Source organism: Nocardia sp. SSK8 (assembly GCF_037034205.1).
Lineage (GTDB): Bacteria > Actinomycetota > Actinomycetes > Mycobacteriales > Mycobacteriaceae > Nocardia.
On sequence record NZ_JBAGKD010000001.1, the window covers coordinates 459,758 to 783,749 of the forward strand.

289 protein-coding genes, 1 tRNA gene, 3 pseudogenes and 1 riboswitch (1 of these 294 only partly in view) are annotated in these 323,992 nt (G+C 71.1%); of the genes and pseudogenes, 206 read left to right on the plus strand and 87 right to left on the minus strand.

Annotated features, from left to right (window positions below):
* Both WA675_RS02085 and WA675_RS02090 read left to right on the plus strand, forming a co-directional pair.
* A protein-coding gene (locus tag WA675_RS02085) for an NAD(P)H-dependent glycerol-3-phosphate dehydrogenase (RefSeq protein WP_336081384.1) crosses the window boundary here: on the plus strand, positions 1-314 show its 3' end. 682 nt of this gene lie to the left of the window's left edge; 314 of the gene's 996 nt are visible here — the last part of the coding sequence; its start codon lies off the left edge, out of view; the stop codon is at positions 312-314.
* Between the two features lie 44 nt (positions 315-358).
* On the plus strand, positions 359-1,453 hold the full coding sequence (locus WA675_RS02090) for a D-alanine--D-alanine ligase family protein (protein WP_336081385.1): 1,095 nt from the start codon (positions 359-361) through the stop codon (positions 1,451-1,453).
* Between the two features lie 149 nt (positions 1,454-1,602).
* On the opposite strand, the gene WA675_RS02095 is transcribed toward WA675_RS02090, so the two are convergent.
* Positions 1,603-2,358, minus strand: a complete 756-nt coding sequence (locus WA675_RS02095) for a DUF3515 domain-containing protein (protein WP_336081387.1) — start codon at positions 2,356-2,358, stop codon at positions 1,603-1,605.
* A 121-nt stretch (positions 2,359-2,479) separates the two neighbouring features.
* Between WA675_RS02095 and WA675_RS02100 the strand changes: the two genes are divergently transcribed.
* The 3 genes from WA675_RS02100 to WA675_RS02110 are packed head-to-tail and all read left to right on the plus strand — an operon-like array spanning position 2,480 to position 4,474.
* Positions 2,480-3,478 (plus strand): thiamine-phosphate kinase, encoded by a 999-nt coding sequence (locus WA675_RS02100; RefSeq protein WP_442945550.1) that lies wholly within the window; start codon positions 2,480-2,482, stop codon positions 3,476-3,478.
* An 11-nt stretch (positions 3,479-3,489) separates the two neighbouring features.
* Positions 3,490-4,173, plus strand: a complete 684-nt coding sequence (locus WA675_RS02105; protein WP_336081389.1) for a uracil-DNA glycosylase — start codon at positions 3,490-3,492, stop codon at positions 4,171-4,173.
* Between the two features lie 49 nt (positions 4,174-4,222).
* The gene (locus WA675_RS02110) at positions 4,223-4,474 is read left to right on the plus strand and encodes a hypothetical protein (RefSeq protein ID WP_336081391.1); all 252 of its coding nucleotides are present in this window, start codon (positions 4,223-4,225) and stop codon (positions 4,472-4,474) included.
* A gap of 127 nt (positions 4,475-4,601) precedes the next feature.
* Here WA675_RS02110 and WA675_RS02115 read toward each other — a convergent pair whose 3' ends face one another.
* The 3 genes from WA675_RS02115 to rpmB form a co-directional block, all read right to left on the minus strand.
* Positions 4,602-5,393: an enoyl-CoA hydratase/isomerase family protein gene (locus WA675_RS02115; protein ID WP_336081393.1), complete on the minus strand. Its 792-nt coding sequence runs from the start codon at positions 5,391-5,393 to the stop codon at positions 4,602-4,604.
* 9 nt (positions 5,394-5,402) lie between these two features.
* A complete protein-coding gene (locus WA675_RS02120) occupies positions 5,403-5,864 on the minus strand; it encodes a GNAT family N-acetyltransferase (protein ID WP_336081394.1) in 462 nt (153 codons plus the stop codon).
* Between the two features lie 82 nt (positions 5,865-5,946).
* Positions 5,947-6,138, minus strand: coding sequence for a 50S ribosomal protein L28 (gene rpmB / locus WA675_RS02125; protein ID WP_011210730.1), 192 nt, complete (start codon positions 6,136-6,138; stop codon positions 5,947-5,949).
* 857 nt (positions 6,139-6,995) lie between these two features.
* On the opposite strand from rpmB, the gene WA675_RS02130 reads away from it, so the two are divergent.
* Complete coding sequence (locus tag WA675_RS02130) at positions 6,996-8,840, plus strand: DAK2 domain-containing protein (RefSeq protein WP_442945551.1); 1,845 nt, start codon at positions 6,996-6,998, stop codon at positions 8,838-8,840.
* Between the two features lie 3 nt (positions 8,841-8,843).
* Positions 8,844-11,117 (plus strand): ATP-dependent DNA helicase RecG, encoded by a 2,274-nt coding sequence (recG, locus tag WA675_RS02135; RefSeq protein ID WP_336081414.1) that lies wholly within the window; start codon positions 8,844-8,846, stop codon positions 11,115-11,117.
* Between the two features lie 3 nt (positions 11,118-11,120).
* Here recG and WA675_RS02140 read toward each other — a convergent pair whose 3' ends face one another.
* Positions 11,121-12,545, minus strand: coding sequence for a short-chain fatty acyl-CoA regulator family protein (locus tag WA675_RS02140; protein ID WP_336081417.1), 1,425 nt, complete (start codon positions 12,543-12,545; stop codon positions 11,121-11,123).
* Between the two features lie 231 nt (positions 12,546-12,776).
* The gene (metE, locus tag WA675_RS02145; protein ID WP_336081419.1) at positions 12,777-15,041 is read right to left on the minus strand and encodes a 5-methyltetrahydropteroyltriglutamate--homocysteine S-methyltransferase; all 2,265 of its coding nucleotides are present in this window, start codon (positions 15,039-15,041) and stop codon (positions 12,777-12,779) included.
* 148 nt (positions 15,042-15,189) lie between these two features.
* Positions 15,190-15,392, minus strand: a riboswitch (cobalamin riboswitch).
* 283 nt (positions 15,393-15,675) lie between these two features.
* Between metE and WA675_RS02150 the strand changes: the two genes are divergently transcribed.
* The 3 genes from WA675_RS02150 to coaD are packed head-to-tail and all read left to right on the plus strand — an operon-like array spanning position 15,676 to position 20,123.
* Entirely contained in the window at positions 15,676-19,074 is a 3,399-nt protein-coding gene (locus tag WA675_RS02150; RefSeq protein ID WP_336081421.1) for a pyruvate carboxylase, read from the plus strand.
* Positions 19,071-19,634: a 16S rRNA (guanine(966)-N(2))-methyltransferase RsmD gene (gene rsmD, locus WA675_RS02155; RefSeq protein ID WP_336081422.1), complete on the plus strand. Its 564-nt coding sequence runs from the start codon at positions 19,071-19,073 to the stop codon at positions 19,632-19,634. Before WA675_RS02150 ends, rsmD begins: the two co-directional genes overlap by 4 nt.
* Before the next feature lie 3 nt (positions 19,635-19,637).
* Complete coding sequence (coaD, locus tag WA675_RS02160) at positions 19,638-20,123, plus strand: pantetheine-phosphate adenylyltransferase (RefSeq protein WP_336081424.1); 486 nt, start codon at positions 19,638-19,640, stop codon at positions 20,121-20,123.
* Between the two features lie 147 nt (positions 20,124-20,270).
* On the opposite strand, the gene WA675_RS02165 is transcribed toward coaD, so the two are convergent.
* A complete protein-coding gene (locus tag WA675_RS02165; RefSeq protein WP_336081425.1) occupies positions 20,271-20,789 on the minus strand; it encodes a GtrA family protein in 519 nt (172 codons plus the stop codon).
* 251 nt (positions 20,790-21,040) lie between these two features.
* Here WA675_RS02165 and WA675_RS02170 point away from each other — a divergent pair, with 251 nt between their 5' ends.
* The 10 genes from WA675_RS02170 (at position 21,041) to WA675_RS02215 (ending at position 31,109) form a co-directional block, all read left to right on the plus strand.
* Positions 21,041-21,814: a DivIVA domain-containing protein gene (locus tag WA675_RS02170; RefSeq protein WP_336081427.1), complete on the plus strand. Its 774-nt coding sequence runs from the start codon at positions 21,041-21,043 to the stop codon at positions 21,812-21,814.
* 87 nt (positions 21,815-21,901) lie between these two features.
* The gene (locus WA675_RS02175; RefSeq protein WP_336081429.1) at positions 21,902-22,585 is read left to right on the plus strand and encodes a YceD family protein; all 684 of its coding nucleotides are present in this window, start codon (positions 21,902-21,904) and stop codon (positions 22,583-22,585) included.
* Positions 22,586-22,587: 2 nt separating this feature from the next.
* Positions 22,588-22,770 carry a 50S ribosomal protein L32 gene (gene rpmF / locus WA675_RS02180; protein WP_022565580.1) on the plus strand — a complete coding sequence of 61 codons (183 nt, stop codon included), beginning with the start codon at positions 22,588-22,590 and terminating at the stop codon, positions 22,768-22,770.
* 3 nt (positions 22,771-22,773) lie between these two features.
* Positions 22,774-23,508 carry a ribonuclease III gene (gene rnc / locus WA675_RS02185; protein ID WP_336081432.1) on the plus strand — a complete coding sequence of 245 codons (735 nt, stop codon included), beginning with the start codon at positions 22,774-22,776 and terminating at the stop codon, positions 23,506-23,508.
* Positions 23,509-23,512: 4 nt separating this feature from the next.
* The gene (mutM, locus tag WA675_RS02190; protein WP_336081434.1) at positions 23,513-24,373 is read left to right on the plus strand and encodes a bifunctional DNA-formamidopyrimidine glycosylase/DNA-(apurinic or apyrimidinic site) lyase; all 861 of its coding nucleotides are present in this window, start codon (positions 23,513-23,515) and stop codon (positions 24,371-24,373) included.
* 63 nt (positions 24,374-24,436) lie between these two features.
* Positions 24,437-25,018, plus strand: a complete 582-nt coding sequence (locus tag WA675_RS02195) for a dihydrofolate reductase family protein (protein ID WP_336081435.1) — start codon at positions 24,437-24,439, stop codon at positions 25,016-25,018.
* A gap of 3 nt (positions 25,019-25,021) precedes the next feature.
* Positions 25,022-26,059 carry a PHP domain-containing protein gene (locus WA675_RS02200; protein ID WP_336081436.1) on the plus strand — a complete coding sequence of 346 codons (1,038 nt, stop codon included), beginning with the start codon at positions 25,022-25,024 and terminating at the stop codon, positions 26,057-26,059.
* Between the two features lie 93 nt (positions 26,060-26,152).
* Positions 26,153-27,637 (plus strand): PstS family phosphate ABC transporter substrate-binding protein, encoded by a 1,485-nt coding sequence (locus WA675_RS02205; protein WP_336081437.1) that lies wholly within the window; start codon positions 26,153-26,155, stop codon positions 27,635-27,637.
* 179 nt (positions 27,638-27,816) lie between these two features.
* Positions 27,817-28,971 (plus strand): glycosyltransferase family 4 protein, encoded by a 1,155-nt coding sequence (locus tag WA675_RS02210; protein WP_336081438.1) that lies wholly within the window; start codon positions 27,817-27,819, stop codon positions 28,969-28,971.
* Positions 28,968-31,109, plus strand: coding sequence for an amylo-alpha-1,6-glucosidase (locus WA675_RS02215; protein WP_336081439.1), 2,142 nt, complete (start codon positions 28,968-28,970; stop codon positions 31,107-31,109). Before WA675_RS02210 ends, WA675_RS02215 begins: the two co-directional genes overlap by 4 nt.
* Before the next feature lie 119 nt (positions 31,110-31,228).
* Here WA675_RS02215 and WA675_RS02220 read toward each other — a convergent pair whose 3' ends face one another.
* Positions 31,229-33,103, minus strand: coding sequence for a serine/threonine-protein kinase (locus WA675_RS02220; RefSeq protein WP_336081440.1), 1,875 nt, complete (start codon positions 33,101-33,103; stop codon positions 31,229-31,231).
* Positions 33,104-33,169: 66 nt separating this feature from the next.
* Positions 33,170-33,988, minus strand: coding sequence for an FHA domain-containing protein (locus WA675_RS02225; protein WP_336081442.1), 819 nt, complete (start codon positions 33,986-33,988; stop codon positions 33,170-33,172).
* A gap of 240 nt (positions 33,989-34,228) precedes the next feature.
* On the opposite strand from WA675_RS02225, the gene WA675_RS02230 reads away from it, so the two are divergent.
* The 8 genes from WA675_RS02230 to WA675_RS02265 all read left to right on the plus strand — a co-directional run bounded on the left by WA675_RS02230 (position 34,229) and on the right by WA675_RS02265 (position 42,412).
* On the plus strand, positions 34,229-34,672 hold the full coding sequence (locus WA675_RS02230) for an OsmC family protein (RefSeq protein ID WP_336081443.1): 444 nt from the start codon (positions 34,229-34,231) through the stop codon (positions 34,670-34,672).
* Entirely contained in the window at positions 34,669-34,974 is a 306-nt protein-coding gene (locus WA675_RS02235) for an acylphosphatase (RefSeq protein WP_336081444.1), read from the plus strand. Before WA675_RS02230 ends, WA675_RS02235 begins: the two co-directional genes overlap by 4 nt.
* Positions 34,975-35,155: 181 nt before the next feature.
* The gene (locus tag WA675_RS02240) at positions 35,156-35,692 is read left to right on the plus strand and encodes a hypothetical protein (protein ID WP_442945552.1); all 537 of its coding nucleotides are present in this window, start codon (positions 35,156-35,158) and stop codon (positions 35,690-35,692) included.
* Positions 35,692-36,855: a glutathionylspermidine synthase family protein gene (locus tag WA675_RS02245; RefSeq protein ID WP_336081447.1), complete on the plus strand. Its 1,164-nt coding sequence runs from the start codon at positions 35,692-35,694 to the stop codon at positions 36,853-36,855. The genes WA675_RS02240 and WA675_RS02245 overlap by 1 nt, the downstream gene beginning before the upstream one ends.
* A 27-nt stretch (positions 36,856-36,882) precedes the next feature.
* Positions 36,883-37,338 carry a DUF350 domain-containing protein gene (locus WA675_RS02250; RefSeq protein ID WP_336081449.1) on the plus strand — a complete coding sequence of 152 codons (456 nt, stop codon included), beginning with the start codon at positions 36,883-36,885 and terminating at the stop codon, positions 37,336-37,338.
* Between the two features lie 83 nt (positions 37,339-37,421).
* Complete coding sequence (locus tag WA675_RS02255) at positions 37,422-37,904, plus strand: DUF1707 SHOCT-like domain-containing protein (RefSeq protein ID WP_336081450.1); 483 nt, start codon at positions 37,422-37,424, stop codon at positions 37,902-37,904.
* 169 nt (positions 37,905-38,073) lie between these two features.
* Entirely contained in the window at positions 38,074-41,709 is a 3,636-nt protein-coding gene (gene smc / locus WA675_RS02260; RefSeq protein ID WP_336081452.1) for a chromosome segregation protein SMC, read from the plus strand.
* A gap of 67 nt (positions 41,710-41,776) precedes the next feature.
* Positions 41,777-42,412, plus strand: a complete 636-nt coding sequence (locus WA675_RS02265; RefSeq protein WP_336081453.1) for an HAD family acid phosphatase — start codon at positions 41,777-41,779, stop codon at positions 42,410-42,412.
* A gap of 28 nt (positions 42,413-42,440) precedes the next feature.
* Here the strand turns inward: WA675_RS02265 and WA675_RS02270 are convergent, their stop codons facing one another.
* Entirely contained in the window at positions 42,441-42,830 is a 390-nt protein-coding gene (locus tag WA675_RS02270; RefSeq protein ID WP_067448994.1) for a DUF2237 family protein, read from the minus strand.
* Between the two features lie 155 nt (positions 42,831-42,985).
* Between WA675_RS02270 and ftsY the strand changes: the two genes are divergently transcribed.
* The 6 genes from ftsY to ffh all read left to right on the plus strand — a co-directional run bounded on the left by ftsY (position 42,986) and on the right by ffh (position 51,105).
* Positions 42,986-44,551, plus strand: a complete 1,566-nt coding sequence (ftsY, locus tag WA675_RS02275; protein WP_336081456.1) for a signal recognition particle-docking protein FtsY — start codon at positions 42,986-42,988, stop codon at positions 44,549-44,551.
* A 306-nt stretch (positions 44,552-44,857) separates the two neighbouring features.
* On the plus strand, positions 44,858-46,162 hold the full coding sequence (locus tag WA675_RS02280; RefSeq protein WP_336081845.1) for an ammonium transporter: 1,305 nt from the start codon (positions 44,858-44,860) through the stop codon (positions 46,160-46,162).
* Positions 46,163-46,166: 4 nt separating this feature from the next.
* A complete protein-coding gene (locus tag WA675_RS02285; RefSeq protein WP_336081457.1) occupies positions 46,167-46,505 on the plus strand; it encodes a P-II family nitrogen regulator in 339 nt (112 codons plus the stop codon).
* Between the two features lie 84 nt (positions 46,506-46,589).
* A complete protein-coding gene (locus WA675_RS02290; RefSeq protein WP_336081459.1) occupies positions 46,590-49,037 on the plus strand; it encodes a [protein-PII] uridylyltransferase in 2,448 nt (815 codons plus the stop codon).
* A gap of 165 nt (positions 49,038-49,202) precedes the next feature.
* Entirely contained in the window at positions 49,203-49,487 is a 285-nt protein-coding gene (locus tag WA675_RS02295; protein WP_442945534.1) for a hypothetical protein, read from the plus strand.
* Between the two features lie 55 nt (positions 49,488-49,542).
* Entirely contained in the window at positions 49,543-51,105 is a 1,563-nt protein-coding gene (gene ffh / locus WA675_RS02300; RefSeq protein ID WP_336081461.1) for a signal recognition particle protein, read from the plus strand.
* A 55-nt stretch (positions 51,106-51,160) separates the two neighbouring features.
* Here the strand turns inward: ffh and WA675_RS02305 are convergent, their stop codons facing one another.
* Positions 51,161-51,952 carry a methyltransferase gene (locus tag WA675_RS02305; RefSeq protein ID WP_336081462.1) on the minus strand — a complete coding sequence of 264 codons (792 nt, stop codon included), beginning with the start codon at positions 51,950-51,952 and terminating at the stop codon, positions 51,161-51,163.
* Between the two features lie 105 nt (positions 51,953-52,057).
* On the opposite strand from WA675_RS02305, the gene WA675_RS02310 reads away from it, so the two are divergent.
* The 7 genes from WA675_RS02310 to trmD all read left to right on the plus strand — a co-directional run bounded on the left by WA675_RS02310 (position 52,058) and on the right by trmD (position 56,966).
* Positions 52,058-52,870 carry a nuclear transport factor 2 family protein gene (locus WA675_RS02310; RefSeq protein WP_336081464.1) on the plus strand — a complete coding sequence of 271 codons (813 nt, stop codon included), beginning with the start codon at positions 52,058-52,060 and terminating at the stop codon, positions 52,868-52,870.
* A 184-nt stretch (positions 52,871-53,054) separates the two neighbouring features.
* Positions 53,055-54,149 (plus strand): amidohydrolase family protein, encoded by a 1,095-nt coding sequence (locus tag WA675_RS02315; protein WP_336081466.1) that lies wholly within the window; start codon positions 53,055-53,057, stop codon positions 54,147-54,149.
* A 141-nt stretch (positions 54,150-54,290) separates the two neighbouring features.
* Entirely contained in the window at positions 54,291-54,869 is a 579-nt protein-coding gene (locus tag WA675_RS02320; protein WP_336081467.1) for a Uma2 family endonuclease, read from the plus strand.
* A gap of 204 nt (positions 54,870-55,073) precedes the next feature.
* On the plus strand, positions 55,074-55,511 hold the full coding sequence (rpsP, locus tag WA675_RS02325) for a 30S ribosomal protein S16 (RefSeq protein ID WP_336081469.1): 438 nt from the start codon (positions 55,074-55,076) through the stop codon (positions 55,509-55,511).
* A complete protein-coding gene (locus WA675_RS02330; RefSeq protein WP_019048210.1) occupies positions 55,511-55,753 on the plus strand; it encodes an RNA-binding protein in 243 nt (80 codons plus the stop codon). The genes rpsP and WA675_RS02330 overlap by 1 nt, the downstream gene beginning before the upstream one ends.
* Positions 55,754-56,278, plus strand: a complete 525-nt coding sequence (gene rimM / locus WA675_RS02335; protein ID WP_336081471.1) for a ribosome maturation factor RimM — start codon at positions 55,754-55,756, stop codon at positions 56,276-56,278.
* A 4-nt stretch (positions 56,279-56,282) separates the two neighbouring features.
* A complete protein-coding gene (trmD, locus tag WA675_RS02340) occupies positions 56,283-56,966 on the plus strand; it encodes a tRNA (guanosine(37)-N1)-methyltransferase TrmD (RefSeq protein ID WP_336081473.1) in 684 nt (227 codons plus the stop codon).
* A gap of 7 nt (positions 56,967-56,973) precedes the next feature.
* On the opposite strand, the gene WA675_RS02345 is transcribed toward trmD, so the two are convergent.
* Both WA675_RS02345 and WA675_RS02350 read right to left on the minus strand, forming a co-directional pair.
* Complete coding sequence (locus WA675_RS02345; protein WP_336081474.1) at positions 56,974-57,342, minus strand: VOC family protein; 369 nt, start codon at positions 57,340-57,342, stop codon at positions 56,974-56,976.
* 385 nt (positions 57,343-57,727) lie between these two features.
* Positions 57,728-58,579, minus strand: a complete 852-nt coding sequence (locus tag WA675_RS02350; protein ID WP_336081475.1) for a LuxR C-terminal-related transcriptional regulator — start codon at positions 58,577-58,579, stop codon at positions 57,728-57,730.
* Positions 58,580-58,675: 96 nt separating this feature from the next.
* Here WA675_RS02350 and WA675_RS02355 point away from each other — a divergent pair, with 96 nt between their 5' ends.
* The 15 genes from WA675_RS02355 to WA675_RS02425 all read left to right on the plus strand — a co-directional run bounded on the left by WA675_RS02355 (position 58,676) and on the right by WA675_RS02425 (position 73,741).
* A complete protein-coding gene (locus WA675_RS02355) occupies positions 58,676-60,286 on the plus strand; it encodes an AMP-binding protein (protein WP_336081476.1) in 1,611 nt (536 codons plus the stop codon).
* Positions 60,286-61,899 carry an AMP-binding protein gene (locus WA675_RS02360; RefSeq protein ID WP_336081477.1) on the plus strand — a complete coding sequence of 538 codons (1,614 nt, stop codon included), beginning with the start codon at positions 60,286-60,288 and terminating at the stop codon, positions 61,897-61,899. The genes WA675_RS02355 and WA675_RS02360 overlap by 1 nt, the downstream gene beginning before the upstream one ends.
* Positions 61,900-61,968: 69 nt before the next feature.
* On the plus strand, positions 61,969-64,365 hold the full coding sequence (locus WA675_RS02365; protein ID WP_336081478.1) for a Tex family protein: 2,397 nt from the start codon (positions 61,969-61,971) through the stop codon (positions 64,363-64,365).
* A 21-nt stretch (positions 64,366-64,386) separates the two neighbouring features.
* Positions 64,387-65,277, plus strand: coding sequence for a hypothetical protein (locus tag WA675_RS02370; protein WP_336081480.1), 891 nt, complete (start codon positions 64,387-64,389; stop codon positions 65,275-65,277).
* A gap of 164 nt (positions 65,278-65,441) precedes the next feature.
* Complete coding sequence (rplS, locus tag WA675_RS02375) at positions 65,442-65,783, plus strand: 50S ribosomal protein L19 (RefSeq protein ID WP_019048201.1); 342 nt, start codon at positions 65,442-65,444, stop codon at positions 65,781-65,783.
* Positions 65,784-65,889: 106 nt separating this feature from the next.
* Positions 65,890-66,627: a signal peptidase I gene (gene lepB / locus WA675_RS02380; RefSeq protein WP_336081482.1), complete on the plus strand. Its 738-nt coding sequence runs from the start codon at positions 65,890-65,892 to the stop codon at positions 66,625-66,627.
* Between the two features lie 21 nt (positions 66,628-66,648).
* On the plus strand, positions 66,649-67,353 hold the full coding sequence (locus tag WA675_RS02385; RefSeq protein ID WP_336081483.1) for a ribonuclease HII: 705 nt from the start codon (positions 66,649-66,651) through the stop codon (positions 67,351-67,353).
* 47 nt (positions 67,354-67,400) lie between these two features.
* Positions 67,401-67,706, plus strand: a complete 306-nt coding sequence (locus tag WA675_RS02390) for a DUF2469 domain-containing protein (RefSeq protein ID WP_011210678.1) — start codon at positions 67,401-67,403, stop codon at positions 67,704-67,706.
* A gap of 462 nt (positions 67,707-68,168) precedes the next feature.
* Positions 68,169-68,525: a YraN family protein gene (locus WA675_RS02395; RefSeq protein WP_336081488.1), complete on the plus strand. Its 357-nt coding sequence runs from the start codon at positions 68,169-68,171 to the stop codon at positions 68,523-68,525.
* Positions 68,525-70,033 carry a YifB family Mg chelatase-like AAA ATPase gene (locus WA675_RS02400; RefSeq protein WP_336081490.1) on the plus strand — a complete coding sequence of 503 codons (1,509 nt, stop codon included), beginning with the start codon at positions 68,525-68,527 and terminating at the stop codon, positions 70,031-70,033. Before WA675_RS02395 ends, WA675_RS02400 begins: the two co-directional genes overlap by 1 nt.
* A 115-nt stretch (positions 70,034-70,148) precedes the next feature.
* On the plus strand, positions 70,149-71,309 hold the full coding sequence (gene dprA, locus WA675_RS02405) for a DNA-processing protein DprA (protein WP_336081491.1): 1,161 nt from the start codon (positions 70,149-70,151) through the stop codon (positions 71,307-71,309).
* A gap of 241 nt (positions 71,310-71,550) precedes the next feature.
* The gene (locus tag WA675_RS02410; protein WP_336081492.1) at positions 71,551-72,474 is read left to right on the plus strand and encodes a tyrosine recombinase XerC; all 924 of its coding nucleotides are present in this window, start codon (positions 71,551-71,553) and stop codon (positions 72,472-72,474) included.
* 136 nt (positions 72,475-72,610) lie between these two features.
* The gene (locus tag WA675_RS02415; protein ID WP_336081493.1) at positions 72,611-72,976 is read left to right on the plus strand and encodes a YidH family protein; all 366 of its coding nucleotides are present in this window, start codon (positions 72,611-72,613) and stop codon (positions 72,974-72,976) included.
* Positions 72,973-73,281 carry a DUF202 domain-containing protein gene (locus tag WA675_RS02420; protein WP_336081494.1) on the plus strand — a complete coding sequence of 103 codons (309 nt, stop codon included), beginning with the start codon at positions 72,973-72,975 and terminating at the stop codon, positions 73,279-73,281. The genes WA675_RS02415 and WA675_RS02420 overlap by 4 nt, the downstream gene beginning before the upstream one ends.
* A 91-nt stretch (positions 73,282-73,372) precedes the next feature.
* Positions 73,373-73,741 carry a hypothetical protein gene (locus WA675_RS02425; protein ID WP_336081495.1) on the plus strand — a complete coding sequence of 123 codons (369 nt, stop codon included), beginning with the start codon at positions 73,373-73,375 and terminating at the stop codon, positions 73,739-73,741.
* Positions 73,742-73,749: 8 nt separating this feature from the next.
* On the opposite strand, the gene WA675_RS02430 is transcribed toward WA675_RS02425, so the two are convergent.
* Both WA675_RS02430 and WA675_RS02435 read right to left on the minus strand, forming a co-directional pair.
* Positions 73,750-74,259 carry a DUF1990 family protein gene (locus tag WA675_RS02430; RefSeq protein ID WP_336081496.1) on the minus strand — a complete coding sequence of 170 codons (510 nt, stop codon included), beginning with the start codon at positions 74,257-74,259 and terminating at the stop codon, positions 73,750-73,752.
* A 50-nt stretch (positions 74,260-74,309) separates the two neighbouring features.
* A complete protein-coding gene (locus tag WA675_RS02435) occupies positions 74,310-74,792 on the minus strand; it encodes a peptidoglycan DD-metalloendopeptidase family protein (protein WP_442945553.1) in 483 nt (160 codons plus the stop codon).
* 1,130 nt (positions 74,793-75,922) lie between these two features.
* Between WA675_RS02435 and rpsB the strand changes: the two genes are divergently transcribed.
* The 5 genes from rpsB to WA675_RS02460 all read left to right on the plus strand — a co-directional run bounded on the left by rpsB (position 75,923) and on the right by WA675_RS02460 (position 80,266).
* Positions 75,923-76,786, plus strand: coding sequence for a 30S ribosomal protein S2 (gene rpsB, locus WA675_RS02440; RefSeq protein ID WP_278263866.1), 864 nt, complete (start codon positions 75,923-75,925; stop codon positions 76,784-76,786).
* Between the two features lie 109 nt (positions 76,787-76,895).
* Positions 76,896-77,720 carry a translation elongation factor Ts gene (gene tsf, locus WA675_RS02445; RefSeq protein WP_336081497.1) on the plus strand — a complete coding sequence of 275 codons (825 nt, stop codon included), beginning with the start codon at positions 76,896-76,898 and terminating at the stop codon, positions 77,718-77,720.
* Positions 77,721-77,952: 232 nt separating this feature from the next.
* Entirely contained in the window at positions 77,953-78,681 is a 729-nt protein-coding gene (pyrH, locus tag WA675_RS02450; RefSeq protein WP_336081498.1) for a UMP kinase, read from the plus strand.
* A gap of 46 nt (positions 78,682-78,727) precedes the next feature.
* The gene (gene frr, locus WA675_RS02455; RefSeq protein ID WP_336081499.1) at positions 78,728-79,285 is read left to right on the plus strand and encodes a ribosome recycling factor; all 558 of its coding nucleotides are present in this window, start codon (positions 78,728-78,730) and stop codon (positions 79,283-79,285) included.
* A gap of 111 nt (positions 79,286-79,396) precedes the next feature.
* Positions 79,397-80,266: a phosphatidate cytidylyltransferase gene (locus WA675_RS02460; protein ID WP_336081849.1), complete on the plus strand. Its 870-nt coding sequence runs from the start codon at positions 79,397-79,399 to the stop codon at positions 80,264-80,266.
* Positions 80,267-80,272: 6 nt separating this feature from the next.
* On the opposite strand, the gene WA675_RS02465 is transcribed toward WA675_RS02460, so the two are convergent.
* Positions 80,273-80,644, minus strand: coding sequence for a LapA family protein (locus tag WA675_RS02465; RefSeq protein WP_336081500.1), 372 nt, complete (start codon positions 80,642-80,644; stop codon positions 80,273-80,275).
* Positions 80,645-80,757: 113 nt separating this feature from the next.
* On the opposite strand from WA675_RS02465, the gene rlmN reads away from it, so the two are divergent.
* From rlmN to WA675_RS02500, 7 genes are all read left to right on the plus strand, one after another.
* Positions 80,758-81,867 carry a 23S rRNA (adenine(2503)-C(2))-methyltransferase RlmN gene (gene rlmN, locus WA675_RS02470; protein ID WP_336081501.1) on the plus strand — a complete coding sequence of 370 codons (1,110 nt, stop codon included), beginning with the start codon at positions 80,758-80,760 and terminating at the stop codon, positions 81,865-81,867.
* 239 nt (positions 81,868-82,106) lie between these two features.
* Positions 82,107-82,538: a hypothetical protein gene (locus tag WA675_RS02475; RefSeq protein ID WP_336081502.1), complete on the plus strand. Its 432-nt coding sequence runs from the start codon at positions 82,107-82,109 to the stop codon at positions 82,536-82,538.
* A 127-nt stretch (positions 82,539-82,665) separates the two neighbouring features.
* Entirely contained in the window at positions 82,666-83,088 is a 423-nt protein-coding gene (locus tag WA675_RS02480; protein ID WP_336081503.1) for an uL11 family ribosomal protein, read from the plus strand.
* Positions 83,089-83,175: 87 nt separating this feature from the next.
* A complete protein-coding gene (locus WA675_RS02485; RefSeq protein WP_336081504.1) occupies positions 83,176-85,029 on the plus strand; it encodes a serine/threonine-protein kinase in 1,854 nt (617 codons plus the stop codon).
* Between the two features lie 57 nt (positions 85,030-85,086).
* Complete coding sequence (locus tag WA675_RS02490; protein WP_336081505.1) at positions 85,087-86,547, plus strand: serine/threonine-protein kinase; 1,461 nt, start codon at positions 85,087-85,089, stop codon at positions 86,545-86,547.
* Positions 86,548-86,622: 75 nt separating this feature from the next.
* Positions 86,623-87,753 carry a serine/threonine-protein kinase gene (locus WA675_RS02495; RefSeq protein WP_442945535.1) on the plus strand — a complete coding sequence of 377 codons (1,131 nt, stop codon included), beginning with the start codon at positions 86,623-86,625 and terminating at the stop codon, positions 87,751-87,753.
* 43 nt (positions 87,754-87,796) lie between these two features.
* The gene (locus tag WA675_RS02500; protein ID WP_336081506.1) at positions 87,797-88,768 is read left to right on the plus strand and encodes a LysR family transcriptional regulator; all 972 of its coding nucleotides are present in this window, start codon (positions 87,797-87,799) and stop codon (positions 88,766-88,768) included.
* 62 nt (positions 88,769-88,830) lie between these two features.
* Here WA675_RS02500 and WA675_RS02505 read toward each other — a convergent pair whose 3' ends face one another.
* Positions 88,831-89,100: a DUF2631 domain-containing protein gene (locus tag WA675_RS02505; RefSeq protein WP_336081507.1), complete on the minus strand. Its 270-nt coding sequence runs from the start codon at positions 89,098-89,100 to the stop codon at positions 88,831-88,833.
* A gap of 95 nt (positions 89,101-89,195) precedes the next feature.
* Between WA675_RS02505 and dxr the strand changes: the two genes are divergently transcribed.
* From dxr to WA675_RS02530, 5 genes are all read left to right on the plus strand, one after another.
* On the plus strand, positions 89,196-90,377 hold the full coding sequence (gene dxr, locus WA675_RS02510; protein WP_336081508.1) for a 1-deoxy-D-xylulose-5-phosphate reductoisomerase: 1,182 nt from the start codon (positions 89,196-89,198) through the stop codon (positions 90,375-90,377).
* A gap of 201 nt (positions 90,378-90,578) precedes the next feature.
* Positions 90,579-91,775: a M50 family metallopeptidase gene (locus tag WA675_RS02515; RefSeq protein WP_336081509.1), complete on the plus strand. Its 1,197-nt coding sequence runs from the start codon at positions 90,579-90,581 to the stop codon at positions 91,773-91,775.
* A gap of 117 nt (positions 91,776-91,892) precedes the next feature.
* Positions 91,893-93,044, plus strand: coding sequence for a flavodoxin-dependent (E)-4-hydroxy-3-methylbut-2-enyl-diphosphate synthase (gene ispG / locus WA675_RS02520; RefSeq protein WP_336081510.1), 1,152 nt, complete (start codon positions 91,893-91,895; stop codon positions 93,042-93,044).
* 74 nt (positions 93,045-93,118) lie between these two features.
* A complete protein-coding gene (locus WA675_RS02525; RefSeq protein WP_336081511.1) occupies positions 93,119-93,982 on the plus strand; it encodes a GNAT family N-acetyltransferase in 864 nt (287 codons plus the stop codon).
* 62 nt (positions 93,983-94,044) lie between these two features.
* On the plus strand, positions 94,045-95,835 hold the full coding sequence (locus WA675_RS02530) for a penicillin-binding transpeptidase domain-containing protein (RefSeq protein WP_336081512.1): 1,791 nt from the start codon (positions 94,045-94,047) through the stop codon (positions 95,833-95,835).
* Here WA675_RS02530 and WA675_RS02535 read toward each other — a convergent pair.
* Positions 95,829-96,068, minus strand: coding sequence for a hypothetical protein (locus tag WA675_RS02535; RefSeq protein WP_336081513.1), 240 nt, complete (start codon positions 96,066-96,068; stop codon positions 95,829-95,831). The genes WA675_RS02530 and WA675_RS02535 overlap by 7 nt on opposite strands.
* Positions 96,069-96,290: 222 nt before the next feature.
* On the minus strand, positions 96,291-96,788 hold the full coding sequence (locus WA675_RS02540) for a peroxynitrite isomerase (protein ID WP_336081515.1): 498 nt from the start codon (positions 96,786-96,788) through the stop codon (positions 96,291-96,293).
* A gap of 156 nt (positions 96,789-96,944) precedes the next feature.
* Between WA675_RS02540 and WA675_RS02545 the strand changes: the two genes are divergently transcribed.
* The 3 genes from WA675_RS02545 to WA675_RS02555 all read left to right on the plus strand — a co-directional run bounded on the left by WA675_RS02545 (position 96,945) and on the right by WA675_RS02555 (position 100,014).
* Positions 96,945-98,249: a TIGR03118 family protein gene (locus WA675_RS02545; protein WP_336081851.1), complete on the plus strand. Its 1,305-nt coding sequence runs from the start codon at positions 96,945-96,947 to the stop codon at positions 98,247-98,249.
* 199 nt (positions 98,250-98,448) lie between these two features.
* Positions 98,449-98,913, plus strand: coding sequence for a hypothetical protein (locus WA675_RS02550; RefSeq protein WP_336081517.1), 465 nt, complete (start codon positions 98,449-98,451; stop codon positions 98,911-98,913).
* Between the two features lie 51 nt (positions 98,914-98,964).
* Positions 98,965-100,014 carry a thioesterase domain-containing protein gene (locus WA675_RS02555; RefSeq protein ID WP_336081518.1) on the plus strand — a complete coding sequence of 350 codons (1,050 nt, stop codon included), beginning with the start codon at positions 98,965-98,967 and terminating at the stop codon, positions 100,012-100,014.
* A gap of 25 nt (positions 100,015-100,039) precedes the next feature.
* Here WA675_RS02555 and WA675_RS02560 read toward each other — a convergent pair whose 3' ends face one another.
* On the minus strand, positions 100,040-100,918 hold the full coding sequence (locus WA675_RS02560; protein ID WP_336081520.1) for a helix-turn-helix domain-containing protein: 879 nt from the start codon (positions 100,916-100,918) through the stop codon (positions 100,040-100,042).
* A 427-nt stretch (positions 100,919-101,345) separates the two neighbouring features.
* On the opposite strand from WA675_RS02560, the gene WA675_RS02565 reads away from it, so the two are divergent.
* Complete coding sequence (locus WA675_RS02565; RefSeq protein ID WP_336081852.1) at positions 101,346-101,705, plus strand: DUF4254 domain-containing protein; 360 nt, start codon at positions 101,346-101,348, stop codon at positions 101,703-101,705.
* Between the two features lie 8 nt (positions 101,706-101,713).
* Here the strand turns inward: WA675_RS02565 and WA675_RS02570 are convergent, their stop codons facing one another.
* Positions 101,714-102,427, minus strand: a complete 714-nt coding sequence (locus WA675_RS02570; protein ID WP_336081521.1) for a GntR family transcriptional regulator — start codon at positions 102,425-102,427, stop codon at positions 101,714-101,716.
* A gap of 97 nt (positions 102,428-102,524) precedes the next feature.
* Between WA675_RS02570 and WA675_RS02575 the strand changes: the two genes are divergently transcribed.
* The 9 genes from WA675_RS02575 (at position 102,525) to WA675_RS02615 (ending at position 111,109) form a co-directional block, all read left to right on the plus strand.
* Positions 102,525-103,652: a TIGR03364 family FAD-dependent oxidoreductase gene (locus WA675_RS02575; RefSeq protein ID WP_336081523.1), complete on the plus strand. Its 1,128-nt coding sequence runs from the start codon at positions 102,525-102,527 to the stop codon at positions 103,650-103,652.
* A gap of 8 nt (positions 103,653-103,660) precedes the next feature.
* A complete protein-coding gene (locus WA675_RS02580) occupies positions 103,661-104,341 on the plus strand; it encodes a phosphonatase-like hydrolase (protein ID WP_336081525.1) in 681 nt (226 codons plus the stop codon).
* Positions 104,342-104,379: 38 nt separating this feature from the next.
* On the plus strand, positions 104,380-105,426 hold the full coding sequence (locus tag WA675_RS02585; protein WP_442945536.1) for a 2-aminoethylphosphonate ABC transporter substrate-binding protein: 1,047 nt from the start codon (positions 104,380-104,382) through the stop codon (positions 105,424-105,426).
* 28 nt (positions 105,427-105,454) lie between these two features.
* Complete coding sequence (locus WA675_RS02590) at positions 105,455-106,639, plus strand: ABC transporter ATP-binding protein (protein ID WP_336081527.1); 1,185 nt, start codon at positions 105,455-105,457, stop codon at positions 106,637-106,639.
* A 133-nt stretch (positions 106,640-106,772) separates the two neighbouring features.
* The gene (locus WA675_RS02595; RefSeq protein WP_336081528.1) at positions 106,773-107,663 is read left to right on the plus strand and encodes a 2-aminoethylphosphonate ABC transporter permease subunit; all 891 of its coding nucleotides are present in this window, start codon (positions 106,773-106,775) and stop codon (positions 107,661-107,663) included.
* A gap of 2 nt (positions 107,664-107,665) precedes the next feature.
* The gene (locus tag WA675_RS02600) at positions 107,666-108,463 is read left to right on the plus strand and encodes an ABC transporter permease (RefSeq protein ID WP_336081529.1); all 798 of its coding nucleotides are present in this window, start codon (positions 107,666-107,668) and stop codon (positions 108,461-108,463) included.
* A 52-nt stretch (positions 108,464-108,515) separates the two neighbouring features.
* The gene (locus tag WA675_RS02605; RefSeq protein WP_336081531.1) at positions 108,516-109,190 is read left to right on the plus strand and encodes a hypothetical protein; all 675 of its coding nucleotides are present in this window, start codon (positions 108,516-108,518) and stop codon (positions 109,188-109,190) included.
* 62 nt (positions 109,191-109,252) lie between these two features.
* Positions 109,253-110,356, plus strand: a complete 1,104-nt coding sequence (locus tag WA675_RS02610; protein ID WP_336081533.1) for a WD40 repeat domain-containing protein — start codon at positions 109,253-109,255, stop codon at positions 110,354-110,356.
* 147 nt (positions 110,357-110,503) lie between these two features.
* Positions 110,504-111,109 (plus strand): DUF4126 domain-containing protein, encoded by a 606-nt coding sequence (locus tag WA675_RS02615; protein ID WP_336081535.1) that lies wholly within the window; start codon positions 110,504-110,506, stop codon positions 111,107-111,109.
* Positions 111,110-111,178: 69 nt separating this feature from the next.
* Here the strand turns inward: WA675_RS02615 and WA675_RS02620 are convergent, their stop codons facing one another.
* Entirely contained in the window at positions 111,179-111,898 is a 720-nt protein-coding gene (locus WA675_RS02620; protein ID WP_336081536.1) for an HAD-IA family hydrolase, read from the minus strand.
* On the minus strand, positions 111,895-114,108 hold the full coding sequence (locus WA675_RS02625) for a transketolase family protein (protein ID WP_336081538.1): 2,214 nt from the start codon (positions 114,106-114,108) through the stop codon (positions 111,895-111,897). Before WA675_RS02625 ends, WA675_RS02620 begins: the two co-directional genes overlap by 4 nt.
* A 135-nt stretch (positions 114,109-114,243) precedes the next feature.
* Here WA675_RS02625 and WA675_RS02630 point away from each other — a divergent pair, with 135 nt between their 5' ends.
* Positions 114,244-114,906: a response regulator transcription factor gene (locus WA675_RS02630; RefSeq protein WP_336081540.1), complete on the plus strand. Its 663-nt coding sequence runs from the start codon at positions 114,244-114,246 to the stop codon at positions 114,904-114,906.
* A 263-nt stretch (positions 114,907-115,169) separates the two neighbouring features.
* Positions 115,170-116,036, plus strand: a pseudogene (locus WA675_RS02635) (sensor histidine kinase); the annotation flags it as partial.
* Between the two features lie 18 nt (positions 116,037-116,054).
* On the opposite strand, the gene WA675_RS02640 reads toward WA675_RS02635, so the two are convergent.
* Complete coding sequence (locus WA675_RS02640; RefSeq protein ID WP_336081541.1) at positions 116,055-117,044, minus strand: class I fructose-bisphosphate aldolase; 990 nt, start codon at positions 117,042-117,044, stop codon at positions 116,055-116,057.
* A gap of 135 nt (positions 117,045-117,179) precedes the next feature.
* On the opposite strand from WA675_RS02640, the gene WA675_RS02645 reads away from it, so the two are divergent.
* The 4 genes from WA675_RS02645 (at position 117,180) to WA675_RS02660 (ending at position 122,917) form a co-directional block, all read left to right on the plus strand.
* The gene (locus WA675_RS02645; protein WP_336081542.1) at positions 117,180-119,453 is read left to right on the plus strand and encodes an FdhF/YdeP family oxidoreductase; all 2,274 of its coding nucleotides are present in this window, start codon (positions 117,180-117,182) and stop codon (positions 119,451-119,453) included.
* Positions 119,454-119,466: 13 nt separating this feature from the next.
* Positions 119,467-120,330: a type I methionyl aminopeptidase gene (map, locus tag WA675_RS02650; RefSeq protein ID WP_336081543.1), complete on the plus strand. Its 864-nt coding sequence runs from the start codon at positions 119,467-119,469 to the stop codon at positions 120,328-120,330.
* Entirely contained in the window at positions 120,327-121,964 is a 1,638-nt protein-coding gene (locus WA675_RS02655; RefSeq protein WP_336081545.1) for a cobyric acid synthase, read from the plus strand. The genes map and WA675_RS02655 overlap by 4 nt, the downstream gene beginning before the upstream one ends.
* A gap of 389 nt (positions 121,965-122,353) precedes the next feature.
* Positions 122,354-122,917: an alpha/beta hydrolase gene (locus tag WA675_RS02660; protein WP_336081547.1), complete on the plus strand. Its 564-nt coding sequence runs from the start codon at positions 122,354-122,356 to the stop codon at positions 122,915-122,917.
* A 4-nt stretch (positions 122,918-122,921) separates the two neighbouring features.
* Here the strand turns inward: WA675_RS02660 and WA675_RS02665 are convergent, their stop codons facing one another.
* Positions 122,922-123,953 carry an alpha/beta hydrolase gene (locus WA675_RS02665; RefSeq protein ID WP_336081548.1) on the minus strand — a complete coding sequence of 344 codons (1,032 nt, stop codon included), beginning with the start codon at positions 123,951-123,953 and terminating at the stop codon, positions 122,922-122,924.
* 235 nt (positions 123,954-124,188) lie between these two features.
* Between WA675_RS02665 and mqo the strand changes: the two genes are divergently transcribed.
* The 7 genes from mqo (at position 124,189) to WA675_RS02700 (ending at position 133,333) form a co-directional block, all read left to right on the plus strand.
* Positions 124,189-125,718 (plus strand): malate dehydrogenase (quinone), encoded by a 1,530-nt coding sequence (gene mqo, locus WA675_RS02670; RefSeq protein ID WP_336081550.1) that lies wholly within the window; start codon positions 124,189-124,191, stop codon positions 125,716-125,718.
* A gap of 4 nt (positions 125,719-125,722) precedes the next feature.
* Positions 125,723-126,160, plus strand: a complete 438-nt coding sequence (locus WA675_RS02675; protein ID WP_336081552.1) for a GNAT family N-acetyltransferase — start codon at positions 125,723-125,725, stop codon at positions 126,158-126,160.
* Between the two features lie 108 nt (positions 126,161-126,268).
* The gene (locus tag WA675_RS02680; RefSeq protein ID WP_336081554.1) at positions 126,269-128,467 is read left to right on the plus strand and encodes a magnesium chelatase subunit D family protein; all 2,199 of its coding nucleotides are present in this window, start codon (positions 126,269-126,271) and stop codon (positions 128,465-128,467) included.
* A gap of 158 nt (positions 128,468-128,625) precedes the next feature.
* Positions 128,626-129,240: a cob(I)yrinic acid a,c-diamide adenosyltransferase gene (gene cobO / locus WA675_RS02685; RefSeq protein ID WP_336081556.1), complete on the plus strand. Its 615-nt coding sequence runs from the start codon at positions 128,626-128,628 to the stop codon at positions 129,238-129,240.
* A 103-nt stretch (positions 129,241-129,343) separates the two neighbouring features.
* The gene (locus WA675_RS02690; RefSeq protein WP_336081557.1) at positions 129,344-130,897 is read left to right on the plus strand and encodes a cobyrinate a,c-diamide synthase; all 1,554 of its coding nucleotides are present in this window, start codon (positions 129,344-129,346) and stop codon (positions 130,895-130,897) included.
* 29 nt (positions 130,898-130,926) lie between these two features.
* Positions 130,927-131,343 carry a cobalamin biosynthesis protein gene (locus tag WA675_RS02695; protein ID WP_336081559.1) on the plus strand — a complete coding sequence of 139 codons (417 nt, stop codon included), beginning with the start codon at positions 130,927-130,929 and terminating at the stop codon, positions 131,341-131,343.
* Positions 131,344-131,734: 391 nt separating this feature from the next.
* Positions 131,735-133,333, plus strand: coding sequence for a TROVE domain-containing protein (locus tag WA675_RS02700; protein WP_336081560.1), 1,599 nt, complete (start codon positions 131,735-131,737; stop codon positions 133,331-133,333).
* Between the two features lie 81 nt (positions 133,334-133,414).
* Here the strand turns inward: WA675_RS02700 and WA675_RS02705 are convergent, their stop codons facing one another.
* Positions 133,415-134,512: a hypothetical protein gene (locus WA675_RS02705; protein WP_336081561.1), complete on the minus strand. Its 1,098-nt coding sequence runs from the start codon at positions 134,510-134,512 to the stop codon at positions 133,415-133,417.
* 21 nt (positions 134,513-134,533) lie between these two features.
* Positions 134,534-135,664, minus strand: coding sequence for a phosphotransferase family protein (locus WA675_RS02710; RefSeq protein WP_336081563.1), 1,131 nt, complete (start codon positions 135,662-135,664; stop codon positions 134,534-134,536).
* A gap of 193 nt (positions 135,665-135,857) precedes the next feature.
* Here WA675_RS02710 and WA675_RS02715 point away from each other — a divergent pair, with 193 nt between their 5' ends.
* On the plus strand, positions 135,858-137,210 hold the full coding sequence (locus WA675_RS02715; RefSeq protein ID WP_336081564.1) for a DoxX family protein: 1,353 nt from the start codon (positions 135,858-135,860) through the stop codon (positions 137,208-137,210).
* 4 nt (positions 137,211-137,214) lie between these two features.
* Here WA675_RS02715 and WA675_RS02720 read toward each other — a convergent pair whose 3' ends face one another.
* Positions 137,215-137,670, minus strand: coding sequence for a nucleoside deaminase (locus WA675_RS02720; protein ID WP_336081565.1), 456 nt, complete (start codon positions 137,668-137,670; stop codon positions 137,215-137,217).
* Between the two features lie 115 nt (positions 137,671-137,785).
* On the opposite strand from WA675_RS02720, the gene cobA reads away from it, so the two are divergent.
* A complete protein-coding gene (cobA, locus tag WA675_RS02725; protein ID WP_336081567.1) occupies positions 137,786-139,027 on the plus strand; it encodes a uroporphyrinogen-III C-methyltransferase in 1,242 nt (413 codons plus the stop codon).
* A gap of 78 nt (positions 139,028-139,105) precedes the next feature.
* Positions 139,106-140,566 (plus strand): MFS transporter, encoded by a 1,461-nt coding sequence (locus WA675_RS02730; RefSeq protein ID WP_336081855.1) that lies wholly within the window; start codon positions 139,106-139,108, stop codon positions 140,564-140,566.
* An 18-nt stretch (positions 140,567-140,584) separates the two neighbouring features.
* Here WA675_RS02730 and WA675_RS02735 read toward each other — a convergent pair whose 3' ends face one another.
* Positions 140,585-140,998, minus strand: coding sequence for a PPOX class F420-dependent oxidoreductase (locus WA675_RS02735; protein ID WP_336081568.1), 414 nt, complete (start codon positions 140,996-140,998; stop codon positions 140,585-140,587).
* Between the two features lie 164 nt (positions 140,999-141,162).
* Between WA675_RS02735 and WA675_RS02740 the strand changes: the two genes are divergently transcribed.
* Positions 141,163-141,795 (plus strand): HD domain-containing protein, encoded by a 633-nt coding sequence (locus WA675_RS02740; protein WP_336081570.1) that lies wholly within the window; start codon positions 141,163-141,165, stop codon positions 141,793-141,795.
* 9 nt (positions 141,796-141,804) lie between these two features.
* On the opposite strand, the gene WA675_RS02745 is transcribed toward WA675_RS02740, so the two are convergent.
* On the minus strand, positions 141,805-142,215 hold the full coding sequence (locus tag WA675_RS02745; RefSeq protein WP_336081572.1) for a LysE family translocator: 411 nt from the start codon (positions 142,213-142,215) through the stop codon (positions 141,805-141,807).
* A 391-nt stretch (positions 142,216-142,606) separates the two neighbouring features.
* Complete coding sequence (locus WA675_RS02750) at positions 142,607-143,338, minus strand: DUF7873 family protein (protein ID WP_336081573.1); 732 nt, start codon at positions 143,336-143,338, stop codon at positions 142,607-142,609.
* Positions 143,339-143,482: 144 nt separating this feature from the next.
* Here WA675_RS02750 and WA675_RS02755 point away from each other — a divergent pair, with 144 nt between their 5' ends.
* Both WA675_RS02755 and WA675_RS02760 read left to right on the plus strand, forming a co-directional pair.
* Positions 143,483-143,641 carry a hypothetical protein gene (locus tag WA675_RS02755; RefSeq protein WP_336081574.1) on the plus strand — a complete coding sequence of 53 codons (159 nt, stop codon included), beginning with the start codon at positions 143,483-143,485 and terminating at the stop codon, positions 143,639-143,641.
* The gene (locus WA675_RS02760) at positions 143,641-144,039 is read left to right on the plus strand and encodes a VOC family protein (RefSeq protein ID WP_336081857.1); all 399 of its coding nucleotides are present in this window, start codon (positions 143,641-143,643) and stop codon (positions 144,037-144,039) included. The genes WA675_RS02755 and WA675_RS02760 overlap by 1 nt, the downstream gene beginning before the upstream one ends.
* Here the strand turns inward: WA675_RS02760 and WA675_RS02765 are convergent.
* Positions 144,036-145,739 carry an ABC transporter ATP-binding protein gene (locus tag WA675_RS02765; protein ID WP_336081576.1) on the minus strand — a complete coding sequence of 568 codons (1,704 nt, stop codon included), beginning with the start codon at positions 145,737-145,739 and terminating at the stop codon, positions 144,036-144,038. The genes WA675_RS02760 and WA675_RS02765 overlap by 4 nt on opposite strands.
* Positions 145,736-147,511 carry an ABC transporter ATP-binding protein gene (locus WA675_RS02770; RefSeq protein WP_336081577.1) on the minus strand — a complete coding sequence of 592 codons (1,776 nt, stop codon included), beginning with the start codon at positions 147,509-147,511 and terminating at the stop codon, positions 145,736-145,738. Before WA675_RS02770 ends, WA675_RS02765 begins: the two co-directional genes overlap by 4 nt.
* Positions 147,512-147,587: 76 nt before the next feature.
* On the opposite strand from WA675_RS02770, the gene WA675_RS02775 reads away from it, so the two are divergent.
* Complete coding sequence (locus tag WA675_RS02775) at positions 147,588-148,259, plus strand: TetR/AcrR family transcriptional regulator (RefSeq protein WP_336081579.1); 672 nt, start codon at positions 147,588-147,590, stop codon at positions 148,257-148,259.
* On the opposite strand, the gene yaaA is transcribed toward WA675_RS02775, so the two are convergent.
* The 5 genes from yaaA to ehuB are packed head-to-tail and all read right to left on the minus strand — an operon-like array spanning position 148,252 to position 152,043.
* Positions 148,252-148,995, minus strand: a complete 744-nt coding sequence (gene yaaA / locus WA675_RS02780; RefSeq protein ID WP_336081581.1) for a peroxide stress protein YaaA — start codon at positions 148,993-148,995, stop codon at positions 148,252-148,254. The genes WA675_RS02775 and yaaA overlap by 8 nt on opposite strands.
* A 32-nt stretch (positions 148,996-149,027) precedes the next feature.
* A complete protein-coding gene (gene ehuA, locus WA675_RS02785) occupies positions 149,028-149,783 on the minus strand; it encodes an ectoine/hydroxyectoine ABC transporter ATP-binding protein EhuA (RefSeq protein WP_336081582.1) in 756 nt (251 codons plus the stop codon).
* Between the two features lie 4 nt (positions 149,784-149,787).
* Entirely contained in the window at positions 149,788-150,435 is a 648-nt protein-coding gene (gene ehuD, locus WA675_RS02790; RefSeq protein WP_336081584.1) for an ectoine/hydroxyectoine ABC transporter permease subunit EhuD, read from the minus strand.
* Positions 150,432-151,148 (minus strand): ectoine/hydroxyectoine ABC transporter permease subunit EhuC, encoded by a 717-nt coding sequence (gene ehuC / locus WA675_RS02795; RefSeq protein WP_336081586.1) that lies wholly within the window; start codon positions 151,146-151,148, stop codon positions 150,432-150,434. Before ehuC ends, ehuD begins: the two co-directional genes overlap by 4 nt.
* A gap of 7 nt (positions 151,149-151,155) precedes the next feature.
* Positions 151,156-152,043, minus strand: a complete 888-nt coding sequence (gene ehuB / locus WA675_RS02800; RefSeq protein ID WP_336081588.1) for an ectoine/hydroxyectoine ABC transporter substrate-binding protein EhuB — start codon at positions 152,041-152,043, stop codon at positions 151,156-151,158.
* Positions 152,044-152,263: 220 nt separating this feature from the next.
* Between ehuB and WA675_RS02805 the strand changes: the two genes are divergently transcribed.
* The 3 genes from WA675_RS02805 (at position 152,264) to WA675_RS02815 (ending at position 157,415) form a co-directional block, all read left to right on the plus strand.
* Positions 152,264-154,012, plus strand: a complete 1,749-nt coding sequence (locus tag WA675_RS02805) for a proline--tRNA ligase (RefSeq protein WP_336081590.1) — start codon at positions 152,264-152,266, stop codon at positions 154,010-154,012.
* 117 nt (positions 154,013-154,129) lie between these two features.
* Positions 154,130-155,578 carry a DUF6882 domain-containing protein gene (locus WA675_RS02810; protein ID WP_336081591.1) on the plus strand — a complete coding sequence of 483 codons (1,449 nt, stop codon included), beginning with the start codon at positions 154,130-154,132 and terminating at the stop codon, positions 155,576-155,578.
* 85 nt (positions 155,579-155,663) lie between these two features.
* Entirely contained in the window at positions 155,664-157,415 is a 1,752-nt protein-coding gene (locus tag WA675_RS02815; protein WP_336081592.1) for an acyl-CoA dehydrogenase family protein, read from the plus strand.
* Positions 157,416-157,635: 220 nt separating this feature from the next.
* On the opposite strand, the gene WA675_RS02820 is transcribed toward WA675_RS02815, so the two are convergent.
* A complete protein-coding gene (locus WA675_RS02820; protein ID WP_336081594.1) occupies positions 157,636-158,067 on the minus strand; it encodes a ferritin-like domain-containing protein in 432 nt (143 codons plus the stop codon).
* A complete protein-coding gene (locus WA675_RS02825) occupies positions 158,064-158,744 on the minus strand; it encodes a hypothetical protein (protein ID WP_336081596.1) in 681 nt (226 codons plus the stop codon). The genes WA675_RS02820 and WA675_RS02825 overlap by 4 nt, the downstream gene beginning before the upstream one ends.
* 229 nt (positions 158,745-158,973) lie before the next feature.
* Here WA675_RS02825 and rimP point away from each other — a divergent pair, with 229 nt between their 5' ends.
* The 7 genes from rimP to WA675_RS02860 all read left to right on the plus strand — a co-directional run bounded on the left by rimP (position 158,974) and on the right by WA675_RS02860 (position 166,037).
* Positions 158,974-159,603 (plus strand): ribosome maturation factor RimP, encoded by a 630-nt coding sequence (rimP, locus tag WA675_RS02830; protein ID WP_336081597.1) that lies wholly within the window; start codon positions 158,974-158,976, stop codon positions 159,601-159,603.
* Positions 159,600-160,625 carry a transcription termination factor NusA gene (nusA, locus tag WA675_RS02835; protein ID WP_336081599.1) on the plus strand — a complete coding sequence of 342 codons (1,026 nt, stop codon included), beginning with the start codon at positions 159,600-159,602 and terminating at the stop codon, positions 160,623-160,625. The genes rimP and nusA overlap by 4 nt, the downstream gene beginning before the upstream one ends.
* A gap of 72 nt (positions 160,626-160,697) precedes the next feature.
* The gene (locus tag WA675_RS02840) at positions 160,698-161,030 is read left to right on the plus strand and encodes a YlxR family protein (RefSeq protein WP_336081600.1); all 333 of its coding nucleotides are present in this window, start codon (positions 160,698-160,700) and stop codon (positions 161,028-161,030) included.
* Between the two features lie 109 nt (positions 161,031-161,139).
* Positions 161,140-164,109 carry a translation initiation factor IF-2 gene (gene infB, locus WA675_RS02845; RefSeq protein WP_336081602.1) on the plus strand — a complete coding sequence of 990 codons (2,970 nt, stop codon included), beginning with the start codon at positions 161,140-161,142 and terminating at the stop codon, positions 164,107-164,109.
* Between the two features lie 89 nt (positions 164,110-164,198).
* Complete coding sequence (locus WA675_RS02850; RefSeq protein ID WP_067492601.1) at positions 164,199-164,492, plus strand: DUF503 domain-containing protein; 294 nt, start codon at positions 164,199-164,201, stop codon at positions 164,490-164,492.
* 15 nt (positions 164,493-164,507) lie between these two features.
* Positions 164,508-164,957, plus strand: a complete 450-nt coding sequence (gene rbfA / locus WA675_RS02855) for a 30S ribosome-binding factor RbfA (protein ID WP_336081604.1) — start codon at positions 164,508-164,510, stop codon at positions 164,955-164,957.
* A gap of 81 nt (positions 164,958-165,038) precedes the next feature.
* Positions 165,039-166,037, plus strand: coding sequence for a DHH family phosphoesterase (locus WA675_RS02860; RefSeq protein ID WP_336081605.1), 999 nt, complete (start codon positions 165,039-165,041; stop codon positions 166,035-166,037).
* 170 nt (positions 166,038-166,207) lie between these two features.
* Here WA675_RS02860 and WA675_RS02865 read toward each other — a convergent pair whose 3' ends face one another.
* Positions 166,208-167,371, minus strand: a complete 1,164-nt coding sequence (locus WA675_RS02865; RefSeq protein ID WP_336081607.1) for an MFS transporter — start codon at positions 167,369-167,371, stop codon at positions 166,208-166,210.
* A 340-nt stretch (positions 167,372-167,711) separates the two neighbouring features.
* Between WA675_RS02865 and WA675_RS02870 the strand changes: the two genes are divergently transcribed.
* The 5 genes from WA675_RS02870 (at position 167,712) to WA675_RS02890 (ending at position 172,499) form a co-directional block, all read left to right on the plus strand.
* A complete protein-coding gene (locus WA675_RS02870) occupies positions 167,712-169,061 on the plus strand; it encodes an MATE family efflux transporter (RefSeq protein WP_336081609.1) in 1,350 nt (449 codons plus the stop codon).
* A gap of 103 nt (positions 169,062-169,164) precedes the next feature.
* Positions 169,165-170,139: a metallophosphoesterase family protein gene (locus tag WA675_RS02875; protein WP_442945538.1), complete on the plus strand. Its 975-nt coding sequence runs from the start codon at positions 169,165-169,167 to the stop codon at positions 170,137-170,139.
* 116 nt (positions 170,140-170,255) lie between these two features.
* Positions 170,256-170,927 (plus strand): 4'-phosphopantetheinyl transferase Npt, encoded by a 672-nt coding sequence (gene npt, locus WA675_RS02880; RefSeq protein ID WP_336081859.1) that lies wholly within the window; start codon positions 170,256-170,258, stop codon positions 170,925-170,927.
* Positions 170,927-171,859: a tRNA pseudouridine(55) synthase TruB gene (truB, locus tag WA675_RS02885; RefSeq protein ID WP_336081613.1), complete on the plus strand. Its 933-nt coding sequence runs from the start codon at positions 170,927-170,929 to the stop codon at positions 171,857-171,859. Before npt ends, truB begins: the two co-directional genes overlap by 1 nt.
* A 217-nt stretch (positions 171,860-172,076) precedes the next feature.
* Positions 172,077-172,499 carry an EF-hand domain-containing protein gene (locus tag WA675_RS02890; protein ID WP_336081614.1) on the plus strand — a complete coding sequence of 141 codons (423 nt, stop codon included), beginning with the start codon at positions 172,077-172,079 and terminating at the stop codon, positions 172,497-172,499.
* A gap of 37 nt (positions 172,500-172,536) precedes the next feature.
* Here the strand turns inward: WA675_RS02890 and WA675_RS02895 are convergent, their stop codons facing one another.
* The gene (locus WA675_RS02895) at positions 172,537-173,286 is read right to left on the minus strand and encodes a metal-dependent transcriptional regulator (RefSeq protein ID WP_442945539.1); all 750 of its coding nucleotides are present in this window, start codon (positions 173,284-173,286) and stop codon (positions 172,537-172,539) included.
* A gap of 120 nt (positions 173,287-173,406) precedes the next feature.
* Between WA675_RS02895 and WA675_RS02900 the strand changes: the two genes are divergently transcribed.
* The 6 genes from WA675_RS02900 to WA675_RS02925 all read left to right on the plus strand — a co-directional run bounded on the left by WA675_RS02900 (position 173,407) and on the right by WA675_RS02925 (position 204,308).
* On the plus strand, positions 173,407-174,375 hold the full coding sequence (locus tag WA675_RS02900; RefSeq protein ID WP_336081618.1) for a bifunctional riboflavin kinase/FAD synthetase: 969 nt from the start codon (positions 173,407-173,409) through the stop codon (positions 174,373-174,375).
* Positions 174,376-174,538: 163 nt separating this feature from the next.
* Entirely contained in the window at positions 174,539-174,808 is a 270-nt protein-coding gene (rpsO, locus tag WA675_RS02905) for a 30S ribosomal protein S15 (protein WP_110035787.1), read from the plus strand.
* A 398-nt stretch (positions 174,809-175,206) separates the two neighbouring features.
* The gene (locus WA675_RS02910) at positions 175,207-177,474 is read left to right on the plus strand and encodes a polyribonucleotide nucleotidyltransferase (RefSeq protein WP_336081620.1); all 2,268 of its coding nucleotides are present in this window, start codon (positions 175,207-175,209) and stop codon (positions 177,472-177,474) included.
* Positions 177,475-178,138: 664 nt separating this feature from the next.
* Complete coding sequence (locus tag WA675_RS02915; protein ID WP_336081622.1) at positions 178,139-201,307, plus strand: non-ribosomal peptide synthase/polyketide synthase; 23,169 nt, start codon at positions 178,139-178,141, stop codon at positions 201,305-201,307.
* Positions 201,308-201,411: 104 nt separating this feature from the next.
* The gene (locus WA675_RS02920; protein ID WP_336081623.1) at positions 201,412-202,743 is read left to right on the plus strand and encodes a M16 family metallopeptidase; all 1,332 of its coding nucleotides are present in this window, start codon (positions 201,412-201,414) and stop codon (positions 202,741-202,743) included.
* Between the two features lie 83 nt (positions 202,744-202,826).
* Positions 202,827-204,308: a tetratricopeptide repeat protein gene (locus WA675_RS02925; protein WP_336081625.1), complete on the plus strand. Its 1,482-nt coding sequence runs from the start codon at positions 202,827-202,829 to the stop codon at positions 204,306-204,308.
* A gap of 85 nt (positions 204,309-204,393) precedes the next feature.
* Here the strand turns inward: WA675_RS02925 and WA675_RS02930 are convergent, their stop codons facing one another.
* A complete protein-coding gene (locus WA675_RS02930) occupies positions 204,394-204,723 on the minus strand; it encodes an ArsR/SmtB family transcription factor (RefSeq protein WP_336081627.1) in 330 nt (109 codons plus the stop codon).
* Positions 204,724-204,803: 80 nt separating this feature from the next.
* Between WA675_RS02930 and WA675_RS02935 the strand changes: the two genes are divergently transcribed.
* Entirely contained in the window at positions 204,804-206,015 is a 1,212-nt protein-coding gene (locus WA675_RS02935) for an MFS transporter (RefSeq protein WP_442945540.1), read from the plus strand.
* Between the two features lie 45 nt (positions 206,016-206,060).
* Here WA675_RS02935 and WA675_RS02940 read toward each other — a convergent pair whose 3' ends face one another.
* The gene (locus WA675_RS02940; protein WP_336081862.1) at positions 206,061-206,459 is read right to left on the minus strand and encodes a VOC family protein; all 399 of its coding nucleotides are present in this window, start codon (positions 206,457-206,459) and stop codon (positions 206,061-206,063) included.
* A gap of 136 nt (positions 206,460-206,595) precedes the next feature.
* Here WA675_RS02940 and WA675_RS02945 point away from each other — a divergent pair, with 136 nt between their 5' ends.
* The 8 genes from WA675_RS02945 (at position 206,596) to WA675_RS02980 (ending at position 213,713) form a co-directional block, all read left to right on the plus strand.
* Positions 206,596-207,696, plus strand: coding sequence for an alcohol dehydrogenase catalytic domain-containing protein (locus WA675_RS02945; protein ID WP_336081628.1), 1,101 nt, complete (start codon positions 206,596-206,598; stop codon positions 207,694-207,696).
* Positions 207,697-207,770: 74 nt separating this feature from the next.
* Positions 207,771-208,517: a 4-hydroxy-tetrahydrodipicolinate reductase gene (gene dapB, locus WA675_RS02950; RefSeq protein ID WP_336081629.1), complete on the plus strand. Its 747-nt coding sequence runs from the start codon at positions 207,771-207,773 to the stop codon at positions 208,515-208,517.
* The gene (locus WA675_RS02955; RefSeq protein WP_336081631.1) at positions 208,514-209,008 is read left to right on the plus strand and encodes a hypothetical protein; all 495 of its coding nucleotides are present in this window, start codon (positions 208,514-208,516) and stop codon (positions 209,006-209,008) included. The genes dapB and WA675_RS02955 overlap by 4 nt, the downstream gene beginning before the upstream one ends.
* Positions 209,009-209,014: 6 nt before the next feature.
* Complete coding sequence (locus WA675_RS02960; protein ID WP_336081633.1) at positions 209,015-209,467, plus strand: flavodoxin family protein; 453 nt, start codon at positions 209,015-209,017, stop codon at positions 209,465-209,467.
* 96 nt (positions 209,468-209,563) lie between these two features.
* A complete protein-coding gene (locus WA675_RS02965) occupies positions 209,564-210,244 on the plus strand; it encodes a response regulator transcription factor (protein WP_336081634.1) in 681 nt (226 codons plus the stop codon).
* Positions 210,241-211,461, plus strand: coding sequence for a sensor histidine kinase (locus WA675_RS02970; protein WP_336081636.1), 1,221 nt, complete (start codon positions 210,241-210,243; stop codon positions 211,459-211,461). The genes WA675_RS02965 and WA675_RS02970 overlap by 4 nt, the downstream gene beginning before the upstream one ends.
* Positions 211,448-212,473 carry a hypothetical protein gene (locus WA675_RS02975; protein WP_336081637.1) on the plus strand — a complete coding sequence of 342 codons (1,026 nt, stop codon included), beginning with the start codon at positions 211,448-211,450 and terminating at the stop codon, positions 212,471-212,473. The genes WA675_RS02970 and WA675_RS02975 overlap by 14 nt, the downstream gene beginning before the upstream one ends.
* A 40-nt stretch (positions 212,474-212,513) precedes the next feature.
* Positions 212,514-213,713 (plus strand): winged helix-turn-helix domain-containing protein, encoded by a 1,200-nt coding sequence (locus tag WA675_RS02980; RefSeq protein ID WP_336081639.1) that lies wholly within the window; start codon positions 212,514-212,516, stop codon positions 213,711-213,713.
* A 7-nt stretch (positions 213,714-213,720) separates the two neighbouring features.
* Here WA675_RS02980 and WA675_RS02985 read toward each other — a convergent pair whose 3' ends face one another.
* The gene (locus WA675_RS02985; RefSeq protein ID WP_336081641.1) at positions 213,721-214,167 is read right to left on the minus strand and encodes a hypothetical protein; all 447 of its coding nucleotides are present in this window, start codon (positions 214,165-214,167) and stop codon (positions 213,721-213,723) included.
* A 150-nt stretch (positions 214,168-214,317) separates the two neighbouring features.
* Between WA675_RS02985 and dapA the strand changes: the two genes are divergently transcribed.
* Both dapA and WA675_RS02995 read left to right on the plus strand, forming a co-directional pair.
* Positions 214,318-215,226: a 4-hydroxy-tetrahydrodipicolinate synthase gene (gene dapA / locus WA675_RS02990; RefSeq protein WP_336081643.1), complete on the plus strand. Its 909-nt coding sequence runs from the start codon at positions 214,318-214,320 to the stop codon at positions 215,224-215,226.
* The gene (locus WA675_RS02995) at positions 215,223-217,295 is read left to right on the plus strand and encodes a ribonuclease J (RefSeq protein ID WP_336081645.1); all 2,073 of its coding nucleotides are present in this window, start codon (positions 215,223-215,225) and stop codon (positions 217,293-217,295) included. The genes dapA and WA675_RS02995 overlap by 4 nt, the downstream gene beginning before the upstream one ends.
* A gap of 61 nt (positions 217,296-217,356) precedes the next feature.
* Here the strand turns inward: WA675_RS02995 and WA675_RS03000 are convergent, their stop codons facing one another.
* Positions 217,357-217,911, minus strand: coding sequence for a hypothetical protein (locus WA675_RS03000; protein ID WP_336081646.1), 555 nt, complete (start codon positions 217,909-217,911; stop codon positions 217,357-217,359).
* Positions 217,912-217,965: 54 nt separating this feature from the next.
* Positions 217,966-218,361, minus strand: a complete 396-nt coding sequence (locus WA675_RS03005) for a DUF4189 domain-containing protein (RefSeq protein ID WP_336081648.1) — start codon at positions 218,359-218,361, stop codon at positions 217,966-217,968.
* A gap of 279 nt (positions 218,362-218,640) precedes the next feature.
* On the opposite strand from WA675_RS03005, the gene WA675_RS03010 reads away from it, so the two are divergent.
* A complete protein-coding gene (locus WA675_RS03010) occupies positions 218,641-221,196 on the plus strand; it encodes an FtsK/SpoIIIE family DNA translocase (RefSeq protein ID WP_336081649.1) in 2,556 nt (851 codons plus the stop codon).
* 148 nt (positions 221,197-221,344) lie between these two features.
* Here the strand turns inward: WA675_RS03010 and WA675_RS03015 are convergent.
* Positions 221,345-221,421 (minus strand) — tRNA-Leu (locus WA675_RS03015).
* A 416-nt stretch (positions 221,422-221,837) separates the two neighbouring features.
* Between WA675_RS03015 and WA675_RS03020 the strand changes: the two genes are divergently transcribed.
* Positions 221,838-222,815, plus strand: a complete 978-nt coding sequence (locus WA675_RS03020; protein WP_336081651.1) for a TerC family protein — start codon at positions 221,838-221,840, stop codon at positions 222,813-222,815.
* 67 nt (positions 222,816-222,882) lie between these two features.
* Here WA675_RS03020 and WA675_RS03025 read toward each other — a convergent pair whose 3' ends face one another.
* Together WA675_RS03025 and WA675_RS03030 are read right to left on the minus strand one after the other, a co-directional pair.
* Positions 222,883-223,167: a YciI family protein gene (locus tag WA675_RS03025; RefSeq protein ID WP_336081653.1), complete on the minus strand. Its 285-nt coding sequence runs from the start codon at positions 223,165-223,167 to the stop codon at positions 222,883-222,885.
* 31 nt (positions 223,168-223,198) lie between these two features.
* Complete coding sequence (locus WA675_RS03030; protein WP_336081654.1) at positions 223,199-223,843, minus strand: amino-acid N-acetyltransferase; 645 nt, start codon at positions 223,841-223,843, stop codon at positions 223,199-223,201.
* A 257-nt stretch (positions 223,844-224,100) separates the two neighbouring features.
* Here WA675_RS03030 and pgsA point away from each other — a divergent pair, with 257 nt between their 5' ends.
* The 5 genes from pgsA (at position 224,101) to pspM (ending at position 227,722) form a co-directional block, all read left to right on the plus strand.
* The gene (gene pgsA, locus WA675_RS03035) at positions 224,101-224,742 is read left to right on the plus strand and encodes a CDP-diacylglycerol--glycerol-3-phosphate 3-phosphatidyltransferase (RefSeq protein WP_336081656.1); all 642 of its coding nucleotides are present in this window, start codon (positions 224,101-224,103) and stop codon (positions 224,740-224,742) included.
* A complete protein-coding gene (locus WA675_RS03040; RefSeq protein WP_336081658.1) occupies positions 224,739-225,230 on the plus strand; it encodes a CinA family protein in 492 nt (163 codons plus the stop codon). The genes pgsA and WA675_RS03040 overlap by 4 nt, the downstream gene beginning before the upstream one ends.
* A 91-nt stretch (positions 225,231-225,321) precedes the next feature.
* The gene (locus WA675_RS03045) at positions 225,322-225,768 is read left to right on the plus strand and encodes a helix-turn-helix domain-containing protein (RefSeq protein ID WP_336081659.1); all 447 of its coding nucleotides are present in this window, start codon (positions 225,322-225,324) and stop codon (positions 225,766-225,768) included.
* A 196-nt stretch (positions 225,769-225,964) separates the two neighbouring features.
* The gene (locus tag WA675_RS03050) at positions 225,965-226,789 is read left to right on the plus strand and encodes a PspA/IM30 family protein (protein ID WP_336081660.1); all 825 of its coding nucleotides are present in this window, start codon (positions 225,965-225,967) and stop codon (positions 226,787-226,789) included.
* Positions 226,790-226,858: 69 nt separating this feature from the next.
* Entirely contained in the window at positions 226,859-227,722 is an 864-nt protein-coding gene (gene pspM, locus WA675_RS03055) for a phage shock envelope stress response protein PspM (RefSeq protein ID WP_336081662.1), read from the plus strand.
* 60 nt (positions 227,723-227,782) lie between these two features.
* Here the strand turns inward: pspM and WA675_RS03060 are convergent, their stop codons facing one another.
* Positions 227,783-229,276, minus strand: a complete 1,494-nt coding sequence (locus tag WA675_RS03060) for a carboxylesterase/lipase family protein (RefSeq protein WP_336081664.1) — start codon at positions 229,274-229,276, stop codon at positions 227,783-227,785.
* Positions 229,277-229,484: 208 nt separating this feature from the next.
* Between WA675_RS03060 and WA675_RS03065 the strand changes: the two genes are divergently transcribed.
* Genes WA675_RS03065 through WA675_RS03085 form a run of 5 tightly spaced genes read left to right on the plus strand, consistent with a single transcriptional unit; the run spans position 229,485 to position 233,070 of the window.
* On the plus strand, positions 229,485-229,661 hold the full coding sequence (locus WA675_RS03065; RefSeq protein ID WP_336081666.1) for a hypothetical protein: 177 nt from the start codon (positions 229,485-229,487) through the stop codon (positions 229,659-229,661).
* A 31-nt stretch (positions 229,662-229,692) separates the two neighbouring features.
* A complete protein-coding gene (locus WA675_RS03070) occupies positions 229,693-230,403 on the plus strand; it encodes a PIG-L deacetylase family protein (protein ID WP_336081668.1) in 711 nt (236 codons plus the stop codon).
* Positions 230,404-230,448: 45 nt separating this feature from the next.
* Complete coding sequence (locus WA675_RS03075; RefSeq protein ID WP_336081670.1) at positions 230,449-231,597, plus strand: glycosyltransferase; 1,149 nt, start codon at positions 230,449-230,451, stop codon at positions 231,595-231,597.
* Positions 231,598-231,644: 47 nt separating this feature from the next.
* Positions 231,645-231,836: a DUF3046 domain-containing protein gene (locus WA675_RS03080; RefSeq protein ID WP_336081671.1), complete on the plus strand. Its 192-nt coding sequence runs from the start codon at positions 231,645-231,647 to the stop codon at positions 231,834-231,836.
* A gap of 7 nt (positions 231,837-231,843) precedes the next feature.
* Positions 231,844-233,070 carry a tetratricopeptide repeat protein gene (locus tag WA675_RS03085; protein ID WP_336081673.1) on the plus strand — a complete coding sequence of 409 codons (1,227 nt, stop codon included), beginning with the start codon at positions 231,844-231,846 and terminating at the stop codon, positions 233,068-233,070.
* Here WA675_RS03085 and WA675_RS03090 read toward each other — a convergent pair.
* Positions 233,043-233,588: a CGNR zinc finger domain-containing protein gene (locus tag WA675_RS03090; RefSeq protein WP_336081675.1), complete on the minus strand. Its 546-nt coding sequence runs from the start codon at positions 233,586-233,588 to the stop codon at positions 233,043-233,045. The genes WA675_RS03085 and WA675_RS03090 overlap by 28 nt on opposite strands.
* A gap of 129 nt (positions 233,589-233,717) precedes the next feature.
* Here WA675_RS03090 and WA675_RS03095 point away from each other — a divergent pair, with 129 nt between their 5' ends.
* The 11 genes and pseudogenes from WA675_RS03095 to WA675_RS03145 all read left to right on the plus strand — a co-directional run bounded on the left by WA675_RS03095 (position 233,718) and on the right by WA675_RS03145 (position 243,045).
* Positions 233,718-234,179, plus strand: coding sequence for a VOC family protein (locus WA675_RS03095; protein WP_336081677.1), 462 nt, complete (start codon positions 233,718-233,720; stop codon positions 234,177-234,179).
* A gap of 9 nt (positions 234,180-234,188) precedes the next feature.
* Entirely contained in the window at positions 234,189-235,067 is an 879-nt protein-coding gene (locus WA675_RS03100; RefSeq protein ID WP_336081678.1) for a pyridoxamine 5'-phosphate oxidase family protein, read from the plus strand.
* Positions 235,068-235,090: 23 nt separating this feature from the next.
* Entirely contained in the window at positions 235,091-235,540 is a 450-nt protein-coding gene (locus WA675_RS03105; protein ID WP_336081680.1) for a nuclear transport factor 2 family protein, read from the plus strand.
* 186 nt (positions 235,541-235,726) lie between these two features.
* On the plus strand, positions 235,727-236,764 hold the full coding sequence (recA, locus tag WA675_RS03110) for a recombinase RecA (protein ID WP_336081682.1): 1,038 nt from the start codon (positions 235,727-235,729) through the stop codon (positions 236,762-236,764).
* Positions 236,765-237,212: 448 nt separating this feature from the next.
* A pseudogene (locus WA675_RS27370) lies at positions 237,213-237,662 on the plus strand (regulatory protein RecX); the annotation flags it as partial.
* 159 nt (positions 237,663-237,821) lie between these two features.
* Positions 237,822-237,995: pseudogene (locus WA675_RS27375) on the plus strand (recombination regulator RecX); the annotation flags it as partial.
* Positions 237,996-238,337: 342 nt separating this feature from the next.
* Positions 238,338-238,988 carry an ABC transporter permease gene (locus WA675_RS03125; protein WP_336081863.1) on the plus strand — a complete coding sequence of 217 codons (651 nt, stop codon included), beginning with the start codon at positions 238,338-238,340 and terminating at the stop codon, positions 238,986-238,988.
* Complete coding sequence (locus WA675_RS03130) at positions 238,981-240,141, plus strand: ABC transporter ATP-binding protein (RefSeq protein ID WP_336081684.1); 1,161 nt, start codon at positions 238,981-238,983, stop codon at positions 240,139-240,141. The genes WA675_RS03125 and WA675_RS03130 overlap by 8 nt, the downstream gene beginning before the upstream one ends.
* A 94-nt stretch (positions 240,142-240,235) precedes the next feature.
* Positions 240,236-241,039 carry an ABC transporter permease gene (locus tag WA675_RS03135; RefSeq protein ID WP_336081685.1) on the plus strand — a complete coding sequence of 268 codons (804 nt, stop codon included), beginning with the start codon at positions 240,236-240,238 and terminating at the stop codon, positions 241,037-241,039.
* Positions 241,036-242,034 (plus strand): glycine betaine ABC transporter substrate-binding protein, encoded by a 999-nt coding sequence (locus WA675_RS03140; RefSeq protein ID WP_336081686.1) that lies wholly within the window; start codon positions 241,036-241,038, stop codon positions 242,032-242,034. The genes WA675_RS03135 and WA675_RS03140 overlap by 4 nt, the downstream gene beginning before the upstream one ends.
* Positions 242,035-242,184: 150 nt before the next feature.
* Entirely contained in the window at positions 242,185-243,045 is an 861-nt protein-coding gene (locus WA675_RS03145; RefSeq protein WP_336081688.1) for a 3-hydroxyacyl-CoA dehydrogenase, read from the plus strand.
* 366 nt (positions 243,046-243,411) lie between these two features.
* On the opposite strand, the gene WA675_RS03150 is transcribed toward WA675_RS03145, so the two are convergent.
* From WA675_RS03150 to WA675_RS03165, 4 genes are all read right to left on the minus strand, one after another.
* Positions 243,412-244,305, minus strand: coding sequence for an amino acid ABC transporter permease (locus WA675_RS03150; protein WP_336081689.1), 894 nt, complete (start codon positions 244,303-244,305; stop codon positions 243,412-243,414).
* Positions 244,302-244,967: an amino acid ABC transporter permease gene (locus WA675_RS03155; RefSeq protein WP_336081691.1), complete on the minus strand. Its 666-nt coding sequence runs from the start codon at positions 244,965-244,967 to the stop codon at positions 244,302-244,304. Before WA675_RS03155 ends, WA675_RS03150 begins: the two co-directional genes overlap by 4 nt.
* A 91-nt stretch (positions 244,968-245,058) precedes the next feature.
* On the minus strand, positions 245,059-245,895 hold the full coding sequence (locus tag WA675_RS03160; protein ID WP_336081693.1) for a glutamate ABC transporter substrate-binding protein: 837 nt from the start codon (positions 245,893-245,895) through the stop codon (positions 245,059-245,061).
* A gap of 37 nt (positions 245,896-245,932) precedes the next feature.
* The gene (locus WA675_RS03165; RefSeq protein WP_336081865.1) at positions 245,933-246,661 is read right to left on the minus strand and encodes an amino acid ABC transporter ATP-binding protein; all 729 of its coding nucleotides are present in this window, start codon (positions 246,659-246,661) and stop codon (positions 245,933-245,935) included.
* 223 nt (positions 246,662-246,884) lie between these two features.
* Between WA675_RS03165 and miaB the strand changes: the two genes are divergently transcribed.
* The gene (gene miaB / locus WA675_RS03170; protein WP_336081695.1) at positions 246,885-248,429 is read left to right on the plus strand and encodes a tRNA (N6-isopentenyl adenosine(37)-C2)-methylthiotransferase MiaB; all 1,545 of its coding nucleotides are present in this window, start codon (positions 246,885-246,887) and stop codon (positions 248,427-248,429) included.
* A 125-nt stretch (positions 248,430-248,554) separates the two neighbouring features.
* Positions 248,555-249,133: an Rv2732c family membrane protein gene (locus WA675_RS03175; RefSeq protein ID WP_336081866.1), complete on the plus strand. Its 579-nt coding sequence runs from the start codon at positions 248,555-248,557 to the stop codon at positions 249,131-249,133.
* Positions 249,134-249,187: 54 nt separating this feature from the next.
* On the opposite strand, the gene WA675_RS03180 is transcribed toward WA675_RS03175, so the two are convergent.
* Entirely contained in the window at positions 249,188-250,567 is a 1,380-nt protein-coding gene (locus tag WA675_RS03180; protein ID WP_336081696.1) for a DUF349 domain-containing protein, read from the minus strand.
* A gap of 263 nt (positions 250,568-250,830) precedes the next feature.
* On the opposite strand from WA675_RS03180, the gene WA675_RS03185 reads away from it, so the two are divergent.
* The 7 genes from WA675_RS03185 to WA675_RS03215 all read left to right on the plus strand — a co-directional run bounded on the left by WA675_RS03185 (position 250,831) and on the right by WA675_RS03215 (position 257,741).
* Entirely contained in the window at positions 250,831-251,604 is a 774-nt protein-coding gene (locus tag WA675_RS03185; RefSeq protein WP_336081697.1) for a hypothetical protein, read from the plus strand.
* Positions 251,601-252,545 (plus strand): tRNA (adenosine(37)-N6)-dimethylallyltransferase MiaA, encoded by a 945-nt coding sequence (gene miaA / locus WA675_RS03190; RefSeq protein ID WP_336081698.1) that lies wholly within the window; start codon positions 251,601-251,603, stop codon positions 252,543-252,545. Before WA675_RS03185 ends, miaA begins: the two co-directional genes overlap by 4 nt.
* A gap of 8 nt (positions 252,546-252,553) precedes the next feature.
* On the plus strand, positions 252,554-253,378 hold the full coding sequence (locus WA675_RS03195; protein ID WP_336081699.1) for a TrmH family RNA methyltransferase: 825 nt from the start codon (positions 252,554-252,556) through the stop codon (positions 253,376-253,378).
* Between the two features lie 44 nt (positions 253,379-253,422).
* Positions 253,423-254,304, plus strand: a complete 882-nt coding sequence (dapF, locus tag WA675_RS03200; protein ID WP_336081867.1) for a diaminopimelate epimerase — start codon at positions 253,423-253,425, stop codon at positions 254,302-254,304.
* 168 nt (positions 254,305-254,472) lie between these two features.
* A complete protein-coding gene (gene hflX / locus WA675_RS03205; RefSeq protein WP_336081869.1) occupies positions 254,473-255,903 on the plus strand; it encodes a GTPase HflX in 1,431 nt (476 codons plus the stop codon).
* 127 nt (positions 255,904-256,030) lie between these two features.
* Positions 256,031-256,903 (plus strand): lysophospholipid acyltransferase family protein, encoded by an 873-nt coding sequence (locus WA675_RS03210; protein WP_336081700.1) that lies wholly within the window; start codon positions 256,031-256,033, stop codon positions 256,901-256,903.
* Between the two features lie 97 nt (positions 256,904-257,000).
* Entirely contained in the window at positions 257,001-257,741 is a 741-nt protein-coding gene (locus tag WA675_RS03215) for a pirin family protein (RefSeq protein ID WP_336081702.1), read from the plus strand.
* Here the strand turns inward: WA675_RS03215 and lexA are convergent.
* Positions 257,738-258,454 (minus strand): transcriptional repressor LexA, encoded by a 717-nt coding sequence (lexA, locus tag WA675_RS03220; RefSeq protein ID WP_336081704.1) that lies wholly within the window; start codon positions 258,452-258,454, stop codon positions 257,738-257,740. The two genes, WA675_RS03215 and lexA, sit on opposite strands and share 4 nt — an antisense overlap.
* A 231-nt stretch (positions 258,455-258,685) precedes the next feature.
* On the opposite strand from lexA, the gene WA675_RS03225 reads away from it, so the two are divergent.
* The 3 genes from WA675_RS03225 to nrdR all read left to right on the plus strand — a co-directional run bounded on the left by WA675_RS03225 (position 258,686) and on the right by nrdR (position 261,286).
* A complete protein-coding gene (locus WA675_RS03225; RefSeq protein WP_336081706.1) occupies positions 258,686-259,381 on the plus strand; it encodes a hypothetical protein in 696 nt (231 codons plus the stop codon).
* Positions 259,382-259,531: 150 nt separating this feature from the next.
* Positions 259,532-260,761, plus strand: a complete 1,230-nt coding sequence (locus WA675_RS03230; protein WP_336081708.1) for a hypothetical protein — start codon at positions 259,532-259,534, stop codon at positions 260,759-260,761.
* A 51-nt stretch (positions 260,762-260,812) separates the two neighbouring features.
* Entirely contained in the window at positions 260,813-261,286 is a 474-nt protein-coding gene (gene nrdR, locus WA675_RS03235; RefSeq protein ID WP_336081710.1) for a transcriptional regulator NrdR, read from the plus strand.
* Positions 261,287-261,293: 7 nt separating this feature from the next.
* Here the strand turns inward: nrdR and hrpA are convergent, their stop codons facing one another.
* Positions 261,294-265,559: an ATP-dependent RNA helicase HrpA gene (hrpA, locus tag WA675_RS03240; RefSeq protein ID WP_336081712.1), complete on the minus strand. Its 4,266-nt coding sequence runs from the start codon at positions 265,557-265,559 to the stop codon at positions 261,294-261,296.
* Between the two features lie 179 nt (positions 265,560-265,738).
* On the opposite strand from hrpA, the gene WA675_RS03245 reads away from it, so the two are divergent.
* Both WA675_RS03245 and WA675_RS03250 read left to right on the plus strand, forming a co-directional pair.
* Positions 265,739-266,377, plus strand: coding sequence for a Pr6Pr family membrane protein (locus tag WA675_RS03245; RefSeq protein WP_336081714.1), 639 nt, complete (start codon positions 265,739-265,741; stop codon positions 266,375-266,377).
* A gap of 55 nt (positions 266,378-266,432) precedes the next feature.
* Positions 266,433-267,656, plus strand: coding sequence for an aminotransferase family protein (locus WA675_RS03250; RefSeq protein WP_336081716.1), 1,224 nt, complete (start codon positions 266,433-266,435; stop codon positions 267,654-267,656).
* A 33-nt stretch (positions 267,657-267,689) separates the two neighbouring features.
* On the opposite strand, the gene WA675_RS03255 is transcribed toward WA675_RS03250, so the two are convergent.
* Positions 267,690-268,184: a GNAT family N-acetyltransferase gene (locus tag WA675_RS03255; RefSeq protein ID WP_336081718.1), complete on the minus strand. Its 495-nt coding sequence runs from the start codon at positions 268,182-268,184 to the stop codon at positions 267,690-267,692.
* A gap of 119 nt (positions 268,185-268,303) precedes the next feature.
* Here WA675_RS03255 and WA675_RS03260 point away from each other — a divergent pair, with 119 nt between their 5' ends.
* Positions 268,304-268,891 carry a DUF5134 domain-containing protein gene (locus WA675_RS03260; protein WP_336081720.1) on the plus strand — a complete coding sequence of 196 codons (588 nt, stop codon included), beginning with the start codon at positions 268,304-268,306 and terminating at the stop codon, positions 268,889-268,891.
* A gap of 58 nt (positions 268,892-268,949) precedes the next feature.
* Positions 268,950-270,017, plus strand: a complete 1,068-nt coding sequence (locus WA675_RS03265; protein WP_336081722.1) for an RskA family anti-sigma factor — start codon at positions 268,950-268,952, stop codon at positions 270,015-270,017.
* Here the strand turns inward: WA675_RS03265 and WA675_RS03270 are convergent.
* From WA675_RS03270 to WA675_RS03280, 3 genes are all read right to left on the minus strand, one after another.
* A complete protein-coding gene (locus WA675_RS03270; RefSeq protein ID WP_336081724.1) occupies positions 270,014-270,715 on the minus strand; it encodes a PhzF family phenazine biosynthesis protein in 702 nt (233 codons plus the stop codon). The genes WA675_RS03265 and WA675_RS03270 overlap by 4 nt on opposite strands.
* A 121-nt stretch (positions 270,716-270,836) precedes the next feature.
* Positions 270,837-271,376: a carboxymuconolactone decarboxylase family protein gene (locus WA675_RS03275; RefSeq protein ID WP_336081726.1), complete on the minus strand. Its 540-nt coding sequence runs from the start codon at positions 271,374-271,376 to the stop codon at positions 270,837-270,839.
* A gap of 44 nt (positions 271,377-271,420) precedes the next feature.
* A complete protein-coding gene (locus WA675_RS03280; protein ID WP_019048020.1) occupies positions 271,421-272,008 on the minus strand; it encodes a peroxiredoxin in 588 nt (195 codons plus the stop codon).
* 79 nt (positions 272,009-272,087) lie between these two features.
* On the opposite strand from WA675_RS03280, the gene WA675_RS03285 reads away from it, so the two are divergent.
* From WA675_RS03285 to WA675_RS03295, 3 genes are all read left to right on the plus strand, one after another.
* Entirely contained in the window at positions 272,088-272,996 is a 909-nt protein-coding gene (locus WA675_RS03285) for a hydrogen peroxide-inducible genes activator (protein WP_336081729.1), read from the plus strand.
* Between the two features lie 89 nt (positions 272,997-273,085).
* Complete coding sequence (locus WA675_RS03290; RefSeq protein ID WP_278264009.1) at positions 273,086-273,328, plus strand: hypothetical protein; 243 nt, start codon at positions 273,086-273,088, stop codon at positions 273,326-273,328.
* A gap of 68 nt (positions 273,329-273,396) precedes the next feature.
* A complete protein-coding gene (locus WA675_RS03295; RefSeq protein WP_442945541.1) occupies positions 273,397-274,050 on the plus strand; it encodes a serine protease in 654 nt (217 codons plus the stop codon).
* A gap of 19 nt (positions 274,051-274,069) precedes the next feature.
* On the opposite strand, the gene WA675_RS03300 is transcribed toward WA675_RS03295, so the two are convergent.
* Positions 274,070-275,155 (minus strand): helix-turn-helix transcriptional regulator, encoded by a 1,086-nt coding sequence (locus tag WA675_RS03300; protein ID WP_336081732.1) that lies wholly within the window; start codon positions 275,153-275,155, stop codon positions 274,070-274,072.
* Positions 275,156-275,286: 131 nt separating this feature from the next.
* Between WA675_RS03300 and WA675_RS03305 the strand changes: the two genes are divergently transcribed.
* From WA675_RS03305 to WA675_RS03330, 6 genes are all read left to right on the plus strand, one after another.
* The gene (locus WA675_RS03305; protein ID WP_336081734.1) at positions 275,287-275,880 is read left to right on the plus strand and encodes a biotin transporter BioY; all 594 of its coding nucleotides are present in this window, start codon (positions 275,287-275,289) and stop codon (positions 275,878-275,880) included.
* Positions 275,881-275,910: 30 nt separating this feature from the next.
* Positions 275,911-276,591 carry an energy-coupling factor ABC transporter ATP-binding protein gene (locus WA675_RS03310; protein WP_336081736.1) on the plus strand — a complete coding sequence of 227 codons (681 nt, stop codon included), beginning with the start codon at positions 275,911-275,913 and terminating at the stop codon, positions 276,589-276,591.
* Positions 276,588-277,190, plus strand: coding sequence for an energy-coupling factor transporter transmembrane component T family protein (locus tag WA675_RS03315; RefSeq protein WP_336081738.1), 603 nt, complete (start codon positions 276,588-276,590; stop codon positions 277,188-277,190). Before WA675_RS03310 ends, WA675_RS03315 begins: the two co-directional genes overlap by 4 nt.
* Positions 277,191-277,238: 48 nt before the next feature.
* Entirely contained in the window at positions 277,239-277,829 is a 591-nt protein-coding gene (locus WA675_RS03320; RefSeq protein WP_336081740.1) for a TetR/AcrR family transcriptional regulator, read from the plus strand.
* A gap of 73 nt (positions 277,830-277,902) precedes the next feature.
* Positions 277,903-278,619 (plus strand): SDR family NAD(P)-dependent oxidoreductase, encoded by a 717-nt coding sequence (locus WA675_RS03325; protein ID WP_336081741.1) that lies wholly within the window; start codon positions 277,903-277,905, stop codon positions 278,617-278,619.
* Positions 278,620-278,632: 13 nt separating this feature from the next.
* A complete protein-coding gene (locus tag WA675_RS03330) occupies positions 278,633-278,845 on the plus strand; it encodes a tautomerase family protein (protein WP_336081743.1) in 213 nt (70 codons plus the stop codon).
* A 56-nt stretch (positions 278,846-278,901) separates the two neighbouring features.
* Here WA675_RS03330 and WA675_RS03335 read toward each other — a convergent pair whose 3' ends face one another.
* The 5 genes from WA675_RS03335 to WA675_RS03355 form a co-directional block, all read right to left on the minus strand.
* Positions 278,902-279,462: a hypothetical protein gene (locus WA675_RS03335; protein ID WP_336081745.1), complete on the minus strand. Its 561-nt coding sequence runs from the start codon at positions 279,460-279,462 to the stop codon at positions 278,902-278,904.
* Between the two features lie 154 nt (positions 279,463-279,616).
* Positions 279,617-280,819, minus strand: a complete 1,203-nt coding sequence (speD, locus tag WA675_RS03340; RefSeq protein ID WP_336081746.1) for an adenosylmethionine decarboxylase — start codon at positions 280,817-280,819, stop codon at positions 279,617-279,619.
* A gap of 7 nt (positions 280,820-280,826) precedes the next feature.
* Positions 280,827-281,933 (minus strand): type III PLP-dependent enzyme, encoded by a 1,107-nt coding sequence (locus WA675_RS03345; RefSeq protein ID WP_336081747.1) that lies wholly within the window; start codon positions 281,931-281,933, stop codon positions 280,827-280,829.
* Between the two features lie 103 nt (positions 281,934-282,036).
* Positions 282,037-284,535, minus strand: coding sequence for a DEAD/DEAH box helicase (locus WA675_RS03350; protein WP_336081749.1), 2,499 nt, complete (start codon positions 284,533-284,535; stop codon positions 282,037-282,039).
* A gap of 26 nt (positions 284,536-284,561) precedes the next feature.
* Positions 284,562-285,506: a proteasome assembly chaperone family protein gene (locus WA675_RS03355; RefSeq protein ID WP_336081751.1), complete on the minus strand. Its 945-nt coding sequence runs from the start codon at positions 285,504-285,506 to the stop codon at positions 284,562-284,564.
* A 193-nt stretch (positions 285,507-285,699) separates the two neighbouring features.
* On the opposite strand from WA675_RS03355, the gene WA675_RS03360 reads away from it, so the two are divergent.
* The gene (locus WA675_RS03360; RefSeq protein WP_336081753.1) at positions 285,700-286,422 is read left to right on the plus strand and encodes a sensor domain-containing protein; all 723 of its coding nucleotides are present in this window, start codon (positions 285,700-285,702) and stop codon (positions 286,420-286,422) included.
* 151 nt (positions 286,423-286,573) lie between these two features.
* A complete protein-coding gene (locus WA675_RS03365; RefSeq protein WP_336081754.1) occupies positions 286,574-287,740 on the plus strand; it encodes a DUF4192 domain-containing protein in 1,167 nt (388 codons plus the stop codon).
* 13 nt (positions 287,741-287,753) lie between these two features.
* Here the strand turns inward: WA675_RS03365 and galE are convergent, their stop codons facing one another.
* Positions 287,754-288,734: a UDP-glucose 4-epimerase GalE gene (gene galE / locus WA675_RS03370; RefSeq protein WP_336081756.1), complete on the minus strand. Its 981-nt coding sequence runs from the start codon at positions 288,732-288,734 to the stop codon at positions 287,754-287,756.
* Positions 288,735-288,737: 3 nt separating this feature from the next.
* Positions 288,738-289,424: a metal-dependent transcriptional regulator gene (locus WA675_RS03375; protein ID WP_336081758.1), complete on the minus strand. Its 687-nt coding sequence runs from the start codon at positions 289,422-289,424 to the stop codon at positions 288,738-288,740.
* Between the two features lie 129 nt (positions 289,425-289,553).
* Between WA675_RS03375 and WA675_RS03380 the strand changes: the two genes are divergently transcribed.
* Positions 289,554-290,795, plus strand: coding sequence for an acetoin utilization protein AcuC (locus WA675_RS03380; protein ID WP_336081759.1), 1,242 nt, complete (start codon positions 289,554-289,556; stop codon positions 290,793-290,795).
* On the plus strand, positions 290,788-293,535 hold the full coding sequence (locus WA675_RS03385; protein WP_442945542.1) for a bifunctional acetate--CoA ligase family protein/GNAT family N-acetyltransferase: 2,748 nt from the start codon (positions 290,788-290,790) through the stop codon (positions 293,533-293,535). The genes WA675_RS03380 and WA675_RS03385 overlap by 8 nt, the downstream gene beginning before the upstream one ends.
* 100 nt (positions 293,536-293,635) lie before the next feature.
* Here the strand turns inward: WA675_RS03385 and WA675_RS03390 are convergent, their stop codons facing one another.
* The 3 genes from WA675_RS03390 to WA675_RS03400 form a co-directional block, all read right to left on the minus strand.
* Positions 293,636-294,604, minus strand: coding sequence for a sigma-70 family RNA polymerase sigma factor (locus WA675_RS03390; RefSeq protein WP_022566390.1), 969 nt, complete (start codon positions 294,602-294,604; stop codon positions 293,636-293,638).
* 171 nt (positions 294,605-294,775) lie between these two features.
* Positions 294,776-296,293 (minus strand): DUF7782 domain-containing protein, encoded by a 1,518-nt coding sequence (locus tag WA675_RS03395; protein WP_336081761.1) that lies wholly within the window; start codon positions 296,291-296,293, stop codon positions 294,776-294,778.
* 81 nt (positions 296,294-296,374) lie between these two features.
* On the minus strand, positions 296,375-297,118 hold the full coding sequence (locus WA675_RS03400) for a VOC family protein (protein WP_336081762.1): 744 nt from the start codon (positions 297,116-297,118) through the stop codon (positions 296,375-296,377).
* A gap of 158 nt (positions 297,119-297,276) precedes the next feature.
* On the opposite strand from WA675_RS03400, the gene WA675_RS03405 reads away from it, so the two are divergent.
* Positions 297,277-298,656: an MFS transporter gene (locus WA675_RS03405; RefSeq protein ID WP_442945543.1), complete on the plus strand. Its 1,380-nt coding sequence runs from the start codon at positions 297,277-297,279 to the stop codon at positions 298,654-298,656.
* Here WA675_RS03405 and WA675_RS03410 read toward each other — a convergent pair.
* A complete protein-coding gene (locus WA675_RS03410; protein WP_336081764.1) occupies positions 298,653-299,069 on the minus strand; it encodes a DUF3099 domain-containing protein in 417 nt (138 codons plus the stop codon). The genes WA675_RS03405 and WA675_RS03410 overlap by 4 nt on opposite strands.
* A gap of 83 nt (positions 299,070-299,152) precedes the next feature.
* On the opposite strand from WA675_RS03410, the gene WA675_RS03415 reads away from it, so the two are divergent.
* Entirely contained in the window at positions 299,153-299,392 is a 240-nt protein-coding gene (locus tag WA675_RS03415; RefSeq protein ID WP_336081766.1) for a DUF3039 domain-containing protein, read from the plus strand.
* Here WA675_RS03415 and WA675_RS03420 read toward each other — a convergent pair.
* A complete protein-coding gene (locus tag WA675_RS03420) occupies positions 299,362-300,498 on the minus strand; it encodes a YihY/virulence factor BrkB family protein (protein WP_336081768.1) in 1,137 nt (378 codons plus the stop codon). The genes WA675_RS03415 and WA675_RS03420 overlap by 31 nt on opposite strands.
* Before the next feature lie 166 nt (positions 300,499-300,664).
* Here WA675_RS03420 and WA675_RS03425 point away from each other — a divergent pair, with 166 nt between their 5' ends.
* A complete protein-coding gene (locus WA675_RS03425) occupies positions 300,665-302,428 on the plus strand; it encodes a DEAD/DEAH box helicase (protein ID WP_442945544.1) in 1,764 nt (587 codons plus the stop codon).
* Between the two features lie 10 nt (positions 302,429-302,438).
* On the opposite strand, the gene WA675_RS03430 is transcribed toward WA675_RS03425, so the two are convergent.
* Both WA675_RS03430 and WA675_RS03435 read right to left on the minus strand, forming a co-directional pair.
* On the minus strand, positions 302,439-302,987 hold the full coding sequence (locus tag WA675_RS03430) for a hypothetical protein (protein WP_336081770.1): 549 nt from the start codon (positions 302,985-302,987) through the stop codon (positions 302,439-302,441).
* Positions 302,987-304,825, minus strand: a complete 1,839-nt coding sequence (locus WA675_RS03435) for a DEAD/DEAH box helicase (protein WP_336081876.1) — start codon at positions 304,823-304,825, stop codon at positions 302,987-302,989. The genes WA675_RS03430 and WA675_RS03435 overlap by 1 nt, the downstream gene beginning before the upstream one ends.
* A 125-nt stretch (positions 304,826-304,950) precedes the next feature.
* Here WA675_RS03435 and WA675_RS03440 point away from each other — a divergent pair, with 125 nt between their 5' ends.
* Positions 304,951-305,703, plus strand: coding sequence for a TetR/AcrR family transcriptional regulator (locus WA675_RS03440; RefSeq protein ID WP_336081772.1), 753 nt, complete (start codon positions 304,951-304,953; stop codon positions 305,701-305,703).
* Between the two features lie 106 nt (positions 305,704-305,809).
* On the opposite strand, the gene WA675_RS03445 is transcribed toward WA675_RS03440, so the two are convergent.
* The gene (locus WA675_RS03445; RefSeq protein WP_029903635.1) at positions 305,810-306,004 is read right to left on the minus strand and encodes a DUF7455 domain-containing protein; all 195 of its coding nucleotides are present in this window, start codon (positions 306,002-306,004) and stop codon (positions 305,810-305,812) included.
* 404 nt (positions 306,005-306,408) lie between these two features.
* Here WA675_RS03445 and WA675_RS03450 point away from each other — a divergent pair, with 404 nt between their 5' ends.
* From WA675_RS03450 to WA675_RS03460, 3 genes are read left to right on the plus strand one after another with little or no spacing between them, the layout of a single operon-like run.
* Positions 306,409-306,780: a DUF952 domain-containing protein gene (locus WA675_RS03450; protein ID WP_336081780.1), complete on the plus strand. Its 372-nt coding sequence runs from the start codon at positions 306,409-306,411 to the stop codon at positions 306,778-306,780.
* A gap of 35 nt (positions 306,781-306,815) precedes the next feature.
* Positions 306,816-307,298, plus strand: coding sequence for a cation:proton antiporter regulatory subunit (locus WA675_RS03455; protein ID WP_336081782.1), 483 nt, complete (start codon positions 306,816-306,818; stop codon positions 307,296-307,298).
* 3 nt (positions 307,299-307,301) lie between these two features.
* Positions 307,302-308,480 carry a cation:proton antiporter gene (locus WA675_RS03460; protein WP_336081783.1) on the plus strand — a complete coding sequence of 393 codons (1,179 nt, stop codon included), beginning with the start codon at positions 307,302-307,304 and terminating at the stop codon, positions 308,478-308,480.
* Here the strand turns inward: WA675_RS03460 and WA675_RS03465 are convergent, their stop codons facing one another.
* The 3 genes from WA675_RS03465 to ppgK form a co-directional block, all read right to left on the minus strand.
* A complete protein-coding gene (locus WA675_RS03465; protein WP_336081784.1) occupies positions 308,481-309,407 on the minus strand; it encodes an MHYT domain-containing protein in 927 nt (308 codons plus the stop codon).
* Positions 309,408-309,640: 233 nt separating this feature from the next.
* Positions 309,641-311,005, minus strand: a complete 1,365-nt coding sequence (locus WA675_RS03470; protein ID WP_442945545.1) for an RNA polymerase sigma factor — start codon at positions 311,003-311,005, stop codon at positions 309,641-309,643.
* A gap of 244 nt (positions 311,006-311,249) precedes the next feature.
* Positions 311,250-312,008 (minus strand): polyphosphate--glucose phosphotransferase, encoded by a 759-nt coding sequence (gene ppgK / locus WA675_RS03475; protein ID WP_336081786.1) that lies wholly within the window; start codon positions 312,006-312,008, stop codon positions 311,250-311,252.
* Between the two features lie 97 nt (positions 312,009-312,105).
* Between ppgK and WA675_RS03480 the strand changes: the two genes are divergently transcribed.
* The gene (locus WA675_RS03480) at positions 312,106-313,005 is read left to right on the plus strand and encodes an inositol monophosphatase family protein (RefSeq protein ID WP_336081787.1); all 900 of its coding nucleotides are present in this window, start codon (positions 312,106-312,108) and stop codon (positions 313,003-313,005) included.
* A gap of 6 nt (positions 313,006-313,011) precedes the next feature.
* On the opposite strand, the gene cei is transcribed toward WA675_RS03480, so the two are convergent.
* Positions 313,012-313,695 (minus strand): envelope integrity protein Cei, encoded by a 684-nt coding sequence (cei, locus tag WA675_RS03485; RefSeq protein WP_336081789.1) that lies wholly within the window; start codon positions 313,693-313,695, stop codon positions 313,012-313,014.
* A gap of 374 nt (positions 313,696-314,069) precedes the next feature.
* Here cei and WA675_RS03490 point away from each other — a divergent pair, with 374 nt between their 5' ends.
* Entirely contained in the window at positions 314,070-314,372 is a 303-nt protein-coding gene (locus WA675_RS03490) for a DUF4193 domain-containing protein (protein WP_336081790.1), read from the plus strand.
* Between the two features lie 14 nt (positions 314,373-314,386).
* Here WA675_RS03490 and WA675_RS03495 read toward each other — a convergent pair whose 3' ends face one another.
* Complete coding sequence (locus WA675_RS03495; protein WP_442945546.1) at positions 314,387-314,914, minus strand: DUF3093 domain-containing protein; 528 nt, start codon at positions 314,912-314,914, stop codon at positions 314,387-314,389.
* A 73-nt stretch (positions 314,915-314,987) separates the two neighbouring features.
* On the opposite strand from WA675_RS03495, the gene dut reads away from it, so the two are divergent.
* Complete coding sequence (gene dut / locus WA675_RS03500) at positions 314,988-315,458, plus strand: dUTP diphosphatase (protein WP_336081792.1); 471 nt, start codon at positions 314,988-314,990, stop codon at positions 315,456-315,458.
* Positions 315,458-316,357: a DUF3710 domain-containing protein gene (locus tag WA675_RS03505; protein ID WP_336081794.1), complete on the plus strand. Its 900-nt coding sequence runs from the start codon at positions 315,458-315,460 to the stop codon at positions 316,355-316,357. The genes dut and WA675_RS03505 overlap by 1 nt, the downstream gene beginning before the upstream one ends.
* Here the strand turns inward: WA675_RS03505 and WA675_RS03510 are convergent.
* The gene (locus WA675_RS03510; RefSeq protein WP_336081795.1) at positions 316,354-317,073 is read right to left on the minus strand and encodes an alpha/beta fold hydrolase; all 720 of its coding nucleotides are present in this window, start codon (positions 317,071-317,073) and stop codon (positions 316,354-316,356) included. The genes WA675_RS03505 and WA675_RS03510 overlap by 4 nt on opposite strands.
* A gap of 74 nt (positions 317,074-317,147) precedes the next feature.
* On the opposite strand from WA675_RS03510, the gene WA675_RS03515 reads away from it, so the two are divergent.
* The 3 genes from WA675_RS03515 (at position 317,148) to WA675_RS03525 (ending at position 319,031) form a co-directional block, all read left to right on the plus strand.
* A complete protein-coding gene (locus WA675_RS03515) occupies positions 317,148-317,543 on the plus strand; it encodes an OB-fold nucleic acid binding domain-containing protein (protein ID WP_336081797.1) in 396 nt (131 codons plus the stop codon).
* A gap of 3 nt (positions 317,544-317,546) precedes the next feature.
* Entirely contained in the window at positions 317,547-318,290 is a 744-nt protein-coding gene (locus tag WA675_RS03520; RefSeq protein ID WP_336081798.1) for a DUF3159 domain-containing protein, read from the plus strand.
* 117 nt (positions 318,291-318,407) lie between these two features.
* Entirely contained in the window at positions 318,408-319,031 is a 624-nt protein-coding gene (locus WA675_RS03525) for a sigma-70 family RNA polymerase sigma factor (protein ID WP_336081800.1), read from the plus strand.
* A gap of 1 nt (position 319,032) precedes the next feature.
* Here the strand turns inward: WA675_RS03525 and WA675_RS03530 are convergent, their stop codons facing one another.
* Complete coding sequence (locus tag WA675_RS03530) at positions 319,033-319,704, minus strand: potassium channel family protein (protein ID WP_336081801.1); 672 nt, start codon at positions 319,702-319,704, stop codon at positions 319,033-319,035.
* Between the two features lie 2 nt (positions 319,705-319,706).
* Positions 319,707-320,372: a potassium channel family protein gene (locus WA675_RS03535; RefSeq protein WP_336081803.1), complete on the minus strand. Its 666-nt coding sequence runs from the start codon at positions 320,370-320,372 to the stop codon at positions 319,707-319,709.
* A gap of 174 nt (positions 320,373-320,546) precedes the next feature.
* Here WA675_RS03535 and WA675_RS03540 point away from each other — a divergent pair, with 174 nt between their 5' ends.
* Both WA675_RS03540 and WA675_RS03545 read left to right on the plus strand, forming a co-directional pair.
* Positions 320,547-322,544, plus strand: coding sequence for an APC family permease (locus WA675_RS03540; RefSeq protein WP_336081805.1), 1,998 nt, complete (start codon positions 320,547-320,549; stop codon positions 322,542-322,544).
* 37 nt (positions 322,545-322,581) lie between these two features.
* Positions 322,582-323,940, plus strand: coding sequence for a class I SAM-dependent RNA methyltransferase (locus WA675_RS03545; RefSeq protein ID WP_336081807.1), 1,359 nt, complete (start codon positions 322,582-322,584; stop codon positions 323,938-323,940).
* Positions 323,941-323,992: the final 52 nt, after the last annotated feature.

A 323,992-nucleotide genomic window follows, 5' to 3' on the forward strand; every position in this document is an offset into this window, starting at 1 on the left:
TCGGCGCGCAGCCGGTGACCCTGGCCGGACTCGCCGGGGTGGGCGATCTGGTGGCCACCTGTACCTCGCCGCTGTCGCGCAACCGGTCCTTCGGGTACGTGCTCGGCTCGGGCGGTTCGATGCGGGCCGCGCAGGAGGCGACCAATGGGCAGGTGGCCGAAGGTGTGAAGTCGTGCACATCGGTGCGGGCATTGGCGGCCGCGCACCAGGTGGAGATGCCGCTGACCGACGCGGTGCACCGGGTGTGTCACGAGGGACTTTCGGTCAACGAGGCCGTCGACAGCCTGCTCGGCAGAAAGATCAAGCCGGAGTGAGGTCGATACCGCTGTAGCGGCGCGAACCCACTAAGTTGACGGTCATGACGAACCGGATCAGGGTAGCTGTGGTCTTCGGCGGGCGCAGCAGCGAGCACGCCGTCTCGTGTGTCTCGGCGAGCAGCGTGCTACGCAACCTCGATCCCGCCCGCTACGAGGTGGTGCCGATCGGCATCACCACCACCGGCAGCTGGGTGCTGGCCGAGGGGATCGGTCAGCTCGAGCTCAGCCACGACGCGCTGCCCGCGGTCGATGCCGCGGGCACCGCGCTGACGCTGGCAGCCGACCCGGGCCGGGCGGGCGCGCTGGTGGCGCTCGACGATCCGGCGGCCGCGCTCGGGCGCGTGGATGTGGTCTTCCCGATCCTGCACGGCCCGTTCGGTGAGGACGGCACCCTGCAGGGGATGCTCGAACTGGCCGGGGTGCCGTACGTCGGCGCGGGCGTGCTGGCCAGCGCGGCGGGCATGGACAAGGAGTTCACCAAGAAATTGCTGGCGGCCGATGGGTTACCGGTCGGCACCCAGGTGGTGCTGCGTCCCGGGTCCGCGACGCTGACCGAGGCCGAGCGCGATCTGCTCGGCCTGCCCGCCTTCGTCAAGCCCGCGCGCGGTGGGTCCTCGATCGGCATCACCAAGATCACCGACTGGGCCGCGCTCGACGCCGCCGTGGCGACCGCGCGCGAACACGACCCCAAGGTGATCGTCGAGGCGGGCATCGTCGGCCGCGAGGTCGAGTGCGGCGTGCTGGAATTCGCCGACGGCCAGGTGCGCGGCAGCGTGGTCTCCGAGATCCGGATGCCCGACGCCGACGCGGCCGCGCCCGAGTTCTACGACTTCGCCACCAAATACCTCGACGACGTCTGCGAATTCGACGTACCCGCCAAGCTCGACGACGACATCGCCGAGCAGATCCGCGACCTGTCGGTGCGCGCCTTCCGCGCCCTGGACTGCCAGGGCCTGGCCCGCGTCGACTTCTTCATCACCGAGGACGGCCCGGTGATCAACGAGATCAACACGATGCCCGGCTTCACCCCGATCTCGCAGTACCCCCGCATGTGGGAGGCCACCGGAATCGACTACCCGACCCTGGTCTCGACCCTCATCGAGACCGCGGTAGCCCGAGGCACCGGCCTGCGCTGAGACTCGACCACCACCGGTTCTCTACTCAACCACCACGGGTTTTCGGCCGCCTCGCCGCCGAGGGGCGAGACGTAACGGCGCAGCCGGAGTATCGCCCCTCGGCGGCGAGGCCCAAGGGGCCGAAAACCCCGCGGCGCCAGCCGCCAAAATTACAGCTCGCCGGGAGTTGGTTCCTGGGCGGGGAGGGTGGCGTTGATGGTTTCGGAGATGGTTTGGATGGGGCCGGTGCCGGAGTTGTCGGGGACGGTCAGGGCGATGTAGGTCTCCCGGTCGACGGCGAACCAGGTGCCGGTCTGCGCGACTTCGTCGCGGACCTGGAACCATTTCACGCCGTCGATGACGGTCAGGGCGGAGGCACGGTTGAATTCGAGCGGGCGGTCCAGGCCGCAGCGCAGCACGATCGGGTCGCCGCCGTCGGCGAGCTGCCAGGCGCGGGTGGCCGGTGGGGCGGGCTCGTGCAGGGTGGACTTGGTGTAGGTCTCGCCGTTGCCGGGGAGTTCGGCGGGCAGTGCGGGCAGCAGCGCGTGGCAGGCGGGGCCGTCTTGGGCGGGGGCCGGGACGGGGCCAAGGGCCAGTGGCTCGCGTTCGGTCGGGGCGCGCAGGGCGATGAAGGCGGCGACTAGGACGCCGACGACCAGCACGACCGGCAGGGCGACGGCGGTGGCGATCAGCGCGGGGGAGTACGGCGTCGAGCCTGAGTCCGCGTCCGCGTCCAGGTCTGGGTCGGAGCCCGAGTCGGCGGTCGACTTCGTTTCGATGGCGTCGGCGGACGTTTCGGTGGCCGCGGTCTCCGCTGACGCGTCGCTGCTCTGATCCGGCGACTGCGGGTCGGCGGCGTCGGTCGCGGGAGTGTCCGCGCCTGCCGTCTCGTCGCGCTCGTTCGGGTCCGACGAATCCACCGCCATAGCCGTGAGGTCCTTCCGCTCAGTGGTATCGGAAGCACCGTCGGTGGTGCCCGATCGCCTCCGAAAGGGTACCGTCGGGTCGATTTCGTCAGCGCGGCAGCACAGCGGGAAGGGGCCGGTCATCAGCGAGGACAGCCGGGCGCGGACGGTGCGGGAGGTCGGCGAGTTCGCGGTGATCGACCGGATCACCGCGGGCAGGCAGCAGGGTGCGCAGGTCCTGCTGGGTCCCGGCGACGACGCCGCAGTGGTGGCCGCGCCCGACGGGCGGTTCGTGGTGAGCACGGACATGCTCGTCGAGGGCAGGCACTTCCGGCTCGACTGGTCGACGCCCACCGATATCGGGCGCAAGGCGATCGCGCAGAACGCGGCCGACGTGGTGGCGATGGGCGCGCGCCCGAGCGCCTTCGTGGTCGCGCTCGGCTGCCCCGGCGACACCCCGGTCACGGTGCTCGAGGAGATCACCGACGGCATGTGGGCCGAGGCGGAACGCGCGGGCGGCGCGATCGTGGGCGGCGACCTCGTGCACAGTGAGCAGCTGGTGATCTCGGTGACGGCGTTCGGCGACCTCGGCGGCCAGGCCGCGATCACCCGCGCCGGCGCCGCGGTGGGTGACATCGTCGCGGTGGCAGGCGAACTCGGCTGGTCCGGTGCCGGGCTGGCGGTGCTGTCGGCCGGTGCCGCCGATCCGGCCTTCACGCGGGCCCTGGCCGCGCACCGCGTGCCGCAGCCGCCCTATGCCGCGGTGCTCGATGTCTTCGGCAGTGTGCGGCCCACCGCGCTCACCGATGTCTCCGACGGGCTGCTCGCCGACCTCGGCCATCTCGCGCGGGCCTCGGGCGTGGCGATAGATATCACCGGCACCGCGCTGGCCGACCCGGATCTCGACGCGGTGGCCCGGCTGCTCGATGCCGATGCGGCGCAATGGATTCTGGCCGGTGGCGAGGATCATGCCTTCGCCGGGACCTGGCCCGCGGGCACCGCGCTGCCGCCGGGCTGGCGGCCGATCGGGACCGTCGGCGCAGGCAGTGGCGTCACCGTCGACGGTGCCGCGCCGACCGGCGGCACCGGCTGGGAATCCTTCCACGGGTCCGGCGCCGCGCCTGTCGGCGAGAAACGATAGGTTGTGCGGTCATGGGTGCCAAACCACTGTCGGAGATCATCGATCCGGGCTGGGCCCGGGCCTTGGAACCGGTCGCCGACCGCATCAGCGAGATGGGCGAGTTCCTGCGCACGGAGAACGCCGAGGGCCGCGGCTATCTGCCCGCCGGGGAGAACGTGTTACGCGCGTTCCAGCGGCCGTTCGACGCGGTGCGGGTGCTGATCGTCGGCCAGGATCCGTACCCGACCCCCGGCCACGCCATGGGGCTGAGTTTCTCTGTCGCGCCGGATGTTTCGCCCGTGCCACGCAGTCTGTCCAACATCTTCGCCGAGTACACCAAGGACCTGGGCTTCGATACGCCCCGCTGCGGTGACCTGAGCCCGTGGTCGGATCAGGGTGTGTTGCTGCTGAACCGGGTGCTCACCGTCACCCCGGGCACCCCGGCCTCGCATCGCGGCAAGGGCTGGGAGGCCGTCACCGAGCAGGCCATCCGCGCGCTGGTCGCCCGGGACGAACCGCTCGTCGCGGTGCTCTGGGGACGCGACGCGGGTTCGCTGAAGCCGACCCTGGCCGAGGCCGATGTGCCCTACATCGAATCGGCCCATCCCTCCCCGCTGTCCGCCTCGCGCGGGTTCTTCGGTTCGCGGCCCTTCTCCCGGGTCAACGAACTGCTCGACGAACTCGGCGCCGAACCAGTCGATTGGCGGCTGCCCTGACCCGGGGTGCCGTCCGCACCAGAAGAAAATGATGAAGGAGCACAACCCGATGCACAGCACGACCCTCCGCGCCGCCGTCGCGACCGCCGCCGTGGCCGCCGCCCTCACCGCGGGCGCGGCCTCGGCCTCCGCCGCGGGCCTGGCACTGCAGCCCTACGACGAGCAGGCCGCGCCGGTGGCCACCACCCAGGTCGGCGAGGAATGGACCTCCACCGGCACCTCCACCATCTCCTCCGGCGTGAACGCGAAGGTGACCTGCATCCTGCAGAACACCTTCAGCGCCCTCGGTGCTGTGTGTTAGGCGGCTGGCGCCGCGGGGGTTTTCGGCCCCTTGGGCCTCACCCCCGAGCAGCGATACTCCGCCTGCGGCGTGACGTCTCGCTTCTCGGGGGCGAGGCGGCCGAACACCCATTGTGGTCGGGTGGGACTCAGCCGAGCCCGAGGTAGTCGGGCTTGCGCTTGGCCACGAAGGCGTTGACGCCCTCCTGGCCGATGGGGCCGTTCGCGGCGGCGGAGATGCTGTCGCGTTCCGCGTCGAGCTGCTGGTCCAGGGTCGCCGTGGGCGACTGGGCCAGCAGCTTTTTCATGGTCGCGTACGTGGTGCGCGGTCCGGTGACGAAGCTCTTGGCCACCTTCAGCGCTTCGGCGCCGACCTCGTCGTCGGCGACCAGGCGGCTCAGGATGCCCAGCCGCACGGCCTCCTCGGCGTCGAGCACGGCGTCGGTGAGCAGGATCTCGGCGGCCCGGTTGCTGCCGACGATGCGCGGCAGCAGCCACGACATGCCGCCGTCGGGGCTCAGGCCGATGCCCGGGTAGGCCGGGCGCAGCTTGGTCGAGGGGCCACCGATCGCGATGTCGGCGCCGAGCACCAGGCTCATGCCCGCGCCCGCGGCCCAGCCGTGCACCGACGCGACGACCGGCACCGGGGCCGCGTCCAGGGCGCGCACGAAGTCGTGCAGCTCGGTGGCCAGTTCATGCAGGAAGGCGCCGCGGTCCTCGGCGGCGGCGAAGTGCACGACATTGCCGCCCGCGCAGAAATTGCGGCCCGCGCCGGTGAGCAGGATGGCACCGACCGAGGGGTCGAGCTCGCGCAGGGCGGCGGTGCCCGCGTTGATCAGGTCGAAGTCCATCGACGTGCCCGCCGCGGCGGTGGCGATGGTCAACTGCAGGACGCCGTCCACGAGCTGGACGGCGGGAACCGATTCGGTGGCGCTACTCATGGCGTCACCCTAGCGAGTGGCGCGGCGCCACAGCTGTTCGGGCAGCAGGGTGAACGGGTCGACCCGGTACACGCCGGTGTCGGCGAAGCCGTGCCTGCGATAGAAGGCGTGGGCGCGCGGATAGTCCGCGAACACCCACAGCGTGCACGGCGAGTCCGGCGCGGCGGCGTCGATGAGCGCGTCGGCGACACCGGTGCCGTGCCAGGCCCTGCGGACGTACAGGGCGTCGAGTTCGTGCGCGCTCGCGGCGGCGAACCCGATCAGCTCCGCACCGGCCAGGGCGACGGGAATGCGGTGGGCGCCCCCGGCCCGGCGGCGCTCCCAGGTGAGGATCGAGCGGTCGAGGTCGAAACCGGCCAGCACGTGCGCGGGGACCAGGCTGTCGTAGGCCTCGCGCCAGCTCGCGATATGGCAGGCGGCCAGGGCGGGGACGCGCTCGGCGGTCAGCGGCGCGAGCCGCCAGGCGGTCACCTCGGGGCCCGTCGAACGACAAAACCCCGGATCGCCCACGAGGGGCGCCGGGGTGGTGTCGGCAGAATGTACGGGCTGGAAATCAGCCGCGGACGACCTTGCCCGCCTTCAGGCAGGAGGTGCACACGTTCATCCGGCGGGTGTTGCCAGGGGCAACCTGCGCACGCACGGTCTGGATGTTCGGGTTCCAGCGACGGTTGGTGCGCCGGTGCGAGTGCGAGACCGACTTCCCGAAACCGGGGCCCTTGGCGCAGACGTCGCAAACGGCAGCCATGTCGCGAGCTCCTTCATGTCATAAGCGGTCAGCGCGCACGGATGCCCGCTGTACCGGAAACTGATGTCGTCAAATGCCTTGCCGACTCGCGTCGGCCAGCGCAGACCCGGAAGGGCCGCACGAGGCAACCCTGCAAGGGTAGCTGGCCGGGCCGTGAACTTCCAAACCGGGTGTCCCGGTCGACACGCCGGGCTCGGCCCGGATGACGGGCCCGTCCGCGGCGAGCATACCGCTGTCGGCGGCTGGCGCTAACCTGGCGTGCGATGCTCGGCGCGCGGGCGCCGGAAACGGGGAGAGAGGTGACGGTGTCGCACGTGCGGGAGGCCCTCGACGGCGCTTCGCTACTGACCTGGGCCCGAGCCTGCCGCACCGACCTGGAACTACGCCGCGCCGAGATCGACGCGCTCAACGTCTTCCCCATCGCCGACTCCGACACCGGCACCAACCTGCTCGCCACCATGCGCGCGGCCGTCACCGCCGCCGAACAGTCCGCCACCGACACCCCGCTGGTCCCGCCCGCCACCGAGCAGGCAACGTCCGTCGCGGAGCCCGATGCGGTCGAACGGTCAGCGGCCCTTCGGGCCTTCCAGGCCGACGCGAGCGACGCTGTCGAGGGGCCGACCGACGTGACATCGGCCGACGGCGGTGCTTCTCGGGTCGGTGTCGATGCCGGGCAGCAGGCAGGAAGTGGTGGCGTACCGGCCGACAGCGGTGGTACTGGGGCTGGTGCCGATGCTCGGCAGCGGGCGGGACGTGGTGTACCGGCTGCTGGCGGTGCTGCTCGGGCTGGTGCCGAGGCTGGGCAGCGGGCGGGGAGTGGTGGCGGACAGGCCGATGGGGCTGCCGGACCGAGTGGTGTGGTGGCGGGGCCGTCGGCGCATCGGATCGCGCGGGCGCTCGCGCGGGGTGCGACGAGTGGGGCGCGGGGGAACTCCGGGATCATCCTGTCGCAGGTGCTGCGGGGGATCGCCGACGCCGTGGTCGACGGGCCGTTGACCGGGCCGCGATTGCGGGTGGCGCTGCGGCGGGCGGCGATGCTGGTGCGGACCGGGCTCAGCGCGCCGGTGGAGGGGACGATTCTCACGGTGCTCGATCGGGCCGCCGTGGCCGCCGACACCGCCGACGACTCATCGCTCGTCACCGTGGCGGAGGCCGCCGCCGACGGCGCCGCTCGCGCACTGAACGAGACACCGGCCCAGCTGGGTGTCCTGCGGGCGGCGGGCGTGGTCGACGCGGGCGCCCGCGGGCTGTTGGTGCTGCTGGACTGCCTGGTCACCGAGGTGTGCGGCCGGGTGGTGGCCCGAGGCAGCTATGCCCGGCAACGGGCGGACATCGGCGCCCCGCCACCGGTCCGCTTCGCGGACGACGCACCGGGCGGCGCCGCCGACGACGCAATCGGTGCCGTGAACCGCGCGACCGGCATTGTCGACCCTGCGACCGACGCTGTGACCGCCACTGCGGAGCGTATGACCGGTATCGGCGTGGATTCGGAACCCATCGGTCCGCGAAGCCTGCCGGAGCGGGCGCCGGATCCGCATTTCGAGGTCATGTACCTGATCTCGGGGACCGATGAGGACGCGGCGTTGGCGTTGCGGGATCGGCTGGCGGTGCTGGGGGACTCGGTGGTGGTGGTCGGGGACGGTGAGGGGACTTGGTCGGCGCATGTGCACTGCCGGGACGCGGGGGCGGCGATCGAGGCGGGGCTGGCGGTGGGCTCGCTGTCCGGGGTGCGGATCGAGAGCTTCGCGGTGACGGCGCCGCACGGCGGGCATCACGAGGAAATACTGAGCATGCCGGGTGCCGACCGTGCGGTCACCGCGGCGGGCGGGCACCCGCCGGACACCGGCGTTCCGGGCGGGCACCCGCGCGCCGCCGTGGTGTCGGGCGGGCACGCTGGGGAGCTCGGCAACGCGGATCGGGCCGCGTACCGCGACGCCGCCGTCTCGCCGGATATCGCAGGTCGATCCCGCGCAGCCGCGGGCAGCACCGCTCACTCGCCCGATCGAACGCACCCGGCGCCCGGGCCGCAGGCAGGCACCGACGACGCCGATCGCGGCATCCTCGCCGTGGTCTCCGGTGACGACGCGGCCCGCCTGTTCGCCGATGCCGGTGCCGTGGTCTTGCGCGGCGATCGCCAGTTCGACACCAACGCTCTCCTGCGCGCGATCCGCGCCATGCCGCATCGCGAAGTGCTGGTGCTGCCCAACGGAGCGCTGCCCGCGCAGGAGCTGGTCGCCGTCGGTGTCGCCGCGCGTGACGGTTCGCGCGATGTGCTGCTGCTGCCGAGCGCCTCGATGGTGCAGGGGCTGGCCGCGCTGGCGGTGCATGATCGGGGCCGGATCGCGGTCGACGACGCCTTCGCCATGTCCGAGGCCGCCGCGACCACCCGGTGGGGCGCGTTGCGGGCGGCGCGGGTGCGGGCGCTGACCATGGTGGGCACCTGTTCGCCCGGTGACGGGCTGGGCCTGGTGGGTCAGGATGTGGTGGTGATCGACCCGGATGTGGTCGGGGCCGGACGGATTCTGCTGGACCGGATGCTCGGTCTCGGCGGCGAATTGGTGACACTGCTGATGGGCGCCGATGCGGGCCCGGAGCTGGCGCGGGTGCTCACCGACCATGTGACGGCCGGGTTCCCCGGTGTCGAGGTGGTGGTGTATTCCGGTGGGCAGCAAGCGGATCTGGTGCAGATTGGGGTCGAGTAGACGATGGCGACACTGAGTGACCGGCTCGATCATGTGCTGGGCGTCAAGGCGGCCGAGCGGCTGACCGAGGCCTTCGACATGACCACCGTCGAAGACCTGCTGCGCCACTACCCGGCGCGCTACGCCACCCAGGGCCAGCCGCTCACCGAGGAGGAGCCGGAGGAGGCCGCGCACATCACCGTGATCGGCCGGATCACCAAAACCGAACTGCGCCCGATGAAGAACCGGCGCGGCTCGCTGTTGAAGGTCCAGCTCGACACCGGGGCGCCGCGGCCGGTGGAGGCCACCTTCTTCAACGGCGACAAGGTGCGCTATCTGGTGAAAGAGGGTGTGCGGGCGATGATGTCGGGCACCGTGCACTGGTGGCGCCCCGACCGCTGGAACCTCTCGCACCCGGACTATCTGATCCTGCCCGACAAGGCCGAGGCGGGCGTGGCAGAGCTCACCTCGGTGCGCGGCAGCGGTGCCCTGCGCGGGCTGGCCCAGAGCGCCAGAGGTGCTGGGGGAGTGGACGCCTCGTTCTTCGAGCGGGAGTTCGTGCCGGTGTATCCGGCGACGGCCAAGGTGCAGAGCTGGGATCTGCTGGCCTGTATCCGCCAGGTCCTCGACCAGCTCGACCCGATCGAGGACCCGCTGCCCGACGGCCTGCGCGCGGAACGCAACCTGCTCGAGGTCTCCGACGCGCTGCGCCTGATCCACCTGCCCGAACACAAGCTCGATATCGAAAGAGCCAGGGACCGGCTGCGTTTCGACGAGGCGCTGGCCTTGCAACTGGTGCTGGCCGAACGCCGCCACGAGGTCGAGGGCCGCACCGCCCCCGCCTGCCCGCCGCGCGCCGACGGTATCGCCGCCGCTTTCGACGAACGCCTGCCCTTCGAGCTCACCGAGGGACAGCGGCAGGTGATCGACGAGATCGGCGCCGACCTGTCGCGCACCCGCCCGATGCATCGCCTGCTCCAGGGCGAGGTGGGCTCGGGCAAGACCATCGTCGCCCTGCACGCCATGCTGCAGGTGGTCGATGCCGGGCGGCAGTGCGCGCTGCTCGCGCCCACGGAAGTGCTGGCCGCCCAGCACTATCGGTCGCTGCGGGCCATGCTCGGTGACCTCGGCACGGCCGGGGAGCTGGGTGCCGCCGAGCACGCGACGAAGGTGGTGCTGCTCACCGGTTCCATGTCGGCCTCGGCCCGCAAGGCCGCGCTGCTGGATGCCGTGACCGGCGAGGCGGGCCTGGTCATCGGCACGCACGCCCTCATCCAGGACGCGGTCGAGTTCTTCGACCTGGGCCTGGTGGTGGTCGACGAACAGCATCGCTTCGGTGTCGAACAGCGAGACGCGTTGCGCGCCAAGGCCAAGAACGGCATCAGCCCGCACCTGCTGGTGATGACCGCCACGCCGATCCCGCGCACCATCGCCATGACCACCCTCGGCGACCTGGAGACCTCCACCCTCACCCAGCTGCCCCGGGGACGTTCCCCGATCACCTCCAAAGTCGTGGCGCGCAAACTACATCCGGGCTGGGTCGACCGCGCCTGGGAACGCATTCTGGAGGAGGTCGGGCAGGGCCGCCAGGCGTATGTGGTGTGCTCGCGCATCGGCGAGGACCCCGACGTGCCGCCCGCCAAGGGCAAGAAGGCCGACAAGAAGGCCGAGGAGAAGGAGGGCCCCACCACCCAGGCCGCGGTGGACATGTACGAGACGCTGAGCGCGGGCCCGCTGGCGGGGGTGCGGGTCGGGCTGCTGCACGGACGGCTGCCGTCCGACGAGAAAGACCACGTCATGCGCCAGTTCAACGACGGCGCGATCGACGTGCTGGTGTGCACCACGGTGGTCGAGGTGGGTGTCGACGTGCCCAACGCGACGGTCATGGTGATCGTCGACGCCGACCGGTTCGGTGTGAGCCAGCTGCATCAGCTGCGCGGCCGGATCGGGCGCGGCAAGCATCCCGGCCTGTGCCTGCTGATCACCGATGCCGCCCCCGGCGGTACGGCCATGGCCCGGCTGGAGGCGGTCGCCGCGACCACCGACGGTTTCGAGCTGTCGGTGCTGGATCTGCGTCAGCGCCGCGAGGGCGATGTGCTCGGCTCGGCCCAGTCCGGCACGGCCCGCTCGCTGCGGCTGCTCTCGCTGCTCGACGATCTCGAGGTGATCACCGCCGCCCAGGACCTGGCCCGGCAGGTGGTCGCCGAGGACCCCGGGCTGGTGAAACACCCGGGTCTGGCGGGGATGATGCACGCCGCCGTGGACGGTGAGCGCATCGAATACCTGGCGAAGTCCTGACCGTCAGCGCGGCAGGCGCGGATAGGGCAGGTCGGTGCTGGTGTGTTCGGCCACCGCGAGCGCGCGGCCGATCTGCGGGAAGGCCCGCTGCGGGCAGGACGGCCGCTCGCACACCTTGCAGCCCGCGCCGATCGGCACGGCCACCTGCGGGTCGTCGAGCTGGATGCCCTGCGAATACACCAGCCGGTCGGCGTATTCGATATCGCAGCCCAGCGCGATGACGAAGTTCTTCGACGCGCCACCGAAACCCTGTGGCGCGGGCGGGGTGGTGCGCGCGATCCACAGGTAGCGGCGCCCGTCGGGCATCTCCGCGATCTGGGTGAGGATGCGCCCGGGATGCGCGAACGCCTCGTGGGTGACCCACAGCGGGCAGCTGCCGCCGACCCGGGAGAAGTGGAAGGCGGTGGCGGACTGGCGTTTCGAGATATTGCCCGCCCGGTCGGTGCGCACCAGGAAGAACGGCACCCCGCGCTGACCCTGCCGCTGCAGGGTGCTCAGCCGGTGGCAGACCGTCTCGAAACCCACCTCGAACCGCAGGGCCAGCAGGTCGACGTCGTAGCGCAGTTCCTCGGCCGAGCGCAGGAACCGGCCGTAGGGCAGGATCAGCGCCCCGGCGAAGTAGTTGGCCAGTCCGACCCGGGCCAGGGTGCGCGATTCGCCGGTGAGCGCCCGGGATTCGGCCAGGACATTGTCGATTTCGCGGCCGTAGAGCAGCAGGCCCAGGGTGGAGGCGATCTGGAAGGCGCGCTGGCCCGGCCGCAGCCTGCGGGCCAGGGTGAGCGTGCGGGTGTCGGGCTCGTAGTGCCGTTTCGGGATGGTCGGGTCGGCGCCGTCACCGCGGACCAGCACCGTCACCCCGGCGCGTTCCTCGGCGATGCGGGCCAGCTGACGGTCCAGCGAGCCGATGCTGAGCCCGGATTCCTCGAACAGCTGCTCGGCGGCGTGATCGAGGGTGGCGATGTGATTGCGGTGGTCGTAGAAGAAGTCGCGCACGTCCTCGTAGGGCATCGGGGTGCCCGGGGCGCCGCTGGGAGTGTCCACCCGCGAGGACAGCAGGTCGAGCTGATCGGTGGCCGCGCGCAGCCGCCGGTGCATGGCGATGACGATGCGCGCCACCTCCGGCAGTCGCGTCGCCAGTTCCTCGACCTCGGTGATCGGCGCGGTATCGCCGCCGCCCGCCGCTTCGACGAGGACCTCGTGCAGATCCGAGACCAGGCGCGCGTCGGAGTCGGCGGCGAAGAACTGGACGTCCAGGTCGAAGGTCGAGTTCAGTTTCAGCAGAACGGGAATGGTGAGCGGGCGCTGATCGCGCTCGAGCTGGTTGAGATAGCTGGGTGACAGATCCAGCGATTTCGCCAGCGCGGCCTGGGTCATCCGCCGTTCTTCGCGCAGCCGTCGTAGCCTGGCCCCCGCGTACATCTTCCGCACGCCGAAGATCCTAACTCTCAGGGTTCGCAACGTTTGCTGAAAGTGGCGATTACCTCGGGAGATGTCCAGTCCAGCAAGGGATTTTATCTGTTACTACCCGTGCGTAACGTGCGAAGGGCCGCGGGACGCTTCGATCTCCCCCTCATGAAGACCGAAACGCCCTGCGGCCGGACGCGCTGTCCCGGGTGGGAATACCCGCCCGGGACAGCGATTTACCAGGGATTCACCCGTTTACCGCAGAGCGGTGGCCGCGGTCACCAGGTTGCGCAGCGAGGCCTCGACCTCGACCGGGCCGCGGGTCTTGAGACCGCAGTCCGGGTTCACCCAAAGGCGCTCGGCGGGCACGGCTTTGAGCGCCGCGGCCAGCGAGGTGGTGATCTCCTCCACCGAGGGCACGCGCGGGGAGTGGATGTCGTAGACGCCCGGACCGACACCGAGCGCGAAGCCCGCCGCGTTCAGATCGTCGAGGACCTCCATGTGCGACCGCGCCGCCTCGATCGAGGTGACATCGGCGTCCAGGCCCGCGATGGCCGAGATGACCTCGCCGAATTCCGAGTAGCACAGGTGGGTGTGCACCTGGGTGGTGTCGGCGACACCGGCGGTCGAGAGGCGGAACGAGTCCACCGACCACCGCAGGTAGGCGGGCTGGTCGGCCGCGCGCAGCGGCAGCAGCTCGCGCAGGGCGGGCTCGTCGACCTGGATGACCCGGGTGCCCTGCGCCTCCAGGTCCACCGTCTCGTCGCGGATGGCGAGGGCGACCTGGCGGGCCGATTCGCCCAGCGGCTGGTCGTCGCGCACGAACGACCAGGCCAGAATGGTGACCGGGCCGGTGAGCATGCCCTTGACCGGCTTGGTGGTCAGCGACTGGGCGTAGCCGATCCACGACAGGGTCATCGGCTCGGGCCGGGAGACGTCACCGAACAGGATCGGCGGGCGCACGCAGCGGGTGCCGTAGGACTGCACCCAGCCGTTCTCGGTGGCGGCGAAACCATCGAGGAGCTCGGCGAAGTACTGCACCATGTCGTTGCGCTCGGGCTCGCCGTGCACCAGCACGTCCAGGCCCAGCTTCTCCTGCAGGGTGATCACGTCGGCGATCTCGGCCCGCATCCGGCGCACGTATTCGGCCTCGTCGATCTCACCCTTGCGCAGCGCCGCCCGGGCCAGGCGGATGGCCGAGGTCTGCGGGTAGGAGCCGATGGTGGTGGTCGGCAGCAGCGGCAGATCGAGGTGCTCGCGCTGCAGGGCGCGGCGCTCGTCGGCGGGCAGACGGGTCAGGTCGGCCTCGTCGAGGGCGGCGAGGCGGGCCCGAACCTGCTCGACGTGCAGGCGCGGATCGGTGCGCCGCGACTCGGCGGCGTCGCGCGCGGCGGCCAGTTCGGCGGCCACGGCGTCGGTGCCGGTGGTGAGCGCGGTCGCCAGCACCCGCACCTCGGCGACCTTCTCGGCGCCGAAGGCCAGCCACGAGCGCAGCCGCTCGTCCAGGCCGGTCTCGGGGGTCAGCGAGTACGGCACGTGCAGCAGCGAGGACGAGCTGGACACGGCCACCGAGCCCGCGCTGCCCAGCAGGGTGCCCAGGGTGCTCAGCGCGGCGTCGAGATCGGTGCGCCAGATATTGCGGCCGTCGACGACGCCCGCCACGACCAGCTTGTTCGCCAGCGCGGGCAGCGCGGCGAGATCGGCCACCCGGGTGCCCGCGGTGAAGTCGACGGCCACGCCCTCGATGTCGGTGGCGGCCAGCGCGCCCAGGGCGGCGTCGGGGTGCCCGAAGTAGGTGGCGACCAGGATCGCCGGGCGCTGCGGCACCGCCGCGAGCTTCGTGTAGGTGTCGCGCACGAGGGCGACCTCGGCGTCGGTGAGGTCGGTGACCAGCACCGGCTCGTCGATCTGCACCCACTGCGCGCCCGCGTCGGCGAGCTGGGTCAGCAGGTCGCTGTAGCGGGCGACCAGCTCGGGCAACCGGTCCAGGGCCGCGCCGTCGGCGGTCTTGGCCAGCTTCAGGAAGGTGATCGGGCCGACCACCACCGGGCGGGCGGGGACGTCCAGCTCGATCGCCTCGGCCAGCTCGGCGAGCAGCTTCTCGGGGTTGAGCGAGAAGACGGTCGCGGCGTCGATCTCGGGGACCAGGTAGTGGTAGTTGGTGTCGAACCACTTGGTCATCTCGAGCGGGGCGACGGTGTCGGTGCCGCGCGCGGCCGCGAAGTAGCGGTCCAGCGGGTCCTCGATCCCGGCCACCCGCGGCGGCAGGGCGCCGAGCAGGACGGCGGTGTCGAGCACCTGGTCGTAGTAGGAGAAGGTGCCCACCGGCACCGAGTCCAGGCCCGCCTCGCGGAGCGCGAGCAGCTGGGCGCGGCGCAGCTCCCGGCCGACGGTGTGCAGGTGGCCCGCGTCGGCGCGGCTCGCCCAGTAGGCCTCGGTCGCGCGCTTGAGTTCCCGGTTCGGGCCCACCCGGGGCAGACCGAGAACCGTTGCGGTGAAAGGAGTGTGCGAAACAGTCACGGAAGTTTCTCCAGTGCGGTACGGACGGCCCTCACCATGCGGGCAGACGCCAACCGCCGGACTGTCGACCGGTCGTGCGGGGCACGGTCGGTGTTGGTCTGTGGGTGGTCCGCGCGCCCGATCCACGAGGCGGTGGCCGCCGGATACGGCGTATCCGGCACAGTCGGCAGGTCTTCGGACTCGCGGGCACCGGTCGTGTGTGTCGACCGACCTACTGGCCGTCGCTTCCCAGACACGGGGTCCAGTGCGTGATGACGGCGGTCGTTCCTGCATACCGCTGCGGGACAGTCCCGGATTCTCACCGGGTTCCCTCTCACCCGGCGCCGGAGAACCGGCGGCGGGCTTCGACACCGGCGCGGGAGGTCGGGGCTCCGACTCTTCCACCGCGCAGGCGAACCAGCTGCGCCCACCAGCATAGGGGGTCGCGGCCCCGCGCTCACCCGGACGTCCGGAACAGGGGCCTGACCTGCGTGTCGGGGGACCCGCCGCCGACCGCACCGGCCCCGGCCCCGCACGGTGAGATGTGACGGCCCGATTACCGCGACTTCGCAGGTCGGGGGGCATCGGGTGTGAAGATCATGGCGAAGTCACCTGGCGTGCCGAACCCCGCTCACGCGCCGGGTACCGTAGGCCAATGTTCTCGAAAGTCTTGGTCGCCAATCGCGGCGAGATCGCCATCCGCGCCTTCCGCGCCGCCTACGAACTAGGCATCGGAACGGTCGCGGTGTTCCCGTATGAGGATCGCAACTCCGTGCACCGCCTCAAGGCGGCCGAGTCGTATCAGATCGGTGAGGAAGGTCACCCCGTGCGGGCCTACCTCTCGATCGAGGCGATCGTCGAGGCGGCCAAGTCGGCCGGTGCCGACGCGATCTACCCGGGATACGGCTTCCTGTCGGAGAATCCCGATCTGGCCGCGGCCTGTGCGCGCGAGGGCATCACCTTCATCGGCCCCTCGGCCGAGGTGCTCGAGATGGCGGGCAACAAGGCCACCGCGATCGAGGCCGCGCGGACCGCGGGCCTGCCGGTGCTGAAGTCCAGTGAGCCCTCGGCCGATATCGAGGCGCTGCTGGCAGCCTCCACCGAGCTCGAGTACCCGATCTTCGTCAAGGCCGTGGCCGGTGGTGGTGGCCGTGGCATGCGCCGGGTCGCCGCGCCCGAGCAGCTGCGCGAGTCGATCGAAGCGGCCTCGCGCGAGGCCGAATCGGCCTTCGGTGACCCGACGGTATTCCTCGAGCAGGCCGTGGTGAACCCGCGCCACATCGAGGTGCAGATCCTGGCCGACCAGCACGGCAATGTCATGCACCTGTTCGAGCGCGACTGTTCGGTGCAGCGCCGCCACCAGAAGGTGATCGAGCTCGCCCCCGCGCCGAACCTCGATCCCGCACTGCGCGAACGCATCTGCGCCGACGCGGTGGCCTTCGCCCGCCAGATCGGCTACAGCTGCGCGGGCACGGTGGAGTTCCTGCTCGACGAGCGCGGCAACCACGTGTTCATCGAGATGAACCCGCGCATCCAGGTCGAGCACACGGTGACCGAGGAGATCACCGATGTGGACCTGGTGCAGGCCCAGATGCGCATCGCGGCGGGCGAGACCCTGGCCGACCTGGGCCTGAGCCAGGACACCGTGTCGATTCGCGGCGCGGCGCTGCAGTGCCGGATCACCACCGAGGACCCGGCCAACGGCTTCCGTCCCGACACCGGCCGCATCACCGCCTACCGCACGCCCGGCGGTGCCGGTATCCGTCTCGACGGCGGCGCGAACCTGGGTGCCGAGATCGGCGCCTACTTCGACTCCATGCTGGTCAAGCTCACCTGCCGCGGCCGCGACCTGCCCGCCGCCGCCGCCCGCGCCCAGCGCGCGCTGGCCGAGTTCCGCATCCGTGGCGTGACGACCAATATCCCGTTCCTGCTCGCGGTGCTCGACGACCCCGATTTCCAGGCGGGCCGGGTCACCACCTCGTTCATCGACGAGCGCCCGCAGCTGCTCACCTCGCGCGCCTCGGCCGACCGTGGCACCAAGATCCTGAGCTACCTCGCCGACGTGACCGTCAACAAGCCGCACGGCGAGCGCCCGACCACGGTGTACCCGTACGACAAGCTGCCCGCCCTGGATATGACGCTGCCGCCCCCGGACGGGTCGCGTCAGCGCCTGCTCACCCTCGGGCCCGAGGGTTTCGCGCGGTCGCTGCGCGAGCAGAAGGCACTCGGCGTCACCGACACCACCTTCCGTGACGCGCACCAGTCGCTGCTGGCGACCCGCGTGCGCACCAACGGTCTGCTCGGTGTGGCCGGGCACGTCGCGCGGCTGACGCCCGAGCTGCTCTCGATCGAGGCGTGGGGTGGTGCGACTTACGATGTGGCACTGCGCTTCCTGCACGAGGACCCGTGGGAGCGCCTCGCCGCGCTGCGCGAGGCCGTGCCGAACATCTGCCTGCAGATGCTGCTGCGCGGGCGCAACACCGTCGGGTACACCCCGTACCCGGAGCAGGTCACCCGCGCGTTCGTCTCCGAGGCGGCGACCACCGGGATCGATATCTTCCGGATCTTCGACGCGCTCAACAATGTCGACCAGATGCGCCCGGCCATCGACGCCGTGCGCGAAACCGGGACCGCCGTCGCGGAAGTCGCGCTGAGTTACACCGGTGATCTGCTCGACCCGAACGAGCAGCTCTACACCCTCGACTACTACCTGAAGCTGGCCGAACAGATCGTCGACGCGGGCGCGCACGTGCTGGCGATCAAGGACATGGCCGGACTGCTTCGTGCCCCGTCGGCGGCGAAACTGGTGACGGCGCTGCGCAGCAACTTCGATCTGCCGGTGCATGTGCACACCCATGACACCCCGGGTGGTCAGCTGGCCACCTACCTGGCCGCGTGGCAGGCGGGGGCGGACGCGGTCGACGGTGCTTCGGCCGCCATGGCGGGTACTACGTCGCAGCCCGCGCTCTCGGCGATTGTCGCGGCGACCGCGCACACCGAGCGTGACACCGGCTTGAACCTGCAGAACGTCTGCGATCTGGAGCCGTACTGGGAGGCGCTGCGCAAGGTGTACGCGCCGTTCGAGTCGGGTCTGCCCGCGCCGACCGGGCGTGTGTACACCCACGAGATCCCGGGTGGTCAGCTGTCGAACCTGCGTCAGCAGGCCATCGCGCTCGGGCTGGGTGACCGGTTCGAGGAGGTCGAGGCCAAGTACGCGGCGGCCGACCGGCTGCTCGGTCGCCTGATCAAGGTGACCCCGTCATCGAAGGTCGTCGGTGACCTCGCGCTGGCGCTGGTCGGTTCCGGGGTCGAGATCGAGGACTTCGCCGCCGACCCGGGCCGTTACGACATCCCGGATTCGGTGATCGGCTTCCTGCGCGGCGAACTCGGCACCCCGGCCGGTGGCTGGCCGGAACCGTTCCGCAGCAAGGCCCTCGCGGGGCGCAACGAGCCCAAGCCCGAGGTTCCGCTGACCCCGGCCGATCAGAAGGGTCTCGACGGTTCCTCGCTGGAGCGTCGCGACACCCTCAACCGGCTGCTGTTCCCCGGCCCGGCCGCCGAATTCCGCACCCACCGCGAGAAGTACGGCGACACCACCGGGCTGTCGGAGAACCAGTTCTTCTACGGCCTGCGCCGCGGTGAGGAACACCGGGTCCAGCTGGAGAAGGGCGTCACCCTGCTCATCGGCCTGGAGGCCATCTCCGAACCGGACGAGAAGGGCATGCGCACGGTCATGTGCATCATGAACGGGCAGTTGCGCCCGATCGCGGTGCGGGACCGCTCGATCGCCTCGGAGGTCCCGGTCGCGGAGAAGGCCGACAAGAACAACCCCGGCCATATCGCCGCGCCGTTCGCCGGTGTGGTCACCCTGGCCGTGGCCGAGGGCGACGAGATCCACGCGGGCGACACCATCGGCACCATCGAGGCCATGAAGATGGAAGCCGCCATCACCGCGCCGCGCGGAGGCGTGGTCGGCCGCATCGCCACCGCCAAGGTGCAGCAGGTCGAGGGCGGCGACCTGCTGGTGGAACTGGCTGCGCGCGAGTCGGAATGACCCGCATCGTCGCAGGAACGGCCGGCGGGCGGCGCCTGAAGGTGCCGCCCGCCGGGACCCGGCCCACCTCGGACCGGGTGCGCGAGGCGCTGTTCAGCGCCATCGACGCCCGCCTCGACCTCGACGGCACGCGCGTGCTCGACCTCTACGCGGGGTCGGGCGCGCTCGGCCTGGAGGCACTCTCGCGCGGCGCCGCGCACGCGCTGCTGGTCGAGGCCGATCGCAAGGCCGCCGCGGTGGTCCGCGCCAATATCGCCGACCTCGGCCTGCCCGGCGCCGAACTGCGCCTGGGCAGCGTGGGCACCGTGCTCGCCCACCCCGCCCCCGAGGCCTACGACGTGGTCTTCGCCGACCCGCCCTACGACCTGAGCACCACCGACGTCACCGCCGACCTCGCCGCCCTGGCCACCAACGGCTGGCTCGCTCCCGAGGCCCTGGTGATCGTGGAACGCTCCATCCGCTCACCCGAAATCGCTTGGCCCGCAGGCTATGCGCCATTGAAGACCCGCAAGTACGGGGAGACCAGAATCGAGCTCGCCGAATTCGGTGCTAGCGTCTGAGTCATGGCTGCAGCACTGTGCCCCGGCTCCTTCGACCCGGTCACCAACGGTCACCTCGACGTGTTCACGCGCGCGGCCGCGCAGTTCGACGAGGTGATCATCACTGTCAATGTGAACCCCAAGAAGCAGGGGATGTTCACGGTCGAGGAGCGGATGGAGCTGCTGCGCGAGGCGGTTCAGCACCTGCCCAATGTGCGGGTGGCGTCCTGGCAGGGGCTGACCGTCGACTTCGCCAAGCAGGAGGGCGTGACGGCCATCGTCAAGGGGCTGCGCGACGCGGGGGACTTCGGCTACGAGCTGCAGATGGCGCAGATGAACCACAAGCTCGCCGGTGTCGACACCTTCTTCATCGCCACGAACCCCACGCTGAGCTTCCTGTCCAGCTCGCTGGTCAAGGAGGTCGCGACCTACGGCGGCGACGTCAGCGACATGCTGCCCCCGGCCGTGCACAAGCGACTCCTCGCCAAGATCGCCGAACGCACGGCCTGATCCAGCGAGAAGCCGAACGCACGGCCTGATTTAGCGAGCACATGGGTAACTCACCGGGCACGGGCTGACTGGACCAACCAGTTACCGCCGGCCGCCTGCGCGAGGTGCCACGCACCTGGGTCTGGCCAGAATTCCCGGAGAGGCGGATCAGAACAGGCCGCGCAGGGCGAGGAAGCGCAGGCCGCCGACGGCGGCGGTGATGCCGAGGACCACCAGGGCCTGGGCGGTGTCGCCGAGGCCGGGGGCCCACACGCCGATGGCGGCCAGGCCCGCGGTGGTGATGCCGAGGCCGAGCAGGGCCAGCCCGCCGCCCTCCCACTGCGCGGTGAACCAGCTGACCCGGTCGGTGGCGTGGAAGGTGAGCTGCCGGTGCAGCTCGTTGGCCAGCACCGTGCTCACGATCGAACCGACGACATTGGCGATCAGCGGCCCGACCCCGACCATGGCGAAGAACAGCAGCACGTAGGCGATATTGCTGGACCCGCCGACCAGCGCGAAGCGGATGAGCTGCGGCAGGGCGCGATCCCCGCGCAGGTAGCGCAGGGTCTTGTCCACGCGCGGGCGCACCGGAACCGGCGCCACCACCAGCGGCAGCGGGTTGGCGAAGGGGGTGAACATGCCCGCGACGTGCAGCACCGAGGGCCTCGGTGTTTCCAGGACGGTCATGTTTCGACTCCGATCACAAAGAACAGACGTCGAGAGGAACAACAGCGAACAGCGTGTGGTACTTCCCGGCGACAGCGTTGTCGTGCCCACTGATGGTAGCCGAAGTGGAGGGCTTCACTCCACTTGATCTCCGTGCGATCTAGGACACTGTCGCGACACACCGCGACGACATTCGGCACAGACGCCCGCGACGGGCACACTGGGCGACGGCGGTTGTGGTTTCGCCGTGAGTCCGCAGGAGGGTAGTGAGCATGTATCGCGTATTCGAAGCACTCGACGAACTGGTCGCCATCGTCGAAGAGGCGCGCGGCATCCCGCCGACCCGCAGCTGCATCGTGCCGCGCGGTGATGTCCTCGAACTGCTCGACGATGTCCGCGACGCCCTGCCCGGCGAGCTCGACGACGCCCAGGACGTCCTCGACCACCGCGACAAGATCGTCGGCGACGCCCGCAGCGGCGCCGAGGCCACCGTCACCGCGGCCGACGAGCAGGCCCGCACCACCGTCGAACAGGCCCGCACCGAGGCCGACCGCATCCTGGCCGACGCCAAGGCGCACGCCGACCGGATGGTCGCCGAGGCCACCGCGCACGCCGACCGGCTGGTCAGCACCGCCCAGGCCGAGGCCGACCAGATCGTCGCCGACGGCAATGCCGAGTACGACGAGCTCACCGGCCGCGCCCAGGTCGACGCCGATCGCGCCATCGAGTCCGGCAAGGCCTCCTATGAGCGCTCGGTCGCCGACGGCCAGGCCGAACAGGCTCGGCTGGTCTCGCAGACCGAGGTCGTGCGGGCCGCGCACACCGAATCGGCCCGGCTGATCGACACCGCTCAGGCCGAGGCCGATCGGGTCCGCGCCGAATGCGACGACTACGTCGACGAGCGGATGGGCGATCTCGACGGCAAGCTGGCCGCGCTGGAGGAGACGCTCGGCAGCACCCGGCGCACCATCACCCGCGGCCGCCAGCGCATGCGCGGCGCCGCCGCCGGGGACTACCCGGAATACGCCACCGAGCACCGCCGCTGAGCGCGGTGCGCGTTTTGGGTTCCGCCGGGGTCCTGCCGTACTGTTGAGTGGTTGCCCATCATCCCCTCGACGGTTAGTGAGTCAGTGATGTCCGCCGGTTCCGGTTCGTCCGCGCGTCCACGCAAGGCCAACGGCCCTGTGTCCGTCGCGGGTTTCGTGCTGGACGTCCGCAGTCTCGGCCGCAGGCCGGGAACCATGCGGGAGCTGCGTCGCACTGTCACCGACCACGAGCGGCTGGGTCTCGACCTGATCGCCATCCCGGCCGAGGCCGCGGTGGAGCTCGACCTGCAGCTGCAGGCCGTCTCGGAGGGCGTGCTGGTCACCGGCACGGCGTCCGCGCCGACGGTGGGGGAGTGTTCGCGCTGCCTCGAACCGTTCGACGACCGGGTGGAGATTCGTCTGACCGAGCTGTTCGCCTACCCGGACAGCACCACCGAGCAGACGACCGAGGACGATGAGGTCTACCGCATGGAAGACGACCTCATCGACCTCGAGCCGGTGATCCTCGACGCCATCGGGCTGGAGCTCCCGCTGCAGCCGCTGTGCACCCCGGACTGCGCGGGCCTGTGCCCCGAGTGTGGTGTGCGGATGGCGATTGCGGGTTCCGATCATGGGCATGAGATACTGGACCCTCGCTGGGCGAAGTTGGCGAATTTCGCCGCGGACGCGCCCGGCACCGGCGACCCCGCCGAGGGTTCCACCACCCCAGACCAACCCGCTCCCGGGGCAAACGATGCCCATGTGGTCAGCGAAAACACAGAGGAGAAGTAGCCGTGGCTGTTCCCAAGCGCCGGATGTCCCGTTCCAACACCCGGTCGCGGCGCAGCCAGTGGAAGGCCGTCGCGCCGACCCTGGTCACCTGCCCGAACCGTGCCTGCGGTGAGAAGACCCTCCCGCACATCGCGTGCCCGTCGTGCGGCACCTACAAGGGCCGCCAGGTCACCGCTGCTGTCTGATTCGTGACAGCGAGCAAAGACACAGTAGGCGCGGCCGATCACGCCAGCCTGCTCACCGCCCTCGGTGTCGACGTACGACCGGAGCTTCTGCGCCTCGCGCTGACGCACCGGTCGTACGCGTACGAGAACGGCGGTCTGCCGACCAACGAGCGCCTCGAGTTCCTCGGCGACTCGGTACTCGGCCTCAGCATCACCGAGCGCCTCTACACCGAGCACCCGGACAAGTCCGAGGGTGAGCTCGCCAAGCTGCGCGCCAGTGTGGTGAACATGCACGCGCTTGCCGAGGTGGCGCGCGGGCTCGGTGACGGCGGCCTCGGCCAGTACCTGCTGCTGGGCAAGGGCGAAGAGCTCACCGGCGGCCGCGACAAGCCGAGCATCCTCGCCGACGGCATGGAATCGCTGCTGGGCGCCGTGCACCTCGAGCACGGCATCGAGGTGGCCCGTGGTGTCGTGCTGCGCCTGTTCGCCGAGCTGCTCGAGCGCGGACCGCGCATGGGCGCCGGCCTGGACTGGAAGACCAGCCTGCAGGAGCTCACCGCCGAACGCGGCCTCGGCGTGCCCGCCTACGAGATCACCTCCACCGGCCCGGACCACAACAAGGAGTTCACCGCCACCACGGTGATCGCCGGTCGTCCGTACGGTCAGGGCGTCGGCCGTTCCAAGAAGGAAGCCGAGCAGAAGGCCGCCGGGGCGGCGTACAAGACGCTCACCGACGAACCCGCTGCCGAAGAAGCCTGAGCCTGTGCCCGAACTGCCCGAGGTCGAGGTGGTGCGGCGCGGTCTGGCCGAACACGCCGTCGGGCGTGCCATCGAGAATATCGTCGTCACCCACCCGCGGGCCGTGCGCAGGCATGCCGCGGGTGGTGCCGATCTGGCGGCCCGGCTCACCGGGCTGCGCATCGACGCCGCCCAGCGCCGCGGCAAGTACCTGTGGCTCACCTTCGACGAGCCCGACGCTGCCCTGATCGTGCACCTCGGGATGAGCGGGCAGATGCTCGTGCGACCTGCGGGCGCCCCGGTCGAGAAGCACGCCCACATCCGCGCCGGGCTCGGTGACGGCACCGAGCTGCGCTTCGTCGACCAGCGCACCTTCGGCGGCTGGGCGCTCGGCGAGCTCGTCGAGGTGGACGGCACCGTGGTGCCCGACGCGGTCGCCCACATCGCCCGCGACCCGCTGGACCCGCTGTTCGACCGCGAGGCCGTGGTCGCCGCGATCCGCGCCAAGAACACCGAGATCAAGCGGGTGCTGCTGGATCAGACCGTGGTCTCGGGGATCGGCAACATCTACGCCGACGAGGCGCTGTGGCGGGCCGGGCTGCACGGCACCCGCGTCGCCGCGGACCTGACCCGGCCGGTGGTGCGCACCCTGCTCGACGGCGTCACCGCGGTCATGAGCGAAGCGCTGGCCGTCGGCGGCACCTCCTTCGACGCGTTGTATGTGAATGTGAACGGCGAATCCGGCTATTTCTCCCGCTCACTGGCCGCGTACGGGCGCGAGAACGAACCGTGCGATCGGTGTGGCGCGCTGCTGGTGCGTGAGCAATTCATGAACAGATCGTCGTTTTCCTGCCCCAAGTGTCAGCGGAAGCCCCGCCGCCGCTGATCCGGGCGCGCTACCGTTTCTACTGACGGGTCGTGACCGGCCGGGTCCGTGCAGGAGGACGTTATGCGCAAGCTGACCTATTTCGTGGCATCGACGATCGACGGGTTCATCGCCGCCGAGGACGGGACACTGGATTTCTTCCCCGTCGGCGGCGACCACGGTCCCTCGATCATCACCCAATACCCCGAGACGCTGCCGACCAAGGTGCGCGAGGCACGCGGCATCGCGGCGGGCAATGTCTACTTCGACACCGTGATCATGGGCCGCAAGACCCACGACTTCGGCGTGCGGACCGGCACGGCCAGCCCGTACGAGCATCTGCGCCAGTACGTGGTGTCGACGACGCTGCCCGAATCGCCCGCGCCCGGCGTCGAGGTGATCGGGTCGGATCCGGTGGCGGCGGTGCGGGCGCTCAAACGCGAAGCGGGGCTGGGGATCTGGCTCTGCGGTGGCGGTGAGCTCGCCCAGACGCTGCTGCCCGAGATCGACCAGGTGTTCCTCAAGCTGTATCCGGTGGTGCTGGGCACCGGTAGGCCGCTGTTCGGCGGCGGGGCGAAACTGCCCGCGCCGGAACGGTTCCGGGTGATCACCAGCCGGGTCTACGCCGACGGTGTGGCGTTCCTGAAGTACGGCCGGATCAGGTAGCCGATGACGGCGGCGGGCAGTCCCGGTCCGATCGCGGCGCTGCGCGAGATCGCGTTCTGGCTCGAACGCGGGCGCGCCGAGACGCACCGGGTGAAGGCCTATCGCCGGGCCGCCGACGTGCTGTCCGGCCTGTCCGCCGCCGAATTCGCCGCCCGCGCCCGCGACCACAGCTGGCGCGACCTGGCCGGGATCGGCCCCAAGACCGCCGCGGTCATCGAACAGGCCGAAGCCGGTGCCGTGCCGGACGCGCTCGCCGACCTGCGCGCCGCCGCCGAACCGATCGCCCCGGCCGGGGTGGAGCTGCGCAAGGCCCTGCGCGGCGATCTGCACACCCATTCGGACTGGTCCGACGGTGGCAGCCCGATCGCGGAGATGATGGCGGTGGCCGCCGCGCTCGGGCACGAATACTGCGCGCTGACCGATCATTCACCCCGGCTGAAGGTCGCCAACGGCCTGTCCGCCGAGCGGTTGCGCCGCCAGCTCGACGTGGTCGCCGAGCTCGACGAGCGGATGGCGCCGTTCCGCGTTCTCACCGGCATCGAGGTCGACATCCTCGACGACGGCACCCTCGACCAGGACCCCGAGCTGCTGGACCGCCTCGACATCGTGGTGGCCAGCGTGCACTCGCACCTGCGCGACGACAGCGCCACCATGACCACACGGATGGTCCACGCCGTCGCGAACCCGCGCGTCGACATCCTCGGGCACTGCACGGGCCGCCTCGTCGAGGGCGGGCGGGGCACCCGGCCGGAGTCGAGTTTCGACGCCGAACTCGTCTTCGAGGCCTGCCGCCGGTTCGGCACGGCCGTCGAGATCAACAGCAGGCCCGAACGGCGGGACCCGCCGGGGCGGCTGATCGAGCTGGCCGTGGAGATGGGTTGCTACTTCAGCATCGACACCGACGCGCACGCCCCCGGGCAGCTGGACTGGCAGGGCTACGGCTGTGAACGCGCGCTCGCGCACGGGGTCGAGGCCGCCCGGGTGATCGACACCTGGCCGGTCGGGGAGCTGCTCGCCTGGACGGCGGCGCCCGGCCGGTGAAGTCTGGCCGAACATCCGATGTCGGCCCGGTTCGGGGCGGATCCGGCTGGTAGACATACGGATACGCGGGACCGGTGCGAGGTGGGGTGGGCGATGGGCGAGTTTCCGATCGATATCGTCCTGTCGCTGATCGGTCTGGTCGTCGCGGTCGCCGCCTTCCTGCGCGAGTTCGTCTTCGTCGGGCGCAAGCGGCTGGGCTATCGGGTGCAGATGAACACCCCGGCCAGCCGGATCCTGGCGGACCCCAACGCGGCGCCCACCCCGAATTCCGCGGCGGCGCCGCCGCGCTCGGTGGTGCTGATCCGGATTGAGAACGACGGCAACGCCACCATCGAGGACCGCGACTACGGCACCTCGGGCAGGCCGCGGCTGTCGCTGCCGCAGCACCGGGTGAGCGTGGTCGAGGTCACCGAGCGGGTCGACCAGTCCGGGGCGCCGGTGCAGCCGCTGAGCCCCGCGCTGCGCGGCATCGCCGCGGGCACCGACGACGATGGGCACGCCGAGATCGTGCTGCCCGCCGAGCGGCTCGAACGCGGTGAGCACTACAAGGTGCTGGCCGTGCTGGAGGGACCCGCGCCCGATCCACTGGACCGCAATGCCACCAAGGTCATCCAGAAGGTCGGCAGTCTCGAGGGTGGCCGGTTCGTGCTCACCTCGAGCGGGTCGCGGCGCGAACCCGCGCTGCTCGGACTGAGCGTATTCCTGGCCCTGGTCGTGATGACCCAATTGCTGGTGGCCGTGCTCCGCCCCGACCCGCCGCCGCGCGACTGCGCCGGGGGCGATCTCACCGTCGTCGGGTCCACCGCGCTCGCCCCGGCCATCCGCGAGGCCGCCGACACCTACGAGAGGACCTGCACCGCAGCCCATTTCACCTTCGACTTCACCGGCACCGAACCGGGCCTGCGCGCGCTGACCCTGGCCGGGCCGACCAGCGGGATGCTCGCCATCGGCGACGGCAGCAAGGGCACCTCGTTCGCCGCGCTCACCGAACACCCGCTCGCGCGCGGCTCGTTCTCGATGGTGGTGCACCCGGGGGTCGGCCTGCGTGATCTGAGCACCAGCCAGATCCGCGACCTCTATCGCGGAAACGTCCGCAACTGGAACGAGATCGGCGGACCCGACCTGCCGGTGGTGCTGATCGACCGCACCGCGGGCTCCGGGACCCGCCGGGCGCTCGAGGCCCGGCTGCTCGAGGAGAACCGGAAGGTGTTCCGCTACACCAGCTGCGTCGGGATGGCGCCGGGTGGGGCGCAGTGCGAGGTGGACGTCACCGAGGAAGTGGCTACGTTCGTTGCCAAAATACCCGGCGCGGTGGGCTATCTGGAGACCTCGTCGGTGGGCGCCGATGTGCTGGCGGTGTCGATCGACGGTGTCGCGCCGACGCCGGAGACGGTACGCGCGGGGACCTATCCGTTCACCGGGGTGGAATACGCGTACACCCACGGACCGGTCGCCGGTGATTCGCTGGTCGCTCAGTTTCTGGACTATCTGACCCGGGGTAAGGCCAGGCTCACCATGATCGAGTTCGGCAACATACCGTGCACCGACCAGCCGGAACCGAAATTCTGTACGCCGTAGACCGCCCTTGACGGCGGAATCTCCTGTCGCGGCGGGAAATCGCCGACACAAATTCATGGGCGAACGCTGGTTTACTCTCCGGTAGCGGGGTACGTTCCATGACGGCCACTCTGGTGCGCATTCCGGCCATCTCTTGTTCAACGCAAGTGTTGCGAGGTTGTGTCCCTGGAAGGAAGGTCATGAGTGCAGACATGTCGGCAATGTCGCCGGCCGGGTTCTTCGAGAATCCACTGCGTATCGCGATGGTTGTTCCCCCGTATTTCGATGTTCCCCCCAAGGCGTACGGCGGCGTGGAAGCCGTAGTCGCCGACCTGGTCGACTCGCTGTGTGAGCGCGGCCATCACGTCACCCTGTTCGGCGCGGGCGAGCCGGGAACCAAGGCGAACTTCGTCCCGCTGTGGGACCGGATCCAGCCCGAGCGGCTGGGCGATCCGTTCCCCGAGATCGTGCACGCGCTGCGGGTCCGCCGCGCGATCGAGCGCCTGGCCGAGGAGGAGGGTGTCGATCTGGTGCACGACCACACCTTCGCCGGTCCGCTCAACGCGCCCGCCTACGCGGATCTGGGCCTGCCGACAGTGGTCACCGTGCACGGGCCGGTGCAGGACGACTGCTACCGGTACTACCGCGAACTGGGCCAGGAGTGCTCGCTGGTGGCCATCAGCGACCGCCAGCGCGCGCTGGCCCCCGACCTGCCGTGGGCGGGCCGGGTGCACAACGCGCTGCGCCCCGAACAGTGGCCGTACCAGACCGAAAAGCAGGACTACGCCCTGTTCCTCGGCCGGTTCAGCGCCGACAAGGGCCCGCACCTGGCGCTCGACGCCGCGCACGCGGCGGGCATTCCGCTGATCCTGGCGGGCAAGTGCAGCGAGGCCCCGGAGAAGGCCTACTATGAGGAGTTCGTCGCCCCCCGGATGACCGACGCGGATCAGATGTTCGGCCTCGCCGACGCGGCGGCCAAGCGTAAACTGCTGTCCGGAGCTCGGTGTCTGCTGTTCCCCATCCGCTGGGAGGAGCCGTTCGGCATGGTGATGATCGAGGCGATGATCTGCGGCACGCCCGTGGTGGCGTTGCGCGGTGGCGCGGTGAGCGAGGTGGTGGTCGACGGGGTCACCGGGCGGATCTGTGACGATCCGAGCGAATTGCCCGCCGCCATCGCCGAAGTGTCCACCTACGACCCGGCCGCCTGCCGGGCCCATGTGGTCGACCACTTCGGCGCCGACACCTTGGGCCGTGGCTACGAGCAGGTGTACCGGCAGCTGCTGGCGCGCACCACGATCGGTGTCGGCGACACCTACGAGCTGCCGGTGCCCGTCGGGGCCAGCGGGCGCGCATGAGTCAGGACGAGGCGTCGCCGAGCCCGCTCAACGCGGGGGAACCCGCGGGGCTCGGCGGCAGCGGGGGCAATGTCACCCTGGTCGAAGGCGGCACCTTCTGCCTGTCCGACCGGCTCGGTGACATCGAGCCGGGCAAGCCGCAGGGCCTGTTCTTCCGGGACGCCCGGGTGATCTCGCGCTGGGAACTGATGATCGACGGCAAGCGCCCCGAGCCGCTGTCGGTACTGAGCCCGGAGGCCTTCGCGGCGCGGTTCGTGCTGCGCAGGCCGCCGCAGCAGGGCCGGGCCGACAGCACCCTGCTGGTGGTGCGCGACCGGCTCGTCGCCGACGGCATGCACGAGCTGATCACCCTGGACAATATGAGCCGCGAGGCGACGGCGGTGGTGCTGGAACTACACGTCGACGCCGATTTCGTGGACCTGTTCTCGGTGAAGGAAGGGCGGATGGGCAGCCACCGCTCGGAGATGACCACCTCCGACGGCGAACTGCTGCTGCACGACCGCACCGATCTCTCCCGCGGGCTGGCGCTGACCTCCACCATCGAGCCGATGGTGTTGCCCGGCACCATGATCTGGCGCGTGGTGGTGCCCGCCGGTGGGCGCTGGCAGACCGAGATCACCGCCGCCCCGGCCGGTGCGGCGCAGCGCCCGCAGACCCAGGGCACGCCCAAGGAGCGCTACCGGGCCAGCGAACCGGTGCGCAAGATCCAGGCCTGGCGGGCCACCGCCACCGACATCACCGCCGATTCCGGCCTGCTCAACCGGGTGCTGCGGCGCAGCGAGAGCGATCTGGGCGCCCTGCAGATCCACACCGATTCCGGCACCGGCAGGCCGTTCGTCGCGGCGGGCGCGCCCTGGTTCATGACGCTGTTCGGCCGCGACTCGCTGCTCACGGCCTGGATGTCGCTGCCGCTGGAAACCGATCTGGCCCTGGGCACCTTGCAGCAGCTGGCCGAATTGCAGGGGCAGACGGTCGATCCGCTGGTGGAGGAGGAGCCCGGGCGGATCATGCACGAGATGCGGCGTGGACCGGCCGTCGGGCAGGTGCTGGGCGGGCAGATCTACTACGGCACCGTCGACGCCACCCCGCTGTTCGTCATGCTGCTGGCCGAATGTCTGCGCTGGGGCGCCGAACCGGCCTCGATCGCGACGCTGCTGCCCGCCGCCGACGCCGCGATCGGCTGGATCACCGATTTCGGTGACCGCGACGACGACGGTTTCGTGGAGTACGTGCGCGCCACCGATCGCGGCCTGATCAACCAGGGCTGGAAGGACAGCTTCGACGGCATCAACGACGCCGCGGGGCACATCGCGCAGGCGCCGATCGCGCTGTGCGAGGTGCAGGGCTACGTCTACGCGGCCTACCTGGCCCGCGCCGAACTGGCCGACGCCTTCGACGATCCCGCGCTGGCCACCCGGATGCGCGAACGGGCCGCCGAACTGCGGACCAAGTTCGCCGAGCAGTTCTGGCTGCCGCACTACGGCTGGTACGCGGTGGCGCTCGACGGCAGCAAACGCCAGATCGACGCGCTCACCAGCAATGCCGCGCACTGCCTGTGGTCGGGTATCGCCACCGACGAGCACGCCGAGATCCTGATCCGCAATCTGGCCACCGCGGAGATGGATTCGGGCTTCGGGCTGCGCACCCTGGCCTCGAACATGGGTGCCTACAACCCGATGAGCTATCACTGCGGCTCGATCTGGCCGCACGACACGGCGATCGCGGTCGCCGGACTCATGCGGTACCAGCACGTGCCGGGCGCGGTCGAACTGGCGACCAAGCTCTCCGCCGGATTGCTCGACGCCGCAGCGGCATTCGACGGCAGGCTCCCCGAGCTGTTCTGCGGCTTCCCGCGCGCCCGGTTCCAGGCGCCGGTGCCCTATCCCACCTCCTGTTCGCCGCAGGCCTGGGCGAGCGCGGCACCCCTGCTGCTGGTGCGCTCGTTCCTCGGACTGGATCCCGACATCCCCGCCAAGACCCTCACCGTGCGCCCGCGAGTGCCCGCGTCCTGGGGTTGTGTGCGGATGTCGGAGTTCCGGCTCGGCGAGGTGACCGTCGATCTGGAGGTCTGCGGGTCGACGGTGACGGTGACGGGTCTGCCCGACGGGTGGGCGTTGATCACCGACGAAAACCGTTAGCGCACGGCAGGATCGGGGCCGGATCTCGCCCGCAACCGGCCCCGTCCCGGTCCGCTCGGGACCGGGAAGCGGTCGTCCAGGGCGAGATCGAGCCTCGACGGCGTGCGCCGCGGTGGCCGTCAGAGGTAGCGGATGCAATAGGTGAGCGAGCCCCCGTGGAATGACAAGGAGGCATGTCCGCCGCATCCGGACACCGATCGTGTGGTACGCAGGGCAACGAAGTTTCCGGGCGAGCACGACGCCGGGAGGACGGGACCAGCGGGGTCGGTCAGGCGGTAACAATAGTTGGCGACCATAAAGACGGTGAGGCACAGGCCGTAATCCTCATCGACAATGAAGCCATCTTTCGAATTCGGGCATTCCCAGTCGGGGTTGTCTGGATGCAATATCGCCTTGACCCTGTAGGGGCGGTCTCCGTTCTCGCAGTCGGAACCAGCGCGCGTCAGATTCCCGGTCGCGTTCAACGCAATGCAGTCTCCCACCAACGCGCGCGGTCGCGACCGCCCCACCGGTACTGTCGTTGTCACCGCCGTGCTCCGGTCGATGGCCGAGGTCGCCGATGCCGATGTGGTGGGTCGGCGGGTGGTCGTCGGGGTATCCGAGCTGCTGCGCTCCGCCGGTGTCGTGCTCGGCGACGCCGTTCCGGTGTAGGCGGCCTGCTCGTCCGACGCCTGGGTCGTTCTGTACGCACTGGGTGTCGCGCCGTCGACGTGGCTCCTGCCGTTCGCCCATATGCCCATGACCATGAGAGGCAAGACCAGGAGGACCACAAAGCCCACCTCCCACCTTTGTCCGAGTTTGATCTGCCGATCGCTCAGCCCTGGCAGCATCGGTTCCGTCAATCGGTGGCGTATCGGAGACTTCGCGGGCAGCGTGCTCCGGTGAACTCCGCTGTTGTGAGCGCGTGCCGACCTCATGCCCGAGGTGGGAGGGGACGATGCGGAGTGCTCACCCGCGCTACCGGTCGTGATCGGCTGAGCCTGTTCGGTCGGTGACCGGTGGACGTTGTCGGCATCCGGCCACGAAGCGGGAACCCACCGCTTTGCCGCTGTCTCCGCGGGCACCCGCGTCGTACCTGTCGCGGGAGGCTTCGGTGCAGTGGCCGTGGGCGCGGCCGGAGTGGCGGAGGTGCCGCCGGATCCGGGCTGATCGGCCACGCTCGTGAGTGATCGTCGCGCCGCCTCGATCAGTTCGGCGCAGCTCGCGTACCGATCGTCGGGATCCTTGGCCAGGGCCTTCGCGATGACGACATCGAGTGCCGCGGGAAGGTCCGGCCGGAGGGCGTGCGGTGACGGCGGGTCGGCGCGAAGGTGCGCGCCCATGACCGCGGCCTGGGTATCGAGCGGGTACGGAGTCTGTCCGGTGAGAAGTTCGTGAAGGGTGCAGCCCAGGGAATAGATATCCGCCCGGTGATCGACCTCGCTGCCCAGGAACCTCTCGGGCGCCGCATAGGCGAAGGTCACCGCGATCGCCGAGGCCGTCGCTGTCGCGTCGAGCGCGCGGGCGATCCCGAAATCGCCCAGCACCGCACGCAACCCACCGCGGGGCGCCGGTTCGATCAGCAGGTTCGCCGGTTTGACATCGCGGTGCAGGATTCCCTGGGAATGGGCGTAGTCCAGTGCCTCGGCAGCGTCGGACAGCAGTCGCAGCACCAATTCGGGTGCCAATCCCCGCGGCGAATCAGCGAGCAGCGCCTTGACATCGCCGCCGGGGACAAGGCCCATCGACAACCACAATTCCGGTTCGCCGGGCTTGCTGCGGTCGTAGATGGTGACAATGTTGGGGTGCCGGAGATCGGCCACCAACTCCGCCTCCCGGTCGAAAGCGCGACGGGCGTCCGCATTACCGGCGAGGACGTCGGCGAGAACCTTCAACGCGACGCGGCGCTTGCTGAGCCGCGGGTGCAGAGCCAGATACACGATGCCCATCCCGCCGACGCCGAGAATGTCTTCGATGATGTATCCGGCGAATGTGTCCCCTGGTCGCAGGGCCATTTTCTCGCACCTCTGTGTCGCCGAGGCGGATCTCGTCGCCGTCGTGGAGATTTCGTCGAGCTACCGTCACACCGGCGCGGCCGGGTCGTCGTCGAGGGTGCTGCCGAGCCTCCGGAGATCTGCCGGTGCCAGTGTCGCAGATCGTAGCAATGCCTGGATGAGATTGTGGTTCAAGGTATTACCGACAGGTTCGCCGATTCCGTCCTCGATCCGGATCCCCTCGACAGGCTCGGGGGCCATCGACAGCCGCTCCCGCACCACACCGACGATGTAGGCCACAGTCCTGGGCGACCACAGCCGCTCGTCCGGGCCGCTGTTCAGCTCTTCGGCCACCTGCCGCCACGACAGGGGCTGCGGATAGCGTTCCTGGCGCAGATACCGTTGGGCGAGCGCGGTCAGCACCAATTTCTCGTCCGAGCTCAAGGGATACGCCTTCGGGGGCACGGTGCGGCTGTGCTGTCGCTCGGTGGACTTCCCGGTGTGGGCACGGACCACATGAACTTCCAGCAGGTGCGGCCGGTCCTTCCTGGATCCGATGAACATCGGCGTGTAGCCGGGTGCGACGGCCCGCTGCTGGCCGTGCAGCAGCAGCCCTTCGCCGGGGAACTCGATCGGCAGTTGTCCCCAGTTACTGACCCGCCACTGCTGTCCGTCGTACTCGAAGACACCGTGTCTGCGGCTGACCCGCTCGTCATCGACCCCGATGGGGACATGGACATCGTCTCGGGATCGGCCGAAGTACAGCCGGAATTCCCGCGGCGGGACGGCATAACCGCCGTCGGTCCCCAGCGCGAAGATCGTGCCCAGCGGCGCGGCTGGGACCCCTCCTGCCAAACTCCGCATCGAGCTCGACAACACCTGCGGCACGAAACCGTCGCGGGCCATCGCATCATCCTTCCGTCGAAACCGCCGCCCGAACGGTATCGGAGCACCCTCGGTACCCCTCGCAAATCGGACATCGGATCCACGCTGCGGTTCGCCGGGCGCTGCTCTGCTGACCGAAGCGGGGATGGTGTGCCACTGCCGGGAGGGAACGTGGGCCGGGTCACTGGTCCGGAATGCGGTCACCGGTGTGGGTGTTCCCAGGCGTGAGGTGTCCCCGAGGCGAATGGCAGGATCAGGACTATGGCTGAGCAGAACACACCCGTGACCACCGCGCCGACCGAGCTGTGGGTCGAGCGCACCGGAACCCGCGCCTACACCGGTCGTAGTTCGCGGGGGGCCGAGGTGCTGATCGCCTCGCAGGGGGTCGAGGGGGCGTTCACGCCGGGAGAGCTGCTCAAGATCGCGCTGGCCGCGTGCACGGGGCTGAGCTCGGATCTGCCGCTCTCGCGGCGGCTCGGGGACGACTTCGACGCGACCATCCGGGTCTCGGGTGACGCCGATCGGGAGAACGAGGTGTACCCGCAGCTCGACGAGATCATGGAGCTGGATCTGTCCGAGCTCGACGAGGCCGCGCGCGAGCGGCTGCTGGTCACCGTGCAGCGCGCGGTGGACAAGGTGTGCACCGTGGGCCGCACCCTGAAGGCGGGCGCCAAGGTGAGCCTGAACTTCGACATCGACGCATGAGCGAGGCCCCGGTCCGGCTCAGCGCCTGGGTGCACGGGTACGTCCAGGGGGTGGGGTTCCGCTGGTGGACCCGTTCGCGCGCACTGGAACTCGGCCTGGTCGGTTACGCGCGCAACCATCGCGACGGGCGCGTGCACGTGGTCGCCGAAGGCAGCCGAACGGCGGGCGAGAAATTGCTGGAGCTGCTACGGTCCGGCGCAGTGGACCAGGGTGCGCACGCCGCACCGCCTGGCCGGGTGGACCTTGTTGTGGAAAGCTGGGAGCCCGCGCGGGGCGACATGACGGGATTCGAGGAGCGCTAGTGGTGACTTCGGGGGCAAGGGGGCGGCAGCGGTGAGCACACAGAACCCGCCGCCGCCCGATCGGCCCGGCGAGGGCGAGTCCGGACAGTCACCCTGGTCACCGCCCGATCCGGGCGCGGGCTGGCCGCCGATGCCGCAGCAGCCGCCCGGTCCGCCCGCGGGCGAGCCCCGGCCCGGCCGGATGGAGCGCCAGGAGGCGGGCACCACCCAGCCCCGGCCGCCGACGGTCGCCGAGGCACGGGCCCGCGACAAGGCGCGCAGGCAGGCCGAACAGGCCCAGCGTGCCGCCGCCGAGGCCGAGGAGGCCAAGCGGCGCACCAGGAAACGCGTGATGATGGGCGGCGTCGCCGTGGTCGGCGTGGCCGCGCTGGTCGGCGGCGGGTATCTGGCCTATCGCGCGGTCGCGGCGCCGGAGCAGGTCACCGCGTCGTGCGTGCAGGTCGACGAGAACGGCAACGAGGTCGTCGTCGCCGACGAGTACTGCGGTGACGGCAAGACCAATTTCCGCAGCGACACCAGCCACGGGGGCGGCGGCAGCCTGATCCTGCTGGGCTGGCCGCAGTACCGGTACCACTACGGCGGCACCCCTACCATCGGCAAGCCGCCCAGTGGCGGCAGCTCGGTGAAACCGCGCAACGCCGAGATCAAGACCAAGTCCGGCACCACGATTCAGCGGGGTGGCCTGGGCAGCAAGTCCACGGGCGGGAGCGGATCCTGATGCGGCGCACGGTGAGTACTCCCCGGCCGGGCTGGCAGCAGATCATCGAGAGTCAGGGGCTGGTCTACGGCGCGCCCGGTCGCGACGCCAGCGGTCAGCCGCGCCCGTACTGGGACGAATCGGTGCACTACGAGTTCTCGATGGACGAGATCCTCGCGCTGGAAGCCGATGTGGAACTGCTGCAGTCGATGTGCCTGCACGCGGCCGAGCACGTGGTGCTCACCGAGCGCTTCGCCGATTTCGGTCTGCCGGAATGGAGCTGGGGGCCGATCACCGAATCCTGGCGGCGCAGCGACCCGTACGTCTACGGCCGCTTCGATCTGCGCTACGACGCCCGGCGCCCGGCCAAACTGCTCGAATACAACGCCGACACCCCCACCTCGCTGCTCGAGGCCGCGATCATCCAGTGGCACTGGCTGCAGCAGGTGTATCCCGGTGGCGACCAATGGAATTCGCTGCACGAGAAGTTGGTGGAGCGCTGGACCGAGCTGCGCGGCGTGCTGGCGGGCACCGAACTGCACTTCACCTGGTCCGGCGCCGACGCCACCGGCGAGGACAACGTCACCACCGCCTATATGCAGGAGACCGCGGCCGAGGCTGGGTTCGACACCGTCGCGCTGCCGATCGAGGAGGTCGGCTTCGATCTCGAGCTGAACCGGTTCGTCGATCTGGCCGAGGCCCCGATGGAGGCGGTCTTCAAGCTGTATCCGTGGGAGTGGATCCTCGACGACGATTTCGGCAAGCGCGTCGTGGCGAGCCTGCCCGCCACCGCCTGGGTCGAACCGCTGTGGACGACGCTGCTCAGCAACAAGGCGATCCTGGCGATCCTGTGGGAGATGTACCCGGGCCACCCCAATCTGCTGCCCGCCTACCTCGACGACCCACACGAGCTCACCGAGTACATCCGCAAACCCAAGCTCGGCCGCGAGGGCGCCAATATGACCATCGTCGGCGCCGGGATGGAGACCGCGACCGGTGGCGTCTACGGCGACGAGGGTTTCGTCTACCAATTGCTCGACCCGCTCCCGGAGTTCGACGGCATGCGCCCGGTGCTGGGCGCCTGGGTCGTCGGCGACACCGCGGCCGGGCTCGGCATCCGCGAGACCGCGGGCCTGATCACCGATGACGGCGCGGCGTTCGTGCCGCACCGCATCGTCGACTGACACCACCACCTGTTCGAAAGGACCACGATGACCGCCCTCGCCCTCGACTCGGGGTATTGGAGTGCACTCGGTGAAGGCGTCGGCGCCATCATCCTGTACTGCCTGATCGGCCTGGCGCTGATGCTGATCGGCTTCTTCGCCATCGACCTGACCACCCCGGGCAAACTGCGCGACCTGGTGGTCGGCGGCAAACCGAACGCGCTGATCGTCTCGGCCGCTGGCATGATCAGCATGGCCTTCATCGTGGTGTTCGCGGTGCTCGCGACCGGCGGGGTGAACAAGCTGACCGAGGGGCTGATCGCGGCCGTGGTGTACGGCCTGGTCGGCATCATCGCGCAGGTGATCTCGGTGCGCATCATCGAGAAGGTCACCGGCATCGACATCGGCCGCACCCTGCACGCGGAGACCTACACCCCGGAGGTGCTGGTGGTCGCCGCCGCGCACTTCGCCCTCGGTCTCGTGGTGGCCTTCGCGATCCTCTGACCTGCGACGGGTTGACATCACACAGTGGAGGGTGGACGCTGGAAACAGCAGACCACTGTGAGGGTGACCGAGAGGACGTCGGCATGGATATCAGCCCGGGTACACGCGCGTCCGACGCCGAACGCGACGCGATCGTCGCCCAGCTGGGCACGCATCTCGCCGACGGGCGGCTCGACCTGGCCGAATACGACCAGCGCGTCGCCAAGGTCTACGCGACCACCACCCGCGATGAGCTCGCCGTGGTGCTCTCCGACCTGCCCGCCGTGGCGACTCCGCAACCCGCCGCCCCCGCGCGGGTCCGCTCCGGCAAACGCCTCCCGGTCTGGCAGCGCATCGAGGCGGGCAGCTGGCTCGGCGTGAGCGCGATCGTGGTGACCATCTGGGCGCTGGTCTCGCTCTCGGCGGGCGAACTCACCTACTTCTGGCCGATGTGGGTGATCGGCCCGTGGGGCGCGGTGCTGGTGTTCCGCATGGTCACCGGGTGGGAGTCGCAGTCCTGCGGGACCGGCTCGGCGCCGCGATCGCACAAGGTCACCAAGCACCTCGATCCGCACAATCCGCACTGACCCCGGCCGAATCGCAGCCACGCGGGCCGGAGGTGTCGCCGTCTTCGGATAGGCTCACGCGAGCACCCGGGTCATCGGCCGGTTAACCGGCCCGGCCCGACCATCGCCGACCGCGTGTTCTCTCCTGCCCGCGCCCAGGTCTGGCCCGATTCGCGGAGAGGGGCACAGCTTGCACCTGAAGAGCCTGACGTTGAAGGGTTTCAAGTCCTTCGCCTCCGCGACCACCCTGCGCTTCGAACCCGGCATCACCTGCGTCGTCGGGCCCAACGGGTCCGGCAAGTCCAATGTCGTCGACGCGCTCACCTGGGTGATGGGCGAGCAGGGCGCCAAGGCGCTGCGCGGCGGCAAGATGCAGGACGTCATCTTCGCCGGGACCAGCGGGCGTGCCCCGCTCGGGCGCGCCGAGGTGACGCTGACCATCGACAACTCCGACGGCGCGCTGCCGATCGACTACGCCGAGGTGTCGATCACCCGGCGCATGTTCCGCGACGGCGCGGGCGAATACGAGATCAACGGCAGCAGCTGCCGGTTGATGGACGTGCAGGAATTGCTCTCGGACTCCGGCATCGGGCGCGAGATGCACGTCATCGTGGGGCAGGGGCAGCTCTCGGCGATCCTGGAGTCGCGGCCCGAGGACCGGCGCGCCTTCGTCGAGGAGGCCGCGGGCGTGCTCAAGCACCGCAGGCGCAAGGAGAAGGCGGTCCGCAAGCTCGACGCGATGCAGGCCAATCTCGCCCGGCTCACCGACCTCACCACCGAACTGCGCCGCCAGCTCAAACCGCTGGGCAGGCAGGCCGAGGTGGCCCGGCGCGCGCAGACCGTGCAGGCCGACCTGCGCGACGCCCGGCTGCGCCTGGCCGCCGACGACCTGGTCACCCGGCGCGGCGAACTGGAATCGCAGCTGAGCAAAGAGGCCTACGCCCGCGAGCAGCAGATCACCGTGCAGACCGAGCTGGATGCCGCCAACGCCGCGCTGGCCCAGCAGGAGTTCCAGCTGTCGAGACTGAGCCCGAGTGCCGACGCGGCCGCGCAGACCTGGTTCCAGCTCTCCGCGCTGGCCGAGCGGGTCAACGCCACCATCCGCATCGCCGGGGACCGGGCCCGCCACCTCGACACCGAGACCCCGGTGGGCACCGGCCGCGACCCCGAACAGCTCGAGGCCGAGGCCGACCGCATCGAGGCCGAGGAAGCCGAACTCCGCTATGCGGTGGAGATGGCCGCCGAGACCCTCGAGGCCGCCCGCGAGGCCCTCGCCGATCGCGAGCACGCCGCCAAGGCCGCCGAGCAGGCCCACCTGGCCGCCGTGCGCGCCATCGCCGACCGGCGTGAGGGTCTGGCCCGGCTCGCCGGTCAGGTCGAGACCCTGCGCACCAGGGCCCAGTCGGTCGACGCCGAGATCGCGCGCCTGTCGGTCGCCATCGCCGACGCCCGGCACCGCGGCGAGACCGCCCAGGTTGAATACGACGCCGTGCAGGACGAACTCGGCGAACTGGACGCGGGGGAGAAGGGCCTCGACGCCCAGCACGAACACGCCGTCGCCGCGCTCGAACTCGCCGACGAACGGGTGCGCGAACTGCGGGAACAGGACCGTGAGGCGAGCAAACTCGTCGCCCGGCTCGGGGCCCGCATCGAGGCGCTCTCGATGAATCTGGCCCGCAAGGACGGCGCGGCCTGGCTGCTCGAACACGGGGTCACCGGGCTCGGCGGCCGGTTGTCCGGCGAACTGCGGGTGCGCGCGGGATTCGAGGCCGCGGTCGCCGCGCTGCTGGGCCCGCTCGCCGACGCCGTCACCGCCGAGACCGCCACCGCCGCCGACGCGGCCGTGCGCGAACTGCGCTCCGGCGACGGCGGCCGGGTGGCCTTCGTCTTCGCCACCGAGGGTGTGGTGCCCGCCGAACCCGGTGCGCTGCCCGCGGGCGCGACCTGGCTGGCCGCGGTCATCGACGGCGCCGATCAGGTGCGTCCGGCCCTGGCCGCGCTCACCGCCGGGGTGGCCGTCGTCGACGATCTGGCGGCCGCCACCGCGCTCGTCGCGCAGCGTCCGGAACTGCGGGTGGTCACCCGCGACGGCGATCTCGCCGGGTCGGGCTGGATCGTCGGCGGGTCGGAGCGGATGCCCAGTCAGCTCGAGGTGCAGGCCGAGATCGATGCCGCCACCGCCGAATTGGCCGCCGCGCAGCGCCGCGCCGAGGAGCTGGAAGCCGCGCTGGCCGGGGCGCTGGCCGAGCAGACCGACCGCAAGGACGCGGCCGACCACGCGCTGATGGCGTTGCACGAGTCCGATCAGGCCCTGCTGGCCATCTACGACCGCCTCGCCCGCGTCGGCCAGGCCGCCCGCGCGGCCCAGACCGAAGGCGAACGGCTCGCCGGGCAGCGCGGCGAGGCCGAGGCCGCGCGGGAGAAGTCGCTGGCCTCGCTCGCCGAGCTCGAGGACCGGCTGCGGCACGCCGAGATCGAACACGGCGACGACGACAGTGTCGGCGCCGCGAGCACCGAGAGCGCCGGACGCGCCAGGGAGGAGGCCGCGGCCGCGCTGGCCGAGGCCCGCACCATGGAGGTCGAGGCCCGGCTGGCCGTGCGCACCGCCGAGGAACGCGCGGAATCGGTGCGCGGCAAGGCGGATTCGCTGCGCCGCGCCGCCCGTGCCGAACGCGAGACCCGGGCCCGCGCCGAACGCGCCCAGGCCGCCCGCCGCCGCGCCGCCGCGGTGGCCGCCGCCGTCGCCGAGTCCGGCGCGAAGATCGCCCACGAGCTCGAGCAGGTCGTCGCCGCCGCGGCCGCGCGCCGCGACGAACTGGTGCGCAGGCGCGGGGAATGCGCCGCCGCGCTGGAACAGGTGAAGGAACGGGCGCGGGTGCTCACCACCCAGCTGGCCCAGCTCACCGACGCGGTGCATCGCGACGAGGTGGCCAAGGCCCAGGCGGCGCTGCGGATCGAGCAGCTCGAGACCACCATCGCCGAGCAGTTCGGTATCGCGCTGGCCGACCTGGTGGCCGAATACGGTCCCGATGTGCCGCTGCCGCCCTCGGCCCTGGAACTCCAGGAGTACGAGGACGCCAAGGAGCGCGGCGAGCAGGTGAGCGCACCCCAGCCGATGCCCTACGACCGCGCCACCCAGGAACGCCGGGCCAAGCGCGCCGAGAAGGACCTCACCACCCTCGGCAAGGTGAATCCCCTGGCGCTCGAGGAGTTCGCCGCGCTCGAGGAGCGCTACAACTTCCTGGCCACCCAGCTCGAGGACGTCAAGAACGCGCGCAAGGACCTCCTCGACGTGGTCGCCGAGGTCGACGCGCGCATCCTGCAGGTGTTCACCGAGGCCTATGCCGATGTCGAGCGCGAATTCGTCGGTGTCTTCGCGAAGCTGTTCCCCGGCGGCGAGGGCAGGCTGGTGCTCACCGACCCCTCGGACATGCTCACCACCGGCATCGAGGTCGAGGCGCGGCCGCCGGGCAAGAAGGTCAAGCGCCTCTCGCTGCTCTCCGGTGGCGAGAAGTCGCTGACCGCGGTGGCCCTGCTGGTGAGCATCTTCCGGGCCCGGCCGTCCCCGTTCTATGTGATGGACGAGGTCGAGGCCGCCCTGGACGATACCAATCTGCGCCGCCTGATCGGCCTGTTCGAGCAGCTGCGCGAGAAGAGCCAGCTGATCGTGATCACCCACCAGAAGCCGACCATGGAGATCGCCGACGCGCTCTACGGCGTGAGCATGCGCGGCGACGGCATCACCCAGGTGATCTCGCAGCGGCTCAACCGGGTCGACACCGCGCCGTCGGCCGAGCCGGAATCGGTCGGCGCACCCGCGACCTAGTCCCACTGGGCGGGAGGCGGAACTGTAACGCGTTATCGTGGCGCGGACCGGTTGATAGCGTCCGATGATGAAACCTGTTACAGCAGCTGTCGCCGCGGGGATCGCGGTCGCGCTCCTCGCTTCCGTGCCCGCCGCCCACGCCGAGACCGGGTCGTCCACGCTCTCCGGTGACAGCGGATCGTCGTCGATGTCGGGCTCGAAGACCGAGCTGCCGCCCTACGCGCAGTGGATCGGCGAGATCGTGCCCGTCGTGGCGGAGGCCAGGACCTACCTGGAGACCCGGCTGCCCGGCGCGACCCGGCCCGCGATCGTGTTCGACATCGACAACACCTCGCTCGAGACCACCTACCACACCGGCGTGATCATCCCGGCGATCCAGCCGGTGCTCGAGCTCGCCACCTGGGCCAAGAGCAAGGGCGCCGCGATCATCTTCGTCACCGGCAGGCCGGGCCTGGTCAATGCCTACTCGCGGCTGAACCTGAGCTCGGTCGGCTACCCGGTGGACGACCTGTACGGCAGCGCACCGACCACGCTGTCGGCCGGTGACGCCGGACTCGCCGACTACAAGACCGCCACCCGGGCCGCGATCGAGAAGCAGGGCTACACGATCGTCGCCAATATCGGCAACAGCGCCACCGATCTGTCCGGTGGCCACGCCGAGCGCACCTTCAAGTTCCCGGACTACGACGGCGCGCTCAACTGAGCTCGGCGCACCGGTACGGCGGCGCCGTCTACAGCAGGTCGCTCACGTCGTCGGGGACATCGACCGCGTATTTGCGCAGGATGTCCACCGAGATCACTTCGAGGGCGTTCTCATGGGTGGCGGCCAGCACGACCGGTGCGGCGACCCCGTCCTCGTGGGCGTGCAGCCAGCGCACGGCTACCACGCACCAGCGGTCGCCCGGCTGCAGGCCGGGAAAGTTGTTCTCCGGGCGCGGGGTGCTCAGATCGTTGCCGATCGAGGCCTGATGCTCCAGGAATTCCGCCGTCACGACGGTGCACACGGTGTGGCTGCCGAGATCCTCCGGACCGGTGCTGCAGCACCCGTCCCGGTAGAAGCCCGTGAGAGGATCGGCGCCGCACTCTTCCAGCGGCCCCCCAAGCACGTTTCGATCGGTCACGCCGCCGATCCTATGGGGATTGCGCCAGAAGTTCCGCAGGACAACGAATCTGTAGTGTTTCCCCGGCGTGCCGACGGGCCGCGAAAGGCCGCGTCGACCTGCTCCGCCGACGCCGCCGACGTGCCCGCCCACGCTGCCCGAATAGACTCGGCCGGGTGAGTTCGCAAGCGTGGATCCTGATCGCCGCGATCGCCGCCGTGCTGTTGGTGGCGCTCGTCGCGGGTTTCGTCCTGTACAAGCGGCGCCAGATCTCCTTGGCCCCGCCCGAGCCGGACAAGGAGCTGACCGATCGGTCCGGTGGGTATACCGCGGCCGGGGGCTTCAGCTTCAGTCAGGGCGGCTCGGCGCCGACCCTGCCGCGCCCGGAACCGGCCGGGGAGCGCACCGACGACGAGGGCCAGCCGCACATCGGCGACGACGCGGCCGTCCCGCGCGACGCCCCGCGCCGCGGCATCACCGATGTGCCGCTGCCCGAGGCCGATGTGCGGGCCGCCGAGACCGTGGTGGTACCCGACGACCTGAGTGGCCTCGACACCGCCCCCAGCGATACGGCCCCGGCCGAGGCCGCGTCCGCGCCCACCGAGACCGCCCCCGTCGACACCGCGCCCACCGAGACCGCTCCGGCCGAGACGGCCCCCGCCGAGACCGCGCCCCCCGCCGGTACCGCCCCCGCCGAGACCGCTCCGGTCGAGGCCGCGCCGCCCACCCCGGCCGCTCCGGTCGAGACGAAGCCCGCCACCCCCGCGGCCCCCGCCGAGGCCGATGCCGTCGCCACCGCGATCGAAGAGATCGACCCCACCACCGGCCGCCTCGAGCGCCTGCGCGGGCGCCTGTCGCGCTCGCAGAACGCCGTCGGCAAGAGCCTGCTCGGCCTGCTCGGCGGCGGCGACCTCGACGAGGACTCCTGGGAGGAGATCGAGGACACCCTGGTCCTGGCCGATATCGGCACCGCCAGCACGGCCAAGATCGTCGAGCGCCTGCGCGAGGAGATGGCCGCGCGCAGCGTGCGCACCCCCGAACAGGCCAGGACCGCCCTGCGCGACGTGCTGATCGAGGCCCTGCGCCCGGAGCTGGACCGGTCCATCCACGCGCTCCCGCATGCCGAACATCCGGCGATCCTGCTGGTGGTCGGCGTCAACGGCACCGGCAAGACCACCACCACCGGCAAGCTGGCCCGGGTGCTCGTCGCCGACGGGCGCCGGGTGCTGCTCGGCGCCGCCGACACCTTCCGCGCCGCCGCCGCCGACCAGCTGCAGACCTGGGGTGAGCGGGTCGGCGCCGAGACCGTGCGCGGCAAGGAGGCCGCCGATCCGGCCGCTGTCGCCTTCGACGCGGTCAGCGCGGGCATCGACCGCGGCGTCGACGCCGTCCTGGTCGACACCGCGGGCCGCCTGCACACCAAGACCGGCCTGATGGACGAGCTGGGCAAGGTCAAGCGGGTGGTGGAGAAGAAGGCCGCGGTCGACGAGGTGCTGCTGGTCCTGGACTCCACCGTCGGCCAGAACGGCCTGATGCAGGCGCGGGTGTTCGCCGACGTCGTCGACATCACCGGTGTGGTGCTCACCAAGCTGGACGGCACCGCCAAGGGTGGCATCGTCTTCCAGGTCCAGCACGAGCTGGGCGTTCCGGTGAAACTGGTCGGTCTCGGCGAGGGTGCCGACGATCTGGCCCCGTTCGAGCCCGGCGCCTTCGTCGACGCGCTGCTGGGCGGCAACTCCTAGCCTCACCCTGCCCGCCCGGTCCCCGCGACCGGGCGGGCAGTGCCGTCCACCAGGGCGAACAGCGGCCAGCGGCCCGCCCGCGAACGCGGGGCGAACCCCACTTCGCAACACAGCTCACCGTGAGGGTCGAAGGTGTGGCCAAGCCGACGAAACCTGGAAGCAACACAACTCGGCTATCCGTTCACGCAGGTGAAACACCACAGCTCACCGGATGAAACACCGGATGAGGACCCTTCTTGGCAGGCCTTCGTCGTACTCGTCGGGGGCCCGAGATGAGGAGGACTCAAGGTGGTGAATCCCGTACTCCTGGCGGGCGCCGAGATCGGTGCACCCGACACAGGTGACACGGCATGGGTGATGACCAGCGCGGCTCTCGTGCTGCTGATGACCCCCGGACTGGCGTTCTTCTACGGCGGCATGGTCCGTAGCAAGAACGTCCTGAACATGATCATGATGAGCATCAGCGCCATGGGCGTGATCGGTGTGCTCTGGGCGCTGTACGGCTACTCGGTGGCCTTCGGCACCGACAAGGCCAGCCTGATCGGCGACCCGACCGAGTTCTTCGGCCTGCGCACCCTGTTCACCGGCTTCGGCGAGGACGCCGCGGGCGTGCCGCTGACCGGCACCATCCCGGTGCTCGTCTTCGTCGCCTTCCAGGCGATGTTCGCGATCATCACCGTCGCCCTCATCTCGGGTGCGGTCGCCGACCGGATGAAGTTCAGCGCCTGGCTGGTCTTCGCCGCGGTCTGGGCCACGGTCGTCTACTTCCCGGTCGCGCACTGGGTCTGGGGTGGCGGCTGGATCATGGAGAAGGTCAAGGCCATCGACTTCGCCGGTGGTACCGCCGTGCACATCAACTCCGGTGCCGCCGCGCTGGCGCTGGCGCTGGTCCTCGGCAAGCGCAAGGGCTGGCCGAAGTCGCCGTTCCGTCCGCACAACCTCCCGTTCGTCATGCTGGGTGCCGGCCTGCTGTGGTTCGGGTGGTTCGGATTCAACGCCGGTTCGGCCCTGGGTGCCAACGGCACCGCCGCCGCCGCCTTCGTGACCACCCTGGTCGCCACCGCCGCGGCCATGCTCGCCTGGCTGCTGGTCGAGAAGTTCCGTGACGGTCACCCGACCTCGCTGGGCGCGGCCTCGGGCATCGTGGCCGGTCTGGTCGCCATCACCCCGGCCTGTGCCTCGGTCAACGTGGTCGGCGCGATCGTGGTCGGCGCCGTGGCCGGTGCGGCCTGCGCGCTGGCGGTCGGCCTGAAGTTCAAGTTCGGCTACGACGACTCGCTCGATGTCGTCGGCATCCACCTCGTCGGTGGTGTCATCGGTACCGTGCTCATCGGCCTGGTGGGTACCGCCGAGGCCCCGACCGGCGCCGACGGCCTGTTCTACGGCGGCGGCTTCGATGTGCTGTGGCGTCAGGCCGCGGGTGCCTTCGCGGTGCTGGCCTACTCGCTGGTCGTCGCGACCGTGATCGCCCTGGTCCTGAAGGCCACCATCGGCCTGCGTGCCAGCGCGGAGGAAGAATCTGCGGGAATGGACGAGTCCGAGCACGCGGAGACGGCCTACGATTTTGCTGCTGTGAGTGGCACGGCACGGACTGCCGTCAAGGAGGCATGACGTAATGAAACTCATTACCGCTATCGTCAAACCGTTCACCCTGGAGGACGTCAAGACCGGACTCGAGCAGGCGGGCGTGTTCGGCATGACCGTCAGCGAGGTCCAGGGCTACGGTCGGCAGAAGGGCCACACCGAGGTCTACCGCGGCGCGGAGTACTCGGTGGACTTCGTCCCCAAGGTCCGCGTCGAGATCGTCGTCGACGACGCGTCGGTGGAGAAGGTCGTCGAGGTGATCGTGGAGGCCTCGCGCACCGGCAAGATCGGTGACGGCAAGGTCTGGGTCACCCCGGTCGACACGATCATCCGGGTCCGTACCGGCGAACGCGGTACCGACGCACTGTAGTCCGGCGCCGGAGCGACCGGCGGCGCAACGATCGAGCGGCGGCCCCGCTCCCACCGGGAGACCGGTCGGGGCGGGGCCGCCCGCATGAATGGCGGTGGGGCAGTGGCAGCACAGAACGGCGGTATTCAGCACAACGGCGCGGCCGACCTGGTCAAGGCCAGGGCGGCGCTGCTCGAGGGAGCGGGCACACGCAATCCGCGCCTGGATCCGGAGGCGCTGCGCTCGGCGCTGGTCGACCTGTTCGAGTTCTGGCTCACCAGCAAGGGCAGCGAGCTGGGCATCACCGCCGACAGCGGCCTGGCCGTGGTCGCGGTGGGCGGCCTGGGCAGGCGCGAGATGCTGCCCTACTCGGATCTGGATCTGGTGCTGCTGCACGACGACGTCGACCCGAAGGTGGTCGCCGAGGTCGCCGATCAGCTCTGGTACCCGCTCTGGGACGCCCACATCAAGCTCGACCACAGCGTGCGCACGGTGCCCCAGGCGCTGCGGGTGGCCGCCGACGACATGATCGCCGCCCTGGGCATGCTCGAGGCCCGCCACATCGTCGGCGACGAGGACCTGAGCAATCTGCTCATCGGCGGGGTGCGCCGGGAATGGCGCACCGGCATCCGCTCCCGCTTCGACGCGCTGATCGCCCAGACCACCGCGCGCTGGCAGCGCAGCGGCGAGATCGCCCACCGCGCCGAACCGGACCTGAAGAACGGCCGCGGCGGCCTGCGCGACATCCAGCTGCTCGACGCGCTGGCCATCGCCCAGCTCACCGACGCCATGCCGGGCCTCGGCCCGGAGGTCCCCGGCGGCGGCCTCGCGCAGGCCCACCGCAGGCTGCTGGACGTGCGCACCGAACTGCACCGGGTCGCGGGCCGGGCCCGCGACCAGCTGCGCGCCCAGGACGCCGACGAGATCGGCGCCGCGCTGCGCATCGGCGACCGCTTCGATCTCGCGCGCACGCTGAGCGATTCGGCCCGCACGGTGAGCTACTCCTCGGAGGTGGGGTTGCGCACCGCCGCCAACGCGCTGCCCCGCCGCGGCCTGGCCCGGCTGCGCCGGATGCCGGTGCGCCGACCACTCGATGAGGGGGTGGTCGAGCACGCCGGTGAGGTGGTGCTGGCCAGGGACGCGCGGCCCCAGCGCGATCCCGGGCTGATCCTGCGGGTGGCCGCGGCCTCGGCGCGCACCGGGCTGCCGATGTCGGCGACCACGCTCAACCGGCTGTCCGAGGACGCCCCCGAGCTGCGCGAACCCTGGCCCAAGGACGCGCTCAACGACCTGCTCGTGCTGCTGGGCGCCGGGCGCGGCAGCATCGACGCGGTCGAGGCGCTGGACCGGACGGGCCTGTGGGGCAGGCTCTTCCCGGAGTGGGGCGCGGTGCGCGATCTGCCCCCGCGCGACGCCCTGCACACCTGGACCGTCGACCGGCACCTGATGGAAACCGTCGCCTACGCCAGCGGATTCAGCACCCGCGTCGCCCGGCCCGACCTGCTCACCCTGGGCGCGCTACTGCACGACATCGGCAAGGGCCGGGCGGGCGATCACAGCGTGGTCGGCGCCGAACTGGCCACCCACATCGGGCGCAGGCTGGGCCTGTGGCCCTCGGACGTGCGCACGCTCAGCGCGATCGTGCGCCACCACCTGCTGCTGCCCGACACCGCGACCCGCCGAGACCTCGACGACCCGGCCACCGTCGAGCACGTGGCCGAGGCGCTCGACGGTGATGTCGGGCTGCTGGAGCTGCTGCACGCCCTGGCCGAGGCCGATTCGCTGGCCACCGGTCCCGGCGTGTGGGGCGACTGGAAGGCCTCGCTGATCGGCGAACTGGTCCGCCGCTGCAAGCTGGTGATGGCGGGCGAGCCACTGCCGCAACCGGAACCGATCGACCCGGAGCTGCTCGAACGGGCGCGCGCGGGCGGCGTGCACGTCACCCTGGCGCCCGGCGACGGCAAGCACACCTATGTCGTCACCGTGATCGCCCCCGACAAGGCCGGTCTGCTCTCCGACGCGGCGGGCGTGCTCGCGCTGCACTCGCTGCGGGTGCTCTCGGCCGCGCTGGGCTCGGCGGGGGACTCGGCGGTCAACACCTTCGTGGTGACCCCGAAGTTCGGCGACCCACCCGACGCGGGCCTGCTGCGCCAGGAGCTCATCCGGGCGAGCAGCGGCGCGCTGAATCTGCCCGAGGTCCTGGCCAAACGCGAAGCCGAGGCCGAGGGCTCCGGACCAGGCCGCTACGCGCTGGCCCAGCCGCGGGTGCTCTGGTCGGCGACGAGCACGCCGGGCCAGGTGATCCTGGAATTGCGCGCCGAGGACCGGATCGGCTTGCTCAGCAGGCTCGCCGGTGCCTTCGCCGCCTCGGGTGCCGATGTGCGCTGGGCCAAGGCGGTCACCATGGGTTCGGCGGTCGTCGACGCGTTCTGCCTCGAATTGGGCACCGCCGACACACCGCAGCTACGCGCCCGCATCGAAAAGGCTGTGCTGGACGTGGTTCCGCACCCCGCCCCGCCACCGCCCCCGGTATCCGATGACGGCGACGCCTGACACCGTCAGGACACGGTTTACTCACCGATTGCTATCAGGTTGCCCGCAATCCCCGCGCGCTGCCCGATAAGTCGAGATGGGACCTATAGCATTCCTCGGGTCTGGCTGTCACTCGTTCGAGGGGAGAGCAGATCCGTGGCTATCGAAGTCGTTTCCGCATCAATGATGACCAGCGACGCGACCGCGCACATCGCGCGCTGCGTCGGCGGTGACCTGTGGGTGGTTTCGTGGCTCCCCGGACGCACCCTCACCGGTGCCCAGGCGCTGGCCGCGATGACCATCGCCTCCACCACCGCGCACCACGTCGACAGTCCCGATTCCGAATGGAACCGGATCGAGTCGCTGTCGCGGGAGCTGGGCCTGACCGGGCGCGAGGCGGTGTACCTGGTGAACATCGAGAATCACGACTTGCGCCGCACCGCGCCACCGCACGTGCGCCATCGGGAATAACACCCATTACCCTGGGAGGGCAATACACGTCCCTTTCAGATCAGGAGCGCGATCGGTGTTCGAATCCCTGTCCGACCGGCTTACCGGTGCACTGCAGGATCTGCGCGGTAAGGGGCGGCTGTCACCGGCCGACATCGATGCCACCGCGCGTGAGATCCGCCTCGCCCTGCTCGAGGCCGACGTCGCGCTGCCCGTGGTGCGCGGCTTCATCGCCAAGATCAAGGAGCGCGCCAAGGGCGCGGAGGTCTCCGCGGCGCTCAACCCGGCCCAGCAGGTCGTCAAGATCGTCAACGAGGAGCTCGTCGCCATCCTCGGCGGCGAGACCCGCAGGCTCTCGCTGGCCAAGAACCCGCCCACGGTCATCATGCTGGCCGGTCTGCAGGGTGCCGGTAAGACCACCCTGGCGGGCAAGCTCGCCAAATGGCTGAAGGGCCAGGGGCATCAGCCGATCCTGGTCGCCTGTGACCTGCAGCGCCCTGGCGCGGTCACCCAGCTCCAGGTGGTCGGTGAGCGCGCGGGCGTGCCCGTGTTCGCCCCGCATCCCGGCACCTCCGTCGGCGGCGGCGAGAACCCGCTCGGCATCTCCGCGGCCGACCCGGTCGGCGTCGCCCGCGCCGGTGTCGAAGAGGCCAAGGCCAAGCAGTACGACGTGGTCATCGTCGACACCGCGGGCCGCCTCGGTATCGACGCCGAGCTGATGAGCCAGGCCGCGGGCATCCGCGACGCCGTGCAGCCCGACGAGACCCTGTTCGTCCTCGACGCCATGATCGGTCAGGACGCGGTCAGCACCGCCGAGGCCTTCCGCGACGGTGTCGGCTTCACCGGTGTCGTGCTCACCAAGCTCGATGGTGACGCCCGCGGTGGTGCCGCGCTGTCGGTGCGCAATGTCACCGGCTCGCCGATCATGTTCGCCTCCACCGGCGAGAAGCTCGAGGACTTCGACGTCTTCCACCCCGACCGGATGGCTTCGCGCATCCTCGGCATGGGCGACGTGCTCACCCTCATCGAGCAGGCCGAACAGGTCTACGACGCCCAGCAGGCCGAGGAGACCGCCCGCAAGATCGGCAGCGGCGAGCTCACCCTCGAGGACTTCCTCGACCAGATGCTGGCCATCCGCAAGATGGGCCCGATCGGCAACCTGCTCGGCATGCTGCCCGGCGCCGGTCAGATGAAGGACGCCCTGGCCGCCGTCGACGACAAGCAGCTCGACCGCGTGCAGGCCATCATCCGCGGCATGACCCCGGCCGAGCGCGACAACCCGAAGATCATCAACGCCTCCCGCCGCCTGCGCATCGCCAACGGCTCGGGCGTGCAGGTCTCCGAGGTCAACCAGCTCGTGGACCGCTTCTTCGAGGCCAAGAAGATGATGGCCATGATGGGCCGTCAGATGGGCCTGCCCGGCGCGCGTCGCGGCAACAACAAGAAGGGCAAGAAGGGTAAGAAGGGCGGCCGCGGCCCGACCCCGCCGAAGATGCGCGGCGGTTTCCCCGGCATGCCCGCCGGGATGCCCGGCCTGCCCCAGGGCATGGACCTGTCGCAGATGCCGCCCGGTCTCGACCAGCTCCCCCCGGGCCTGGAGGGCATCGACCTCTCCCAGCTGAAGTTCCCGAAGAACTGAGCACAGACACCGCGGCCGGTGATCCATGGAGGATCACCGGCCGCGGTGTTCTTGTTCAGATGACTCCGGGGATCAGTGCTTTCCGGTTCATGGGGTAGTCGGCGAACTTCTCCTTGTACCAGCGATGGGTGGCGAAGGCGCGCGGGACGAGGTTGCCCGCGGTGATCAGCAGGATCACGACTCCGGCCAGTGACCAGGTGAGCAGGGCGAAGCCGGTCCAGGCGATGAGTTCGCCGAGATAGGCCGGGCTGCTGACGAAGCGGAAGCCGCCGCCGTGCGGGATGCGGTACTCGGTGGCACCCGGATTGTCCTTGTCGCGCAGGTTGCGCACGATCGCCTCCGAGCGCACCAGCAGCGCGAAGCCGCACAGGTAGATCGCCAGGCCGACGAGGAAGCGCGGGTCGGTGAGCCAGGCGGTGCTGTACTGGTGCAGGTAGTCGTGGCTGAACAGGGCACCGTTGAGATAGCCGTGCAGCGCGGTGACGAACACCCCGGCGGCCACGACGCCGATATTGAAACTGCTGGTCTTGCCCGGCACCTGGCGGATCGACAGGGGGAAGAACCAGCCCCGGTTGCCGTAGTGCAGCACCCAGATCGCGGCCAGCACCAGCGGCGTCGGTGAGAACGGGTCGGGGCCGGTCAGGAAGAACACCGCGAACACCACGGTGGCCGGGAGCTCCATCAGCCACCAGCCCAGCTTCGGATTGAGGTTGAACCCCACCTTGCTGGTGGTGAAGCGCCCGTAGGGGCTCTGCGCGAACAGCCCGCCGATCATGACGAAGACGGCGAACGCGAAGCCGATGGTGAGCACGGTGTCGTAGGTGGTGTTCCCGGTGTACCAGTCCATCGAGATTCTCCGTGTGAACTAGGGCGACGTGATCGCCGATACAAAACTAGAACACGTTCTATCATGGAACGCGCGAGCACACGACGAGGTTGAGGACGACGAAACATGCCACTGGACCGGACTTCCGAGACGCTGCTGGCGACGGTGCACGCCTCCCCGCGTGCCGTCGGGGCGCACGACAAGGCCGCCTGGGTAGCGCTGTTCGCCGAGAACGCGCAGGTCAACGATCCGGTCGGCTCGCGCCCGCACATCGGGGCCGAGGCCATCTCGCGCTTCTACAACACGTTCATCGGGCCCAACGGGATCGTCTTCCGGGTCGACCGCGACCTGGTCGCGGGGCGCTCGGTGGTCCGCGATCTGCACATCGAGACCACCATGTCGACCGGCGCCACCGTCGTGGTGCCCATGCATCTGCGCTACGACCTGGTCGAGACGTCCGACGGCTGGCGCATCTCCCGCCTGGCCGCGCACTGGGAACTGGCGGTGATGATCGCCCGGCTGCTCGGCACCGGCACCTCGGGCGTGCTCGCCGGGGCCAAGCTCGGACCGCAGCTCGTCGGTGAGCTGGGCATGGGCGGCGCGATGGGCATGATGCGCGCGCTGCGCGGGGTGGGCGGGCACGGCAAGCGCCTGGCCCGCCGGTTGTTCACCGCCGCGGCCGCCGGTGACGCGGCCGGTGTGCGCGCGCTGCTCGACCATCGCGCGGTCATCGAGCTGCCCGCCGGGACGCGGATCGCCGTCGACGAGTTCGCCGAGCGGGTACGAGAGATCCACTGGGACAAGATGATCGCGGCCGGTCGCACGGTCAGCGCCAGCGTGCGGGTCGGGGACGCGCACGGCGTGGCCTTCATCGACTTCGCCCCGAGTTCCTCGCGGATCGACGCGATCACTGTGTTCCTCGACGACGCCGAGGGCTGATCAGGCGACGGGCCGTCGGCTCTGTCGCCAGTGCACCGCGGCTTCGGCTGATCGGGCGACGCGCGTCTGGGCCACGCGGTGAGCGGGCGTCGGCGGAAGGTGTTCGCGATGCCGGTCCCGGATGTGGGTGCGTTCGCGGATCCGGGCCGGTACTTTGGGTCCGAGGCCGATCCGGGAGGTTCGTGTGCATCTGCGTGGTGTGGTTCTGCCCGGTGACGAGGAGCGCGACCTCTGGGTCGTCGACGGCACCGTCACCTTCGAGCCGGTGCGCGGCGCCGAAACCCTCTGTCGCGCAGGCTGGATCGTGCCGGGCCTGGTCGACGCGCACTGCCACGTCGGCATCCGCTACGGCGGCGGCGACGAGACCAGGGAAGGCGCGATCGAGCAGGCCGAGACCGAACGCGACGCGGGCGCGCTGCTGCTGCGCGACGCGGGCTCGCCCATCGACACCCACTTCATCGACGAGCACGCCGAACTCCCGCGCATCATCCGCGCGGGCCGCCACATCGCCCGCCCCAAGCGCTACATCCGCGAACTCGGCATCGAACTCGACGACGAACGCGACCTGCCCGAGATCGTCGCCGAGCAGGCCCGCTTCGGCGACGGCTGGGTCAAGATCGTCGGCGACTGGATCGACCGCTCCGTCGGCGACCTGCGCCCGCTGTGGAGCGACGACATCCTGAAACAGGCCATCGACGCCGCCCACGCCAACGGCGCCCGCGTCACCGCCCACGTCTTCGGCGAGGACGCTCTACCCGGCCTGATCGAGGCCGGGATCGACTGCCTCGAACACGGCACCGGCCTCACCGACGACACCATCGCCGCCATGGTGACCCACGGCACCGCCCTGGTCCCCACCCTGATCAATATCGACACCTTCCCCGGCATCGCCGACAGCGCCACCAAGTTCCCCGTCTACGCCGCCCACATGCGCGACCTGCACCGCCGCGTCCGCGACACCGTCGGCAAGGCCCACGAGGCGGGCGTCCCGATCTACGCGGGCACCGACGCGGGCGGCTCCATCCGCCACGGCCGCATCGCCGACGAGATCACCGCCCTCACCGGCGCGGGCCTGTCCCCCCACGACGCCCTCGGCGCCGCTTCCTGGAACGCCCGCACCTGGCTCGCCCGCGAGAGCATCGCCGAAGGCGCCCCCGCCGACTTCGTTGTCTACGCCACCGACCCTCGCGCCGACCCCCGGTCCCTCACCGATCCGCAGTGGGTCGTCCTGCGCGGCATGGTGGTGAAAACCCCGAACCCCGTCACCGGTCACCGCTGACACGGTCGCCGTCGACCTGCTGGACGGCTGAACGTTCTACCAGGTCCGACCGGCTCTACCTAGTAGAGTCGACCATGAACACGAAGCCGGTCCGAGTTGTCCATTTGTCGGTACGAACAGGGGAGATCGGCGGAGATGACCATGAGCGCCGAGGTTTCGATGATCCACCCGCTGGGCCCGAAGACTGTGCAAGACTGGCTCGCCGAAGAGCAGCCGGTGGATGGATCGCGACTCGAACTCATCTGGGGGTACCTGCACATGACGCCGCCGCCCGGTGGTCCGCATCAGTACGCCTCCTTCGAGTTGGCGGTGTTGTTGCGGGACGCACTACGGATGGCCGGTCGATCGGATCTTCATGTGCTGCCCGCGGTCGGTGTCCGGATCAGCACCCCGTTTCGCGTCGCCGTGATCCCCGATATCTCGATCGTCACCGGCGGAATCGAGCACACCACCTTCGCTGCCGAGGACCTCGCACTGGCCGTCGAGATCTGGTCTCCAGGAAACACTCGTGCCGAACGGGACACCAAGATCGCCGCCTACGCCTCGGCCCGCGTGCCGTACCTGTGGATCCTCGAACTTCCTGACGGCAAGCCCGCGCGGTTCTGGGGCTACACTCTCGGCGAGACCGGCTATCGCCAGGAGGTCTTCGCCGCCGACGGTGAATCGATCGAGGCGCCGGGCCCGGTCCCCGTGGTGATCGACACCGCGCAGTTGCGGTGAGGTAGGACCGCGAACCCGGCAGGCGATTTCAGCTGGGCACGACCGGTCTGGCACAATGGTCAACCGTCCTTCCAGGACAGTGTCAGCCCGTCTCCGGTTCCGTACCGCGCGGCGGTCACGCACTTCATGCGCGAAACCGGACTCGCAGACCATGCGGGTCGCTGAATCGCGTGGTGACCAAACTAGTGAAAGAGGCAGATCAGCATGGCTGTTCGCATCAAGCTCACCCGCCTGGGCAAGATCCGCAACCCGCAGTACCGCGTGGTTGTCGCCGACGCCCGCACCCGTCGTGACGGCCGGGCCATCGAGTCCATCGGCAAGTACCACCCCAAGGAAGAGCCCTCGCTGATCGAGATCGATTCCGAGCGCGTGCAGTACTGGCTGGGTGTCGGCGCGCAGCCGACCGAGTCGGTGCAGCGTCTGCTGGAGATCACCGGCGACTGGCAGAAGTTCAAGGGCCTGCCGGGCACCGAGGGCACCCTCAAGGTGAAGGCCGCCAAGCCGTCCAAGCTGGACCTGTTCAACGCCGCGCTGGCCGCCGCCGACAACGAGCCCGTCGCCGAGGCCGTCACCCCCAAGAAGAAGGCGGCCAAGAAGGACGAGGAGGCCGCCGAGGCCCCCGCCGCTGAGGCTGCCGAGTAATGACTGCTGTTGTTGCCGATGCCGTCGAACACTTGGTTCGCGGCATCGTCGCCAACCCCGACGACGTCCGTGTCGAGCTGATCACCGGCCGCCGCGGACGCACGGTCGAGGTGCACGTCCACCCTGAGGACCTGGGCAAGGTGATCGGGCGCGGTGGTCGTACCGCGACCGCGCTGCGCACCCTGGTCGCCGGTATCGGCGGCCGTGGGATCCGGGTCGACGTGGTCGACACCGACGCCTAGATGGAACTCGTCGTAGGTCGGGTCGCCAAGTCGCACGGCGTGCGCGGCGAACTCGTCGTCGAGGTGCGCACCGACGAGCCGGAGCTCCGCTTCGCTCCCGGTGCCACCCTGCACGGCAAGATGCCGAAATCCGCGGCGACCCGTGAGTACACCGTGAAGTCGGCCCGAGAGCACTCGGGCCGGCTTCTGGTCTTCGTCGACGGGATCGCCGACCGCACCGCCGCCGACGCCCTGCGCGGCCTGCTGTTCGTCGTCGACAGCGAATCGCTGCCCCCGTCCGAGGACGAGGACGCCTTCTACGACCACGAGCTCGAGGGCCTGCGGGTCGAGCTCGCCGACGGTACCGCCGTCGGCACGGTCACCGAGGTGCTGCACTCGGCCGCGGGCGAACTGCTGTCGGTGCGCGCCGCCGACGACGGCCGCGAGATCCTCATCCCCTTCGTCACCGCCATCGTGCCGACCGTCTCGGTCGCCGACGGTCTGGTGGTCATCACCCCGCCCGAGGGCCTGCTCGATCCGGAGTAAATTCGTGCAACTCGACGTCGTCACGATCTTCCCGGAGTATCTCGAGCCGCTGCGGACCGCGCTGCTCGGCAAGGCGGTCGACAAGGGCCTGCTCTCGGTGGGTGTGCACGATCTGCGCCGCTGGACCCACGACGTGCACAAGTCCGTCGACGATTCCCCCTATGGTGGCGGACCGGGCATGGTCATGAAGCCCACCGTCTGGGGCGACGCGCTCGACGAGGTGTGCCCCGACGACGCGCTGCTGGTCGTCCCCACCCCCGCGGGCGTCCCGTTCACCCAGGAGACCGCTCAGCGCTGGTCCACCGAGAAGCATCTCGTCTTCGCCTGCGGGCGCTACGAGGGCATCGATCAGCGCGTCTTCGACGACGCCGCCCGCCGGGTGCGTGTCGAGGAGGTGAGCATCGGTGATTACGTGCTCATCGGCGGCGAGGCCGCGGTCCTGGTGATGACCGAGGCCGTCGTGCGCCTGATCCCCGGTGTGCTCGGCAATCAGCAGTCCCACCAGGAGGATTCGTTCTCCGACGGCCTGCTGGAAGGCCCCAGCTATACCCGCCCGGTGTCCTGGCGCGGCCTCGACGTGCCGCCGATCCTGCTCTCCGGCGACCACGCGAAGGTGGCCGCCTGGCGTCACGAACAGTCGCTGGAGCGGACCCGCGCGCGCAGGCCCGATCTCCTGCCCGGGCAGTAGCCGCGACTCAGGTCGGCACGACCCGGGTCGTGATACAGAACGGGTGGCCCGCCGGATCGAGCAGCACCCGCCATCGTGGATCCGGTTGTACCGGCGCGGGTTTCGCGCCGATGGCCAGTGCGTGCTGTTCGCACAGGTCCAGATCGGCGTCGGCGGCGAGGTCCAGGTGCACGGCCGCGGTGCCCGGCCAGACCGGCGGGCAGTAGTCTTCCACGCGTTGCGCGGCGATCGTCAGTCCCGACGGGATTCGGATTCCGACGCTGTGCGCGTCGTTCCACAGGACCCGGCCACCGAGCAGCCCGAGGTAGAAGCGGGCGAGGGACTCTGGGTCGTCACAGTCCAGGGAAAGGCCGGCCAATTGAAAAGGCTCCGTCATCGGATGGACGCTACCGGGCCGGACGCGGTCCGAGATTGTTTTGCCCTAAAGACATTTGGGTATCCATCGGGGTCATTCGTTGTGTGATCGTCCAAGGTGGGGCTTGCTCGTTCCATCCGGAACGGTCGCCGGGCGACCGCCGCGGACGCCCGGCGTTCGCCGACCGGCCACGTCCGGCCGTGCGTCACGTAAGTGCGCAGGACAGGCGTTGCGCCACTGGAGGATTCGGAATCGCGGGCGACCGACCGGTCCGCTTGCCGGAACGGCACCACGGACCATCCCCGCTGACGGCCCACCGCCGATCGGCGACCGCCCCACCGGGTTTCGTGATGGCCGCCCCCGGCGTGCCGAGTGACGAATTCCACATGTCAAGGGGAGGGGCGATTCAGGGCAGCAGTCCGTGCCGCCGCGCCAGCGCGACCGCCTCGTGCCGGGTCCCCGCGTCGAGCTTGGTCATCGCCTGCCGCAGATAGCTCTTGACCGTCTCGGGACCGAGTGACAGGCGCAGGGCCGCTTCCTGATTCGTGCAGCCGAGCGCCACCTGCGCGAGCACATCGAGTTCCCGGCGCGACAGCCGGGGCGCGTCCGCGGCGGGCTCGCCGGTCAGCACCCCCGTCAGCCGCGCGCACACGCCGGTCAGCTGGCCGCGCAGCGCGCTGTCGTCGATGCCCGCCGACAGCGCCCGGAGTTCGGCGTGGATCTCGCGGAGCTCCTCGGCGGCCGCGGCGGTGGTGACCGGCGCGGGAGCGGCGAGTTCGAGCAGGCGCACCCGCCGGTCGACCTCGTCGCGCACCGCGATCTCGGTGGCCAGCCGCCTGCCCGCCTGCACGAGCACGTCGGCGGTCCGATCGCCGAGCGGGCCCACGCTGCGGGTGGCCGCGTAGAGCACCGCGCGCGCCCGGTCGCCGACCACGATCGGCACCGCCATCACCGAGCGCAAGCCCTCGCCGACCACCGGCCCGTCGTAGTGGTGGGTGATCGTGGACGCGCCGCGATAGTCCGCGACCGCGGCGGGCCTGCGGTACTCCACCGCCTGGCCGCCGAGCCCGGAGGTGCGCAGCACCGACAGCCCGCGCATCCCGGTGGTGAGGGTGCCGACGAACTCGGTGAGGATCAGCGTGTCGTCGTGCACCGGGCCGCCGAAGACCACGGGGACCTCGGCCCGATGCGCCACCCAGCGGATCTCGGCGTGCAGGGCGTCGCCGTCGCGCGGGCGCAGCAGGGATGTGGCCTTCATCGGGTCACCCCTTTTCGGGGGTAGTGGGGTACGTGAGCTGTGCCACATTCTAGGACAGACCCTGGCGGCAGGCCCAGGCGTTGGAGGAGAACTGCGATGAGTACCGACCTGGACGCGCGGGTGAACGCCCTGCTCGACCACTACGACGGACCGGCCGCCTGCGCGGCCGAGCTACTGTGCGACCGGCATCCGGCCGAGCAGGTCGCCGTCACGGTCGTCGAGTCCGATCTGAGCGCGCGCGAGCTGACCTATGGCGAGCTGCGGGAGCGTTCCCAGCGCTGCGCGGCCGCGCTGGCCGAGCTGGGGGTCGAGCCGGGGGACCGGGTGGCCACGCTGATGGGCAAGTCGGCCGATCTGATCGTCGCGCTGCTGGGGATCTGGCGGCGCGGTGCGGTGCACGTGCCGCTGTTCACCGCCTTCGCCCCGCCCGCCGTCGACTTCCGGCTGACCGCCAGTCGCGCGAAGGTCGTCGTCGCCGACGCCGATCAGGCCGCCAAGCTGAGCGAATCCGACCGCCACACGATCGTCGTGGGCGACGAGGTCCCCGGCACGCTGCACTGGGACAGCCTGCTCGCCGCGCAGCGCGCCGACGACCCGCGCGCCCGGGCCGCGGTGGTCGGCGGCGACGGGCTGCTGGTCCAGCTGTTCACCAGTGGCACCACCGGCACCCCCAAGGGTGTGCCGATCCCGGTGCGCGCGCTGGCCTCCTTCCACGCCTATCAGGAGTTCGCCCTGGACGTGCGTCCCGACGACGTCTACTGGAACGGCGCCGACCCCGGCTGGGCCTACGGCCTCTACTACGCGATCCTGGCGCCCCTGGCCTCCGGCACCCGCACCCTGCTGCTGCACGCGGGGTTCTCCGCCCCGCTCACCCGGGCGGTGCTGCAACGGTTCGGGGTCACCAATTTCGCCGCGGCGCCCACGGTCTACCGGGCGCTGCGCGCCGACGACGGGCCGTTCGAGCCGGGCTTCGCACTCCGCCGCGCGTCCTCGGCCGGTGAGCCGCTCACCCCGGATGTCGTCGCCTGGTCGGCGCGGGCCCTCGGCGTCGCCGTCCGCGATCACTACGGGCAGACCGAGCACGGCATGGTGATCTGCCACGCCTGGCATCCCGAGCTGGACGCGCCAGCGCCGCCGGGGTCGATGGGCAGGCAGCTGCCCGGCTGGGCCTGCGCGGTGCTGGCCGAGGACGCCGACCGCGCGGCCGCGCCCGGCGAGATCGGCCGCGTCGCCATCGACACCGACCACAGCCCGCTGCTGTGGTTCCTCGGCTACCTCGACGACCCGGAGCGCACCGCGAGCCGCTTCACCACCGACGGCCGCTGGTATCTCACCGGTGACGTCGGCGCCCGCGACGCCGACGGCTTCTTCCACTTCAGCTCCCGCGACGACGACGTGATCATCATGGCCGGCTACCGGATCGGCCCGTTCGAGGTGGAGAGCGTGCTGGTGCTGCACGACCAGGTCGCCGAGGCGGCCGTGGTCGGCAGGCCGGACGAGCTGCGCGGGGAGGTCGTCGAGGCGTTCGTGGTGCCGCGGCCCGGTGTCGCGGGCACACCCGAGCTGGCCGCCGAACTCCAGCAGCTGGTCAAGGACAAGTTCGCCGCCCACGCGTACCCGCGCCGGGTGCACTTCGTCGACAGCCTGCCCAAGACACCCAGCGGGAAAGTGCAGCGCTTCCTGCTGCGCGGCAAGGAGATCCGGTGATGACCGAACTCGCCTACGCGTGCGGCCCCGCCGACACGCCCCTGCTCGGCGACACCATCGGCGCGAACCTGGATCGCACCGTCGCCGCCTATCCCGGCCACGACGCCCTCGTCGACCGCCCGACCGGCCGCCGCTGGACCTACCGCGCGCTCGGCGCCGCCGTCGACGCGGTCGCCACCGGCCTGGCGGCCCTCGGCATCGCGCCCGGCGACCGGGTGGGCATCTGGGCGCCCAACTGCGCGGAGTGGTTCCTCGTCCAGTACGCCACCGCCAAGATCGGCGCGATCCTGGTGAATATCAATCCCGCCTATCGCACCAGCGAGCTCGAGTACGTCCTCGGGCAGGCCGGGGTGCGGATGCTGATCGCGGCACCGGAGTTCAAGACCTCGGACTACGTGTCGATGATCGTGCAGGTCCGGCCGAATTGCCCGGCCCTGGAACAGGTCCTGATCCTGGGCACGCCGCAGTGGCAGGCGGTCGCCGCGACGGCCCCGGACGCCGACCGGCTCGCCGAGATCGCGGCGGGTCTGTCGGCCGACGACCCGATCAACATCCAATACACCTCGGGCACCACCGGTTTCCCCAAGGGCGCGACCCTGAGCCACCACAACATCCTCAACAACGGCTACTTCGTCGGGGAGCTGTGCGGGTACACCGCGGCCGACCGGGTGTGCGTGCCGGTGCCGTACTACCACTGCTTCGGCATGGTGATGGGCAATCTCGCGGCCACCTCACACGGTGCCGCAGTGGTCATCCCGGCGCCGTCCTTCGATCCGGGCGCCACGCTGGACGCCGTCGCCGCCGAACGCTGCACCTCGCTCTACGGCGTGCCCACCATGTTCATCGCGATGCTGGCCGAGCTCGACGCGGGCGCGGCACCGGACCTGTCGAGCCTGCGCACCGGCATCATGGCGGGTTCGCCGTGCCCGGTGGAGGTGATGAAGCGGGTCATCGACCGGATGGGGATGGCCGAGGTCGCCATCTGCTACGGCATGACCGAGACCTCGCCGGTATCCACCCAGACCCGCCGCGACGACAGCATCGACCGCCGCACCGCCACCGTCGGCCGGGTCGGCCCGCATCTCGAGGTGAAGGTGGTCGACCCGGCCACCGGCCGCACCCTCCCGCGCGGCGAGCCGGGCGAACTGTGCACCCGCGGCTACTCGGTGATGCTCGGCTACTGGGACCAGCCGGACAAGACCGCCGAGGCCATCGACGCCGCCCGCTGGATGCACACCGGCGATATCGGCGTCATGGACGACGAGGGCTATGTCTCGGTCACCGGCCGGATCAAGGACATGGTCATCCGCGGCGGCGAGAACATCTACCCGCGCGAGATCGAGGAATTCCTCTACACCCACCCCGATATCCTCGACGCCCAGGTCATCGGCGTCCCCGACGCGAAATACGGCGAGGAGCTGATGGTCTGGCTGCGCCTGCGCGAGGGCGCCACCACCCTCGACGCCGCGGCGATCCGCGACTTCTGCGCCGGTCGCCTGGCGCACTACAAGATCCCGCGCTACGTCCACGTGGTCGAGGAGTTCCCGATGACGGTCACCGGCAAGATCCGCAAGGCCGAGATGCGGGAACTGGCCAGGGACTTGCTCGCCTGACACCCCGCCTGCCCATCGCTGACCTGGGGTTCCGCCGGGTGTCGGTGGGGAGCTGTAGTCTCTGCGGTCGTGACGACAGCGCCCGAGACTGACAGCACGACCACCCTGGCCAGCGTGGGCAGGCGGATCGCGGACGAACTGGGGGTGCGCGAGACCCAGGTCCGCGCCGCCGTCGAACTGCTCGACGGCGGTTCGACGGTTCCGTTCATCGCGCGCTACCGCAAGGAGGTCACCGGCGGCCTCGACGACGCCCAGCTGCGTCAGCTCGACGAACGTCTCGGCTATCTGCGCGAACTCGACGAGCGCCGCGGCGCGATCATCGAATCCATCCGGGGCCAGGGCAAACTCGACCAGGCCCTGCACGCCCAGCTCATGCTCGCCGAGACCAAAGCCCGCCTCGAAGACATCTACCTGCCCTACAAGCCCAAGCGCCGCACCAAGGCCCAGATCGCCCGCGAGGCAGGCCACGAGCCCGTCGCCGACGCGCTGATCGGCGACCCGACCACCGACCCGGCCGACTACACCGCCGAGCAGCTCGATGGCGCCCGCGCCATTCTGGTGGAACGCTTCGCCGAAGACGCCGACCTCGTCGGCGAACTGCGCGAACTCATGTGGAACCGCGGTCAGGTCACCTCGACCGTGCGCGCGGGCAAGGAAGAGGCGGGCGCCAAGTTCGCCGACTACTTCGAGTTCAGCGAGCCGTTCCACAAGCTGCCCTCGCACCGGATCCTGGCGCTGCTGCGCGGCGAGAAGGAAGAGGTGCTCACCCTGCACCTCGAACCCGATACCGAGGAACCCGTGCCCGGCGAGCGCACGATCTACGAGGGCCGCATCGCGGTCGCCTTCGGCATCGCCGAGCAGGGCCGCCCCGCCGACTCCTGGCTGCTCGACACCGTGCGCTGGGCCTGGCGCACCAAACTGCAGGTCAGCCTGGGGATCGATACCCGGATGCGGCTGCGTCAGGCCGCCGAGAAGGACGCGGTCGACGTGTTCGCCGCCAACCTGCGCGACCTGCTGCTGGCCGCCCCCGCGGGCACCCGCACCACCATGGGCCTCGACCCCGGCTACCGCACCGGCGTGAAGGTCGCGGTGGTCGACGCCACCGGCAAGGCGGTGGCCACCGAGGTCATCTACCCGCACAAGCCGCAGAACCAGACCGAGAAGTCCCTCGCGGTGCTGGCCGCGCTGGTCGCGCGCTTCGGTGTGGAGCTCATCGCCATCGGCAACGGCACCGCCTCGCGCGAAACCGACGCCCTGGCCACCGAACTCATCGCGCGCATCCCCGAGAACAAGCCCACCAAGATCGTGGTCTCCGAGGCGGGCGCCTCGGTCTACTCCGCCTCGGCCTACGCCTCGGCCGAACTGCCCGGCATGGACGTCTCGCTGCGCGGCGCGGTCTCCATCGCCCGCCGCCTGCAGGACCCGCTGGCCGAACTGGTCAAGATCGACCCCAAGTCGATCGGCGTCGGCCAGTACCAGCACGACGTGTCCGAGACCCTGCTGGCCCGCTCGCTGGGCGCCGTCGTCGAGGACGCGGTGAACGCGGTCGGCGTCGACGTGAACACGGCCTCGGTGCCGCTGCTCTCGCGCGTGTCGGGTGTCTCCGGCTCGGTCGCGGAAAGCATTGTCGCCCACCGCGACCAGAACGGGCCCTTCCGCAGCCGCACCGCGCTGCTCGAGGTCCCCCGCCTCGGCCCCAAGGCCTTCGAACAGTGCGCGGGCTTCCTGCGTATCCGCGGCGGCGAGGACCCCCTCGACACCTCCGCCGTGCACCCCGAGGCCTACCCGGTGGTGCGCCGCATCCTCGAGACCACCGGCCGCCCGATCGCCGAGATCATCGGCAACACCGGCACGCTGCGCGCGCTGAAGCCCGCCGAGTTCACCGACGAGAAGTTCGGTGTGCCCACCGTCAGCGACATCATCGCCGAACTGGAGAAGCCCGGCCGCGACCCGCGCCCGGAGTTCAAGACCGCCGAGTTCGCCGCGGGCATCGAGAAGGTGGCCGACCTGAAGCCCGGCATGGTGCTCGAGGGCGTGGTCACCAATGTGGCCGCCTTCGGCGCGTTCGTCGACGTGGGCGTGCACCAGGACGGGCTCGTGCACGTCTCGGCGCTGTCGCACTCGTTCGTCAAGGACCCGCGCGAGGTGGTCAAGTCCGGTGACGTGGTCAAGGTGAAGGTCCTCGACGTCGATGTCGCCCGTCAGCGCATCGGTTTGACCCTGCGCCTCGATGACGAGCCCGGCAAGCCCGCGCAGGGGGACAATCGGAATGGCGGCGCACCGCGCGGCCAGGGTCGCGGCCAGGGCCGTCCGCAGGGCGGCGGACGCGGCCAGGGCGGTGACCGCGGGCAGGCACAGGGCCGTGGCGGCCAGGGCCAGGGTCGCGGCGGTAACCAGCGCAAGCCCGCGGCGGCGCCGAGCGGCTCGATGGCCGACGCCCTGCGGCGAGCGGGGTTCGGTCAGTAACACGACGACAGGGCGGGCGGCATGCGACGGTGGCTCGAAGACGATGTGATCGCGCACGGCCGCCTGCCCCTGCTCTGCTTCCTGCTGGGCTTCATCCTCGGGTTCGTGGTCATCCGGATCAGCGTGCGGCTGATCCGGGCCCAGGTGCGCTGGTGGCCGGGCAATGTCAAAGCCGGTGACACCCACATCCACCACGTGGTCTTCGGGGTGATCACCGTGCTGCTCTCGGGCATCGGGCTGATCGCGACCGCCGAGGACTCCACTCAGGTCACCTCCAGCGTGCTGGCGGCCCTGTTCGGCATCGGCGCCGCGCTGGTCCTCGACGAGTTCGCGCTCATCTTCTATCTGCGCGATGTCTACTGGTCCGAACAGGGCCGCACCTCGGTCGACGCGGTCTTCGTCGCGGTCGCGGTCACCGGCCTGCTGCTGCTGGGTGTGCAGCCCGCCACCTTCCTCGACTACGACGACTTCCGCCAGTCGCGCGGGCTCGGGGTGCGCATCGGCCTGGCCGTCTCGCTGCTGTTCAATCTGCTGCTGGCCGCGGTGGTGATCGCCAAGGGCAAGATCTGGACCGGGCTGTTCGGCATGTTCTTCGCGCCGCTGCTGCTGATCGGCGCCGTGCGGCTCAGCAGGCCGGGCGCGCCCTGGGCCCGCTGGCGCTACGGCGACCGGCCCAAGACGATGAACCGGGCCATGGCCAGGGAACGCCGCTACCGGCGCCCGGTCATCCGCGCGAAGATCTTCATCCAGGACCTGATCGCGGGCAAACCCGATATCGAACACGCCCGCACCGCCGCCGAGGCCGAACTGAGCCGCAAGGTGGTCGCGGCACCGTCCGCGCCGCCGCCACACCCGCATCTGCTGCCGCGGCGCCGCCCCGACAAGGCCGGGGAACCCGCCGCGGGGGAGTGAGCCACGCCGCCCGATTTCGGCGACGGCCGCCTGGTCTGGCACAATGAACCGGTTGCCTTGGGCGAGTCATGTCCGAGAGCACTCCTGTACTGAGCACGAACCGGTCGAGCACGTCAGTGCCGCCAGGTTCCTCTGTTCGCGCGAAGAATCCGAAAAGGTGGAAAATGAACACCCTTGATTTCGTCGACGAGAAGTCGCTGCGTAGCGATGTCCCCGACTTCCGTCCGGGCGACACCCTGAACGTGCACGTGAAGGTCATCGAAGGCTCGAAGGAGCGCATCCAGGTCTTCAAGGGCGTCGTGATCCGGCGTCAGGGTGGCGGCATCGGCGAGACCTTCACCGTCCGCAAGGTGTCCTTCGGCGTGGGTGTCGAGCGCACCTTCCCGGTGCACAGCCCCAACATCGACCACATCGATGTCGTGACCCGTGGTGACGTGCGTCGCGCCAAGCTGTACTACCTGCGCGATCTGCGCGGCAAGGCCGCCAAGATCAAGGAAAAGCGCTGATCTCGCGGTAGCTCTTGCGAGCCCGGAAATTTCGAGTAGCCCGGCACTCCGACTTCGGTCGGGGTGCCGGGCTACTCTGTTCGGCGTGGCAGACGAAAGTGGGTCGGTGTCCGATTCGGGTGACGAAGGCGGACAGCGCAAGAAGAAGCGCGGCGACAAGAAGCAACGCCCGTTCTGGCAGGAGCTGCCGATACTGATCGTGATCGCGGCGGTGATCGCCGCGCTCATGGTCACCTTCGTCGGTCGGCCCTACGTGATCCCGTCGCAGTCGATGGAGAACACGCTGCTGATCGGCGACCGCATCTACGTGCAGAAGATCAGCTACTACGGTTCGGAGCCCGGTCCCGGCGATGTCGTCGTGTTCGTCGGCCCGCCGTCGTGGAACGGGCACTACAAGTCGATCCGCTCCGACAATACCGTGGTGCGCGGGGTGCAGAACTTCCTTTCCTACTTCGGCCTGGTCCCGCCCGACGAGAACGACCTGGTCAAGCGGGTCATCGCGGTCGGCGGGCAGACGGTGCAGTGTTGCGATCCGCAAGGCCGGGTGATGGTCGACGGCAAACCGCTCGACGAGCCCTACATCAAGAAGGACTACCCCTGGTACACCGACCGCCCCAACGCGGTCTACCCGGCGGGCCGGGTGTTCGGGCCGGTGAAGGTGCCGGAAGGCCACCTGTGGGTGATGGGCGACAACCGCAACGAGTCGGCCGATTCCCGCGCCCACGTCAGCGACGACCTGCAGGGCACGGTGCCGGTGGACAATGTGCGCGGCAAGACCGTGTTCAAGATCTGGCCGCCGAGCCGGATGGGCCCGGTGCGCACCCAGAACGCGCAGGAAAACTGAGACGACGAGGACAATCGAACTGTGGGGCAGGATCGGACCGGCTGGCCGCCGCGGGTGGTGATGCGCCGCGCGGGCGGGCTGCGCACGCTGGAGGCGGCGCTCATCCGCGGCGGCCTCGGGCCGGTGGCAGGTGTCGACGAGGCGGGGCGCGGACCGTGTGCCGGGCCGCTGGTGATCGCGGCGTGCCTGCTGGCGCCCAAGGCCTACGACAAGCTGTCCGGGCTCGACGACTCCAAGAAACTCACCGAGACGGCCCGTGAGGAGCTGTTCCCGGTGGTTCAGCGCCTCGCGCTGGCCTGGAGCGTCGTGGTGGTGCCCGCGTGGGAGATCGACGCGATCGGCATCCACGTCGCCAATATCGAGGGCATGCGCCGGGCCGTGGCCGGGCTCGGACACACCCCCGGCTACATCCTCACCGACGGATTCAAGGTCCCCGGCCTGCCCGCGCCCTCGCTGCCGGTCATCGGCGGCGACGGCACGGCGGCCTGCATCGCGGCGGCCAGCATCCTGGCCAAGGTCACCAGGGACCGGATGATGGTCGAGCTGGACGGGCAGCTGCCGGGCTACGGTTTCGCCGCCCACAAGGGCTACAACACGCCCGAACACACCGCCGCTCTGCGGCAGCTGGGACCGAGCACCGAACACCGCCGGTCCTGGCGCAATGTGCGCGAGCTCGAGGTGCCGGGCGGTAGCCGAGTGGCTACCCGCGCGGCGCATGCGCGATGATGTGAGTCAATGTACGCGGCGCTGCTAGCAGGAGGACGTCCCACCCGATGAGTGCTGAGGACCTCGAGAAGTACGAAACCGAGATGGAACTGTCGTTGTACCGCGAGTACAAGGACATCGTCGGCCAGTTCTCGTACGTGGTGGAGACAGAACGCCGCTTCTACCTGGCCAATTCCGTGGAACTGCGGCCGCAGAACGCCGACGGCGAGGTCTACTTCGAAGTGCGGATGAGCGACGCCTGGGTCTGGGACATGTACCGGCCCGCGCGCTTCGTCAAGCACGTCCGGGTGATCACGTTCAAGGACGTGAACATCGAGGAACTCGAAAAGCCCGACCTGCGCCTGCCGGAATAGTTGGAGCTGTGTTTTTGGAGCGCTGGCGCGCTCGAGGTCGCGGCCCCTGGGGGCCGCCGGTCAGCGCTCGAGACTCGCGCCTGCGGCGCATGCGCTTCGAGCGCTGACCGGTGACCCGGCCGCGACCCCGCCGCTGCGCGGCGGATCCCTCCTCGAGGTCGGGATGTGCGGGGCTGGGAGTGCGGGAGGTGGCGCACTTCAGGTGTGGGGTGTGGCTGGGTGTGCGGGAGGCCGCGGCCTATGTGAGCGGGGTGCTGGTGTGCTCGGGGCTTGCCTTCGGTGCGTGCGCTTCGCGCTTTGACCGGCAGCCCGGCCGCGAACCCGCTGATCGCGGCGGATCTCATCTTGTGGTCGGGATGTGCGGGGCCGGGGTTGTCCACAAGGGTGGGGTTATCCACAGGGTTTCTGTTTTCCCAGGTCGTGGTGGGGGTTGGGTAGCTCGGTCTCGGCATCGTTTGTCGGGTGGGAAGCAAACAGGCGCTCGGCGCATACGGGGAGAAGCTGGCCGCGCAATTTCTGCGTGAGGCCGGGATGGAGATCATCGCGCGCAATTGGCGGTGCCGGTACGGGGAGCTGGACCTGATCGTCCGGGATCCGTCGGTGACCGCGTTCGTCGAGGTGAAGACGCGGTCGGGGCTGGGGTTCGGTAGTCCGGCCGAGTCGGTCACCTTCAGCAAGCAGCAGCGGATCCGGCGGCTGGCGCTGCTGTGGCTGGCCGAGCAGGAAGGGCCGTGGCGGCGGATCCGGTTCGACGTCGTCTCGGTGCTGCTGCCGCGTGGCGGCAAGCCGATGATCGATCACTTGACGGCGGCGTTCTGATGGCGCTCGGACGCGCGCTGTCGGTGGCGGTCACGGGGGTCGACGGTCAGCTCGTGGAGATCGAGGCCGACATCGGCCAGGGCCTGCCCTCGGTGAATCTGGTCGGCCTACCCGACACGGCGCTGCAGGAATCGCGCAATCGAGTGCGCTCGGCGGTCGCCAATACGGGGGAGAAATGGCCGGACGGGCGGGTCATCCTGGCGCTCTCACCGGCCACGCTGCCGAAGGTCGGCAGTGTGTACGACCTCGCGCTCGCGGTGTCGGTGCTCGACGCGTCCGGGGCGGTGCCGGGGGAGCGGCTGATCAAGACGGTCCTGCTCGGCGAGCTGGCGCTGGACGGGCGGGTGCGGCGGGTGCGCGGGGTGCTGCCCGCGGTGATCGCGGCCCGCAATGCCGGATTGCCCACCGTGGTGGTGCCCGCCGAGGCGGTGGCGGAGGCGGGGCTGGTCGAGGGGATCGAGGTGCTGGGCGCGCGGAGCCTGCGCGAGGTGGTCGCCTGGCTGCGCGGAGAAGGACAGTTGCTCGAACCAGACGGGACGGTGCCGGAAGGGCAGATGCCGTGCGGTGATCTCAGCGATGTGGTGGGGCAGGACGAGGCGCGCTGGGCGCTCGAGGTGGCGGCCGCGGGCGGACACCATCTGCTACTCACCGGACCGCCCGGCATCGGCAAAACCATGCTGGCGCAACGGCTTCCCGGCCTGCTGCCGCCCCTGTCCGAGGCCGAGTCGCTCGAAGTCACCGCCATCCATTCGATGGCCGGGTCCCTCTCGGCCGAACAGCCGCTGCTCACGCTGGCCCCGTTCGTCGCCCCGCATCACTCCACCTCGGTGACCGCCATGATCGGCGGCGGCTCCGGCATGGCCAGGCCCGGCGCGGTGAGCCGGGCGCATCGCGGCGTGCTGTTCCTCGACGAGTGCGCCGAGATCGGCACCAAGGTGCTGGAAGCCCTGCGCACTCCGCTCGAGGAAGGCGAGGTCCGCATCGCCCGCCGTGACGGCGTCGCCCGCTACCCGGCCCGATTTCAGCTGGTCCTGGCGGCCAATCCCTGCCCCTGCGCGCCCGCCCGCGATGTCGACTGCATCTGTGCTCCGCTGGCCCGGCGCCGCTACCTCGGCAAACTCTCGGGCCCCTTGCTGGACCGCATCGATATCTGGGTCCAGATGCACGGCCAGGCCGGGGCGACCTTCGGTGACGACCACACCGAGACCAGCGAAACGGTCGCCGCCCGGGTCGCCGCGGCGCGAGCGCGTGCCCTCGAACGCTGGAGCGAGGACGGCTGGACGACCAATGCCGAAGTCCCCGGCCACATCCTGCGCCAGCGCTTCCGCCTCCCGCGCGAATCGATCGCTCCGATCGAGACAGCACTGCGTCTCGGCCGCATGTCCGCCCGGGGTGCCGACCGTGCCATCCGGGTGGCGTGGACGGTGTGCGATCTCCGCGGGGGAGAGGTGCCGTCTGTTCAGGATGTGTTGTCGTCGTTGAACTTCCGTCAGCGGGGTGCGCAGTGAAGGCGGCGTTGGGTGCGGCGACAACGGTCTCGGCGGTGACTGTGGACGGTTGTCCCCGCCGAAGAGTTGGGGAAGGGCCGATCGTGCGTCCGTGGCGGCAGGGAAGGGCTGAGCGGTGAGCGCGGGGGTTCGGAGTGCGGGTGAATTCGAGGAAGCCCGGCTGGCGTGGGTGTACCTGTCACGGGTGGTGCAGGGACCGTGTGCGCCGTTGTCGGCGTTGATCGCGTCGGTGGGCGTGCGCGAGGCGGCGCGGGCCGTGCGGGAGTACGAGCTGCCCGAGGCGTTGCGCGGTCCGGTGGCGGCGCGGCGGGAGAGTGACTCGGCGGCAGCGGATCTCGAGATGATGGAGCGGCTCGGCGGCCGGGTGATCACGCCGGACGACGCCGAGTGGCCCGAATGGCGGATGCTCGGGCTGAATCAGCTCGACACCGAACGCGACCGGGACGGTGCCGTGCCGCTGGTGCTCTGGGCGCGAGGACCGCTGTCCCTGCAAACCGCCTCCGAACGCGCGGTCGCCGTGGTCGGTTCGCGGTGCAGCAGCGGGTACGGCGCGCAGGTGGCCAACGAGATCTCCGCCGACCTGGCAGGCCGCGGCTGGACCATCGTGTCCGGCGCGGCATTCGGGATCGACGCGGCGGCCCACCGCGCCGCCCTCGCCGTCGGCGGCGCGACCGTCGCTGTCCTGGCCTGCGGTGTCGACCGCCCCTATCCCGCCCAGCACGACCGCCTGATCGCCGCCATCGCCGAGACCGGGCTGGTCCTGAGCGAATACCCGCCCGGCACGACCGCGCAGAAGCACCGCTTCCTGGCCCGCAACCGGCTGATCGCCACCCTGGGCGACGGTGTCCTCGTGGTCGAGGCGGGCTCGCGCAGCGGCGCCCGCAACACCGTCAAATGGGCCCGCCGCCTCGGCCGCCCCGCCATGGCGTGCCCCGGCCCCGTCGGCTCGGCCGCCTCCGTCGGCTGTCACCGGATGATCCGCGAGGGCGAAGCCCTCCTGGTCACCCGCGCCGAAGACGTCATCGACGAAGCAGGCCCCCTCCGCCTCCCCCTCGGCGACAACCCCACCGACCCCGCCGCCCACCTACGCGGCGCCGAAGCCGAGGTCTACGCCGCCCTCCCCGCCATCGGTTCCCGCCTCCCCCGCGACCTGGCCCTCCAATCCGGCCTCGACCTCCCCACCGTCCGCGCCATCCTCCCCGCCCTCGAACTGGCCGAACTGGTCGGCTGCGACGCCGACGGCTGGTTCCGCATCACCACCAGGCGGTCCACGTGACCGCGCGACCCATCAGCGACCGGAGTGCCGCGCCGACGAACCCGAGGTGCCGAGCAGCACCGATGGACTACCGGTCGAGTTCTCCGATGGCACCGGGTTGGGCAGCTCGGCTGGGTCGTCGGGTGGCGTGGCTCGGCAGGAAGGGCGGGCGGTCTACCTGGCGGACGGCGTTCCTGTGGGGGTGAGCGGTGGGTCGGCGTGGTGGGTTGCGTGGGGGCCGGGGAGGGGTGACGGTGGGGGGATGGATGTGTTGCCCGAGGATCTCGAGGCGTTGGTGAGTGAGTTCGGGCGGCATCTGCGGTTGGGGCGGAATCGGTCGGCCCATACGGTGCGGGCATATGTCGGGGATGTGCGGTCGTTGCTCGAGCATCTGTATGCGCGGTCGGCGGATTCGGCGGTGCGGGAGCTGGATCTGGCGTTGCTGCGGTCGTGGCTGGCCGAGCTCGCGGCGGGAGGTGCGGCGCGGACCACCCTGTCCCGGCGGGCCTCGGCGGCACGGACTTTCACGGCGTGGCTGACCGAGACGGGGCGGCTCGACATCGATCCGGGATTGCGGTTGCAGGCGCCGAGAACCCATCGGGTGCTGCCCGCGGTGCTGGGCCGTGGGCAGGCGCTCGAGGCGATGGAGGCCGCGGAATCGGGTGCGGCGCAGCAGGATCCGATGGCGCTGCGGGATCGGTTGATCGTGGAGTTGCTCTACGCCACCGGTATCCGGGTCAGCGAACTGTGTGGCCTCGACATCGAGGACGTGGACCGCGAGCGCCGGCTCGTGCGGGTGCTCGGCAAGGGGAACAAGGAGCGCTCGGTCCCGTTCGGTGCCCCCGCCGACACCGCCCTGGACACCTGGCTGCGGACAGGCCGCCCGTTCCTGGTCAACGAGCGGTCGGGCCGCGCGCTGCTGCTCGGCCAGCGCGGCCGCCGCCTCGACCAGCGCCAGGCCCGCACCGTCGTGCACGAGGTCGTCGCCGCCATCCCCGGTGCCCCCGACCTGGGCCCGCACGGCCTGCGGCACACCGCCGCCACCCACCTCCTCGAGGGCGGCGCCGACCTCCGGGTAGTCCAGGAACTCCTCGGCCACGCGAGCATGGCCACCACCCAGCTCTACACCCATGTCTCGGTCGAGCGCCTCAAACAAGTCCACGACCAGGCCCACCCCCGCGCATAACCCTCGACCCCCGTTCGGCACCGCCTCGCCGATCCGCAGGCACACTGGACGCGGCGGTCGTGCGCGAGTTGGTCACGGCATGGTTGGCGTTGTGGGGGAGTGGGGCGCGGCAAGATGGGGGACGGAGGTGGTGGTGATGACGTTGCCCGAGGTCGGGGCCGAGTCCGACGACGGTGAGGACGACGTCGACTATCGGTTCACGCTGGCCAATGAGCGCACGTTTCTGGCGTGGGTACGGACGGCGCTCGGGCTGCTGGCCGGTGGCGTCGCCGTCCATACGCTCGTGCAGCCGTTGCGGCTGGCCGGGTTCGGTGGCGTGATCGCGGTGAGCTGCCTGGTCATGGCCTTCGCGGTGGCGCTCGGTGCCTATCGGCACTGGCAGCGGGTCACGGTCGCGATGCGCGCGGGCGGGCCGCTGCCCGGCACTGTTCTGGTCCCGGTGCTCTCGGTCGGTGTCGCGCTGGTCGCGGCCCTGGCCTGCCTGGCGGTGCTGTTGTCGTGACAGCGCCGACCCTGGCCCAGGAACGCACGGCCCTGGCCTGGCGGCGCACCGCGCTCGGGGCGGCGGGGGTGGCCCTGCTGCTCGCCCACGAGGCGACGCGTGACGGCTGGCCCACCATCGTCATTCCGCTGGTCGCCACCGCGGCGGCGCTGCTCCTGAGCTGGCTCGGCTGGCTGCGTGGCCACGCGCTGCACCGCGGTGACACCGCCCGCGGCCATCGACTCGTCGCCGTCACGGGGTGTACCGTCGCCGCTGTCGCCCTCATCGGCATTCTCGGCGTCGCGATCAGGCAATTCACCGGTTGACGCCAACGTCCCTCGAACGGCACAGCCCGCCGACCCGCTGCAGCGAGAAATCTGGTCGATCGCTGGACCGGCGGCAATTAGGCTCGCGGCCATGACCTCCGGACCGGTGGACCAGCCCACGAACTCCCTGCGCGAGCGGTTGCGCGCGGGACTGAAACCCGCGATGAAGGCGCGGGATCGCAGTGCCGTCGCGGCGCTTCGGTCAGTGCTGGCCGCGATCGACAATGCCGAGGCGATCGATGCCGGTGCGGTGAAAGCCGGTGCGCTGGAGGGCAGTCCCGTGGGGTTGGGGGCTGCCGAGGTCCGGCGCCGGGATCTCACCGACGACGACATCGAGCGGATCGTGCGCGGGGAGATCGGCGAAAGGCGGGACGCCGCGGCCGAATACGACCGTCTCGGAGCCGCGGAGCGCCGCGATCAGCTGACCGCCGAAGCCGATACCCTCGCCGGATTCCTCTGAGCGACGCCCTAGCCGCCGGTCGGCAGGGTGCGCAGGTAGCGGTCGGCGAACCAGCGCTGGATCAGCCGCACGATGGGGCCGCCCAGGCGCGCATACCAGGCACCCGGTCGGGAGAACGCCGTGACAAGGCCGTAGACGGTGTCGGTGGCGGGTTCGTATTCGACGGCGAACAGTTCTTCGCCGATCTCGGGATGACCGGGCAGGGTGCCGTAGGCGAACCCACGGCGGTCGGGTTCGTCGAGCACGTAGACCACCCGGCACGGTGCCGTGATCCCGAGCGGTCCGATGCCCAGGAACACCGCCAGGTCCGTGTCCGGCTCGGCGGTGGGGGCGTCGGCGCGCTGGAAGATGCCGACGCCCTTCTGCATGCCGAACTCGACGATGTGGGCGGCCGCGCGGTCGAACAGCGCGCGGCCGTGACCGATCGGGCGGCGATGGCGGAACCGGTGATAGCCCTCGGGAAGCGTGCCCCGGGTGGCACCGACATCGGGGTAGGTGAGCGCTGGTTTCTCTGGCACACCCCGATTCTCGTCCCGAACCGCCCGGCTGGTGTGAGGTAGTGGTCACTTCAGGGCTCCAGCGGCTTCAACCGGATCGGCACCTCGTGTAGCAGCCCGAGCGGGTCCACGTACTCGCGCCGGTTGTGCTCCCCCGATTCCCGTCGTGCGCCCCAGTGCAGGCACGCGCTCACCGGACACCCCTCGTGCCCGGCGACCACGGTCCCGATCGGGGTACCCCGGACCACCCGCGCACCCACCACGACCTGCGCCCGCACCGGTTCGTAGGTGGTGCGCAAGCCACCCGCGTGGTCGATCGACACGACGGGTTTGCCCGCCACCACCCCGGCGAACACCACGACGCCGTCCCCCGCGGCGACGACGAGCTGTCCGTCCGCCGCCGCCAGATCGACCCCTCGGTGTCCCGGCAACCAGTTCCGCTCGGGTTTGTCGAAACGCTTCTCGACGCTCGGTCGCGGGCGCAACGGCCATCCGAAATCCCCGGCCTCGACGGCCGACACCGGCCCTGCCGCCGCGCCGGTCGTGAGCAGCAGACAGACGGCGGTACCACCCACGCCGAGGATCCGGCGCCATCCGAACTGGCGCAGCCGCTCATGACGCTGGTTCACCGGTGCGGGCGCAGCGGTTGCACCCGCTGCTGGGCCGCCCACGCTTGCAGTAGGTCGCGCAGGACCACGGGCACCCCTTCGGCGGATCCGGACGTTGTCCCCGGCCGTACCACGACGTCGATCCGCACAGTCCCCGGCGCGCGGTCCACGGATTCCTCGGCAGGGCGCTCCGTTGTCTGCCGTCGTGGTCCGCTCGCGTCGTAACGACCGGCTTCCCCATCGCGGCGCCCAGGGCGCGACGCCGGGGGTGCATCGGCGAGATCTACCACCGACACCCGCACCGGAACGGGCACCGGCACGAGCCAGGGATACCGCGAAGTTCCGGCAGGCACCGCGGGCGGCGTCGATCCCGGCGAAGCACCCGCCGACCCCGGACACCGCGACCGCCGGACCATCCGAGCGTCGCCACCGTGCTCGGGAGGCGGCGCGGGCAGGGTGTGCACCGTGCCACCCGCATCGCACGCAGGCCCGGCCGGGCGTTGCGCCGCGGGTGGCACCACCCCGGGCTGAACGACGACCGGTGGCGGAGGAGCAGGAGAGACGGGCGGCTCGTCCGGCTGCGCCGCGGCCGGTGGACTCACCACCCCCAACGCGCAGAGCAGCGGAAAAGCGGTGATCAGGATTCGCGTCAACATGTTCATGCACCCACAGTGGGCGCCGCCGAACCCGTCCGGAACGGCCGAAGCGAGAATGGGGACAACTTCGCCGGATGTGGATATCTCGCACTTCACCGCGGGAATCGCAGGTCACCGCAAGGGGGCGATTTCGGCCCTGGGGCGGATCCGCGTAGACTGAACTCGCGGTTTGTGCCCGGCGATATCCATCGTGCCGGGGCGCGGACCGACTTCGCGCGCCACCTGTGCTCGTCCATCCGGTCGTCGCTCGTTCTGCGGACGTCCGAGAGGGCATGTCCGCGCGAGTTCTCCGAGCGGATGAACAGTGAAATCGTCGGCTGGTCCCGGTTCCCGAATCGGGTCCGGCGGTTTCGGTGGCGCCAGGGCAATCGATCGCCGATCGACTGCGACAACCGGCAACGAAAGAGAGATACGGGAGCTATGGCTGTCGTAACCATGAAGCAGCTGCTCGACAGCGGCGCGCACTTCGGGCACCAGACCCGTCGCTGGAACCCGAAGATGAAGCGGTTCATCTTCACCGACCGCAACGGCATCTACATCATCGACCTGCAGCAGACGCTGACCTACATCGACAAGGCCTACGAGTTCGTCAAGGAGACCGTCGCCCACGGTGGCACCGTTCTCTTCGTCGGCACCAAGAAGCAGGCCCAGGAGTCGATCGCGGCCGAGGCGACTCGCGTCGGGATGCCCTACGTCAACCAGCGCTGGCTGGGTGGCATGCTCACCAACTTCTCGACCGTCCACAAGCGCCTGCAGCGCCTGAAGGAGCTCGAGGCCATGGAGCAGACCGGTGGCTTCGAGGGTCGCACCAAGAAGGAAATCCTCATGCTCACGCGTGAGATGACCAAGCTGGACCGCACCCTCGGCGGTATCCGCGACATGGCCAAGGTGCCCTCGGCCATCTGGGTCGTCGACACCAACAAGGAGCACATCGCCGTCGGCGAGGCTCGCAAGCTGAACATCCCGGTCATCGCGATCCTGGACACCAACTGCGATCCCGACCTGGTCGACTACCCGATCCCGGGTAACGACGACGCGATCCGTTCCGCCGCGCTGCTCACCAAGGTCGTCGCCTCCGCGGTGGCCGAGGGCGTGCAGGCCCGCGCGGGTCAGGCTTCCGGCGACGCGAAGCCCGAGGCCGGCGCCGGCGAGCCGCTCGCCGAGTGGGAGCAGGAACTGCTGGCTCAGGCGACCCCGGCCGCCGAGGCCGCTGCCGAGACGCCCGCCGAGGCCGCTGCCGAGGTCAAGGCCGACCCGGCGCAGCACACCCCGGCCGACTTCTGAGCTGATCGGTAGCTCTACGTTCACCTTGCCGGCCCTTCTGAATTCAGAAGCGGTCGGCAAGGTGGTGTAAACCCCCAGACACCCCCACACACGAGGAGGCTCGCCCCCGATGGCGAACTACACCGCTGCTGATGTGAAGCGGCTCCGGGAGCTCACCGGCTCCGGCATGATGGACTGCAAGAACGCGCTGGCCGAGTCCGACGGCGATTTCGACAAGGCCGTCGAGGTGCTGCGCATCAAGGGCGCCAAGGACGTCGGCAAGCGCGCCGAGCGCGCGACCGCCGAGGGCCTGGTCATCGCCAAGGACGGCGTCCTGGTCGAGATCAACTCCGAGACCGACTTCGTCGCCAAGAACGCCGAGTTCCAGGAGCTGGCCGAGGCCGTCGTCACCGCGGCCGCCGCGGGCAAGCCGGCCGACCTGGACGCCCTGAAGGCGCTCAAGCTGGACAACGGCACCGTCGACGAGGCCGTGCAGGCGCTGGCCGCCAAGATCGGCGAGAAGCTGGAACTGCGCCGCGTCGTGTCCTACGACGGCCAGGTCGCCACCTACCTGCACAAGCGTGCCTCGGACCTGCCCCCCGCCGTCGGCGTGCTGGTCGAGTACACCGGTGAAGGCGATGCCGCGGCCGAGGCCGCCCGCGCCGCCGCCATGCAGGTCGCCGCGCTCAAGGCTCGCTACGTCACCCGCGACGAGGTCCCGGCCGATCTGGTCGAGAACGAGCGTCGCGTCGCCGAGGCCACCGCCCGCGAAGAGGGCAAGCCCGAGGCCGCGCTGCCGAAGATCACCGAGGGCCGCGTCAACGGCTTCTTCAAGGACGTCGTCCTGCTGGAGCAGGCGTCGGTCACCGACTCGAAGAAGACCGTGAAGGCCCTGCTGGACGAGGCCGGTGTCACCCTGACCCGCTTCGCCCGTTTCGAGGTCGGCCAGGCCTGATCCGCCTGCACGAGAGCCCCTCGGGAGCCGCGTTCGCGCGCTCCCGAGGGGCTCTTGCCGGTTCTCGGCGGCAGCTGCCCCTAGTTCCTGGGTCTCCGCGTCGCGCAAGGGGGTCTTGTGCGGCGGGAGGAACCGGATAAGGCAGGATGGATGCCGCTTCGCCTTGCTGTGCGGCCGATTCGCGTGCCCGCAGTTCGACAGTTCTCGACCTCGCCGAAGGAGACGACCACCCATGACCGACCCGGGTAACGACCGCCCTGGATACCACCGGGTGCTGCTCAAGCTGGGTGGGGAGATGTTCGGTGGGGGCGGGGTCGGTCTCGATCCCGACGTCGTGCAGACCGTCGCCGAGCAGATCGCCGAGATCGTCGAGACCGGCGTGCAGGTCGCCGTCGTGATCGGGGGCGGCAACTTCTTCCGCGGCGCCGAGCTCGAGGAGCGCGGGATGGAACGCGCCCGCTCGGACTACATGGGCATGCTCGGCACCGTGATGAACAGCCTTGCGCTGCAGGACTTCCTGCAGAAGCAGGGGGTGGACACGCGCGTGCAGACCGCCATCACGATGGGCCAGGTCGCCGAGCCCTACCTCCCGCTACGCGCCAAGCGGCACCTCGAGAAGGGCCGCGTGGTGATTTTCGGCGCCGGTATGGGCATGCCCTACTTCTCCACCGACACCACCGCCGCCCAGCGGGCCCTCGAGATCGGCGCCGAGGTGGTGCTGATGGCCAAGGCGGTCGACGGCGTCTACGACGCCGACCCGCGGGTCGAGGAGAACGCGAGCATGTTCACCGAGATCACGCACAAGGAAGTGATCGAAAAGGGGCTCAAGGTCGCCGATGCGACGGCCTTCAGCCTGTGCATGGACAACCAGATGCCGATGCTGGTGTTCAATCTGTTGATCAAGGGCAATATTGCCCGTGCGGTTGCCGGTGAGCCCATCGGCACCCTGGTTCGGTCCTGATCCCGCAACCGCGGAAGATGACGATGACGCAGTGGAGGAACCGGTCGTGATTGATGAAGCGCTCTTCGACGCCGAGGAGAAGATGGAAAAGGCCGTCGCGGTGGCGAAGGACGACCTAGGCACCATCCGCACCGGCCGCGCCAACCCGGGCATGTTCGCCCGCGTCGTGGTCGACTACTACGGCTCGCCGACGCCGATCACCCAGATCTCGAGCATCACCGTGCCGGAGCCGCGCATGGTCGTAATCAAGCCCTACGAGCAGAACCAGCTCGGCCCGATCGAGAACGCCATCCGCAACTCCGATCTGGGCGTGAACCCCACCAACAACGGCGACATCCTGCGCATCACCGTGCCGCAGCTCACCGAGGAACGCCGCCGCGAGATGGTCAAGATGGCCAAGGGCAAGGGCGAGGACGCCAAGATCTCGATTCGTAACGTCCGGCGCAAGGTCATGGACGAACTGAACCGGATCCAGAAGGATGGCGAAGCGGGCGAGGACGAAGTCGGGCGCGCCGAGAAGGAACTCGACAAGACCACCGCCAAGTACGTGGGCCAGATCGACGAGCTGGTCAAGCACAAGGAAGCCGAACTGCTCGAGGTCTGAGCGCCAGATCTCGCCAGTCCCGCTCGTGCGGGGGATGAACGGAACGACGAGTTGAGCGACGGGACAATCGTGGCCGAAGACGCCGCCGCCACCGGAGCGGCACCGGAACCGATGCCGGACGAGATCGCCGCGGCACCGCCCGCGGCGGCCCCGGCGCCGCCGACCTCGCGCGCGGGACGCAACCTGCCCGCGGCGCTGGCGGTCGGCCTGGGTTTGGGGCTTTCGCTCATAGCGATCCTGCTGTTCGTCCCCAAGGTGTTCATCGGGGTCGTCGGTGTGGCGGTCGGGGTGGCGACCTGGGAGGTCGCCAAGCGGCTGCGCGAGGCCGATGTGCTGGTGCCGCGGATCCCGCTGCTGGTCGGCGGCCAGGCGGTGTTCTGGGCGGGCTGGCCGTGGGGGGCGCGCGGGGTGGTCGGCGCGTTCGCCGCGACGGCGCTGGTCTGCATGGTGTGGCGGCTGTTCGACCACGGGTTGAGTCAGGCGCCGAAGAACTTCCTGCGTGACACCTCGATCAGCATCTTCACGCTGTCCTGGATTCCGCTGCTGGCGTCGTTCTCGACGCTGCTGCTGCTCGAACCCGACGGCAACCTGCGGGTGCTGACCTTCATGATCCTGGTCGTGTGCTCCGATGTCGGTGGCTATGTCGCCGGGGTGCTGTTCGGCAGGCATCCGATGGTGCCCGCGATCAGCCCGAAGAAGTCCTGGGAGGGCTTCTGCGGGTCGCTGGTGTTCAGCGTCATCGGCGGTCTGCTGACCGTCACGCTGCTGCTCGACGCCAATTCGATGATCGGTGTGGTGCTCGGTGTCGGCCTGGTGCTCGTGGCGACGTTGGGCGATCTGATCGAATCGCAGATCAAGCGGGAGCTCGGGATCAAGGACATGGGCACGCTGCTGCCCGGGCACGGCGGCATCATGGACCGCCTCGACTCGATGCTGCCCTCGGCGTTCGTGTCCTGGCTGGTGCTCAGCGCCCTGCTCTGAGCCCGGTCAGGGCTTCTTGGCGGCGCGGCGCAACTGCAGGATGCGCACGCCGCCGACCAGGCCCATCACCAGCGCGCCCACGATCACCGAGAGCAGCACGGTGATGCCCAGCGGCAGCGAGAAGTCCCAGAAGAACAGTTGGACCGGGGCCTGGTCGAGATTCTGGATGATGAAGATCAGCAGCAGCACGCCGAGGATCGCCGCGGCCAGCAGGGCTATCCAGGTGTAGCCGGTCCGCGACTTGACCAGCGCGTCCGGGGTGGGCCGCCGGGTGGGGGTGGTCTCGGCGGGGACCCGCTTGTGGTGCTTGCCGTCGAGGTGTTCGGGGACCGGCTCCTCGGCGGCCGGTGTCGCGCCCGATTCTGCGTTGGTGGACATGACTCGATCATTGCCGACGGCTATGGCCGGTGCACGCATCTTCTCGATAACACCGCCCGGCGTGGCGGCCCGCTCACCGGGGCCGCGGCCGCGTTTGGGACAATGGTGGGATTATGGCCACCTCCCTGCCCCTCGTCTTCGATGCCCCGCGTCGCGGCATGCCGCCGCGCCACCTCGCCGATCTCGACGCGGATGAGCGCAAGACCGCGGTGCAGGAGCTCGGCCTGCCCAAGTTCCGGGCCGACCAGCTGGCCCGCCAGTACTACGGCCGGCTGCAGGCCGACCCGGCCCAGATGACCGACCTGCCCGCCGACGTCCGCGCCAAGGTCGGCGAGACGCTGTTCCCCCCGCTGCTGTCGGTGGTGCGCCACCTGGCGTGCGACTCCGGCGACACCCGCAAGACCCTCTGGCGCGCCCACGACGGCACGCTGCTCGAGAGCGTGCTCATGCGCTACCCCGACCGCAACACCCTGTGCATCTCCAGCCAGGCGGGCTGCGGCATGGCCTGCCCGTTCTGCGCGACCGGCCAGGCCGGGCTCAACCGCAACCTGTCCACCGCCGAGATCGTCGATCAGGTGCGCGCCGCGGCCGCGGCGCTGCGCGACGGCGAGGTGCACGGCGGACCGGGCCGACTGTCCAACATCGTCTTCATGGGCATGGGTGAACCGCTCGCGAACTACAAGCGGGTGGTGAACGCGGTCCGTCGCATCACCTCGCCCGCGCCGGACGGGCTCGGGATCTCGCAGCGTTCGGTGACGGTGTCGACGGTGGGGCTGGCGCCCGCGATCCGCAAGCTGGCCGATGAGGACATGTCGGTGCGGTTGGCGGTCTCGCTGCATACGCCCGACGACGAACTGCGTGACACTCTGGTGCCGGTGAACAATCGCTGGTCGATCGCCGAAGTGCTCGATGCGGCACGGTATTACGCGGACAAGTCGGGGCGGCGGGTGTCGATCGAGTACGCGTTGATCCGTGATGTGAACGATCAGCCGTGGCGGGCGGACCTGCTCGGTAAGAAGTTGCACAAGGCGCTGGGCCCGTTGGTGCACGTGAACCTGATTCCGCTCAACCCGACGCCGGGGAGTGAGTGGGACGCTAGCCCGAAGCCGGTCGAGCGTGAGTTTGTCCGTCGCGTGATCGCCCAGGGCGTCTCGTGCACGGTCCGCGACACCCGTGGTCAGGAGATCGCCGCGGCATGTGGTCAGCTCGCCGCCGAAGGATAGTGTGGGCGCCGGATAGGCCTCTCGCCGAGACCGGCACGGCAACCACCAGCGTCGTCGGGATAGCGTCGCAGGAAGGTGAGGTCGCTCGGAGCGCGGGCATCGCTGGGTCAACTCGTTCGATCAGCGACCTCAGCTATGCGGATCTGGTATTAGTTGAGCCGATGCGCCGCGCTCGGGCGCAGTGACGTTCTCCGGCACAGTCATCCGATGGGAGTCGTCGGCCGCCGACGTTGATCGACATGATGTCCAGCACACAATCGAAGGGTTGCATCGTGGTTGCCGAAGATTCCCTCGCACTGCGTGATCGAGTCGCTCACGTGCGGGAACTTCTCAGAACAGCGCAGGATTTCGTCGTTCCGTGGGGCTACTTCCACGATGAGCTGGCGATGCGGCCGGATTTCCTGAGTGCCGGAGCGGCTGCCGAGAATTCATTGATCGACGCGGCGATCGAGCGCATCGCGGAGAGTCGCGACTGGAGCAGGCCACAGGGTCCACAGCCGACCGTGCACCTTCCTGAGCTCAAGTTCTGGCACGGATTCCGGATCTTCTCGGGGAGAACGGGCATCTTCTTCTACGACCAGCACACCTGTCAGGGTCTGATGGGGGTAATGAACGAACTGAACGGGCCGGTCGACCTTTTTCGCTTCACCACGGTCGCGGTCCCCGGCTGACCAGCACGCGCTTGCGGTCAGTTCGCCGCCGAAGGTGACCCCTCGGCGCTGATCGCGTCGAATATGTTGCGGCCCAGGCGTTATCGTCGTGGGACCGGATCGAGGTGTGGGTTCGAGATCGTTGACTATGGCGCGCGGAACAGCCTCTGTCACAGTCACTATCGAACTCGAGGCGGGCAACGCCTCGCTGATGGTCCTCGGGAAGATGCTCGGGCCCACCGGGATTCCTCCGTTCGAGGTCAAACGCCGGTACGACGCGGCGACGGCGGATCGGCGTGGGGAGATCATCCCGGCCGTCATCACCATCGATGCCCGTAAACGCTGGACCATGCGGCTCAAGACGCCGCCCACGGCGTCGCTGATCCGGGCCGCGCTCGGGCGGGCGGGCTCGCCGCAGCCCGGGCACGTGCCGGTCGGGGCGCTCACCCGGGAGCAGTTGCGGCGGATCGCGGTGCGCAAGCTGCCCGATCTGAACACCACCGATGTGGAGGCGGCGATGCGGATCGTGGCCGGGACGGCTCGGTCGATGGGGGTGCGGGTCGAGGACTGATCCGCGCGGATAGGGGCGCACCGTCTATTTTGGTAGCGGTCGTCGGTGCGTCGGCCGGGACGGATCGGCCGGACACACGGGGGACCATTGCTTGCGACGGGGGATATCTTCGCCGGGTACGCGATCGAGCGGCAGCTGGGGCGCGGCGGGATGGGGTCGGTGTATCTGGCGCGGCATCCGCGCCTGCCCCGCCAGACCGCGCTCAAGCTGCTGAACCCGGAGCTGTTCGCCGACACCGAGATCCGGGCCCGCTTCGAGCGCGAGGCCGACCTCGCCGCGCAGCTCGAGCACCCCAATATCGTGACGGTGTACGACCGGGGGATCGACGACGGGCGGCTGTGGATCAGCATGCAGTACGTCGACGGGGTGGACGCCGCGACGCTGCCGCATCCGGTGGCGGCCGGGCTCGCGGTGCACATCGTCGAGGGCACGGCCGCCGCGCTCGACCACGCCCACCGGGCGGGTGTCCTGCATCGGGATGTGAAGCCGGCCAATGTCCTGCTGGCCGACGCCGACGGTGAGCGGCGGGTACTGCTCGCCGACTTCGGTATCGCGCGTCTGCGCGACGACGTCCATCACCTCACGCAGACCGGTTCCTTCACCGCCACGCTGGCTTTCGCGGCACCCGAGCAGCTCACCGGCGCCACCCTCGACCATCGCACCGACCAGTACTCGCTGGCCTGCACGCTGTACTCGCTGCTGGCCGGGGTCGCGCCGTTCGACGCGGACAACCCCGCGGTGGTCATCCGCGGCCACCTGCAGGCGCCGCCGCCCTCACTGCACGCCCGCCGCCCCGATCTGCCGGTCGCGCTGGACGCGGTGCTGGCCCGTGCCCTCGCCAAGCGTCCCGCCGACCGGTTCGACTCGTGCGCGGAGTTCGCGGCCGCCGCCCGGCGCGCTCTCGGTGGAACGGGGAGTCAGCCGACTGTTGTGAGTGGGGGACCGGCGGGTGCCTACGGTGGCGGATCCGGTGCCGCCCAGCCGTTTCCGTCCTCGCCGCCGGTCGGCGTGCCGCACGAGGCGGGCCGCGTGTCGCCTGTGCCGCCGAGTCACGCTGTGCCTTCACCCGGCGCGTACCCACACGCTGCGCACCCAGGTGCCGGTGCGCAGTCGAACGCCGCGCTCCCCGGTGCCGGTGCGCACTCGCACGCCGCGCTCCCCGGTGCCGGTGCGCAGTCGAACGCTGCGCGTCCCGGCCTCGTCGCGCACCCCGCGCATCCCGGAGCTGGAGCGCAACCCGGCATCGGGGCAGGGTATCCGTACCCCGCGCATCCCGGGACGCCGGGCACACCGGTCCCGGAGGACGCGCCTGCCCCGGATCCCCGCCGCCGCACTCGCCGACTGATCGCCCTGGCCGTGGCCGCCGTACTCGCGCTGCCCGCCGCGATCTGGGCCTGGCAGGACGAGGACACCGTGGTGGCCGAGATGCTTGGGCACACTCCCGGCCACCAGGCCATGGACGCCCTGCACGACGCCTTCCCCGAGATGGTGCCGAGCGGCTACGACAAGGGCACGGGCTACGACGGCCGCCGCTGCGAGGGATACCGGGACAAGGACACCTACAGCGAGTTCTGGACCAAGCGATTCGACGGCTTCTCGGCCAAGTGGAGCTGCGAGGACAAGACCCACGACGGCGCGCGGTATGCCTTCTTCGTCTATCCGACGGCGGATATGGCGGCGAGCGTGGTCTCTCGTTTCTTCGCCGAGACCACCGAGAACGGCCAGTCGACCACCGGTTACCGGGTCGATTTCCTGCGTGGCCGGAAGTCCGCCGAACTGGAGCTCTACGCCGGTTCGGCGGTGGTGTCCACTTTCGCCGAGGCCGGTCGCGAGCGCTGGGTGCTGCTGTTCTACCAGGATTCCGACGGCCCGTCGTATCCGCAGGCCGACCAGGTCGAACCGGCGCTGCTCGCCGAGGTCGCGAGCTTCCCGCTGGGCTGAGGGTCTGTCGCGTTCCCTTGATAAAGTCCCGTCGGACAACGAGATTCGGGGGCGGGGATGATTTCTGCGGGGACGGTGTTCGCCGGTTACACCATCGACAGGCAGCTCGGTCAGGGTGGGATGGGGTCGGTGTTCCTGGCGCGGCATCCGCGGTTGAACCGGCAGATCGCGCTCAAGGTGCTGAACCCGGAGCGGTTCGCCGACACCGAGATCCGGGCGCGGTTCGAGCGCGAGGCCGATCTGGTCGCGCGGCTCGAGCATCCCAATATCGTCACCGTGTACGACCGGGGCGTCGACGACGAGCGGCTGTGGATCAGCATGCAGTTCGTCGACGGGGTGGACGCCGCCGCCCTCGCCCACCCGGTGCCGGTGGAGACGGCGCTGCACGTCATCGAGGGCACCGCCGCCGCGCTCGACCACGCCCACCGCGCCGGTGTCCTGCACCGCGACGTCAAACCGGCCAATATCCTGCTGGCCGACACCGGCGGGCGCGGGCGGGTGCTGCTCGCCGACTTCGGCATCGCCCGCCCGCGCGAGGACGCCCTGCACCTCACCCGCACCGGCACCTTCACCGCCACCCTGGATTTCGCCGCGCCCGAGCAGCTCACCGGGTCCGAGCTGGACCACCGCACCGACCAGTACGCGCTGGCGGGCACGCTGTACGCGCTGCTCACCGGCCGCACACCCTACGAGTCGGACAATCCGGCGCAGATCATCCAGGGCCATCTGCGGTCCACCCCGCCATCGCTACGCGCCCACCGCCCCGAGCTACCCGCCGCCCTGGACACGGTCCTGGCCCGCGCCCTCGCCAAACACCCCACCGAACGCTTCGACTCGTGCGCGGAATTCGCCACCGCCGCGCGCCGAGCTGTACGGCAGCCCGCCGACGGGGGACCGACGGCCGCTGTCCCGTCCGTGCCTGCCAACCGTGCTTCGTCCAGCCCGGCTCCCTATCCTGTGCCGCCTCTCGGCCAACCCGCGCCCGTCGCCGTGCAGCCGTCCGCCCCTCGCCGTGCGCTGGGAGTTCTCGCCGGGCAATCGTCGACCCCGCAGCGCGAGCCGGGAGTTCTGGTGGGGCAGTCATCCGCTCCGCCGGAGCCACTGGGAGTAGCGGCAGGCCAGTCGGCTGCTCCGCAGCGGGGCTCGGGGGCTTCGGTGGGGCAGTCGGCCGCTCCGCGACGTGCGTCAGGAGTTCCGGCAGGTCGGTCATCGGGGCCGCAGGGGCCGGGATCTCCGGTGGCACGATCGGGTACCCCGCGGCGGTCATCGGAGTTTCCGGCGGCGCAGCCGCGTCCGACGTGGGAACCGGCTCCGGCCCAGCATGTGCCTAGCCGCAGTTTTCGTGGGTGGCTGATCGCCGTGGGACTGGTGCTGGTGATCGTCCTCGGTGCGGGCATCTGGGTCTGGAGTGACGACGCGGGCTTCCTCGCCCTGCGACCGGGCAGCTCGGGCGGATATCGGGATCTGAACGCCCTGGCCGTGGGGTTCAGCGGTGTGGTGGGCGCGGTACCGGTGTGAGTGACCCCGACCCTCGATGTACGCCGTTTGATAGGGTCCAGCGCGTCGGACGACGAGCCAGATTCGGGGGTCAGCGTGGTTTCTGACGGAACGGTATTCGCCGGATACACCATCGACCGGCAGCTCGGTCGTGGCGGGATGGGCTCGGTCTACCTGGCCCGGCACCCGCGTCTGCCCCGCTGGACGGCGCTCAAGCTGCTCAATCAGGAGCTGTTCACCGACAAGGAGATCCGGGCCCGGTTCGAACGGGAGGCCGATCTGGTCGCCCAGCTCGACCACCCCAATATCGTGACCGTGTTCGACCGCGGCGTCGAGGACGATCAGCTCTGGATCAGCATGCAGTACATCGACGGGGTCGACGCGTCCACGCTCAATCCCGCCACCCTGCCGCCCGACCGCGCCCTGCAGATCATCGGCGAGACCGCCGCCGCGCTCGACTACGCCCACCGGGCCGGGGTGCTGCACCGGGACGTGAAACCGGCCAATATCCTGCTGGCCCGCTCCAACAGCCAGGAACGGGTCTACCTCACCGATTTCGGTATCGCCCGGCTGCGCGACGACTCCGGCCACCTCACCGAGACCGGCTCGTTCACCGCCACCCTGGCCTACGCGGCACCCGAACAGCTCACCGGCGTCCCGCTGGATCATCGCGCCGACCAGTACTCGCTGGCCTGCACGTTGTACACCCTGCTGACCGGCTCCGCGCCGTTCGAATCGGCCAGCCCGGCCGCGGTGATCACCGGCCACCTGCAGTCCCCGCCGCCGCCGGTGAGCCCGCGCCGGGCCGGGCTGCCGCCGGTGCTCGACGCGGTGATGGCCCGCGCGCTGGCCAAGCGCCCGGCCGACCGGTTCACCTCCTGCGAGGAATTCGTCGACGCCGCCCAGCGTGCCCTGCGTTCGCCGACCACCGGCGCCCGCCCGCTGGCCCGGCCCACCTCGGGCTCGCACGCCCAGCCGTTCGTGGGGATGCAGCCGATGCGCCCGGTGAACGCGCAGGGCAACGCCGCCGCGCCGTATCCGGTGGCCGCGCCCGTTCCGCCGCCGCAGGTCGCGCGCCCGCCGATGCCGCAACCGTGGCAGCAGCCCGTGCCCCGGCCGGTGCCGCCCGCCCGCAACAACTGGGGATCGGTGCTGGGCACCTATGTCCTGGTGCTCGGGGTGGTGGCGGCGATCATGGTGCTCGTCGCGGTGCTGTTCAACCTCTGATCGGCGCGTCGGCCGATCCGGCCGGTGCCATATTCTGGTCAGAATGAGCGACTTCGACGTCACCGCCGCCGACTCCATCGACCTCGCCCGGTTGCGTCGTTTCGTCGCCGTGGCCGAGGAACTGCATTTCGCGCGCGCCGCGAAGGGGCTGCGGATCTCCCGGCAGGCCCTCAGCGCCACCGTCATCGAGCTGGAGCAGGAACTCGGCACCCGGGTCTTCGTGCCCGGTGCCTCGCCGACGACTCTCACCGAGGACGGCGCCGCCCTGCTCGCGCACGCCAGGGCCCTGATCGGCGCCGCCGAGCAGGCCGAACGCGAACAGAAGCCCGAGGCGCTCGCGAGCCTGCGGGTGGGGTTCGTGCCGGGTGTGACCGTGTCGAAGTGGGCGCGGATCTGGGGCGAGCGGCTGCCCGAGCATCCCCTGGAGGTGCTGGGCGTGCCGCAGGGCGAGCAGGAGGCCGCGCTGCGCGAGGGCCGGGTGGACCTGTGCTTCGTGCGGCTGCCGATCGAGCGCACCGCCCTGAACGCCATCCCGCTGTGGCAGGAGACCCCGGTCGCGGTGGTCCGCAAGGACGACGAGCTCTCGCTGCTGGACAGCCTCACCCCGGCCGACCTGGCCGCAGAGCGGATCCAGGACGGCACCGATCTGGATCAGGCCGCCGACACCCTCGCCCTGGTCGCCGCGGTCGGCGGCGCGACCATCGTGCCGCAGTCCATCGCCCGGCTGCATCACCGGCGCGACCTGGTGTACCGGCCGATCGGCGAGACCCCGTTCACCGAGATCGCGCTGGCCTGGCCCGCGGGCGCCGACGGGGAGCTGGTCGAGGAGTTCGTCGGCATCGTGCGCGGCCGTTCGGCCAACAGTTCGCGGGGGGCGGCCGCGGCGCCGGAACCGCCGCGACGGGCGAAGGCGCCCGCCAAGAAGACGGCGAAGAAGCCTGCCGCGAAACAGAACCCGAAGCAGGGTGGTCCGCGGGGCGGCGGCCGCAAGCCGGGGGCGCGGCGCGGCCGCTGACACGAAAACGCCTGCGGCGCAACAGTGTCGCGGCCGCAGGCGGAGTGTCTTCGTACCGAAGGTTACTTCGGGATGCGCTGGGTCAGCGAGTCGATGACCAGCATGGCCGCCATCAGGCCGGCCAGACCGATGAGGAAGATGTCCTCGACATGGCCCTGGTGGTTGCCGATGGTCATGCCGAGCAGGGCGACGATGACGACCCACGCCGCGATACGGGCGGTCTTGCGCGACTCACCGCTCCAGCCCCAGGCGGCCGAGGGCACCTCGGCGGGGTCGACGCTGGTGGCGACAGGGCGCTCGGTGCTGGCTTTTTCGAGGTCCGTGGCGGCCACGATCGCTCCTTAGGGCTCGAGTAACGGTAAGGCGAGTGTGCATATCGTGGCATACGACCGCATGTCGTAGCCAGCAGCCCTGCCACAATGGGCCCGTGTCCCACCCAGCAACGCGTGCCACGCACGACGACACCACGTCCGCCGACCGGGTGAAGGTGCTGCTCCTGGGCAGTACCGGCTCGATCGGCACCCAGGCGCTCGAGGTCATCGCCGCCAACCCCGACCGCTTCGAGGTGGTCGGGCTGGCCGCGCGCGGCGGCAATCGCGCCCTGCTCGCCGAGCAGATGGCCGCCACCGGCACACGTAATGCCGCCGTCGCCGATCCGGCCGCCGCGAGGGAACTCGGGCTCGCGCTGGGCGGTCCCGGCGCGGTGACCGAACTCGTGCGCCGCACCGAGGCCGACGTCGTGCTCAACGCGCTGGTCGGTTCGCTCGGCCTGGAGCCGACCCTGGCCACCCTGGAGTCGGGCACCCGGCTCGCGCTGGCCAACAAGGAATCCCTCGTCGCCGGTGGCTCGCTGGTGACCCGCGCCGCCGCCCCCGGCCAGATCGTCCCCGTCGACTCCGAGCACTCCGCGCTGGCCCAGTGCCTGCGCGGCGGCCGCGCCGAGGAGGTCGACCGGCTGGTGCTCACCGCCTCTGGCGGCCCGTTCCGTGGCTGGACCACCGAGATGCTGGAATCGGTGAACCCCGCCGAGGCCAAGCACCACCCCACCTGGTCCATGGGCCCGATGAACACGCTCAATTCCGCGTCCCTGGTGAACAAGGGCCTGGAACTGATCGAGACCCACCTGCTCTTCGGCGTGCCCTACGACCGCATCGACGTCACCGTGCACCCCCAGTCGATCGTGCACTCCATGGTCACCTTCACCGACGGCTCCACCCTCGCCCAGGCCAGCCCCCCGGACATGCGCCTACCCATCGCCCTGGCCATCGGCTGGCCCGACCGCATCCCCGGCGCCGCCGCACCGTGCGATTTCAGCACCGCGTCGACGTGGACCTTCGAACCCGTCGACGACGAGGTCTTCCCCGCGGTACGCCTGGCCCGGCAAGCGGGCGAGGCGGGCGGCAGCGTCACCGCCGTCTACAACGCCGCCAACGAGGTAGCGGTCCAGGCCTTCCTCGACGGCGCGATCACCTTCCCCGAGATCGTGGGCACCGTCACACGCGCCGTGGAGGCCGCCGATCGCTGGCACGCCGAACCCGATACCCTGGACGACGTCCTCGCGGCCGACCACTGGGCACGGGAGTACGCCGCGAAGACCATCGCGACCTGAACCAAGGGACACGACACGTCAGGCACAACACCCAGCCACCACGGTTTTCGGCCGCCCCGGATCCGAAGGGCGAGACGTAACGGCGTAGCCGGAGTATCGCCCTTCGGATTCGGGGTAACGAGGCCGAAACCCGCGGCGCCAGCCGCCGAGAAGCACTGCCGAAAACCCGCGGCGCCAGCCGCCAGATGACACAGGAGCCAGATGCTGTTCGCGCTGGGGTTCGCACTGTTCGCCCTCGGTATCACGATCTCGATCGCGCTACACGAGTGCGGGCACATGTGGGCCGCGCAGGCCACGGGCATGAAGGTGCGCCGGTACTTCATCGGTTTCGGGCCGAAGGTGTTCTCGTTCCGTCGTGGGGAGACCGAGTACGGCCTCAAGGCGCTGCCGCTGGGTGGTTTCTGCGATATCGCCGGGATGACCGCGCTCGACGAGCTCGAGGCGGAGGAGGTGGAGCGGGCGATGTATCGCCAGTCCACCTGGAAGCGCCTGGTGGTGATGTTCGGCGGTATCGCGATGAACTTCCTGCTGGGTTTCCTGTTGCTGGTGGTGCTGGCGGTGGGGTGGGGTCTGCCGCAGCTCGAGCAGCCGCCCGCGACGTCGCTGGGCACGATGAGCTGTGTCGCTCAGGAGACGCCGGACAAGAGCCTGGCGCCGTGCACCGGTGACGGTCCGGCCCAGCGGGCCGGGCTGCGCCGCGGTGATGTGGTGAAGTCGGTCAACGGTGTCGAGGTGAGTACCTGGGCGCAGTTCCAGGCCGAGACCCAGAAGCAGACCGGTCCGTTCACGTACACGATCGAACGGGATGGGGAGACCCTCACGGTGCCGGTCACCCCGGAGCGGGTGCTGCGTTCGCCGAAGGAGGGCCCGGCCCGTGAGGTCGGCGCGGTCGGCGTCGGCCCCGATTTCGCCGAGCCGCAGCAGTACGGCGTGCTCGCCGCGATCCCGGCGACGGTGTCGTTCACCGGGGATTTCTTCGTGGAGACGGTGAAGTCGCTGGCCAAGATGCCGCAGAAGGTGTCGGCGCTGTGGGAGGCGGTCACCGGTGGCGAGCGCGATCCGGAGACCCCGGTCAGCGTGTACGGCGCCAGCCGGATCGGTGGCGAGACCGCCGAGCGTGGCCTGTGGGGTGTGTTCATCCTGGTCCTGGCCAGCCTCAATTTCTTCCTCGGCGCGTTCAATCTGCTGCCGCTGCTTCCGCTGGACGGCGGGCACATCGCGGTGGTGCTCTACGAGAAGCTGCGTGACATCGTGCGTGGCTGGCTCGGCAAGGCCCCGGCCGGTCCGGTCGACTATCTGAAGCTGCTGCCCGTGACGTATGTGGCGGTGGTGATCGGTGGGGCGTTCATGGTGCTGACCTTGGCCGCCGACATCATCAATCCCATCCGCTTGCAGTAACCGCGGCGAACCTCTGTCGTGGCCCTCACAGGGCGCCGCCCCACCCAGCGCGACTAAGCTCGGCAGCAGACGAGCCAGGTCGAAACCGAGAATTCGCACGAAAGAAGGCAGCCGACCGTGACCAGCACCATCGGATTGGGGATGCCCGCCGCTCCCGCTGCTGTTCTCGCACCCCGGCGCAAGACCCGCCAGCTCAAGGTGGGTTCGGTCGGCGTCGGTAGCGACTCGCCGATCTCGGTGCAGTCGATGACCACCACCAAGACCCACGACATCAACGCGACGCTGCAGCAGATCGCCCAGCTGACCGCGTCCGGGTGTGACATCGTCCGGGTGGCGTGTCCGCGCCAGGAGGACGCCGACGCCCTGGCGACCATCGCCAAGAAGTCGCAGATCCCGGTGATCGCCGACATCCATTTCCAGCCGCGCTACATCTTCGCCGCGATCGACGCGGGCTGCGCCGCGGTGCGGGTGAACCCGGGCAACATCAAGGAGTTCGACGGCCGCGTCGGCGAGGTCGCCAAGGCAGCCGGTGCCGCGGGTATCCCGATCCGGATCGGCGTCAACGCGGGTTCGCTGGACAAGCGGATGCTGGAGAAGTACGGCAAGGCCACCCCGGAGGCGTTGGTGGAGTCGGCGCTGTGGGAGGCGAGCCTGTTCGAGGAGCACGGCTTCGGCGACATCAAGATCTCGGTCAAGCACAACGACCCGGTGATCATGGTGGAGGCCTACCGGCAGCTGGCCGCGCAGAGCGACTACCCGCTGCACCTGGGCGTCACCGAGGCGGGCCCGGCCTTCCAGGGCACGATCAAGTCCGCGGTCGCCTTCGGCGCGCTGCTCGGCGAGGGCATCGGCGACACCATCCGCGTCTCGCTCTCGGCGCCGCCCGCCGAGGAGGTCAAGGTCGGCGGGCAGATCCTGCAGTCGCTGAACCTGCGGCCGCGCAAGCTCGAGATCGTCTCGTGCCCGTCGTGTGGGCGCGCGCAGGTCGACGTGTACACCCTGGCCGATGCCGTGGCCGCCGGGCTGGACGGGCTCGAGGTGCCGCTGCGGGTGGCCGTGATGGGCTGTGTGGTGAACGGTCCCGGTGAGGCGCGGGAGGCCGATCTCGGGGTCGCCTCGGGGAACGGCAAGGGCCAGATCTTCGTCAAGGGCGAGGTCATCAAGACCGTGCCGGAGGCCCAGATCGTGGAGACGCTGATCGAGGAGGCCATGCGCATCGCCGAGGAGATGGGCGAGCAGCCGGGCGCGCCCGAGGTGACCGTCGGCTGATCCGCCACTCACGGTCGGGCCTCGGATTCGGCGGACCCGTACCGCTGCGACGGCTTTCGTGGCAGGCTGGTCCCGTGCGGAGTCTGCTGGAGCCGACGCGACGGTCCAAAACCGCCCCCGCGCGCCCGGTATCCGTCCGGGACCTGGGCGAAGTACTCCGTGTGCTCGATGCCGACCCGGTCGCCTCGTGCATGATCGCCGCGCGGGTCCAGGAGTTCGGTCTGGACGCGCGTTCGGGGTCCGGCGAGCTGTGGAGCCGCGGTGGTCCCGCGGATTCGCTGTGCTTCTCCGGTGCGAACCTGGTCCCGCTGCGCGGTGACCAGCAGGCCATCCGGGCCTTCGCCGACCGGGCGGTGCGCTGGCCGCGGGTGTGTTCCTCGGTGGTCGGCAGGCAGGAACTCACGCTGCCGCTGTGGGAGCTGCTGCTGCCCGCCTGGGGTCCGGCCAGGGAACTGCGGGCCGCCCAGCCGCTGCTCGCGCTGGCCCAGCCCGCGGTGGCGCGGGCCGACGGGCGGGTGCGCCGGGTGCGGCCCGATGAGATCGACCGCTATCTGGTCGCCGCCATCGCCATGTTCATCGAGGAGGTCGGCGTCGACCCGCGCGCGGGCGACGGCGGGCGCGGCTATCGCCGCCGGATCCAGAGCCTGATCGAATCGGGCCGGGCCTGGGCGCGTTTCGAGGACGGCGTGGTGGTCTACAAGGCCGAGATCGGCTCGCTCTCGCGGCGCACCGGGCAGATCCAGGGCGTGTGGGTGCATCCCGACTTCCGCGGCGCGGGCGTGGGTACCTCGGGCACGGCGACGGTCGCCAATGCCGTTGTCGCGACCGGACGTACGGCGAGCCTGTATGTCAACGACTACAACTGCATCGCCCGACGTGCCTACAGCCGTGTGGGTTTCCGGCAGATCGCCACCTTCGCCACCGTGCTCGTCGACTGAACAGCTGTGCCCCGCGGTGTCTTCCGGGGTTTGCGGGCCGGTCGCCGTTACCATCGGTGCTGATGAGGACACGGATGCTCACCACGTACGCGGTGGCCGCCCTCGCGGTGGCGGCGACCGCCTGTGTGTCGGGTCCGCAGGGCCCGGTGCCCGCCGCCGACGCCTTCGCCACCGCCTTCGCCGAGCACGATCTGAGCGCGGCCGCCGAACTCACCACCGCGCCCGAGAAGGCCACGGCGGCACTGACTTCGGCATGGGACGCGCTCCAGGCGGAGAAGCTGCGGATCCGCACCGGCGACGCGCGCGTCAGCGGCGACACCGCCACCGTCGACTACACCTACGAGTGGACCCTGCCCAAGGGCAGGCAGTGGACCTACACCGGGGAACTGCAGATGGGCCGCAGCGGCGGTCGCTGGCTGGTGCGCTGGACGTCCACCGACATCCACCCCCGCCTCGGTGACACGCAGACCCTGGAACTGCGCACCTCGCCCGCGCCGCGCGCGCGGGTCAACGAGTCGGCGGGCAGCGATGTGCTGGTGCCCGGCAAGGTGTCCCGGGTGCGGTTCACCCTGGCCGACGCTCCCGACCCGACCCGCGTCGCCGGGGCGCTGTCCGCGGCCCTGAGCAGTATCGATCCGGTCGCCTACACCCCGCAGAACATCCTGCGCGCCGCGCGCTCGGCCGACGGCGCCTACACCGTCGTGCTGCTCTCCGAGTACGAGGCCGAGACGCTCGGTGGCAGGCTGATCGGGTTGCCCGGGGTCACGCTGACCCAGGAGTGGGACATGGTGCCCACCGACCGCAAGTTCGCGCCGGACCTGCTCACCCAGGTGCGCAAGACGGTGATCGCCGAGGTCGACGGCAAGGCGGGCTGGAGCGTGGTCACCCGCAATGCCAACGGCGCCGATCTCGGGGTGCTGCACGAGGTCGCCGCCCAGCCCGCGCCGTCGTTCGCGCTCAGCATCGACCGGTTCGTGCAGAACTCCGCCCAGCACGCGGTGGATCTGCGGACCGAGCAGACCATGATGGTGGTGCTGCGCCCGTCCACCGGCGCGATCCTCGCCGTCGCCCAGAACAAGGCCGCCGACCGCGACGGCCCGGTCGCCACCAGCGGGCAGTACCCGCCGGGCTCGATCTTCAAGACGGTGACCGCCTCGGCCGCCATGGCCAAGGGCATCGCCACCCCCGACACCGTGCTGCCGTGCCCGAGCCGCACCACCATCGGTGAGCGCACCATCCCGAACTACAACCTGTTCACCGTCGGGGACGTGCCCATGGCCACCGCCTACGAGCGTTCCTGCAACACCACCTTCGCCCGGCTGGCCAGCCGCCTCGACGGCGACGACCTCACCGAGGCGGCCCTGCGGCTCGGCATCGGCCAGGACTACCGGGTGGCGGGTCTGCCCACCATGTCCGGCTCGGTGCCGCAGGCCGACGAACTGGTGCAGCGCGCCGAGGACGGCATCGGGCAGGGCCGGGTGGTGGTGAGCCCGTTCGGGATGGCGGTGATGGCCGCGACGGTGGCGCACGGCTCGGCGCCGGTGCCGTATCTCATCGCGGGCAGGCCCACCGAGATCACCGGGGAGCGGCCCGCCATCGACCCGGAGGTGGTCGACGGGCTGCGCGCGATGATGCGCAAGGTGGTCACCGGCGGTACGGCCGAACGGATCCGGGATCAGGGCGAGGTGTACGGCAAGACCGGCGAGGCCGAGGTGGAGGGCGGCTCGCACTCGTGGTTCGTCGGGTATCGCGGCGATATCGCCTTCGCGACACTGCTGGTCAAGGGCGGTAGTTCGGACAACGCGGTCGCGGTCACCCGCGACATGTTCGCCGCGTTGCCGCCGGGCTACTGACCCGGCAGCGCGGCGGTGGTACCGGGTCCGCCGACGTTTTCGGTCGCCAGCAGGCCCCGCAGCACCGCGAGCGAGGTGCTCTCGTTGTGCGCCGTGGCCGTGTTGTGCAGCACGTGATACCCCGCGACGGGCTGCGGCGCGGCCTCGATACCGGGGTCGTCGAGCAGGTCGATGGCGGCGGCACCGCCGAGAATCATTCCCGCGGTGGTCAGGATCAGGGTGGAACGCCTCATGCTTCGTCTCCCTCGTTCAGGGTTTCGACGTTTGTTCGTGCGGGGGCAGCCATTCGAACGTAGAACGGCCACAACGGCGGCAACAGACGGCATCGGTAAGCGACACACAATTGTTGCGTTATGTGCGGGCGTGTTCGAACACAACCGGTACCGGACCGTGATGAAAAGCTGAATTACCGGAATCCGAAGTGTGAACGCGCAGCTCAGTGGGTATGCCAGCAATCAGGTGCGTTGCAGAGTCGCGCTGAGATGATGCTGCAGGGATTCCCCGACGGCGGCCATCCGCACGGTGTAGTCGATGGTGTCGCCGGTCACGTGGAATGAGCGGCCGAGGGCGGTCACCGATTTCGCCGATCCGCTCAGCCCGATATTCGTCGAGTTCAATTCCAGGCGAATTCCGTCGACCGTTTCGGTGATGGTCCCCTCGCAGATCTCGGTGATCCCGGTGGGGTGCGCGAGAACCAGTTCCACCCGGCCCGGCGCCGGGCAGCGCAGGTAGCCGGTCTCGGCGTGCAGCGGCCTGCCGTCGTCGGCGGCCGAGGTGCGCTGGCGGTAGGTGAGGAACGGTTTGCCGATGTGGCCGAAGGCGACTTCCTCCAGATAGTCGAACGCGTCGATCGTCGGGTACTCGCCGTGCCCGCGCCCGCGCCAGGTCCCCAGCAGCGGAGCCAGGGCGGCGACGGCGGGATGGGGGGCCACGGAGGCGGAGGGTTCGACCACGGGCGACAGCCTAGACCCGCACGCGCACAGACGGTCACGCCCACGCCGGGACGCCGGTCAGGCTAAGGTCAGCCACGCCTGAACGCCGTCCGGCGGAGGTCGAAAGGATAGAACGTGAACGGACATGTGAGGGGCGCCCGCGGGGTGCGGTCCGGACTGGTACGTGGTGCCGTGTTCGGTGCGGTGCTCCTGGTGGCGACGGCGTGCTCGAGCTCGGAGGCGGCCACCGGCTCGGTCACCGCGCTGGCGGGCAACCGCTACAGCCAGACCAACCTGGCCGCCGACAAGGACTCCTATCACGCCCAGTTCACCATTCCGGAGATGGTCGACGCCTGGGGCCTGGCCAACCGGCCCAAGGGCGCGGGCGGGCACTTCTGGGTCGGCGCGGGCGGCAAGTCCTTCCAGTTCCTCGGCGACGTGCACAGCTCCTCGGATCCCAAGCTGCAGAAGCTGACCCAGGACCAGCTGAAGTCGGTCGGCATCCCCGGCGCCGACGCCGACACCTCGGACAAGAGCGCGGGCAAGACCACCGGCGTGGTGTTCAACCCGGCACCGATCACCTCGGACTTGTTCGTCGTGCGCGATCAGTGGGTGGACCTCGACGGCCTGCCGATCCCGCTGACCGGCTCGGCCCGGTTCATCTTCGCCACCGACTCGGGCAAGATCTCGGCCTGGACCGAGCAGGCGCCCGACGGCGCGATCATCCGCCGCGACGGCGGCGCCAACCAGGTGTTCGACGGCTCCGCGCAGGGCATGGCCTTCTTCGGTCTTGCGCTCTCGCCCGCCGGGGACAAGCTGCTGGCCGCCGATTTCGGCGAGGACCCGCAGATCCGCACCTTCGACAAGTTCTGGCAGCCGGTCGCCACCACCGGCTTCGCCAACCCCTTCGCCACCGGCGAGCTGATCGACCCCTCGACCCCGGAGAAGGGCAAGAAGGCCGTCCCGGGTGACCCGGCGCCGTTCAACATCACCACCCTCGGCAGCCGGGTGTTCGTGTCCTACGCGGTGACCACGCCCGACGCCAAGGACGCGACCGCCTTCGACAAGGGCGAGGAGGACGCGCTCGACGCGGATGCCGAGAAGTCCGCCGACGGCAAGCCGGACCGGGGCAAGGTCGCCGAATTCGACGCCGCGGGCAAGCTGGTGCGCATCATCGACGACGGCGGCAGGCTCAACGCGCCGTGGGGTGTCGCGATCGCGCCGTCGAACTTCGGCGCGTTGTCGGGCAAGTTGCTGATCGGCAACTTCGGCGGTCTCGGCCGCGTGCTCGCCTTCGACGACACCACCGGCACCTTCGCCGACTACCTGCGCGACGGCGAGGCGGAGCCGGTGGAGATCGCCGGGCTGTGGGCGCTGCTGTTCGGCAACGGCGAGAGCCTCGGCGACGCGAACGCACTGTATTTCACCGCCGGTCCCGAGGACGAGAAGCAGGGCCTGTTCGGCAGCCTGCGGGTGCAGTAGGACCGCGGGCGGGCGCCCGGCGGCGGAGGCGGACAATCCGAATGTCCGGTATGGCAATTCTTCCGCCGGGGCCCGTCATCGGGGACAGTGGGTGGCGGGATGATTGCCGGACGCGCGCGACCGCGTGGCGTCTGCCGCGTTCTGCCGCACGCGATGGCACCCTTACCGGGGTGTTGTGCCCGATCCGGAGGTAGGCCAGATGAAGGTTTCGCATCCTGTACGGCAGCGCGCGGCGGCTCCCACGATGCTGCCCTGTCGCTCGGCGTTGCTCGCGGCGTTGCGGGGATTGCCCCACGACGATCATCCGATCCTGGACGCGGCCGGTGAACTCGCCGTGCTGCACCAGGTACGGGAACGGACGCCCGCCAGTGAGGTGGGCGCGATCGATCGCCGCCGCGCCCAGCTCATGCGCGCGATCGACCGCTGGGTGATCCTGGCCGCGCCGGTGCCCCCGGCCGCCGCCGACGAGCACTGCGAGACCCTGGGCGGCCTGGTCGACCGGCTGGCCCGGCACAGCAGCCAGGCCTTCGTCGAGCTGGCCTGCGCCCCCGATGCGGTCTTCTACGACGAGTGGGTGCGGCTCGAAGACCTCGCCGACAGCTACCAGCTGCTCGTCGACGATCTCTGGGCCGGGGTGCGCAGTCTGCCCGCGCACACCTACTGACCCCCCGGAATCGGTGGGGCGACCGAGGTTTCGTACGACGTATCATTTGGCGTGGGCATTCACGACGATCCGTACGGCACCTCGGCCGCTCCCGCGTGCGCGTGGCCTGCCGAATCCTGCCCGCCGGTCCCGGATCCGGACGCCGCACGTGCCGGATCCGCCGCGCTCGCGCCGGTCCTGCCCCTCCGCCCGCACGGCAGCCGTGTCGACGGGGTCCCGCTGTTCTGTGTCTCCGGTGAGGCGGGTCCGGCCTGGTCTTTCGCACACCTGATCACCGAACTCGACGCGCGCACCCCCGTCTACGGCCTGCAGTCGGTACCCGGTGCCGACGGCACCCTCGCCGACATCGTCGCGGGCTTCCTCGCCGAGATCCATCGGATCGCCCCGGCGGGACCCTGCCGGTTGCTCGGCTGGTCGGCGGGTGGCTTCGTCGCCCACGAACTCGCGGTCGCGCTGCACGAGGCGGGCCGGGACGTCTCCGTGATGCTGCTGGCCACCGACCCGGCCACCTGCGCCGACCCACCGCCCGCCGCGTGGACGGTGGGGGAGTACATCCACCGATTCGGCGCGCTGCTTGGCCTCGACACCGGCGCCGGGATGTTGGATGTGCCGCGGGGCGACGACGCCGCCACCGCGGGCTTCGAGGCGCCAGCAGTGGACTTCGGCGCCGACACGGCGGGTCTCGAGGCCGCGGCGATGGCCTTCGACACGGATATCGCGGGCTATGGCGGGGCGAACGCGGCCCTCGCCGCGGACGCGGCGGCTGCGGCATTGACGGCCGTGCTGGCGGGCACCGTCGACTTCACCGGACCCGACCTGGATCTCCTCGCCGATGCGAGCCACGCCGCACTGCGGCGGGTGGCGGGCCACCGGCCGTCGCTGCTGCCGGGTGACCTGACTGTCTGCGTGGCGGGCCGGAACGGCGACGGGACCGACATCGCCGATCCCGGTGCGGCCGTGCGGAACTGGCGGCCGTACGCGACCGGGACGGTGACCGGAATCCTGCTCGACGCCACCCCGGCGGAGCTGCTCGGCCCGGAACTGTCCGGCGAGATCGCCCGGGCGCTCGAGTCCACCCCGCCCGCGGCGAGAACCATCTGACCCGGTGCGCCGCACCGTCTCCGGCTCAGAGGTCGGGGATCGACTTCGCCAGATCGTCGCGCGCCCGGGAGATCAGCGCCGCCGAGTCCCGCGGGCTCAGCGCCATGGCCCGCAGCTGGTCGAAGATGACGCCGAAGCGGCGGATCTCGGAATGCCCCTCGACGAGGTCGTGCACCGACATGCTCTCCACGTACACCAGTTCGGGATCGACCGGATTGCGGAAGTCGAGCAGGGTGAACGAGCCCGCCATGCCGGGGTGCGCGCCCGCGTCGAACGGCAGCACCTGCAGGATCACGTTCTTGCGCTTGGTCTCGTCGAGCAGCCGGTCGAGCTGGCCGACCATCGTCGTCGGCCCGCCGACGACCCTGCGGATCGCGGCCTCGTCCATCACCACCCACAGCTCGAGCGGATCGTCCTTGGTGAGGTTGACCGCGCGATCCATCCGCGCCTGCGCCCTGCTCTCCATCACCGCGGCGTCGAGGCGCGGCATGGAGGTGTCGATCACGGCCGCGGCGTAGTCGAAGGTCTGCAGCAGGCCGGGCACCGTCGATGTCTGGTACTGCCTGGCCGACAGTGCCTCCGCCTCGAAATTGATGTAAGTGGCATAGACATCGGACAGCGCGCCCTCGTAGGCGTGCGACATGCCCGGCTTGAGCGCGTCGGAGAGCAGATTCAGCGCTTCCTCACGCACTCGCTCGGTGACCTGGTAGAGGTCGAGCATGGCGCTGAGCGTGCGCCGCTGCGGCCTGGCCTGCGCCATTTCGATGCGGTACAGCGTGGTCACGTTGATGCCGGTCCGTGCGCTGACGTCTTCTTTGCTCAGGCCCGCGCTTTCGCGTAACTCGCGCAACATGGCGGCGAGCCTGCGTAGCCTGACGGTGAGTGTCGTGCGCTTGCCTGCCATGGTTCCCCTTCTCCTGTGGCGCGCTTGGTGAATCGCATTATTGCGCCGGAGCGCCCCGATGTCACGCGATCGGCGGACACGGCAGGCATACCCGGATCGATGGTGGTCAGCGCGCCGCGCGACACGCCGGAACCCGGTGTGGCACTGCGGATGTGACCGGAGGTTCTGTCAGGGTGGCTTTACCGCAGGAGTGACAACGCAATCTTGCGTTTCCGCTTATGAGCGAGCATGATCCAGTTAGCCTGGTTGCGAGCAATCCGAACAGAAGACCGGGATAACCGAATCGAGAGCCAATCATGTTGGTACACAAATCTTGGGTGTCGGGTGAATTCGGGGCGTTGCGATGAGCGCGCCGGTGATGGGGGTACTGCCGACCGCGCCACAATTGTTGTGCGCATTCCAGGGCAGGCGTTTTCAGGATCGGGAATTGTTGCGTTCGGCGCACGCGCTGGCCGAACTGCACGAGCGGCGGGCACAGGTGCGTGACGCCGCGCTGATCGCGGAAATCGATTGCCGTCGAGGAGAACTCGTCGACGACATCAACGACTGGATCGTCGCTGAGATGCCGCTGCACCGCAACGGCGCCTCGCTGCACACCGAGAGCCTCGGTGCTGTCGTCGACCGGATGGCCCGCAGCTGGGTGGATGCCAACCAGGCCATCGACCTCGACGGCGCGCGCAGCGACACCACGCACAAGCACTGGTACCACCTCGCCGAGCTCGTCGACGGGTACACCGACCTGGTCACCGATGTCACCGGTGGCAGGCGGCGCTTGCCCGAGCAGTAGATCCCGCCTCAGCCGGGCTCCGGCGACAGCAGCGCCTCGAAGGCGACGCGGTCGCCACGGTAGAGCGAGCGCACCCGCTCGACGGGTGCGCCGTCGGCATCGACACTGCGTCGGTGCAGCAGCAACATCGGTAGGGCTGTGGTGCAGTCGAGCAGCCCCGCCTCCCTCGGTGCGGCCAGGACGGTTTCGATGCGTTCGCGCGCACCGGCGAGTTCGATGCCGGTCGCGCGGATCGCCGCGTACAGCGAGGTCGTCGGGTCGTAACTGGTACGCAGACCGGCGAATCGGTGCAGGGGCAGGTAGGTGCTCTCCAGGCCGATGCGTTCGCCGTCGGCGAGCAGCACGCGTTCCAGGTGCATCACCTCGGTGCCGGGTGTCAGCTCGAGGTCGGCCGCGGTCGCCGCGTCGGCCGCCACATTCTCCCACGCGACCAGGATGCGGCCGGGCGTGCGGCCGAGGCTGAGCGCGCCCTCGGTGTAGGAGCGCAGTGACAGCGGCTGGGTGAGCTTGGGCCGCGAGACGACGGTGCCCCGGCCCTGTCGCCGGATCCTGCCCTCCACCAGCAGTTCCCGCAGCGCCTGGCGCACGGTTTCACGCGCCACACCGAAGCGGGTGGCCAGCTCGCGTTCGGCGGGCACCGGGTCGCCCTCGGCGAGATCGGCCAGGATGGCGTCGATCTCGGTGCGAACCAGGAACACCTTGGGGATGCGCGGGGCTGCCATGGCACCCAGCGTACCCGGATTGGTCTATACCAAAAGTTAACCCAGCGTTCCCCCGGCACACACCTATCGGTCTAGACCATTTGCCACCATGGTCGGCATGCGATTGGTCATCATCGGTGGCGGAATACTCGGCACCGCGCACGCCTGGGCCGCGATCGGCCGGGGACACACGGTCATTCAGCTCGAACGCGAGCGGGAGGCGCGCGGGGCGACGGTCCGCAATTTCGGTCTGGTCTGGGTCTCCGGGCGTTCGGCGGACGAACTCGCGCTCACCCTGCGCGCGCGGGAACTGTGGGCCGAGATCGGCGGCCGGGTCGCCGGGGTCGGTTTCCGGCCCGCGGGTTCGATCACGCTGGTCCGCACGCACGCCGAGCTCGCGGTCGCCGAGGCCGCCGCGGCGGGCCCCACCGCGGCGGACCGGGGTTTCGCGCTGCTCGATCCCGACCAGGTCCGCGCGCTGAATCCCGCCCTGCGTGGCGATTTCCTCGCCGGGCTGCACTGTTCGGCCGACGCGGCGGTCGAGTCACGCCAGGCGCTGCCCGCGCTGCGCGCCCACATGGCCGCGACCGGCCGCTACACCTTCCACGAGGGCACCGAGGCCCGCACGGTGCGCGATACCGGTTCCGGTGCGGAGGTCCTCGACGACCACGGCCGCCGCCACGCGGCCGACCTGGTCGTGCACTGCCCCGGCGCCGCGCACTCCGGGCTCACCCGCGAACTGGCCGGTGAGCTGCCGGTGCGCCGGGTCCGGTTGCAGATGATGCAGACCGCCCCGCTCGGCGAACCCCTCACCACCGCGATCGCCGACGGCGACAGCTTCCGCTACTACCCGGGATACGCCGGGCCGCAGGTGGACGCGCTGACCGTCGAGCAGTCGCAGACCGCCACCGCCGCGGAGCACAAGATGCAGCTGCTGTGCGTGCAGCGGCTGCACGGCGGCCTGACCATCGGCGACACCCACGAATACACCGAACCGTTCGCCTTCGACGTCGACGAGGCGCCCTACGAGCACCTCACCGAGGTCACCGAGGCGCTGCTGGGCCGCGCGCTGCCGCCGGTCGTGCGGCGCTGGGCCGGTGTGTACAGCCAGAGCGTCGATCCCGGCACGCTGGTCACCCGGGTGCGCGCCGACAGCCACGTCTGGGTCGTCACCGGCCCCGGCGGGCGCGGCATGACCCTCGGCCCCGCGCTCGGCGAACAGACCGCCGACCTGATCGGACTGTGAGGAACACCATGCCGGACAACCGGATCCAGCTCGCCGTGCTCGATATGGCGGGCACCACCGTCGCCGACGGCGGCCTCGTGCTGCGCGCCTTCGAGCAGGCCGCCACCGCCGCCGGGATCGAGGCCGAGGGCCCGCGCCGCGAGCAGGCCCGCCGCTATGTGCTCGACACCATGGGCCAGTCCAAGATCGCGGTCTTCCGCGCGCTGCTCGGCGACGAGGTGGCCGCCCAGGCCGCCAACCACGCCTTCGAGGCCGCCTACGACGCGCTGATCACCGACACCGACATCGCGCCGATTCCCGGTGCGGCCGAGGCGATCACCGCCCTGCGCGACGCCGGGGTGCTGGTCGCGCTGACCACCGGCTTCAGCCGCGGCACCCAGGACGCCCTGCTCGCCGCCCTCGGCTGGACCGACCTGGCCGACCTCACCCTCGCCCCGTCCGACGCCGGGCGCGGCCGCCCCTACCCGGACCTGGTGCTCACCGCCGCTCTGCGCCTGGGCGTCGACGCGGTGGCGCGGATCGCCGTGCTGGGCGACACCACCAGCGATATCGCGACCGGCTTGGCCGCCGGTGCCGGGATCGTCGCGGGCACGCTGACCGGCGCGCACACCGAGGCACAGCTGCGCGCGGCCGGTGCCACCCATGTCCTGTCCTCCGTCGCCGAATTCCCCGCCCTGATCTCCGGCTGAGATCCCACGACCCCCTCGATTCGAAAGTTGTTGTCATCGTGCGTACTTCCCTCACCGCGCGCCGCCTGTCCCGGGCCGCGCTGCTGCTGGCCGGTGTCACCGCGGTCGCGTTCACCGCGGCCTGCGGCGGCACCGGCACCGAATCGGCCGACGGCCGGACCGTCACCGTGTACTCCGCCGACGGCGTCGGCGGCTGGTACAAGAACCGCTTCGCCGAGTTCACCGCGCGGACCGGGATCGCGGTGAACCTGGTCGAGGCCGGGTCCGGCGAGGTGGTGAACCGGGTGGACAAGGAACAGTCCAACCCGCAGGCCGACGTGGTCGTCACGCTGCCGCCGTTCATCCAGAAGGCCGAGCAGTCGGGCCTGCTGCAGCCCAGCGGCATCGACACCGCGGCCGTGCCCGCCGCCGACAAGGACCCCGACGGCAACTACGTCACCCTGGCCAACAACTACCTGTGCTTCATCGCCAACCCGGCGGTCGATTCCCGCGCGCTGACCTGGGATGACCTGCTGAAGCCGGAGTACAAGGGCAAGCTGCAGTACTCCACCCCCGGCCAGGCCGGGGACGGTACCGCGGTGCTGGTGCTGCTGCAGCAGCTGCGCGGCAAGCAGGGCGCGCTCGACTATCTGAAGGCGTTGCAGGTCAACAATGTCGGCCCGTCCTCCTCGACCGGCAAGCTGCAGGCCAAGGTCGACAAGGGCGAGCTGCTGATCGCCAACGGTGACGTGCAGATGAACCTCACCACCGTGCAGGAGAAGGGCTCGAAGTTCGACGTGTTCTTCCCCGCCGCCGACGGCAAGCGCGCCACCGTGCCGGTGCCGTATGTGATGGGCCTGGCCAAGGGTGCCCCGCACAAGGACGACGCCACCGAGCTCATGCGCTTCCTGCTCGCCCCCGAGGCGCAGAGCAAGCTCGGCCCGGAGGCGTTCGCGGTCTCGCCGCGCACCGATGTGGCCGCCCCGGCCGAGGGCGGTCCGGCCGCGGCGCTGCGTGGTGTCGAGGTGGTCGAGGTCGACTGGGACCGGGTCCTGGCCGAGCTGGACGCCGATCTCGCGGCGTACCAGCAGGCGACCGGTAGCTGAATCCGGCTGTGCTGGCGAGGAGTTGACGATGTCCGACGGTGACCTCCGTACGAAATCCACGACCGCTGCCGTGGCGGCGGCCGAACCGGCGATCGTGTTCGACCGGGTCGGGGTCCGCTACGGGCGGGGCCGCAAGGCCACCACCGCGCTGGCCGATTTCTCCCTGCGCGTCGCCGTCGGCGAGACCGTCGCGCTGCTGGGCCCGAGCGGGTCGGGCAAGTCGACCGCGCTCAAGGCGCTGGCCGGGTTCGTCCGGCCCACCTCGGGCGCGGTGCGGCTGGCCGGACGCGATGTCACCGCGCTCTCGCCCGCCCGGCGTGGGATCGGTGTCGTGGTGCAGTCCTATGCGCTGTTCCCGCATCTGAGCGTGCACGGCAATGTGGCGTTCGGGCTGACATCGCATCGGGTGCCGCGCGCGGAGATCGGCGCGCGGGTCACCGAGGCGCTGGAGATGGTCGGGATGGCCGGGTACGCGCGGCGGCTGCCGCGCGAGCTGTCCGGTGGGCAGCAGCAGCGGGTGGCGATCGCCAGGGCGCTGGCCATCCGGCCGCCGGTGCTGCTGCTCGACGAACCGCTCGCCGCGCTCGACGCGCAGCTGCGGCATGCCATGCTCGGCGAGCTCCAGCAGTTGCGCCAGGCGCTGCCCGACACGGCGATGCTGTATGTCACCCACGATCAGGCCGAGGCGCTGGCGCTGGCCGACCGGATCGCGGTGATGCGCGAGGCCCGCCTGGTCGACCTCGACACCGCCGAGAACCTGTGGCAGCGTCCGCCCACCGATTTCACCGCCGGATTCCTTGGCGGCGCGAATCTGGTGTCGTGCACTGTCAACCACGTCGCCGGTACGGCGGCCCTGGTCAGCGCGGGGACCACCACTCTGCGCGCGCAGGCCCCGGCACCCGGTGTCGGCCGCGCCGCATGGGCGCCGGAGGACGAAGCGCTGCTGTGTATCCGGCCGCACACCGTCACCCTCGGCAAGCCCGGCGAGCACGAGGCCCTGCGCGCCACCGTGCTGAGCGCGGTCTGGCGGGGCGCCTCGACCCGGGTCGAACTGGCCGTCGACGGGCTGCCGGAAGGTCTCGCCGCCGAGGTGCCGGGGCACTTCACCGCCGAGCCGGGGGCGATCGTCGGCGTGCGTCTGCCGGATCCGGCGGGCGTGCTCATTCCGCGTCCGGTCGGTGATGCGGTGCGCGGACAGGGGAGCGAGTCATGAGCGGACCCGGAGCGGGAAGGCCACGACCGGCGTCGCTCCGTGACCCGCGGTGCGCTGCCGGGCCCGCAGCGGCTCCCCTTCGTCCGTCGGACCGTGGCGTGGTCGTCGCGGTGTGTGGCGCGGAGGTGCGGTGATGAGCACATCGATGCTGGATCGTCCCGCGCCCGAAGCGAAATCCCCTGCGGTGCGGCGAACCTGGCTGCCGGTGCTGTGGACGCTGCCGCCGGTTCTCGTGGTCCTCGGGATCGCGGGGTACCCGATTCTGCGGGTGCTCACCGAGTCCGTCGAGACACCGACCGGGCGCGGGACCGAGGTGTGGACCTCGGTGCTCGGGTCCGCCGCGTTCCGGGACGCGTTGTGGCGCACCGTGTCCATCGCCGTCTGCTCGACGGCGGGCTGCCTGGTGCTGGGCACCTTCCTCGCGGTGGTGCTGGCCTTCGTGCCGTTTCCGGGTTCGGGGGTGGTCGGGCGGCTCGTCGACACGATCCTGACCCTGCCGTCGTTCCTGATCACCCTCGCCTTCACCTTCCTCTACGGCACGGCGGGCGCGGTGAACGCGCTGCTGGCCGAGCTGACCGGCGCCACCCAGCCGGTCATCGACTTCCTCACCATGCCGCTCGGGGTGATCCTGGCCGAGATCACCTACTTCACCCCGTTCGTGGTGCGGCCGCTGCTGGCCGCGTTCGCCCAGCTCCCGCGCGAACAGCTCGATGTGGCGGCCAGTCTCGGCGCGTCACCGTGGCGGGTGCTGCGCCAAGTGGTGCTGCCGGAGGCGTGGCCCGCGCTCGCGGCGGGCGGCAGCCTGGTGCTGCTGCTGACGCTCAACGAGTTCGGCATCGTCCTGTTCACCGGCGCCAAGGGCGTACTCACCCTGCCCGCGCTGATCTACACCCGCGGCATCGTCACCTTCGACCTGCCCGGCGCCGCGGTGCTGGCCTCGGTCCAGGTGCTGCTCTCGCTCGGCCTGTACCTCGCCTACCGGTTCGTCTTCGCCCGGTTCACCGCCCGCCCGAAGGGGGACTGATCGTGCTCATCTGGACTCCGCGCGGAAAAGCGCTGGTGCTCGGTGTTTTCGGGCTGGTGGTCGCGGTGGTGTTCGTCGCGCCGATCGCCACCGTGGTCGCCGCCGCGCTGGCGGGCAGCTGGACCGGCCCGCTGCCCTCCAACCTCGGCGTCGCCCGGCTGGGTGACGCGCTCAGCGGCGAGCAGGCCGCGAGCCTGTCGGTGAGCCTGCAGACCGCGCTGCTCGCCGGTGCGGTGTCGCTGGTCCTGGGCACCTGGGCCGCGCTGGCCTCCCGGGAGGCGCCGGGCTGGCTGCGTCGCCTCACCGACGCGGTGTTCCACCTTCCGGTCGCCGTCCCGTCGGTCGCGCTCGGACTCGGCGTCCTCATCGCCTTCAACGAGCGTCCCCTCCTGCTCGGCGGCACCAAGTGGATCGTCATCCTGGCCCACAGCGTCCTGGTCCTCGCCTACGCCTTCAGCGCCGTCTCCGCCGCCCTCGATCGCCTCGACCCCGCCTACCGCCAGGCCGCCGAATCCCTCGGCGCGGGCCCGGTCCGGGTCCTGTGTCAGATCACGCTGCCGCTGCTGCTCCCCGCGCTCGGCGCTGCCGCCGGGCTCGCCATCGCCCTGTCCATGGGCGAACTCGGCGCCACGATCATGGTCTATCCCGCCACCTGGAAAACGCTGCCGGTCAGCATCTTCGCCCAGACCGACCGAGGCGAGGTCTTCGACGCGGCGGCCGGAACGACCGTGCTCGTCGTGGTGACCCTGGTCGTCCTGGTGGTGCTGGGCCGGGTCCGGGGACGGGTGGCCCTGCGGTGAGGCGCCCCCACCACTTCCGGGGGCATCCCGTGACTCGAGCTAGGTTGTGCCCGTGAATGCGCGCGTCGTCCCCGGTCAGCTCGTCGAGGTCCCGGTGCCGGACATGACCGGCATGGACCGCCGGTGCTTCGGCGAGTTCATCGGCCCCCAGGGCGAACTCGCCTCCTACGCCATCGGCTGGACGACCGGCGCCGACCCGCACGCCGCCCGCGTCACCGTCGGCATCGGCGCGGGCAACCCCGGCGGCGCCACCTTCCACGCCGTCGCCTTCCCCCACGAGGATTCGTACGCCTACGCCCTCGTCGACGACCCCTTCGAGAACGTCCCCGAAGGCGGCCCCGACCTGACCGCCGACCAGGCCCGCGCCCACGACGACCTCCCCTTCATCTGGTGGGTCATCGACCGCGTGGTCGAACAGGACCCCCGAGCCTGGTGGATGCGCCACTGGCTCACCCGAACCCGGTGCATCCAGACCCCCGAGGTCTTCGACCTGCGCGAACCCGTCCTCCTGGTCGCCAACGACCACGACGGCATCTGGCAACTCATCGGCGCGACCTCCGCCGACACCGAAGGCCACCTCGGCCATCTCCACCACGCCATCGACGAGGACCCCACCCTCGCCGAGGTCCTCGACCTCCCGCCGGGCTGGCACGCCACCCGCACCGCGCCGGGCCAACCATGGTGCCGGGAGAAAGTGACCGAAGAACCCGAGCCCCAGGCACTCTGAGCTTCCCGACCGGTCCGACACGAGCGACTAGCTCGCCGGGCGACGCCGAATATCATCGCGGCGTGTGGCAGTGGAGGAAGGGCCTCGCCGAGCGGGCCGCGAAAACCGATCCGGCGGCGACGAAGCCGAGCGACGACGAGCCGGTCTCGCCCTCGGATCTCACGGGTGACTTCGAGACCGCGCGGCGGTTGATCGAGACGGGTGCTCACGAGGATGTGGTGATCCATCCCTCGTTGCCGGAAGCGTTGAGCAGCATGTGCTCCGGCGCCGTTCTGGTGCGGTGGCGATTGTCGCCCACCCCGGAGCCGGTGCGGGTCATCCCGGTGTCCGGACCGGGGAAGACCTGGGGTCTGCGCGGGTCGGCCGCCGGGACCGGGGTCGCGGCTGTCGCCTCCGGAACGGTGCTGTTGTGGGACTGGCGCGACCTCGGCGTGGTCGAGGAACTGCCCGCTGAGCTGCTTCCGGATCGCGTGCAGGGACACCCCGCGTGGTCGTCGGACGGTCGGTTGCTGGCGCTCGTCGGCGGTGAGGAACTGGTGATCGTCGATGTGGCGCGCGGACTGCGGTATGACGCCGACAGCGATGATGACGAGGACGGGATCATGTTCGGCGATTGGAGTATCACCCCACGGTTCTCGCCCGACGGTCGTCGTCTCGCGGTCGGCAACAGCATGCAGGGAACGGTGTGGCTCAGCATGATCGGTGTCTCGGCGGACGTCGTCCTCACCGAGCGGTACGCGCGAGGGGATGTGCCACAGCGCGACCTCAGCGAGCTGGTCGTCTCGGTGGTGTTCAGCCCGGACGGTAGCCGGTTCGCCGCGTGGGTCCGACCCGACGTCGGGCGGACCCGGGCCAACGGCTACCGCGGTGGGCTCGTGGTCAGGGAATCGGCGACGGGTGACCCGGTGTGGGATCTCCGCGTCGACAACGAGGTGACCGGTGAGCCCGGTGCGGCGTGGTCGGCGCCCTTGTGTTTCACGGCGTGTGGCACCTGGATCGCGGTCGGCCTGGATACCGGTGTGCTCTGGGCGGATGCCGAGACCGGGGTGCCCGCTGCCGAACTCACGCCGATCGGCGAGGTTCGTGCGCTGGCGGGTGCCGCCCACGTCGGCGTTGTGGCGGCTACCGATCATGGTGTCCATCGGCTCTCGCCTCCTGCGCGATAGCGTCGGCGCCTGTGCGGACGCGGTTCCGACGGGCAGGACATCGGGCGATACCGGAGACCGCTCGGTGGACGATGTCGTCCGAAGGCCGGGAGCACGACACGGGGTGAGTGGGCCGGTGGTGTCGGTGGGCGGGCCTAGGGTGGGCGGATGTCGGTGCTGCCTCTGATTTTCACCGCGGGCTGGGCCAGCGGGATCAATGCGTATGCGGTGGTGTTTCTGCTCGGGGTGTTCGGGCGGATCGGGTGGGCGGGGGACGTGCCGCCGGGGTTGCAGCGGACCGATGTGCTGATCGCGGCGGGGGTGTTGTTCGTGATCGAGGCGGTGGCGGACAAGATCCCATTTCTGGATTCGTTCTGGGACGCGGTGCATACCGTGGTGCGGCCCGCGTCGGGGGCGGTGGTGGCGGCGCTCATCGCGGGGCAGGACGATTCGCTGCCGACCCTGTTCGCCGCCGCGGTGGGTGGGACGACGGCGCTGGCCAGTCATATCGTCAAGGCGGGGACGCGGATGGCGGTGAACACCTCGCCGGAGCCGGTCACCAATATCGCGTTGAGCACGGTCGAGGATCTCGGGGTGGGTGGGGTGGTCACCCTGGCGGTGTTCTTCCCGGTGCTGGCGGCGGTGATCGCGGCGGTCTCGCTGGCGATCGGGTTGTGGGTGGTCTATCAGTGCGCCAGCAGGATCCGGCGGTATCTGCGACGGCGGCGGGAACGCCGGGAGCGGCGGCCGGGACCGGTCGACTCGCTCGAATAGGACCACCCCGCGCCGCACCCGGCGGGTGGATGCCGGGTGGCCTCGCTGGTGGTCGAAGCCCACGAATCCTCACCCGGGGCGGGGTGCCGAGCGGGAGGTTTTGCGGAGGTACTGGTCGAACCAGGTGATGAGTTCGGGGTCGTCCAGGCCGTCGGCGACGAGGTGGGCCGCTGACAGGTCGTGGGTGCGGGTGTAGCTGTTCTGCGCGGCGACGCAGCGCAGGCCAGCGGACACCGCCGCGCGGACGCCGTTGGCGGAATCCTCCACGGCCACGGCCTGTTCCGGGAGGAGACCGGTTCGTTCGAGGACCTCGTGGTAGACGGCCGGATGCGGTTTCAGCTGGGGCACTTCGGTTCCGGTGACGATGGTGTCGAAAACCGCGCCGAAGGTGTGTGCCAGGAGCGGGGCGACCCAGGCGCGGGTGCCGGTGGTCGCCACGTGCAGGCGGAGGCCGCCCGCGCGCAGCCGCTCGATCAGCTCGAGCGCGCCGGGCCTGGGCCGGATCCGCCCTTCGGACACCATGTCCCGCATGAGGGCGGTCTTGCGCCGGTGCAGGCGCTGGGCCAGGTCCCACGATTCGGCCGGGGTGCGGCCGGTGTTCTCGAACCAGTGCGCGAGCCGATGCGCGCCGCCGGTGATCGCCAGCAGGCGTCCGTAGGTCTCGACATCCCAGCGGTCGGGGAGCCCGGCCTCGGCGAAGGCGGCGTTGAAGGCCACCCGGTGGCCGTCGCGTTCGCTGTCGACCAGCGTGCCGTCGACATCGAAGACGACCGCGCTCAACCGCCTCATCGCGCACCGCCCAGGAACGCGCGGATCCGCGCGAGCACGGCCGCGGCGGTGAGCCCGTGCCGCGCCAGCACCTCGTGCCCCGGCCCGCTGTGCCCGAACTCGTCGATGCCGATCGCCAGATCGACCAGCCCGGCCCACCCCGCGGTACTCCCCGCCTCGACGCTGATCCGCACCGCCGCCGGATCGGGGACGTACCGGCTGCAGTCCAGCACGGACACCGCCCGCGCCGGTTGCCCTTGCGCCCGCAGACTCTCGGCGACCGCCGCCGCCAGCGCGACTTCGGACCCGGTCGCCACGATCTCGACCGTGCGGTGCCCCTGCCCGCTGTGGCGATCGAGCCCGACGACGTGACCTTCGACGGCGCCCTGGGCAGCCATCGCCCGACCCGGCGTGTCCGGTCGCTCGCCGACGATCGGAAAGATCCTCGACCTCGCGGCTACCGGCGTGGTCGGATGCCCGGCCGCGGTGCGCTGGTCGTTGGACAATGTGGATTCGCGGTGGGCAGGCGCGGGCCCGTCGGAGGCGTGCACTGTGGTCGCGGCCGGTGCGCGATCGTCGGAGACCGCGCCGATGTCCCGGGCATCGTCACTGCCGCGGATGACCGTGCTCGCTTCCAGCTGCGGCAGGGACTGGCGCGACAGGATCAGGGCAGTCGGCCCGTCGGTGCGGGTGAGCGCCAGTTCCCAGGCCAGGGCGGTGTCGGCGTCGTCGGCGGGGCGCAGGACCTGGAGGCCGGGGATCAGGCGGAGGGATTCCAGGTGTTCGACCGGCTGGTGGGTGGGTCCGTCCTCGCCGACGGCGACGGAATCGTGGGTGAGCACGTAGATCACCGGCTGGCCCATCAGCGCCGACAACCGCAGGGCCGGGCGTAGATAGTCGGCGAAGACCAGGAAGGTCGAGCCGAACACGCGGAATCCGCCGTGCAGGCTGATCCCGTTGAGGACCGCCGCCATGCCGAACTCGCGGATACCGAAGGCGATCGCGCGAGGGGAGAAATCGTCGCGGGTCAGCACCGGTCCGAAGGCGGTACCGGTCGAGCCCGCGAGGTCGGCCGAGCCACCCACCAGCTCCGGCAGCACCGCCGCGGCGGCGGTCAGACACGCCTGGGAGGACTGGCGGGTCGCGCGCGGGGAGGTGCCCACGATCCGGGCGAGCGCGCCGGGCAGGCCCTCGGGCAGGATCGCGGCCCGCGCCCGCGTGAACTCGGCCGCCGATTCCGGTGCGGCAGCGTCGAATTCGGCCCGGCGACGCGTCCAGTCGGCGTGATCCTCGGCACCCAGGGCCGCGAGCACCGCGCACGTCGCGGCCACCGGCTCGGGCACCGTGAACGGCGGATACTCCCATCCCACCGCCGCTTTGGCCCGCGCGAGCTGGTCGGCCCCCAGTGGCGCACCGTGTGCCGCCGAGGTACCCGCCACGTCCGGCGCGCCGTGCCCGATCACCGTGCGGACCGCCAGAAAACTCGGTCGCGGATCGTCTTTCGCCCGGACCAGTGCCGCATCGATCGCCGCGAGATCGGTCCCGTCCGCGATCACCTCGGTATGCCAGCCGTAGGCGGCGAAGCGGGCGAGCTGGTCGTCCCCGCACGCGCGCTCGACCGCGCCGTCGATGGTGATCTCGTTGTCGTCCCACAGCACGACCAACCGGCCGAGCCCGAGATGCCCGGCCAGCGAGGCGGCTTCGTGGCTCACCCCCTCCATCAGGCAGCCGTCGCCGACGATCGCGTAGGTGCGGTGGTCGGTGATCGCGGGGAACCGCGCGTGGGTCATCCGCTCCGCGACCGCCATGCCCACCGCCATCGCCAGGCCCTGCCCGAGCGGGCCGGTGGTGCACTCGACACCCGGTGTCATACCGAACTCCGGATGCCCCGGCGTCCGCGACCCCAGCTGCCGGAACCGGCGCAATTCCTCGACAGGCAGGTCGTAGCCGAACAGGTGTAGCAGCGCGTACAGCAGCGCCGACCCGTGCCCGGCCGAGAGCACGAACCGGTCCCGGTCGGCCCAATCCGGATCGGCCGGATCGTGGCGCAGATGCCTGCTCCACAGCGTCCACGCCAGCGGCGCCGCCCCCATCGGCATCCCGGGATGACCGGAGCGGGCGGCCTCCACCATGTCGGCGGCCAGGAACCGCAGGGTGTCGACGGCGAGCCGGTCGGTGTCGGGCCGCACCGCGGGTGCGTCGAGCGGGCGGGGGACGGAGAACGGCGACATGGGCGCTACCTTCCGGTCGGGTCCGTTCATCGGACCGCATCCCGGCCCGGCCCGGGTCCCCCCGCCGGGTGGCCTCGCGGGTGAGATGTGCGAAATGCCGGGGGCGGCACGGGTTTTCCGCCGTACTCTGGGGTGATGCCGGAGCTGCACCCGTTACGGCTTGTGCTCGTCGACGATCACGAGATGGTCCTGCACGGACTCGACGCCATGCTCGGCCACTTCCCCGACCAGGTGCGCATCGTCGGCCGGGCCACCACCGAGACCACCGCGTTGCGCACCGTCGCCGAACTCCGGCCCGACATCGTGCTCTGCGATGTGCGGCTGGGCAAGGCCAGCGGCCTCGACCTGTGCAGGCAGCTCACCACGCAGTATCCGGCGACCAAGGTCGTGCTGCTCACCGTGTACGACGACGAGCACTACCTGTATCAAGCCCTGCGCGTCGGCGCCGCGGGCTACATCCTCAAGCGGGTCGACGGCCGCGAACTCGTCGCCCAGCTGGTGCGAGTCAGCGAGGGGGAGACGGTCGTGGACGCGGCCTTGGCCGGGCGGGTCGCCCTGGCGGCGGCCCGGCTCGACGCGGGCCAGTTCTGGTCCGGCGCGCACCTGGGCCTGACCCAGCGCGAATCCGAAGTGCTCGGCCTGCTCGTCTCGGGCCATTCCAACCGGGCGGTCGCGGGCAAACTCGTGGTCAGCGAGGACACCGTGAAAACCCACCTGCGCGGGCTGTATCGAAAACTGGGCGTGTCGGATCGCAGCGGCGCGATCGCGGTCGCCCTGCGGGAGGGGCTGTTCCGGTGAACCCGGTGCCGAGCGCGGCCGACCTCGCCGGGACCTTCGCCGCCGACGGCGCCCTGCTCTACGCCGTCGACGGCCAGGACCTCACCGTCGTCGACCTCTGGCCACCGCACCCCTCGGCGGGCGCGCTGCGACTCCAGGTCGGTTTCGGCGTGACCGGACAGGTCGCCCGCACCGGAACCCCGATCCTGCTCGAGGTCGACTCGCCCCGGAACCCGCTGCACCGCAAGCTCCTGTGCCTGGAACCGGAACAGACCATCACCCGGATGTGCCTGCCACTGCCCGGCTTGGCCGAGGAAGTGGTCGGCGTGCTCGCCCTGCACCGCGACCCGGCCGATCCCTTCGGACCGGCCGACCTGGCCCGCGCGCGACCCGGCGCGGCCGTGCTCGGTCTGTGGTTGCACGCCCAGCGGCTCTGGCGCACGGTCAACCGGCACCGCACCGAACGCGACCGGCTGGTCGAGCAGGCGGTCTCCGCGCAGGAGGCCGAGCGCCGCCGCATCGCCTTCGACCTGCACGACGGGGTCACCACCGCCCTGGCGTCGATGGCCTTCCACCTCTCCGCCGCCGACCTCACCGTCACCGAACTGGCCGCGCGCCACAGCACCGACGCCGCCGGGGCCCGCGCTCTGCGCCGCGCCCGCGCCGAACTGGTGAGCGCCCGCGAACTGGCCGATGTCGCCTATCACCAGACCAGGGCCGCGATCTCGGGCCTGCACAGCCTGGTCCTCGACGACCTCGGCCTGGTCGCCGCCATCGAATCGCTGGTGCGCACGGCGAGCAAGGACACCGCCACCCCGCCGATCGAATTCCTGGTCGACCCGGCCGCCGCCGTCGGCGACCTCGCCGATCACGCGGCCGCCGCCCTGTACCGGATCGCCCAGGAAGCCCTGGCCAATGCCGTCGAACACGCGCGGGCCCACCGGATCGTGCTCTCGCTGCGCCGCGTCGGCGACTCGGTGGTCTTCGGCTGTTCCGACGACGGCATCGGCTTCGACCCGGCCGCCCGCCGGGCCGCCCGGGCCCACGGCGAACAGCACTTCGGGCTGAGCTCGATCGCCGAACGCTGCGCCATCATCGAGGCGTCGCTGCGGGTGGAATCGCTGGCGGGCCGGGGGACGACGGTGCTGGTGGAACTTCCGGTGGGCGGGTCAGCGGGTCGCCGCCGCGGCGGTGCGGCAGTTGTCGAGCAGGACCCGCTGGGCCGCGCCGACCTCGGCCGGGTCCCCGGCCCAGGTGCGCAGCGCGGCGCTGACCAAGGCGCGACCGAAGGAGAAGGTCACCGCCCAGAGCCGGTCGGGCCGGGCTTCGAGCGCGGCGAGGTACTCACAGACCCGGCCGGTCGGCTGCCCACCGGACAGGAACGCGATCCCGGGGACAGCGGCGGGGACGGTATCGCGTAGCACCGCGCAGGTCCGGGCCGCGACCGCGGCGGCGGGCGCGGGATCGGCGTCCAGACCGGGCGTGACGAAATTCGGTTTGAGTACCAGCCCCGCCGGATCCACCCCGGCCTCGGCCAGCTCGGCGAACAGCGCGCCCACCGCGAGCCGGGTCGCCCGCTCGGCGTCGGCCAGCTCGTGGTCGCCGGTGCACAGCACCTCCGGTTCGACGATCGGCACGACCCCGTGCTGCTGACACAGCGCCGCGTAGCGCGCCAGCGCGTGCCCGTTGGCCCGGGCCGAGGCGGGGGTGATCGTGCCGACGTCGAACACCGCGCGCCACTTGGCGAAGGCCGCGCCGCGCTCGGCGTACGACGCCAGCCGGGCACCCAGGCCGTCGAGGCCCTCGGTGATCAGCGCGCCGCCCTGGCCGGGCAGGGGCGTGGTGCCGGTGTCGACCTTGATGCCGGGCAGGATGCCGAGCTCGCGTGCCGCCGCCGGGAAGCCGCGGCCGTCGGCGAGGAACTGGCCGAAGGTCTCGTCGCACAGGATGATCCCGCTGACCCACCGGTGCAGGCCGTCGGCGGTGAGCAGCAGCTCGCGGTAGTCGCGCCGGGCGGGCGCGCTCGCGGGCACCCCGGCCTGCTCGAGCCGGGCGGACATGGTCTTGATCGACTCGTCGGCGGCGAGGACGCCGCGCCCGCCGCCGGTGAGCTGCTGGGCGATCTCGGCGAGGGCGGTGGTGGCGGGGAGTGTCGTCATGCTGATCAGGGTGGCCGGTCGGCGCGGACGCCGTCCTCACCCGCGCGGGCGATCCCGGGTGTGAGATCACGCGTTGACAGCGGTGCCGATCGTCGGCGAGCCTGGGGCGAGGTGCCCACGAGAAGCGAGGCGGTCATGACCACGATCGAGGACCCGCAGGACGACCTGTCGGTCACGTCACCCAAGACTTGGGCGGCCGGAGTCCCCGGCGTCGTGCACGCCCTCGAGTACTCCTTCGCGCAGACCTCGCCCACGCGCACCGCGCTGACCCTGCTCAACATCAACCAGACCGAGGGTTTCGACTGCCCCGGCTGCGCCTGGCCCGAGCCGAAGCACCGGCACAAGAACGAGTACTGCGAGAACGGCGCCAAGCACATCGCCGACGAGGCCACCACCCGCCGCGTCACCCGCGAGTTCTTCGCCACCCACCCCGTCGCCGAACTCGACACCAGGTCCGACTACTGGCTCAACCAGCAGGGCAGACTCACCGAGCCGATGGTCAAACGCCCCGGCGCCACCCACTACGAGCCGCTCGGCTGGGACGACGCGCTCGACCTGATCGCCACCGAACTGCGCGGCCTCGACTCGCCCGACCAGGCGCTGTTCTACACCTCCGGCCGGGTCGGCAACGAGGCCGCCTTCCTGCTGCAGCTGTTCGCCCGCGCCTACGGCACCAACAATCTGCCCGACTGCTCCAACATGTGCCACGAGTCCAGTGGATCGGCACTGAACGAGACCCTCGGCGTCGGCAAGGGCAGCGTCTCGCTCGACGACATCTACCAGGCCGACCTGATCTTCGTCGTCGGCCAGAACCCCGGCACCAACCATCCGCGCATGCTCTCGGCGCTGGAACAGACCAAGCGCAACGGCGGCGCGATCGTGGCGGTCAACCCGCTGCCCGAGGCCGGGCTGCTGCGGTTCAAGAACCCGCAGGTGCCGCGCGGGGTGATCGGGCGCGGCACCGCCATCGCCGACGAATTCCTGCAGATCAAACCCGGTGGCGACCTCGCGCTGTTCCAGCTGCTCAACCGGCTGCTGCTGGAGGCCGAGGACGCCGCCCCCGGCACCGTGCTCGACCACGCCTTCATCGACGCGCACACCAGCGGCTTCGCCGAATTCGCCGCACACGCCAGGACCATCGGCTGGGACGACGCCCTGCGCGCGACCGGGCTGCGCCGCGCGGAGATCGAACGGGTGCACCGGCGGGTGCTGGCGAGCGAGAAGATCATCGTCTGCTGGGCGATGGGCCTCACCCAGCACAAACACGGCGTGCCGACCATTCGCGAGATCGTCGACTTCCTGCTGCTGCGCGGCAATCTCGGCCGTCCGGGCGCGGGCGTGTGCCCGGTGCGCGGCCACAGCAATGTCCAAGGCGACCGCACCATGGGCATCTGGGAGCGCATGCCGCAGTCCTTCCTGGACGCGCTCGAAGCCGAGTTCGGGTTCACGCCGCCGTCGGCGCACGGCCTGGATTCGGTCGGCGCCATCCGCGCCATGCGCGACGGCGCCGCGCGGGTCTTCGTCGGTGTCGCGGGCAATTTCGCGCGCGCCACCCCCGACAGCACGGTCACCGAGGCGGCGCTGCGCCAGTGCTCGCTGACCGTGCAGATCTCCACCAAACTCAACCGCTCGCACACGATCTGCGGCGAGACCGCGCTGATCCTGCCCACCCTGGGCCGCAGCGATCGCGACATCCAGGCGGGCGGCGAGCAGTTCGTCACCGTCGAGGACTCGATGAGCGAGGTGCACGCCTCGCGCGGCCGCCTAGATCCCGCCGCGCCCGGCCTGCTCAGCGAGGTCGCCATCATCGCCGGGCTGGCCCGGCGCACCCTCGGGCCGGGCGGGGCCATCCCGTGGGAGGAGTTCGTCGCCGACTACGGCACCATCCGCGACCGCATCGCGCGCGTGGTGCCCGGCTTCGCCGACTTCAACGCCCGGGTCGCGCGGCCGGGTGGGTTGCGGCTGGTCAACCCGGTCAACGAGGGTGTCTACCGGACCGCCACCGGCAAGGCCCGGTTCACCCGCAACGACTTCACCGAGCTCGCCGTGCCGCCGGGCTACCTGCTGTTGCAGTCGCTGCGCTCGCACGACCAGTGGAACACCATCCCGTACGCCAACAACGACCGCTACCGGGGCATCCACCACGCCCGCCGGGTGGTCCTGGTCAATCCCGATGACCTGGCCGAACGCGATCTCGCCGACGGCGCCACCGTCGACATCGTGAGCGTGTGGCACGACGGCACCGAACGACGCGCCGAGGGCTTCACCGTCGTCGGCTACCCGGCCAGCCGTGGTTCGGCGGCCGCCTACTACCCGGAGACCAATGTGCTGGTGCCCCTCGACAGCGTCGCCGACATCAGCAATACGCCCACCTCCAAGGGCATCGTGGTCCGTTTGGAACCCGCGTAGCTAGACTCGCCTCATGTCCGTGCGCACCCGTCAGCCACTCGTTCCCGGCACCCAGTCGCCGATCCGGGATGTCCCGCGTTCCATCGAGCGTCCCGAATACGTGGGGAAGAAGACCGCCAACGAGGGGCACGAGCCCTGGGTGCAGACGGCCGAGACCATCGAGAAGATGCGGATCGCGGGCAAGATCGCGGCCCAGGCGCTGGACGAGGCGGGCAAGGCGGTGGCGCCCGGCGTCACCACCGACGAACTCGACCGCATCGCGCACGAGTACATGTGCGACCACGGCGCCTACCCCTCCACCCTCGGTTACAAGGGCTTCCCCAAGTCCTGCTGCACCTCGCTCAACGAGGTCATCTGCCACGGCATCCCCGACTCGACGGTGATCCAGGACGGCGACATCGTCAATATCGACGTCACCGCCTACATCCACGGCGTGCACGGCGACACCAACCGCACCTTCCTGGCCGGTGATGTCGACGAGGAGGTGCGCCTGCTGGTTGAGCGCACCGAGGAGGCCACCAACCGGGCCATCAAGGCGGTCAAGCCGGGCCGGGCGCTCAATGTGATCGGCCGGGTCATCGAGGCCTACGCCAACCGCTTCGGCTACGGCGTGGTCCGCGACTTCACCGGCCACGGTGTGGGCCCCACCTTCCACAGCGGCCTGGTGATCCTGCACTACGACCAGCCGAACATCGAGTCCGTCATCGAGCCGGGCATGACCTTCACCATCGAGCCGATGATCAACCTCGGCGGCATCGACTACGACATCTGGGACGACGGCTGGACCGTGGTCACCAAGGACCGCAAGTGGACCGCCCAGTTCGAGCACACCCTGGTGGTCACCGAGACGGGCGCGGAAATCCTCACCCTGCCGTGAGCGGGGCCGCGTTGCGCGGTGCGCTGCTGATCGCGGGCACCACCTCCGACGCCGGGAAAAGCGTTGTCGTGGCCGGAATCTGCCGGATGCTGGCGCGGCGCGGAGTACGGGTGGCGCCGTTCAAGGCGCAGAACATGTCCAACAACTCCGTCGTCACCCTCGACGGCGGGGAGATCGGCCGCGCGCAGGCTCTCCAAGCGCGAGCCTGTGGGCTCGAGCCGAGCGTGCGGTTCAACCCGGTGCTGCTCAAGCCCGGTAGCGATCGGCGTTCGCAGCTGGTGGTCCGGGGCAAGGCGGTCGGAACCGTCGGGGCGCGTGACTATTTCACCCGGCGGCAGCAGTTGCGCGAGGTGGTCGCGGCCGAACTCGCCTCGCTGCGCGCCGAATTCGATGTGGTGATCTGTGAGGGTGCCGGGTCGCCCGCCGAGATCAACCTGCGGGCAACGGATCTGGCGAACATGGGTCTGGCGCGGGCGGCGGATCTGCCCGTTCTCGTTGTCGGCGATATCGATCGTGGGGGAGTGCTGGCACACCTGTTCGGCACGGTCGCCGTGCTGGAACCCGAAGACCAGCAGCTCATTTCGGGCTTCATCGTCAACAAGTTCCGCGGTGATGTCGCCCTGCTGCAACCCGGCCTCGACCAGCTCGCCGCCCGCACCGGCCGCCCCACCCTCGGCGTCCTGCCCTTCGCCGATGACCTCTGGCTCGACGCCGAAGACTCCCTCGGCACCGTCGCGGGCACCCCCGTCGGCCGCCCCGGCCCCCCGCACGGCAGCGAATGGCTCACCGTGGCCGCCGTCCGCCTGCCCCGCATCTCCAACTCCACCGACATCGAAGCCCTCGCCTGCGAACCCGGCGTCGCCGTCCGCTGGGCCGACGGCCCCGACCAGCTCACCACCGCCGACCTGGTCGTCCTCCCCGGCTCCAAAGCCACGATCTCGGACCTGGAATGGTTGCGCGCCAAAGGAATCGATGCGGCCCTGCACGCCCGCGCCGCCACCGGGCGACCGATCCTGGGTATCTGCGGCGGCTACCAGATGCTCGGCCGCCGCATTGTCGACGGCATCGAGTACTCCGCCGCACGGCCCAGCGCCGCCATGGGGGCCGCGGCCGACGGCACGCCGCCGCAGGATCGGCAGTTCCTCGACGCACCCCACCGCGACGGTGCCTCCGCCGGGCACCCGTGGATCGCGGACGGCCTCGGCCTCCTCGATCTGGACATCGAATTCGCCGACCCCAAGATCGCCCGCCAGGTCACCGGGCACGCGGGCGAGATCCCCGTCCACGGCTACGAGATTCACCACGGCCGTGTCCGGCGCACCGGCGACCCTGCCTGGCTCACCATCGACGGCGAGCCCGAAGGCAGTGCGCGCGCGGCGATCTGGGGCACCCACGTCCACGGCCTGCTCGAATCCGACGAGTTCCGCCGCCACTGGCTCACCGAGGTCGCCGCACGCGCGGGCCGTACCGGCTTCACCGTGTCCCCGGCCACCTCCGTCGCCGCCACCCGCACCGCCCAACTCGACCTCCTGGCGGATCTTGTCGAGTCCCACCTCGACCTCGCCGCCCTCGACACCCTGATCGCCCAGGGCGCGCCGGTCCGGCCGACCATCCGCTCCGGCCTGACCCGGTAGTCGACGGGCCGGGCGCTGTCGGCACCGGGCAGAGCGTGACCGCCGAGTTCGAGCTCGACGGCGGCACCGATGGCGTGCCGGGCGGCGGGCAAGACCGTCGAGCGCTGCGGCGAACCGGGTGTGCACGAAGTACGGGACCACCTTCTACACCGACGGCACCACCGGATGGACCCAGGAGTGCTTCGACCGGATGCGGTCCTGACCCGTCCGGCGCGCCGGTCCGTGCTGTGTGCGCCGTCTCTGCTCACCGCCGCCGCCCCGAGGCTGTGACAGGTCTGTCAATTCGGGCCTCTCCGGTGGGGAAACCGCAGGACACGGGGTGGAACGGACCGGCGGGGCGGAGCGGAACGAGCTGCCGTGTTCAGCCCGGCCGTGTACCGTACACCGGCATGAAATCTCGGCAGATCACGGTCGGTGACCAGGCCTGGACAGTGCGGGTGGACGGCCCGTCTTCGCGGCACAATGTGCTGTTGCTTCCCGACGCGGACGACCCTGCCGACGTGTTCGACCAGGTGTGCGCGCGGCTGCACGAATCCGATCTGCAGACCGTCGTCGTGGAGTCGGTCACCGGACTGGATCCGGCCGGGGTGCACGCCATTCTCGACGCGCTCGAGCTGCCGTACGTCAATGTCGCGGGCCGGGGCGCGGGCGCCGCGCTGGCCTGGCGGGTGTGCGCGGGCCGGTTCGGCCGGTTCATGAGCCTCGTCGTCGCCGATCACGGGCATCCCGCGGTGCCCGACGCGGCGGGCGCGGTGACCGATGCCACCTGCCCGCCGCTGGAGCTGCCGGTCACCATGCTGGTGACCAAGAGCCTGCCGCGCGCCACCGCCGACGCCTCCGGTCGCTACGTCTACGGCGAGTTCCGGGTGGTCCCGCTCGAGGTCGACAACGTCGCCACCGAAGGCGCGCACGAGCTGGCCACCGAGATCGTGCTCCGCACCAGCCTCTGGTAGCGGGCTAGGGCTTCCGGTACGTCGCCAGCCAGTCGAGCCAGTTGTCGGTTTCGGCGAACGCGTTGGCGCGCACCGGTTCCGCGGACAGGAACACGTCGTGGCGGGCGCCGTCGATCGGGATGATCGTGGTGCGCTCGCCCAGGCAGCCCGCCCAGCGCTGGATCTGCTTGACGTCGAGCACCGCGTCGGCCACGTCCACAGCGGGGCTGTGCGCGCGGGCGAACTTGCTGATCCGCGAGCGCAGGATCAGCGCGGGCACGCCGATCGCCAGCCCCTGGTGCAGCCGCGCCTGTCCGCGCCGGATGGCGCGCAGCCAGCCCAGCCGCACCGGCTCGCCCGCCAGCGGCTTCCAGTCCAGGTCGTAGTCCCACTCGCCTGCCCGGGTGTGGTGCAGGCTCTCGCCGTAGGCGGTGCTCACGCCCATGCCCGGCAGCTCGGCGAACGCGCGCAACCGGCCGACGGCATTGATGATCGGCGTGCCGACGGTGCGGTAGTACGCCGGACCCTGCAGATCGAACCAGGGACTGTTGAGCACCACCCCGACCACGCCCGCCGCGGCCGAGCCGCCCGCGGCCTCCAGCCGGTCCAGCCACAGCGGCGCCACCAGGCCACCGGTCGAATGCGCCACGATCAGCACATCGCGCCCGGTCTCGGCGCGCGCGATCCGCAGCGCCTCGTTCAGTTCGGCGTCGTAGAGCGACAGATCGCTGACGAAGTGCGCGCTCTGCCCGGCTCGCCGGGAGCGCCCGCACTTGCGCAGGTCCAGGGCGTAGAAGCGGTGGCCGCGGGCCGCGAAGTGCTCGGCCACGTGTTCCTGGAAGAAGTAGTCGGTGAAGCCGTGCAGATAGAGCACCGTCGGCTCCGTGGCGGGGGCGTCGTTCGCCGGTCGATAGCGCACCAGGGTGGCCACCACCTCGCCCTCACCGTCGGGGTCGGGTCCCAGCGGCAGCGTGCGCTGCTGGTAGCCGGTGCCGAGTACGTCGGATTGCCACTGCTCGTCGGTCCGATCGGCGGTGCCGAGGGTTTCGTTCGTCACACCGCTCAATCTATCGCGCGGTCGTCGCGACGTGCAGCGTTGGTTTACGTCACATTCGGGAGGTCGGTTGCAGAACTCCGGAGGGCTGAGGTGCACAATTGGCCTTAGGTGAACGACGGGTAACCTACCCCCCGGCGACTCACCGCGAGTCGCGTCACCCAAACCGAAGCGCCCGCGCCCAAGCCGACTCACCCGCCGGTGGGTAGCTGAGAAGGACAAGGAAGTCGAAGTACCCGTGTCGAACGCTGCGAAGACTGAAAAGACCGATGTAGTACTCATCGGCGCAGGCATCATGAGTGCCACGCTGGGCGCGCTGCTGCGGCAGCTGCAGCCCGAGTGGTCGATCTCGGTGTTCGAGCGGCTCGACGCCGCCGCCGCGGAGAGCAGCGATCCGTGGAACAACGCCGGTACCGGTCACTCGGCGCTGTGCGAGCTGAACTACAGCCCGCAGAACCCCGACGGCTCGGTCGACATCGGCAAGGCCGTCGACATCAACGAGCGCTTCCAGGTCTCGCGTCAGTTCTGGGCCTCCGGCGTCGACGCCGGGTTCCTCGGCGACCCGTCCGGCTTCATCAACCCCATCCCGCACGTGAGCTTCGTGCACGGCGCCGCCAACGTCGAGTACCTGCGCAAGCGCTACGAGGCGCTGGCCCCGCACCCGCTGTTCCGCGGCATGGAGTACATCGACCGCCCCGACGAGTTCGCCGCGCGCCTGCCGCTGATGGCCAAGGGCCGTGACTTCACCGACCCGATCGCGCTGAACTGGACCGACGGCGGCACCGACATCGATTTCGGCGCGCTCACCAAGCAGCTGCTGGCCTACATCGGCTACTCCGGCGGCGAGATCGCCTTCGGCACCGAGGTCCGCGACCTGGACAAGCAGTCCGACGGCTCCTGGAACGTCACCGTGCGCAACCTGCGCACCTTCAAGTCGCGCACCGTCAACGCGAAGTTCGTCTTCGTCGGCGCCGGTGGTGGCGCGCTGCCGCTGCTGCAGAAGTCCGGCATCAAGGAGGCCAAGGGCTTCGGTGGCTTCCCGATCTCCGGCCAGTTCCTGCGCTCGACCAACCCCGAGCTGATCGCCGCGCACGAGGCCAAGGTGTACGGCAAGGCCGCCGTCGGCGCGCCGCCTATGTCGGTGCCGCACCTGGACACCCGCGTCATCAACGGCCAGAAGGGCCTGCTGTTCGGCCCCTACGCGGGCTGGACCCCCAAGTTCCTCAAAGACGGCTCCAACGCCGACCTGTTCAAGTCGATCAAGCCGAACAATATCGGCTCGCTGGTCGGCGTCGGCCTCACCGAGATGGGCCTGACCAAGTACCTGATCACCGAGCTGCTCAAGTCGCAGAACGGCAAGGTCGGCGTGCTCGAGGAGTTCCTGCCGCGCGCCGAGGGCCGCGACTGGGAGCTGATCACCGCCGGTCAGCGCGTGCAGGTCATCCGCAAGAAGGGCGCGGGCGGCGTGCTCGAGTTCGGCACCGCGGTCATCTCCGCCCAGGACGGCACCATCGCCGGTCTGCTCGGTGCCTCGCCGGGCGCCTCGACCTGTGTCACCGCCATGCTCGACGTCATGCAGCGCTGCTTCCCGCGTGAGTACGCCGAGTGGACCCCGCAGCTGAAGCAGCTGATCCCCTCGCTGGGCCAGAAGCTGTCGGAGAACCAGGCCCTGTTCCAGGAGGTCTGGGACTGGACGAACAAGTCGCTGAAGCTGGACGGCCCCGTCGCCACCGCGCAGCCGGAAGCCGCCACCTACGCCCAGGTGTGAGCCGGTGGCGTCGACGGTCACGCTGCGCCGCCGTTGGGCGGCCGACCTCGACGCCACCACCCTCTACGCCCTGCTGCGCCTGCGCGTGGACGTCTTCGTCGTCGAGCAGGCGTGCGCCTATCCCGAACTGGACGGGCGTGACCTGCTGGCCTCGACCCGGCATTTCTGGCTGGCCGACGACGACGCGATCGTCGGCACCCTGCGCCTGCTCGCGGAAGATTCCGGTTACCGCATCGGCCGGGTGTGCCTGGCCCCGTCCGCTCGTGGACTCGGCCACACCACCCGGCTGATGCGTGCCGCCCTCACCGAAACCGGCACGGCGACAGTGCGATTGGATGCCCAATCGCACCTGGTCGACATGTACGCCCGCTACGGATTCGCTGTCGACGGACCGGAATTCCTCGACGACGGCATCCCGCACACCCCCATGCGCCGAGGCTGACGGCGCGATGGTCCGTACCGCGACCGCCGCCGGGCGGCCGGGGGAGCGGACGATCGTGGGCCGATGCCCGGCGGCACAGCGTGGCGGGGCCGGGCCTAGAGTTGAGGCGTGCCTGGTTTCGCTGATGTCGCCGCTGGTCCGCACGCTGCCGCCCGATCGGTCGGTGAGGCGGGCTTTCCCTTCTCCGCGGTCGTGGGGCAGGAACAGCTGCAACTGGCGTTGATCTTGTCGGCGGTGCACCCCGGCATCGGCGGTGTGCTGGTGCGCGGTGAGAAGGGCACCGCCAAGTCGACCGTGGTGCGCGCGCTGGCGCAGCTGCTGCCGCCGGTGGTCGACGAGACCGGGGCCCGGCCCGCCCGGCTGGTGGAGCTGCCGGTCGGCGCCACCGAGGACCGCGTGGTCGGCTCGCTGGATCTCGAGCGTGTCCTGCGTGACGGCGAACAGGCCTTCCGGCCCGGTCTGCTGGCCGCGGCCCACCACGGCGTGCTCTACGTCGACGAGGTGAACCTGCTGCACGACCACCTGGTCGACGTGCTGCTCGACGCGGCTGCCATGGGCCGGGTGCATGTCGAACGCGACGGGGTCTCGCATTCGCATCCGGCGCGGTTCGTCCTGGTCGGCACCATGAACCCCGAAGAGGGCGAGCTGCGCCCGCAATTGCTGGACCGCTTCGGTCTCGCCGTCGACGTGGCCGCCTCCCGCGAGGTCGACACCCGCATGGCGGTGATCCGCAGGCGGCTGGACTACGAAGCCGACCCGGCCGGGTTCGCCGCCCGGTACCTCGACGCCGATCGCGCTGTCGCCGAACGCATTCTGACCGCCCGCGACCGGCTGCCCGAGGTCGGGCTCGACAATGCCGAACTGCGCCGGATCGCGGCCTTGTGCGCGGCCTTCGACGTGGACGGCATGCGTGCCGATCTGGTCGTCGCCCGGACCGCCACCGCGCATGCCGCGTGGCAGGGGCGCGACCGCGTCACGGAGGACGATGTCCGCGTGGCCGCCCAGCTGGCGCTGCCGCATCGGCGCCGCCGCGATCCGTTCGACGAGCCGGGAATCAGCGACGAACAGCTCGACGAGGCGATGCAGGCGGCGGCCGACGAGGTCGAACACGCCGCCACCGCCGAAGGATTCGACGAGATCGCGCTCGAGGGCGCCGATCCGGGGCAGGATGGAACCGGTCCGGACGGCGAGCAGTCCGGTGGGGCCCAGGGCCGTGACGGACAGGACGGCTCGCAGCCGGACGGGCAGGGCGGTAACAGCGCGGCCGACGCGACTCGGCAACCCGACGACGGCGGACCGGCCGGTCACAGCACCGACGACCACGGCCCCCAGGGTGGCCCGGACGACCGCGGCTCGGATGATCTCGACGACGGCGGCCCGAATGGCCCTGACGACGGCGGTCCCGACGGCCCCGACGACGACGGCCCGCAGGGCGGCGGCCCCCGCGGTGGCTCCCGGCCAGCCGCCGAAAGCACCTCGGGCACACCGGGTTCCGTGAACAAGGCCGTCCCGCGCTGGGAGGTCCCCGGTATCGGCGAAGGCGCCCCCGGCCGCCGCTCGCGCGCGCAGACCCGCACCGGCCGGATGGTCCGTCCCAGCACCGACACCTCGACCGGCCTGCACCTGCTCGGCACCGTCTTCGCCGCGGCGCCACGGCAATTCGAGCGCGGCCGCCTCAGCGGTCCGCTGGCGCTGGCGGCCGAGGATCTGCGTGGCGCGTATCGCGAAGGGCGCGAAGGGAACCTGGTCGTCTTCGTGGTCGACGCTTCCGGCTCGATGGCCGCGCGCGACCGGCTCACCGCCGTCACCGGCGCCATCGTCACCCTGCTGCGCGACGCCTACCAGCGCCGCGACAAGGTCGCCGTGATCAGCGTGCGCGGCAGCGAGGCCGAACTCGTGCTGCCGCCCACCTCCTCGGTCGACATCGCCGTGCGCCGCCTGGCCGGGCTGCGCACCGGCGGCAAGACCCCCCTCGCGGCCGGGCTGCTGAAGGCCCGCGAGGTGATCGCCCGCGAACACGTCCGCGACCCGCGCCGCCGCCCGATGCTCGTGCTGCTCACCGACGGCCGCGCCACCGGCGGCACCGACCCGCTGCCCCGCGCCCGCGCCGCCGCCCGTCTGCTCGCCGGAGAAGGCCACACCGCCATGGTCATCGACTGCGAACGCGGCATGATCCGCCTCGGCCTCGCCGCTGAACTCTCCCGCGACCTGCGCGCCCGCTACCTGCGCCTGGACGAACTCACCGGCGAGACCGTCGCCGACGTCGTCCGGGGCTCGGCGCGCGCGTCCACCCCCCGCGCGGCCTGAGGAGACCGGACCGCGTACGGGGTGGGCTGAGCCCGCTGGACAGGGTGGGCGCGCGAGCGGGGGCACCGGTCGTGCCCTGATAGAAAGAGGGCAGGATCGGTAGCCGGTACCGGTTGGCCGACAGCAGCGTGGCAGTGCGCCGAGAAGAGGAGTTCCCTGTGCCCAAAGGTGTTCCGGAGGTCGTCCCCGAGGACGGGCTGACCACCCGGCAGCGACGCAACCAGCCGGTGCTTGCGGTGCACACGGGCCCGGGTAAGGGCAAGTCCACCGCCGCGTTCGGGATGGCGCTGCGGGCCTGGAACCAGGGCTTCGACGTGGCCGTCTTCCAGTTCGTGAAGAGCGCCAAATGGAAGGTCGGCGAGGAAGCCGCCTTCCGCACCCTCGGCACCCTGCACGAGGAGACCGGGGCAGGCGGCGCGGTGGAGTGGCACAAGATGGGCGAGGGCTGGTCCTGGACCCGCAAGCACGGCACCGAGGAGGACCACGCCGCCGCCGCACTGGCGGGCTGGCAGGAGATCGCCCGCCGGATCGCCGCCGAACAGCACCGCTTCTACGTGCTCGACGAATTCACCTACCCCCTCAAATGGGGCTGGGTGGATATCGACGAGGTGGTCGAGACCCTGACGAACCGCCCCGGCAACCAGCACGTGGTGATCACCGGCCGCGACGCCCCGCAGGCCCTCATTGATGCCGCCGACCTGGTCACCGAGATGACCAAGGTCAAGCACCCCATGGACGCGGGCCGTAAAGGCCAGCGCGGCATCGAATGGTGAGCGTCGCCGGGCCGCGGACCGCCGCCGCCGGGTCCGCCCCGGCGCGGCCCGCCGACATGGCCGCGCGGTTCGCCGACCGGTGCGGCGCGGATGGGACGCTGTGGTGAGCGCACCCGCCGTGGTGATCGCCGCTCCCGCGTCGGGCAGCGGCAAGACCACCCTCGCCACGGGGCTGATCGGCGCGCTGCGGCGAGCGGGTCACCGGGTGGCGCCGTTCAAGGTCGGCCCCGACTACATCGACCCCGGCTATCACGGGCTCGCCGCGGGCCGCCCCGGCCGCAATCTCGACCCGGTGCTGGTGGGGCAGGACCGCGTGCTGCCGCTGTACCGGCACGGTGCGCGCGGCTGCGATATCGCCGTGGTCGAGGGCGTGATGGGCCTGTTCGACGGGCGCATCGACGAACAGCGCGTCGAGGCCGTGGCCGAGGGCTCCACCGCCCAGGTGGCCGGGCTGCTCGGCGCGCCGGTGGTGCTGGTGGTCGACGCGCGCGGCCACTCCCAGAGCCTGGCCGCCCTGCTGCACGGTTTCGCCACCTTCGACGCCTCGGTGCGGCTTGGCGGAGTGATCCTCAACCGCGTCGGCAGCGAACGCCACGAACAGGTCCTGCGCGCCGCCTGCGACCGCGTCGGCCTGCCTGTGCTGGGGGCGCTGCCCCGCATGGCCGAACTGGAGGTCCCCTCCCGCCACCTCGGCCTCATCCCCGCCGTCGAACACGGCCGGGCCGCCGTCGACGCCGTCGACGCCATGACCGAACTCGTCGCCGCCCACGTCGACCTCGGCGCTGTCGTCGCCCTCGCGGGTGGCTCGGTCCAGGGCCCCGCCTGGGACCCGGCGACGGAACTGGCCGCCCTCGCCGAAGCCACCGCGCCCACCATCGGCACCCCGCCGCCCGTCGCGGACGAACCCGTGGCCGCGGACCCGGGGAAGCCGCTCACCGTCGTGGCGGGCACCCCGGCGATGGACGCGCCACCGACCGCCACCATGGAGGCTCCCGTCTTCCACGAGGCGCCGAAGCCCCTGGTCGTCATGCCAGAGCACACCGCGGGGAAGCCGGTGATCGCCATGGCCGGTGGCCCCGCGTTCACCTTCGGCTACGCCGAACACCGCGAACTGCTGCTGGCCGCGGGCGCCGAGGTCGCCGTCTTCGACCCCCTGCACGACGAACTGCCCTCGGGCACCGCGGGATTGGTGCTCCCGGGCGGATTTCCCGAAGAACACGCGGGCGCGCTCTCGGCCAACGAACAGCTGCGCGCCGAGATCGCCGACGCCGCCGCCCGTGACCTGCCCATCCACGCCGAATGCGCGGGCCTGCTCTACCTGACCACCTCGCTCGACGGCCACCCCATGGCCGGAATCCTCGACGCCACCGCCGAATTCGGCCCCCGCCTCACCCTCGGCTACCGCGACGCCGTCGCCCTGCACGACTCCGCCCTCTGGCGCGCCGGAGCCCGGGTCCGCGGCCACGAATTCCACCGCACCCGCCTGGTCCGCACCGGTCCGGAGCCCGCCGCCTGGGGCTGGCGTGCCCCCGGCTCGATGTCCGAAGGCGCCGTGGTCCGCCAGGTCCACGCCTCCTACCTGCACACCCACCCGGCCGGAAACCCCGACGCCATCGCCCGTTTCGTCGACGCCGCCCGGCGCTTCGACCGGCGTTGACGACCCTGGGCCCCGGTCCGGAACCCGGCGTGACCGAGCAGGCACCCGGCGTCGGGGCGAGCGGCTCGACGGTCCCGGGGCAACAGAGCGTGGTGGTCGGTCTCGGGCTCCGGCCGGGTACCGAATCGCACCGGATTCTCCGCGCGATCGACGCGGTGGTCGTCGATGCCCGGATCGTCGTGCTGGCCACCCTCGACCGGCGCGCGGACGACACCGGAATCCGCGCCGCCGCCGACATCCTGACGGCTGAACTGGTGACCTTCACCCCGGCGCAGCTGGCGGCGGTCGAGGTCCGGCATCGATCGGCGCGGACCGCGCGCGCGATCGGCGCGGGCAGCGTGGCCGAAGCGGCGGCGCTGCTCGCCGGTGGTGAACTCCTCGGGGGGAGAACAGTTGTCGAGGGGATCGTCGTCGCGGTGGCCACCGCGGACGAGGCCCGGAATTAATTCGGTGGGCAGAATCGGTGCCGCGCAGTACCGTTCTCCTCAGCAGTCGGCACGGCGGACCGGATTCGATCGGTTACCGATTCAGACGGGGATGTCGCAGGTTCGAATCCTGCCCGCCATCGCGAGGTGGCGGTAGCTCAGTCCGGTAGAGCGCCTTCCGGTCGGACACACACGCCCGCCGCGCCGCTGCACCGGTAGACGAGCAGGACGGACCGGATTCGGTCGGTTATCTGGCAAAGACCCTCGGGTCGAGCGGGTTCGACTCTCGCGACGGAAAGCGATTTCCGTATTCGGCCGAACACACACGTCCGTCCGCTCGCTACCGCAGCCATGTCCCGGTGGGTTCCGGGGCCGAGACTTCAACGCCGGTCGACGCATCGGAGGGGGAACAATGAACATTCTGTCGCGCATTTCTCGTCGCGGTACACCGCAGACCTCGCCCGCCGATCCCCGGCAGGTGCGCGGTGACGCGGGCGGCTTCGTCTTCGAGATCACCCCGCGGGCGCGCCTGCGCCGTTTCCTGACCCTCGGCACGGAATCCGGAACGTACTACGTCAGCGCCGCCACGCTGACCGCCGACAACGCCGCATTCGTGCTCGGGTACGCGCGCGAGCACACCGCCGACCTGGTGCGCGAGATCGTCGAGATCTCGACCTCCGGCCGGGCGCCGCGCGCCAACCCGGCCCTGTTCGCCCTGGCCGCCGCCGCCTCGGTCGGCGACCTCGACGGCCGCCGCGCCGCCCTGGCCGCGCTGCCGCTGGTCGCGCGCACCGGCACCCACCTGTTCCTGTTCGCCGGCTACGCCGAGCAGTTCCGGGGCTGGGGTCGTGGACTCCAGCGGGCGGTCGTGAACTGGTACCTCGACAAGCCGGTCGACGCCCTGGCTTTCCAGGTGGTCAAGTATCGGCAGCGGGAAGGCTGGTCGCACCGCGACCTGCTCCGCCTGGCGCACCCGGCGACCACCGAGGACGAGCGGAGCCGCCTGTTCGACTGGATCTGCGGGCGCGCCCCGACTCTGGACGGGCTCGCCCTCGTCGACGGCTTCCAGCGTGCCCAGAGCGCGCCGGTCGCCCAGGTGCCCGAGCTGGTCCGCGAGTACCGGCTGAGCTGGGAGATGCTGCCCGACGCCGCGCTGAACTCCGCGCCGGTGTGGGAAGCGCTGCTGGACAACGGACTTCCGCAGACGGCGCTGCTGCGTCAGCTGCCGCGCCTGACCCGGCTGGGTCTGCTCGACCCGCTCGGCTCGCGCACCGCGGCGGTCTGCGCGCAGCTGACCGACCTGGACCGGCTGCGCAAGGCCCGCGTGCACCCGGTCGCGGCGCTGATCGCCCAGCGCACCTACGCGAGTGGGCGGTCGGCCCGGGGATCGGGCACCTGGACGCCCTCGGCCCCGGTCGTCGAAGCCCTCGACGCCGCGTTCTACGCCGCCTTCGGGACGGTCGAGGCGACGGGCCTGCGGCACCTGCTGGCGCTGGACGTCTCCGGCTCGATGGTGAGCGCGATCTCCGGCCTGCCGCTCAGCGCGCGCGAAGCCTCGGCCGCGCTCGCGCTGGTCACCGCCCGTATCGAACCTAGGCACCAGATCGTCGGGTTCACCTCGGCGGGCAAGGGCTGGCAGGGCGCCGAGGGGCTCACCGAGCTGGCGATCTCGCCACGGCAGCGGCTCGACGATGCCGTGCGTACCGTCTCGGGTCTGCCGTTCGGGGGTACCGACTGCTCGCTGCCCATCCTGCACGCGCTGGACAAGGGCATCGAGGTCGACGTGTTCTCGGTGTACACCGACAACGAGACCTGGGCGGGCTCGGTGCACCCGCACCAGGCGCTGGCGCGCTATCGCCGCGAGGTGAACCCGCGCGCCAAGCTGGTGGTCGTCGGGATGACGGCGACGAAGTTCAGCATCGCCGACCCGGACGACGCGGGCATGCTCGACGTCGCCGGATTCGATGCCGCCGTGCCGTCGCTGCTGGCCGACTTCGCCACGGCCGCTTAGCGATACCGGCAGGGAAATCGGAGCCGCCGCGACCTCGTTGTCGCGGCGGCGCCTTTCCTCTCACCGGAGCGGTCTCGGTCGTCAGGGGGCGACCGAGGACCAATCGGCGAAACCGGTGGGGTCGTGGCGGCCCATCGAGGCGTGCTCGAACAGGCCCCAGCCTTCGGCGTCGCCGCAGCGGGCGTAGCCGATGTGGTCGATCACGCCGTACGGGGTGCGGCCGATGATCGCGGGGTCGGTGAGGTCGTAGGAGCTCGACAGCGACCAGTTCTCGCCCATCCAGCGGCCGTGCGTCCAGTCGGGGTCGGCGCCGTAGCCGCAGCCCACGTGCAGGGCGATGCCGGGGCGCGACTCGATCTCGACTTCCAGGGGCTTGCCGTCGGGGGTGGTCAGATCCAGCCGCACCGACTTGGGGTGCCGGGTACCGGATTCGTAGCTCCAGTGCATGCGCGGCCAGCCCAGCTGTTCCTTGCGGCCGTCGTTCCAGATCCGCACCGCGTTGTTGAGCGTGCGGGTGCCGTCGGGCTCCTCCTGCACGATCACCACGATCGAGAACTCCGGGAACCGCAGCGGCGCGTACAGCCACCAGAACCCGCCCATGCCACCGGCCGGGGGACGGCCCGCCGGCTCCGGCTCGCCCGAGGGCCGGATGCCCCACGAACGGTCCCGGCTGCCGGTCCAGACCGCCGGATCGACGGTGTAGTCGCGCCCGTCGACGGCGAGAGTCCCTTCCCACGAACCCAATTGGGCGAACCGGGAGGCCTCGATGATCGGCCGGGTGCCGGACAGGATCAGGTGCGGCTGCTCCTGCACCGCGTCCTGCGCACCGGTCCAGGTGAGATCGAAGTTCAGGTCGTCGTGCTCGCAGATCACCCGCAGCTCGCGCAGCGGCTCGAGCACCTCGATCCGGTAACCGCCCACGCGCGTGGTCAGATCGCGGGAGGTCAGCGCGTCGGAGAAGCGCACCGCGCGCTGGGTGTCGCCGTGGCGGGCGGTGGCGAACGCGTCGACCACACCCAGGTTCGGGTACACGCCGAACCCGGTGATGAGCATGGTGTCACCGGCCGGGTCGAAGGCGTTGAAGTAGTAGCGGTCGTAGAAATTACGGTCGCTGGTGGCCACCCGGGCCAGTGACAGCGGGGTCTGGTGGACAGGGTATTCGTCCAGGGGTACCGGCATGATCGCCATGGTCGAAGCTCCTCAGTCCCACTCGTAGGTACCGTCGAGCAGCGCCTCGAGGCTGAGGCGGTGCATCACGTAGTCGTCGAGTTCGGCGGGCACGGTGTCCTCGCCGAAGTGGATCATCCGCCGCTTGATCCGGGCCATCACGATGGCGTGCCGCAGCGCCGCGTAGACGATGTAGAAGTCCAGGTCACCGACGGTGTGCCCGGTCAGCTCCTGGTACTTGGCGACCACGGCGTCCTTGCGCAGGAAATCCGGCAGGCCGGGCTGGTCGAAGCGGGTGGCGATGTCCTGGAAGAAGCGGTGGATGAAGATCACCCAGCCCAGATCCAGCTCGCGCGGGCCCAGCGTGGCCATCTCCCAGTCCAGCACCGCCGCCGGGGTGAAGCCGTCGAACAGGATGTTGCCGGGGCGCGCGTCGCCCCAGTTCAGCACCTCGGGGCCGGTCTCGGCGGGCCAGTGCGCCTCGAGCCAGTCGAAGGCGCGCTCGATCAGCGGGATGCGCACGCCGTCGTCGGTCAGCGCCCAGGCGTACCAGTCGCGCTGGGCCTGGAAGTGCCTGCGCAGCGCCGAACCCTCGCCGGTGAGCAGCGGGAAACGCGCGGCCACGTCGTCGATGGCGTGCACCCGGGCGATGGTCTCGACCGTCGCGTCGGCGATCAGCGCGCGTTCGTCGACGGTCGCGTCGAACACCCAGCCGAAGAACACGTAGGGCGGATTGTCGGCGGGCACCCGGCCCTCGACCTTCTCCATCACGAAGAACGGGGTGCCGAACACGGACTCGTCGAGTTCGAGCCAGCGCAGCGGCGGCACCGCGACCTCGGAGGCCTCGGCCACCCCGGACATCACCTGGTACTGCAGCGGCAGGTCGTAGGACTGGAACACCGGGAACGAGCCGTCCTCGGGCGCCATCCGCGCCACGAAAGACCCGCCGTCGGCCACACCACCGGCGGTCCACTCGGCGTCGAAGAGGATGGTGGTGCTCGACATCCCGCCGGTCGACGGCTTGCTCAGATTGCCGACCTTGGGCGGCGCGTCCGCACCCACCCGGCCGGACAGCCACTGCGACAGCTGCTCGGCGAGCTGGTCGAGATCGCGCTCGGTGACCGTGAGCGACTGCTGCGCGGTGAGGTCCGGATCATCGGACATATGTGAGTTACCCCTGTCGGCGAGATGAAACGCGTTTCGATATCGGCCTACCGGAAGACCGGCCGGAATGTAAGCCGGGCGTCGGTGAGTGGGATTCAGGGTTGACACCGAGAAGATGGGGGAGATCCCCGATGTGCCCGTCGTTGCCACCGATTAGCTTCGGTGGCAATCGATCTCGATGGGGAGGTACCGGGTGACGACGGCGACCGCGGAGCAGACGCACGACGATCTGACGGATCCACCGGCACCGGCGCCCGCCTGGCATCCGGTCGCGCTGCTCGCGTTCCGTTTCACTGTGGCCTATCTCGGCCTGTTCTGTGTGTGGATGGCGCAGATCACCTTCGTCTTCGCCGGGTGGTTCACCACCGTGCTGCCCCAGGAGGCGGTGGTCTGGCAGATCCGCGCGCTGGAACCGGTGAGCGGCTGGCTCGGCGAGCACGTCTTCGGGGTGGACGCAGAGGTGGTGATGACCGGCAGCGGCGACCTGGCCGCCATCTGGATCCAGCTGGGCCTGGTGCTGGTCGCCGCGCTGGTGATCACGGCGGTGTGGTCGGTGCTGGACCGGCGCAGGCGCGCCTATCCCTGGCTGGCGGCCTGGGCGCTGACCGGGCTGCGGCTGGCGGTCGGCGGGCAGATGCTGTTCTACGGTTTCAACAAACTGATCCCGCTCCAGATGCCCGAACCCGGGTTGCTCACCCTGATCTCCCGGGTCGGTGACCTGAGCCCGATGGGGATGTTGTGGACCCAGGTCGGCTCGTCGCCCGCCTACCAGATCGCGCTCGGCGCCGCGGAGGTGCTGGCCGGGATGCTGCTGTTCTGGCCGCGCACCGCCACGCTGGGCGCCATGCTCTCGGTGATCAGCATGGCCCAGGTGTTCCTGCTGAACCTGACCTTCGATGTGCCGGTGAAGATCCTGTCCGGGCACCTGCTGCTGATGAGCCTGGTCCTGCTGGCCCCGCAGGCGCGCAGGCTGGTGAACGTCCTGGTGCTGGAACGGGATTCGGCACCGATGACGCAACCAGCACTGTTCACCGCACCGCGCGCGAATCGGTGGGCCACCGGCGTGCAGCTGGCGCTGTGCCTGTGGATCACGGCTGGGCTGGTGGTCATGGGTGTCGAGAGCTGGCACGAATACGGCGGCGGCGCACCGAAACCCGAGCTCTACGGCATCTGGGACGTCACCGAGTACACCGTCGGCACCGAAACACTGCCGCCGCTGACCACCGACCCGGTCCGCTGGCAACGGCTCATCGTGGACACCGGGGGCTCGGTCGTACAGCACATGGACGGCCGCGTCGTGCCGGTCCTGACCACTCTCGACCCGGACACCCACACCCTCACGGTGATTCCGGCTGCCGGGCAACCGGATTCGCCGCCGATCGCCACCTTCGCCGTGGACCGGCCCACCGAGGACCGATTACTCCTGCGCGGCGACCTCGCCGGTGCGCCCGGCGCGGTGAGCCTGACCCGCTTCGACCACGAGAGCCTGCCCCTGCGCGGCACCGGATTCCACTGGGTCCAGAATGCGCCCAACTCCGGCGGCTGAGGACTCACAGCTCGTCGGTGCGGCCGATGTCCTCGAACCACAGGTCGGGACGGGCGGCGATGAACTCGGTCATCAGCGTCACGCAGCGCGGGTCGTCGAGGATGCGCACCCGCACGCCGTGCTCGGCGAGCCAATCGTGCCCGCCGTGGAAGGTGCGCGCCTCGCCGATGATCACCGTCCCGATCCCGAACTGGCGGATCAGGCCGCTGCAGAACCAGCAGGGGGACAGGGTGGTCACCATGATCGTCGGGCGGTAGTCCCGGCGGCGGCCCGCGGCGCGGAAGGCCGCGGTCTCGGCGTGGGCGCTGGGATCACCGTCCTGGACGCGGCGGTTGTGGCCGCGGCCGAGCACGGTGCCGTCGGCGCCGACGAGCGCGGCGCCGATCGGTACACCGCCCTCGGCCAGCCCGAGCCGGGCTTCCGCGTAGGCGATGTCGAGCAGGGCGGCGGGCGCTGTCATGGGTCCACTCTGGCCCGGCGCGGCCGGGCGCGCCCGGGTACCCGACGGCGTGTCGGCGCGGGATCCCGGCGGGTGCGTTCGGTGCCGCGCGCGCCAGGCTCTAGGCTCGGACACTGTGCCGAACACCTCTGACACCGCAGCGACCACGCCCGCCGGCGACCCGAACTACCTGGTGGGACTCGATCTGCGCGGGCGCAGAGTGGTCGTGGTCGGTGGCGGGACCGTCGCCCAGCGCAGGCTCGGCCTGCTGGTGGCCGCCGGGGCCGACGTCCACGTCGTCAGTCGCGCGGTGACCCCGGCCGTCGAGGGCATGGCCACCGCGGGACAGATCGCGGTGGAACTGCGCGACTACGCCGACGGCGATCTCGACGGCGCCTGGTACGCCATGGCCTGCACCGACGAGCCCGCGACCAATGCCGCGGTCGTCGCCGAGGCCAGTGCCCGGCGGATCTTCTGCGTGCGCGCCGATATCGCGCGCGACGGCACCGCGGTCACCCCGGCCACCGCCCGCTACGACGGGCTCACCCTCGGCGTGCTGGCCGGTGGCGCGCACCGCCGCTCGGCCGCGGTGCGCAACGGCCTGCTCGAGGCGCTGCAATCGGGTGTGGTGACCGACGATTCGGAACCGGTGACCCCCGGCGTCGCGCTGGTCGGCGGCGGCCCCGGCGACCCCGACCTGATCACCGTGCGCGGCCGCAGGCTGCTGGCCCGCGCCGACCTGGTGGTCGCCGACCGGCTGGCCCCGCCGGAACTGCTGGCCGAACTCGGCCCGCACGTCGAGGTGATCGACGCCGCCAAGATCCCCTACGGCCGGTCCATGGCCCAGGAGGCGATCAACCAGGCCCTCATCGAGGGCGCGAAGGCGGGCAAGTTCGTGGTCCGGCTCAAGGGCGGCGACCCGTATGTCTTCGGCCGCGGCTACGAGGAACTGGAAGCCTGCGCCGAGGCGGGCATCCCGGTGACCGTCGTGCCCGGGATCACCAGCCCGATCTCGGTGCCCGGCGCCGCGGGGATCCCGGTGACCCATCGCGGGGTCACCCACGAATTCGTCGTCGTCAGCGGGCACGTCGCCCCGGACCACCCGGACTCGCTGGTCGACTGGCCCGCGCTGGCGAAGCTGCGCGGCACCCTGGTGCTGATGATGGCGGTCGAGCGGATCGACAAGTTCGCCGCCGCCCTGCTCGACGGCGGCCGCCCGGCCGGGACACCCGCCGCGATCATCCAGGAGGGCACGCTGCGCACCCAGCGCGTGGTGCGCGCGGACCTGGGCACGGTCGCCGCGGCGGTCAAGGCCGAGGGCATCCGGCCGCCCGCGATCATCGTCATCGGGCCGACGGCGGGCTTCGGCCTCGACTAGCTTCCCAGGCCGCGCACCCTCGCGTTGCCGCCGCGCCAACTACACTGCCTCGCTGTGCTCGATAAACCCGCTGCGACGATGCAGTATCCGGTGACGAAGCGGGCCTTCGGCCTCGCCATCCTCGTACTGAGCGGCCTGCAGCTCATGGTCGTGCTCGACGGCACCGTCGTGATCTTCGCGCTGCCGCGCTTGCAGGAGGAGATGGGGCTGTCCAGTTCGGGCAGCGCGTGGACGGTGACCTCCTACGGCCTGACCTTCGCGGGCCTGATGCTGCTCGGCGGCAGGCTCGGCGACGCGTTCGGGCGCAAGCGCATGCTGATCTACGGCGTCGGGCTGTTCACCGCGGCCTCGCTGGCCTGCGGTCTGGCCACCGGCGAGGCGATGCTGCTGATCGCGCGTGCCGTGCAGGGCGCCGGGGCGGCCGTCGCGGCGCCGACCGCGTTCGCGCTGGTAGCGACCACTTTCGCGCCGGGGCCCGCGCGCAATCAGGCGATCGCGATCGTCGGCTCGATGGTCGGCATCGGGTCGGTCGGTGGGCTCGTGGTCGGCGGGGCGCTCACCGAGTTCTCCTGGCGCTGGATCTTCCTGATCAATGTGCCGATCGGCGCGCTGATCGTGCTCGGCGCGATCTACAAGCTCTCCGACACCGCCCACCACCGCACCCCGCTCGACATCAAGGGCGCGGTGCTGGGCACCCTGGCCTGCGCGACCATCGTCTTCGGCGCCACCGAGGGCCCGGCCATGGGCTGGGGCAGCCCGGTCATCCTCGGCTCGCTGATCGGCGGGTTCGCGCTGCTGGTGGTCTTCGTGCTGGCCGAGCGCCGCGAGTCCGATCCGCTGCTGCCGTGGTCGCTGTTCGACACCCGCGACCGGGTGGCCACCTTCGCGCTGATCTTCCTGGCAGGCGCGGTGCTCGGCGCGATGACCTTCTTCGTCGCGCAGCTGCTGCAGAACGTGCTCGGCTACAGCCCGCTGCAGGCCGGTGTCGCCTCGATCCCGTTCACCATCGGCATCGGCGCCGGTGGCGCGGTGGCCTCCAAGGCGGCGCTGCTGGTCGCGCCGCGCTGGCTGCTGTCGGGTGCGGCCACCGTGCTCGCGGCGGGTCTGCTGTTCGGCTCGACCCTCGATCGCGAGGTGCAGTACCTGACGACGCTGCTGCCGCTGCTGCTGGTGATCGGCTTCGGCGTGGGTGTGGCGATGGTGCTCGCGCCGCTGTGTGTGCTGGTGGGGGTGCCGCCGTCGAATATCGGTCCGCTCTCGGCGGTCGGGCAGATGTTCATGAACCTGGCCACGCCGATCGCCATCGGCCTGCTCAGCCCCATCGCGGCCTCGCGCACGCTGTCGCTGGGCGGCACCGACGGCAAGGCCGCCGACATGACCACCGCCCAGATCGACGCGCTCAACAGCGGCTACACCCTGGTGCTGCTGGTGTGCTCGGGGCTGGCGGTGCTGGCCGCGCTGGTCGCGCTGACGCTGCGGTTCACCCCGCAGCAGCTGGTGCAGGCCCAGCACGCCCAGGAAGAGGCCCAGCGGGCCTGACCCGCCGGGCGGCGGACCTCAGAGGCGCCCGGCGACCTTGCGCGGGCTGACCCGCACGATGACACGCTCGCCGTCGTGCACCGAGGCCGGGTTGAACTCGCGGTAGGGCTTGCCGGTGTACTTCAGCGACATCTCGTCCGGCAGGGCCCGCTCCGGGTCGGGGCTGGTGGACGCGGTGCCGCGGATCTCGGCGTAGAGGTACGGGCGGTCCGGCGGGTTCACCATGACGGTGACGCGCGGGTCGCGGGCGAGGTTCTTGGCCTGCTGGCGGTCGACGGTGGTGGAGAACACCAGCTCGTCGCCGTCGCGTTTGATCCAGACCACGGTGAGGTGGGGGTGCCCGTTGGCGCCCAGGGTCGCGACGGTCGCGTACACGCGCTCGTCGTCCAGATAGGCCTTCAGCTCGTCGGAGAGCACTGCGGTATCGGTCACGTCCGGGGAGAACGCCCGGCGCGGGCCGGGCATTCCGCGCCGCGTCGCGACCTGTGGTTCCGGTACCGCGGCAACGGGTTTCGCGAGCCGTGCGGCGCGCGGCGGTGGGGGACACCCGGAAAAGGGGGTTGCCGCCGCCGGGATCGGCCCCGACACTGGATCCTATGTCGTTGCCGTCGCTGGATCTGCTGGACCGCTGGACCGCCCTGGCCGGTCCCGACGCCGCGGCCGTCGGGGCCGGGATCATCGCCCGGTACGCCGAGCCGCACCGGCGATATCACACCCGCGCGCACCTGAGCGACATGCTGACCGCGATCGACGAATTGTCCGCCGCCGCACGCGATATCGCCGCCGTGCGGTACGCGGCGTTCTTCCACGACGCGATCTACGCAGTCGACCGGGCCGACAACGAGGAGCGCAGCGCCGACCTGGGCCGCGACATCCTCGAATCCCTCGGCGCCACACCGGAACTGGTGAACGAGGTGGTCCGTCTCGTGGTACTCACCCGCGGCCACGACCCCGAGGCGGGCGACGCCAACGGCGCGGTCCTGTGCGACGCCGACCTCGCCATCCTGGGCGGCACCCCCGAGGACTACACCACCTACGCCGTCGCCGTGCGCGCCGAATACGCCCACGTCCCCGACGATCTGTTCCGCGCGGGCCGCGCCGCGGTCCTGCGCAACCTCATCCGCCAGCCCCGCCTCTACCGCACCCCCCTCGCCTTCGACCGCTACGAACAGCGCGCCCGCGCCAACCTCACCGCCGAACTCACCGACCTCACCGCCATCGCCAACTGAGGCCCCGGCTCAGTCCTTGCGCCCGGTCAGGGCGAGCGAGGCCCCCAGCCCGATCATGACGAGCCCGCCGGACCCCCCGACCGCCGCGAGCCTGCGTGGCGAGCGCGCGAACCAGGTCCGCGCCGATCCGGCGGCCAGCGCCCAGAGCGAGTCGAGCACCAGACCGAAGGCGGGGATGCACAGCCCGAGGATCAGCATCTGCTGCGGCACCGCCCCCCGCGCGGGGTCGACGAACTGGGGCAGCAGCGCCGCCAGGAACACGATGGTCTTCGGATTGGCGAACCCCACGACGAACCCGTCCCGCAACACCGCCGCCGTGCCCCGGGCGTTCGGCGGCGCCTCGGCGTGGAACGAGTCCCACAGGGTTCCGCGATGCCGGATCGCCTGGACCCCGAGGTAGCGCTGCCAAGGGGATGACATGGGGGAACCCGGGGCCGTAGCCTGACCCCGGGCTCCTGGTTGCCCTCCGATCGCACACCGCGCTCGCGGGAGCGGATCAGGATGCATAACGACGCGTCGTTCCATTGGACCACCTCGCACTGGCTGCAAGGGCCGGAGTCGAACCGGCAGTTCGTCGCTGTGGGTCGTCCTTTCCTCGTGAGGCGATGATGGAGGGCCGATACTCATGCTGGAGCGAGAGTCTGAGATTCGTCACGGCTGCCTCTGCCATCTGGGCTACCCCGGCGTAGGTGCCGGGGGCGGGACTCGAACCCGCGCTGTCACCGTGTGATTCAGGCTGAACTTCAGTCTGAGCGTGGTTGCGCTCGCGCGCATTCCCCTGTGCTCAGCAGGGGAGTCTGTGGGTCCGGCGTCAGCCGAACAGGTAGTCGAAGACGACCTCGCCGACCCGGCGGTCGGCGATCTCGGCGCCGTTGGCCTCCTCGCGGGCGAACTGGACGGCCCGGCGCAGCTTGTCGATGCGCGCGGACAGCTCGTTGACCCGGCGGGCGGGCAGCGCGCCGGAGAACTTCACCGTGGTCCAGTAGCCGACCGCGATGTCCTCGTAGTACACCTCCACCTGGGCGGGGTGCTTGTCGGTGGCCTCGGCCTTGACGTGGTTGCGCGGCACCTTCCTGGTGCGGATGGTGCGCACGGCGTCGGTGCGCCAGGTGTCGGAGGAGTCGTCGAACGACCAGCTCTCCGCGGCGTCGAGCACCGGCAGGCGGGCGACGAAGGCGAGCAGGTCGGTGAGCTGCTTGTCCAGGAACAGCAGGTACGACACCGGCACCGCGGACAGCAGCGTGGTGCCGTCGACGGTCACGTCCGCCTTGGCCTCGCAGTTCGCCCAGTCCTTGGTGGCGGTCACGTCGAACAGGCGGGTGAGGGTGGCCGCGGTGTCGCGCAGCACCTGCTCGGACTTCACCTGCACGCGGGTGGACTCGGGCGGCAGCTGCTCGCCCTCCTCGTCCTTGGGCTGATACGTGCGGGCCAGCCCGGCCAGCAGCGTGGGCTTGCCCAGCAGGGCCTGCTTGTCGGCGAGCTCGCGGGTCGCGCCGCTCTTGACGCCCTTCTCGACCGCGATGATCTGGTTCAGTTTCGTCATGTCACACCTCCCCGGTGCAGCGCACGGCCCGATGCCGTTGTGCACGAATGGATTCCGCGCGGCTCGTATTCGGTTCCCCCTCGGCCGCGCGGGCAACTGTAGCGCACCGTCGCGCGCGGGCGCATCCGGATATTCGGGCGCCGATTGACAGGTAGCCTGGTCACCAGGCACGACATCAGCTCGTCGCGGCAGACCATCACCCAGCACCTGGGTGTGCTCGAACAGGACAAGCTCCATCACGCCGATTTCGCGCCCCTGCGGGCGATCCCGGCGCGGTGGCCGATTCCCCGGGAGGACGCATGATCCGTATCGGTGTGACCAGTGTGTTCGTCGACGACCAGGACAGGGCCCTGGAGTTCTACGTCGACGTGCTCGGTTTCCAGCTCAAGGACAAAGTGCCGCTCGGCGAGTACTACTGGCTGACGCTGGTCTCGCCCGCCGACGTCGAGGGCACCCAGCTGCTGCTCGAACCCGATCAGCATCCGGCGGCCAAGGCGTACAAGAAGGCGCTGAGCGCCGACGGTATTCCGGTGATCGCGTTCTCGGTCGACGATGTCGAGACCGAGTACCGCCGCCTGCAGGAGCGCGGGGTGGTGTTCACCCAGGCGCCCCTGGTCAGCGGACCGGTCGTCACCGCCGTCTGCGACGACACCTGCGGCAATCTGCTCCAGCTGGTCTCGCCGGTGCCCGCGGGCGCCTAGCGGGCCATGGCGATGTCCCAGAACTCGGCGTAGCGGCCGCCGCGCGCGAGCAGTTCGTCGTGGGTGCCCTGTTCGGCGATGCGGCCGCCGTCGAGGAACACCACCTGATCGGCGCGCCGGACGGTGCGCAGGCGGTGCGCCACGGTCACGACGGTGCGGCCCGCCGCGAGCAGCTCGATGCCGTGCTGGACCGCGGCCTCGTTGAGCGGGTCCAGCGCCGAGGTCACCTCGTCGAGCAGCACAACGGGCGCGTCCTTCAGCAGCGCGCGTGCGATCGAGACCCGTTGGCGCTCACCGCCGGACAGCAGGGCGCCACCCTCGCCGACCTGCGCCGCCCACCCGCCGGGCAGCCGTGCGATCACCTCGTCCAGCCGGGCCGCGCTCGCCGCCGCCCTGACCTCGGCCTCGGTCGCGTCGGGGCGGCCGAGGCGCACATTGTCCTCGATGGTGCCGTCGAAGAGATAGACGTCCTGGAAGACCAGCGCGATGCGGGCCATCAGGTCAGCGGAGCCGATCGAACGCACATCCACCCCGCCCAGCCGGACCGCGCCCGCGTCCACGTCGTAGAAGCGCGCGAGCAGTTGCAGCAGGGTGGTCTTGCCCGCGCCGGAGGGGCCGACGACGGCGACCCGCTGCCCGGCGGGCACCGACAGGGTCAGCTCGTCGACGACGGTGCGGTCGCCGTGCCGGAAGGTGACGGCGTCGAAGCGCAGATCGTGGCCGCGCGGGCGGATCGGCTCGGCGGGCTCGGGAAGAGGTTCGGTGCGCAGGACCGCGTCCAGGCGGGTCAGCTCGCCGCGCGCCCCGCGCAGCTGCCCGCCCATCTCGGCCAGCGAGAGCAGCGGGTCGGCGCAGCGGGCCGCCAGCACGAGCACAGCCAGCACCTCGGCGGCCGAGACCGCGCCACCGAGCGCGAGGTAGGTGCCCAGGGTCAGCAGGCCGGTGAAGGCCACCTGGACGACCAGGGCCAGCCCGACCACCCCGGGCAGCGCGGCCAGGGTCGACCGGCGGGCCGCGCGCTGGATGCCGCGCAGGGCGTCGTCGAGGGCGCCGAATCGCTCACCGGTGCGTCCGGCGGCTCGCAAGACCGGCTGGGCCTGGAGGTATTCGACGACCCGGGCGGTGGCCTCGTGATCGCGCTCGGCTCGCTCGGCGTCGGCGTCGGCCGTGGCCTTGCCCGCCCGCAGATAGATCAGCGCCACCAGCGGCGCGGCCAGCAGCGCGGCCAGGCCGAGGCGCCAGTCGTAGGCCAGCAGCACCACCACGATGGTGGCCGGGGTGACCGCCGCGCCGACGAACGGTGCCAGCAGATGCGCGATCACACCCATCGCGTCGAGCACACCCCGGCTGGCCGAGACCGACACCTCGCCGACCCGGCCGGTGCTGTACCAGCCCAGCGGCAGTTTCCCCAGATGCGTCCCGAGCCGGTCGTACATGCCCCGCAACAGCGTGGTGCCGACCCGGAATCCGGAGCGATCGCTGAGGTAACGCAGCACCGCGTAGACCGCGACCGCCGCTCCGAAGGCGATCAGCCAGGGCCGGGCCGCGGCGGGGGTGGGGCCGAACAGGGCGGTGAGGATGGGCACGAGCAGGGCGTAGGACAGGCCCTCGGCGACGGCGGTGATCGTCATCAGGGCGACCGTGCGGCGCACGGGTGGGGCGTACTCGGGGCCGAGCACGCGCAACAGCATCCGGATCATCGGAGATCGACTCCTCGCAGGTCGTCGGCGGCACCGTCGGCGAGCGCCGCGCGGTGGGAATCCCAGAAGGCGGCGAAGCGGCCGCCCGCGGCGAGCAGGTCGGCGGGCCTGCCCCGTTCGACGATCGCGCCGTCGTCGAGGACGACCACGGTGTCGGCGTCGGCGATGGTCTCCAGGCGGTGCGCGATGACGAGTACCGTCCGGCCGGTCAGCTCGGCCAGCGCCCGGCGCACGCCGAGTTCGGTCTGCGGGTCGGCGAAGGAGGTCGCCTCGTCCAGCACGAGCACCGGCCGGTCGGCCAGCAGCGCGCGGGCCAGCGAGACGCGCTGGGCCTCACCGCCGGACAGGCCCGCGTCGACGCCGATCACCGACTCGTAGCCGCGCGGCAGCTGCAGGATCCGGTCGTGGATATTGGCCAGCCGGGCCGCGCGCACCACCTCGGCGCGGTCGGCGTGCGGGACGGCCAGGGCGATATTGTCGGCGATCGAGGCGCGCAGCAGGGTGGTGTCCTGGAAGACGAACGACACCCGCTCGTAGAGCGCCGCGCTGCCCACCTCGCGCAGGTCGACGCCGCCGAGCAGCACGGTCCCGTGGGTCGGGTCGAAGAAGCGCGGAAGCAGCCGCACCAGGGTGGATTTCCCGCTGCCGGACGGCCCGACCAGTGCGGTCACCGTGCCCGGTTCGAGTACCAGGTCGATTCCGCGCAGTACCTCGTGCTCGGCGTCGTAGCCGAAGCGCACGCCCCGCAGCTCCACCCGATGACCGTGTGGGGCGACCGGGCGCGCGGGCTCGGGCAGCGGTGCCACCGCCAGCACCTCCCGGATTCGCGACACCGCGCGACCGGCGGCCTGAAGATCGTCGAAGCCGTGGCCCAGCGCCGCCACCGGCGCGGTCAGGCCGAGGCCGAGCAGCAGGAACGGCAGCAGATCCGCCGGGGCCAGCGATCCGCCGGTGATCAGCACGGCCCCGCCGACGAGCACGACCAGCAGCACGAACGGCGGCGACAGCGCCACCTGCATGGCCGCGGCGGGCCCGGCCAGCCCGTGCACCATCCGCGAGAAGCTGGTGACGAAACGGTCCACGGCGGTGCGGAACCGGTGATGGGCGCGCCCGGTGCCGCCGAAGGCCTTGACCACCGCGATGCCCTGGACGAATTCCACCACCGCGTCGGCGATCCGGCCCATCGCGGTGTCGAATTCCTGCTGTTCGCGCAGCCGTGCCGGGGTCATCATCAGCGGCACGAAGGCGAGGGCCAGCGCCACCGGGATCAGCGTGACGAGCGTGAGCCGCCAGTCGACGGTGACCAGGTAGACCAGCGAGACCAGCGGCACCACGAAGGCCGCGACCAGCTCGCCCGGGGCGTGCGCGAGGAACGGGTGCACCGCACTCACGTCCTCGCCGACCACCTTGGCCAGCTCGCCGGTGCGCCTGCGGCCGAACCAGCCGATCGGCACCCGGCCGAGCCGCTGCGCGAGCCCGCGCCGGAACGCCAGCTGCACCCGGGTGTCGACCAGGTGCCCGATCCCCGACGACGCCGCCGTGGCCAGCAACCGGACCAGCAGTCCCGCCGCGCCCAGCGCGACGACCAGCCAGATATGTCCGGTGTCGACCGGGCCGGGGGACAGCAGCGCCCGGCCCAGCTCCACCACCGCCAGCAGCGGTGCCAGCCCGGCCACCGCGCCGACCACCTGTAAGAGCACCACTGCGGTGAAGCCGCCGAGATGTGGTCGCAGCAGGCCCGCCGTCGAGGTCTGTGTGTCGAGGGTTTCCATCGCTCTCCGCCCTTTTTCGTACGCGTACGATAACCGTAGCTCGAGATCCAGGGAACGGGAAGGGAAGGATGGTCGGATGCCCGCACAGCAATCCCGCGCGAAAGGCGGCAGGCCGCCGCGTCTGACGGTGACGGCGATCGTCGCCGCGGCCGACCGCATCCTGGCGGCCGAAGGTCCGGAGAAGCTGTCGATGCGCAGGCTCGCGAGCGAGCTGGACAGCGCGCCGATGGCGCTGTATCACCATGTGCGCGACAAGGATCACCTGCTGCTGCTGATCCTGGAACAGCACGCCGAGCAGATCTCGCGGCCGGAACTGCCCACCGATCCCGCCGAGCGGCTCACCGCCGTCGCCCTGCTGCTCTACGAGCTGCTCGCCGAGCGCGCCTGGATCGTCGAGGTGCTCACCACCGGTGACCTGTTCGCCCCGGCGGCACTGTGGTTCGTCGACGAGATGATCGGCGCCGCCGTGGCCGCGGGCTGCACACCGGAGCAGGGCGTGGCGGTCTACCGGGCGATCTGGAGCTACATCGTCGGCAGCCTGATCATCCAGGTGAACACCGCCCGCCGCCGGGCGCGCGCCGACCGCCCGGTCTACGACGACGCGGCCGTGGCCGACCTCGCGGCGGGCACCTTTCCGCACATCGCGGCAGTCGCCGACCGCTGGACCGAGCTGGGGACCCGCGACACCCACCGCGCCGGGCTGCCCGCCATCGTCGCCGGGCTGCTGGCGGCCTACGCGCCTAGGTGATGATGAGAAGTTCGGTGGGGGAGGCGATCTCGGCGCGCAGCCCGGCCTTGGTCGCCACCCGCGCCACCGCGCGGATGTCGGTCGGCTCGGCCCTGGTCAGCACCAGCGCGCGGGCCAGCAGACCCTTGTGATGCTTGTTGAAGTGGCTCACCACCGTGCGTGAGCCGTCCGGGTGCTCGGTGAGGACATTGGCGGTGACCGCGTCGGGAACCCGGCCGAGCTGCTGATAGGTGCCCGAGCGCAGATCGACGACCAGCTCTCCGTCGGCCTCGGCGTAGAGCGCGTCGGGCAGCACCTCGCGCCACAGGGCCGACAGGGTCGGCAGGCCGGGCAGCTTGCTGCCGCCGGAGAGGCGATAGGCCGGGATGGGATCGCTCGCGCGGACCGCGCCGAACAGCGCCGAGCCGATCCCCAGCCGCGCGTAGGCCTTGGCGCGCTGCGCCTTGGTGAACGACTTCGCGTCCAGCGCGTCGTAGAGCACGCCGGTGTAGCGCTCCAGCGCGGGCCGGGTGGGGGAGGTGCGCAGCGCGGTGTTGCGGGCGATCTCCGCGTCGGCGCCCTTGCCCAGACCGAGCACCTTCGCGGCGGTGGCCGGGTCGGCGGCCAGCCGGACCACCTCGGTGATCAGCGTGTCGCGCACCGCGGTGAGCTGCGGCATGGCCAGTTCGGCCAGGTCGACGGGCGCGCCCGCACCGCCGTCGGACTTGGTTTCGGAGGGAGGCAGCAGCACCAGCACGAGGGACAACGGTACTGCCCGCCGCGCGCGGGTCAGCGCACGGCTTCGAGGAACTTGCGGGTGCGCTCGTTGGTGGGCGCACCGAAGATCTGTTCGGGCGGACCCTGCTCGATGATGCGCCCGCCGTCGAACATCAGCACCCGGTCGGAGACCTCGCGCGCGAAACGCATCTCGTGGGTGACGATGAGCATGGTGATGTCGGTGGTCTCGGCGATGGTGCGCAGCACGTCGAGGACATCGCCGACCAGCTCGGGGTCCAAGGCCGAGGTCACCTCGTCGAGCAGCATGACCTTGGGGTCCATCGCGCAGCAGCGCGCGATGGCGACCCGCTGCTGCTGCCCGCCGGAGAGCTGGGTGGGATGCGCGTGCGCCTTGTCGGCCAGGCCGACCACCTCGAGGAGGTGCTCGGCGCGCTTGCGGGCCTCGGCCTTCGGCGTGCCCAGCACGTGGATGGGCGCCTCGGTGATGTTCTCCAGCACCGTCATGTTCGGGAACAGATTGAACTGCTGGAACACCATGCCGATCTTGGTGCGGGCCGCGCGCAGCTGTTTCTCGCTGGCGGGCACCAGCTTTCCGTGCCGTTCGGTGTGGGTGAGCGGGGCGCCGTCCACCCAGATCACGCCGTCGCTGATCTTCTCCAGCGTCATCAGCAGGCGCAGGATGGTGGTCTTGCCCGAGCCCGACGGCCCGATCAGGGTCACCTTCTCGCCGCGGCGCACGCTGAAGTCCAGGTGGTCGAGCACCGTGAGGTCGCCGAAGCGTTTGACCACCTGATCGAATCGGATCATCTCGTCAGTAGTAGGCAAGTCGCTTCTCCAGTCTTCTGATCAGCACGGAGGTCGGGTAGCTGGCGACCAGGAAGAACACGCCCGCCAGGGTGATCGCCTCCAGGTAGGCGAAATTGCGGGCACCGAATTGCTGTGCGGCGGTGACCAGTTCGACCACCGAGATGGCGAACAGGAACGGGGTGTCCTTGAACATCGAGACCGCGTTGGTGCCCAGCGCGGGCAGACTGGCCCGGATCGCCTGCGGCAGCACCACCGCGCGCCAGGTGCGCAGCGGCGGCAGCGACAGCGCCCGGGCCGCCTCCCACTGCCCCTTCGGCACCGCCTCGATCCCGGCCCGGTACACCTCGGCCAGATAACTCGAATAGTGGATGCCCAGCACCACCACGCCGATCTGCAACGCCGAGAACTGCGTGAACAGCGTGTAGGCGAACAACAGCTGCACCACCAGCGGGGTGAGCCGCACGAACTCGCTGACCGCGTGCACCGGCGCCGCGACCCAGCGCGGCATCGACTGCCGGATCATCGCGATCACCAGCCCGAGCACCGCCGCCAGGGCGAAGCCGAGCACGGTGGCCAGCAGGGTGATCTGGAATCCGTCCCACAGCACGGGCAGCGCCTCGCGGGCCCGCTCCCAGCTCCATTGCGTGGTCATGGCGCCGCCTTCGCTTCATCGGGCGCCAGCCGCAGCACCTCTTTGAGTGAGGCGCCGCGGCCGAGCTTGGTCTTGGCCCGGGTCTCCAGCAGGTTCATCCCCAGCGTGAGCAGGTAGGCGAGCACGAAATAGATCACCAGCCCGACGCCGAAGGAGAACAGGGTGTCGCTGGTGGTCTTGCGCAGCTGGCCGATCTCGTAGGTGAGGTCGTGCAGGGTGATGTAGGAGGCCAGCGCGGTGCCCTTGAGCAGGTGCACCAGCAGATTGGTCAGCGAGGGCAGCATCAGCGCCCACGCCTGTGGGAACAACACCCGCCGCATCCGCTGCCACGGGCTGAAACTCAGCGCGACGGCCGCCTCGAACTGGGCGCGCGGCACCGCGTTGAGCGCGCCGCGCACCACCTCGGCACCGTAGGCGCCGTAGTTCAGGCCGAGGGCGAGGATGCCGCAGAACACCGGGTCGAGCTTGTAGCCCAGCAGCGGCAGCACGTAGAACAGCCAGAAGATCTGCACCAGCAGCGAGGTGCCGCGGAAGAACTCGATGAGCACGCGGGCGCTGCCCCGCACGGCGCGATTACGCACCCGCGCCGCGGTGCCCAGGGCCAGCGCCAGGACGAACGCGAGCAGTGCGCCGCCGACGGTCAGTTCCAGCGTCACCACGATGCCCTCCCACAAGGAGGGGAGGGCATCGCGTACCGCGTCCAGATTGCTCATGCGTGGGTCAGATCTCGCCCTTGCACAGCTTGGCGGTCGTGTACTGCGGATCCGGCAGCTCCCGCTCGGTGAAGCCGAACTTCCCGACGATCGAGAGGTACTTGTCCTTGTCGGAGGTGATCTTGGCCAGCTCGGCGTTGTAGGCGGCGAGCAGGTCGGGATCGCTGGTACGGAACACCGTGCCACCGGCGCCGACCTGCGGCTTGCCATCGATCACCGCCACGAACGACGGCGTCACGTCGACCGCGGCATTGGGGGTGTGGCTCTTGAGCCAGTTCAGCGAGATGGCGGTGAGCGCGAACACGTCGGCCCGGCCGGAGGTGACCGCGTCCATCCCGTCCTGCGGGGTGGCGACCTGGGTGGCGTCGATCCCGAGCGCGGCCGCGTAGTCGGACTCGATGGCGCCGGTCATCGCGGCCATCTTCGCGCCGCTGGCCTGGATCGACTGCATGTCGGTGAGATTCAGCGGATTGCCCGGTTTCACCATCAGGGCGGTGGTGTACATGAATTCCGGTTCGCTGAACGCCGCCTGCTCACAGCGTTTCGGCAGGATCGACATGCCCGCGCTGACCGCGTCGAATCGGCTGGCCTGCAGGCCGGGGATCAGGGCGCCGAATTCGGTCTGCACACCGTCGACGGTGGCGATACCCAGATTGGCGAAGATCTCCCGGTGCAGCGCCACCGTGGCGCCGGTGAGCTGACCGCCCTCCTCGAACGAGTACGGCGCCTCGCCCGCGAAACCCACGGTGATGGTGCCCTTTTCACGCAGCGATGCCAGCAGCTGTCCCGGTTCGGTGGTCTCGGTCTTGGTACAGCCGGCCAGTGCGGCACCCACCAGGGCGGCGCCCGCGAGGGCCGCGACGCAGCGCTTCGGCAGGGATTTCGTGACGGTCATATCGGACCTCTCGCAAGGGTTTTGTGCAAAAAATTCTTCCCTGGGAACCTAATTGGACGGCAATGGATAAATATGTCACCGTGATCGGTTTGTTATCTGCTGGTTGAGCGATGACGATAATGGGTAACCCAATGGAATTTCCGGTGCGGACGCGGTGCGCGGCGGCTCCGGCGGTAATCCGTTGTGAGTGCGCCCGGACCAGGGACTACGCTGTGCACCCGTGATCACCCGCCTCTCCCGCCTGTTCCTGCGCACCCTGCGAGACGATCCCGCCGACGCCGAGGTGCCCAGCCACAAACTGCTCGTCCGTGCCGGCTACGTCCGCCGGGTCGCCCCCGGCGTGTACTCGTGGCTGCCGCTGGGTCTGCGCACCCTGCGCCGCATCGAGGACGTGGTGCGCCAGGAGATGGACGCCACCGGCGCCCAGGAGATCTCCCTGCCCGCGCTGCTGCCGCGCGAGCCCTACCAGACCACCAACCGGTGGACCGAATACGGCGACGCCCTGTTCCGCCTGCAGGACCGCAAGGGCGGCGACTACCTGCTCGGCCCCACCCACGAGGAGCTGTTCGCGCTCACCGTGAAGGGTGAGTACAACTCCTACAAGGATCTGCCGGTCACGCTGTACCAGATCCAGGACAAGTACCGCGACGAGGAGCGCCCCCGCGCCGGTATCCTGCGCGGCCGCGAGTTCACCATGAAGGACTCCTACTCCTTCGACCTCGACGACGCGGGCCTGGCCACCAGCTACGCCACCCACCGCGCCGCCTACCAGCGCATCTTCGAGCGCCTGAGCGTCGAGTACGTGATCGTGGCCGCCACCTCGGGCGCCATGGGCGGCAGCGCCTCCGAGGAGTTCCTCGCGCAGAGCCCCGTCGGCGAGGACACCTACGTCACCTGCCTCGAGTCCGGCTACGCCGCCAATGTGGAGGCCGTGGTCACGCCCGCTCCCGCGCCGCTGCCGATCGAGGGGCAGCCCGCCGCGGTCGAGTACGACACCCCGAACACCCCCACCATCGCGACCCTGGTCGACTGGGCCAACGAGGCGAAGGTGCTCGACCGCGCCGTCACCGCGGCCGACACGCTCAAGAACGTGATGGTCAAGCTGCGCCACCCCGACGGCAAGACCGAGATCCTCGGCATCGGCGTCCCCGGTGACCGCGAGGTCGACGACAAGCGCCTCGAGGCCTCCGTCGAGCCCGCCGAGGTGGAACTGCTCACCGACGCCGACTTCGCCGCCAACCCCTTCCTGGTGAAGGGCTACATCGGCCCGAAGGCGCTGCAGGCCAACGGTGTCCGCTACCTGGTCGACCCGCGCGTGGTCGAGGGCACGGCCTGGATCACCGGTGCCGACACCCAGGGCAAGCATGTCGTCGGGCTGGTCGCCGGGCGTGACTTCACCCCGGACGGCACCATCGAGGCCGCCGAGGTCCGCGACGGCGATCCCTCGCCCGACGGCGCGGGTGCGCTGGTGTCGGCCCGCGGCATCGAGATCGGTCACATCTTCCAGCTCGGCCGCAAGTACACCGACGCCTTCGACGTCGACGTGCTCGGCGAGAACGGCAAGCCGGTCCGGCTCACCATGGGCTCCTACGGTGTCGGCGTGTCCCGCCTGGTCGCGGTGATCGCCGAGCAGCAGCACGACGAGAAGGGCCTGCGCTGGCCCGCCGCGGTCGCCCCGTTCGACGTGCACGTGGTGATCGCCAACAAGGACGCCGCCGCCCGCGAGGGCGCCGAGCAGGTCGTCGCTGGACTCGACAAGCAGGGCCTCGAGGTCCTCTTCGACGACCGCACCGCCTCGCCGGGCGTGAAGTTCAAGGACGCCGAACTGCTCGGCATGCCCTGGATCCTGGTGATCGGCCGCGGCTGGGCCGACGGCAAGGTGGAGCTGCGCGACCGCTTCACCGGTGAGGCCGAGGAGATCCCGGCCGAGGACGCGGTATCGGCGGTCGTCGCCAAGATCCGCGGCTGAGTCCGCCCGGCCCGATCGCGCGCGTGATCGGGCCGGTGAAAGCCCTTGCGACGCAACCGTGCGGACCGTTACGGCGACGGCTCGTCGCCGCCGGAACGGGCTGCTAGCGTCGAACGGGTGGAGACATTCAGCGATGCGCTGTTGTCGTTGGCGCGGGGGCACCTCGGCGGGGCGATCGAACAGTATTCGGTATTTCAGCAGCAGGTGCCGCCCGGGCCGACCCGGGTGGACCACCACGCGGGCCGGGTCCGGCTCGGCGACCGGGAATTCGGCGCGTCCGGTGAACTCGGCACCTACGCCGAGGACCGGACCTTCCGGTGGGCCTGGGCGAAACCGGCGCTCGCCGGTACCCCGGGCGCGGAAGCGTCGACCCGGGTGCGGGAGCTGGGATTGCGGCACGGCATCCCCGAATTCGCCTCGGAGCTGGTCGACCTGTCCGGATTCCCGGACCCGATGCTGGCCGCCGATCACCTGTCGATCATCGCGATGGGCGCGCTCGGCGCGCGGGGGATGACCAAGTTCGATCACGGTGGCCGCGCCTACGCGTATCTGGTCATCGACGACGACTCCGTGCCGGTCGCGGTGCCGGACCCGGGCCTGGTGGCCGGGATCGTGCGCGCCGCCGCGCAGATGCTGCCCGGTGGCGGGGCGCGCGCGGTCGTCGCGGGGTACGCGCACCGGCATCACGCGGCGGTGCGGGACACGCCCGGCGGGATGGAAGTCCAGCTGCCCGACGGATTCCGGCTGGTGGTCGGGATCGTCGGCGATCAGCTCGTCGATGTCGAGGTCGTCGATGCCGAGCACGGTGCGGTCGACAGCGCGTTACCGCTGCCGCGCCCCGAGCGGATTCCGCCGTTCGTCCCGGACGGCCTGCTGACCGCGCTGGCCGCACCCGCCGCGACCACCGTCGGCGGCCGCGGGTCGGTCCGCGGTATCCCCGCCGCCGCGGCCGGAACCCTGTGGTGGGAGCCGATGTTCGGTGCCGAGAACGTGGTCGAGGTCCCCGACCGGCCGGTCGCCGTCGCCGAGATCGGCCGCTACGACAACGAACGCAAGATCTGGAGCTGGGCGCCGCGGGACTGGGCGGGCGCCACGGCGCTGCGCGCGCTGGCCCGCGCCCACGACGCCGCCCACCTGGCCGCCGACCGGGTCGACCTCGGCGGGATCGCCCACCCCGACACCGTCGTCACCGCCCTGGTGGCCGCGGCCGCCGACCTGGGCGGCACCGTCGGCTGGGCCGCCCTGCCCGACGGCGCGGGCTGGCGCTACTTCGCCGTCACCGACGCGGCCGTACGGGCCACCGGCACCGATCCCGGCGTGGCCGCACTTGTCCTCGAGACAGCGGCCACCCTGCTGCACCCGCTCACCGACCCGGACAGCCGCTACGCCACCCTGCGGGCCATGGTCACCGGCTACTTCGACCGCCACCGCGTCCCCACCCTCACCTTCGGCGAACCACGGCAGCTGCTCGGCCACTTCGGGCGCTACGAACTGCGGGTGGAATTCGACCGCGGCGGCGGCTTCCTGGGCACCCGCACCGGCATGATCGGCGAGCTGATGAGCTGAGCCCGGCGGGCCAACCTACGCTTACGTAGGGGAAACATGCAGGTAGACGGCCCGGCCGCGGGCGGGGCGCTGATAAATTGGCGCCATGACGAGTTCGCCCAGCCTGCTGTTCAACCCCGCCACCTACGATCCTCAGCACTTCGATGCCGAGACCCGGCGGCTGCTGCGGGCCACCATCGAGTGGTTCGAGTCCAAGGGCAAGGCGCAGTTGCTGGCCGAGGACCGGGACGCGGTCTGGACCCAGGAGTTCCTCGACTTCGTCGCGAAGGAGAAGCTGTTCGCGACCTTCCTGACCCCGGCCGCCTACGCCGACGGCGACCCGAACAAGCGCTGGGACGCCGCCCGCAACGCCGCGCTGGCCGAGATCTTCGGCTTCTACGGCCTGGCCTACTGGTACGCCGAGCAGGTCACCATCCTGGGCCTCGGCCCGATCTGGCAGAGCGACAACGAGATCGCCAAGCGCAAGGCCGCCGCCGACCTCGACGCCGGTCAGGTCATGGCCTTCGCGCTGTCGGAGCGGGAGCACGGCGCCGACATCTACAACACCGACCTCATCCTCACCCCGAGCGAACCGGGCAGCGCCGACGCCGAGGCCGGAATCCTGTTCCGCGCCAACGGCGAGAAGTACTACATCGGCAACGGCAATGTGGCCTCGATGGTGTCGGTGTTCTCCCGCCGCGCCGATGTCGAGGGCGCCGAGGGCTACATCTGGTTCGCCGCCGACAGCCGGCACGACAACTACCACCTGGTCGAGAGCGTCATCCACGGGCAGATGTACGTCAGCCACTTCCGGCTGGAGAACTACCCGGTGACCGCAGCCGACGTGCTGCACGAAGGGCCCGAGGGCTTCTCGGCCGCGCTCAACACCGTCAACGTGGGCAAGTTCAACCTCTGCCACGGCAGCATCGGCATGGTCGAGCACTCGTTCTTCGAGGCCATCACCCACGCCAACAACCGCATCCTCTACGGCAACCCGGTCACCGACTTCGGCCACGTGCGCGGCAATTTCGTCGACGCCTACGCCCGCCTGATCGCCATGAAGCTGTTCAGCGACCGCGCGGTGGACTACTTCCGCAGCGCCTCCCTGGAGGACCGCCGCTACCTGCTGTTCAACCCGATGACCAAGTCCAAGGTCACCTCCGAGGGCGAGGTCGCGATGACCCTGCTGCTGGATGTGCTGGCGGCCAAGGGTTTCGAGAAGGCCACCTACTTCGCGCAGGCCTCGCGCTACATCAACCACCTGCCCCGGCTCGAGGGCACGGTGCACGTGAACGTGGGCCAGATCCTCAAGTTCATGCCGAACTACCTGTTCAACCCGAAGGAATACCCGGCCATCGGCACCGACCTGGCGCCCGGTGACCAGGAGTTCTTCTGGAAGCAGGGTCCGGCGCGCGGCGCGGGCAAGGTGCAGTTCGCCGACTGGACCCCGGCCTACGAGCGCGCCGCCGAGGTACCCAATGTCGGCCGCTTCTACGAGCAGGCCCAGGCGCTGCGCACCCTGCTGCTCACCGCCGCGCCCGACGCCGCCCAGCAGAAGGACCTGGACTTCATGCTGACCATCGGCCACCTGTTCTCCACGGTGGTCTACGGCCAGCTCATCCTGGAACAGGCCGACCTCACCGGCCTGGACCGCGACGTGGTCGACCAGATCTTCGACTTCCAGATCCGCGACTTCAACACCCACGCCACCGCGCTGCTGGGCAAGCCGTCGGTCACCGAGGACCAGCGCGCCTGGGCCATCGGCGCCCTGCGCAGCCCCGTCACCGACACCGCGCGCTTCGACCGGGTGTGGCAGCAGGTGGCGTCCTACGACGGCGCCTACGCGATGCGTCCCTGAGTGGATCGGCCGGGCCGCCTCCTTCTCAGCGGCCCGGCCTGCGGTTCACCGTGCGTGCCACGTCTTCGTGATGCCGACGTGGTCGCGCGCGGGGCGATTCGGCGCTGGACGCGGCCCTCGCGGTCGGTGAGCGTGGTGATTCGCGCCGAGTCCGCGAAGCCACCGCCGCTCGGTTGGTGCGCGGCGAGTCGGCCACGCGCGGGCCATGACGCGGCGGGGTTCAGGCTCGGCCGGGGAAGCTGACCGTCACCGGGTTCGCGCCCAGGATGGCCTGCCAGCGGGCCCTGCGGACGGCGGCCTCGGTGAGCGCCTCGGTGGCCGTGGCGCGTACAGCGTCCTCGGTGGCCTGTTCGACGACGGTCAACCAGGCTGCGGCGCAATCGGATTCGACCGCCACCGCGAGGTTGGCGGCCGGGATCGGGTCGTCCACCGGGAACGGCGGCTGGTAGGCGGCATCGGCGGCCTCGGGTTCGGTGCCGCCGGTCTCCAGCAGGTCGATGGTGGCGTCGCGACGGGCGCGGTGCGCGGCGCTGAACTCCGCGACCAGGCGGGCCCGGTCGGCATTGGCGTAGGCGGCGATCACGCCGTAGGAGTAGACGGCGGCGTACTCGCTGTCCAGGGCGGCCTGCAGGGCCTGACGTTGGTCGGTCATGTCAGCAGCACTCCTGCCTCACTCGCGCAGGCCGCGCTGATGGATGCCAGCAGCCCCGCGCGATACCCGGACTCGGTGCGGGCCAGCGCGGCGGCGGACTGCTGGGAGCGCAGCAGCTGCTCGCGCAACTGTGCGACGGTCCCGGGCTGTTGGGCGGCCGCCTCGACCTCGGCGGCGGGCACCGTCGCGCCGTCGGGACCCGGCACGGTGACCGCGCCGGTGCGGTGCACGGGGGTGGTGCCGTCGCCGTAGACGCCGATCACCCGGTCGATCTCGGTGCGCAGGGCGTCGGCGTGGGCGGTGCGCTCGGCCGCGACGGTGCTCAGCGCGGCCTGTGCCTGCGGGGCCAGCGCGATCGCGGCCTGGGCGGCCGCGGCGTCGGCTCTGGCCAGAACCTCCTGGGCCGCAAGCGGATCCGGCTCGTGCACGGTGTCGTCCTCGGCGCAGGAGGTCAGCAGGCCCAGCGCCGGGACCGCGAGCGCGGTCGCGCCGGTCAGCCGCAGCAACGTCCGGCGGCGCCACGGCCGCGCCGTCACGTGCGGGCCCGCGCCCGCCGGTGTGCGGGAACGCGGGGATGTCGGTGCGGGGATGGGCGGAGTCGACCCGGCGGACCACGCGGTGACCGGACCCGTGGGCGCGACGGTCACCGGCTGGGATTCGTGCCGGTCGGAACGCATGCCGGAAGGTCGCCCGGCGCTCGGCGGGGCGGTATGGCGGAAGGGCACGAGCACCATCGTGCCAGATCCGGGCGGGCCCGCTCGCCGCCGCGCGACACGTCCGGCCACGCCGGGGTGGACCGGTGCGCGCCGCCCGCCCGCCGGTCCTTTACACTCTCGGAGCGCGTTACGCTAGACCCTCGGCGTAGAAATTTCCGATCGCGTCACAACTGAACCAGGAGCCGCCCATATGCCGATGCCCACCGAGGAAAGGGTGAGCCAGCTAGTCGCCGAGCTCGTCGCACGCCGGGGATTCGATCTCGAGGGCGTTGCGATCGCGGCTGCGGGCAAGGACGAACTGGCTCCGGTACGGGTGAAGGTGACCGTGGACAGCGACGGACCCGCCGACCTGGACGCCATCGCCGAACTCAGCCGCCAGCTGTCGGAACTGCTCGACGCGGCAGGCGATTTCGGCGAATCCGCCTACCTGCTGGAAGTGACGACCCCGGGCGTGGACCGCCCGCTCACCGCCGACCGGCACTGGCGCCGGGCCCAGGGCCGCAAGGTCAAGGTGGCGCTGGGCGCGAACGCCGAACCCGTCGAAGGAAAGACCCGCTTCGAGGCCCGCGCCGGGCAGCTCGCCGACGACGGCACCGTGGCGCTGGTCCTCGGCGGCAAGAACAAGCCGCACCGCGTGCACGTGCCGCTCGCCGACATCGCCTCCGCGGTCGTCCAGGTCGAGTTCAGCGCGCCCGGTGCCACCGAGCTCGAACTCGCGGGCGGCATCGCCGTGGGCCGTCCCGTCCCCGGCGACGAGCCCACCGACCTCGCCGCGCCAGGCCAGAACAGTGACACTCCCACCGAAGGGGTTGCGGAATGAATATTGAAATCGAAGCCTTGCGGGCGATTGTCGCCGACAAGGGCATCTCGATCGAGACCGTGATCTCGGCGATCGAGTCGGCACTGCTCACCGCCTACCGGCACACCGAGGGCCACCAGCCCAACGCGCGCATCGACATCAACCAGAAGACCGGCGTGGTCCGGGTGATGGCGCGCGAACTCGACGCCGACGGCAACCTGATCTCCGAATGGGACGACACCCCCGAGGGTTTCGGCCGGATCGCGGCGACCACCGCCCGCCAGGTCGTGCTGCAGCGGCTGCGCGACGCCGAGAACGAGAAGTCCTTCGGGGAGTTCGCCACCCATGAGGGCGACATCGTCGGCGGGGTGGTGCAGCGCGACGCCAGGGCCAATGCCCGCGGCGTGGTGGTGGTCCGCATCGGCAGCGAGGCCAACGGCGTGGAGGGCCTGATCCCGCCCGCCGAGCAGGTGCCCGGGGAGACCTACGAGCACGGCGACCGGATCAAGTGCTACGTCTACGGTGTCTCGCGCGGCCCGCGCGGCCCGCAGGTGCAGCTCTCGCGCACCCATCCGAACCTGGTCCGGCGGCTGTTCTCGCTCGAGGTGCCCGAGATCGCCGACGGCTCGGTGGAGATCGTCGCGGTGGCCCGTGAGTCCGGGCACCGCTCCAAGATCGCGGTGCGCTCCACCGTGCCCGGCGTGAACGCCAAGGGTGCGTGCATCGGCCCGATGGGGCAGCGCGTGCGCAATGTGATGAGCGAGCTGGCCGGTGAGAAGATCGATATCATCGACTACGCCGAGGATCCGGCCACCTTCGTCGGTAATGCGCTCTCGCCCTCGAAGGTGGTTTCGGTCACGGTCGTGGATCCGGACGCGCGCGCGGCCCGGGTGATCGTGCCGGACTTCCAGCTGTCGCTGGCGATCGGCAAGGAGGGCCAGAATGCCCGTCTCGCTGCCCGTCTGACCGGCTGGCGCATCGATATCCGCAGCGACGCGGCACCGGAGTCGGGTGAGCCGGTGCGGCCCGCGGGCGCACCGTAGTAGGCGAAAGTGCGGGAATCCCGACCCCCGGATGACATGTTGGTAACTTCGGAAGGGGAGGGGTTCGTCGTTATGACCGGGTCACCGGTAGAGTGGGTACAGGACCGGCCCGCGCAATCCGTTCGAACCTGTATCGGATGCCGTCAGCGCGAGCCGTCTGCCGAGCTGTTGCGGATCGTGGCGCAGCATCGGGACACCGGCGGTACCGCCGCCGGGGCCCCTGTTGCGATCGTTCCCGATCCGCGGCGCAGACTTCCCGGACGGGGTGCCTGGCTGCACCCCGTTTCAGCCTGTCTGCGTTCCGCAGAACGGCGCCGAGCCTTCGGCAGAGCCCTACGAGTGTCCGGAAATCTGGATATCTCAGCCCTGGAGCAGTACCTCGAGAACAGGCACGAGCACTCATGAGCACACCGTGAAGCACCAACGATGAACGTCCATCGGAGATAACCCGAGGTCGTGCGGGCCGCCGTCCCCTTACACGGTGGCGCTGCTCGGCCTCTCAGTGAGGAGAGCAGTGGCAGGCAAGGCCCGTGTGCACGAGTTGGCCAAAGAACTCGGTGTCACGTCCAAAGAACTACTCGCGAAGCTCAAGGAGCAAGGCGAGTTCGTGAAGTCGGCGTCCTCGACGGTGGAAGCACCCGTCGCCCGTCGGCTGCGCGAATCGCTCGCGTCGAAGTCCGCCCCGGCGGCCGACGCGAAGCCCGCGGCCCGTCCCGGTCCGTCCGCGGCCCGTCCGGGCGCCAAGCCCACCCCGGGTAACGGTCCCCGTCCCGGCCCGCGTCCGGCCCCGGCGGCCCCCGCCGCGGCGGCGACCCCGGCTCCGGCCGCTCCGGCTCCGGCCGCGCCCGCGGCCGAGGTAAAGCCCGCTCCGGCCAAGCCCGCACCGGCGGCGGCGCAGTCCGCGCCCGCCAAGCCCGCGGGTGCCCCGGCGCCCGGCCCGCGTCCGACCCCCGGCGCTCCGCGTCCGGGTCAGCCGCAGGCCCAGCGCCCCGGCGCGCCCGCGCAGGGTGCTCCGGCGCCGCGTCCGGCGGGTCCGGGTCCCAAGCCCGGTCCGAAGACCCCGCGCGTCGGCAACAACCCGTTCAGCTCCGCACCGGATCGTGATCGTCCGGCGCCGCGTCCCGCCCCGCAGGGTGGCCCGCGCCCGACTCCGGGTCAGGGCGGTCCCCGTCCGGCTCCGGGTCAGGGTGGCCCGCGTCCCGCTCCCGGTCAGGGCGGTCCCCGCCCCGGTCAGGGTCAGGGTGGTCCGCGTCCGGCGGCCGCGCAGGGCGGTGCCCCGCGTCCCGGTGGCCCGCGTCCGACCCCGGGTTCGATGCCGCCGCGCCCGAACCCCGGTGCCATGCCCGCGCGTTCCGCGCGTCCGGGTCCGGCGGCCGGTGGTCGTCCGGGTCGTCCGGGCGGTGCGCCCGGTGCCGGTCGTCCCGGTGGCGGCGGTGGCGGCTACCGCGGTGGCGGTGGCGGTGCCCCCGGTGCCGGTCAGGGTGCCGGTGCGCCCGCGGCCGGTGGTTTCCGTGGTCGTCCCGGTGGCGGCGGCGGTCGCCCGGGTGGTCCCGGTGGCCGTGGTGGCGCGGCCGGCGCGTTCGGTCGTCCCGGTGGCGCTCCGCGTCGTGGCCGTAAGTCGAAGCGGGCGAAGCGCGCCGAATACGAGAACATGCAGGCGCCCGCCGTCGGTGGCGTGCGGCTGCCGCGCGGCAACGGCGAGATCATCCGGCTCGCCCGCGGCGCCTCGCTGTCGGACTTCGCCGAGAAGATCGACGCGAACCCCGCCGCCCTCGTGCAGGCGCTGTTCAACCTCGGCGAGATGGTCACCGCGACCCAGTCGGTCAACGACGAGACCCTCGAGCTGCTCGGCAGCGAGATGAACTACGTCGTCCACGTGGTCAGCCCCGAGGACGAGGACCGCGAGCTGCTGGAGTCCTTCGACCTCACCTACGGCGAGGACGCGGGCACCGAGGAAGACCTCGAGCAGCGTCCGCCGGTCGTGACCGTGATGGGTCACGTCGACCACGGTAAGACCCGACTGCTGGACACGATCCGCAAGGCCAACGTCCGCGAGGGCGAGGCCGGTGGCATCACCCAGCACATCGGTGCCTACCAGGTGCTGACCGATCTCAACGGCGACGAGCGCCTGATCACCTTCATCGACACCCCGGGTCACGAGGCGTTCACCGCCATGCGTGCCCGTGGTGCGAAGGCCACCGACATCGCGATCCTCGTGGTCGCGGCCGACGACGGCGTCATGCCGCAGACGGTGGAGGCGATCAACCACGCCCAGGCGGCCGACGTGCCGATCGTGGTGGCGGTCAACAAGATCGACAAGGAAGGCGCGAACCCGGACAAGATCCGGCAGCAGCTGACCGAGTACGGCCTGGTGACCGAGGAATACGGTGGCGACACCATGTTCGTCGACATCTCGGCCAAGCAGGGCACCAACATCGACGCGCTGCTGGAAGCGGTCCTGCTGACCGCCGACGCTTCGCTCGACCTGCGCGCCAACCCGGACATGGACGCCCAGGGTGTCGCCATCGAGGCGCACCTCGACCGCGGCCGTGGCCCGGTGGCCACCGTGCTCATCCAGCGCGGCACGCTGCGCGTCGGTGACTCGATCGTGGCGGGCGACGCCTACGGTCGCGTCCGTCGCATGGTCGACGAGCACGGCGAGGACGTCCACGCGGCGTCGCCGTCGCGCCCGGTGCAGGTCGTCGGTTTCACCTCGGTGCCCGGCGCCGGTGACAACCTGATCGTGGTCGAGGAAGACCGCATCGCCCGCCAGATCGCCGACCGCCGCAACGCGCGCAAGCGCAACGCGCTGGCCGCACGCAGCCGCAAGCGGATCAGCCTGGAAGATCTGGATGCCGCCCTGAAGGAGACTTCGGAGCTCAACCTGATCCTCAAGGGCGACAACTCCGGTACCGTCGAGGCCCTCGAAGAGGCCCTGCTCGGGATCGAGATCGACGACGAGGTGCGTCTGCGGGTCATCGACCGCGGTGTCGGTGGCGTCACCGAGACCAACGTCAACCTGGCGTCGGCCTCGAACGCGATCATCATCGGCTTCAACGTTCGCGCGGAGGGCAAGGCCACCGAGCTGGCCAACCGCGAGGGCGTCGACATCCGGTACTACTCGGTGATCTACCAGGCCATCGACGAGATCGAGAAGGCCCTCAAGGGCATGCTCAAGCCGATCTACGAAGAGGTCGAGCTGGGCCGGGCGGAGATCCGCGCGATCTTCCGTTCGTCGAAGGTCGGCAATATCGCCGGTTGCATGGTGCAGTCGGGTTCGGTCAAGCGCAACGCCAAGGCGCGCCTGATCCGCGACGGCCGGGTGATCGCCGAGACGATGACCATCTCCTCGCTCAAGCGGGAGAAGGACGACGCCACCGAGGTGCGTGAAGGTTACGAGTGCGGTATGACCGTGACCTACAACGACATCAAGGAAGGCGACATCATCGAGGCCTACGAGCTGCGCGAGAAGCCGCGCGACTGATATCGCACACCGTTCCACACGCCGCATCCGAGCTTCGGATGCGGCGTGTGGTCATGCGGGCGATCCCATCTACCAGGAGGTGAGCACCGCTGTACATCGGTGCGCTCGAATTCGATCTACTGCTCGGTGACGTGCACTCGCTCAAGGAGAAGCGGTCGGTGATCCGGCCGATCCTCGCCGAGCTGCAGAAGCGCTTCGCCGTGAACGCCGCCGAGGCCGGAGATCAGGACCTGCACCGCCGAGCCCTGCTCGGCGTGGCCATGGTCAGTGCGGAAACGGGACACCTGAACGAGGTGCTCGACAAGTGTGAGCGGCACGTCGCCGCCCGTCCGGAGATAGAGTTGCTGGCAGTACGCCGCCGGATCTTCGGACCCGAAGACTAAGAGGAGGACAGACCCATGGTGGATCAAGCCAGGGCACGCCGACTCGCCAAGCGGATTTCCGCGATCGTGGCCACCGCGATCGAATACGAGATCAAGGATCCGCGGCTGCGGTTCGTCACCGTCACCGATGCCAAGGTGACCGGTGATCTGCGCGAGGCGACGGTGTTCTACACGGTGATGGGCGAGACGCTCGACGCCGAACCCGACTACGCGGCCGCGGCCGCCGGTCTGGAGGCGGCCAAGGGTGTGCTGCGGTCCAAGGTCGGCGCGGGCACCGGGGTGAAGTTCACCCCGATCCTGTCGTTCACGCTGGACAAGGTGCCCGACGCGGCCCGCGAGATGGAGGCGCTGCTCGCCCGGGCGCGCGCCATCGACGACGAGGTGGCCAAGGTGGCGGCCAATGCCACCCACGCCGGTGAGGCCGACCCGTACAAGTCCGATCGCGACGACGAAGACGCCGAGTAGCCCCATGTCTGCCCGGCGTCCGGTGACGTTGGCCCGCGTGCGCACGCGGGGCGCCCGGGCATGCCCCGGGGGCAGTGCCGGATGACCGGCATTCTGGACGGCACCCAGCTGGACGCCGCCGTCGCCGCGCTGGCGGCGGCGCGTTCGGTGACCGTGCTGTGCCATGTGCATCCCGACGCCGACACGATCGGCAGCGGGCTGGCGCTGGCACTGGCCCTGGAGCGGCGCGGGGTGCCGGTGTGCGTGTCGTTCGCCGAGCCTGCCGAGCTGCCGCTGTCGTTGCGCACGCTGCCCGGGGTGCGGCATGTGGTGCCGCCCGCGCGGGTGCCCGCCGAGGTCGATCTGCTGATCGTGGTCGACTGTGGTGCCCGCAGCAGGCTGGGCGCGCTCGCCGACCGATTACCGGGCGCGGGCACGACCGTGGTGATCGACCACCACCGTGCCAACGACGGGTTCGGCACCATCGATCTCATCGACGAATCCGCGGCCTCGACCACCGAGCTGGTCACCCGGCTGCTCGACGCCTGGGGCGTCGTCCTCGACGCCGAGATCGCGCACTGCCTGTTCGCGGGCCTGGTCACCGATACCGGCTCGTTCCGCTGGGCCCGTCCCGGCAGCCACGAGCTGGCCGAGCGTCTGCTCGCCACCGGCATCGACGGCACCGAGATCACCCGCGTGCTGCTCGACACCCATCCGTTCGCCTGGCTGCCGATGCTGGCGAAGGCCCTGTCCACCGCGGTGGTCGTCCCCGACGCGGCCGGGGTCGGGCTGGTCTACGCGCTGGTGCGCGCCGCCGACACCCACGAGGTCGGTCCCGAAGAGGTCGAGAGCGTCATCGATGTCGTCCGCACCACCGCCGAGGCGGGGATCGCGGCGGTCTTCAAGGAAGCCCGTGGGCAGAACGACCGGTGGACGGTCTCGCTGCGCTCCCGCGATTCGGCTCCCGGCCGCTCCGACGGTGTCGATGTCGCCGCGGTCGCCGGTGTGTTCGGCGGTGGCGGCCACCGCTTCGCGGCCGGGTACACGACGTATGGCAGTGCCGAAGGCGTGGTGCGCGCGCTGGTCGCGGCCCTGGGCTGAGGGGTTGCTCCGGGTGGCGCTGTTCGCGCGCCGGTCGCGGCACTCGGGCGGCCCTGATTCTGCGCTGGACCCGGCCTGGGCCTCCTGTACTTTCCCAGCTGCGGGCGCGGAAGGAGTGGCCTGTCGCCTCCACCGGGGCGGGTCCGGCCGAGGCGGTGTGGTCGTCGGATTCAGCTGATGGAGACCGCGACCGGGCGCAGGCGGGCGGCCAGCAGGGCGCCCAGGACGGTGGTCGTGGCGCAGAGGCCGAAGGCGAGGGCGGGGCGGTCGACGAGCAGGCCGGTGAGTCCGGCGACGACCAGGCCACCGAGATTGCCGGTCATCCAGATCAGGCCCGCGGCGGTGCCGTCGGCGGTGCCGGTGTGGCGTTCGGCCATGGCCAGCACGATCGGCAGCGCGGGCAGCAGGGTGAGGCCGATCAGGACGAAGGCCAGGAAGCCGGTGGCCAGGCCCGGCGCCACGGCGACGAGCAGGCAGGCCAGGGCGCTGGCCGTCAACCCCACCATGACGGCAGGCAGTTCGACGCCACGGCGCAGCACCGCGACGGGGATGACCGCGCAGCCGACGACACCGGCGACCACATTGACCAGCAGCACCACACTGGCCGCGTCGGCGCTCACGCCCGCCGGTTCCAGCAGGGCCTGGCCGAAGGTCGCCAGGGCGACGAAGGTGCCGAACGGGAAGAACACCGCCGCGCACAGCCTGCGCACGTAGCCGTCGCCGAGGGTGGCCCGCAAGGCCACCATCGAGGTCGCGGTGCTCGCCATCGGCCCGCGGCCCGCGCGCCGGAGTTCGAGCGCGAGCAGCGCCGCGGCCGTCGTGGCGAAGACGGCGCCGATCGCCGCGAGTGTCGTGAGCTGATCCGCGCCGGGCAGCGCCGCCCCGAGCACGAACGCGGCCGCCATCCCGGCGAAGGTACTGGCCGTGCCGACGGCGATCCCGGTGGCCCGGTCCTTCGCCGGGAGATAGTGCCCGGCGATCCCGGTGATGGCGTTGAGCACCAGCGGCTGCGCCACCGCGACCACGGTCTGCCCGAGCAGCACCACGGCGAATCCGTCGTGCAGCAGCCGCAGATCGGCGCCGATCGCGGTGAGCACCGCCCCGGCGATCAGGGCGGGCCGGAACCAGCGGTCGAGCAGGATGCCCGCCGGAATCGCCAGCACCACGTAGAGCAGCGGGAACATATTGGCCAGCCAGCCGACGGCCGATTCGGAGACCCCGAAGTGCTCGGCGGCGACGGTCGTCACCGGGGCATAGGTGAGCCACACGAGCTGGGTCGCCGCCCCGACCAGGGCGAAGGCGGTGATCACCCGCCATCGTCGCGCAAACGCCATGTCGATCGCAGTCCTGAGTGTCTCGGGCGAACCGGGTTCGCGCGGATGTCCCGTGAAGCTGGGCGGACGACCAGTATTGCCGGTGTGGGCATTCCGCGCTCATGTTTCGCACCGCCGGATACCTCGGCCGGGCCGGTGCATCTCATCGCTCGTCTCGATCGAGGGAGTGCCGGTGGAGGTTTGCCGACGCATCGTTTCGCCCGTCGCCCGTCGCCCGTCGCCCGTCGCCCGTCGCCCGTCGCGCTCGTATGGCGCTACGTCCTTGTCGGTGGCGTGTGCCAGGATCGGCGAGACAGTGGACAACGCGCCGACAGTGGCGCCTTCGGTGGGGAGGTCCGGCGTGGGGTCTGCGGTGGTCGACGCGGTGGATCAGGCGGGGCCGCGGCGGATTCTGGGGATCGCGGTGCCTACGCTCGGTGTCCTCGTGGCCGAGCCGCTGTATCTGCTGTTCGACATGGCCGTGGTCGGGCGGCTGGGGGCGCTCGCGCTGGCGGGGCTGGCCGTGGGTGGCGTGATCGTGGGGTCGGTCAGTACGCAGCTGACCTTCCTGTCCTATGGGACCACCGCCCGGGCGGCCCGGCGGCATGGTGCGGGTGACCGCGGGGGAGCGGTCGCCGAGGGCGTGCAGGCCAGCTGGGTGGGAGCGGCGATCGGGCTGCTGATCGTGCTGGTCATCCAGGTGTTCGCGGCGCCGCTGTGTGCGGCCATCGCGGGCGGGGGTGACATCGCCGCGGAGGCGCTGATCTGGGTGCGGATCGCGCTGTGCGGGGTCCCGCTGATCCTGCTGTCGATGGCGGGCAACGGCTGGATGCGCGGCGTCCAGGATGTGCGCAGGCCGCTGCTGTACGTGATCGCGGGCCTGGCGCTGTCGGCGGTGCTGTGCCCGATCCTGGTCTACGGCCTGCTCGGCGCGCCCCGGCTGGAACTGGCCGGTTCGGCCGTGGCCAATCTCGCCGGACAGCTCGTCACCGGCGCGCTGTTCGTCTATGCCCTGTTACGCGAACGGGTGTCGCCGCGGCCGCACCCCGCGATCATGCGCGCCCAGCTCGTGCTCGGCCGCGACCTCATCGTGCGCAGCCTGTCCTTCCAGGCGTGCTTCATCTCCGCCGCCGCGGTGGCCGCCCGCTTCGGCGCGGCCTCGGTCGCCGCGCACCAGGTGGTGCTCCAGCTGTGGAACTTCCTCGCGCTGACCCTGGATTCGCTGGCCATCGCCGCGCAGACCCTGGTCGGCGCGGCCCTGGGCGCGGGCAACGCGCGCGGCGCCAAGGGCATCGCGCGCCGGGTCACCGGCTGGTCCGGGATCTTCGCCCTGGTCCTGGCCGGGCTGTTCGCCGCGGGCTACGGCGTGATCCCGCTGCTGTTCACCGCCGACGCCCAGGTCCTCGACCGGATCCACGTCATCTGGTGGTTCTTCGTCGCCATGATTCCCGTCGCGGGCGCGGTCTTCGCCCTCGACGGTGTGCTGCTCGGCGCGGGCGACGCGGCCTTCCTGCGCACCGCCACCCTCGTCGCCGCGCTGACCGGGTTCCTGCCCCTGATCTGGCTCTCGCTCGTCTTCGACTGGGGCGTCGCGGGCATCTGGACCGGGCTCGTCGCCTTCATGCTGCTGCGCCTGGTCGCGGTCGTCGGCCGGGCCCGGTCGGGCCGGTGGGCCCGGGTCGGCGTGGACATCCCGCGCGGGGTCGCGTGAGGCGGGCGGCGTGGGGTCGGGCCGGGCCCGGCGATTCCCCGGAGGTCCGGATCGCGGTGGCCGGATCCAGCCAATGGGAACCCGGCGGTGCGCCGGTGACGGGATGTGCGACGGTGGAGCGGTGATTCCCAAGTTGATGGCGGTCAGCGATGTCCATGTCGGGCACCAGGGCAACAAGCCGGTCGTGGAGCAGATCCAGCCGGACTCGCCCGAGGACTGGCTGATCGTCGCGGGTGACGTCGGCGAGAAGGCCGACGAGGTCCGCTGGGCGCTGGAACTGCTGCGTCGCCGCTTCGCCAAGGTGATCTGGGTGCCGGGCAACCACGAACTGTGGACCACCCCCAAGGACCCGGTCCAGATGCACGGCGCCGCGCGCTACGAGTACCTGGTGGCGATGTGCCGCGACCTGGATGTCGTCACCCCGGAGGACCCGTTCCCGGTGTGGACCGGCGCCGGTGCCGAGCGGTACGGCGGCCGGGTCACCCTCGCGCCCATGTTCCTGCTCTACGACTACTCCTGGCTGCCCGAGGGGACCACCACCAAGGCGCAGGGCCTGGCCGTGGCCAGGGAACGCAATGTCGTGGCCACCGACGAATTCCTGCTGACCCCCGACCCGTACCTCACCCGCGACGCCTGGTGCCACGCGCGCGTGCAGTACACCCAGCGCCGCCTCGACGCGCTCGCCCCCGAGACGCCGGTGGTGCTGATCAACCACTTCCCGCTGGTCCGTCAGCCCACCGAGATCCTGTTCTACCCGGAGTTCTCGCTGTGGTGCGGCACCGACCTCACCGCCGACTGGCACACCACCTACAACGTGGTGTGCGCGGTCTACGGCCACCTGCACATCCCACGCACCACCTACTACGACGGTGTCCGCTTCGAAGAGGTCTCCCTCGGCTACCCGCGCGAATGGAAGCGCCGCGGCATGCCCGAGCCGCTGCTGCGCCAGATCCTGCCCGAACCGGTCTACGCCGAGGGCGACCTCAATGCCTGGGGCGGCCATTTCCCGGTGACACCGGAGATGGAGGCCGCCGCGGCGGAGATGCGGGCCAAGGCCGACCGGCGGCGCGGGGTCTGACGCGTGATTTGCTTCGGGCTACGACCACTGATTTGGTGATGACCATGGGTAACTCACCGGGTACGAACTCGCCGGGCAGCCACGCGGGTCCGGCCACGACGCGCGCGGAGACCGGTTTGCTGCGTGCCATCCTGCCGTCCGGGGTGGCCACCGCCGAATTGCTGGCCTATCCCGAGGACCTGACGGCACACCCGGCCGAGGAACACCTGATCGCGAAGTCGGTCGAGAAGCGCCGCCGCGATTTCATCGGCGCCCGGCACTGCGCGCGGCTGGCCCTCGAACAGCTCGGGGAGCAGCCGGTGGCCATCGGCAAGGGCGAGCGGGGCATGCCGCTGTTCCCGCGCGGCATCGTCGGCAGCCTCACCCACTGCGACGGCTACCGCGCCGCCGCGATGACGCACGCGCTGCGATTCCGCTCCGTCGGCATCGACGCCGAACCGCACGGCCCCCTGCCCGACGGCGTCCTGGATTCGGTGAGCCTGCCCGCCGAACGCGACTGGCTGGCCGGGACCTCCGGTGACGGCCTGCACCTGGACCGGCTGCTGTTCTGTGCCAAGGAGGCCACCTACAAGGCATGGTTCCCGCTGACCCTGCGCTGGCTCGGCTTCGAGGACGCGCACATCAGCTTCGAGATCGATTCCCGCACCGCGGATTCGGGCTCCGGCACCTTCCACACGAAGCTGCTGATCCCCGGCACGACCAACGACGGAGGCACCCCCTTGGCCGAGTTCGACGGACGCTGGCTGATCGCCGACGGGCTGATCCTGACCGCGATCGCGCACGGCTGATGGCGGCGCGGACCCCCGCGGTCGACCAGCTCGGCGGGCTGGTGATCGTCGACAAGGACGGCGGCTGGACCAGCCACGACGTGGTGGCCCGCAGCCGGCGGCTGTTGCGCACCAAGAAGGTCGGTCACGCGGGCACCCTCGACCCGATGGCCACCGGCGTGCTCGTGCTCGGTGTGGAACGAGCCACCAAGCTGCTCGGTCAGCTGATCCTCACCACCAAGGCCTACACCGCCACCATCCGCCTCGGCCAGGCCACCATCACCGACGACGCCGAAGGCGAGACCACCGCGACCACCCCCGCGCTGCACCTCACCGACGACGCGATCGCCGCCGGGATCGCCGCCCTCACCGGCGACATCCAGCAGGTCCCGGCCACCGTGAGCGCCATCAAGGTCGACGGCGAGCGCGCCTACGCGCGGGCCCGCGCGGGCGAGGACGTGCAGCTGGCCGCCCGCCCGGTGACGGTGTCGCGCTTCGCGGTGCTGGCCCGCCGGGATGTCGCCGAGGGCGAGTTCGTCGACCTCGACGTGGAGGTCGAGTGCTCCTCGGGCACCTACATCCGCGCCCTGGCCCGCGACCTGGGCGCCGCGCTCGGCGTCGGCGGTCACCTGACCGCCCTGCGCCGCACCCGCGTCGGCCCGTTCACCCTCGAGCACGCCCGCACCCTGGAGCAGCTGGCGGCCGCCGCCGAGGCCGAACAGCCCCTGCTCAGCCTCGATATCGACACCGCCGTGCGCACCGCCTTCCCGCACCGCGACATCGACGAGTCCCAGGCGAACGACCTGCGCAACGGCCGCTGGCTGGAACCGATCGGCATCAAGGGCGTGTACGCGGCGATCGATCCGGCCGGGCGCGCCATCGCGCTGCTCGAGGAGAGCGGCAAGCGCGCGTCCTCGGTGATGGTCGTCCGGCCCCAGGGCATCGGCGACTGACCGGCCCGCCCCCTCGCTGAGCGGGCGGTCCTACCCCCGCGCGACCCGTCGATCGCGCCCCGGCGCCCCGGGTCCGGGCGCCGGGGACAGACTATTGGGCGCCGCCGTGTGGAATCACCGTGTGCTGCAGGGATACCCGCTCGGCGCCACGTGTCCGTACAGTGGCGGAAGACGGTCGGCGCGACGGTATTCGCCTGCCGCGGGGAAGGGCAACCAGATGAGCGCACAGCCGGTCGACACATTCACCCTGTGGGACCAGGACGGGGACGGTCAGGTCTCGGTCGACGACATCGTCACCGGAATCCGTTCCGCCGGTGTCGAAGTCGACCGCGCGGCCGTCGAACGCCTGGTCGCCGCCGCCGACACCGACGGCGACTTCCTGGTCTCCCGTGCCGAATTCGACGCCGCCGTGGTCGCGGGCCGCATCGAGGTCACCGACGCCGACGCCGCCTTCCGCGTCTTCGACGTCAACGGCGACGGCCGCATCTCGGTCCCCGAACTGGACTCGCTGATCCGCCACGTCGGCGCGGGCCGCATCGACGAACCCGCCGCCGACCTGCTCGCCGCCGCCGACCAGGACGGCGACGGCTACCTCTCACTCCCCGAATTCCGGGTCCTGCTGGACTTCCTGTCCCGTTGACCCGCGTCGGGGCCGGTAACTGCGCCCCGCCACGGCGTCAGGACGTCAGCCAGATCGCCTCGGCGGCAAGGGTGCCCAGTTCGGTGGGGGTGTCGGCGGCGGCGATGCGGACGGCGATGGTGCCCGCGAAATCGCGGCGTTCCTCGACCGCGATGGCCGTGTCGAGGGCGATGCCGACCGAGTCGAAGTAGCGCAGCATCTCGGGGTCGGAATCGGAGATCCGGGCGACCCGGCCGGACTCGCCCGCCGCGAAGTCCGACAGCCTGCGGGCCGGGGGAGTGGGCACGGCGCCGTCGACCGAGGGGATCGGGTCGCCGTGCGGGTCTCGGTCGGGGTGGCCGAGTTTGGCGTCGATGCGCGACATCAGCAGGTCCGAGACCGCGTGCTCGAGCACCTCGGCCTCGTCGTGCACCTCGTCCCAGCCGTAGCCCAGCTCGTTGACCAGGAACGTCTCGATCAGCCGGTGACGGCGCACCATGGCGACCGCGGCGAGGCGGCCGTGCTCGGTGAGCGTGATGGCGCCGTAGCGGGCGTGCTCGACCAGGCCCTGGTCGGCCAGCTTGCGCACCGCCTCGGACACCGTCGAGGCCGACACGCCGATCCGCTCGGCCAGCAGCTTGGTGGAGACCTTCTCCTGCGACCACTCCTGCGCGGTCCAGATGACCTTCAGATAGTCCTGTGCCACCGCGGACAACTCGGGCGCCACCGTCGCGATGTCGGCGGCATCGCCCGGCGCACCGGGCGGGTTGGACGCACGGCGGGTCGCGACATCTCGTTTACCTGGCACATTCTTGATGTTAGGCATCCCTGGCCGGAATGACACATCGGCGAACCGGCACGGCGCAGCACGACATTCCGCGCGGAGGCGGAATTCTGTTCCGGTGCCGCTTTGCGTAGGCTTCGCTCTGTGCAGAGATGGCGAAGCCTCGACGAGGTGCCCGCGGACTGGGGGCGCTGCGTCCTCACGATCGGCGTGTTCGACGGCGTGCATCGCGGGCACGCGCAGCTGATCAGCCGGGCCGTGGCGGCGGCGAACAAGCGTGGTGTGCCCTCGGTCCTGATGACCTTCGATCCCCACCCGATGGAGGTGGTGCGGGCCGGTTCGCACCCCGCCCAGCTGACCACCCTGACCCGGCGCGCCGAACTGGCCGAGGAACTGGGTATCGACGTGTTCTGCGTGATGCCGTTCACCCAGGAATTCATGAAGCTCACCCCCTCCGGTTACGTGCACGACCTGCTCGTCGAGCGGCTGCACGTGTCCGAGGTGGTCGTCGGCGACAACTTCACCTTCGGCAAGAAGGCCGCGGGCACCGTCGACACCATGCGCGACCTCGGTCAGCGCTTCGGCTTCGAGGTCGACGGGGTGACCCTGCTCGGCGAGCACGCCGTCACCTTCTCCTCCACCTACATCCGCGCCTGCGTCGACGCGGGCGACATGGCCGCCGCGGCCGAGGCGCTCGGGCGCCCACACCGCGTCGAGGGCGTCGTCGTGCACGGCGACGGCCGCGGCCGCGGGCTCGGCTTCCCGACCGCCAACGTCGCCCCGCCCATGCATGCCGCCATCCCGGCCGACGGGGTGTACGCGGGCTGGTTCACCGTGCTCGGGGAGGGGCCCGCGATCGGCTCGGCCGCCCCCGGTGAGCGCGCCATGGCCGCCATCTCGGTGGGCACCAACCCGACCTTCTCGGGCCGCGCGCGCACCGTCGAGGCGTTCGTCCTCGACGGGGAGGCCGACCTGTACGGCCAGCACGTCGCTGTGGACTTCGTCGAGCAGCTGCGCGGGATGCGCAAGTTCGACTCCATCGACGACCTGGTCGAGGCCATGGGCCGGGACGTGGAGAACGCGCGCAAGGTGCTCACCGCCGCCGACACCTGAGGGCGGCGGAAACCGTACCTCCAACCGGGTGTACAGTGGCTTCTCGGGTTTGCTGCGGTCTGCGGTGGCGCCCACCCGGTGTATGTCCGGGCTTCGAGCGCAGTCCAATGGTGTTTCCCCGCGTGAGCGGGGATGAGCCCTGAGAAATGAGGAGTCTGCCCACATGGCGCTGACCACCGAGCAGAAGTCGGCCATCCTGGCCGAGTACGGCCTGCACGAGAAGGACACCGGTTCGCCGGAGGCCCAGATCGCGCTGCTGTCGAAGCGGATCTCGGACCTGACCGAGCACCTCAAGAAGCACAAGCACGACCACCACACCCGCCACGGCCTGCTGGCCCTGATCGGTCGTCGTCGTCGCCTGTCGAAGTACCTGCAGGCCAAGGACATCGAGCGCTACCGCTCCCTGATCGAGCGCCTCGGCCTGCGCCGCTGATCTGCCCCGACACGCCTCCTCGCTGAGGCGGTCGGCGAGTAGCCAATGGGAAGAAGTACACTTCTTCTCGTTGGCTATTCGTGTATTCGGAGACCATGGGGTTTTCGAGTGCACTACAACATGTGACAGCCGTGTGCATCCGTCCGCGTGGCGTCGGTCTTCGGTAGTGGCCTTTCGGCCGGTGATCCTCAGTGTTTCCACCGCCGTCGGGCTTCGATCGATGATCGCCTCCGCGTAGCCCCGCTTGGGAATGTTCCAGCCGAGGGGATCCGGCCGGGTGCTGCGCGTGGCAGCCAGGAGGGTTGCCCCGTGTCCGTGTCCGGTACGGCTGACGAACAGCTGGTCCGCGCCCATCCGGTGCTGCGTTCCGGCGAGACGAGAGGTCGAGAGAAGAGAAAATGACGCAGACAACTGAACGTACTTCGACCGCGGTCGAGGTCGAGCCCGGTGTTTTCGAGTCGGTCGCGCTGATCGACAACGGCAGCTTCGGCACCCGCACCATCCGCTTCGAGACCGGCCGTCTGGCCAAGCAGGCCGCCGGTTCCGTGGTCGCCTACCTGGACGACGAGACCATGCTGCTGTCGGCGACCACCGCCGGTAAGCACCCCAAGGACCAGTTCGACTTCTTCCCGCTGACGGTCGACGTCGAAGAGCGCATGTACGCCGCTGGCCGCATCCCCGGCTCGTTCTTCCGTCGCGAGGGCCGCCCCTCCACCGACGCGATCCTGACCTGTCGCCTGATCGACCGTCCGCTGCGCCCGTCGTTCGTCGACGGCCTGCGCAACGAGATCCAGGTCGTGGTCACCGTGCTGAGCCTGGATCCCCAGGACCTCTACGACGTGGTGGCCATCAACGCCGCCTCGGCGTCCACCCAGATCTCCGGCCTGCCGTTCTCCGGCCCGGTCGGCGGCGTGCGCGTCGCCCTGATCGGTGGCCAGTGGGTCGCGTTCCCGACCGTCGAGCAGCTCGAGGACGCGGTCTTCGACATGGTCGTGGCCGGTCGCGTCACCGAGACCGGTGACGTCGCCATCATGATGGTCGAGGCCGAGGCCACCGACAAGGTCATCGCGCTCATCGAGGGTGGCGCGCAGGCGCCGACCGAGGCCGTCGTGGCCGAGGGCCTCGAGGCCGCCAAGCCGTTCATTGCCCGCCTGTGCCGCGCGCAGTCGGACCTGGCCGAGCTGGCCGCCAAGCCGACCGAAGAGTTCCCGCTGTTCCCGCCGTACGGTCCCGACGTGTTCGAGACCGTGGAGGGCACCGCGAAGGTGGAACTGAACGAGGCGCTGAGCATCGCCGACAAGCAGGCCCGCGAGGCCCGCATCGACGAGATCAAGGCCGAGGTGCTCGGTCGCCTGGGTGACGACTTCGCCGGTCGTGAGAAGGAGCTGGGCGCGGCGTTCCGCTCGGTCACCAAGAAGCTGGTGCGCCAGCGCATCCTCACCGACGGTTTCCGCATCGACGGGCGCGGCCTGGCCGACATCCGTCAGCTCTCCGCCGAGGTCGACGTGATCCCGCGCGCCCACGGTTCGGCGCTGTTCGAGCGTGGCGAGACCCAGATCATGGGCGTCACCACGCTGGACATGGTGAAGATGGCCCAGCAGGTCGACTCGCTCGGCCCGGAGACCACCAAGCGCTACATGCACCACTACAACTTCCCGCCGTTCTCCACCGGTGAGACCGGTCGCGTGGGTTCGCCCAAGCGTCGCGAGATCGGCCACGGCGCGCTCGCCGAGCGCGCGCTGATGCCGGTGCTGCCCTCGCAGGAGGAGTTCCCCTACGCCATCCGTCAGGTCTCGGAGGCGCTGGGCTCCAACGGCTCCACCTCGATGGGTTCGGTGTGCGCCTCGACCCTGTCGCTGCTCAACGCCGGTGTGCCGCTGAAGGCGCCGGTCGCGGGTATCGCGATGGGCCTGGTGTCGGACACCGTCACCAACGACAAGGGTGAGGACGAGGTCCGCTACGTCGCGCTGACCGACATCCTGGGCGCCGAGGATGCCTTCGGCGACATGGACTTCAAGGTCGCGGGTACCCGCGACTTCGTCACCGCGCTGCAGCTGGACACCAAGCTCGACGGCATCCCCTCGCAGGTGCTCGCCGGTGCGCTGAACCAGGCGCACGACGCCCGCACCACCATCCTGGACGTGATGGCCGAGGCCATCGCCACCCCGGACGAGATGAGCCCGTACGCCCCGCGCGTCACCGCGATCAAGATCCCGGTCGACAAGATCGGCGAGGTCATCGGCCCCAAGGGCAAGATGATCAACCAGATCACCGAGGACACCGGCGCCAACATCTCCATCGAGGATGACGGCACCGTGTTCGTCGGTGCGACCGACGGCCCGTCGGCGCAGGCCGCGATCGACGCGATCAACGCGATCGCCAACCCGCAGCTGCCGAAGGTCGGCGAGCGCTTCCTGGGCACGGTCGTCAAGACCACCGCCTTCGGCGCGTTCGTCTCGCTGCTGCCGGGCCGCGACGGCCTGGTGCACATCTCCAAGCTGGGTAACGGCAAGCGCGTGGCCAAGGTCGAGGACGTGGTCAACGTCGGCGACAAGCTGCGCGTGGAGATCGCCGACATCGACAACCGCGGCAAGATCTCGCTGATCCCGGTCGAGGACGAGGCCGCCGCCGAGCCCGCCGCCGAGGAGACCACCGCCGCCGAGTAAGCGCCGCGGTAGCTCCACCGGAGTCCCGAAACCCCCTGCCGTCACCGACGGCAGGGGGTTTCGCCGTTTCCCGGGTCCGTCGACGCTGCGCAGTGGCGTGAATCACGTCTATGCAACGGTGATGCAACGTTGGGGCATCTAGTGTTGCCAGACACAGCGCGATCGCGCGCAGGCAGTCGTCGCGCCGCCCCGAGGGGTGGCGCCGTGACGGCTGTCCCGTCGGCGTATGCGGCCCGATTGCTGGCCCGCTCCCGGAGCCGCTCCACGAAACCTACCGACCAGGATTTTGACTGAATCTGGTCCGGTTTATTATCGAACCGAATACGCTTCCTCTCGTCCGCGGGCGCGTGTGTCAGGTGTCGGGGTTGACGATGGAGGTCGGGAGATAACCGAGTCATAGCTGCAAGGGATGCAACCCCTGGATCGTGGGGCACGGCGGAGACGGACTAGCCGGTGCCCGGTTGCATGGCGGCGCGCCGGAATGTGGTGATCGTGTCATAGCCGATCGCCCTGAATGCCGGACCGCGTGGGCGGATTTCGGGCAGGGTGCCCGAGGTTGGCCGCCTGCCGCCCGTCCCGTCACCCGGCAGACCCGGGAGTTCCGAGAGTTTTTTGTGCGGTCGCGCGATGTCACCTGCGGCCGGTAGATGGAAGGCAGTGTGCGATGACCAACCCCACTCCGGCGCGCGCGGAAATCGAGCAGCTGGCAGCGCTGGTGGCGACGGTCGCGGCGATGGAGCCGGCGCGGATCGCGGTCGGGTTCGACGGCACCACGGTGTCCTACGCCGATCTCGACGGCCGGCTCACACTGATGGCCGAGCTCACCGGCGGCGCCCTCGACCCCGCCTCGCTGGTGCAGGTGGTCCTCGCCGAGGTGTTCCCCGGTGTGGTCGACGCGGCCGAGGGAACCTTCGGGCAGCTGCTGGACACCCTGGCCGCCGACGCCATGACCGCCCTGGGCCTCGAGCCCACCTCTACCGCCGCCCCGACCCTGGTCGATCGCTTCACCGCCCAGCTGGCGCGCACCCCGGACCGGATCGCCGTGCGGTTCGGCGCCGAGACGCTGACCTACGCCGAGTTCGACGCGCGGGTGCGGGTCCTGGCCGCCCGGCTGGTGGCGCTCGGGGTGGGACCCGAGGCGCTGGTCGGCCTGGCCATGCGGCGCGGTGTCGAGCTGATCGTCGCGGTGCACGCCATCGTGCGCGCGGGTGGCGCGTACGTGCCGCTGGACCCGGATCACCCGGTCGAGCGCCTGCGCTACGTGCTGGAGGTGGCGCGGCCGGTCGTGGTGGTGACCCGCGCCTGCGACGAACCGGACCTGAACGGCGCGCCGGTGCTGCGGACCGACGACCTCGACTGGACCGCACCGGCCGCCGAGGTGACCGGGGGGGCGCGGGCGGGCAATACCGCCTACGTCATCTTCACCTCGGGGTCCACCGGCAGGCCCAAGGGCGTGGCGGTGACCCACGGCGCCATCGTGGCGAACCTGGACTGGCGCCAGCGCGGCTACGGCATGACCGAGGCCGACGTGGTGCTGCAGAAGACGCCCTACACCTTCGACGTGTCGGTGTGGGAACTGTTCTGGCCCTTGCAGATCGGGGCCACGCTGGTGGTGGCCGAGCCCGGTCGTCACGGTGACCCCGCGTACTTGGCGGGGCTGATCGCCGAGCAGCGAGTGACCGTGACGCACTTCGTGCCGTCCATGCTGGCGGCGTTCGCGGGTGAGCTGGCCGAATCCGGCGACGCGGTGGACCTGTCGTCGCTGCGGCTGGTCTTCGCCTCCGGCGAGGCGCTGCCCGCCGCGACGGCCGCGCGGCTGCGCAAGCTGTCCGGCACGGCGCTGCACAACCTGTACGGGCCCACCGAGGCGGCCGTCGACGTCACCGCGCACGAGGTCACCGCGGCCGACGAGGTGTCGGTGCCGATCGGTGGCCCGGCCGACGACACCGGTCTGCTGGTGCTCGACGAGAACCTCGACCAGGTGCCCGCCGGGGTGGTGGGCGAACTGTACCTGTCCGGTATCCAGCTCGCGCGCGGCTATGTCGCGCGGCCGGGTCTGACCGCCGACCGGTTCGTCGCCAATCCGTACGGGACGCCCGGCGAGCGCATGTACCGCACCGGTGACCTGGTGCGGCAGCTGCCCGGCGGCGACGAGCTGGAATACCTGGGACGCACCGACTTCCAGGTGAAGCTGCGCGGCCTGCGGATCGAGCTCGGCGAGATCGAGGCGGTGCTGGCCGCGCATCCACGGGTCGGCAATGCCGCGGTGGTGCTGCACCGGCACGCGGCCGGGGAGGCGCTGGTCGGCTATGTGGTGAGCGTCGACGGCGAGCCGCTGGACGAGGCCGAGCTGGCCGCGCACGCCAAGGCGTCGATGCCGGAGTACATGGTGCCCGCGCTGCTGGTGCAGCTGCCGGTCATGCCGATCAACGCCAGCGGCAAGCTGGACCGCAAGGCCCTGCCGGAACCGGATTTCCGGGTGGCCGCGGCCGAGTACCGGGCCCCGCGCACCGCGACCGAACAGGCCGTCGCCGCGCTGTTCGCCGAGCTGCTCGACGCGGAGACCGTCGGCCTCGACGACGACTTCTTCCGCCTCGGCGGCAACTCCCTCATCGCCACCCGCGCGATCGCGCGCCTGCAGGCGAGTTCCGGTGTGCGCGTGGATGTGCGCGACTTCTTCGACAACCCGACCGTCGCGGTGCTGGCCGCGCTGATCGACGGCGGGGTGGCCGACGCGCGTCCCGCTCTGGTCGCGGGCCCGCGCCCCGAGGTACTGCCGCTCTCGCCCGCGCAGCAGCGCATGTGGTTCCTGAACCGGTTCGATCCGGCCACCGGCGCCTACAACATCCCGATCGCGGTCCGCCTCTCCGGCGAGCTGGACCTGCCCGCCCTGCGCGCGGCGGTCGGCGATGTGATCGCCCGGCACGAGGTGCTGCGCACGGTGTACCCGGAAGTCGACGGCGTCGGCACCCAGGACGTGCTGACCCCGGCCGAGGCCCTGGAATTGCTTGTCGCCGAGTCAGGTTCGACGATGCTCGCTGCTGGCGCTGCTGGTGGAGGGGCCGCGGGTCTTTCCGAGGGGACAGGTCTGTCGTCGTTCGCTGGTGCGGAAACTGTTTCGGGGCTGCTGGAGCCCATCGGGGTGGTGGCGGCGGATCTTCCGGATGCGCTGGCGGCGGTCATTCTGCGGGGCTTCGATGTGACGGTGGCGCCGCCGGTGCGGGCGCGGCTGTTCGAGGTCGACGGTGATCATGTGCTCGTGCTGGTGGTGCACCACATCGCCGCCGACGGGTGGTCGGCCGGGCCGCTGGTGCGCGACACCATGGTCGCGTACTCGGCGCGCACGGGCGGTGCTGCGCCGGAGTGGGCGCCGCTGGCCGTGCAGTACGCCGACTATACGCTGTGGCAGCGGGCGGTGCTCGGCGCCGAGGACGACGAGAACGCGCAGGCCGGACGGGAGATCGCCTTCTGGCGGACCGCCCTGGCCGGGCTGCCCGACGAGGCGGGGCTGCCGTCGGACCGCCCGCGTCCCGCGACGGCGTCGATGCGCGGTGGCCGGGTCGATGTCGAGCTCGACGCCGACCTGGTGGCGGCGCTGAACGCGATCGCGGCCGACCAGGGGGCGACCCTGTTCATGGTGCTGCACGCGGCGCTGTCGGTGCTCGTCGCGCGCCTGTCCGGGAATCCGGATGTGGCGATCGGCAGCCCGGTCGCCGGGCGTGGCGCGGCCGAACTCGACGATGTGGTCGGCATGTTCGTCAATACCGCCGTGCTGCGGGCCCGGATCCAGCCGGGGGAGTCGTTCGCCGACCTGCTCGCCCGGGTGCGTGCCGACGACCTGGCCGCCTTCGCGCACACGACCCTGCCGTTCGAACGGCTCGTCGAGGTGCTCGCGCCGCCGCGCTCGGCCGGACGGCACCCGCTGTTCCAGGTCGCGCTGTCGCTGCAGAACCTGCCGCCCACCAGCTTCGAGCTGCCCGGCCTGCGCGCCGCCGCCGTCGACCTGCCCTACGACGTCGAGAAGTTCGACCTCTCGGTGACCCTGCGCGAGTCCGCCACCGGCCTGTCCGGCGAGTTCTCCTACGCCACCGACCTTTTCGACGAGCCGACCGTCACCCGGATGACGCGCCGCTTCACCGGCCTGCTCGCCGCCCTGGCCCGCGCGCCGCACACCCCGGTCGCCGACCTGCCCCTGCTGATCGACACCGAACTCGCCGACCTCACCACCCGCACCGGCGGCCCGTCGACCCCCGCCCCGCTCCTGCCCGAGGTCCTGGCCCGCGCCGCCGCCGACCCCACCGCGATCGCACTCCGCGACGGCGTCCGCACCCGCACCTACGGCGACCTCGACACCACCTCCACCGCCCTCGCCGCCCGCCTGACCGCCGCGGGCATCGGCCCCGGCGATCTGGTCGCCGTGAGCATCCCGCGCTCGGCCGACTCGATCACCGCCGTCTGGGCCGTCATCAAGTCCGGCGCCGGTTTCCTGCCCGTCGACCCCACCTACCCGGCCGACCGCATCACCCACATGCTCGCCGATTCCGGTGCGGCAGCGGGTATCACGATCGCCGAGGTCCACCCGGCTCTGCCGCCCACCGTGCCCTGGCTGCTACTGGACGACGCGGTCACACCCGGCTCGGCCGTGGTGACGCCGTCTCCCGGTACGCCGGTCGGCGATGTGTCGGCGGTTGGCTCGGCTGCGATCGTTACGCCGTCTCCTGGTACGTCGGTTGGCGATGTGTCGGCGGTTGGCTCGGCTGCGATCGTTACGCCGTCTCCAGGTGCGCCAGTTGGCGATGCGGTGACGGCTGGGTCGGCTGCGATCGTTACGCCGTCTCCAGGTGCGCCAGTTGGCGATGCGGTGAGGGCTGGGTCGGCTGCGGTGGCTACGCCGACTCCCGGGGTGTCGGCCGACGGTGTGGTGTCTGTTGACCCGACGCTTGATGGCGTGACCGGCGCAGATGTCGTGGCGGATGGACTCGGGGGCGGGGCCTGCGGCGTCGATCACCGGGCGAATGGTGCCGCCCGTGCGGGGACCATGGCGCGGCGGGCACTCGATTCGCGGGATCCGGCGTATGTCATCTACACCTCCGGCACCACCGGTCTGCCCAAGGGCGTGGTGATTCCGCACGGTGCGGTCGCGGCGTACCTGCCGGTGCAGGCGGGGCGGTATCTGGCCTCGGCCGACGCGCGTGTGCTGCATGTGGCCTCGCCGTCGTTCGACATCTCCGTGGCGGAGCTGTTGCTGACCGTCACCGAGGGCGCGACCATGGTGATCGCGCCCGTCGGGGTGTTCGGTGGGGCGGAGCTGGGCGCGTTGCTGCGGGACGAGCGGGTGACCCATGTGGTGATCACGCCGTCGGCGCTGGCGACGGTGAACCCGGACGGGCTCGACGATCTGCGGGTGATCGTCGTCGGTGGTGAGGCCTGCCCGCCGGAGCTGGTGGCGCGCTGGACGACCGCGATCCCGGGGCTGGTGTTCCGCAACGGCTACGGCCCGACCGAGACCACCATCGTCACCAATATCAGTGAGCCGCTCGGCGCGGGCACCCCGATCACCCTCGGCGCGCCCGTGGAGGGGACCACCGAACTCGTCCTCGACGAACGATTGCGGCCGGTGCCCGCCGGAGTGGTCGGCGAGCTGTACATCGCCGGTCCGCAGCTGGCGCGCGGCTACCATCGCAGGCCCTCGCTGACCGCGGGACGTTTCGTCACCAACCCCTACGGCGCGCCCGGCGAGCGGATGTACCGCACCGGCGACACCGTGCGCTGGGTGCGTCGCGACGGGTGCTTCGATCTGGAGTACCTGGGCCGCAACGACTTCCAGGTGAAGGTGCGCGGCTTCCGGATCGAGCTCGGGGAGATCGACGCCGTGCTCGCCCGGCACCCCTCGGTCGATTTCGCCGCGACCATCGGGCACCGCACCGAAGCGGGCGCGACGCTGCTGGTGTCGTATGTGGTGCCCGTGGCCGGTGCCGCCGTCGACGCGGCGGCGCTGACCGCGCACACCGCCGGGCACCTGCCCGCGCACATGGTGCCCGCCGCGATCGTGGCCCTGGACGCCGTGCCATTGACGCCGGTCGGCAAGCTCGACCGCGCCGCCCTGCCCGCGCCGGTGTTCGAGGCCACCGTGTACCGGGCGCCGGAGACGCCCGCCGAGCAGGTGGTCGCCGCCGCGTTCGCCGAGGTCTTGGGCGTCGAGCGGGTGGGTCGCGACGACGACTTCTTCGATCTGGGCGGCAATTCGCTGCTCGCCACCCGCCTGATGGCGCGCATCGGCACCGATCTCGCTATCCGCGTCCCGGTGCGTCAGCTCTTCGACACCAGCGCCGTCCGCACCCTCGCCGCGGCCGCCGACGCCGTGCGCGGCACCGGTTCCGGGCCCGCGCTGGTGGCCGGGGTCCGGCCCGACCCGCTGCCGCTCTCGCCCGCGCAGCAGCGCCTGTGGTTCCTCAACCGTTTCGATCCCGGATCGGCCACCGACAATATCCCGATGGCCGTGCGGCTCACCGGGACTCTCGACATCGCCGCCCTCCAGCAGGCCATCGTCGACGTGCTGGACCGGCACGAGGTGCTGCGCACCCGCTACCCGGAACGGGACGGCCACGCGGTCGCCGAGATCCTCGCCGCCACCGGCCTGATCCCGGAGGTCCTCCCGCGGCTCGTTCCCGCCGGGGACATCGCCGACGCGGTGCGCACCTTCGCCGCGACCGGCTTCGACCTCACCGTCGACGCCCCGATCCGCGCCGCGCTGATCCGTGTCGTCACGGAATCGTTGCGAGCCGAAGCGTCGGAGACGACCGGGCACCGCATCGGTGCGGCGGAGTCCGCGCCTTCCCGCAGTACCGCGACTTCGCGGCGGAGCGGCATGACGGTGACGGATACCGGCGAATTCGACCAGCCCGCCGGAGAATCGGTGGAGCATCCGGAGGGCGGGTCGCGGGTCGCTGTGCGGGCCGCGGCCGAGGTACGGGTCGACGAGCCGGAGTACGTGCTGGTCATCGTGCTGCATCACATCGCGGCGGACGGCTTCTCGTTCGGGCCGCTGATCCGCGATGTGCTCACCGCCTACGGGGCGCGCGCCGCCGGTGCGGTGCCGCGCTGGGCGCCGCTGGCGGTGCAGTACGCCGACTACGCGGTCTGGCAGCACGCGGTGCTGGGCGACGCGAGCGACCCGGAATCCCTGGCCGCCGCGCAACTGTCGTACTGGCGGGACACTCTCGCCGGGGTCCCCGAGCAGCTCGAGCTGCCCGCCGACCGCACCCGGCCCGCCGTCGCCTCGCGGCGGGGTGCCGCGCACGATCTGGTTATCGACGCCGAAACCCACCGTGCCCTGGCGGAATTCGCGCGCGCCCATGGCGTCACGGTGTTCATGGCCGCCCACGCGGTGCTCGCCGTGCTGCTGGCCCGGCTCTCGGCCACCACCGATATCGCCATCGGCACCCCGGTCTCCGGACGGGGTGAGCGCGAACTCGACGATCTCGTCGGCATGTTCGTCAACACCCTCGTGCTGCGCACCGAGGTCACCCCGGCCACGCCGTTCACCGACCTGATCGCTCAGGTGCGCGATACCGATCTGGCCGCCTTCGGCCACGCCGACATCCCGTTCGAGCGGCTCGTCGAGGTCCTCGACCCGGTCCGCTCCACCGCGCGCAACCCGCTGTTCCAGGTGATGCTCTCGCTCAACGAGGACACCCCCCGCGCCCTCACCCTGCCCGGCCTCACCCTCGGCGAAGTCGACCTGTCCACCGGTGTCGCCAAGTTCGACCTCGAACTGTCCCTCACCGAACACCGCGACGAACACGGCGCCCCCGCAGGACTTTCCGGCGCCTTCGTCTACGCCACCGACCTGTTCGACGCGACCACCGTGGCGGGCTTCGCCGCCCGCCTGCACCGCCTCCTCACCGCCGTCCTCACCGACCCCACCCGCCCCATCGGCGACCTCGACCTCCTCGACCCCACCGAACACACCACCCTCCTGACCACCTGGAACACCACCCCCACCCTCGACACCACCGCCACCCTGCCCGACCTGCTCGCCGACCAGATCCGTACCACCCCCGACGCGATCGCGATCGTCATCGACCACGCCGACGCCCACACCACCACGCCCCTGGAGCCGTCTGCCGCCGCCGCTGTGGGGCCCGACGCTGGTGTCGATGTGGTGGATGCTTCGTCCGGTCCGCTCGCGCGGCTGGGCGATGCGGCGGCCGCGACGATCGCAGCGCACCGGGCCGGTGCGGCGGCGCTCGCAACCACGGTGGACGGCACGCATGACCGCGGCATCGTGGCCGAGTTCCCGGACGTGCTGTCGTATGCGGAATTCGGGGAACGGGTCGCGCGATTGGCGCGGTATCTGATCGGCCGGGGTGCCGGGCCGGGGGCGCTGGTCGCCGTGGCGATGCGGCGGGGGATCGAGCAGGTGGTGGCGGTGCACGCGGTGCTGGCCGCCGGGGCCGCGTATGTGCCGGTCGATCCGGATCATCCGGTCGAGCGGATCGAGGATGTGCTGGGACAGACGGCACCGGTCTGTGTGCTCACCACTGCCGGAAGCGGTGTGGTGGTGGCGAATTCGGTCGTGGTCGACACGCTCGAGCTGTCGGCGCTGTCCGGGGAGCCGGTGACCGATGCCGAGCGGATCCGGCCGTTGCGGCCCGAGCACCTCGCGTATGTGCTGTTCACCTCCGGGTCGACCGGGCGGCCCAAGGGGGTGGCGGTGCCGCACCAGGCGGTGGTGAACCAGCTGCGATGGTTGCAACGCGAGTTCACCCTCGGCGCCCAGGATGTGGTGCTACAGAAGACGCCGTTCACCTTCGACGCGTCGGTGTGGGAACTGCTGTGGCCCGTGCAGGTCGGGGCCCGGCTGGTGCTGGCCACCGCCGACGGGCACCGCGATCCGGCCTACCTCGCCGAGGCGACGGTGCGGCACCGGGTGAGCGTGGTCCAGTACGTGCCGTCGGTGCTCGCCGCCGTGCTCACCGAACCGGCTGCGGCCCAGGCCGATTCGCTGCGGCTGGTCTTCGCCGGGGGTGAGGCGCTGACCGCCGAGCTGGCGCACCGGGTGCGCACGAGCACCGGCGCGGAGGTGGTCAACCTGTACGGTCCCACCGAGACCGCCATCCAGGTCACCACCCACCGGGTGGGCGACGACCGGGGCGCGGCGGTGCCGATCGGCACGCCGGTCGCCGGAACCCGCGTGTACGTGCTCGACGCGCGGCTGCGACCCGTTCCGGCGGGGGTGCCCGGCGAGCTGTATGTGGCGGGCGCTCAGCTCGCCGACGGCTACCACGGCCGCGCCGACCTGACCGCCGAGCGTTTCGTCGCCGACCCGTTCGGCACCGGCGAACGCCTCTACCGCACCGGCGACCTGGTCACCTGGCACACCGGCCCCGACGGCCCGGCCCTGCACTACCTGGGCCGCACCGACTTCCAGGTGAAGCTGCGCGGCCTGCGCATCGAACCCGCCGAGATCGAAGCCGCCCTCGGCACCGTGCCGGGCGTGCGGCGCGTCGCCGTCCTGGTGCGCTCGGACGAAGGCCGCCCCGACCAGCTCGTCGCCTACGTCGTCCGGACCGGCTCGGCCGCGGCGTCCGTTGCCGATCTCGATGCCGCCGTCGCCGCGGTGCTGCCGTCGTACATGGTGCCCGGCGCCTACGTCTTCCTCGACGAGCTGCCCGTGAACAGCTCCGGCAAGCTGGACCGTCGCGCCCTGCCCGCGCCCGAGACCCGCACCCGCGACTACCGCGAACCCGCCACCGCGACCGAGCGGATCGTCGCCGCCACCTTCGCCGGGGTCCTCGACCTCGAGCGCGCCGGTGCCGACGACGACTTCTTCGCCCTCGGCGGAAACTCGCTGCTGGCCACCCAGGTAGCCGCGCGGCTCGGTACCGCCCTCGACGCCAGGGTGCCGGTGCGTGAGCTGTTCGACGCGAGCACCGTCAGCGGTCTCGCGGCGCGGCTGGACGCCCTGCGCGGCACCGGCAGCAGGCGGGGACCGGTGGCCGGGCCACGGCCGCCACGGATTCCGCTCTCGCCCGCGCAGCAGCGCATGTGGTTCCTGCACCGGTTCGACCCGGATTCGGCGGCCTACCACATCCCGGTGGCGCTGCGGCTGAGCGGCGACCTCGATATCGCCGCGCTGCGGGGCGCGCTCGGTGACCTGATCGCCCGGCACGAGACCCTGCGCACCACCTATCCCGAATTCGACGGGCAGGCCACCCAGCTCGTCGGCGCGCCGTTCGTGCCCGAGCTGCCCGTCACCGAGGTCGCCGCCGACGCCGTGCCCGCCGCGGTCGCCGCCGCGCTGGCCGGTGGCTTCGACATCACCACCGAGGTGCCGGTGCGGGCCGTACTGGTGCGGGTCGCCCCGGCCGAGCACGTGCTGGTCCTGGTGGTGCACCACATCGCCGCCGACGGCTGGTCGATGGGCCCGCTGACCCGCGACCTGGTCACCGCCTACGCCGCCCGCGCCGCGGGCACCACCCCGCGGCTGCCCGCGCCGGCTGTGCACTACGCCGACTACGCGCTGTGGCAGGTGGCGGGCCTGGGTAGCGCCGACGACCCGGATGCCCCGCTGGCCCGTCAGCTCGACTACTGGACCCACCGCCTCGCGGGCCTGCCCGACGTGCTGACCCTGCCCGCCGACCGCCGCAGGCCGCTGATCGCGTCCAACCACGGCGCGACCCTCACCGCCACCCTGGACGCCGATCTGCACCGCGGCATCGAGGAGCTGGCCCGCGCCCAGCGCGCCACCCCGTTCATGGTGCTGCACGCCGGGCTCGCGGTCCTGCTGGCCCGGCTCTCCGCGGGCGCCGACATCGTGGTCGGCACCCCGGTCGCCGGGCGCGGCCATCGCGAACTCGACGACATCGTCGGCATGTTCGTCAACACGCTCGTGCTGCGCGCCCAGGTGCGCTCCGGTGCCCGCTTCAGCGACCTGCTCGACGAGGTCCGCGCCGGTGATCTGGACGCCTTCGACCATGCCGACGTCCCCTTCGAGAGCCTGGTCGACGCGCTCAATCCGGCTCGCTCGCAAGGCTATTCACCGCTGTACCAGGTGTCGCTGGCGCTGCAGAACCAGCGCCGCACCGCGTTCGAACTGCCCGGCCTCACCCTGTCGGGGCTGAGCCTGCCGGACGCGCCCATCGAGGTGGACCTCGATTTCACCTTCGTCGACCGCTTCGCCCCCGACGGCACCCCCGACGGCCTCGACCTCGAACTGCGCTACGCCACCGACCTGTTCGACGCGGGCACCGTCGCCGACCTGGTCGGGATGCTCGAGCGGGTGCTGCGCGCGGCCGTCGCCGACCCCGCCACCCCCGTCGGCGACCTCGCCCTGCACGACGACACCGCCCGCGCCGCCCTGCTCGCGGGCCCGCACGGCGACATCGAATCCCTCGATAACGCCCTGGCCGAACTCGGCGTGCGCGCCCCGCTGGCCGCGCACCTGCTCGACGCCGCGGCCGCCCGCGACCCGCACGCGGTGGCGGCGGTCTTCGAGGGCGCCGAGATCGGCTACGGCGCACTCGCGGCCCGCGCCAACCGGTTCGCCCGCAGGCTCATCGCCTGCGGGGTCGGCCCGGAAACCCCGGTGGCCGTGGCCGTTCCGCGCGGCATCGACCTGCTCGTGGTGCTGCACGGCGTGCTCGCCGCCGGTGGCGTGTACGTGCCGATCGACCCCACCCAGCCCGCCGACCGCATCGGGCACGTGCTCGAGACCGCCGCGCCCCGGCTGGTGGTGACCGCGTCGGCCACCGATCTCGACCACGTCGACGCGGGTATCCGATCCGCCACGGCCTCGGTGCATTTCGCGGCCGCCTCGCGCTCCGGCTTCCCGGTGCTCACCGTCGCCCAGTTCGAGGACCCCACCCAGCGGCCCGTGCCCGGCACCCCGGTCACCGACGCCGAACGCCTGGCGCCGCTGCGTCCGGAACACCCGGCGTACGTGCTGTTCACGTCCGGGTCGACCGGCACGCCGAAGGGCGTGATGGTCTCCCACCGTGCCCTGGTGAACGAATTGTGCTGGCTGCGCGGCGAATACGCGATGACCGCCGCCGACCGATTCCTGCAGCGCGCTCCGCTGACCTTCGACGTCTCGATCTGGGAACTGCTCGCCCCCGCCCTGCTCGGCGCGCCGCTGGTGCTGCTGCGGCCGGGCGGCCACCTCGATCTGGCCTACCAGGCGCGGGTGCTGCGCGAACAGCGCGTCACCATCGCCGAGTTCGTGCCCTCGGTGCTGGCCGCGCTGCTGGCCGAGGGCCTCGGTGACGCGCTGGGCGGGCTGCGGATGCTGCACGCCGGTGGTGAGGAACTGCCCGCGCCGCTGGCGGCCGCGCTGCTGGCCGCGATCCCCGGCGAACTGCACAACACCTACGGGCCCACCGAGGTGACCATCACCAGCACCTTCCAGCAGATCACCGCCCCGGTCGCGCAGACCGAGCTGCCCATCGGCAGGCCCAGCTGGAATGTGCGCGCCTACGTGCTCGACGAGCGGCTGCATCCGGTGGCCGCCGGGGTCGCGGGCGAGCTGTATCTGGCGGGCGCGCAGCTGGCGCGCGGCTACCTGGGCAAGCCCGAACTGACCGCGGACCGGTTCGTCGCCGACCCGTACGGTCCCGAGGGCACCCGCATGTACCGGACCGGTGACCTGGTGCGCCGCGACCGCGCGGGCGCGCTGATCTATCTGGGCCGCAACGACTTCCAGGTGAAGATTCGCGGTCTGCGGATCGAGCTCGGCGAGATCGAGACCGCGCTCGGTGACGCGCCCGGCGTCACCCACGCGACCGTGCTGCCCGCCACCGACGACGCCGGACGTCAGTGCCTGGTCGCCTATGTCGCCGGTGATGTGGAGCCCGCCGCGGTGCGCGCCCACGTCGCGAGCCGCGTCCCGGCGTATATGGTGCCCGCGCATCTGGTCGTGCTCGACACCGTGCCGCTGAACTCCGCGGGCAAGCTGGACCGTTCCGCCCTGCCCGCCCCCGACCTGTCGGTCACCACCGCCTACGTCGCTCCGCGACCGGGCGCGCAGACCACGCTGGCCGAGGTGGTCGCCGACCTGCTCGGCGTAGACCGGATCGGCGCCGACGACGACTTCTTCGCCGTCGGCGGCAACTCCCTGCTGGCCATGCGCCTGGTCGCCCGCGCCAACGCGGCCCTTGGCAGCGCGCTGGATGTGCGTGATGTCTTCGACGCGCCCACCGTCGCGGGCCTGGCCGAACGCGCCGGAACCCAGCAGGAGCGGCTGCCCGCCCTGGTGGCGGCCGAGCCGCGCCCGGCCCGGATCCCGTTGTCGCTGGCCCAGACCCGTCTGTGGCTGCTCAACCGTATCGACCCCGACTCGGCCGTCTACACCCTGCCGATCGCCCTGCGCCTCACCGGAGCCCTGGACACCGGCGCCCTGTGGGCCGCGCTCGGCGATGTGCTCGAACGGCACGAATCGCTGCGCACGATCTTCCCGGAGGACGCCGAAGGCCCGATCCAGGTCGTCCTCCCGGCCGACCAGGTCCGGCCCGATTCCGTGGTGCGCGATCTGCCGGAGGCCGAGCTGGCCGACGCGGTGCGCGCCGTGGTCGGCGCCGGGTACGACCTGACCACCCAGCCCCCGCTGCGCGCGGCGCTGTTCCGCGCCACCACCGGGAACCCGATGGACCGCGAGGACCTGATCGGCACGGCATCGGTCGGCAGCTCCGCGCAGGTCGCGGGCATAGCCGGGTCCACCCCGCGGAGTTCGGCGGCGGACGAGCATGTGCTGGTGCTCGCGGTGCATCACATCGCGGCCGATGGGGTGTCGACCACGCCGCTCGCCCGGGATCTGATCACCGCCTACGCCGCGCGGGCGGCGGGCGCGGTGCCGCAGTGGGCGCCGCTGCCGGTGCAGTATCCCGACTTCACGCTGTGGCAGCGGGCGGTGCTCGGTGATCCGGCCGATCCGGCGTCGCGGCTGGCGCGGCAGTCGGCGCACTGGCGCGACGAATTGGCCGGGCTCGCACCGGTGCTGGCGCTGGCGACCGATCGGCCGCGGCCGGTGCTGCGGTCCGGGGCCGGTGGGTCGGTCGGGTTCGAGGTGCCCGGCGCGGTCGTGGCCGGGATCGAGGAGCTGGCGCGCAGGCACGGGGTGTCCACCTTCATGGTGGTGCACGCGGCGTTCGCGGTGCTGCTCGCCCGGCACGGCGCGGGCGCGGACATCGTGGTCGGCACGCCGGTCGCGGGCCGGGCCGACGCCGCGCTCGACGAGCTGGTCGGCATGTTCGTCAACACCCTGGTGCTGCGGACCCCCGTCGACGCCGGTGCCGGTTTCGCGGAGCTGCTCGCCACGGTGCGCGCGGCCGATCTGCGGGCCTTCGCGCACGCCGAACTGCCCTTCGAACGGCTCGTCGACGACCTGAATCCGGTGCGGTCCACGGCGTACTCGCCGATCGTGCAGGTGATGCTCGCCTTCGAACACCGCGAGGACACCACCATCGACCTGCCCGGGCTGCGGATCGCCGAATTCGCCCTGCCCGCGGCGACCACCCAGTTCGACCTGTCCCTGGCCGTCAACGAGATCACCGGCGCGGCAGGCGAACCCGGGATGCGCGGCTGGCTGCGCTACGCCACCGACCTGTTCGACGCCGACACCGTCGCCGCGCTCGGCGCGCGGTTCGTGCGGGTGCTGTCCGCCGTCGTCGCCGACGACACCACCCCCGTCGGCGCGATCACGCTGCTCGATGACGCCGAGACCGCCCAGCTGGCGGCCTGGAACGACACCGCCGCCCCGCTCGACACCTCGGCGACCCTGGTGTCGCTGTTCGCCGAGCAGGCCCGCCGCACCCCCGACGCCATCGCCCTCGACTTCGAGGGCACGCGGATCAGCTACGGCGAGTTCGCCGACCGCGTCGCCCGCCTGGCCCGCTGGCTGATCGCCGAGCAGGTCGGTCCGGGGGCCATCGTCGGCGTCGGGCTGCGGCGCGGCATCGATCTGCTGGTGGCCCTCTATGCGGTGCAGGCCGCGGGCGCGGCCTACCTGCCGCTGGACCCCGACCATCCCGCCGACCGCATCGCCGACGTGCTCGCCACCGCGGCACCGGTCTGCGTGCTGGCCGCCGCGGACTTCCCGGCGACCGGGACCCGCACGGTCGATCCGGCGGCGCTGGACCTGCGCGGCTACGACGCCGCGCCCGTCACCGATGCCGACCGGACCCGGCCGCTGCGCGGTGCCGACCTGGCCTACGTGCTGTTCACCTCCGGCTCCACCGGCAAGCCGAAGGGTGTCGCGGTCGCGCACACCGCCATCGTCAACCGCCTGGTCTGGATGCAGGACGCCTACCGGCTCGACGCCACGGGCACCGTGCTGCAGAAGACGCCGATCACCTTCGACGTGTCGGTGTGGGAACTGTTCTGGCCCTTGCAGGTCGGCGCCACCCTGGTGCTCGCCCGCCCCGACGGGCACCGCGATCCGGCGTACCTGGCCGAGGTCATCACCCGGACCGGTGTCGATGTCGCCCACTTCGTGCCGTCCATGCTGGCGGCCTTTCTCGCCGAACCGCGTGCGGCGGAATGCGTCTCGCTGCGCCAGGTGTTCGCGTCCGGTGAGGCGCTGCCCGCCGCCGACGCCCAGCGCTTGCGGGCACTGATTCCCGGTGTGGCCGTGCACAATCTGTACGGGCCCACCGAGGCGGCGGTCGACGTCAGCTTCCATGAGGTCACCGACGCCGACACCGTCACCGTGCCGATCGGCGCGCCCGTCGCCAATACCGCCCTGCACGTGCTCGACGCCCGGCTGCGGCCGGTCCCGGTGGGCACACCCGGCGAGCTGTACCTGGCCGGTGTCCAGCTGGCCCGCGGTTACCTGGCCCGCCCGGATCTGTCGGCCGACCGCTTCGTCGCCGACCCTTACGGGCAGCCCGGTGACCGCATGTACCGCACCGGCGACCTCGTCGTGCGCACCCGCTCCGGCGAACTGGAGTACCTGGGCCGCACCGACTTCCAGGTGAAGCTGCGCGGCCTGCGCATCGAACTCGGCGAGATCGAAGCCGTCCTCACCGGCCTGGACGCCGTGGACCGCGCGGTCGTCACCGTGCGCGACGACGGCACCGGCGACTACCTCACCGCCTACCTGGTCCCCGCCAACGGAATCGACCTGGACGAGGTCAAAACCGCGCTGCGGCAGGCGCTTCCGGCCTACATGGTGCCCGGCTCGTTCGTTGTGCTCGACGAGCTGCCGGTGAACGCCTCCGGCAAGCTCGACCGCCGGGCACTGCCCGCGCCGGAGATGGTGGCCCGGGAGTTCCGGGCGCCGTCGACGCCCACCGAAGTGCTCGTGGCGGGTGTGGTCGCCGAAGTGCTCGGGGTCGAGACCGTCGGCGCCGATGACGACTTCTTCGACCTCGGTGGCAATTCGCTCGTCGCCACCCGGGTCGCGGCCCGGCTCGGGGCCGCGCTGGACCGGCAGGTGCCGGTGGCGCGGATCTTCGAGACGCCGGTGGTGGCCGAGCTGGCCGCCGCGCTCGACGCCGGGAGCGGGACCGCGCGGGTGGCGCTGGTCGCGGGGGAGCGGCCCGCCGCGATTCCGCTCTCGCCCGCGCAGCAGCGCATGTGGTTCCTCAACCGGTTCGATCCGGACTCGGCCGGGTACAACGTGCCGGTCGCGGTGCGGCTCACCGGTGCGCTCGAGCTCGACGCGCTCGCGGCCGCCGTGGCCGATCTCGTCGAACGGCACGAAGTGCTGCGCACCTACTACCCGGAGACCCCAGGCGGCCCGGTGCAGCGCATCGTGCCCGCCGCCGAAGCCGGTGTCGCACTGCAGGTCCGCGATCTCCCAGCCGAGGCGATCGTCACGGCCGTGACGGCGCTGGCCGCCACCACCTTCGACGTCACGGCCGGGGTGCCGTGGCAGGTGGTGCTGTACCGGATCACCGCCGAGGAGGCGGTGCTGGCGCTGGTCGTGCACCACATCAGCGCCGACGGGTCGTCCATGTCGCCGCTGGTGCGCGACCTGATGACCGCCTACCTGGCCCGCCGCGACGGGGCCGCGCCACGGTGGACGCCGCTGCCGGTGCAGTACGCCGACTACGCGCTGTGGCAGCGCGCGGTGCTGGGCGAGGAGCCCGATCCCGGGTCGGTCGCCGCCCGCCAACTCGACTTCTGGCGCACCGAACTCGCCGAGCTGCCCGAGGAACTCGCGCTGCCGTTGGACCGGCCGCGCCCGGCGGTGCGCACCCTCGCCGGTGGCACCGTGCCCGTGCGCATCGACGCCGCCACCCACGCCCGGCTGTCCGCCCTCGCCAAGGAGGCGGGCGCCACGCTGTTCATGGTGGTGCACACCGCCTTCGCCGCCCTGCTCGGCAGGCTCTCCGGCAGCGCCGACATCACCGTCGGCACCCCGGTCGCCGGGCGCGGGGAGGCCGCGCTCGAAGACCTCATCGGCATGTTCGTCAATACCCTGGTGTTCCGCACCCGGCTGACGGCCGGAGAGTCGTTCCGGCAGTCGCTGATTCGGCAGCGGGCCACCGACCTCGCCGTCTACGCGCACGCCGATGTGCCGTTCGAGCGGCTCGTCGAGGTCCTCGACCCGGCCCGCTCGACCGCGCGGCACCCGCTGTTCCAGGTCGGGTTCTCCTTCCAGAACTTCGAGCGCGCCGAACTGACCCTGCCCGGCATCACCGTGTCGGGGATCGACACCGACAGCGAGCTGTCCCAGTTCGACCTGCACCTGATCGTCAGCGACGACTACACCGCCGACGGCGCGGCCGCGGGCGTCACCGGCGTGCTCACCTACGCCCACGACGTGTTCGACACCGCCACCGCCGCGGCCATCGGCGCCCGCCTGGAACGGCTGCTCACCGCCGTGGCCGCCGACCCGCACGCGCCCCTCGACGCGGTCGACGTGCTCGAGCCCGCCGAACGCACCCGCGTCCTCACCGCGTGGAACGCCACCACCCACGAGATCGACCGCACCGCGACACTGCTCACGGCCTACCGGGCCCAGGCCCAGGCGCGGCCGGACGCGACCGCCCTGGTCTACGAGGACACCGCCCTCACCTACGCGGCCTTCGACACCCGGGTGAACCGCCTCGCCCGCCACCTGATCGCCGACGGCGTGGGCCCGGACGTCCTGGTGGCGCTTGCCATGCGCCGCTCGCTCGACCTCGTGGTCGCCATGTACGCGGTGCTCACCGCGGGCGGCGCCTACGTGCCGATCGATCCGGACCACCCGTCCGAGCGCATCGCCCAGGTCCTCGACACCGCCCGCCCACACCTGGTACTCACCACCCATCGCGACGAATTCGCCATGCCCGCGACCACTGCCCAGGCCGACGAGCTCGGGGCAACCACACCGACCGCGGTGGCAGGGGAGCAGCCCTACGCGGTGACGGGTGAGGTCACGCGTGTCGCCGGTGAGCGCTCCGGTGCGGAGGCCGGGGTGCGCGAGCACGAGATCGGGGCGCGTGCTGTGCCGCGCACGGCGGCCCCCCGCGTCGTCGCGCTCGAGGACATCGATCCGACGGGTTACCCCGCGCATCCGGTCGCCGATGCCGAACTCCGTGCGCCGCTGCGGGATTCGAACCTGGCCTACGTGTTGTTCACCTCCGGCTCCACCGGCAGGCCCAAGGGTGTGGCGATGAGCCATGCGGGCATCCGTAACCAGATCGCGTGGCTGATCGAGCAGTACCGCCTCGGTGACGACGATGTGTACCTGCAGAAATCGGCCGCCGGGTTCGACCTGTCGGTGTGGGGCTTCTTCGCCCCGCTCGCGGCCGGTGCCACGCTGGTGCTGGCCACGCCGGACGGGCATCGTGATCCGCTGTATCTGGCCGAACTGGTCGCGGCCCAGCGCGTCACCGTCGCCGACTTCGTGCCGTCGATGCTGGCGGTGTTCGCCGCGCAGGCCGAGGCGGCGCAGCTGAACAGCCTGCGGCTGCTGCTGGCCATCGGTGAGGCGCTCACCCCGGAGATCGTGGCCGCCGTCGGCGCGAAAACGCCCGCGCCCGTGCACAACCTGTACGGGCCGACCGAGGCCGCGGTCTCGGTCACCGCGTGGCCCGCCGCCGGGGCGACCGGGGCGACGGTGCCGATCGGCGTGCCCGCCTGGAATACCCGCGTCTACGTCCTCGACGACCGGCTGCGGCCCGTCGCGCCGGGTGTCGCGGGTGAGCTGTACCTCGCGGGCGAACAGCTGGCCCGCGGGTACCTCGGGCGCGCCGACCTCTCGGCGGACCGGTTCGTGGCCGACCCGTACGGCGCGCCGGGGCAGCGGATGTACCGCACCGGCGACCTGGTCCGCTGGTCCCGCGACGGCGTGCTGACCTACCTGGCGCGGATCGACTTCCAGGTGAAATTCCGTGGCCAGCGCATCGAACTGGGCGAGATCGAGGCGGCGCTCGGTGCGCTGCCCGAGATCAGTCAGGCCGCGGCCGTCGTCTCCGCGAGCGAGACCGGCGACCGGCTCGTCGGCTACGCGGTACCGGTGCCCGGCGCCGCACCCGACCCGGCGCGCCTGCGCACCGCGGTCGCGGCGGCCCTGCCGTCGTACATGGTGCCGTCGGTGATCGTGGTGCTCGACGCGTTCCCGCTCAACACCTCCGGCAAGCTCGACCGCAAGGCCCTGCCCGCCCCGGAATTCGTGGCCAGGCCGTTCCGCGCCCCGGTCACCCCGGTGCAGCGCGCGGTGGCCGAGGTGTTCGGTGAGGTGCTCGGGCGCACCGAGATCGGTCTCGACGACGACTTCTTCGAGCTCGGCGGCAACTCGCTGATCGCCACCCGCGTCGCCGCCCGCCTCGGCGCGGTGCTGGCGGCCCGGGTGCCCGTGCGCGTGCTGTTCGAGGCGACCACCGTCGCGGGCCTGGCCGCCGCCTTGGCGGGCACGGCGGGCACCGGCGCCGGACTCGCCCTGGTGGCGGGCGAACGGCCGCACCGGATCCCGCTCTCGGCCGCCCAGCAGCGGATGTGGCTGCTCAACCGCCTCGACCCGGACTCGGCCGCCTACAACATCCCGATCGCGGTGCGGCTCACCGGCGACGTCGACGCCGCCGCCCTGGCCGCCGCCGTCACCGATGTGCTCGACCGCCACGAAGTGCTGCGCACCGCCTACCCGGCGATTGACGGCATCGGGCACCAGGCGGTGTGGGAATTCGTGCCAGCGCCGGTGGTGGAAACCGTCGACGCCATCGCGGTCCCCGCCATCGTGGCCGCCGAGATCGGCCGCGGCTTCGACGTCACCGCCGCCCCGCCGGTGCGCGTGCGGGTGCTGAAGGTCGCGCCCGACGAGGTGGTGCTGGTGGTGGTCGTGCACCACATCAGCGCCGACGGCTTCTCCGCCGGACCGCTGCTGCGCGACACCACCGCCGCCTACCTCGCGCGCCGCGCGGGCGCCGACCCCGGCTGGACGCCACTGCCGGTGCAGTACGCCGACTACACGCTGTGGCAGCGCGCGGTGCTCGGCAGCGAGGACGACACCGGCTCGCTCGCCGCCCGCCAGATGCGCTTCTGGCGCAGCGAACTGGCCGGGCTGCCCGGCCTGCTCGACCTGCCCACCGACCGGCCGCGCCCCGCGGTCGCCTCCCAGCGCGGCGCGAGCGTGGACATCGTCATCCCGGCGCGGATCTGGCAGCGCGTCGGTCAACTGGCCCGCACGGCCGAGGCCAGCGAGTTCATGGTCGCCCACGCGGCCCTGGCCGCGCTGCTCGCGCGGTTCAGCGGCAGCGACGACATCGCCGTCGGCACGCCGGTGGCCGGTCGCGGCGAGCGCGCGCTCGACGCGCTGGTCGGCATGTTCGTCAATACGCTGGTGCTGCGCACCGCCGTCGACCCGGCCGACTCGTTCCTGGCCCTGCTGCGGCGCGCCCGCCGCGTCGACCTGGACGCCTTCGAGCACGCCGACGTGCCCTTCGAACGGCTCGTCGACGTGCTCGACCCGGTCCGCTCGACCGCGCACAGCCCGCTGTTCCAGGTGATGCTCGCCTTCCAGAACCTCGACGCCGCCCCCGCGGACGTGGTCCTGCCCGAGCTCACCGTGACCGGCCTGGACATCCCGGCCGCCGTCGCCCGCTTCGACCTGGACCTGGTCCTCGCAGGCACCGCCGACGGCGGCTGCTCGCTGAGCCTCACCTACGCCACCGACCTGTTCGACGCCGCCACCGCGCGGCGCCTCGCCCAGGGCTACGTGCGGATCCTGGACGCGGTCACCACGGACCCCGGCACCGCCGTCGGCGCCGTCGACCTGCGCACCGACGCCGACCGCGCGCTGTTCGGCGCCTGGTCGGCCGCCACGGCACCGGACCCGGTCGAGGTCCTGCCCGACGTCTTCGCCCGGCAGGCCGCCGCCACCCCGGAGGCCATCGCGATCGTCGACGGCGACACCTGGCTCACCTACGCCGAGTTCGCGGCCAGGGTGCACCGGCTGGCCCGGCACCTCATCACGCACGGTGTCGGCCCGGACACCGCCGTGGCGGTGGCGGTGCGGCGGTCGGCGGATCTGCTGGTCGGGGTGTACGCGGTGCTCGCCGCCGGTGGCACCTATGTGCCGGTCGACCCGGATCATCCGGCCGAGCGGATCGCCCGGATCCTGCGGATCGCCCAGCCCGCCTGCGTGCTCACCACCCGCGCGGACCGGGGCGCGCTGCCCGGCGGCCTCGACACCGTCGAGCTGGACACCGCCGAGCTCGGCGCCTACCCGGACGGCCCGCTCACCGATGCCGAACGGGCCCAGCCGCTGCTGCCCGACCACACCGCCTACGTCATCTTCACCTCCGGCTCGACCGGCCTGCCCAAGGGGGTCGGGGTGCCGCACCGGGCGATCGGCACCCAGCTCGACTGGCTGGCCGACCGCTTCGGCTTCACCGCCGGGGACACCGTGCTGCACAAGACCCCGGTCACCTTCGACGCCTCGATCTGGGAACTGCTGCTGCCCCAGCGCCTCGGCGCCTGCACGGTGATCGCCCGCCCCGGCGGCCACGGCGACCCGGCCTACCTGGCCGCGCTCATCGCCGAATACGGCATCGACACCGTGCAATTCGCGCCGACTCTGCTGGCCGCCTACGCCGCCGAGGTGGAACGCGGTGCGCTGCGGCAGAATTCGCTGCGACGCGTCTTCGCCGGTGGTGAGGAACTGCCCGCCGCGCTGGCTCAGCGGGTCCGCGCGCTCACCGGCGCCGACGTGGTGAACCTGTACGGCCCCACCGAAACCGCCGTCCAGGTCAGTGCCCATGTGGTCGGCGCGGACGACACGGTGACCGTGCCGATCGGCACCCCGGTCCGGCACACCGGGCTATACGTGCTGGACGCCATGCTGCGACCGGTGCCCACGGGAGTCACCGGCGAGCTGTACGTCGGCGGTGCGCAGCTCGCCCACGGCTATCTCGGTGCCGCCGGGCTCACCGCCGAACGGTTCGTCCCCGACCCGTTCGGCGCGCCGGGCGCCCGGATGTACCGCACCGGTGACCTCGTACGCCTGCGCACGAGCGAGAACGACACGGCCGCACTGGAATACCTCGGCCGCTCCGATCTGCAGGTGAAGCTCAACGGTCAGCGCCTCGAGCTCGGTGAAGTGGAAGCGGCGCTGCAACGGCAGCCCGGTGTCGCGCAGGCCGCGGCCACCGTGGTCGCCGGAGTCGGCGCCGACCGGCTCGTCGGGTACGTGGTGCCGCGCGAGGCGGACCGCGATCCCGGTGACCTGCGCGCCGCGCTGGCCGCCGAACTGCCCGGCTACCTGGTGCCCGCCGTGGTGCTCACCCTCGACGAGTTCCCGGTCAACACCTCCGGCAAGCTCGATCGCGCCGCCCTGCCCGTCCCGGCCCTGCGCCAGGCGGTCTACCGGGCCCCGGTCACCGCCACCGAGCAGGCCGTCGCCGCCGCCTTCGCCCGGGTCCTCGACCTGGACCGGATCGGCATGGACGACAACTTCTTCGACCTCGGCGGCAACTCGCTGACCGCGGTCCAGCTCGCGGCACGGCTGAGCGAGGCGCTCGGGGTGGCGATCCCGGTGGCCTGGTTCTTCGCCGAACCGACCCCGTCGGTCATCGCCGAACGGGTGGCCGGACAGCGGGATTCGGCCGACGACGCGTTCGCGGTGCTGCTGCCGCTGCGCACCGGCGGCAGCCGGGCACCGCTGTTCTGCGTCCACCCGGTCGGTGGCGTGTCGTGGTCGTTCGCGGGGATCACCCGGCACCTCGATCCCGAACGTCCCGTCTACGGCCTGCAGTCGCCCGCGCTCGGCGCCGACGAACCGCTGCCCGCCACCATCGAGGACTGGGCCGACCGCTACGTGGCCGCCATCCGGTCGGTGCAGCCCGAGGGGCCGTACCACCTGCTCGGCTGGTCGCTCGGCGGTCTGCTCGCGCACGCGGTGGCCACCCGGCTCCAGGCCGACGGGGCGACCGTGGCGCGGCTGGCCATGATGGACAGCTGGCTCGGCGAGGCCCCCACCGGCACCGCCGCGCCGACCGTCGGCGACCTGCTCGGCGGGTTCGCCGGGCAGGACGTGCCGTTCGACGTCGACGGTCTGGTGGACGCCGCCGCCGCGCTCGGCGGCCCGCTCGCCGGACTGGACCGCGCCCGCGTCACCCGCATCGTCGACGCCGCCGCGGCCTCCATGCGGATGGTCGACGACTACCGGCCCCGCCGGTTCGACGGTGACCTGGTGTACTTCGCCGCCACCGTCGACGACCCCACCGGCGCGCGCGGCGCGGCGAGCTGGGCCGACGCGATCGGCGGCACCGTGCACCGGCACGGCATCGACGCCACCCACTGGGCGATGACGGGCGAACCGGCACTGGCCCGCATCGCGGCGGTGCTCGACCAGGCCGACCCCGGTGACCCGGCCAGGGCCGCCGCACGCGCGGGGGTGATGGGCGCATAGAATCGCGGGGCCGAATCCGCGCACGTCACCGGCTCCCGTGTCGAGAGGTCGAGAAACACCATGCCAGTACAGCCGTCCGGTGGGATCGGGTGACGAAGCCACAGTTGAGCGAATCGCCCACCACCCCCACCGAGGACCTCGCCACCGACGGGGGAGTACGCCGCACCGTGCTCCCCGGCGGGCTGCGTGTGGTCACCGAACAGGTGCCCGGCGTGCGGTCGGCCTCGATCGGCGTCTGGGTCGGCGTGGGATCCCGCGATGAGGGACCCACCGTGGCCGGTGCCGCGCACTTCCTCGAACACCTGCTGTTCAAGGCGACGCCCACCCGCTCGGCCCTCGACATCGCCCAGGCCATGGACGCGGTCGGCGGCGAACTCAACGCCTTCACCGCCAAGGAACAGACCTGCTACTACGCCCACGTCATCGACGAGGACCTGCCGCTGGCGGTCGAACTCGTCTCCGACGTGGTGCTCAACGGGCTGTGCCGGGCGGTCGACGTCGACGTGGAACGTCAGGTGGTGCTCGAGGAGATCGCCATGCGCGACGACGACCCCGAGGACCTCGTCGCCGACTCCTTCCTCACCGCCATGTTCGGCGACCACCCGATCGGACGGCCGGTGATCGGCACCGTCGAATCCATCGAGGGCATGCGGGCCGCCCAGCTGCGCGGCTTCCACCAGCGCCGCTACCGCCCGGAGCGGATGGTGGTCGCCGTGGCGGGCAATGTCGAGCACGAGCGAGTGGTGGAACTGGTGCACCGCGCGTTCGAGGCGCGCCTGGACACCGCCGCCGAACCCGCCCCGCGCCGCGAGGGTAAGTTCCGCGCCCAGGCCGCGCCCGGGCTGGTGCGGATCAACCGCGACAGCGAGCAGGCGCACCTGGTGTTCGGTGTGCGCGCCTTCGGCAGGCACGAAGGGCAGCAGCGCTGGCCGCTGTCGGTGCTCAACACCATCGTCGGCGGCGGGCTGAGTTCCCGGCTGTTCCAGCGCATCCGGGAGGAACGCGGCCTGGCCTACTCGGTGTACTCGAGCGTGGACACCTTCGCCGACACCGGCGCGTTCTCGGTGGCGCTGGGCTGCCAGCCGGAGAACCTCGCCCAGGTGGCGGTGCTGGCGCGCAGCGTGCTCGACGAGGTCGCCGAGAACGGTGTCACCGACGCCGAATGCGCCAGGGCCAAGGGCTCGTTGCGCGGCGGGCTGGTACTCGGGCTCGAGGACTCCGCCTCGCGGATGAACCGCATCGGCCGCAGCGAACTGAGCTACGGCAACCACCGCAGCGTCTCGGCGACCCTGGCCCGCATCGACGCGGTGACCACCGACGAGGTCAGCGAGATCGCCCGCACCCTGCTCGCCCGCCCCTACGGCGCCTGCGTCGCCGGACCGTACCAGCGCACCCGCGATCTGCCCGCCTCGGTACGCAAACTGGTCGAACGCTGACGGTGTCCGCGCCCGGGTAGTCTGCACCCCGAAGGCACCGGGGGAGACACGGGCCGCGCCCGGAGGCACAAGGGGGGACAGCCGTGCAGGTGGAGGTGGCGCTCGAACGCGCCGAGGTGGCCAAGCGGATCGGGCGGGTCGAGGAGGCCCAGCGGTTGCTCGGCACCGCCGTACTGACCGCGCCCGACGATCCCCGGGTCCTGGTCGGCCTGGCCGAACTCGCCTTCGACCGCGACGACTACGACGAGGCGGTGCGGCTGGCCGGACAGGCCATCCGAGCCGACCCCGAGTCGGACGGTGCGCACGCGCTGCTCGCGATGGCGTTCGCGCTGCTCGTCCGCTGGGATCGGGCCGCCGAACACGCGGCGACCGCCCTCCGGCTACAACCCCACGACCCAGCGGCCCTGCTGCTGGTGGCCTGGCTGGCCGCGCACGCCCCGCGCCAGGACCCGGACCGGGCCCGCTGGGCGATGACGGAAGCGCTCGCGCTGGCACCCGATGACGCCGCCGTGCACTGTTCGGCCGCCGAGATCGCCGAGCGGCTCGGCGACGCCGAGGCGATGCGACGGCATATCGCCGCCGGACTCGCGATCGACCCGGCGCATATCGACCTGCTGCGCATGCAGGCCAAGGCCGAATTCTCCGGGGGCGACCGGCTCGCCGCCGTCGCCACCCTGCGCGGCCTGCTCGCGCGGACACCCACCGACAGCGGCGCCCGGCGGCTGCTCGCCGAAGTGCACTGGCGGGCACTGCTGCGGTTGGCGGCGTGGGTGTGGGCGTTCGCGGGATGCTATGCCGCCGTGGCGATGTGGGCGCCGGTACTGGTGTTGCGTGTGCTCTCGCCGCTGATGTTCGCCGCGCTGCCCTACGCCTGGTGGCGGGTGTTCCGCACCCTGCGCGGTCAGCTGCCACCCGGATATCTGCGGGCCAGGGTGCGTACGCCCCGGGTGGTCCTCGCTCTGGTCTCGGTCGCGATATCGGGACTGCTCGTCGACCTGGGGGCCGTCGCCGTGCGTTCCGAGATCGCCGGTTTCGTCCGGCTCGGCGGGGTGGTCCTGGTGCTCGGGGTGTTCGGCGCGGCCTGCGGGCACCTGCTGATCCTCACCGCGTGGCTGCGGTCCCGGGCCGACGACCCCGACCCCGACGACGGCTTCGACTTCGCGACGACCCAGCTGCTGGTCCTTGGCATCGGAGCACTGCCCGTGGTGCTCCTCGCCTGGCTCACCCGCGGCTGGGCGCGACAACCGGGTGCCTTCGGCGCGCTGGTCGCGGTGCTCGGGATCGTGGCGGGGGCGCTGGTCCTCGAAGCCGGGTACGCGGTCTGGCGCGACCGGCGCCGGTACCGCAGGTTCGTGCCGATCGTGGTGATCGTCGGTGTGCTGCTGACCGGGGCGGGCGCCGCTGTCCGGTGGGGTGGCGGCGAACTCCTCCACGGGGAGGTGCGCGGGCGGGAACTGTTCGAGGCGCCCGCCTTTCCGACGACGACGCGGGCCCCGCTGCCCACGATCCCGAGCCGATCGCTCCCGACCACTGTGCTCGTGCCCCCGCTACCCGAGCCGCGCTGAGTGTCGATATGCCGCTGTCGATGCGCCACCGCCGGGGCGTCTCGCGCCGGGAGCTGATGCGGTTACTCGTCCGAGGCGGTCCGATTCAGCCCTGGGCGCGGTTGGCGGCCTCGACGATCGCGGGGAGCAGGCCGGGAACGGCCGCTTCGACCTCGGCGGCGCGCAGCCGCTGATACGTCTGACCGTCGAGGGTGAGGCGCTCGATCAGCCCGGCCTCACGCAGGATCTTGAAGTGGTGGGTCGCGGTGGATTTGTTGATCGCTTCGTAGAGCGCCGAACAGCGCACCGCCGTGCCCGCGTTGCTCAGCCGCCGGACCATTTCCAGCCGGACCGGATCGTGCAGCGCGCCGAGCACGGTCGCGAGCCCGGCGACGGGCACGACCGGCGCCGGGGGGAGATCGTTCGCATCGGTCATGATCTACCTCACCGTGGGGTTTGATAGTCATCATACTCGGCGTAGGGTCGGCGGTGTTCGACGATGATCAAACTCCGCTGATGGGGGATGCTGTGGCAGCGACAACGATGGCGCCGGTCGAGTCCGGGCAGCGCTGGGCGTACGGGCTGGTCCTCGCGGCGACCGGGGTCGCGCTGGGTGTCTCCGGGGCACCCGCACCGCTCTACGGCATCTACGAGACCGAGTGGCATCTCAGCCCGCTCAGCACCACCATGGTCTTCGCGGTGTACGGCATCTCCGCCCTCGGCGCGGTCCTGGTCTCCGGGCGCATCTCCGACGTGGTCGGCCGCAAGCCGGTGATGGTCGGCGCCTTCGCCACCATGATCCTGGGCCTGATCGCGTTCCTGCTGGCCGATTCGATGCCCATGCTGCTGGTGGCCAGGGCGCTGCACGGGGCGGCGGTCGGGGCCACCGTGGTGGCGGGTGCGGCCGCGCTGCTCGACCTGCGGCCCGAACGCGGCGCGCGATCCGGGCAGCTCACCGGGGTGGCGTTCAATGTCGGCATGGCGGTGGCCATCCTCGGCGTCGCCGTGCTGGCCCAGTACGCGCCCTCGCCGCTGCGCACGCCCTATGTGGTGATCGCGGTGATCTGCCTGGCGGTGGCCGCGGGCATCCTGGCGCTGCGCGAACCGCACACCGCCCGCGTGCGGGCCCGCATCACCATCGCCAAGCCCGCCGTCCCGCGCGAGATCCGGGCCGATTTCTGGTTCTCCGCGATCGGGGTGATGGCCGCCTGGTCGGTGCTGGGCGTGCTGCTGTCGCTGTATCCGTCGCTGGCCGCCGCCGAGACGGGCGTGCACAATCTGGTCTTCGGTGGGGTCGTGGTGGCCGGTACCGCCTTTTCCGCCGCGCTCGTCCAGCTGTTCGCCACCCGCATCCCAGCCCGCCGCGCCGCCATCCTCGGCGATCTCGGCATGGCCGCCGCGCTGCTGGCCACCATCCCGGCCCTGGCCACCGCGCGACCGGCCGTCGTGGTGCTGGCCGGTCTGCTGCTGGGCGCCACCTTCGGGCTGGGCTTCGGTGGTTCGCTGCGGCATCTGTCGGAGGTCGTGCCGCCGCATCGGCGCGGCGAGACCATGTCGGCCTACTACCTGCTGGCCTACTCCTCGATGGCGCTGCCCACCCTGGCCGCGGGCTGGGCCGCCACCACCTGGGGCCTGTCGACGGTGTTCCCGTGGTTCATCGCGACCGTCGCGGTGGCGTGTGTGCTGGCCGCGCTGCTCGGCATCCGGGGCACGCGCGCCGCGGCCTGACCGCGTCCGGCCGGTCCGACGAGTGCGGACCGGCCGGATCGGCGCCTATTCCGGGGGCCAGCCGCCGTACGGGACGGTGATCAGCTCCAGGAAGTGACCGTTGGGGTCGAGGAAATAGACCCCGCGGCCACCGTCGTTGTGATTGATCTGGTTGACCCCGTGCTGCTGCGGGTCGGCCCAGTGATCCAGCCGATAACGCTGGATCTTGGCGTACGACGCGTCGAATTCGTCCTCGGAGACCAGGAACGCGTAGTGCTGGGGCTGGATGTCGGACACGTGCGGCGGCACCTTCGCGAAATCGAAGACGGCGCCGTGGGCGAGGGGGAGCGCGATGAACGGACCCCACTCCTTCCCGATGTCCAATCCGAGGATGTCCGCCCAGAATTCGGCGGTCTCTCTATTGTCCTTACATCCGACAATGGTGTGATTGAACTGTACTGACAGGGGATTTCCTCCTGGGTTCGTGATGGCGCCGACCCTGGGCTCGGTACGAGGCGGCCGACAGGAGCACCATCACCGCGACCGAGGTTAGCCGCCGATCTCCGGCCGTGCAACGGCCGTTTCGCGGTAGGTTCGCGCCATGAGGATTCGTGGAGCCGTCCTGGAACGCATCGCCGATCCGGCGCCGTTCGCCGATTCGCGGCCGATCACCGTCTGTGAGCTCGAGCTGGCCGCCCCCGGTCCCGGTGAGCTGCTGGTACGCATCGAGGCGGCGGGACTGTGCCACTCGGATCTGTCGGTGGTCGACGGCAATCGGGTGCGTCCGGTGCCCATGCTGCTCGGGCACGAGGCCGCGGGCATCGTCGAATCCGTCGGCGCCGGGGTGCGCGATGTGGCGCCGGGGCAGCGGGTCGTGATGACCTTCCTGCCCCGCTGTGGCGACTGCGCGGGCTGCGCCAGCGACGGGCGCACCCCGTGTGGGCCCGGCAGTGTCGCCAACAATGCCGGTGAACTGCTCGGCGGCGGGCGACGGCTGCACCGCGACGGCGCGGAAGTCCATCACCACCTGGGGGTTTCGGGATTCGCCACGCACGCGGTCGTCGACCGGCGCTCGGTGGTCCCCGTCGACGACGATGTGCCGCCGGAGGTCGCCGCGGTGCTGGGCTGCGCGGTGCTCACCGGCGGCGGGGCGCTGCTCAATGCCGCGAAACCCGGTGCGGGGGACTCGATCATGGTCGTCGGGCTCGGTGGCGTTGGCATGGCCGCGGTGCTGGTCGCGGTGTCGCTGGGCCTGGGCGAGGTGATCGCCGTCGACACCGTGCCCGAAAAGCTCGCGTTGGCCCGCGAATTCGGCGCCACCGCCGCCTACCATCCCGGCGAGCTCGCCGGGGTCACCGCCGACGTGGTGATCGAGGCCGCGGGCAATGTCCGGGCCTTCGAGGCCGCCGTCGCGGCCACCGCGCCCGGTGGTGTCACCGTGACGGTCGGGCTGCCCGCCCCGGACGCCACCGCGACGATCTCGCCGCTGACCCTGGTCGCGCAGGGCCGCACCATCATCGGCAGCTACCTCGGCTCGGCCGTCCCCGAACGCGACATCCCCGAATACGTGCGCCGCTGGCGGGCGGGCACCCTCCCGCTGGACCGGCTCGTCTCCGCCCGCATCGGCCTCGATCAGGTCAACGAGGCCATGGACGAGCTCGCCGCGGGCGCCGCCCTGCGCCAGGTGATCGTGTTCGGCTGACCTCGCCGCCCGCGCCCGCGCCGCAGCTCGATAGGCTGACGGCGAAGCTGACGCGAGACGACGAGGAGAGACCGGTGACCATTCGGGTCGGAGTGCTCGGTGCACACGGCAAGGTCGGGCAGGCGATCTGCGCCGCGGTGGACGCCGCGGACGATCTGGAGCTGGTGGCGCGGGTCGACAAGGACGACGCGCTGACCGCGTTCACCGAGTCGGGCACCCAGGTCGTGGTCGACTTCACCCACCCCGACGTGGTGATGGGCAACCTGAAGTTCCTCGTCGAGAACGGCATCCACGCCGTCGTCGGCACCACCGGCTTCGACCAGGCCCGGCTGGACGAGGTGCGGTCCTGGCTGGCGCGGCGCCCCGAGGTGGGCGTGCTGATCGCGCCGAACTTCGCCATCGGCGCGGTGCTGTCGATGCGCTTCGCCGAGCAGGCGGCGCGCTTCTTCGACTCGGTCGAGGTCATCGAGCTGCACCACCCGAACAAGGCCGACGCGCCCTCGGGCACCGCCTACCGCACCGCCGCGCTCATCGCCGCGGCCCGCGACAAGGCCGGGGCCGGGCTCAGCCCCGACGCCACCACCACCGAGCTCGCGGGTGCCCGCGGCGCCGATGTCGACGGGGTGCGGGTGCACTCGGTGCGGCTGGCCGGGCTGGTCGCGCACCAGGAGGTGCTCTTCGGCACCCAGGGCGAGACACTGACCATCCGGCACGACTCCATCGACCGCAACTCCTTCGCGCCCGGCGTGCTGCTCGGCGTGCGCGAGATCGCCGGACGGCCCGGGCTGACCGTCGGGCTCGACCCGTTCCTGGATCTGTGAACGCCGAATCGGCGCGCCCCGACCGGCAGGTCTACCGCATCGTCACGCTGGTGGCGCTGCTGGTTCTGGCGGTGATCTTCTACTTCGTCCGGCTCGGCGGGCTGGCGTTGGCCTTCATCGCCGACGGCAAGCCCGCGGGCATCGCGCTCGGTATCGCGATGCTGCTGCTGCCGGTCGTGGGCGCCTGGATCCTGTGGGCCACCCTGCAGGCCGCCTTCGCCCACCAGCGCCTGGCGCGGCGCATGCACGAGGAAGGCCGCGAGCTCGACTCCTCGCAGCTGCCGCGCCGCCCCTCCGGCCGGATCGAACGTGACGCGGCCGACGCGCTGTTCGCGCAGGTCAAGGCCGAATGGGAGGCCGACCCGGACAACTGGCGCTCCTCCTACCGGCTGGCCCGCGCCTACGATTACGCCGGTGACCGCGGCCGCGCCCGCGAGACCATGCGCCGCGCGGTCGCCCTGGAGAAGCTGGAACGCGACAGCGGAGAGTAGCGAGCCATGGCCCGGTTGCTGATCATCCACCACACCCCCTCGCCGCACACCCAGGCGATGTTCGAGGCGGTGCTCGCCGGGGCGAGCGACCCGGAGATCGAGGGCGTGGAGGTCGTGCGCCGGGCCGCCCTGGCCGTCACCGCCGTCGACGTGCTCGACGCCGACGGCTACCTGCTCGGCACCCCCGCCAACCTCGGCTATATGAGCGGCGCCCTCAAGCACGCCTTCGACACCATCTACTACCCGTGCCTGGACTCCACCCGGGGGCGCCCGTACGGCCTCTACCTGCACGGCAACGAGGGCACCGAAGGCGCCGAGGGCTCGGTCGACCGGATCACCACCGGGCTGGGCTGGCATCGGGCCGCGACGCCGGTCGTGGTGTCCGGACCGCCGTCCAAGGCCGACCTGGAACGCTGCTGGGAACTCGGTGCCACGCTGGCCGCGAGCCTGATGGACTGACCGCCGCCCCGAATTCTGGTGGGCTGACACGGGCGCGTGGATGCGGTAGAACTCGACACCGATGTAGTGCGGGCTGGCCGCGGTGGGTGTTTCGAGATGGGGAGTGGTCGGGTGAGCGAGAATCCGGTGGTGCGGCGGATCGGGCTGGTGGAGGACCACGAGTCGGTGGCGATCGGCCTGGCGGCCATGCTCGGGCCCGAGCCCGACCTGGACCTGGTCGCGACCGGGACGTCGGTGGCCGGGCTGCTGGCCGTCGACGCCGCGCTGGACCTGGTGGTGCTGGACCTGCGCCTGCCCGACGGCTCCACACCGGAGGACAATGTGACCGCGCTGCGCGAACGCGGCATCGAGGTGCTGGTGTTCACCGGCGCCGACAACGCCTTCCTGGTGCGCTCGGCCGCCAAGGCCGGGGTGCTCGGGGTGCTGCGCAAGTCCGAGAGCGTGGCCACCGTGGTCGAGGCGGTGCGCCGGGCGGCCTCGGGGGAGCAGGTGGTCACCACCGACTGGGCCGCGGCCATCGACGGCGACCCGCAGCTGTCCGACGTGGGGCTGAGCCCGCGTCAGGAGGAAGTGCTCATGCTGTACGCCTCGGGGGAGAAAGCGTCCCGGGTGGCCCGGCTGACCGGGCTGTCGGAGCAGACCGTCAACGACTACCTCGGCCGCATCCGGCAGAAGTACGCCGACGCGGGCCGTCCCGCGCCGACCAAGACCGACCTGTACAAACGCGCCGTCGAGGACGGCTGGCTACCGGTGCCGGAACGGCAGCAGCGCACGTGATCGCCACCGCGGTCCGGACCGTCGCGGTGGGCGACCTCGAACTGGAACGGGCCGCGACCGAACAGATCCGCCGCAGGCTCGGCCTGGTGGTCGGGATCGGCGCGACCCTGGTGATGGTGCTCGAGCTGCCCGCCGTGCTGGTGCAGCCGGTCAACCGATCGGTGTGGCCCGAGGTGCACCTGATCGCCGCCTACGCGCTGTTCCTGCCGCTGGCGCTCGTGTCCGCGCGCGGTCCGGTGACGGCCATCCGGCGGGTCGCCGGGGCCGCCGCGACCTGCTATTTCCTCGCCACCCTGTGCACGCCGCTGGTGTATCAGGTGGTGCATATCGGGTCGTTCGCGTCCTGGCCCTATCGCGGGCTGGTATTGGGGGTGATGGCCGCCGGGCTGGCCTGGTCGCTGCCGGTGGCAGCCTGCTTCGCCGGGATCCTCGCCCTGGCGACGAGCGTGTCGAACGTGTTCGTGGTGCCGGGCAGTTCGCTGTGGGCGCTGCTCGGTGACGTCACCCGCGCGCTCGGGGTCGCCGCGCTGTTCCTGTGGTGCGTGGTCTACGCGCGCTCGGCCGCCGAACGCGTCGACCAGGAGGCCGTCCGCCAGCGCACCAGGGCCGCGACGGTGGCCGCGACCGCGGCCCGCGAACGCGAGAGCGCGCGCTTCGCCGCCCTCATCCACGACGCGGTGCTCTCGACCCTGCTCGAGGCCGCCCGCTCCGGCCAGTCCTCGCCGGTCCTGCGCAGCCAGGCCGCCAAGACCCTCGAACAACTCGAACAGGCCCGCGGCGCCCCCGAGAGCGTGCAGCTGGATTCGGCCGCCGCGGTGGCCTTCCTGCGCGAGGCCGTGCGCGACGCCGACCCCGAGATCCCGATCCAGGTCACCACCCGGCGCGGCGCGGTGCTGAGCCTGCCGATGGAGGCCGCCCAGGTGCTCGGCGCCGCGCTCACCGAGGCGGTGCGCAACAGCCTGCGCCACGCCGGGATCCCCGGCCGCCGGGTGCGCCGCGGCGTCTCGATCACCGTCGCCACCGGGGCGGTGCGGGCGGTGCTGTCCGACGACGGCGCCGGATTCGACCCCGCGCGCGTCCCGGCCGACCGGATGGGCATCGCGGGCAGCATCCAGGGCCGCATGCACTCGCTGCCGGGCGGGACGGCCTTCGTGGAATCGGCGCCCGGCAAGGGCACCGTCGTGACGCTGGTGTGGGGTGCCGATGGTGGATCGTGACCTGCCCTTCGGCATGCGGGACCTGTTCGGTCTCAGCGACGGGATGGCCTGGCTGTTCGTGGTGATCTTCGAGGCCACCATCGTGATGTACCTGCGCGTCAATTTCGATATCGCGCCGCCGATTCCGGCGGGGATCGCGCTGGTCCTCATGGCGGTGGCCGCGTTGGTGGTGCTGGTCTTCCCGGTGGATCCGCTGCCCTGGCCCGCCACCGCCTTCGTGGCCTGCGCGGGCCCGCTCGCCATGGCGCTGACCGTGCCGTGGATCGAGAACCCGACCGGGTTCTCCCACCAGCTCTGGACCGCCTATCCCACCTCCTACCTGCTGGCCATGCTGGTGCTGCGCGGCCGCATCGGCGCGGCCTGGCTGGGCGTGGCGGCCGCCGCGACGGTCCTGGTGACGATGGGGGTGTTCACCGACTGGCATCCCGAGACCGTGATCCGCGCGCTGACCCCGGTCGCCACGGTCGGCGCGGTGACGGTGTTCATGGCCATCGTGCGTCCCTCGCAGCGCTCGCTGCGCGAACTGCGCGGCCAGGCCAACCGGCGCGCCGCCACCGAGGCGGCCCTGATCGCGGCCACCACCGAACGCGACCGGCAGCTGACCCGCCTCGACCAGGTGGCCCGGCCGATGCTGGCGCGCATCGCCGAGGGCGCCCAGCTCACCGCCACCGAACGCGAACAGTGCCGCCTGCTCGAGGCCGAACTGCGCGACGGGCTGCGCGCTCCCGAACTGGTGACCGAACGGCTCAGCACCGCCGCCTGGGGCGCCCGCGGCCGCGGGGTCGAGGTGACCCTGCTCGACGACGGTGGTTTCCGCGGTGTCCCGGAATGGGTGCGCGGCAAGGTGATCGAGGCCGCGGTGGGCGCGCTGGACGCGGCCGCGGCGGGCACCGTCACCGTGCGGGTGCTGCCGGTCGGGCGGCGCTGGGTGGCCACCGTGCTGGCCGCCGACCCGGACGGTGACCGGCGCATCGAGATCGACACCGCGGGCGCCATCCAGGTCTCCACCTGAGACCGGAAAACCTGTCGGACCCCTCTGCCAGGCTGAGGGGATGCAGCGGATGAATGCGGCCACGGCCCGGCGCGCGGCCCTGGCCGCCCAGGGTTTCGGCAAGCGGCGACCGGCCAATCCCAACCGGCGCGCGGTGCTCGACGTGGTCGCGAGAACCCGCCTGCTGCAACTGGATTCGGTGTCGGCGGTGGTGCGGGCGCACTACGCGCCGGTGTTCAGCCGGATCGGCCCCTACGACCGCGGCCTGCTCGAACGCGCGGCCTGGAGCGACAGCCCGCGCGCCCGCCGCGGCCTGGTCGAGTACTGGGCGCACGAGGCCGCGCTCATCCCGGTGGCGGACTGGCCGCTGCTGCGCTGGCGGATGGCCGAGTACCGGCTGGGCCGCTGGGCGGGCATGCGCAAGGCCGCCGAACGCAATCCCACCCTGGCCAAGGACATCCTCGATGTCGTCACCGAGGTGGGGGCGGCCAGCGCGGGCGAGATCGAGAAGCACCTGGAACTGGACAAGCCGCGCCCCAAGGGCACCTGGTGGAACCTCAGCGACACCAAGCTCATCTGCGAGCAGCTCTTCGCCGCCGGTGAGCTCTCCACCGGGCGCCGCGCCGGTTTCACCCGCCACTACGACCTCACCGAACGCGTCGTCCCCGCCGACGTGCGCGCCCGCGAGGTCCCCGAGGACGAGGCCGTGCGCGAACTGCTCCGCCGCGCGAGCCGCGCCCTCGGCATCGCCACCGAGCCCGACCTGCGCGACTACTACCGCCTGCACAAACGCCAGAGCACCCCGGCCGTCGCCGACCTGGTCGACGCGGGCGAGCTGATCCCGGTCGCGGTCGAGGGCTGGGACGCGCCCGCCTACCTGCATCCCGAGGCGAGCACCCCGCGCCGGGTCACCGGTGCCGCCCTGCTGTGCCCGTTCGACCCGCTGATCTTCTGCCGCCCGCGCACCCAGCGGCTGTTCGATTTCCACTACCGGATCGAGATCTACACCCCCGAACCCAAGCGGGTGCACGGGTACTACGTCTTCCCGTTCCTGCTCGACGGCGCCCTGGTCGGGCGGGTCGACCTGCGCGCCGAGCGCGCCACCGGGCGCCTGCTCGCCCCGGCCGCCTTCGCCGAGCCCGGCCACGCCACGCCCGAAACCGCGCGGGCATTACGCGACGCGCTGCGTGAGATGGCCGACTGGCTCGAACTCGACGAGGTCGTCGTCGGCGCGCGCGGTGATCTCGCGCCGCTGCTGTGAGCGCCGGTCACCAGCCCTTGGGGCCCTGCCCCTTCATCTGATCGCGCAGCGCCCCGCTGACCGCGCCCGAGAGCCACGAGTTCAGCGACTGCCCGTTCTGCTGGGCCGCCTCCTCGGCGCGCGACTTGAGCTGCTCGACCAGCCGCAGGGTGACCCGGCTGATGTCACCGGTCATCTCCTCGAAACTGGGCGTCTCGCCGGAATCCGACGGCGTGTTCTTGCGCACGTCGGCGACGGCATCGGTGCCGTCGAGGCGCACGTGCACGGTGCGGTCGCCGAGCTCGGCGCTGATCTCGGCGGCCAGCTCCGACAGCGCCGACAGCAGCACCAACCGGCTCGAGCTCTCCACCGCGGCGGCCAGCGCGGCGGCGGTGGCCTGCGTTTTCTCGTCCCCCAGGGCGGCCGCGGCGATGAGTTCCTCGCGCAGCCGGGCGGTATGCGTATTCAGATCCATGACACCAGTGTGGCGTCATCGGTGATGTCATGCAAGGGCGCCGGTGCTGTCACGCGCGAGCGGGCGGATCCACCGAAAAATCCCTCCCGCCCGCCGCACAGGGCGCTAGGGTGTCGAGGCTCATGCGGCGACCGGGTAGCCTTTCTGACCATGACGAACGGTGAATCGACGCCAACGGAGCTGCACGCGTCCGGCACGGTAGGTGTCGCGATGGTGACCCCCTTCAGCGCTGCGGGCAAGCTCGACGTCGATGCCGGTGTGGGGCTGGCGGCGCGCCTGGTCGATCGCGGCGTCGACCTGCTGATCATCTCGGGGACCACCGGCGAATCGCCGACCACCAGCGAGACCGAGAAGGCCGACCTGCTGCGCGCCGTGGTCGATGCCGTGGGCGACCGGGCCACCGTGGTCGCCGGTGCGGGCACCTACGACACCGCGCATTCGATCGAACTGGCCCGCGCGGCCGAGAACGCGGGCGCGCACGGCCTGCTCGTGGTGACCCCGTACTACTCCCGGCCCACCCAGGAGGGCCTGATCGCGCACTTCACCGCGGTCGCCGACGCCACCTCGCTGCCGATCACGCTCTACGACATTCCACCCCGCTCAATCGTGCCGATCGCCATCGACACCATCCGCCACCTGGCCGAGCACCCCAATATCGTCGCGGTCAAGGACGCCAAGGGCGACCTCGTCTCCGGCGCCGACCTGATCGCCACCACCGGGCTGGCCTTCTACTCCGGCGACGACGGGCTGAACCTGCCCTGGCTCTCGGTGGGCGCGACCGGATTCATCAGTGTCATCGGCCATCTCGTGCCCGAGAAGCTGCGCGCGATCCACTCCGCCTACGCGATCGGTGACGTGGCGACGGCCAGGGAGATCAATGCGACGCTGCTGCCGCTGTTCGCGGCCATGACCCGACTGGGAGGTGTGGCGATGTGCAAGGGAGCGCTGCGATTGCTCGGCGTCGACGTGGGGGAACCCCGCCTGCCGCAACTGATGCCCACCCCCGCCCAGCTCGACGAGCTGGCGCTGGATCTGCAGGCCGCGGGGGTGACGGCATGACCGAACCCGCCGCCCGCAAGCCCCGCCGCCGCTCGGCCTCCCGCGCCGCCGGTGCCCCCGAACCCACCCCGGTGCGCACCGAGCCCGCCGCCGCCGCGCCCGTGGCACCCGCCGCCGAGCCCGTGGCGCCTGCCGCCGAGCCGGTGACCGCGCCCGCCGAGCCCGTCGCCGAGATCGCCGCCGCCGCCGACCTGGCCGGTGCGGCCGAGGTCGGCACCGACCTGCTCGGGTCCGCCGAGGAGCGCCCGGCCGCCAAGAAGGCTCCGCGCCGCGGCAAGAGCAAGCCCGCCGAACAGGCCGCCCCGCAGCAGCAGAACCGCCGCGGTGGTGGTCGCGGCCGTCAGGGTGGTCGCGGTCGCGGGGACGCGCCCGCGACGCCGCGCGCGACGGCACCCCAGGACCGGCTGGGCCCGCCGCCCAAGCTGCCCAAGAACGGCCTGCGCCTGTTCGCGCTCGGCGGTATCGGCGAAATCGGCCGTAACATGACCGTTTTCGAGTACAACGGCAAGCTGCTGATCGTGGACTGCGGTGTGCTGTTCCCCGAGGACCAGCAGCCCGGCGTCGACCTGATCCTGCCCGACTTCGGCCCGATCGAGGACCGGATGGCCGATGTCGAGGCCATCGTGCTCACTCACGGTCACGAGGACCACATCGGCGCGGTGCCGTTCCTGCTGCGCCTGCGCTCCGACATCCCGGTGATCGGCGCCAAGTTCACCCTGGCCCTGATCGCGGCCAAGGCCCGCGAGCACCGGCTGCAGCCCAAGCTGCGCGAGGTCGCCGAGGGCGAGACCACCGTGCACGGCCCGTTCGAGCTCGAGTACTTCGCGGTCAACCACTCCATCCCGGACGCGCTGGCCGTGGCCATCCGCACCGGCGCGGGCGTGGTGCTGCACACCGGCGACATCAAGCTCGACCAGCTGCCGCTGGACGGCCGCCTCACCGACCTGGCCGGGTTCTCCCGCCTCGGTGACGAGGGCGTCGACCTGTTCCTGGTCGACTCCACCAATGCCGAGGTCCCCGGCTTCGTCACCCCCGAGCGCGAGATCGGCGGCGTGCTCGACAATGTCATCGGCAAGGCGCGCAACCGCGTGATCGTGGCGTCGTTCGCCAGTCACGTGCACCGCATCCAGCAGGTCGTCGACGTGGCGCAGAAGTACAACCGCAAGGTCTGCTTCGTCGGCCGCTCGATGGTCCGCAATATGCAGATCGCCCAGGACCTGGGCTATCTGACCGTGCCCGACAATGTGGTCGTCGACCTGGATCAGGCCGCGAACCTGCCCGGCGACCGCCTGGTCCTCATCTCCACCGGCTCCCAGGGCGAGCCGCTCTCGGCGCTGGCCCGGATGGCCCGCGGCGACCACCGCCAGATCAACATCCGCGCCGACGACCTGATCGTGCTGGCCTCCTCGCTCATCCCCGGCAACGAGAACTCGGTGTTCGCCGTGGTCAACGGCCTGGCCCGGCTCGGTGCCACGGTGATCACCCAGCAGAACGCGAAGGTGCACGTCTCCGGGCACGCCTCGGCGGGCGAGCTGCTCTACCTCTACAACGCGGTGCGCCCGACCAACGCCATGCCGGTGCACGGCGAATGGCGCCACCTGCGCGCCAATGCCGCGCTGGCGGTGGCCACCGGTGTGCCCGAGGAGCGGGTGGTGCTGGCCGAGGACGGCGTGGTGGTCGACCTGGTCGACGGCATCGCCTCCATCGTCGGCCGGGTGCCGGTCGGCCATGTCTACGTCGACGGGCTGTCCGTCGGTGACGTCGGCGAGTCGACCCTGTCGGACCGCCTGGTGCTCGGCGAGGGCGGATTCCTCTCGATCACCGTCGTCATCGACTCGACCACCGGCAAGGCGGTCAGCACCGAGCTCAACGGCCGCGGTTTCTCCGACGACCCGACCGCGCTGCGCGGTGCCGTCGAACTGGTCGACGCCGAACTGCTGCGCCTGGCCGGGGAGGGCATCACCGACACCCACCGCATCGCCCAGGGCGTGCGCCGGGTGGTCGGGCGCTGGGTCGCCGACACCTACCGGCGCCGTCCGATGATCGTGCCGACGGTCATCGGGGTCTGAGCCCCCGAGTACAGAAAACCGCCGGGTGACAGTGTCGCCCGGCGGTTTCGTCTGTCGTGGATCAGGCCTGGCAGGCCGCGGTGTCCAGCTTCGCCGACTTCACCACATTGCAGGCGAAGACGTGCGAGACCTTCCAGGAGTCGTCCTCGGCGACGAACTCGACGAAGGCGTCCTCGACCGGGCTGCCGTCGATGGTCACGTCGGCCTCGGCGCGCAGCTTGCCGTTGGCGGGCTCGCCCACCGAGGTGATGGTGACGGTGACATTGTTCGTCTTCGCCGCGTCGACGAACTTGTCGACCAGCATCGGATCCTGGTCGGCGTCCTCGATGTAGGTCTTCTTCTCGTCCTTGGTCAGCTGACCGGCCAGCGCCTTGTTCAGCCGGGCGTTGAGCTCGTCGGCGGTGGGCTTGGGCAGGTCCGGCGGGGTGGTGGCCGCGGGCTCGGCGCCCTCCTCCTTGCCCGGCGCGGTGTCGCCGGTCTCGAACGCGTCGCCGGCGGCGGTGGTGGTCGCGCCCGCGCTGCCCGCGGTGTCGTCGGAGGAGCCGCAGGCGGTCAGGCCGAAGGCGGCGACGGCGGCCAGCACGGCCACGGCGGTCTTCATGGAACGGTTACGCACGAAATTCCCTAAGTCTGTCGGCGCCGGGCGCACGGCCCGGCTGGTCGTCGTCGGTCAGAGCGAGTGGTTGCTGGTGCAGTTCCAGTGCTTGATCCAGGCATTGCCCGGGTTGGCGTTGAGCGCTTCCTGCTTGGCGCCACCGACCGTCGAGGCGGCCCCGAATCCCCACCAGCCGCGCGAGATCGAGATCGCGCCGCAGCCGTTGCGGTAGGACACCTTCACGGCGCAGCCGCCGCCACCCCCACCGCGGATGCACGCGTCCATCGCGCCCTGCCGCGCCTCGCCGTAGCTGCCGTAGTCCTGCGCGTAGCCGTAGACACCGGCGCGCACATTGGCGGCGATGGCGCCATAGTAGTTCCCCGACTGCGCCTGGGCTGGGGCGATGTGCCCGGCGAACAGTGCCGCGGTGGTCGTCGCCAGGACGGCGGCACTGGTGAGGATTCTCTTCACGTGTTGCTTCCCCTTCGTAAGCACGGGCCGACTCGGCCCGATGGAGCGCAGTCAAGGTACCCAGGTGGTCGGCTCCCGCGCCAGCCTCCGAGTGCCCGGAATGCCCGAAACATCAGCGATCGGTAAGCATTCCGTAAGCGGGCCGCCGCGAAACGCGGTCCGAGCGGGGCCGCCCGCCCGCGACCGGGACCCCCGCGACCTGCGGATACCCCGGCTGAGCGGGGTGTGGCCAGTGTTGCGGATGGTCCGGACGGGGCTCGAGCGGCTAGCCTGATGGTCATGGCAGGTAAGTCCCGCACCACCACGACCTCTCGTGCGCGGGCGGGATCGAGCCGGGGGCAGACGCCGGCGGCGCGGTCTCGTTCGGCGACGCCGCGCGCGTCGTCGGCGCCGCGTGCGCGCAAGACCCCGGTCCGCCGTCCCGCCCCCCGCGCCTCCAGCACCGCGCCGCCCGCGGTGATCGGCCGCGGTATCCGCAACGGCTGGACCATGCTCGCGCGCGGCGTCGGCGCCACCACCCGCACGCTGAGCCGGGCGGGCGATCTCGAACACGGGCACCGGCGCGACGGCATCGGGCTGGCGCTCATCGCGTTGAGCGTGATCATCGCCGCGGCCATGTGGTTGTCGGCGGGCGGCCCGGTCGGCCGGTTCCTCGAAGACGTCGTGCGCGCGATCGCCGGATCGGCGGCGGTGCTGGCCCCGATCCTGCTGGTGGGGCTGGCGGTGGTGCTCATGCGCACCGAACCGCATCCGGAGATCCGGCCGCGGCTGGTGCTCGGCGGGCTGCTCGTGGTGGCCCCCGCCCTCGGCATCTGGCATCTGGCGGCGGGCTCACCCACCGACGCGCGCGGAAGGGCCGGTGCCGCGGGCATTCTCGGCTACGCCGTCGGCGGTCCGCTCGGCCAGGGCCTGACCCCGTGGCTGGCCCTGCCGATCCTGTTGCTGGCCATGGTCTTCGGCGTGCTGCTGCTCACCGGCACCACGGTGCGCGAGGCGCCCGCGCGGCTGCGCGAGTACTTCGGTCTCGGCGAACACGCCGACGACCCCTACGATCCGGCCGATTACGACGCCGACGGCTTCCCGGTGCACCGCCCGCGGGCCCGGCGCCGCGGCCGCACCCCCGACGACAACTACCCGCCCGACGAGTTCGGTGGCTCCGACGCGGTCACCGAGGCGCTGGGCGAACCGCCGCTGCGCGACGCCAAACAGCTCAGTTTCGACGAGGAACCCCCGGCACCGGAGCCCGCGCCGAAACCGGCGCGCAAGCGCCCGCAGCCCAAGGTCGTCGACCAGACCCCGCCCGCGCCGCCGGAGCCGGAGTTCGTCACCGACCGGGTGGTCGACGGCGACTACACGCTGCCGCCGCTGACCCTGCTGCTCGACGGCGATCCGCCCAAGAAGCGTTCGGCCGCCAACGAATCGATGATCGAGGCGATCACCGAGGTGCTGGTGCAGTTCAAGATCGACGCCGCGGTCACCGGATTCGTGCGCGGCCCGACGGTCACCCGCTACGAGGTCGAGCTGGGTCCGGGCGTGAAGGTCGAGAAGATCACCGCGCTGGCCCGCAACCTGGCCTACGCGGTGGCCACCGAGAACGTGCGCCTGCTCGCGCCGATCCCGGGCAAGTCGGCCGTCGGCATCGAGGTGCCCAACTCCGATCGCGAGCTGGTGCGCTTGGCCGATGTGCTCAAGTCGCCGCACACCCGCAACGACCACCATCCGCTGGTGATCGGGCTGGGCAAGAACATCGAGGGCGAGTTCGTCTCGGCCAATCTGGCCAAGATGCCGCATCTGCTGGTGGCCGGTTCGACCGGCTCGGGTAAGTCCAGCTTCGTCAACTCCATGCTGGTCTCGCTGCTGCACCGGGCCACCCCCGAGGAGGTCAGGATGATCCTGATCGACCCGAAGATGGTGGAGCTCACGCCGTACGAGGGCATTCCGCACCTGATCACGCCGATCATCACCCAGCCCAAGAAGGCCGCCGCCGCGCTGGCCTGGCTGGTGGAGGAAATGGAACAGCGCTATCAGGACATGCAGGCCAGCAAGGTCCGCCACATCGACGACTTCAACAAGAAGGTGAAGTCGGGCCAGATCACCGCGCCACTGGGCAGCGAGCGCGTCTACCGGCCCTACCCGTACATCCTGGCCATCGTCGACGAGCTGGCCGACCTGATGATGACCGCCCCGCGCGACGTCGAGGACGCGATCGTGCGGATCACCCAGAAGGCCCGCGCGGCGGGCATCCACCTGGTGCTGGCCACCCAGCGCCCCTCGGTGGACGTGGTCACCGGGCTGATCAAGACCAATGTGCCCTCGCGGCTCGCCTTCGCCACCTCCTCGCTCACCGACTCGCGCGTCATCCTGGACCAGCCCGGCGCGGAGAAGCTGATCGGCATGGGCGACGGCCTGTTCCTGCCGATGGGCGCGGGCAAGCCGACCCGCCTGCAGGGCGCGTTCATCTCCGACGAGGAGATCCACGCGGTCGTCGAGTTCAGCAAGACCCAGGCCGAGCCGGACTACCAGGACGGCGTCACCGCGGCCAAGGCGGGCGAGGCCAAGGACGTCGACCCCGATATCGGCGACGACATGGACGTGCTGCTGCAGGCCGTCGAGCTGGTGGTCACCTCGCAGTTCGGGTCCACCTCGATGCTGCAGCGCAAGCTGCGCGTCGGCTTCGCCAAGGCGGGCAGGCTGATGGACCTGATGGAGACCCGCGGCGTCGTGGGGCCCAGCGAGGGGTCCAAGGCGCGCGATGTGCTCATCAAGCCCGACGAACTCGACGGGTTGCTGTTCTCGATCCGCGGCGGCGACCCCGGCGCGGCCGGGGACGACTAGGTCGGCACACGCCGGACGGCGCGTCCTGCTGGTTTGCTCTGGCCGTGCCGGGAGCAGGCGGCGACGGACGAGGAGGGACCGTAGCTCACCGCGGAGTCGAACCGCGAGTACGGGCCTTATGAGAGCCCGTCCGCACCTGCGTGAGCCGTGGTTCCCTCGGCGAGAGTCGAACTCGCACTGGCCGGTACCTGAGACCGGTGCCTCTGCCAATTGGGCTACGAGGGAACGGGGGATCGCCCCTGGCCCGCGGAGCGGACCGGGTACGGCGGAAGCGCAGGCGCGCGGCCTGCGTGGGAAGGAATGTCCGGATCGGGCCCGAGGGGCCGGTCAGCCGACGCGCGAAAGGCGTAGCGGCGCCGCGGCATCCAGGAGCTGCCGGGGCATGGCGGCACGGCGTTCGTACGGTGCGGTGGACGGGGTCACGGCGGGCTCCTCTCGTGGTGCCGGTAGGTGGTCGACGGCGTACCGACGGTAGCAAGCCGGGACCCGGTGGCGAAACGGATTTTCCGCGCGCCGAGTGGGCCGCGCGCGGGTCACCGACGCTGTGTGTGAAATCATGACGGGCAATCGTTCCGCAACGCGACTGAAACGGACATTTCAGGCATGATGGGCGACATGAACTTCATCGATCGGACCACCACATGCAGGTGACCACGCTCGAGTGGGTGATCACCGGTGTGGTGATCCTCGGCTTGTTCGTCTTCGACTTCTTCGCCCATGTGCGGACCCCGCACGAGCCGACCTTCAAGGAATCGGGGCTGTGGTCGGCCGTCTACATCGGCCTGGCCCTGCTGTTCGGCCTGTTCGTCGCCTGGAAATGGGGCGGCACCTTCGCCGGGGAGTACTACGCCGGTTTCGTCACCGAGAAGGCCCTCTCGGTGGACAACCTGTTCATCTTCCTGATCATCATGAGCACCTTCGCGGTACCGCGCATCTACCAGCAGAAGGTGCTGCTGATCGGCATCGTGCTGGCGCTGGTCATGCGTGGTGTGTTCATCGCCGTCGGCGCGGCCGCGATCAGCGCGTTCAGCTGGGTGTTCTACCTGTTCGGCGCGTTCCTGATCTTCACCGCGGTCAAGCTGCTGCGCGAGAGCGGGCACGAGGTCGAGCACGAGGAACAACGCGACAGCCGCATCGTCGCGCTGGCCAAGCGGATCCTGCCGACCACCGACCAGTACGACGGCGACAAGCTCGTGACCAAGGTCGATGGCCGCCGGGTGGTGACTCCGCTGCTGATGGCGCTGCTGGCCATCGGCTTCGCCGACCTGCTGTTCGCCCTGGACTCCATCCCGGCCATCTACGGCCTCACCGAACAGCCGTACCTGGTGTTCACCGCCAACGCCTTCGCCCTGATGGGTCTGCGCCAGCTGTTCTTCCTGATCGGCGGGCTGCTCGATCGCCTCGTCTACCTGTCCTACGGGCTGGCCGCGATCCTGGCCTTCATCGGTATCAAGCTCGTGCTGCACGCGCTGCACGAGAACACGCTGCCGTTCGTCAACGGGGGCGAGCACGTGAGCGTCCCGGAGATCTCCACGGCGGTCTCGCTGGGGGTCATCATCGGCATCCTGGTCGTCGCCACGGTAGCGAGCCTGCTGCGCACCCGCCGCACCGCCGCCTGACCGAACGCCGCCTGAACGGACACTGCCCGGAACCTGGACCAGGTTCCGGGCAGTGCCGTGTCCGGGGTCAGCTGGCGAAGGCGCCCATCACCGGCAGCCACTCGACCACGCGCACGGCGTCGATCAGGCCCAGCTTCGCGAAGGGGTCCTCGGTGAGCAGGTCGGTGAGCCAGGGCGCGTCCTCGGCGCGGAACAGCAGCAGCGCGCCCGTGCCGTCCGGGTAGGGGCCGCTGCTCAGCACGGTGCCCGCGTCGACCAAGGCGTCGAGCCAGGCCCGGTGCTCGGGGCGGTTCGTGGCCCGGTCGGCGGCGGTGGCCTCGGAGTAGGTGTAGTGGACAGCGAAGATCGGCACGTCGATCACTTTCTGGCGAGGGAGACTGCGGTCAGAGGGTCAGCAGCATGCGGGTGTTGCCGAGGGTGTTCGGCTTCACATAGCTCAGGTCGAGGAATTCGGCGACACCGGTGTCGTAGGAGCGGCACATCTCGGCGTACACCTCGGCGGTGACGGGTGTGCCGTCGATCTCGACGAAACCGTGGCGGCCGAAGAAGTCCACCTCGAAGGTCAGCACGAACAGCCGCTGCAGCTGCAGGTCCCGCGCGACCGCGACCAGCCGGTCGACCACCGCGCCGCCCACCCCGCGGCCCTTGACGACGGGATCCACGGCCACCGTGCGCACCTCGCCCAGATCGGCCCACAGCACGTGTAATGCGCCACAGCCGACGACCGTGCCGTCGAGTTCGGCCACCCAGAACTCCTGCACCGACTCGTAGAGGGTGACCAGGTTCTTCTCCAGCAGGATGCGGCCCGCGTACTCGTCGACCAGGCGCTTGATCACGGGCACGTCGGAGGTTCGCGCGCGTCGGACGACGACGTCGGCGCCTCCGGTGGGCCCGGAGGCGGTAGCGGAGCGTGACCACGCAGGGCCCTCGGAGGCGCCGCCATCGGACACCGCGGGAACAGGCGCCACAGTGGGCGCGGCGGAGTGCGCGTCGCTGGTCGAACCACCCAGTGGTCCCCGTGAGGTCATGGGGTGCACAGTAGTCGGCCCGGTTACCGATAGTCTGAACATGTGCCGCACATCCTGTCGATCCGCTCACCGCATCGCGCCGGGCCCGTCGACCGGACCGGGCGGCGCCTCGCGCGCGAGCAAACCGCGCGCGACCGGAGTGGACGGCGGCGCAGTGCCGGGGGATGCCGAGAGGGCCAGGGCATGAGAGGTCAGCGCGCGGAGGAGGCAGCCTGCGTGACCACGCAGCGCGCCCGCGCATGCCGGATGGAAGCAGCATGAGCGTGCGACCTGAAGAAATCGATCGTGGGTATGGGCACGCGGTGTCCGAGCGCGTCGATACCCATGTTCCGTTGCTCAATATCGCCAATGTGCTGACCATCGCGCGGATCGTGCTGGTCCCGCTGTTCGTGCTGGCCCTGTTCGCCGGCGGTGGGCACGACACCCGCTGGCGCATCGCCGCCGCCGCGATCTTCGGCCTGGCCGCGATCACCGACCGCTTCGACGGGCAACTGGCCCGCAAATACGGTCTGGTGACCGATTTCGGCAAGCTCGCCGACCCCATCGCGGACAAGGCGCTGATCGGATCAGCGCTGGTCGCGCTGTCGATCCTGGGCGATCTGCCCTGGTGGATCACCCTGGTCATCTGCGGCCGCGAGATCGGCATCACGCTGCTGCGGCTGGTGGTCGTGCGGCGCGGGGTGATCCCGGCGGGCCGCGGCGGCAAACTCAAGACGCTGGTGCAGTCGGTGGCCATCGCGCTGCTGCTGTTGCCGCTGTCGGGCGCCTACCAGACCGCGGGCATGTGGCTGATGTACCTGGCCGTGGCGCTGACGGTGATCACCGGCCTGGACTACGTCGGCCAGGCCGCCCGGTTGTGGCTGGCAGGCGGCCGGGCGCGCGGCGAGTCACGCTCGTGAGCGATCCGCTCGTCGACGGCGCGCCGGTCGCCGAGCTGGTCGCGGCGCTGCTCACGGCGGGACAGACCGTCGCCACCGCCGAATCGCTGACCGCGGGCCTGCTGGCGGCTACCGTGGCCGGAGTACCGGGTGCCAGCGCGGTGCTGCGCGGCGGGTTGATCGTGTACGCGACCGACCTCAAAAGCGGGCTGGCCTGCGTCGACGACGCGATCCTCCGGGCCGACGGGCCGGTGGCGGCCTCGACCGCCGAACAGCTCGCCGTCGGCGCGCGGACACGTTGCGGCGCGGACTGGGGTGTCGGGCTCACCGGAGTCGCCGGACCCGATTCCCAGGACGGGCACCCGGTCGGGACGGTATATCTCGGATTGGCCGGTCCACGACACAGCGAAGTGGTCCGGTTGAAACTGCACGGTGACCGATGGACGATCAGAATCGGTGCGGTGCACAGCGCGGTGCGGGAGTTGTTGCGCTGTGTGACGACGAACTAGCCGCGGCCGGGAACCACCGGCCGATGCGCGACGTTGTGCCAGAAAGAGGTGAACACCGCTACGGCGGTGACACGAGGTGGAGGAGAACGAGATGACGCTGCTGCGGGAGGCAATCGGGGACAGTCTGCGGCGTGCGCGTCTCGCCCAGCATCGAACGCTGCGCGAGGTGTCCACCTCGGCGCGCGTGAGCCTCGGCTATCTGTCGGAAGTGGAGCGCGGCCGCAAGGAAGCCTCCAGTGAACTGCTCGCCGCCATCTGCGAGGCACTGGACGTGCCGCTGTCGCGGGTGCTGTGGGACGTGAGCACCATCATGGCCGGTGCCGACGGCTCGGCGCCGCGCGAGCCCGCGCTGACCGGCCCGGCCGCCGAACCCGCCGCGGCCGAGCCCGCCGCCCCGGCCGAGCCGGACGCGGGCGAGGTCCCCGCCACCGCGAGCGCCGCGGCCGAGCAGGGTCCGCGCATCGGGATCGCCGAGGACACCCGCATCGTCATCCCGGCGCCGCGCGCCGAGATGCTGGTCCTGGTGAAGGGAATGTGACGCGGCGAACCCACGCCCGGGCGCGCGAGACGCTGCACACCGCCGCGGAGAACGGATAGATTCTTCTCAGGCGTCGAAACGGGCCGGTCGCGCCGGCCCGGGTGCCGCATGGTGAAGGATAAGCACGTATCTGGTGCGTGACGGTCGCGCACCACCAGTCGCACGAGCGACGCACAGATGGAGGCGGGATCAATCGATGGCTAATCCGTTCGTGAAGGCCTGGAAGTACATGATGGCCCTCTTCGATTCCAAGATCGAGGAGCATGCGGATCCGAAGGTCCAGATTCAGCAGGCTATCGAGGAGGCGCAGCGTCAGCACCAGGCGCTGTCGCAGCAGGCGGCGTCGGTGATCGGTAATCAGCGTCAGCTGGAGATGAAGCTGAACCGCCAGCTCGACGAGGTCGAGAAGCTCAATGCCAACGCCCGGCAGGCCGTCACGCTGGCCGATCAGGCGGCCGCCGCGGGCGACACCGAGAAGGCGATCCAGTACACCAACGCCGCCGAGGCGTTCGCCGCGCAGCTGGTCACCGCCGAGCAGTCGGTGGAAGACCTCAAGGTGCTGCACGACCAGTCGCTGCAGGCCGCCGCGCAGGCCAAGAAGGCGGTCGAGCAGAACGCGATGATGCTGCAGCAGAAGGTCGCCGAGCGCACCAAGCTGCTCAGCCAGCTCGAGCAGGCCAAGATGCAGGAGCAGGTCTCGGCCTCGCTGCAGCGGATGGACTCGACCCTGTCCGCCCCCGGCTCCACCCCGAGCCTGGACGCGGTGCGTGACAAGATCGAACGCCGCTACGCCGACGCCCTCGGTGCCGCCGAACTGGCCCAGAACTCGGTCCAGGGCCGGATGATGGAAGTCCAGCAGGCCAGCATCCAGATGGCCGGGCACAGCAAGCTCGAGCAGATCCGCGCCTCGATGCGTGGCGACGCCCTGCCCACCGGCAACAACGCGGCCGCCATCGACCCGGCCAAGCAGCAGCCCGCCCAGCCGCCCCAGATCAACAAAGGCCAGGCCACCCAGCAGTAGCCGGGATCAGGGGCCGCCCGCGCGGCGGCCCCTCACCGAGCAGCGGGACCGGGGCGGAAGGATCGAAAGATGAGCGGGAAGACGCGGCGGCCGCGCGCCGAGGGTGTCGAGTCGGCGGCTGTCGCGCAGACGGCGGCCGGTGGGGTGCCCGCGACCCTGCGTGGGGTCGGGGAGCAGGCGCTGGTGGCCGTGCGGCGCTGGGCCGACCCGCGGGAGCGGGAGTTGCGGCGTCGGCGGCGGGCGCGGCGGCGGAGTTTTCAGCTCGGGACCGCGTCCGGGATCACCACGGTCGGGGCGGTGGGGCTGGCCGTGGTGTCGGCGCCCGCCTGGGCCGTGGTGGTGATCGGCGGTGGCGCGGTCGCCTTCGTCACCGGGACCGCGCTCAGTGCCCGGCGCTATCTGCAACTGCGCGACAAGCCGCTGCCGCAGGCGGCGTTCGTGGCGCGGAAGTCCCCGGGTGTCCGCTCGGCGGCGCGGGCGTCGATCCAGCGGCTCATCCGGGCGGAACGGGCCCTGCACGGGCTCGGCGCGCAGATCGCCCGCACTCGCCGCCTGCCCGAGGACGAACTGCGCGACCTGCTCGACACGGCGGGCTCCGGCGCCGCCGCCCTGCACGCCCTCGCCGCCGACGTGGTCGCCATGGAACAGGCCGCCGACACCGTCGGCCGAGCCAACCCGGAGACCGTCGCGGCCCTGAAATCCACCGTCGGCGAGGTGGTCTCCCGCCTGGCGGGCGGCGTCGTCGAGTACGAACAGCTCGTCGCCGCGGCCGCCCGCATTCTCGCCGTCCCCGAGGACACCGTCGTCGCCTACCAGTTCCACGGCATCGTCGCCGACCTGCGCGAGGCCGCCGATCGCCTCGACGGCTGGGCCCAGGCCCTCACCGACATGGCCGACCACGGTCCCGATCTCGGTGCGCTGCACCGGGATTAGCTCCCTCGGATCCACCACCCGGACCGGCCCCGCGACCCACGCGGGGCCGGTCCCGTGCGTTCAGGCGCGGGGGACCGCCGCGCGCAGCGCCTCGAGTTCGGCGGTGCGCAGGTCGGTGACGGTGGAGGATTCGGGGAAGTCGAAGAGGCGGACGTGGGTGGCGTCGGGGGTGTAGGCGGGCCAGTCGACGGTGCCGTCGGTGGCGAAACGGACCCAGGCCGTGTGCATCTCGGTGGCCAGGTCCTGGGGCGGCCGCGGGCCGGTGAGGGTGTGCGCGGCGGCCAGGGCGTCGAAGACGAACGGGATCTCCAGCACGTGGCAGGCGCCGAGGCCGGAGATCCCGGTGGGCCAGGCGAATTCGTAGACGTGGGTCGGGGCCCCTGCGGCGTTGGCGTCGGCGAAGTCCAGGGTGCCGGAGCGGAAACACCAGTCGGTGAGGATCGCGTTGAAGATCTCCGGCGCGGTCGCGTCCGGCCGCTGGGCCGAATACGTCGCGGCCACCGCGGGATCGATGCCGTAGCGGGTCAGCACGAACGGCAGGGTGTCGGCGGTGATTCCGGCGGCGAGACCGGTCGGCACGGTGAAGAACCGGAACTCGTCGGCGGTGGTGCCGATGATCAGCGGTACCGCGCGCTCGGGATGCGCGGCCAGGACCTCGGTGGCCGGACCGGGCACGAGGTCGTCGTCGCGCACCGGGAACAGGCTCATGATGCCCAGCCCCTGCTCGATCACCGTGCCGCCCCAGCGCTGCGGATCGGGATCCATCATCACCGCCAGCGCCACCGCGTTCTGCGCGGTCCGCAGCGCGTCGGGGCCGAGCTCGCCGAAATCGGCGGCGGTCGGCGCGATCCCGAGTTCGGCGGCCAGCGCGGCCGAGACCCGGCGCGCGTCGTCGGGATCGGCGGCTACCGCCCCGTTGGCGCTCTGCACGATCGCCCGGCGGAACAGGCCCGCCGACTGCGGCGCGGCGATCAGCGCCGCCACACTCATCCCACCCGCGGACTCGCCGAAGATCGTCACATTGTCCGGGTCGCCGCCGAACGCGGCGATATTGTCGCGCACCCAGCGCAGCGCGTGCAGCTGATCGTGCAGGCCGCGATTGCGCGGCGCGCCGTCGAGCACGGCGAACCCCGACACCCCGAGCCGGTAGTTGATCGACACCAGCACCACCCCGTCGCGGGCGAACGCGGTGCCGTCGTAGATGGCGCGGGCATTGGACCCGCGCACGAACGCCCCGCCGTGGATCCACACCAGCACCGGCAGGCCGCTGCCCGCCGGGTCCGGGGTCCACACGTTCGCGTTCAGGTACTCGTCGCCGGGGATCCCGTCGCTGCCCAGCAGGGCGTGGATCGGCGCCGGATACGGCGACTGCGCGCAGGTGGCGCCCATCGCGGTGGCCTCGCGCACCCCGTCCCAGGCGAGTGCGGGCTCGGGCAGCCGGAAGCGCCGCGGCCCGACCGGCGCCGCCGCGTACGGCACCCCCAGAAACCGGGTGACGCCGTACTCGGTGCGGCCGCGGATCGCGCCACCGGCGATCGTGACGATGGGTTCCATGGGCTCCTCCTAGCGCTGAGCCCCGATTATGGATCCCGGGCCCGGCGCGGGTGCGGGCTTTGGCCGCTCCGGTGCCCACGGTCTCGGGGTGAACCCTGATCTCCACCCGGATATCGGTGCTGACCTGGTGATTTCTCGCCGCTGGAATGGGAGCATCGAGGGAACGGATCGCCGGACGGCGGTCGCGGAACCGGCAAGGAGTCTCGTCATGGTCTGGAAAGTCATCGGCATGGTCGTCGTCGCGGTGCTCGCGATCTGGATCATCGGCGCGCTGATCAAGGCACTGTTGCCGATCCTGGTGATCGCCGCGATCGGTACCGGCGTCTACCTGCTGTACAAGGCGGTCACCGGCGCGAACGAGAAGAGCCCGCTCAGCAAGCAGTAACCGGTCGGCGGGTGCGCTTAGCATGGGCCGGGTGGAACAGTTACCCGAGGACTGGCAGCGCGGGTTGGTGATCGTCGCGCATCCCGACGACATCGAGTACGGCGCGGCCGCCGCCGTCGCCCGCTGGACGCAGCAGGGCAAGGACATCCGGTATCTGCTGGTCACCCGCGGCGAGGCCGGGATCGCGGGCATGCCGCCCGCGCAGGCGGGCCCGTTGCGCGAGATCGAGGAGATCGCGGGCGCGCGCGAGGTCGGTGTGCACACCGTGGAGTTCCTCGACCATCCCGACGGGCGCGTCGAGGAGGGCCTGGCCCTGCGCCGCGATCTGGCGGCCGCGCTGCGCAGGCATCGCCCGGAGATGGTGGTGCTGTTCAACTTCGGCGACACCTGGGCACCGGGATTCGTCAACAGCGCCGATCACCGCGCCGTCGGGCGCTCGGCGATGGACGCCGTCTCCGACGCGGGCAACGAGTGGATCTTCCCCGAGCTGGCCGAGCTCGCCCCGTGGTCGGCGCGCTGGGCCGCGGTGATGGGCCCGGTGGTCACCCACGCCGTCGACGTCGGCGCCTACCTCGAGCAGGCCCGCGCCTCGCTCGCCGCACACCGCCGCTACCTGCAGGTTCTCAGCCCGGAGCCGGTCGAGGACCAGGTGCGCGCCATCGTCGAGCAGGCCACCGGGCCCAAGGACGGCTTCCCTGCCGCGCACGCGGTGGGCTTCGAACTGTTCACCTTCGCCGGCTGAGGCGCGCCACGATTCGCCCCGATCGGGTGTGGCAGGCTGTGGCGCATGCGAATTGCCGTGGTGGCCGGGCCCGATCCGGGGCATGCGTTTCCCGCGATCGCGTTGTGTCTGCGATTGCTGGCGGCCGGTGACGAACCGGTGCTGTTCACCGGTCCGCGCTGGATCGAGCCCGCGCGCGCGGCGGGCATCAGTGTGCGCAGGCTCAAGGGTCTCGCGCCGCGCGCCGTCGACGACGACGCCGACGCGGGCGCGCGCATCCACGAGCGCGCCGCCCACATCGCCACCGAGAACCTGCCCGAACTCAGCGCGATGCTGCCCGACCTCGTCGTCTCCGACGTGCTCACCGCCGGTGGCGGGATGGCCGCCGAGCGGCTGCGGCTGCCCTGGGTGGAACTGTCCCCGCACCCGCTGTACCTGCCGTCGAAGGCGCTGCCGCCGATCGGCAGCGGACTGGCACCGGGCGAGGGCGTGCGCGGCCGGGTCCGCGACGGCGTGCTGCGCACGATGACCGCGCGCGCCGTGCGGACCGGGCACCGCCAGCGCGGCGCCGCCCGGGAGAGCATCGGCCTGCCCGCCGAGGACCCCGGCCCCACCGCCCGGCTGGTGGCCACCCTGCCCGCCCTGGAGGTGGACCGGCCGGACTGGCCCGCCGACACCCACGTCGTCGGCCCGCTGCTGTGGGAACCCACCGACGCCGTCCTCCCGCTGCCGCCGGGGCAGGCCCCGCTGGTGATGGTGGCCCCCTCGACCGCGCAAACCGGCGTGGCCGCCATGGCCGAGACCGTGCTCGACGGCCTGACCGGACGCGATGTGCGGGTGGCGATCTCGACCCTGGACACCCCGCCCGCCGACCTGCCCGGCTGGGCCACCGCGGGGCTGGGCCGCCAGGACGAACTACTCACTCACGCCGCGGTCGTCGTCGGGGGCGGCGGCCACGGCCTGCTGGCCAAATCCCTGGCCGCGGGCGTGCCGGTGGTCACCGTGCCCGGCGGCGGCGACCAGTGGGAACTGGCCAATCGCGCCGTCCGCCAGGGCAGTTCGCTGCTGGTGCGTCCGCTCACGCCCGAGGCGGTCGGCGCCGCGGTCCGCCAGGTGCTCGACGACCCCGCCTTCACCGCCGCGGCGCGCCGGGCGGCCGAGAGCGGCACGAAGGTCGAGGATCCGGTCGAGATCTGTCATCGGGCCGCGGGCTGAATATCCGGCCGCGACGGTGGTCACCGAGCGCGGGTATCTTGGGCAGCGTGCGGTTGACCGAATTCCAGGAACTGATGCACACCCAGTTCGGCACGGCGCGTGCCGACGCCCTGCTCGCCGACCACGTCATCCCGGCGTTCGGCCGGACCGGCGCGGCCGCCATCGAGGCGGGCATCGACCCCAGGGACGTGTGGCGCGCGCTGTGCGCCGAATTCGACGTCCCCCGGTCGCGGTGGTGACCGGACCATGGCCGTGACCGCGCAGAACCCGCCGCCCCCGTACCGGTTCGACGAGCGGCTGCGGATGATCCCGGTCGACCCGGAGACCCTGGCGGCCCGGGTCGCGGTCGCCGACCCGCACGACTTCGCGGGACTGCGCAGGCTGGGCATCGCCCTGATGCTGCTCGGCCGCTACGAACAAGCCCTCGACCGGCTGGACCAGGCGCTGGTGCTGGCCGATACCGAGCAGCGGCGCGTCACCGTCTGGATCAATCTGGCCGACGTCTACCGCTACCAGGGCGAACCCGGCCACGCCGAGACCCTCTACCGGCGCGCGCTCGATGTCAGCCGGGCTCTGGACGACCCCGATCTGGTCTCGTTCGCCGCCCACCACCTGGGCAAGTCGCTGGCCGAACAGCATCGCCCGCGCGAGGCCAGGGAGCTGCTCAACGAGGCGATGCGGTTGCGGGTGGCCGAGGGCGATTCCGAACTCATCGAGTCCACCCGGGCCGCCCTGGACCACCTCGATGAGCTGGCCCTGCCGCTGCCTCCGGCCGTCACCGCCGTCCTCGGGCCGCTGCCCGCCTGGTCCGGCGACCACGAGGGGCGCGGCGGCAATCTGCTGCGCGCGGGCGGGCACTGGATCAAGCGCGGACCGCGCGCGGTGGCCGAGTACGAGCGGCTGATCTGGCTGCGCGACACCGGGATCGCGGTTCCGGAGGTCGCCGCCTTCGCCGAGGACGTGCTCGTGCTCGCCGACGCGGGCGCGCCGTCGCTCGCGAGCGCCGCACCGGAACCGCGGGAGATCGGCACCCTGATGGGGACCGTGCTGCGCGCCCTGCACGCGCTGCCGGTCGCGCGCTGTCCTTTCGACGGCGGCCTCGACGTGACCCTCGCGCAGGCCCACCGCGCCGTCGTCGAGGGCTTCGCCGATCCGGCCGATTTCGACGACGACCATCGCGCGCTCACCCCCGCCGAGGTCCTCGACCGGCTGCGCGCGCGGCGCCCGGCCGAGGAGGACCTGGTCGTCACGCACGGCGATTTCACCCCCGGCAATGTGCTCACCGATGGGCGGCTGCTCGATGTCGGGGCGCTGGGCCGCGCCGACCGCTACCGCGATCTGGCGCTGGCCGAGCGCGACCTGGCCGGGGATTTCGGCGCCGACGCGGTGCGCGCCTTCTTCACCGCCTACGGCCTGCCCGACCCCGATCGTGGCAGGCTCGACTACTACCGGCTGCTCGACGAACTGTTCTGAGGCTCCGCCGCCTTGGCGTAGTGCCGGGCGGCCTTGGCGCGATTGCCGCAGGTCGCCATGGAATGCCAGCGTCGGGTGCCGTTCTTGGACGTGTCGTAGAAGAACAGCACGCAGTCGGGATGGGCGCACTGGCGGATCCGGTGCGGTGCCTCGGCGAACAGGCGCAGCAGGTCGTCGGCGGCCAGCCAGCCGGGGAGCCAGGCGGGGTCGTCGAGTTCGGGGAGCTCGCGCGGGCCGTCGGCGGTGAGTTCGCGGCGGATCCGGCCGTGGGCGAGAACCTCGTTGATCGGGCCGTACTCGGCGCGGGTGAGGGCCCCGTGCACGGCGTCGCGTGCGGTGCGGACGGCGGCGAGGGTGCGCGGGTCGACGGGCACCCGCTCGGTGAGGCCGAGCAGCGCCAGCCAAATGCGCAAACCGTCGAGATCGGCGAGCAGATCACCGGGTTCGCCCCCCTGCCACCGCGTGTTGAGCAGGTCGAGAGCGGGTGGTTCGCCGGAGTGCGGACGGGGATCGCGCATGCCTGAGGCTATCAACTCCACCTTCCTAACCGGCTATATCAATTTCAAGGGTTGACGACTGTGGTGCTGTCGTTCTACGGTCTAACCGTTCAACAAACTATGAACGGTTACTTGTTCCGGGAGGACATCATGACCACCGTCAGCGCGCCCGCACTCACCACCGGCCACGTCGGGCTCAATGTCACCGACCTCGAGCGCTCCGTGGACTTCTATCGCCGCGGCCTCGGCTTCGAGCAGCTCGGCGGCGGGGTCGACGGCGCCCGCCGCTGGGCCTTCCTCGGCACGGGCGGGGCGCTTGTGCTCACCCTGTGGCAGCAGAGCAGCGGCGAATTCTCCACCGGCACACCAGGCCTGCACCACCTGGCGTTCCAGGTCGCCGATCTCGACGCGGTCCGCGCCGCCGAGTCGGCCCTGCGCGCGCTGGGCGCCGAGTTCTTCCACGAGGGCGTGGTCGCGCACGGCGAGGGCGCCTCCTCCGGTGGCGTCTTCTTCGCCGATCCCGACGGCATCCGGCTCGAGGTGTACGCCCCGGCCGGTGCCGAGGCCGCTCCCGCCCCCGCGGGTGCCGCGCCGACCTGCGGCTTCTTCTGAGGCCGGGCGATGTTCCATCCCGGTGAGCTGGCCGTACAGCGGCGGCTGGGTCAGGACGGGCTCGCCGCCCGGGTCGGCCGCACGATCCGCCCCGATATCCCCGCGGTCGCCGCGGCCTTCCTGGCCGACCAGCCGATGGTGGTGCTGGCCGGGGCGGACCCGGCGGGACGGCTGTGGGCCAGTCCGCTCACCGGGCCCGCCGGCTTCGTACACGCGGTCGACGCCACCACCATCGACATCGACACCGTGCCCGGCCCCGCCGACCCGCTGGCCACGGCGCTGGCCGGTGACCTGCCGGTGGGCCTGATCGCCCTGCAACCGCAACGCCGCAGGCGGATGCGGGTCAACGGCGACTCGGTGGCGCGGCCGGGCGGGCTGCGGATCAGCACCGAGCAGGTGTACGCGAACTGCCCGAAGTACATCTCGCGCAGGCAGCTCCGCGAGTATGTCACCGACGGACCCGGCGCCGTCCGGCACGGCACGGCGCTGACCGAAGCTCAGGCTCATATGCTCGGCACCGCCGACACCTTCTTCGTGGCCACCGCCGATGCCGAGGGCCGGGCCGACGCCTCCCATCGCGGCGGCAATCCCGGCTTCCTCCAGGTATTTTCGCCGACGGAGCTGCGCTGGCCGGACTATCGCGGCAACTCGATGTTCATGACCCTGGGCAATCTCGCGGTACAGCCGCGCTGCGGGCTGCTCGTCGCCGACTGGTCGAGCGGAACGTTGCTCCAGCTGACCGGCACGGCGGACATCCGCTGGGATGCCGGTACGTCCACCCCCGGCGCGCAGTGCTCGATCGACTTCACCGTCGAGGCGGTCCTCGAACGGCCCGCCGCCCTGCCCTTGCGCTGGGGGCCGCCCGACCTGTCCCCGGCCAATCCCTGACCACTCACGAAAGGCGCGCTGTCATGCGACCACCCCTGCCCCCGTTCGATCTCGAGACCGCCCGCGCCAAGGTGCGGGCCGCCGAGAACGCCTGGAACACCCGGGATCCCGAGCGGGTCGCCGCGGCCTACACCGAGGACTCGGTGTGGCGTAATCGTGACGAGTTCTTCACCGGTCACGCCGCGATCGTGGAGTTCCTCACCCGCAAATGGGCCGCCGAGAACGGCTACGCCCTGCGCAAGGACCTGTGGGCCTTCCACGACAACCGCATCGCCGTGCGTTTCCAGTACGAATGGCACGACGCGACGGGGCAGTGGTGGCGCAGCTACGGCAACGAACAGTGGGAGTTCGCGCCGGACGGGCGGATGGCGCGCCGGGAGGCGAGTATCAACGACGTGCCCATCGCGGAGTCCGAGCGCCGGATCCTCGGGCCCCGCGCCGAGGGCGATGAGACGGTGCTGCCGCAGCACTGACCCGCGGTGGTGACGCCCGGTTTCGCGGCGGGATCGCTGGTCGCGAGGGCTGGTCCGCGTGTTGCCGGGCGCGTCGCTTGACTCGAATAGGTGTTCGACTAATCTGGGCGCCAGAACTTGTCGGTGCCGGCCTCTACTGTGGGCGCCAACCAGAGAGACACTCACCTCGAAGAAGGGGATCACACCATGGCACCGCAGGCCTACGATCGCGACAAAGCGCTGGAACTGGCACTCGCGCAGGTCGAGAAGAGCTTCGGCAAGGGCGCCGTCATGCGGCTGGGCGAGGAGGCCCGCCAGCCCATCTCCGTCATCCCCACCGGCTCCATCGCCCTGGATGTCGCCCTCGGCATCGGCGGGTTGCCGCGCGGTCGCGTCGTGGAGATCTACGGCCCGGAATCCTCGGGTAAGACCACCGTCGCCCTGCACGCGGTGGCCAACGCCCAGGCCGCGGGCGGTGTCGCCGCGTTCATCGACGCCGAGCACGCCCTGGACCCGGAGTACGCCCGCAAGCTCGGCGTCGACACCGACGCGCTGCTGGTCTCCCAGCCCGACACCGGTGAGCAGGCGCTCGAGATCGCCGACATGCTGGTGCGCTCCGGCGCCATCGACATCATCGTCATCGACTCCGTCGCCGCCCTGGTGCCGCGCGCCGAGATCGAGGGCGAGATGGGCGACAGCCACGTCGGCCTGCAGGCCCGCCTGATGAGCCAGGCGCTGCGCAAGATGACCGGCGCGCTCAACAGCTCGGGCACCACCGCCATCTTCATCAACCAGCTGCGCGAGAAGATCGGCGTCATGTTCGGCTCGCCGGAGACCACCACCGGCGGTAAGGCGCTGAAGTTCTACGCCTCGGTCCGCCTGGACGTGCGCCGCATCGAGACCCTCAAGGACGGCAGTGACGCGGTGGGCAACCGCACCCGCGTGAAGGTCGTCAAGAACAAGGTGAGCCCGCCGTTCAAGCAGGCCGAGTTCGACATCCTCTACGGCCAGGGCATCTCCAAGGAGGGCTCGCTCATCGACATGGGCGTCGAGCACGGCTTCATCCGCAAGTCCGGCTCCTGGTACACCTACGAGGGCGACCAGCTGGGCCAGGGCAAGGAGAACGCCCGCAAGTTCCTGCTGGAGAACACCGACGTGCGCGACGAGATCGAGAAGAAGATCAAGGAGAAGCTGGGCATCGGCGCCGACCTGACCGCCGAGGCCGACACGCCCGCCGACTTCTGATCGCGTGTGGTCGCCGCACCCCGGTCGCCGCGACTCGGCCGACCCGGTCGAGGACATGCGCAGGCAGCTGGCCCGCCTCGGTATCGAGGTCGAGCCGGAATCGCTGACGCGGGCGGGTGACCCCGGGAACGGCGGCACCGAACTCGCCCGATCGGCTCGTGCCGCACGAGCGGATCCGGGTGCGAGGAGAATTCGGTCGGGTGCGGGCGATCCGCAGCGCGCGCACCCGACCGGATTCGCCGATCGTGAGAAATCACGGTATTCCGCTGCGCGGACCGGTGTCGATCATGAAGAGTGGGGGAACGGGGGAGCAGACTCCCTGTCGACCGCCGTCGGTGGTGACGACGGACGACAGGCGGATCCGGTGGCGGCCGGATCCGAGCCGGGAGAGCCCGACAGGCGGGCCGGCACACGCCGGCTCGCCCCGGGCGACCGTCCCGGCGCCACCGTGGAGCAGGCCAAAGACGCCTGCCTGAACCTGCTGGCCGTGCGCGCCCGCAGCCGCGCCGAACTGGAGAAACGGCTCGGCGAGAAGGGATTCCGGCTCGAGGTCACCGCGGCCGCGCTCGACCGACTGGCCGAGGTGGGCCTCGTCGACGACACCGCCTTCGCCGAACAGTGGGTGCACGAACGGCACACCTATTCGGGCCGGGGCAAGAAGGCACTGCACCGCGAACTCCGGGACAAAGGTGTCGCGCCCGGCGCCGCGGAGGACGCCCTCGCCGCCGTCACCGACGAGGCCGAACGCGCCCGCGCCACCGATCTGGTCCGCCGCAAACTCGCCACCCTCTCCCGTGAACTGGACCGCGACAAGGCCACCCGCCGCCTCGTCGGCATGCTCGCCCGCCGCGGTTACGACCAGTCGACCGCCTTCGCCGTCGTCACCGCCGAACTCGCCGACGCGGGTTTCGAACCCACCCCGCCGCCGCGCCGACGCGCTCCCGAGCCCGACGCGCATGCCCCCGCCGGTGTCGCGGGCCCGGCAGACGACACCGCCGCCGCCGACAACGAGCCCGAACCGATCCCCACCCGCCGAGCCGCACGCAGACCGGTCCCCGGTGACGAACGGGCCGCCGCCGACCTGGTGCGCCGCAAGATCCGCTCCTTACCCGCCGACCTCGACCGCGCCAAGGTCACCCGCCGCCTGGTCGACATGCTGGCCCGCCGGGGCTACAGCGCATCGGTCGCCTACTCCGTGGTGAAAGCCGAACTGGCCGAAGCCGATCGGTGAGGGGAAGTCCGCCCCGCACGTGCGGCGGCCGGGTGTCGTCGGAATCGGTCCGTCTTCGGTGGAGCGCAACACGCCGCGCGACACGCCTGCCCTGGCCTGGGTAGCCAGTTGCGGCGTGACCGGTCCCGCTCAGGTGTTCGTGGGTGGTCCGGTGTGAAATGGCGCGTCGCGGAGCGGTGACGCGTAGGATGATTCGTCGCCGATGAAACATGGTTGCGCGCAGGTGTTTTCGTAGCGCGCAGGTCGGTGTGGGTGTGGGAACGCAGTGTTTCACCCATGATGCGGGTGGGCATTCGGGGGAGCAGGGCCTGATGTGGCCGCCGAGCTACGGGGAGGTGGACCCTGGACGCGTTGTGGTCGTTCGTGGTGAGCCGACGGGAGCAGTTGCTGCTCGACTCCTATCTGCATGTCTCGGCAGTGGTGCAGTCCCTGGTGGTCGCGACGCTGATCGCCGTGCTGCTCGGGATCCTGGTGTACCGCAGCCCGCTGGGCTCGGCGGCCGCCACCGCCACGGCGGGCGCGATCCTCACCGTGCCGTCCTTCGCGCTGCTCGGGCTGCTGATCCCGTTCCTCGGGCTCGGCGTCGGACCCACCATCGTGGCGCTGGTGCTATACGCGCTGCTGCCGATCCTGCGCAATACCGTGCTCGGATTGTCGAGTGTGGACCCGGCGGTGATCGATGCCGCCCGGGGCGTCGGGATGAACCGGTTGCGGCTGCTCACCACCATCGAACTGCCGTTGGCGTGGCCGTCCATCCTGACCGGGATGCGGGTCAGCACCCAGATGATCATGGGCATCCTCGCGCTCGCGGCGTACGCGAAAGGCCCCGGCCTGGGCAATCTGATCATCTCCGGGCTCGGCAGGCTCGGCAGTCCCAACGCGGTGCCGCAGGCACTCACCGGCACCGTCCTCGTCGTCGTGCTCGCGCTCGCGCTCGACGGCGTCCTGGTCCTGCTCGGCCGGCTCACCATATCGAGGGGAATTCGTGACTGACACCGACACCCGCCCCGGGGACGCGGTCTCCGGCGTCGAGATCGTGCTCGACCGGGTCACCAAACGCTATCCCGACCAGACCGCGCCCGCGGTGGACGAAGTCAGCATGACGATTCCGGCCGGGCAGATCGTGGTGCTGGTCGGCCCGTCGGGCTGCGGCAAGACCACCACCATGCGGATGATCAACCGCCTGATCGAACCCAGCTCGGGCACCGTCACCATCGGCGGCCGCGACGCCGCCACCATCGACGCCGACGAATTGCGCCGCGGCATCGGTTATTCCATCCAGCAGGCGGGCCTGTTCCCGCATCTCACCGTCGCCAAGAACATCGCCACCGTGCCCGGCCTGCTCGGCTGGGACCGCAAGCGGGTCGCCGCCCGCACCGACGAGATGCTGAACCTGGTCGGCCTGGACCCCGCCGTCTATCGCGGCCGGTATCCGCGCCAGCTCTCCGGCGGCCAGCAGCAGCGCGTCGGAGTCGCCCGCGCACTGGCCGCCGACCCGCCGGTGCTGCTCATGGACGAACCCTTCGGCGCCGTCGATCCCATCACCCGCGCGCTGCTCCAAGACGAATTGCTGCGCCTGCAGAGCGAACTCGGCAAGACCATCGTCTTCGTCACCCACGATTTCGGCGAAGCGGTGAAGCTGGGCGACCGGATCGCGGTCCTCGGCGACCGCTCCCGCATCCTGCAATACGACACCCCCGCCGCCATCCTGGCGGCCCCGGCCGACGACACCGTCGCCGGATTCGTCGGCGCCACACCCGCCATCGATCGCCTCGGCCTGGCTGTCCTCGGCGACCTCGAGCTCGACCGTGGCGTCACCGCCGAGCCGGGCAGCACTCCCGCCGCCCTGGCCACGGCGCTGGGCGCGGCTGACCGCCCCTGGGCCGTCGTCCTCGACGAGCGGCTCCGGCCCACCCGCCGCGTCACGGCTGCCGAACTCGCCCACGCGGATTCGCTCACCGACCTCGGTACACCCATCGGCGCCGCCCTGCCCGCGGACGCCACCCTGCAAGACGCCCTCGCCGTCCTGCTCACCGACCGCACCGCGTCCGCCATCGTCGTCGATCCCGCGGGCGTCTACGCCGGGATCGTCACCGTGGACACTCTGATCGCGCATCTGGCCCCGACCGAACCGGCACCGGCATGACCGCGGCCACCAGCAGGATTCACCACCGGCGCGGGTCGCTCGGCGGCGAACCAAGCGTCGGCGGGCTCACCCCGGACTCGTCGCGGAGGTATCGATGGTGACGAATTCCGCTCCGGGACAGGCGATCTCCGCGACGTCCTCGGTCGCGACGGCACCCGCGGCGCAGCGCCGCGCCGAAGTGCTGCGCCTGCTCGTGCAACCGGTCCTGGTGCTGGTGCTCACCGTCGGTGTGCTGGTGTGGGCGTTCCGGCGCGATCTCACCGTCACCCAGCAGGCCAGCATCAGTGCGCACAACATCGCCGAGGTCACCTGGCAGCACGTGCTGATCACGGTGGCCGTGGTACTCATCGTGGTGGCCGTTGCGGTGCCGCTGGGAACGCTGCTCTCGCGCAAGCGGTTCCGGCGGCTCGCGCCGATCTTCGTCGGCATCGCCAATATCGGTGCCTCGGCACCGGCCATCGGGCTGATCGTGCTGTGCTACCTGGTCACCCGGACCACCGGCTTCTGGGTGGGCGTCGCGCCGATCGCGTTCTGTTCGGTGCTGCCGGTGCTGCGCAACACCATCCTTGGGTATCAGCAGGTCGACCCGGCGCTCATCGACGCGGGCCGCGGGCAGGGCATGTCCGGCGCTCAGGTCTTGCGCCGCATCGAGTTCCCGCTGGCCGTGCCCTACATCCTGGCCGGGCTGCGCACCGCGCTGGTGCTCGCTGTCGGCACCGCGACGCTGTCGTTCATGGTGAGCGCGGGCGGGCTGGGCATCCTCATCGACACCGGCTACAAACTGCGCGACACCGTCACCCTGACCCTGGGCGCGGTCCTCGCCGTGGCTCTGGCGCTGCTGGTGGACTGGCTCGGCGCGCTGGCCGAACAGTATCTGGGACCGAGGGGGTTGCGGTGAGCCGATCACTGCGCGGACTCGCGGCGGCGCTGGGCCTGCTGCTGCTGGCGGGCTGCGGGCTGCAATCGGGCAGTTCGGTGCCGCTGCCGGTCGGGCCCGGCAGCATCGAACCGGTGCCCGCCCTCGACGGCGTCGCGATCACGGTCGGCTCCAAGGACTTCACCGAGGCCAATATCCTCGGCTACCTCATCGAATTCGCGCTCACGGCCGCCGGGGCGAATGTGCGCGACCTGACCAATATCCAGGGCTCCAACAGCCTGCGCGACGCCCAGCTGCACGGCCAGATCGATATCGCCTACGACTACACCGGCACCGGCTGGATCAACTACCTCGGCAAGGAGAAACCCGTCGTCGCCGCGCCGGGCAACCCCGACTCGGTCGAGGTCCAGCAGTTCGAGGCCACCCGCGACGCCGACCTGGCCGAGCACGACATGGTGTGGGCTGCCATGGCGCCGATGAACAACACCTACGCCCTGGTCACCAGCCGCCGCGTCGCCGAGGAGACCGGCGTGCGCACCCTGTCGGACTACGCGCGCCTGCTCGCCGCCGACCCCGCCGCGGCGACCACCTGTGTCGGCACCGAGTTCAATGTGCGCCCCGACGGCTACCCCGGCCTGGCCGCCGCCTACGGCATCGACCCGGCCGCCGCGCGCAGGCAGATCGTCCAGGACGCGCTGGTCTACCAGGCCACCGCCGACGCCACCCAGTGCCGGTTCGGCTCCGTCGCCGCCACCGACGGCCGCATCCCCGCCCTGGACCTGGTGCTGCTCGACGACGACCGCGGCTTCTTCCCGAAGTACAACGCCGCGCTGGTCATGCGCCGTGATTTCGCGCAGGCCCATCCCGAGGTCGTCGAGATCATGGCCCCGATCTCGGCGCGCCTGACCAACGTGGTGATCACCGAGCTCAACCGCCGCGTCGATATCGACGGCGCGGAACCGGAGGACGTCGCCCGCGACTGGATGGTCGCCGAGGGGCTGGTCACCGCGGGCTGACCCGCCCGCGGCGCTTTGCCGAACTGTGACCCCCGGCCCGCCCGAGATGTCCGATACGCGGGGCTTGTCGTCCCCACGGCACCGCGGATCCGGGCCATGATGGACGGTGGTGACAGACCGGAAACCGACACAGCGAGTGGAGGAGCGTCCATGACCATCGAGTTCCGCAAGGTGACCGTGCTGGGGACCGGCGTACTGGGATCCCAGATCGCGTATCAGACCGCGTTCCGCGGCTTCGATGTCACCTCCTACGACATCGACGACGCGGCCGTGACCGCCGCCCGGAAACGCTTCGAGGGTCTGGCGAAGACCTATCAGCAGGAGGTCGCGGGCGCCGACGCGGACAAGACCACCGCGACCGCCGCGGGCATCACCCTCACCACCGATCTCGCCGTGGCCGCGGGCGAGGCCGACCTGATCATCGAAGCCGTGCCCGAGGTGCTCTCGATCAAGCGCGACCTCTACACCCGCCTCGGCGAGCTGGCCCCCGAGCGCACCGTGTTCGCCACCAACTCCTCGACCCTGCTGCCCAGCGACATGGTCGACTACACCGGCCGCCCCGACCGCTTCCTGGCCCTGCACTTCGCCAATCACGTCTGGCAGTTCAACACCGCCGAGGTGATGGGCACCCCGAAGACCGATCCCGCGGTGTTTGCCGCCGTCGTCGCCTTCGCCGAGCAGATCGGGATGGTGCCGATCGAGCTGCACAAGGAGAAGGCGGGCTACGTACTCAACTCGCTGCTGGTGCCGTTCCTCAACTCCGGGATCGCGCTCGCCGCGGGCGGCTACGCCGAACCCGAGGCGGTGGACAAGACCTGGCGCATCGCGACGGGCGCGCCGATGGGCCCGTTCCAGATCCTCGACATCGTCGGGCTGACCACCCCCTACAACATCCTCAACAACAGCGGCAACGAACAGAACCAGCAGCTCGCCGACTGGCTCAAGGCCAACTACATCGACAAGGGCAAGCTCGGTATCGCCTCGGGGGAGGGTTTCTACCACTACGGCTAGGCGAAGGAGTCGGGATGTACTACAGGGGTTCGTCATCCGCGGTGGACGCGCACACCGACGGACTGTTCACCCTCACCGACCGCGCGCGGAAGGACATTGGCGAGCAACTTCTGGCATCGAACGCGGCGTGCCGGAGGTGTTCGGCTCGACCTACGACATCCGCGCGCTGCTGGCGGCGACCAGCCGGTTGCGTGACGGCGCCGAGGTGACCCTGCCCGGACCGAAGTTCGTGCGCGCCAAGCTGCTCGACAAGCTCGACGACACCGAGATCGGCGCGCTGCTGCGCGATTCCGGCCTGCTCGGCGACGACTGGACACAGCATCGCGGGCCCCGCTCGATCCGAGCGGGGCCCGCGATGCGCGTGGACTACTTCTTGGTGATGTCGACGCCGGGGGCGGCGTCGGTGAGGATCGAATCGGCGGCGAGGACCACGCCACCCTTCTTGCGGCCGGTGCGCAACCGCTTCTCCAGCCTGGTCGCCACGAAGGTCAGGGCCATATTGATGGTGATCATGATCAACGCCACCACCATCAGCGCCGGGATCGGATTGCCGAGGATGGCGCCTTCCTGCTGACCCGACCGCACCAGTTCCACGTAGGTGATCTGGTAGCCCAGCGCGGTGTCCTTGAGCACGACGACCATCTGCGAGACGAGCGCGGGGAGCATCGCCGTGACCGCCTGCGGCAGCAGCACCAGCCGCATCAGCTGGCCCTTGCGCAGGCCCAGCGCCGCCGCCGCCTCGGTTTGTCCCTTGGGCAGCGACTTGATCCCGGCGCGCACGATCTCGGCGATGACCGAGGCGTTGTAGATGATCAGCGCGATGACGACCGCGGCCAGCGCCAGGTCGTCCGAGCGGAACAGCTTGTACTCGCCGAACACCGCGAACAGGAAGATCATCAGGATCAGCACCGGGATGGCGCGGGCGAGCTCGACGATCGTCCCCGCGATCCAGCGCACCCACCGGTGCTCGGACAGGCGCAGGATGCCGAAGAGCATGCCGAAGATCAGCGCGCCCACGATCGAGATCGCCGCCGCGACGAGGGTGCCTCGCAGGCCCGGCAGCAGGTAGGTCTCCCAGACCCCGGCCTCCAGGAACGGCTTCCACTTCTCGGCGGTGAACTGGCCCTTCTCGGCGAAGGCGTCGTAGAGCCACCAGCCCGCCACCACCAGGGCGACCACGACCAGCAGCGAGTACAGGTGGTGGCGCAGCCGGGCACGGGGGCCCGGCGCGTCGAACAGGACAGACGACTGTGCACTCATCGCGCCACCTCGTACCGCTTGGCCAGCCAACCGAAGAACAAGCCGGTGGGCAGGGTGAGAACCACGAACGCGAGCGCGAAGATCGCGCCGATGGTGAGCAGGGCCGCCTCGTTCTCGATCATCTCGCTCATCAGGAACGAGGCCTCGGCGACACCGATCAGCGACGCGACGGTCGAGTTCTTCGTCAGCGCGATGAGCACACTGCCCAGCGGTGCGATCACCGCGCGGAAGGCCTGCGGCAGGACGATCAGCCGCAGGTTCTGCGCGAAGCCGAAGCCGAGCGAGCGGCCCGCCTCCGACTGACCGATGGCGACGGTGTTGATGCCCGCGCGCAGCGACTCGCAGACGAAGGCCCCGGTGTAGACGCTCAAACCGACGATGGCCCAGCGAAAGTTGTTGTCGACCAGCGATTCACCGGCCAGCTTCCAGCCCAGCGTGTTGTACAGACCGATCGAGCAGAACACGAGGATCAACGTGAGCGGAGTATTGCGGAAGATCGACACATAGGCCGCGCCGACCCAGCGTGCGACCGGGATGGGTGAGACTCGCATCCCCGCGACGATCGTCCCGAGGATCAGCGCGCCGATCGCCGAGAAGAACGTCAGCTGGATGGTCACCCAGAATGCTGCGAGGATGTCGTACCTCGAGATCAGGTCGAACACGGACGCGCGTCCTCCGATCGGTAGGGATAAGGGCAAGGGGTACTACGGCACTCGGTGGCCCGGACCCGCCGGGCCACCGAGTGCCGGTCGATCAGTAGCGGTCGACGGTCGGCGGCGCGGGCACCGCGATGCCGGTACCGGCGAAGTTCTTCTCCTGCGAGGCCTTCCACGCACCGTCGGCGATCATCGCCTCGATCGCGTCGTTGACCTTGGTGCGCAGTTCGGTGTCGCCCTTCTTCAGGCCGACGCCGTACTTCTCGGTGGTGAACGGCTTGTTCACCAGCTTGAAGACACCGGGCGCCTGGGCGGCGTAACCGGCGAGGATGACGTTGTCGGTGGTGACCGCGTCCATCGCCCCGTTGCGCAGCGCGTCGATGCACAGCGAGTAGGTGTCGTAGGTCTGCAGCTGTGCCTGCGGGTACTTGTCCTTGATGTTCTGCGCGGGGGTGGAGCCCTTCACCGAGCAGACCTTCTTGCCGTCGAGCGACTCCGGGCCGGTGATGTCGGTATTGTCGGCGCGCACCAGCAGGTCCTGACCGGCGATGTAGTACGGCCCGGCGAAGTCGACCTTCTGCTTGCGGGTGTCGGTGATGGAGTAGGTGGCGACGATGTAGTCGACCTGGCCGTTCTCGATCAGCGTCTCGCGCTGGCCCGACGGGGCCTCCTTGAAGGTGATGTTCTCCGCCTTCACGCCCAGCTTGTCCGCGACATAGGTGGCCACGTCGACGTCGAAGCCGCTGTAGGTGCCGTCGGTGTTGCGCTGGCCGAGGCCGGGCTGGTCGAACTTGATGCCGATGGTGAGCTTGCCGTCCGCGGCGTTCTCCAGCGCCGACTTCTCGTCACCACCGCCGCAGGCCGCGGTAACGCTCGCGGCCACCGCGACCGCCACGGCGCCGATGCCGACGCGCACCGCACGATTGATCCTCATCGAGTTTCCTTCTCCCTCTTGTGGTGTGGATACAGCGTCAGTGGCTGAGAATCTTGCCGAGGAAGTCCTTGGCGCGATCCGAGGTCGGGTTGGTGAAGAAGGCCTCCGGGGCGGTGTCCTCGACGATCTCGCCGTCGGCCATGAACAGCACGCGGTCACCGGCGCGGCGCGCGAAGCCCATCTCGTGGGTGACCACGAGCATGGTCATGCCCTCCTTGGCCAGCGAGACCATCACCTCGAGCACCTCGTTGACCATCTCCGGGTCCAGCGCGGAGGTCGGCTCGTCGAAGAGCATCACCTTGGGGTCCATCGCCAGCGAGCGGGCGATGGCCACGCGCTGCTGCTGACCACCGGAGAGCTGCGCGGGGTACTTGCCGGCCTGGTTCGCGATGCCGACCCGGTCGAGCAGCGCCAGCGCGTGCTTGCGCGCGTCGTCCTTCTTCTTGCCGCGCACCTTCATCGGCGCGAGCATGACGTTCTCCAGAATCGTCTTGTGCGCGAAGAGATTGAACGACTGGAACACCATGCCCACCTCGGCGCGCAACGCGGCCAGCGCCTTGCCCTCGGCGGGCAGCGCGACACCGTCGACGGCGATATCACCGGAATCGATCGGTTCGAGCCGGTTGATGGTGCGGCACAGGGTCGATTTCCCCGAGCCCGAGGGGCCGAGAACGATCACGACCTGCCCGCGGGGCACATCGAGGGTGATATCGCGCAGAACGTGGAGGTCACCGAAGTGCTTGTCCACGTTGCGCATCGAGATCATCGGCGGCGCAGCGGCAGTGGCTGGCCCGTCGGCGTTCCCGGTCGCGGGTGCGGCGTCGTCGGTCATGGACAGAAACCTTAGGCGTTCTTCGGAGATTTGCCCGCCTTTCGGCGACTCGCCGTCCCGCCACGCCGAACCGCAACCCGCCGGTAACCTGCCGGTACCTGGCCCGTCTCCCGACCGCGACGCAGACCACATCCGGTTCTGCCCGTACCCTGGACGGGTGGATTCGAACGGACAGGACGCGACGCAGCGCGCGCACCCGCAGGCGCGCAGTTACGAGGTCCGCACCTTCGGCTGCCAGATGAACGTACACGACTCCGAACGCTTGTCCGGCCTGCTCGAAGACGCGGGCTATGTGAAGGCCGCCCCCGCGGACACCCCCGACCTGGTGGTGTTCAACACCTGCGCGGTGCGCGAGAACGCCGACAACAAGCTCTACGGCACCCTGGGGCACCTGGCCCCGGTCAAGCAGGGCAGGCCGGGCATGCAGATCGCCGTCGGCGGCTGCCTGGCGCAGAAGGACCGCGAGACCGTGGTGCGCAAGGCGCCCTGGGTCGACGTGGTCTTCGGCACGCACAACATCGGCTCGCTGCCGGTGCTGCTCGAGCGCGCCCGGCACAACGAGCAGGCCCAGGTCGAGATCCTCGAGTCGCTCGAGGCGTTCCCGTCCACCCTGCCCGCCAAGCGCGAGTCGGCCTACGCCGGTTGGGTGTCGATCTCGGTGGGCTGCAACAACACCTGCACCTTCTGCATCGTGCCCGCGCTGCGTGGCAAGGAGGTCGACCGCCGCCCCGGTGACGTGCTCGCCGAGGTGCAGGCGCTGGTCGAGCAGGGCGTCCTCGAAGTCACCCTGCTCGGGCAGAACGTCAACTCCTACGGCGTGAACTTCGTCGACCCGGAGCAGCCGCGCGACCGCGGCGCCTTCGCCCAGCTGCTGCGCGCGACCGGGCAGATCGAGGGCCTGGAGCGGGTGCGGTTCACCTCGCCGCACCCGGCCGAGTTCACCGACGACGTCATCGAGGCCATGGCGCAGACCCCCACCGTCTGCCCGCAGCTGCACATGCCGCTGCAGTCCGGCTCCGACCGCGTGCTCAAGGCGATGCGCCGCTCCTACCGCAAGCAGCGCTTCCTCGGCATCATCGACAAGGTGCGCGCCGCCATGCCGCACGCCTCGATCACCACCGACATCATCGTGGGCTTCCCCGGCGAGACCGAGGAGGACTTCCAGGAGACCCTGGACGTGGTCCGGCAGGCTCGGTTCACCAGCGCCTACACCTTCCAGTACTCCAAGCGCCCCGGCACCCCGGCCGCCGAACTGCCCGACCAGCTGCCCAAGGCGGTCGTGCAGGAACGCTACGACCGGCTGATCGCGCTGCAGGAGCAGGTCTCCCTGGAAGGCAATCAGGCGCTGATCGGCACCGAGGTGGAACTGCTCGTCGCCGAGGGCGCGGGCAAGAAGAACGCGGCCACCGCCCGGATGAGCGGGCGCGCCCGCGACGGCAGGCTGGTGCATTTCCGCCCGGGCGACGACGCGGGCATCCGGCCCGGCGACATCGTCGTCGTCGACATCACCGCCGCCGCGCCGCACCACCTGATCGCCGACGGCGTGGTGAAATCGCACCGCCGCACCCGCGCCGGGGACGCGCACGAGCGCGGCGTGACGCCCAAGACCGCGCCGATCGGGGTGGGCCTGGGTCTGCCGCGGATCGGCGCGCCCGCCGTCGAGCCCGTCGACAGCGGCTGCTCGACCGGCTGCCCGGCGTGAGCGGGCCGGTCGGCGAACCCGAACCTACTACCGGCCGTAGTGGGTCGGCCGACGCCGGTCCGAGCGGTGATGGCACAGTGGAGACCAGCAGCGACCAGCCTGCCGACAACAGGAGCGAGAACGCGGTGACCCGGGTGGACGACGACCAGGACTTCGAGCAATTCCGCGGCGAGATCGACGCGGTCGAACGGCGCATCGCCGGGGAGATCGACCCCGGCGCGCGGGCGATGGTGGTGGCGGGCGCGGTTTTCGCGCTGCTGATCTCGCTGGTGCTCTCGCACGCGGGCTCCGCGCGCGGTTTCGACGTGCTGCTCAATACCGACGCGGCCCGGATCGAGCACATCGGCCTGCCCTCACGGTTGTTCGTCTGGCTGGTGATCGTGTTCGGCGTCGGCTTCTCGCTGCTGGCACTGATGACCCGCCGCTGGGTGCTGGCCTGGCTGGCCGTGGCCGGGTCCGCGGTCGGCAGTGTGTTCGGCGTGCTGTCCATCTGGCACCGGCAGACCCCCGGCCTGGGTAACTACGAGGGCGCGGGCCCCGGCATCGGCCTGATCCTGGGCACCGTGGCCATCATGGTGCTCACCTTCCACTGGGTGCGGGTGGTGTGGAGCCGCACGGCGGTGCAGCTGGCCGCCGAGGAACAGCGCCGCAATGCCGCGCGCGAGGCCGAGGAACGCGACCGCAAGCGCCTCAACGGCGAATAGCACCCCAACCACGACAAAGCCCCCGACCACGCGGTCGGGGGCTTTGTCGGTGTGTCAGCGGTTGCTGACGGCGCCTTCGGCCGCTTCGGCCCATTCACGCCACTGCTTGGCCTGTTCCAGGGCCTTCTCCGCGTCGCGCTTCTTACCCGCCGCGGTGGCCTTGGCGGCCTGCTCCTCGAACTGGGCGACCCGCTCGCGGAACTGCGCGGCGCGGGCCACGGCCTCCGGATCTGTGCGCCGCCACTGCTGGTCGGCGGCGTCGCGCACCCGCTTCTCGATGGCGCGCAGCTTGCCCTCGAGCTCCTGCATGCGCTCGCGCGGGACCTTGCCGATGGCGTCCCACTTGTCCTGCAGTTCGCGCAGCGCGGCCCGGGCGGCGTCGAGCCCGGTGGCCGGGTCGATGTGCTCGTAGGCGCGCAGCAGGTCCTGCTTGGCGGTGGCATTGTGCTCGAACTCGGCGTCGCGCTCGGAGACCGCCGCGTTGCGGGCGGCGAAGAACACGTCCTGGGCGCTCTTGAACCGCCGCCACAGCGCCTCGTCGGCCTCGCGCGGCGCCCGGCCCGCGGCCTTCCACTCGGTGAGCAGATCGCGGAACACCGCGGCGGTACCGGTCCAGTCGGTGGAGCCGGACAGCTCCTCGGCGCGCACGCACAGCTCTTCCTTGCGCGTCTTGGCCGAGGCGCGCTCGCGGTCGAGCTCGGCGAAGTGCGCCCCGCGGCGGCGGTTGAACGCCTCGCGCGCCTTGGAGTAGCGCTTCCACAGCGCGTCGTCGACCTTGCGATCGACCCCGCGGATGGACTTCCACTCCTCGAGGATCTCGCGCAGCCGGTCGCCCGCGGCCTTCCACTGGGTGGACTCGGCGGCGATCTGCTCGGCCTCGGCGGCCAGGGCTTCCTTGCGCTCGGTGTGCTCGTGCCGGGTGCGCTCCTTCTCCTCCTTGGCGTGCGCGGCGGCTTCCTCGGAGTGCTCGGTGATGGCCTGCAGCCGGGTGGCCAGGCCCTCGATGTCCCCGATGACGGCGGCGGTCGGCAGCGTCTCGGCGATGGCGAGGGCGGCGGCCTTGGTCTTGCGCGCGTCGGCGCCCGCGGCCAGCCGGGCCTCCAGCAGCGCGACCTCGGTGGCGAGGTCGTCGAAGCGGCGGCCGAAGTGCTCGAGGCCCTCGGCGGCGTCACCGGCCTGCCAGGAGCCGATGACGCGCTCACCGTCGGCGGTCTTGACCCACGCGGTGCCGTCCTCGTCGACACGGCCCCACTTGCTGGGGTCGGTCACGGTCGGCACGACCACGGGGTGCGGGTGCGGTTGATCGGGGCCCGGCGCCGGTTTCACGGCATGAGGCTTCGGCGGACGGGGAGACTGTCCACCGGGCTTGGGGGTACCGGACGGTCGCGGGCCCGGACCGGGGGTGGGCTTCGCGGTTCCGTTGCTGTCGGTCATTGCTCTCCGTCCCTGCCGCGCGTCACGGCTGCCTGGTTACGCCCTAGCACATCCCATTGAACCCGGTTCGAGCCGAGGAAACCATCGATCCGAGTGATCGGATGCCGGATTTCCTGGGATTTCGTCCCGGACGACGTGGGTAGTCGCACCAGAAAACACTAGCAATCCCGGCCGGTATCACCGCGCCGGACACTCGCAGTCCGCCGCTCGGTCACGGTGCGCCGGATGCGGGGCCCCGCGCCCGGTCCGGCTACGGTTACCGCGTGTTCTCGATAGCGGCCCTGGTCCCGTCGCCGCCGATGCTGGTGCCCGAACTGTGCGGGCGCGCGCCGGCGTCCGGCGCCGACCCCGACGATCCGGTCGTGGCGCTGCGCACCGCCGCGCTCGACGCCGCGGCCGCGCTGGCCGCCGTCGCCACCCGCTGGACCGTGCTCGGCACCGGCGAGCGGACCCGGAACTACGGTCCCGCCACCACCGGCACCTTCCGCGGGTTCGGCGCCGATGTCGTCGTCGGGCTCGGCCCGGCCACCGCGGCACCCGCCCCAGCAGACGCCCAGCTTCCGCTGCCGGTACTGGTCGCCGGATGGTTGCGGGAGCGGGTCGCGCCGGGGGTGTCGATCGAGGCCCGGCTGCTCGCCGCCGACACCGCGCCCGACGACTGCCTGCGCGCCGGGGCCGCCCTGCGCGCCGAACTCGACGCCGACCCGGACTCGCACGCGGTGCTGGTGCTCGCCGACGGCGCGGCCACCCTGACCGTCGCGGCCCCCGGCTACCTCGACGAGCGGGCCGCGCCCGTGCAGGCCGCGCTCGACACCGCCCTGCGCGCCGGTTCCCGGGCCGGGCTGGCCGTGCTCGAGCCCGAGCTGTGCGCGCAACTGGTGCTCGACGGGCGCGCGGCCTATCAGGCGCTGGGCGGGCTGTTCGCCGCCGATCCGGCCGATCCGCGGGTGCGTACCCTCTACCAGGGCGCCCCCTACGGCGTCGGCTACGACGTGAGTGTGTGGCAGCCGTGCGGACAGGAAGGGGACGGTCGGTGACCAGCGGGTTCGACCGTCCGATCGCCGTCGTCGGCCCCACCGCCACCGGCAAGTCCGACCTGGCCCTCGACCTCGCCGAGCGCCTCGGCGGCGAGATCGTCAACATCGACGCCATGCAGCTCTACCGCGGTATGGACGTGGGCACCGCCAAGCTGCCGCCCGCGCAGCGGCGGGGCATCCCGCACCATCTGCTCGATGTCCTCGACGTCACCGAGACCGCCACGGTCGCCGCCTACCAGAGCGCGGCCTCGGCGGTGGTCACCGACATCATGGCGCGCGGGCACGTGCCGGTGATCGTCGGCGGCTCGATGATGTACGTGCAGGCCCTGCTCGACCAGTGGGATTTCCCGGCCACCGATCCGGCCGTGCGCGCGCGCTGGGAGGCGCTGCTCGCCGAGGGCGGGGTCACGGCCGTGCACGCGGCCCTGCGGGCGGCCGATCCGGTCGCGGCCGCCACCATCCTACCCACCGACGGCAGGCGGATGGTGCGCGCGCTCGAGGTGGTGGAGCTGACCGGTAAGCCCTTCGCCGCGTCGGCGCCGACCATCGGCGAACCGCGCTGGAACACCCGCATCCTCGGCGTCGACCGGGAGACCGCCGCGCTGGACGCGCGAATCGAGACCCGCACCGCCCTGATGTTCGACACCGGCCTGGTCGAGGAGGTCCGCGCCCTGCTCGGCGCGGGCCTGCGCGCGGGCCAGACCGCCCGCCGCGCGATCGGCTACGCCCAGGTGCTGGCCCATCTCGACGGCGAATACGACCTCGCCCACGCCCGCGAGCGCACCCTCATCGGCACCCGCCGGTACGTGCGCCGACAGCGGTCGTGGTTCCGCCGCGATCCCCGGGTGTCCTGGGTCGACGGCGCCGATCCCGAGCTCGCCGCGACCGCGCTGGCGCTGCTCACCGACCCCGCAGACCAGACAGGACGGACCGCGCAGTGAGCCGACGAGTGAGTACCCGCAATGCCTCGGTGCAGGTATGGCAGGCCTACCTCAACAACCGGACGAAACGTCATCGTGACGGCCGGTTCCTCGTGCAGGGCGTGCGGCCGATCACCCAGGCCATCGACAACGGCTGGCCGCTCGAGACCCTGCTCTACCGCCTCGGCACCCCGGACCTGTCGAACTGGGCGCGCGAACTGCTCGACACCGCCGATGTCCCGCAGGTCGGGCTGGTCCCCGAACTGATGGCCGAACTGGGCGAGAAGTCGGCGAGCATTCCGGAGATCGTGGCGGTCGCGGTCTCGCGCCAGCCCGATCCGGCCGAGTTCGCGCCGGGCGAGCCGGGGGAGGACGCGCCCGTCGTGGTGGTCTTCGACCGGCCGAACTCGCCGGGCAACCTGGGCACCCTGATCCGCTCGGCCGATGCCTTCGGCGCGTCCGGGGTGATCGTCACCGGGCACGGCGCCGACCAGTTCGACCCGCAGGCCGTGCGCGCCTCCACCGGCTCGCTGTTCTCGATGCCGGTGCTGCGCGCCGCGGGCCCGGCCCAGGTCGTCGAATTCCGGGATCGCCAGATCGCGCGCGGCATCCCCACCCGCATCGTCGGCACCGACGAGGGCGCGCCCAGCACGATCTACGACTACGACTTCACCGAGGCCACCATCCTGGTCATCGGCAACGAGACCTCCGGGATGAGCGCCGCGTGGGCCGAGGCCTGCGACGACCTGGTCACCATCCCGATGGGCGGCACCGCCAGCTCACTGGGCGCGCCCTCGGCCGGGGCGATCGGGCTCTACGAGATCGCCCGGCAGCGCCGCACCTTTGCCCGGTAGCGGGCGCGCGGTCGCGGCAGGGGACAATGGCGGCTGTGTCCGACATCGAATTCAGCAAGGGCCATGGCACCCAGAACGACTTCGTGGTGCTGCCCGACCCGCAGGTCCGCCTGGACCTGACCACCGACCGCGTCGCCGCGTTGTGCGACCGGCAGCGCGGGCTGGGCGCCGACGGGGTGCTGCGGGTGGCCAAGGCGGCCGAACTGGTGTCGGCGGGCGTGCTCGACGCCCTGCCCACCGGCGTGGGCCCGGGCGACTGGTTCATGGACTACCGCAATGCCGACGGCTCGATCGCCGAGATGTGCGGCAACGGGGTGCGGGTGTTCGCGCACTACCTCAACGCCTCCGGGCTGGAGACCGCCACCGAGTACGTGGTGGGCAGCCGGGCGGGCGCGCGGCCGGTGGTGGTGCACGCGGCCGGTCCGGTCGACGGCGAGGTCACCGTGGACATGGGCGAGGTCCGCGAGCTCGGCCCGTCCACCGCGACGCTGAGCGGGCGGCCGCTGCCGGGCATCGGCATCGATGTCGGCAACCCGCACCTGGCCTGCGTGGACGCCGGGCTCACCGCCGAGGCGCTGGCCGGGCTCGACCTCACGCTGTCGCCGGGCTTCGACCCCGACCTGTTCCCGCACGGGGTCAACGTCGAGATCCTCACCGCCCTGGGCGCGGACGGCGCCGTCGACATGCGCGTCTACGAACGCGGCGTCGGCGAGACCCGCTCCTGCGGCACCGGCACCGTGGCCGCGGCCGCCGCCGCGCTCACCGCCGCGGGCCGCGCGCCGGGCTCCGGCTCGGGCGAGGTCACCGTGCGGGTCCCCGGCGGGCAGGTGCGCGTCACGATCACCGACGGCCGGGCCTGGCTGCGCGGCCCCTCGGTGCTGCTGGCCACCGGCACGCTCTCCCGGGACTGGTGGGACGCGCGGTAGCGCGATAACCGGATGCGCCCTGTCACCGTGACGTGGCAGCATGGAGAACGTATGACGAAACCAGAAACCCCCACAGAACCGACGGCCGAACCCACCGGTACGGCCGATCCCGGCGTGGCCGCCGACCGCGGCGACGTCGACGACGCGATCGCCCGCCACGCGGCGCGGATGCAGCGTCCCGGCTGGGCGCCCGAACCCACCGTCGGCGAGATGCAGCTCGACGAGCGCTCCTCGCTGCGCCGGGTGGCCGGGCTGTCCACCGAACTCACCGACATCACCGAGGTCGAATACCGGCAGCTGCGCCTCGAGCGCGTCGTGCTGGTCGGCGTCTGGACCACCGGCAGTTCCGCGCAGGCCGAGGCCAGCATGGTCGAGCTGGCCGCGCTCGCCGAGACCGCGGGCTCGGAGGTCCTCGAGGGCCTGATCCAGCGCCGTGACAAGCCCGACCCGGCCACCTACATCGGCTCCGGCAAGGCCGAGGAACTGCGCACCGTGGTCCTCGAGACCGGCGCCGACACCGTGATCTGCGACGGTGAGCTGACCCCGGCCCAGCTCACCGCGCTGGAGAAGGTCGTCAAGGTGAAGGTCATCGACCGCACCGCGCTGATCCTCGACATCTTCGCCCAGCACGCCACCTCCCGCGAGGGCAAGGCCCAGGTCGCGCTCGCCCAGATGGAATACATGCTGCCGCGCCTGCGCGGCTGGGGTGAGTCCATGTCGCGGCAGGCCGGTGGCCGGGCCGGGTCCAACGGCGGTGTCGGTCTGCGTGGTCCCGGTGAGACCAAGATCGAGACCGACCGCCGCCGCATCCGCGAACGCATGGCCAAGCTGCGCCGCGAGATCCGGGAGATGAAGACCGCCCGCGACACCATGCGCGCGCGCCGCAGCGCCAGCGGGGTGCCCGCGGTGGCCATCGTCGGCTACACCAACGCGGGCAAGTCCAGCCTGATGAACGCCCTGACCGGCGCGGGTCTGCTGGTACAGGACGCGCTGTTCGCCACCCTCGACCCGACCACCCGCCGGGCCGCGCTCGACGACGGTCGCGAGATGGTGTTCACCGACACCGTCGGGTTCGTGCGCCACCTGCCGACCCAGCTGGTCGAGGCCTTCCGCTCGACGCTGGAGGAGGTCACCGGCGCCGACCTGCTGCTGCACGTCGTGGACGGGTCCGACCCGCTGCCGCTCGAGCAGATCAGGGCCGTGCGCGAGGTGATCACCGATGTGATCAAGGAGCAGGGCACCACGGCTCCGCCGGAGCTGCTGGTGGTGAACAAGATCGACGCCGCCGACCCGAACGAGCTCACCCGGCTGCGCGGCATGCTCGCCGACGCGGCGTTCGTCTCGGCGCACACCGGCGCCGGGATCGAGGAGTTGCGCGAACGGCTTTCCGAGGTGCTCGGCGGTCTCGACGTCGACATCACGGTCCTGCTGCCCTACAGCCGCGGCGACCTGCTCGCCCGCATCCACGCCGACGGCCGTATCATCTCCTCCGACCATGAGGAAGGCGGAACCCGGGTGCGTGCCCGGGTGCCCCACGCCTTGGCGGCGGCACTGTCCGAATACGCCCATTCCGGGCCCGCCGAGCCGGTGCTCAGCTGATCTTTTTCGCTGATTTGCCGACCGTTTGCGGTCGAATGTCGATGCGACACGGCCTTTTTCGGAAGCTATGGTCGAATGTCGACAGCAGGAGGGTGTTATGTCGAACGACCAGCGGGGTCCAAGAATTGTGAACGAGGACGGGACAGGACGGGCCGAGCAGGGCGGCCCGATCCTCTCCGATGGGGCGCCGCTGAATCCGGCGCCCAGCGAGTGGGAGATCCGGGCCTTCGAGGCCTTCTTCGCGCCGCTGCGGGCCTGGACCAGCCCGCGCTTCTTCGGCCTGGAGAACATTCCGGTCGAGGGGCCGGTGCTCATCGTGGCCAACCACAATCTGCTCGGCGGCATCGACGCGCCGTTGCTCATGCCCGCGATTCTGCGCGAGCGGGGCAGGCTGGTACGCGGGCTGGCCGAGCATGTGCTGATGCAGCCGGGTGTGCGCGACATCCTGCACCGCTTCGGCGCGGTGCGGGGGACCAGGTCGAACTGCCTGGCGCTGCTCGAGCGCGGCGAGGCCGTGGTGGTGTTCCCCGGCGGCGGGCGCGAGGCGATCCGGCGCAAGGGTGAGAAGTACGTGCTCAAGTGGGAGGGCCGCACCGGCTTCGCGCGGATGGCCATCCAGGCGGGCGTGCCGATCGTGCCGCTGGCCATGATCGGCATCGACGACGCCTACGACATCGTCTTCGACGGCCAGCACCCGGCCATGCGGCCGCTGCGCTGGACCTGCGAGCTGCTGGGTATCAACCCCGAACTGAACCCGCCGCTGGTCAAGGGTCTCGGTCCCACGCCGATCCCGCGGCCGGAGCGGTTCTACTTCTCCGCGGGCGCTCCGATCGACCCCACCCCGTGGCTCGAGGCGGAGGATCTCGACGGCGCCGCCGCCGACCTGCGCGATGTGGTGCGCAAGGGCCTGGAGGAGGAGCTGCAGTTCCTGTTCACCGAGCGTGAGCGCGACTCCGGGCGCAGCCTGGTCGGGCGCCTGCGCGGCGCCCTGCCCTGGTGATCCACACCGCCTGACCCGGGGCGGCGCGGAATGCCCGCGCCGCCGCCGGGGTTACCAGCTATACGGACTCGAGTCCGGATAGCGAGAGGTGGCGGTGATGACGACAGCGCGGGTCCAGGTGATCCCCGGCGCGGACCGGTGGCACTGGCGCAACGAGTGGCTTGTCTCGAAGCAGTCGTTCCCGGCGACCGGCAATTTCGTGCTCGAGGACTACGCGCACGGTCTGCTGCTGGTGCACAACGAGGACACCGTCGACCCCGGCGAGGGCTTCGACACCCACCAGCATCGCGACACCGAGATTCTCACCTGGGTGCTGGAAGGCACTGTGGTGCACCAGGATTCGACCGGCCACTCCGGGGTGATCCAGCCCGGGCTGGCGCAGCGGATGAGCGCGGGCACCGGCATCCGTCACTCCGAGCGCAACGGCGCGGGCTACCGCGAGACCGAACGTCTGCACGTGGTGCAGATGTGGATTCCGCCCGACACCGCGGGCGCCGCACCCGGCTACCAGGAACTCGACATCGAGGGCGAACTCGCCCGCAACACCCTGATCCCGGTCGCCTCCGGCATGCCCCGCCATCGCGCGGACGCCGCGATCGGCATCGGCAACAGCCACGCCACCTTCCATGTCGCCCGGCTCGACCCCGGGCACACGATCACCGTCCCGGACGCGCCGTACGGACATGTGTTCGTTGCGCGCGGCGCCGTCGACTACGAGGGGCACGGGCGGCTCGACCAGGGCGACGCCGTGCGCCTGACCGCGACCGGCGGCCACCGCGTGACCGCCGTGACCGCCGCCGAACTGCTGCTCTGGGAGATGGACGCGAGCGTGCGCTAGATCTTGCGGATGACGGTGACGACCTTGCCGAGGATCTGCGCGTCGTTACCGGGGATCGGCTCGAAGTGCGGGTTGTGCGGCATCAGCCAGACGTCCTTGCCGGAGCGCTTGAAGGTCTTCACGGTGGCCTCGCCGTCGATCATGGCCGCGACGATGTCGCCGCCCTCGGCCACGTTCTGCTGGCGCACCACCACCCAGTCGCCGTCGCAGATGGCCGCGTCGACCATCGACTGCCCGACGACCTTCAGCAGGAACAGCGACCCGTCGCCGACCAGTTCGCGCGGCAGCGGGAAGACCTCCTCCACGGCCTGTTCGGCCAGGATCGGGCCACCGGCGGCGATCCGGCCCAGGACCGGGACGAAGGTGGGGGTGGGGCGGCTCGCGTCGGCCTCTTCCGGCTGTTCGGCGGGCAGGGTGGTCACCGCGCGGACCGCCTCGTCGAGCCCGCGGACGTTCACCGCGCGCGGACGATTCGGGTCGCGGCGCAGGTAGCCCTTGCGCTCGAGCGCGCGCAGCTGATGGGCCACCGAGGAGGTGGAGGTGAGCCCCACCGCGTCGCCGATCTCGCGGATGCTGGGCGGGTAGCCGCGTTCGGTCACCGAGGTGCGGATGACCTCGAGGACCGTGCGCTGACGCACGGTGAGATCCGCGCCGGATCCCGATGTGACGGTGCCGGTAGCGCTTTCGTCACCCGTGTCGTCTGTGTGGGTCACCGTATCCCGCCCTTTCCCTGGTCGAATTCGCGCTTCCGAGGCTAGTCGGGCCACGCCGAACTATCAAACATCTGTTCGAGCATGTCGGGCGTTTCGTGCTGACATCGGCGTTCCCGCGTGGTAGAAATCGAACATCAGTTCATCGCACATATGTTCGAACGGCGTGAGATGTAATCGCCTCACCAGCAGTTTTCTTCAGCAGCGGAGCACACCACCCCGGAGGTTCTTCCGATGAGCACAGCGACCGGCGCCCTGCGTTCCCTCGATCCCGTCCCGGGCCGCGAGCCCGTCCTCCGGCGCCGCCGGACCACCCGCGCGCCACGGCCTTTCGCCCTCGTTCGCGGCGCCTCGCGGACCCGGCCGGAACGGGTCGAACCGCCCGTGGAGTCTCCGGGTGCCGCCGATCGCGCGCCCGATTCCGCCGACGTGAGTCCGGAGCCCGCGGGTCGCTCGGTCCTGGTGCGCACGGCGGCGCCCGGGTCGGTGCGCGTGGCGCTGCCACGCGAACTCGTGCGCACCGAACGGCGCACCCGGATCTTCGATCTCACCGATGCCGAGGTGGATCTGGCCTTCGCCACCGTGCCGCGCTCGGAGCCGCTGTCCCGGCCGCGCCGGATGGTTCCGCGAGACACCGGGGCGGAGAGTCGCCGCCGCCCGCGCAGTGAGCTCGCCCTCTATGACCGGGGCTCGGTCCCGGTGGCGCGTCCGGCGCGCGGCGAGCACCCGTTACGCCGGGTCGAGCGCGCGCGGCGGGGCTTCGCCGCCCTGGCGGTGACGGCGCTGGCGACCGCGCTGATCGTCGTCGCGTTTCTCGGCCTGGCGCACCTGCGCGCGGGCGGTTTCGCCGAGCGGGTCGACGCGCCGCTCCCGGGCATCACCGAACCGGCCGACCTGCCGTCCAGGGGTCTTGCCCCGGTCTATCGCTGATCTGAATCGCGCTGCGTGACGGGGGTTTCCCGCGAGTAACCCGCGGCAGGGCGCCCTACTGTCCCAGACGAAAACGGATCGAAAACTAGAACACGTTGCTACCGTGACTTGCATCCTGAACCGGGGCGGGATCGCTCCGGCCGATATCGGATGCGAGGTCCCGTGCGCCGCTGCTCGATCGCCCTGCTACCCCTTGTCCTGCTGGGCATTCTGCTCGCCCCCGCCGCGCACGCGCGCCCCGCGTACGACGGTTTCCTCGATCTCCCGGCGCTCAACGCCGACGGCGAATTCGGCGGCGGCCTGCACCCGGCGCTGCCACTGTCCCAGGAACCGCTGCGCGCCGCGCTCGACGAGGCCAGAGCCGCCGGGATCGCGCCTGCCCGCTACGCGACCCTGCTGCACCAGTACTGGCTGGTGGTCGCCACCGACAACGCCGCCATCGATCTCGCGGCCTGGGCGCCCTACCGGGGCGTCGCCGCCGGTACCGCGACCTTCACCCAGGTGTATGTGAACTACTTCCGCCTCGCCGCCGCGCGCCCCGACTTCTACTGGGCGGGGCTGGCAGGCATCGCGGGCGGCTCGTTCGCCTCGGGCTTCTTCGACGTCGGCGATATCGGCGGGGTGCTCTCGGTGGCGGGCATCCACGAACTCGGCACCGCGGTCTCGGAGGTGCTGCGCGCGGTCCCGCCCGAACTCCTGGCCGAGGTGCCCGCCGACATCACCGGCCTGGCCCGGCTCGGCCCGCGCCTGACCGCCGCGGACCTGGCCTGGTACCAGACCCGGCTGATGATCATGCAGAAACACATCTTCACCGACCTGGTGCCGGTGCACGAGGCCTATCTCGCCGAGGGGATGGCAGGGATCGACGAGATGCGCGCGGCGGGCCTGCTCGACGACGGCATGCGGCTGGCCTGGGCCGGGATCGACGGCGGCACCACCGCCGGGCGCACCGACGCCCTGATCCGGATGACCGATCGCGAACAGAACCACATCGTCGCCGACCAGTGGGACGTCACCGCCGCGGGCCGCGACGGCCTGGGCCGGGTGCTCACCTACGTCACCACCATCGCGGGCAAACCGGCGGTGCCCGGCACCCGCGCGCCGGGGGTGTACGCGCCGGTCACGGTGGGCGCGCCCGGCAGCACACTCGCGCTGCGCATGCCGTTGCCCGCCTTCGACTGGGCCGACCGCGCCGACCGCTGGGCCTACATCACCGCCGACCTGGTACCCCGCCACCTCGACCTGGTCGCCGACCCGGCGCGGGCGGGCGCGGTGTACCGCGAGCCCTTCGCGGTCAAGCTCGATCGCGGCCGGATGATCGCCCGGTTACCGGACATCATCGCGGACTTGACCACGCAGTGGCAGCTCGTGCGGTCCTGACCGGTATTCTGTCAAGTGCCATGGAGTGCGCCTCGACGAAGGAACCCTCGGATGCATTGCCCCTACTGCCGACACCCTGACTCGCGCGTCGTCGACTCGCGGGAAGTCGAGGAGGGCACGGCCATCCGCCGACGGCGATCCTGCCCGACCTGTGGCCGCCGGTTCACCACCGTCGAGACCGCGATCCTGTCGGTGGTCAAGCGCAGTGGCGTCACCGAGCCGTTCAGCCGGGAGAAGGTCATCGTCGGCGTCCGGCGTGCCTGCCAGGGCCGCGAGGTCGACGACGACGCGCTCAACCTGCTGGCCCAGCAGGTCGAGGACGCGGTGCGCGCCAAGGGATCTCCCGAGGTCCCCAGCCACGAGGTCGGCCTGGCCATCCTCGGCCCGCTGCGCGATCTGGACGAGGTGGCCTATCTGCGGTTCGCCTCGGTGTACCGATCCTTCACCAGCGCCGAGGATTTCGAGCGCGAGATCACCGAGATGCGGGCCGCCCGGGCCGCGGCCGCGGTGGCCGCCGCCGACTGACCCGCCCTCAGCGCCGGATCGCGCCGATGGCCTTCTCGATCCGCTTGGCCGATACCGGATACGGGGTGCCCAGCTTCTGCGCGAACAGGCTGACCCGCAGTTCCTCGATCATCCACCAGATCTCGGTGACATCGCGCGCGTGCTTGCGGTTGTCCGGCAGGCTCCGCACCAGCTTGTCGTAGGCGGCCAGCATCCGGTCCACCTCGGCCATGCCCTGCCGGTCGCGCACGGCCGAACCTGGCAGTGATTCCAGCCGCTGGGCCGCGGCCAGCAGATAGCGCGGGAGTTCGCGCAGCCGCGCCTGGCCCCATTCGGCGACGAAGCCGGGGAACAGCAGGTCGTCGAGCTGGTGCCGGACGTCCTCGGCGATATCGGTCTCGGTGGTCTCGGCCAGCGCGGCGCGGGCCTGGTGCGCCGCCGACAGCACCGGCGCGACCGCGCGGATCAGCGCGCCGACCGCCCCGGCGAGCTGCGGGCGCACCGCGGCCACCAGCGTGTCGAACTCCTCGGGGCTGCGCACGGGACCGCCCGCCTTCGCGATCAGCTCGTCGGCGGCGGCGATCCGGCAGTCCTCCACGAGCTTGTCCAGGGATCCGTCCGGATTCTGGCTCAGCGCCAGCCGGTCCGCCGCGGGCAGACCCGAGGTGACGGCGCGGGTGGAGGTGGGAATCGCGGCCAGCAGCAGGGTGCGCACGCCCGCGCGCATGGCCGCGGCCTGCTCGCCGGGTGAACTGAGCACCCGCACCGCCACGCCCTCGCCCTCGGGAACCAGCGCGGGGTACCCGGTGACCGTCTGCCCGGCCACCTCGCGGCGCACCGTGGGTGCCACCGAACCGAGCGACTCGGAGGTCCACACCGTGGCGGGTGCGCGTTCGGCCCCCGCGGTGGCCTTGGCGACCGAGGCCGAAACCTGGTCGGCCAGCCGCGCTTTCAGCTGGGCGAGATTCTTGCTCTTGGCCAGCACCCGGCCCTGCCGGTCGACCGCGGCGAAGGTCATCCGCAGGTGATCGGGCAGGGCGGTGGGGGCGAGGTCCTCGGCGGTGATGGTGACCGAACCCAGCCGCGACAGCTCCCGGGACAGGCCCGTGCGCAAGGGTTCGGCGCGCGGGGTCAGCCCGCGCAGGGCCGCCGCGGCGAAGTCCGGGGCGGGCACGACCGCGCGGCGCAGGGTCTTCGGCAGGGTCTTGATGAAGGCGGCGGCCAGTTCCTCGCGCAGGCCGGGCACCAGCCAGTCGAAGCCGACCGCGCGCACATGGGCGAGCTGTTCGACCGGGATGCGCACGGTCACGCCGTCGTCGTCCTGGCCAGGCTCGAACTGGTAGGTCAGCGGGAAACTGAGCTCGCCCTGGCGCCAGGCATCGGGGAAATCGGTCGGATCCAGCGCGGCGGCACCGGCATTGGTCACCGTCTCCGCCGAGAAGTCCAGCAGGGCCGGGTCCTCGCGTTCGGCCTTGCGCCACCAGCTGTCGAAGTGGCGCACCGAGACGATGTCGGCGGGGATGCGCTGGTCGTAGAACTCGAAGAGCACCTCGTCGTCGACGAGGATGTCGCGGCGGCGGGCGCGGTGCTCGAGATCGGCGACGTCGTCGATCAGCGCGCGGTTGCGGGCGAAGAAGCCGTGCCGGGTCTGCCATTCGCCCTGTACCAGCGCGTGGCGCACGAACAGTTCCCGGGACAGTTCGGGGTCGATGCGCCCGTAGTCGACGGGACGGCCGGTCACCAGCGGCACGCCGTAGAGGGTGGCCCGTTCGTAGGCGCGCGCCGCGCCACGCTTGGCCGACCAATGCGGTTCGGAGTAGGTGCGCTTCACCAGATCACCGGCGAGCCGCTCGGCCCACTCGGGTTCCACCTTGGCGGTGATCCGGCCCCACAGCCGCGAGGTCTCGACCAGCTCGGCGGCCATCACCCAGCGCGGCGGCTTCTTGGCCAGCGAGGAGCCGGGGAAGATCATGAATTTGGCATTGCGTGCGCCGAGGAACTCCCGCGACTCCGCCTCGCGCACACCGACATGCGAGAGCATGCCCGCCAGCAGCGCCTGATGGATCTGCGCGGCGGGCCACGGCATCGCCGCCTCGGCCGCGTCCTGCGCTGGCGGTGCCTGGCCGGCCTGCCCTGGTCCGCGCTGTGGCCGGTCGCTGCCACGCCGTCGGCGCGAGCCCGGTCCCTGCTCGCCGCCGGTGGGCGCGTGTCCTGCGCTGGTGGGGATCTCGCCCGGGTGTGTCTGTGCCCGTTCCGGACTGCGTTCACCGCGACCGCGTCGTCCACGCGCGGATGCCGTCCCGGACGCGTCACCGCTCGGTGTCGGCCCGGCATCCGGGCCGCGTTCGGGGGCGCCCCGTTCCCGGCCACGACGCCCGGTGCCGGACTCCTCGCCGGAGTCGCGCCGGGCCGCGTCGTTCCAGCCCAGCCCACGGGTGATGGTGCGCAACTGGCCGTGCAGGTCCTGCCATTCGCGGATGCGCAGATAGTGCAGGAACTCGTCGCGGCACATACGGCGGAACTGGTTGGACGACAAGGATTTACGCTGCTCGGTGAGGTAGTCCCACAGGCGCAGATAGGCCAGGAAGTCCGAGCCGTCGACGGTGAAGCGGGCGTGCTGGGTATCGGCGGCTTGCTGGTGCTCGACCGGCCGCTCCCGCACGTCCTGGATGGACAGCGCGGCCACGATCACCAGCACCTCGTCCAGGCAGCCGTTGCGGTGCGCCTCCACCAGCATCCGGGCCATGCGCGGGTCCACCGGCAGCTGCGCCATCTCGCGGCCGATCGGGGTGAGCGTGAGGTGCCCACCCGAATGCGCCTCGCCGTCCACGGCTTTCGCGCTGCCGTGTGCCAGCGCGCCGAGCTCTTCGAGCAGCGCGATGCCGTCGCGGATGGCGCGGCGGTCCGGGGCCTCGACGAACGGGAAGCTCTCGATGTCGCCCAGCCCCAGCGCTGTCATCTGCAGGATGACCGCGGCCAGATTGGTGCGCAGGATCTCCGGCTCGGTGAACGCGGGCCGCGATTCGAAATCGTCCTCGGAGTACAGCCGGATGGCGATGCCGTCGGCGACGCGACCACAGCGACCCGAACGCTGCCGCGCCGAGGCCTGCGAGACCGGTTCGATCGGCAGCCGCTGCACCTTGGTGCGCATCGAGTACCGCGAGATGCGGGCGGTGCCCGGATCGACGACGTAGCGGATGCCCGGCACGGTCAGCGAGGTCTCGGCGACATTGGTCGCCAGCACCACCCGGCGCCCGGTGTGCGGGGTGAACACTTTGTGCTGTTCGGCGGCCGAGAGCCGCGCGTAGAGCGGCACCACCTCGGTGCGCGGCAGGCGCAGATCGCGCAGCGCGTCGGCGGTGTCGCGGATCTCGCGCTCGCCGGACAGGAACACCAGTACGTCACCGTCGCCCTCGGCGAACAGTTCGGTGACCGCGTCGGCGATGGCGTCGGTGGGATCGCGGTCCACCACGCGGGTGTCCTCGTCGTCCTCGATGCCCGGCAGTTCCAGCGACAGCGGGCGATAGCGCAGCTCCACCGGATAGGACCGGCCCGAGACCTCCACGATCGGCGCGGGCGTGCCCTGCGCGTCGGCGAAGTGCCGGGCGAACAGCTCGGGGTCGATGGTGGCCGAGGTGATGATCACCTTGAGATCGGGCCGCTTGGGCAGCAGCTGCTTCAGGTAGCCGAGCAGGAAGTCGATATTGAGGCTGCGCTCGTGCGCCTCGTCGATGATGATCGTGTCGTAGCGGCGCAGCAGCCGGTCGCGCTGGATCTCGGCGAGCAGGATGCCGTCGGTCATCAGTTTGACCAGCGTGCGATCGGAGGCCTGATCGGTGAACCGGACCGTGTAGCCCACCACATCACCCAGCTCGGTGCCGAGCTCCTCGGCGATCCGCTCGGCGACCGTGCGCGCGGCCAGGCGGCGCGGCTGGGTGTGCCCGATGGTGCCGCGGATGCCGCGCCCCAGCTCCAGACAGATCTTCGGGATCTGGGTGGTCTTGCCGGAGCCCGTCTCACCGGCGACGATCACCACCTGGTGCGCGGCGATGGCGGCGGCGATGTCGTCGCGGCGCGCGGAGACCGGCAGTTGCTCGGGGTAGGTGATCGGCGGGACCGCCGCGCGGCGGGTGGCCACGCGGGTCTCGGCGGCGGCGATCTCGGCCTCGAGGGCGGGCAGGTTCTCGGGGCGCGTCCGGTCGAGCTTGCGCTGGAGCCGGTGTTCGTCGCGCAGCGAGACCTCCGCCAGGCGGGTGCGCAGCGCGCGGGTACCGGTGCTAGCTGTCCTGGTCATTGCATCTGTCAGCCTAGCGAAGGCCGCCAGCGGTTTTCCGTCGCGTCGCTCCCTGGCCGCACCGGCGAGACCAACGACACACCACGGCGAGGACCCGGTGCGCACGGTGTGCCGCGACGCGTGGCGTGCCGCGGCGCGATGTGGGCGCTCCGGCGGTCCGCGCGTGCGACGATCCGGGGATGAACGCAGCGGCGGGCACGGCGTGGTGGATCAGGGCGTACCGGATCGGGTTCGCGGTGCTGGGCGCGGTGGCGCTGCTGTGGATCCCGCTGCGCAACCTCGACTCCCCGGCCTTCTCGCTCACCAACTTCCTGAGCTACTTCACCATCGAGTCCAATATCCTGGCCGTGGTCGTGCTGGCCATCGGTGGGGTGCTCGCGCCGCAGGGGCCGCGCTGGCAGACCTTCCGCGGCGCGGTGACGCTGTACATGCTGATCACGATGGTGGTCTACGCGGTGCTGCTGGCCAAGGTCGACGTGATGCTCACCGATCGGTGGATCAACGACGTGCTGCACCGCGTCCTGCCGCTGGTGCTGCTGCTGGACTGGCTGCTGGTCGCGATGCCAGCGCGGCTGCGCACCGGGCCGGGGCTGATCGCGCAGTGGCTGGCGTTTCCGCTGGTCTACGGGATCTACACGCTGATCCGCGGACCGATCGTGGACTGGTATCCCTACCCGTTCATCGACCCGCGCGCGCAGGGCTATGTCTCGCTGACGATCGGGCTGGTGGTGCTGACCGTGGTGTTCGCGGTGCTGGCGGTAGCCATGGCGTCGCTGGGGGATCTGCCCGCGCGGTGGCGCGAGCGGTCCGCGGACTGAGACGCCCGCGCGGGTCCGCGCGCGCCGGGGCCCGGGTTCGGGTAAGTGTGGAGCCATGAATGCGCTCTGGCATGGATTCGCCGATATGGGTGCCGTCGACCGCGACGGCGCGTTCGTCGTGGCCCGGGGTGACGGCGCCTACGTCTACGACACCGCGGGCAACCGCTACCTCGACGCCACCGCGGGTCTGTGGTTCGCCAATGTCGGGCACGGTCGCGCCGAGATCGCCGACGCGGTCGCCGCGCAGTTGCGCACCATCGCCCACTACTCCAATTTCGGTGACCTCACCGAACCGCCGGTGCAGGAACTGGCCGAGCGGCTGTCGGCCATCGCGCCGGTGCCCGGCAGCAAGATCTTCTTCACCTCCGGCGGTTCGGACTCGGTGGAGACCGCCGCCAAACTGGCCCGCCGCTACTGGTTCGAACAGGGCCGCCCCGGCAAGAAGATCCTGGTCGGCCGTCGGCTGGCCTACCACGGCATGCACTACGCGAGCACCGCGCTCGGCGGGCTGGCGCCCAATCTCGAGGGCTACGGCACCCTGGTCGCCGACACCCGCACCGTCGAGTGGAACGACGCGAAGGCCCTGCTCGCGCTGATCGAGGAGCTCGGCGCCGAACAGATCGCCGCGTTCTTCTGCGAACCGATCATCGGCGCGGGCGGGGTGTACCTGCCGCCGGAGGGCTATCTGGCCGAGGTGCGCCAGATCTGCCGCGATCACGACATCCTCTTCGTCGCCGACGAGGTCGTCACCGGTTTCGGCCGGATCGGCGGCTCCTGGTTCGCCTCCACCCGCTTCGACCTGCGCCCGGACCTGATGACCACCGCCAAGGGCCTGACCTCCGGTTACCTGCCCATGGGTGCGGTCTTCATCGCCCCGCACCTGGCCGAACCGTTCTTCGCCGGTGGGGTCTGGTTCCGCCACGGCTACACCTACGGCGGGCACGCGGGCGCCGCCGCGGCGGCCCTGGCCAACCTGGCCATCATCGAACGCGAAGGGCTCATCGAAGAGGCGGCCCGCCTCGAGCAGACCCTGCACACCACCCTGGCCCCGCTGGCCGAGCATCCCCGCGTCGCCGAGATCCGCAGCGGCCTCGGCGCGGTCGCCGCCGTCCAGCTCGCCGACCCCGGCGAAGCGCCCGGCTTCGTCAAAGATCTGCGTGCCCAGGGCATCTCCGGTCGTGCCGCAGGCGGCGGCGCGCTGCAGATCTCGCCGTCCTTCGTCATGACCGACGCCCAAGTCGCCGACCTGGCCGCCGGTTTCGCCCGCGCCCTGGGCTGACCCCACGACGCCGGACACCCCTCCGCAGCCGTTTCACTCGAGCTCCAGCGTGTAGAACCGGCTGAACGGGTCGGGGAGGTACTCCGCGAACGGCCCGCACTCGGTGAAGCCGTGGCGGCGGTAGAGCCGTCGCGCGGGCGCGAAGAACTCGCCCGACCCGGTCTCCAGACTCAGCCGCCGGTAGCCGCGCTGCCGTGCCGTCCCGACGAGATGGGCCAGGACCGCCGCCCCCACCCCACGCCCGGTGTACCCGTCCGCGGTCCGCATGGACTTGATCTCGCCGTGCGCCGGATCGATCTCGCGCAGTGCGCCACAGCCCACCAGGTCCGTACCCGACCACGCGCTCCACACGGTCACTGTCGGATCCCGCAGCGCGCTCAGGTCGAGGGCGTGCATGCCGCAGGCGGGGGAGTTGTCCGCCAGCTGGGCGCGATGCCGGGTCAGCAGTGCGGTGATCGCGGGGCCGGTCAGGTCGTCGGCGATGATGCGCCAGGGCGCCGTCGCCGGTCCGGGGCGGGAGTCGGTCATCTGATCATGGTGCCGGTCGAACAGCATTGCCGCAGGTCGGGTTCGGCGGGAAACGGCAGCGGGGCAGCGCCGTCGGTGCGAGCATGGTGGGGCGGGTGTCGACTCGAAGGTGGTGGGGTGTGGCCGAATTCGTGCAGGACAGCGGGGCGTTACGGTGGGCGGTGGTGGCCGCGTTCGTGCTCGCCGGGGTGATCGTGGCGGGGCGGCTGGCGCGGCCACGGCCCGGGCAGCGGGTCGACGCGGGCGCCGACGGCGCGCATCTGCTGATGTGCCTGGTGATGCTGGCGATGCTGGTCTTCCCGGTGGCCAGCGATCCGCACGCGATGCGCGGCATCCTGATCGCCCTGACGGTCACCTTCGCGATGCTGTTCGGGGAGCGGCTGTTCCGGTGGCGCACCGGCGCGCTGCCCGGCGCCGAGGACCTGTTCGCGCTCGGCTACCACACCGTCGCGGCGGCGGCCATGCTCTACGCCATGAGCGGGCACGGCGCCGGACACGGTGCGGGCGCGCCCGCGTGGCCCGCGCTCGGGCTGGCCGCGCTGTTCGTCCTCGACGCGCTGGTGGTGCTCGGCACCACCGGTCACCGCTCGCCCCGGTTGCGCGTGCTGCATCCACCGGGCGCCCATCCGCTGACCTCGGCGCTGGTTCCCCATCTGGTGATGGATCTGGGCACCGCGTTCATGCTGATCGCCGCGATCGGGCGGTGAATACCGATCCACAACTGCTCGGGCTGCGAATTGCCGTTGTGCGGACAGGAATTCGACGATGAATGGACAGCGTGGTCCCGAAAAGGCGCGGCGTGGGGTACCGGCCGCCGCTCCCGAAATCCTGTCCGGTGCCGAGGATCGCGAGGCGGTGCGCGAGCTCTACCGCACCACCGGCGCCGCGGCCTACGGGCTCGCCCTGCGCGTGCTGCATCGCCGGGGCCTCGCGGAAGAGGTTGTCCGCGAAGGATTCCGGCGGGTGCGGGCGACCCCACTGATCACCGCCGAGGACGACGAATTACCGGAACCGCCGCCCGCCGAACCGCCCGGGCCACCGCTGCCCGATCTCGGAACACCCTGGGGCCGTTCGGCATTCGTCGCCACCCGGCCCGACACCCATGACCTGGACCGGCCCAGCTACGACCTGGCCTTCGGCCGCGGCGTCGTCTACGGCCGCGACGGCGACCACCTCCCCGACTACACCGGTGCCGACCTCGCACCCCCCGACTTCGAGCCCACCCTCTTCGGCCCCGAACAGACCTGGCTGCTGGCCCAGGTCCACCGCCTGGCCGTGCAGCGCCTGCGCCTGGACCGCCACGACGGCGAGGACATGCCGTGGCTGGCGGTCTCGGCCCGGCTCGGCTTCGACGACCCGCTCGACAGCCACTGCGAGGTGTTCGTCCTGGCCTACTACGGCGGCCGCACCTACCGGGCTATCGGCCGCGAACTCGGCCTGCGCGTGCCGATGGTCACCCGGCTGCTGGCCGAGGGCATCGAACGCCTCGCCGAACAGCGCCTGGCCCGCTGCGGTACCCGCCCGCCCTGGTGCCCGCCCGGCTCGGTGCTGACCCTGGCCGACGCCTACGCCCTCGACGCCGTCGCCGAACTCGAACACCACCACATCGAGAACAAACTGGCCGCCACCGCCCCGCACAGCCTGTCGATGTTCGCCGACCGGGTCCGTGCCGTGCACGACGTGCTCGCCCGCCTCGCCGACGACGACCAGCGCCCGCCTCCACGCCAGCTGGAGGCCAAGATCCTCGCCGATGTCGGTGCCACCCCGGCGCGGCGCGGCCACTGGACCGCCCGGCCCCCGTGGCTGCGCCGCTTCGGCGGGACCTCCGGCTAGAGCACCATGACGTGGTCTTCGGAGACCCGCCCGCCCAGGCGCACCCAGCCGTCGGAATCCCAGGCGGTGTAGAGCTGGGAACCCAGCCCCTGGGTGAGCACCAGCCCGCGCCGCAGCTGCGCGGTGAGCGCGACGGCCGCGGCACCGGTGGCCTCGTCCTCGGCGATCCCCATGGCGGGGGCGAACATCCGGGCGCGGATCGCGCCGCGCGGTTCGTCGGTCCACACCCAGTAGTAGTGCTGGCCGCTCGTGATGTCATCGGGGCGTAGCAGCGCCAGCTCGTCGAGCGAATCCAGCTGGTGGAAGGTGAATTCCGGGGTCCATTCGGCGCGGGCGGTGACCCAGGTGAGGCCCTCGGTGCGGCTCACGGCCACCGGCCCGGCGCTCACCTGCAGGGTGTGGACGGGGATGCCCTGCTCGGCCAGCCACCACGCGGTCCCCACGGTGGGATGCCCCGCGAACGGCAATTCCCTGGTGGGAGTGAAGATCCGGACGGCCGCGACGCCGTCGACGGGATCCTCGTAGACGGTGGTCTCGCTGTAGCCCAGCCGGGCGGCCAGCTCCTGTTTGTCGAGGGCGACGACATCGCCCGCCCGGGCGATGCCCAGCGCGTTGCCGAGATGACCGGCGGGATCGGTGAACACTCGGACGACCTCGACCTGGATGTCCGGGGCATCGGGCACATCATGTGCGTTCATGCGCGCGAGCCTACCGGCGTGCTCACGGCCACCGGGCCAACCGCGACGGCGGTCGTGTCCCGGGCGAACGACCGGGGCCCACCAGCGCCGCTGCGCCGATGGGCCCCGATTGTCCGGTGGCTCAGACCGCGGCGCCCGCCAGCGCCTCGGTCGACACCACGGCCTGGCCGACCCCGGCGACGATCGCCGCGGCCCGCAGCGACTCGAAGATCACCTCGCGTGAGACACCGGCCTCGCGCAGGGTCTTCTCGTGCGCCTCGAGGCAGTGCGCGCAGCCGTTGATCGAGGACACCGCGAACGACCACAGCTCGAAATCGGCCTTGTCGACACCGGGGTTGCCGATGATGTTCATCCGCAGGCCCGCGCGCAGATCGTCGTAGCGGCCCTCCAGGAAGGCCTTGCCACGGTAGAACACGTTATTCATGCCCATGATCGACGCGGCGCCGAGCGCGGCCTCGTAGGCCTCCGCCGACAGCGTGTCGGCGGCTTCCTCGGCGATCTCGCGCAGCGTGGTGGCCGAGCGGGTCGCGGCGGCCGAGGCCAGCAGGGTGCCCCACAGCTGCTGCTCGGTCAGCACCGTGGTGCGCGCGAGCGAGGACAGGTTGAGCTTGAGGTCCTTGGCGTACTCGGGAAGGGAGTTCTTCAGGTTCTCGATGCTCATGACAGTGGGGCTCCTCTGGGGTGAATCGGTGGGGAAGGGGTGGATCAGACGCTGGCGGAGAGCAGTTCGCCCGCGTTGATGGTCGGATCGCCCTTCTTCCAGTTGCAGGCGCACAGCTCGTCGGACTGCAGGGCGTCGAGCACGCGCAGCACCTCGTCGACATTGCGGCCGACCGAACCGGCGGTCACGGAGACGAACTGGACCTCGTTGTTCGGGTCGACGATGAAGGTCGCGCGGTCGGCGACACCGTCGGCGTTGAGCACACCGGTCGCGGCGGCCAGCTCGCGCTTGAGGTCGGACAGGATCGGGAAGGGGAGGGTCTTGAGATCCTCGTGCTGGGCACGCCACTGGAAGTGCACGAACTCGTTGTCGACCGAGGCGCCGAGGACCTGCGCGTCACGGTCGGCGAACTCCTCGTTCAGCTTGCCGAACGCGGCGATCTCGGTGGGGCACACGAAGGTGAAGTCCTTGGGCCAGAAGAACACGATGCGCCACTTGCCCGCGTGGTCGTCGCTGGTGATCTGGGTGAAGTAATCGTCGGGCTGCTGCGCGTCGACCTTCGACAGGTCACCTCCGATGACGGCCTTGAGGTTGTATGCCGGGAACTGGTCGCCGATGGTCAGCAGAGCCATGCTCATCTCCTCATTCGTGGTGTGGTTGGGGCCAGCGTACTAAAAGGTAAAGCCGATTGCTTGTCGTACACTGATAGGCGTGACTGATCAGACTTATCAGCCAACCCTGTCGCAGCTGCGTGCGTTCGTCGCCATCGCCGAATATCGGCATTTCGGCACCGCCGCAGCGCGTTTGACTGTGAGCCAACCCACGTTATCGCAGGCCCTGGCATCGCTGGAAAACGGGCTGGGACTGCAGCTGATCGAGCGCAGCACCCGCCGGGTGCTGGTCACCGCCGCCGGGATGCGGCTGCTCCCGCAGGCGCGCGCGACCCTCGAGGCGGCCGACCGTTTCGTCGCCTCGGCGGCCGGGGACGGGCTCGGCGGTGTGCTGCGGCTGGGCATCATCCCGACTGTCGCGCCGTACGTGCTGCCGGACCTGTTACCCGAGCTGCGCCGCAAACTCCCCAACTTGGTGCCGCAGGTGGTCGAGGATCAGACCGCCCGGCTGCTGGACGGCCTGCGCACCGGCGTGCTCGACGTCGCGCTGCTCGCGCTGCCCACCGAGGCGCCGGGGCTGGTGGAGATCCCGCTCTATACCGAGGAGTTCGTGCTGGTCACCCCGCGCGGGCACGAACTGGCCGGGCGCACCGACCTGGCCGCGCCGGTGCTGGCCGAGATACCGCTGCTGCTGCTCGACGAGGGACACTGCCTGCGCGATCAGACCCTCGAACTGTGCCGCAGCGCCGAGGTGCATCCCGGCGCGGTCGGTGACACCCGCGCCGCCTCGCTGACCACGGTGGTGCAGTGTGTCGCAGGTGGACTCGGAGTAACACTCATTCCGGAGATGGCCGTGGCCGCCGAGACCGCGCGCGGCACCCTCGAGGTGGCCCGCTTCGCCGCGCCCGCCCCGGGCCGCACGATCGGCCTGGCCTTCCGGGCGTCCTCGGCCCGCGCCGACGATTACGAGTACCTCGCCGCGGTGATCCGCTCCAAGCGTCCGTTCTGATCTCATCTGTTCGGGCGACGCGCTTGCCGTCCAACGGTGCTGTTCTGGATGAGGTGACGATCCCGCCACCACAGTCCTAAGGAATGGCAATGATCAACAACAAGATTCGCTCCACCATCGCGGTGTTTGCTTGTGCGCCGTTGATCGCTCTCGGTGCCGGCGTAGCCGGTGCAGCACCCGCGGCGGACCCCGCCCCCGTCCCCGTCGCACCGGTGCCCGTGGAAGTGCAGCCCGTCGTGCTGTCGCCGTTCATCACGATTCCCGGCGCACTGCTGACCTGTGTTCCGATTCTCGTGACTCTGCCCATTCTGTACCCGGTGTGCGTGGTCTGACCGCGCGCATGATCGAGCCCAGGAATGACCGAGGCACTCCCGCACTCCGGTGCGAGAGTGCCCCGATTGTGTCAGTGCGGCGATGGCTGGTCCTCGCCGCCGCGCTCGCCCTGGCGTGGGCGAGCTTCGGGACCGCGCACGCGCAGGCCCCGGTGGCCCTCGGTGGTGGATCGGGCATCGTCTTCGACGACGGCTCGGTATGCACACTCACCACCATCGGCTACGACGGCGCGGGTCAGCTGGTCGGATTCACCGCCGGGCACTGCGCCGCGGCCGGTGCCGGTGTCGCCGCGGAAGCGGAGCAGGACGCGGGCACCGTCGGCAGCGTCGCGTTCGTCAACGACCAGCTCGATTACGCGGTGATCAGCTTCGACGCGGGCCGGGTGAACCCGGTGAACCACGTCGGCGCCACCACGATCACCGGCGTCGGCCTGCCCGCCGAGTTCCCGGCGATCGCGTGCAAGGAGGGCCGGACCACCGGCCAGACCTGCGGGCTGGTCTACGGTGACGTCTTCGGCGGTGCGACCTGGACGCTGAGCCAGATCTGCGTGATCGTGGGTGACTCCGGCGGGCCGGTCGTGGTGGGTTCGACCCTGGTTGCCATCGTCAACGGCTATATCGCGGTGCCTTGCCTAGGACCGCAGGTCGGCGCCAACTTCACCCGCATTCTCGACGACGTGGCCGCGCGCGGCGGTCCCGGAGTGGGATTCCAGCCGATCTGACGCCAGGTCGGCCGAACCGCTATTGCGCGGAGATCGCGCTGGTCAACAGCAAGCGGACCAACTCGGCCTGCCGGTGCGTCCTGGTCTTGGCGAAGATGTGCTGCAGGTGGGTGCGGGCGGTGAACAACGAGACCGAGAGCTGATCGGCGACCGCGGGTAAGCCGTCGCCGCGCAGCACCCCCATCGCGACCATGGTCTCGGCGTCGGTCAGGCCGTACAGGTCGTGCAGCGCGGTCGGCTCCGGCTCCGGATCGTGTTCCGGGTCCACCACCAGCAGCAGCACCGCGCGCTGCCACGGTCCCTCCTTGCGCACGCCGTCGAGCGGGGTGACCCGCACGATCAGCGGCCTGCCGCCGGAGGCGCGCGGCAGCGCGATATTGCCGCTGCTGCGCTGCGGTCCGGACGCCTGGCGGATGAGTTCGCACAGCGAGGCGGGCGCGGCCGAGGCGGTGGCGCGCAGCTTGCCGCTCGCGTCGACGGTGAGGCCGTCGGCCTGGCGGGTGATCTCCTCGGCCATGGCGTTGGCGAAGACCAGCGCCGCGTCGGCGGTGACGATCATGATCCCGTATTTCGCCTTCTCCAGCGTGGCCAGCGCGAAATCGCGGTCGCGGGACAGTTCCACCAGCCGCGAGCGGGTGTGCAGCGCGCCGCGCAGGTGCGGAACCAGCACCCCGAGCAGGGTGCGCGCCGCCGATTCACCGGTGAGGGCCGCGCGGTCGGGCATGGTCAGGCAGATCCAGGACGTGGGTTCGTCGTCGGTGAGGCGGGAGATGAAACAGTCGCCCAGCCCGGCGGGGGCGAGCGGTTTGTCCGGGACCAGACCCCGCTCGCCGGGGGCGAACAGTTCCTCGCCGGTCGCGGTGGCGCCCGGGGGCAGGGTGTGCACGCGCGCGGAGAGGGCGTCGAGCCGGGTGGCGCCACGACCGGTCCCCGCGGTGATCACCGAGGTCTCGCCGGTGGCGGCCTCGGCGAGGACGAGCTGGGTGCGCACCGCGCCGAAGGTATCGGTGATCTCGGCGACCACCGCCTCCCAGCGGTCCGGGTCGTCGCCCGCGGTGTAGATCGCCGCGATCAAGGTCGAGAATCGTTGTAGCGCAATCGCCATGATGGCCCTTCCTCGGTGTCGCCAGCCGAGTTGTTCCAACCCCCGAATCCTAGTCGATCTTCGCCGACCGCGAAATGCTCCCCGGGCTGCTCGGCTGCTATTTTGAACATCGTTCAATTCTGGTGTGAAGGATGTTCGCGGTGCCCGAAGTCGACAATTCCCCGAAGTCAGCGGTGCGTTTCACCGCCAGGGACCTGGCCCAGATCGCGGTGTTCGCGGGGCTCATCGCCGCCCTGGGCCTGCCGGGGGCGATCACCGTCGGCTTCAGCGGGGTGCCGATCACGCTGCAGACGCTCGGGGTGATCCTCACCGGCGCGGTGCTCGGTGCGCGCAAGGGCACCGCGGCGGTGCTGGTGTTCATCGCGCTGACGATGATCGGCCTGCCGCTGCTCTCGGGCGGACGCACCGGGCTGACCGCGCTGGCCTCGCCGACCGCGGGCTATTTGCTCGGCTGGATCCCGGCCACGCTGGTGATCGGCTGGCTGACCGGCAGGATCCTGCCCAAGTACCCGATCGCGCTCGGCCTGCTGATCAACGCGCTCGGCGGGGTGGTGATCATCTACCTGTTCGGCACCGCCGGACTGCTCGTGCGCACCGATCTGGGCCTGTGGGCGGCCGTCTCCACCAACTTCGCGTTCATCCCCGGTGATCTGGCCAAGGTCGTCGTCGCCACCGTCGTGGCCAAGGGCGTGCACCGTGCCTACCCGGGGCTGATCCATGCCTGAGCGCGCGGTGCGGCCGCGCGGGTGCGCGCGGTGAGCGAGATCGTCGTCGCCGGGGTGGGCCACCACTTCGGCGACCGGACGGTGCTGCGCGAGATCGACCTGCGCATCACCGAGCGCCGGGTCGGGTTCATCGGCGCCAACGGGTCGGGCAAGTCCACCCTGGCCCGGATGCTCAACGGACTGTTGAAGCCCGCGACCGGCACCGTCACCGTCGACGGGATCGACGCCGCCCGCAAGGGCGCGCAGGTGCGGCGCAAGGTCGGCTTCGTGTTCACCGATCCCGATACCCAGATCGTGATGCCGACCGTCGCCGAGGACCTCGCCTTCTCGCTGCGGCGCAGTGGCCTCGGCAAGGCCGAGATCGCCGCGAGAGTGCGGGGGATGCTCGAGCGTTTCGGGCTCGCCGGGCACGCCGATCACCCCGCGCATCTGCTCTCGGGTGGGCAGAAGCAGCTGCTCGCGCTGGGTTCGGCGCTGATCCGCGAACCCGAGGTGATCGTTGCCGACGAACCGACCACGCTGCTGGATCTGCGCAACGCCCGGCTGGTGTCGCGGGCGCTGAACTCCCTGGATCAGCAGGTGATCGTGGTGACCCATCAGCTCGGTCTGCTCGACGGCTTCGACCGGGTGGTGGTGCTCGACGAGGGCCGGGTGGTCTTCGACGGCGCCCCGGCGGCGGCGGTCGGCGCCTACCGCGACCTGATCGAATGATCGGGCTCTACATCTCGGGCGACTCGCTGCTGCACCGGCTGCCCGCGGGCGCGAAGCTGGCGCTGCTGGTGGTCGCGATCGTCGCGATGACGGTGTTCGTGCGCACCGCGCTCGGCATCGCGATCGTCGCGGTGCTGGTGGCCGGGTTGTTCGCGCTCGCGCGCATCTCCTGGCGGGTGGCGCTGGCCCAGCTGCGCCCGGTGCTGTGGATGACGGTGCTCATCGCGGTCTTCCAGCTGCTCACCACCTCGGTGGAGCGGGCGGTGGTGGTCTGCGGTGTGCTCGTGGTGTCGGTGGCGCTCGCGGCTCTGGTGACCGTGACGACCCGGGTCACCGCCATGCTCGACGCGCTCACCCGCGCGCTCGGCCCGCTGCGCCGCGTCGGCGTCGACCCGGAGCGGGTCGGTGTGCTGCTCGCCCTGGCGATCCGGTGCGTTCCGCTGCTGGCCGGAATCGTGCACGACGTCGCCCAGGCGCGGCGGGCCCGCGGGGTCTCCTGGTCGGCGACCGCGCTGGTCACGCCGGTGCTGGTGCGGGCCTTGCGGACCGCCGACGCGATGGGGGAGGCCCTCGCGGCGCGCGGTGTCGACGACGAATGAGCGCCGCGCGCTTGCCATTAATAGACGACCGGTCGTATAGTTCGACGCATGGCACGACCCCGGCGCAGTGACGACACCCGAGCGCTCCTCATCGAGGAGGGCGCGGCGGGTCTGCTCACCAACGGCTATCACGGCACCGGCATCAAGCAGGTGCTCGACAAGGTCGGCGTGCCCAAGGGCTCGTTCTACAACTACTTCGACAGCAAGGAGAGCTTCGCGCAGGCGGTGATCGAGCACCACTCACTGTGCGTGCAGCGCGATCTGGCCGCCGCCTTCGCCGCTGACCCCGATCCGCTCGGTGGCCTGCGCGTCTTCTTCGCCACGCTCACCGCGGATTTCGTGGTCGCCGACTACACCGGCGGCTGCCTGATCGCCAATCTCGGCGGCGAGCTGGAGGGCAGCGAGGTGCTGCGCGAAGCGCTCTCGGCGGCCTGGGCGGCCTGGCGCGACGGTGTCGCCGAGGCGCTGCGCGCCGCGCAGGAGCAGGGCACCGTGCGCGCCGACATCGACGCCGTCGACCTGGCCGACCTCCTGCTCGAGTCCTGGGAGGGCGCGGTGATCCGGATGAAGATCGACCGCACCGTCGACCCGCTGGACAAGTGCCTGCGCCGACTCCTGGACGATTACTTCCGCCCCTGATCAACCTTGTCTCGTACCTGGTCGTTTCCGCATCCCCATTCCAAGACGACCGGTCGTACCGAAGACCGTCATCGTGACCGGCGGTTCCAGCGGCATCGGCCGCGATGTCGCCCGGGCCCTCCTCGCCCGCGGCGACAATGTCGTGCTCGGCGGGCGCGACCCGGACAAGCTCGCGGAGGTCGCCGCGGAGCTGGGCGCGCCCGCCCGGGTGGCCACTGTCGCGGGTGACATCGGTTCGCCCGCAACGGGTTCGGCCTACGTGCGCGCGGCGCTCGAGCGTTTCGGCCGGGTCGATGTCCTGATCAACAGCGCGGGCGTGTTCGGCGCGACGCCGTTCGTCGACGTCACCGAGGCCGAACTCGACCGCTACCTCGGCGGCAACCTCAAGGGCACCTATCTCACGACGCAGGCCGTGGTCCGCCAGCTCCTCGCCCAGGGGGCGGGCGGCAGCGTCGTCAATATCGGCACCGTCCTGATCGACCACGCCCGCACCGGTCTGCCCGCCTCGGCCGCGCTGGTCAGCAAGGGCGGCGTGCACGCGCTCACCACCAGCCTGGCCGCCGAACTCGCCCCGGCCCGCATCCGGGTCAATGCCGTGGCGCCCGGCGTCATCCGCACCCCGCTGTTCGGCGACGGCGACGTGCGCGCCGCCGCCGATCTGGCCCTGCTGGCGCGCATCGGCGAGGTCGCCGACACCACGGCCGGGGTGCTGTACCTGGTCGACGCCGAGTTCGTCACCGGCCACATCCTCCCCGTCGACGGCGGGTTCATCACAGGTAGAGCGGCGTAGAAAGGACAACACCATGCCGTACGTCAACATCAAGGTCACCGACGAAATGGTCACCACCGAGCAGAAGAGCCAGCTCATCCGGGGCGTCACCGCACTGCTCCAGGAAGTGCTCGACAAGGATCCCGACAGCACCTTCGTCGTGATCGACGAAGTGCCACTGACGGATTGGGGTGTGGGCGGGGTGAACGTGGCCGAGTATCGCGCGCGCCGCGCCGCGCTCGGCTGAACCCTCCGGCCGCGAGCCGGGTGTGGGTATCCGCACCCGGCTCGTCGCCGTCGGGGTCAGACGAGCCTGTCGAAGGACACCGAGGCGTCCAGCGCGAACCAGCCCATCGGGATCCGTCGGCCACGGGCCACGAAATAACTCGGGCCCAGCCACAGATCGGGCTCGATCTCGCGCAGCTCGTCGTAGATCCGGCGGGCGGGGCGACGCGACCCCACGCGGGGATCGTCGTAGTCGAACAGCACCGCCGCCCGGCCGTCGAGCACCGAATCACCCACCGTCGCCACGAAATTCAGCGCGCGCACGCCGCCGAGAAAACGGAAGACATTGTGCCCCACCGCGGTGCCGTCGCCCAGGTGCCGCAGCGATTTCGCCACCCAGAAGTACGACGGCCGGGCCATCAGCGGACCCAGGACGCGCTCGGCGGCGCCGGGGAACGACCGCATCGACACATCGCCGTCCAGGCGCGCGAAGTCGGCGGCCGAGGTCGCGGGGGCCCGGTCGAACAGCGCGCGGAACGTCGCGACGCCCGCCGCGGACAGCCGGTCCAGGCGGGGACGCTGATCGGACGGGCGGCGCACCGGCATCAGACCGGCGGCGGACAACGGTGTCGGTGGCATGGACGACTCGATTCTGCTCGAAGCTGCGCTGTGCCCCTCGCATGGTGCCAACATTCGGTGCCCGGCGGCACCGGATTCGAGCGGACCGTCCCGGACGACGGCGAAGGCGGTGACTCGGAGTGTCCGGATCACCGCCTTCGGTGTCGTCGTGCGCTCAGCGGCGCAGGGCGTACGGCTCGATCGCGCCGCGCTCGAGTGCCCGCGCGTCGATGGTCTCGGCGCGGTAGGGGAGCAGGGCCAGGCGGTCGGTCATGCCGCGTACCGGGTCGTCGATCTTCTCGTTCAGGCCGAACAGGAAGGTCCACTCGTGCTCGTCGCTGCCGTAGGGAACCACGGTGGCGAACTGCTCGTGGAACCGGCCCCACGACCGCTTCAGGGTCTCGTTGCGCCACATGGTCGCGCACCCGGCCTGGGCCGACAGCACGCCGCCGGGTGCCAGCAGGGCCTTACATCGGGACAGGAACTCCGCCTCGTAGAGGCGGTTGTGCTGGGCGTCCTCGACCCGCTCGTCGGGCAGATCGATGACGATCACGTCGTAGCGGGTGCCCGCCTCCTGGGCCTTGGCCAGGAAGTCCCAGCCGTCGGCGTAGTGCACATGCACCGGGCCCTCGCCCGCGACGGCCGCGGCCAGCTCCTCGGGGGTGTACCCGTAGGGCAGATGCCGCGCGCACAGCTCGACCTCGCGCTGGTCGATGTCGACGTGATCGACCAGGCTCGCCCCGGCCGCCACCGACATCTGCGAGGCCACGCCCTCTCCGGAACCGATGATCAGCACCCGGTCCAGCTTCTCGGCCAGCACGAACGCCGGGACCATCATGGCCTCGTGGTAGGTGAGCTGGGAGAACTCGGTGGACTGGCGGTCGTCGTCGGAGAACAGGGAGATGCCCTGATCGGTGCGCGCGATCACCATGTGCTGGAACGGGGTGTTCGTGTCCACGATCACCTCGTGCAGATCCCAGATCCGGGTCAGGCCGTCGCCCACCGGTTCGTAGATCTTCTCGGCACCGTGGCCGCGCTGGACGACCTTCATCCGAACATCCTTGGGAGACAGCTTGTCTCGCAGGAGTTCCACCGCCTTCGTCGCGCCCGCGCCGATGCTGCCGCAGGTGAAGACGTCGACGAAGATGTCGCCGGACTCCGGATAGGTGTGAATCGAGGCGTGGGACTCCGACAACAGGGCGAGGACGGTCACCCCCTGCGGATCGAACTTTTTGTGAACGACCTCGCAGATGGTGACGCCCGCCGCGATCAGGGACTCACGCAACGCCGATTCGAGTCGTTCGAGATCGTCACACAGGTCTGTGTCGACACCACCGAACTCGGCCAGCACATGCCAGCCGGTGAATTCCGCCGTCATGGCAAACTCACTCTCGCTCAGCGCCCGAGACATGAACGGTCAAGGGCGGAAAACCATTGAAGGACACCGACGAATAACTCGCGGTATAGGCGCCGGTGTCGAGAATCTGGATCTGATCACCGGCTCGCAACGTGGTCGGCAGAAGGACCTTCGTGCGTTGATACAGTACATCGTCGCCGTCGCAGGTCGGACCGGCGACCACCGCCTCCGACACCGGATCGCCGTCGCGATCGGTGACGAAGCGATAGGCGATGTACTCGTTCTCCGTCTCGGCCATACCGTTGTAGCGGCCGATGTCGAGATACACCCAGCGCCGCCCGTCCGGCGCGAACCGCACGCCGACCACCTCGGCGTGGATCGTGCCCGCGTCGCCCACCAGCGCCCGGCCGGGTTCGACGATCAGGGCGGTCCCCGCGGGCAGGAACTCGGCGGCGGCCGCGCTCATCGCGGCCGTGATCGCGGGCAGCTCCGGCGCCGCGTCGGCATACGAGATCGGCAGTCCGCCACCGACATTCACTGCCGAGACGGTGATGCCCTTGTCCGCCAGCGCGCTCACGATCTGCCCGGCCTGCTCGATCCCGATCCGCCAGGCGGCCGGATCGAGCTGCTGGGAACCGACGTGGAAGTACGGGCCGCCGACGGTCAGGCCCAGATCGCGGGCGCGTACCAGCAGGCGCAGCGCCTCGGCGGGCGCGCAGCCGAACTTGGTGCCGAACGGGGTGCGCGACTGCGGCGCCGAGGACAGGAACCGGCACTCGACCTCCGTGCCGGGGGCGTGCTCGGCGATGCGCGCGAGATCGTCCTCGGTGTCGAAGGCGTAGCGGCGCACGCCCAGCGCGAAGGCGCGCGCGATATGGGCGCTCTTCTTGATCGGATTGCCGTAGCACAGCGTCGCCGCGTCGATCCCCAGCCGCAGGCACTGCTCGATCTCGCCGATGCTGGCGACATCGAACTCCGCGCCCTCGGCCGCGAGCAGGGTGAGCAGCTCGTCGACCGGTGCCGCCTTCACCGCGTACCTGATCCGGGTGCCCGGTGTCGCCAGTGCGGCGTCGAGGGCTCGGTAGTTGGCACGTACCCGGTCGGGGTAGATGACAAGGTACGGGGATTCGGGCATTGTTGAACTTTCGGTCGGCGGCCGGGAGAGAGTATCAGCGGCGCCTACCCAAAAACGAATCCGTCAAACATTCGTCATACGGGCCATGCCGAACCGGTATGACTCAGCCCGCCGCCACTGTGACCTCGTCGAACACGACCTCGCCCGCGGCATCGGACTCCTCGAGATCCACGATCGCCGTCAGCGCCCAGCCGTGGTCGCCCGCCGGGTCGTCGAGCACCTGGCGCACGTGCCAGAACCCGGGCCGCCGCTCCACCTGGAACAGCTGCGGACCGCGCGCGTCGGGGCCGGTGCCCAGGGTCTCGTACTCGTCGAAATAGGGGGCGAAATCCTCGGCCCAGTCGGGTCCGGGGCTCAGCTCGCCGAGGTCGTACCAGCGCTGCCGGGCCGCCAGCTCGACCCGGCGGAACATCGCGTTGCGGACCATCACCCGGAAGGCGCGTTCGTTGGCCGTGATCGGGCGCACCGCCTCGGCGCCGAAGGCGACCTGTTCGGTATCGGTCTCCGCGCCCGGGTTGGTGAGCTGTTCCCATTCGTCGAGCAGGCTCGAGTCCACCTGGCGGATGAGCTCGCCGAGCCACTCGACCAGGTCGTCGAGTTCCTCGGTGCGGGCGGCCTCGGGCACGGTGCGCCGCAGCGCGCGGTAGGCGTCGGCCAGGTAGCGCAGTACCACGCCCTCCGAGCGGGCCAGCTCGTAGAACGAGATCAGCTCGGCGAAGGTCATCGCGCGGTCGATCATGTCGCGCACCACCGATTTCGGCGCGGGCGCGAACTCCGAGACCCACGGGTGGCCCGCGCGATAGGTCTCGAAGGCGGGCTCGATCAGCTCGGCCAGCGGCTTGGGCCAGGTGACCTCCTCGAGCAGCTCCATGCGCTCCTCGTACTCGATGCCGTCGGCCTTCATCTCGGCCACCGCGGCACCGCGCGCCTTGTGCTGCTGGGCCATCAGCAACTGGCGCGGGTCCTCCAGGGTCGCCTCGATCAGCGAGACGACATCGAGGGTGTAGGTGGGACTTTCGCGATCGAGCAGCTCGAAGGCGGCCAGCGCGAACGGTGACAGCGGCTGGTCGAGCGCGAAGTCGCGTTGCAGGTCGACGGTGAGCCGGGCCATCCGGCCCTGCGCGTCGGGTTCGGCGAGCTGTTGCACCACACCGGCATCACGCAACGCGCGGTAGAGCCGGATGGCGCGCAGGATGTGCCTGCGCTGGGCCGGACGCGGCTCGTGGTTGTCCTCGAGCAGGTGGCGCATGGCGTCGAAGCAGTTGCCCGGGCGGGCGATCACATTGAGCAGCAGCGAATTCGTCACGGTGAAGCGCGAGACCATCGGCTCGGGCTGTGCGGCCACCAGCCGGTCGAAGGTCTCCTCGCTCCACGACACGAAACCCTCGGGGGGCTTCCGGCGCTGGACCTTGCGCTGCTTCTTGGGGTCGTCACCCGCCTTGGCGAGCAGGCGCGCGTTCTCCACCTCGTGCTCGGGAGCCTGCACCACCACCGTGCCCATGGTGTCGAACCCGGCGCGTCCGGCGCGTCCGGCGATCTGGTGGAACTCGCGGGCCTTGAGCCTGCGGGTGCGGACACCGTCGTATTTGGTGAGTCCGGTCAGCAGCACGGTGCGGATGGGGACATTGATGCCGACGCCGAGGGTGTCGGTGCCGCACACCACCTTGAGCAGCCCGTCCTGGGCCAGCTTCTCCACCAGCCTGCGATATTTGGGCAGCATGCCCGCGTGGTGCACGCCGATGCCGTGGCGGATCAGCCGCGAGAGCGTCTTGCCGAAGCCCGCCGCGAAGCGGAACTCGCCGATGGCCGCGGCGATCGCGTCCTTCTCGGCGCGGGAGGCGAAGTTCACACTGGTCAGCGCCTGGGCGCGTTCGAGCGCGGCGGCCTGGGTGAAGTGCACGACGTACACCGGCGCCTGATGGGTGGTGACCAGCTCTTCGAGGGTCTCGGTGATGGGGGTGCGCACGTAGGAGAACGTCAGCGGGACCGGGCGCTCGGTGCCCGCGACGACCGTGGTGGCGCGACCGGTGCGGCGCTCGAGATCGGTGGCGAAGAAATCGACCTCGCCCAGCGTCGCCGACATCAGCAGGAACTGCGCGCGCGGCAGCTCGATGATCGGTACCTGCCAGGCCCAGCCACGATCGGGGTCGGCGTAGAAATGGAACTCGTCCATCACCACCTGGCCCACCTCGGCGGCCGCGCCCTCCCGCAGCGCCAGATTGGCCAGGATCTCGGCGGTCGCGCAGATGATCGGGGCGTCGGCGTTGACCGCCGCGTCGCCGGTGACCATGCCGACGTTCTCCGCGCCGAACACCTCGCACAGCGCGAAGAACTTCTCGCTGACCAGCGCCTTGATCGGCGCCGTGTAGTAGCTGCGCTGCCCGTTGGCCATGGCGAACAGGTGCGCGCCGACCGCGACGAGCGATTTGCCCGACCCGGTCGGCGTCGCCAGGATGACGTTGGACCCCGAGGCCAGCTCCATCAGCGCCTCGTCCTGCGCCGGATACAGGGTGGTGCCCTGCTCGTCGGCCCACATCGCGAACGACTCGTAGAGCGCGTCGGCGTCGGTCCCGGGAATGTCGAGCAGGTCGGTCAGATCCACTCCGACCACCCTAGTGGGTCGGGTGCTCAGTCCTTGCCGTCGGCGGCGGTGTCGCCGTAACCACCCTGTTCGGCCAGGAAACGCTCGAATTCGGCGCCCAGCTCGTCACCGCTGGGCAGCTCGCCGTCCCCGGCCAGCAGACTCGACTGACCCTCCTGCGCGGTCACGAAGCTGTCGTACTGGCGTTCCAGCGCGTGGACCACGGTCTCGACCTCCTCGTTGCCCGCGATGTGCTCGGCGACCTGCTCGCGCACCCGCGCGGCGGCCTCGCCCAGCGCGGCCAGCGGCAGTTCCAGTCCGGCGTTCTCGGCGACGTTCTCCAGCAGCGTCTGCGCGGCCTCGGGGTAGTCGGTCTGGGCCAGGTAGTGCGGCACGTGCACCGAGAACCCGACCGACTCGTGCCCGTGCTGGGCCATCCGGAACTCGAGCAGCGAGGACGCGCTGCCCGGCACCTGCAGCTCACCGGGCCAGCGCTGGTGCTCGCCGATCAGCGACCGGTCCGAGGAATGCGCGGTCACGCCCAGCGGACGGGTGTGCGGAATGGCCATCGGGATGGCCGACAGGCCGATCGTGCGGCGCACGCCGAGCTGTTCGGCCAGCAGCCGCACCGCGGTGGTGAATTTCTCCCAGCGCAGGTCCGGCTCCAGGCCCGACAGCAGCAGGAACGGGGTGCCCGCGGTGTCGCGCAGCGCCCACAGGTTCAGTTCCGGCTCGGCGTAGTCGGAGAAGTGATCGGTCTTGAACGTCATCAGCGGACGACGCGAGCGGTAGTCGAGCAGCTCGTCGACGTCGAACGAGGCGACGAGCTCGGATTCCAGACTCTCGCGCAGATGGGTGGTCGCCAGGCGGACGGCGTGACCGGCGTCGGTGAAGCCCTCGAGGCCGTGCACCAGTACCGGGCCCGCACCGTCGTCCGAGGACAGCTGCGGCGCCGGGAACTCCAGCTCGTACATGTGCGACTGGTCATCCATCGCGGTTCTCCTTCCTGCGCGGTCCACCAACGCTCGCGGCGGGGGAGGCGTTCTCCATTGTCCCCCATACGAGCACTCGCCCCGCACACGGCCGGAGGACGGCTCGTCTGCGTGGCACAACAGCGCGCGGCGCCGCGGCATTCCCGGCGTGGCGCCCACGGCCGGATCCGCGTGGTGCGGCACAGTGGAGGGTGTGAACGTGGCGGAAGCGACACCGGACCGGGCGCTGTGGGCCGCGCGGACGCTGCTGTGCGGCGTGGCCGTCGGCGCGGTCGCGGTGCTGAGCGGCTGTGGGCAGAGCGTCAGCGGCACGCCGGTGGCCGGGGGAGCCCTGGCGGTGCAGCACGTCGAGGGCGCGCTCGCCGACCTGCTGCCCGCGCCGGAGCGGTTCCCGGCCCGGTATCCCGCGGTGGTGCTGCCCCCGCAGGCGGCCGCCGCGGCCGCGGGCGACCTGGACGGCGTGGGCGCCGGGGCGACCGTGCGACCGGCTTCGTGCACGCCGCCTGAGCCCGAACCGGGTGCCGAACCGGCGGCGGTGGCCGTCGGCACCGACGACGCGACCCGGACCTCGCTCACGGTGGAGCTGTCGCGCACGCGGGAATCGGTGGCGGATCTGCGGGCGCGGTCGGTCGGATGCGAGCAGATCCGGGTCAGCCGGGCGGGGGCGCAAACCGTGGTGTCGACCACGCTCGAACCGGCGGAGCCCGCGGGCGCCGACGACGCGGTCTCGTTGCGCCGCACCGTCGTTCCCGAGGTGGGCGGTGCCGGGCTGACCCAGACCATGCAGACCACGGTCGGGCAGCTCGGCGATGTGCGAATCACGGTGACCTCCATGACATTCGGCGAGGCACAGCCCGACGCGGCGGCCGTGGACGAGCTGTTCGCCACCACCGTGCGCGCGGTGCGCGGCGAGTGATCGCAGCGCCTAGCACGCCGGTCCGACAGATTCGTCCGCGCGCCGGGGCGCCGACCGGCATTGCTCCCCAGGCGAATCGCTGTCCACAGCCCCGCTGAAAGCCCAGGTCGCGTCCGCGGGGCCGGGGCAGCCGCGGTGGACCGTGGAGCCCATGACCTCTTCGACGAACTCGCCCCGCCGGACCACCCGCACCGGCCCCTTTCCCCGCGCGCTCACCTGCGCCGAAACCACCCCCGGCTATCCCGGGGAGGTACCCCGGCGGCTGCTGCGGGTGGCCGACGCCGGGGAACTGATCGCCGCCCTGCCCGCCATGCTGGGGTTCGTCCCGGAACGCTCGCTGGTGGTCGCCGTGCTGAACGGGCCCGGTCAGGTGGGTGGCGCGGCGATCGAGGCGGTGGTGCGCTTCGACCTCGACGGAGTGGGCGATCCACGGCACATCGAGCAGTTCACCGCGTGTGTGGGCGCGGTCGTCGTGCGGGAGCGGGGCACCGGCGTGCTGGCGATCGTCGTCGACGACCGCGCACCGTCCTCGGAGGCCGCCCTGCTGCGCACCGCGGTACTGCTGGACGCGCTCGGTGGCGAGGGGATCGCGGTGCGGGGAGCCTGGTCGGTGCCCCGGATCGCGGCGGGGCAGCGATACCGGAACCTGTTCGAACCGGGCGCGGACGGGGAGGTCGGCGATCCGGCCGCGTCGTTGATCGCGGTGTCCCAGGTGCTCGACGGCAGGCAGATCCGCCGCTCACGCGGCGAACTCACGGCCCTGGTCGCGGTCGACGAGCTGCGCTGCGCGCGGGTTCGCCCGCTGCTCGGCCCCGCGGTACGGCACTATCGCGAGCGGCTCGCAGCCGCGCGGCGGTCCGGCCGGGCACCGGCCTTTCAGCGCCGTGCGCTGGAGTGGGTGCTCTGGCAGATCGCCGACGCCGCGTCGGGGGAGCCGCGCGCCGAGCGGGAACTGGCCCGGCTAGCCGCGACCCTGCGCGACCGGCCGATCCGCGACGCCATGTACGGGCTGGCCCTGGGCGATCACGCCGAGGCCGCCGAACAGCTGTGGGCGCAGCTGGCCCGGGCCACCCCGGGGCCGGACCGGGCCGAAGCCGCCGCGCTGGTGGGCTTCAGCGCCTACCTGCGCGGCGACGGCCCGTTCGCCGGCATCGCGCTGGCCGCGGCCGTGGAGGCCGATGCCACCCATCCGATGGCGGTGCTGCTGGAGACCTCGCTACAGAGCGGGCTGCGGCCGGAGCGGCTGCGCAAGCTCGCCCACTGCGGTCACCAGATCGCCGCCGATCTCGGGGTCGACATCGGCCCGGTGCGGCCGTGAGGCCGGGGTGCGCTCAGCGGGCGCTGTGTGCCCGCTCGCCCAGCGAACGCAGGAATTCCCAGGCGTCGGTGACGATCTCGTCGAGATCGTTGTGCTCGGGCTGCCAGCCCAGCTCGGCCACGGCGCGCTCGCTCGAGGCGATCAGCACAGCCGGGTCACCGGCGCGGCGCGGCGCGTCGATCGCCTCGATCGGCAGACCGGTCACCCGCTCGCAGGCCGAGATCACTTCGCGCACCGAGAATCCGGTGCCCGAACCCAGATTCAGGATGCGGTGGCTGCCCGGCTGCGAGGAACTCAGCGCCAGCAGGTGCGCCTGCGCCAGATCGCGGATGTGGATGTAGTCGCGCACACAGGTGCCGTCGGCCGTCGGCCAGTCGGTGCCGTAGACGGAGATGGCCTTGCGGTGGCCGAGCGCCACCTGCAACACGAGGGGGATCAGATGTGTTTCCACGACCCGGTTCTCGCCGAGTCCGCCGTAGGCGCCTGCCACGTTGAAATAGCGCAGGCTGGTCGCGGCCAGTCCGTGCGCCACCGCGTAGGAGGTGATGGCGTGATCGATCGCCAGCTTGCTCGCGCCGTACGGGTTGGTCGGGCGGGCCGGCGCCGTCTCGGTGATCGGCACCTGCTCCGGCTCGCCGTACACCGCGGCCGTGGAGGAGAACACCAGGCGCGGGGTGCCGGTCTCGCGGATCGCCTCGAGCAGCGTCAGCGTCTTGACCACATTGCCGTGCCAGTACTTCGCCGGCTGTTCCACCGACTCGCCGACCAGCGACTGCGCCGCGAAATGCAGGACACCGTCGAAGGATTCGGCCCGCAGCAGCTCCGGCGCCGCGACCGCGATGTCGCCCTCGACGAACCGCGCGCCGACGGGCACGCCCGCGGCGTTGCCGGTCGACAGGTCATCGACGACGACCACCTCGTGGCCCTGTTCGAGCAGGACCGCGGCGCACACGCCGCCCACATAGCCGGCTCCGCCGGTGACCAGGAGTTTCACGACTCAGACCAGCCTCACCTGGACGGCGTGCGCCATCTCCTCGGACAGTTCGAAACCGTTGTGCCCCGGCACCGTGATCACCACCGAGCCCGGCTTGGTCTCCACGGTGACACGCGCGTCGGGCACCACACCCGCCTCGCGCAGCCGCCCGATGACCTCCGGGTCGGTCTGGATGTGCTCGGCGAGCCTGCGCACGACCACCGCGTGCTGCGCGTCGGCGGGCAGGTCCGACAGCCGCACCAGGGTCTCCTCCGCGGCCGGGGTATCGCCGAGGCCCAGTTCGTCGAGCCCGGGGATGGGGTTGCCGTAGGGCGAGGTGGTCGGGTGGTTGAGCACCTCGATCAGGCGCCGCTCCACCTCCTCGCTCATCACGTGCTCCCAGCGACACGCCTCGGCGTGCACGTTCTCCCAGTCCAGGCCGATGATGTCGACCAGCAACCGCTCGGCGAGCCGGTGCTTGCGCATCACCGCCACCGCCATGGCGCGGCCCTTGTCGGTGAGCTCGAGGTGGCGGTCGCCCGCGACGAGCAGCAGTCCGTCGCGCTCCATCCGCGCGACTGTCTGGCTCACCGTCGGACCACTCTGCTCGAGGCGTTCGGCGATGCGCGCGCGCAGCGGTACGACGCCCTCCTCCTCGAGGTCGTAGATGGTACGGAGATACATCTCCGTGGTGTCGACCAGATCCTTCACCTGTTACCCCTTCGTCGGCAGGAATTCTACCCGCGCGCGAACACCTGTTCGCCCGCTGGACCGGCGGCCCTATTTCTACTGCATGTCAACGCCGCACGGGGCCCGCTGCTTCCGGCTAGCGTGGCGGGCATGGTCACATCGCCGCGCAGCGTTGACCCGGGCACCGTCGTCTGGACCGAGCGATTCCTCGGTTACACGTGGAGTCCGGAGCACCCGATGAAACCGGCGCGCCTGCAGTTCACCATGTCGCTGGCCGAAAGTCTGGGCCTGCTCGACGGTGTCGAGCCGCTGGCCCCCGGTGCGGCGACCCGCGCGGAGCTGATGCGGGTGCACAGCAGTTCTTACATCGACGCGGTGCGCCGGGCCGGAGCGGGTCCGCCCTCGGCCGAGGACACCCGCTACGGCCTGGGCACCGCGGACAATCCGATCTTCCCGCATATGCACGAGGCGGCCTCGGTGATCGTCGGCGGCACGCTGGCCGCGGCCGCGGAGATCGCCGCGGGCCGCACCCGCCGGGCGGTGAGCATCGGCGGCGGAATGCACCACGCCATGCCCGATTCGGCGGCCGGGTTCTGCATCTACAACGACGCGGCGATCGCCATCTCGTGGCTGCTCGACCACGGCTTCGACCGCATCGCCTATCTTGATGTCGACGTCCATCACGGCGACGGCGTCCAGCGTGCCTTCTATCACGATCCCCGGGTGCTCACGATCTCGCTGCACCAGCATCCGGCGACGCTGTGGCCCAACACCGGCTGGCCCGAGGAGACCGGCGTCGGCGCGGCCGAGGGCACCTCGATCAATCTGCCGCTGCTGCCGGGGACGCGAGATGCTCAGTGGCTGCGCGGTTTTCACGCCGTGGTGCCCGGCGCGGTGGCCGCGTTCGGCCCGCAGATCATCGTCAGCCAGTGCGGCGTGGACACCCACCGTGAGGATCCTCTCGCCGATCTGGAACTGACGGTGGACGGGCAGCGCGCGGCATTCCTGGCCATGCGGGACCTGGCCGACCGCTACGCCGAGGGCCGCTGGCTGGCGATCGGCGGGGGTGGCTACGGGGTGGTGCGGGTGGTGCCGCGGGCCTGGACCCACCTGCTGGCCGCCGCGCTGGACCGGCCGCTGGCCCCCGAGACCCCGGTGCCCACCGACTGGATCGATCAGGTGCGCGCGGCCGCCCCGCGCGTGCGGCCACCGGCCACCATGGGTGACGGCGGCGACACCGCCTACCGTCCCTGGGACGGGCCCGGCGGCACCCCGGAGATCGGTGACGCGGGCCAGATCCGGGCCCAGCGCGCGGTCGACACCGCCATCACCGCCACCCGGCGCGCGAGTTTCGGCCTGCTCGGCCTGGACCCGGAGGATCCCCGTGACTGAGCCCCTGCTGCCCGACACCCCCGACACCCCGGCGCATCCGCCCGAGCCGCCGCCGCAGTGGTTCGGTGACGTGCTCGCCGCCGACGGCGGCGTGGTCCGCATCCGGCCGATCGTGCCCGCCGACGCCGAGGCGCTGGCCACCTTCCACGCCGGGCTGTCCGAGCGCACCCGGTACCTGCGCTATTTCGGCCCGTACCCGCGGATCTCGCCCAAGGACATGTACCGCACCACCCACGTCGACTACCACGACCGGGTGGGGCTGGTGGCGGTGCTCGGCGACGCGATCATCGGCGTGGCCCGCTACGAACTGCTCGACCGGCAGGGCCCCCGCGCGGCCGAGGTGGCCTTCGTCGTCGCCGACGAGCACCAGGGGCGCGGGCTGGGATCGGTGCTGCTGGAACACCTGGCCGGGGCCGCGGCCGAGAACGAGGTGGTGGCCTTCGTCGCCGAGGTGCTGGCCGAGAACGAGGGCATGATCACCGTCTTCCGGGAGGCCGGCTACCAGTTGCAGCGCAGCCGCGACGGCGCCGAGGTGCACCTGGAATTCGCCATCGATCCCACGGAAGCCCTGCGGACCGTGCGGGATTCGCGCGAGGCCGCCTCGGAGGCCCGCAGCGTCGGCAATCTGCTCACGCCGGGTTCGGTCGCGGTGATCGGTGCCTCGCCCGAACCCACCCGGGTCGGCGGGGCCGTCCTGGCCAACCTGCTGGCCGGGGGATTCAGCGGTCCGGTGTATCCGGTGAACCCGAACCGGCGTTCGGTGCGCGGGGTGCGCGCCTACGCCACGGTGCGCGAGATCCCCGGTGAGGTGGATCTCGCGGTGGTCGCGGTGCCGCCCGCCGCGATCGGCTCGGTGCTCGACGACTGCATGGCCAAGGGCGTCAAGGGCCTGGTGGTGCTCACCGCGGGCTTCGGCGAGACCGGGGCCGACGGGCTGGCCGCCGAGCACGAGCTGGTGGCGGCCGCGCGCGGGCACGGCATGCGGGTGGTCGGGCCCAGCGCGCTGGGCATCGCCAACACCGACCCGGCCGTCGGCCTCAACGCCACCCTCGCCCCGGTGCTGCCCGAGCGGGGCCGGATCGGGTTCTTCTGCCAGTCCGGCCCGCTCGGCGCGGCCATCCTGGGGGAGGCGGCGGCACGCAATCTGGGCCTGTCGACCTTCGTCTCGGCGGGTAATCGCGCCGATGTCTCCGGCAACGACCTGCTCCAGTATTGGGACACCGCCGCCGATACCGAGGTGATCCTGCTCTACCTGGAGAGTTTCGGTAACCCGCGCAAGTTCTCCCGGCTGGCGCGCCGGGTCGCGCGCGGCAAGCCGATCGTGGCCGTGAGCAGCGGCAGGTTGGCCGCAGGCGCGGACATGGACCGCACGGTGGTGCGGGACCTGTTCGCCCAGGCCGGGATCATTCAGGTCGACTCCATCTCCGAACTGTTCGACTGCGCGGCACTGCTGGCCACCCAGCCGCTGCCGCGCGGCGCGCGGGTGGCGGTGGTCGGCAACAGCGCCGCGCTGAACTGGCTGGCCATCGACGCCGCGCAGAGTGAGGGTCTGCGGGTGCACCGGCCCGCCACCCGGGTCGACCGCGGGCCGGGCGCCCGGCCGACCGAACGCGACGCGCACGCCGTCGCGGCGGGCGGTCCGGTCGACCTCGGGCCCGAGGCCACCCCCGCCGACTATCGCGAGGCGGTGCAGGCGGCGCTACGCGGCGACGAGATCGACGCGGTCATCGTCGTGGTCGCCCCGCCGGTCCCGGTGCCGATGGGGGGCTTCGCCGACGCGTTGCGCGCGGCCGCGGCGGCCGCGCCCGGCCACGACAAGCCGGTGCTGACGACCTTCGTCGCCGAATCCGGGATTCCCCGCCCGCTGGCGGTGCGCACGACCGGCGCCGCCCCGGCCCGGGGTTCCATCCCGTCGTATCCGGATCCCGAGCGCGCCGCGCGGGCGCTGGCCCGGGTCGAGCGCTACGCGCGCTGGCGGGACCGGCCGGTGTCACCGGTGCGGCGCCCGCCGGGCATCGACACCGCGGCGGCGGCCGCGCTGGTGGCGGGCTGGCTGGCCGAATCGGGTGGCCGCTGGCTGACCGACGACGAGGCGGTCCAGCTGCTGCGCTGCTACGGCATCGAGGTCGTGGCGTTCCGGGCGGTCCGCAGCGCGGAGGAGGCGGTCGCCGCGGCCGCCGAGCTCGGGTATCCGGTCGCGGCCAAAGCCACCGGTGAGCTGTGGCGGCGCAGGCCCGATCTGCTCGGGGTCCGGCTGGATCTGTGGGGCCCGGAGGCGGTCCGGCAGGCCTACACCGATCTGGTGCAGATCTGCGGCGATCCGCTGCTGCACGTGCAGCAGATGGCCACCAAGGGCGTGGGCTGCGTGCTGCGGGTCACCGACGACCCGTCGTTCGGCTCGGTCATCCAGTTCGGGCTGTCCGGGATGATCATCGACCTGCTCGGCGACCGGGCCTACCGCGCCCTGCCGCTGACCGCCGAGGAGTCGGCGGCGTTGATCGACGCGCCGCGCGCCGCGCCGCTGCTGTCCGGCGGTGCCGCCGGTCCCGCGGTCGACAAGGCCGCGCTGGCCGAGCTCGCCCAGCGCATCTCGGCCCTGTTCGACGACCTCCCGCAGCTGCGCGAACTGTCCTGTGACCCGGTGCTGGCCGCGCCCGATTCGGCGGAGATCATCTACGCCCGCGCGCGCATCGGCCCCGAGCCCAGCCGCTTCGACACCGGGCCGCGGCGGCTGGCCTGAGACACGGCAACGCCGACCGGCTCGCGGCCCTGGAGGGGGTGGGTCGCGGACACCGGTCGGCGTTTCGGAAGACGACCCCGGGGGGCCGTCGGGTTCGGGATCAGCTGGCGTAGGCGCGCAGCCGGTCGGCGCGCTCGCCCTTGCGCAGCTTGGACATGACCTCGCGCTCGATCTGGCGCACCCGCTCGCGGGAGAGACCGAACAGCTTGCCGATCTGGTCGAGGGTGCGCGGCTGACCGTCGTCGAGGCCGAAGCGCAGGCGGATGACCTGCTGTTCGCGCTCATCGAGGGTGGCCAGCACGCTGCGCACGTCGTGGTGCAGCAGGCCCGCGATGACGGCGCTCTCGGCCGAGGTGGCCTCGGAGTCCTCGATGAAGTCGCCCAACGGGGCTTCCTCGTCGTTGCCGACCGGCATGTCCAGGCTCACCGGGTCGCGGCTGTGGTCGAGCAGGTCGGCGATCTTCTCCACCGGGATGCCCGACTCGTTGGCCAGTTCGGCGTCGGTGGCCTCACGGCCCAGCTGCTGGTGCAGCTCGCGCTTGATCCTGGCCAGCTTGTTCACCTGCTCGACCAGGTGCACGGGCAGGCGGATGGTGCGGCTCTGATCGGCCATACCGCGGGTGATGGCCTGGCGGATCCACCAGGTGGCGTAGGTGGAGAACTTGAAGCCCTTGGCGTAGTCGAACTTCTCCATCGCGCGGATCAGCCCGAGGTTGCCCTCCTGGATCAGGTCGAGCAACGGCATGCCGCGGCCGGTGTAGCGCTTGGCCAGCGAGACGACCAGGCGCAGATTGGCCTCCAGCAGGTGCGAGCGGGCGGCCTGCCCCTCGCGGACCAGGATCGCCAGATCGCGCTTGCGGGTCGCCGATAGCCGCTTACCGGTCTCGAGCAGGTGCTGGGCATACAGGCCCGCCTCGATACGCTTGGCCAACTCGACCTCGTCGGCCGCCGTGAGCAGTGCCGTGCGGCCGATCCCGTTCAGGTACACGCGTACCAGGTCGGCGGCGGGGCTCTGGGCGTCGATATCGGACTCGCTGGGGCGCACACGAGTAGTGGCGGGGCTTGTCATGACTTGCCTCCTGTCGGTGGTGTCTCACTCCGTTCAACGGAACCGACATAAGGAAAGTTCCCGATCCCGTCGTCGGTAAACAGCTCTGAGCTGCGGATTCCTACCCCGACGGCTGAGAAGTTCCTGAGAAGCGGCGCTACCGGGAACCGGTGGGCACGCGCACCCACCCACTCACACCGGAACCACCAGTCCGTGCCGCACCAGACCGCTGACCACGCCGAGCGCCTGGGCGGCGAATTCCGGGGTGACCTCGTCGGCGCCGTCGGCGAAGGCGAGGAGTTCGATCAGTTCGGACAACGGCAAACCGTCCGGTCGCATTCCCGCGACCAGCGCGATCGTCGATTCGTCGACCTCGTGCTGCCAGCGCGGGCCGTCGCCGCGGTGCAGGCGGGCCACCTGCTGGTCCCAGCCGGACTCGCCGCGCAGGTAGACCCGCTCCAGCGCGGTCGCCGGGCTGGGCGCGAAGCGCGCGTTCCAGGCGATCTCGGGGTCCTGGGCGACGGCGCGCAGCCAGGCCGAGCGGGCGAAGTACCGGTCGACTTCCTCGCCCAGCGGGTCGTCGAAGCCGTGGGTGAGGTCCTCGGCGAGCAGTTCGGTGGGTCCGTCGATCGACCGGAGGTAGACGAAGCCGAAGCCGATGCCGACCACGTCGGCGGCGGCGAACGCGTCGAGCCACTGTTCGGCGCGGGCCTGGGCGGCGGGGTCGCGCGGGTCAAGGCCCGCGTCGCGCAGCCAGGTGCCGACGTAGAGGGCCGGATCGGCCACGTCGCGCTGGACCACCCAGGCGTCCACCCCGTGCGCGGGCAGCCACGACGACACCCGCTGCCGCCAGTCCTGCCCGTCGACGTGCACCCAGGCGGCCAGCATGGCCGCGGTGCCGCCGGGGTTCAGCAGCTCGGCCGCCTGCCCGATGACCAGCTCGCTGGCGCCGTCGAGCGCCAGCCCCGAGTCCCGGTAGGTGTGCTCGATGCGGGCCGGGCCGACCACGAACGGCGGATTGGCCACGATCCGGTCGAAACGGCGGCCCGCCACCGGCTCGAACCAGGACCCCTCGAGCAGCTCGAACTCGAGCTCGTTGAGCGCCGCGGTGGCCTCGGCCAGCCACAGCGCCCGCGCGTTGACATCGGTGGCGGTGATCCGGTCCGCGTAGCTCGCCGCGTGGACGGCCTGCACGCCGCACCCCGTGCCCAGATCCAGCACCGTGCCGACCGGTTCCGTGGGCGTGGCCCGCAACAGCGACAGCGAGGCGTGGCCGACGCCGAGGACGTGGTCCTCGGTGAGCGTCCGCCTGCGCATGGAGTCGTCGAGGTCGGACAGGATCCAGCGGGTGCCCGTGCCGGTGTCGAGCGGGCGCAGATCCAGCGCGGCGCGGATCTCGTCGCCGTCCCGCACCAGCAGTCCCGCGGCGATCGCTTCGTCGACGCCCACCGGGGCCAGCGCCGCGCCCACCTCGCCCTCGGGCAGCGCGTCACCGAGCAGCAGCAGCCGGATGAGGGTGCCCAGCTCGCCCGCCGCCCGCGCGGCCCGCCGCACCGGCACCGGCTCCGACCGGCTCAGCGCCGCGTGCACATCCGGCCCCAGCACCTCCACCAGCGTGTCGGCGTCGTAGCCGACCCGCAGCAGCGCACTCCGCAGATCGGCGCACAGCGCGGTGAGCAGGGATTCTGTCGCGGTGGGGTTCTCAGGCACCCGCCTACTCTGCCAGCACCACGCCCGGCGACCTCCGTCGCCTACGTCCCGCGTGTGTGGGCGGTGGGCGCGGATCGGTGCTCAGCCTGTGTAGGGGTCGCGGGCGGTGACGCAGTAGTGGGTAGCGCCGGGGTCGCGGAGGACGATCCACTGGCCGGTCTCGGCGATGCGGGTGGCGCCCAGGGATTCGTGCCAGGTGGCGGTGGCGGCGATGTCGGAGGAGGCCAGGTCGGCGTGGGCGCTGGCGGGGCGGGGGTCGTCGAGGCGTTGCAGGAGCAGGTGTAGGGGCTGGTCGGGGCCGCGGAGGCGGGAGAACTCGGCGCGGCGGCCGGGGCGGAGGGTCCAGGCGGTGAGTGTGTGCCAGAAGTCGGTGTCGGCCGCGAGATCGGTGGGGGACAGGTCCAGGCACACCTGGTCGAGCCGGGTGACGGTGCCGTCCGGCGCGGTCGAGACCGTGACCGGCGGGACCTCGGGGCGCGCGGACGGGCCGCGGTCGGCCGGGGTGAAGCAGAACGTCTGCCCGGCGGGCGATTCGAGCACCGTGTAGTCCTCGGCGACGGTGATCACACGGGCGCCGAGCGCGGTCGCGGTGCCGACGGCCGCGGGGATGTCGTCGACATCGAGGTCCAGGTGGATGCCGCCCTCGCCGCCGACGCGCTGCATCTTGAGCCAGGCGGGACCGTCGGCGGGCAGCAGAGTGACGAATTCGCCGTGCCCGCCGCGGGGTTCGGAGACGGTCGAGCCGGTGACGGTCGCCCAGAAACGCACGCACTCGTCGAAACCGGTTGTGGGACGGTCGAGAAATGCCCAGGTCCAGCGAATCATGCTGTCTCCCTTCGCGCGCGGGTCACGCTGCCCGACGGTAGGCCGTGCGGCACGCGCTGTCGATGCTTTTCCGCGGGCCGAGTGAGTTGGCAGGATCTCGACGAAAGATGTCATCCCGGCCACTCGCTCGCATCCCGGTGATCCGGCACCCTGTTCCGGTGACCGATCTCCGCCCGCCCCTCGGCGACACCCCCGCCACCCCCGACGGACCACCGGCCGCCACCCTCGGCACCGGACCCGACGGCTCCGGAGCGGAACGCGTCGGCGCCGGTGGCCGGGCCGGGAAGACCGGCGCGCGCTCCACCCGTCTGCATCCCGCCTGGATCGTGGCAGGCGTCGGCTTCGTCGCGCTGCTCGGCGCGGCCGCGTTCCGCTCGGTGCCCAGCGTCCTGATCGAGCCCCTCCATGCCGAATTCGGCTGGTCGCACGCCACCATCTCGGCCGCGGTCTCACTGAACATGCTGCTCTACGGCCTGATCTCGCCGTTCGCGGCCGCCCTGATGGACCGCTTCGGCATCCGCCGGGTGGTGTGCGTGGCGCTGGTGCTGATCGCCGCGGGCAGCGGGCTCACCGTGTTCATGACCCAGGCCTGGCAGCTGGTCGCGACCTGGGGACTGCTGGTGGGCCTGGGCGTTGGCTCGATGTCGATGCCGTTCGTCGCCACCATCACCGGGCGCTGGTTCGTGCGCAGCCGCGGCCTGGTGACCGGCGTGCTCACCGCCGCGGGCGCGACCGGGCAGCTGGTGTTCCTGCCGCTGGTGTCGATGCTGGCCCACGAGCACGGCTGGCGGCTGCCCTCGGTGCTGGTCGCGGTCGTGGCGCTGGCGGTGGTGCCGCTGGTGTGGCTGTTCGTGCGCGACTATCCCAGCGATGCCGGGGTGCGGGCCTACGGCGCACCGCCCGGCTCGGACGTGGGTGTGCGGGTGGCCGTCGCCGGCGGGGCGGGCCGGGCGCTGCGGGTGCTCACCACCGCCGCCCGCACCCGGGGCTTCTGGCTGCTGGCCGGAGGCTTCGCGGTGTGCGGCGCCTCGACGAACGGCCTGGTCGGCACCCACTTCGTCACCGCCGCCCACGACCACGGCATGCCGCCCACCACCGCGGCCGGGCTGCTGGCGCTGATCGGTGTCTTCGATGTCGCGGGCACCATCGCCTCGGGCTGGCTGTCGGATCGCGTCGACCCGCGCTACCTGCTGCTGGGTTACTACTCGCTGCGTGGGCTCTCACTGCTGATCCTGCCCTCGCTGCTGGGCCCGCACACCCAGCCCAGCATGTGGGTGTTCGTGGTGTTCTACGGCCTGGACTGGATCGCGACCGTCCCGCCGACGGTGCTGCTGTGCCGGGAACTGTTCGGCGCCGACGGCCCGATCGCCTTCGGCTGGGTGTTCGCCGCCCACCAGGTCGGCGCCGCGATCGCGGCCACGGGGGCGGGTTTGGTGCGTGACCTGCAGGGCTCCTACGACCTGGCCTGGTACCTGGCCGGGGCGCTGTGCGGGGCCGCGGCGCTGATGTCGATCCTGGTGCGCCGCCCGGCGCGCTAGTCGATCGCCTTGCGGTGGCCCGATTCCAGGGCGATCTGGTTGTCGCGCCCGTCCCAGCGGCTGGGTTCGTCCTTGGCGCGCGGGGGCCGGTCGTTGGCGATGAGCACGGCGATCCACGGCAGCGGCACCGAGGCCACGATGATCAGGATCGAGATCAGCGGATTCTCGAACATGCTGTAGGCGATCGCAGCCAGGATCAGGCACGGGATCCGGAAGGCCATGATGATGGTGTAGCGGCGGACCCGGGCGCGGTGCTGCTCGTCGAGCGAGGGCGCCGCCTCGGTGATCAGGACCGGGTGCTTGGCGTCGGCGCCGGGAAAATACCCGCGCGCGGAACGGGCCGCGGCGGGCGTGGTCACCGCCGGGTCCGGGGTGGGCTCGCCGGCGCCGGAGGTGTCGCCGTTGGACTGCATACCCCGAGTCTTCCACTCGCGCCCGCCGGGCGCACACGCGGCTGGTCAGCGGCACGGGCCACGGATGCGGCATCATGGAAGGCGTGAGTACAGACACTCTGGTACGCCCGGACACCACCACCGACGAGACGACCGGCGACGACGTCCCCAAGTTCTTCCACTACGTGAAGAAGGACCGGATCGCCGAGAGTGCCGTGATGGGCACGATGGTCGTCGCCCTGTGCGGGGAGGTCTTCCCGGTGACGCGCTCGCCCAAGCCCGGCTCGCCCGTCTGCCCGGACTGCAAGAAGGTCTACGACGGTTTGCGTAAGGGCGGCGACTGAGCCGGTCGCCCGGGCGGTGATGCCGACGCCTCCGCCGAGGCGTCGGCCTGCGGCGTGCTCGCGTCGTCGTCGCCGCGCACCTTGTTCAGCCACTCCTTGACCTGCTCGATCCTGGTGGCCCGCGCGGGCCAGAACTCCTGCACGGCCGCGTTGAACTCCGCGCCCAGGATCACCGCGAAGCCAAGGAAATAGGTGAACAGCAGGAACGCGATCGGGGTGGCCAGCGCGCCGTAGCTCACCCCGGTCGCGGTGATCCAGGCCAGATACCGGCGCAGCAGGTCGCTGGCCCCCAGGAAGAACACCCCCGCCACCAGTGCCCCGCCGAAAAGCCGGTGCCAGGGCAGCGATTTGTGCAGGGCCAGCTTGTAGAGCGTGGTCAGCCCGACGATCAGCAGCATGCCGACGATCGGGTAGTAGAACGTGTCGATCAGCCGCAGCCCCGGTTCCCGCCACGAGTCCGGCAGCGCCCGCCCGATCCGGGTCGGCCCCAGCGCGATCACCGGCAGGATCAGCACCGCCGCCACCAGGAACTGCACATACAGCAGCAGCGCGAAGATCCGCTGCCAGACCGGATGCCGGGCGTCCTGCTGGTCGTGGGCCTCCACGATGGCGTCGACGAAGGTCGCCATGGCCGAGGACCCGGCCCACAGCGACAGCACGAAACCCACCGACACCACCGCGCCGCGGCCGCGGCCGAGCACGTCGTCGACGGTCGGTTCGATCAGGTCCGAGACCACCGACGGGCTGAAGAACTCGCGGCTGAAGGCGATGATCTTGGCCTCGACGATCTGCACCGTGTCCGGCCCGAACAGTCCGCCCACATAGCCCAGGCTGCCCAGCAGACCCAGCAGCAGCGGGGCCAGCGACAACGTCTGCCAGAAGGCCGCGGCGGCCGACTTGGCGAAGATCGAGTTGTCCCAGCATTTCTGGGCCACCCGGACCACCAGCCGCCACGCCGTCAGCAGCCACCGCACCACCCGGGAGTGTTCGCGGGGACGTTGCCCGGTGGCCCCGGCCGTGGTGTCCGGCGGCGCGCCGGGCTCCGCGCGCAGGGCGGCCTGCGGCGGGTGCGGCGCATCGGCTGCGCGGACCTGGTCGTTGCTCATCTCGTCTCCAGCATCCCGCACGAGAGTGGTCCGTGTGGTGCGGCCCGGGCATCGTGTCGGCGGGTAACAGGTAAATGGCCGGTGACCTCGGGCTCGTGTGTGACGCCGGTCGCGCACCCCGCGTCGGTTTGGCGACACGCCGCCTCGGGCGGCTAGGGTCGTCTGCGTGACTGGGTCGGGTGGCGTCGCAGCGGCGAGAGAAGCGGGTACACCGGGCGAGACGGCCGCGGGGGGTGCGCCGGGGGGTTCCCTGCGCGCCTGGCAGCGGCGCGCGCTGACGAAGTACCTGGCCACCAAGCCGCGCGACTTCCTCGCGGTCGCCACCCCCGGTGCCGGTAAGACCACCTTCGCGCTGCGCGTTGCCGCGGAGTTGCTGGCCGACCGCACGGTCGACCAGATCACCGTGGTCGCGCCCACCGAGCACCTCAAGCACCAGTGGGCCGCCTCGGCCGCCCGCTCGGGCATCCAGCTGGACTCGCGCTTCTCCAACTCCACCGGCGGTACCTCCGGCGACTACCACGGCGTGGTGGTGACCTATGCCCAGGTGGCCGCGCATCCCACCCGGCACCGGGTACGCACCGAGAACCGGCGCACCCTGGTGATCCTCGACGAGATCCACCACGCGGGTGACGCCAAGACCTGGGGTGAAGCCACCGAGGAGGCCTTCGGGGACGCCACCCGCAGGCTCGCGCTCACCGGAACCCCGTTCCGCAGCGACGATTCGAAGATCCCGTTCGTCACCTACGAGCCCGACGAGGCCGGTTTCCCGCGCTCGCGCGCCGACCACTCCTACGGCTACGCCGACGCCCTCGCCGACGGCGTCGTGCGCCCGGTGGTGTTCCTGGCCTATTCCGGGGACGCGCACTGGCGCGACAGCGCGGGCGAGGAGCACACCGCCCGCCTGGGCGAGCCGCTCAGCGCCGAGCAGACCGCCCGCGCCTGGCGCACCGCCCTCGACCCGGCCGGTGACTGGATCTCGGCGGTGCTGCGCGCGGCCGACACCCGGCTGCGCCAGCTGCGCGCCTCCGGCATCCCCGACGCGGGCGGCCTGGTGATCGCCACCGACCAGGAACGCGCCCGCGACTACGCCGAACTGCTGGAACACATCTCGGGTGAGCGGCCCGCGGTGGTGCTCTCCGACGACCCGCAGTCGTCGAGCCGGATCGACGAGTTCGCCAAGGGCACCCAGCCGTGGATGGTCGCGGTGCGCATGGTGTCCGAGGGTGTCGACGTGCCGCGCCTGGCCGTCGGCGTGTACGCGACCAGTGCCTCGACCCCGCTGTACTTCGCCCAGGCCATCGGCCGGTTCGTGCGTGCCCGCAGGCCAGGGGAGACCGCGAGCGTGTTCCTGCCCTCGGTGCCGGTGCTGCTGGATCTGGCCGCGCAGCTCGAGCTGCAGCGCGATCACGTCATCGGCAAGCCGCACCGCGAGAAGAACGCCCTCGACGACGAACTGCTGATCGATGCCAACAAGACCAAGGACGAGCCCGGCGAGGAGGAGAAGTCCTTCGTCGCGCTGGCCGCCGACGCCGAACTCGACCAGGTGATCTACGACGGCTCGTCCTTCGGCACCGCGACCATCGCGGGCAGCGACGAGGAGGCCGACTACCTGGGCATCCCGGGCCTGCTCGACGCCGAGCAGATGCGCGCGCTGCTGCGCGACCGGCAGACCAGGCAGCTGGCCGACCGCAGCGCCCAGGAGGCGGCCGCCCCGCAGCCCGCGATGGTGGCCGAGCGGATCGCCACCTCCGACAAGCTCGGCGAGCTGCGCCGCGAGCTCAACAGCCTGGTCGCCATGCACCACCACCGCACCGGCAAGCCGCACGGGGTGATCCACGGCGAGCTGCGCCGCGAATGCGGTGGCCCGCCGACCGCGCTGGCCACCGCCGACCAGCTCGGCGAGCGCATCGCCGCCCTGCGCAAGCGCTGACCGGTCGCGCTCAGTCCGCCGGGATGAAGAACGCGGCGGGATCGAGGGCGTTGATGCTGGTCCAGCGTGGTTCCTGGACCGGCGTCCCGGCCGCCTCGGCGGCCTCGAAGTATCCCCGCAATTCCAGTGCCAGGCGCGGATTCTCGTCCACCCGCCGGGCGATCGTGTAGAGCACGGCCAGCACGTGCAGGCAGCGGGCGGTCCGGGCCGAGCACGAGCAATCGGTGCTCGCCAGCGTCGGCGCGGGGGAGTGCCCGGCGTCGACCAGCGCCCGGTGCATGGCGTCGGTGAGCACGCTCGGATCCGGGATGACCGCCGCGATCGCGTCGATCTCCGCGCGCGCGAGCGGCGCCACCTCCACGTGGGTGACCGAGGCCTGACCGCCGCGATGCAGATGCGCCCGCACCACCCGGCGCTCGATCTCGGTCCGGACGCCGTCGTTGCGGGCGATGCTGCGAGCGCGCGGTAGCAGCGGTTCGGGCCGGGTCTGGCGCAGCGGTTCGGCCAGGCGCACCCAGTCCATGCCCCAGGGGGTGTAGCCGAATTCGTTGTCGGCCATCAGTTCTCTCGCTTCCGTCGCAGGATCTCGCCCAGGGCGTCGTCGTCGAGCCGGGCCAGTTCGGCGATGCCCGCGGCGTCGGACAGGTCGGTCAGCGCCGATTTGCGGCTGTGCATCGCGGCGATGTGTTCCTCGACGGTGGTCGAGCTGGTCAGTGTGGTGACGGTGACCGTGCGGGTCTGGCCGATCCGGTGCACGCGGTCGGAGGCCTGGGCCTCCACCGCCGGATTCCACCAGCGATCGAAGTGGATGACATCGGCGGCCCGGGTGAGGGTGAGGCCGGTCCCGGCGGCGCGCAGGCTCAGCACCAGCACCGGCGGGCCGTCCGGCGCCTGGAATTCGCGGACGATCTTGCCGCGGGCCTCGGCGTCGAGCCCGCCGTGGAAGAACGGCGCGGTGATGCCGAACTGCTCGGCCAGGTGACGTACCAGCAGCTCGCCGGTCTGCCGGTACTGGGTGAAGATCAGCGTCGGGTCGCCGGTGTCGAGATTGGTGGCCACGATATCGGTGCAGAGATCGAGTTTGCCGGAGCGGCCCGCGATCTCGCCCAGATCGCCGGAGACCAGGCCGGGATGATTGCACACCTGCTTGAGCCGGGTCAGCGCCGCGAGGACCCGCCCCTGCCGTTGCAGACCCTCGCCGAAGCCCTCGTCGAGCGCTTCGGCCAGCGCGGCGTCGTAGAGCTTCTCCTGTTCGGGCGTCAGATCGCAGCGCAGATCGCTGTGGATCTTGGCGGGCAGCGCCGCCGCCACCTGGATCTTCTTGCGTCCCAGCAGGACCGGTTCCACGGCATCGCGCAGCCGGGCGGCCGCGGCGGCCGAGCCCTCCTCGATCGGGCGGACGAAACGGCGCCGGAACTGGGTGCGGTGGGCGAACAGGTGTCCCACGGTGAGGTGCAGTAGCGCGAACAGTTCGTCGAGATGGTTCTCCACCGGCGTGCCGGTGAGCGCGACCTTCGCCGCGGCGGGCACCGCGCGCGCCGCCTTGGACACCTGGGTGCGCGGATTCTTCAGCGCCTGGGCCTCGTCGAACACCACGGTGACCCACTGCTGTCCGGACAGCGCCGCGCCGTGCAGCCGCAGCGCCGGATAACCCGTCACGACCACGGTGCCGGGCTCGGCCGGGACCTCTCCGCCGCGCCAGGCGAGGGCGGTCAGTCCAGGCGCGAACCGGGTGATCTCGTGCACCCAGTTGCCCACCAGCGAGGTCGGGCAGACCACCAGCTGCGGCCCGTCGGCGCGGCCGCGCAGGAAGCCGATGGTCTGCACCGTCTTGCCGAGGCCCATCTCGTCGGCCAGGACCGCGCCACCGTAGGCCGCGACGGTCTCGCGCAACCAGCCCACACCCCGCACCTGATACGGGCGCAATGTCGCCTCGAGTACCCCCGCGAGCTCGCGGTCGAGTGCCTGGGTCTCGCGCAGCACCCGTACCGCCCGCTCGGCCGAGACGATCGCGGTGCCCACCGCGTCGGGCACGGCGTGCGCGGCGGGCGGGAGCACGGGGACGGGATCGCGACCGGGTGGCGGGGGAGCGGCTGGCCCGTCCGGCCCCCGCCCTGCGGTGGTGGCCGGACGTGGCACGGTCGCCGCGTCGGATATGGCCGTGGCGTCGCCCAGTGGCGCGCTGTCGAGTACCGCGCGCCACGCCAGGGCCGAGGACGCGAGCTCCTCGACCTGGATCGTCGCCAGCTCGGCCGGGGTCACCACGGCCGCCGGGATCTCGACGGGCTCGATCGCGCCGCGTTCCCCCACCGGCAGCGCCAGGGTGAGCAGTTCCGGGTCGCCGAGCTCGGGCGCGGGGCCCGCAGACCGGCCGGTCCAGGTCCACAGCGCGAACAGGTGCCGGTCGGGCAGATAGGTGGCCTGGATGGCGGGCAGAGCGGTCTCCTCTGATCGGGCAGCGCGAACAACCGAACAACGTACACTGTACTGAGTTTGTTCCCGGCCGCCAGAAAGGCAGGTTCGTGCCCACCGACGACGTGACGTCTCCCGCGCAGGCCACCCGGATCCTCGAACTGCTGTGGCGCCACCACCTCCCGGCCAAGTCCAGTACCCGGGGCCCCAAACCCGGCCGCACGGTCGACGCGGTGGTGGCGGCGGGCATCGCCCTGGCCGATCGCGACGGCATCGGCAAGCTCACGACCCGCGCGGTCGCCGCCGAGCTGGGGATGCGTGCGATGAGCCTCTACACCTATGTGCCCAGCAAGGAAGCCCTGCTGGCGCTCATGGTGGACGCGGTGGCCGCCGAGGACGCGCCTCTGCCGACGAGCGCGCCGCCGCGCGAGCGGATGATCGCGATCGCCACTGGCGTGCGCGCCGAACTGATCGCGCACCCGTGGCTGCTCGAGATCTCGCCCTGGCGCCAGGTGCTCGGTCCCGGCCGGATGCGCCGCTACGAGAACCAGCTGGCCGCCGTCGACGGCATCGGCCTGAACGATCTGGCCATGGATCGCGCGATCGCGGTGCTCACCGATTTCGCCACCGGCAATGCCCGGCTGGCCGTCGCGGCGGCCGGGGCGGGGGCCCAGCTCAGCGACGCGGACTGGTGGGCCGTGTACGGCCCGGAACTGGCCCGGCTCGTCCCCGAGGACGCGTTCCCACTGGCCGGGCGGGTCGGCACGGCGGCGGGCGAACACCACCAGGCCCCCGCCGACCCCGACGGTGCCTTCGCCTACGGCGTCGCCACCCTGGTCGACGGCATCCTCGCCGACACCTGAGCCGCCCGGACGCCTGCGGACACGGCGACGGCGGGCGCCCTGTCCGGGTCGCCCGCCGTCGGGATGTTCTGTTGTCGGATGCTGTTGTTTCGGACGCGAGGAGGGGTCAGAGAGCGGGCGCGGATTCCGTGTCGATCACGGCTTCCAGCTCGCGCAGACGATCCATGTGTTCATTCGCGTGGTGCTGGCAGAAGAGCAATTCGCCACCCGCGGGAAGAACGGCACGCACTCGGGCAGCCGCCCCGCAACGATCGCAACGATCGACGGCGGTCAGTGGGGTGCTGGTCAGGGTTCCTGGCATGACTCCTCCGTCCCGGCTCCCGGCGCTTCGTGGCCGTTCGCCTAGGTGTGGGCCCCGTGGTCACTCCACGAGGCTCGCATCCGCTACTTCCCAGCAGTGGTACGACTACTCTGTCAGACGTTCGGGGTTCAGGCTTTGTTCCCGGAAGTGAATCTTTGTGTTTTCGATAACACGACCTGCGGTTTCGCTGAAAGCGAACAGATCAGGCCGCGAGATTCGAGCACTCGCCGAACACCTGCGGAGCCGTTGCGCCACCTCCCACTCGATACCGTCACTCACCGATATGTCGCTCGCTGCGGTGTTGCTCGTTACGCGCGGGTACGCGACCACCGAGACGAGCGCCGAGCGCGGTGTTGTGACAGCGTCTTCTTCGTCCGAACCTGTTGTCTACCCGGAGATTACCCGTGACCCCCGACACTCACACGCTGGTTCACCTGTGTACTTCCCAAGAATGGTTGCAACTGCAACACGACGGTGAACGCAGGCCCCCGTCGCTGGCCGAGAGCGGCTTCGTGCACCTGTCCACGCCGCGGCAGGTGCACCTGCCCGCCAACCGGCTGTTCGCCGGTCGCACCGACATGATGGTGCTGTGGCTGGACCCCGATCGTTTCGGCGCCCCGGTGAAGTGGGAGCCGGGCGTCCCCACCGACCCGGCCTCGATGCTGTTCCCGCACCTGTACGGGCCGTTGCCGCGCGCCGCCGTCCTGGCCGCCGAGCCCTATCCGCCCGGCCCCGGCGGTGAGTTCGGCACCCCCCGGCGCGGCACCGTGGCCTAGGCTACATCCGGGGTGCGCGCGACTACCCTGGAGGGGTGAACGTCGACGTCACAGCGCTACCGGGAATCGGAGTGCGCAAGGATTTCGAGGTCAGATCGGGACGCCGCGTCGGAGTCGTCGCGCACCGCGACGGTGACATCGACCTGATCGTCTCCAAGCCCGACGATCCGGACGCGATCGCCGCCCAGGTGCCGCTGTCCACCGACGAGGCCTCGGTGCTGGCGAATCTGCTCGGCGCCCCGCAACTGGTCGCCAAGCTCAACGACGACCATCGCGACCTGCCCGGCATCACCACCCGCCAGCTCGCCGTCCTCGACGAATCGCCTTTCGCCGGACGCACTCTCGGCGAGACCGGGATGCGTACCCGCACCAAGACCTCGATCGTGGCGGTCATGCGGGCCGGGCAGCTGCACCCCTCACCCGGTCCGGACTTCACCTTCACCGAGGGCGATCTGCTCGTGGTCGTCGGCACCCCGGACGGCCTGGACGCGGCCGCGAAGATCCTCACCCACGGCTGAGCCGTGAGCACACAGGCGCTGGCTCTGCTCGAGCTCGGCGTGATCCTGTGTGCGCTGGGGCTCTGCGGGCGGGTGGCGGCCCGGTTCGGGATGTCGCCGATTCCGCTGTATCTGCTGGGTGGGCTGGCCTTCGGGCAGGGCGGGCTGGTGCACTTCGACGCCGCCACCGAGTTCGGCCACCTCGCCTCCGAGATCGGCGTGGTGCTGCTGCTGTTGCTGCTCGGGCTCGAGTACACCGCCCCCGAGCTGATGACCGGTCTGCGGCGCTCCTGGGCGGCCGGAGTGCTGGATCTGGTGGCCAACGCGCTGCCCGGCGCCGCGGTCGCGCTGATCCTGGGCTGGGGTGTGCTCGGCGCGGTGGTGCTGGGCGGGGTCACCTACATCTCGTCCTCCGGGATCGTCGCCAAGGTGCTCGACGATCTGGGCCGCCTCGGTAACCGCGAGACACCGGTGGTGCTGTCGATCCTGGTGTTCGAGGATCTCGCGATGGCGGTCTACCTGCCCATCCTGACGATGATGCTGGCGGGCCTGAGCCTGCTCAGCGGCCTGGTATCGCTGGCGATCGCGCTGGCCACCATCACCGTGGTGCTGGTGGTGGCGCTGCGCTTCGGCCGGGTCGTCTCGGCGGTGCTCGACAGTGCCGATCGTGAGGTGTTCCTGCTGCAGCTGCTCGGTTCGGCGCTGCTGGTGGCGGGGGTGGCCTCGGCACTGAACGTCTCCGCCGCGGTCGGGGCGTTCCTGCTCGGCATCGCCATCTCGGGGTCCACCGCGCACGAGGCCACCAAGGTGCTCGAACCGCTGCGGGATCTGTTCGCGGCGCTGTTCTTCGTCGCCTTCGGCCTGTCCATCGACCCGGGCGCGGTGCCGCCGGTGTTCGGCTGGGCGGTGGTGCTGGCGGTGGTCACCGCCGTCACCAAGGTGGCGGTGGGCTGGTGGGCGGCGGGCAGGCAGGGCATCCGGCGGATGGGCCGGGCCAGGGCGGGCGCCGCGCTGGTGGCGCGCGGCGAGTTCTCCATCGTCATCGCCGGACTCGCGATCGGCTACGGCACGGTCGACGCGCGCCTGGCCGCGCTCGCCTCGGCCTATGTGCTGCTGATGGCGATACTGGGGCCGATCGCGGCCAGGATCGTGGAGCCGGTGGCCGAATTCGCCCGGCGCCGCACGGCTTCGGTGTCGGCCTGATCAGTCCACGACCCGGCGCGGCCAGCTGCCGACACCGTCGTAGACCAATTCCTCGGTGCGGTACTCGATCGGCTCGCGGACCGGTCCACCCGGCGCGGGCTGCGGCGCGGCGGGCGCGACGGGCGCCGGGGTGGGGCGCGGTCGCGGCTGGTGCCGGGAGGTCAGCCACATCCGCGGCAGCGCCTCCTCGTTCTCGATCTCGGTGAGGCTCACGCTGATCAGCACCAGCATGGTGACGATGCTGCTGGCCCCGATCAGCGGCGCGAGCAGATCCATCGCCCCGGCGCCGGTGGGCGGGGCGGCGTGGTGATTGGAGTGCGCGTGCATCGCGGCCATGCCCGTGTAGTGCATGCCGCACACGGCCACGCCCATGATCAGCGCGGCGCCGACCGTCGCCAGAAAACCCTTGACGCGCAACGTGAACCACAGCGCCACCACCGAGGCGACCACCGCGATCACCATCGACAGCGTGACCAATCCCGCGTCGTAACTCACTGTCGCGGTCGACTTCATCGCGTACATGCCGGTGTAGTGCATGGTGCCGACCCCGAGGCCGGTGATCGTGCCGCCGGACAGCAGCGAACGCACCGTCGGCTGCGGTTTGTTGACCATGAACAACCCGATCCCGACCACCACCATCGCCGTCACCGCGCTGAACAGCGTCAGCGGAATGTCGTAGCGGATATCGGCGCCCCGGATGCTGAAACCCAGCATGGCGATGAAATGCATGACCCAGATGCCGGTTCCGCCGATGGCCACCGCGGCGCCGATCAGCCAGCCCGTGCGGCCCTCGGTGGCATTGCGGCCGCGGGCGGCGCACTGCAGGCCGAGCAGGCATCCGGTGACCGACATGAAGTACGCGAGAACGGGAGTGATCCAGCCGTAGCTGAAGTGATAGATGTCGAGCACGCCGCGAAAAACCCTCAATGCCAGTACTGCAGACCTGGCAGCAGTAGAACGAAAAACTGCCTGTGACGATACGGTGAAGATCGCGAATCCGCGTCACTCGCAGCGCAATTGCGCACTGTGGGGTTGATCACGAAACGATTACCGTCGGGCGCGCCGGGAAATACGAACTGCTCGGAATGTTCATTCGGAAATAAAAAGAGGCCCGCGTCCACCCCGGAGGGAGAACGCGGGCCTCGCCGCGGGGGACCCGCTCAGTCGAGGTAGTCGCGCAGCACCTGCGACCGGCTCGGGTGGCGCAACTTGCTCATCGTCTTCGACTCGATCTGGCGGATGCGCTCCCGGGTGACGCCGTAGACCTGGCCGATCTCGTCCAGGGTGCGCGGCTGACCGTCGGTCAGGCCGAAGCGCAGCCGCACCACGCCCGCCTCGCGCTCGGACAGCGTCTCCAGCACCGACTGCAGCTGATCCTGCAGCAGGGTGAAGCTCACCGCGTCGACCGCGACGACGGCCTCGGAGTCCTCGATGAAGTCGCCGAGCTGGCTGTCGCCCTCGTCGCCGATGGTCTGGTCCAGCGAGATGGGCTCGCGCGCGTACTGCTGGATCTCGAGGACCTTCTCCGGCGTGATGTCCATTTCCTTGGCCAGCTCCTCCGGCGTGGGCTCGCGGCCCAGGTCCTGGAGCAGCTCGCGCTGGATGCGGCCGAGCTTGTTGATGACCTCGACCATGTGCACCGGGATACGGATGGTGCGGGCCTGATCGGCCATCGCGCGGGTGATGGCCTGCCGGATCCACCACGTCGCGTAGGTCGAGAACTTGTAACCCTTGGTGTAGTCGAACTTCTCGACCGCGCGGATCAGACCCAGGTTGCCCTCCTGGATCAGGTCCAGGAACGCCATGCCACGGCCGGTGTAGCGCTTGGCCAGCGAGACCACCAGACGCAGGTTGGCCTCGAGCAGGTGGTTCTTGGCCCGGTTGCCGTCGCGCACGATCCAGTTGAAATCGCGCCGCGTGGTGACCGAGAGCTTCTCGCCCGCCTCGGCGAACTCGCGCATCTTCTCCGCGGCGAACAGGCCCGCCTCGATCCGCTTGGCGAGTTCGACCTCCTCCTCCGCGTTGAGCAGCGCGACCTTGCCGATCTGCTTGAGGTAGGCGCGCACCGAGTCGGCCGACGCGGTGAGCTCGGCGTCCTTGCGCGCCTGGCGCAGCGCCTCGGACTCCTCCTCGTCCCAGACGAAATCGCCGGAGGCCTTGTCCTTCTCGGAGGGCTCCTCGGTCTCGGCCTCGGCGGTCTCCTCGGTGGCCTCCTCGACCAGCGTCTCACCGTCGGTGAGCTCGTCCTCGGAGACCTCCAGATCGCCGAGGTCGTCGAGTTCGATCGACTCGTCGTCGAGCTGCTCCTCGCCACCCTCGGCGGCGGTCGCCTTCTTGGCAGCGGCCTTCTTCGCCGGAGCCTTCTTGGCGGCAGCCTTCTTCGCCGGAGCCTTCTTGGCAGCGGCCTTCTTCGCCGGGGCCTTCTTGGCGGCGGCCTTCTTGGCCGGAGCCTTTTTGGCCGGGGTGGCGGCGTCGGCGTCGGCGTCGGCCGAGTCGGCGGTCTGACGGGTATTCGTGGCTACCACGTACGCCCTTTCGTGACGGTCTCGTGCGGCGTCACGCCAGAGTGATTTTCCGGCGGAGCGGTCGGTCGGGTTGCACCGGCGGTGCGTCGGTCGGGTACGGCAGGCGGTTGCACCGGCTCGCGCGCGACCGGCCGCGGCCGGAAGGTTTCACCGGCTCACCGCCGGACGTGTTCCATTGTAACGATCCAACCAGGGTACTCATGGCACGATGCCACCGAGGCGTTGCGCCACCTGTCGCGGCGGGTCAGGGCGCGAGGCCCGCGTCGATGGCCATGGCCGCGCCGACGATACCCGCGGTGTTCTTCAACACAGCCGGAATCACCGGAGTCCTGTTGGTGAGCAACGGGATCCACTGCTCGTGGTCGCGGCTGATGCCACCACCGGCGATGAACACCTTCGGCCAGAACAGGTCCTCGATGGTGGTCAGCACGGTGCTCACCCGGCGCGCCCACGCCGGATAGTCCAGCTCCTCGCGATCCTTGATCGAGGCGGCGGCCAGATGCTCGGCCTCGTCCGCGCCGACCAGGATGTGGCCCAGCTCGGAGTTGGGCACCAGGGTGCCGTCGTAGAGCAGTGCCGAGCCGATGCCGGTGCCGAAGGTGAGCATGATGGTCAGCCCGTGCAGGTCGCGCGCCGAGCCGTAGCGGTCCTCGGCCAGGCCCGCGGCGTCGGCGTCGTTGACCACCGTCACCGGGCGCCCGCCCAGCGCCGCGGAGAACAGCGCGCGGGTGTCGGTGCCGATCCAGGCCGGGTCGATGTTGGCGGCGGTCCTGGCGTGGCCGTCGAGCACCACGCACGGCATGGTGAGCCCCACCGGGCCGTCCCACCCGGCCTTCGCCACCAGCTCGGCGACGGCACCGGCCACCGCCTCGGGCGTGGCGGGATGTGGTGTGGCGATCTTGATCCGGTCGTGCGTGAGCAGGCCGGTGGCCAGATCGACCAGCGCGCCCTTCACCCCGCTACCGCCGATATCGATGCCGAATGCGTGCCCCCGAGCGGACATGGTGCAACCCCTTGCCTGACGCGGTCGATGTGCCTGACAAAGAGTAGCGGTAGTCACTCCCGGCGATCGGCGGCGCGACATGTGATCCGATGGAGTCGTGCCCGACTACACCGCATCCCGGACCCCGACCGTTCCCGGCGCCACCGACGGCGACGAGCAGCTGCGGCTGCTGGCCGTCGAGCTGGCCGAAGCCGCGGCCGCCCATGTGCGCGCCCGCAGGCCGCAGGTCTTCGCCGCGGACGGCCCGGTCGACGGCGCCGTGGCCACCAAGGGTCACGTGACCGACCCGGTCACCGTCGTCGACACCGAATCCGAACAGCTCATCCGCGCGCTGCTCGCCGAGCGCAGGCCCGCCGACGCGATCCTCGGCGAGGAGGGCGGCGGCGACGTGGGCGCCACCGCACCCGGCGCGATCACCTGGATCGTCGACCCGATCGACGGCACCGTCAACTTCCTCTACGGCCTGCCCGGCTACGCGATCTCGGTCGCCGCCGTGCGCGACGGGCAGCCGGTGGCCGGCGCCGTCGTCGACGTGGCCACCGCGACCACCTACAGCGCCGCGCGCGGCGGCGGCGCGCGGTCGGTGACGGCCGACGGCACCGCCACCACCCTGGCCTGCGCCACCGAGGACTCCCTCGACGTCGCGCTGGTCGGCACCGGCTTCGCCTACGGCCGGGCCCGGCGCGCCAGCCAGGCCCGGGTGCTCACCGAGGTGCTGCCGCGCATCCGCGACATCCGCAGGCTCGGCGCGGCGGCGATGGACCTGTGCCATGTGGCCGCGGGCAGGCTCGACGCCTACTACGAGCACGGCCTCAACGCCTGGGACTGGGCCGCGGGCGCGCTGATCGCCGCCGAGGCGGGCGCGGTGGTGCGGGTCCCCGCGGTCACCGTCGGTGGTGCCGAGGGGGAGCTGACCGTGGTGGCCGCCCCGGGTGTCGCGGCCGAACTGACCGCGCTGCTGGACCGGGCGGGCGCGTTCACCCCGCTGCCGGACTGAGCCCGCTCAGCAGGAGACGGTGCGGGCGGCCTCGAGTAGGTCGGGGTCGATGGACGACGATCCCGACCCCGGCGCGAGGTTCTTCAGCGAGCGCAGCACCTCTTCGGCGTCGGCGCCGGGCCGCAGCGATTCGCCGAAGGCCACGCCGAGCACCAGATCCACGGTGTCGTCGGTGCGCGAGTCCTCGATCAGCTCGGCGCACGGGGCGACCAGCTGGACCGAGGCCGCGGCGGGCCTGCCGTTGACGCCGAAGCGGATCTGCCCGGTGCAGGTGAGGTCGCCGTTGACGTAGACCGGATCGTTACCGACCTGTGTCCCTGGCGCGCCGGCGAAGCCGAGGTCGCCCAGCGCCGAGGCGATGTGACCGGCCTGGCCGCTCTGGCCGTTGGCGTTGAAGACGCGCACCTTCGAGTCCGACAGGGCCGCCGGGTCGACGTCGTCGAGGCGCGACGGGCTCACCCGCGACCCCAGCGGCGCGGGCTGGGGCGCGCTGGTTCCGGTGGGCGTGCTCGGTGCGTTGCAGGCCATCGGCTCGTTGCTGTCGTCATGGGTGCGAAACGCCGTGATCCAGACGAACAGGCTGAGCAGAGCCAGCACCAGGACGAGCACGAGCCAGAGCTCGGGGCGCCGCCGCGGGAAGGGATTGCCGTCGCGATCGGTCGCGCTGCCTTCGGTGATCAGTGAAACCACGCGCTCACTCTACGAGTCCGCGGCGGGTGCGTGAGTGCGGGATGTCTCGGCGAGTTTCCCGCGAGGTGAAGATTCGTCGTCGGTTTCGACTCGGCCGGGTTTTGATTGCGACATTTGTCCGTAGGTCCGCTATTGTCTGGCCGCCCAGATCGAATAATCACCGGTGAAACGGTGGTCGGTCGCGGGAACAACAAGGGCATGTCCTGCGTTAACCGAACGCTGTCGGAGTTGATCCTCGCAGATCGGCGCTGATAGGCGGCCGGTGTACGTGTGAGGTGCACCACCGGCGGGGCGGTACGAACGCCGGACCCTCACGGGGAACGGCAATCGCACCGATCCGGGATATACGGAGTAAGGACTGAGGGGAAGACGACATGGCAACCGACTATGACGCACCGCGGCGCACCGAATCCGACGAAGTGTCGGAGGATTCGCTCGAGGAGCTGAAGGCCCGCCGCAACGAGGCGCAGTCCGCCGTCGTGGACATCGACGAGTCCGATACAGCGGAATCGTTCGAGCTTCCCGGCGCGGACCTGTCCGAGGAAGTACTCAGCGTTCGGGTCATCCCGAAGCAGGCCGACGAGTTCACCTGCTCGAGCTGTTTCCTCGTGCACCATCGCAGCCGCCTGGCCACCGAAAAAGGTGGGCAGCTGATCTGCATGGACTGCGCCGCCTAGACGAAGACGACGGGTCAGCCCGCGCTCGGAAGCCCGAGCGCGGCCAGAACCCGGTCCGGCCTGCGCGTACTGATCAACCAGTACGGCGTCGGGTCGTCCGGGTCGTCGAGGACCAGCAGCGCCATCGGCCCGATCCAGGCCCGGTGCTGCACATAGGCGGCGGGGTCGAGCTGACGGCCCAGCGCCGCGCTCTTGGCCGTCGGCGCGACGGCCGCGGCCCGCGCGACGAAGCTCACCGGCAGGTGGGCCCGATCGACCCGCAGTTCCGCGGCACCCTCGGGCGAGACGGTGACCTCCAGGCGATGCCTGCTCATCCACAACAGAATCCACACCGGCACCGGTGCGAGCAGCACATACGGCAGCCAGGCCCGCAGGCCCGGCGCGCCCATGTGGATCTCGGCGGCCAGCAGACCGGCGATCGCGAAGCCGATCGGCCACCACCACAGCGGCACCCACAACCGTTCCCGGTAGGGCGACGGGCGCTGCGCGGACGGCGCGGGCCGGTCGGGGTCGGTGGTCGCTGCGTGGGGCTGGTCGGGCACCTGTCCAGAGTAAGCCACCGCGCCGGGGCGCTAAGCGCAAGGTCGGGCGCACGAACGCGTAGGCTCGACCGATGTGAACGCACTTGCACCGATTCCGCTGCGGCGGCTCGATCCCGGCATCCCCGTGCCGACGCGTGCCCATCCGGGTGATGCGGGCGTCGATCTCTGTACCACCGAAGACGTGATCATCGAGCCCGGCGAGCGAGTGCTGGTCGGCACCGGGATCGCGATCGCGTTGCCGGTCGGTACGGTCGGCCTGATCCATCCCCGGTCCGGTCTGGCGGCCAAGGCGGGGCTGTCGGTGGTCAACACCCCGGGCACGATCGACGCCGGCTACCGCGGCGAGATCAAGGTGTGCCTGATCAACCATGACCCGCGCACCGCCGTCGAGCTGCGCCGCGGCGACCGCATCGCGCAGCTGCTGGTGCAGCGCGTCGAGCTGGTCGGCTTCACCGAGGTCGACGATCTCGACGAGACCGCCCGCGGCGCAGGCGGATACGGTTCCAGCGGCGGGCACGCGAGCCTGACCGATGAGGAGGCGTAATGGGTCTTTTCGGTAAGAAGAAGCGCGGCAGGCGCGAGGACGAACCCGTCTACGACGAGGCCTACGACGACGACGGCTACCTCGACGACGGCTACGACGAGGACGAGTACGACACCGACGAGTTCCCCCGCCCGGACTTCGCGCACCTCGACTTCGACGACGCCCCCACCGACGAGCGCATCTACGGCAACTTCGACCACGAACCCGATGCCGCCGCCGGTCCGTACGACATCAGCGAGGTCTCCGACGAGGTCGTCGCCCAGCGCCTCGACCTCGGCTCGGTGCTGATCCCGGTGCCCCAGGGCGGCCAGCTCCAGGTGGAGATGAGCCCCGACGGCACCCCGCAGGCGGTGCACCTGGCCACCGAACACGGCAGGCTCACCGTGGCCGCCTACGCGGCCCCGAAATCGGCCGGGCAGTGGCGCACGGTCGCCGCGGATCTGGCCGAATCGCTGCGCGGTGACGGCGCGAGCGTCGCGGTCGAGGAAGGCCCGTGGGGACGCGAGGTCAAGGCGATCACCGAGGGCGCCGATCTGCGCTTCATCGGTGTCGACGGCCCGCGCTGGATGATCCGCCTGGTCGCCGCGGGCCCCTCGGGCGCCGTCGACGACCGCAGCCCGCTGATCACCGCCGCCCGCGCGGTGCTCGCCGACGCCGTGGTGCGCCGTGGCAGCGAGCCGCTGCCGGTTCGTGACCCGCTGCCCGTGGTGCTGCCGCAGGAACTCGCCGAGCAGCTCGCGGCCGCCCATCAGCAGCAGGTGCTGGCCCAGCAGCAGGCGATGGCCGCCCAGGCCGCCGCGGCCGCGGCCCCGCCCGCCTCGGCGTTGCCGCCGCAGCTGCCCGACGAGCCGCGCCGTGGCGCGGACGGTTCGGCCATGCAGCAGCTGGGCCTCAACTAGCGGACCGGCGCGGTGGTCAGCCGATCGAGGGCGGCGCAGCCGGTGTTTCCGAGGATCGCGGGGTTCTCGCCGAGTTCGTCCAAGCGCACGCGGGCGAGATCCGCGTGGGGGAGGGCCGCCGCCCACTGTTCGGCGACGGTGATGGGGTGGACCGGGTCGTCGGTGGCGCCGACCACCGCGACCGGGGTCCGGGTCCGCGCCAGCCGGTCGAGTTCGGGCCAGCGGTAGGACGCGGCCTCGTCGAGCGCGTCCGGCAGGTGCGGCCACTGGCTCCGCCAGGACTGGGTGAGCGCGGCGGCCAGCCACGGCGGGCTCGACGCGCGCATCCGCTCGAGCACCGCGTCGAGGCCGTCGGCGCGCAGTTGCTCCGCGGTAACCGCGGCGCTGAGGGCGGCGGGGCAGGCGGCGGTTTCGGCACCCGTCCAGGCGGGTAATGCTGCGAGAACACCGACCACCGCGGCCGGGTGCCCGGCTGCCCAGTCGAGTGCCACCGCGGCGCCGAGGGAGATGCCCGCGGCCAGGACCGGACCGCGCGCCGCGGCCGCGTCCAAAGCCGCGGTGTAGCTCGCGATCACGGCCCGCGGCTCCGGTTCCACGGCGTGCAACGCCCATCCGCGCGCGGCCGCTGCCGGTCCGAAAGCGCGGGCGGCGAAATCGGCGTCGGAACCGGTTCCGGGCAGGGCGACCACGGTGACCTGGGGTGGGGTGCGCAACACAGGCCGAGCGTAGCGGCCGACCGTTTGCCCATCTACAGTGGCGGTGTACGGCCAACTAGCGGGAGAAGCGTGTCATGTCGTCAGCCAAGTCGGGATCCGGTCCGGACTCGGGATATTTCCGTCGGCTGGGCCGCCGTCTCACCGCCGATATCGACGAGCTCGACGCCGAGGAACTGGCGGAGACGGCCGACGCCTCCGGTGCCCGGCGCGCCGCGGACTGTTGTCGTGGCGAGGAAGCCACCATCGTCGGCAGGCTCCGCAGTGTCGAGGCGTGTCCGAAGGCGGCGGGCGCGACCGTGCAGGCCGAGTTCTTCGACGGCACCGATGCGATCACCCTGGTCTGGATCGGGCGCAGGCGCATTCCCGGGATCGAACCGGGCAGGCGCATCATGGTCCGCGGCCGGGTCGGCGATCGCGACGGCCGCAAGGTGATCTTCAACCCCTACTACGAATTGCGCGGGAACAGCTGACGTATGCCCTCCAGCGACGAGTACCGCGTGCCCGCGGACCCCGAATCGACCGTGGTGCTGCCCGTGGCCACCGCTGATCCGGTCGACCCGGACACCGACGCCGAGGTCGAGAAGGCCGAACAGACCCTGCTCGAGCAGCTGGGCGGCTTCAGCGGCCTGATCTACTCCACCCTCCCGGTCCTGGTCTTCGTCCCGGTGAACACCCTGGCCGGGCTGACCGCCGCAATCTGGGCCGCGCTCGGCGTGGCGGCGGCCGTGCTGATCTGGCGCCTGGTGCGCCACGACCCGGTCCAGCCCGCCATCTCCGGCTTCCTCGGGGTCGGCGTGTGCGCCTTCATCGCCTACCGGATGGGCGAGGCCAAGGGCTTCTTCCTGTTCGGCATCTACACCAGCCTCGTCTACGCGGGCGTGTTCGCGCTGTCGATCCTGCTGCGCCGCCCGCTGGTCGGGGTGATCTGGGGCGCGCTCAACGGCCACGGCAGCGCCTGGCGCACCGACGCGCGCGTGCGCAAGCTCTACAACCTGGCCACCGTGGTCTGGGTGGTCGTCTTCGGTGCCCGCTACCTGGTGCAGTCGCAGCTCTACGACACCGACCACACCACCTGGCTGGCCGTGGCCCGCATCGCGATGGGCTGGCCGCTGACCGGGGTGGCGCTGGTGGTGACCATCTGGGCGGTGCGCCGCGCCGGGCACCTGCCGGTCGACACCTCCGGTGCCGGAACGGATTCCGCTCCCGCCACCCGGTAACCGGATCGCCGCCGGAGGTGGGGCAGTACCCACCCTGGGGTGCCTGGTTCCGGCCGTCCGACCGGCGCACGATCAATGCGTAGGACATACGCACTGATCGTGAGAGGACCGGCGACCATGACGGCTTCCGAGCACCGACCCTCCGGCGCGCCGAAGAGCACCGCCCCCGCGCTGTCGGAGAGCAAGCGCATCGCCGCCCGGCTCGACGCGCTCGTCGGCGCGGCCGCGCGTGGCGACCGCGACGCCGTCGCCGAGATCGTGCGCCTGATCCACCCGCTGGTGCGGCGCTACTGCTCGGCGCGGATGGGCGCCACCGGCCATCTCACCGTCACCGCCGACGACGTCACCCAGGAAGTGCTGATGGCCACCGTCACCGCCATCCCGCGCTACCGCGACCAGGGCAAGTCGTTCCTGGCCTTCGTCTACGGGATCGCCGCCAACAAGGTCTCCGACGCGTTCCGCCGGGGCAAGCACGTCGCCTATCCGATGGCCGACCTGCCCGACACCGCCAGCGCCGCGGCGGGCCCGGAGGAGTGGGCGATGGCCTTCGAACGCCGCGCCGCCACCCACGAACTGATGAAGGTGCTGGCCCCCAACCACCGCGAGGTGCTGGTCATGCGGATCGTGCTCGGCTGGAGTGCCGCGCAGACCGCCGAGGCCATCGGCACCAGCCCGGGCGTGGTGCGGGTGATGCAGCATCGCGCGCTGAACAAGCTGCGCGCCGAGCTGAAGACGGCCTGAGTCAGGACCCGATGCCGTGGGTGGCCAGCGCCAAGCGCAGGTCTTCCTCGGCTTCCACCGAGGTGACGAACAGCAGTTCGTCCTCGCCCTCGAACGGGTCGTCGGGCTGTGGCACGATCACCCGCCCGCCGCGCAGGATCGTCACCAGCGCGGTGTCGCGCGGCATGCGCAGGCTGCGCACCGGCTTGCCCGCCAGCTGGGTGTCGGCGGGCAGGGTGATCTCCACCAGATTGGCCTGGCCCTGACGCAATGTCATCAGCCGCACCAGATCACCCACCGACACCGCCTCCTCGACCAGCGAGGCCAGCAGCCGCGGCGTCGACACGGCCACGTCCACGCCCCACGACTCGTCGAAGAGCCACTCGTTGCGCGGATCGTTGACCCGGGCCACCACCCGGCGCACCCCGAACTCGGTCTTGGCGAGCAGGCTGTGCACCAGATTCGCCTTGTCGTCGCCGGTGGCCGCGATGACCACCTCGTAGGTCTCGAGCTCGGCGTTCTCCAGCAGCGCGAGCTCACAGGCATCGGCGTGTACCCAGACCGCGTCCGGGATGGCGGCGGGGTCGATGTGGTCGAGCTGACGCTCGAGCAGCATCACCCGATGCCCGCCGCGCAGCAGTTCCCTGGCGATCGAGCGCCCCACCGCGCCCGCTCCGGCGATGGCCACCTTCATGTTCAGTCCTCGCTCACGGGGGGCTTGGCGGCCAAGGCGACGACCTCGCCGACACTGCCGGAGGTGGCGGCCACATAGACGACGTCGTCGGCCTGCACGATCGCCTTGGAATCCGGCAGCACGCCCCGGCCGAAGCGCAGCAGGAAGGCCACCCGCACCCCGAGGTCGCGTTCCAGATCGCGCACGGTGCGCCCGAACCACTCCTCGTGCAGGGTCAGCTGGGTCACCGCCACCGCGCCGGTGGGTTCGCGCCAGGTGGTGGTCGAGTTGTCGCCGATCAGGGTGCGCAGGAACCGGTCGGTGGTCCACGGCACCGTCGCGATGGTGGGAATGCCCAGGCGCTCGTAGACCTCGGCGCGCTTGGCGTCGTAGATCCGCGCCACCACGCGCTCCACGCCGAACATCTCCCTGGCCACCCGGGCCGAGATGATGTTGGAGTTGTCGCCGGAGGACACCGCCGCGAACGCGTCGGCCCGCTCGATGCCCGCGCGGGTCAGCACATCCCGGTCGAAGCCGACCCCGATCACCTCCTGGCCGGGGAAGCCCTCACCCAGCCGCCGGAACGCACTGGGATCGCGGTCGATCACCGTCACCTCGTGCCCGACCCGGACCAGGGCACGCGCCAGCGACGAGCCCACCCGCCCGCACCCCATGATCACTACGTACACCGCGCACCCTCGTTCCCTCGCCACCGCAGTGGCACGTCCGGCAAGGACCGTACCCGCCGGTCCTCCCTTCGGCATTTTCCCCTCGCCGCGACGGCGCAAACACGCGCCACGCCGCCGTCGCGCCCGGTGAGCGTGCGCGCGAGGGGGCCGATGAACTCCTCTATGCTGAGCCCGGTGTCCAAGTTGACGACGGCAGCCAAGCGCGTGCTGCTGGGCAGGCCGTTCCGCAGCGATTCGCTCGGCCACACGTTGTTGCCCAAGCGTATCGCCCTTCCGGTGTTCGCCTCCGACGCGATGTCCTCGGTGGCCTACGCGCCGGAGGAGATCTTCCTGGTGCTCTCGGCGGCGGGGATCTCGGCCTACGTCTACGCGCCGTGGGTGGGGCTGGCGGTGGCACTGGTGATGGCCGTGGTGGTCGCCAGCTACCGGCAGAACGTGCACGCCTATCCCTCCGGCGGCGGCGACTACGAGGTCGCGACGAAGAACCTGGGCCCCAACGCGGGCCTGACCGTCGGCAGCGCGCTGCTGGTCGACTACGTGCTCACCGTGGCGGTCTCGATCTCCTCGGCCGCCTCCAACATCGGCTCGGCCATCCCGTTCGTGGCCACCCACAAGGTGCTGTTCGCGGTGGTCGCCATCGCCGTGCTCACCGCGATCAACCTGCGCGGGGTGCGCGAATCCGGCAAGGCCTTCGCCGTGCCCACCTACGCGTTCATCATCGGCATGGCCGTGATGCTGGGCTGGGGCCTGTTCCGGATCTTCGTGCTCGGCGACGACATCCACGCCGTATCCGCCGGTTTCGGGCTGGAGGCCGAGGACGAGCACCTCTACGGGCTGGCCTTCGCCTTCCTGATCGCGCGCTCGTTCTCCTCCGGCTGCGCCGCGCTGACCGGTGTGGAGGCCATCAGCAACGGCGTGCCCGCCTTCCGCAAGCCCAAGTCGCGCAATGCCGCGACCACGCTGCTCATGCTGGGCGCCATCGCGATCGCGCTGCTGATGGGCATCATCATCCTGGCGCAGAAGATCGGCATCGTCTACGCCCACGACACCGCGCACCTGATCGGCGCCCCCGCCGACTACCACCAGAAGACCCTCATCGCCCAGCTGGCCGAGGCCGTCTTCCACGGTTTCCCGATCGGTTTCTTCTTCATCACGATCGTCACCGCGCTGATCCTGGTGCTGGCGGCCAACACCGCCTTCAACGGTTTCCCGGTGCTCGGCTCGATCCTGGCCCAGGACCGCTACCTGCCCCGGCAGCTGCACACCCGCGGCGACCGGCTGGCCTTCTCCAACGGCATCCTGTTCCTGGCCGGCGCGGCGATCGCGTTCGTGGTGTTCTTCGGGGCCGAGGTGACCAAGCTCATCCAGCTCTACATCGTCGGGGTGTTCGTCTCATTCGTGCTGAGCCAGACCGGCATGCTGCGGCACTGGACGCGGCTGCTGCGCACCGAGACCGATCCGGCGCAGCGCGCGAAGATGAAGCGCTCCCGGGTGATCAACGCCATCGGCCTCACCGCCACCGGCGCGGTCCTGGTGATCGTGCTGATCACCAAGTTCTTCGCCGGTGCCTACATCGCGATCTTCACCATGGTGGCGATCTTCGTGGTGATGAAACTCATCCGCCGCCACTACGACTCGGTCTCGCGCGAACTCGACGAATCCGACTGGGACGGCGTGCTGCCCAGCCGCACCCACTCCATCGTGCTGGTCTCCAAGCTGCACCTGCCCACCCGGCGCGCGCTGGCCTACGCCAGGGCCACCCGCCCGGACACGCTGGAAGCGATCACGGTCAACGTGGACGACGCCGACACCCGCAGGCTGGTGCGCGAGTGGGAGAACAGCGAGATCAATGTGCCGCTGAAGGTGATCGAGTCGCCGTATCGCGAGATCACCAAACCGGTGCTGGAATACGTCAAGCGGGTCCGCAAGGACGCCCCGCGCGATGTTGTCACCGTGTTCATCCCCGAGTACGTGGTCGGGCACTGGTGGGAGCAGGTGCTGCACAACCAGTCGGCGCTGCGGCTCAAGGGCAGGCTCCTGTTCGAGCCGGGCGTGATGGTGACCAGCGTGCCGTGGCAGCTGAGCTCGTCCACCCGGGCCAAGCAGGCCGCCGAGGGCAACGCGCCGGGGTCGGTGCGGCGCGGATTCGAAGAACCGGGGCGTCGCGGATGAGCCGCGCGCACATCGAGACAGTGAGCAGGTGCGCCGCGTGAGCGACTGGCGTGGACAGGAATTCGAGATCCGGCTCGGCCCGCCCGGCCACGGCGGATTCTGCGTCGGACGGCACGAGGGCCGGGTGGTCTTCGTGCGACACGGCCTGCCCGGGGAGCTGGTGCGCGCGCGGGTGACCGAGGACCGCGGCGGCTCGTTCTGCCGCGCCGACGCGGTGGAGGTCATCGAGGCCTCCGCGGACCGTGTCCCCGCGACCTGCCCGGTCTCCGGTCCCGGCGGCGCGGGCTGCTGCGACTTCTCCTTCGCCACCCCCGCCGCCCAGCGCGCGCTCAAGGCCACCGTGGTGGCCGAACAGCTGCGCAGGCTGGCCGGAATCGACCCCGAGTTCGCGGTGGAGCCGATCGCCGGGGACGACCCCGAGATCACCGGCGGCTGGCGGACCAGGGTGCGCCTGGTCGTCGACGAGCACGGCCGCGCCGGTGTGCACCGCTACCGCAGCACCGCCGTGCTGCCCGACCTGCGCTGTCCGCAGCCGGTCGCGGGCGCCCTCGACGGTGTCGCCGAACGCCGCTGGACCCCCGGCAGCGATCTGGTGGTGGCCGTCGACGGCGACGGCGTGCGCCATATCGTGGAACTGGCCGCCGACGACACCACCCGCCCCGGCGGCCGTCCCGCCACCCCGCGCGGCGCGACCCGCGGCCGCGGACACCACCCCGCCCGGCGCAAGCATTCCGGCGCTCCCGTGCGCGACGACCGCGGCGCGATCCGCGACCGCGCCGCTGCCCGCAAGTCCGCCACCAACGCCCCCCGCGAGGAATGGGTGCTGGCGGGCACCGGCCGCGCGGTGGAATACGTGGCGGGCAGACGCTGGGAACTCGCGGCGACCGGCTTCTGGCAGGCCCATCACCGGGCCGCGCAGTGCTATTCCGATCTCGTGGCCGACTGGTCGGGTCTGGCCCCCGGTGGGTCGGGCTGGGATCTCTACAGCGGTGTCGGCGTCTTCGCCGCGCGCCTGGCCGAGCAGACCGGCCAGACCGGCGCGGTCGCCGCGGTCGAGTCGGCCCGGGGCGCGGTCGCCGACGGTGTCGCCGCCCTGCGCGACCTGCCCTGGCTGGAGCTGCGCGCCGACCGCGTCGAACGCTGGGCCCGCTCGGCCACCGGCTCACCCGAGATCGTCGTCCTGGACCCGCCGCGCGCGGGCGCGGGCAAAGAGGTCGTCGCCGCCATCGCCGACGCCGACCCCCGCCGCATCGTCCACATCGGCTGCGACCCGGCCTCCTTCGCCCGCGACCTCGGCCTGTACCTGGACGTGGGCTACCACCTGGCCGACCTGCGCGCCTTCGACGCTTTCCCCGGCACCCACCACGTCGAATGCGTCGCCCTGCTCGACCGCTGACCAGCGCCTACTGCCAACGCGCCGCGCGACTGTCTGCTGCGCCGCGCGACTG

Coding starts and splice junctions, on each gene's coding strand:
- WA675_RS02090 (WP_336081385.1), top strand. CDS start 359: ATGACGAACCGGATCAGGGTAGCTGTGGTCTTCGGCGGGCGCAGCAGC.
- WA675_RS02095 (WP_336081387.1), bottom strand. CDS start 2,358: ATGGCGGTGGATTCGTCGGACCCGAACGAGCGCGACGAGACGGCAGGC.
- WA675_RS02105 (WP_336081389.1), top strand. CDS start 3,490: ATGGGTGCCAAACCACTGTCGGAGATCATCGATCCGGGCTGGGCCCGG.
- WA675_RS02110 (WP_336081391.1), top strand. CDS start 4,223: ATGCACAGCACGACCCTCCGCGCCGCCGTCGCGACCGCCGCCGTGGCC.
- WA675_RS02115 (WP_336081393.1), bottom strand. CDS start 5,393: ATGAGTAGCGCCACCGAATCGGTTCCCGCCGTCCAGCTCGTGGACGGC.
- rpmB (WP_011210730.1), bottom strand. CDS start 6,138: ATGGCTGCCGTTTGCGACGTCTGCGCCAAGGGCCCCGGTTTCGGGAAG.
- recG (WP_336081414.1), top strand. CDS start 8,844: ATGGCGACACTGAGTGACCGGCTCGATCATGTGCTGGGCGTCAAGGCG.
- WA675_RS02150 (WP_336081421.1), top strand. CDS start 15,676: ATGTTCTCGAAAGTCTTGGTCGCCAATCGCGGCGAGATCGCCATCCGC.
- rsmD (WP_336081422.1), top strand. CDS start 19,071: ATGACCCGCATCGTCGCAGGAACGGCCGGCGGGCGGCGCCTGAAGGTG.
- coaD (WP_336081424.1), top strand. CDS start 19,638: ATGGCTGCAGCACTGTGCCCCGGCTCCTTCGACCCGGTCACCAACGGT.
- WA675_RS02165 (WP_336081425.1), bottom strand. CDS start 20,789: ATGACCGTCCTGGAAACACCGAGGCCCTCGGTGCTGCACGTCGCGGGC.
- WA675_RS02170 (WP_336081427.1), top strand. CDS start 21,041: ATGTATCGCGTATTCGAAGCACTCGACGAACTGGTCGCCATCGTCGAA.
- WA675_RS02175 (WP_336081429.1), top strand. CDS start 21,902: ATGTCCGCCGGTTCCGGTTCGTCCGCGCGTCCACGCAAGGCCAACGGC.
- WA675_RS02195 (WP_336081435.1), top strand. CDS start 24,437: ATGCGCAAGCTGACCTATTTCGTGGCATCGACGATCGACGGGTTCATC.
- WA675_RS02200 (WP_336081436.1), top strand. CDS start 25,022: ATGACGGCGGCGGGCAGTCCCGGTCCGATCGCGGCGCTGCGCGAGATC.
- WA675_RS02205 (WP_336081437.1), top strand. CDS start 26,153: ATGGGCGAGTTTCCGATCGATATCGTCCTGTCGCTGATCGGTCTGGTC.
- WA675_RS02210 (WP_336081438.1), top strand. CDS start 27,817: ATGAGTGCAGACATGTCGGCAATGTCGCCGGCCGGGTTCTTCGAGAAT.
- WA675_RS02215 (WP_336081439.1), top strand. CDS start 28,968: ATGAGTCAGGACGAGGCGTCGCCGAGCCCGCTCAACGCGGGGGAACCC.
- WA675_RS02220 (WP_336081440.1), bottom strand. CDS start 33,103: ATGGCCCTGCGACCAGGGGACACATTCGCCGGATACATCATCGAAGAC.
- WA675_RS02225 (WP_336081442.1), bottom strand. CDS start 33,988: ATGGCCCGCGACGGTTTCGTGCCGCAGGTGTTGTCGAGCTCGATGCGG.
- WA675_RS02230 (WP_336081443.1), top strand. CDS start 34,229: ATGGCTGAGCAGAACACACCCGTGACCACCGCGCCGACCGAGCTGTGG.
- WA675_RS02235 (WP_336081444.1), top strand. CDS start 34,669: ATGAGCGAGGCCCCGGTCCGGCTCAGCGCCTGGGTGCACGGGTACGTC.
- WA675_RS02240 (WP_442945552.1), top strand. CDS start 35,156: ATGGAGCGCCAGGAGGCGGGCACCACCCAGCCCCGGCCGCCGACGGTC.
- WA675_RS02245 (WP_336081447.1), top strand. CDS start 35,692: ATGCGGCGCACGGTGAGTACTCCCCGGCCGGGCTGGCAGCAGATCATC.
- WA675_RS02250 (WP_336081449.1), top strand. CDS start 36,883: ATGACCGCCCTCGCCCTCGACTCGGGGTATTGGAGTGCACTCGGTGAA.
- WA675_RS02255 (WP_336081450.1), top strand. CDS start 37,422: ATGGATATCAGCCCGGGTACACGCGCGTCCGACGCCGAACGCGACGCG.
- WA675_RS02265 (WP_336081453.1), top strand. CDS start 41,777: ATGAAACCTGTTACAGCAGCTGTCGCCGCGGGGATCGCGGTCGCGCTC.
- WA675_RS02285 (WP_336081457.1), top strand. CDS start 46,167: ATGAAACTCATTACCGCTATCGTCAAACCGTTCACCCTGGAGGACGTC.
- WA675_RS02290 (WP_336081459.1), top strand. CDS start 46,590: ATGAATGGCGGTGGGGCAGTGGCAGCACAGAACGGCGGTATTCAGCAC.
- WA675_RS02295 (WP_442945534.1), top strand. CDS start 49,203: ATGACCAGCGACGCGACCGCGCACATCGCGCGCTGCGTCGGCGGTGAC.
- WA675_RS02305 (WP_336081462.1), bottom strand. CDS start 51,952: ATGGACTGGTACACCGGGAACACCACCTACGACACCGTGCTCACCATC.
- WA675_RS02310 (WP_336081464.1), top strand. CDS start 52,058: ATGCCACTGGACCGGACTTCCGAGACGCTGCTGGCGACGGTGCACGCC.
- WA675_RS02320 (WP_336081467.1), top strand. CDS start 54,291: ATGAGCGCCGAGGTTTCGATGATCCACCCGCTGGGCCCGAAGACTGTG.
- rpsP (WP_336081469.1), top strand. CDS start 55,074: ATGGCTGTTCGCATCAAGCTCACCCGCCTGGGCAAGATCCGCAACCCG.
- WA675_RS02330 (WP_019048210.1), top strand. CDS start 55,511: ATGACTGCTGTTGTTGCCGATGCCGTCGAACACTTGGTTCGCGGCATC.
- rimM (WP_336081471.1), top strand. CDS start 55,754: ATGGAACTCGTCGTAGGTCGGGTCGCCAAGTCGCACGGCGTGCGCGGC.
- WA675_RS02345 (WP_336081474.1), bottom strand. CDS start 57,342: ATGACGGAGCCTTTTCAATTGGCCGGCCTTTCCCTGGACTGTGACGAC.
- WA675_RS02350 (WP_336081475.1), bottom strand. CDS start 58,579: ATGAAGGCCACATCCCTGCTGCGCCCGCGCGACGGCGACGCCCTGCAC.
- WA675_RS02355 (WP_336081476.1), top strand. CDS start 58,676: ATGAGTACCGACCTGGACGCGCGGGTGAACGCCCTGCTCGACCACTAC.
- WA675_RS02360 (WP_336081477.1), top strand. CDS start 60,286: ATGACCGAACTCGCCTACGCGTGCGGCCCCGCCGACACGCCCCTGCTC.
- WA675_RS02370 (WP_336081480.1), top strand. CDS start 64,387: ATGCGACGGTGGCTCGAAGACGATGTGATCGCGCACGGCCGCCTGCCC.
- rplS (WP_019048201.1), top strand. CDS start 65,442: ATGAACACCCTTGATTTCGTCGACGAGAAGTCGCTGCGTAGCGATGTC.
- WA675_RS02390 (WP_011210678.1), top strand. CDS start 67,401: ATGAGTGCTGAGGACCTCGAGAAGTACGAAACCGAGATGGAACTGTCG.
- WA675_RS02400 (WP_336081490.1), top strand. CDS start 68,525: ATGGCGCTCGGACGCGCGCTGTCGGTGGCGGTCACGGGGGTCGACGGT.
- WA675_RS02410 (WP_336081492.1), top strand. CDS start 71,551: ATGGATGTGTTGCCCGAGGATCTCGAGGCGTTGGTGAGTGAGTTCGGG.
- WA675_RS02415 (WP_336081493.1), top strand. CDS start 72,611: ATGACGTTGCCCGAGGTCGGGGCCGAGTCCGACGACGGTGAGGACGAC.
- WA675_RS02425 (WP_336081495.1), top strand. CDS start 73,373: ATGACCTCCGGACCGGTGGACCAGCCCACGAACTCCCTGCGCGAGCGG.
- rpsB (WP_278263866.1), top strand. CDS start 75,923: ATGGCTGTCGTAACCATGAAGCAGCTGCTCGACAGCGGCGCGCACTTC.
- tsf (WP_336081497.1), top strand. CDS start 76,896: ATGGCGAACTACACCGCTGCTGATGTGAAGCGGCTCCGGGAGCTCACC.
- pyrH (WP_336081498.1), top strand. CDS start 77,953: ATGACCGACCCGGGTAACGACCGCCCTGGATACCACCGGGTGCTGCTC.
- WA675_RS02460 (WP_336081849.1), top strand. CDS start 79,397: ATGCCGGACGAGATCGCCGCGGCACCGCCCGCGGCGGCCCCGGCGCCG.
- WA675_RS02465 (WP_336081500.1), bottom strand. CDS start 80,644: ATGTCCACCAACGCAGAATCGGGCGCGACACCGGCCGCCGAGGAGCCG.
- rlmN (WP_336081501.1), top strand. CDS start 80,758: ATGGCCACCTCCCTGCCCCTCGTCTTCGATGCCCCGCGTCGCGGCATG.
- WA675_RS02475 (WP_336081502.1), top strand. CDS start 82,107: ATGATGTCCAGCACACAATCGAAGGGTTGCATCGTGGTTGCCGAAGAT.
- WA675_RS02480 (WP_336081503.1), top strand. CDS start 82,666: ATGGCGCGCGGAACAGCCTCTGTCACAGTCACTATCGAACTCGAGGCG.
- WA675_RS02490 (WP_336081505.1), top strand. CDS start 85,087: ATGATTTCTGCGGGGACGGTGTTCGCCGGTTACACCATCGACAGGCAG.
- WA675_RS02500 (WP_336081506.1), top strand. CDS start 87,797: ATGAGCGACTTCGACGTCACCGCCGCCGACTCCATCGACCTCGCCCGG.
- WA675_RS02515 (WP_336081509.1), top strand. CDS start 90,579: ATGCTGTTCGCGCTGGGGTTCGCACTGTTCGCCCTCGGTATCACGATC.
- WA675_RS02530 (WP_336081512.1), top strand. CDS start 94,045: ATGAGGACACGGATGCTCACCACGTACGCGGTGGCCGCCCTCGCGGTG.
- WA675_RS02535 (WP_336081513.1), bottom strand. CDS start 96,068: ATGAGGCGTTCCACCCTGATCCTGACCACCGCGGGAATGATTCTCGGC.
- WA675_RS02550 (WP_336081517.1), top strand. CDS start 98,449: ATGAAGGTTTCGCATCCTGTACGGCAGCGCGCGGCGGCTCCCACGATG.
- WA675_RS02560 (WP_336081520.1), bottom strand. CDS start 100,918: ATGGCAGGCAAGCGCACGACACTCACCGTCAGGCTACGCAGGCTCGCC.
- WA675_RS02570 (WP_336081521.1), bottom strand. CDS start 102,427: ATGGCAGCCCCGCGCATCCCCAAGGTGTTCCTGGTTCGCACCGAGATC.
- WA675_RS02575 (WP_336081523.1), top strand. CDS start 102,525: ATGCGATTGGTCATCATCGGTGGCGGAATACTCGGCACCGCGCACGCC.
- WA675_RS02580 (WP_336081525.1), top strand. CDS start 103,661: ATGCCGGACAACCGGATCCAGCTCGCCGTGCTCGATATGGCGGGCACC.
- WA675_RS02590 (WP_336081527.1), top strand. CDS start 105,455: ATGTCCGACGGTGACCTCCGTACGAAATCCACGACCGCTGCCGTGGCG.
- WA675_RS02595 (WP_336081528.1), top strand. CDS start 106,773: ATGAGCACATCGATGCTGGATCGTCCCGCGCCCGAAGCGAAATCCCCT.
- WA675_RS02615 (WP_336081535.1), top strand. CDS start 110,504: ATGTCGGTGCTGCCTCTGATTTTCACCGCGGGCTGGGCCAGCGGGATC.
- WA675_RS02620 (WP_336081536.1), bottom strand. CDS start 111,898: ATGAGGCGGTTGAGCGCGGTCGTCTTCGATGTCGACGGCACGCTGGTC.
- WA675_RS02625 (WP_336081538.1), bottom strand. CDS start 114,108: ATGTCGCCGTTCTCCGTCCCCCGCCCGCTCGACGCACCCGCGGTGCGG.
- WA675_RS02630 (WP_336081540.1), top strand. CDS start 114,244: ATGCCGGAGCTGCACCCGTTACGGCTTGTGCTCGTCGACGATCACGAG.
- WA675_RS02640 (WP_336081541.1), bottom strand. CDS start 117,044: ATGACGACACTCCCCGCCACCACCGCCCTCGCCGAGATCGCCCAGCAG.
- WA675_RS02645 (WP_336081542.1), top strand. CDS start 117,180: ATGACCACGATCGAGGACCCGCAGGACGACCTGTCGGTCACGTCACCC.
- map (WP_336081543.1), top strand. CDS start 119,467: ATGTCCGTGCGCACCCGTCAGCCACTCGTTCCCGGCACCCAGTCGCCG.
- WA675_RS02660 (WP_336081547.1), top strand. CDS start 122,354: ATGAAATCTCGGCAGATCACGGTCGGTGACCAGGCCTGGACAGTGCGG.
- WA675_RS02700 (WP_336081560.1), top strand. CDS start 131,735: ATGAACATTCTGTCGCGCATTTCTCGTCGCGGTACACCGCAGACCTCG.
- WA675_RS02705 (WP_336081561.1), bottom strand. CDS start 134,512: ATGCCGGTACCCCTGGACGAATACCCTGTCCACCAGACCCCGCTGTCA.
- WA675_RS02710 (WP_336081563.1), bottom strand. CDS start 135,664: ATGTCCGATGATCCGGACCTCACCGCGCAGCAGTCGCTCACGGTCACC.
- WA675_RS02720 (WP_336081565.1), bottom strand. CDS start 137,670: ATGACAGCGCCCGCCGCCCTGCTCGACATCGCCTACGCGGAAGCCCGG.
- WA675_RS02730 (WP_336081855.1), top strand. CDS start 139,106: ATGCAGTATCCGGTGACGAAGCGGGCCTTCGGCCTCGCCATCCTCGTA.
- WA675_RS02740 (WP_336081570.1), top strand. CDS start 141,163: ATGTCGTTGCCGTCGCTGGATCTGCTGGACCGCTGGACCGCCCTGGCC.
- WA675_RS02745 (WP_336081572.1), bottom strand. CDS start 142,215: ATGTCATCCCCTTGGCAGCGCTACCTCGGGGTCCAGGCGATCCGGCAT.
- WA675_RS02750 (WP_336081573.1), bottom strand. CDS start 143,338: ATGACGAAACTGAACCAGATCATCGCGGTCGAGAAGGGCGTCAAGAGC.
- WA675_RS02765 (WP_336081576.1), bottom strand. CDS start 145,739: ATGATCCGGATGCTGTTGCGCGTGCTCGGCCCCGAGTACGCCCCACCC.
- WA675_RS02770 (WP_336081577.1), bottom strand. CDS start 147,511: ATGGAAACCCTCGACACACAGACCTCGACGGCGGGCCTGCTGCGACCA.
- WA675_RS02775 (WP_336081579.1), top strand. CDS start 147,588: ATGCCCGCACAGCAATCCCGCGCGAAAGGCGGCAGGCCGCCGCGTCTG.
- ehuA (WP_336081582.1), bottom strand. CDS start 149,783: ATGATCCGATTCGATCAGGTGGTCAAACGCTTCGGCGACCTCACGGTG.
- ehuD (WP_336081584.1), bottom strand. CDS start 150,435: ATGACCACGCAATGGAGCTGGGAGCGGGCCCGCGAGGCGCTGCCCGTG.
- ehuC (WP_336081586.1), bottom strand. CDS start 151,148: ATGAGCAATCTGGACGCGGTACGCGATGCCCTCCCCTCCTTGTGGGAG.
- ehuB (WP_336081588.1), bottom strand. CDS start 152,043: ATGACCGTCACGAAATCCCTGCCGAAGCGCTGCGTCGCGGCCCTCGCG.
- WA675_RS02815 (WP_336081592.1), top strand. CDS start 155,664: ATGACGAGTTCGCCCAGCCTGCTGTTCAACCCCGCCACCTACGATCCT.
- WA675_RS02820 (WP_336081594.1), bottom strand. CDS start 158,067: ATGACCGACCAACGTCAGGCCCTGCAGGCCGCCCTGGACAGCGAGTAC.
- WA675_RS02825 (WP_336081596.1), bottom strand. CDS start 158,744: ATGCGTTCCGACCGGCACGAATCCCAGCCGGTGACCGTCGCGCCCACG.
- rimP (WP_336081597.1), top strand. CDS start 158,974: ATGCCGATGCCCACCGAGGAAAGGGTGAGCCAGCTAGTCGCCGAGCTC.
- nusA (WP_336081599.1), top strand. CDS start 159,600: ATGAATATTGAAATCGAAGCCTTGCGGGCGATTGTCGCCGACAAGGGC.
- WA675_RS02840 (WP_336081600.1), top strand. CDS start 160,698: ATGACCGGGTCACCGGTAGAGTGGGTACAGGACCGGCCCGCGCAATCC.
- rbfA (WP_336081604.1), top strand. CDS start 164,508: ATGGTGGATCAAGCCAGGGCACGCCGACTCGCCAAGCGGATTTCCGCG.
- WA675_RS02860 (WP_336081605.1), top strand. CDS start 165,039: ATGACCGGCATTCTGGACGGCACCCAGCTGGACGCCGCCGTCGCCGCG.
- WA675_RS02865 (WP_336081607.1), bottom strand. CDS start 167,371: ATGGCGTTTGCGCGACGATGGCGGGTGATCACCGCCTTCGCCCTGGTC.
- WA675_RS02875 (WP_442945538.1), top strand. CDS start 169,165: ATGTGCGACGGTGGAGCGGTGATTCCCAAGTTGATGGCGGTCAGCGAT.
- truB (WP_336081613.1), top strand. CDS start 170,927: ATGGCGGCGCGGACCCCCGCGGTCGACCAGCTCGGCGGGCTGGTGATC.
- WA675_RS02890 (WP_336081614.1), top strand. CDS start 172,077: ATGAGCGCACAGCCGGTCGACACATTCACCCTGTGGGACCAGGACGGG.
- rpsO (WP_110035787.1), top strand. CDS start 174,539: ATGGCGCTGACCACCGAGCAGAAGTCGGCCATCCTGGCCGAGTACGGC.
- WA675_RS02910 (WP_336081620.1), top strand. CDS start 175,207: ATGACGCAGACAACTGAACGTACTTCGACCGCGGTCGAGGTCGAGCCC.
- WA675_RS02915 (WP_336081622.1), top strand. CDS start 178,139: ATGACCAACCCCACTCCGGCGCGCGCGGAAATCGAGCAGCTGGCAGCG.
- WA675_RS02930 (WP_336081627.1), bottom strand. CDS start 204,723: ATGACCGATGCGAACGATCTCCCCCCGGCGCCGGTCGTGCCCGTCGCC.
- WA675_RS02935 (WP_442945540.1), top strand. CDS start 204,804: ATGGGGGATGCTGTGGCAGCGACAACGATGGCGCCGGTCGAGTCCGGG.
- WA675_RS02945 (WP_336081628.1), top strand. CDS start 206,596: ATGAGGATTCGTGGAGCCGTCCTGGAACGCATCGCCGATCCGGCGCCG.
- WA675_RS02960 (WP_336081633.1), top strand. CDS start 209,015: ATGGCCCGGTTGCTGATCATCCACCACACCCCCTCGCCGCACACCCAG.
- WA675_RS02965 (WP_336081634.1), top strand. CDS start 209,564: ATGGGGAGTGGTCGGGTGAGCGAGAATCCGGTGGTGCGGCGGATCGGG.
- WA675_RS02975 (WP_336081637.1), top strand. CDS start 211,448: ATGGTGGATCGTGACCTGCCCTTCGGCATGCGGGACCTGTTCGGTCTC.
- WA675_RS02980 (WP_336081639.1), top strand. CDS start 212,514: ATGCAGCGGATGAATGCGGCCACGGCCCGGCGCGCGGCCCTGGCCGCC.
- WA675_RS02985 (WP_336081641.1), bottom strand. CDS start 214,167: ATGGATCTGAATACGCATACCGCCCGGCTGCGCGAGGAACTCATCGCC.
- dapA (WP_336081643.1), top strand. CDS start 214,318: ATGACGAACGGTGAATCGACGCCAACGGAGCTGCACGCGTCCGGCACG.
- WA675_RS02995 (WP_336081645.1), top strand. CDS start 215,223: ATGACCGAACCCGCCGCCCGCAAGCCCCGCCGCCGCTCGGCCTCCCGC.
- WA675_RS03010 (WP_336081649.1), top strand. CDS start 218,641: ATGGCAGGTAAGTCCCGCACCACCACGACCTCTCGTGCGCGGGCGGGA.
- WA675_RS03020 (WP_336081651.1), top strand. CDS start 221,838: ATGCAGGTGACCACGCTCGAGTGGGTGATCACCGGTGTGGTGATCCTC.
- WA675_RS03030 (WP_336081654.1), bottom strand. CDS start 223,843: ATGACCTCACGGGGACCACTGGGTGGTTCGACCAGCGACGCGCACTCC.
- pgsA (WP_336081656.1), top strand. CDS start 224,101: ATGAGCGTGCGACCTGAAGAAATCGATCGTGGGTATGGGCACGCGGTG.
- WA675_RS03045 (WP_336081659.1), top strand. CDS start 225,322: ATGACGCTGCTGCGGGAGGCAATCGGGGACAGTCTGCGGCGTGCGCGT.
- WA675_RS03050 (WP_336081660.1), top strand. CDS start 225,965: ATGGCTAATCCGTTCGTGAAGGCCTGGAAGTACATGATGGCCCTCTTC.
- pspM (WP_336081662.1), top strand. CDS start 226,859: ATGAGCGGGAAGACGCGGCGGCCGCGCGCCGAGGGTGTCGAGTCGGCG.
- WA675_RS03060 (WP_336081664.1), bottom strand. CDS start 229,276: ATGGAACCCATCGTCACGATCGCCGGTGGCGCGATCCGCGGCCGCACC.
- WA675_RS03065 (WP_336081666.1), top strand. CDS start 229,485: ATGGTCTGGAAAGTCATCGGCATGGTCGTCGTCGCGGTGCTCGCGATC.
- WA675_RS03075 (WP_336081670.1), top strand. CDS start 230,449: ATGCGAATTGCCGTGGTGGCCGGGCCCGATCCGGGGCATGCGTTTCCC.
- WA675_RS03085 (WP_336081673.1), top strand. CDS start 231,844: ATGGCCGTGACCGCGCAGAACCCGCCGCCCCCGTACCGGTTCGACGAG.
- WA675_RS03090 (WP_336081675.1), bottom strand. CDS start 233,588: ATGCGCGATCCCCGTCCGCACTCCGGCGAACCACCCGCTCTCGACCTG.
- WA675_RS03095 (WP_336081677.1), top strand. CDS start 233,718: ATGACCACCGTCAGCGCGCCCGCACTCACCACCGGCCACGTCGGGCTC.
- WA675_RS03100 (WP_336081678.1), top strand. CDS start 234,189: ATGTTCCATCCCGGTGAGCTGGCCGTACAGCGGCGGCTGGGTCAGGAC.
- WA675_RS03105 (WP_336081680.1), top strand. CDS start 235,091: ATGCGACCACCCCTGCCCCCGTTCGATCTCGAGACCGCCCGCGCCAAG.
- recA (WP_336081682.1), top strand. CDS start 235,727: ATGGCACCGCAGGCCTACGATCGCGACAAAGCGCTGGAACTGGCACTC.
- WA675_RS03135 (WP_336081685.1), top strand. CDS start 240,236: ATGGTGACGAATTCCGCTCCGGGACAGGCGATCTCCGCGACGTCCTCG.
- WA675_RS03145 (WP_336081688.1), top strand. CDS start 242,185: ATGACCATCGAGTTCCGCAAGGTGACCGTGCTGGGGACCGGCGTACTG.
- WA675_RS03150 (WP_336081689.1), bottom strand. CDS start 244,305: ATGAGTGCACAGTCGTCTGTCCTGTTCGACGCGCCGGGCCCCCGTGCC.
- WA675_RS03160 (WP_336081693.1), bottom strand. CDS start 245,895: ATGAGGATCAATCGTGCGGTGCGCGTCGGCATCGGCGCCGTGGCGGTC.
- WA675_RS03165 (WP_336081865.1), bottom strand. CDS start 246,661: ATGATCTCGATGCGCAACGTGGACAAGCACTTCGGTGACCTCCACGTT.
- WA675_RS03180 (WP_336081696.1), bottom strand. CDS start 250,567: ATGACCGACAGCAACGGAACCGCGAAGCCCACCCCCGGTCCGGGCCCG.
- hflX (WP_336081869.1), top strand. CDS start 254,473: ATGCAGCGTCCCGGCTGGGCGCCCGAACCCACCGTCGGCGAGATGCAG.
- WA675_RS03215 (WP_336081702.1), top strand. CDS start 257,001: ATGACGACAGCGCGGGTCCAGGTGATCCCCGGCGCGGACCGGTGGCAC.
- WA675_RS03225 (WP_336081706.1), top strand. CDS start 258,686: ATGAGCACAGCGACCGGCGCCCTGCGTTCCCTCGATCCCGTCCCGGGC.
- WA675_RS03230 (WP_336081708.1), top strand. CDS start 259,532: ATGCGAGGTCCCGTGCGCCGCTGCTCGATCGCCCTGCTACCCCTTGTC.
- nrdR (WP_336081710.1), top strand. CDS start 260,813: ATGCATTGCCCCTACTGCCGACACCCTGACTCGCGCGTCGTCGACTCG.
- hrpA (WP_336081712.1), bottom strand. CDS start 265,559: ATGACCAGGACAGCTAGCACCGGTACCCGCGCGCTGCGCACCCGCCTG.
- WA675_RS03245 (WP_336081714.1), top strand. CDS start 265,739: ATGAACGCAGCGGCGGGCACGGCGTGGTGGATCAGGGCGTACCGGATC.
- WA675_RS03250 (WP_336081716.1), top strand. CDS start 266,433: ATGAATGCGCTCTGGCATGGATTCGCCGATATGGGTGCCGTCGACCGC.
- WA675_RS03255 (WP_336081718.1), bottom strand. CDS start 268,184: ATGACCGACTCCCGCCCCGGACCGGCGACGGCGCCCTGGCGCATCATC.
- WA675_RS03265 (WP_336081722.1), top strand. CDS start 268,950: ATGAATGGACAGCGTGGTCCCGAAAAGGCGCGGCGTGGGGTACCGGCC.
- WA675_RS03270 (WP_336081724.1), bottom strand. CDS start 270,715: ATGAACGCACATGATGTGCCCGATGCCCCGGACATCCAGGTCGAGGTC.
- WA675_RS03275 (WP_336081726.1), bottom strand. CDS start 271,376: ATGAGCATCGAGAACCTGAAGAACTCCCTTCCCGAGTACGCCAAGGAC.
- WA675_RS03280 (WP_019048020.1), bottom strand. CDS start 272,008: ATGGCTCTGCTGACCATCGGCGACCAGTTCCCGGCATACAACCTCAAG.
- WA675_RS03290 (WP_278264009.1), top strand. CDS start 273,086: ATGATCAACAACAAGATTCGCTCCACCATCGCGGTGTTTGCTTGTGCG.
- WA675_RS03300 (WP_336081732.1), bottom strand. CDS start 275,155: ATGGCGATTGCGCTACAACGATTCTCGACCTTGATCGCGGCGATCTAC.
- WA675_RS03305 (WP_336081734.1), top strand. CDS start 275,287: ATGTTCGCGGTGCCCGAAGTCGACAATTCCCCGAAGTCAGCGGTGCGT.
- WA675_RS03315 (WP_336081738.1), top strand. CDS start 276,588: ATGATCGGGCTCTACATCTCGGGCGACTCGCTGCTGCACCGGCTGCCC.
- WA675_RS03320 (WP_336081740.1), top strand. CDS start 277,239: ATGGCACGACCCCGGCGCAGTGACGACACCCGAGCGCTCCTCATCGAG.
- WA675_RS03330 (WP_336081743.1), top strand. CDS start 278,633: ATGCCGTACGTCAACATCAAGGTCACCGACGAAATGGTCACCACCGAG.
- WA675_RS03335 (WP_336081745.1), bottom strand. CDS start 279,462: ATGCCACCGACACCGTTGTCCGCCGCCGGTCTGATGCCGGTGCGCCGC.
- speD (WP_336081746.1), bottom strand. CDS start 280,819: ATGACGGCGGAATTCACCGGCTGGCATGTGCTGGCCGAGTTCGGTGGT.
- WA675_RS03345 (WP_336081747.1), bottom strand. CDS start 281,933: ATGCCCGAATCCCCGTACCTTGTCATCTACCCCGACCGGGTACGTGCC.
- WA675_RS03355 (WP_336081751.1), bottom strand. CDS start 285,506: ATGGATGACCAGTCGCACATGTACGAGCTGGAGTTCCCGGCGCCGCAG.
- WA675_RS03365 (WP_336081754.1), top strand. CDS start 286,574: ATGACCTCTTCGACGAACTCGCCCCGCCGGACCACCCGCACCGGCCCC.
- WA675_RS03380 (WP_336081759.1), top strand. CDS start 289,554: ATGGTCACATCGCCGCGCAGCGTTGACCCGGGCACCGTCGTCTGGACC.
- WA675_RS03390 (WP_022566390.1), bottom strand. CDS start 294,604: ATGACAAGCCCCGCCACTACTCGTGTGCGCCCCAGCGAGTCCGATATC.
- WA675_RS03400 (WP_336081762.1), bottom strand. CDS start 297,118: ATGATTCGCTGGACCTGGGCATTTCTCGACCGTCCCACAACCGGTTTC.
- WA675_RS03410 (WP_336081764.1), bottom strand. CDS start 299,069: ATGCAGTCCAACGGCGACACCTCCGGCGCCGGCGAGCCCACCCCGGAC.
- WA675_RS03420 (WP_336081768.1), bottom strand. CDS start 300,498: ATGAGCAACGACCAGGTCCGCGCAGCCGATGCGCCGCACCCGCCGCAG.
- WA675_RS03430 (WP_336081770.1), bottom strand. CDS start 302,987: ATGGCCGACAACGAATTCGGCTACACCCCCTGGGGCATGGACTGGGTG.
- WA675_RS03445 (WP_029903635.1), bottom strand. CDS start 306,004: ATGCCAGGAACCCTGACCAGCACCCCACTGACCGCCGTCGATCGTTGC.
- ppgK (WP_336081786.1), bottom strand. CDS start 312,008: ATGTCCGCTCGGGGGCACGCATTCGGCATCGATATCGGCGGTAGCGGG.
- WA675_RS03490 (WP_336081790.1), top strand. CDS start 314,070: ATGGCAACCGACTATGACGCACCGCGGCGCACCGAATCCGACGAAGTG.
- WA675_RS03505 (WP_336081794.1), top strand. CDS start 315,458: ATGGGTCTTTTCGGTAAGAAGAAGCGCGGCAGGCGCGAGGACGAACCC.
- WA675_RS03515 (WP_336081797.1), top strand. CDS start 317,148: ATGTCGTCAGCCAAGTCGGGATCCGGTCCGGACTCGGGATATTTCCGT.
- WA675_RS03520 (WP_336081798.1), top strand. CDS start 317,547: ATGCCCTCCAGCGACGAGTACCGCGTGCCCGCGGACCCCGAATCGACC.
- WA675_RS03525 (WP_336081800.1), top strand. CDS start 318,408: ATGACGGCTTCCGAGCACCGACCCTCCGGCGCGCCGAAGAGCACCGCC.
- WA675_RS03530 (WP_336081801.1), bottom strand. CDS start 319,704: ATGAAGGTGGCCATCGCCGGAGCGGGCGCGGTGGGGCGCTCGATCGCC.